Source organism: Telluria sp. ZB4P36, assembly GCF_059685865.1.
In genome coordinates this window covers 1-458780 of the sequence record NZ_JCASIE010000002.1, presented here as the reverse complement: position 1 = coordinate 458780, position 458780 = coordinate 1, and the positions used below count along the sequence as shown (strand labels likewise).

Annotated in this window: 396 protein-coding genes, 1 tRNA gene, 3 pseudogenes and 2 riboswitches (1 of these 402 running past the window's edge); of the genes and pseudogenes, 237 read left to right on the top strand and 163 right to left on the bottom strand. The window is 66.6% G+C overall.

Features of this window, described 5'->3' with window-relative positions; translation table 11 throughout:
- Nucleotides 1-261: the 5' portion of a 3-hydroxybutyrate dehydrogenase gene (locus AC56LK_RS04770; RefSeq protein ID WP_497183414.1), read on the bottom strand. It extends 534 nt beyond the left edge of the window; 261 of the gene's 795 nt are visible here — the first part of the coding sequence; the start codon lies at nt 259-261; its stop codon lies off the left edge, out of view.
- A 127-nt stretch (nt 262-388) separates the two neighbouring features.
- Between AC56LK_RS04770 and AC56LK_RS04765 the strand changes: the two genes are divergently transcribed.
- From AC56LK_RS04765 to AC56LK_RS04735, 7 genes are all read left to right on the top strand, one after another.
- Nucleotides 389-1270, top strand: coding sequence for an alpha/beta fold hydrolase (locus AC56LK_RS04765; RefSeq protein WP_497183413.1), 882 nt, complete (start codon nt 389-391; stop codon nt 1268-1270).
- A 32-nt stretch (nt 1271-1302) separates the two neighbouring features.
- The gene (locus tag AC56LK_RS04760; RefSeq protein WP_497183412.1) at nt 1303-1653 is read left to right on the top strand and encodes a RidA family protein; all 351 of its coding nucleotides are present in this window, start codon (nt 1303-1305) and stop codon (nt 1651-1653) included.
- Between the two features lie 8 nt (nt 1654-1661).
- Nucleotides 1662-3914: a RelA/SpoT family protein gene (locus AC56LK_RS04755; protein WP_497183411.1), complete on the top strand. Its 2253-nt coding sequence runs from the start codon at nt 1662-1664 to the stop codon at nt 3912-3914.
- A gap of 72 nt (nt 3915-3986) precedes the next feature.
- Entirely contained in the window at nt 3987-4793 is an 807-nt protein-coding gene (locus tag AC56LK_RS04750) for an MlaE family ABC transporter permease (protein WP_497183410.1), read from the top strand.
- Nucleotides 4794-4810: 17 nt separating this feature from the next.
- On the top strand, nt 4811-5743 hold the full coding sequence (locus AC56LK_RS04745) for an MlaD family protein (protein ID WP_436105587.1): 933 nt from the start codon (nt 4811-4813) through the stop codon (nt 5741-5743).
- Nucleotides 5740-6372, top strand: a complete 633-nt coding sequence (locus AC56LK_RS04740; protein WP_497183409.1) for a hypothetical protein — start codon at nt 5740-5742, stop codon at nt 6370-6372. Before AC56LK_RS04745 ends, AC56LK_RS04740 begins: the two co-directional genes overlap by 4 nt.
- A 147-nt stretch (nt 6373-6519) precedes the next feature.
- Entirely contained in the window at nt 6520-7476 is a 957-nt protein-coding gene (locus AC56LK_RS04735) for a sensor domain-containing diguanylate cyclase (protein ID WP_497183408.1), read from the top strand.
- Between the two features lie 9 nt (nt 7477-7485).
- On the opposite strand, the gene AC56LK_RS04730 is transcribed toward AC56LK_RS04735, so the two are convergent.
- Nucleotides 7486-8442 (bottom strand): NAD(P)/FAD-dependent oxidoreductase, encoded by a 957-nt coding sequence (locus tag AC56LK_RS04730; RefSeq protein WP_497183407.1) that lies wholly within the window; start codon nt 8440-8442, stop codon nt 7486-7488.
- A 70-nt stretch (nt 8443-8512) separates the two neighbouring features.
- Nucleotides 8513-9436: a cation diffusion facilitator family transporter gene (locus tag AC56LK_RS04725; RefSeq protein WP_497183406.1), complete on the bottom strand. Its 924-nt coding sequence runs from the start codon at nt 9434-9436 to the stop codon at nt 8513-8515.
- Between the two features lie 111 nt (nt 9437-9547).
- Between AC56LK_RS04725 and AC56LK_RS04720 the strand changes: the two genes are divergently transcribed.
- The 11 genes from AC56LK_RS04720 to AC56LK_RS04670 all read left to right on the top strand — a co-directional run bounded on the left by AC56LK_RS04720 (nt 9548) and on the right by AC56LK_RS04670 (nt 20352).
- A tRNA-Val gene (locus tag AC56LK_RS04720) sits at nt 9548-9624 on the top strand.
- A gap of 219 nt (nt 9625-9843) precedes the next feature.
- Complete coding sequence (gene thrS, locus AC56LK_RS04715) at nt 9844-11754, top strand: threonine--tRNA ligase (RefSeq protein WP_497183405.1); 1911 nt, start codon at nt 9844-9846, stop codon at nt 11752-11754.
- An 18-nt stretch (nt 11755-11772) separates the two neighbouring features.
- Nucleotides 11773-12333 (top strand): translation initiation factor IF-3, encoded by a 561-nt coding sequence (infC, locus tag AC56LK_RS04710; protein WP_497183521.1) that lies wholly within the window; start codon nt 11773-11775, stop codon nt 12331-12333.
- 295 nt (nt 12334-12628) lie between these two features.
- On the top strand, nt 12629-12826 hold the full coding sequence (gene rpmI, locus AC56LK_RS04705; RefSeq protein ID WP_056135342.1) for a 50S ribosomal protein L35: 198 nt from the start codon (nt 12629-12631) through the stop codon (nt 12824-12826).
- 30 nt (nt 12827-12856) lie between these two features.
- Nucleotides 12857-13216: a 50S ribosomal protein L20 gene (rplT, locus tag AC56LK_RS04700; RefSeq protein WP_027865360.1), complete on the top strand. Its 360-nt coding sequence runs from the start codon at nt 12857-12859 to the stop codon at nt 13214-13216.
- Between the two features lie 128 nt (nt 13217-13344).
- Entirely contained in the window at nt 13345-14361 is a 1017-nt protein-coding gene (gene pheS, locus AC56LK_RS04695) for a phenylalanine--tRNA ligase subunit alpha (RefSeq protein WP_497183404.1), read from the top strand.
- Between the two features lie 30 nt (nt 14362-14391).
- The gene (pheT, locus tag AC56LK_RS04690; RefSeq protein WP_497183403.1) at nt 14392-16818 is read left to right on the top strand and encodes a phenylalanine--tRNA ligase subunit beta; all 2427 of its coding nucleotides are present in this window, start codon (nt 14392-14394) and stop codon (nt 16816-16818) included.
- 152 nt (nt 16819-16970) lie between these two features.
- Nucleotides 16971-17315: an integration host factor subunit alpha gene (locus AC56LK_RS04685; RefSeq protein WP_497183402.1), complete on the top strand. Its 345-nt coding sequence runs from the start codon at nt 16971-16973 to the stop codon at nt 17313-17315.
- Between the two features lie 7 nt (nt 17316-17322).
- Nucleotides 17323-17727 (top strand): MerR family transcriptional regulator, encoded by a 405-nt coding sequence (locus AC56LK_RS04680; protein ID WP_497183401.1) that lies wholly within the window; start codon nt 17323-17325, stop codon nt 17725-17727.
- Nucleotides 17728-17938: 211 nt separating this feature from the next.
- Nucleotides 17939-18571 (top strand): response regulator, encoded by a 633-nt coding sequence (locus tag AC56LK_RS04675; RefSeq protein ID WP_497178215.1) that lies wholly within the window; start codon nt 17939-17941, stop codon nt 18569-18571.
- 245 nt (nt 18572-18816) lie between these two features.
- On the top strand, nt 18817-20352 hold the full coding sequence (locus AC56LK_RS04670) for a sensor histidine kinase (RefSeq protein ID WP_497183400.1): 1536 nt from the start codon (nt 18817-18819) through the stop codon (nt 20350-20352).
- Here AC56LK_RS04670 and AC56LK_RS04665 read toward each other — a convergent pair.
- On the bottom strand, nt 20333-21133 hold the full coding sequence (locus tag AC56LK_RS04665) for a Crp/Fnr family transcriptional regulator (RefSeq protein ID WP_497183399.1): 801 nt from the start codon (nt 21131-21133) through the stop codon (nt 20333-20335). The genes AC56LK_RS04670 and AC56LK_RS04665 overlap by 20 nt on opposite strands.
- Nucleotides 21134-21413: 280 nt before the next feature.
- Between AC56LK_RS04665 and AC56LK_RS04660 the strand changes: the two genes are divergently transcribed.
- Both AC56LK_RS04660 and AC56LK_RS04655 read left to right on the top strand, forming a co-directional pair.
- Nucleotides 21414-22085, top strand: coding sequence for a response regulator transcription factor (locus tag AC56LK_RS04660; RefSeq protein ID WP_497183398.1), 672 nt, complete (start codon nt 21414-21416; stop codon nt 22083-22085).
- Between the two features lie 4 nt (nt 22086-22089).
- Nucleotides 22090-23457 (top strand): sensor histidine kinase, encoded by a 1368-nt coding sequence (locus AC56LK_RS04655; RefSeq protein ID WP_497183397.1) that lies wholly within the window; start codon nt 22090-22092, stop codon nt 23455-23457.
- Here the strand turns inward: AC56LK_RS04655 and AC56LK_RS04650 are convergent.
- The 6 genes from AC56LK_RS04650 to AC56LK_RS04625 are packed head-to-tail and all read right to left on the bottom strand — an operon-like array spanning nt 23436 to nt 29886.
- On the bottom strand, nt 23436-26747 hold the full coding sequence (locus tag AC56LK_RS04650) for a pilus assembly protein (protein ID WP_497183396.1): 3312 nt from the start codon (nt 26745-26747) through the stop codon (nt 23436-23438). The genes AC56LK_RS04655 and AC56LK_RS04650 overlap by 22 nt on opposite strands.
- A 16-nt stretch (nt 26748-26763) precedes the next feature.
- Nucleotides 26764-27345: a hypothetical protein gene (locus AC56LK_RS04645; RefSeq protein WP_497183395.1), complete on the bottom strand. Its 582-nt coding sequence runs from the start codon at nt 27343-27345 to the stop codon at nt 26764-26766.
- Nucleotides 27342-28409 (bottom strand): PilW family protein, encoded by a 1068-nt coding sequence (locus AC56LK_RS04640; RefSeq protein WP_497183394.1) that lies wholly within the window; start codon nt 28407-28409, stop codon nt 27342-27344. Before AC56LK_RS04640 ends, AC56LK_RS04645 begins: the two co-directional genes overlap by 4 nt.
- Before the next feature lie 16 nt (nt 28410-28425).
- Nucleotides 28426-29010 carry a type IV pilus modification protein PilV gene (pilV, locus tag AC56LK_RS04635; RefSeq protein WP_497183393.1) on the bottom strand — a complete coding sequence of 195 codons (585 nt, stop codon included), beginning with the start codon at nt 29008-29010 and terminating at the stop codon, nt 28426-28428.
- 13 nt (nt 29011-29023) lie between these two features.
- Complete coding sequence (locus tag AC56LK_RS04630; RefSeq protein WP_497183392.1) at nt 29024-29482, bottom strand: GspH/FimT family pseudopilin; 459 nt, start codon at nt 29480-29482, stop codon at nt 29024-29026.
- On the bottom strand, nt 29476-29886 hold the full coding sequence (locus AC56LK_RS04625) for a type IV pilin protein (protein WP_497183391.1): 411 nt from the start codon (nt 29884-29886) through the stop codon (nt 29476-29478). Before AC56LK_RS04625 ends, AC56LK_RS04630 begins: the two co-directional genes overlap by 7 nt.
- A gap of 186 nt (nt 29887-30072) precedes the next feature.
- Between AC56LK_RS04625 and AC56LK_RS04620 the strand changes: the two genes are divergently transcribed.
- Nucleotides 30073-31728, top strand: a complete 1656-nt coding sequence (locus AC56LK_RS04620) for a peptide chain release factor 3 (RefSeq protein ID WP_497183390.1) — start codon at nt 30073-30075, stop codon at nt 31726-31728.
- Nucleotides 31729-31869: 141 nt separating this feature from the next.
- On the opposite strand, the gene AC56LK_RS04615 is transcribed toward AC56LK_RS04620, so the two are convergent.
- On the bottom strand, nt 31870-32106 hold the full coding sequence (locus AC56LK_RS04615) for a hypothetical protein (RefSeq protein WP_497183389.1): 237 nt from the start codon (nt 32104-32106) through the stop codon (nt 31870-31872).
- 270 nt (nt 32107-32376) lie between these two features.
- Here AC56LK_RS04615 and AC56LK_RS04610 point away from each other — a divergent pair, with 270 nt between their 5' ends.
- The gene (locus AC56LK_RS04610; RefSeq protein WP_497183388.1) at nt 32377-34050 is read left to right on the top strand and encodes a methyl-accepting chemotaxis protein; all 1674 of its coding nucleotides are present in this window, start codon (nt 32377-32379) and stop codon (nt 34048-34050) included.
- 7 nt (nt 34051-34057) lie between these two features.
- Here AC56LK_RS04610 and gcvP read toward each other — a convergent pair whose 3' ends face one another.
- From gcvP to gcvT, 3 genes are all read right to left on the bottom strand, one after another.
- On the bottom strand, nt 34058-36949 hold the full coding sequence (gene gcvP / locus AC56LK_RS04605) for an aminomethyl-transferring glycine dehydrogenase (RefSeq protein ID WP_497183387.1): 2892 nt from the start codon (nt 36947-36949) through the stop codon (nt 34058-34060).
- 106 nt (nt 36950-37055) lie between these two features.
- Entirely contained in the window at nt 37056-37436 is a 381-nt protein-coding gene (gene gcvH, locus AC56LK_RS04600; protein WP_027865340.1) for a glycine cleavage system protein GcvH, read from the bottom strand.
- 58 nt (nt 37437-37494) lie between these two features.
- Nucleotides 37495-38613, bottom strand: a complete 1119-nt coding sequence (gene gcvT, locus AC56LK_RS04595) for a glycine cleavage system aminomethyltransferase GcvT (protein ID WP_497183386.1) — start codon at nt 38611-38613, stop codon at nt 37495-37497.
- A 49-nt stretch (nt 38614-38662) separates the two neighbouring features.
- A riboswitch (glycine riboswitch) is annotated at nt 38663-38765 on the bottom strand.
- A 17-nt stretch (nt 38766-38782) separates the two neighbouring features.
- Nucleotides 38783-38868, bottom strand: a riboswitch (glycine riboswitch).
- Between the two features lie 165 nt (nt 38869-39033).
- Between gcvT and AC56LK_RS04590 the strand changes: the two genes are divergently transcribed.
- Nucleotides 39034-39606, top strand: a complete 573-nt coding sequence (locus AC56LK_RS04590) for an ATP-dependent Clp protease proteolytic subunit (RefSeq protein WP_497183385.1) — start codon at nt 39034-39036, stop codon at nt 39604-39606.
- A 77-nt stretch (nt 39607-39683) separates the two neighbouring features.
- On the opposite strand, the gene AC56LK_RS04585 is transcribed toward AC56LK_RS04590, so the two are convergent.
- The gene (locus AC56LK_RS04585) at nt 39684-39872 is read right to left on the bottom strand and encodes a hypothetical protein (protein ID WP_497183384.1); all 189 of its coding nucleotides are present in this window, start codon (nt 39870-39872) and stop codon (nt 39684-39686) included.
- 267 nt (nt 39873-40139) lie between these two features.
- On the opposite strand from AC56LK_RS04585, the gene AC56LK_RS04580 reads away from it, so the two are divergent.
- From AC56LK_RS04580 to AC56LK_RS04550, 7 genes are all read left to right on the top strand, one after another.
- Nucleotides 40140-42398: a DUF1631 family protein gene (locus AC56LK_RS04580; RefSeq protein ID WP_497183383.1), complete on the top strand. Its 2259-nt coding sequence runs from the start codon at nt 40140-40142 to the stop codon at nt 42396-42398.
- Nucleotides 42399-42518: 120 nt separating this feature from the next.
- Nucleotides 42519-46043, top strand: coding sequence for a chromosome segregation protein SMC (gene smc / locus AC56LK_RS04575; RefSeq protein ID WP_497183382.1), 3525 nt, complete (start codon nt 42519-42521; stop codon nt 46041-46043).
- Entirely contained in the window at nt 46040-47233 is a 1194-nt protein-coding gene (locus AC56LK_RS04570) for a cell division protein ZipA C-terminal FtsZ-binding domain-containing protein (protein ID WP_497183381.1), read from the top strand. Before smc ends, AC56LK_RS04570 begins: the two co-directional genes overlap by 4 nt.
- 7 nt (nt 47234-47240) lie before the next feature.
- The gene (gene ligA, locus AC56LK_RS04565; protein ID WP_497183380.1) at nt 47241-49595 is read left to right on the top strand and encodes an NAD-dependent DNA ligase LigA; all 2355 of its coding nucleotides are present in this window, start codon (nt 47241-47243) and stop codon (nt 49593-49595) included.
- A gap of 10 nt (nt 49596-49605) precedes the next feature.
- Nucleotides 49606-50493 carry a UTP--glucose-1-phosphate uridylyltransferase GalU gene (gene galU, locus AC56LK_RS04560; RefSeq protein ID WP_497183379.1) on the top strand — a complete coding sequence of 296 codons (888 nt, stop codon included), beginning with the start codon at nt 49606-49608 and terminating at the stop codon, nt 50491-50493.
- A 1-nt stretch (nt 50494) separates the two neighbouring features.
- Nucleotides 50495-51031 carry a peptide deformylase gene (def, locus tag AC56LK_RS04555; RefSeq protein ID WP_497183378.1) on the top strand — a complete coding sequence of 179 codons (537 nt, stop codon included), beginning with the start codon at nt 50495-50497 and terminating at the stop codon, nt 51029-51031.
- Complete coding sequence (locus AC56LK_RS04550) at nt 51031-51510, top strand: hypothetical protein (RefSeq protein WP_497183377.1); 480 nt, start codon at nt 51031-51033, stop codon at nt 51508-51510. The genes def and AC56LK_RS04550 overlap by 1 nt, the downstream gene beginning before the upstream one ends.
- Before the next feature lie 7 nt (nt 51511-51517).
- Here the strand turns inward: AC56LK_RS04550 and AC56LK_RS04545 are convergent, their stop codons facing one another.
- Nucleotides 51518-53275 (bottom strand): DUF885 domain-containing protein, encoded by a 1758-nt coding sequence (locus tag AC56LK_RS04545; protein WP_497183376.1) that lies wholly within the window; start codon nt 53273-53275, stop codon nt 51518-51520.
- A 222-nt stretch (nt 53276-53497) separates the two neighbouring features.
- Between AC56LK_RS04545 and AC56LK_RS04540 the strand changes: the two genes are divergently transcribed.
- Genes AC56LK_RS04540 through AC56LK_RS04530 form a run of 3 tightly spaced genes read left to right on the top strand, consistent with a single transcriptional unit; the run spans nt 53498 to nt 56759 of the window.
- Nucleotides 53498-53914: a hypothetical protein gene (locus tag AC56LK_RS04540; RefSeq protein WP_497183375.1), complete on the top strand. Its 417-nt coding sequence runs from the start codon at nt 53498-53500 to the stop codon at nt 53912-53914.
- Nucleotides 53915-55384, top strand: coding sequence for an ATPase domain-containing protein (locus AC56LK_RS04535; protein ID WP_497183374.1), 1470 nt, complete (start codon nt 53915-53917; stop codon nt 55382-55384).
- A 7-nt stretch (nt 55385-55391) separates the two neighbouring features.
- Entirely contained in the window at nt 55392-56759 is a 1368-nt protein-coding gene (locus tag AC56LK_RS04530) for a hybrid sensor histidine kinase/response regulator (protein ID WP_497183373.1), read from the top strand.
- Nucleotides 56760-56772: 13 nt separating this feature from the next.
- On the opposite strand, the gene AC56LK_RS04525 is transcribed toward AC56LK_RS04530, so the two are convergent.
- Complete coding sequence (locus AC56LK_RS04525; RefSeq protein WP_497183372.1) at nt 56773-57984, bottom strand: pyridoxal phosphate-dependent aminotransferase; 1212 nt, start codon at nt 57982-57984, stop codon at nt 56773-56775.
- 40 nt (nt 57985-58024) lie between these two features.
- Nucleotides 58025-59539 carry a peptide MFS transporter gene (locus tag AC56LK_RS04520; protein ID WP_497183371.1) on the bottom strand — a complete coding sequence of 505 codons (1515 nt, stop codon included), beginning with the start codon at nt 59537-59539 and terminating at the stop codon, nt 58025-58027.
- A 165-nt stretch (nt 59540-59704) separates the two neighbouring features.
- Between AC56LK_RS04520 and AC56LK_RS04515 the strand changes: the two genes are divergently transcribed.
- Both AC56LK_RS04515 and AC56LK_RS04510 read left to right on the top strand, forming a co-directional pair.
- Nucleotides 59705-60655 carry an amidohydrolase family protein gene (locus AC56LK_RS04515; RefSeq protein ID WP_497183370.1) on the top strand — a complete coding sequence of 317 codons (951 nt, stop codon included), beginning with the start codon at nt 59705-59707 and terminating at the stop codon, nt 60653-60655.
- Nucleotides 60656-60792: 137 nt separating this feature from the next.
- Complete coding sequence (locus tag AC56LK_RS04510) at nt 60793-63192, top strand: TIM-barrel domain-containing protein (protein ID WP_497183369.1); 2400 nt, start codon at nt 60793-60795, stop codon at nt 63190-63192.
- Between the two features lie 42 nt (nt 63193-63234).
- Here the strand turns inward: AC56LK_RS04510 and AC56LK_RS04505 are convergent, their stop codons facing one another.
- Both AC56LK_RS04505 and xth read right to left on the bottom strand, forming a co-directional pair.
- Nucleotides 63235-63858, bottom strand: coding sequence for a LysE family translocator (locus AC56LK_RS04505; protein ID WP_497183368.1), 624 nt, complete (start codon nt 63856-63858; stop codon nt 63235-63237).
- A gap of 11 nt (nt 63859-63869) precedes the next feature.
- Entirely contained in the window at nt 63870-64655 is a 786-nt protein-coding gene (gene xth / locus AC56LK_RS04500; RefSeq protein ID WP_497183520.1) for an exodeoxyribonuclease III, read from the bottom strand.
- A 202-nt stretch (nt 64656-64857) separates the two neighbouring features.
- Between xth and AC56LK_RS04495 the strand changes: the two genes are divergently transcribed.
- The 4 genes from AC56LK_RS04495 to AC56LK_RS04480 are packed head-to-tail and all read left to right on the top strand — an operon-like array spanning nt 64858 to nt 67826.
- Nucleotides 64858-65688: an ABC transporter substrate-binding protein gene (locus AC56LK_RS04495; protein ID WP_497183367.1), complete on the top strand. Its 831-nt coding sequence runs from the start codon at nt 64858-64860 to the stop codon at nt 65686-65688.
- Nucleotides 65689-65709: 21 nt separating this feature from the next.
- Nucleotides 65710-66405, top strand: coding sequence for an amino acid ABC transporter permease (locus AC56LK_RS04490; protein WP_497183366.1), 696 nt, complete (start codon nt 65710-65712; stop codon nt 66403-66405).
- Nucleotides 66402-67094, top strand: a complete 693-nt coding sequence (locus AC56LK_RS04485; protein ID WP_497183365.1) for an amino acid ABC transporter permease — start codon at nt 66402-66404, stop codon at nt 67092-67094. Before AC56LK_RS04490 ends, AC56LK_RS04485 begins: the two co-directional genes overlap by 4 nt.
- 3 nt (nt 67095-67097) lie before the next feature.
- On the top strand, nt 67098-67826 hold the full coding sequence (locus AC56LK_RS04480; RefSeq protein WP_497183364.1) for an amino acid ABC transporter ATP-binding protein: 729 nt from the start codon (nt 67098-67100) through the stop codon (nt 67824-67826).
- A gap of 4 nt (nt 67827-67830) precedes the next feature.
- Here AC56LK_RS04480 and AC56LK_RS04475 read toward each other — a convergent pair whose 3' ends face one another.
- A complete protein-coding gene (locus AC56LK_RS04475; protein ID WP_497183363.1) occupies nt 67831-69207 on the bottom strand; it encodes a family 43 glycosylhydrolase in 1377 nt (458 codons plus the stop codon).
- 255 nt (nt 69208-69462) lie between these two features.
- Between AC56LK_RS04475 and AC56LK_RS04470 the strand changes: the two genes are divergently transcribed.
- The 3 genes from AC56LK_RS04470 to AC56LK_RS04460 all read left to right on the top strand — a co-directional run bounded on the left by AC56LK_RS04470 (nt 69463) and on the right by AC56LK_RS04460 (nt 71870).
- Nucleotides 69463-69981 (top strand): ester cyclase, encoded by a 519-nt coding sequence (locus tag AC56LK_RS04470; protein ID WP_497183362.1) that lies wholly within the window; start codon nt 69463-69465, stop codon nt 69979-69981.
- Between the two features lie 72 nt (nt 69982-70053).
- A complete protein-coding gene (locus AC56LK_RS04465; RefSeq protein WP_497183361.1) occupies nt 70054-71151 on the top strand; it encodes a sensor histidine kinase in 1098 nt (365 codons plus the stop codon).
- On the top strand, nt 71133-71870 hold the full coding sequence (locus tag AC56LK_RS04460; RefSeq protein WP_497183360.1) for a LytR/AlgR family response regulator transcription factor: 738 nt from the start codon (nt 71133-71135) through the stop codon (nt 71868-71870). Before AC56LK_RS04465 ends, AC56LK_RS04460 begins: the two co-directional genes overlap by 19 nt.
- Nucleotides 71871-71930: 60 nt before the next feature.
- On the opposite strand, the gene AC56LK_RS04455 is transcribed toward AC56LK_RS04460, so the two are convergent.
- From AC56LK_RS04455 to map, 3 genes are read right to left on the bottom strand one after another with little or no spacing between them, the layout of a single operon-like run.
- Nucleotides 71931-72677 (bottom strand): pseudouridine synthase, encoded by a 747-nt coding sequence (locus AC56LK_RS04455; RefSeq protein ID WP_497183359.1) that lies wholly within the window; start codon nt 72675-72677, stop codon nt 71931-71933.
- A gap of 20 nt (nt 72678-72697) precedes the next feature.
- Nucleotides 72698-75280, bottom strand: a complete 2583-nt coding sequence (locus AC56LK_RS04450) for a [protein-PII] uridylyltransferase (RefSeq protein WP_497183358.1) — start codon at nt 75278-75280, stop codon at nt 72698-72700.
- 10 nt (nt 75281-75290) lie between these two features.
- The gene (gene map / locus AC56LK_RS04445; protein ID WP_497183357.1) at nt 75291-76127 is read right to left on the bottom strand and encodes a type I methionyl aminopeptidase; all 837 of its coding nucleotides are present in this window, start codon (nt 76125-76127) and stop codon (nt 75291-75293) included.
- 248 nt (nt 76128-76375) lie between these two features.
- Here map and rpsB point away from each other — a divergent pair, with 248 nt between their 5' ends.
- From rpsB to AC56LK_RS04360, 17 genes are all read left to right on the top strand, one after another.
- Nucleotides 76376-77128, top strand: a complete 753-nt coding sequence (gene rpsB / locus AC56LK_RS04440; protein ID WP_497183356.1) for a 30S ribosomal protein S2 — start codon at nt 76376-76378, stop codon at nt 77126-77128.
- Between the two features lie 146 nt (nt 77129-77274).
- The gene (gene tsf / locus AC56LK_RS04435) at nt 77275-78180 is read left to right on the top strand and encodes a translation elongation factor Ts (RefSeq protein ID WP_497183355.1); all 906 of its coding nucleotides are present in this window, start codon (nt 77275-77277) and stop codon (nt 78178-78180) included.
- Between the two features lie 153 nt (nt 78181-78333).
- Nucleotides 78334-79050, top strand: coding sequence for a UMP kinase (gene pyrH, locus AC56LK_RS04430; RefSeq protein ID WP_497183354.1), 717 nt, complete (start codon nt 78334-78336; stop codon nt 79048-79050).
- Nucleotides 79051-79086: 36 nt separating this feature from the next.
- The gene (gene frr / locus AC56LK_RS04425) at nt 79087-79647 is read left to right on the top strand and encodes a ribosome recycling factor (protein WP_497183353.1); all 561 of its coding nucleotides are present in this window, start codon (nt 79087-79089) and stop codon (nt 79645-79647) included.
- A 122-nt stretch (nt 79648-79769) separates the two neighbouring features.
- Nucleotides 79770-80525, top strand: coding sequence for a polyprenyl diphosphate synthase (gene uppS, locus AC56LK_RS04420; protein WP_497183352.1), 756 nt, complete (start codon nt 79770-79772; stop codon nt 80523-80525).
- 22 nt (nt 80526-80547) lie between these two features.
- Nucleotides 80548-81378: a phosphatidate cytidylyltransferase gene (locus AC56LK_RS04415; RefSeq protein ID WP_497183351.1), complete on the top strand. Its 831-nt coding sequence runs from the start codon at nt 80548-80550 to the stop codon at nt 81376-81378.
- 26 nt (nt 81379-81404) lie between these two features.
- Nucleotides 81405-82580, top strand: coding sequence for a 1-deoxy-D-xylulose-5-phosphate reductoisomerase (gene ispC, locus AC56LK_RS04410; protein WP_497183350.1), 1176 nt, complete (start codon nt 81405-81407; stop codon nt 82578-82580).
- Between the two features lie 3 nt (nt 82581-82583).
- Nucleotides 82584-83924 carry an RIP metalloprotease RseP gene (rseP, locus tag AC56LK_RS04405; RefSeq protein ID WP_497183349.1) on the top strand — a complete coding sequence of 447 codons (1341 nt, stop codon included), beginning with the start codon at nt 82584-82586 and terminating at the stop codon, nt 83922-83924.
- 74 nt (nt 83925-83998) lie between these two features.
- A complete protein-coding gene (gene bamA, locus AC56LK_RS04400; protein ID WP_497183348.1) occupies nt 83999-86335 on the top strand; it encodes an outer membrane protein assembly factor BamA in 2337 nt (778 codons plus the stop codon).
- Between the two features lie 49 nt (nt 86336-86384).
- Nucleotides 86385-86909, top strand: coding sequence for an OmpH/Skp family outer membrane protein (locus AC56LK_RS04395; protein ID WP_497183347.1), 525 nt, complete (start codon nt 86385-86387; stop codon nt 86907-86909).
- A 55-nt stretch (nt 86910-86964) separates the two neighbouring features.
- A complete protein-coding gene (gene lpxD / locus AC56LK_RS04390; RefSeq protein WP_497183346.1) occupies nt 86965-88014 on the top strand; it encodes a UDP-3-O-(3-hydroxymyristoyl)glucosamine N-acyltransferase in 1050 nt (349 codons plus the stop codon).
- On the top strand, nt 88011-88499 hold the full coding sequence (gene fabZ, locus AC56LK_RS04385) for a 3-hydroxyacyl-ACP dehydratase FabZ (protein ID WP_497183345.1): 489 nt from the start codon (nt 88011-88013) through the stop codon (nt 88497-88499). The genes lpxD and fabZ overlap by 4 nt, the downstream gene beginning before the upstream one ends.
- On the top strand, nt 88499-89287 hold the full coding sequence (gene lpxA / locus AC56LK_RS04380; RefSeq protein ID WP_497183344.1) for an acyl-ACP--UDP-N-acetylglucosamine O-acyltransferase: 789 nt from the start codon (nt 88499-88501) through the stop codon (nt 89285-89287). Before fabZ ends, lpxA begins: the two co-directional genes overlap by 1 nt.
- Before the next feature lies 1 nt (nt 89288).
- Nucleotides 89289-90461 carry a lipid-A-disaccharide synthase gene (lpxB, locus tag AC56LK_RS04375; RefSeq protein ID WP_497183519.1) on the top strand — a complete coding sequence of 391 codons (1173 nt, stop codon included), beginning with the start codon at nt 89289-89291 and terminating at the stop codon, nt 90459-90461.
- Nucleotides 90462-90469: 8 nt separating this feature from the next.
- Nucleotides 90470-91117 carry a ribonuclease HII gene (rnhB, locus tag AC56LK_RS04370; protein ID WP_497183343.1) on the top strand — a complete coding sequence of 216 codons (648 nt, stop codon included), beginning with the start codon at nt 90470-90472 and terminating at the stop codon, nt 91115-91117.
- A gap of 2 nt (nt 91118-91119) precedes the next feature.
- A complete protein-coding gene (locus AC56LK_RS04365; RefSeq protein WP_497183342.1) occupies nt 91120-91905 on the top strand; it encodes a TrmH family RNA methyltransferase in 786 nt (261 codons plus the stop codon).
- A 51-nt stretch (nt 91906-91956) separates the two neighbouring features.
- Entirely contained in the window at nt 91957-93156 is a 1200-nt protein-coding gene (locus tag AC56LK_RS04360) for an EAL domain-containing response regulator (RefSeq protein WP_497183341.1), read from the top strand.
- Between the two features lie 231 nt (nt 93157-93387).
- Here AC56LK_RS04360 and AC56LK_RS04355 read toward each other — a convergent pair whose 3' ends face one another.
- The 3 genes from AC56LK_RS04355 to ppsR form a co-directional block, all read right to left on the bottom strand.
- Nucleotides 93388-95397: a putative bifunctional diguanylate cyclase/phosphodiesterase gene (locus AC56LK_RS04355; protein WP_497183340.1), complete on the bottom strand. Its 2010-nt coding sequence runs from the start codon at nt 95395-95397 to the stop codon at nt 93388-93390.
- On the bottom strand, nt 95394-95933 hold the full coding sequence (locus AC56LK_RS04350) for a heme NO-binding domain-containing protein (RefSeq protein WP_497183339.1): 540 nt from the start codon (nt 95931-95933) through the stop codon (nt 95394-95396). The genes AC56LK_RS04355 and AC56LK_RS04350 overlap by 4 nt, the downstream gene beginning before the upstream one ends.
- A gap of 126 nt (nt 95934-96059) precedes the next feature.
- Nucleotides 96060-96908, bottom strand: coding sequence for a posphoenolpyruvate synthetase regulatory kinase/phosphorylase PpsR (ppsR, locus tag AC56LK_RS04345; RefSeq protein WP_497183338.1), 849 nt, complete (start codon nt 96906-96908; stop codon nt 96060-96062).
- Nucleotides 96909-97159: 251 nt separating this feature from the next.
- On the opposite strand from ppsR, the gene ppsA reads away from it, so the two are divergent.
- The 4 genes from ppsA to AC56LK_RS04325 all read left to right on the top strand — a co-directional run bounded on the left by ppsA (nt 97160) and on the right by AC56LK_RS04325 (nt 101910).
- Nucleotides 97160-99511, top strand: coding sequence for a phosphoenolpyruvate synthase (gene ppsA, locus AC56LK_RS04340; protein WP_497183518.1), 2352 nt, complete (start codon nt 97160-97162; stop codon nt 99509-99511).
- Between the two features lie 191 nt (nt 99512-99702).
- Nucleotides 99703-100125, top strand: a complete 423-nt coding sequence (locus tag AC56LK_RS04335) for an NfeD family protein (RefSeq protein ID WP_497183337.1) — start codon at nt 99703-99705, stop codon at nt 100123-100125.
- 40 nt (nt 100126-100165) lie between these two features.
- Entirely contained in the window at nt 100166-101086 is a 921-nt protein-coding gene (locus tag AC56LK_RS04330; protein ID WP_497183336.1) for an SPFH domain-containing protein, read from the top strand.
- Entirely contained in the window at nt 101083-101910 is an 828-nt protein-coding gene (locus tag AC56LK_RS04325) for an SDR family oxidoreductase (protein ID WP_497183335.1), read from the top strand. Before AC56LK_RS04330 ends, AC56LK_RS04325 begins: the two co-directional genes overlap by 4 nt.
- A gap of 15 nt (nt 101911-101925) precedes the next feature.
- On the opposite strand, the pseudogene AC56LK_RS04320 reads toward AC56LK_RS04325, so the two are convergent.
- Nucleotides 101926-104064, bottom strand: a pseudogene (locus AC56LK_RS04320) (TonB-dependent receptor).
- 108 nt (nt 104065-104172) lie between these two features.
- Here AC56LK_RS04320 and AC56LK_RS04315 point away from each other — a divergent pair.
- From AC56LK_RS04315 to AC56LK_RS04305, 3 genes are all read left to right on the top strand, one after another.
- The gene (locus AC56LK_RS04315) at nt 104173-105345 is read left to right on the top strand and encodes a PepSY-associated TM helix domain-containing protein (RefSeq protein ID WP_497183334.1); all 1173 of its coding nucleotides are present in this window, start codon (nt 104173-104175) and stop codon (nt 105343-105345) included.
- On the top strand, nt 105342-105524 hold the full coding sequence (locus AC56LK_RS04310) for a hypothetical protein (RefSeq protein ID WP_497183333.1): 183 nt from the start codon (nt 105342-105344) through the stop codon (nt 105522-105524). The genes AC56LK_RS04315 and AC56LK_RS04310 overlap by 4 nt, the downstream gene beginning before the upstream one ends.
- A 67-nt stretch (nt 105525-105591) precedes the next feature.
- Nucleotides 105592-107040, top strand: a complete 1449-nt coding sequence (locus AC56LK_RS04305) for a Ppx/GppA phosphatase family protein (RefSeq protein WP_497183332.1) — start codon at nt 105592-105594, stop codon at nt 107038-107040.
- 164 nt (nt 107041-107204) lie between these two features.
- On the opposite strand, the gene AC56LK_RS04300 is transcribed toward AC56LK_RS04305, so the two are convergent.
- Nucleotides 107205-107681, bottom strand: a complete 477-nt coding sequence (locus AC56LK_RS04300; protein WP_497183331.1) for a SixA phosphatase family protein — start codon at nt 107679-107681, stop codon at nt 107205-107207.
- On the bottom strand, nt 107647-109803 hold the full coding sequence (gene ppk1 / locus AC56LK_RS04295; RefSeq protein WP_497183330.1) for a polyphosphate kinase 1: 2157 nt from the start codon (nt 109801-109803) through the stop codon (nt 107647-107649). The genes AC56LK_RS04300 and ppk1 overlap by 35 nt, the downstream gene beginning before the upstream one ends.
- Nucleotides 109804-109953: 150 nt before the next feature.
- On the opposite strand from ppk1, the gene lepB reads away from it, so the two are divergent.
- Nucleotides 109954-110619, top strand: coding sequence for a signal peptidase I (gene lepB, locus AC56LK_RS04290; protein WP_497183329.1), 666 nt, complete (start codon nt 109954-109956; stop codon nt 110617-110619).
- A 110-nt stretch (nt 110620-110729) separates the two neighbouring features.
- On the top strand, nt 110730-111911 hold the full coding sequence (locus AC56LK_RS04285) for a multidrug effflux MFS transporter (protein ID WP_497183328.1): 1182 nt from the start codon (nt 110730-110732) through the stop codon (nt 111909-111911).
- A gap of 25 nt (nt 111912-111936) precedes the next feature.
- On the opposite strand, the gene smpB is transcribed toward AC56LK_RS04285, so the two are convergent.
- Complete coding sequence (smpB, locus tag AC56LK_RS04280) at nt 111937-112386, bottom strand: SsrA-binding protein SmpB (RefSeq protein WP_497183327.1); 450 nt, start codon at nt 112384-112386, stop codon at nt 111937-111939.
- Nucleotides 112387-112482: 96 nt separating this feature from the next.
- Here smpB and AC56LK_RS04275 point away from each other — a divergent pair, with 96 nt between their 5' ends.
- Both AC56LK_RS04275 and AC56LK_RS04270 read left to right on the top strand, forming a co-directional pair.
- A complete protein-coding gene (locus AC56LK_RS04275) occupies nt 112483-112914 on the top strand; it encodes a type II toxin-antitoxin system RatA family toxin (RefSeq protein ID WP_497183326.1) in 432 nt (143 codons plus the stop codon).
- A 4-nt stretch (nt 112915-112918) separates the two neighbouring features.
- A complete protein-coding gene (locus AC56LK_RS04270) occupies nt 112919-113209 on the top strand; it encodes an RnfH family protein (RefSeq protein WP_497183325.1) in 291 nt (96 codons plus the stop codon).
- A 57-nt stretch (nt 113210-113266) separates the two neighbouring features.
- Here AC56LK_RS04270 and AC56LK_RS04265 read toward each other — a convergent pair whose 3' ends face one another.
- Nucleotides 113267-113431, bottom strand: coding sequence for a hypothetical protein (locus AC56LK_RS04265; protein WP_497183324.1), 165 nt, complete (start codon nt 113429-113431; stop codon nt 113267-113269).
- Between AC56LK_RS04265 and AC56LK_RS04260 the strand changes: the two genes are divergently transcribed.
- A complete protein-coding gene (locus AC56LK_RS04260; protein WP_497183323.1) occupies nt 113430-114518 on the top strand; it encodes a GGDEF domain-containing protein in 1089 nt (362 codons plus the stop codon). The two genes, AC56LK_RS04265 and AC56LK_RS04260, sit on opposite strands and share 2 nt — an antisense overlap.
- Nucleotides 114519-114522: 4 nt before the next feature.
- On the opposite strand, the gene AC56LK_RS04255 is transcribed toward AC56LK_RS04260, so the two are convergent.
- Entirely contained in the window at nt 114523-115020 is a 498-nt protein-coding gene (locus AC56LK_RS04255; protein WP_497183322.1) for a DUF4124 domain-containing protein, read from the bottom strand.
- Nucleotides 115021-115179: 159 nt separating this feature from the next.
- Here AC56LK_RS04255 and guaB point away from each other — a divergent pair, with 159 nt between their 5' ends.
- Nucleotides 115180-116640, top strand: coding sequence for an IMP dehydrogenase (guaB, locus tag AC56LK_RS04250; protein WP_497183321.1), 1461 nt, complete (start codon nt 115180-115182; stop codon nt 116638-116640).
- Between the two features lie 72 nt (nt 116641-116712).
- The gene (gene guaA / locus AC56LK_RS04245; protein ID WP_497183320.1) at nt 116713-118323 is read left to right on the top strand and encodes a glutamine-hydrolyzing GMP synthase; all 1611 of its coding nucleotides are present in this window, start codon (nt 116713-116715) and stop codon (nt 118321-118323) included.
- A gap of 96 nt (nt 118324-118419) precedes the next feature.
- Here guaA and ftsZ read toward each other — a convergent pair whose 3' ends face one another.
- The 9 genes from ftsZ to AC56LK_RS04200 all read right to left on the bottom strand — a co-directional run bounded on the left by ftsZ (nt 118420) and on the right by AC56LK_RS04200 (nt 127898).
- Nucleotides 118420-119547: a cell division protein FtsZ gene (gene ftsZ, locus AC56LK_RS04240; protein ID WP_497183319.1), complete on the bottom strand. Its 1128-nt coding sequence runs from the start codon at nt 119545-119547 to the stop codon at nt 118420-118422.
- A 71-nt stretch (nt 119548-119618) separates the two neighbouring features.
- Nucleotides 119619-119918, bottom strand: a complete 300-nt coding sequence (locus AC56LK_RS04235; RefSeq protein ID WP_497183318.1) for a winged helix DNA-binding protein — start codon at nt 119916-119918, stop codon at nt 119619-119621.
- Between the two features lie 74 nt (nt 119919-119992).
- Complete coding sequence (locus AC56LK_RS04230; RefSeq protein WP_497183317.1) at nt 119993-120727, bottom strand: ABC transporter substrate-binding protein; 735 nt, start codon at nt 120725-120727, stop codon at nt 119993-119995.
- Nucleotides 120724-123336 carry an aconitate hydratase AcnA gene (gene acnA / locus AC56LK_RS04225; RefSeq protein WP_497183316.1) on the bottom strand — a complete coding sequence of 871 codons (2613 nt, stop codon included), beginning with the start codon at nt 123334-123336 and terminating at the stop codon, nt 120724-120726. The genes AC56LK_RS04230 and acnA overlap by 4 nt, the downstream gene beginning before the upstream one ends.
- 12 nt (nt 123337-123348) lie before the next feature.
- Nucleotides 123349-124425 carry a porin gene (locus AC56LK_RS04220; protein WP_497183315.1) on the bottom strand — a complete coding sequence of 359 codons (1077 nt, stop codon included), beginning with the start codon at nt 124423-124425 and terminating at the stop codon, nt 123349-123351.
- Nucleotides 124426-124511: 86 nt separating this feature from the next.
- Entirely contained in the window at nt 124512-126011 is a 1500-nt protein-coding gene (locus tag AC56LK_RS04215) for a tripartite tricarboxylate transporter permease (protein ID WP_497183314.1), read from the bottom strand.
- A 9-nt stretch (nt 126012-126020) separates the two neighbouring features.
- Nucleotides 126021-126518, bottom strand: coding sequence for a tripartite tricarboxylate transporter TctB family protein (locus AC56LK_RS04210; RefSeq protein WP_497183313.1), 498 nt, complete (start codon nt 126516-126518; stop codon nt 126021-126023).
- Entirely contained in the window at nt 126515-127495 is a 981-nt protein-coding gene (locus tag AC56LK_RS04205; protein WP_497183312.1) for a Bug family tripartite tricarboxylate transporter substrate binding protein, read from the bottom strand. Before AC56LK_RS04205 ends, AC56LK_RS04210 begins: the two co-directional genes overlap by 4 nt.
- A gap of 79 nt (nt 127496-127574) precedes the next feature.
- Nucleotides 127575-127898: a hypothetical protein gene (locus AC56LK_RS04200; protein ID WP_497183311.1), complete on the bottom strand. Its 324-nt coding sequence runs from the start codon at nt 127896-127898 to the stop codon at nt 127575-127577.
- Between the two features lie 76 nt (nt 127899-127974).
- On the opposite strand from AC56LK_RS04200, the gene AC56LK_RS04195 reads away from it, so the two are divergent.
- Both AC56LK_RS04195 and AC56LK_RS04190 read left to right on the top strand, forming a co-directional pair.
- The gene (locus tag AC56LK_RS04195) at nt 127975-128817 is read left to right on the top strand and encodes a Bug family tripartite tricarboxylate transporter substrate binding protein (RefSeq protein ID WP_497183310.1); all 843 of its coding nucleotides are present in this window, start codon (nt 127975-127977) and stop codon (nt 128815-128817) included.
- A gap of 107 nt (nt 128818-128924) precedes the next feature.
- On the top strand, nt 128925-130229 hold the full coding sequence (locus tag AC56LK_RS04190; protein WP_497183309.1) for a glycoside hydrolase family 28 protein: 1305 nt from the start codon (nt 128925-128927) through the stop codon (nt 130227-130229).
- Between the two features lie 339 nt (nt 130230-130568).
- Here AC56LK_RS04190 and AC56LK_RS04185 read toward each other — a convergent pair whose 3' ends face one another.
- Nucleotides 130569-132233 carry a glycoside hydrolase family 43 protein gene (locus AC56LK_RS04185; protein WP_497183308.1) on the bottom strand — a complete coding sequence of 555 codons (1665 nt, stop codon included), beginning with the start codon at nt 132231-132233 and terminating at the stop codon, nt 130569-130571.
- Nucleotides 132234-132456: 223 nt separating this feature from the next.
- On the opposite strand from AC56LK_RS04185, the gene AC56LK_RS04180 reads away from it, so the two are divergent.
- From AC56LK_RS04180 to paeA, 9 genes are all read left to right on the top strand, one after another.
- Nucleotides 132457-133353, top strand: a complete 897-nt coding sequence (locus AC56LK_RS04180) for a LysR family transcriptional regulator (protein ID WP_497183307.1) — start codon at nt 132457-132459, stop codon at nt 133351-133353.
- A gap of 117 nt (nt 133354-133470) precedes the next feature.
- Nucleotides 133471-134256 carry a dioxygenase family protein gene (locus tag AC56LK_RS04175; RefSeq protein WP_497183306.1) on the top strand — a complete coding sequence of 262 codons (786 nt, stop codon included), beginning with the start codon at nt 133471-133473 and terminating at the stop codon, nt 134254-134256.
- 41 nt (nt 134257-134297) lie between these two features.
- Nucleotides 134298-134876, top strand: coding sequence for a YceI family protein (locus tag AC56LK_RS04170; protein WP_497183305.1), 579 nt, complete (start codon nt 134298-134300; stop codon nt 134874-134876).
- Between the two features lie 110 nt (nt 134877-134986).
- Nucleotides 134987-136525: a family 43 glycosylhydrolase gene (locus AC56LK_RS04165; protein WP_497183304.1), complete on the top strand. Its 1539-nt coding sequence runs from the start codon at nt 134987-134989 to the stop codon at nt 136523-136525.
- A 246-nt stretch (nt 136526-136771) separates the two neighbouring features.
- Nucleotides 136772-138352: an isocitrate lyase gene (locus tag AC56LK_RS04160; RefSeq protein WP_497183303.1), complete on the top strand. Its 1581-nt coding sequence runs from the start codon at nt 136772-136774 to the stop codon at nt 138350-138352.
- 13 nt (nt 138353-138365) lie between these two features.
- Entirely contained in the window at nt 138366-139040 is a 675-nt protein-coding gene (locus AC56LK_RS04155) for a 3-hydroxyacyl-CoA dehydrogenase NAD-binding domain-containing protein (protein ID WP_497183302.1), read from the top strand.
- 143 nt (nt 139041-139183) lie between these two features.
- Nucleotides 139184-141403 carry an NADP-dependent malic enzyme gene (locus AC56LK_RS04150; RefSeq protein WP_497183301.1) on the top strand — a complete coding sequence of 740 codons (2220 nt, stop codon included), beginning with the start codon at nt 139184-139186 and terminating at the stop codon, nt 141401-141403.
- 12 nt (nt 141404-141415) lie between these two features.
- The gene (locus AC56LK_RS04145; RefSeq protein WP_497183300.1) at nt 141416-142462 is read left to right on the top strand and encodes an oxidoreductase; all 1047 of its coding nucleotides are present in this window, start codon (nt 141416-141418) and stop codon (nt 142460-142462) included.
- A gap of 83 nt (nt 142463-142545) precedes the next feature.
- Nucleotides 142546-143856, top strand: coding sequence for a polyamine export protein PaeA (gene paeA / locus AC56LK_RS04140; RefSeq protein ID WP_497183299.1), 1311 nt, complete (start codon nt 142546-142548; stop codon nt 143854-143856).
- Here paeA and AC56LK_RS04135 read toward each other — a convergent pair.
- Complete coding sequence (locus tag AC56LK_RS04135) at nt 143853-144710, bottom strand: alpha/beta fold hydrolase (RefSeq protein ID WP_497183298.1); 858 nt, start codon at nt 144708-144710, stop codon at nt 143853-143855. The genes paeA and AC56LK_RS04135 overlap by 4 nt on opposite strands.
- Nucleotides 144711-144811: 101 nt before the next feature.
- On the opposite strand from AC56LK_RS04135, the gene AC56LK_RS04130 reads away from it, so the two are divergent.
- The 25 genes from AC56LK_RS04130 (at nt 144812) to AC56LK_RS04010 (ending at nt 178176) form a co-directional block, all read left to right on the top strand.
- Entirely contained in the window at nt 144812-145663 is an 852-nt protein-coding gene (locus AC56LK_RS04130) for a LysR substrate-binding domain-containing protein (RefSeq protein WP_497183297.1), read from the top strand.
- 381 nt (nt 145664-146044) lie between these two features.
- Nucleotides 146045-148879, top strand: coding sequence for a TonB-dependent receptor (locus tag AC56LK_RS04125; RefSeq protein WP_497183296.1), 2835 nt, complete (start codon nt 146045-146047; stop codon nt 148877-148879).
- A gap of 90 nt (nt 148880-148969) precedes the next feature.
- A complete protein-coding gene (locus tag AC56LK_RS04120; RefSeq protein WP_497183295.1) occupies nt 148970-150331 on the top strand; it encodes an MFS transporter in 1362 nt (453 codons plus the stop codon).
- 32 nt (nt 150332-150363) lie between these two features.
- Nucleotides 150364-151314, top strand: coding sequence for a glycoside hydrolase family 43 protein (locus AC56LK_RS04115; protein ID WP_497183294.1), 951 nt, complete (start codon nt 150364-150366; stop codon nt 151312-151314).
- Between the two features lie 9 nt (nt 151315-151323).
- On the top strand, nt 151324-152376 hold the full coding sequence (locus AC56LK_RS04110; protein WP_497183293.1) for an aldose epimerase family protein: 1053 nt from the start codon (nt 151324-151326) through the stop codon (nt 152374-152376).
- Nucleotides 152373-153260, top strand: coding sequence for an SMP-30/gluconolactonase/LRE family protein (locus AC56LK_RS04105; protein ID WP_497183517.1), 888 nt, complete (start codon nt 152373-152375; stop codon nt 153258-153260). The genes AC56LK_RS04110 and AC56LK_RS04105 overlap by 4 nt, the downstream gene beginning before the upstream one ends.
- Before the next feature lie 137 nt (nt 153261-153397).
- Entirely contained in the window at nt 153398-155140 is a 1743-nt protein-coding gene (locus tag AC56LK_RS04100; protein WP_497183292.1) for an IlvD/Edd family dehydratase, read from the top strand.
- 66 nt (nt 155141-155206) lie between these two features.
- On the top strand, nt 155207-156199 hold the full coding sequence (gene araD1, locus AC56LK_RS04095; RefSeq protein ID WP_497183291.1) for an AraD1 family protein: 993 nt from the start codon (nt 155207-155209) through the stop codon (nt 156197-156199).
- Nucleotides 156196-157767 carry an aldehyde dehydrogenase (NADP(+)) gene (locus AC56LK_RS04090; RefSeq protein ID WP_497183290.1) on the top strand — a complete coding sequence of 524 codons (1572 nt, stop codon included), beginning with the start codon at nt 156196-156198 and terminating at the stop codon, nt 157765-157767. Before araD1 ends, AC56LK_RS04090 begins: the two co-directional genes overlap by 4 nt.
- Nucleotides 157768-157801: 34 nt before the next feature.
- Entirely contained in the window at nt 157802-158569 is a 768-nt protein-coding gene (locus tag AC56LK_RS04085) for an SDR family NAD(P)-dependent oxidoreductase (RefSeq protein ID WP_497183289.1), read from the top strand.
- 98 nt (nt 158570-158667) lie between these two features.
- Complete coding sequence (locus AC56LK_RS04080) at nt 158668-160587, top strand: glycoside hydrolase family 97 protein (protein WP_497183288.1); 1920 nt, start codon at nt 158668-158670, stop codon at nt 160585-160587.
- 25 nt (nt 160588-160612) lie between these two features.
- Entirely contained in the window at nt 160613-162154 is a 1542-nt protein-coding gene (locus AC56LK_RS04075; RefSeq protein ID WP_497183287.1) for an alpha-N-arabinofuranosidase, read from the top strand.
- A 60-nt stretch (nt 162155-162214) separates the two neighbouring features.
- Nucleotides 162215-163231, top strand: coding sequence for an arabinan endo-1,5-alpha-L-arabinosidase (locus tag AC56LK_RS04070; protein ID WP_497183286.1), 1017 nt, complete (start codon nt 162215-162217; stop codon nt 163229-163231).
- Complete coding sequence (locus AC56LK_RS04065; RefSeq protein ID WP_497183285.1) at nt 163228-165570, top strand: beta-L-arabinofuranosidase domain-containing protein; 2343 nt, start codon at nt 163228-163230, stop codon at nt 165568-165570. The genes AC56LK_RS04070 and AC56LK_RS04065 overlap by 4 nt, the downstream gene beginning before the upstream one ends.
- 113 nt (nt 165571-165683) lie before the next feature.
- Entirely contained in the window at nt 165684-166655 is a 972-nt protein-coding gene (locus AC56LK_RS04060; protein WP_497183284.1) for an ABC transporter substrate-binding protein, read from the top strand.
- Between the two features lie 7 nt (nt 166656-166662).
- Complete coding sequence (locus tag AC56LK_RS04055; protein WP_497183283.1) at nt 166663-168186, top strand: sugar ABC transporter ATP-binding protein; 1524 nt, start codon at nt 166663-166665, stop codon at nt 168184-168186.
- Between the two features lie 53 nt (nt 168187-168239).
- Nucleotides 168240-169247 carry an ABC transporter permease gene (locus tag AC56LK_RS04050; RefSeq protein ID WP_497183516.1) on the top strand — a complete coding sequence of 336 codons (1008 nt, stop codon included), beginning with the start codon at nt 168240-168242 and terminating at the stop codon, nt 169245-169247.
- Nucleotides 169244-170209 (top strand): galactofuranose ABC transporter, permease protein YjfF, encoded by a 966-nt coding sequence (gene yjfF / locus AC56LK_RS04045; RefSeq protein WP_497183282.1) that lies wholly within the window; start codon nt 169244-169246, stop codon nt 170207-170209. The genes AC56LK_RS04050 and yjfF overlap by 4 nt, the downstream gene beginning before the upstream one ends.
- 30 nt (nt 170210-170239) lie before the next feature.
- Nucleotides 170240-171190 (top strand): glycoside hydrolase family 43 protein, encoded by a 951-nt coding sequence (locus AC56LK_RS04040; RefSeq protein ID WP_497183281.1) that lies wholly within the window; start codon nt 170240-170242, stop codon nt 171188-171190.
- A 55-nt stretch (nt 171191-171245) separates the two neighbouring features.
- Entirely contained in the window at nt 171246-172187 is a 942-nt protein-coding gene (locus tag AC56LK_RS04035) for a LysR family transcriptional regulator (protein WP_497183280.1), read from the top strand.
- Between the two features lie 40 nt (nt 172188-172227).
- The gene (locus tag AC56LK_RS04030; RefSeq protein ID WP_497183279.1) at nt 172228-173229 is read left to right on the top strand and encodes a glycoside hydrolase family 43 protein; all 1002 of its coding nucleotides are present in this window, start codon (nt 172228-172230) and stop codon (nt 173227-173229) included.
- A 133-nt stretch (nt 173230-173362) separates the two neighbouring features.
- Nucleotides 173363-174766, top strand: a complete 1404-nt coding sequence (locus AC56LK_RS04025) for a pilus assembly protein TadG-related protein (protein ID WP_497183278.1) — start codon at nt 173363-173365, stop codon at nt 174764-174766.
- Nucleotides 174763-175245 carry a TadE/TadG family type IV pilus assembly protein gene (locus tag AC56LK_RS04020; RefSeq protein ID WP_497183277.1) on the top strand — a complete coding sequence of 161 codons (483 nt, stop codon included), beginning with the start codon at nt 174763-174765 and terminating at the stop codon, nt 175243-175245. The genes AC56LK_RS04025 and AC56LK_RS04020 overlap by 4 nt, the downstream gene beginning before the upstream one ends.
- A gap of 43 nt (nt 175246-175288) precedes the next feature.
- Nucleotides 175289-175819 carry a TadE family protein gene (locus tag AC56LK_RS04015; RefSeq protein ID WP_497183276.1) on the top strand — a complete coding sequence of 177 codons (531 nt, stop codon included), beginning with the start codon at nt 175289-175291 and terminating at the stop codon, nt 175817-175819.
- A gap of 152 nt (nt 175820-175971) precedes the next feature.
- Nucleotides 175972-178176: an OsmC domain/YcaO domain-containing protein gene (locus tag AC56LK_RS04010; RefSeq protein WP_497183275.1), complete on the top strand. Its 2205-nt coding sequence runs from the start codon at nt 175972-175974 to the stop codon at nt 178174-178176.
- A gap of 227 nt (nt 178177-178403) precedes the next feature.
- Here AC56LK_RS04010 and AC56LK_RS04005 read toward each other — a convergent pair whose 3' ends face one another.
- Nucleotides 178404-180530, bottom strand: coding sequence for a putative bifunctional diguanylate cyclase/phosphodiesterase (locus AC56LK_RS04005; RefSeq protein ID WP_497183274.1), 2127 nt, complete (start codon nt 180528-180530; stop codon nt 178404-178406).
- A 115-nt stretch (nt 180531-180645) separates the two neighbouring features.
- On the bottom strand, nt 180646-181848 hold the full coding sequence (locus tag AC56LK_RS04000) for a family 1 glycosylhydrolase (protein WP_497183273.1): 1203 nt from the start codon (nt 181846-181848) through the stop codon (nt 180646-180648).
- A gap of 236 nt (nt 181849-182084) precedes the next feature.
- Between AC56LK_RS04000 and AC56LK_RS03995 the strand changes: the two genes are divergently transcribed.
- The gene (locus AC56LK_RS03995) at nt 182085-183701 is read left to right on the top strand and encodes a phytoene desaturase family protein (protein ID WP_497183272.1); all 1617 of its coding nucleotides are present in this window, start codon (nt 182085-182087) and stop codon (nt 183699-183701) included.
- 21 nt (nt 183702-183722) lie between these two features.
- Entirely contained in the window at nt 183723-184223 is a 501-nt protein-coding gene (locus AC56LK_RS03990; protein WP_497183271.1) for a GNAT family N-acetyltransferase, read from the top strand.
- Between the two features lie 64 nt (nt 184224-184287).
- Here the strand turns inward: AC56LK_RS03990 and AC56LK_RS03985 are convergent, their stop codons facing one another.
- Genes AC56LK_RS03985 through pelA form a run of 4 tightly spaced genes read right to left on the bottom strand, consistent with a single transcriptional unit; the run spans nt 184288 to nt 191338 of the window.
- A complete protein-coding gene (locus tag AC56LK_RS03985; RefSeq protein WP_497183270.1) occupies nt 184288-187233 on the bottom strand; it encodes a TonB-dependent receptor in 2946 nt (981 codons plus the stop codon).
- A 21-nt stretch (nt 187234-187254) separates the two neighbouring features.
- Nucleotides 187255-188619: an oligogalacturonate lyase family protein gene (locus AC56LK_RS03980; RefSeq protein WP_497183269.1), complete on the bottom strand. Its 1365-nt coding sequence runs from the start codon at nt 188617-188619 to the stop codon at nt 187255-187257.
- On the bottom strand, nt 188616-190037 hold the full coding sequence (locus tag AC56LK_RS03975) for a glycoside hydrolase family 88/105 protein (protein ID WP_497183268.1): 1422 nt from the start codon (nt 190035-190037) through the stop codon (nt 188616-188618). Before AC56LK_RS03975 ends, AC56LK_RS03980 begins: the two co-directional genes overlap by 4 nt.
- Nucleotides 190034-191338, bottom strand: coding sequence for a pectate lyase (gene pelA / locus AC56LK_RS03970; protein ID WP_497183267.1), 1305 nt, complete (start codon nt 191336-191338; stop codon nt 190034-190036). The genes AC56LK_RS03975 and pelA overlap by 4 nt, the downstream gene beginning before the upstream one ends.
- Before the next feature lie 222 nt (nt 191339-191560).
- On the opposite strand from pelA, the gene AC56LK_RS03965 reads away from it, so the two are divergent.
- Nucleotides 191561-193852 (top strand): hypothetical protein, encoded by a 2292-nt coding sequence (locus AC56LK_RS03965; RefSeq protein WP_497183266.1) that lies wholly within the window; start codon nt 191561-191563, stop codon nt 193850-193852.
- Between the two features lie 72 nt (nt 193853-193924).
- Here AC56LK_RS03965 and AC56LK_RS03960 read toward each other — a convergent pair whose 3' ends face one another.
- From AC56LK_RS03960 to AC56LK_RS03950, 3 genes are all read right to left on the bottom strand, one after another.
- Nucleotides 193925-197926 (bottom strand): TonB-dependent receptor, encoded by a 4002-nt coding sequence (locus AC56LK_RS03960; RefSeq protein ID WP_497183265.1) that lies wholly within the window; start codon nt 197924-197926, stop codon nt 193925-193927.
- Between the two features lie 256 nt (nt 197927-198182).
- Complete coding sequence (locus tag AC56LK_RS03955) at nt 198183-199154, bottom strand: FecR family protein (RefSeq protein ID WP_497183264.1); 972 nt, start codon at nt 199152-199154, stop codon at nt 198183-198185.
- Complete coding sequence (locus AC56LK_RS03950; protein ID WP_497183263.1) at nt 199138-199725, bottom strand: RNA polymerase sigma factor; 588 nt, start codon at nt 199723-199725, stop codon at nt 199138-199140. Before AC56LK_RS03950 ends, AC56LK_RS03955 begins: the two co-directional genes overlap by 17 nt.
- Before the next feature lie 174 nt (nt 199726-199899).
- Between AC56LK_RS03950 and AC56LK_RS03945 the strand changes: the two genes are divergently transcribed.
- From AC56LK_RS03945 to AC56LK_RS03925, 5 genes and pseudogenes are all read left to right on the top strand, one after another.
- Nucleotides 199900-203256 carry a DUF4450 domain-containing protein gene (locus tag AC56LK_RS03945; RefSeq protein ID WP_497183262.1) on the top strand — a complete coding sequence of 1119 codons (3357 nt, stop codon included), beginning with the start codon at nt 199900-199902 and terminating at the stop codon, nt 203254-203256.
- 37 nt (nt 203257-203293) lie between these two features.
- Nucleotides 203294-203716, top strand: a pseudogene (locus tag AC56LK_RS03940) (SMP-30/gluconolactonase/LRE family protein); the annotation flags it as partial.
- A 256-nt stretch (nt 203717-203972) separates the two neighbouring features.
- Nucleotides 203973-205097, top strand: a complete 1125-nt coding sequence (locus AC56LK_RS03935) for a 6-phosphofructokinase (protein ID WP_497183261.1) — start codon at nt 203973-203975, stop codon at nt 205095-205097.
- Nucleotides 205098-205210: 113 nt separating this feature from the next.
- Nucleotides 205211-206656: an NAD-dependent succinate-semialdehyde dehydrogenase gene (locus tag AC56LK_RS03930; protein ID WP_497183260.1), complete on the top strand. Its 1446-nt coding sequence runs from the start codon at nt 205211-205213 to the stop codon at nt 206654-206656.
- A 130-nt stretch (nt 206657-206786) separates the two neighbouring features.
- Entirely contained in the window at nt 206787-208103 is a 1317-nt protein-coding gene (locus tag AC56LK_RS03925) for an MFS transporter (protein ID WP_497183259.1), read from the top strand.
- Between the two features lie 3 nt (nt 208104-208106).
- On the opposite strand, the gene AC56LK_RS03920 is transcribed toward AC56LK_RS03925, so the two are convergent.
- The 4 genes from AC56LK_RS03920 to AC56LK_RS03905 all read right to left on the bottom strand — a co-directional run bounded on the left by AC56LK_RS03920 (nt 208107) and on the right by AC56LK_RS03905 (nt 211713).
- Nucleotides 208107-208769: a trimeric intracellular cation channel family protein gene (locus AC56LK_RS03920; RefSeq protein WP_497183258.1), complete on the bottom strand. Its 663-nt coding sequence runs from the start codon at nt 208767-208769 to the stop codon at nt 208107-208109.
- A gap of 179 nt (nt 208770-208948) precedes the next feature.
- A complete protein-coding gene (locus AC56LK_RS03915) occupies nt 208949-209701 on the bottom strand; it encodes a hypothetical protein (RefSeq protein WP_497183257.1) in 753 nt (250 codons plus the stop codon).
- A 26-nt stretch (nt 209702-209727) separates the two neighbouring features.
- Nucleotides 209728-211296 (bottom strand): hypothetical protein, encoded by a 1569-nt coding sequence (locus tag AC56LK_RS03910; RefSeq protein WP_497183256.1) that lies wholly within the window; start codon nt 211294-211296, stop codon nt 209728-209730.
- Nucleotides 211297-211344: 48 nt separating this feature from the next.
- Nucleotides 211345-211713 carry a hypothetical protein gene (locus AC56LK_RS03905; protein WP_497183255.1) on the bottom strand — a complete coding sequence of 123 codons (369 nt, stop codon included), beginning with the start codon at nt 211711-211713 and terminating at the stop codon, nt 211345-211347.
- Between the two features lie 421 nt (nt 211714-212134).
- Between AC56LK_RS03905 and AC56LK_RS03900 the strand changes: the two genes are divergently transcribed.
- Nucleotides 212135-214123: a metallophosphoesterase family protein gene (locus AC56LK_RS03900; RefSeq protein WP_497183254.1), complete on the top strand. Its 1989-nt coding sequence runs from the start codon at nt 212135-212137 to the stop codon at nt 214121-214123.
- A 7-nt stretch (nt 214124-214130) separates the two neighbouring features.
- Here AC56LK_RS03900 and AC56LK_RS03895 read toward each other — a convergent pair whose 3' ends face one another.
- Nucleotides 214131-215249: an alpha/beta fold hydrolase gene (locus AC56LK_RS03895; RefSeq protein ID WP_497183253.1), complete on the bottom strand. Its 1119-nt coding sequence runs from the start codon at nt 215247-215249 to the stop codon at nt 214131-214133.
- 106 nt (nt 215250-215355) lie between these two features.
- Between AC56LK_RS03895 and AC56LK_RS03890 the strand changes: the two genes are divergently transcribed.
- Nucleotides 215356-215817, top strand: coding sequence for a DUF2784 domain-containing protein (locus AC56LK_RS03890; RefSeq protein WP_497183252.1), 462 nt, complete (start codon nt 215356-215358; stop codon nt 215815-215817).
- On the opposite strand, the gene zwf is transcribed toward AC56LK_RS03890, so the two are convergent.
- The 5 genes from zwf to AC56LK_RS03865 all read right to left on the bottom strand — a co-directional run bounded on the left by zwf (nt 215742) and on the right by AC56LK_RS03865 (nt 221348).
- A complete protein-coding gene (zwf, locus tag AC56LK_RS03885) occupies nt 215742-217208 on the bottom strand; it encodes a glucose-6-phosphate dehydrogenase (RefSeq protein ID WP_497183251.1) in 1467 nt (488 codons plus the stop codon). The genes AC56LK_RS03890 and zwf overlap by 76 nt on opposite strands.
- A gap of 247 nt (nt 217209-217455) precedes the next feature.
- Entirely contained in the window at nt 217456-218046 is a 591-nt protein-coding gene (locus AC56LK_RS03880; RefSeq protein WP_497183250.1) for an SAM-dependent methyltransferase, read from the bottom strand.
- 18 nt (nt 218047-218064) lie between these two features.
- A complete protein-coding gene (locus tag AC56LK_RS03875) occupies nt 218065-219453 on the bottom strand; it encodes an APC family permease (RefSeq protein ID WP_497183249.1) in 1389 nt (462 codons plus the stop codon).
- Between the two features lie 112 nt (nt 219454-219565).
- Complete coding sequence (locus AC56LK_RS03870) at nt 219566-220369, bottom strand: SPFH domain-containing protein (RefSeq protein WP_497183248.1); 804 nt, start codon at nt 220367-220369, stop codon at nt 219566-219568.
- 94 nt (nt 220370-220463) lie between these two features.
- Nucleotides 220464-221348, bottom strand: coding sequence for an alpha/beta fold hydrolase (locus AC56LK_RS03865; protein ID WP_497183247.1), 885 nt, complete (start codon nt 221346-221348; stop codon nt 220464-220466).
- A gap of 202 nt (nt 221349-221550) precedes the next feature.
- Here AC56LK_RS03865 and AC56LK_RS03860 point away from each other — a divergent pair, with 202 nt between their 5' ends.
- Entirely contained in the window at nt 221551-224040 is a 2490-nt protein-coding gene (locus tag AC56LK_RS03860) for a TonB-dependent receptor plug domain-containing protein (RefSeq protein ID WP_497183246.1), read from the top strand.
- 36 nt (nt 224041-224076) lie between these two features.
- On the opposite strand, the gene AC56LK_RS03855 is transcribed toward AC56LK_RS03860, so the two are convergent.
- From AC56LK_RS03855 to AC56LK_RS03845, 3 genes are read right to left on the bottom strand one after another with little or no spacing between them, the layout of a single operon-like run.
- A complete protein-coding gene (locus tag AC56LK_RS03855) occupies nt 224077-224883 on the bottom strand; it encodes a hypothetical protein (RefSeq protein ID WP_497183245.1) in 807 nt (268 codons plus the stop codon).
- Nucleotides 224884-224886: 3 nt separating this feature from the next.
- Nucleotides 224887-225540: a hypothetical protein gene (locus AC56LK_RS03850; protein ID WP_497183244.1), complete on the bottom strand. Its 654-nt coding sequence runs from the start codon at nt 225538-225540 to the stop codon at nt 224887-224889.
- Nucleotides 225540-226703: an exo-alpha-sialidase gene (locus tag AC56LK_RS03845; RefSeq protein ID WP_497183243.1), complete on the bottom strand. Its 1164-nt coding sequence runs from the start codon at nt 226701-226703 to the stop codon at nt 225540-225542. The genes AC56LK_RS03850 and AC56LK_RS03845 overlap by 1 nt, the downstream gene beginning before the upstream one ends.
- Nucleotides 226704-227000: 297 nt before the next feature.
- On the opposite strand from AC56LK_RS03845, the gene AC56LK_RS03840 reads away from it, so the two are divergent.
- Nucleotides 227001-228134 carry a sensor histidine kinase gene (locus AC56LK_RS03840; protein ID WP_497183242.1) on the top strand — a complete coding sequence of 378 codons (1134 nt, stop codon included), beginning with the start codon at nt 227001-227003 and terminating at the stop codon, nt 228132-228134.
- Nucleotides 228131-228922: a LytR/AlgR family response regulator transcription factor gene (locus AC56LK_RS03835; protein ID WP_497183241.1), complete on the top strand. Its 792-nt coding sequence runs from the start codon at nt 228131-228133 to the stop codon at nt 228920-228922. The genes AC56LK_RS03840 and AC56LK_RS03835 overlap by 4 nt, the downstream gene beginning before the upstream one ends.
- 3 nt (nt 228923-228925) lie before the next feature.
- Here AC56LK_RS03835 and AC56LK_RS03830 read toward each other — a convergent pair whose 3' ends face one another.
- Together AC56LK_RS03830 and AC56LK_RS03825 are read right to left on the bottom strand one after the other, a co-directional pair.
- Complete coding sequence (locus AC56LK_RS03830) at nt 228926-229489, bottom strand: hypothetical protein (RefSeq protein WP_497183240.1); 564 nt, start codon at nt 229487-229489, stop codon at nt 228926-228928.
- Between the two features lie 113 nt (nt 229490-229602).
- Nucleotides 229603-230160: a cysteine hydrolase family protein gene (locus tag AC56LK_RS03825; RefSeq protein ID WP_497183239.1), complete on the bottom strand. Its 558-nt coding sequence runs from the start codon at nt 230158-230160 to the stop codon at nt 229603-229605.
- 91 nt (nt 230161-230251) lie between these two features.
- Between AC56LK_RS03825 and AC56LK_RS03820 the strand changes: the two genes are divergently transcribed.
- The 3 genes from AC56LK_RS03820 to pagP all read left to right on the top strand — a co-directional run bounded on the left by AC56LK_RS03820 (nt 230252) and on the right by pagP (nt 234126).
- Nucleotides 230252-231052 (top strand): ferritin-like domain-containing protein, encoded by an 801-nt coding sequence (locus AC56LK_RS03820; protein WP_497183515.1) that lies wholly within the window; start codon nt 230252-230254, stop codon nt 231050-231052.
- Nucleotides 231052-233424 (top strand): DNA polymerase II, encoded by a 2373-nt coding sequence (locus AC56LK_RS03815; RefSeq protein ID WP_497183238.1) that lies wholly within the window; start codon nt 231052-231054, stop codon nt 233422-233424. Before AC56LK_RS03820 ends, AC56LK_RS03815 begins: the two co-directional genes overlap by 1 nt.
- A 144-nt stretch (nt 233425-233568) precedes the next feature.
- A complete protein-coding gene (gene pagP / locus AC56LK_RS03810; RefSeq protein WP_497183237.1) occupies nt 233569-234126 on the top strand; it encodes a lipid IV(A) palmitoyltransferase PagP in 558 nt (185 codons plus the stop codon).
- A gap of 62 nt (nt 234127-234188) precedes the next feature.
- On the opposite strand, the gene AC56LK_RS03805 is transcribed toward pagP, so the two are convergent.
- The 3 genes from AC56LK_RS03805 to AC56LK_RS03795 all read right to left on the bottom strand — a co-directional run bounded on the left by AC56LK_RS03805 (nt 234189) and on the right by AC56LK_RS03795 (nt 237245).
- Nucleotides 234189-235694: a tripartite tricarboxylate transporter permease gene (locus AC56LK_RS03805; protein ID WP_497183236.1), complete on the bottom strand. Its 1506-nt coding sequence runs from the start codon at nt 235692-235694 to the stop codon at nt 234189-234191.
- 3 nt (nt 235695-235697) lie between these two features.
- Nucleotides 235698-236174 carry a tripartite tricarboxylate transporter TctB family protein gene (locus tag AC56LK_RS03800; RefSeq protein ID WP_497183235.1) on the bottom strand — a complete coding sequence of 159 codons (477 nt, stop codon included), beginning with the start codon at nt 236172-236174 and terminating at the stop codon, nt 235698-235700.
- 90 nt (nt 236175-236264) lie between these two features.
- Nucleotides 236265-237245, bottom strand: a complete 981-nt coding sequence (locus AC56LK_RS03795; protein ID WP_497183234.1) for a tripartite tricarboxylate transporter substrate binding protein BugD — start codon at nt 237243-237245, stop codon at nt 236265-236267.
- Between the two features lie 388 nt (nt 237246-237633).
- Between AC56LK_RS03795 and AC56LK_RS03790 the strand changes: the two genes are divergently transcribed.
- Both AC56LK_RS03790 and pbpC read left to right on the top strand, forming a co-directional pair.
- Nucleotides 237634-243330 carry an alpha-2-macroglobulin family protein gene (locus AC56LK_RS03790; RefSeq protein WP_497183233.1) on the top strand — a complete coding sequence of 1899 codons (5697 nt, stop codon included), beginning with the start codon at nt 237634-237636 and terminating at the stop codon, nt 243328-243330.
- Nucleotides 243330-245420 (top strand): penicillin-binding protein 1C, encoded by a 2091-nt coding sequence (gene pbpC, locus AC56LK_RS03785; protein ID WP_497183232.1) that lies wholly within the window; start codon nt 243330-243332, stop codon nt 245418-245420. Before AC56LK_RS03790 ends, pbpC begins: the two co-directional genes overlap by 1 nt.
- A 211-nt stretch (nt 245421-245631) precedes the next feature.
- Here the strand turns inward: pbpC and AC56LK_RS03780 are convergent, their stop codons facing one another.
- The 4 genes from AC56LK_RS03780 to purU form a co-directional block, all read right to left on the bottom strand.
- The gene (locus tag AC56LK_RS03780; RefSeq protein ID WP_497183231.1) at nt 245632-246420 is read right to left on the bottom strand and encodes a DUF2145 domain-containing protein; all 789 of its coding nucleotides are present in this window, start codon (nt 246418-246420) and stop codon (nt 245632-245634) included.
- On the bottom strand, nt 246420-246824 hold the full coding sequence (locus tag AC56LK_RS03775) for a hypothetical protein (RefSeq protein WP_497183230.1): 405 nt from the start codon (nt 246822-246824) through the stop codon (nt 246420-246422). Before AC56LK_RS03775 ends, AC56LK_RS03780 begins: the two co-directional genes overlap by 1 nt.
- Nucleotides 246825-246934: 110 nt before the next feature.
- The gene (locus AC56LK_RS03770) at nt 246935-248092 is read right to left on the bottom strand and encodes a GGDEF domain-containing protein (RefSeq protein WP_497183229.1); all 1158 of its coding nucleotides are present in this window, start codon (nt 248090-248092) and stop codon (nt 246935-246937) included.
- Between the two features lie 196 nt (nt 248093-248288).
- Entirely contained in the window at nt 248289-249185 is an 897-nt protein-coding gene (gene purU, locus AC56LK_RS03765) for a formyltetrahydrofolate deformylase (protein ID WP_497183228.1), read from the bottom strand.
- Nucleotides 249186-249558: 373 nt separating this feature from the next.
- Between purU and AC56LK_RS03760 the strand changes: the two genes are divergently transcribed.
- Nucleotides 249559-251091, top strand: a complete 1533-nt coding sequence (locus tag AC56LK_RS03760; protein WP_497183227.1) for a right-handed parallel beta-helix repeat-containing protein — start codon at nt 249559-249561, stop codon at nt 251089-251091.
- On the opposite strand, the gene AC56LK_RS03755 is transcribed toward AC56LK_RS03760, so the two are convergent.
- Genes AC56LK_RS03755 through AC56LK_RS03745 form a run of 3 tightly spaced genes read right to left on the bottom strand, consistent with a single transcriptional unit; the run spans nt 251088 to nt 253368 of the window.
- On the bottom strand, nt 251088-251396 hold the full coding sequence (locus AC56LK_RS03755) for a hypothetical protein (RefSeq protein WP_497183226.1): 309 nt from the start codon (nt 251394-251396) through the stop codon (nt 251088-251090). The genes AC56LK_RS03760 and AC56LK_RS03755 overlap by 4 nt on opposite strands.
- Nucleotides 251397-251422: 26 nt before the next feature.
- On the bottom strand, nt 251423-252169 hold the full coding sequence (locus AC56LK_RS03750; protein WP_497183225.1) for a LytR/AlgR family response regulator transcription factor: 747 nt from the start codon (nt 252167-252169) through the stop codon (nt 251423-251425).
- On the bottom strand, nt 252166-253368 hold the full coding sequence (locus AC56LK_RS03745; RefSeq protein ID WP_497183224.1) for a sensor histidine kinase: 1203 nt from the start codon (nt 253366-253368) through the stop codon (nt 252166-252168). The genes AC56LK_RS03750 and AC56LK_RS03745 overlap by 4 nt, the downstream gene beginning before the upstream one ends.
- 155 nt (nt 253369-253523) lie before the next feature.
- Here AC56LK_RS03745 and AC56LK_RS03740 point away from each other — a divergent pair, with 155 nt between their 5' ends.
- The gene (locus tag AC56LK_RS03740) at nt 253524-254066 is read left to right on the top strand and encodes a GNAT family N-acetyltransferase (protein WP_497183223.1); all 543 of its coding nucleotides are present in this window, start codon (nt 253524-253526) and stop codon (nt 254064-254066) included.
- On the opposite strand, the gene AC56LK_RS03735 is transcribed toward AC56LK_RS03740, so the two are convergent.
- On the bottom strand, nt 254032-254472 hold the full coding sequence (locus AC56LK_RS03735) for a hypothetical protein (protein ID WP_497183222.1): 441 nt from the start codon (nt 254470-254472) through the stop codon (nt 254032-254034). The two genes, AC56LK_RS03740 and AC56LK_RS03735, sit on opposite strands and share 35 nt — an antisense overlap.
- A 100-nt stretch (nt 254473-254572) precedes the next feature.
- Nucleotides 254573-257050, bottom strand: coding sequence for a TonB-dependent receptor (locus AC56LK_RS03730; RefSeq protein WP_497183221.1), 2478 nt, complete (start codon nt 257048-257050; stop codon nt 254573-254575).
- A gap of 213 nt (nt 257051-257263) precedes the next feature.
- On the opposite strand from AC56LK_RS03730, the gene AC56LK_RS03725 reads away from it, so the two are divergent.
- Genes AC56LK_RS03725 through AC56LK_RS03710 form a run of 4 tightly spaced genes read left to right on the top strand, consistent with a single transcriptional unit; the run spans nt 257264 to nt 262630 of the window.
- Nucleotides 257264-258274, top strand: coding sequence for a LacI family DNA-binding transcriptional regulator (locus AC56LK_RS03725; protein WP_497183220.1), 1011 nt, complete (start codon nt 257264-257266; stop codon nt 258272-258274).
- 53 nt (nt 258275-258327) lie between these two features.
- Nucleotides 258328-260658 (top strand): glycoside hydrolase family 65 protein, encoded by a 2331-nt coding sequence (locus tag AC56LK_RS03720; protein WP_497183219.1) that lies wholly within the window; start codon nt 258328-258330, stop codon nt 260656-260658.
- On the top strand, nt 260658-261299 hold the full coding sequence (gene pgmB / locus AC56LK_RS03715) for a beta-phosphoglucomutase (protein ID WP_497183218.1): 642 nt from the start codon (nt 260658-260660) through the stop codon (nt 261297-261299). Before AC56LK_RS03720 ends, pgmB begins: the two co-directional genes overlap by 1 nt.
- Nucleotides 261300-261346: 47 nt before the next feature.
- A complete protein-coding gene (locus tag AC56LK_RS03710; protein ID WP_497183217.1) occupies nt 261347-262630 on the top strand; it encodes an MFS transporter in 1284 nt (427 codons plus the stop codon).
- Here AC56LK_RS03710 and AC56LK_RS03705 read toward each other — a convergent pair.
- The gene (locus AC56LK_RS03705; RefSeq protein WP_497183216.1) at nt 262603-264498 is read right to left on the bottom strand and encodes a putative bifunctional diguanylate cyclase/phosphodiesterase; all 1896 of its coding nucleotides are present in this window, start codon (nt 264496-264498) and stop codon (nt 262603-262605) included. The genes AC56LK_RS03710 and AC56LK_RS03705 overlap by 28 nt on opposite strands.
- A 100-nt stretch (nt 264499-264598) precedes the next feature.
- Nucleotides 264599-265120, bottom strand: coding sequence for an ankyrin repeat domain-containing protein (locus AC56LK_RS03700; RefSeq protein WP_497183215.1), 522 nt, complete (start codon nt 265118-265120; stop codon nt 264599-264601).
- A gap of 241 nt (nt 265121-265361) precedes the next feature.
- On the opposite strand from AC56LK_RS03700, the gene AC56LK_RS03695 reads away from it, so the two are divergent.
- The 3 genes from AC56LK_RS03695 to AC56LK_RS03685 all read left to right on the top strand — a co-directional run bounded on the left by AC56LK_RS03695 (nt 265362) and on the right by AC56LK_RS03685 (nt 267517).
- A complete protein-coding gene (locus AC56LK_RS03695; RefSeq protein ID WP_497183214.1) occupies nt 265362-266063 on the top strand; it encodes a pirin family protein in 702 nt (233 codons plus the stop codon).
- A gap of 24 nt (nt 266064-266087) precedes the next feature.
- Nucleotides 266088-266471, top strand: a complete 384-nt coding sequence (locus tag AC56LK_RS03690; RefSeq protein WP_497183213.1) for an OsmC family protein — start codon at nt 266088-266090, stop codon at nt 266469-266471.
- A gap of 104 nt (nt 266472-266575) precedes the next feature.
- On the top strand, nt 266576-267517 hold the full coding sequence (locus tag AC56LK_RS03685) for a class I SAM-dependent methyltransferase (protein WP_497183212.1): 942 nt from the start codon (nt 266576-266578) through the stop codon (nt 267515-267517).
- On the opposite strand, the gene AC56LK_RS03680 is transcribed toward AC56LK_RS03685, so the two are convergent.
- Complete coding sequence (locus AC56LK_RS03680) at nt 267492-268460, bottom strand: LysR substrate-binding domain-containing protein (protein WP_497183211.1); 969 nt, start codon at nt 268458-268460, stop codon at nt 267492-267494. The two genes, AC56LK_RS03685 and AC56LK_RS03680, sit on opposite strands and share 26 nt — an antisense overlap.
- Before the next feature lie 130 nt (nt 268461-268590).
- On the opposite strand from AC56LK_RS03680, the gene AC56LK_RS03675 reads away from it, so the two are divergent.
- The 4 genes from AC56LK_RS03675 (at nt 268591) to AC56LK_RS03660 (ending at nt 272655) form a co-directional block, all read left to right on the top strand.
- Nucleotides 268591-269193 carry a DedA family protein gene (locus AC56LK_RS03675; RefSeq protein WP_497183210.1) on the top strand — a complete coding sequence of 201 codons (603 nt, stop codon included), beginning with the start codon at nt 268591-268593 and terminating at the stop codon, nt 269191-269193.
- 99 nt (nt 269194-269292) lie between these two features.
- Nucleotides 269293-270168 carry a hypothetical protein gene (locus AC56LK_RS03670; RefSeq protein ID WP_497183209.1) on the top strand — a complete coding sequence of 292 codons (876 nt, stop codon included), beginning with the start codon at nt 269293-269295 and terminating at the stop codon, nt 270166-270168.
- Nucleotides 270169-270279: 111 nt separating this feature from the next.
- On the top strand, nt 270280-270867 hold the full coding sequence (locus tag AC56LK_RS03665; RefSeq protein ID WP_497183208.1) for a hypothetical protein: 588 nt from the start codon (nt 270280-270282) through the stop codon (nt 270865-270867).
- Nucleotides 270868-270876: 9 nt separating this feature from the next.
- Nucleotides 270877-272655 carry a hypothetical protein gene (locus tag AC56LK_RS03660; RefSeq protein ID WP_497183207.1) on the top strand — a complete coding sequence of 593 codons (1779 nt, stop codon included), beginning with the start codon at nt 270877-270879 and terminating at the stop codon, nt 272653-272655.
- A gap of 22 nt (nt 272656-272677) precedes the next feature.
- Here the strand turns inward: AC56LK_RS03660 and AC56LK_RS03655 are convergent, their stop codons facing one another.
- The 5 genes from AC56LK_RS03655 to AC56LK_RS03635 all read right to left on the bottom strand — a co-directional run bounded on the left by AC56LK_RS03655 (nt 272678) and on the right by AC56LK_RS03635 (nt 284334).
- A complete protein-coding gene (locus tag AC56LK_RS03655; RefSeq protein WP_497183206.1) occupies nt 272678-276142 on the bottom strand; it encodes a hybrid sensor histidine kinase/response regulator family protein in 3465 nt (1154 codons plus the stop codon).
- 67 nt (nt 276143-276209) lie between these two features.
- Entirely contained in the window at nt 276210-277124 is a 915-nt protein-coding gene (locus tag AC56LK_RS03650) for a diguanylate cyclase (protein ID WP_497183205.1), read from the bottom strand.
- The gene (locus tag AC56LK_RS03645; RefSeq protein WP_497183204.1) at nt 277121-280663 is read right to left on the bottom strand and encodes a hybrid sensor histidine kinase/response regulator family protein; all 3543 of its coding nucleotides are present in this window, start codon (nt 280661-280663) and stop codon (nt 277121-277123) included. Before AC56LK_RS03645 ends, AC56LK_RS03650 begins: the two co-directional genes overlap by 4 nt.
- On the bottom strand, nt 280660-282033 hold the full coding sequence (locus AC56LK_RS03640) for an oxygenase MpaB family protein (RefSeq protein WP_497183203.1): 1374 nt from the start codon (nt 282031-282033) through the stop codon (nt 280660-280662). The genes AC56LK_RS03645 and AC56LK_RS03640 overlap by 4 nt, the downstream gene beginning before the upstream one ends.
- Before the next feature lie 60 nt (nt 282034-282093).
- Nucleotides 282094-284334 (bottom strand): TonB-dependent receptor, encoded by a 2241-nt coding sequence (locus AC56LK_RS03635; RefSeq protein ID WP_497183202.1) that lies wholly within the window; start codon nt 284332-284334, stop codon nt 282094-282096.
- Nucleotides 284335-284651: 317 nt separating this feature from the next.
- Here AC56LK_RS03635 and AC56LK_RS03630 point away from each other — a divergent pair, with 317 nt between their 5' ends.
- On the top strand, nt 284652-286457 hold the full coding sequence (locus AC56LK_RS03630; RefSeq protein WP_497183201.1) for a family 43 glycosylhydrolase: 1806 nt from the start codon (nt 284652-284654) through the stop codon (nt 286455-286457).
- Here AC56LK_RS03630 and AC56LK_RS03625 read toward each other — a convergent pair.
- Nucleotides 286380-287387, bottom strand: coding sequence for a DMT family transporter (locus AC56LK_RS03625; RefSeq protein ID WP_497183200.1), 1008 nt, complete (start codon nt 287385-287387; stop codon nt 286380-286382). The genes AC56LK_RS03630 and AC56LK_RS03625 overlap by 78 nt on opposite strands.
- Before the next feature lie 126 nt (nt 287388-287513).
- Between AC56LK_RS03625 and AC56LK_RS03620 the strand changes: the two genes are divergently transcribed.
- The 7 genes from AC56LK_RS03620 (at nt 287514) to AC56LK_RS03590 (ending at nt 296543) form a co-directional block, all read left to right on the top strand.
- Nucleotides 287514-288800: an extracellular solute-binding protein gene (locus tag AC56LK_RS03620; protein ID WP_497183514.1), complete on the top strand. Its 1287-nt coding sequence runs from the start codon at nt 287514-287516 to the stop codon at nt 288798-288800.
- 10 nt (nt 288801-288810) lie between these two features.
- The gene (locus AC56LK_RS03615) at nt 288811-289701 is read left to right on the top strand and encodes a carbohydrate ABC transporter permease (protein WP_497183199.1); all 891 of its coding nucleotides are present in this window, start codon (nt 288811-288813) and stop codon (nt 289699-289701) included.
- Nucleotides 289698-290531 carry a carbohydrate ABC transporter permease gene (locus tag AC56LK_RS03610; protein ID WP_497183198.1) on the top strand — a complete coding sequence of 278 codons (834 nt, stop codon included), beginning with the start codon at nt 289698-289700 and terminating at the stop codon, nt 290529-290531. Before AC56LK_RS03615 ends, AC56LK_RS03610 begins: the two co-directional genes overlap by 4 nt.
- A gap of 13 nt (nt 290532-290544) precedes the next feature.
- Nucleotides 290545-291654 (top strand): ABC transporter ATP-binding protein, encoded by a 1110-nt coding sequence (locus tag AC56LK_RS03605; protein WP_497183197.1) that lies wholly within the window; start codon nt 290545-290547, stop codon nt 291652-291654.
- A 29-nt stretch (nt 291655-291683) separates the two neighbouring features.
- Complete coding sequence (locus AC56LK_RS03600; RefSeq protein WP_497183196.1) at nt 291684-292700, top strand: LacI family DNA-binding transcriptional regulator; 1017 nt, start codon at nt 291684-291686, stop codon at nt 292698-292700.
- A 101-nt stretch (nt 292701-292801) separates the two neighbouring features.
- Entirely contained in the window at nt 292802-295567 is a 2766-nt protein-coding gene (locus AC56LK_RS03595; protein WP_497183195.1) for a TonB-dependent receptor, read from the top strand.
- A 10-nt stretch (nt 295568-295577) separates the two neighbouring features.
- On the top strand, nt 295578-296543 hold the full coding sequence (locus AC56LK_RS03590; protein WP_497183194.1) for a glycoside hydrolase family 43 protein: 966 nt from the start codon (nt 295578-295580) through the stop codon (nt 296541-296543).
- A 216-nt stretch (nt 296544-296759) separates the two neighbouring features.
- Here the strand turns inward: AC56LK_RS03590 and kefC are convergent, their stop codons facing one another.
- Nucleotides 296760-298565, bottom strand: coding sequence for a glutathione-regulated potassium-efflux system protein KefC (kefC, locus tag AC56LK_RS03585; protein WP_497183193.1), 1806 nt, complete (start codon nt 298563-298565; stop codon nt 296760-296762).
- Nucleotides 298555-299139, bottom strand: a complete 585-nt coding sequence (locus AC56LK_RS03580; protein ID WP_497183192.1) for an NAD(P)H-dependent oxidoreductase — start codon at nt 299137-299139, stop codon at nt 298555-298557. Before AC56LK_RS03580 ends, kefC begins: the two co-directional genes overlap by 11 nt.
- A 206-nt stretch (nt 299140-299345) precedes the next feature.
- Between AC56LK_RS03580 and AC56LK_RS03575 the strand changes: the two genes are divergently transcribed.
- Nucleotides 299346-299768 (top strand): hypothetical protein, encoded by a 423-nt coding sequence (locus AC56LK_RS03575; protein WP_497183191.1) that lies wholly within the window; start codon nt 299346-299348, stop codon nt 299766-299768.
- 189 nt (nt 299769-299957) lie between these two features.
- Here AC56LK_RS03575 and AC56LK_RS03570 read toward each other — a convergent pair whose 3' ends face one another.
- Both AC56LK_RS03570 and AC56LK_RS03565 read right to left on the bottom strand, forming a co-directional pair.
- Nucleotides 299958-300620, bottom strand: coding sequence for a GNAT family N-acetyltransferase (locus tag AC56LK_RS03570; protein ID WP_497183190.1), 663 nt, complete (start codon nt 300618-300620; stop codon nt 299958-299960).
- A gap of 78 nt (nt 300621-300698) precedes the next feature.
- Entirely contained in the window at nt 300699-300857 is a 159-nt protein-coding gene (locus AC56LK_RS03565) for a hypothetical protein (protein WP_497183525.1), read from the bottom strand.
- 81 nt (nt 300858-300938) lie between these two features.
- Here AC56LK_RS03565 and AC56LK_RS03560 point away from each other — a divergent pair, with 81 nt between their 5' ends.
- Nucleotides 300939-301583: a TetR/AcrR family transcriptional regulator gene (locus tag AC56LK_RS03560; RefSeq protein WP_497183189.1), complete on the top strand. Its 645-nt coding sequence runs from the start codon at nt 300939-300941 to the stop codon at nt 301581-301583.
- Nucleotides 301584-301702: 119 nt separating this feature from the next.
- On the opposite strand, the gene AC56LK_RS03555 is transcribed toward AC56LK_RS03560, so the two are convergent.
- From AC56LK_RS03555 to AC56LK_RS03535, 5 genes are all read right to left on the bottom strand, one after another.
- Entirely contained in the window at nt 301703-302197 is a 495-nt protein-coding gene (locus AC56LK_RS03555) for an outer membrane beta-barrel protein (RefSeq protein WP_497183188.1), read from the bottom strand.
- A 251-nt stretch (nt 302198-302448) separates the two neighbouring features.
- The gene (gene lpdA / locus AC56LK_RS03550) at nt 302449-303873 is read right to left on the bottom strand and encodes a dihydrolipoyl dehydrogenase (RefSeq protein WP_497183187.1); all 1425 of its coding nucleotides are present in this window, start codon (nt 303871-303873) and stop codon (nt 302449-302451) included.
- A 3-nt stretch (nt 303874-303876) separates the two neighbouring features.
- Entirely contained in the window at nt 303877-305229 is a 1353-nt protein-coding gene (locus tag AC56LK_RS03545) for a dihydrolipoamide acetyltransferase family protein (protein WP_497183186.1), read from the bottom strand.
- A gap of 2 nt (nt 305230-305231) precedes the next feature.
- On the bottom strand, nt 305232-306245 hold the full coding sequence (locus tag AC56LK_RS03540) for an alpha-ketoacid dehydrogenase subunit beta (protein WP_497183513.1): 1014 nt from the start codon (nt 306243-306245) through the stop codon (nt 305232-305234).
- Nucleotides 306246-306289: 44 nt separating this feature from the next.
- Nucleotides 306290-307522, bottom strand: a complete 1233-nt coding sequence (locus AC56LK_RS03535; RefSeq protein ID WP_497183185.1) for a 3-methyl-2-oxobutanoate dehydrogenase (2-methylpropanoyl-transferring) subunit alpha — start codon at nt 307520-307522, stop codon at nt 306290-306292.
- A 230-nt stretch (nt 307523-307752) separates the two neighbouring features.
- Here AC56LK_RS03535 and AC56LK_RS03530 point away from each other — a divergent pair, with 230 nt between their 5' ends.
- Nucleotides 307753-309345, top strand: a complete 1593-nt coding sequence (locus AC56LK_RS03530) for an EAL domain-containing protein (protein WP_497183184.1) — start codon at nt 307753-307755, stop codon at nt 309343-309345.
- A gap of 18 nt (nt 309346-309363) precedes the next feature.
- Here AC56LK_RS03530 and AC56LK_RS03525 read toward each other — a convergent pair whose 3' ends face one another.
- The 10 genes from AC56LK_RS03525 to hmgA form a co-directional block, all read right to left on the bottom strand.
- Nucleotides 309364-311259 carry a CocE/NonD family hydrolase gene (locus tag AC56LK_RS03525; protein WP_497183183.1) on the bottom strand — a complete coding sequence of 632 codons (1896 nt, stop codon included), beginning with the start codon at nt 311257-311259 and terminating at the stop codon, nt 309364-309366.
- Between the two features lie 96 nt (nt 311260-311355).
- Nucleotides 311356-312732, bottom strand: coding sequence for an amino acid permease (locus AC56LK_RS03520; RefSeq protein WP_497183182.1), 1377 nt, complete (start codon nt 312730-312732; stop codon nt 311356-311358).
- 321 nt (nt 312733-313053) lie between these two features.
- On the bottom strand, nt 313054-313419 hold the full coding sequence (locus AC56LK_RS03515; protein ID WP_497183181.1) for a hypothetical protein: 366 nt from the start codon (nt 313417-313419) through the stop codon (nt 313054-313056).
- A gap of 99 nt (nt 313420-313518) precedes the next feature.
- Nucleotides 313519-314691: a DUF3616 domain-containing protein gene (locus AC56LK_RS03510; RefSeq protein ID WP_497183180.1), complete on the bottom strand. Its 1173-nt coding sequence runs from the start codon at nt 314689-314691 to the stop codon at nt 313519-313521.
- 98 nt (nt 314692-314789) lie between these two features.
- Nucleotides 314790-315779: an amidohydrolase family protein gene (locus AC56LK_RS03505; RefSeq protein WP_497183179.1), complete on the bottom strand. Its 990-nt coding sequence runs from the start codon at nt 315777-315779 to the stop codon at nt 314790-314792.
- 310 nt (nt 315780-316089) lie between these two features.
- The gene (locus AC56LK_RS03500) at nt 316090-316500 is read right to left on the bottom strand and encodes a secondary thiamine-phosphate synthase enzyme YjbQ (protein WP_497183178.1); all 411 of its coding nucleotides are present in this window, start codon (nt 316498-316500) and stop codon (nt 316090-316092) included.
- A gap of 17 nt (nt 316501-316517) precedes the next feature.
- Nucleotides 316518-318821, bottom strand: coding sequence for a putative bifunctional diguanylate cyclase/phosphodiesterase (locus tag AC56LK_RS03495; RefSeq protein WP_497183177.1), 2304 nt, complete (start codon nt 318819-318821; stop codon nt 316518-316520).
- Between the two features lie 9 nt (nt 318822-318830).
- On the bottom strand, nt 318831-319532 hold the full coding sequence (locus tag AC56LK_RS03490; RefSeq protein WP_497183176.1) for an MBL fold metallo-hydrolase: 702 nt from the start codon (nt 319530-319532) through the stop codon (nt 318831-318833).
- Between the two features lie 78 nt (nt 319533-319610).
- Nucleotides 319611-320939 (bottom strand): hemolysin family protein, encoded by a 1329-nt coding sequence (locus tag AC56LK_RS03485; protein WP_497183175.1) that lies wholly within the window; start codon nt 320937-320939, stop codon nt 319611-319613.
- 116 nt (nt 320940-321055) lie between these two features.
- Nucleotides 321056-322366 carry a homogentisate 1,2-dioxygenase gene (gene hmgA, locus AC56LK_RS03480; RefSeq protein ID WP_497183174.1) on the bottom strand — a complete coding sequence of 437 codons (1311 nt, stop codon included), beginning with the start codon at nt 322364-322366 and terminating at the stop codon, nt 321056-321058.
- 164 nt (nt 322367-322530) lie between these two features.
- Between hmgA and AC56LK_RS03475 the strand changes: the two genes are divergently transcribed.
- The 4 genes from AC56LK_RS03475 to AC56LK_RS03460 all read left to right on the top strand — a co-directional run bounded on the left by AC56LK_RS03475 (nt 322531) and on the right by AC56LK_RS03460 (nt 325714).
- A complete protein-coding gene (locus AC56LK_RS03475) occupies nt 322531-323436 on the top strand; it encodes a LysR family transcriptional regulator (protein ID WP_497183173.1) in 906 nt (301 codons plus the stop codon).
- Between the two features lie 48 nt (nt 323437-323484).
- The gene (hppD, locus tag AC56LK_RS03470; RefSeq protein ID WP_497183172.1) at nt 323485-324573 is read left to right on the top strand and encodes a 4-hydroxyphenylpyruvate dioxygenase; all 1089 of its coding nucleotides are present in this window, start codon (nt 323485-323487) and stop codon (nt 324571-324573) included.
- A 72-nt stretch (nt 324574-324645) separates the two neighbouring features.
- Nucleotides 324646-324993, top strand: coding sequence for a CidA/LrgA family protein (locus AC56LK_RS03465; RefSeq protein WP_497183171.1), 348 nt, complete (start codon nt 324646-324648; stop codon nt 324991-324993).
- Nucleotides 324986-325714 carry an LrgB family protein gene (locus tag AC56LK_RS03460; RefSeq protein WP_497183170.1) on the top strand — a complete coding sequence of 243 codons (729 nt, stop codon included), beginning with the start codon at nt 324986-324988 and terminating at the stop codon, nt 325712-325714. Before AC56LK_RS03465 ends, AC56LK_RS03460 begins: the two co-directional genes overlap by 8 nt.
- A gap of 69 nt (nt 325715-325783) precedes the next feature.
- Here the strand turns inward: AC56LK_RS03460 and AC56LK_RS03455 are convergent, their stop codons facing one another.
- Nucleotides 325784-326380: a hemerythrin domain-containing protein gene (locus tag AC56LK_RS03455; protein ID WP_497183169.1), complete on the bottom strand. Its 597-nt coding sequence runs from the start codon at nt 326378-326380 to the stop codon at nt 325784-325786.
- Nucleotides 326381-326737: 357 nt separating this feature from the next.
- Between AC56LK_RS03455 and AC56LK_RS03450 the strand changes: the two genes are divergently transcribed.
- The 4 genes from AC56LK_RS03450 (at nt 326738) to AC56LK_RS03435 (ending at nt 330358) form a co-directional block, all read left to right on the top strand.
- Entirely contained in the window at nt 326738-327760 is a 1023-nt protein-coding gene (locus AC56LK_RS03450; RefSeq protein WP_497183168.1) for a manganese catalase family protein, read from the top strand.
- Nucleotides 327761-327818: 58 nt separating this feature from the next.
- The gene (locus AC56LK_RS03445) at nt 327819-328742 is read left to right on the top strand and encodes a ZIP family metal transporter (RefSeq protein WP_497183167.1); all 924 of its coding nucleotides are present in this window, start codon (nt 327819-327821) and stop codon (nt 328740-328742) included.
- 232 nt (nt 328743-328974) lie between these two features.
- A complete protein-coding gene (locus tag AC56LK_RS03440; protein WP_497183166.1) occupies nt 328975-329565 on the top strand; it encodes a TetR/AcrR family transcriptional regulator in 591 nt (196 codons plus the stop codon).
- A 94-nt stretch (nt 329566-329659) separates the two neighbouring features.
- Nucleotides 329660-330358, top strand: a complete 699-nt coding sequence (locus tag AC56LK_RS03435) for an SDR family oxidoreductase (protein ID WP_497183165.1) — start codon at nt 329660-329662, stop codon at nt 330356-330358.
- A 71-nt stretch (nt 330359-330429) separates the two neighbouring features.
- Here the strand turns inward: AC56LK_RS03435 and AC56LK_RS03430 are convergent, their stop codons facing one another.
- Nucleotides 330430-331773: an MFS transporter gene (locus AC56LK_RS03430; protein ID WP_497183164.1), complete on the bottom strand. Its 1344-nt coding sequence runs from the start codon at nt 331771-331773 to the stop codon at nt 330430-330432.
- Between the two features lie 180 nt (nt 331774-331953).
- On the opposite strand from AC56LK_RS03430, the gene cyoA reads away from it, so the two are divergent.
- The 9 genes from cyoA (at nt 331954) to AC56LK_RS03385 (ending at nt 339794) form a co-directional block, all read left to right on the top strand.
- Complete coding sequence (cyoA, locus tag AC56LK_RS03425; protein WP_497183163.1) at nt 331954-332988, top strand: ubiquinol oxidase subunit II; 1035 nt, start codon at nt 331954-331956, stop codon at nt 332986-332988.
- Between the two features lie 2 nt (nt 332989-332990).
- Nucleotides 332991-334994: a cytochrome o ubiquinol oxidase subunit I gene (cyoB, locus tag AC56LK_RS03420; protein ID WP_497183162.1), complete on the top strand. Its 2004-nt coding sequence runs from the start codon at nt 332991-332993 to the stop codon at nt 334992-334994.
- The gene (cyoC, locus tag AC56LK_RS03415) at nt 334987-335625 is read left to right on the top strand and encodes a cytochrome o ubiquinol oxidase subunit III (protein WP_436105943.1); all 639 of its coding nucleotides are present in this window, start codon (nt 334987-334989) and stop codon (nt 335623-335625) included. Before cyoB ends, cyoC begins: the two co-directional genes overlap by 8 nt.
- Complete coding sequence (cyoD, locus tag AC56LK_RS03410) at nt 335622-336023, top strand: cytochrome o ubiquinol oxidase subunit IV (RefSeq protein WP_436105944.1); 402 nt, start codon at nt 335622-335624, stop codon at nt 336021-336023. Before cyoC ends, cyoD begins: the two co-directional genes overlap by 4 nt.
- Before the next feature lie 75 nt (nt 336024-336098).
- On the top strand, nt 336099-336833 hold the full coding sequence (locus AC56LK_RS03405; RefSeq protein WP_497183161.1) for an SURF1 family protein: 735 nt from the start codon (nt 336099-336101) through the stop codon (nt 336831-336833).
- Nucleotides 336834-336848: 15 nt separating this feature from the next.
- Nucleotides 336849-338189, top strand: a complete 1341-nt coding sequence (locus AC56LK_RS03400) for an ATP-binding protein (protein WP_497183160.1) — start codon at nt 336849-336851, stop codon at nt 338187-338189.
- Nucleotides 338186-338740 carry a response regulator transcription factor gene (locus AC56LK_RS03395; RefSeq protein ID WP_497183159.1) on the top strand — a complete coding sequence of 185 codons (555 nt, stop codon included), beginning with the start codon at nt 338186-338188 and terminating at the stop codon, nt 338738-338740. The genes AC56LK_RS03400 and AC56LK_RS03395 overlap by 4 nt, the downstream gene beginning before the upstream one ends.
- Nucleotides 338741-338749: 9 nt before the next feature.
- A complete protein-coding gene (locus AC56LK_RS03390) occupies nt 338750-339130 on the top strand; it encodes a c-type cytochrome (protein WP_497183158.1) in 381 nt (126 codons plus the stop codon).
- Between the two features lie 7 nt (nt 339131-339137).
- Nucleotides 339138-339794 carry an MOSC domain-containing protein gene (locus tag AC56LK_RS03385; RefSeq protein WP_497183157.1) on the top strand — a complete coding sequence of 219 codons (657 nt, stop codon included), beginning with the start codon at nt 339138-339140 and terminating at the stop codon, nt 339792-339794.
- Here the strand turns inward: AC56LK_RS03385 and AC56LK_RS03380 are convergent.
- Nucleotides 339788-340168: a hypothetical protein gene (locus tag AC56LK_RS03380; protein ID WP_497183156.1), complete on the bottom strand. Its 381-nt coding sequence runs from the start codon at nt 340166-340168 to the stop codon at nt 339788-339790. The two genes, AC56LK_RS03385 and AC56LK_RS03380, sit on opposite strands and share 7 nt — an antisense overlap.
- A 137-nt stretch (nt 340169-340305) precedes the next feature.
- Between AC56LK_RS03380 and AC56LK_RS03375 the strand changes: the two genes are divergently transcribed.
- Both AC56LK_RS03375 and AC56LK_RS03370 read left to right on the top strand, forming a co-directional pair.
- Nucleotides 340306-340743, top strand: a complete 438-nt coding sequence (locus AC56LK_RS03375; RefSeq protein ID WP_497183155.1) for an acetyltransferase — start codon at nt 340306-340308, stop codon at nt 340741-340743.
- A 186-nt stretch (nt 340744-340929) separates the two neighbouring features.
- On the top strand, nt 340930-341064 hold the full coding sequence (locus tag AC56LK_RS03370) for a hypothetical protein (RefSeq protein ID WP_497183154.1): 135 nt from the start codon (nt 340930-340932) through the stop codon (nt 341062-341064).
- A gap of 4 nt (nt 341065-341068) precedes the next feature.
- Here the strand turns inward: AC56LK_RS03370 and AC56LK_RS03365 are convergent, their stop codons facing one another.
- Nucleotides 341069-341557, bottom strand: a complete 489-nt coding sequence (locus tag AC56LK_RS03365) for a MarR family winged helix-turn-helix transcriptional regulator (RefSeq protein ID WP_497183153.1) — start codon at nt 341555-341557, stop codon at nt 341069-341071.
- 115 nt (nt 341558-341672) lie between these two features.
- Here AC56LK_RS03365 and AC56LK_RS03360 point away from each other — a divergent pair, with 115 nt between their 5' ends.
- Both AC56LK_RS03360 and AC56LK_RS03355 read left to right on the top strand, forming a co-directional pair.
- Nucleotides 341673-344483 carry a bifunctional diguanylate cyclase/phosphodiesterase gene (locus tag AC56LK_RS03360; RefSeq protein WP_497183152.1) on the top strand — a complete coding sequence of 937 codons (2811 nt, stop codon included), beginning with the start codon at nt 341673-341675 and terminating at the stop codon, nt 344481-344483.
- A gap of 252 nt (nt 344484-344735) precedes the next feature.
- Nucleotides 344736-347123 (top strand): penicillin-binding protein 1A, encoded by a 2388-nt coding sequence (locus tag AC56LK_RS03355; RefSeq protein ID WP_497183512.1) that lies wholly within the window; start codon nt 344736-344738, stop codon nt 347121-347123.
- On the opposite strand, the gene AC56LK_RS03350 is transcribed toward AC56LK_RS03355, so the two are convergent.
- The 4 genes from AC56LK_RS03350 to AC56LK_RS03335 form a co-directional block, all read right to left on the bottom strand.
- The gene (locus AC56LK_RS03350) at nt 347116-347640 is read right to left on the bottom strand and encodes a M23 family metallopeptidase (RefSeq protein WP_497183151.1); all 525 of its coding nucleotides are present in this window, start codon (nt 347638-347640) and stop codon (nt 347116-347118) included. The two genes, AC56LK_RS03355 and AC56LK_RS03350, sit on opposite strands and share 8 nt — an antisense overlap.
- 66 nt (nt 347641-347706) lie before the next feature.
- Nucleotides 347707-349557 carry a sensor histidine kinase gene (locus tag AC56LK_RS03345; RefSeq protein WP_497183150.1) on the bottom strand — a complete coding sequence of 617 codons (1851 nt, stop codon included), beginning with the start codon at nt 349555-349557 and terminating at the stop codon, nt 347707-347709.
- A gap of 69 nt (nt 349558-349626) precedes the next feature.
- On the bottom strand, nt 349627-350409 hold the full coding sequence (locus AC56LK_RS03340) for an anti-sigma factor family protein (protein WP_497183149.1): 783 nt from the start codon (nt 350407-350409) through the stop codon (nt 349627-349629).
- Nucleotides 350406-350894 (bottom strand): RNA polymerase sigma factor, encoded by a 489-nt coding sequence (locus AC56LK_RS03335; RefSeq protein WP_497183148.1) that lies wholly within the window; start codon nt 350892-350894, stop codon nt 350406-350408. Before AC56LK_RS03335 ends, AC56LK_RS03340 begins: the two co-directional genes overlap by 4 nt.
- A gap of 109 nt (nt 350895-351003) precedes the next feature.
- Between AC56LK_RS03335 and AC56LK_RS03330 the strand changes: the two genes are divergently transcribed.
- Both AC56LK_RS03330 and AC56LK_RS03325 read left to right on the top strand, forming a co-directional pair.
- Complete coding sequence (locus AC56LK_RS03330) at nt 351004-352329, top strand: S8 family serine peptidase (protein WP_497183147.1); 1326 nt, start codon at nt 351004-351006, stop codon at nt 352327-352329.
- A 95-nt stretch (nt 352330-352424) separates the two neighbouring features.
- Complete coding sequence (locus AC56LK_RS03325; RefSeq protein WP_497183146.1) at nt 352425-353141, top strand: hypothetical protein; 717 nt, start codon at nt 352425-352427, stop codon at nt 353139-353141.
- Between the two features lie 7 nt (nt 353142-353148).
- On the opposite strand, the pseudogene AC56LK_RS03320 reads toward AC56LK_RS03325, so the two are convergent.
- The 4 genes and pseudogenes from AC56LK_RS03320 to AC56LK_RS03305 form a co-directional block, all read right to left on the bottom strand.
- Nucleotides 353149-353367 (bottom strand): annotated as a pseudogene (locus AC56LK_RS03320) (SDR family NAD(P)-dependent oxidoreductase); the annotation flags it as partial.
- Nucleotides 353343-354494, bottom strand: a complete 1152-nt coding sequence (locus tag AC56LK_RS03315) for a mechanosensitive ion channel family protein (protein WP_497183145.1) — start codon at nt 354492-354494, stop codon at nt 353343-353345. The pseudogene AC56LK_RS03320 and the gene AC56LK_RS03315, both read right to left, overlap by 25 nt.
- Before the next feature lie 86 nt (nt 354495-354580).
- Entirely contained in the window at nt 354581-354760 is a 180-nt protein-coding gene (locus AC56LK_RS03310; protein ID WP_497183144.1) for a DUF3606 domain-containing protein, read from the bottom strand.
- Nucleotides 354761-354774: 14 nt separating this feature from the next.
- Entirely contained in the window at nt 354775-354951 is a 177-nt protein-coding gene (locus AC56LK_RS03305; protein ID WP_497183143.1) for a hypothetical protein, read from the bottom strand.
- Here AC56LK_RS03305 and AC56LK_RS03300 point away from each other — a divergent pair.
- From AC56LK_RS03300 to AC56LK_RS03290, 3 genes are all read left to right on the top strand, one after another.
- Complete coding sequence (locus AC56LK_RS03300) at nt 354950-355273, top strand: thioredoxin family protein (protein ID WP_436105967.1); 324 nt, start codon at nt 354950-354952, stop codon at nt 355271-355273. The genes AC56LK_RS03305 and AC56LK_RS03300 overlap by 2 nt on opposite strands.
- On the top strand, nt 355270-356577 hold the full coding sequence (locus AC56LK_RS03295) for an MFS transporter (RefSeq protein ID WP_497183142.1): 1308 nt from the start codon (nt 355270-355272) through the stop codon (nt 356575-356577). Before AC56LK_RS03300 ends, AC56LK_RS03295 begins: the two co-directional genes overlap by 4 nt.
- Before the next feature lie 71 nt (nt 356578-356648).
- Nucleotides 356649-357950: an aspartyl/asparaginyl beta-hydroxylase domain-containing protein gene (locus AC56LK_RS03290; protein ID WP_497183141.1), complete on the top strand. Its 1302-nt coding sequence runs from the start codon at nt 356649-356651 to the stop codon at nt 357948-357950.
- A gap of 3 nt (nt 357951-357953) precedes the next feature.
- On the opposite strand, the gene AC56LK_RS03285 is transcribed toward AC56LK_RS03290, so the two are convergent.
- A complete protein-coding gene (locus tag AC56LK_RS03285) occupies nt 357954-358763 on the bottom strand; it encodes a DUF481 domain-containing protein (RefSeq protein WP_497183140.1) in 810 nt (269 codons plus the stop codon).
- A gap of 252 nt (nt 358764-359015) precedes the next feature.
- On the opposite strand from AC56LK_RS03285, the gene AC56LK_RS03280 reads away from it, so the two are divergent.
- Genes AC56LK_RS03280 through AC56LK_RS03250 form a run of 7 tightly spaced genes read left to right on the top strand, consistent with a single transcriptional unit; the run spans nt 359016 to nt 366980 of the window.
- A complete protein-coding gene (locus AC56LK_RS03280; protein ID WP_497183139.1) occupies nt 359016-359369 on the top strand; it encodes a response regulator in 354 nt (117 codons plus the stop codon).
- Nucleotides 359366-362974, top strand: coding sequence for an EAL domain-containing protein (locus AC56LK_RS03275; RefSeq protein ID WP_497183138.1), 3609 nt, complete (start codon nt 359366-359368; stop codon nt 362972-362974). Before AC56LK_RS03280 ends, AC56LK_RS03275 begins: the two co-directional genes overlap by 4 nt.
- Nucleotides 362967-363281 (top strand): hypothetical protein, encoded by a 315-nt coding sequence (locus AC56LK_RS03270; protein WP_497183137.1) that lies wholly within the window; start codon nt 362967-362969, stop codon nt 363279-363281. The genes AC56LK_RS03275 and AC56LK_RS03270 overlap by 8 nt, the downstream gene beginning before the upstream one ends.
- Entirely contained in the window at nt 363278-364132 is an 855-nt protein-coding gene (locus tag AC56LK_RS03265) for an HDOD domain-containing protein (RefSeq protein ID WP_497183136.1), read from the top strand. Before AC56LK_RS03270 ends, AC56LK_RS03265 begins: the two co-directional genes overlap by 4 nt.
- A gap of 12 nt (nt 364133-364144) precedes the next feature.
- Entirely contained in the window at nt 364145-365155 is a 1011-nt protein-coding gene (locus tag AC56LK_RS03260) for an ATP-binding protein (RefSeq protein WP_497183135.1), read from the top strand.
- A complete protein-coding gene (gene nosR, locus AC56LK_RS03255) occupies nt 365152-366459 on the top strand; it encodes a response regulator c-di-GMP phosphodiesterase, NosR family (RefSeq protein ID WP_497183134.1) in 1308 nt (435 codons plus the stop codon). The genes AC56LK_RS03260 and nosR overlap by 4 nt, the downstream gene beginning before the upstream one ends.
- Nucleotides 366456-366980, top strand: a complete 525-nt coding sequence (locus tag AC56LK_RS03250; RefSeq protein WP_497183133.1) for a response regulator — start codon at nt 366456-366458, stop codon at nt 366978-366980. The genes nosR and AC56LK_RS03250 overlap by 4 nt, the downstream gene beginning before the upstream one ends.
- Here AC56LK_RS03250 and AC56LK_RS03245 read toward each other — a convergent pair.
- The gene (locus tag AC56LK_RS03245) at nt 366977-368269 is read right to left on the bottom strand and encodes an NCS2 family permease (protein WP_497183132.1); all 1293 of its coding nucleotides are present in this window, start codon (nt 368267-368269) and stop codon (nt 366977-366979) included. The two genes, AC56LK_RS03250 and AC56LK_RS03245, sit on opposite strands and share 4 nt — an antisense overlap.
- 116 nt (nt 368270-368385) lie before the next feature.
- On the opposite strand from AC56LK_RS03245, the gene AC56LK_RS03240 reads away from it, so the two are divergent.
- Together AC56LK_RS03240 and AC56LK_RS03235 are read left to right on the top strand one after the other, a co-directional pair.
- On the top strand, nt 368386-369591 hold the full coding sequence (locus AC56LK_RS03240) for a hypothetical protein (RefSeq protein ID WP_497183131.1): 1206 nt from the start codon (nt 368386-368388) through the stop codon (nt 369589-369591).
- Between the two features lie 445 nt (nt 369592-370036).
- Complete coding sequence (locus AC56LK_RS03235; protein ID WP_497183130.1) at nt 370037-371218, top strand: glycosyltransferase; 1182 nt, start codon at nt 370037-370039, stop codon at nt 371216-371218.
- 176 nt (nt 371219-371394) lie between these two features.
- Here AC56LK_RS03235 and AC56LK_RS03230 read toward each other — a convergent pair whose 3' ends face one another.
- Together AC56LK_RS03230 and AC56LK_RS03225 are read right to left on the bottom strand one after the other, a co-directional pair.
- Complete coding sequence (locus AC56LK_RS03230; protein WP_497183129.1) at nt 371395-371634, bottom strand: KGG domain-containing protein; 240 nt, start codon at nt 371632-371634, stop codon at nt 371395-371397.
- A gap of 182 nt (nt 371635-371816) precedes the next feature.
- Nucleotides 371817-372869, bottom strand: coding sequence for a mechanosensitive ion channel family protein (locus AC56LK_RS03225; RefSeq protein ID WP_497183128.1), 1053 nt, complete (start codon nt 372867-372869; stop codon nt 371817-371819).
- 171 nt (nt 372870-373040) lie between these two features.
- Between AC56LK_RS03225 and AC56LK_RS03220 the strand changes: the two genes are divergently transcribed.
- The gene (locus AC56LK_RS03220) at nt 373041-373466 is read left to right on the top strand and encodes an NUDIX hydrolase (protein ID WP_497183127.1); all 426 of its coding nucleotides are present in this window, start codon (nt 373041-373043) and stop codon (nt 373464-373466) included.
- Nucleotides 373467-373679: 213 nt separating this feature from the next.
- Nucleotides 373680-374513 carry a phytanoyl-CoA dioxygenase family protein gene (locus AC56LK_RS03215; RefSeq protein ID WP_497183126.1) on the top strand — a complete coding sequence of 278 codons (834 nt, stop codon included), beginning with the start codon at nt 373680-373682 and terminating at the stop codon, nt 374511-374513.
- Between the two features lie 36 nt (nt 374514-374549).
- Here AC56LK_RS03215 and AC56LK_RS03210 read toward each other — a convergent pair whose 3' ends face one another.
- The 4 genes from AC56LK_RS03210 to AC56LK_RS03195 form a co-directional block, all read right to left on the bottom strand.
- Nucleotides 374550-374816: a hypothetical protein gene (locus tag AC56LK_RS03210; RefSeq protein ID WP_497183125.1), complete on the bottom strand. Its 267-nt coding sequence runs from the start codon at nt 374814-374816 to the stop codon at nt 374550-374552.
- A gap of 67 nt (nt 374817-374883) precedes the next feature.
- On the bottom strand, nt 374884-375153 hold the full coding sequence (locus AC56LK_RS03205; RefSeq protein ID WP_497183124.1) for a DUF5985 family protein: 270 nt from the start codon (nt 375151-375153) through the stop codon (nt 374884-374886).
- A gap of 7 nt (nt 375154-375160) precedes the next feature.
- Complete coding sequence (locus AC56LK_RS03200) at nt 375161-375418, bottom strand: DUF5985 family protein (RefSeq protein ID WP_027864053.1); 258 nt, start codon at nt 375416-375418, stop codon at nt 375161-375163.
- On the bottom strand, nt 375418-375750 hold the full coding sequence (locus AC56LK_RS03195) for a hypothetical protein (protein WP_497183123.1): 333 nt from the start codon (nt 375748-375750) through the stop codon (nt 375418-375420). The genes AC56LK_RS03200 and AC56LK_RS03195 overlap by 1 nt, the downstream gene beginning before the upstream one ends.
- A 236-nt stretch (nt 375751-375986) precedes the next feature.
- On the opposite strand from AC56LK_RS03195, the gene AC56LK_RS03190 reads away from it, so the two are divergent.
- The 5 genes from AC56LK_RS03190 to AC56LK_RS03170 all read left to right on the top strand — a co-directional run bounded on the left by AC56LK_RS03190 (nt 375987) and on the right by AC56LK_RS03170 (nt 380630).
- Nucleotides 375987-376772, top strand: a complete 786-nt coding sequence (locus AC56LK_RS03190) for a DNA/RNA non-specific endonuclease (protein ID WP_497183122.1) — start codon at nt 375987-375989, stop codon at nt 376770-376772.
- Between the two features lie 21 nt (nt 376773-376793).
- Complete coding sequence (locus tag AC56LK_RS03185) at nt 376794-377051, top strand: hypothetical protein (protein WP_497183121.1); 258 nt, start codon at nt 376794-376796, stop codon at nt 377049-377051.
- Nucleotides 377052-377171: 120 nt separating this feature from the next.
- Entirely contained in the window at nt 377172-377597 is a 426-nt protein-coding gene (locus AC56LK_RS03180; protein ID WP_497183120.1) for a DUF2382 domain-containing protein, read from the top strand.
- Between the two features lie 26 nt (nt 377598-377623).
- Complete coding sequence (locus tag AC56LK_RS03175) at nt 377624-378811, top strand: YsnF/AvaK domain-containing protein (RefSeq protein WP_497183119.1); 1188 nt, start codon at nt 377624-377626, stop codon at nt 378809-378811.
- Between the two features lie 142 nt (nt 378812-378953).
- Nucleotides 378954-380630 (top strand): general stress protein, encoded by a 1677-nt coding sequence (locus AC56LK_RS03170; protein ID WP_497183118.1) that lies wholly within the window; start codon nt 378954-378956, stop codon nt 380628-380630.
- Nucleotides 380631-380700: 70 nt separating this feature from the next.
- Here the strand turns inward: AC56LK_RS03170 and AC56LK_RS03165 are convergent, their stop codons facing one another.
- The 3 genes from AC56LK_RS03165 to AC56LK_RS03155 all read right to left on the bottom strand — a co-directional run bounded on the left by AC56LK_RS03165 (nt 380701) and on the right by AC56LK_RS03155 (nt 385723).
- A complete protein-coding gene (locus tag AC56LK_RS03165; RefSeq protein ID WP_497183117.1) occupies nt 380701-383565 on the bottom strand; it encodes a M16 family metallopeptidase in 2865 nt (954 codons plus the stop codon).
- A 101-nt stretch (nt 383566-383666) separates the two neighbouring features.
- Nucleotides 383667-384659, bottom strand: coding sequence for a sensor domain-containing diguanylate cyclase (locus AC56LK_RS03160; RefSeq protein WP_497183116.1), 993 nt, complete (start codon nt 384657-384659; stop codon nt 383667-383669).
- A gap of 98 nt (nt 384660-384757) precedes the next feature.
- Nucleotides 384758-385723, bottom strand: a complete 966-nt coding sequence (locus AC56LK_RS03155; RefSeq protein WP_497183115.1) for a sensor histidine kinase — start codon at nt 385721-385723, stop codon at nt 384758-384760.
- A gap of 134 nt (nt 385724-385857) precedes the next feature.
- Between AC56LK_RS03155 and queE the strand changes: the two genes are divergently transcribed.
- The 9 genes from queE to AC56LK_RS03110 all read left to right on the top strand — a co-directional run bounded on the left by queE (nt 385858) and on the right by AC56LK_RS03110 (nt 393449).
- Nucleotides 385858-386493 (top strand): 7-carboxy-7-deazaguanine synthase, encoded by a 636-nt coding sequence (gene queE, locus AC56LK_RS03150; protein ID WP_497183114.1) that lies wholly within the window; start codon nt 385858-385860, stop codon nt 386491-386493.
- Nucleotides 386494-386498: 5 nt separating this feature from the next.
- On the top strand, nt 386499-386945 hold the full coding sequence (gene queD / locus AC56LK_RS03145; RefSeq protein WP_497183113.1) for a 6-carboxytetrahydropterin synthase QueD: 447 nt from the start codon (nt 386499-386501) through the stop codon (nt 386943-386945).
- Entirely contained in the window at nt 386938-387411 is a 474-nt protein-coding gene (tadA, locus tag AC56LK_RS03140; protein ID WP_497183112.1) for a tRNA adenosine(34) deaminase TadA, read from the top strand. Before queD ends, tadA begins: the two co-directional genes overlap by 8 nt.
- Nucleotides 387412-387537: 126 nt before the next feature.
- Nucleotides 387538-388464, top strand: coding sequence for an alpha/beta fold hydrolase (locus AC56LK_RS03135; protein ID WP_497183111.1), 927 nt, complete (start codon nt 387538-387540; stop codon nt 388462-388464).
- A 10-nt stretch (nt 388465-388474) separates the two neighbouring features.
- Nucleotides 388475-389404, top strand: coding sequence for a muramoyltetrapeptide carboxypeptidase (gene ldcA / locus AC56LK_RS03130; protein WP_497183110.1), 930 nt, complete (start codon nt 388475-388477; stop codon nt 389402-389404).
- A 97-nt stretch (nt 389405-389501) separates the two neighbouring features.
- A complete protein-coding gene (locus tag AC56LK_RS03125) occupies nt 389502-391103 on the top strand; it encodes an ABC-F family ATPase (RefSeq protein WP_497183109.1) in 1602 nt (533 codons plus the stop codon).
- Between the two features lie 14 nt (nt 391104-391117).
- Nucleotides 391118-392251 (top strand): quinolinate synthase NadA, encoded by a 1134-nt coding sequence (gene nadA, locus AC56LK_RS03120; protein ID WP_497183108.1) that lies wholly within the window; start codon nt 391118-391120, stop codon nt 392249-392251.
- Nucleotides 392248-393129: a carboxylating nicotinate-nucleotide diphosphorylase gene (gene nadC, locus AC56LK_RS03115; protein ID WP_497183107.1), complete on the top strand. Its 882-nt coding sequence runs from the start codon at nt 392248-392250 to the stop codon at nt 393127-393129. The genes nadA and nadC overlap by 4 nt, the downstream gene beginning before the upstream one ends.
- 41 nt (nt 393130-393170) lie before the next feature.
- Nucleotides 393171-393449: a hypothetical protein gene (locus AC56LK_RS03110; protein ID WP_497183106.1), complete on the top strand. Its 279-nt coding sequence runs from the start codon at nt 393171-393173 to the stop codon at nt 393447-393449.
- 48 nt (nt 393450-393497) lie between these two features.
- On the opposite strand, the gene AC56LK_RS03105 is transcribed toward AC56LK_RS03110, so the two are convergent.
- From AC56LK_RS03105 to nadB, 4 genes are all read right to left on the bottom strand, one after another.
- Nucleotides 393498-394544 (bottom strand): alpha/beta fold hydrolase, encoded by a 1047-nt coding sequence (locus AC56LK_RS03105; RefSeq protein WP_497183105.1) that lies wholly within the window; start codon nt 394542-394544, stop codon nt 393498-393500.
- Nucleotides 394541-395434, bottom strand: a complete 894-nt coding sequence (locus AC56LK_RS03100) for an NAD-dependent protein deacetylase (RefSeq protein ID WP_497183104.1) — start codon at nt 395432-395434, stop codon at nt 394541-394543. The genes AC56LK_RS03105 and AC56LK_RS03100 overlap by 4 nt, the downstream gene beginning before the upstream one ends.
- A gap of 84 nt (nt 395435-395518) precedes the next feature.
- Nucleotides 395519-396418: a DMT family transporter gene (locus tag AC56LK_RS03095; RefSeq protein WP_497183103.1), complete on the bottom strand. Its 900-nt coding sequence runs from the start codon at nt 396416-396418 to the stop codon at nt 395519-395521.
- A gap of 26 nt (nt 396419-396444) precedes the next feature.
- Nucleotides 396445-398073 (bottom strand): L-aspartate oxidase, encoded by a 1629-nt coding sequence (nadB, locus tag AC56LK_RS03090; protein WP_497183102.1) that lies wholly within the window; start codon nt 398071-398073, stop codon nt 396445-396447.
- A 160-nt stretch (nt 398074-398233) separates the two neighbouring features.
- On the opposite strand from nadB, the gene AC56LK_RS03085 reads away from it, so the two are divergent.
- Nucleotides 398234-398734 carry a pyridoxamine 5'-phosphate oxidase family protein gene (locus tag AC56LK_RS03085; protein ID WP_497183101.1) on the top strand — a complete coding sequence of 167 codons (501 nt, stop codon included), beginning with the start codon at nt 398234-398236 and terminating at the stop codon, nt 398732-398734.
- Between the two features lie 12 nt (nt 398735-398746).
- Here the strand turns inward: AC56LK_RS03085 and AC56LK_RS03080 are convergent, their stop codons facing one another.
- Both AC56LK_RS03080 and AC56LK_RS03075 read right to left on the bottom strand, forming a co-directional pair.
- Nucleotides 398747-399088 (bottom strand): hypothetical protein, encoded by a 342-nt coding sequence (locus tag AC56LK_RS03080; RefSeq protein ID WP_497183100.1) that lies wholly within the window; start codon nt 399086-399088, stop codon nt 398747-398749.
- Nucleotides 399089-399151: 63 nt separating this feature from the next.
- Entirely contained in the window at nt 399152-399595 is a 444-nt protein-coding gene (locus tag AC56LK_RS03075; protein ID WP_497183099.1) for a DUF411 domain-containing protein, read from the bottom strand.
- Nucleotides 399596-399702: 107 nt separating this feature from the next.
- Between AC56LK_RS03075 and AC56LK_RS03070 the strand changes: the two genes are divergently transcribed.
- Nucleotides 399703-400866: a tyrosine-type recombinase/integrase gene (locus AC56LK_RS03070; RefSeq protein WP_497183098.1), complete on the top strand. Its 1164-nt coding sequence runs from the start codon at nt 399703-399705 to the stop codon at nt 400864-400866.
- Nucleotides 400867-400889: 23 nt separating this feature from the next.
- On the opposite strand, the gene AC56LK_RS03065 is transcribed toward AC56LK_RS03070, so the two are convergent.
- Both AC56LK_RS03065 and AC56LK_RS03060 read right to left on the bottom strand, forming a co-directional pair.
- Nucleotides 400890-401168, bottom strand: coding sequence for a hypothetical protein (locus AC56LK_RS03065; RefSeq protein ID WP_497183097.1), 279 nt, complete (start codon nt 401166-401168; stop codon nt 400890-400892).
- Nucleotides 401169-401264: 96 nt separating this feature from the next.
- The gene (locus AC56LK_RS03060) at nt 401265-402788 is read right to left on the bottom strand and encodes a hypothetical protein (protein ID WP_497183096.1); all 1524 of its coding nucleotides are present in this window, start codon (nt 402786-402788) and stop codon (nt 401265-401267) included.
- Between the two features lie 225 nt (nt 402789-403013).
- Here AC56LK_RS03060 and AC56LK_RS03055 point away from each other — a divergent pair, with 225 nt between their 5' ends.
- From AC56LK_RS03055 to AC56LK_RS02995, 13 genes are all read left to right on the top strand, one after another.
- On the top strand, nt 403014-403901 hold the full coding sequence (locus tag AC56LK_RS03055) for a hypothetical protein (RefSeq protein ID WP_497183095.1): 888 nt from the start codon (nt 403014-403016) through the stop codon (nt 403899-403901).
- A gap of 345 nt (nt 403902-404246) precedes the next feature.
- Nucleotides 404247-407306, top strand: coding sequence for a TonB-dependent receptor (locus AC56LK_RS03050; protein WP_497183094.1), 3060 nt, complete (start codon nt 404247-404249; stop codon nt 407304-407306).
- Nucleotides 407307-407748: 442 nt separating this feature from the next.
- The gene (locus tag AC56LK_RS03045; RefSeq protein WP_497183093.1) at nt 407749-408597 is read left to right on the top strand and encodes a class I SAM-dependent methyltransferase; all 849 of its coding nucleotides are present in this window, start codon (nt 407749-407751) and stop codon (nt 408595-408597) included.
- Nucleotides 408598-408788: 191 nt separating this feature from the next.
- Nucleotides 408789-409715 carry an ROK family protein gene (locus AC56LK_RS03040; RefSeq protein WP_497183092.1) on the top strand — a complete coding sequence of 309 codons (927 nt, stop codon included), beginning with the start codon at nt 408789-408791 and terminating at the stop codon, nt 409713-409715.
- A complete protein-coding gene (locus AC56LK_RS03035) occupies nt 409708-410439 on the top strand; it encodes a copper homeostasis protein CutC (protein ID WP_497183091.1) in 732 nt (243 codons plus the stop codon). Before AC56LK_RS03040 ends, AC56LK_RS03035 begins: the two co-directional genes overlap by 8 nt.
- A gap of 71 nt (nt 410440-410510) precedes the next feature.
- On the top strand, nt 410511-411170 hold the full coding sequence (locus AC56LK_RS03030; protein ID WP_497183090.1) for an amino acid ABC transporter permease: 660 nt from the start codon (nt 410511-410513) through the stop codon (nt 411168-411170).
- Nucleotides 411170-411841 carry an ABC transporter permease subunit gene (locus AC56LK_RS03025; protein WP_497183089.1) on the top strand — a complete coding sequence of 224 codons (672 nt, stop codon included), beginning with the start codon at nt 411170-411172 and terminating at the stop codon, nt 411839-411841. Before AC56LK_RS03030 ends, AC56LK_RS03025 begins: the two co-directional genes overlap by 1 nt.
- Before the next feature lies 1 nt (nt 411842).
- Nucleotides 411843-412577: an amino acid ABC transporter ATP-binding protein gene (locus AC56LK_RS03020; RefSeq protein ID WP_497183088.1), complete on the top strand. Its 735-nt coding sequence runs from the start codon at nt 411843-411845 to the stop codon at nt 412575-412577.
- Nucleotides 412574-413500, top strand: a complete 927-nt coding sequence (locus AC56LK_RS03015; protein ID WP_497183087.1) for an isoaspartyl peptidase/L-asparaginase — start codon at nt 412574-412576, stop codon at nt 413498-413500. Before AC56LK_RS03020 ends, AC56LK_RS03015 begins: the two co-directional genes overlap by 4 nt.
- Before the next feature lie 11 nt (nt 413501-413511).
- Nucleotides 413512-414300, top strand: coding sequence for a transporter substrate-binding domain-containing protein (locus tag AC56LK_RS03010; RefSeq protein WP_497183086.1), 789 nt, complete (start codon nt 413512-413514; stop codon nt 414298-414300).
- A gap of 317 nt (nt 414301-414617) precedes the next feature.
- Entirely contained in the window at nt 414618-416498 is a 1881-nt protein-coding gene (locus tag AC56LK_RS03005) for an AI-2E family transporter (RefSeq protein ID WP_497183085.1), read from the top strand.
- Between the two features lie 129 nt (nt 416499-416627).
- Nucleotides 416628-417587: a chemotaxis protein gene (locus AC56LK_RS03000; protein ID WP_497183084.1), complete on the top strand. Its 960-nt coding sequence runs from the start codon at nt 416628-416630 to the stop codon at nt 417585-417587.
- 183 nt (nt 417588-417770) lie between these two features.
- Nucleotides 417771-417968: a hypothetical protein gene (locus AC56LK_RS02995; RefSeq protein WP_497183083.1), complete on the top strand. Its 198-nt coding sequence runs from the start codon at nt 417771-417773 to the stop codon at nt 417966-417968.
- 111 nt (nt 417969-418079) lie between these two features.
- Here AC56LK_RS02995 and AC56LK_RS02990 read toward each other — a convergent pair whose 3' ends face one another.
- Nucleotides 418080-418586, bottom strand: coding sequence for a MarR family winged helix-turn-helix transcriptional regulator (locus AC56LK_RS02990; protein ID WP_497183082.1), 507 nt, complete (start codon nt 418584-418586; stop codon nt 418080-418082).
- 33 nt (nt 418587-418619) lie between these two features.
- Here AC56LK_RS02990 and AC56LK_RS02985 point away from each other — a divergent pair, with 33 nt between their 5' ends.
- Nucleotides 418620-419351, top strand: a complete 732-nt coding sequence (locus AC56LK_RS02985) for a siderophore-interacting protein (RefSeq protein ID WP_497183081.1) — start codon at nt 418620-418622, stop codon at nt 419349-419351.
- Here AC56LK_RS02985 and AC56LK_RS02980 read toward each other — a convergent pair.
- Nucleotides 419330-420328: a GlxA family transcriptional regulator gene (locus AC56LK_RS02980; protein WP_497183080.1), complete on the bottom strand. Its 999-nt coding sequence runs from the start codon at nt 420326-420328 to the stop codon at nt 419330-419332. The genes AC56LK_RS02985 and AC56LK_RS02980 overlap by 22 nt on opposite strands.
- A 116-nt stretch (nt 420329-420444) precedes the next feature.
- Here AC56LK_RS02980 and AC56LK_RS02975 point away from each other — a divergent pair, with 116 nt between their 5' ends.
- A complete protein-coding gene (locus tag AC56LK_RS02975) occupies nt 420445-421317 on the top strand; it encodes an MBL fold metallo-hydrolase (RefSeq protein ID WP_497183079.1) in 873 nt (290 codons plus the stop codon).
- Between the two features lie 93 nt (nt 421318-421410).
- Nucleotides 421411-423381 carry a peptidase U32 family protein gene (locus tag AC56LK_RS02970; RefSeq protein ID WP_497183078.1) on the top strand — a complete coding sequence of 657 codons (1971 nt, stop codon included), beginning with the start codon at nt 421411-421413 and terminating at the stop codon, nt 423379-423381.
- Between the two features lie 73 nt (nt 423382-423454).
- On the opposite strand, the gene AC56LK_RS02965 is transcribed toward AC56LK_RS02970, so the two are convergent.
- Nucleotides 423455-424435: a Bug family tripartite tricarboxylate transporter substrate binding protein gene (locus AC56LK_RS02965; RefSeq protein ID WP_497183077.1), complete on the bottom strand. Its 981-nt coding sequence runs from the start codon at nt 424433-424435 to the stop codon at nt 423455-423457.
- Nucleotides 424436-424667: 232 nt separating this feature from the next.
- Here AC56LK_RS02965 and AC56LK_RS02960 point away from each other — a divergent pair, with 232 nt between their 5' ends.
- Nucleotides 424668-426068 carry a hypothetical protein gene (locus tag AC56LK_RS02960; RefSeq protein WP_497183076.1) on the top strand — a complete coding sequence of 467 codons (1401 nt, stop codon included), beginning with the start codon at nt 424668-424670 and terminating at the stop codon, nt 426066-426068.
- On the opposite strand, the gene AC56LK_RS02955 is transcribed toward AC56LK_RS02960, so the two are convergent.
- The 13 genes from AC56LK_RS02955 to mltG all read right to left on the bottom strand — a co-directional run bounded on the left by AC56LK_RS02955 (nt 426022) and on the right by mltG (nt 435360).
- Nucleotides 426022-426720, bottom strand: coding sequence for a glutathione binding-like protein (locus AC56LK_RS02955; RefSeq protein ID WP_497183075.1), 699 nt, complete (start codon nt 426718-426720; stop codon nt 426022-426024). The genes AC56LK_RS02960 and AC56LK_RS02955 overlap by 47 nt on opposite strands.
- Nucleotides 426721-426802: 82 nt before the next feature.
- Nucleotides 426803-427402, bottom strand: coding sequence for an NAD(P)H:quinone oxidoreductase (gene wrbA / locus AC56LK_RS02950; protein WP_497183074.1), 600 nt, complete (start codon nt 427400-427402; stop codon nt 426803-426805).
- Nucleotides 427403-427485: 83 nt separating this feature from the next.
- Nucleotides 427486-428385, bottom strand: coding sequence for a lipid A hydroxylase LpxO (lpxO, locus tag AC56LK_RS02945; RefSeq protein WP_497183073.1), 900 nt, complete (start codon nt 428383-428385; stop codon nt 427486-427488).
- 176 nt (nt 428386-428561) lie between these two features.
- A complete protein-coding gene (locus tag AC56LK_RS02940) occupies nt 428562-428789 on the bottom strand; it encodes a DUF6139 family protein (protein WP_436106065.1) in 228 nt (75 codons plus the stop codon).
- A 122-nt stretch (nt 428790-428911) separates the two neighbouring features.
- Nucleotides 428912-429112 carry a hypothetical protein gene (locus AC56LK_RS02935; RefSeq protein ID WP_497183072.1) on the bottom strand — a complete coding sequence of 67 codons (201 nt, stop codon included), beginning with the start codon at nt 429110-429112 and terminating at the stop codon, nt 428912-428914.
- Nucleotides 429113-429263: 151 nt separating this feature from the next.
- Nucleotides 429264-430178, bottom strand: coding sequence for a class I SAM-dependent methyltransferase (locus AC56LK_RS02930; protein WP_497183071.1), 915 nt, complete (start codon nt 430176-430178; stop codon nt 429264-429266).
- A gap of 124 nt (nt 430179-430302) precedes the next feature.
- Nucleotides 430303-430956 (bottom strand): ankyrin repeat domain-containing protein, encoded by a 654-nt coding sequence (locus AC56LK_RS02925; RefSeq protein ID WP_497183070.1) that lies wholly within the window; start codon nt 430954-430956, stop codon nt 430303-430305.
- 1 nt (nt 430957) lies between these two features.
- Complete coding sequence (locus AC56LK_RS02920; RefSeq protein ID WP_497183069.1) at nt 430958-431740, bottom strand: TatD family hydrolase; 783 nt, start codon at nt 431738-431740, stop codon at nt 430958-430960.
- 40 nt (nt 431741-431780) lie between these two features.
- Nucleotides 431781-432299 (bottom strand): GNAT family N-acetyltransferase, encoded by a 519-nt coding sequence (locus AC56LK_RS02915; RefSeq protein WP_497183068.1) that lies wholly within the window; start codon nt 432297-432299, stop codon nt 431781-431783.
- A gap of 17 nt (nt 432300-432316) precedes the next feature.
- Nucleotides 432317-432694 (bottom strand): PilZ domain-containing protein, encoded by a 378-nt coding sequence (locus AC56LK_RS02910; RefSeq protein WP_497183067.1) that lies wholly within the window; start codon nt 432692-432694, stop codon nt 432317-432319.
- A gap of 10 nt (nt 432695-432704) precedes the next feature.
- Nucleotides 432705-433721, bottom strand: a complete 1017-nt coding sequence (locus AC56LK_RS02905; protein ID WP_497183511.1) for a DNA polymerase III subunit delta' — start codon at nt 433719-433721, stop codon at nt 432705-432707.
- Between the two features lie 2 nt (nt 433722-433723).
- The gene (tmk, locus tag AC56LK_RS02900) at nt 433724-434365 is read right to left on the bottom strand and encodes a dTMP kinase (protein ID WP_497183066.1); all 642 of its coding nucleotides are present in this window, start codon (nt 434363-434365) and stop codon (nt 433724-433726) included.
- A complete protein-coding gene (gene mltG, locus AC56LK_RS02895; protein WP_497183065.1) occupies nt 434362-435360 on the bottom strand; it encodes an endolytic transglycosylase MltG in 999 nt (332 codons plus the stop codon). The genes tmk and mltG overlap by 4 nt, the downstream gene beginning before the upstream one ends.
- 112 nt (nt 435361-435472) lie before the next feature.
- Between mltG and ygfZ the strand changes: the two genes are divergently transcribed.
- From ygfZ to AC56LK_RS02875, 4 genes are all read left to right on the top strand, one after another.
- Nucleotides 435473-436543: a CAF17-like 4Fe-4S cluster assembly/insertion protein YgfZ gene (ygfZ, locus tag AC56LK_RS02890; protein ID WP_497183064.1), complete on the top strand. Its 1071-nt coding sequence runs from the start codon at nt 435473-435475 to the stop codon at nt 436541-436543.
- A 6-nt stretch (nt 436544-436549) separates the two neighbouring features.
- Nucleotides 436550-436828 carry a DUF4936 family protein gene (locus AC56LK_RS02885; RefSeq protein WP_497183063.1) on the top strand — a complete coding sequence of 93 codons (279 nt, stop codon included), beginning with the start codon at nt 436550-436552 and terminating at the stop codon, nt 436826-436828.
- A complete protein-coding gene (locus AC56LK_RS02880) occupies nt 436819-437577 on the top strand; it encodes an NRDE family protein (RefSeq protein WP_497183062.1) in 759 nt (252 codons plus the stop codon). Before AC56LK_RS02885 ends, AC56LK_RS02880 begins: the two co-directional genes overlap by 10 nt.
- 101 nt (nt 437578-437678) lie before the next feature.
- Entirely contained in the window at nt 437679-439517 is a 1839-nt protein-coding gene (locus tag AC56LK_RS02875) for a glycosyl hydrolase family 18 protein (RefSeq protein WP_497183061.1), read from the top strand.
- Between the two features lie 35 nt (nt 439518-439552).
- Here AC56LK_RS02875 and AC56LK_RS02870 read toward each other — a convergent pair whose 3' ends face one another.
- The 3 genes from AC56LK_RS02870 to AC56LK_RS02860 are packed head-to-tail and all read right to left on the bottom strand — an operon-like array spanning nt 439553 to nt 441584.
- The gene (locus AC56LK_RS02870) at nt 439553-440461 is read right to left on the bottom strand and encodes an SDR family oxidoreductase (protein ID WP_497183060.1); all 909 of its coding nucleotides are present in this window, start codon (nt 440459-440461) and stop codon (nt 439553-439555) included.
- Nucleotides 440462-440484: 23 nt separating this feature from the next.
- Nucleotides 440485-441267 carry an SDR family oxidoreductase gene (locus AC56LK_RS02865; RefSeq protein ID WP_497183059.1) on the bottom strand — a complete coding sequence of 261 codons (783 nt, stop codon included), beginning with the start codon at nt 441265-441267 and terminating at the stop codon, nt 440485-440487.
- A 14-nt stretch (nt 441268-441281) separates the two neighbouring features.
- A complete protein-coding gene (locus tag AC56LK_RS02860) occupies nt 441282-441584 on the bottom strand; it encodes a Dabb family protein (protein ID WP_497183058.1) in 303 nt (100 codons plus the stop codon).
- 314 nt (nt 441585-441898) lie between these two features.
- Here AC56LK_RS02860 and AC56LK_RS02855 point away from each other — a divergent pair, with 314 nt between their 5' ends.
- Nucleotides 441899-443599: an MFS transporter gene (locus AC56LK_RS02855; protein ID WP_497183057.1), complete on the top strand. Its 1701-nt coding sequence runs from the start codon at nt 441899-441901 to the stop codon at nt 443597-443599.
- A 63-nt stretch (nt 443600-443662) separates the two neighbouring features.
- Here the strand turns inward: AC56LK_RS02855 and AC56LK_RS02850 are convergent, their stop codons facing one another.
- Nucleotides 443663-443824: a hypothetical protein gene (locus AC56LK_RS02850; protein ID WP_497183056.1), complete on the bottom strand. Its 162-nt coding sequence runs from the start codon at nt 443822-443824 to the stop codon at nt 443663-443665.
- A 22-nt stretch (nt 443825-443846) separates the two neighbouring features.
- Entirely contained in the window at nt 443847-444392 is a 546-nt protein-coding gene (locus tag AC56LK_RS02845) for a DUF2939 domain-containing protein (protein ID WP_497183055.1), read from the bottom strand.
- Nucleotides 444393-444480: 88 nt separating this feature from the next.
- Here AC56LK_RS02845 and AC56LK_RS02840 point away from each other — a divergent pair, with 88 nt between their 5' ends.
- Complete coding sequence (locus AC56LK_RS02840; protein WP_497183054.1) at nt 444481-444879, top strand: DUF1622 domain-containing protein; 399 nt, start codon at nt 444481-444483, stop codon at nt 444877-444879.
- Here AC56LK_RS02840 and AC56LK_RS02835 read toward each other — a convergent pair.
- The gene (locus AC56LK_RS02835) at nt 444869-446956 is read right to left on the bottom strand and encodes a 3-hydroxyacyl-CoA dehydrogenase NAD-binding domain-containing protein (protein ID WP_497183053.1); all 2088 of its coding nucleotides are present in this window, start codon (nt 446954-446956) and stop codon (nt 444869-444871) included. The two genes, AC56LK_RS02840 and AC56LK_RS02835, sit on opposite strands and share 11 nt — an antisense overlap.
- 146 nt (nt 446957-447102) lie before the next feature.
- Between AC56LK_RS02835 and AC56LK_RS02830 the strand changes: the two genes are divergently transcribed.
- From AC56LK_RS02830 to AC56LK_RS02820, 3 genes are all read left to right on the top strand, one after another.
- Nucleotides 447103-447810 (top strand): hypothetical protein, encoded by a 708-nt coding sequence (locus AC56LK_RS02830; RefSeq protein WP_497183052.1) that lies wholly within the window; start codon nt 447103-447105, stop codon nt 447808-447810.
- Nucleotides 447811-447883: 73 nt separating this feature from the next.
- Nucleotides 447884-448510, top strand: coding sequence for an MEDS domain-containing protein (locus tag AC56LK_RS02825; protein WP_497183051.1), 627 nt, complete (start codon nt 447884-447886; stop codon nt 448508-448510).
- On the top strand, nt 448488-450311 hold the full coding sequence (locus tag AC56LK_RS02820; protein WP_497183050.1) for a putative bifunctional diguanylate cyclase/phosphodiesterase: 1824 nt from the start codon (nt 448488-448490) through the stop codon (nt 450309-450311). The genes AC56LK_RS02825 and AC56LK_RS02820 overlap by 23 nt, the downstream gene beginning before the upstream one ends.
- Here AC56LK_RS02820 and AC56LK_RS02815 read toward each other — a convergent pair.
- Together AC56LK_RS02815 and AC56LK_RS02810 are read right to left on the bottom strand one after the other, a co-directional pair.
- Nucleotides 450308-451624 (bottom strand): amidohydrolase, encoded by a 1317-nt coding sequence (locus tag AC56LK_RS02815; protein ID WP_497183049.1) that lies wholly within the window; start codon nt 451622-451624, stop codon nt 450308-450310. The two genes, AC56LK_RS02820 and AC56LK_RS02815, sit on opposite strands and share 4 nt — an antisense overlap.
- A gap of 11 nt (nt 451625-451635) precedes the next feature.
- On the bottom strand, nt 451636-453300 hold the full coding sequence (locus AC56LK_RS02810) for a 3-(methylthio)propionyl-CoA ligase (protein WP_497183048.1): 1665 nt from the start codon (nt 453298-453300) through the stop codon (nt 451636-451638).
- Nucleotides 453301-453452: 152 nt separating this feature from the next.
- Between AC56LK_RS02810 and AC56LK_RS02805 the strand changes: the two genes are divergently transcribed.
- From AC56LK_RS02805 to AC56LK_RS02775, 7 genes are all read left to right on the top strand, one after another.
- Nucleotides 453453-454949, top strand: a complete 1497-nt coding sequence (locus AC56LK_RS02805; RefSeq protein WP_497183047.1) for a protein adenylyltransferase SelO — start codon at nt 453453-453455, stop codon at nt 454947-454949.
- 26 nt (nt 454950-454975) lie between these two features.
- Nucleotides 454976-455371: a peptide-methionine (R)-S-oxide reductase MsrB gene (msrB, locus tag AC56LK_RS02800; RefSeq protein ID WP_497183046.1), complete on the top strand. Its 396-nt coding sequence runs from the start codon at nt 454976-454978 to the stop codon at nt 455369-455371.
- A gap of 15 nt (nt 455372-455386) precedes the next feature.
- Nucleotides 455387-456028 (top strand): septation protein A, encoded by a 642-nt coding sequence (locus tag AC56LK_RS02795; RefSeq protein WP_497183510.1) that lies wholly within the window; start codon nt 455387-455389, stop codon nt 456026-456028.
- Nucleotides 456018-456296, top strand: coding sequence for a BolA family protein (locus AC56LK_RS02790; protein ID WP_497183045.1), 279 nt, complete (start codon nt 456018-456020; stop codon nt 456294-456296). The genes AC56LK_RS02795 and AC56LK_RS02790 overlap by 11 nt, the downstream gene beginning before the upstream one ends.
- 141 nt (nt 456297-456437) lie before the next feature.
- Nucleotides 456438-457217: a peptidylprolyl isomerase gene (locus AC56LK_RS02785; protein WP_497183044.1), complete on the top strand. Its 780-nt coding sequence runs from the start codon at nt 456438-456440 to the stop codon at nt 457215-457217.
- 81 nt (nt 457218-457298) lie between these two features.
- Complete coding sequence (locus tag AC56LK_RS02780) at nt 457299-458090, top strand: peptidylprolyl isomerase (protein ID WP_497183043.1); 792 nt, start codon at nt 457299-457301, stop codon at nt 458088-458090.
- A gap of 227 nt (nt 458091-458317) precedes the next feature.
- Nucleotides 458318-458641: a hypothetical protein gene (locus AC56LK_RS02775; RefSeq protein ID WP_497183042.1), complete on the top strand. Its 324-nt coding sequence runs from the start codon at nt 458318-458320 to the stop codon at nt 458639-458641.
- The last annotated feature ends 139 nt before the right edge of the window (nt 458642-458780 follow it).

Genomic DNA, 458780 nt, shown 5'->3' with positions numbered 1-458780 from the left:
GCCGCCGAACTTGTCGGCAGCAAAACGCATCATCGCCTCGATCTCGGCCGGCTTGCTCATGTCGGCGTTATGGTAGGCGGTCTGGACACCGAACTCGCTGCCGACGTCCGTGTAGAGCTTCTCGATCTGCTGGGCGTCGCCGAAGCCGTTGAAGACGATATTCGCGCCCTGTTCCGCCAGCGAACGGGCGATGCCGAGGCCGATGCCCGAGGTCGAACCGGTGACGAGTGCTGTTTTACCACTGAGCATATTCGATTTCATTGCGTCCTCTAGTTTGGGGGGGGAATGGGGTTGCTTCCTCAGAATTGGTAGAATTCTAATCGCAACGCCCGGTAAAATGGCGCGTTGGGATAGTAGAACGGACAATATTGCCATGACGGAGCAGGGGATGAGCGAAGCCAGATTAAAAAGCGTGCAGTGCAGCTCTCCCGCCGGCTTGCACCGGATGGCCTACAAGGAGTGGGGCGACCCGCTCAACCCGAAGGTGCTGGTCTGCGTGCACGGCGTCACCCGCGTGGCGGACGACTTCGATGGGCTGGCGCGCGTCCTGTGCGACGACTACCGCGTGGTCTGCCCGGACGTGGTCGGTCGCGGCCGCTCGGGCCGCCTGCGCGATCCCGAGTACTACACGGTGCCGCAGTATGTGGCCGACATGGTTACCCTGGTCGCCCGCGTCACCCAGGACGACGCACTGGGGGTGCACTGGTTCGGCACCTCGATGGGCGGCCTGATCGGCATGATGCTGGCCTCGCTCGAGGACAGCCCGGTGCGCAAGCTGGTGCTCAACGATATCGGACCGGTGCTCGACCAGGGGGCGATCGCCCGCATCGGCGAGTACATCGGCCAGGACATCCGCTTCCCCGATTTCGATACCGGCGCCGCCTATGTGCGCGCGGTGTCGACCTCCTTCGGGCCGCACACCGAGGAAGAATGGTTCAAGCTGGCGAACGACGTGCTGCGCCAGGACCCGGACGGCCAGTGGGTGCGCCACTACGACCTCGGCCTGGCCCAGCCCTTCCGCGCCATCACGCCGGAGCGCGCGGCCGGCGACCAGGCGGCCCTGTGGTCGGCCTGGGACGCGATCCGCTGCCCGACCCTGCTGGTGCGCGGCGAGCAGTCCGACCTGCTGTCGCGCGAGACGGCCCAGGAGATGTGCACGCGCGGGCCGAAGCCGCGGCTGGTCGAGATCCCGGGCGTCGGCCACGCGCCCACCTTCGTCCGGCCCGAGCAGATCGCGATCGCACGAGAATTTTTAATCGGCGGAGAATGAAGATTTCCGCCACCTTACCTGAGAAAGCAGTCATGGAAATCAAACGACTCCACGTGGGCAAGCGCCTCTCCGAAATCGCCATCCACAACGGCACCGTCTACCTGGCCGGCCAGATCGCCGAAGACACCACCCAGGGCATCGAAGGCCAGATGCGCGAGGTGCTGGCCCACGTCGACCGCCTGCTGGGCGAAGCCGGCAGCGACAAGTCCTGCGTCCTGATGTGCCAGATCTTCATCGCCGACATGGGCCTGTTCGCCGGCATGAACACGGTCTGGGACGAGTGGGTCGCACAGGGGCACACCCCGCCGCGTGCCACCGTGGAAGCCAAGCTGGCCAACCCTGCATGCCTGGTCGAGGTCTGCATCACCGCCGCACTGCGCTAAGCACCTAGATGGTATCAACCGCTCTACTGGGTGACGCCACCACCCAGCTGGTCCAGGGACTCAGCGTGGAGGATTGCGCGCGGGTCCAGGGCGCGCTCGACTACGCCGCCGGCATGTACGGCGAGCGCTGCGCCGCCACCGGCCAGAACGCCTTCGAGTTCTCGCTCGGCGTGGCCGGCACGCTCTCCTACCTGCGCACCGACGCCGAGACCCGCATCGCCGGCCTGCTGTTCGAGCTGGCGATGATGGAACCGGCGGTGGCCGGCTCGCTCGAGGATCGCTTCGGCAAGGAAGTGTCGGACCTGGTGCAGGGCGTCTACCAGCTGGTCAAGCTGCGCGACCTCACGGCCGGCAAGGAGCAGGTCGCAGGTGTGAAAAATGCGGGCAAAAACGCCGCCCAGCAGGCCGCCGCCCAGGTGGAAACCCTGCGCAAGATGCTGCTGGCGATGGCCTCGGACATGCGCGTGGTGCTGATGCGCCTGGCCTCCTGCGCCGCCAGCCTGCGCTGGTTCTCCGAGCAGAAGCGCTTCGACGAGGTCACCCGCGCCTACGGCCGCGAGGTGCTCGACTTCTATGCGCCGCTGGCCAACCGGCTCGGCATCTGGCAGCTGAAGTGGGAGCTGGAAGACCTCTCCTTCCGCTTCATCGAGCCGGATACCTACAAGCGCATCGCCAAGATGCTCGAAGAGAAGCGCATGCAGCGCGAAGGCTTCGTCGAGGCCTCGATCAGCCGCCTGCAGACCGAGCTGCATGATGCCGGCATCAAGGCCGAGGTCTCGGGCCGGCCGAAACACATCTACAGCATCTGGAACAAGATGCGCGGCAAGGAGCTTGACTTCTCGTCCCTGTACGACGTGCGCGCCTTCCGCGTGATCGTCCCGGACGTCAAGACCTGCTACACGGTGCTCGGCATCGTCCACAACATCTGGACCCCGATCCCGAAGGAATTCGACGACTACATCTCGCGCCCCAAGCCGAACGGCTACCAGTCTTTGCACACGGTCGTCACCGCCGAGGACGGGCGGCCGCTGGAAGTGCAGATCCGCACCCAGGAAATGCACAACTTCGCCGAGTACGGCATCGCCGCGCACTGGCGCTACAAGGAAGAGGGCGGGTCGAACTTCAAGAGCCAGAAGTACGACGAGAAGATCGCCTGGCTGCGCCAGCTGCTGGCCTGGAAGAGCGACGTCGCCGACGTGGTCACGGGCCAGGAAGACCTGCAGAAGGAATGGGTCGAGAAGCTCAAGGCCACCACGCTGGACGACCGCATCTTCGTGCTGACGCCGCAGGCGCGGGTGCTCGAGCTGCCGCAGGGCGCGACCCCGATCGACTTCGCCTACCACCTGCACAGCGAGGTGGGGCACCGCTGCCGCGGCGCCAAGATCGACGGCGTGATGGTGCCGCTGAACACGCCGCTGAAGAACGGCCAGACCTGCGAGATCATCACGGCCAAGGGCCCGGCCGGCAGCCAGGGGCCGTCGCGCGACTGGCTCAGCCCCGGCTATACGGTCAGCAGCCGCACCAGGTCGAAGATTCGCGCGTGGTTCCACGCGATGGAGCAGGCCGAGACCCTGGCCCAGGGCCGGACCCTGGTCGAGAAATCGCTGCAGCGCGAGGGCAAGACCGCGGTCAACCTGGAAGCGCTGGCGCACAAGCTGGGGTTTGCCAAGGTCGATGAACTGTTCATCCAGGTCGGCAAGGAGAAGTTCAGCCTGCGCCACGTGGAAGCTGCCCTGCACGACACGCCGGAAGCGCCGCCGCCCGTCGACGAGGCGGTGGTCAACAAGAGCCGCGCCTCGAGCGTGGAGCAGGGCGCCAAGTCGGGCGTGCTGGTGGTCGGCACCGAGGGCCTGATGACGATGCTGGCCAAGTGCTGCAAGCCGGCGCCGCCGGACCCGATCTGCGGCTTCGTCACGCGCGGCAAGGGCGTCTCGATCCACCGCCTCAGCTGCAAGAACTTCGCCGAGATGCGCGCCAAGGCGCCGGAACGGGTGATCCAGACCGAATGGGGTTCGGCCGGGCTGGAAACGGTGTATCCGGTCGACCTGTTCATCCTGGCGATGGACCGGCAAGGGCTGCTGCGCGATATCTCGGACGTGTTCATGCGCGAGAAGATCAATGTGATCGGGGTGAACACCCAGAGCGCCAAGGGACAGGCGCGGATGGTGTTCACGGCGGAGATCGGATCGACCGGGCAGCTGCAGAAGGCGCTGGGGGCGATCGCGGAAGTGAAGGGGGTGATGGAGGCGCGGCGGCAGTAAGGAAGCGCCGCTTCGTATCAATTCGATACAAAAACCGAGCAAACTCATCAAAATTTGTATCATATTGACACCATGCGCCGAACCCTGAACCTCTACGCCAGACCCAGCCTGTGGGGCCTCGCCTTCGCACGCTACCTGCGCAGCTGGTGGTACATGGTGCACCTGGGCGCAATCGCCATCGTGATGGCCCTCTCGCCCTCGACCTACAACCGCGAGAACCGCCTGGCCGCCGCCCGCCACATCTACGCCAGCGCCTGGCAGGTGCTGCCCTGGTTTGGGCTGGCATCGAGCCTGATCAGCCTCGTCATCATCCGCATCGTGCTGGTAACGGCCAAGAGCTACGGCCTGTCGCACTTCGCGCTCGAGATGGTGGTGCGGGTGCTGGTGCTGGAGCTGATTCCCCTGAGCGCCGCGATGTTCGTGGCCCTGCGCGCCAGCATGGCCTTCGACGCCTCGGCCCTCGGCCTGGCGCGCGCCGGCATGTCGGCGCAGGCCGCCAACGACGAGGCGCTGCGCCGCATGCGGCGCGACATGGTGCCGCAGCTGCTGGCGAATGCCTTCGGGGTGCTCAGCCTGGCGATGGTCACCAGCGTCATCGTGCTGGCGCTGGCCTACCTGAACGTGTATGGGCTGTCGCCCTGGGGCATGTCCGACTACACCCGCACCGTCGGCCGCGTGTTTTCGCCGGCGGTGACCATCGGCTTCGTGCTCAAGACGGTGTTGTTCGGACTGGCCGTGGCCCTGATCCCGCTAGCGGCCATCCTCGAGCTGCAGCGCTATCCGCGCCGCGTCAACGTCACCGTGCAGCCGGGCGCGCTGCGCCTGCTGTTCGTGCTGCTGGTGATCGAAGCCGCCTCGCTCGCACTCAAATACATTTAAAAGAAGAATAGGACGACATGACCGAACCCTTGCCGGACGAACCGAAACACGTCGAACTCAAGGCAATGATCCTGCTGGTGGCGATCGGCATCCTGGTCGCCGCCTTCATCGGCTACGTGATGCACGCGCGCGGCGTGTTCGAGCCGACCCAGCGCCTGGTACTGGAGACCGACGATTCGTCCGGCGTCATTCCCGGCATGGACATGACGTTTGCCGGCTTCCCGATCGGGCGCGTCAGCCAGGTCGAGCTCTCACCCGAGGGCAAGGTGCGGATCCTGGTCGACGTGCAGAGCAAGGACGCCAAGTGGCTGCGCACCTCGAGCGTGTTCACGCTGGAGTCGAGCATCGTCGGCGAGACCCGGCTGCGCGCCTTCACCGGCCTGCTGAACGACCCGCCGCTGCCGCCGGGCGCCACCCGCCAGGTGCTGCGCGGCGACGCCACCGCCGAGATCCCGCGCATCGTCGCCACCGCCAGGGCGCTGCTGGAAAACCTCGAGACGATGACGGCGACCGGCTCGGACATCAATGCCAGCCTGGCCAACATCAATTCCGTCACCGGCCGCATGTCGGGCCCGGCCGGGGTGCTGGGCGGGGTGATGGGCGGCGATGCCGAGGCGCGCAAGCTGCGCGAGGCGCTGGATCGCATCAATTCCCTGCTGGGCAAGACCGAGCAGCGGGTCTACGGCAAGGACGGGGTCATGGATGACGCCCAGGTCGCGATCCGGCAGCTGCACGTGGTGCTGCAGGATGCCAGCACCACGCTCAAGAAGGTGGACGCGGTGCTGGTCGAGGCCCAGGCCGTCGGCGCCAACGCACGCGTGGCCACGCAAGACCTGGGCGCGCTGCGCGGCGAAGTCGACGCCAGCCTGCGCAAGGTGAACCGCCTGGTCGACGAGATCAACCGCAAATGGCCCTTCGCCCGCAGCAACCAGGAGATCAAGCTTCCATGAGAATCTGCGCTTTCCTTGCCGTGGCAATGCTCGCCGCTTGCGCCGGCAAACCGCTGCCGCCCGACTGGCAGGCCGACGCCAAGGGCGCCCTCGACGGCTCCGTCGACGACTACCTGCAGGGGCACACGGCCGCCGCAGCCGCCGGCTTCCGCAGCGCGCGCACGGCCACCACCAGCACCGGCCGGCCCGACTACGTGGCCCAGGTCGAACTGGTGCGCTGCGCGGCCCGCGTGGCCAGTCTCGATTTCGACGATTGTCCGGGCTACGCGGCCCTGGCACAGGAGGCGACGCCCGAACAGCGCGCCTATGCCGATTATCTGTATGGCCGATGGGAAGGTTTGAACGGGGCGCTGCTGCCCGAGCAGCACCGTCCCGTGCTCGCCACCGGCCAGGTCGCCGGCGTGGCCGATCCGCTGGCGCGCCTGGTGGCGGCCGGAGCCGCGTTCAAGGCCGGCCGCATCACGCCGGAAAGCATGGCGCAGGCGATCGACACGGCGTCGAACCAGGGCTGGCGCCGCCCCCTGCTGGCCTGGCTGGGCGTGCAGGCGCAGCGCGCCGAGGCGGCCGGCGATGCGCAGGAAGTCCAGCGCATCCGGCGCCGGATCGCGCTGGCCTCAGGACAGGGCTGAGTTCAGGACCAGCGGCGCAGCTGCCAACTTCGTCCTGATTTTTGTATCCAATGCGCGACAGTGCGCAGTGCGCTTTCGGGTGTAAACATCGGGTGCCGCTGCAGTTTCCGATGCACAATGCATGCTCCAGCCCCGACACGGATTCCCATGAGCGCCCCCATTTCCGCCTCCCAGCCGCTCGCCTGCGACGATCCCGGCGTGTATCGCACCCTGCTGGAATCGACCAAAGCGATTCCCTGGCGAATCGACTGGGCCACGATGCGCTTCACCTACATCGGCCCGCAAATCGAAGAACTGCTCGGCTGGAGCCCGTCCAGCTGGACCTCGGTCAGCGACTGGGCCGAGCGTATCCATGAAGAAGACCGCCAGAAGACGGTCGACTTCTGCGTCGCCCAGTCGCAGCAGGGCGTGGACCACGAAGCCGATTACCGGGCGCTGACGCGCGACGGCGAGCAGGTCTGGATCCGCGACGTGGTGCACGTGGTGCGGCGCGCCGACGGCAGCGTCGACTCCCTGGTCGGCTTCATGTTCGACATCACGGCGCGCAAGCAGGCGGAGGACAAGATCCTGCAACTGCAGCGCGAACTCGAAGTGCTGTCCTATCGCGACAGCCTCACCGGCGTGGCCAACCGCCGCATGTTCGACACCCTGTATCCGGTCGAATGGGCCAAGGCGCGCGCCGGCGGCGAGCCCCTGTCGCTGCTGGTGATCGACATCGACTACTTCAAGCAATACAACGACCACTACGGCCATGTGCAGGGCGACGAGTGCCTGCGCCGGGTCGCCGCCGTGCTGGATGCGGGCGCCGCCCGCACGCGCGACCTGTGTGCCCGTTTCGGCGGCGAGGAATTCGTGCTGCTGCTGCCGGCGACGGACGAGGAGGCCGCCCGCAACATCGCGGAACGCTGCCGCAAGCTGCTGGCGCAGAAAGAGCTTCCGCATGCGCGCTCGGGCGTCGGGCGCCTGGTCACGGCCAGCATCGGGGTCGGGACCATCGTTCCGGGCGCCGGCGACGATCCCGAGGTCTTCCTGGACCGGATCGATCGCCGCCTGTACCAGGCCAAGTCGGCGGGGCGCGACCGGATCTGCGACGTCGAAGCCTGAGGGCGGCGTTCAATCGCCCTGGCTTGCCGGAGCCTGGCGCAGCGCCCAGGGAAGCGTGTTGTGGATGGTGGTCGCCGCCAGCGCCGCCTGGCCGGTGGCCACCGCGATCTGGTTCAGCCCGCGGGTGACGTCGCCGATCGCGAACAGGCCCGGGACCGATGTGCGGCAATGGTCGTCCACCAGCAGCTTGCGGCACTCCACGGTCTCGGCGCCGAGGGCGCTGGCCAGGTCGGAGCGCGCGTTCTCGCCCAGCATCGGGTAGAACACGTCGCAGGGATGGTCCGCGCCATCCTTCGTGTGCAGGATGGGCTTCATGTCCTCGCTCATCGTCACGCCGGCCAGCGGCGAGTCGATGTAGCGCACGTTCGCGGCCGCCAGGCGCTGGCGGTCCTCGTCGTTCAGGGTGGACACCGGGCCGCGTTCGAACAGCAGCACGTCGGCGCTGAAGGTGCGCATGAACAGGGCATGGCCGACCGGGTTGACCTCGGAGGTGACCACGCCGATGCGCTTGTCGATCACGTCCCAGCCGTCGCAGACCGGGCACAGGCGTACGGCGCCGCAGCGCACCGCCTCGTCCCAGCGCTCGACCGGCATGCCGGCGTCGGCCACGCCGGTGGCCAGCAAGACCGTGTGCGCCCGCACCTGGCAGGCCACGCCACCGTCGAGTGCGGCATAGTCGCCGACGAACAGCCCATCTTCCAGGCGCAGGTCGAGGATCTCGCCCGCCATCACGCTGCCGCCGTAGTTGGCGAGCTGGGCGCGCAGGTTCCCGAGCAGCTCGACGCCGTTGATCCCGTCCGGGAAGCCGGGGTAGTTGTGGGAGACGGGAATCCAGGACAGGCGGCTGTTGCCCTTGTCGACCAGGGCGATGTGCCGGGTGAAGCGGCGCAGGTAGATGCCGGCGGTCAGCCCGGCCGGGCCGCCGCCGATGATGAGGGTGTCGAAAACCGTGCGTTCGCAATCCATGGGGCGATTATGCGCAGCACGGCAGCAGGACGGGTATCGGCGTGCGGGCCTGCGCCGGGTAAGACCCGGCTTACAGCGATTTTCCGCCGGCCGCTTCCGGCTGCAGGGTCACGTGGTCGATGCCGTGCTTTTCGCGCAGCATGGCGCGTACCGCCGCCAGCACCGCCGGCCACTGTTCGAGGCTGGCGATTTCCAGGTGGCCGATGAGGGCAGGGTGGCCGGGCGACATGTCCCATACGTGCAGGTCGTGCACGTCGAGCACGCCGTCCACGCCCTTCAGGTTGGCGCCGACTTCCAGGTAGTCGATGTCACTCGGCACGCCTTCCATCAGGAAGTGGTAGGACTCGCGCAGGATGCCGCTCGTGGAGCGCAGGATCAGCAGTGCCACGAAGATCGACAGGATCGGGTCGACCCGCACCCAGGTCGGAAAGACATAGATGATGGCGCCGGCCGCGATCGCCGCCAGCGAGCCGAGCAGGTCGCCCAGCACGTTCACCAGCGCCGCCCGGGTATTGATGCTGTGATTGTCGCGCGACAGCACCCAGGCCACCAGCAGGTTGATGCCGGCGCCGATGGCCGCCACCACCAGCACCACGCCGCCCTGCACCGGCTCCGGATGCAGCAGGCGCTGCACCGCTTCCCAGGCGATCCAGGCGACCAGGGCCAGCATGGCCAGGCTGTTCACGAAGGCGGCCAGGGCTTCGGCGCGAACGAAGCCGAAGGAATGGCGGGGCGAGGGCGGGCGCTTGGCGATCGCCTGGGCCAGCAGGGCCAGGCCGAGCGCGGCGGCGTCGGTCACCATGTGGCCGGCGTCGGAGATCAGCGCCAGCGAGTTGGAGATGAAGCCGGTGATGACTTCGATGAGGGCGAACAGCAGGGTCAGGCCGAGCGCCACAGACAGCGCGGCCTGGCTGCGGCCCTCGATCACGTGGGCGTGGCGGGCGTCGCCGTCGAGGTGGGCGTGCAGGTGCTCGTAAGAGGGCTGGGCGGACATGGGGGCGTGATGATTGGAACAAGGCGCTAGTGTAAGCCAAAGGCGTGCCAGGAAACTTTTTCCGTGACAAGCCTTGCCTAAGGCCGATGCACTCCCTATAATGGCGGCATTGGGCGGTTAGTTCAGCTGGTTAGAATACTTGGTCGACATCCAAGGGGTCGCAGATTCGAATTCTGCACCGCCCACCAGAACACACAGCAGTACAGAGTAAGAGCGAGAAAGGCACTGACGGTTATGACACCGCGAACTACGACTTTGTTGTGGGGGAATCGCTAGACGCGGTATGGTGTTCTTTTGCTCAACACACTGAAAACAACGCGCCTAGAGCGCGTTTTTTTTCGTCTCGAGAATTCAGCTTTCAAGATTTTCAACTTTTAGCGGCGCGTGGCGCCACATTGGAGAACAGCATGCTCAACGTTCGACTTCCAGATGGCTCCAGCCGTCAGTTCGACGGTCCCGTCACCGTCGCGCAGGTGGCCCAGAACATCGCGCCGAGCCTGGCCAAGGCCGCGCTCGCCGGCAAGGTCAACGGCAAGGTCGTCGATACTTCTTTCCTGATCGAGGAAGATGCCGACCTGGCGATCGTCACCGACCGTGATGCGGACGGCCTGGAAGTCATCCGCCACTCGACCGCCCACCTGCTTGCGCACGCCGTCAAGGAACTGTTCCCGGAAGCGCAAGTGACCATCGGCCCGGTCATCGAGAACGGCTTCTACTACGATTTCTCGTACAAGCGCCCGTTCACCCCGGACGACCTGGCCGCGATCGAAAAGAAAATGGCCGAACTGGCCAAGAAGGACGAGGCGGTCACCCGCAAGGTGCTGCCGCGCGACGAAGCCGTCGCCTACTTCAAGTCGATCGGCGAAGCGTACAAGGCCGAGATCATCGCCTCGATCCCCGCGAATGAAGACGTGTCGCTGTACGCCCAGGGTGGCTTCACCGACCTGTGCCGCGGCCCGCACGTGCCATCGACCGGCAAGCTGAAGGTCTTCAAGCTGATGAAGCTGGCCGGCGCCTACTGGCGCGGCGATTCGAAGAACGAGATGCTGCAGCGCGTCTACGGTACCGCCTGGGCCAAGAAGGAAGACCAGGAGCAGTACCTGCACATGCTGGAAGAAGCGGAAAAGCGCGACCACAGGAAGATCGGAAAGCAATTAGACCTGTTCCACTTTCAAGATGAAGCCCCGGGCCTGATCTTCTGGCACCCGAAGGGCTGGACCGTCTGGCAGCAGGTCGAGCAGTACATGCGCAAGAAGTACCAGGTCAACGGCTACGACGAAGTCAAGGCGCCGCAGATCCTGGACGTGACCCTGTGGCAGAAGACCGGACACTGGGACAACTATCGTGAAAACATGTTCACCACTGACTCCGAGAACCGTTCCTACGCCCTCAAGCCGATGAACTGCCCGGGCCATGTGCAGATTTATAACTCGGGCATGAAGAGCTACCGCGACCTGCCGCTGCGCTACGGCGAATTCGGCCAGTGCCACCGCAACGAGTCCTCGGGCGCGCTGCACGGCATCATGCGCGTGCGCGGCTTCACCCAGGACGACGGCCACATCTTCTGCACCGAAGAGCAGATCGAGGCCGAAGTGACCGCCTTCCACGCCCAGGCGATGCAGGTCTACGACGACTTCGGCTTCAACAACATCGACGTCAAGCTGGCCCTGAGGCCAAGCAGCCGCATCGGCACCGACGAAGTGTGGGACGAGGCCGAAGAAGCGCTGCGTTCGGCACTGCGCGCCTGCGGCGTGGAATGGACCGAGCTGCCGGGCGAGGGCGCCTTCTACGGCCCGAAGATCGAGTACCACCTGAAGGATAGTCTCGGCCGTCCATGGCAGGTCGGCACCATGCAGGTCGACTTCTCGATGCCGGGCCGCCTCGGCGCCGAGTATGTTGCCGAAGACAACACCCGCAAGGTGCCGGTGATGCTGCACCGTGCGATCGTCGGTTCGATGGAACGTTTCATCGGCATCCTGATCGAAAACTACGCCGGCGCGCTGCCGTTGTGGCTGGCCCCGGTGCAGGTGGCGGTCTTGAATATTTCGGATGCGCAAGCAGATTATGTGAAGCAGGTCGAAGCCAAGCTGCGCGCGGCAGGCATCCGTGTTCACGCTGATTTGCGGAACGAGAAGATTACTTATAAAATTCGCGAGCATTCTGTCCAAAAACTGCCGTACATTCTGGTTGTTGGCGATAAAGAACGTGAAGCAAATACCGTGGCCGTGCGTGCCCGCGGCAATGTCGATCTCGGCGTGATGCCGGTCGATGCGCTCGTGGAGCGCCTGGTGGGCGAAATCGCCGCCAAGGCGAAGTAAGCGTCAAACTACGCTACACTGACGCCGGTCTACTTTCATACTTTCAAAGGAAACAACATAGCTACTGACAAACAGCATCGCATCAACGGCGAAATCACCCATCCCGAAATGCGCCTCAATGGTGTGGAAAACGAACCGCTGGGCATCGTGAGCCTGGCGGAAGCGTTCCGCATGGCCGAGGAAAAGAACGTCGACCTGGTCGAAATCGCGCCGAACGCGGTGCCGCCGGTCTGCCGCCTGATGGACTACGGCAAGTTCAAGTACTCCGAGCAGAAGAAGGCGCACGAAGCCAAGCTGAAGCAGAAGATCATCCAGGTCAAGGAAGTCAAGTTCCGTCCGGGTACCGATGAAGGCGACTACAGCATCAAGCTGCGCAACCTCATCAAGTTCCTGGAAGAGGGCGACAAGACCAAGATCACGCTGCGCTTCCGCGGCCGCGAAATGGCGCACCAGGACATCGGTATGCGCATGCTCGAGCGCCTGCGCGGCGACCTGGAAGAAGTCGGCCAGGTCGAGCAGTTCCCGAAGCTCGAGGGTCGCCAGATGATCATGATCGTTGCGCCGAAGAAGAAGAAGTAATTTTTCCGCCGTCAGATGAATGGGCCGGACCCGGGTTCCAGCGCAGGCTGGGCCCGGGTCCGGCCTGTGTTCGTTTGTGCGGGCGAATCGGCCGGGACGGCCAAAACCGCTTCCCGCCCCAACCGTTCCCGCCAAACCTGTGCTATCATCTGCGGTTCCTGTTTTTTAAAAGCAGGTTGTAGTCGACAGGGTGTGGCGTCGGCTGCAAGACAAGTGAAAGCAGGCATCCAAGAGCAGCGTTGCCGCCACCTGCAATCCTGTCGTATAGAGGCTGTCCGTAAAAGGGCAGAATACTATGCCAAAAATGAAAACCAAAAGCTCCGCGAAGAAGCGTTTTCGCGTGCGTCCGGGTGGTACCGTCAAGTCGGGTATGGCGTTCAAGCGTCACATCCTGACCAAGAAGACCACCAAGAACAAGCGTCAACTGCGCGGCACCCGTAACATCAATGCGTCCGACGTCCAAAGCGTCTACCGCATGATGCCTTCCGCTTAATCTCACTAATCATCTACAAAGGGAGCTTATATGCCTCGAGTAAAACGTGGGGTTACTGCACGTGCCCGTCACAAGAAGGTCCTTGAACTTGCTAAAGGCTATCGTGGCCGCCGCAGTAAAGTATTCCGTATTGCCAAGCAAGCAGTCATGCGCGCTGGCCAGTACGCATACCGCGACCGCCGCAACAAGAAGCGCGTTTTCCGCGCACTGTGGATCACCCGTATCAACGCGGCATCGCGTTCGCACGGCATGACCTACAGCGCCTTCATGAACGGCCTGAAGAAGTCCGGGATTGAACTGGACCGTAAAGTCCTGGCCGACATGGCTGTGCACGACAAGCCGGCATTCGCCGCGATTGTCACCGCCGCCAAGGCCAAGCTGGCTGCCTGATCAGGCAAGTCTGCTAGCAAGACCAGCGTCCCTGGTAACAGGGACGCAAAAAGAGCGGGGCACGGTGTTACACCTGTGCCCCGTTTTTGATTGTGGCTCCTGCCACCCCCAGACAGGAAAAAAACAAGATGCAATCGCTGGAAGATCTCGTCTCCTCGGCCCAGGCTGACTTCACCGCCGCTGCGGACGCCGCCGCGCTCGAAAATGCAAAAGCAAAATACCTGGGCAAGACCGGGCAAATCACCGACCTGATGAAGGGCCTCGGCAAGCTCGATCCCGACCAGCGCAAGGCGCAGGGCGCCCTGATCAATGCCGCAAAAGAAAAAATCGAAAGCGCCTTGACCGCCCGCCGCGATGCCCTGGCCAATGCCCAGCTCGAAGCCCGCCTGAACCTGGAAGCGATCGACGTGACCCTGCCGGGCCGCGGCCGCGCCAAAGGCGGCATCCACCCGGTGATGCGTACCTGGGAGCGGGTCGAGCAGATCTTCCGCTCGATCGGCTTCGACGTGGCAGACGGTCCCGAGATCGAAACCGACTGGACCAATTTCACTGCACTGAACAGCCCGGAAAACCACCCGGCCCGTTCGATGCAGGACACCTTCTACATCGAAGGCAATGACAGCCTAGGGAAGCCGCTGCTGCTGCGCACCCATACCAGCCCGATGCAGGTGCGCTACGCGCGCACCCACACGCCGCCGATCAAGGTGATCGCGCCGGGCCGCACCTACCGCGTCGACAGCGACGCCACCCACTCGCCGATGTTCCACCAGGTCGAAGGCCTGTGGATCGGCGAAGACATTTCCTTCGCCGACCTCAAGGGCGTCTACCTGAACTTCGTCAAGGCCTTCTTCGAGACCGACGACCTGCAGGTGCGCTTCCGTCCGTCCTACTTCCCGTTCACCGAACCATCGGCCGAAATCGACATCGCCTTCGGCTCCGGTCCGCTCAAGGGCCGCTGGCTCGAGGTGTCGGGCGCCGGCCAGGTCCACCCGACCGTGGTGCGCAACTTCGGCCTGGACCCGGAAAAGTTCATCGGTTTCGCGTTCGGCTCCGGCCTCGAGCGCCTGACCATGCTGCGTTATGGGATCAACGACCTGCGCCTGTTCTATGAAGGCGATCTGCGTTTCCTGAAGCAGTTCAATTGAACCGTCGACCTTAGAAGAAGGCTAAAGAATATGCAATTCTCAGAAAACTGGCTCCGTTCCCTGGTCGATCCGAAGATGTCTTCGGATGAACTGTCCCATCTGCTGACCATGTCCGGCCTGGAAGTCGAGGAAGTCGAAGCGGTCGCGCCGCCGTTCTCGAACGTGGTCGTGGCCGAAGTCAAGGAAGTGGCCAAGCACCCGGACGCCGACCGCCTGAATGTCTGCCAGGTCGATGTCGGCACCGGCACCCTGCTGAACATCGTCTGCGGCGCGCCGAACGTGCGCGCCGGCATGAAGGCGATCTGCGCCAAGGCCGGCGCCGTGCTGCCGCCGGGCGCCGACGGCAAGCCCTTCGAAATCAAGGTCGGCAAGCTGCGCGGCGTCGAGTCGCAGGGCATGATGTGCTCGGCCAAGGAACTCAAGATCAGCGAGGAAAGCAGCGGCCTGATGGAGCTGCCGGCCGATGCGCCGATCGGTACGAGCATCCGCGACTACCTGGGCCTGGACGACCTGAAGTTCACCATCAAGCTGACCCCGAACAAGGCCGACTGCCTGTCGGTGCTGGGCGTGGCGCGCGAAGTGTCGGCCCTGACCGGCACCCCGCTGCACGTGCCGACCACCAAGCAGGTCGCCGTCAACCTCGATGAAACCCTGCCGGTGACGATCTCGGCGCCAGACCTGTGCGGCCGCTTCTCGGGCCGCGTCATTCGCGGCCTGAACGCGCGCGCCGCGACCCCGGACTGGATGAAGCAGCGCCTCGAGCGCAGCGGCCAGCGTTCGGTCTCAAGCCTGGTCGACATCTCGAACTACGTGATGCTGGAAGTCGGCCGTCCTTCGCACGTCTTCGACATGAACAAGATCCACGGCGGCCTGGACGTGCGTTGGGGTAAGAAGGGCGAGACCCTCAAGCTTCTCAACGGCAACACCATCGAAGTCGACGAGTGGGTCGGCGTGATCGCCGACGACAAGGAAATCGAATCGCTGGCCGGCATCATGGGCGGCGATTCCACCGCCGTGACCCTCGACACCACCGACATCTACCTGGAAGCCGCCTTCTGGTGGCCGAACGCGATCCAGGGCCGCGCGCGCAAGTACAACTTCTCGACCGACGCGGCGCACCGCTTCGAGCGCGGCGTCGACTACGCGACCACCGTCGAGCACATCGAGCGCATCACCGCGCTGATCGTCGAGATCTGCGGCACGCCCGATACCAAAGTGGGCCCGGTCGACGACCAGGTCGTGAACCTGCCGCAGCCGAAGGCGGTCGCCATGCGCACCGCGCGCGCCGCCAAGGTGATCGGCGTGCCGCTCACCGACGAGCTGGTGGCCGACATCTTCACCCGCCTGCAGCTGCCGTTCAGCTTCGCTGACGGCGTGTTCCACGTGACTTCGCCGTCCTACCGCTTCGACATCGAGATCGAGGAAGACCTGATCGAGGAAGTGGCGCGCGTCTACGGTTTCGAGAACATTCCGGCGAATCCGCCGGTGGCGCCGAGCGCCATGCTGATCGAGCCGGAAAACACCCGTTCGCTGTTCGCCATCCGCCACCAGCTGGCCGACCTGGGTTACCAGGAAGTGGTCAACATGAGCTTCGTGGAGTCGCAGTGGGAGCAGGACTTCGCCGCCAACAGCGATCCGATCCGCCTGCAGAACCCGATCGCCAGCCAGATGAGCGTGATGCGCTCGAACCTGGTGGGCAGCCTGCTGGCCAACGTGCGCTACAACGTCAACCGCAAGGCCGGCCGCGTGCGCGTGTTCGAAGTCGGCGCCGTCTTCAAGCGCAACAGCGAAGTGCAGGACGGCCCGCTGTCGGTGGCCGGTTTCGAGCAGCCCAAGCACGTCGCCGCCATCGCCTATGGCCCCTCGGTCGACGAGCAGTGGGGCGAGAAGACCCGCGCGGTCGACTTCTTCGACGTCAAGGCCGACCTCGAGGCGCTGTTCGCCCCGCGCGTGCTGCGCTTCGTGAAGGGCGAGCACCCGGCGCTGCATCCGGGCCGCAGCGCCTTCGTCGAGCTCGACGGCAAGCAAATCGGCTTCATCGGCGAACTGCACCCGCGCTGGCTGCAGAAGTACGACCTGCCGCTGGCGCCGGTCCTGTTCGAGGTCGATGCCGAGGCGCTGCGCCAGCGCGCCGTGCCGGTCTACGCCGAGATTTCGAAGTTCCCGGGCGCGACCCGCGACCTCGCGCTGGTGGTGAAGCAGGGGGTGTCGGCGCAGGAAGTGATCGATACTTTCCAGGCCGAGATCGCAGCCAATCCTGGTGGAAAGATCGTGCAAGCCGTTGTTTTGTTTGATGAATACCGCGGCAAGGGCCTGGAGACGGATGAAAAAAGCCTTGCTTTCCGCTTTGGCTTGCAAGATACTCAATCGACGCTGCAGGACGACGCGGTGGACGCCATCATGGCGGCCGTGGCCCGTGCGGCACAAGAAAAAGTCGGCGCAAAGCTGCGTGCATGATGTGGCGAAGGCACCCCATGGGGTGCCTCACATCGTTCCAAAACATCGTTTCTTGAAGGTAGGGCTTCAAAATTAATAACAACGACGTTGACTCGGCCGTGTTCCAGGAAGCACTGGCGGCTGATCTGCATCGCGCAACACAAGTCGCGCGGATGCGGAAGGAAGCAGAGATGGAACTGCCCACCCTGACCAAGGCCGAGCTGGCCGAGCTGCTGTTCGAGCAGGTCGGCCTGAACAAGCGCGAAGCCAAGGACATGGTCGAGACCTTCTTCGACGAGATCCGCAACGCGCTCGAGCGCGGCGAAGCGGTCAAGCTGTCCGGTTTCGGCAACTTCCAGTTGCGCGACAAGCCGCAGCGGCCGGGCCGCAACCCGAAAACCGGGGAAGAGATCCCCATCACGGCGCGCCGCGTCGTGACTTTCCACGCCAGCCAGAAGCTCAAGGGAATGGTCGAGGAGACCAGCCCGCCGAGCAACACGCTGGCCCGTGCTGCCTGAGTGCTAGATGAGCGAACGACCGAACAAGCCTGAACCCATTGTGCTGCCGCCGATCCCGGCGAAGCGCTATTTCACCATCGGTGAAGTGAGCGATTTATGCGGGGTCAAACCGCACGTGCTGCGTTACTGGGAACAGGAATTTACCCAACTAAAGCCGGTCAAACGCCGAGGTAACCGCCGCTATTACCAGCACCACGAAGTGCTGCTGATCCGGCGTATCCGCGAACTGCTCTACGAGCAGGGCTTCACCATCAGCGGTGCGCGCAACCGCCTCGACGGCCGCGGCCACGAGCTGGCCGCGGTACCGGAAGCCGAGCCGATCCCGAGCGTGCCTGTCATCGACATCGAGCACGTACGTGCCGAGCTGATGAACATCCTCGCACTGCTCAGGCAAGGTACGAGCGTCGCCTGACGCCAAGGCCGGCTGCATCGCGCGCGCCGGCTCCGGCGCCGCGTCCCGCGCTTCTTTAAGAGGTTCTTAACTCAGCAAGTGTGCGCTGTTGATGCCGTGCGCCGTAGTGATAGAATGTCACCTGCGGTCATGCTGACATCAACGCATGCAAAGCCGGGGCGTGTGCACGGACCTGGCACTTTCCTGAAAAGGGAAAATATAAGGGAAGACAATGATACGCGTTGCCATTTGTGACGATCACCAAATAGTTCGAGCAGGATTCAAACAGATTTTCTCGTCGTCGGGCGAGTTCGAAGTCGTTGCCGAAGGCGCCACCGGGCGGGAAGCCCTGGATATCGCACGCCGCGAGATTTGCGACGTGCTCCTGCTCGATATCGCCATGCCGGACCAGAGCGGCATCGATATCTTGCGCACCATCCGCCAGGGCCAGCCGAACCTGCCGGTCCTCATCCTGTCCGGTTACCCGGCGCAGCAGTACGCGCTCAACCTGTTCAAGATGGGCGCCAACGGCTACCTGAACAAGGAGTGCGAGGCCGACGAGCTCAAGACCGCCGTGCGTACCGTGTTCCAGGGCCGCCGCTACGTGAGCTCGACCGTGGGCGAACTGCTGGCCCAGAGTTTCGACCGCGACCCGAACACGGCGCTGCACACCGAGCTGTCCGACCGCGAGTTCCAGGTCTTCCTGCGCCTGGCCAAGGGCGCCACCGTGTCCGACATCGGCAATGCGCTGTCGCTGTCGATCAAGACCGTGTCCACCTACCGTACCCGCATCATGGAGAAAATGGGCCTGCAGTCGAACAGCGACCTGACCTATTACGCCATGAAGAACAATCTGCTCGACTGACTGTCTCTGTTCTTACCTCGATGCGCCGCAGGATCCTCATCCTGCGGGGCATTAAAAATTTCCAAACGTTACAAAATATTCCGATTGCGGCGCAACATTTCTGGTTGCGTACAGCCCCGTATACGCGCACACTTGCACGTGCCGACCGTCCAGCACGAACTTCGTCCGGATTTGTCCCGCGCTGCACTGCCGCGCTAACGCGACTATAATCGCGCGGACGGCATAAGTTGCGCGAAAGGAAGCCCATGTATTTTTCCACCGCCTTCGACGGCAAGCGTTTGCGCGGCCTGCCGCTCTCCAAGACCCTGTTGTGCGTGGCCTGCGTGGTCATCCTGGTCATCAACGCGGTTTTCCTGGTACGCAACCTCGACGACCTGCGCTCGGCGAACGCGCTGCAGGCCCAGACCGCCCGCGTTACCGACGAGCTCCAGTACCTGAACCTGCTCGTGACCGATGCCGAAAGCGGCTTGCGCGGCTACTTCCTGTCCGGTTCTGAAATCAATCTCGGCGCGCTGCACGCGGCGCCGCAGCAGATCGACAGCCAGCTGCGCGCGCTCAGCGTGCTGTTGGCCGACAATCCTTCGCAATCCAGGAACCTGGCCCAGCTGCGCAGCCTGGTCCAGCGCAAGCTCGGCCTGATGCACCAGTCGCTCGAGGTCTACCGCCAGGGTGGGCTGGTCGACATCGTCGCCATCTCGGCGGCGACCGACGAGCGCGGCCAGATGGACGAGATCCGCCTGCAGGTCGTGATCATGACGCGCGAGCAGAACGAGCTGCTGGCCACCCGCACCGCCGCCTTCTACGAGCAGACGCGCCGCACGGTGCTGCTCGGCGTCGGCATCAACGCCGCCGCCATCCTGGTGATCCTGCTGTTCCATAACCTGGTGCAGCGCAGCTTCGGCCTGCGCCTGGAGGCCGAGCGCGCGCTGCAGAACACCAACGACAGCCTGGAAGCCGTGGTGGCCGAGCGCACCGAGCAGTTGTCGGTGCTGTCGCGCCACCTGATCCGGGTACAGGAAGAAGAAAAGTCGCGCCTGGCGCGCGAGCTGCACGACGAAATGGGCGCCAACCTGACCGCGATCGGCATGGACATGAGCTCGGTCAGCGAGAAACTCAAGGGCTCGCATCCCGAGCTGGTGGCGATGCTGGCCAGGGCGCGCAAGACCCTGGTCGATACCGTCCAGCTCAAGCGCCGCATCATCGAAAACCTGCGTCCCAGCCTGCTGGACAACATGGGCCTGTCGGCCGCGCTGCAGAGTTATTGCGCCGATTATGCCCGCGTGACCGCGCTCGACTGCGACACCCTGGTCGATGCCGAGGCCGACCGTGCCGGGCCGATGCAGGCGATCGCGCTGTTCCGCATCACCCAGGAAGCCCTGAACAACATCGCCAAGTATGCCAAGGCGCGCACCGTGATCGTCAACCTGACCCGCGAGCCGGACGGCTGGGAACTGGAAATCACCGATGACGGCATCGGCATTCCGCCGGATGCCATGGCCAAGTCGAAGTCGCACGGCCTGCTCGGCATGCGCGAGCGCGCCTTGCTGCTGGGCGGCAGCCTGGACGTGGGACGCGGCGTGAACGGCATCGGCACCTGCGTGCGCGCCTGGATCCCGGCCGCGGCGCCTGGCGGAGAGGGCAACATGCCGGCGGCGCCGCTGCGCGAAACCCTGGAAACAACAACGCCGCCTCTGTTGAAGGAGACGGCGTCGGGTGGTGGATCAGACACCGGCGCAAGGCCGGTGGGTGCTTCTGCAGGAATTAACGCGCCACATCCATGAGCAGGCGGTCGTATTCCGATTTGGCGACCTTGTAGCATTCGCCGGCATACTCTTCCAGGCCGGCGCGGTCGAGCACCGTGATGTTGCCTCGGCGATATTGGATCAGGCCTTCGTCCTGCAGCTTGCCGGCGGCGGCGGTGATGCTTTCGCGGCGCACACCCAGCATGATCGAGATGAGTTCCTGGGTCACTTTCAGCTCGTTGCTGGCCGAACGGTCCAGGCGGTCGAGCAGCCAGCGGCAGAGTTTCTGTTCGATCGAGCTGTGGCGGCCGCCGACGGCGTTCTGGGCCATCTGGGCGAACAGGGCGTTGGTGTAGCGCATCAGCAGCTGGGGCAGGGCGCCGCCCTTGTTGAAGGCGTCACGCAGGAACTGGGTTTTCAGGCGGTAGCCGTAGCCGGCGCTCTGGACCACGGCGCTGCAGGTGGCGCGTTCACCCATGAACAGCGACACGCCGACTGCGCCTTCGTGACCGACCACCGCGATTTCGGTGGTGGCGCCATCTTCCATCACATACAGCAGCGACACGATTGCCGTGGTCGGGAAATACACGTATTCCAATTTGCTGCCATACTCGAACAACTCCTTGCCGAAGGGCAGAGGGACGAGTTCCAGGTGCTCGAACAGGCTTTCCAGGTCTTGGCGGGGCAGGGCGCCAAGCAATTCATTCTGCTGGGTGCCGCTGTAGCTGACAACGGGGCGGGACGCGGCTTTCACAGTCTCACTCGTGGCTGGGAGCTTGTGCTGGGCCTTCTGCGAACCACCAAGTTGAGTGTTGTTCATTTTCTGTCCTCTTATCTCTAACGTGCGTCGGGGGCGATTGTCCGAGGTCTCGTTTTTGTTTCCTCATCGCGATGTGTGTACATTAAAGCTATAGTCCGCTGCCGAACATAAGATTAGCAGTCGCACCTGTGTAGGCTTGGCGCAGGCTGTTTTGTCAGCCCAGTCCTACTAGAGAGATGCGCTTCTGTCATCGCTTTTTCTTCTGCCGGGGAAACGCTTATTTGGCTGGTATGCGGCCGATTCGCGCATAATGTGATTTTCTTCTTCCCCCGACACGACGATGCCCCTACCCCTGCTGCTGGTCGAAGACGACGCCGTGCTGGCCGACGGCCTGGTGCGTACTTTGCAGGCCCGGGACATGCAGGTCGAACTGCTGCGCGACGGCCTCCAAGCCGATGCCCGCCTGCAGGGAAACCAGCCTACCGTCGTGGTGCTGGACATCGGCCTGCCGGGCATCGACGGCTTCGAAGTGCTGCGCCGCCTGCGCGCGCGCGGCGCCACCACCCCGGTGCTGCTGCTGACCGCCCGCGACGCCGTCGAAGACCGGGTCCGCGGCCTGGAAGCCGGCGCCGACGACTACCTCGTGAAACCCTTCGCCAGCGCCGAACTGGTGGCGCGCATCCGTGCGCTGGCGCGCCGCGTGGCGCCGCCGCCGGGCCAGCTCGGCCTGGGCAGCCTCAGCCTCGACAGCAGTACCCGGCGCGCCCGCGTGGGCGAGCGCCCCATCGAGCTGTCGGCGCGCGAATGGGGCGTGCTCGAATACCTGCTGCAGCATGCCGGCCGGGTGGTGTCGAAGCAGCAGATCATCGACGCCATCGCACCCTGGGGCGATGACCTGACCCTCAACGCGGTCGAGGTCTACGTCTCGCGCCTGCGCCTGAAACTCGAGGGCGCCGGCGTGGCCATCCGCACCATCCGCGGCTTCGGCTACCTGCTCGAAGCGGGCGCTTAGGAGAATGGGCAGCATCCGCCTGCGCCTGCTGAAGTGGCTGGTCGCGCCCATCCTCGTATTCAACCTGCTGGCCGCCAGCCTGACCTATCTGCTGGCCTGGACGCCGGCCCAGCTGGCCTTCGACCAGGGCCTGCTCGACGCCGCCGGCGGCCTGGCGGCGCGCCTGCGCCCCGGCAGCCCGGCCATGGGGCTGGACCTGCCGGCCGCCCAGGTGCTGCAGGCCGGCGCGCCGGACCCCAGCTGGTTCGTGGTGCGCGACGGGAAGGGACAGGTGCTGGCCGGCGATCCCGCCTTTCCGCCCCGTCAAGCTCGGGAAGCGGTGCGCGACGACCGCATGCACGGCGAGGCGGTGCGCATCGCCAGCCTGCTGGTGCCGGGGCGTGACGGCCCGGTCGAGGTCGGAGTGGCGCGCACCCTGAGCCAGCGCCACCAGGTCCGTTCGGCCATCGTACGCGCCCTGGTGCTGCTCGAAGTACTGTTCAGCCTGGCGCTGGTCGGCCTGGTGTGGTTCTCGGTCGGCAACGGGCTGGCCCCGCTGGCACGCCTGCGCGCCCGTCTCGACGCGCGCGGCAGCCATGACCTGGCGCCGCTCGACGACAGCGGCATGCCGCGCGAACTGGCCCCGCTGGTGGCCGCCTTCAATGCCCTGCTCGGGCGCATCGCGGCCGGTGCCAGGGCCCAGGACGATTTCCGCGCCAACGTCGCCCACCAGCTGCGCACGCCGCTTGCCGGGCTGCGCCTGCAGCTGGAATGGCTGGCGCAGCGCCACCGCGGCGACCCCGAAACCGTCCGCACCGTCGAGCTGTTGTTGCACGCCAACGAACGCATGATCCGCCAGGCCAACCAGCTGCTCTCGCTCGAGCGCGCCGGTCCCGACCGCTTCGAGCAGACCAGGCTGGTGCCGCTCGACCTGTCCGCCGTCGTGGGCGAGTCGGTCCAGGCCTTCGTCGAACAGGCGGTGCGCAAGGACATCGATCTCGGTTTCGAGCTGGCCCCGGCGCCCATCCGCGGCGAGCGCCACATGCTGCGCGACCTGGTCGACAACCTGGTGGACAACGCGCTGCGCTATACCCCGGCGCAGGGCAGGGTCACGGTGCATTGCCGCGCCACGCCGGACGGCGTCCTGTTCGCGGTCGAGGATTCGGGGCCCGGCATCCCGCTTGAGAAGCGGGCCCAGGTGTTCCAGCGTTTCGTGCGCCTGGACCAGCACAGCCAGGGCTCCGGCCTGGGCCTGGCGATCGTGCGCGAGATCGCCGCCGCGCATGGCGCCGGGGTCGAGCTCGGGGAAGGACCGGGGGCAAGCGGACTGCGGGTCGCGGTCCGCTTTCCCCCCGATGGGCCGGCGGCCGCTCAGTCGGCGCCGGAGGTATAGCTGTAGGAACGCTTGCGCTTGGAGCTGATGGCCGGGCGGATGCGCTGCGGCGAAATCGGCACGCTGGCGCCGACCGCGCCGTCCGAACCCTTCTGCACCGCACCGATGACCACTGTGGTGGCCTTGCCGTCGATCGGCACGCCGTTCGCCAGCACCGGTGAAGGCGGCAGGCCGCCGCCCACGAAAGCCGAGGAGCGCTGGCCGCCGCAGGTACCGTTCACGCCGATCGCGCCCGCCGCGTTTAGCAGGTTGACCCAGTAGCCGCGTGCTTCGCCGAGCGTGGTGGAGCAGGTGCCGGCCAGGGGCGGAATCGGGCGGTTGGTGCTGAAGGTCACCATGCCGCCGGCGATCAGGGCCGAGGTCACGACCTGCTCGCCCTGGCCGTTCGCGTTCAGGTCCATGAACCAGCCGCGCAGGGTGCCGGAAGGCAGGACCGGGGCGTTCGAGCAGGTGTTGGTGGAGGTGGCGCTGTAGTTCTCCAGCCCGTCCAGGTTGACCGCCGCCGTGCCCGCGCCGGCCGCCAGGCTGTCCTTGTAGACGTAGAAGCGGTTGGTGACCTCGCCGAACGCATAGTGGCTGGCCAGCGGATGCTCGCGGTCGCCGCTGCCGATCGCCACGTAGACGTGGTCCTGGGCCGGCAGCAGGGCCGGGGCGAACAGGAACTTGCGGCCGCCGCCGGTGGTCTCGGCCACCTTGCGGCTGATCCAGGCATCGCTCAGCAGGGCGACGCGGCTCGCGTTCATGAAGTCGACCCGGTACAGGCCGCCGCCGGTGTCGGCCGCATAGGCGTAGTCGGGCATGGCGTCATTGTCGACGTCGACCATGGCGACGTCGGCCGCCACCGAGCGCGTGGTCGGGAAGCTTTGCACGATGGCGCCGGTGTCGGCGTCCAGGATGTAGATCACGCCGCCCTTGGTGCCGGTGCAGCTGGGCGTCTTGCTGTCGGCATCCTCGCAGCCGTCGTAGCCTCCGCCGACCACCACCACCGGCTTCTTGCCGTCCTGGTAGCCCTTGATGAAGGCCACGCTCGGCGTCGACCAGGTCTGGCCGATGCCCGCCATGCCGGTCGTGCAGCCGGTGTCGTTGCTCAGGTTCGGGCAGCCCGTCTTCCATTTGAACTTCGGGTCGCCGGCATCGCTGACGTCGAGCGCATAGATCATGCGGCCGCCGCGGCGCATGGTCGGGTAGATCCAGACCTTGGAACTGGTGGCGTCCTGGTAGATGCCGGTCGAGCCGTCGAAGAAATAGTCCTTGCGGGTAGGGGCAATGTCCAGGGCAGGCATGTTCGGATAGGCTACCAGCGGCGTGTTCGTCTTCAGGCGCGACAGGCGCGGGAAGAATTCGGGCGCCACGAAGGCCCAGCGTTCGACGCCGGTGGCGGCGTTCAGCGCGCGCAGGGTGCCGTCGTTGGCGCCGTAGAACACGGTGACGCCGCCCTTGTCGGCGCCGTAGTTGACCGGCAGGGGGCGCGAGTGGATGACATCGCCGTGGATCGAGGGCCGCGTGGTGTTCGCCGGGCCGCCGCCTTTTTCATTGTTGGTGTCCTCGCCGCGGATGAACTTGACCAGGTTGGTGTCCATGCCGCTGTTGGCCGAGGTCAGCGCGGTCAGGCCGGTGCCGCTCACGTGGGTCAGCACGGTACGGTTGACGGTGTGCGAGGTGGTGGTGCCAGACGGGGCATTGCCCTGGCGCAGGATCTGCGCGGCCGCGCCCTTTTCCACGAAGGGGCCGTCGGGCGCATCCGAATATTTGTCGAAGGCGCTGGTGCTGCAGGTGCCGGCCGGATCGGGCGACAGGCCCAGGCCGCTCCAGTAGGTGCCGCTGTTGCTGCTCCAGTAGCTGGTCGCGCACGGGGTCACGAAGCCGGTCACCGGGTTCACCGCCACCTTGCCGGCGGCGTCGCCGAGGTCGATGCTCCCCTTGTTGTCGATCAGCTGGTAGCGCTTGAGGTTGCCGAACCAGCGCGGCTTGGCGTCCGGGTCGGGGCGGAACATGCCGATGAAGACCTGGTTCTCGTTCTGCGAACGGTTGGTCGCGTTGACCGGCAGGCTGGTGGAAGCGAAGGTGGTGTTCACCGCCTGGATCTCGACCAGGATTTCCTTCAGGGCGTCGACGATGGCTTCTTCGTTCTTGGCGGCGAAGTACTTGCCCCCGCCGGCGCGCGCCATGCTCAGCATCAGCGAGGTGTGCTCGCCGTTCTGCTGGGCGTTGTAGACGTCGATGGTATAGGTCGTCACGTTCGGGCGGATCGTGCTGTTCGGCATGGACACGCCGCGGCCGTACAGCAGGCGCGCCCATTCGTCGGCGTTGCGCGGGCCGGTGTCGCTGCTGAAGCTGCCGGTCGGCACATTGGTGATGATGGTGTCGGTCGCGACCACGCTGTACTGGCTGTTGCCGGCGGTGCAGACGCCGGCGTCGCTGGGCACGGCGTTGCCGATCTTGCAGCCGTCGGTATAGCCGGTGCAGGTGGCGCTGAAGTTCGGCAGGGCCGCCGCGGCCGCGGTGGGACTGGCATAGCATGCGGCCGTGGTGCCGATCGTGGTCGGGGTGCTGACGCTCTGGCTGCTGAAATTCGGCAGGCCGAGCTGGGTCACGGGCGCGCCGTTGAGGGTGTTGAGCAGCGTCGTGTTGGCCGAGGTGTCCGAGGACGGGCCGCTGGAATTCGGATTGCCGATGAAGATGACGAAGGTCTTGCCGCACAGGTTGTCCGCCGTCAGGGGCGACTTGAAGCGGCTGTAGGTGGTGGTGTAGCCGCCGCTGTCGGCCTTGCTCGCGACCACTGCGGACGGCGAATAGGCGCTTTCGCCCGCGAAGTAGTTGTACACGTCGTACATCAGGTTGCCGTACGGGGTGTTCGAATTGCGCTTCTCGTCCGGGCTGTTGATGTTGTTGTAGATCGTGGTCAGCTGGGTGCTGAAGGCGGCCTTGTTGTCCGTGTTCATCGGACGGATCGCATAGCGGACGAAGCCGCCGTCCTGGTTGGCGTTGCCGCCGGTGACGAACTCCATCAGGCCGAGGCTCACTGAGCTGTCGAGTTCGGCCAGGACGCGCTTGATCGCGTTCGCTTCCGCCTGGCCCTGGCTTGCACCGCCCGGCCATTTCTGGTTCTGGCGCGCCCAGTTCGAGGTGTTGTCGAGCACGATCAGGATGCGCGGGTTGATGTTGGCGCCGGCCGAGGCGCCGGTGAAGATGTCGATGTCGTCGGCCCCGGCCGGCAGGGCCAGTGTGGCGAGCGCGCCGGACAGGGCGAGGAGAGACAGGCGGAGGGGGAAGCGCGTGGTGCGTAACATGGGTTGGATCCTCCGGTCAGGTGGTCGGACAATTATTGGTGACGTCATCGCGCGCCACGCGCACGCCCACGCCCTGGGTGACTTGCACCTGGGCCTCGGTCTCGATGTCGGTGGCCTCGGCGTGGATTTCCCAGATACTGTCGGCGCAGGCCGAGTTGCCGTCGACGGCGCCGGCCACGCCGAAGCTCTGCGCGCTGCCCATGCTGCACACCTGGTCTTCGACCTTGGCCAGGTCGAGCGCCGTGTTCTTGATCACGGGCGCCTTCACGCATTTCGGGCGCGGGGTGATCTTCACCCGCACGTCGTCCTTGCCGTCGCCATTGGTGTCGACGCAGCGCTGGTTGGCGGCGCCGCAGGGATTGGCGATCACATGGTCCGGCGTCGTGGTGAAGCGGGTGTTGCTGATCGCTTCCTCGATGACTTCGCGGGCCGCCGCGGCGGCTTCGTCGCGTTGCTGCATGTTGCTGACGATTTGCAGGTTCGACTTGCCGAGGTTGAAGGTGGTCAGTGCGACCAGAGTCAGCAGCACCAGCAGCACCAGGGCGGTGATCAGGGTCACGCCGCGCTGCCGGCGGGCATATTTCATGGAATGGGTCATGGCAGTCTCCGGCCGGCCGGGTTGGGCAGCGCCACCAGGGTCTGGAACACGTGGCGCTTGTAGCCGTCGTTGGCGGCGGCGATGGTGTGGGCCGCGCCGTCCGCGTCCAGGCCCAGGGTAAAGGTCTTGAGGTCTTTATGGCCCAGGGTCGCCTCGGTATTGCGCGCCAGGATGTGAACCCGCACCGCGACCGCGCTGCGCCAGTTCGCAACGGCGCAGGCGGCCGCCGTGCAGCCGTCGAGGCTGGCAGGATCTGCCGCGCTGCGGTCGGCCACGCCGTCCTTGGCCAGGTCCAGGCCGTACTCGACCTGCAGGTTCTCGATGCCTTCGGCCAGCGCCACGGGCGTCCAGGTCGGCGCTTCGCCGGTGCTGCCCAGCTCGAGGCGCTTCAGGGTCGGGATGCCGTCGCCGGCACGGTTGTTGTTGGCGATGTAATAGACATGGGTGTGGTAGCGGCGCACCGCGGCCAGGGTGCCGCTGTTGGCCACCGGGCTGCAGTCGCGCTGGTGCCGGTTCAGGTTGACGTTCGACAGGCTGAGCGCATAGAAGTCGGCCACGTTCGGGGAATCGAGTTCGGTGGCGTTGTTGCACAGCGAGGCCTGGAAGAAGGGGCCGCCGCTGGAGACCGGGGCGCAGTTGCCGACCCCGGCCACGCAGGTGGCGGTGCGGCGCACCAGCAGCACGTCGGTGCCCTGGCGCAGGTCGCTCAGGCAGGCGGGCAGCGCGGCGCCATCGTCCAGGCCCTGCACCGGCAGCACCAGGCCGGCCTTCAGGCCATCCAGGTTGGCGGCGCACAGGGCCGGCAGCGCGGCCGGACTGGCCAGTACGGTCGGGTCGAACTCGGCGTAGTAGCCGGCGTTGCGCAAGTCCACGGTCAGCAGGTCGATCGCGTAGCGGCCGTTCTCCACCTGGCGGTGGGATTTTTCGATCTCCTGCTGGGCGCGGGTATTCTTCACGAACATCGTGGACAGGGCCGCCAGGATGCTCAGGCCGATGGCCGTGGCGATCATCAGTTCGGCCAGCGAAAAGCCGCGTGCGCGGGGCAGGGAGGGTGGGTGTCGCATGCTGTGCTCCGGCTAATCAGGTGCAGCTCGGCAGGCCGACCGCGACACGCGCCGACACGACCCGGCGGTGGGTGTCCGCGCCGTACTGGTTGCGGCCGCAGGCCTGGGACGGCGCGCGGGTCGGGTGCATGCCCTGCCAGGCTACGGTGACGAGGTAGACGGCCGGGGTGCAGACGCCGGCCGCTTCGTTCCTGGCGCGTACCTCTTCGATGCAGCCGCGCGCACCCTGCATCGCACCGGTGTTCTTGCCGTCGCGCTGTTCGGCCGCGCCCTTCAGGGCCGCGCTCCACTCGCACAGGTCGCGGGCACTGCCGGCCGCCGCCAGCGCGCAGTCGCTGCCGATCGTGCTGCTGGTGCCAAGCGGCGTGGTGGTGACGTAGTCGGCGGCCTTGGCGCTGTTGCCGGACAGGCGAGACTGCATGTCCTGCAGCAGGACCGCGGCCTGGGCGCGCTGGTAGGACTCGATCGTGCCGACGTGGGCCTTGGCCTGGAAGGCCGCCAGGCCCAGCAGGCCGAATGCAAGCACGACCATCGTGACCAGGACTTCGATCAGGCTCACGCCGCGGGCGCGCAGCGTCGTCGGGGGTAGTGGGGGGCGCATGGGTGTCATGGGATCAGCAGGTGGACTTGGTCTGGTTCGGGCGCCCGGACAGGTCGACCGTCACGCAGCGCCGTTCGCTCCCGGTCGCGGGGGCAAGGCCGAATGCAGGCAGATCGGTGCCCTTGGTGCGGCCGTTGGGCAGGTAGGTGACGCTGGCGGGGCCGGTGATGCTCACGCCAATGACGGCCGGGTGGTCGTGCAGCAGGCGGCTGGAGCCGCCGGGCGCCGGAATGCGCCAGCCCGCCTGCCAGGCGCTGCCGGCGCGTTGCAGGCTCACCTCGGCGTTGCGCTTGATTGCCTCGCTGCGTGCCATGTTGAGGGCGACGTGGAGGTCGCTGCCGGCGCTGCGCAGGCGTAGCGCGGCGACGAAACCGCTGTAGGCGGGCGCCGCCAGCGCGGCGAGGATGGCCATGATGGCCAGCACGGTCATCAGCTCCGGCAGGGTGACGCCGCGCTGCCGTGGATCTACCATTTGCTGCTCGGCGTGCGGGTGCCGGCCTGGTTGATGCTCAGGGAGCCGTCGCTCAGCTGGGTGGAACCGGGCAGCGGGCTGGCGGTGATGGTGTAGCCCTGCGGCGGGCCCTCGACCAGCACGATCTCGATTTTGTACTTGGCGGCGACAGCCGCAGGGGTCGGCATCTTCAGCTCCTGCAGGTCGTTGCTGTAGCTGCGCGTATCGGCCATGAACTGGGCCTCGGCCTGGCTCAGCTCCATCAGGTAGGCCTGGGCGGCGGCGCGGTTGCCGCGCGCGACGTACTGGCTGTAGGAGGGCAGGGCGATCGCCGCCAGGATACCGATGATGGCAACCGTCACCATCAGTTCGATCAGGGTGAAGCCGCGCTGGCGCTGGGGTGAAGAGGGCAGGTGAGCGAACATGGTTTCCTCACGGAACTGTAAAATGTTGCCCAGTATAAACAATGAAGCTGTCAGTTTGCTGAACTGGAGCTGACAAAAGGCTGACAAAAGCATCGATCGGGACCCGGTGTGATGCGCGCCGTCCACACAAGGGGCTCCGTACCCGGTAAAATCGCGGGTTTTGCAGAATCCGAATTGGCCGAGACCATGTCCACCGATAGCGCAGCAAACCCAGAAGCAAGCCCGGAAGCACAAGCGGCCAAGCCGGCCGCCGTGATCGCGCGTGAAGTCGCGCGCCGCCGCACCTTCGGCATCATTTCCCACCCCGACGCCGGTAAAACCACCCTGACCGAGAAGCTGCTCCTGTTCTCGGGCGCGATCCAGCTTGCCGGCACCGTCAAGGGCCGCAAGAGCGGCCGCCATGCCACCTCGGACTGGATGGACATCGAGAAGCAGCGCGGCATCTCGGTCGCGTCCTCGGTGATGCAGTTCGAGTTCCGCGACCACGTGGTGAACCTGCTCGACACCCCGGGCCACCAGGACTTCTCGGAAGACACCTACCGCGTGCTGACCGCGGTCGATTCGGCCCTGATGGTGATCGACGCGGCCAAGGGCGTGGAAGAGCAGACCATCAAGCTGCTCGACGTCTGCCGCATGCGCGCCACCCCGATCGTCACCTTCATGAACAAGATGGACCGCGAAACCCGCGATCCGCTGGAACTGCTGGACGAAGTCGAGTCGGTGCTGAAGATCGAGTGCGCGCCGGTGACCTGGCCGATCGGCATGGGCAAGAACTTCCGCGGCGTGTACCACCTGCTGAAGGACGAGATCATGCTGTTCAAGGCCGGCGAAGAGAAGGCCGACGGCGCGTTCGAGATCGTCAAGGGCATCGATAACCCGAAGCTGGCCGAGATGTTCCCGCTCGAGATCGAGCAGCTCAAGATGGAGGTGGAGCTGGTGCACGGCGCTTCGCACGTGTTCGACCTGGAGCGCTTCCTGGCGGGCGTGCAGACCCCGGTGTTCTTCGGCTCGGCGATCAACAACTTCGGCGTGCGCGAGATCCTGTCGGCCCTGGTCGACTGGGCCCCGGCCCCGCGCGAGCGCGACGCCACCGTGCGCGCCGTGAAGCCGGAAGAAGCGCCGTTCTCGGGCTTCGTCTTCAAGATCCAGGCCAACATGGACCCGGCCCACCGCGACCGCATCGCTTTCCTGCGCGTGTGCTCGGGCCGATTCGAGAAGGGCATGAAGGTCAAGCACCTGCGCCTGGGCCGCGACGTCAAGCTGTCCTCGGTGGTCACCTTCATGGCGTCCAGCCGCGAACAGGTCGAAGAAGCCTACGCCGGCGACATCATCGGCCTGCCGAACCACGGCAACATGCAGATCGGCGACAGCTTCTCGGAAGGCGAGCTGCTGACCTTCACCGGCATCCCGTACTTCGCTCCCGACCTGTTCCGCACGGTGCGCATCCGTAATCCGCTGAAGATGAAGCAGCTCCACAAGGGCCTGCAGCAGCTCGGCGAAGAAGGCGCGGTGCAGGTGTTCAAGCCGGTGCTGGGTTCGGACCTGATCCTGGGCGCGGTCGGCGTGCTGCAGTTCGAGGTCGTGGCGAGCCGCCTGCTGAACGAATACGGCGTCGACGCCGTGTTCGAGGGCAGCAGCATCAGCAGCGCGCGCTGGGTGTCGAGCGAAGACAAGAAGTCGCTGTCGGACTTCGAAAACCAGCTCGGTCACCAGGTCGCCTACGACGCCGCCGGCAACCTGGCCTTCCTGGCCACCTCCGGCGTCAACCTGCGCCTGACCCAGGAGCGCTGGCCCAAGCTGACCTTCCACGCTACCCGCGAGCACGCGGCCAAGCTGGCGTAACGCTCCTCATGCGCCGGCCGGCCGCCGGCGCACTTTAAAAGCCGAAGCCGACGCTTCCCTGCACCGCACTGCCGTTCGATGCTCGGAACTTGTCGGCGCTGCCATTCGTCCGCACTTCGCCGCTCAGCGTCGCCTGGTCGTTCAGCTTGTATCTGGCGCCGAGGGCGCCGTATCCCCCAGTGCGCCTGCGGATTCCGCCGGACCCGGATCGATCTTGTGGAGGCTCTCGTCGCGCAGGTCGGAATCACCGGTCTCCACCGCCAGGTACTTGTTGCAGGCATAGCCGATCACCAGCCTGGGGTCGGTGCGGAAGCCCTGGAACTGGCGGTCGTTGGGATTGGCCGTTTCATTCCCGCCGTAGACGGGCTCATAGCGCATCGGCCGATTACGCCTGCGCGCTGCCGATGAAAAGGAGTGCTGCGGCAAAAACGATGCCCTTGGCGTTCATGCGTGTTCCTTGTCGTGACTGCATATTCAGGTCGAGCGAGAGAATACAGCGTGCCTGCCTGCCAACTATATCAAATTGGTAAGTTGGTTCCCCGCCAAGATGGCTGGCGGTCTGAGCGGACGCAAAATCCCCCGAGATTGAAGCGCGTAGATTCGTTGAATGCGTCTAGGAAATAACACGTATTCAACGAGGGAGGCATCATGCTGTCGCGACTGAAGATCGGTCCCAAGCTGCTGCTCGCACCCGGCGTCGTCCTGCTGCTGCTGATCCTGCTCTCGAGCGGCGCCTGGTATGCCATGGTGCGCCAGCACCAGTCGCTGCAGGCCATCGTCGGTGCGCGCGCGGTGCAGATGCGCAGCGCCAGCGAACTGGTGGCCCAGGCCCAGCGCGTGCACGCCGACACCTACAAGCTGCTCAGCTGGCTGGGCAGCAGCTTTTCGCGGCCCCGCATCGCGCTCCTGATCGGCGACATCCACCGCCAGCACGGCAGCATCGAGCGCGCCTTCGGGGTGCTGGTACAGCAGACCGCGGCCGGCAGCGCCGAGCGGCGCAACGTCGAGGCGGCTGCCCAGGCGCACCGGCTGTACGTGCGCGCGGCGCGCGAGGTGGTCGAGCTGGCGCATGCCGACCAGAGCATCGGCGCGAACGCCATGGTCAAGCCCGAAGCCGCGTTCTCGGTGCTGGTGGAGCGCATGGCCGTGCTGGGGAAACTCGAGCGCGAACTGTCCGAACAGGCGTCGAGCGACGCCGCCGCCGACTTCCGCATCACCTCGGGCCTGATGCCCTTCGTGGTGCTGCTGGCGGTCGCGGTGTCGCTGGCCATCACGATGGCGGTACGGCGTGCGCTGCTGCTGGAGATCCGCGGCATCGGCGCGGCGGCGCTGGGGCTGGCCAGCGGCGACCTGACGGTCGGCGAGCGGGTCTACGGCGACGACGAGATCGGCGAAACCTCGCGCGCCCTCGACGCCGGCATCCGCAACCTGAACGGCACCCTGCGCACGGTGCTGGAATCGGCGCGCAGCATCGGCAGCGCCTCGCGCGACATCAGCCTCGGCAACCTCAGCATGCACAGCCGCGCCGTGTTCCGCAGCCACTCGCTGGAAGACACGGCGCTGAGCATGCGGCGGCTGGCCGAAACCGTCACCGTGGCGGCCACCGGCGCGCTGGCCGCGAACCGGCTGGCGCAGTCGGCCTCGCACAGCGCCCAGGAGGGCGGCCAGACCGTCGAGCGGATGGCGGCGACCTTGGCCAGGGTCCGGGAAGGCGCGGCGCGCGCGGCGGAGGTTGCGGCGGCGATCGACGCCCTCGCCAGCGAAGCCGGGGCGCTGGCGCTGAACGCCGCCCGCAGTGGCGCGCACGACGCCGGTCATGCACGGGATTTCGCCGAAGCCGCGGGCGAGGTGAGGGCACTGGCCCAGCGCGCGGCGGGAGCGGCGCGCGAGGTGCGCGAACTGGCGGCGCGTTCGGTCGCCGAGATCGAAGGCTGCGCGGCCTGGGCGGCCCAGGCCGGCGCCAGCATCCTCGACGCCGCCGGCGCGGCGCGCGAGATGGAAGACGTGGCCGGCCGCATCGGCAGCGCCAGCGCCGGGCAGGCCGGCAGCCTGGCCGAGGTCAACCAGGCGGTGGTGCGCATGGACGAAGTCACCCAGCAGAACTGCGCCCTGGTCGAGGAAGCCGCGGCCGCGGCGCGCACCCTCCAGATGCAGGCGCTGGCGCTGTCGCGCACGGTGGCGGCTTTCCGCCTGGGCGAACCGGAAGCACAGCCGGTGAAGATCGAGCCGGAACAAAAAGAAAGCGGCGTTCCCCGGGATCTCCCCAGGGAACGCCGCCGTCACGAGCGTTCGCACTTGCGGCTCGCGTCGAGCCGCAAGTAATCCGCTATTACTCGTAGTCGCTGATCGGCGCGCAACCGCAGAACAGGTTACGGTCGCCGTAGACGTTGTCCGCGCGTCCGACCGGCGGCCAGTACTTCTTCTTGCGCAGCGAGGCCACCGGGAAGGCCGCCACTTCGCGCGAGTAGGTGTGCTGCCAGTCGTCGGCGGTCACCACTTCGGCGGTGTGCGGGGCGCCCTTGAGCGGGTTGTCCATCTTGTCGTACTCGCCGCGCTCGACCTTCACGATCTCGGCGTGGATGGTGATCATCGCTTCGATGAAACGGTCCAGCTCCGCCTTCGATTCCGACTCGGTCGGCTCGATCATCAGCGTGCCCGGCACCGGGAAGCTCATGGTCGGGGCGTGGAAGCCGAAGTCCATCAGGCGCTTGGCCACGTCTTCGTTCGAGATGCCGGTCTTGTCCTGCAGCGGGCGCAGGTCGATGATGCACTCGTGCGCGACCAGGCCGTCGTGGCCGGTGTACAGCACCGGGTAGTGCGGGGCCAGGCGGCGTGCGATGTAGTTGGCGTTCAGGATCGCCACTTCGGTCGCCGCGGTCAGGCCTTCCGCGCCCATCATCGCGATGTACATCCACGAGATCGGCAGGATCGAGGCCGAACCGTAGGCCGCCGCGCTGACCGCGCCGATGCCGGCTTCGTTGCGGACGTAGCCGGTCGACAGCTGGTTCGGCAGGAAGGGGGCCAGGTGGGCGCCCACGCCGATCGGGCCGACGCCGGGGCCGCCGCCGCCGTGCGGGATGCAGAAGGTCTTGTGCAGGTTCAGGTGGCTGACGTCGCCGCCGAAGGCGCCCGGCGCGGCCACGCCGACCATGGCGTTCATGTTGGCGCCGTCGACGTAGACCTGGCCGCCGTGCTGGTGCACGATCTCGCACAGTTCCTTGATGCCTTCCTCGAACACGCCGTGGGTCGACGGGTAGGTGACCATGACGCAGGCCAGGTCCTTGCTGTACTGCTCGGCCTTGGCCTTCAGGTCGGCCAGGTCGACGTTGCCGTTCTCGTCGCAGGCGGTGACCACGACCTTCATGCCGACCATGCTGGCCGATGCCGGATTGGTGCCGTGCGCCGAGGACGGGATCAGGCAGATGTTGCGGTGGCCTTCGCCGCGCGCTTGATGATACTTCTGAATAACGAGCAGGCCCGCGTACTCTCCTTGGGAGCCGGCGTTCGGCTGCAGCGAGATCGCGGCATAGCCGGTGGCGGCGCACAGCATGGCTTCCAGCTGGCCGATCATTTCGCGGTAGCCGACGGTCTGGTCTTCCGGCGCGAACGGGTGGACGTTCGAGAACTCCGGCCAGGTGACCGGGATCATCTCCGAGGTCGCGTTCAGCTTCATGGTGCAGGAGCCGAGCGGGATCATGGTGCGGTCCAGCGCCAGGTCCTTGTCGGCCAGGCCGCGCAGGTAGCGCAGCATCTCGTGCTCGGCGTGGTAGCGGTTGAAGGTCGGGTGGGTCAGGTAGGCACTGGTACGCGCCAGTTCCGCCGGGTAGGCGTCGGCCACGTCTTCGTCCAGCGCCTCAATGTCCACAACCTTGTCGACCGACTGGCCGTTGCCGAAGACGGCGAACAGCGCCGCCAGGTCGTCGCGGGTGGTGGTTTCGTCCAGCGACACGCCCACGTGGCCGTCGTCGATGCGGCGCAGGTTGATGCCCGCGTTGGCGGCGGCGGCGTGCAGCGCGGCCGCGTCGCCCTTGACGGTCAGGGTGTCGAAGTAGGTCGTGTTCAGCACTTCGGCGCCGAGCTGCTGCAGGCCGCGCGCCAGGATCGCGGTCTGGCGGTGCACGCGGGTGGCGATCTGCTTCAGGCCTTGCGGGCCGTGGTAGACCGCGTACATGCCGGCCATCACGGCCAGCAGCACCTGGGCGGTACAGATGTTCGAGGTCGCCTTTTCGCGGCGGATGTGCTGTTCGCGGGTCTGCAGCGCCAGGCGGTAGGCCTGGTTGCCCTGGGCGTCGACGGTGACGCCGACCAGGCGGCCGGCCATGCTGCGCTTGTACTCGTCGCGGGTGGCCAGGTAGCCGGCGTGCGGGCCGCCGAAACCGAGCGGCACGCCGAAGCGCTGGCTGTTGCCGACCACCACGTCGGCGCCCCAGTCGCCCGGCGCGGCCAGCATGGTCAGGGCCAGCAGGTCGGCGGCGACCACTACCATGGCGCCGGCGGCATGCAGGTGCTCGACGGCGGCGCGGTAGTCGCGCACTTCGCCGTTCACGCCCGGGTATTGCAGCAGCACGCCGAAGCAGCTCTCTTCCAGTTTCTCGATCTCGCTCGCGGCGATCACGCGCACCTCGACGCCGATCGGCTGGGCGCGGGTCTGCACCACTTCCAGGGTCTGCGGCAGCACGTCGTCGGCCACATAGAACACCTTGGAGGACGACTTGCCGACGCGCTGCAGCAGGGTCATGGCTTCGGCGGCGGCGGTGCCTTCGTCCAGCATCGACGAGTTGGCGATGCCCATGCCGGTCAGATCGGTGATCATCTGCTGGAAGTTCAGGATCGCTTCCAGGCGGCCCTGCGAGATCTCTGGCTGGTAGGGGGTGTAGGCGGTGTACCAGGCCGGGTTCTCGAAGATGTTGCGCAGGATGACCTTCGGGGTGTGGGTGCCGTAGTAGCCCTGGCCGATCATCGACTTCATGACCTTGTTCTTGGAAGCGAGCGCCTTCAGGGTCGCCAGCGCTTCTTCTTCGCTGCGCGGTTCGACGAACTGTCCCAGGTCCATCGTGTCCTGGCGGCGGATGTTCGCAGGTACGACCGCGTCGATCAGGGCGGCGCGCGAGGCGTAGCCCAGGGTCGACAGCATGGCTGCCTGTTCGGATTCGGACGGGCCGATGTGGCGCGGGATGAAGGAATCGCGCGCTTCGAGTTGGGTGAGGCTGGAGCGGGTCATGGTAGAAGCCAAATAAGAGCTGACGCAGGGGTCTCGTGGACGGGGCGCCGGGAGAATGGAGAACGGATAAAGCAAAGGTGCGCCCGAAGGCGCACCATACGACAGGTTAGTTACCGGTGGTTTTGCCGTAGGCGTCGGCGTCCAGCAGCTTGTCGACCGCGCCGGCATCGCTTGGAGCCAGCTTGAACAGCCAGGCGCCGTAGGCATCCTGGTTGATCGAGTCCGGTGCGTCGGCGACCGACTGGTTCACCGCGGTGACGGTGCCCGAGACCGGTGCGTAGATGTCGCTGGCGGCCTTGACCGACTCGACCACCGCGGCGTCGTCGCCTGCGGTGAATGCCTTGCCGACCTGCGGCAGCTCGACGAACACGATGTCGCCCAGCGCGTCCTGTGCGTACTCGGTGATGCCGACGGTCAGGCTGCCGTCGGCTTCGCGGCGCACCCACTCGTGGGACTCGGTGTATTTCAGGTCGGTTGGGATGTTCATATAAGGCTCCAATAGAGGGTGAGGCGGTAGTATAAAGCGTGTTGTTGGTTTTTCTTGATCAGGCAGCGAGAACTTTGCCGTTGCGCACGAACGGCAGTTTCACCACGCTGGCAGCCAGTTTCTTGTCGCGGATTTCGACCTGCACGGTGTCGCCGATGGCGACGTCCAGCGGCACGCGCGCCAGTGCGATCGCCTGCTGCATGCTCGGGCTGAAGGTGCCGCTGGTGATCTCGCCCACGTTGCCGGCGGCGCTGATGACCTTCTGGTGGGCGCGCAGGATGCCGCCTTTTTCACGCAGGATCAGGCCGACGAAATTCGCCTGCTGGCCCTTGGCCTGCAGGGCGGCCTTGCCGACGAAGTCGCGCTCGGACACCAGGTCGACGGTCCAGGCCAGGCCGGCGTCGAGCGGGTTGACCGTATCGTCCATGTCCTGGCCGTACAGGTTCATGCCGGCTTCCAGGCGCAGGGTGTCGCGCGCGCCCAGGCCGGCCGGCTTGATGCCGGCGGCGACGAAGGCGTTCCACAGGGCTTCGACCTGGCTGGCCGAAACGCCGATCTCGAAGCCGTCTTCGCCGGTATAGCCGGTGCGCGCCACCATCACTTCGCCGAACGGGGTGCTTGGTACGATCACGACGTTGAAGGGTTTCAGCGGCTCGGAAGCGGCCTGGGTGGTCGGCAGCACCTGCCAGACCTTGGCGCGGGCGTTCGGGCCCTGTACCGCAACCAGGGCGATCGGATCATTGCCATCACGGCGCTGGGTGATGCTGATGCCGGAACCGGTGGCGTCGTTCTGTTGCGAGATCCAGGCCACGTCCTTCTCGGCGGTGCCGGCGTTGACGACCAGGCGGAACCAGTCTTCGCTGAAGTAGTAGACGATCAGGTCGTCGATCACGCCGCCTTCCGGGTTGAGCATGGCGGAGTAAAGCGCCTTGCCCGGTACTTGCAGCTTGTCGACGTTGTTGGCCAGCAGGCCGCGCAGGAAGGCGCGTACGTTGGCGCCCTTCAGGTCGACGACGCACATGTGCGAGACGTCGAACATGCCGGCATCGGTACGGACGGCGTTGTGTTCCTCGATCTGGGAACCGTAGTTGACCGGCATGTCCCAGCCGCCGAAGTCGACCATCTTGGCTCCGAGGGAGCGGTGTGCGGAATTGAGCGGGGTCGCTTTGAGCGTCATGGGGTCCTCGGGCAGTGAATAGGGGGTGCGCGCACTCCTCGCGGGTGCCTGTATCCCCTCTGTCCTTGGTACCTGAGAGATAGCAGCGTGGCTGCCTGCCCCTTCGGTGGGCCGCATGCATCGCGCTGCGGCCGCTCTCCAGAGTTGAGCCGCCGCGCCTTGCGCTGCTGCCCCCTGACCAGTCCGTTTGCCTGAGAGTTTGTGGGTAGTGCCCCTTCGGCGGCAGGTGTTCCTGCGCTCTCCCGGTCAAGACTGTGGAGGATATGCCAGCATTGGTTCGGTGTCAACCTGCGGCTCCCGCCGCGAGGGGCATTGGCGATTGCCAAAAAGAATTGCCGCGCACTATTGGCGGACCGTCGGACCGGGCCTCCGGGCATGTTTTGCTACACTTGTCTTACACACTTTGCAGTGGGAAAAACTATGAGCGAAGACAAAGCACAGCAGCATGGCAAGGAAACGAAAGAAGCCTGGTTCACGCTATCGGGCGACGTCAACAGCGACATGGTGCACCGTGTGTTCGATGCGGTATCGATGATGACCGAGGACGGCATCGAAACCGCCCACGTGCTGATCCAGTCGAATGGCGGCTACGTCAGCGACGGCCTTTGCCTGTACAACTTCCTGGCCAACTCGCCGATCAAGTTCATCATGTACAACGGCGGGGCGGTGGCCTCGATCGCGGTCATCCTCTACCTGTCGGGGTCGGAACGCTATTGCAGCGAGACGGCGCGCTTCATGGTGCACAAGTCGCATGCGACGGCCTCGCCCGGTTCGCGGCCGGATGCACTGAACATCATCGTCGAAGGCCTGCGTGCCGACGATGCCCGCACCGAGTCGATCCTGCGCAAGTGCGTCGACCTGACGCCGGAGCAGTGGGCCATCCACCAGTACTCCGACCTGCACCTGAACTCGCGCGACGCCAAGACCGCGGGCCTGGTCAACGACGTGCGCGACTTCCGCCCGCCCAAGGGGGGCATGCTGCGCAATATCTGAGGGCGAAAGAAAGCCCACCGCACTAGCGGTGGGCGGGCGACAAGCGCTGGTCGGGGCAGGACAGGCCTGCTGTGCGCTCAGCGGTTCTTGTCGTTCTTGTGGCTCTGGCGGCCGGCTTCGGCATGCTGTTCCGGCGTGCCGCCGCGGGTGCCGCCGCTGCCGGCGCTCCCACCCGAGCGGGAGCCCGAGCCCGAACCCGACTGCTTGTTACCGCCCTGCTGCTGCGGGCTGCCGCCCTGCTTCGACTTACCTTGCTTCGAGGCCATGATCATTTCCTTTCGATGTGGGAAGAATGTCCTGCTTGCCGAGCTGTGGATCGTTACCGCAGCATTTCCGGTCGAGTCATCATGCGTTTCGTATAGATGAATCGGTATCGGAACACGGCGTGATCCAGTGTAGGACAGGCACCGACGTTCACAAGGAATTATTCAGTAGGCGGGCTGGATCACGCCAAATATGCCTCTTTGCTATTGCCATGTGGAAATAATGTGGCAAAATGGGCGGATCGATCTTCATCCAAGCCTGCAAGCGTTATGGCCGCGAACACCGCACAGACTCCTGCCGTCCGCAAGGCCGCCGCCGCGCAGCAGGCGGCGCTGGAGGAACTCGCCGGTATCGCTGCAAGCCGCGCCGCCGAGGCCCTGATCGACACGGCCGGGCGCATGACGGCCGTTCTGCTGGACATGACGACGGCCGGACCCGACCCGCGCGAGGCGGCGCGCCGCATCCGCTCCGGCAATCTCCTGAAGGACAACGCCTACGCCTTCGTGCACCTGGCCTCGACCGCCGTCGAGCTGGCCCTGCGCAAGGAACTGGCGCTGCTGGCGCCCGCACTCAAGCCGGCAAGCGCGCCGCTGACCCTCAGCCTGGTGCCGCTGGAAGAGATGGACGACCAGCTGGCGTTCGCAGCCGTCAGCCGTCCCTTCGACATCCAGCAGTCCGAACGCCTCGCCAGCCTGGGTGTGCGCCTCGGCGTGCTGCTGGGACGCGAACTGGTGCGTGCCAACCATAACCCCTTCCGTCCCGAAGTCTTCCTGCGCGCGCTGCAGGAAGCCTGGCGCGAGTTCGAGCCGGACGAAGCATCGCACGGCTTGGTCCTGCCGCTGCTGCGCCCCGGCGTGATGTTCGATCTCGGGCCCATCCTCGACGCCCTCAACGACAAGCTCAAGCCGGTGCGCCTGCGCGACGGCGGCGAACGCTTTGCCAAGACCGACGACAGCGCCGCCGCCAGGGCCGCGCGGGCGCGCCGCGATGCGGCCGTGTCGCAGCAGCTGCGCCAGCTGTTCGGCGCGGCCGAGGCGGCGCCGGGCGCGGACATCGACATCCCCCTGATTCCCAACCTGCCGCAGGGCAGCGGCGGCTGGCGTCCCAGCGCGGCCGCCGGTTTTCCGGCCGCGGCGCAGGTAGCGGACGGCCAGGCCGTGACAGGACAGACCGCATCCGCGCATGCGCCGGCGGCCCCGATCCCGGCCTCCCTGATCGATGTGCTGGAAAAGCTGGCCGGCCCCATGCCCGCCGCCGGCGCCGCCAGGAGCGCCCCGCAGGCTGGAGCGGGGCCGCACGAAGTGTTCTACCTCCCGCGCCTGAAACAGAGCCTGCCCGCGGGCAGCCTGTCGCACGGCGACGAGACCACGCTCGACCTCCTGTCGCGGATTTTCGAGACCGTGCTGCTCGACGACGCGATTCCCCAGGAGACCCGCGAACTGATCGCCTTCCTCCAGGTGCCGGTGCTGAAGGCCGCACTGAAGGACCGCAGCTTCTTCTTTGAAGAGGCGCATCCGGCGCGGCGCATGCTCGACCTGCTGTCGCAGGCCGGCTGGGGGCAGGCCGCCAATCCGGACGACCCGGTCTGGCGCGCCATGCGCCGCGGCGTCGACAAGCTGCGCGGGGAGGCGCAGCCCGAGGCCTTTGCCGACGCGGTGGCCGAGCTGGAAGCCGGACTCGCCGAGCGCGAGCAGGTCGAGGCGGCTGCCATCGCCGGCCCGATCGCCCGGGCCACGCGCCAGGAACAGCAGCTCGCCGCCACCCGCTCGGCGCGCAAGGCGGTGACGCTGCGCCTGGCCGGCGAGCAGGTGGTGGCGCTGGTCGGCAGCTTCCTCGAGCAGCGCTGGACGCCGGTGCTCACGCTGGCCTACACCATCGAGGACAAGAAGCCGGGGGCGGTGGACAACGCCACCCGCGCCATGGATGACCTGATCTGGAGCGTCAAGCCCAAGGCCACGCAGGAACAGCGCAAGCAGCTGATCAGCCGCCTGCCGGCCCTGCTCGCCACCCTCAACAAGTGGCTCGATGCCACCGGCTGGCAGGATGCCGAACGGCTGCAGTTCTTCGCCGGGCTGGCCGAATGCCACGCCGCCATCGTGCGCGCACCGATCGAGCTGTCGCCCGAGCGCCAGCTCGAATTGGCGGTGGAGGCGGCGCAGCAGGACGCGCTGCGCCGCATCGCCCAGGAGCAGGCCGCGGCCGACGAGGACGCCCCCGCCGATCCGGCCGCAGGCTCGGCCGATGCCGTGCTGGCCACGCTGGAGCGCGGCATGCGGGTCGAGTTCAATGGCGCGTCCGGCGTGCGCAAGCTGCGCCTGGCCTGGGTCAGCCCGCTGCGCACGCTCTTCATCTTCTCCGGCGCCAACCGCCAGGAAGCCTTCTCGCTGCCGGCCGAGCGCCTGCTTGATGCCTTCCGCAGCGGCAGCATCCGCGTGCTCGCGCTCGACGGCGTGGTCGGGCGCGTGCTGGGCGAGGCGGTCGGGCAGGGCGCCATGAACGATCCCGCGCATGCCGCAAGGGCCGGCTAGGTTTCCCCGGCCGGGTCCGGCATCGATTGTCGGGTTCGCAAAGAGTCATTCTTGGCCGAAATGCAATCAACAAATGGTATGATGGGGACTTTAACGACTCCCTAGCCCAGCCGAAGCAACGTGCGCCTTTCCTCCATCAAATTGTCGGGATTTAAGTCTTTCGTCGATCCCACCAATTTCCAGGTGCCCGGCCAGCTCGTCGGCGTGGTCGGCCCGAACGGCTGCGGCAAGTCGAACATCATCGACGCCGTGCGCTGGGTGCTGGGCGAATCCAAGGCCTCCGAGCTGCGCGGCGAGTCGATGCAGGACGTGATCTTCAACGGCTCCACCTACCGCAAGCCGTCCGGGCGCGCCTCGGTCGAACTGGTGTTCGACAACGCCGATGGCAAGGCGGCCGGGCAGTGGGGGCAGTACGCCGAGATCGCGGTCAAGCGCACCCTGACGCGCGACGGCACCTCGACCTATTACATCAACGGCCAGCCGGTGCGCCGGCGCGACATCCAGGACATCTTCCTCGGCACCGGCCTCGGCCCGCGCGCCTACGCCATCATCGGCCAGGGCATGATCTCGCGCATCATCGAGTCGCGTCCGGAAGAGCTGCGCGTCTTCCTCGAAGAAGCGGCCGGCGTCTCCAAGTACAAGGAACGCCGCCGCGAAACCGAGAACCGGCTGTCCGACACGCGCGAGAACCTGCTGCGGGTCGAGGACATCCTGCGCGAGCTGAACGCCAACCTGGAAAAGCTCGAAGCCCAGGCGGCCGTCGCCAATCGCTTCCACCAGCTGCAGGCCGACCAGGAAGAAAAGCAGAAGCTGCTCTGGCTGCTGCGCAAGAACGAAGCCAAGGCCGAGCAGGTCCGCTTCTTCCGCGAAGTCGAAGAGGCCCAGACCGCGCTCGAGGCGCAGACCGCCAAGCTGCGCAACGTCGAGCTCGAGCTGGAGAACATGCGCCAGGCCCACTTCAGCATCGGCGACCGCCTGCATACGGCGCAAGGCGCCCTGTACCAGACCAATTCCGAGATCGGCAGCCTGGAAGCCCAGATCAAGTTCGTGGTCGAGTCGCGCACCCGCCTGCAGAACCAGCTCGGCACCCTGGGCGCCCAGCGCGACCAGTGGCTGGCCCAGCGCCAGGAATACGAGGAACAGGTGGCGGAAGCCGAGATCACGCTGGAAGAACTCGGCGCGCGCGCCGAAGGCGCCCAGATCGCGGTGGAGGCCCACGGCGGGCGCGTGCCGGAACTCGAAGCCGCCTGGCGCCAGGCCCAGGAGCGCTCGAACGAATCGCGCGCCCGCATCATGCAGGTCCAGCAGCGCATCGAGCTGGCCAGCGCCCACCAGCGCAACGCCGCCAACATCCTCACCAGCCTGGCCGCAAGGCGCGAGCGCCTGCAGCAGGAGCGCAACGGCCTGAACCTGCCGGACAGCGCCACCCTCGACAACCTGCGCCTGCAGGCGGAAGAAAAGCAGCTGGCGCTGGAAGAGCAGACCATGCTGCTCGACGAAGCGACGTCGCGCCAGGACGCCGTGGAGCAGGAGCGCAAGGAAGCCCACGCCCAGGTGCAGAAGGAGTCCGCCGCGGCGGCCCGGCTGGAAGCGCGCCTGGCCGCGCTGCGCCAGGTGCAGGACCGCGTACAGACCCAGGGCAAGGTCCAGCCCTGGCTGGAGAAGCACGAACTGGCCGGGTTGCCGCGCCTGTGGCAGAAGCTCGACATCGAAGCGGGCTGGGAAACCGCGCTGGAAGCCGTGCTGCGCGAACGCTCCGGCGCGCTCGAGGTGTCGAACCTCGACTGGGCCAAGGCCTTCTTCAGCGATGCGCCGCCGGCGCGGCTGGCCTTGTATTCACCCGCGCCAGCGGCAGCAGCTGGTGCCGACACTTCGGGCCTGAAACCCTTTGCCAGCCTGCTGCGCCTGAACGACCCGGGCCTGCGCGGGGTGCTGAACGACTGGCTGCACCACGTCTACGTGGCCCAGGATGCGGCCGAAGCCTTCGCCAGGCGCGGTAGCCTGCCGCAGGGCGGCAGCTTCGTCACGCGCCAGGGCCATGTGGTCAGCGCCTCCAGCGTGCGCTTCCATGCGCCCGATGCGGAGCAGGACGGCATGCTGGCGCGCCAGCACGAGATCGAGAACACGGCTAAGCAACTGCGCGCCCAGGCCCTGCTGCTGGACGAAGCGAAGAGCCGCGCCACCCGCGCCGACGCCGCCGTCAGCGACCTGACGCGCCGCCTGCAGGATGCGCGCCAGCGCTCCGCCACGCTGCAGCGCGAAGTGCATGCGTTGCAGATCGAAGTCTTGAAACAGAGCGAGATCGAGGCGCGCTTCAACCAGCGCAGCGGCCAGATCGCCGCCGACCTGTCCGAGATCGCGGCCCAGGAAGCCGAGCAGCGCCAGGCCGCTGCCGAGGCGGAACAGGAATTCGAACAGCTCGACATGGAGCTGGCAGAGCTTCAGGGCAGCCACGAGGACGGCCAGACCGCCTTCATGGAAAAGGAGCAGATTCTCGCCGACGCGCGCCAGAAGCTGCGCGACCTGGAACGCAGCGCGCAGGAGGCCCAGTTCGCCGAACGTGCGCAGCGCAGCAAGATCGAGGAGCTGCGCCGCAGCATCGCCACCGCCACCCAACAGGCCGACCAGGTCGGCGCCAGCCTGGGCGCCGGCCGGCTCGAACTGGAAGCACTGGAAGCCGGCACTGCCCGCGAAGGCCTGCAGGAACTGCTGGACCGCCGCTCCACCCAGGAGCGCGCCCTGGCCGACGCCCGCCATGAGCTCGACCAGATCACCCAGCAGTTGCGCCAGCTCGAGGAGCTGCGGATGGGGAACGAGCGCAGCCTGCAGCCGCAGCGCGACCGCATCACCGAGATGCAGCTCAAGGAACAGGCCGCGCGCCTGAACCAGGAGCAGTTCGCCGAGGCGCTGGCTGCTACCTCCGCCGTCGAATCCGAGCTGGAAGAAAAGCTCACGCCGGACATGAAGCCGCAATACCTGCAGGGCGAGGTGACGCGCCTGACCAATGCCATCGGCGCGCTCGGGGCGGTCAACCTGGCGGCGGTGGACGAGCTGGCCCAGGCCACCGAGCGCAAGCGCTATCTCGATTCGCAGAACAAGGACCTGCAGGAGGCCATCGCGACGCTGGAAGACGCGATCCACCGCATCGACCGCGAGACCCGCGAGCTGCTGCAGGACACCTTCGACCGCGTGAATACCCACTTCTCCGAGCTGTTCCCGATCCTGTTCGGCGGCGGCCAGGCCAAGCTGGTGATGACCGGCGACGAGATCCTGGATTCCGGCGTGCAGGTGATGGCGCAGCCGCCCGGCAAGAAGAATGCGACCATCCACCTGCTGTCGGGCGGCGAGAAGGCATTGACCGCCACCGCGCTGGTGTTCTCGATGTTCCGCCTGAACCCGGCGCCGTTCTGCCTGCTGGACGAGGTGGACGCGCCTTTGGACGACGCCAATACCGAGCGCTTCTGCCGCATGGTCAAGCGCATGTCGGACCATACCCAATTCCTCTTCATCTCGCACAACAAGATCGCGATGGAGATGGCCAACCAACTGATCGGTGTGACGATGCAGGAGCAGGGCGTATCGCGCATCGTGGCGGTGGACATGGAGTCCGCCGCGAACTTCGCTACTGAGGCACAAGCAGCATGACTGATTTACAAATGACCCTGATCGCAGCGGGTGGCGTCTTCGTCGTCGGCGTCGTCTCTTACAACAAGTGGCAGGAATACAAGGCCCGCAAGAGCGTGGAACGCGCGTTCGCGTCGGATCATGACGATGTCCTGATGCGCAGCGGCGAGACGCCGGTGGAGCGCCAGGAGCCGGTGCTCGACCTGGGCGCCGAAACGCCGCTGTCACCACTGGACGTCGAACCGGGCGAGTCCAGGCACGACGCCGCCGTGCCCGCGGTCGACACGCCTGCGCCCGTCGTACCGGCGGCACCGGCCGTGCCGCGCGCGCCCACCACGATCGCGTCGCTGGAGCCGGCCGCGCCGCTGCCGGGCACGACTCCACAAACGCCGCCGTCCGAACTGGCCGAGAGCCTGGTCGACCCGCTGATCGACTGCATCATCCCGCTGAATTTCGAAGGCGCCCTGCGCGGCGACAAGATCCTGCCGGCGCTGCACAAGCTGCGCCGCGTCGGCAACAAGCCGATCCACTACGTCGGCTTCGCCGTCAGCGGCGATTGGGAGCCGATCGTGCACGGCGGCGTCTACACCAAGCTGCAGGCAGGCGTGCAGATGGCCACCCGCACCACGGCCCTGAACGAGATCGAATACTCCGAACTGGTGACGCGCCTGCGCGCGGTGGCCGACGAGATCGGCGCCGAGCCGGAAGTGCCGGACATGATCGAGGTGATGAGCGAAGCGCGCACCCTGCATCGCTTCGTGGCCGGCCATGACGCCCAGCTGGGCGTGAACCTGGCCGCCAACGGCGCGCCGTGGGCGATGTCCACGCTGATCGCCGCGCTGGAAAAGCAGGGCTTCGACGTGCGCCCGGACGGCCGCTTCTCGATGCCGGACGAAGGAAAAGGAAATGCAGGCGGCGTGCTGTTCACGCTGTCGACCAACGTCACCCTGGGCGCCGACACCACCTCGCGCCTGACCCTTCTGCTCGACGTGCCCTGCGTGGCGCCGGCGCGCGACGGCTTCGGCGCCATGGTCAAGTGTGCCAAGGAGCTGACCCAGCGCCTGGATGCGACCATCGTCGACGACTTCGAGCAGCCGCTGCTCGACCCGGCGCTGGAAGAGATCAAGGGACAGGTTGCCGACTTCTACCAGGAGATGGAAGCCTCCGACATCCCGGCCGGGTCCACCCGCGCGCTGCGCCTGTTCGTCTGAGGTTCGCGTGACTGTCGCACGGGAGGTCCAGGACCGCATGGCGTGGCTGGTCGAGGAACTGAACCGCCACATCTATAACTACCACGTGCTCGATGCGCCGACCATCCCGGACGCCGAGTACGACCGCCTGTTCAGGGAGCTGCAGGAACTGGAAGCGGCGCACCCCCAGGCGGTGAGCAACGATTCGCCGACTTCGCGCGTGGGCGCCGCGCCCATCCCCGAGTTCAAGCAGGTGACCCACTCGGTGCCGATGCTATCGCTGAACAACGGTTTCAGCGACGAGGACGTCGACAACTTCGACCGCCGCGTGCGCGACGGGCTGGAAACCAGGCAGGTCGCATATTCGGCCGAGCTGAAGTTCGACGGCCTGGCGATCAGCCTGCGCTACGAGAACGGTGTGTTCGTGCAGGCTGCGACCCGCGGCGACGGCTACACCGGCGAGGACGTGACCGCCAACATCCGCACCGTCAGGGTGATCCCGCTGCGCCTGCACGGCAGCGAGGTACCGGCGGTGCTGGAAGTGCGCGGCGAGGTGCTGATGTTCAAGGACGACTTCAATCGCCTGAACCAGCGCCAGCGCGACGCCGGGCAGAAGGAATTCGCCAACCCGCGCAATGCGGCCGCGGGCAGCCTGCGCCAGCTGGACGCGCGCATCACGGCCCAGCGCAAGCTGCGCTTCTTTGCCTATGGCATCGGCCGCCTGGAAGGCGCCGGGCTGCCGGAATCGCATTCGGCGGTGCTCGACTGGTTCGACCGCCTCGGCCTGCCGGTCGCGAAGGAGCGCGCGGTGGTGCGCGGCTGCGAGGGCCTGCTCGGCTACTACCGCGATATTGGAGGAAAACGCGGCGCGCTGCCGTATGAAATCGACGGCGTGGTGTACAAGGTCGACAGCGTGGCCGACCAGGCCCAGCTCGGCTTCGTGTCGCGCGCGCCGCGCTTCGCGCTGGCCCACAAGTTCCCGGCCGAAGAAGCCATGACGCAGGTAGCAGCGATCGACGTCCAGGTCGGCCGCACCGGCGCCATCACGCCGGTGGCGCGCCTGCATCCGGTCTCGGTCGGCGGCGTCACCGTCACCAACGCCACCCTGCACAACGAGGACGAAGTGCTGCGCAAGGACGTGCGCGTGGGCGACACCGTGATCGTGCGCCGTGCCGGCGACGTGATTCCCGAGGTCTTGTCGGTGGTGCTGGAGCGCCGCCCGACGCCGCAACCGATGCGTTACAAGCTGCCCGAGAGCTGCCCGGTGTGCGGCTCGCATGTGGTGCGCGAAGAGGGCGAGGCGGTGGCGCGCTGCTCCGGCGGCCTGACCTGCGCGGCCCAGCGCAAGGAAGCGATCCGCCACTTCGCCGGCCGCCGCATGATGGACATCGAGGGCCTGGGCGACCGCTACATCGACAGCCTGGTGGAGTGCAACCTGGTCAATGGCGTGGCCGACCTGTACAAGCTCACGCTGGACGACCTGCTCAAGATGAAGGGGCTGGCCGACCAGCGCCTGGCCGACGAGCGCGAAGGAACGACGCCCGAGACCGTAAAACAGGGCAAGGTCGCCACCAAGTGGGCGGATAAGCTGCTGGATGCAATCCAGGCCAGCAAGAACCCGCCGCTGGAGCGCCTGCTGTTCGCGCTCGGCATCCGCCACGTGGGCGAATCGACCGCCAAGACCCTGGCCGACTGGCTCGGGCGCTTCGCGTTGGTGCGCCAGGCGCCGGAAGCGCTGCTGCGCGTGTTGCCCGACATCGGCGGCACCGTGGCCGAGGCCATCGCCGAATTCTTCGCCGAAGAGAAAAATCAGCGCGAGATCGATGCGCTGCTGGCGGCCGGGGTGGCGCCGCAAGGCGAACATCCGCCCAAGGCGCAGTTGCGCGACAAGCTGGACGAAGTGAACTTGCTGGCGGCGCTCGGCATTCCGAAGCTGACCGAACCGCGCGCACGCCAGCTCCTGGCCGCCGGCCAGACCCTGGAGTCGCTGGCCCACCTGAACGTGTTCGGCGTGTTCGGCCTGCCGGCCACGGTCACCGCCGCGCTGGAAGAATGGATGGCGCAAGCGGGCAACCGTGGGCGCGTCGCGGCGCTGGCGCAGTTGCGCGGCGAGCTGCTGGCCCAGCTGCCGGAGGAAGTGCCGGTCGCCGAAGGCCCGCTCACCGGCAATACCTTCGTGCTGACCGGGACCCTGCCGACCATGAGCCGCGAGGCTGCAGGCGCCCTGATCGAAGCGGCGGGCGGCAAGGTGTCCGGTTCGGTCTCGAAGAAAACCTCCTACGTGGTCGCCGGAGCCGAGGCGGGCAGCAAGCTCGCCAAGGCGGAAGAACTCGGCGTCACCGTCCTCGACGAAGCAGGGCTGCTGGCCCTGCTCGGGCAATAAAGGAAACCACATGAGCATCATTCGCAAAGCCGTATTCCCCGTCGCCGGCCTCGGCAGCCGCTTCCTGCCTGCCACCAAGGCGCAGCCGAAGGAAATGCTGCCGATCGTCGACAAGCCGCTGATCCAGTACGCGGTCGAAGAGGCGGTGGCGGCCGGCATCACCGAGCTGGTCTTCATCACCGGCCGCAACAAGCGCGCCATCGAAGACCATTTCGACAAGGCCTACGAGCTCGAGGCCGAGCTGGAAGCGCATGGCAAGCAGGCCCTGCTCGACGTCGTGCGCGGCGTGATCCCGAAGAACGTCAACTGCATCTACATTCGCCAGTCGGCCCCGCTGGGCCTGGGCCATGCGGTGCTGTGCGCCCGCCCGGTGATCGGCGACGAGCCCTTCGCGGTGCTGCTGGCGGACGACTTCATGGACACCGACCCGCCTACCCGCCCGGTGCTGGCGCAGATGACCGAGCTGTATGCCTACGAGCGTTCAAGCATCCTCGCCGTGCAGGACGTCCCGCGCGAGAACACCCGCCAGTACGGCATCGTCAGCGCCTCGCCCTACCGTCCGAACCTGGAGCTGGTCTCGGGCATCGTCGAGAAGCCGGCCCCGGAAGTGGCGCCGTCCACGCTGGCCGTGGTCGGCCGCTACGTGCTGTCGGGCTCGATCTTCGGCTACCTCGAGCACCTGGGCACCGGTGCGGGCGGCGAAATCCAGCTGACCGACGGTATCGCGGCCCTGATGCAGGCCGAGCGCGTGCTGGCCTATCGCTACCAGGGCCAGCGCTACGACTGCGGCTCCAAGCTGGGCTACCTGAAAGCCACTGCGGCGATCGGCCTGAAGCATCCGGAAACGGCCGAGGGTTTCCGCGCCTCGCTTGCCGCGCTGCTCGAGCAAGGAAAATAGCATGGCCGTCCGCGAGATCCTGCGCATGGGCGATCCGCGCCTGCTGCGCGTGGCCGAAAAGGTGGAGAGCTTCGATACGCCCGAGCTGCATGCCCTGATCGCCGACATGTTCGAGACCATGCATGCGGCGAACGGCGCGGGGCTGGCTGCGCCGCAGATCGGCGTCAACCTGCAGCTGGTGATCTTCGGCTTCGCGAAGAACGCGCGTTACCCGGATGCGCCGCCGGTGCCGGAAACGGTGCTGATCAATCCGGTGCTTACGCTCCTGTCCGAAGAAATGGAAGAGGGCTTCGAAGGCTGCCTGTCGGTACCAGGCCTGCGCGGCAGCGTGCCGCGTTATACGAAGCTGCATTACGAGGGCGTCGACCAGTACGGCAAGCCGATCGTGCGCGACGCCGAAGGCTTCCATGCGCGCGTGGTCCAGCACGAGGTGGACCACCTGCTGGGCATCCTGTACCCGATGCGCATCCGCGACTTTTCCCGCTTCGGCTTCACCGAAGTGATGTTCCCCGATCTCGATCCGAAGGCCGACGACTGATGCGCTTCATCCTGCTTCCGCTGCTGCTTGCCGCGCCCCTGGCGCAAGCCGATGACTGGTTCACAAAGATCGACTCGGCGCCGAAGAGCGAATTCTGGCTCGACAGCGGCTTCGCCACCGCCCACTTCGACAGCGACAAGGACTTGAACGGCGCCAACAAGGGGCTGGGCGCCGAGTACCGCTTCAACGGCACGACGGCGGCGACGCTCGGGCGCTTCTACAATAGCGACCGGCAGTGGTCGAACTATGCGGGCGTGATCTGGCAGCCGTATGCGCTCGGCCCGGTACGGCTGGGGCTGGCCGTTGCGGCTTTCGACGGCTATCCGCACATGCGCGACGGCGGCTGGTTCCCGGCGGCGATTCCGACGCTGACTTACGAGTACAAGCGGGTCGGTCTGAATGTGGGGATTATCCCGACGTACAAGGACCGCTTGTACGGCGGGATTTCGTTCCAGCTCAAGTTCAAGCTGTTCGAATAAGGGAGGCTCAGCTCTCTTTTGGATATGGCGATGGCCCACCCTCCGCAATGAACGCATCGATCCGCTGCTGCAGCACCGGCAGCGGCACCGACCCCAGTTGCAGCACGGTGTCGTGGAAGTTGCGGATGTCGAATTTCGGCCCCAGCGCCTGTTCCGCGCGCGCCCGCGCTTCCTGGATCGCCATCTGCCCCAGGTAATACGACAGCGCCTGTCCCGGCCACGAGATGTAGCGGTCGACCTCGGTCTCGACCTCGTGCTTCGCCAGCGCGGTATTGTCCATCAGGTAGGCCTGCGCCTGCTCGCGCGTCCAGCCCTTGGCGTGGATGCCGGTGTCGACCACCAGGCGCGAGGCGCGCCAGGCCTGGTAGCTCAACATGCCGAAGTGTTCATAGGGCGTCTCGTAGATGCCCATCTCCACCCCCAGCCGTTCCGAGTACAGGGCCCAGCCTTCGCCGAAGGCCGAGATATAGGCGCGGCGGAAGGGCGGCACCCCTTTCTGCTCCTGCGCCACCGGCATCTGGAAGGCATGGCCGGGCGCCGACTCGTGCAGGGTCAGCGCGGGCAGGCTGTAGAGCGCGCGCGCCGGCAGGTTGTAGGTATTGACCCAGTACGCACCGGCGCCGCCGCGCCCCGCCGTGTAGAACGGCGCCTGGTCGTCGGGCACCGGCAGGATCGCGAAGCGGCGCCGCGGCAGGTAGCCGAAGTACTGGTCGGCCTTGGCATCGAACTTCTTGGCGGTCCAGGCCGCGTGCATCAGCAGTTCTTTCGGCGTCCTGGCGTAGAACTGCGGGTCGGTGCGCAGGAAGGCCAGGAAGGCCGGCAGCTCGCCCTTGAAATCCGCCTTTTTCATGGTCTCGTGCATTTCGGCGCGGATCTTCGCCATCTCGGCCAGTCCGATCTGGTGGATCTGGTCCGCGCTGAGATGGGTGGTGGTGTATTCGACGATCTTCGACTGGTAGTAGGCTTTACCGCCCGGCATGCTCTCGGCGGCCAGGGTGGTGCGGGCCTTCGGCAGGTAGTCCTTGCGGAAGAAGGCCAGCACCTTCGCGTAGGCCGGCTGGACCCGGTCGCGGATGATGCCCGCCGCCCGGGCCTTCATGGCTTCCTGTTCGGCGGCCGGTATCGAGGACGGCATGTTCTTGAACGGAATGAAAAACACGGTTTCCTGCGGGGTCTTGGCCTCGGCAATCGGGACCAGGGCCAGGTCGCGTCCCGCCAGCGTGACTTGCGGCGGAGTGAAGCCGCGCGCCAGGCCGGCACGCATGTTCGCGGTCTCCTGCGCGAAATAGTCGGGCAGGGCGGCCAGCAGCTGCAGGTAGTTGCGGTAGTCCTCAGCCGTCTTGAAGGGGCGGCGCGCGCTGAAGGTGACATTGGTCCAGAACGCGCTGTCGGCATTCACCGGCTGCTCGTATTCGTGGAAGCGCTGCGCCTCGGCCAGGGCGGCGATCTGGGCGCGGTAGACGGCGAAGTTGATCCGCTCGCCCGGTGACAGCTCGGCCGGGGGGATCGTGTCGAGTTCCTTCAGGACACCTTCCCAGTAGGCACGGCGTGCTTCTTGCGCAGGTGCATCGACCCGCGCCAGTGCCGGGCTGACGCCACGCTCGTCCTCGGCGCGGGCGAGCCGTTCCGTGACGCGCCACTTCCACTCTTTCGTGTAGATTATCCTGAAGCGCGCGTCAGCTTCCGTGGCGGCCATGGCCGGCGTCATCGCGCAGCACACTACAAAGGAGGCAGCCGACAGGGCGGCACCCAGTTTTTTTCTCATGGTTCATCCGCTAGTGATGAGCAGCGTCGCTCGGCGACCGTATCTTAGCGGGCTTGTGGCAACAACACTACTAAAGAAATGTTTCTGGATCGTCGAAGGCGAACTCACGAGTTTGCCGAATCAGCAAGTTATAATGCGCGGTGCGTCGGGGAGGAAGCTTGCCAGCCCCCGCTGCGGGCCAGCGCCAGCCTGCAAGACTTACACCGCCATCAGCGGCATTCATTGCTCAACGACGAAGACATGACGAATAGTACGGGCGCGCCGGATCTCTCGGCTGGAAGGAGCCAGTTGCTGCAACCATGGCGGCAGATCGCACAGCAACTCTGCCCGCTGATCGGGGAAAGCGGCTTTTGCGCCCTGTTCGGCCGTGCCGTCCACGTGATCGGGCCGGAACACGCGTGGCTCGCGCCGCAGCAGCCTTGCCGCGCGGCGGAACAGCTGTTCGTCTCGCTGGGGGAGCGCATGGCCGTCGCCGACGCCGGGCGCGCCGCCGTCGCCAACGAGGCCCTGCTGCGCACCTTTACCCACTTACTTGCCGCACTCATCGGGGAAAAGCTGACACAGCGCCTGCTGGAGTCGGCCACCGCCACTGCAGACATGGCGCCAGGCCAGCAGACGAATGCACAGGAGCAGAAATAAATGACCGACAAAGTAACCCTGGGTAAGTTGGCTACTGGCGTGCCGGGGCTCGATGTTCTCCTCGGCGGTGGGATGAACGAGTTTTCATTCAACCTGATTACCGGTGCGCCCGGCTGCGGCAAGACCACGCTGGCGCACCAGATCATGTTCTCGCTCGCCACGCCCAAGTGCCGCGCCCTGTTCTTTACCGTGCTCGGCGAGCCGCCGCTGAAGATGCTGCGCTACCAGCAGCAATACGCGTTCTTCGACACAGAAAAGGTCGGCGTTTCGATCCGTTATGTCAACCTGATCTCCGACCTGCGCGCCGGTGATTTCAACGGCGTCCTCGAACGCATCACCCGGGAGGTCGAGGAATTCGGGCCGAGCCTGGTGTTCGTGGATTCCTTCCGTTCGGTGATCCAGACCGGACGCAACGGCAACGAGGGCATCAGCGACCTCCAGCATTTCGTGCAGGAGCTCGGCACCCGCATGACCAGCTGGATGGCCACCACCTTCCTGATCGGCGAATACCAGCACAGCGATATCGAGGCCAATCCGATCATGACGGTTGCGGACGGCATGCTGGCCCTCAGCCAGCAGCAGGAACGCGACGCCGTCGTACGCAAGATCCGCGTCGTCAAGATGCGCGGACAAGCCCACATGACCGGCTACCATACGTTCCGGATCACCGATGATGGCCTGCGCATCTACCCGCGACTGCTGCCGCCCCTGGCCGCCGACCACCGGTATGAGGTGCCGATCGACACCGATCCGCGCAGGATCGCGACCGGAACCCCGGGACTTGACGACATGCTCCATGGCGGCCTGCCCCAGGGGCATTCGATGCTGGCGGTCGGGCCGACCGGCTGCGGCAAGACCATCCTCGGCACCTGCTTCCTGCGGGCGGGCGCCGCGCAGCAGGAGCGCGGCGTCCTGATGTGCTTCGAAAAGGGCACGGCGCGCCTGCGCAATGCGGAAATGGCCAGGCTGATCCAGTCCGGCGTGGTCACCGTGGTCGAAACGCGCCTGATCGACGTGACCATCGAGGAGCTGGAAGACGAACTCCTTGCCGCCATCGACCGCACCGGTGCCCGCCGGGTCGTCATCGATTCGTTGTCGGAGCTGTCGCTGTTCCTGGCGCCGGAATGCGTCCGCGACATGCGCGAAGGCGTGTTCCGCATGCTGTGCAGCCTGGCCAAGCGCGGCGTGTCGGTGCTGGTCACCGTCGGCCTTGACGAACATGTCACCAACATGAACTACGCGCGGCCGGACATGGCCTACATCACCGACGCCATCGTCGGCATGCGCTACGCCGAGGTGGACGGCGAGGTGCGCAGGTACATGTCGGTGGTCAAGGTGCGCGGCAGCAGCCACAGCAGCGATGTCCGGGAGTACCGGATCACGAACGAGGGGCTCGAGATCGACGCCATCGCCGCTCCGGTCAACGGGGTACTGTTCGGCGGCACCGACCGGATCAACAACGGCGAATGAGGCGACCATGGGAATGTATGACGAATCGGGTGCCGGCTCGGAACAGCGTTCCCTGATGGGCGAAGACCCGACCCGCGGCGCCATGCCGGGCGATCCGCAGCTGCTGAACCGCGTTGCCGTCCTCGAAGCCGAACTGTCGCATGCCCGCATCCTGTTGCGCGACCGCGAGCGGCTGGAAGAGCAAGTGGAACAGCTGCGCGAGGCCAACGAACACCTGGTCATGGCCACCGTCAGCGCCCAGTCGCTGCGCGACCTGGCCGAAGCCACCAACCGGCGCCAGACCGAATTCCTCGCCATGCTGGCGCACGAGTTGCGCAATCCGCTCGCGCCGCTGAGCATGTCGGCCAGCCTGCTGGGCAGCCTGGGCGGCGGCTCCGGCCAGCTGGCCCATGTGGCCGGCGTGGTGCGGCGCCAGGTCGACCACATGGCGCGCCTGCTCGACGACCTGCTCGACGCCGCCCGCATCAGCAGCGGCAAGATCACCCTGTCGGTACGCCCGCTGGTGCTGGCCGGCGCCCTCGACCAGGCGGTCGAGACGGTGGCGCCGCGCATCCGCGAACGCGGCCAGCAACTCGAGCTCCAGCTGCCGGACGAAGCGCTCACCATCGACGGCGATCCGGTGCGCCTGACCCAGGTCTTCGCCAACCTGCTCGGCAACGCCTCCAAGTACACCGGCGACGGCGGCCGCATCGTGCTGCGCGCCTGGCGCGCCGGCGAGGAAGTCGTGGTGCAGGTGAGCGACAACGGCTCCGGCATCGCCCCCGACATGCTGCCGCAGATCTTCGACCTCTTCATCCAGGGCCCGCGCTCGCTGGCCCGCTCGGAAGGCGGCCTCGGAATCGGACTGAACGTGGTGCGCAACCTGGTCAGCATGCATGGCGGGACGGTGTCGGCCGACAGCGCGGGCGAAGGACGCGGCAGCACGTTTACCGTGCGCCTGCCGCTGTCCGCCGCGCTCACGCCGGTGGCGCCGGCCCCCACCGGGCCGAGCGCCGCCGAGGGCGCGCGCCGGATCCTCCTCATCGAGGACAACGTCGACGCCTGCGACACCCTGCGCACGCTGCTGGAGCTTGCCGGCCATGAGGTGGCGGTGGCCTACGACGGCCACACGGGCCTGGCGGCGGCGGAGGCGGACCGCTACGACATCCTGATCTGCGACATCGGCCTGCCCGGGCTCGACGGCCACGAGGTGATCGAGCGGGTGCGCAGCGCGCAGGGGGCCGGCGCACCCTTCGCCATCGCGCTGTCGGGCTACGGCCAGTGCGAAGACCGCGAACGCGCGCTGGAATCCGGCTTCGACCGCTACCTGGTCAAGCCGGCCGCGCCGGATGCCTTGCTCGAACTGGTCGGCGAGGAACGCGCGCTGCGCTCCTGAGCCGGGCCCTGCCTCAGGAGCGCAGCACGCGCTCCAGGCGCGTTACCGCTTCCTCGATCCGGTCCAGGCGCGTGGCGTACGAGAAGCGGACATGCCGCTGCGGCGCCGCGAACCCGAAATCATCCCCCGGCACGATCGCCACCTGCGCGTCGCGCAGCACCGACCAGGCGAAGGCGCTGCTGTCGCCGCTGTGTGCGTGCGGAAGCTCCTGGATGTCCGCATACACGTAGAAGGCGCCGTCGGGCATCACCGGCACCCGGAAGCCGAGCGCGCGCAGGGCCGGCACCAGGAAGTCGCGGCGGCGCTGGAATTCGCGCCGGCGCTCTTCATAGATCGCCAGGGCTTCCGGGGTGAAGCAGGCCAGCGCGGCCTGCTGGGCCACGGTCGGCGCGCAGATGAACAGGTTCTGCGCCAGCTTTTCGAAGGTCGATACCAGCGCTTCCGGCACCACCAGCCAGCCCAGGCGCCAGCCGGTCATGCTGAAGTATTTCGAGAAGCTGTTGACGGTGATGGCGTCCGGGTCGAGCGCCAGGGCGCTGACCGGCTGGTGGTCGTAGGACAGCCCCTGGTAGATCTCGTCGATGATGGCGAAGCCGCCGCGTGCGCGCACCGCGCCGAGCATGGCGCGCAGCTGCTCCGGCGTCATCGAGGTCCCGGTCGGGTTCGAGGGCGAGGCCACCAGCACCCCGCGCGTGCGTTCGGTCCAGTTGGCGTCCACATGGGTGCTGCTCAGCTGGTAGCGGTCGTCGCTGGACGCCGGCACCAGCACCGGCTTGCCGCCGAAGGCCGAGACGAAATGGCGGTTGCAGGGATAGCAGGGGTCGGGCATCAGGACTTCGTCGCCGTCCGCGACCAGGGCGGCGCAGGCCAGCAGCAGGCCGGCCGAGGCGCCGGCGGTGACGACGACGCGGCGCGGGTCGATGTCGAGGCCGTGCACGGCCGCGCAATGGCCGCTGATGGCTTCGCGCAGCTCGCGCAGGCCGAGCGAGTCGGTGTACTGGGTGACGCCGCCCTTGATGGCCTCCATCGCGGCATGGGCGACGATGTCGGGCGCGGTGAAATCGGGCTCGCCGACGCTCATGCTGATGACGTCGATGCCGCTGCGTTTCATTTCGCCGGCGGCCTTGACCATTTCCATGACGCGGAAAGCTTCGATGGCGTGGACGCGCCGGGCGACCTGGAGGGCGCGCAGGGCCTGGTTTTCGGGGGAAGAGGAGGGAGTCATGGCGGATCCTTGAATCTGATCCGCCATGATACCTAGAACATCACTGGTGTGCGTGGTGCGTCGCAGTCAGCTTGCGCATCAGGGGCAGCGCCGCCAGCGCGATCAAGGTGCACGCGATCGCCGCCACGCCCAGCTTGTTGAACAGGCTGGTATAGACCGGCAGGGTCTGGAGCGGATCCGTCATGCCCTCCGGCACCGCGGCGATGTTCGCCACTACGCCGCCCAGGTACTGCGAGATGCCGACGCCGACGTAGTAGGCGCCCATCATGAAGCCGCCCATGCGCGCCGGCACGTAGCGGGCGATCATGGCCAGCCCGAGGCCGCTCACCAGCAGTTCGCCCAGCGAATACAGGCCGTAGCCGGCGATCATGATCCAGGACGAGGTCAGGCCGCCCGTGGCGAACTGGCCGGCGACGCCGTAGGTGAAGAAGCCGGCCGCCACCACCGCGAAGCCGAGCGCGAACTTGGCCGCGATCGACAGGTCCTTGCCGCTGCTGCCGGCGCGGGTGTAGATCCAGGCCAGTACCGGACTCAGGACCATGATCCAGATCGCGTTCAGGGCCTGGAACTGGGCCGGCGACCAGGTCCACAGGTGGGCGCCGAACACGCTGAATTCGAGGTCGACGTTACGCAGCGCGAACAGCGACAGCGAGGTCGACATCTGCTGGTAGAAGATGAAGAAGAACACGGTCTGCAGGGTCAGCACCAGCGCGGCGATCAGGCCCGCCCGTTCGCTCGGCTGGCTGGTGCGGATCAGGTGGAAGAAGATGCCCAGCACCACGAAGCCGGCCAGGTAGACGAAGGCGCGCGCCAGGTCGCGGTATTCGAGGATGACGGCCGATGCCGCCACCGCCACCACGCCGCCGGCCAGCACCGCCAGCAGGCGCTTCATGCGCAGCGGCTCGGCGTCCGGCGGCGAGCCGATATGGCCGATGGTCTTGCGCAGCACGCCGACGGTCAGCAGGCCGACGGTCAGGCCGACGCTGCACACGGCGAAGGCCACATGCCAGCCCAGGTTGCCGCCGTAGACGGCGTTGACGTGGTCCTTGATCCAGGGCGTGGCCAGCATCGAGAAGGTCGAGCCGACGTTTACCGCCATGTAATACATGGTGAAGGCGCTGTCCATCTTGGAGTCGTCGCCTTCGTAGATCTTGCGTACCAGGTTGGCGGTGTTGGGCTTGAACAGGCCGTTGCCGACGACGATCACGCCAAGGGCCGAGAAGGTCATCCAGGTATTCGTGGTCGGCACCGCCATCAGGGCATAGCCGAGGGTGAGGATGAGCCCACCCAGGATCATGCAGCGGCGGGTGCCGAGCACCTGGTCGCCGATCCAGCCGCCGATGGCCGGCGCCACGTAGATCAGCGCGGCCGCCGCGCCCCACACCAGGTTGGCGCGGCTGTCCTCGAAGCCGAGGCGCTGCACCATGAAATACACGATCAGCGCCTGCATGCCGTAATAGCCGAAGCGTTCCCACAATTCGATCAGCGCCACCGTCATGAATGAGCGGGTCTGGCTCACCGGCTGGCCCAGCTGCGCCGGATTCTCGTTCTTCATTCGTCTCCCTTGTTTTTTGTTCGACCGCCGAAAAGTTGCGGCACGGATCGCGCGATGCTACGCCAGGCGCATGGAAGATGCAATCTTGACAGGCCTTGCTGCCAATGCGATAACATGTCGCTTTGCCCGGTTCAAAGCACCGGCTTTTTCGCGCGAGGTATATGTATGAGGCGTCTTCCCGTTCTGCTGTGCGCAGCCATGGCGCTGGCCGCGAGTGGCCCGGCGGCGTCCGCGCCGGCCGCGCCCGTGGCGATGCCGCTGGCCGACCATCACCAGCATGTCTATAGCCCGGCCGCCGCAGCCTTCATGTCCGCGAGCGCCGCCATGCGTCCGGTCTCGGCGCAGGACCTGATCCCCCGGCTCGACGCCGCCGGGATCGGGCGCGCGGCCCTGCTGTCGGTGGCCTACGTGTATGGACAGCCAGCCGCTTCACACGGCGAGGAGTATGCGCGGGTGCGGGCCGAGAACGACTGGACGGCGCGCCAGGCCGCCGAGTATCCCGAGCGCCTGGTGGCGCTGTGCAGCGTCGATCCGCTGAAGGACTATGCGCTGGCCGAACTGGCGCGCTGCGCCGCCGGCCCCGGCTTCGGGCGCGCCATCAAGCTGCAGCCCGCCGACGGCGGCGTGCAGCTGGACGACCCGTCCCAGGTCGAGCGCATGCGCCGGGTGTTCCGTTCGGCCAATGCGCGCGGCATGGCGATCGTGCTGCAGCTGCCCGAGACCGGCGCCCGCGAAGCCCGCCTGCTGCTCGAGCAACTGCTGCCGCATGCGCCGGACGTACCGGTGCAGGTGACGTATTCCAGCGATGGTGAAGGGGCGCCGCAGTTGGCCGCGCTGGCAGTGCTGGCCGATGCGGCGGCGCGCCGGGACCCGCGCATGCGCCATGTCTGGGTCGACGTCGCCGCCTTCGCGCGTCCCGGCCTGTCGGCGGCCGACGCGCGCCGGCTGGTGCGGCGCCTGCGCCAGGTCGGCATGGAGCGGGTGCTGTACGGCTCCGATGCGGCGATCGGCGCGGACGCGCACCCGCGCGAAGCCTGGGCCGCCTTCCGCAGCCTGCCGCTCACCGAGGCCGAAACGGCGCGGGTGGCGAACAACGTAATGTCGTATTTGCGCTGAAGTCGGATTACATTGCCACCCAGGCCAGACCCTGAATAGCATGGTTTGGGCTGTAATTTAATTACATTGGCACTTTTTCGCGGCGTCATTTTCTGTCATGCTCCCGCTTGCGCTTCACGACAACCAACCGAGACCCCATGACGAAAACCACGATCGCCCGGCTTCTCCTGTGCCTCCTGGCCAGCCCCGTCGCGTTTGCCCAGAACGCGGAACGCCGGCTGCAAGGCCATAGCCTGAACCAGAACACCCTGGAGCTGGCCACCAGCGATGGCCGTTACCTGATCAAGCCGTATTCGGCCCACGTGGTCGAGACCACCTTCATCCCGAACGGCCAGCAGCACGAGCCGTCCTCGCATGCCGTGGTGCTGGCGCCGGTGGACGTCGGCGCCACCCTCAAGGCCGAGGGCAGCCGGATCGTATTCTCCACCCCGGGCATCACGGTCGTCGTCGACAAGCAGCCTTTCCGCATCAGCTACCTGTACAAGGGCAAGCCGCTGGTGGCGGAGAAGGGCGGCTACGCCAGGGACGGCAAGTTCGAGGCCATCGAATTCGCGCTGGACGACGGCGAGGCGCTGTACGGCGCCGGCGCGCGCGCGGCCGGCATGAACCGGCGCGGCAACCGCTTCCAGCTGTACAACAAGGCCGACTACGGCTACGGCAAGACTTCCCAGCTGCTCAACTACACCATCCCGGTCGCGCTGTCCTCGAAAAAGTACGCGATCCACTTCGACAACCCGCAGGTCGGCTATCTCGACTTCGACAGCCGCAAGGACGGCAGCCTGCGCTACGAAGTGATCGGCGGTCGCAAGACCTACCAGGTGGTCGCCGGCGACAGCTGGGCCGAGGTGATGGCCAACTATACGGGCCTGACCGGGCGCCAGCCGCTTCCGCCGCGCTGGGCCTTCGGCAATTTCGCCAGCCGCTTCGGCTACAAGAGCGAAGCGGAGACCCGCGCCGTGGTTGCCAGGTTCGCGCAGGAGAAGATCCCGCTGGATGCCGTCGTGCTCGACCTGTTCTGGTTCGGCAAGGAGGTCAAGGGCACGATGGGCAACCTCGCCTGGGACCGCGACAGCTTCCCGAACGCCGAGAAGATGATGGCGGACTTCAAGAAGCAGGGGGTGCGGACCGTCGTCATCACCGAGCCATTTGTTTTGACTACTTCCAGGCGCTGGCAGGAAGCGGTGCAGCACAAGGTGCTGGCGACCGACGAGGCGGGCAAGCCGGCCATTTATGACTTCTACTTCGGGAACACCGGCCTGGTCGACCTGTACACCCAGCAGGGGCGCGACTGGTTCTGGAACATCTACAAGGAGCTGAAGGCGGGCGGCGTCGAAGGCTGGTGGGGCGACCTGGGCGAGCCGGAAGTGCATCCGTCCTGGGTGCGGCATGGCGGTGGCGAGGGTGGCAAGTTCGCGGCGGACCAGGTGCACAACGTCTACGGTCACGACTGGGCGCGCCTGATCGCGGAAGGCTACCGCAAGGATTACCCGAACGAGCGCCCCTTCATCCTGATGCGCGCCGGATATTCGGGCTCGCAGCGCTTCGGCATGATCCCGTGGTCGGGCGACGTCAGCCGCGGCTGGGGCGGCCTGCAGTCGCAGATGGAAATCTCGCTCCAGATGGGCATGCAGGGCCTCGGCTACATGCACTCGGACCTCGGCGGCTTCGCAGGCCCGGTGCTGGACGACGAACTCTACGTGCGCTGGCTGCAGTACGGCGTGTTCCAGCCGATCTTCCGCCCGCACGCCCAGGCCGACGTGGCGCCGGAGCCGGTGTTCCGTTCCGAGCGCGCCAAGGTGCTGGCGCGCGAAGCGGTCTGGCTGCGCTACGCCATGCTGCCGTATAACTACACCCTCGGTTTCGAGAACAGCCAGACCGGCATGCCGCTGATGCGCCCCGTGCTGTTCGAGGAAGACGGGGCCACCGCGATGTCCTCGACCTACCTGTGGGGCCGCGACTTCCTGGTGGCGCCGATCGTGGAGCCGGGCGCGACCCGCAAGGAAGTCCACTTCCCGGTCAAGGACAGCGTCTGGTTCGACTTCCACACCGGCGCGAAGCACCTGGGCGGCATCACCGAGATCGTGAAGCCGGAAGAGGCGCACATCCCGGTCTATGTGCGCGCCGGCGCCTTCATCCCGATGGCGAAGGTGGTGCAGAGCACGCGCGATTACTCGACCCGCCAGATCGACCTGCACTACTACCATGACGCCACGGTGGCGAAGAGCGAGGGCCAGATGTACGACGACGATGGCGAGACCGCCGACGCTTATGCAAAGGGCAAGTACGAGATCGTGCGCTTCGCCGGCAGCTTCGGCGCAGGGAAGCTCGAGATCGCGCTGCAGACCGAGACCGGCAAGGCGCAGGCGCCGGCTGAGCGGGGCTTCTCGCTCAAGGTGCACAACCTGAGGGCGAAACCGCGCGCGGTGACGGTGGACGGTCGCGCCGCGAAGTTCAGCTGGAACGGCAAGCACCAGCTGCTGGAGGTGCCGGTGGCGGCGCGCAAGCAGCCGGCGAGCAAGGTGGCGATCACGCTGTAGTCGGATCGCATCCCGGCAAGGCCCTTGGCGGCCTTGCCGGGGTCAGCGCGCCACGATCAGCCGCAGGCCCAGTCCCACGAAGATGGCGCCCGCGATCCGATCCAGCCACATCCCCGCCCTGGGCGTCCGGTTCAGCCACTGCCCGATCGACCCCGAAAAATACCCCAGCAGTCCGAACAGCACCGCCGCCTGTACGGTGAAGATCAGCCCCAGCCAGGCGATCTGCCAGTTCGCATCCCCGCGCGAGGCCACCACGAACTGCGGCAGGAAGGACAGGAAGAACAGCACCACCTTCGGGTTGATCGCATTCGCCAGCAGGCCCTTGAAGAACAGCCGGCGCGCCGATTCGTCCGGCACGCCACCCGCCACCTGGGCGCCGCCGCGGCTGCGCAGGGCGCCGATGCCCATCCAGATCAGGTACAGGCCGCCGGCGATCTTGAGCGCCGTGAAAGCCGCCGGCGAGGCCGCGATCAGGGCACTGACGCCGATCACGGCCAGCAGGGTGTGGTTCAGGCAGCCCAGCGCGCAGCCCAGGCCGAAGGCGATGCCGCGTGCCCGTCCCTTGGCGATGCCGGCGCCCAGCACCATCATGTTGTCGGGGCCGGGCGAGAGGGTGATCAGGATCGCGGCGGTGAGAAAACCAAAGAACTGTTCGGGTGTGAGCATAGACCAGTATCTTAGCGCACCGCATCCATGTCCAGCTCGACCCAGGTCGGCGCGTGGTCGCTCGGTTTTTCCTTGGCGCGCTGGAAGCGGTCGACGCCGGCGCCGCGCAGCGCGGGCGCCAGGGCGGGGCTGAGCAGCAGGTGGTCGATGCGGATCCCGGCGTCGCGCCCGAAGGCATTGCGGAAGTAGTCCCAGAAGGTATAGACCACCTGGTCCGGGTACATGCTGCGCAGCGCATCGGTCCAGCCCTGCGACATCAGGCGCTGGAAGGCTTCGCGCGATTCGGGGCGGAACAGGGCATCGGTCAGCCAGCGCTCGGGCTTGTACACGTCGAGATCGGTCGGGATCACGTTGAAGTCGCCGCACATCACGACCGGCACCTTGGCTTCCAGGAGCTCGGCGCCGCGCGTGATCAGGCGCTCGAACCAGGCCAGCTTGTAGTCGAACTTCGGCCCCGGCGCCGGATTCCCGTTGGGCAGGTAGAGGCCGCACACGACGATGCCCTGGTAGACGGCCTCGATGTAGCGGCTCTGTTCGTCCGTCGGATCGCCCGGCAGGCCGCGCTGCAGCTCCTGGGCCGGACCCTCGCGGGTCAGGATGGCGACGCCGTTCCAGCTCTTCTGGCCATGCCAGATCGCGTGGTAGCCGGCCTCGCGGATTGCGGCTTCCGGAAACTTCTCCTGCGGCGCCTTCAGCTCCTGCAGGCAGACCACGTCCGGCTTGCGTTCTTCGAGGTATTCGAGGAGGGCGCCCAGGCGGGCGCCGATTCCATTGACGTTGTAGGTGACGACCAGCATCCTGCCTCCGTGTGACTCCATGATTTGCTTGCTACTTTAGCATGCGCAGACGAGGCTGCGGATCGCTGAACCTTATTGAATGAACATTACTCGGCGCTTATAGTCAAACGCGCATTTTCTTATGGCTAATTGATCGTTCGGCCATGCAAGATCATGCCCTATACTGTTGTGATCGAATTTTTTTTGCAGTCAGGAGTAAGCCATGTTCACCCGCCGTCACCTCCTCATCGGGGCGCTCGCCCTGTCCGCCAACTTCGTCGCCGGCGCTGCGCAAGCCGACCAGCTCGCGGACATCAAGAAGAAGGGCGAGATCGTGTTCGGCGTGCTGGGCACCGACGAGCCGAACAGCTTCATCGATCCCAAAACCCGCCAACTGGTGGGCTACGAGATCGACATCGCCACCGCGGTGGCGAAGAAGATCGGCGTCACCCCCAGGTTCAAGCAGATGTCGGTATCGGCACGCATCCCCGAACTGCAGCAGGGCCACGTCGACGTGCTGGCCGCCACGCTCACCCACAACAAGGAACGCGAATCTCAGGTCGACTTCGCGCTGACCCACTTCGTCACCGGCTCGAAAGTCATGGTGCGCGCGAACAGCGGCGTCAGCGCGCTGCCCCAGCTGGCCGGCAAGAAGGTGGTCACGGTGCGCGGCGGCACCCAGGAATCCAATATCCGCAAGGCCGTGCCGAGTGCCGAGGTGGTCACCTTCGAAAATACCCAGCAAGCCTTCCAGGCCCTGCGCCAGGGTAAAGGTATCGCCTACGTGAACGACGAATCCTCGCTGCTGGCCGACTACGGCAAGCTGGGCCCGGCCGCCAGGGGCTTCACCATCCTCCCGACCAGCATCGGCATCGAGTCGATCGCGCTCGGCCTGCGCAAGGGCGAGAAGAACCTGAAGGCCGTGGTCGACGAGACCCTGCGCGGCCTGGAAGCGAGCGGCGAGGCCGAGAAGCTGTTCAACAAGTGGTATGGCCCGGGCACCCGCGCCAACATCGCCAAGCGCCAGTTCAAGCTCAGCACCGACAAGATCTGAACCTAGAACAGAGCACCACCCTTGCAGTTCTTCGATCCCGGCATCCTGCAATCCGGCCAGTACCATGACTGGCTGGTGCAGGGACTCATCCTCTCGCTCCAGCTGACCGCCGCCAGCTTCGTCTTCGCCCTGCCGTTCGGCGCGCTGGTCGCCGTCATGCGTACTTCGAGCATCGCGCCGCTGCGCGGGCTCGGCGCCACCATCGTCGAAGGCATCCGCAACGTGCCGCTGCTGGCCCACCTGCTGTTCTGGTACTTCGCCTTCCCCGAACTGCTGCCGGAAGGCGCGCGCGACTTCCTGTATGCGCACAATCCGGAAGCCGTGTGCGCCGTGATCGCGCTGGCGCTGTACAGCGGCGTCCACATGGCGGAAGACATCCGCAGCGGCATCCGCGCCGTGCCTCCGGGCCAGCTCGAAGCGGCGCGTTCGCTCGGCCTGGGACGCTTCGCAAGCCTGCGCCTGGTGCTGCTGCCGCAGGCCTTCCGCGCGGCCACGCCGCCGCTGCTGTCGCAGACCGTCAACCTGTGGAAGGACACCAGTGTGGCCACCGTCATCGGCGCCGCCGAACTGATGTACCAGGCCGCGCGCGTAGAGACGGCCAGCTTCCGCAGCCTCGAGGCGTTTACTTTCGCGACACTGGCCTACCTGAGCGTGTCGCTCCTGATTTCCCTGGCCGCGTATGGTTTTCAGCGGCGTTATCCGGTCCGCCCGGCATGATTGAACTCATCGACACCTACTGGCTGTACTTCCTGGTCGGCCAATATCCCGAAGGCCCGCTCGGCGGCCTGGCGCTCACCGTGCTGCTGTCCCTAGGGGCGCTGCTGCTGGCGATGCCGCTCGGCCTGTTGCTGGGCGTGGCGCGCGTCAGCAGCCGGCGCGCGATCCGCTGGCCGACCGCCGCGCTGGTGCAGCTGGTGCGCGCGGTGCCGCTGCTGCTGGTGGTGTTCTGGGTCTACTTCTTCCTGCCGGCCGTCACCGGCGTCAAGACCGGGCAGGCGACCACCATGCTGATGGTGCTGGTGCTGTTCGACGGCATCTACCTGGCCGAGATCGTGGCGGCCGGCATCCGCGCGCTGCCGAAGGGGCAGCTGGAAAGCGCCCGCTCGCTGGGACTGTCCTATCCGCAGGCCCTGCGCCTGGTGGTGCTGCCGCAGACCCTGCGCAACGGCCTGCCGTCGATCGTCAGCCAGCTGGTCTCGACCATCAAGGCGACCTCGCTCGGCTACATCATCGGCCTGTCGGAAGTCTCGTTCATCGCGACCCAGGTGAACACCCTGGTGTTCACGCAGGCGGTCGAGGTCTACCTGATCCTGGCCCTGAGCTATTTCATCCTCTGTTTCGGCCTGTCCCGCCTGGCCTTCCTGCTCGAGCGCCGCCTTGCAGGCACCGTAAAAAAGGAAGTGTGAACGATGATCGTTCTCGATAAAGTCAACAAGTGGTACGGCGATTACCATGCGCTGGTCGACGTCAGCGAGCGTGTGGAAAAGAACGAGGTCGTGGTCGTGTGCGGTCCCTCGGGCTCCGGCAAGTCGACCCTGATCCGCACCCTTAACCGGCTGGAGGAAATCGACGGCGGCAGCATCGGCATCGACGGCCGCGACATCCATGCCAAGGGCGCCGACGTCAACGCCCTGCGCGCCGGGATCGGCTTCGTGTTCCAGCACTTCAACCTGTTCCCGCACCTGACGGTGCTGGAGAACTGCACCCTGGCGCCGGTCAACCTGAAGCGCGCAACGCCCAAGGAAGCGCGCGACTATGCCATGCAGCTGCTGGAGCAGGTGGGCCTGGCCCACAAGCGCGACGCCTACCCGAACGCGCTCTCGGGCGGCCAGCAGCAGCGCGTGGCGATCGCCCGCGCCCTGGCCATGCGTCCGCCGGTGATGCTGTTCGACGAGCCGACCAGTGCGCTCGATCCGGAAATGGTGGGCGAAGTACTGGGTGTGATGCGCTCGCTGGCAGGGCAGGGCATGACCATGGTCTGCGTGACCCACGAGATGGGTTTCGCGCGCGAAGTCGCGGACCGCATCCTGTTCATGAGCGAAGGACGGATCCTCGAGCGCGCCACGCCCGGGGACTTTTTCACCAATCCGCAGCACCCGCGCGCCCGGCAGTTCCTGTCCGACCGCCGGCGCGATTAAGCGCTTACCTGCGGATCAGCGACCATTGCTGGTTGGCGGCATTATTCACGGGATACTGAATGATCTGCGCGCCGTCCGCCGTGCTGCGCGCATTCACGTCGAGCACCATGCCGCTCAGCTGGTTCGCCACCGTGTAGTAGCCGGCGGCCGGGCTGGCGAAGCGCCAGCGCTGGCCGCTGCCCGCCCAGTAACCCCATTGCGCGATATTCGTGCCCGCGGTGGTCGAGTTGCCGTAGTTGTCCAGGCTGCGCAGGCTGTGGGCATTGACAATGCTGTAGTAGCCGTCGCCTTGCCCGATCAGGTGCCACTGCTGGTGCCGGGCGTTCGTATCGGTGAACTGCTGGACCAGGGCGCCGTCCGCCGTGGACGCATTCGCCACCGTCAGCGCCTTGCCGCTGTGGCGCGAACGGAAGCTGTAGACGCCGTCGCTGATGCCGCCGCAGCCCGCAAAGTTCGTGAAATTGCGGCTCAGGACCGGCCAGCCCCCGCTGTAGCTCATGCGCAGGATATCGAGCTTGGCGTTGCCGTTGTCCTGCAGGTCGTAGTAATGGGTGGAGACGAACTGGCAGCCGTCCTGCTTCAGCAGGCCGATGTGGCCTGGTCCGCGGTACCTGCCGTCCGTGACCGGCAGCACGGTGCGGGTGCCCGAGTAGGGACCGCGGATGTTGGTCGCGCGCTGTACCTCGACGTAATACGTGCTGTCGCTGCCCTTGCAGCAACTGCCGCGGTTGACGAACAAATAGTAGTCGTTGCCGTTGCGGGTGATGTAGGGCGCCTCGATGTCCTGGTGGCCGCCTCCTAGAATCGTGCTGACGCTGCCGGCCAGCTTGCCGGTGGACTGGTTGATCTCCGCCAGCCCGATTCCGCCGAAGAAGGAACCCCACGACATGTACACCTTGCCGTCATGGTCGCGGAACAGCGCCGGGTCGATCGCATTGATCTCGCCCGCGCCGCCGAAGGACTCGACCACGATCCCGAGATCGGTCCACACCGGATTCTTCAGCGAGGGCGAGCGCGCCACCCCGATCGCCGAGGACGAGGTACCGAAGGTCGATACCGAGTAGTACAGGTAGTACTGACCGTTCATCTGGATCAGGTCCGGTGCCCAGAACGAGCCGGCGAAGTCCGGGATCTTGTTCTTGATCCAGGCCGGATAGGTGCTGAAGACCGGGCCCGGACCGCCGGTCCAGGTCAGCAGGTCCTTCGAGGTGGAATACCAGATCCCGGTCCCGGTGGTGAAGTTGAAGTAAGTGTCGCCGTCCTTCGTGATCGTGCCCGGGTCGTGCGCGTTCTTCACGCCCGCCAGTTCGATGGCCCGGGCCTGGGGCCCCAGGGCGATACCCAGCGCCAGGCAGCAGAACGCCAGCAGTGTTTTCATCATCTTGTCTCCAGTTTGTTGTTGGATACTGCTCCGCCAGCATAGGTAATGTCGCGGCGCGCGAGCGATGAAATATGTCGCGCCAATGATTGCCTTTTCGGTATCGCGCGGCCCCGGGCACGGCCTGCCGTCCCGGATTCTCCGCCGCTCGTCACCGTTCCCTGTCCGCTCGTCACAGATCCGCCGGCCTGGCGGCACCGCGGCCCTAGCATGGCGTCACGGGTGCACGTCGCGCCCCTGACAACGGAGACCACCACCATGCACCACCAGATCCTGTCCACCCTGCGCATCGCCGCGCTCGCCCTCGGCTTCCTCGCCACCGATGCCGCGCTTGCCGGCCCCCAGGAGGAGCTGAACAAATCCCTCGCCCGCCGCGTCTACGATGAGGGCCTGAACCAGGGCATCTTCACCGTGCCCTACACGAATGACTTCATCGGCCATGCCGGCAACGGCACGTTCACGCGCGAAGGCAGCCTGGCCGAGGCCAAGGGCTGGCGCCAGGCCTTCCCCGATCTCAAGATGAACATCGACCTGATCCTCGCCGAGAAGGACCTGGTCGCCGTGCGCTGGACCGCGACCGGCACGAATACCGGCAGCGGCAACGGCATACCGGCCACCGGCAGGCCGGTCAAGGCGACTGGCCAGGCCACCTTCCGCTTCGTGGACGGCAAGATCGCCGAGGAGTGGGCGACCGGCGACACCATCGGCATCATGCGCCAGCTGGGCCTCCTGCCTCCCCGGACATCGGTTCCGCGCGTGCAAGCGGCCGGCGAGTGAGCGCAAAACGGCACGCGCGGCCGCGCGCGGTGTAACATGCGCCTGCTCAGATCTTTCCTTCATGGTGCCATCGTGTCCCTCAGCCAGCTCGCCATCGGCCGCCGCCCCGTCCTCTGGACACTGGTGGGCTGGGCCTTGTGCGCCGCCGTGTTCGCCACCCAGTCGCACGTCGCCTCCGCGGTGCGCGGCCAGCCGATTCCCTGGGGCGGCGCCTTCACCGCCTGGTCGGTCTGGGCTGGCGCGTGGGCGCTGCTGACACTGCCGATCCTGCGGCTGGCCGCACGCGTGCCGTTCGAACGGCGTGCGTGGTGGCGCCCGCTGGCCGTGCACGCGGCGGGCAGCGTCGCCGCGACGCTGTTGCACATGGCGGTGTATGCCTTCGCCGCGCCGCTGGTCGGCGCGCCCGGCTTCAGCACCGGCTGGAGCGCCACCTACGCGCGCCTGCTGGCGACGGCCTTCCTGCCCAGCCTCTCGGTGTACTGGGTGCTGACGATCGCGGTCCAGTTCCTGCACCTGCAGCAAGCGGTCCATGAACGGGAGCGGCGCCACCTGGCGCTGGAGGCGCAGCTCGCCGAAGCGCGGTTGCTGGCGCTGAAGTCGCAGCTGCAGCCGCACTTCCTGTTCAACACGCTCAATTCGATCGACGTCCTGATCGGCGACGACCCGGCGGCGGCCCGCCACATGCTGCAGCTGCTGTGCGGCTTGCTGCGCAAGGTGCTGGACAAGGACGACAGCCGCGAGGTCACGCTGCGCGAGGAGCTCGATGTCATCGCCAGCTTCCTGACGATCGAGAAGATCCGTTTCGCCGAGCGCCTGAGCTACCATGTCGACGTCGGCCCGGAGCTGATGGGCGCGCGCGTGCCCAGCCTGGTACTGCAGCCGCTGGTGGAAAACGCCATCCGCCATGGCATTGGCCCCCGCGCCCGGCCGGGCCTGATCGTCATCAGCGCGCGCGCCGAGGACGGCATGCTGCGCCTGGCGGTCACCGACAACGGCGCGGGTGTGGGACAGCACCTGAAGTGGGGCATCGGGCTGTCCAACACGCGTGCGCGCCTGCAGCAGATGTTCGGCGCCAGCCATCGTTTCGCCATCGGCGACAAGCCTGGCGGCGGCACCGAGGTTTCACTGGCGATCCCTCTGCAGGAGGGCGCATGCGCATCCGCGTCCTGATCGTCGACGACGAGGTGCTGGCGCGGCGCGGCATCCGCCAGTACCTGGCCCTTGAACCCGATATCGAGGTAGTGGGCGAATGCGGCGACGGCAAGGCGGCGATCGAGGCCATCGCGGCGCTGCAGCCCGACCTGATCTTCCTCGACATAGCGATGCCGGAGGCAGACGGTTTCGAGGTCGTCGCGGCCGTCGGTCCCGACAGCATGCCGGCCACGATCTTCGTCACCGCCTACGACCAGTTCGCGGTGCGCGCCTTCGAGATCCATGCGCTCGACTACCTGCTCAAGCCGGTCGAGCCGGAGCGCATCCGGACGGCGCTGGCACGGGCAAGGGCGCAGTTGTCCGCCAGGCCGGATGACCTGGCCGCGCGCGTCGCAGCGGTGCTCGGAGAGCTCGCCGGCGGTCCGGCGCGGCGCTACCTGCGCCGCCTGCCTATCAAGAAGGCCGGCCGCGTGATCCTGGTCGACGTCGACGAGGTCATGCGCTTCGAAGCCACCGGCAACTACATCGAGGTGCACACACGCGAGCGCATGCACCTGCTGCGCGAGACGCTCACCAGCCTGGAAGCGCGGCTGGACCCGGATGGCTACGTGCGCGTGTCGCGTTCCTGCATCGTCAATGCGCGCCACATCCGCGAGCTGCAACCGCAGTTCAGCGGCGATTTCGTCGTCGTGCTGGCCGACGACAGCGAAGTGCAGGGCAGCCGCCGCTATCGCTAGGGCATCGAGGCGCTGTTCGGATGACCCTGCACCACTACGACGGAGGCTCGCCTCAAGACCTTAAAACTGCTCGTCGGGCCGCAGGTAACGCCACTGCCCCGGCGGCAGATCCCCCAGCTTGACCTTGCCGATCCGCACCCGCTTCAGGCCGAGCACCTTCAGTCCCACCATGTCGCACATGCGGCGGATCTGGCGCTTGCGGCCTTCCTTCAGCGTGAAGCTGAGCTGGTCCTCGTTCTGCCAGCGCACCTTGGCCGGCAGCAGGGGTTTGCCGTCCATCCACAGGCCGTGGTTGAGCTTCCTGAGCTCCGTGTCCGGCAGCGTGCCCGGCTTGGTGTACTCCACCCGCACCAGGTATTCCTTCTCGATCGCCGTGTTCTCGCCGATCAGCTGCTTGGCGATGCGGCCGTCCTGGGTCAGCACCAGCAGGCCCACCGAGTCGATGTCGAGGCGGCCGGCCGGCACCAGGCTGCGCAGCTGGGTCGGGTGGAACTGCTCGGGCGAGGGATCGTCCGGCCAGCGGTTCTCCGGCTTGACCAGCACCACGGCCGGCTTATAGCCGTCCTCGGCCTGGCCGCTGACGTAGCCCACCGGCTTGTTGATCAGGACGGTCACGCGCTTGGACTGCTCGGCCGCGGCCTGGCGCTCGACCGTGATCTTCTGGTGCGGCAGCACCTTGCTGCCCAGCTCCGAGACGACCTTGCCGTCCACCCGCACCCAGCCCTTGGCGATCCAGTCATCGGCTTCGCGGCGCGAGGACAGGCCGAGTTCGGACATACGTTTGGAGAGGCGGACAGGTTCGGTCATCGGGAATACAAAAAAAGTGGTTAAATCTTGAGGGCGTCCAGCAGGTCGGTCTCGAGCTGCACCTGGCTGCGCGGGTTGTTCAGTGCGGCGCCGTCGATCAGGAACACGTCCTCGACGCGCTCGCCCAGGGTCATGACCTTGGCGGTGTGCAGGTTGATGCGGTAGCGCGTCAGCACGCTGGCGATCGCATACAGCAGGCCGGGGCGGTCGTTGGCGGCCACCGACAGCACGTGGAATTGGCCGCGTTCGTCCGGCCGCAGGTCGACGCTCGGGGTCACCGGGAAGGTGCGCGACAGGCGCGACAGGCGGCCGCGTGTCGGCGGCGGCAGGGCTTCCTGCTCGAGCAGCAGGGCGCACAGCTCGTGCTCGATCAGGCTGATGATGTCGCGGTAGCTGCCGGCGAAGTTTTCGTCGGTGACGAGGAAGGAGTCGAGCGCGTAGCCGTGGCGCGTGGTGTGGATCTTGGCGTCGAGGATGCTGAAGTTCTTGCGGTCGAAGTAGCTGCAGATGCGCGCGAACAGGTCGGGCTGGTCCTGGAGGTAGACCGCCACCTGCAGGCCTTCGCCGATCGGCGCCAGGCGCGCCCTGACCACCGGCTTGACGCTGTCGACCTTGTCGTGCAGGGCGCGGGTCTGCCAGGCGATGTCGGAGGCGTCGTGGCGCAGGAAGTAGACCACGTCGAGCTGCTTCCACAGCGCTTCGTGGGCGTCGGCGCCCAGGCCATACAGGCGCAGGGTGGCCAGCGCTTCCTTCTGGCGCGCGCGCAGTTCACGGTCGGCGCTGTGCGGTTCGCCGCCCAGCACGCGCAGGGTGATCTTGTACAGGTCTTCCAGTAGCTTGGCTTTCCAGGCATTCCAGACCTTGGGGCTGGTGCCGCGGATGTCGGCCACGGTGAGCAGGTACAGCGCGGTCAGGTGACGCTCGTCCTTGACCGTGGCGGCAAAGGCCGCAATGACGTCCGGATCGGACAGGTCCTGCTTCTGGGCCACGGTCGACATGGTCAGGTGCTGCTGGACCAGGAATACCACCAGCCCCGTGTCTTCGTCGGACAGCCCGTGGCCGCGGCAGAAGTCTTCCGCGTCCGCCATCCCGAGTTCGGAATGGTCGCCGCCGCGGCCCTTGGCGATGTCGTGGAACAGGGCGGCCACGTACAGCAGCCAGCGGTCGCGGAAGTTCGCGATCAGCTGGCTGCAGAAGGGGTATTCGTGGGCGTGCTCGGGCATCGTGAAGCGGCGCAGGTTCCGCACCACCATCATGATGTGCTGGTCCACCGTGTAGACGTGGAACAGGTCGTGCTGCATCTGGCCGGTGATGCCGCGGAAGGCCGGCAGGTAGCGTCCCAGCACGCCCATGTCGTTCATGCGGCGCAGCGCGTGCAGCAGGCCGCTGGGCGCCTTCAGGATGCGCAGGAACAGAGCCTTGTTGGCCGGATTGGCGCGGTAGGCTTCGTCGATCAGGTTCCGCGCATGCCACAGGGCGCGCATGGTGCGCGCCGTCATGCCCTTGATGTCGGGGCGCTCGGTCATGGCCACGAAGATCCCGAGCACGGTCGAGGGGAAGCGCTCGAAGGTGTCGTCGTGGGCGATGTCGATGAAGCCGTTGACCTCGTTGAAATGCGCGTTGAAGTCGCCGCCGATCGCCACCTTCGCCGCCGGACGCGGGAACAGCTGGGCCTCGATATTCTGCAGCATGATGGTGTTCATCTGGGTAACCACCTTGGCCGCCCAGTAGTAGCGCTGCATCAGGAATTCGCTGGCACGGCGGCCGTCGGCGTTCTCCAGGCCGAAGGTCTTGGCGATCGCGGTCTGGACGTCGAACACCAGGCGGTCTTCGCGCCGCTTGGTCTGCAGGTGCAGGCGCACACGGATGTCCTTGAAGGCGTATTCCTTCTCCATCAGCTGGCGCGCCTCGGCGCGGGTGATCAGCTTGGCGCGCGCCATCTGGCTCCAGGATTCGGCCAGGCCGGCCGCCTTGGCCACCCACATGATCACCTGCAGGTCGCGCAGCGCGCCCGGGCTTTCCTTGACGTTGGGTTCGAGGGCGAAGGCCGTGTATTCGTACTTGGCGTGGCGCAGCCGCATCTCGGCGGTCTTGGCCTGGAAAAAGGCTTGCGGGTCGAGGGCGGCGCGGTAACGCCTGCGCAGCTCGTCGAACAGGGCGCCGTCGCCGGTGACCAGGCGCGCTTCCAGCAGGCTGGTCTGGACCGTGATGTCGGCACGCGATTCGACCAGGCACTCGTCGACGGTGCGGATGCTGTGGCCGATCTCCAGGCCCAGGTCCCAGAACAGCTGGACCAGGGATTCCAATTTGGCCTGGGTGAGGGCGTCGGCCGGCTGGCCGAGCAAGACCAGCAGGTCGACGTCGGAATAGGGGAAGAGTTCGCCGCGGCCGTAGCCGCCCACGCCCACCAGCGCGGTGTGGGCCGGCAGGCCGGCGGCATTCCAGGCATCGGTCAGGATGCCGTCGACGCAGGTGCGCAGGCCGCGCAGCAGCTTCTCCGGCTTGCCGTCCTGGTGGAAGGCGTCGATCAGGGCCTGGCGCTCGGCCTTGAGCCGTTGGCGCAGTTCGCTGCGCGAGCTGTCGAGGAGCGCGGGCTGGCCCATGTCGTCGTCCTCAGGCCGGCACCGCGGCGCCCTGGTTCAGCAGCGGCAGCACGATGGCTGGGGGCGGCGGGCTGCCGGCCGACATGGTCAGCACTTCGACGCCGGTTTCCGTGACCAGCACCGTGTGCTCCCACTGCGCCGACAGGCTGCGGTCCTTGGTCTTGATGGTCCAGCCGTCCGGCATCTCGCGGATCTCGCGGCGGCCGGCGTTGATCATCGGCTCGATGGTGAAGATCATGCCGGGCACCAGCTCTTCGCCGGTGCCCGGGCGGCCGTAATGGAGTACCTGCGGCTCTTCGTGGAACACGCGGCCGACGCCGTGGCCGCAGAACTCGCGCACCACGCTGTAGCCGTGCTTCTCGGCGTGCTGCTGGATCGCGTGGCCGATGTCGCCCAGGCGGTTGCCCGGCTTGACCTTGGCGATGCCCAGCCACATGCATTCGAAGGTGACTTCCGACAGGCGCTTGGCCAGGATCGTGGGCTCGCCGACCAGGAACATGCGGCTGTTATCGCCGTGGAAGCCTTCCTTGGTGATCGGGGTGATGTCGATGTTGAGCGCGTCGCCGCTCTTGAGCACGCGGTCGCCCGGGATGCCGTGGCAGATCACGTCGTTGACCGAGGCGCAGATCGAGCCGGGGAACGGCGGGTAGCCCGGCGGCGCGTAGTTCAGCGTGGCCGGCACCGTGCCCTGCACATTGATCATGTAGTCCTTGGCCAGGCGGTCGAGTTCGCCGGTGGTGACGCCCGGCTTGACGAAGGGCGTGATGTAGTCGAGCACTTCCGAGCCGAGCCGGCAGGCGACGCGCATGCCTTCGATTTCTTCCGGGGTCTTGGGGGTGGAGGCCATAGAATCCTGATCCTGCGAATAATGGTTGGCCCGGGTGCCGGGCGATATTGCATCATTATAAGGGATGGTGACCCCCTTGAAAACAATGTGAAATCCCGCTAGAATCTCGGGTTGCTCGTATTCGCATCGAGCAATGTTGTAAAAACCATCTTTTTTATAGAAATCGCGAACGTGGCCGCCAAAGGGTGCCTGTCAGGAAGCTGACCGAGGTGACTGGCCACGTTCAAGACCCAACCCTGGAGAATTTTATGTCCGTTACTATGCGTGAAATGCTGGAAGCCGGTATCCACTTTGGCCACCAGACCCGTTTCTGGAACCCGAAAATGGCACCGTTCATCTTCGGTCATCGCAACAAGATCCACATCATCAACCTGGAAAAGACCATGGCGATGTACCAGGATGCGATGAAGACCATCAAGCAGATCTCGGCCAACCGCGGCACCATCCTGATGGTCGGCACCAAGCGCCAGGCGCGCGACATCATCGCCGCTGAAGCCCAGCGCGCAGGCGTGCCTTACGTCGACCAGCGCTGGCTGGGCGGCATGCTGACCAACTTCAAGACCATCAAGACCTCGATCAAGCGCCTGAAGGACATGGAAGCCCAGATCGAAGACGGTTCGGTCGAGAAGCTGTCGAAGAAAGAAGCGCTGATGTTCCAGCGTGAAATGGTCAAGCTGCAGAAGTCGATCGGCGGCATCAAGGACCTGGGCGGCGTGCCTGACGCGATCTTCGTCGTCGACGTCGGCTACCACAAGGGCGCCATCACCGAAGCCGGCAAGCTGGGCATCCCGGTCATCGGCGTGGTCGACACCAACCACTCGCCGGAAGGCGTCACCCACGTGATCCCGGGTAACGACGACTCGTCGAAGGCGATCACCCTGTACGCACGCGGCGTCGCCGATGCGATCCTGGAAGGCCGCGCCAACGCCACCAACGACGTCGTTGAGATGGTCAAGGCCGCGGGCGCCGACGATTTCGTCGAAGTTTCCGAGCAGGCATAATTTCGCGGCAGGCGCCAGCCTGCCCGAATAGAAGAGGGGGCGCCGTACCACGAGCCCCCCTTTTTTTAAGCACAAGATTTAGCAATAAGATATCGTGCCCTGTCCTGCGACAGGCACTCTCTGGATCAACATTTAGGAGAAACGACATGGCAGCAATTACCGCAGCGATGGTTGGTGAACTGCGCGCGAAGACCGACGCGCCGATGATGGAATGCAAGAAGGCACTGACGGAAGCCGAAGGCGATCTGGGTCGCGCCGAAGAGATCCTGCGCGTCAAGCTGGGCGGCAAGGCATCGAAGGCCGCTGCCCGCGTGACCGCCGAAGGCGTGGTCGCCGCTTATATCTCCGGCAACGTCGGCGCCCTGGTCGAAGTCAACAGCGAAACCGACTTCGTCGCCAAGAACGACGAATTCCTGGCCATGGTCAACCTGGCAGCCCGCCTGGTCGCCGAGAACAACCCGGCCGACGTCGCCGCCCTGGCAGCCCTGCCGCACGAAGGCAAGACCTTCGACGACGTGCGTACGGCACTGATCGGCAAAATCGGCGAGAATATGACCGTCCGCCGCTTCCAGCGCTTCGAGACCACCGCCAAGCTGGCCTCTTACCTGCACGGCACCCGCATCGGCGTGATGGTCGAGTTCGAAGGCGACGACCAGGTCGGCAAGGATGTGGCCATGCACATCGCTGCCATGAAGCCGGTCGCCCTGTCGGCAGAGCAAGTGCCTGCTGAAATGATCGAAAAAGAGCGTTCGGTTGCCCAGCTGAAAGCCCAGGAAGACGCCGACAAGGCGGCTGCCGAAGGCAAGCAGCCGCAGTCGGCCGAGATCGTCGCAAAGCGTATCGACGGTTCGGTGCAGAAGTACCTGAAGGAAGTCTCGCTGCTGAACCAGGCATTCGTGAAGAACGACAAGCAGTCGATCGAGCAGATGCTGAAGGCCTCGAGCGCCAGCGTGAAGGCATTCACGATGTACGTCGTCGGCGAAGGCATCGAGAAGAAGGTGGACGACTTCGCAGCAGAAGTCGCAGCTCAGATGGCTGCCAACAAGCAGTAATCAACAAAGCGGGCCGAAAGGCCCGTTTTTGCAGGGTGGTGCCGTGTGCGAGCCTTCGCCCGCACCACCCGCCAGCCATCTGTCGTTGCAGATGAGATCGCCTACCAGCGGTCGGACCCGAATTCGAAACACAACATTAGGAGCCGCTTCATCATGACAAAACCAGCCTACCAACGAGTCCTTCTCAAACTGTCTGGCGAAGCGCTGATGGGTGACGACCAGTTCGGCATCAACCGCGCAACCATCGACCGCATGGTGGCCGACGTGGCGGAAGTGGCGAAGCTGGGCGTGCAGGTGGCGATCGTGATCGGCGGCGGCAACATCTTCCGCGGCGTGGCCCCGGGCGCCCAGGGCATGGACCGCGCCACCGCGGACTACATGGGGATGCTGGCCACCGTCATGAACGCCCTGGCCCTGGCCGATTCGATGCGCCATGTGGGCATCACCGCGCGCGTGATGTCGGCGATCAGCATCGAGCAGGTGGTCGAGCCTTACGTCCGCCCGAAGGCCCTGCAATACCTCGAAGAGGGCAAGGTCGTCGTGTTCGCCGCCGGCACCGGCAACCCCTTCTTCACCACCGACACCGCCGCCGCGCTGCGCGGCGCCGAAATCTCGGCCGAGATCGTCCTGAAGGCGACCAAGGTCGACGGCGTCTACACCGCCGACCCCAAGAAAGACCCGTCCGCCACCCGCTACAATTCGATCACCTTCGACGAGGCGATCGCCAAGAACCTGCAGGTGATGGACGCCACCGCCTTTGCACTGTGCCGCGACCAGAAGCTGCCGATCAAGGTCTTCTCCATCACCAAGCCGGGCGCGATGAAAGCCGTGATCATGGGTGAAGACGAAGGTACACTGGTACACGTTTGAATTTAGTTGAACAATTTACAAGAATAGGAGAGCAGCATGTCCCTAGCTGACGTCAAGAAGAATGCCCAGGACCGCATGACCAAGTCGATCGAGACCTTGCGCGCCAACCTGGCCAAGGTCCGTACCGGCCGCGCGCACGCAGGCATCCTCGATTCCGTGATGGTCGAGTACTACGGTTCGCCGGTCCCGCTGTCGCAGGTGGCCAACCTGACCCTGATCGACGCCCGCACCATCGGTGTGGCACCGTTCGAGAAGAAAATGGCGGGCACCATCGAGAAGGCCATCCGCGACTCCGACCTGGGCCTGAACCCGTCGTCGCAGGGCGACACCATCCGCGTGCCGACCCCGCCGCTGACCGAAGAGCGCCGCAAGGAAATGGTCAAGCTGACCAAATCGGAAGGCGAGGACGCCAAGATCGCCGTGCGCAACATCCGCCGCGACGCCAACGAAGCCGTCAAGAAGATGGTCAAGGACAAGACCGCGTCGGAAGACGACGAGCGCCGCTCGTCCGACGAAATCCAGAAGCTGACCGACAAGTTCGTTGCCGAGATCGACAAGCTGCTGGCCGACAAAGAAAAAGACATCATGACCGTGTAAGACCGGGCCTGGGGCATCAAGCCCTGCCCAGGCGGACCGGCCCCGGCATTGCCGCGGCCGGTCCGAGTCCCTTTAAGACCGGCTGTCGTGCATCCATCGATGCCTCAGCCCTGCTGGAAACAATGATGTTCAAAAGTTCGACCACTGTCATTCCCGAAGCGCTGAAGGTCCCGCGCCATATCGCCATCATCATGGATGGCAATGGCCGCTGGGCGACCAAGCGCCTGCTGCCGCGCGTGGCCGGCCACGTCAAGGGCGTGGAGGCGGTGCGCGGCGTCGTCGAGCACTGCATCGAGCGCGGCGTCGAATACCTGACGCTGTTCGCCTTTTCGTCGGAAAATTGGCGCCGTCCGGCCGAGGAAGTCTCGCTGCTGATGCGCCTGTTCGTCACCGCGCTCGAGCGCGAAGTGGCGAAAATGCACGCCAATAACATCCGCCTGAAGGTCGTGGGCGACCTCAGCCGTTTCGATGCCAAGCTGCAGGAAATGATCAGTGCGGCCGAGCGCCGCACCGCCAACAACACCCGCCTGACGGTCAGCGTGTGCGCCAACTATGGCGGCCGCTGGGATATCATGCAGGCAACGAGCAAAATGGTCGCGGCCAATCCCGGCGTGACCGACTACACCGAAGAGATGCTGGCGCCACACCTGGCGATGGCCTATGCGCCCGAGCCCGACCTGTTCATCCGTACCGGCGGCGAGGAACGCATCTCGAACTTCCTGCTCTGGCAACTGGCGTATTCCGAGCTGTACTTCACCAAGACCTTCTGGCCGGATTTCTCGAAATCGTCGCTGGACGAGGCGATCGATTCCTTCCAGCAGCGCGAGCGCCGCTTCGGCCAGACCGGCGACCAGGTCGCGCAGAAATCCACGACCTGAGACCCGACGTACAAGACTGAACATGCTGAAAACCCGGATCCTTACCGCGCTCGCATTACTGGCCGTCCTGCTGCCGGTCCTGTACTTCAACAACTACACGGCCTTCGCGGTGGTCGCCTCGGCTTTCTTCGGGGCGGCGGTCTGGGAATGCTTCCGCCTGTTTAACCCCGGCACCGGCAAGGCCGCGCTGATCGCGGCCTTCTGGACCGCGGCCTTCGTCTACGCCTTCTTCATCTCGCCCAACCCGAACCCCGTGTTCTGGTTCGCGATCAGCGTGCTGGTCTGGGTGCTGCGCTTCCTGCCCTCGCTCAGGTTCGGGCTGCCGGCGCTGAACAGCAGCGCCAACACCTTCCTCAGCCTGACCTATGCGATCGCCGTGGTCGGCTGCTTCGCCGCCATCGTCGAGATGTACCGCCATTCGCCCCTGTACCTGCTGTCGGTGATGGCAATCGTCTGGGCCGCCGACATCTTCGCCTACTTCTCGGGCAAGGCCTTCGGCAAGCGCAAGCTGGCGCCCTCGATCTCCCCGAACAAGTCGTGGGAAGGCGCGATCGGCGGCTGCATCGCCGTGCTGGTGCTGGCCACGCTCAGCATCGTGCTGGGCGGCGAGGCCATGCAGAACACCTTCCCGGTGCGCGTGCAGGCCAGCCTCGGCTGGACTGCGCTGTACCCGGTCCTCATCCTCATCGTCGCGGCCAGCGTGGTCGGCGACCTGTTCGAATCCCAGCTCAAGCGCCGCGCCGGCATGAAGGACAGCAGCAACCTGCTGCCTGGCCACGGCGGGGTACTGGACCGCGTGGACGCGCTCGTCCCGGTCCTGCCACTGGCAGCCCTGATCGGCGCCTGGCTCTAAATGGGCAGCCTCACAAAGGACATACCATGCAGCGCATCACCATCCTGGGCGCCACCGGCTCGATCGGCGCCTCGACCCTCGACGTTCTCGCGCGCCATCCGGACCGCTACCGCGTCCATGCCTTGACGGCCCACGGCCGCGTCGAAGAACTGGCCGACGCCTGCCGCCGCTTCAAGCCGGCGCGCGCCGTGGTCGGCACGGCCGACGCAGCAGGGCGCCTGGAGCAACTGCTGGATGGCCTGGACATCCAGGTCGACCACGGCGAGCAGGCCCTGTGCGAGGTGGTCTCCGGCCCCGATACCGACACCGTGATGGCCGCCATCGTCGGCGCCGCCGGCCTGGCCCCGGCCCTGGCCGCGGCGCGCGCCGGGAAGAAGGTCCTGCTGGCCAACAAGGAAGCCCTGGTCATGTCCGGCCAGCTCTTCATGGACGCGGTGCGCGAGCACCGCGCGACCCTGCTGCCGATCGACAGCGAGCACAATGCGATCTTCCAGTCGCTGCCCGCCGGCTACGCGCGCGACCCGCAGGCCGCCGGCGTGGCGAAGATCCTGCTGACGGCCTCCGGCGGGCCCTTCCTGAACCGTGCCGTCGAGACGCTCGAAGCGGTCACGCCCGACGAAGCCTGCAAGCACCCGAACTGGGTCATGGGCCGCAAGATCTCGGTCGACTCGGCCACCATGATGAACAAGGGCCTGGAAGTGATCGAGGCCCACTGGCTGTTCGGCGCAGCGGCCGACCTGATCGAGGTCGTGATCCACCCGCAGAGCGTGATCCACTCGATGGTGTCGTATACCGACGGCTCGGTGCTGGCCCAGCTGGGCAACCCCGACATGCGCACCCCGATCGCGCACGCGCTGGCCTATCCGGACCGGATCGCCTCGGGCGTGCCCCAGCTCGACCTGACCGACATGGCCGCGCTGCAGTTCTACAAGCCCGACTTCGAGCGCTTCCCTTGCCTCAAGCTCGCTTTTGATGCGCTCAGGGCAGGCGGCACCGCGCCGGCGCTGCTGAATGCCGCCAATGAGGTGGCGGTGCAATCCTTCCTCGACCGCGAGATCGGCTTCCGCGACATCGACCGCGTGATCGCCCGCGTGATGGACGAAGTGCCGCACGGCCCGGCGCCGTCGATCGAGGCGGTGCTGGCCCAGGATGCGCGTGCGCGCGAAGCGGCGCAGCTTGCGATTGCCCGCCTGCGGGGATAAGCCATGAGCCTGCTCTATACCGTGCTGGCCTTCGCGCTGGCCCTCGGTCCCCTGATTGTCCTGCACGAACTCGGGCACTACCTGGTGGCGCGCGCCTGCGGCGTGAAGGTACTGCGCTTCTCGATCGGCATGGGCCGCGTGGTCTGGTCGCGCCGCTTCGGCCCGGACCAGACTGAATGGGCGATCTCGGCCTTGCCGCTGGGCGGCTACGTCAAGATGCTCGACAGCCGCGACCCGGAAACCGCGCCCAAGGACGAATCCGAACTGGCGCGCGAATTCACCCGCCAGAGCGTATGGCGGCGCATCGCCATCGTGGCGGCCGGCCCGCTCGCCAACTTCCTGGTCGCCATCGCCCTGATGGCGGCGCTGTTCATGCACGGCGTCGAAGAGCCTTCGGCGCGCCTGCGCACGGCGCCGCAGGGCACGGCGGCCCAGCTGGCCGGCGTGCGCGGCGGCGACACCGTGGTCGCGGTGAACGGCAACCCGGTGCAGTCATGGGCCGAACTGCGCTGGCAGATCATCGGCGCCACCGTCGACAAGCGCGAGGCCCGTCTCGAACTGCGCGCCCAGGACGGCGGCGGTTATCAGGCGACCATCCCGGCCGAGCGCATCGCCGGGCTCGACGTCGAAGGCGACGTCGCCAAGGCCCTGGGCCTGGACCTGTGGCGCGCCCGCGCCCGCATCGAGAAGGTGCTGCCGGGCGGGGCCGGGGAGCGCGCCGGCCTGCAGGCGGGCGACCTGGTGCTGCGCGCGGACGGCAAGGCGGTCGAGGACGGCATGGCCTTCACCGAGACCATGCGCGCGGCTGCCGGGCGCACCGTAGCGCTGGATGTCGAGCGGGCAGGGCGGGTGCAGTCGCTGACCGTGACGCCGGAGCGCGATGCCGCCAGCGGCCGCGGGGTGGCCAAGGTGCTGCTGTCGCAGCCGGTCGAGATGGTCACCGTCACTTCCGGCCCCTTCGAGGCGATCGCCAAGGGGGCCGAGCGGACCTGGGAAACCAGCACCATGACGCTCAAGATGATCGGCAGGATGATCACGGGGGAGGCGTCGTGGAAGAACGTCACCGGCCCGCTCACGATTGCCGATTATGCGGGGCAGACTGCGCGCATCGGCCTGGCCACCTATTTGCAGTTCATCGCATTTATTAGTATTAGCTTAGGCGTAATGAATTTGTTACCAATTCCGGTTCTGGATGGTGGCCATTTACTGTATTATTCGCTGGAAGTTTTGACCGGGCGTCCCCTGCCTGCGCGTGTCGGAGAGTATGCGCAGCGCTTCGGAGTCGGCCTGCTGTTCATGCTGATGGCGCTCGCCGTCTTCAATGACCTGGTGCGGTTACTCTAGCGGCGCCCAAGCAGGGGCCGCGCACCGGGAAAAGAATATGTATGTTGTCCAATGACTGACCAGAAATCCAGCCAATGAATTCACAACCAGATCGTTTTGTCCTGCCGTTCATCCGTCGCAGCATGATTGGCGCCGCCGTGCTGGCGCTTTGCGCCGGCAATGCACTTGCCGTCAACCCGTTCGTGGTCAAGGACATCCGGGTCGAAGGCATCCAGCGTACGGAAGCGGGCACCGTGTTCAGCTACCTGCCGGTGCGTGTGGGCGAAACCTTCGACGACGCCAAGGCGACCACCGCGATCAAGGCGCTGTTCGCGACCGGCTTCTTCAAGGACATCCGCCTGGAAGAAGAAAACGGCGTGCTGGTGGTGCTGGTCGAGGAACGCCCGGCGATCTCCTCGGTGGACTTCACCGGCACCAAGGAATTCGAAAAAGACATGCTGGTCAAGGCGCTGCGTGAAATCGGCGTCGGCGAGACCAAGATCTTCGACAAGGCGGCCGTCGACCGCGCCGAGCAGGAGCTCAAGCGCCAGTACCTGTCGCACGGCCTGTACGGCGTGAAGATCACCACCACCGTGACCCCGATCGAGCGCAACCGCGTCACGATCATGTTCAACGTCGACGAAGGCGATATCGCCAAGATCCGCCAGATCAGCTTCGTGGGCAACAAGGCCTTCTCGGACAAGGAACTGCGCGAAGTCCTGCAGCTGTCCAAGTCGGGCTGGTTCACCTGGTATTCGAAGGCCGACCAGTACTCCAAGCAGAAGCTGACCGGCGACCTCGAGTCGATCAAGTCCCTGTACCTGAACAACGGCTACCTCGAGGCCAACGTCGAATCGACCCAGGTCTCGATCACCCCGGACAAGCGCGACATCTACCTGACCATCAACATCACCGAAGGCGAGAAGTACACCGTCTCGGGCGTGAAGCTGGAAGGCGAGATGTTCGGCCGCGAGGAAGAGCTGAGCAAGCTGATCCTGCTGCAGCCGGGCAAGCCCTATTCGGGCGAAGCCCAGGAAGCCACCATCAAGCTGATCGCCGACCGCCTCGGCACCTTCGGCTACGCCTTCGCCAACGTCACCGCCAATCCGGAGATCAACCGCGACAAGCGCGAAGCCAAGTTCACCTTCTTCATCGATCCGGGCAAGCGCGCCTACGTGCGCCACATGAACATCTCGGGCAATACCGTGACCCGCGATGAAGTCATCCGCCGCGAGTTCCGCCAGTTCGAAAGCTCGTGGTACGACGCCAACCGCGTCAAGCTCTCGCGCGACCGCGTCGACCGCCTCGGTTACTTCAAGGACGTGAAGGTCGAGACCCCGGAATCGCCGGGCGCCACCGACCAGGTCGACGTCAACATGGTGGTCGAGGAAAAACCGACCGGTAACTTCATGATCGGCGGCGCCTTCTCGCAATCGGAGAAGTTCACCTTCACCGCCTCGATCTCGCAGGCCAACTTCGCCGGCAGCGGCAACACCATCGGCCTGGAGCTGAACACCAGCAAGTACAACAAGACGATCGCGTTCTCGCAGACCAATCCCTACTTCACGGACGACGGCATCTCGCGCTCGTTCCAGGTCTACCTGCGCACCATGCGCCCGCCGGCGGTCAACCTCGGCCTGTACACGGTGCGCCAGACCGGCGGCACCATGACCTTCGGCGTGCCGTTCTCGGAAGCCGACACCGTCTACTTCGGTGCCGGCCTGGAACGCACCCAGATGGAGACCGACGTCACCTCGCCGCAGCTGTACAAGACCTTCGTGGCGCAGAACGGCGGACCAGGCGACGGTATCGGCAAGGCCTCGACCAACGCCATCCCGCTGACGGCGGCATGGGGCCGCGACACCCGCGACAGCGCGGTGACGCCGACCCGCGGCCGCTACCAGCGCGCCAACCTCGAAATCGATGCGCTGGGCGATTCGAAGTACTACCGCATGGTGTACGAGCACCAGTGGTGGCGCCCGCTGACGCGCTGGATGACCCTGGCGCTGCGCGGCGAGTTCGACTACGGCAAGGGCATGGGCGGCAGTTCCTACCCGGTCTTCAAGAACTTCTACGCCGGCGGCATCGGCTCGGTGCGCGGCTACGAAAGCTCCTCGCTGGGCGTGGTCGACCCGACCTATTACGACGCGGTGGGCGGTTCCAAGCGCATCATCGCCAACGCGGAATTGCAATTCCCGTTCCCGGGCGGCGGCACCGACCGCAGCCTGCGCTGGTTCACCTTCATCGACGGCGGCCAGGTATTCCAGGAGAAAGCCAAGATCCGCCTCGACCAGATGCGCTACTCGGCCGGTATCGGCCTGTCGTGGATTTCCCCGGTCGGCCCGCTGAAGTTGAGTTATGCTAAGCCTTTGAACGCCTTGCCGGGCGATAAGCTGGAACGCTTCCAGTTCCAGATGGGTACCGGTTTCTGACCTGCCAGAATTGGGACGCCCCGGCGTCCCATCCGATTTGCGGAGATTGATGTTGAAAACGCTGATAGCCACGTTGCCCCAGTACTTGCCGAAGGCGTTGTTGCTGGCCGCGCTGTGCGCAGCGCCGCTGGCCACGGCACACGCCCAGGGCCGGATCGGTTTCGTCGCCACCGAGCGCCTGATGAGCGAATCGAAGATGGCAAAGACCGCCGACGCCCGCATCCAGGCCGAGTTCTCCAAGCGCCAGAAGGTGGTCGAGGAAACCGTCACCCGGCTCAAGCAGGCGTCCGAGAAATTCGACAGCGAAGCGGCCGGCCTGAACGACGTCGAGCGCACCCGCCGCGCGCGCGAACTGCTGAACATGGAAAAGGACGTGCAGCGCATGCAGCGCGAGTTCCAGGAAGACCTCATGCAGCGCAAGAACGAAGAGCGCGCCGCCATCGCCACGCGTGCCTACAAGATGATCGAGCAGGTCGCCGAGCAGGAAAAGCTCGACGCCGTGCTGGCCGAAGCCGCGTGGTCGAGCCCGCGCATCGACATCACCGACAAGATCCTCAAGCTGCTGGACAAGTAAGCGCCAGCCTCACGAGCAAAGAAGCACCACATTGACTGACTCCCGACACCCTGACATGGGCATTCGACTGCAAGACCTGGTCGAGCGCTTCGGCGGACAGCTGGTGGGCGACCCGGACATCAGCGTCTCGGCCATCGCGCCGCTCGACAGCGCGGGCCCCACGCACATCAGCTTCCTCAGCAACAGCAAGCTGCGCGCCCTGGCGGCGCAAAGCCAGGCCGCGGCGCTGATCCTGTCGCCGCTCGATGACCCGACCGTGGCCGCGACCTACGAGGGCGCGCGCATCGTCACCACCAATCCCTACGCCTATTTCGCCCGCGCGGCGCAGTACTTCGCCGCGCTGGCCGAGACGCCGCCGGCGCCGGGCATCCACCCGAGCGCGGTGGTGGCGCCGGATGCCATCGTCGACCCGAGCGCCCACGTCGGCCCGCACGTGACCATCGAAGCGGGGGCCGTCGTCGGCGCCCACGCGGTGATCGACCACGGCTGCTTCGTCGGCCGCGAGGCCCGCATCGGCGAGGGCAGCCACCTGTTCGCCAACGTCACTTTCCACGCGCGCTGCGTCATCGGCGCGCGCGGCATCGTCCATTCGGGCGCGGTGATCGGCGGCGACGGCTTCGGCTTCGCGGTCGAAGGCGGCAAGTACATCAAGATCCCGCAGACCGGCCGCGTGCTGATCGGCGACGACGTCGACATCGGCGCCAACACCACGATCGACCGCGGCGCCCTGGCCGACACCGTCATCGAGGACGGCGTCAAGCTCGACAACCAGATCCAGATCGGCCACAACTGCCACATCGGCGAGAACACGGCCATGGCCGGCTGCGTCGGCGTGGCCGGCAGCGCCAGGATCGGCAAGGGCTGCACCTTCGGCGGCGCCGCCATGGTGCTGGGCCACCTGGAAATCGCGGACAACGTCCATATCTCCTCGGGCAGCATGGTGTCGCGCTCGGTGCTCGAGCCGGGCCAGTACACCGGCTTCTACCCGCTGGCCAAGAACGCCGAGTGGGAACGCAGCGCCGCCATCGTGCGCAACCTGGGCTCGATGCGCGAGAAGATCCGCGCCCTTGAAAAGACCATCAAAACACTCACAGAACAAAAATGACCATTGAAGCTCAAACGACCACGAAGACGACCCTCGATATCAACGGGATCAAGGAATACCTGCCGCACCGCTATCCGCTGCTGCTGGTCGACCGCGTGCTGGACGTCGAACTGGGCAAGCGCATCACCGCCATCAAGAACGTCACCGTCAACGAAGAATTCTTCAACGGCCACTTCCCGCACAAGCCGGTGATGCCGGGCGTCTTGATGATCGAAGCGATGGCGCAGACCGCCGCGATCCTGTCCTTCATGACAATGGACGTCAAGCCGGACGAGAACTCGGTGGTCTACTTCGTCGGCATCGACAACGCGCGCTTCAAGCGTCCGGTCGAGCCGGGCGACCAGCTCAAGATGGAAGTCGAGATCCTGCGCGTCTCGCGCGGCATCTGGAAGTACAAGGCCGTCGCCAGTGTCGACGGCAAGGTCGCGGTTGAAGGTGAGCTGATGTGCACCATCCGCGCCAACGAGAACGCAGCGGGGCAGTAATGAGCAGGATTCATCCAAGCGCGATCGTCGACCCCAAGGCGGAGCTGGACAGCTCGGTCGAGGTCGGCCCGTATTCGATCATCGGCCCGCACGTGCGCATCGGCGCCGGCACGGTCGTGGGTCCGCACGTGGTCATCGAAGGCCACACGACGATCGGCAAGGACAACAAGTTCTTCCAGTTCTGCTCGATCGGCGCCGCGCCGCAGGACAAGAAGTGGAAGGGCGAGCCGACCCGTCTCGAGATCGGCGACGGCAACACCATCCGCGAATTCGTCACCATGAACCTGGGCACCGCCCAGGACCTCGGCGTCACCCGCCTGGGCGACGACAACTGGATCTCGGCCTACGTCCACCTGGCGCACGACTGCCAGGTCGGCAGCCACACGATCTTCTCGAACAATGCGCAGCTGGCCGGCCACGTGCACGTGGGCGACCACGCCATCCTGTCGGGCTACGCCGGCGTGCACCAGTTCTGCAAGATCGGCGCCCATGCCTTCATCGGCATGTACACCAGCCTGACCCAGGACGTGCCGCCTTTCGTGCTCGTCTCGGGCAACCCGGCCGGCCAGCGCGGTATCAACATCGAGGGCCTGAAGCGCCGCGGCTTCACCCGTGAGCAGATCGACGGCATCCGCGCCGCCTACAAGCAACTGTACCGCTCCGGCCTGACGCTCGAGGAAGCGAAGGCCGCCCTGGCCGAACTGGAGGCCGGCAACGCGGCCGCCGCCGACGACATCCGCGCCATGCGCGAATTCCTCGGCGCCAGCACCCGTGGCATCGTCCGCTGACATGTCCGTAGGCGGCACCCGGCCTTCGGAGATCTCGCTCGCGATGGTCGCCGGCGAGGTGTCCGGCGACATGCTCGCCGCCCGCCTCATGGCCGGCCTGCGTCCGCAGCTGCCGAACCTGCGCTTTCACGGCATCGGCGGCCCGCGCATGCTCGAGCAGGGCCTGGTGAGCGAGGTCCCGATGGAGACGCTCACCGTACGCGGCCTGTTCGAGATCATCCCGCGCTATCGCGAGATCAAGGGTATCCAGAACCGCCTGCGCGACCGCCTGCTGGCGGAACGCCCGGCCGCCTTCATCGGCGCCGACTACCCGGGCTTCAACCTCGGGCTGGAAGAGCAGCTGCGCGCCGGGGGCATCCCGACCGTCCATTTCGTCAGTCCGCAGATCTGGGCCTGGCGCGGCGGAAGGATCAAGAAAATCAAGCGCGCGGTCTCGCACATGCTGGTGATCTTCCCCTTCGAGGAGGCGATTTACCGCGCGGCCGGCGTGCCGGTGACCTATATCGGCCATCCGCTGGCCGAGATGATCCCGCTGGCGCCCGACGTGGCGGCGGCGCGCGAATCGCTCGGCATCGCTCCGGATGCGCGGGTGGTCACGATCATGCCGGGCAGCCGCATGGGCGAGCTGAAGTACCTGGCCGAGCCTTTCGTGGCGGCGGCCAGGCTGCTGGCCCGGCGCGACCCGAGCCTGGTGTTCATCGCGCCGATGGCCGGCGAGCGCCAGCGCGCCTACTACACCGAGATCGTGAACAAGGCCGGGCTGGCGGAGGTGCCGGTGCGCCTGGTCGACGGCCAGTCGCATGCGGCGATTGCGGCGGCCGACGCGGTGCTGGTCGCCTCCGGCACGGCAACCCTGGAAGTGGCGCTGTTCAAGAAGCCGATGGTGATCGCCTACCAGGTGATGGAGGCCTCGTGGCAGATCATGCGCCACATGGGCTACCAGCCGTGGATCGGCCTGCCGAACATCCTGGCGCGCGAGTTTGTCGTTCCGGAGTATCTTCAGCATGCGGCGACGCCGCTGGCGCTGGCGGACGCCGTGCAGCGCCAGCTGGACGACCCGGCGGGGAAGGAGGCGCTGGCGCGGCGCTTTACCGACATGCACCACAGCCTGCTGCGCAACAGCGCGGAGGCGAGCGCGGACGCGGTGCTGCGCGTGATTGGACGTAAGAAATGAGCAAATCAGTGAGTAGGAAGCGAGTCAACTTTTACCCGGGCCTGCCTCCGCGGCTGCGGCCGTTCACCGACGCCGACATCGTGTGCGGCGTGGACGAAGCCGGCCGCGGTCCGCTGGCGGGGCCGGTGTTCGCCGCCGCCGTCATCCTCGACCCGAAGCGCCCGATCGAGGGCCTGCGCGACTCGAAGAAGCTGACCGAAGCACGCCGCGACGAACTGGCGCCGCTGATCAAGGAGCACGCGCTGGCCTGGGCGATTGCCGAGTGCTCGTGCGAAGAGATCGACACCCTGAACATCCTGCATGCCACCATGCTGGCGATGCGGCGCGCGGTGGAGGCATTGCAGACCATACCGACCATCGCCCTGATCGACGGCAACCGCTGCCCGCCGATGGAGATCAAGGCCCACGCCGTGGTCGAAGGCGACGACAAGTGCCACGCCATCTCGGCCGCCTCGATCCTGGCCAAGACCGCGCGCGACGCTGCGCTGGTGCAGCTGCACGTGCAATACCCGCAGTACTGCTTCGACCAGCACAAGGGCTATTCGACGGCGCTGCACCTGGAACGCTTGCGCCTGCACGGCCCCTCGCCGGTGCACCGCCGCTCGTTCGCGCCGGTGCGCGAGCTGCTGCAGCCCGACCTGTTCGCCGCCGCGTGACCATGAAGCACATCAGCTCGCGCGACAACGCCTTCTATAAAGAGCTCAAGCAGCTCGCCACCAGCTCGCAGGCGCGCCGCAAGGCCGGCCAGAGCCTGCTGGACGGCGTCCACCTCTGCCAGAGCTGGCTCGAGCTGCGCGGCGCGCCCGAGCACTGCGTGGTGTCCGAGGGCGCGCTGGCGAATCCCGAAGTCGCCGCCATCGTCGACCGCGTTGAGGCGCTGCATGCGCATGCGAGCGTGCTGCCGGATGCGCTGTTCGGCGCCATCAGCCAGGTAGAGCATGGTGTGCATATCGTGTTCGTGGTCGCCTCGCCGGCGCCGTCGAAGGCGCCGGGGCTGGTCGAATCCAGCGTGCTGCTGGACGGCGTCCAGGACCCGGGAAACGTCGGCTCGATCCTGCGCAGCGCCGCCGCCAGCGGCATCAAGCAGGTTTACTGCAGCCCCGGCACGGCCTTCTGCTGGTCGCCCAAGGTGCTGCGCGCCGCGATGGGCGCCCACTTCGTGCTCGACATCTTCGAGAACATCGAACTGGCGCCCCTGGTGCGGGCAGCCAAGGTGCCGGTGCTGGCCACCAGCGGCTACGCGGCCGAGCGGCTGTACGCGCTCGACCTGCGCCGCCCGGTCGCCTGGGTGCTTGGCCACGAAGGGCAGGGCGTCTCGCAGGAGCTGCTCGAGCTGGCGACCCACCGGGTCGCCGTCCCCCATGCGGGCCAGGTGGAGTCGCTCAACGTGGCCGCCTGCGCCGCAGTGTGCTTTTTCGAGCAGCTGCGGCAAATCCAGGCATAGACGCGGCCTCGGCCTTCAGGGTAATCTGACGGCAGACTGAATGGAGTAGAGATGGACATCGCGCATTTGCACTTCCTGGTGGCGGAAGCCGACGCCGCCCAGCGCAGGACGCTGGTGGAGCTGCTCGGCCAATTGGGCGCGAGCCGCGTGACCGACGTGCCGGACGGGCATATGGCCTTGCAGCACCTGGAAAACGGCTTCACGCCCAAGGTGGACGTCGCGATCGTCGACCTGGCGCTGCCCGGCATGGACGGCCTGGAACTGCTGCGCAACCTGGGTTCGCTGGGCGTGGACGTGCGCCTGATCGTCACCGGGGCCCAGCCGGCCGGGCTGCTGTTCTCGGTGGAGACCCTGGCCCAGGCCTTCGGCGTCGACCTGCTGGGCACCATCAGCAAGCCCGTCACCGCCGCCAAGCTCAAGCCCCTGCTCGAGAACTACACGCCGCTGGCGCGCAGCGACGTCGCGCGAGCGCCCGGGCCGCGCTTCAGTTTCCAGGGAATCGGCATCGGCCTGCAGAAGCGCCAGTTCGAACCCTTCTTCCAGCCCAAGATCGAGCTCGCCACCGGGCAGGTGAAAGGCCTGGAAGCCTTCGCGCGCTGGCGCCATCCCGAGCACGGCGTGCTGGGACCGGGCGCCTTCATCGACGCGCTGGAGCAGAACAACCGGGTCGATTTCCTCGACTGGAGCATGATCGAACTGTCGGCCGAGCGCTGCCGCTGGTTCCAGGACCAGGGCATCCCGGTCCCGATCTCGATCAACCTGGCTCCCGAAACGCTCGCGCATCCGGCCTTCGTGCGCCAGATCACCGCCTGCATCGGCCGCCACCGCATCCTGCCGGAATACCTGACCTTCGAGATGCCGGAATCCTCGGTGCTGAACACCGACCCCGAATTCATCGAGCGCCTGGTGCGCCTGCGGATGATGGGTTTCGGCCTCGCGATCGACGACTACGGCACCGGCCGCTCAAACCTGCAGCTGCTGGCCCGCATTCCCTTCAGCGAACTGAAGATCGACCGCAGCTTCGTCGACGGCGCCTCCAAGCGCCGCCCGCTCGGCACGGTCCTGCGCTCCTGCCTCGGCCTCGCCCACAGCCTCGACCGAATGTCGGTCGCCGTGGGTGTCGAAACCCGCCAGGACTGGGACTTCCTGCAAAACCTCGGCTGCACCTACGCCCAGGGCTACCACATCGCCAACCCCATGGAAGCCGCCGCCTTCCCCGCCTGGCTCGAAGACTGGCGCCACTACTTCTAATGGGGTCAGAGTCGATTTACCGAGCAATTCCCCAAAATTTCCTCTAATTCGACTCTGACCCTCATTACATCGGTATCCTCTACCCCAAGCCCAATTGGGGTCAGAGTCGAATTGTTTGACAACTTTTGTTAATTGCTCGGCAATTCGACTCTGACCCTCATTGCTATGTCGACACGTGTACGCGGAGAATCGAGGGTCGGGGACGTTTTATTCGCAATTTGAAGAAATTGCTCAGCAATTCGACTCTGACCCCAAGGCGGCTTGGGTGGCGAGGATGTCGGTGACGGCGTCGCGGTCGAGGGGGCGGTAGTAGAAGTAGCCTTGGACGAAGTCGCTGCCCATGTCGCGCAGGAGATTGACCTCGGCCTTGGTTTCGACCCCTTCGGCGACCACGTCCAGACCCAGCGCGCGCGCCAGCATCACCACCACTTCGGCGATCTGGCGTTTGTCGCCGTGCAGGTCCATCGCACTGACGAAGGAACGGTCGATTTTCAGGGTGTCGATCGGCAGGCGGCGCAGATGGCTCAGCGACGAGTAGCCGGTGCCGAAGTCGTCCAGGCTCAGGCGCACGCCGAGTTCCTTCAGCTGCTTGAAGATGGCCAGCGCATGCTCCGGATCGGCCATCACCGCGCTCTCGGTCAACTCCAGCTTCAGGCTGTTGCCGGGCACGCCGGTCTCGCGCAGCACGCGCGTGACCAGGTTCACCAGCTCGCCGTCGTTGAGCTGGACCGCCGACACGTTGACGCTCATGCTCAGCGGCGCCGGGCTGGTCTGCTGCCAGGCATGCAGCTGGACGCAGGCCTCGTGCAGGACCCAGCCGCCGATTTCGCCGATCAGCCCGACCTCTTCCGCCACCGGAATGAACTCCACCGGCGAAATCATGCCGAGCACCGGGTGGCGCCAGCGCAGCAGCGCTTCGAAGCCGCGGATCAGGCCATCCTTCGGCGAGACGATCGGCTGGTACTGGATGAACAGCTGGCGGCCCGGCAGCGCCAGGCGCAGCTCGGCCTCCAGCGTGAGGCGGCGCAGCGCGCCTTCCTGCATGGTCTGGTCGAACATCATCCAGCGCGCCCGTCCGTTCTGCTTGGCGTGGTACATCGCGATGTCGGCATCGCGCAGGATGTCCTGGACGTCGGCATAGCCGCTCGAACTCATGGCGATGCCGATGCTGGCCGTGACATACACCTGCTGCTGCCCGATCGTCAACGGTGCGGCCAGCGCGCGCAGCAGGCGCTCGGCCACCCGGATCGGGGTGGCGGCGTCGTGGACCTGGTCGAGCAGGATGGTGAACTCGTCGCCGCCGAGGCGCGACACCACCACGTCCCGCTCGGCGCTGCTGTCGCGCGCCACCATGTCGGTCTGGCGCAGGCAGGCCGTCAGGCGCTGCGCGGTCGCCACGATCACCTGGTCGCCGGCCTGGTGTCCGAGGCCGTCGTTGATCGCCTTGAAGCGGTCCAGGTCGACGAACAGCACCGCGAACCCGAAGCTGGGGGTGCGCTGGGAACGCAGCAGGAAGTGCCCGAGCCGGTCGAGGAAGAGCTTGCGGTTGCCGAGCGCCGTCAGCGGGTCGTGCAGGGCATCGTGCACCAGGCGGTCCTGGGCGCGGCGCCGCTCGATCACGCGGCCGAGCTGGGTCCCGATCTGCGCCATCAGGCGCAGCATCGATTCGTCCGGCTCCTGCAGCTCGCGGCTGAAGAATTCGAGGATGGCCACCACTTCGCTGGCGATCATCACCGGAAAGGCGAACAGCGAGGAGAAGCCGAGTTGGGCCATCAGCGGCATGCGCGGATAGGAGGAAGCATCCGGGGCGCCGACGTTGGCCCAGGCCGGGGTCCCGGTCCGCAGCACCCGGCCGGGCAGGCCGACCCCGGCGGAAAACGCCATGTCCTCGGTGCGGCTGCGCAGGCTGTCGAAGGCGCCCGCGCCGTCGTCGTGCCAGACCGTGGTCGAGTCGAGCAGGTCTTCTCCGCAAGACAGCAGCAGGTGGCCGAGCGGCCAGCCGGTGTAGCGGCATACGGCCGCCAGCGCGTGGCGCATCGCGTCTTCGACGCTGGCCGCTTCGTTGGCCGCGGCGGCGATGCTCTCCAGGAGGGAGATCTCCTGCTGGCGCTGGAACAGGTCGCGCAGGCCGCGTTCGGCGATCGCCTCGGCTTCCAGGCGCGCGGCCGTCTCGCGCTTGAGACGGCGCTGCAGGCGGGCGATCTCGGCGTCCGGCGAGACCTCAATCGGGGCAGGGATCACGGTTTGAACTGGACGTGGAACACGCACTTGTCGGCGCCGTCGTGCATGCAATGCGACTGCCGCACCTGTGCCTGTTCGCGGTAATGCTCGGCCGCGCCCTGCATGAAGCCCTCGGCCAGCGCACACAGGCGGCGCGCCGAGTTGTAGCCGATGACCAGGGTCTCGCTGTCGCTGGTATCGAAATCGAAGACCGGCGGCGTCGCGCCCGGGTAGAGCTTGCGTACCTCCGGGTGGATCAGGCTGTTCAAGGTCAGCAGGAAAGTGCGGCCGGTCGTGTGTCCGGCGAAAAATTGCGGATAGCGCTTCACCAGCAGGGGCATGGCGCGCCGGCCGAACCAGCGCAGCACGTCCTGCGGCGGAATCTGCAGCGCCTTGGACGCGACCTCGACCAGGCGCACGACTTCGGCGTCGTCGTAACTGCCGAGCGAGGTATAGGCGCCATCCAGGCCGGCGTCGTCGAGCAGGCGGTCCCAGGTGGCGTCACCGAAGTCGCTGCTGACAGCTTCTTCGAGCAGGTTGAAAACGATGCCTTTCATGGGAACTCCGAGTCGATGTGTGAACTGCGGGATTTTACACCTAGTCCACGTATGTATCCTCTCGGAAACTACAATAGTCATCGAAACCGACGGCGTTCCGTTGCATCACGTCAACACAGACTGCGATCAGTATTCGCGGCGGTCCGGTTTGATCTCCTGCAGGATGGTGGTGGCGATTTCCTCGATCGACTTGGTCGTCGAGGACAGCCAGCGGATGCCTTCGCGGCGCATCATCGATTCGGCCTCGTTGACTTCGTAGCGGCAGTTCTCGATCGAGGCGTACTTGCTGCCGGCGCGGCGCTCGTTCCGGATCTGCGACAGGCGTTCCGGCGTGATCGTCAGGCCGAACAGCTTGGCCTTGAAGGGCGGCAGCGAGGAGGGCAGCTTGCCGCGCTCGAAGTCGTCCGGAATCAGGGGGTAGTTGGCGGCCTTCAGGCCGTACTGCATCGCCAGGTACAGGCTGGTCGGCGTCTTGCCCGAGCGCGACACGCCCACCAGGATCACGTCGGCCTCGGCCAGGTTCTTGTGCGACTGACCGTCGTCATGCGCGAGCGAAAAGTTGATCGCTTCGATCCTGTTCTTGTACTCCTCGGTGTCCACCGCATTGTGGATGCGCCCGATCGTGTGGGTCGACTTCACGCCCAGCTCCTGCTCGAGCGGCGACACGAAGGTCTGGAACAGGTCCATGTGCATGCCCTTGGCGGCCCGGATCACGCTCGACAGGTCGTGCTTGACCAGGGTCGAGAACACGATCGGCCGTTGGCCATCGCGTGCGAAGCTGTCGTTGATGCGGCGGGCGGCCTCGTGGGCCTTATCGATCGAGTCGATGAAGGGCAGGCGAATCTGGCGGAAGCGCATTTCGAACTGGCTCAGCACCGCGTGACCGAAGGTCTCCGCGGTGATGCCGGTCCCGTCCGATACGAAAAAGACGGTGCGCGAAGAGGGAGTGGATGGAACGGTTGTTTCTGCGGTCATGGTCTCAAGTGCTGAGTCAGCGTGACAAACTTGCAGCAAGCTTCCGCGGTCACGGGGTAGAATGCTGGGCAACGGATCTGCATTGTGCTGCACGACGGCCAGAATAACAAGAAGACACCGTCCCCAGCACCTGCCACAAGGTTTCTATCATCAAGTAAGGGTGTTTTACCATGACTAACCTGTCTGTAGCAGCATTGAAGGAGCCTGATCAAGCCTCACGCGTCTACGTCGCCTCGTTCGAGAACCTCCGCATGACCGACGTCGAGTCGGTCGGCGGCAAGAACGCTTCGCTGGGCGAGATGATCTCCCAGCTGGCCGGCGCCGGCGTGCGCGTGCCGGGCGGCTTCGCCACCACGGCCGATGCCTTCCGCGACTTCCTCGACCATAGCGAAGGCGGCCCATCGCTGGGCCAGCGCATCGCCACGCGCCTCGAAGGCCTCGACATCGACGACGTGCGTTCGCTCGCCGCCGCCGGCGCCGAGATCCGCCAGTGGATCGTCGACACCCCGTTCCAGCCGCGCCTGGAACAGGAAATCCGCACCTACTACGAGCGCCTGGTGGCTGATTCCGCTACCTCCGTCTCGTTCGCCGTGCGCTCTTCGGCGACCGCCGAAGACTTGCCGGATGCGTCCTTCGCGGGCCAGCAGGAGACCTTCCTGAACGTGGTCGGCATCGACAACGTGCTGGAAGCGATGAAGCACGTCTTCGCCTCGCTGTACAACGACCGCGCGATCTCCTATCGCGTGCACAAGGGCTTCACCCACGCCGAAGTCGCGCTGTCGGCCGGCGTGCAGCGCATGGTCCGTTCCGACACCGGCGCCGCCGGCGTGATGTTCACCATCGACACCGAATCGGGCTTCAAGGACGTGGTCTTCGTCACCTCGAGCTATGGCCTGGGCGAGACCGTGGTGCAGGGCGCCGTGAACCCGGACGAGTTCTACGTCCACAAGCCGATGCTGGCCCAGGGCAAGCTGCCGGTCATCCGCCGCAACATCGGCTCGAAGCTGATCAAGATGGAGTTCACCAACGAGGCCAAGGCCGGCCGCTCGGTGCGCACCGTCGACGTGCCGATCGAGATGCGCAACCGCTATTCGCTGACCGACGCCGAGGTGGTCGAGCTGGCAAAGTACGCCGTCATCATCGAGAACCACTACGGCCGTCCGATGGACATCGAGTGGGGCAAGGACGGCCGCGACGGCAAGCTGTACATCCTGCAGGCGCGCCCGGAAACCGTGAAGTCGCAGCAGAAAGCCACCGATTCGCAGCAGCGCTTCAGCCTGAAGGGCTCGGGCACCGTGCTGACCTCCGGCCGTGCAATCGGCCAGAAGATCGGCGCCGGTCCGGTGCGCGTGATCCACGACCCGAGCGAGATGGAACGCGTGCAGCCGGGCGACGTGCTGGTGGCCGACATGACCGACCCGAACTGGGAACCGGTGATGAAGCGCGCCTCGGCCATCGTCACCAACCGCGGCGGCCGTACCTGCCACGCGGCGATCATCGCCCGCGAGCTGGGCGTGCCGGCGGTGGTCGGCTGCGGCGACGCCACCGACGTGCTGAAGGACGGCACCTTCGTCACGGTCTCCTGCGCCGAAGGCGACGAGGGCAAGATCTACGACGGCCTGCTGGAAACCGAGATCACCGAAGTCTCGCGCGGCGAACTGCCGCCGATCCCGACCAAGATCATGCTCAACGTCGGCAACCCGCAGCTGGCCTTCGACTTCCAGTCGGTGCCGAACAACGGCGTCGGCCTGGCGCGCCTCGAGTTCATCATCAACAACAACATCGGCGTGCACCCGAAGGCCATCCTCGAGTACCCGAACATCGATACCGACCTCAAAAAGGCGGTCGAGTCGGTGGCCCGCGGCCATGCATCGCCGCGTGCCTTCTACGTCGACAAGCTGGCCGAAGGCGTGGCCACCATCGCCGCGGCCTTCTGGCCCAAGCCGGTGATCGTGCGCCTATCCGACTTCAAGTCGAACGAGTACAAGAAGCTGATCGGCGGTTCGCGCTACGAGCCGGACGAAGAAAACCCGATGCTGGGCTTCCGCGGCGCCGCGCGCTACCTGGCCGAAGACTTCGCAGAAAGCTTCGAGATGGAATGCCTGGCCATGAAGCGCGTGCGCGACGACATGGGCCTGACCAACGTCGAGCTGATGATCCCCTTCGTGCGTACCCTGGGCCAGGCCGAGAAGGTCATCGACCTGCTGGCGAAGTACGGCCTGAAGCGCGGCGAGAACGGCCTGCGCGTCATCATGATGTGCGAAGTGCCGTCCAATGCGATCCTGGCCGAGCAGTTCCTGCAGTACTTCGACGGCTTCTCGATCGGCTCGAACGACCTGACCCAGCTGACCCTGGGCCTGGACCGCGACTCGGGCATGGAGCTGCTGGCCAAGGACTTCGACGAGCGCGATCCGGCCGTGAAAGCCATGCTGTCGCTGGCGATCAAGGCTTGCCGCGCGCAGGGCAAGTACATCGGCATCTGCGGCCAGGGTCCTTCGGACCACCCGGACTTCGCCGAATGGCTGGTGGGCGAGGGCATCGAGTCGATGTCGCTGAATCCTGATTCGGTGATCGAGACCTGGCAAAAGCTGGCTTCCAAGTGATCGCCTATGCGCCTGCGATAAACGTCAACCAGGGAGCTTTTATTCCTGTATAGACCTGCTACACTGGCATCGATAACTCTTTGCCAGAAAGCACACAATCAGCAAGCGCATCGACATTGTTGAACCCTCGCCGCCTGTCGCAGGCCGCGGGGGTTTTTTATTGTTTTGAACCGTCGAAAGGAGACAAGTCCATGACTGACTGGATGAGCTGGCTGGTAGCTGCCGGCGTCCTCGTGATCGCCGAGCTGTTCACCGGCACCTTCTACCTGTTGATGATTGCGATCGGCCTTGGCTTCGGCGCGCTCGCCGCCTGGAGCGGTGCCAGCGGACCGACGCAGACCCTGGTCGCCGCCGCGGTCGGCCTGGCCGCCACCGCGATCCTGCACCGCAGCCGCTTCGGCCGGCCCGCGCGTGCCGAGGCCACCCGCGACCGCAACGTCAACCTCGACATCGGCCAGCGTGTCGCCGTCGACGCCTGGCGCGACGGCCGCGCCCGCGTGATGTACCGCGGCGCCTTGTGGGACGTGGAACTCGGCCCCGGCGCCCAGCCGGAAGCCGGCGACTTCCGGATTGTCGAAGTGCTCGGCAACCGCCTCATCGTTTCCAATTCATAAGATCAGCTAATAACTGACACTATATTTATAAGGGATGCTCATGGAATTCTCGTCTGGCATGGTCGCACTGGTATTCTTCGCCATTGCGCTGGTATTCATCTTCAAGACCATCAACGTCGTGCCCCAGCAGCACGCGCTCGTCGTCGAACGGCTCGGCAAGTTCCACGCCGTGCTGGGGCCCGGCCTCAACATCGTCGTGCCCTTCATCGACCGCGTCGCCTACAAGCACAGCCTCAAGGAGATCCCGCTCGACGTGCCGCCCCAGGTCTGCATCACGCGCGACAACACCCAGCTGCAGGTCGACGGCATCCTCTACTTCCAGGTGACCGACGCCATGCGCGCCTCCTACGGTTCCTCGAACTACATCCAGGCGATCACCCAGCTGGCCCAGACCACGCTGCGTTCAGTGATCGGCAAGATGGAGCTCGACAAGACCTTCGAGGAGCGCGACCACATCAACACCACCATCGTCAACGCGATCGACGAATCCGCCGCCAACTGGGGCGTCAAGGTGCTGCGCTACGAGATCAAGGACCTGACGCCGCCGGCCGAGATCCTCCACGCGATGCAGCGCCAGATCACCGCCGAGCGCGAAAAACGGGCATTAATTGCGGCGTCTGAAGGAAGACGCCAGGAGCAGATCAACATCGCCAGCGGCGAGCGCGAAGCCTCCATCGCCCGCTCGGAAGGCGAGCGCCAGGCTGCGATCAACCGCGCCCAGGGTGAGGCGAGCGCCATCGTGGCACTGGCCGATGCGAGTGCCGCCGCGCTGCGCCAGGTCGGCGCCGCGATCCGCGAACCGGGCGGCATGGATGCCGTCAACCTGCGCGTGGCCGAGCACTACGTGGACGCCTTCGGCAACCTGGCCAAGACGAATAATTCGCTGATCGTGCCGGCCAATATGGGCGACATGAGCAGCGTGATCGCCAGTGCGCTGCAGATCGTGAAGTCGCAAGAATGAACGGGGCGCGAAAGCCGCGTGTCGTCGTGATCACCGGGGCCTCGGACGGCATCGGCGCCGAGATGGCGCGCCAGCTGGCGGCGAAGGAGGGCGCCGGCGTCGCCCTGGTGCTGGCGGCGCGCAATGCGGCCCAGCTGGAGGCGGTCGCGGGCGAATGCGCCGCCCTCGGTGCCCAGACCATGACGGTGCCGACCGACGTGGCGGTGCAGATCCAGTGCCGCCGCCTGGTCGTCAGCGCCGCCGAGCGCTTCGGCCGCATCGATGTCCTGGTCAACAATGCGGGCCGTTCTGCACATGCGCTGTTCGAGGAAGTCGAAGACCTCGGCTGGTACGAGGAGCTGATGCGCGTGAACCTCTGGGGTGCCGTCTGGTGCACCCAGGCTGCGCTGCCGGCGCTCAAGGCCGCGCAGGGGAAAATCGTCGCGGTGTCCTCGCTGGCCGGTCTGGTCGGCGTGCCGGGCCGCACCGCCTACAGCGCAACCAAGTTCGCGATGACGGGCTTTTTCGAAGCGCTGCGTGCCGAGATGAAGGGATACGGGGTCAGCGTCACCACCGCTTATCCGGGCGTGGTGTCGACGCAGATCCGCTACCGCGGCTTCAATGCGCGGGGCGAGCCGATGGGCAGCAGCGCGCTGAACGAAGAGGGCGCCATGAGCGTGGAGGAGTGCGCCCGCCTGATCATCGCGGGGATGGACGGGCGCCGGCGGGAAGTGGTCATGACGGCCAAGGGCAAGCTGGGGCGCTTCCTGAAATTGCTGGCGCCGGGCCTGGTGGAGAAGATCGCGCTGGCGGCCCTCAAGCAGGATGTGCGGCCGCCGCAATAGCGGCCGCTTCCCTCATCAGAAGTCCACGGTGGCCGTCAGCACCACGCTGCGCGGGCCGCCCTGCACCAGGTAGCCAAAACCGGGGTAGCCGCCCGCCGACGCCCAGTAGTTCTTGTCGGTGACATTGTCGATGCGCGCGCGCAGCGTCAGGTCGCGGTCCATGAAGCGCATGAGGTAGTTGGCCCCGATGTCCAGGCGAGTCCACGACGGCAGCTGCTGGGTGTTCGCGTCGTCGGCATACTGCTTCGAGGTGGTCAGCACGCGCGCGTTCAGCGACAGGCCCTGCACGCCCGGCACGGTCCAGTCGGCGCCCATGTTCAGCTGGGTCTTCGGCACACCGATCACGTTCTTGCCGCTGCTTTCCTGTTCGGCGTCGAGCAGGGTCAGGCCACCCAGCAGGCGCAGGCCCTGGGCCGGCATGCCGAACACGTTCAGCTCCAGGCCGCGGTTGCGCTGCGCCCCGTAGATGCCGAAGCGATTGTCGACCACCGCGCCGCTCGGACGCGAGGTGCTGAACACGGCGGCGCTCATGCCCAGTTTGCCGCCGTCATACTTGACGCCCGCTTCCTTCTGGCGCGAGACGAAGGGTGCGAACACCTCGCCCTGGTTGATGATGTTGGCGCCGAACGCCACCGGACCCTTTTGCAGTGCTTCGGCGTAGTTGGCATACACCGACACGCCCTTGAGAGGCTTGACCACGATGCCGGCCACAGGCGTCAGCTCGCCTTTCTCGTAGGCCGCATTCGGCGCGCCGGTGCCGTAGTCATAGCCGAAATCCTTGATCTTCTGGTAGCGCGCACCGACCGTCACCAGCACGCGCTCGTCCATGAGGCCGATGGTGTCCGCGATGGCAATGCTCGACAGGATCGATTTCTGGGTCAGCAGCGGGCCGTTCATTTTCCCGCCGGTGAAAAAGCTGCTGGACGGCGCCGCCACGTCGACCGGGCGATAGAGGTTCGACGGGAAGCCCGTGAAGTCGCTCATGGCATAGGCGTTCTTCGACTCCGCATGGAAGCTCGAGGCCGAGGCGCTCAGCTTGTGCGACACCGTGCCGGTCTTCAGCTCGGTGCGCACCCCGACTTCGCCGGTGCGCACGTCGTCCTCGCGCACGTTGTCGAAGCGCGTCATGGTCGTGGTGCCGTTCAGGGCGGTCACGGTCGGCGAAGAGATGATGTTGAACTCGTCCCCCTTGCGCAGGCCCAGTGCCGCCCAGGCGGTCGCACCGCCCGGCAGGTCCGCTTCGGCGCGCAGGGTGCCGAAGGTGTCGCGCTCGCCCGAGAAGGTCCAGGGCTGGGCGTAGTTGCTGTCGCTGTCGGGCGCAGCCAGGATCGGCAGCGTGCCGCCCACGGTCACGCTCGGGCGGGCGCCGCGCAGTTGATGGTCCTGGTGGCCGAGGTCGGCCTAGAGGCGGTAGCCGCGGCCGCGGTAGTCCATGCCGATCGCGTAGACGCTCAGTTCGCGGTTTTCGCGGTCCACCGCGGTGTCGCCGTCGCGGCGTACCGCGTTCACGCGTACGCCGAAGCGGCCTTCCTCGCCGAAGCGGCGCGAGACGTCCGTCGCCAGGTAGGCTTGTCCGCCGGTCTCGACGCCTGCGGTCACCTGCGTGAGCGGCGCATTGGTCGCGCGCTTGGGCAGCAGGTTGATGGAACCGCCGATGCCGCCGCCGCCCGGAGGGGCGCCGTTCACGAAACTGTTCGCGCCGCGCAGCACTTCGACGCGCTCGAGCAGTTCCGAGGCCACGAACTGGCGCGGCAGCAGACCATACAGGCCGTTGTACGCCATGTCGTCCGAATAGACCGGGAAGCCGCGGATCATGTACAGCTCCTGGTAATTGCCGAAGCCGCGAGCCGAGCGCACCGCCGCGTCGTTCTGCACCACGTCGCCGACGCTGCGCGCCTGCTGGTCCTGGATCAGGCCCAGGGTGTAGTTGGTGGTATTGAAGGGCGCATCCATGATGTCCACGTTGCCCAGCAGGCCGAGGCGGCCGCCGCGCGCGACCTGGCCGCCGGCGTAGGCGGAAGGCAGGCCCTGGGCCGAGGCGTCGGCGGAGGCGCTGACGACGACGGTCGCAACCGGTTCGGTGGAGCTGTCCTGGGCGTGGGCCGCAAATGCCGCGGCGGCGAGGGCGATGGGAGTCAGGCGAAGCAGAAGCATCAGAGTAAGTAGATTTCTTATTGAGAATGATTGTCATTCTATCCGCTTTGGCTTGCGCGTGTAAATGAGAACGATTATTATTTGCGGAACCTTACGATTGCTTCCCCCATGTCACCCGCATTCCTACGCCGCTGGAGCTGGATCCATCAATGGAGCAGCCTGGTCTGTACCGTCTTCATGCTGCTGCTCTGCCTGACCGGTCTGCCGCTGATCTACCACCATGAAATCGGTCACCTGCTCGGCACCGATGTCGAGGCGCCGGCCCTGCCTGCCGGGATGGAGAAGGCGCCGCGCGGCAACATCGACGCCGTTCTGGCCTCGGCCCGCGCCCTGTATCCGAACAAGATTGCGATGTACATGTCGCAGGAGATCGATGAACCGGCGATCTGGAACGTCACCCTGGGCGACCACCCGAACGACGAGCACTACAAGCCGATCGCCGTCGACGCCCGCACGACCAGGGTCATCACCGAACCGGCCTTCGAGGGCGGCGCCTTCATGTCCACCATGTTCCGCCTGCACGTGGACCTGTTCGCCGGCCTGTACGGCAAGCTCTTCCTCGGTTTGATGGGCCTGCTGCTGATCGTCGCCGTGGTCAGCGGAACGGTGTTGTACGCCCCCTTCATGCGCAAGCTCGATTTCGGCGCCGTGCGCCACGAGCGCAGCCGGGTCATCAAGTGGCTCGACCTGCACAACCTGCTCGGCATCGTCACCCTGGTCTGGGTGTTCGTGGTCGGCGCCACCGGCATGGTCAACACCTGGGCCGACCTGCTGCTCAAGTACTGGCAGAACAACGAACTCGCCGTGATGCTCAAGCCCTATGAAGGCCAGCCGAAAGTGGAGAAGATGGCCTCGATCCACGACGCCATCCTGCGCGCCGAGGCGGCGGAGCCAGGCATGAAGGTCGGCTTCGTGGCCTTCCCGGGCACGCCCTTCAGCAGCCCGCACCACTACGGCATCTTCATGCGCGGCGACGAGGCCTTCAGCTCGCGCCTGTACAAGCCGGTGCTGATCGACGCCGCCACCGGCGAGATCACCGACCGCCGCGAGCTGCCCTGGTACCTGACGGCGCTGCTGCTGTCGCAGCCGCTGCACTTCGGCGACTACGGCGGCCAGGCCATGAAGCTGCTGTGGGCACTGCTCGACATCGCCACCATCTTCATCCTGGGCAGCGGCCTCTATCTGTGGCTCAAACGCAGCCGCAAGACCAGGGCCGTGGCCGCGGCCAAACCGGCCGCCCAGGAATCACCAGCCCTCGTACGTTCCACGGAGACCCCATGATCCGCACCCGCACCCAGATCTGGGCCATGCCCATCCTGCTGGCCGTCCTCACCACCATCGGCCTGGTGGCGGCCCTGCTGGGCGACGGCGCCTGGGACCTGGTCTCGGCCGTGACGCTCGGCGCGCCGGTTGCCGTGGGCGCCTGGTTCAGCTTGCGGCGCGCACCGGCCGCACGCTAGGCTGTATACTTCGCCAACACGGCAGCCCGGTTGGCGGGCCATGCCGGGAACCAGCGAGAGAGCGCCTATGTTTGCAGCAGTGGACCTGGGGTCCAACAGCTTCCGGCTTCACATCGGCGAACCGGCGGGCGGGCGCATGCACATCGTGCGCACCGCGCGCGATCCGATCCGCCTGGCCGCGGGCCTGGACGCGGACAACATGCTGACCGAGGCCGCCATGCGCAGCGCGGTGCGGTCCCTGGAGGACTTCCGCGCCATCCTCGACGAATACACCCTCGATGCCGTGCGCGTGGTCGCCACCAACACCATGCGTGTGGCGCGCAACGCCGAGCTGTTGCTGCCGCGGCTCGAACAGGCCATCGGCCATCCCATCGAAGTCATCTCGGGCGAGGAAGAAGGGCGCCTGATCTACATGGGCGTGGCGCGCGCCATCGACAACCCGGGCGAGCGCCGCCTGGTGGTGGACATCGGCGGCGGCTCGACCGAAGTCATCGCCGCCATCGGTCCCGACATCAACCTGGTCGAATCCTTCGGCATCGGCACCCATCCGCAGACCGCCGCCTTCTTCGCGGACGGCCGCATCACCCCCCAAGGCTTCGACGCCGCCGTGACCGAGGCGCGCGCCCGTTTCGAGGACGCGGCCGACCTGTACAAGGCGCAGGGCTGGGACGCGGCCTACGGCTCCTCCGGCACCATGCGCGCCATCAATGAAGTCATCGGCAAGAACGGCGTCGGCGACGGCACGATGTCGCAGGCCAGCCTGCATGCGCTGCGCGACATCCTGCTGGAGCTGGGCCACGTCGATGCCTTCACACTGCCCGGTATCAAGAAGGAGCGGGTGCCGGTGATGGTGGGCGGCCTGACGGTCCTGATCGGCGTGATGCAGGAACTCGGCATCGACAGGCTCACGGCGATCAACGCCGGCCTGCGCCTGGGCGTGCTGTCCGACCTCGAGCTGCGCGCCAACCGGCGCGACCGCCGCGACGCCGCCATCCGCGCCTGCATGCGCCGCTTCGAGGTGGACAGCCAGCGCGCGCTGCGCACCGCGCACATCGCCTCCCGCCTGTACGAGCTGCTCGACCCGGTCGATGCCCAGCCCTACCTGTGCTGGAGCGCGATGCTGCACGAAGTCGGGTTGCAGATCTCGATGACGGGCGCCCACAAGCACGGCGCCTACATCGTCGAGAACGCCGACCTGCCGGGCTTCACCACCCGCGAGCAGCGCCTGATGGCCACCCTGCTGCTGGGGCAGAAGGGCAATCTGCGCAAGATCCGCGAGGCGCTGCTGGAGCTGGACGTGGCCAAGGCGGTACTGGCGCTGCGCATGGCCGTCGTGTTCATGCATGCCCGCGCCGACGAGGACCTGGCGGGCCTGAAGGTCCGCATGAAGGGGCGCATCGAGCTCGAGCTGCCGGCAGGCTTGCTGGAGAAGCACCCGACGCTGGGCCCGTGGCTGCAGAAGGAAGAGGGGGCCTGGAACGAGGTGGGTATTCCCTTCCAGGTCCGTAACTTTTGAACGTCGAACGCGCTACTGGGGCCTACGACTTCCGGCGAAGGCCCGAACCCAATCTCGTTAGCATCCCTGCGTTGTTCATTGCTACCGGTGACGCATGCAAACTTGGGCACCGGCCTTCGCCGGTGCGACGGTCTCACGGCTAACGAAGTACGGTCGCTGGAAGCTTAGCGCAGCTGCCCGATGAAATCCGGCCCCACGACCAGCTTGACGTAGGGCGCGCCGTCGCTGGCCTTGTGGGTGATCCAGAACACTCCGGCCTTGCGGATGCGCCAGTCCATCTTCTGCCCCGCCAGCACCAGCGAGGCCACCTCGCCCAGCAGCGGCTGGTGGCCGACGATCAGCGCCGGCTGGCGGTGGTCCGGCCAGCCGGCAGCCTCCAGGATCGCTTCCGCCGACGAATCGGTGGACAGCGCCTCGATCAATTTGTAGTTGCGGCCCAGGGCCTCGACCGTCTGGACGCAGCGCTTCGCCGGGCTGCTCAGCACCCGCACGTCGTCCGGCAACTGGCGGTGCAGCCAGGCGCCGACGCGCGCCGCGTGGCGCTTGCCTTTCGGGGTCAGGGCGCGCTTCAGGTCGAGCGCATGCTCGCCTTCGGCGACGTGGGGTTCAGCCTCGGCGTGGCGCCACAGGATCAGGTCCATGCTCGTTCTCCTTGTCTGGATGGGAGCCCGCGCCGAGCGTCTCCATGAGTTCTTGTTGTGCGCTGAGGGCCTTCTGGCTGCCGCGGGTTTTCTTGCGGCGGTAGTGGCCGTCGCTGCCCAGTTCCCAGGCGTTGACGTTGTCCTTCAGGTAGGGATGCAGGCCTTCGCGCAGCACGCGGCGCTTGAGCGCGGGCGAACGTATCGGGAAGGCCACTTCGACGCGGCGGAACAGGTTACGGTTCATCCAGTCCGCACTCGAGAGGTAGATGTCGTGCTTCAGGTCGTTGCGGAAGTAGAAGATGCGTGTATGTTCGAGGAAGCGGCCGACGATCGAGCGCACCTTGATGTTCTCGCTCAGGCCGGGCACGCCGGGGCGCAGCGAGCAGGCGCCGCGCACGATCAGGTCGATGCGCACGCCCGCTTCCGAGGCCTCGTACAAGGCCTTGATCACCGATTCGTCGGTGAGGGAATTCATCTTCGCGATGATGCGCGCCGGCCGTTTGGCGCGCGCGATCGCCGCCTCGTCCTTGATGGCCCGCACGATCTCCTTCTGCAGCGAGAAGGGCGCCAGCCACAGGCTGGTGAGCTGTTTCGGGCGGGTCAGGCTGGTGAGGTGGATGAAGACCTCGTTGACGTCGGCGGTGATCTCGTCGTCGCTGGTGAGCAGCCCGAAGTCGGTGTAGAACTTGGCCGTGGTCGAGTTGTAGTTGCCGGTGCCGAGGTGGGCATAGCGGCGCAGGCCGTTCTCTTCGCGGCGCAGCACCAGCGCCAGTTTCGCGTGGGTCTTGAGGCCGACCACGCCGTAGACCACCTGGGCGCCGGCCTGCTCGAGGCGCTCGGCCCAGTTGATATTCGCTTCCTCGTCGAAGCGCGCCATCAGTTCGACGATGACGGTGACTTCCTTGCCGCGCCGGGCGGCGCCGATCAGGGCCTCCATCAGGTCGGAGTTCATGCCGGCGCGGTAGATCGTCTGCTTGATCGCCGCCACGCAGGGGTCGACGGCTGCCGCCTGGATGAAGTCGATCACCGGCTGGAAGGATTCGAAGGGATGGTGCAGCAGCACGTCCTGCTTGCGCAGGGCGGCGAAGATGTCGGGGTCCAGCAGCTTGGGCGGGAAGCCCGGCACGAAGGGAGTGAACTTGAGCGCCGACCTGTCGTTGGTGTTGACGACTTCCAGCATGCGCCCCAGGTTGACGGGGCCGTCGACCGAGAACAGCCGCGAACGGTCGATCTGGAACTGGTCCAGCAAAAAATTGGCGAGGTGGGGCGGGCAGGCATGGCCCACTTCGAGGCGCACCGCGAAGCCGTAGTTGCGGCTGTGGAGTTCGCTCTGCAGGGCCTGGCGCAGGTTCTTGACCTCGTCCTCGTCCACCCACAGGTCGCTGTTGCGGGTGACCCGGAACTGCGAGTAGGACAGCACTTCGCGGCCGGTGAACAGGTCGGCCAGGTGGGCCTGGATCACCGAGGACAGCAGGCAGTAGGAGGCGCCTTTCTTGTCCGAGAGTTCGTCCGGCAGCCGGATCACGCGCGGCAGCACGCGCGGCGCCTTCATGATGGCGATGCCGGTGCCGCGCCCGAAGGCGTCCTTGCCGGCCAGTTCGACGATGAAGTTCAGGCTCTTGTTGACCACCCGCGGGAAGGGGTGGGCCGGATCGAGGCCGATCGGCGTCAGCAGCGGGCGGACTTCCTTGTCGAAGAAGGCCTTGACCCAGGCGCGCTGCGCCGCATTGCGCTCGCTCCGGCGCAGCATGTGGATGCCGTTCTCGGACAGGCGCGGCAGGATATCGGTGTTGAACAGCTTGTACTGGCGCTCGATCAGGCGGCGGCATTCGGCGCTGGCGCGCTCCAGGGTGGTGGCCAGCGCGTGCGGGATGCCGTTGTGGCCGGCCTCCATCTGGTGCTGGGCCAGCAGGCTGGCCACGCGTACCTCGAAGAATTCGTCGAGATTGCCCGAGACGATGGTCAGGAAGCGCAGCCGCTCGAGCAGCGGAACGGACTGATCCTCGGCCTGGGCCAGCACGCGCCGGTTGAACTCGAGCAGCGACAGCTCGCGGTTCAGAAAGGCGCCGCCTTCGGGCATGCTCCTGGCCTCGGGATCCAGGGCCTTATGTTTCATATCCATGTTCTGCGTCGTAGTGTCGGCGCAGGCAGTGTAGTTGGCGAATATGACAATGTGGTTACACGCGGGGGCAGCGGTTGACTTTTAAGCATGGCTAAAGCTTGACCGCGTATAAAGTTCTCATCGTTATCATAACAAGTGGAGAGCTGCCAGATGAAAGCGTTCGTGCGCGCCAACAAGGGTTTCCTGATGTTCATGCTTTTGTTCGGCGTCTTCCGCACCGCGGTGGCCGACTGGAACCCGATTCCCTCGGGTTCGATGCGGCCCAACCTGCTGGAAGGCGACGTGGTCTTCGTTAACCGCCTGGCCTACAACGTCAAGGTCCCGCTGACCGACGTGGTCATCGCGCGCACCGGCGAGCCGCAGCGCGGCGACGTCGTCACCTTCGCCTCGCCGCAGGACGGAACCCGCCTGATCAAGCGCGTGCTGGCCCTGCCGGGCGACCGCGTCGAGATGCGCAGCGAGCGCCTGGTGATCAACGGCGTCGAGTCGCAGTATTCGGTGCAGGAGCTGGTGCAGGAATCGACGCCGCAGGGCAGCATGGAAGCGCTGCGCATGGACGAAGTGGTGGATGGCCGCCGCCACCGCATCCAGGTGCTCCCCCAGCGCCTGGTGGTGCGCGACTTCGGGCCGGTGACGGTGCCGCAGGACGCCTACCTGATGTTGGGCGACAACCGCGACGACAGCGCCGATTCGCGCTACATCGGCTTCGTACCGCGCCACCTCCTGATCGGACGCGCCGAGCGCATCCTGGTCTCGGCCGACTACCAGGGCAACTGGATGCCGCGCACGGAACGCTTCGGGATGTCGCTGCGCTGAACGTCCGCCATGTGGAGGGGGCGTCAAAATTGTTTCTGTGAAATCCAGTACAATCCCGTCCCCCGGACGCCTGCCTGTCGCAGTGCCGGTTTCATTATCAAGGCACTGCCATGCAACGACTCCTCACCATCATCCTCGCCTGCCTCGGCATGATCGGGGCCCTCGCAATCGATACCTACCTGCCGTCGATGCCTGCCATCGGCGTCGCCTTCGGGGTCGGGCCGGTGGCGGTGCAGCAGACGCTCAGCGTCTTCCTGTTCACCTTCGCCTTCATGATGCTGTTCTACGGGACGCTGTCGGATTCCTTTGGCCGCCGCCCGGTGATCCTGGGCGCACTGTCGCTGTACACGCTCGCCTCGCTGGGCGCGGCCTGGGCGCCGACCTTCGGCGGGCTGCTGTTCTTCCGCGCCGTCCAGGGCCTGGCGGCGGGCGCCGGCTCGGTGATCGGCCAGGCCATCGTGCAGGACCGCTTCTCCGGGGCCCAGGCCCAGAAGATGATGTCGCACATCATGATGGTGTTCGGCCTGGCGCCGGCCATCGCCCCGGTGCTGGGCGGCTGGCTGCACGTCAGCTTCGGCTGGCGTTCGACCTTCGTCTTCCTGGCCCTGTTCGGCGCCGCCATGATCGTGCTGGTGCTGCGCACGCTGCCGGAAAGCCTGCCGCGCGAGAAGCGCCAGGTGTTCCATCCGGTGACCATCGCGCGCAACTACCTGATGGTGCTGCGCAATCCCCAGTTCGTCACGCTGGCGCTGGCGCTCGGCCTGGTGTTCGGCGGCCTCTCGCTGTACATCGGTTCGGCCGCCAACTTCGTGATGGAGATCCTGGGCCTGCCGGAGACCGCTTTTGCCTGGATGTTCATCCCGCTGATCGGCGGCATGGTGGTGGGTTCGGCCTGGGGCGGCAAGCGCGCCGCCAAGGCGCCGCCGGGACGCCTGCTGTGGATCGGCTATGCCGTGATGGCCGTGGCCTCGATATTGAACGTGGGCTACAACGCGCTGTTCCCGGCCAGCGTGCCCTGGGCGGTGCTGCCGCTGGCCGTGTTCACCTTCGGCCTGGCCGTGGCCATGCCGGGCATCCAGCTGTCGGCCATGGGCCTGTTCCCGGACAACCGCGGACTGGCGGCCTCGATGGTCGGCTTCATCCAGATGATGTCCTTCGCCCTGGTGTCGGGGCTGGTGGCGCCGCTGCTGTTCGGCAGCGCCTTGAAGCTGGCCTGCGGCGCCGCGATCGGCTGCGTGCTGAGTTTCCTCATGTGGCGCCTGAGCCGGCGCTTCGCGGCGCCGGCCGCCTGAGGGCAGGGCGGCAGCGCCCCTGCCCTCAGCGGCGGTGCTGCTTCATCGCCGAAGCGACTTCGCGCTTGGCGTCGCGGTCCTTTTCGGTGGCGCGCTTGTCGTGCTGCTTCTTGCCCTTGGCCAGGCCGATCTCGCACTTCACGCGGCCGCCCTTGAAGTGCAGGTTCAGCGGCAGCAGCGTGTAGCCGGCGCGCTCGACCTTGCCGACCAGCTTGTCTACCTCGGCGCGGTGCAGCAGCAGCTTGCGGGTGCGCAGGGCCTCGGGGTGGCTGAAGGAGGATGTCGTGGTCAGCGCGCTGATGTGGGCGCCGAACAGGAACAGCTCGCCGCTGCGGACGACCACATAGGCTTCCTTGATCTGTACCTTGCCTTCGCGGATGGCCTTGACCTCCCACCCTTCCAGCACGATGCCGGCTTCATACCGGTCCTCGATGAAGTAGTCGAAAAAAGCTTTTTTATTGTCAACGATACTCATGAAATAGCGAGAATCCGCGTCTCGGTTAAACTACTGCTGCGGCGCCACTGTGGCGCAAAATACAACTCGTCCAACATCATAACAAACGGTTGACCAATGGCAGTAGTGCACAAATCAGTTTTTCTTGGCTATAGCACCGAACAGATGTTCGACCTCGTCGCCAAAGTCGAGGACTATCCCAAATTCCTGCCCTGGTGCGGCGGTGTAAAAGTGCTCGAGCGCAGCGATGACAAGCTGGTGGCCAGCCTGCAGATCAATTTCCACGGCGTGAAGCAGAGCTTTACCACCTCGAACCACAACCTCCGCCCCACCCAGATGAAGATGCACCTGGTCGACGGCCCGTTCAAGCTGCTCGAGGGCACCTGGACCTTCAAGCCCCTGCGCGCCGACGCCTGCAAGGTGGACCTCGACATGCACTACGAGTTCTCCAGCATCATCCTGGAACAGATCATCGGCCCGGTGTTCGGCATGATCGCCAACACCATGGTCGATTCCTTCAGCAAGCGCGCCGAGGCGGTGTATGGATGATGCATTGGCTGAGCTTCAGGTGTACGTGTGCTACGCCAGCGCGCGCGCCGAGTTCCTGCGCACGATGAAAGTCGCGCCGGGCACCACGATCGGCCAGGCGATCGAGATGAGCGGCGTGCTGGAAGCCTTTCCTGACATCAACTTGACGACCCAGCCGGTGGGCATCTACGCGAAGAAGAAGACGCTCGAAACCGTGCTGCGCGAGCGCGACCGCATCGAGATCTACCGCCCGCTGGTAGCCGATCCCAAGGATTCGCGCCGCAAGCGCGCCGCCAAGCGCGAGGCCGGTGCTTAACATTTTGCCCAGTTGTAAAATTCCGACCGAGCAAATCTAAGGGCGCGCTTCGCGGTATCATGGTGCCGCCTCCAGCCCGAGGCCTTCCTCATCGTCCGCCGCCTGTCCCATGCTGATCACCGTAAGCCTGTTATTGGTCACCACCGCCTTGTCCGTGGTCATGTTGCTGGTCCTGACTTCGCTGGCCGGCAGCAGGGTGGCGGGCATCAGGGAATGGGGCATGGCCAACGGCATCGCCGTGATCGCGCTGCTCCTGTTCGCCGCGCGCGGCGCGGTGCACGATTTCCTCAGCATCGAAGTCGCCAATGCGCTGCTCCTGATGACCGCCAGCCTGATGTATGCGGGTTTCCGCCGCTATCTCGGTTTGCCGGTGCCCTGGCGCCTGCTGGCGGCCGGCAGCCTGGCCGCCTTTGCCGGCGTGATGGTCTTCCACTATATTCATGAATCGCTGGCCCTGCGGGTCGTCGCGATGTCGGCCTACCACGCGGCCATCTGTTTCGGCCTGCATGCCAGCCTGCCCAAGGTTGCCGACGGGCGCCTGCGCTATCCGAACGCCTTCACCCGCACTGCGGCACTCCTGCTGGGCCTGGGCCTTGCCGGCCGTGGCGCCTTCTATGCGCTCGATGCCTACGCGCCGGCCGCGCTGCTCGATCCGATGCTGGCCAACCTGGTCTTCTTCACGATCGGCACGCTGGCCTTGCCGACCCTGAGCCTGGGCGCGGTGATGCTGGCCAATGCGCGCGTGCTCACCGAGACCGCGTATGCCGCCGAGCATGATCACTTGACCGGCGCGCCCTCGCGCCGGGCCTTCCACGAGGTCGCCGGGCGCGAGCTGGCACGCGCCCGGCGGCACGGCAGCGGACTGGGATTGCTGCTGCTCGACGCCGACCACTTCAAGCGCATCAACGACACTTACGGACACGGCGTCGGCGACGAGGTCTTGCGCGACATCGTCAGGCGCATCCAGGGTGTGGTGCGCAGGATCGACTACCATGCCCGGCTCGGGGGCGAGGAATTCGGGGTACTGCTGCCGGACGCCGGCTTCGAGACGGCCCGCAGCGTCGCGGAGCGCCTGCGCGCCGCCCTCGACCGTCCGGCGCAGGGGAAGCCCGGCGCCGCCTACACCGTCAGCATCGGCCTGGCCATGCTGGAGAAGGGGGAGGATTTCGCCGGGCTGATGGGCCGCGCCGACGCGGCCCTGTATGCCGCCAAGGCTGGCGGGCGTAACCGGGTAGAGTGCGCGCCGCGAACGGCGCCCGACATCTCGGCGCGTGCTGGCGGCGCCAAGGTCATCCGGCTGCGGCCCTGACCCGCTAGCGGCACTGCGCCAGGGCCTTGTTGACCCGGGCCAACTGGGCAGCCCGTTCTTCGTCCGTCATATAGCCGCGCTCGCCCTTCTCATCGAACTTCACGATGCGGACGTCGGACTGCATCTGGGCGCGCATCTCGCGTGCGTCCTTGCAGTGCATGGCGAGGTCGCGCCGGCGCTGCGCCTCGGCGGCGTCCTTTTTATCCTGTTCTTCACGCATCTTCGTGCGCGCGCGGTATTCCTCTTCGCGCTGCGCCAGGGTCTTTGGCCCCCTGGTTGGCGCGGCCGCGCCTTGCGGCGAAGGCGCAGGCACAGGCTGGGTTGCCGTGCGGCCCGGCGCCTTCAGGACCTTGTGCGCCGGCGTCGAGGGTGGAGGCGGGCGGTCGGAGAACTGGCGCACGCCTTTCTCGTCGATCCACGAATATTGGGCATGGGCCAGGCTGCTGCCCAGCAGCAGGGTGCAGGCGGCAAGCATGTGGAGAGCAGAGGTTGGACGCGGCATAAATGTTTTCCTTGGGTAACAAACAGATTTCGCCATGCTTCCCCCGCGCTGTCAATCGTCGACTCTTCCGAAAAGCCAAGAAAGGGCATTTTTAGGCATGGCTGCGACAGTCTTTTCTACATTCTGTATAATTCACTTTTGCGCCTATAGGAAAATGCTATGCGTCTACTCCAAAAAGCACTCACGTTCGATGATGTGCTGCTCGTCCCGGCCTACTCCAATGTTCTTCCGGCCGAAACTTCCCTTCGCACCAAACTGACCCGGAATATCACGCTGAATATCCCGCTGCTGTCGGCTGCGATGGACACCGTGACCGAAGCACGTCTGGCGATCGCGATGGCTCAGGAGGGCGGCATCGGCATCATCCACAAGAACCTGAGGCCAAGCGACCAGGCCCGTGAGGTAGCGCGCGTCAAGCGTTTCGAAGCGGGCGTGCTGCGCGACCCGATCACGGTTCCTCCGACCATGAAGATCCGTGAAGTGCTGGCCCTGTCCCAGCAGCACGGCATCAGCGGCTTCCCGGTGGTCGAGGGCAAGCAGGTGGTCGGCATCATCACCAACCGCGACCTGCGCTTCGAAGAAGACCTGGACGCGGAAGCCCGCGCCAAGATGACCCCGCGCGAGAAGCTGGTATACGTCAATGAAGACGCGGACACCAACGAAGCCAAGCGCCTGATGAACAAGCACCGTCTCGAGCGCGTGCTGGTCGTCAACGACGCCTTCGAGCTGCGCGGCCTCATCACCGTCAAGGACATCCAGAAATCCCACGAGCACCCGCTGGCCTCGAAAGACTCGCAGGGCAAGCTGATCGTGGGCGCTGCCGTGGGCGTGGGCGCACGCGACGAAGAGCGCATCGAGCTGCTGGTCGCGGCCGGCGTGGACGTGCTGGTGGTCGACACCGCCCACGGCCACTCGCAGGGCATCCTCGACCGCGTGAAATGGATCAAGGACCGTTACCCGCACGTCGATGTCATCGGCGGCAACATCGCCACCGCAGCGGCCGCCAAGGCGCTGGTCGAGTACGGCGCGGACGCGGTCAAGGTCGGCATCGGCCCGGGCTCGATCTGCACCACCCGCATCGTGGCCGGCGTGGGCGTGCCGCAGATCACCGCGATCTCGAACGTGGCCAAGGCGCTGGAAGGCACCGGCGTGCCCTGCATCGCCGACGGCGGCATCCGCTTCTCGGGCGACATCTCGAAGGCACTGGCAGCAGGCGCACACACCGTCATGATGGGCAGCATGTTCGCCGGCACCGAAGAAGCGCCGGGCGAAGTGATCCTGTACCAGGGCCGCAGCTACAAGTCCTACCGCGGGATGGGCAGCCTGGGCGCGATGGCCGAAGGCTCGGCCGACCGCTACTTCCAGGAAGCTTCGAGCAAGGCCGACAAGTTCGTCCCGGAAGGCATCGAAGGCCGCGTCGCCTACAAGGGCAGCGTGCTGGCGATCATCTTCCAGCTGGTCGGCGGCGTGCGCCAGTCGATGGGCTACTGCGGCTGCGCCACCATCGAAGAACTGCGCGAGAAAGCCGAGTTCGTCGAGATCACCTCGGCCGGCATGCGCGAATCGCACGTGCACGACGTGCAGATCACCAAGGAAGCTCCGAACTACCGTTCCGAGTAACACATCCAGGAAACGCGGCCCGAGGGCCGCGTTTTTGCATTACCCGATTCATCGACTATCCTTGCCCTCCACATGCATTCAAAAATCCTCATCCTCGATTTCGGTTCCCAGGTTACCCAGCTGATCGCGCGCCGCGTGCGCGATGCCGGTGTGTTTTCCGAAGTCTATCCGTATGACGTCAGCGACGAGTTCGTGCGCAACTACGGCGCCTCCGGCATCATCCTGTCGGGCAGCCACAACTCGACGCTCGAAGGCGATTCGCCGCGCGCCCCGCAGGCCGCATTCGAAGCCGGCGTGCCGGTGCTCGGCATCTGCTATGGCATGCAGACCATGGCGGCCCAGCTGGGCGGCAAGGTCGAGAACGGCAAAGTGCGCGAATTCGGCTACGCCGAAGTGCGTGCCCGCGGCCATACCGCGCTGTTCAAGGGCATCAACGACTTCGTCACCGACGAAGGCCACGGCATGCTGCGCGTCTGGATGAGCCACGGCGACAAGGTGCTGGACATGCCGCCGGGCTTCAAGCTGATGGGTTCGACGGACAGCTGCCCGATCGCCGCCATGGCCGACGAAGAGCGCCGTTTCTACGCGCTGCAGTTCCACCCGGAAGTCACCCACACCACGCAAGGCGAGGCCATCATCGGCCGCTTCGTGCACGAGATCTGCGGCTGCAAGTCGGACTGGAACATGCCCGACTACATCGGCGAAGCGGTCCAGAAGATCCGCGAGCAGGTCGGCACCGATGAGGTGATCCTGGGCCTGTCGGGCGGCGTCGACTCGAGCGTGGCCGCGGCCCTGATCCACCGCGCCATCGGCGACCAGCTGACCTGCGTCTTCGTCGACCACGGCCTGCTGCGCAAGAACGAGGGCAAGATGGTCATGGACATGTTCTCGAAGAACCTGGGCGTCAAGGTGCTGCGCATCGATGCCGAAGACCAGTTCATGGGCCACCTGGCCGGCGTCACCGATCCCGAGCAGAAGCGCAAGATCATCGGCCGCGAATTCGTCGAGGTGTTCCAGGTCGAGGCCGGCAAGCTGACCAATGCGAAGTGGCTGGCGCAGGGCACGATCTATCCGGACGTGATCGAATCGGCCGGCAAGGGCAAGAAGGGCCAGACCATCAAGAGCCACCACAACGTGGGCGGCCTGCCGGAAACCCTGAACCTGAAACTGCTCGAGCCGCTGCGCGAGCTGTTCAAGGACGAGGTGCGTAAACTCGGCGTTGCGCTCGGCCTGCCGCACGACATGGTCTACCGTCACCCCTTCCCGGGCCCGGGCCTGGGCGTGCGCATCCTGGGCGAGGTCAAGAAGGAATACGCCGACCTGCTGCGCGAAGCGGATGCGATCTTCATCGAAGAGCTGCGCAATACGCCGTTCGAGCTGCCGGCTGTTGCCGGGATCGATCCGGGCAAGGCGCCGGTGAACTGGTATGAGGCGACCAGCCAGGCGTTTGCCGTGTTCCTGCCGGTGAAGTCGGTGGGGGTGATGGGCGACGGCCGCACCTACGAATACGTGGTGGCGCTGCGCGCGGTGCAGACCCTGGACTTCATGACGGCGCAGTGGGCGCATTTGCCGCATTCGCTGCTGGGCAAGGTGTCGAACCGGATTATCAATGAAGTGCGCGGGCTGAACCGGGTGGTGTATGACATCTCCGGCAAGCCGCCGGCGACGATCGAGTGGGAGTGACGTGAATTCAGTAAATAACTGAACTCGACAGGTACCGCAAAGGCTGCTGATCATCTTTATGATCAGCAGCCTTTTTGTTGAGCAAGCTCGCCAGTGTTACTGGGAATCCTCGCCGGACCCCGAAGCGGACTGGCGCGACATGGGTACAGTCCGCATCCCCTGCTGGGCCGACGGCGAGCGGACTTGCGCATGTACCGCAGTCTGACGCAGGACCGCGTGTGGCTGGGCACTCGGGCGCGAAATCGACGACCGTCTCGTACCAAGCGCGAAGTCGCTGGGCCGGTTCAAGCCTGTGGCGACCACTGTCACGCGCATGGCGTCGCCCAGTGTATCGTCGAAGACCGCACCGAATTTGATGACGGCGTCTTCGTTCGTTTGTGCGCAGATCGTGTTCATGACGAGCTTGGTTTCGCGCAGTTTCAGCGTTTCCTCGGATGCGGCGATGTTGACCAGCACCCCGCGCGCGGAGCGCAGGTTCGCGCCATCGAGCAGCGGACACGCGATTGCCTCCTCGGACGCCTTGACGGCACGGTCGTCGCCGGCATGTTGGGCAGTGCCCATCATCGCCATGCCGGTTTGGCGCATCACGGTGCGGACGTCCTCGAAATCGACGTTGATCATCCCCGGCACGGCGATGATGTCCGCGATGCCGGTCACCGCCTTGCTCAACACCTCGTCGGCGGCGGCAAACGCCTGTTTTTGCGTGACATCGTCACCGAGAACTTCCTCGAGGCGACTGTTGAGGACAATGATGAGCGAGTCGACGCACCGTGCCAGCGTCGCGATTCCTTCCTCGGCCACGCGCATACGGCGCGGACCTTCGAATTCGAAGGGTTTCGACACCACGCCGAGAGTCAGGATCCCCAGCTCGCGCGCTACTTCGGCGACCACAGGGGCGGCGCCTGTGCCGGTGCCGCCTCCCATGCCCGCGGTAATGAATACCATGTCGGCGCCCTTGAGCGCCTCGGCGATGAGGTTGCGTTCACGGATCGCGCTTTCGCGTCCGACCATCGGGTCGCTGCCGGCGCCAAGACCGCTCTCGCCAAGCTGAATGCGTTGTTCGGTATGGGTATTCGACAGGGCTTGCACGTCCGTATTCGCGCAAATGAATTCGAAGGAGGGCGGTCCAGACGATGCCATATGGTTGACTGCGTTGCCGCCGGCGCCGCCGACACCGATGATTTTGATGACCGTCTCCGGATGGGGAACTTTTGATTCGGACAAGGAAAACTCCGTTTGAAGAAATAGCAATCGGCCGCGCGCATCGGCAGCGAACTTGCCGCAGCGCGCGCCCGCTATGCCGAGCCCATTAGACTACTTGCTGAGCCGCGCACGCGAAAGCATGTAAACGTTTCAAACGAAACCATTTGTAAGAGCCCGTGCAATCGTTGCAAAATGCAGGCAGCGCCGAGCCGGGCGCCGAGAACCCCGACGGACACCGGCGCACCGTCCAGCAGTTCCAGGACCACCAGGTACTGCGGGAAGGCCAGGCCCAGAGGCTCGCGGAAGAGCTTGTGCTGGCGTACCGTGCGGTTCGCGGCGCCATACAGTGCGAAGGATAGTTGGGTGCCAATGTGGCGGCGGTCTTTTGCCATAAGTCCTCAAGCGATCGAGTATCTCGTGTACTGGAGAATTCGTGACGCTGCATCAGCGCATGCTATCGGCCCTGTCAGCCTGCAGCCGGCGCTACCGAGGCGCCTTCGATCTTGTGTCGTGCCAGTGCGGCGGCGACAAAGCCGCTTTCCTTCATGCGCTCGACGAACGCCGCAAGGAAGGAAGCGGCTTCCGTACCCCGGCTCCTGGGTGTCCCCATGGCCTGCTGGATCACCATGAATCGTCCGTCCAGCAAGCGCATGCCTCCAAACCGCCGTGCGTCCGCTTCGAGCTGTTGCCTGACACCGGCCGCGACTTCCGCACCTTCTTCAAGGAAGGTATCGACGACCGTGGGTGACGTCGGCGCGCGCAGGATGTGCGCATGGTGGAGGCTGCGGCTCAGGTAAAGATCGTAAGCACTGCCCTTGCCAACGACAACCCGGTTGCCCGCATCGTCGACTTGTTCCTTGCTGCGGATCGGCGACTCGTCCTTGACCAGATAGCAGCCTTCGATCAGCACATAAGGCGCCGTGAAGGCGATATGTTCGCCCCGTAGCGGATCGATAGCAAAAAAGCCGATGTCGGCCTGTTCGCCGACCACCACCTCTACGGACTTGCCGGCGGCATCCACCACCACCAGTTCCAGTTCCGCACCGAGCAATCTGGCGAACTCGGTCGCAAGGTCGACGGATACGCCGCAAGCCTCTCCGCTTGCGTCGCGATAGGCAAGGATCGGGTTGCCCAGGTTGATCGAGGCGCGCAGCGTGCCGTTTGGCGTGAAGGCGGAACGGATGGCAGTGCTCAACTTCATGGCTTGCCTTGATCCGCGATCGTCTTCTGCAGGATGTACGGGATCACGCCGCCATGCCTCAGCAAGTCGATTTCCAGCCGGGTTTCCACCGCAGCGACGGCATCGAACATCTCCACCTTGCCGTCGGCACGGTGGACACGCACCGGAATCCGGCAGCGCGGCTGGAGGGCATCCGGCCGGGCATCGATCTCGATGCGATCCCCAGGAGCAAGCTGCAGCCCCGCAGGCAGGCGCAGCGGCAGGATGCCCATGCCGATCAGGTTCGAGCGGTGAATGCGTTCGAAGCTCAGCGCCAGCACCGCGCGCACGCCGAGCAGGCGCTGGCCCTTGGCCGCCCAGTCGCGCGAGGAACCTGTGCCGTAGCGTTCCCCGGCGACCAGCACGACCGGCAGTCCTTCGTCGCGGTAGCGTTGTGCCACCTCGAAGATGGGCGCGACCTCACCGCTCGGAACGTGCAGCGTATGTCCCACTGGTGCCGATGGAAGCAGCAAATTGCGCAGGGACTTGCTGTAGAAGGCCGCGCGAACCATGACCTCCCAGTTGCCACGCCGCGAAGCAAACACGTTCAGGTCATCGCGGTCATCGCCCCGTTCGACCAGGAAGTCGGCCACGAAGCTGTCTTTCGGGATGGCGCTGGCCGGCGAGATGTGGTCGGTCGTGATGTCGTCGCCGAGCACCAGCAGCGGGTAGGCGGTGTAGTGCCCGAGCTGGCTGCGCTCCGACAGCGAAGCAAACGGCGGCCGGCGCAGCGCGGTCGATGCGGGATCCCATGGGAACAAGGCGGTATCCGGCACCTTCAGGCTATGCCAGTCCGGATTCAAGCTGGCGCGTGCGAAGGCTCGTGGAAAGTCGTCCGCATTCAGCCCCTGCCGGACCAGCTGCTCGACTTCGTCCCGGCCGGGCCACAGGTCCCGCAGGTAAATCGCTTTGCCGTCCGCAGTCACCTGGACAGGATCGCGGCTAAGGTCGAGTTCCGCATTACCGGCCAGGGCGAAGGCAATGACAAGTGGCGGGGACATCAGGAAGCCGAGGTCGAGGTCGGGATGGACCCGTCCCGGGAAATTGCGATTACCCGAGAGCACGGCGACCGGCTTGATCTCGCCGCGCGCCATGGCTTGCTGTATCGGCTCGGTCAGCGCGCCGGAGTTGCCGATGCAGGTCGTGCAGCCGTAGCCGACGATGTCGAAGCCGACGGCGGACAGGTCGTCGAGCAGTCCGGCGCGCCCGAGATAGGCGGCCGCGGCTGGCGAACCCGGTCCGAGCGAGGTCTTGACCCAGGCCGGCACGGAGAGGCCGAGCTGGCGCGCGCGGCGCGCCACCAGGCCGGCTGCCACCAGCAGTGCCGGATCGGAGGTATTGGTGCAACTCGTGATGGCTGCGATGACGACCGGATGGCGTGGCAGCATGGCACTGGCAGCGGCCGGCCGGAAGGCGAGCGAGTCGAGTGTGGCCGCGGTCTCCGTATAGGCAAGCAGGTCTTGCGGGCGCTTCGGCCCGGCGACATGGATGGCCACCCGATCCAGGTCGATCTCGATCGTCCGCGTGTAGCGCGGCTCCGCCGCCGGATCGAACCAGAAGGCGTTGCGGCGGGCATAGGCTTCGACCAGGCTGCGCTGTTTGGCGGGCCGGCCGGTCTGATCAAGGTAGGCGAGCGTGTGCTGGTCGATCGGGAAGAAGCCGGTCGTGGCGCCGTATTCCGGCGCCATGTTGGCGACCACGGCGCGTTCGCCGGCCTTCAGGGTCGATGCGCCGGGGCCGAAGAATTCCACGAATTCCCCGGAGACGCCGATGGCGCGCAGGCGCTGGGTGACGGTCAGCGCCAGGTCGGTCGCCAGCGCGCCGGCCTGCAGGCGACCGCTCAGGCGCACGCCGATGACATCGGGTACGCGCAGCATGGTCGGCATCCCGAACATCACCGTCTGCGCTTCCAGGCCGCCGACACCCCAGCCCAGCACGCCAATGCCGTTGATCATCGGAGTGTGGCTGTCGGTACCGATCATCGTATCCGGCACCACCCAGCGTTCACCGCCGCGGTGTTCAGTGCTCACGACGCTTGCCAGTTGCTCCAGGTTGATCGTGTGCATGATGCCCGTGCCTGGCGGGTGGATGCGCACGCCTTGCATGACCTTGGACGCCCAGCGCAGGAAAGTATAGCGCTCGCGGTTGCGGCGCATTTCCCACTCCAGGTTGCGTTCAAGCGCGTCGCGCTGCCCGAAGAACTCCACTGCCAGTGAGTGGTCGACCGAAATGTCGACCGGCAGTCCGGGATTCAGCAGGGCAGGATCCCACCCCGCCTCATCGAGCGCATCGCGCATGGCCGCGATGTCCACCAGCGCGGGCGTGCTGGTGGTGTCGTGCATCAGCACGCGCCCCGGCTGGAACGCGATCTCCGCATCGCTCGTGCCACGCTCGAGCCATCCGAATACCGCGTCCACACCCGCCTGGCGCTCGTCGTCAGGACTGTTCCGGAGGACGTTCTCCAGCAGAAGCCGAAGTACGACCGGAAGGCGTAGCAGGCGCTGGCCGAAAAGGGCTGGCAGATCGACCAGGCGGTGCGCCTGGCCGGCGTGCTCGAGGTAGGCCGGCTGCAGGGCTGAAAGCTTGTCCATCACGTTGGATGATCAGAAGCGGTGCTGCATACCCACGATCACACCGGTTGCCCGGTCGGCGAAGCCGGTCACGCCGCCATCCGCCGAGCCATCGCGTGTCAGGCCCACCGGCGCACCATTTTTGGCCCTGGCGCGGGCGGCGGTCGCATACAGGTCGGTGCGCTTGGACAGCATGTACTTCACGCGTGCTACCAGCATCAGCGGATCGGCCGCCGCATCCAGCGGCGTGACGCCGGTTTTCACGTTCTGCAGGTAGAAAGCGCCGGTCAGGCCGATGACGGGTGTGAGCTGATAATTGGCGCCGCCCCACCATGTGTTGGAACGTGCCTCCCTGCCTGCCACCGTGGTCAGGTTCAGATCGCGCACGCCCAGCTTCAAAGTAAGCTTATCGGTGACGTCAAACGCCGTGCCGAGGTGATAAGCCTCGGAGACCGTGCGTCCTCCGGCAGCGTTGCGGATACCGTTGTTGCGCTCGCCGGTGACGACGACACTGAGCGGTCCCGTTTCGTACACCGCGCCGGCAGCAATCTTCCTGCCTTCGGATTCGCTGCCTGCGACTTCGCCGGCGCCATACGAGACGCCAACTTTGAGGCCGCCAAACTTCCCTTCGTACTTCACCATATTGTCGAAGGCGGTCGTCATCGCGTACTTGTTAGCACCCGTGCCATTCCCGGTTGGAACCCAGGAATAGGCAGGCGCGTAACCCATCGGATCGAAGGGACTGACAAAGTTGTACACGGTACTGTAGGAGCGGCCCAGGATCAGCTTGCCCAGGCGTCCTTCCAGGCCCACATTCGCCTGACGGCGGAACAGCGGCCCATCACTGGCGCCGACGTCCAGATCGAGCTGGCCTTCCAGGTTGAACACCGCCTTCAGGCCGCCGCCAAGGTCTTCACTGCCGCGGAAGCCGAAGCGCGAGTTGTTGGATCCGCCGGAGGTGACGCGGGTGACGCCGCCGCCGTTCGCGTTCGCATTGGTGATATGTTCGACGCCCAGGTCGAGCAGACCATACACCTGCACATTCGTTTGGGCGTTCGCGAGACCACTGAGGGCAGCAGCGACCGCTGCCACAAGCATACGTTTGTTCATTGTCTTCCTTTGTTATAGATTTGATTGCGGTATGGGTCTTTTTGCCCGGCGCGTCCGTCGCGGCGCCGGGTCGGGCAATGGGGGGCTCAGTCGTCGCTGGCCCTGAAGCGACGCAGTCCCTTGAACAACAGCGGTGCCAGCAGCGCGAGGGCGGCGATCGCCAGCAGGCTGGCCGACACCGGGTGCTTGAAGAAGATCCAGTAATCGCCCAGGCTGACCTGCAAGGCCCGGCGGAACTGGCTTTCGGCCATCGGTCCAAGAATCAGGCCGACGATCATGGGGGCGACCGGGTAATCCCAGCAGCGCATCAGGTAGCCGGTGAAGCCGAACACCACCAGCATCGTCAGTTCTGTCGTCGACGGATTGGCCGCCAGGGTGCCCATGGCGGCGAACACCAGGATGCCGGCATACAGCCAGGCTTGCGGAATCGCGAGCAGCTTGACCCACAGGCCGACCAGCGGCAGGTTCAGCACCAGCAGCATCAGATTCCCGACCAGGAAGCTGGCGATCAAGCCCCATACCATCTCCGTGTTGGTCACGAACAGGAGGGGGCCGGGGGTCAGCCCATACTGCTGGAACCCGGCCAGCATCATGGCCGCGGTTGCCGAGGTCGGCAGTCCCAGGGCGAGCAGCGGCACCAGGGTACCGGTTGCCGAGGCATTGTTCGCCGCTTCCGGGCCAGCCACGCCCTGGATCGCGCCCTTGCCGAACTGCTCGGGATTCCTGGCAAGCTTGCGCTCGAGCGTGTACGACAGCAGGGTCGGAACCTCGGCGCCACCCGCAGGCAGGGCCCCGATCGGGAAGCCGAGCATGGTTCCGCGCAGCCAGGGCTTCCACGAATCTTTCCAGTCATCGAGCGACATCCACAGCGAGCCACGCAGTTTGGCGACCTTCTCCGTCACGCCGGTGAAGCGCGAAGCGACGTACAGCGCTTCGCCCATCGCGAACAAGCCGACCGCCAGGGTGGTGATCGAGATCCCGTCCATCAGCGTCGGGATCTCGAAGGTGAGGCGGGCCTGGCCGGTCAGCTTGTCGATCCCGACCAGGCCGAGGAACAGCCCGAGCGCCAGGCTGGTGAGACCGCGCAGGACCGAACTGCCGAAGGTGGCCGACACGGTGACGAAGGCGACCACCATCAGCGCCAGGTAATCCCAGGGACCAAACTGGACCGCCAGGTCGACGATCCATGGCGCCAGCAGCGAGAGGCCGAGGGTGGCGATCGAACCCGCCACGAAGGAGCCGATCGCGGCGGTGGCCAGCGCCGGCCCGGCGCGACCGGCCAGCGCCATCTTGTGGCCCTCGATGGCGGTGGCGATCGAGGCCGCCTCCCCGGGCGTGTTGATCAGGATCGCCGTCGTCGAACTGCCGTACATGCCGCCAAAATAAATGCCGGCAAACATGATGATCGACCCGGTGGGATCCAGTTTGAAGGTGACCGGCAGCAGCAGGGCCACCGTCAGCGAGGGACTGATGCCGGGCAGGATGCCGACCAGGGTGCCGAGCAGGACACCGATCCCGGCAAACAGCAGGTTGCCCGGCTGAAGCGCGACCCAGATGCCGTCGGCAAGGAGTGCAAGCGTTTCCATCGAATCTCCTTAGCCGATCAGCTGTTCAAACGGTCCCATCGGCAAGGACAGGGAGAGCGCTTTGGTGAAGAACACATACACCAGGGTGCTCAGGATCAGGCCATACACCGGTCCCCACGAGCGCAGCGAGCGGCCGAAGCCGCAGGCGGTGGCGGTGAACAGGACGGTGGACGACAGGATGAAACCCGCGCCCAGCGACAGCAGCACGATCTGGAGCACCAGGCCGCCGAGTACCCAGGCAAGCGAGCCCCGGTTGACCTTGTCCGCCGTCGTGCGAACGGCGCTGCGCCTGGCCAGGCGGGCCGCCTGGACCAGGTGTGCGATGCCGAGCCAGGCCAGCAGCAGCGCGATCAGCTTCATCGCCGCCGAGGGGCCGACACCCGGCCCGACCCCGGAGGCGACCCGGAAGGCGTCGAACAGGGTCAGCGCACCGAGCACCAGCAAGGCGATCCCGACGATGAACGGTGATCGCGCGGCCGGCACCGCATGGTTGATGCCTTGCGTCATTTTGCCAGGCCGATCGAGACGAGGATGTCCTTCACGCGCGCCTGGTCGGCCTTCATGAATGCGGCGAACTGGTCGGCGGGCAGGTAGGCGGAATCCCAGCCGCGTGCCTTGAGGATTTTTGCCCATTCAGGCGATTTGACGGTCTTGTCGATCGCGGCCGAGAGGGCGGCGCGCTGTGGCGCCGTGATGCCGGGAGCGGCGACGATGCCGCGCCAGTTCACCAGTTCGGCGTCGAGTCCCTGTTCCTTCAAGGTCGGCACGTTGATGCCGGCCATGCGTTGGCCGGAGGAGATCGCCAGCGCACGCAGCTTGCCTGCCTTGATCATGCTTTCGAACTCGTTGTACCCGGATATGCCCGCGGTCACGCGTCCGCCCAGCATCTCTGCCAGCGCTTCGCCGCCGCCGGAGAAGGGGACGTAGTTCAGTTTGCGCACGTCGCCGCCGGCGGTCTTGGCGACCAGTCCGGCCAGGATGTGGTCCGCGCCGCCGGCCGAGCCGCCGGCCCACACCACCTTGGCGCTGTCCGCCTTGATGGCGGCAGCCAGGTCCTTGATCGTCTTGTGCGGAGAGTTGGCCGGGACCACGATGACCAGGGGGTCGGCGGTCAGGCGGGCGATCGGGGTGACGCTGTCCAGGCTCACCGGCGACTTGTTGGCCAGTACGGCGCCCAGCATGGTGATCCCCATCGTCATCATCTGCTTGCCATCGCCTTTGGCGCCGTTGACGAACTGCGCAAGACCGACGGTGCCGCCGGCGCCCGGCACGTTGATGACCTGGACGCTCTTGGCCGCGCCGGCGGAGACCATCACCTGCTGCAGCGAGCGCGAGGCGGCGTCCCAGCCGCCGCCCGGCGCCGCCGGCGCGAGGATTTTCAGTTCCAGGGGTTCCTGTGCCATGACCGGCGCAGTGCTTGCGAGTACGGTGCCGAATGCGAAAGTGCGCGCGGCAAGGGATAACCATCGGGTGGTGTTGTTCATGCTGTCTCCGTTGTTGTCGTCATTAAGAACTGCTTTTTTGTTGACTATACGTACAGGTAGCTTTCAGTTTCCTTTCGCTTCACTTTCGCCCTCTGCGGTCTGGAGCGCAGGGCGGCGCTGTCGGCGCCGAGCACCGGGATGGGTCTTGATTGGAGAGGGAATGTGGTGACCGCCCGGCGTGTTGTGGTGCCGCCGGTGCCATGAAGTGTCGTGCAGCGGTATCGGCGCCATAGCGCACGCCCTTGAACACCTTGATGCCTTCGTCGAGATAGCCGCGGATGCGCCCGTGACGGGGCGTCGCGACCGGCGATTGTCCTGTCGCGGCGTAGGCGCTCGCACCCAGCACGCCGGAGGCGGCCAGGATGGACTGCTGCAGGAAGCCACGGCGTGTCGATTCAGTCATGCAAGCCTGGCGTAACGGTGTTGGTGGCATATCCCAGTCGCGGCGCCGCCCAGGCTGCCTCCTTCATGTGACCAACGTGCTGATCGCCCGCGCCGTCGGCGCGAAAATGAGCGCGCGCCTGGGACAGCCCGTGATCGTCGATAACCGCCCGGGGGCGACCGGCGCCATCGGGGCCGGGATGGTCAAGCGCGCCGCACCGGACGGCCATACCGTGCTCGCCGCCTCGATCGGCGTGTATGCCATGAACCAGTGGCTACAGAAGAAGCTTCCCTATGACCCGTCCAGGGATTTCGATCTGCTGACGGTGGCGGTGCAGGCGCCGAACGTCCTGGTCGTGCATCCGGCGGTGCCGGTCAATACGATGCCGGAGCTGATCGCGCACCTGAAGAAAAATCCCGGCAAGCTGGCCTTCGCCTCGTCCGGCAACGGCAGTTCCGATCACCTGACGGCCGAACTGTTCTGGCAAAAGAGCGGCACCAGCGGCCTGCACGTGCCCTACAAGGGCGGCGGGCCGGCCATCACCGACCTGCTGGGTGGCCAGACCTCCGTCTCCTTCGTCAACGTCAATACCGCGCTGCCCCACATCCGGTCCGGCCGGCTGAAGGCGCTCGCCGTAACCAGCGAGCGCCGATCCTCGGTCCTGCCCACGGTGCCGACCCTGGACGAGGCCGGCGTGCCGGGTGTCGACGTCTATTCGTGGCAGGCTTTCGCCGCACCGAAAGGCTTGCCGAAAGAAGTGAAAGCGAAGCTGCACGGCGCGATCGTCGCCGCGCTGAAGGAGCCCGACGTCAGGAGCAAGCTGCTGGAACAAGGTTTCGACATCGTGGCGAATTCGCCCGAACAGTTCGTGGCCTTCCAGGCACTGGAGCAGGCGCGCTGGGGTAAGGTCATCGTGAACGGCAAGATCACTGCGGACTGAAACGCAAAACAATCAAGAATCTGATTTTCCTTCCCGCGGCCAGGGATTGCGGCGCGGTTTTCGTCTATATCTATGATTATTCGCGAACTCTAGCCCTGGGAACCAGCATGCCAAACCGATTTTTCCTCCGCCGCGCCATCACGCTGTCGATGCTGACGGCCCCCCTCTGGGGACGCCCGTCGCAGGCACTGGCGGCTGGGCCGAATCAGTTCGTCATCACGAAGTTCGGCGCCGTCGCCGATGGCGCCACGGTCAATACCGCGGCCATCCAGGAGGCCATCGAGCACGCGGCTGCGCAGGGTGGCGGCACCGTGGTTGTGCCGGCCGGGGTGTTCGTGAGCGGCGCGCTGTTCCTGAAGCCGCAGGTCAACCTGCACCTGGAGCAGGGCGCCGTATTGCGCTGCTCGACGGACCTGAAGCACTTCCCGGCGGGCCGCACCCGCATCGAAGGTCACTTCGCCGAGAACTTCAATCCGGCGCTGATCAATGCGAACGGCTGCGACGGTTTGACAATCAGCGGCGCAGGCACCCTCGACGGCGCCGGCCGGCCGATCTGGGACCTGTTCTGGAAGCTGCGCAACGCGGCCCCCGACCCGCACAACTTCAAGAACATCGGCATCCCGCGCGCGCGGCTGGCGCTGATCGAGCGCTCGCGCGACGTCACGATCGAGGGCATTACCTTCAAGGATTCGCAATTCTGGAACCTGCACCTGTACCGCTGCCAGCAGGTCACGGTGCGCAATGCCCGCTTCCAGGTTCCCGACGACTACCACCAGGCCCCCAGCAGCGACGGCATCGACCTGGACAGCTGCCAGCACGTGCTGGTCGAAGGCTGCTATTTCTCGGTGACCGACGACTGCATCGCCGCCAAGGGCTCGAAGGGGCCGCGCGCGATGGAGGACAAGGACAGCCCGCCGGTGATCGGCATCCGGGTACGCAATTGCGAGTTCAAGCGCGGCCACCACATGCTGGCCCTGGGCAGCGAGGCGACCCTGGTGAGCGACGTCCTCATCGAGGACTGCAGGGTGACCGGCAAGGTGGACAGCCTGGCCGTGTTCAAGCTGCGGCCGGATACGCCGCAGCACTACGAGAACATTCATTTCAGGAACATCAGCGTCGATTCTTCGGGTGGCCAGATCGTGACGATCCAGCCCTGGACGCAGTACTTCGACCTGAAGGGCGCGGCGCCGCCGAAGTCGATCGTGCGCAACATCAGCCTGGTCGGCATCCGCGGACGCCTGAAAGCCTTCGGCACGATCAAGCCGAACCCCGGCCAGACCACGATCAGCGACATCCTGCTGAAGGACTTCGACGTCAGGCTGGATCACGAGAAGCTCGACACGGCGGACGTCGCCAATCTGCGGATGGAGAACGTGGCCGTGAACGGCAAGCCGGTAGGTGAAACTGGGTGATGAAACTCACGTACATCGCCTCCGTCGAACCGCGCCCACAGCGGCCCATGTCGTCTTCGCTCTCGTCGTTGTGGCCGAACTGGATCACGACGACGTCGCCGATGTGGGCGGCCAGAAGGAGGTCGTTCAGCCGGCCTTCGGCATAGGCGTTACGGAAGGACCGTCAGCCCATGGCGTAGTTCAGCACCCGGACTTTTCGCGGGTCGAACAGATTGTTGTTCACCTGGCCCCTGCCGCTCATCGGGGCTTCGTCGAAGGTGCAGGATGGGTCGTTGAACATATGAATGACGTTGCGCGATTGCGCTCGTCCCAAGATGTGGTGTTGTTTTCCTGTTCGTCTCAGCGGGTCACGCGGAAATAGTCGGCATCCAGGTAGGCGCCGGAAGCCTGGTCGGCGTCGCTGGTACTGTACAGGCCCATCTGCGCGCCTACCCAATGGCCCTTGGTAGCGGCGAAGGGTGCAGCTGCCGGCGTGAAGTCCTTGCCGTCCACGCTGTACAGGAACTGCGCCCGGGCGCCTTCGCGCATCACCATGCGCAGCGTCAGCGCGTTCGGTGCCCTGGGCAGGAGAACGGTCTCGTTCTGGGTGCAGCGCGGCTTGAACGGGGTGCAGGTGGTGTAGACCAGTTGCAGGTCACCGTCGCGTTTGCGCAGGCCGAGGGTGGCATAGCTCATGCCGTTCAGGATCAGGCCCGCGCGGTCGCCATCGCGGGCACCGTGCAGCTCGACGCGGGTCTCGGCAGTGAATGCCGTTGCCGGCAGTTTTTGAGTCAGGATGTTGGGCGCGGCGCGCAGGAAATCCTTCGACCCCGGGAAGGCCATGACCGGCAGGCGCAGGTGGCCGGGGCGGACGGACAGCGCGTGCCAGCCGGCCTGCGGGTTGGCGCTCCACTGCCACTGGAGGCCCAGCGCAGCGCCGCTGAATTCATCGCCGGTCGGCGGCACCGCGGGTGCCTGGCGGGCCACCGGCTTGGTCCAGGAGGTGACAGGGTTGCCGACGCCCGGCTTAGATCCGGGCTGGCCGATGAGGGGCCAGCCGTCGTTCCAGGTCATTGGTTGCAGGTGGGTCACGCGGCCGTAGGCCTTGCGGTCCTGGAAATGAATGAACCAGTCCTTGCCGTCCTGTGCGCGCATCCATGCCCCTTGGTGCGGGCCGTTGATTGCGGACTCGCCCTGTTCCAGCACGATGCGGTCCTGGTACGGGCCGCCGATGGCGCGCGAGCGGAACACCGATTGCCAGCCTTCCTCGACCCCGCCGGCCGGCGCGAACACGTAGTACCAGCCTTCATGCTTGTACAGCTTGGGGCCTTCCAGGGTGCGGTAGCCGGGCAGCTTGTTGCCGTCGATGACGACCTTGCCCTCGCTGTCCAGGAGGCGCTTGCCGTCCGGGGACATGCTGCGCAGGGTCAGGACGTTGTTGATGCCGGCGCGGCTCTTGGCCCAGGCGTGGATCAGCCAGGCCTTGCCGTCTTCATCCCACAACGGGGCCGGGTCGATGATGCCCTTGCCCGGCAACAGCAGGTGCGGCGCGCTCCATGGGCCGGCGAAGTCGGTGGCGGTGATGACGTAGATGCCGTGGTCGGGGTCCGGATAGAAGATCCAGAACTTGCCGTCGTGGTGGCGCAGCGAGGGCGCCCACACGCCGGCACCGGTGCGCGGTGTGGAGAAAGGCTGGTCCGGCACAAGGCGCGGCAGGGCGTGGCCCACCAGCGTCCAGTTGACCAGGTCCTTCGACTGCAGCAGGGGCAGGCCGGGGGCGCTGTTGAAGCTGGAGGCGGTCATGAAATAGGTGTCGCCGACGCGCACGCCGTCCGGGTCCGAATAGTCGGCGTTCAGGATGGGGTTCTGGTAGCGGCCGTTGCCCAGGTCGGCGACCCAGGCTTCGCCAGCGCCAGCGCCATGTGCCGGCGGCGTTGTGTGGCAAGCCGAGGCCAGAAACAACAGGAGAAGGGCGGCGCCGAGTCGGCTGGAAGTCAGGAAAACGGTCGTCGTCTTGGAGTGCATGGATGTGATGGAATTCGCCCTTGTCCAGTGTGTTCTCTGGAAGTAAGATTGCTGGAGAAATTGGTACGACCACGCAGTTGGCAGCTTCTGCAATTGGCCAGTCCAATACATGATCACAGAATGGCATCATCCCCGCAAGTGTAGCGAGAGACAAGCCCATCGCGCTCTCATCCGTTAAGATAATCCTCTTAGGATGGTGGTAACTGTTCCGCCAGGGGAAACAATGGACAAGTTCCAGGAAATGAAGGTGTTCGCCGCCGTCGTCGATGCGGGGAGCTTCACCGGCGCGGCGAACCAGCTCGACATGTCGAAGGCCGCCGTCTCGCGCTACGTCGCCGAGCTCGAGGAGCGCCTCGGCGTGCGCCTGCTGCACCGGACCACCCGCAAGCTGTCGCCGACCACCGAAGGCGAGATCTTCCACGCCCGCTGCCGCGAGCTGCTGGACAACCTGGGCGAGGCCGAGGCGGAGATCACGTCGCGCAGCGGCGAAGCGGCGGGCCTGCTGAAGCTGAACGTACCGGTGAGCTTCGGCCTGCTGCACCTGGCGCCCCTGTGGCCGGACTTCCTGGAGCAGCATCCGAAGCTCGCGCTCGACATCAGCCTGTCGGACCGCGTGGTCGACCTGGTCGAAGAGGGCTTCGACGCTGGGGTGCGCATCGGCCAGTTGCCGGCTTCGTCGCTGATCAGCCGCAAGCTGGGCGCCACCCGCCTGGCCTTGTGCGCCTCACCGGAATACCTGGAGCGTCGCGGCGCTCCCAGCCATCCGGGCGCGCTGCTGGAGCACGACGTCATCTCGTACAGCCTGTTTTCCAGCGGCGAGAACTGGAGCTTCACCGGACCGGAGGGCGAAGTCAGCGTCAAGGTCAGGCCGCGCTTGCGCACCAACAGCGGCGACACCTGCCGCGCCGCGGCCCTGCGGCACCAGGGCATCATCCTGCAGCCGACCTTCATCGTCGGTCCCGACCTGGCGCAGGGGACGCTGCGCGAGACCATGCCGGGCTTTCGCGCGGTGGAACTGGGCGTGTATGCGGTCTATCCCTCGCGCAAATTCGTCTCCCCCAAGGTGCGGCTCCTGATCGATTTCCTCGTGGGGCGCTTTGCCGACCCGGACTGGGATTAATGACGATTGTTTCGAAAATAGAGACAGTATTGCTCTAGGTGGCCTATTTATCTCGATCGCATATGGGAATAAGATGGGGACATGTAACGCGGCCTGGGCCGCTCGTAAGGATTCGCCATGTCTCAGCTTCCCACCATCTTCCTGTCGCATGGCTCGCCCATGCTCGCGCTCCGGGACAGCCCGGCGCGCCGCTTTCTCCAGGGCCTGGGCAGCTCGCTCGGCCGTCCGCGGGCGATCGTCGCCGTCTCGGCCCATTGGGAAAACATGGGGACGCCCTCCCTTAGCCTGGCGTCCCGGCCTGAAACGATCCACGACTTCGGCGGCTTTCCGCGCGCGCTGTTCGAGCTGCGGTATCCGGCGCCCGGTGCGCCCGAGGCCGCCGAGCGCGCCGCCGGGCTGCTGGAAGCGGCCGGCATCCACGCCGGGCGCAACGCGCAGCGTGGCCTCGACCATGGCGCCTGGGTGCCGCTGGCGCTGATGTATCCGGATGCGGATATCCCGGTGGCGCAGCTGTCCCTGGTGCGCGGCGCCGGCCCTGCCGAACATGAACGCATCGGACGCGCGCTGACGGCGCTGCGCGGCGAAGGCGTGCTGGTGGTCGGTTCGGGCTCGCTGACCCACAACCTCCACGAATTCCGCGGACAGGAGCTCGATGCGCCGGCGCCGCACTGGGTCGTCGAGTTCGAGCAATGGATGAAAGCACGGCTGGAAGCGAACGAGCGCGCGGCCCTGCTGGACTACCGGCGCGCCGCACCCTTCGCGCTGCAGAACCATCCGACCGAGGAACACCTCTTGCCGCTGTTCGTGGCGATGGGCGCGGCCGGAGCGGACGCCAGGGCAAGCCTGCTGCACGCCAGCGTCGAACATGGCATCCTGGCAATGGACGCCTACGCCTTCGAATAGCGTGCCCCTGAAGCACCCAACCACCACCACCGAGGAAAACCATGAAACAACTGAACAAACTGATTTTCGCAAGCACCCTGGCGCTGGCCATCGCCGCACCGGCCATGGCCGCACCCGCGACCTACGTTACGGATCCGATGCATACCGTGGCGCGCTTCTCGTACAGCCACTTCGGCTACTCGACCCAGCTGTCGCGCTTCGACAAGACCAGCGGCAAGGTCGTGTTCGACCCGGTTGCCAAGACCGGCAGCGTCGAGATCGAGATCGACATGAAGTCGGTGAACACCGGTGTCCCGCTGTTTAACGAGCATATCCAGGCAGCAGACTTCCTGGATACCGCCAAGTACCCGACCGCCAGCTTCAAGTCCACCAAGGTGAACTTCCAGGGCGACAAGCCGGCCACGATCGAAGGCAAGCTGACGATCAAGGGCGTGACCAGGCCGGTCACTCTCACCGTGAGCTCGTTCCAGGCGATGCCGCACCCGATGCTCAAGAAGGATGCCATCGGCGCCAATGCGAGCACCACCATCAAGCGTTCGGAATTCAACGCCGGCAAGTACGCACCGAACGTCGGCGATGAAGTGCGCATCGATGTCGCCCTGGAAGCGATCAAGGAATAAGCGGCTCCGGCTCGGAGTGACGGCGGATCGCGCAAGCGGGTGATTTTTTATGGGCAGGGCTGCTGCCGGGTCAGGGCCTGCCTATACTCGTCTTTTTCAGCGATGCCGTCATGCGCTTTCACTCCACCCATCTCCTGCCACGCAGCCTGACTTGCAGCGCCGCCCTCCTCGGCGCCCTGGCCGGCATCCCGGCCGTCGCCTTCCCGGCCGACCCGACCATCCGCAACGGCACGTTCTGGAAAGACAGCGCCGGCACACCAATCTACTCGCAGGGCGGCGGCATCCTGAAAGTGGGCGACACCTATTACTGGTATGGCGCCAAGTACGCCGAGTCGGTCAGCTATGCCAGGGCGCCCGTGCCGACGCCGCATCGGGGCAACACGCGCTTCAGCGCGGTGACGGCGTATTCGTCCACCGACCTGGTCAACTGGAAGTTCGAAGGCGAGGTGCTCAAGGCCGGCGCGTCCGGCAAGATGTTCGACAAGCCGGGCTGGGTCGGGCGGCTGGGCGTGGTCTATCACAAGCAGACCCGCAAGTACGTGCTCCTGACCCAGTACGGCAGCCAGGAGGCCGGCAGCGGGGTGCTGTTCGCCACCAGCGATTCGCCGGTCGGGCCCTTCGTCTACCAGCGCCTCCAGACCCACATCGACAGGGTCGCCACGCCCACATCCGGCGACCAGACCGTGTTCGTCGACGACGACGGCCAGCCCTACCTGATCTTCAGCAGCGGCGGCGACCGGCGCAAGCTGTACGTCGCGCCCTTGCGCGCGTCCGATTACCTCGCCGTCGACGCCGCCACGGAGGTGTATTCCGCCCCGGCCGGCGGACGCGAAGGCAACGCCATGTTCAAGTACAAGGGCCTGTATTACTTCTGTTCGTCCGACCTGCATGGCTGGAACGCCTCGCGCAGCTTCTACATGACGGCGACCAGCATCACCGGCCCTTACACGCCGGAGAAGCTGATCGCCGGTACCGAGGCCGATTTCTCGCACGTGTCGCAAAACGGCTTCTTCATTCCGGTGCAGGGCAGCGCGGGCACGACGGTGCTCTATGCGGGCGACCGCTGGAGCAACTTCGCCGGCAACGGCATCGGCTACAACATCTGGGTGCCGCTTTCTTTCGACGGCACGGCGCCGGTGTTCAATTCGCTCAGTGAGTTCAGCTTCGATGCGGCCAAGGGCACCTGGGCTGTCGGCAAGGGCAACAACTACGTGCTCAATCCCGGTTTCGAAGCCGACCGCGTCACGCAGACGAGCGTCGCCGGCTGGCGTACCAGCTGGACCAGCCTGAAAGGCGCCGCGCCGATCGTCAACGTCCTGGACGGGCGCAACAGCCGCTGGGCGCTGGTGCTGCGCCATGCCGATCCGAGCATGGGCAGCGCAATCCAGGACATCACACTGCCGAACGGCAGCTACGCCCTGCGCGCCTGGGTCAGGAGCAGCGGCGGGCAGGGCGTGGCCAGGCTGTTCGCCAGCGGCCATGGCGGTCCGGAAGTCGCGCATGGATTCAGCGCTGCACTCGACGAATGGACCCAGGTGACGCTGCCCGGCATCGCCGTGCGCAAGGGCAGCGTACAGGTCGGTGTGTACACGGAAGGCAAGGACGGCCAGTGGCTGATGCTGGACGACGTCAGCCTGGTCCGGGAGTAAGCACCTCATTTCACCGGTCCGTATGCGATTCCACATCGTGGTATCCAGGCGTCTGCGTGTAGCGCCGCGTGATCCCGTTGCGCAGAATATCGTTTCACATGTTGAAAACTGGTTCGCAAGCGATTGATTTTAAAATGAAATATCTTTATCCAAGTCTTATATAAGACAAAAGACTTGGCTTCGGTTTGGACTTATGATGGTTCTCATACGCAGCAGGTTTCGATTTACTTACCTTGGAGAGTCAGCATGTCCCAGTACCAGAACGATATCCAGTCCATCGACGGCCTCAAACAGCAGCACGGCAAGGCCTGGGATGCCATCAATCCCGAGTCCGCGGCCCGCATGCGCGCGCAGAACCGCTTCCAGACCGGGCTCGATATCGCCCGCTACACCGCCGCTATCATGCGCCGCGACATGGCGAACTATGATGCCGATCCTTCCCGGTACACGCAGTCGCTGGGATGCTGGCACGGCTTCATCGGCCAGCAAAAGATGATCTCCATTAAGAAGCATTTCAACAGTACCGAGCGCCGCTACCTCTACCTGTCGGGCTGGATGATCGCCGCGCTGCGCTCGGAGTTCGGACCGCTGCCCGACCAGTCGATGCACGAGAAGACCGCCGTCGCCGCCCTGATCAAGGAGCTGTACACCTTCCTGCGCCAGGCGGACGCCCGCGAGCTGGGCGGCCTGTTCCGCCAGCTCGATGCTGCCGAGGGCGCGGCGCGCGCGGCGATCCAGGACAAGATCGACAATTTCGTCACTCACGTGGTGCCGATCATCGCCGATATCGATGCCGGTTTCGGCAATGCCGAGGCTACTTACCTGATGGCCAAGCAGATGATCGAGGCGGGTGCATGCTGCATCCAGATCGAAAACCAGGTGTCGGACGAGAAGCAGTGCGGCCACCAGGACGGCAAGGTCACGGTGCCGCACGAGGATTTCCTGGCCAAGATCCGGGCCGTACGCTACGCCTTCCTCGAGCTGGGCGTGGATGACGGACTCATCGTGGCACGCACCGATTCGCTGGGCGCCGGCCTGACCAAGCAGATCGCCTACACCCGCGAGCCGGGCGACCTGGGCGACCAGTACAACGGCTTCCTGGACGCGGACGAGGTGTCGCTCGACGAGCTGGCGAATGGCGACGTGCTCATCAAGCGTGACGGCAAGCTGCTGCGTCCCAAGCGCCTGCCCAGCAACCTGTTCCAGTTCCGCGAAGGCACAGGCGAAGCGCGCTGCGTCCTCGACTGCATCACCTCGCTGCAGAACGGCGCCGACCTGCTGTGGATCGAAACCGAGAAGCCGCATATCGCCCAGATCGGCGGCATGGTGAAAGAGATCCGCAAAGTCATCCCAAATGCCAAGCTGGTGTACAACAACAGCCCCTCGTTCAACTGGACCCTGAACTTCCGCCAGCAGGTCTTCGACAGCATGCAGGCCGAGGGCGCCGACATGTCCGCCTACGAGCGCTCGCAGCTGATGAGCGCCGAGTACGATGACTCGGAACTGGCGCGCGTGGCCGACGAGCGGATCCGCACCTTCCAGGCCGACGCCGCGCGCGAAGCGGGCATCTTCCACCACCTGATCACGCTGCCGACCTACCACACCGCCGCGCTGTCGACCGACAACCTGGCCAGGGAATACTTCGGCGAGCAGGGCATGCTGGGCTACGTCGCCGGCGTGCAGCGCAAGGAGATCCGCCAGGGCATCGCCTGCGTCAAGCACCAGAACATGTCGGGTTCGGACCTGGGTGACGACCACAAGGAATACTTCAGCGGCGAAGCAGCCCTGAAAGCTTCGGGAAAACACAACACCATGAACCAGTTCTGACGGATTGCCGATCATGAGTAAAGTGAACCAGGAGGCGCAGGCCGGCCTCGCGCACGTCGCGATACAGCGCACGGCGCCAATCGGCCGGGTCGGCATCGTCGGCGCCAACCCGGCCGGCATTGGCATCGCGCTGCGGTTTCTGGATGCCGGCATCCCGGTCACGGTGTTCGAACTCACGCGGACATCGCTCGACCAGGGGACCGCGCTGGCGCGCTCGGCCTGGCAGGAGGCGGTATTGGACGGCAGGCTTGCCGCCGCCGGGCGCGACCGGCGCATGGCGCTGTTGGCGGGCGCGATCAACCTTCATCACCTCAAGGACTGCGACCTGGTGATCGACGCCGTGTCCACGGAAGGCGCGGTCAAGGGAGAACTGTTCCGCCGGCTGGATGACACCGTCAAGCCGGGCGCGATCCTGGCGACCCTCGGCTCGCAGTCCGAGGTCGACCATCTTGCCGGTTGCACGCGGCGGCCGGGCGAGGTGGTGGGCTTGGATGTCGCTTCCGCTCCAGGCCCCGGGGCGACGTGGACGCCGGTTCCCGGCAGACGCAGTTCCGGACAGTCCGTCGCCACCATGTCTGCGCTTGTCAAGGAGCTTCAGCGGGCAGGTGCAGCGGCCTGGCTCAAGGGCGGCAATGCCGGTGATGAGCACGACGGCGAAGCTTGGCAAGTCGACCAGGCACTGGAATAGCCCGGCCTGTATCCCTCCCAGCCACCGCAATGGGACGTGCTTGCGCGAAAAAACAAGCTTGCTGTTACAGTAAGTGTCGTTTTTCGGTCCGCCGAGCCTGTTGCGGATTCGGCTGGGCATTATTTCGAGAGTGAGGGAAACAGATGAGCACTGAAAGCAGGAACAGCGACACCGACGACAGCCAGTTGCGCGCGGATGCGCTCGACTACCACCGCAGCCCGGTGCGCGGCAAGATCGAGGTGGTCGCGACCAAGCCCTTGTCCAACCAGCGCGACCTGTCGCTGGCCTACTCGCCGGGCGTGGCCTATGCCTGCGAAGAAATCGCAGCCGATCCCGCCATGGCTGCCGAGTACACCTCGCGCGGTAACCTGGTGGCCGTGATCAGCAACGGCACCGCGGTGCTCGGCCTGGGCAACATCGGTCCGCTGGCCTCGAAGCCTGTCATGGAAGGCAAGGGCTGCCTGTTCAAGAAATTTGCCGGGGTCGACGTGTTCGACCTGGAGCTGGCCGAGAACGATCCGGACAAGCTGGTCGACGCCATCGCCATGCTGGAACCCACCGTCGGCGGCATCAACCTCGAGGACATCAAGGCGCCCGAGTGCTTCTACATCGAGAAGAAGCTGCGCGAGCGCATGAACATCCCGGTCTTCCATGACGACCAGCACGGCACCGCGATCATCTCGAGCGCGGCCTTGCTGAATGCCCTGAAGGTGGTCGGCAAGGACATCGGTGCAGTCAAGCTGGCCGCGTCCGGCGCCGGCGCGGCGGCGATCGCCTGCCTCGACATGATGGTGAGCCTGGGCGTACGGCAGGAGAACATCTACGTGGCCGACTCGAAGGGCGTGATCTGGCAGGGCCGCGAGGCCAACATGGAAGCCAACAAGGCGCGCTACGCCCAGCCCACCGAGGCACGCACGCTGGCGGACATCGTGCGGGACGCCGACGTCTTCCTGGGCTGCTCGACCGCCGGCGTCCTGAGCGCCGACATGGTCAAGAGCATGGCCGCGCGCCCGGTGATCCTGGCCCTGGCCAACCCGGAGCCGGAGATCCGCCCGGAAGTCGCGAAAGCCGCGCGGCCGGACTGCATCGTTGCCACCGGCCGTTCGGACTATCCGAACCAGGTGAACAACGTGCTGTGCTTCCCCTACATCTTCCGCGGCGCCCTCGATTGCGGCGCCACCCGCATCACCGAGGAGATGAAGCTGGCCTGCGTGGGTGCGATCGCGCGCCTGGCCGAGGCCGAGGCCAACGACACCGTGGCCGAAGCCTATGCCGGCCAGGACCTCAGCTTCGGCCCCGAGTACATCATCCCGAAACCCTTCGACCCGCGCCTGATGGCGGCCATCGCGCCGGCCGTTGCCGCTGCCGCCGCCGCCTCCGGCGTGGCCGCGCGCCCGATCGCCGACATGGATGCCTACCGCGAGCGGCTGGCCGAGATGATCTACCACACCGGGTTCTTCATGAAGCCGGTGTTCGCCAAGGCCAAGGCCAACCAGCGCCGTGTCGCCTATGCCGAAGGCAGTGACCAGCGCGTCTTGCGCGCGGTGCAGACCGTGGTCGACGAGGGCCTGGCCAGGCCGGTGCTGCTCGGCAGCGCGGCGGCGGTCGAACAGGCCGTGAAGCAGTCCGGCCTGCGCCTGAGGCGCGGCGTCGACTATGAGCTGGCCGAACCGGACGGCAGCGGTGACCCCACCCTGCAGGGGTCGCGCCTGCTGCAGTCCGGCGACGTCGACGCCCTGATCTGCGGCATGCAGGGCAGCTACGACAGCCACCTGGTGCACGTGCGCGACGTGATCGGCAGCGCAGCGGGGGCCGGGGTGCTGGCGGCGATGAATGCCCTGGTGCTGGACAAGATGACCCTGTTCATCACCGACACCTACGTCAACGACAATCCCTCGGCCGAGGAGCTCGCGGCCATCACGCGCCTGGCCGCGACCGAGCTGCGCCACTTCGGGCTGGAGCCGCGGGCCGCGCTGCTGTCGCATTCGATCTTCGGCTCGTCCGAGCGTCCGTCGGCGCGCAAGATGCGCGAGGCGCGCGCGCTGCTGGCGCAGACCGCACCCGAACTGGCCCTGATCGGCGAGGTGCACGGCGATGCCGCGCTGTCCGAGGACATCCGGCGTCTCTACCAGCCGGCGGGCGAGGAGGCGCAGGGCTTTGCGGGCGGCGCCAACCTGCTGGTGATGCCTTCGCTGGATGCCGCCAACATCCTGTTCAACGTGCTCAAGGTCACGGCGGGCAAGGGCGTCACCGTCGGTCCGATCCTTTTGGGCGCCGCCAAGCCGGTGCACATCCTGAGTCCGAGTGCGACGGTGCGGCGCATCGTCAACATGACGGCTCTGGCGGTGGCAGGCGTACGCTGAGAGGAGGGACCCATGTCCGAACGAACGATCAATGTCGGCCTGGTCGGATTCGGCTACGCGTCCGCCACATTCCACGCGCCCCTGATCCGGGCGACGCCCGGCTTGCGCCTTGCTGCGGTCGCGAGCAGTTCGCCTGGCAAGGTGCGCGAGGCAGTGCCGGAAGCGCGGGTCGCCGCGAGCCCTTCCGCCATGTTCCGGGAGGCGGATATCGATCTGGTGGTGATCGCCACCCCCAACCAGACCCATTTTCCGCTGGCCCGCGAAGCGCTCGAATGCGGCCGCCACGTGGTGCTGGACAAACCCTTCGTGCTGGACACGGCCGAAGCGCGGCAGGTGGTCGAGCTGGCGGAGCGCCGCTCGCTGCTGCTGTCGGTGTTCCACAACCGCCGCTGGGATGGCGATTTTCTCACCGTCAGGCAGCTGCTTGGTGACGGGGTCCTCGGCCGGATCACGCACTTCGAATCGCATTTCGACCGTTACCGGCCGGCAGTGCAGGACCGGTGGCGGGAGTCGAGCGAGGCCGGGGCAGGGCTGTGGTACGACCTCGGCCCCCACCTGGTCGACCAGATGCTGGCGCTGTTCGGCCGCCCCGAGTCGGTCTGGCTCGACCTGGCCAGCCAGCGTGACGGTGCCCAGGCCGACGACTGGTTCCACGCGGTGTTCCGCTACGGCCGCATGCGCGCGGTCCTGCACGCGAGTGCGCTCACGGCAAGGCCGGCACCGCGCTTCACCATTCACGGAACCCAGGGCAGCTACGTCAAGGAAGGCCTGGACCAGCAGGAATCCGTGCTGAAGACGGGAGCCGCGCTCGCGCCGGGATGGGGAGCCGATCCCCAGGACGGGCTGCTCACGCTGGACAGCGCTGCCGGGCCGGCCGAACGTCTCTATGCGACCAGTCCCGGCGCCTATGCCGAATACTACAGCCGGATGCGCGACGCCATCCTGCATGGCGCGCCGCTGCCCGTGTCGCCGCGTGCCGCGAGCGAGGTGGTCGAACTGATGGAAGCCGGACTCGAGAGCATGCAGCAAAGGAAGGAAGTCCTGTTCAGCCAATCTTGAGCTGCCTGCTGTGTTGCTACAAATAATTGCAAACCGTATACTGGTGGCCGCGGCGTTGCGCCGCTCATCCATGCAGGTATCCCGTGAGCTTGTTTCAACATATCGTCTTGATGATCTGCCTGGTGCTGGCAGCCGGTTTCCTGTCGCTGACGGAGATCGCCTTCGCCGGCGCCCGCAAGATCAAGCTCAAGCTGCTGGCGGAAGCCGGCGACGAGCGCGCCCTGAAGGTCATGGCGCTGCAGATGCAGTCGGCGGAGTTTTTCGCCGCATCGCAGATCGGCCTGAACGCGATCGCCATCCTCGGCGGCATCCTGGGGGAGGGCGCCCTGCGGCCCTTCTTCATTGCCTGGATCTCGACCGTCTACGACGGTCCGGCGCTCGAGAACATCGGCTTCGTCCTGTCCTTCGTGTTCGTGACCTGCCTGTTCATCCTGTTCGCCGACCTGATGCCGAAGCGCCTGGCGATGATCGCGCCCGAGCGCATCGCCGTGGCGGTGATCGGCCCGGTACAGATCTTCATCCGGGTATGCAAGCCCTTCTCATGGGCGCTCAACCTCATCGCGAACCTGATCTTCCGCATCTTCAAGATCGACATGACGCGCGAAGACGCCATCACCTTCGACGAGATTTCCGCCGCGTTGGAAGCCGGCGCCCAAGCCGGCGTGTTGCAGAAGCAGGAACAGCACTTCATCGAGAACGTGTTCGAGCTGGAGTCGCGCTCGGTCGCATCGGCCATGAGCAATCGCGACAACGTGGTGTACTTCACCCTGAGCGAGACCGAAGACAGCATCCGGCAGAAGATCGCCACGCATTCGAAATTCCCTGTCTGCGACGGCACCATCGACCGGGTGATCGGCTACGTCGATACGCGTGACATCCTGGTGCGGCTCCTGAACAAGCAGTCGCTGTTCCAGCTGAACGAATCGAGCATCCGTACCGTCCTGATCATCCCGGACACGCTGACCCTGGCGGAGCTGCTCGACAAGTTCCGCGCCACCAAGGAGACCTTCGCGGTGGTGATCAACGAGTATGCCCTGGTCATGGGCGTAATCACCCTGAGCGACATCATGTTGACCGTCATGGGCAGCTGGGGCAGTCCGCTCGACGAGGACACCCAGATCATGCAGCGCGAGGATGGATCATGGCTGATCGACGGCAGCACGCCGGTCGGCGACGTGAAGCGGACCCTCGGGCTCGAGAGTCTGCCCGAAGAAGAAAACTACGAGACCGCGGCCGGCTTCATGATGTACATGCTGCGCAAGGTTCCCAAGCGGACCGACAGCGTCGAATACCAGGGGGTCAAGTTCGAAGTCCTGGACGTCGATCACTACCGGATCGACCAGCTGCTGGTGAAGCATGTGGCGCCGGGAGAAGCGCGCCCACCAGGTGCTTAGTCGGCAGCTCGGCCGATGAAGCCGCGCAGCAGCCGGTTGAAGGCCGCTGCGTGGGTGACGTTCATGCCGTGCGAGGCGCCCGCGATCGCGCGCTTGTCCACGTGCGGGATCCAGCCGGCCAGCTTTTCCACGTTGTCGCGGTACATGCGCGGGCTCTTTTCTCCGGCGATGAGCAGGGTCCTGCATGCCAGACCGGCTGCGGCCGCGCGGGTATAGGCCGGCAAGGGGTCGCGGAACTGCTTGGGCAGGGTGGCTGCGTTGTCGCTCGCCATCGTGCGGAAGCTGGCCGGACTCTTGCGCCAGATGCCGGGCATGCTGACCGAGTCGACGAACAGTTCCAGGCCGGCGTCGATCGCCCCATCGTCGATCAGCCCGGCCACCTTGCCGCGCAGGGCCTCGGCCGCCGGCGGCAAGGCTGGCGCGGGGGCGCCGTCGACGGGCGCCGGGCCGGCGGGATCGGCCAGCGTCAGGGTCTTCACCAGCGCCGGGTGGGCCTGCGCCAGCTGGAATGCGACGCAGGCGCCGCGCGAGTGCCCGACCAGGTGCACCGGCCCGAGCTGCATGGCGCCGATGAAGGCGGCCAGCTCCGCGACGTGGCTCTCCCAGCTGAACCTGCCATATCCCGCCGCATCGCCCGGCCAGTAATGACTGAGGCTGACCGACACGCAGTGGAAGTGCTGCGACAGGACGTCAAGCTGGCTGTTCCAGTAGCGGTAGTCGCACAGCGAGCCGTGCACGAACAGCAGCGGCTCGCCGGAACCGGTGGCGACGTAGGGAATGCGCGCGCCGGACGGGAGGCCGGTGAAGCACAGTTCGGGCGCTGCGAAGATGCGTGGGTCGGTTGCTGCGTTCATGATGGGCCTCCTTTCCAATACTATGCACGATGACGATGATTAAGAAAATCGCATAATATTGAAGGCATCTATCAAATTATCTGATGGTTCAGCCATAAGCCGTGAAAACACTCGACCTGGACGTCCTGGCCATGATCGTGGCGGTCGCCGACACCGGCAACATCAGCCGTGCGGCGGAAGTCGTGCACCGCTCGCAGTCGGCAGTGAGCATGCAGATCAAGTCGCTCGAGACCGCGCTCGGCAAGCCGCTGTTCGTGCGCCGCTCGCGCAGCGTGACGCCGACCCAGGACGGCGAAGTGCTGCTGAGCTACGCGCGGCGCATGCTGGCGCTGCGCGACGAAGCCTGGGCGGCCGTGGTGCGGCCCGACGTGACCGGCCGCGTGGTCCTGGGCGTTCCCGACGACTACGCGTCCTCGCTGCTGCCGCCCATCCTCAAGAAGTTTTCGGCCAGCTATCCGAAGGTCGAGATCCAGGTGGTCGGGCTGCCGAGCGTGGCGCTGGCGCCCCTGCTCAAGGATGGCTCGGTCGACCTGGTCTGCGCGACGCGGGTGCAGGGCCTGTCGGGCGAGTTCGTCCGCTTTGAGCCGATGGTATGGGCGGCGTCGCCGGCCGCGCACGAGATCTGGCGCGAGCGGCCGCTGCCGATCGCCGTTTTCCTGCCCGGCAGCGTGGCGCGCGAGAATGCGATCCGCAGCCTCGAACGCGCGGGGATTGCCTACCGGACCTCGTACGAGAGCCCAAGCCTGATGGGGCTGCTCAGCATGGTCGAGGCGGGCCTGGCGGTCGCGCCGCTGGCACGTTGTGCGGTGCCGGCGCACCTGCACTCGCTGGGACAGGCGCAGGGCTTGCCGGAAGTCGATGCGCTCGAGGTGATCCTGGCGCGCAGCAGCAAGTCACGGCGCCCGCCCTGCGACTTCATGGCAGAACAGATCATGTCGGAGTTGCGGCGATAACGCGGGTCAGCCCACCTCGACGCGGCCGAAACAACCGTATTGCAGGCTGGCGGCATGAAAATCGTGGACGAGGATAGCGATCGAATCGCGGTTCAGTTCAGAATGCATGGCAGAAAGCAGGCCTACGCAACAAAGCTCCCCCTGCGCTTTCCCATCCTGTTTTGCGCCAGTACAATATTCCCGATACAGAAATTGATATCGGAATGGCCAAAAAATTGATTGGAACGATCTCACCTCCACGCCTACCATCAATGTCGAGCATGTAATAACAGCAAAGCCGCGACACAGCGGCCATAACGAAAACGACACAGGAGACGTATGAAACGCAATTCATTCGGCCGTGCCACGGCCAGCACCCGTCACGCCTTCGCCCTCCACGCAATGGTCGCCGCGCTCGCCGGCGCGGGCCTGATCAGCAGCGCCACGGTCGGCGCCCAGGAAATCTCGCCCGCCGCGGCCGCCGAAACGGCGGAGCCGAGTGACACGCAGACCGTGGTCGTCACGGGCGTCAAGGCATCGCTCATCAAGAGCCTGGCGATCAAGCGGATCAGCGACCAGGTCGTGGAATCGGTCGTTGCCGAAGACATCGGCAAGCTCCCCGATAACAATGTCGTCGAAGCGCTGCAGCGCGTGACGGGGATCCAGGTCACCAACCGCGCCGGCGGCGAAGTCGGCGCCTTGTCCATCCGTGGCCTGCCCGACGTCCAGACCACCTGGAACGGCCGCAATATCTTTACCGCCTCGGGCACGCAGGTCGCGCTTCAGGACATTCCCTCGACCCTGGTTCGCCAGATCGACGTTTACAAGACGCGCGACGCCAGCCAGTTGGAAACCGGAATCGCGGGCCAGATTGACGTCAAGTCGCTGCGGCCCTTCGATTTCAAGGGTCCGCAAGTGTCGCTGACGGCGCGTGAGACCTATCTGGATCCTGCGAAAAAGTGGAACCCGCAGCTCAGCGCCATGTTCAGCAACCGCTGGGAAACCGGTATCGGCGAAGTCGGTGCCCTGGTCAACCTGGCGGCGACCCAGACGAAATACCGCAATGAAAGCGTGACGCCGGGTGCCATGGTGCCCTTTACCAGCCCCAATGCCGCCGAAGTGCCGGCAGGTTACAGGCCCTTGGAGCGCATCTTCGACAACAATATCTGGGCGCCCGGTACCCGTACCGGCTTGCCGATGGCAGCGGGTTCGACGCTGAATTTCAACGGCAAGGCGTATCCGTATTACCTGGCGCGCGACGCCGTCTTCCAGAGCGACGTCCAGGGCGAACGGAAGCGTCCTGCCGCCAATCTCGCCTTGCAGTGGAAACCGGACAGCGGTTCGGTCTACACCTTCGAGGCCATGTACAACGGTTATCGCGACAAGGCCTTCAATCAGCTGCTGTTCAGCTTCGCCGACTGGTGGGGCGATCTCGGCAGCAACCCTGCGGGGACGATTACGACCTTCCCGGGAACGAACGTCATCAAGACCCGCAAAGTCAATAACGTCTATGGCTTCAACAGCGGCGACTACACCACGTCGAAAACCGATTCCTACGTATATGCCCTGAACGGCAAGTGGGATGTCGGCGACCGCCTGAAGCTGGACGGTGATCTGTCGTTCCAGACGAGCGAGTTCGACACGCAATTCACCGCCACCCGGATTGATCGCGTTGCACCTTCCATCGACGTCGACTTCAATGCCGGCGGCGATACGGCCTTCCGTTTCAATAACAATGCCGACCTGGCCGACCCGAGCAAGTGGAATGTGGCGGAGTTCTACGATAACGCCAACCGCAACAAGGGCAGCGCCGCGACGGGCACGCTGGCGGGCGTCTTCGATGCCGACTGGGGCGCGCTGCAGACTCTCCAATTCGGCCTGCGCCACGACGTACGCAAGGCCTCGGGAGCCAACCGGACGCAATCGGCCTTCCTGGGCCGCAACCTGGCCTCGCTGGGTCCGCAGTATTCGATTACCAACTCGAACTTCGGCACGGACATCTCGGACGTTCCGCGCTCATGGGTGGAGCCGAATGCCTACTACATCCGCGACCATCTCGACGAGTGGCGCAAGCTCTATAACTCGGTCAATAGCAACTTCCTGACCACGGACAAACTGCGCCTGCAGAAGACCTTCGAGATCGAGGAAAAGACGAGCAATCTCTACCTGATGGGGAATTTCCAAAGCGAGCTGTTCGGCAATCGCCTGCGCGCCAATGTCGGCGTGCGCTACACCAAAGTCGATACCGACATGACCTTCTACAAGGTCGATGCCAGCACCAAGGCGGTCACGCCGTCCGGCGCCAGCAAGTCGACCAGCAAGTTCCTGCCCAGCCTGACCCTGACTTACGACCCGACCAGGGACGTCGTTACGCGCTTCAACTTCGGTAAAACCCTGCGCCGCCCGAATTTCGGTGACCTGAATCCTGTCCTGCAACTCGGTGACGACGTGTCGCGGGTGGGTTATGGCTCGGGCACCGGTGGCAATCCGGACCTGAAACCGACGCAATCGACGAACTTCGATCTGACGGGTGAGTGGTATTTCCAGAAAGACAGCGCACTCTACGGCACTGTTTTCAAGCGCAAGATCGACGGCCTGGTCGTGCCCCTGCGTCGCAAGATTCACGTCGAACCGGCGGACGACCCGTTCCGCAACTCGACCTCGGGCGGCGACCATACGAACGGCTATGACTACGTCATCAACTCACCGGTCAACGCTTCCGACGGCACGATCAAAGGCGTCGAGCTCGGCTTGATCTACTTCCCGAAGTGGCTGCCGGGCCCGCTGGAAGGTCTGGGCTTCCAGGGTAGTTATACCCGACTCAGCTCGTCGCAGAACGTTCCCGAGGCCAATAGTGCCGGCGAGATCATCGCGCAGCTCGAGACACCGTTCTTCGGGGTGTCCGACCGCTCGTACAACGCCACCCTGGCTTACGAAAAGGGCCCGGTCAGCGCGCGCTTGTCCTATGTCTGGCGCTCCGGCTTCCTGGCCGCCAACGAAGCCGCCTTGTTTGCAAATCCGATCGGTATCTGGCGTCATCCGGAAAAGAGTGTGGACATGCAAGTCTCCTACAAAATCAACGACAGGATGTCGGTCGATATCGCTGCCATCAACCTGACGAACGAAATGCAGCGGCAGTACTACCACTTCGGCAACGCGGGTAATCAGCAGTTGACCAATTTCGGTACGGTCCAGGTCGGACGTTCGGCCTCGGTCGCCTTGCGCTGGAAGATGTAAGCCCCGACACGGGACAGCAGCGCAGCAAAACAGGGGCACTGCACGGAGGTATCCGGCAGTGCCCCCGGGTCGTTCTGATCGGAAGGCACTATGGACACACAACACACTCAAAAACTCTCCACCCTCGAAAAAGCCGGTTTCGGCGCGGGGGACATGGCGCTCAACGTGGTGATCTCGTCGATGATGTTGATCATCACCTTCTTCTACACCGACATCTATGGACTGAAGACCAGCGACCTGGCCATGCTGTTCGTGGCCGTGAAGGTGGTCGGCGCCATTGCCGACCTGGTGATGGGGCAGGTGACCGACGGCGTCCTGACGCGCTGGGGGCGCTACCGGCCCTGGCTGCTGCTGCTGGCCGTGCCCTACGGCCTCAGCGTGTTCCTGGTCTTCACCACGCCCGACTGGACCTATGACGCGAAACTGGTCTGGGCCTATTCGACCTACATCCTGATGACCCTGATGACGGCGGGCGTCGGCATCCCCTATATTTCCCTGATCAGCGGCCTGACCTCCGACCCCCAGGATCGCCTGTCGGCCAACGGCTACCGCCTGTTCTTCGCCAAGATCGGCGCGTTCATGGTGACCATCATCGTGCCGATGCTGGCCAGCTGGTGGGATGCCGGCAACCCGGCCACCGGCTACCAGGCCGCCATGGCCGTGATGGCCGCGATGGGCGTGCTGCTGTTCCTGCTGTGCTTCTTCACCACCACCGAGCGCGTGATCCACAAAGTGGAAAAACAGCCGCTGATGGACCAGGTGCGCGTGCTGCTGCAGAACGACCAGTGGCTGATCCTGTGCGCGGTGTGCGTCACCGGCACGGTGGGCTACGTGATCCGCGGCTCGGTGGCGATCTACTACGCCAAGTACTACCTGGGCGGCGACACCGCCACCGTGTCGGCCTTCCTGTCCCTAGGGGTGGCGGCCGCGATCCTGGCGATGGTCGTGTCCACCTGGACCACCAAGTTCTATTGCAAGGTCAAGCTGTTCCGCAACACCCAGATCATGGTGGCCGTCATCAGCCTGCTGATCTACTTCCTGGTGCAGCCGGGCGACATCCTGCTGGCCTTCGTCCTGTATTTCATCCTGTCGCTGGTAGTGGACCTGCACGCGCCGGTGTTCTGGTCGGCCATCGCCGAGACCATCGACTACGGCCAGGTCAAGACCGGCAAGCGGGTCTCGGGCTTCGCCTTCGGCGGCATCTCGGTGTGCCAGAAGGCCGGCATGGCGATCGCCGGCGGCATGGTCGGCATCCTGCTCGACTACTTCCAGTACCAGCCCAACCAGGAACAATCGGCGCTGGCGCTGCAGGGCATCGCCCTGATGCTGTCGGTGATCCCGGGCTTCTTCCACCTCCTGATGGGCCTATTGATGTTCAAGTACCGCATCAGCGACAAGTATTACGACACCGTCAAGGCCGACATGCGCACCGCGGGCTACGTGGCCAGCTAGGCGAGAACACCATGAACCAACGAGAACCAGTCATGCACGAAACCGTCCTCAAGCCCCTGATCGAACAGCGCGCCGACCCCTACATCTACAAGCACACCGACGGCTTTTACTACTTCACGGCCTCGGTGCCGCAATACGACCGCATCGAACTGCGCCGCGCGGCCACCATCGCCGGCCTGGCGACGGCCGAGACGGTCGACGTGTGGACCAAGCCCGACACCGGCCCTTACTGCGAACTGGTCTGGGCCCCGGAGATCCACTTCAACCAGGGTGCCTGGTACGTCTATTTCGCCGCCGCCCCGAGCCGCGAGATCAAGTACAAGCTGTTCCAGCACCGCATGTACGCGATCCGCAACCAGAATGCGAACCCGCTCGAAGGCCAGTGGGAGTTCATGGGCCAGGTCGATACCGGCATCGACAGCTTCTGCCTGGACGCCACCACCTTCACCCACAAGGGCCAGCTCTACTACCTGTGGGCGCAGAAGGACCACGAGATCGAGGGCAATTCGAACCTGTATATCGCCCCGATGAAGACCCCGTGGCAGATCGAGGGCAAGCCGATCATGCTGAGCAAGCCGGAATTCGATTGGGAGACGCGCGGCTTCTGGGTCAACGAAGGGCCCTCGGTGGTGCGCCGCAACGGCCGGATCTTCATCAGCTACTCGGCCAGCGCCACCGACGAGAATTACGCGATGGGCCTGCTGTGGGCCGACGAGGATGCCGACCTGCTCGACCCGGCATCCTGGACCAAGTCGCCCGAGCCGGTATTCCGCACCTGCTACGACCACGGCATCTACGGTCCCGGCCATAACAGCTTCACCTATGCCGAGGACGGCGACGCCGTCATGCTGGTCTACCACGCGCGTACCTACACCGAGATCGTCGGCGATCCGCTCTGGAATCCGGACCGTCACACCTTCGTGAAGACGCTGCGCTGGGACGACAAGGGCATGCCGGTGTTCGGCCGGCCCTCCACCAACTGAGGAAGCACGGTGCCACATCCCATCACGCAAGCGCCTTTCGGCCAACTGGCGAACGGCGAGGCCATCACGCAGTTCACGCTGAGCAATGCGAACGGCCTGGTGGCGAAGATCATCGATTTCGGCGGCATCATCACCGAGCTGCATGCGCCCGACCGCGACGGCCGCCTGGCCGACGTGGTGCTGGGCTTCGACACGCTCGCGCCTTACGAGGGCGATCACCCTTATTTCGGCGCCCTGATCGGCCGCTATGGCAACCGCATCGCCAATGCCCGCTTCACCCTCGACGGCCGGGAGGTCGTCCTGCCGGCAAACGACGGCGACAAGCACCTGCATGGCGGGCCTGGCGGCTTCCACAAGCGTAAGTGGCAGGCCAGCGTGGTGGGCGACAGCCTGCAGCTGGCTTATCGCAGCGTGGACGGCGAAGAGGGCTATCCCGGCAATCTGGACGTCACCGTGAGCTACCGGCTGAACGACGAGAACGAGCTGGTGCTGCGTTTCCATGCGCTGACCGACCAGCCGACCCCGGTCAACCTGACCCAGCACAGCTACTTCAACCTGGCCGGCGAGGGCGATATCCTGAACCATCAACTGACGATCGACGCCGACACCTTCGTCGGCATCGATGCCGCCTCGATCCCCCTCGGGACGCTGTCGCCGGTCACCGGAACGCCTTTCGACTTCCGCACGCCGCGCCTCATCGGGGAGCGCGTCGGCCAGCCGGACAAGCAGCTGCGCCACGGCCGCGGCTACGACCACAACTTCGTCCTCAACAAGCCGAACGGCAAGGAGATGACGCGCGCGGCCCATGTCGTCGATCCCGGCTCGGGCAGGGTGCTGGAACTGTTCACCGAGGAGCCGGGCCTGCAGTTCTACAGCGGGAACTTCCTCGACGGCTCGCTCATCGGCAAAGGCCGGACCTACGGACACCGCAGCGGCTTCTGCCTGGAGCCGCAGCATTTTCCGGATTCGCCGAACCGGCCGCGCTTCCCGAACGTGATCCTGCGCCCGGGGCAGGTGTACGAGACCGAATCGCGTTTCCGCCTGTCGGTACGGGAGGCCTGATGGAACATTTACTCGATAACCGGCACGAGCTGGGCGAATGCGTGCAGTGGTGCGAACGTACCGGGCGCCTGCTGTGGACTGACATCCCGGCAGCGGAACTGTGGTCGTATTCGCCGTCCAACGGCCGCTGCATGAGCTGGCGCATGCCCGAACGCCTGTGTTCCTTCGCACTGACGGGCAGCGACGATCGCCTGCTGCTGGGGCTGGCGAGCGGCCTGGCCTACTTCAGCTTCTCGACCGGCGAGGTGCGGCGCATCGTCGATGTCGAATCCGAAATTCCGGCCACCCGTTTGAACGACGGACGCTGCGACCGCCAGGGCCGCTTCGTGTTCGGCATGTTCAACCAGGAAGAGAGCCCGAAGCGCGCCCTGGGCGGCTTCTACCGCCTGAACCTCGACCTCACGCTCGAGCGCCTGCCGATCGGGAACGCGGCGATCGCCAACAGCATCTGCTTCAGTCCCGACGGACGCCGGATGTACTATGCCGACTCGGCCACGCGCGAGATCCGCTATTGCGACTACAACCCCTGCAGCGGCACGGTCGGGGCCTCGCACCTGTTCGTGCCGGCCGATGCCGCGCCGGGCGAGCCGGATGGATCCTGCATCGACGCCGACGGCTACCTGTGGACGACGCGCTGGGGAGCGGGGCAGGTGATGCGCTTCGCGCCGGACGGAAGCCTGGACCGGGTGCTGGCGCTCGCTGCGCCGCAACCCAGCTGTCCCACGTTCGCCGGGCCCGGCCTGTCGACCTTGTACGTGACCAGCGCCTGGCTCGGGATGACGGCCGGCGACCGCGCTGCGGCGCCGCTGTCGGGTGCGCTGTTCAAGCAGGCGCTCGACGTGCGCGGCCTGCCGGAATCCCGTTTTTTGGGCGCGGTCAGATAACATTTTCGATATCGATATTGCGAAATATTTGATTGGAAAGATATCTGCCCGCATTCTAGACTTCCTCATCGCTGAACAACACACGACATGAGAGGGAGCGCACAGCTCCCCGTGGCGGAAATAACGAGGAGGATTGGATGTCCGAGACGAAGAAAAAGACCACGCTGCGCTCGGCGGCGTGGTTCGGGACCCAGGACAAGAACGGCTTCATGTACCGGAGCTGGATGAAGAACCAGGGTATTCCCGACCATGAATTCCAGGGCAAGCCGATCATCGGCATCTGCAACACGTGGTCCGAACTGACCCCCTGCAACGCCCACTTCCGCAAGCTGGCCGAACACGTCAAGCGCGGCATCCTGGAGGCCGGCGGCTTCCCGGTCGAGTTCCCGGTGTTTTCGAACGGAGAATCGAACCTGCGCCCGACCGCCATGCTGACCCGTAACCTGGCCAGCATGGACGTCGAAGAATCCATCCGCGGCAATCCGATGGACGCGGTGGTCCTGCTGGTGGGCTGCGACAAGACCACCCCGGCCCTCTTGATGGGCGCGGCCAGCGTCGACCTGCCGACCATCGTCGTCACCGGCGGCCCTATGCTCAACGGTAAGCTGAACGGGAAGGACATCGGCTCGGGCACGGCCGTCTGGCAGCTGCACGAGCAGGCCAAGGCCGGCCAGATCACGATGCACGATTTCCTGTCCGCCGAAGCCGGCCACTCGCGCTCGGCCGGCACCTGCAACACCATGGGGACTGCCTCCACGATGGCCTGCATGGCCGAGTCGCTGGGCACCTCGCTGCCGCACAATGCCGCGATTCCGGCCGTGGATGCGCGCCGCTACGTGCTGGCCCACATGTCCGGCATCCGCATCGTCGAGATGGTGCACGAAGACCTGAAGCTGTCGAAAATCCTCAAGCGCGAGAACTTCGAGAACGCCATTCGCGTGAACGCCGCCATCGGTGGTTCGACCAATGCCGTGATCCACCTGAAGGCGATCGCCGGCCGCATGGGCGTGCCGCTCGAGCTCGAAGACTGGACCGCGATCGGCAAGGGCACCCCGACCATCGTCGACCTGCTCCCATCGGGCAAATACCTGATGGAGGAGTTCTACTACGCCGGCGGCCTGCCGGGCGTCATCCGCCGCCTGGGCGAGGGCGGGCTGCTGAAGCACAAGGATGCGCTCACCGTCAACGGCAAGACCTTGTGGGAGAACTGCCAGGACGCACCGATCTATAACGACGAAGTGATCCGCCAGCTCGACACTCCGCTGATCGCGGACGGCGGGATCCGCATCTTGCGCGGCAACCTGGCGCCGCGCGGCGCCGTCCTCAAGCCCTCGGCGGCTTCTCCGCACCTGATGCAGCACCGCGGCCGCGCCGTCGTGTTCGAGGACTTCGACCACTACAAGCAGCGCATCAATGATCCGGACCTGGACGTGGATGCGAATTCCATCCTGGTGATGAAGAACTGCGGCCCCAAGGGCTACCCGGGCATGGCCGAAGTCGGCAACATGGGCCTGCCGCCCAAGCTGCTGGCCCAGGGCATCACCGACATGGTGCGCATCTCGGACGCCCGCATGAGCGGCACCGCCTACGGCACCGTTGTCCTGCACGTGGCGCCGGAAGCCATGGCCGGCGGACCGCTGGGCATCGTGCAGGACGGCGACTGGGTCCAGCTGGACTGCGCAGGCGGTGGCCTGAACCTCGAGCTATCGGACGAAGAGATCCGCAAGCGCCTGGCCGACCGCGCCGAGAAGAACAAGCCGGTGCAGCACAGCGGCTACCAGCGCCTCTATCTCGACCACGTGCTGCAGGCGGACGAGGGCTGCGACTTCGACTTCCTTCTCGGCTGCCGCGGCTCCGCCGTGCCCAAGCACTCGCACTGATCCTGTGTCGCCCGGGCCGCAGGGCGGTCCGGGCATCCTCACCTATAAAACTCTGGAGACCGGGCCATGCTGCTCGTACAATTCATCACCGAATCGCAGGAACGCCGCATCGGCATCCTGCACGACAACATCATCCGCGTCGTCAACGGCTATGCCACGACGCTCGACCTGGCGCGCGCCGCCATCGCCGCCGGCACCGGCCTGGCGCAGCTGGCCGACAGCGCCGCCGGCCAGGAACACTTCAACTACGACGACGTCGCCCAGGCCGGCCGCATCCTGGCGCCGCTCGATCATCCGGATGCCGCCCACTGCTACGTCACCGGCACCGGCCTGACCCACCTGGGCAGCGCCGACACCCGCGACGCCATGCACAAGAAGATCGGCGGCGACGTCGAGACCCTGAGCGATTCGATGAAGATGTTCCGCATGGGCGTGGAGGGCGGCAAGCCGGCCCCGGGCACCGCCGGCGTGCAGCCGGAATGGTTCTACAAGGGCGACGGCTCGATCGTGCGCGCCACCGGCCAGGACATCGACATGCCGGAATTCTCGCTCGACGGCGGGGAAGAGCCGGAGATCGCCGGCCTCTACGTGATCGGCAACGACGGCCAGCCCTACCGCCTCGGTTTTGCCATCGGCAACGAGTTCTCGGACCACGTCACCGAACGCCAGAACTACCTCTACCTGGCCCATTCGAAGCTGCGCAACTGCGGCCTCGGCCCGGCGCTGCTGGTGGGCGAGCTGCCGAGCCACGTGGCCGGCGTCTCGCGCATCCTCGACCAGCAGGGCAAGGTACGCTGGGAGAAGGCCTTCGTGAGCGGCGAGCAGAACATGTCGCACACCATCGGCAACCTCGAATACCACCATTTCAAGTACGGCCTGTTCAATCGTCCGGGCGACGTGCACATCCACTTCTTCGGCACCGCCACCCTGAGCTTCGCGGACGGCGTCTCGGTCCAGGCCGGCGAGACCTTCGAGGTCGAGTCGCCCCAGTTCGGTCCGGCCCTGCGCAACCGCCTGGCGGTCCACGCCGTGCCGTTCGCGAAGGTGACGGCACTATGAGCATCAGCGGCGAAGCCATCATCGGCGGGGTCCACGAACGCGGCGCCGCAGGCTCCTTCAAGGCCTGGGACCCGACCCGGCGCGACTACCTGGAGCCAAGCTTCCACATGGTCGGCCCGGACCAGATCGACCGCGCCTGCACGCTGGCGGGCGAAGCCTTCGACGTCTTCCGCAAGACCAGCGACCGGCAGCGCGCGCAGTTCCTGGACACGGTGGCCGAGCAGATCCTGGCGCTGGGCGATGCGCTGATCGAGCGCGCAATGGCGGAATCCGGCCTGCCGCGTGCCCGCCTGGAAGGCGAGCGCGGACGCACCTGCGGCCAGCTGCGCATGTTCGCCGAGCTGCTGCGCGAAGGTTCGTGGGTCGATGCCCGCATGGATACCCCGCTGCCGGAACGCACTCCGCCACGCCCCGACCTGCGCTACAAGCTGATCGGCGTCGGTCCGGTGGCCGTGTTCGCCGCCTCGAACTTCCCGCTGGCCTTCTCGGTGGCGGGCGGCGACACGGCATCCGCCTTCGCGGCCGGCTGCCCGGTGGTCCTGAAAGCCCACTCGGCGCATCCCGGCACCTCGGAACTGGTGGCGCGCGCCGTCGCCAAGGCCGTGCAGCTGTGCGGTCTGCCGGCCGGCGTGTTCGCGCTGCTGACCGGTACCGGCAACGGCATCGGCCAGGCCCTGGTCGCCCACCCGGCGATCCAGGCGGTCGGCTTCACCGGCTCGCGTTCGGGCGGCACCGCCCTGATGGCGGTGGCCGCGGCACGCAAGCAGCCGATTCCCGTGTATGCGGAAATGAGCAGCATTAACCCCTTGTTCATCCTGCCGCAGGCGCTGGCCAGCCGCGCCGCGGAGATCGGCAAAGGCTTTGCCGCCTCGCTGACCATGGGCGTGGGACAGTTCTGCACCAACCCGGGCCTCGTGCTGGCGGTGGACGGTCCGGGACTGGACGAGTTCTGCGCCGCTGCCAGCAAGGCGCTGGCCGATACGCAGGCGGGGGTCATGCTGACCCAGGGTATCGCGGAAAGCTACCGCAAGAGCGTCGACACCCTGCACGGGCACGAGACGGTCACCACGCTGGCCCGCATCGAGCATGACGAAGGCAAGGGCGGCGCGGCATTCTTCCGCACCAGCGCCGAGCACTTCCTGACGCGCCACGAGCTGCACGCCGAAGTCTTCGGTCCCGCTTCGGTGCTGGTGGTGTGCAAGGACGTGGGCGAGCTGCGTCAGGTGACCGAACTGCTGGAAGGCCAGCTCACGGCCACGCTGCAGATCGCCCCGGAAGACTTCGAGGCCGCCGAAACCCTGCTGCCGGCTCTGGAGCGCAAGGTCGGCCGCATCCTGGCCAACGGCTTCCCGACCGGCGTCGAGGTCTCGAGTGCAATGGTCCACGGCGGCCCGTTCCCGGCCACGGCGGACGGCCGCAGCACCTCGGTCGGCACGGCTGCGATCGAACGCTTCCTGCGTCCGGTCTGCTACCAGAACTTGCCCCAGCGCCTCCTGCCCGAGGCCCTGCGGGACGGGAATCCGCTCGGTATCTGGCGCCGCAAAGACGGTGCATTGACCAAAGAATAAGCGGGCATCACAATAAGAACGGATGGAGACGGTTATGAACAAGTTGGCGAGGTATCCCAGCCTGCAGGGCAGGCGGGTATTCGTGACGGGCGGCGGCACCGGCATCGGTGAAGCGATCGTGCGCGCGTTCGTGGAACAGGGCGCGGTGGTGGCCTTTGTCGATATTGCAAGGGAAGCCAGCGAGACGCTGTGCGCCAGCCTGGCCAATGCCGGGTACGTCGCGCCGGTGTTCCGCTACTGCGACATCACCGACATTCCTGCGCTGCAGCGCACGATGGCCGAGCTGGCGGAACAGCTGGGCGACTTCGAGGTGCTGGTCAATAACGCGGCCAACGACCAGCGCCACGACATCGAGAAGGTCTCGCTCGACTACTGGAACGAACGCATCGCCATCAACCAGCGCCCGATGTTCTTCACCGCGCAGGCAGTCCTGCCGGGCATGAAGAAGCAGGGCGTCGGCTCCATCATCAACTTCTCTTCGATGTCCTGGCACGCCAAGGGCGCCGGCTACCCGGTCTACGCGACCACCAAGGCGGCCGTGATCGGCCTGACCCGCAGCCTGGCGCGCGACCTCGGCCCCTTCGGCGTGCGCGTCAATACCGTCACGCCGGGTTGGGTCATGACCCAGCGCCAGATCGACCTGTGGGTCGACGAGGCGGCCGAAGCGGAAATCAAGAAGGCCCAGTGCCTGCCGGGCAAGCTCATGCCGGACGATATCGCCGCGATGGTGCTCTTCCTCGGCGCCGACGACAGCAAGATGTGCACGGCGCAGGATTTCGTCGTCGACGCTGGCTGGACCTGATCGCGGGCGGTTGATACACCGCCACCGTCCCTTTCAGCCACTCCCCTTGAAACCGTTTTTTCGGCGCATTCCGGAACGACGGGTTAACGGACCACGCCATGACCGCTCCGACTCGCACGACCCTGGCGCTCGTCGCCATTTTCAGCACGCAGGCACACGCCGCCGCCCTGACCAGTCCCGATGGCCACATTGCCGTTACCGTCAGCGCGGCACCGTCGGGCACGCTCACCTATGCGGTCGCCCGAGCGGGAAAAGCGGTCATCCTCCCATCCCCCTTGGGCCTGACACTGCAGGGCGCCGACCTCACGACCGGGCTGTCGATCGCCGCGACTTCCGCAATCAAGCCGGTCCGCGACAGCTACGAGCTCGCCACCGGAAAGAAGCGGCACATCAGCTACAGCGCCAACGAGCAGGTTTACACGGTTCGCAACGCCCAGGGCCAGGCCATGGACCTCGCTTTCCGGGTATCGAACGACGGCGTCGCCTTCCGCTACCTGGTGCGCGAGCCGGCCCTGCCGACCAAGACATTCATCGCCGAAGCCACCGGCTTCGGCTTCGACCAATCCGCGCGCGCCTGGCTGCAGCCGATGTCGGTCGCCCAGACCGGCTGGATGAACACCAATCCCGCCTACGAAGAGCACTACCAGCGCGAGATCGCCGTCGGCACGAAGGCGCCGACGCCAGCCGGCTGGGTCTTCCCGGCGCTGTTCCGCACCGGCAACACCTGGGTTGCGCTGACCGAGGCGAACATGGACGGCAGCTTCCACGCTTCCCGCCTCGACGCCGCATCGCCGGACGGCCGCTACCGGCTCGCCCCGCCAGCCGCGCCGGAAGTCTTCACCGGCGGCGCGCTGCTGGCCGAGGCGAAGGGAGAGCTGGTGACGCCATGGCGCATCATCGCCCTGGGCTCGCTGCGCACCATCGTCGAATCGACCCTCGGCACCGACCTGGCCGCACCCGCGGTCGCCTTCGACAAGGCGCGCATCCAGCCCGGCCACGCCGCATGGAGCTGGGCGCTGCTGAAGGATGACGGCACCGTTTTCGACGTGCAGAAGAAGTTCGTCGACTACGCCGCCGACATGCGCTGGGATTACACCCTGGTGGATGCCGACTGGGACCGCAAGATCGGCGACGCCAGGATGCGCGAACTGGTTGCGTACGGAGCGAAGAAGAACATCGGCATCCTGGTCTGGTACAACTCGTCCGGCGCCTGGAACAAGACCGAGTACAGCCCGAAAGGCGCGCTCCTGACCCGCGAAGCGCGCATGCGCGAGTTCGCGAAGCTGCGCGAGATGGGCATCAAGGGCGTCAAGATCGACTTTTTCGCCGGCGACGGCCAGTCGATGATTGCCTATTACGTCGACATCCTGAACGATGCCGCAAAGGCCGGCCTCCTGGTGAACTTCCACGGCGCCACGCTGCCGCGCGGCTGGTCGCGCACCTATCCCAACCTGATGACCGCCGAGGCGGTGCGCGGCTTCGAGTTCACGACCTTTTTCCAGGCCGACCAGGATGCGGTGCCGCGCCATGCAGCCATGCTGCCCTTCACCCGCAACCTGTTCGACCCGATGGACTTCACGCCTACCGTGTTCGGCGACATCCCGAAGATCCAGCGCAAGACCCGCAACGGCTTCGAGCTGGCCGAATCGGTGCTGTTCCTGTCCGGGATCCAGCACTTCGCCGAGACCCCGGAAGGCATGACGACCGCGCCGGCCTATGTGAAGGGCTTCCTGCAAGAGCTGCCGCGCAGCTGGGACGAGACCCGCTTCGTCGACGGCTATCCCGGCCGGCACGTGGTCATCGCGCGCAGGTCAGGCAGGGCCTGGTATGTCGCCGGCCTGAACGCCGACGATGCCGACAAGCCGCTCGACCTCGACCTGTCCTTCATTGGCAAAGGCGAGGGCAGGCTCATCACCGACGGCAAGGGCGAGCGCGAATTCAGCCAGTCCCCGCTCAAGGGCGGCAAGCACAAGATCAGTATCAAGGCACACGGCGGCTTCGTCGCCGTATTCAAATAAGAATCCAACCAACCAGGAGACAGCAGTGAACGTATTCAAGCCGACCATCCTCGCGCTCAGCATCCTTGCCGCCCCGGCCTTCGCTCAGGTGAGCGTCAGCATCGACGCCACCAAGCCCGGCCCGGTCATCAACAAGAACGTCTACGGCCAGTTCGCCGAACACCTGGGCACCGGCATCTACGAAGGCCTGTGGGTCGGCCCGGATTCGAAGATCCCGAACACCCGGGGCTGGCGCAATGACGTGGTCGGCGCCCTGAAGGAACTGAAGGTGCCGCTGGTGCGCTGGCCGGGAGGCTGCTTCGCCGACGAGTACCACTGGCGCGACGGCATCGGTGCGCGCAACAAGCGTCCGGTGAAGGTCAACACCCACTGGGGCGGCGTGGCCGAGGACAACGCCGTCGGCACCCACGAGTTCTTCGACCTGGTCGACATCCTGGGCACCGAAGCCTACGTCAACGGCAACCTCGGTTCCGGCACCCCGCAGGAGATGGCCGAGTGGCTCGAGTACATGACTTCGGACACCAAGTCGACACTGGCCGAGCAGCGCCGCAAGAACGGCCGCAAGGAACCGTTCAAGGTGGCCTATTTCGGCATCGGCAACGAAGCCTGGGGCTGCGGCGGCAACATGAAGCCGGAATACTACGCGCAGCTGTACAACCACTACGCCACCTTCCTCAAGACCCCGCCGAATGCACGCCCGAAGATGGTCGCCAGCGGCGGCAACGACGACGACACCAAATGGACCGAGGTCCTGAGCAAGGAAGTCGCCAAGGGCACCGACGGCATCAGCTTCCACTTCTACACGCTGCCGACCGGTGTCTGGGAGAAGAAGGGCGCGGCCACCGGCTTCGCCGAGAACGAGTGGTTCTCGACCATGCAGCAGACCCTGCGCATGGACGGCCACATCCGCCGCAACGTCGCCATCCTCGACAAGAACGACCCGCAGAAGAAGATCGGCTTCTACGTCGACGAATGGGGCACCTGGTACGACGTCGAGCCGGGCACCAACCCGGGCTTCCTGTTCCAGCGTAACACCCTGCGCGACGCGGTGGTGGCGGCCCTGAACTTCAACATCTTCCATGCCCACGCAGAGCGTGTCCGCATGACCAACATCGCCCAGATGGTCAACGTGCTGCAAGCCATGATCATCACCGACAAGGACAAGATGCTACTGACGCCGACCTACCACGCCTACAAGATGTACATCCCGTTCCAGGATGCGACTTCGCTGCCGACCGCCGTCAACAACGACGTGGCCTACTCGGTGGACAACAAGAGCATCCCGGGCATCAGCGCCTCGAGCGCCCGCGGCAAGGACGGCAAGGTCTACGTGGCCCTGGTGAACACCAACCCGCGCCAGGCCAGCGACGTGACCGTCGACCTGAAGGGCCAGGCGGCCTCCGGCGCCACCGGCCAGGTGCTGACCGCCGATGCGATGGACGCGCACAACACCTTCGACAAGCCGCAAGCCATCAAGCCGGCGCCGTACAGCGCCAAGGCGGTCAATGGCAAGCTGACGCTGAAGGTGCCGGCCAAGTCGGTCGTGGTAGTGTCGGTAGACGCATAATGCCTGGGGTGGGCGGCGCCGCCGCCCACCCTGGGGATCACGATTGTTCAGGAGTTCGCAATGTCTTTAATCTCCCGTTTCTCCAGCTGCGTCCTGGCGCTCGCCACCGCATTGCCCAGTTTCGCTGCGCCGGTCGACGTCCATGACCCCGTCATGGCGAAGGAGGGCAGCAGGTACTACCTCTTCAGCACCGGTCCCGGCATCACCTTCTACAGTTCGAACGACATGAAGTCGTGGAAGCCGGAGGGCCGCGTTTTCCCCGGCGAGCCGGCATGGGCCAGGAAGGCTGCGCCGACCTTCAATGACCACATCTGGGCGCCGGACATCTATCACCACAAGGGCAAGTACTACCTGTACTACTCGGTATCCGGTTTCGGCCTGAACACCTCCGGCATCGGCGTCACGACCAATACCACCCTCGACCCACGCGCGCCCGGATACAAATGGGAAGACCAGGGCATGGTACTGCAGTCCGTGCCGGGCCGCGACCTGTGGAACGCCATCGATTCGCACGTGATCGACGACGAGCAGGGCACGCCCTGGATGTCCTTCGGTTCCTTCTGGAGCGGTCTCAAGCTGGTCAAGCTCGATGCCAGCCGCACGAAACTGGCCGAGCCGCAGGAATGGCACACCATTGCACGCCGCGAGCGCCCGGCCTTTACGCCGGACCTGCATGGCGGCCCTGCCGCAATCGAAGCGCCCTTCATCATGCGGAAGAACGGCTGGTACTACCTGTTCGCCTCATGGGACCTGTGCTGCAAGGGCAAGGACAGTACCTACAAGGTGGTGGTAGGCCGCGCGAAAGCCGTCACCGGGCCCTACCTCGACCGCCAGGGCGTGGACATGGCCAAGGGCGGCGGCTCGCTCGTCATCCAGGGCGACCGCGACTGGGTCGGATTGGGCCACAACAGCGCCTACACCTTCGACGGCAAGGGCTACATGGTGCTGCATGCCTACGAGACCGCCGACAAGTACAAGCAGAAGCTCAAGGTGCTGCCGATGGCCTGGGACGGCGAGGGCTGGCCCACCGTCGATCCCGCTGAGCTGAACCGCTACCAGAGCGTGCGGCTGCCATGAAGCCACGGCTCGCCGCGCTGACGCTGCTGGTGCTGGGTGCCTGGGCGCAGGCGGCCGAGCTCTTCCCCCTGGCCGACGTCCGCCTCAAGCCCGGACCCTTCCTCGACGCCCAGACCACCGACCTGAACTACATGATGGCGATGGAGCCGGACCGGCTGCTGGCGCCCTTCCTGCGCGAAGCCGGCCTGGAGCCGCGCCGGCCGAGCTACGGCAACTGGGAGTCGACGGGACTGGACGGCCACATGGGCGGCCACTACCTGTCGGCGCTCGCGCTCATGCACGCGGCCACCGGCGATGCGGAGGTGCTGCGCCGCCTGAACTATTTCGTGGCGGAGCTCAAGCGGGCGCAGGCGGCCAACGGCGACGGTTACCTGGGCGGCATTCCGGGCGGGCGCCAGGCCTGGCGCGATATCGCGGCCGGCAAGCTGGAGGCCGACAACTTTTCGGTCAACGGAAAGTGGGTGCCCTGGTATAACCTGCACAAGGTGTACGCGGGCCTGCGCGATGCCTACCGCTATGCCGGTAACGAGGAGGCGCGCGGCATGCTGATCGCCTTGTCCGACTGGGCACTGCGCCTGACGGCGCGCCTGAGCGAGGAGCAGATGCAGCAGATGCTGCGCAGCGAGCATGGCGGCATGAACGAGATCTTCGCCGACGTGGCGCAGATGACGGGTGAGCGCAAGTACCTCGAGCTGGCCCTGCGCTTCTCGCACCAGGCGGTGCTGCAGCCGCTGGCGCAGGGGCAGGACAAGCTGACGGGCCTGCACGCGAATACACAGATTCCGAAGGTGATCGGTTTCAAGCGCATCGCCGACATGACGGACAGGCAGGACCTCGACAAGGCGGCCAGCTTCTTCTGGCAGACCGTGGTCGACCGCCGCTCGGTGGCCATCGGCGGCAACAGCGTCAAGGAGCACTTCCACGACGAGCATAACTTCGGCTCCATGATCGGCGAGGTCGAGGGGCCGGAGACTTGCAACACCTACAACATGCTGAAGCTGACCGGGATGCTGTTCCAGTCCGAGCAGAAGGGCAGTTACGGCGACTACTACGAGCGCGCGCTGTACAACCACATCCTGTCCTCGCAGCGCCCGGGCGGCGGTTTCGTCTACTTCACGCCGATGCGGCCGAACCACTATCGGGTGTATTCGCAGGTCGACAAGGGCATGTGGTGCTGCGTGGGCTCGGGGATCGAGAGCCACGCGAAGTTCGGCGAATTCATCTACGCGCACGAGGGCGATGCGCTGTTCGTCAACCTCTTCATTCCCTCGACGCTGCACTGGCGCGAGATGAACGTGCGGATCACGCAGGCGACGCGCTTCCCGGACCAGGGCAGCACACGCCTGACTGTCGAATCACCTGGCCGCTTTACCATGAAGATCCGCCATCCGGGCTGGGTCGCGGCCGGGAAGCTGGTGGTGACCGTGAACGGCAGGGCGGTAAAGCATGACGCCGCGCCTGGCGGCTATGTGAGCGTGGCCCGTGCGTGGCGCAAGGGCGACCGCGTCGACGTGCAGCTGCCGATGACGACGCGCCTGGAGCAGATGCCGGACAAGTCGAACTACTACGCCGTCCTGCACGGCCCAATCGTGCTGGCCGCGAAGACGCGCATGCCCGGCGACGAGAAGCTGAACTTCCTGGCCGACGACTCGCGCATGGGACATATCGCGGGTGGGCCGGTTTGCCCGCTCGAATCGGCGCCGATGCTGGTCAGCGATTCGCAGGATTTCCTGCGCCGCTTCCGGCCGGTGAAAGGCAAGGCGCTCACCTTTACCGCACCCGGGCTCGTGCACGGTGCGGCGGGTAGCGCGACCGAATTCATTCCCTTCTTCCGCCTGCACGACTCGCGCTATACGATGTACTGGCAGCACGCGACGCCGGCCAACCTGGAACGCATGCGGGCCGAGAACGCGGCGCGTGAAGCGGACCGGCTGGCGCTCGACGCCCGTACCATCGACCAGGTGGCGCCCGGCGAACAACAGCCGGAGTCGGACCACTTCTTCAAGGGCGAGGGCGTCGCCGCGGGTGTGAACGGCGGCCGGCACTGGCGGCATGCGAGCAAATGGTTCAGTTATGAGCTGAAGGACCCGAAAGGCGAGGCGAAGTTGTTGCGCCTGACCTTTGCCAAGGCTGACGCCGGGCGCCGCTTCGATATCGAGGTCAATGGCGTGCTGCTTGCCGAAGTGGTGCTCACCGGCGATGCCGCTCAGGAGTTCTACACTGTCGATTACCTGCTGCCCGCAACCGTCGGGCAGGCGAGGCCGACGCTCTCAGTGCGCTTCGTGGCCAAGAAGGGTTCGGTGGCGGGTGGCCTCTACGGACTCCGCCTGCTGCGGTAAGAAGCCCCGATGTAGGTGATGCCATTTCTTGTATCGCACATACGGAAAATGTGATTGGAACAGCATCGCAGTTTGCCCTACGATTGCGAAACAACAATACCGGAGACATAGTGATGAACACCGCTCGCAGGACCCTGCTGGGCACGGCCGCCGCCCTGACGCTGGCCGCCGCCATCCCCGCCATCCCCGCCCACGCCGCCAAACCGCTCACCATCGGCTTCTCCCAGGTGGGCGCCGAAAGCGAATGGCGCACCGCCAACACCGCCTCGATCAAGAGCGCCGCCAAGCAGGCCGGCGTCAACCTGAAGTTCGCCGACGCCCAGCAGCGCCAGGAGAACCAGGTCAAGGCCATCCGTTCCTTCATCGCCCAGCGCGTCGACGTGATCGCCTTCTCGCCGGTCGTGGAATCCGGCTGGGACACCGTGCTGCGCGAAGCCAAGGCTGCCAAGATCCCGGTGATCCTGACCGACCGTGCGGTCAAGGTCAGCGATCCCTCGCTGTACGTGAGCTTCATTGGTTCCGACTTCGTGGAAGAGGGCCGCCGCGCCGCGCGCTGGCTGGTCGAGCACCAGAAGAAGAACCCGAACCGCAGCTACAACATCGTCGAGCTGCAGGGCACCGTCGGCTCGGCGCCGGCGATCGACCGCAAGGCCGGCTTCGCGGAAGTCATCAAGGACAACCCGAAGCTGAAGATCATCCGCTCCCAGACCGGCGACTTCACCCGCGCCAAGGGTAAGGAGGTGATGGAAGCCTTCCTGAAATCCGAAGGCAAGAACATCAACGTGCTGTACGCCCACAACGACGACATGGCCATCGGCGCGATCCAGGCCATCGAGGAAGCGGGCCTGAAGCCGGGCAAGGACATCCTGGTGGTGTCGATCGACGGCGTGCGCGGGGCTTTCGAGGCCATGTTGCAGGGTAAGCTCAACGTGACCGTCGAGTGCAATCCGCTGCTCGGGCCGCAGCTGATCCAGACCGCGCAGCTGGTCAAGGCCGGCAAGCAGGTAGCAAAGCGGATTACCGTGAACGAGGGTGTGTTCCCAGCTGAAGTCGCGGCCAAGGAATTCCCGAACCGTAAATACTGAGGCGCCCATGTTCGCCTCGACATCGGAGTCGCCGGTCCTTGAAGTGACCGGCATCCACAAGCAATTTCCGGGCGTGAAGGCGCTGTCGGACGCAGGCCTGCGCCTGTTCCCCGGCGAAGTCCACACGCTGATGGGCCAGAACGGCGCCGGCAAGTCGACCCTGATCAAGGTTCTGACCGGCGTCTACCAGCCCGAGCAAGGCAGCATCACCCTTGGCGGCCGGGCCATCGCGCCCACCTCGACGCAGGATGCGCAGGAACTCGGCATCAGCACGGTGTACCAGGAAGTGAACCTGTGCCCGAACCTGTCGATCGCGGAAAACATCTTCATTGGTCGTTATCCGCGCCGCTTCGGCATGATCGACTGGCGTGGCATGCGCCGCCAGGCCGCCGAACTGTTGAAACGCCTGCAGATCGACATCGACGTCAGCCAGCCGCTCTCGCACTATCCGCTCGCCATCCAGCAGATGGTGGCGATCGCGCGCGCACTGAACATCTCGGCCAAGGTCCTGATCCTCGACGAGCCGACCTCCAGCCTGGACGAGAACGAAGTCCAGCTGCTGTTCTCGGTGCTGCGTTCGCTGCGCGAGCAGGGCATGGCGATCCTGTTCGTCACCCACTTCCTCGACCAGACCTATGCGATCTCGGACCGCATTACCGTGATGCGCAACGGCGAGCGCGAAGGCGAGTACCTGTGCAGCGAGCTGTCGCGGCTGGCCCTGGTCAACAAGATGATCGGGGCGCCGGCGGAAGCGCAAGAGGAAACGGGCAGCGCCTGCGCGGAGGCCAGCGAACATGCGGAAACCTTCTTGCGCACGAAGGCGCTGGCGCGCAAGGGCGTCCTGAACCCGATCGACCTCGAGATCCGCAAGGGAGAACTGCTCGGCCTGGCCGGCCTGCTCGGTTCAGGCCGCACCGAGACCGCGCGCCTGCTGTTCGGCGCCGACAAGGCAGACAGCGGCGCCATCGAGATCGGTGGCCGCAGCCGCGGCTTCGCGACCCCGCGTGACGCGATCGCGGAGGGTATCGGCTTCTGCTCGGAAGACCGCAAGCACGAAGGCGCCATCCTGGCCCTGTCGGTGCGCGAGAACCTGATCCTGGCGCTGCAGGCGCGCCAGGGGCTGCTGCGGGCGATCCCGATGCGCCGCCAGCAGGAACTCGCCAGCTATTACGTGAAGCAACTGGGGATCAAGACCGCCAGCATCGAGACGCCGATCGGCACGCTCTCGGGCGGCAACCAGCAGAAGGTCTTGCTGGCGCGCTGGCTGGCCACCGAGCCGAAGCTCATGATCCTCGACGAACCGACGCGCGGCATCGACGTGCGCGCCAAGCAGGAAATCATGGATTACGTTACCACCCTGTGCCGCAAGGGCATGTCGATTCTGTTCATCTCGTCCGAACTGCCCGAGGTGCTGCGCGTGAGCGACCGCATCGTGGTCATGCGCGACCGCAAGGCTTGCGGCGAGTACCGTCGCGGTGAGCTCGACGACAGTTCGGTGCTGCACGTGATCGCCGGGGAGGGCTGCGCATGAACGCCGCTGTCAAGGAAGTGGAGCTGCAGCCCGCGCAGCAGGTGAAACCCTCGATGTTCCAGCATGCGCTGTTCCGGCCGATCGCCGCACTGGTCCTGTTGCTGCTGATCGACTTCGCCCTGATCCCCGGCTTCTTCCGCCTCGAGATCAAGGACGGCCACCTGTACGGCAGCCTGGTCGACATCGTCAACCGCGCAGCGCCATTGATGCTGGCGGCGATCGGCATGACCCTGGTGATCGCCACGCGCGGCATCGACATCTCGGTCGGCGCGGTGGTCGCGCTGTCCGGCACGGTCGCCTCGATGCTGATCGGCGGCACCATGGTGATCAACAACGGCGTGCCCGAATACGTGGCCCAGACGCCGATGGCGCTGGCGCTGCTGGCGGCCATGGGCGCGGCCCTGCTGTGCGGGCTGTGGAACGGCGTCCTGGTCGCGGGCCTCGGCCTGCAGCCGATCGTCGCAACCCTGATCCTGATGGTCGCCGGGCGCGGCCTGGCCCAGCTGCTGACCGACGGCCAGATCGTCACCGTCTACTACCAGCCCTTCTTCTTCCTGGGGAGCGGGTACCTGCTCGGACTGCCGTTCGCGCTGTTCGTCGTGGTGGCGGTGTTCGCGGTCACCAGCCTGCTGCTGCGGCATACGGCGCTGGGCCTGTTCATCCAGGCTGTCGGGGTGAATCCTGTCGCGGCGCGCCTGGCCGGCATCCGCACGGCGGCCCTGGTCGTCTTCGTCTACGTGTTCAGCGCGGCCTGCGCCGGCATGGCCGGGCTGATGATCAGCTCGAACGTGAAAAGCGCCGACGCGAACAACGCCGGCCTGCTGCTGGAACTGGACGCCATCCTGGCGGTGACACTGGGCGGCACTTCGCTCGCGGGCGGCAAGTTCTCGCTGGTGGGCAGCATCATCGGCGCCCTCATCATCCAGACGCTCACCTATACCATCTATTCGCTGGGCGTTCCGCCCGAGGTCAACATGGTCGTCAAGTCGGTCGTGGTCTTCCTGGTCTGCATTTCGCAGTCCGACCAGTTCAAGTCGCTGTGGAAGAGGAGGGCGGCATGAAAAACATGACAGATGCACCCTGGTTCACCTCGGCGGCAACCGTGGTCCTGCTGCTGGCCATGCTGCTGGCCGGCGGCCAGGCCTATGACGGCTTCCTGTCGCTGCAGGTGATGCTCAACCTCCTGATCGACAACGCCTTCCTGCTGGTGCTGGCCATCGGCATGGGTTTCGTGATCCTGTCCGGCGGCATCGACCTGTCGGTGGGCGCGGTGCTGGCGCTGGCGACCATGGTCGCGGCCTGGCTGCTGCAGGTGGCGCACTGGACTCCGCTGGCGGTGATCGCCACCGTGCTGCTGGGCGGCGCGGCTTTCGGTGGCGCGATGGGCGCGATCATCCACTTCTTCCGGCTCCAGCCCTTCATCGTGACCCTGGCCGGCATGTTCCTGGCGCGCGGCCTGTGCTACCTGATCAGCATCGAGTCGATCACCATCGACAACCCGCTGTTCGTGGCGATGTCGCAGACCCAGCTGCCCTTCCTGGGCGGCTTCCTGTCGCCCGGTGCGCTGGTGGCGATCGGCATGCTGGCGCTGGCGGTGTGGATGGCGCATTATTCGTCCTTCGGCCGCGCCGTGTATGCGGTGGGCGGCAACGAGCAGTCGGCCGCGATGATGGGCCTGGCCGTTGGACGCACCAAGGTCCTGGTCTATGCCTTCAGCGGCTTCTGCGCGGCCCTGGGCGGCCTGCTGTTCTCGTTCTACATGCTGTCCGGTTATGGCCTGCATGCGCAGGGCACCGAACTCGATGCCATCGCGGCCGTCGTCATCGGCGGCACCCTGCTCACCGGCGGCTACGGGTTCGTAGCAGGGGCGCTGTCGGGGGTGCTGGTGCTCGGCACCATCCAGACCTTGATCGCCTTCGACGGCACCCTCAGCTCCTGGTGGACCAAGATCGTCATCGGCGCGCTGCTGTTCGTGTTCTGCGTGGTGCAGCGCCTGATGGGCTTCCGTCAGAAGCATAGCTAATAAACACTAGAAGATATATAAGGAGATCTAATGATTAAAGCTTGCGTACTCGCGGTGGGCCTGGCCGCGTCGGCATTCGCCCAGGCGGCCAACCCGATCGTCACCGACATCTTCACCGCCGACCCGGCCGCGCTGGTGGACAAGGGGCGCGTCTATCTCTACGTCGGCAAGGACGAAGCGCCGGTGGGCGGCAAGGACTACGTCATGAACGAATGGCGCGTGTACTCCAGCTGCGACATGAAGAAGTGGACCGATCACGGTTCGCCGCTGCGCGTCAGCACCTTCAAGTGGGCCGGTCGCGATGCCTGGGCCTCCGATATCGTCAAGCGCAACGGCAAGTACTACTTCTATTCGACCGTGGACCACGCCACCAACAAGGGCAAGGCGATCGGGGTCGCGGTCTCGGATAGCCCGACCGGTCCCTTCGTGGACGCGCGCGGCACGGCCCTCGTCACCAACGACATGACGAAGGAAACCGACATCCTGTGGGACGACATCGACCCCGCCGTCTTCATCGACGACGATGGCCAGGCCTATCTCTACTGGGGCAACACGGTCATGAAGTACGCCAGGCTCAAGCCCAACATGACCGAACTCGATGGCCCGATCCACACCGTGGGCCTGGATTCCTTCACCGAAGCGGCCTACCTGCACAAGCACAAGGGAATTTATTACCTCTCGTACTCGCGCAAATTCCCGGAAGAGACCGTGGTCATGAGCGGCCCGACGGCCACCGGCCCCTGGTCCTTCGGCGGCGTGATCATGGAGAAGAACAGCAACGTCAACACCATTCACCAGGCCATCGTCGAGTTCAACGGCAAGTCCTACATCTTCTACCACAACGGCAAGCTGCCGACCGGCGGCGAATTCCGCCGTTCCGTGGCCGTCGAGGAGCTGCGCTATGCCCCCGACGGCAAGATCCTGCCGGTAGGGCAGACTGCCGAGGGACCGGCCGCTAACCCGTCGCCTGCTTGCAAGTGATAACGACTCAGCAGTATTTCTTCCGGTGCGATATCCAAAATGATATTATTTTCTGATGGATACAACGAACCCGAACTGGTTTTTGAAGGCGCGCCTCAAGACGCGCCAGCTGCTGCTCCTGATCGCGCTGGACGACTACCGCAACATCCACCGCGCCGCCGAGGAACTGCACATGACGCAGCCGGCGGCGTCCAAGCAGATCAAGGATCTCGAAGAGATGCTGGACGTGCGCCTGTTCGAGCGCCTGCCGCGCGGGATGGAGCCGACCATCTACGGCGAGACGATGATCCGCCACGCGCGCATGGCCCTCACCAGCCTGGCGCTGGCCCACGACGACCTGCTGGCGCTGAAGGCCGGGCTGTCCGGGCAGGTGGAAGTGGGCGTCATCATGTCGCCCGCGATGGCGCTGCTGCCGCGGGCGATCGCGCGCATCAAGGAACAGGCGCCGCTGCTGCGGATCGGCGTGCATCTCGAGCCCAGCAACGTCCTGCTCGACAAGCTCCAGCGCGGCACGCTGGACTTCATGATCGGCCGCATCCTGGAGAAGGAAGGCTCGAGCGGCCTGGTCTACGAGGAGCTGACCGAGGAACCCGCCTGCGCCGTGGTGCGCCCGGGCCATGCGCTGCTCGATGCGAAAGACCTGCGCCTGGAGGACATCGCCGAGCGTCCCTGGATCCTGCCGCCGCCCGGCAGCATCCTGCGCCACCGTTTCGACATGATGTTCCGCCGCGCCGGCCTGCAGCCACCAAGCAACGTGGTCGATACCACGGCGCTGCTGCTCATCACCACGCTGCTGCAGCAGACCGATTCGCTGCACGTGATGCCCTTGGAGGTAGCGCAGTACTACGCGTCGCTGAACGTCATGCGCATCCTGCCGATCGAGTTGCCGTGCAAGATGGATGCCTTCGGCATCATCCGCCAGCAGGATCACTTGCTGGCGCCGGGCGCCGAGCTGCTGCTGCGGCAGGTGAGGCTGGCGGCGTCCGAAATCTACTAGGGCGGCATGCGCGGCCCTTTGCCAACAAAGGAGTCCGCCCATGCTGAAAATCGCGGCATTTACCCTGGCCCTGATGGGCGCGCCGGCCTTCGCCGCCCCCGAATTCGCCAACCCGCTGGTGCTGCAGCGCGCCGATCCGCATGTCAGCCTGCATGCGGACGGCTATTACTACTACACGGCCACGGTTCCCGAGTATGACCGAATCGAACTGCGCCGCACCCGCTCCCTCGACGCGCTGGGCAAGGCCGACGCCAGGGTGGTCTGGCGCAAACACGCCAGCGGACCGATGAGCCGCCACATCTGGGCGCCGGAGCTGCATCACATCGACGGCAAGTGGTACATCTACTTCACCGCGGGGCGGGAGGACGCACCCTTCGATATCCGCCTCTACGTGCTCGAGAACGCATCCGCCAATCCGCTCGAAGGGCAGTGGGTCGAACGGGGACAGCTGAAGACGGGCTGGGAATCCTTCGCCCTCGATGCGACGACGTTCGCACTGAACGGGCAGCGCTACCTGGCCTGGACCCAGCGCCCGCCCACCGCGAACAAGCACCTGACGGCTGTCTACATCGCCAGGATGGACACGCCGCTCTCCATCAGCGGCCCGGCGACGATGCTGACCTCACCCGAATATCCCTGGGAGAAGGTGAAGTACGACGTCAACGAGGCGCCCGCGGTCCTCGTCAAGCATGGCCGGGTCTTCATGACCTATTCCGCCAGCGCGACCGACGCCAGCTACAGCCTGGGCATGTTGACCGCGCCGGTGTCGGCGAACCTGCTCGATGCGGCATCCTGGACCAAGTCGCCGGTGCCGGTGTTCCGGAGCAGCGCCGCGACCGGTCAGTACGGCCCCGGTCACAATTCCTTTACGACCAGCCCGGACGGCAAGCTGGACATCCTGGTGTACCACGCGCGCGGCTACGAGGAGATCAAGGGCGACTCCTTGTTCGACCCGAACCGCCATACGCGTGCGCAGCCCATCCGATGGCGCGCCGATGGAACGCCCGACTTCGGCGTTCCGGTCGCCGACCCCTTGTTCTGAATCAATTTTTCCTTGTGATCGGAGATTAGACTCGTCTCAGATGCTTGCCTTTGACGGTGCAAGACATTTCAGAGGAGCCGGCATGAGCACATGTGGGAGCGAACCGCAGATTCGGCACAGGCGCCGCCCGGCCATGACCCATGCGGGGCGCGAGGACGGCGCGGTCGCGGTCATGACCGTTGGGGCCTTGATCATCATTATCGGCTTTTGCGGCCTGGCGCTCGATCTCTCTCGCATCTACAACAGGAAGATGGAGCTCCAGAGCGTCGCCGACGTTGCCGCCCTGGCTGCTGCCCGGGAACTGAATGGCACGCGTTCCGGCATCACCAACGCCGCCCTGGCGGCATCGGCACGATTCGGCGGATCCAGCAGCACCTCGGTCACCTATCAGTACGGACGCCCGATCGCATGGTCCGACGGCGCCATCGAATTCGCAGCAGCGCCGGATGGTCCATGGCAGTCGCTCGGCAGCGCCCTCGACAATCCGAGCGGCGTGCTGTATACGAGGGTGGACACGGGCGGCCTCGATCCGGCCTATGGCAGCATCACGACCCTGTTCATGCCGGTGCTCTCGAACCGCCTGGCGAATGTGTCGCTCGAGGCAAGCGCCGTGGCCGGACGCTCCGCGATCAAGGTGGCGCCGCTGGCGGTGTGCGCCATGCGGCCCGAGGAAAAGCGTAACCGCGCCGGCGAGCTGGAGGAATTCGGGTTTCGCCGCGGCGTCGGCTATGACTTGATGCAGCTGAACCCCGATGCGAACGATGCCGGCCTTTCCTTCCTGATCGATCCTCTGGTACCGGCAGGAACGGGAGTCGTCCCGGCAAGCAGCCTGGATACGGTCAAACCCTATGTGTGCACAGGGACGCTGGCCATTCCACGCGTCATGGGCGGCCAGATCAGCGTGTCGTCCCCATTTCCCCTGGACAGCCTCGTCAACCATCTGAACTCACGCTTCGTGAACGACTCCTCGGTGTGCAACCCGGTCGTGGCGCCGCCGGATTTCAATGTGAAGGCCTACACCTTCAATACCAGCGTCCCATGGATGAGCACCTCCCGGGATGGGCAGTCTGCTGCCGTGCATGAAGAGCCGGCCAGACGCTGGACCGTCGCCGGGCCGGACCCGACACCGGCAGGCACGACGGCGGGAAAGTATGGACCCCTGTGGTCGTATGCGAAGGCCGTCCAGTATGCCAGTTCCGAACCGGCAGGCGGATATGCCGCCTATGGGACCGGAAGCTGGAACACCTTGTACAGCCCGGGGCTGCCGAGGGCAACGGGATATCCGTCCAGCACACCGTACATGCAGTCGAGCGGCGCCAGTTTTTCGGCACCGACGGGGAGCAGCAGGGGTGTTCGGCATCGCCGTGTGCTGAACGTGCCCCTGCTGGCATGTCCCGTCAGCGGCAGTCGGGCGACGGTCCTTGGCATCGGCCGGTTTTTCATGACGGTGCCGGCGGACGATACCCACCTGTATGCGGAGTTTGCAGGCCTGGTGGCGGAGCAAACCCTCCACTTCAGTATGAAGCTATACCCATGAATAAACTACAAAGCCGATTCCGCCGTCGTGCCGGAAAAGGAAGCGTCACGATCGAGACGGCGTTTTCCCTGATCCTGCTGTCCATCTTCGTCATCGTTCCCTTCTTGATGGCGCGGATATTCTGGTACTACAGCGTTGCCGAGAAAGCCGCACACGACGGTGCCCGTTTCCTGTCGAACGCAGCACAGCACGAAATCGTGGCGCCTTCGGGAAGCGGGGGCGGTGAGCCGCCGATTGTAGGACTTGCCGAGGCGATTGCCCGCGCTGAGATGAACGACATCGCACCGGGACTGGACTGGTTTGCAGTCACGGCAACCTGCGATCTGGACACCTGTGGTAGTGGAGTGCCTCAGATCGTACGCGTCTCCGTTCAAATGCGGATAAGTAACGATATTCTCGGACCGGTAGCATATCGATTTTTTGGCGAAGATCCGCTTCGCCTCGAAGCCCGCGTCACGATGCGCTATGTCGGCAACTAAGCGTTCCTGCCCGCGCCCGCTCCGTGGGCAATCACAACGGGGTGTGGCCGCCGTCGAGTTCGCACTCGTCGCGGTTCTCTTCTTTACGCTCGTGTTCGGCATTATCGAGATCGCCCGGGCCATGTATATCGTCAACACCTTGCAGGAAGTCACACGCCGGGCCGCGGCGCTCGCGACGAATGTCGACTTCACCAACCCCAGCGCTCTGCAAAACGTGCGCGAGCGCGCCGTTTTCCGGGACAGCCCCGGACTCCTGATGCTCGCAGAACCGATTACTGATCAGCATATCAACATCGACTTCATGCGGATTCGGCGCGACGGCAGTACGCTCGCCATGGAGCGGATCCTGGAAGGCTCATTACCCGCCAGTCCCGCGCAGAATCACCAGAACTGCACGAGCGATCCCTACGGTGAAAGCTGTATCCGCCTGGTGCGGGTGCGCGTATGCCAGGAGGCGAGTGGCGCGGCATGTACACCGGTGCCTTATCAGACGCTGACGTCGTTCATCCTGCTGTCGTTCACCCTGCCGGTTTCCACGACGATTTCGAATGCCGAGACGCTCGGTATGCCGTGATCAGATATACTAGCGCCTAGCGAATCCCCCGACATCATCCAGCGATCCTGCAAGCCCTGTCCTGACAGGGCTTTTATTTTGCACGGCGTGCCCGAAGCCTGAAACAATGGCAGGTTCGGCTACACCACACTAGTTCAGATTTGGAATTCCCCATGGAAATTAAGGTCAACTTTCTCGACAAACTACGTCTGGAAGCGAAGTTCGACGACTTCACCGTCATCGCCGACCAGCCTATCCGCTACAAGGGCGACGGCTCGGCGCCTGGTCCCTTCGACTACTTCCTGGCCTCGTCGGCCTTGTGCGCCGCTTACTTCGTCAAGTTGTACTGCAACACGCGCAATATTCCAACCGAGAATATCCGCCTGTCCCAGAATAATATTGTTGACCCGGAAAACCGTTACCAGCAGATTTTCAAGATCCAGGTCGAGCTCCCGGCGGATATCTCCGACAAGGACCGCCAGGGCATCCTGCGCTCGATCGAGCGCTGCACGGTGAAGAAAGTGGTGCAGGCCGGTCCCGAATTCGTGATCGAAGAGGTCGCCAACCTGGATGCCGATGCCCAGGCCCTGCTGACCCTGCAGCCGGATGCCGGATCGCGCACCTATATTCCGGGCAAGGACCTGCCTCTGGAGCAAACGATCGCGAATATGTCGGGGATGCTGGCGTCCTGGGGCATCAAGATCGAAATCGCGTCCTGGCGCAACATCGTGCCGAATGTCTGGTCGCTGCACATCCGCGATGCGCATTCGCCGATGTGCTTCACCAACGGCAAGGGTGCGACCAAGGAAAGCGCCCTGGCCTCGGCCCTGGGCGAGTACATCGAACGCCTGAACAACAATCACTTCTATGCCGGCGTGTTCTGGGGCGAGGACATCGCGAATGCCCCGTTCGTGCATTATCCGAACGAGCGCTGGTTCCAGCCCGGCCGCAATGACGCACTGCCGGCCGGGATCCTCGACGAGTACTGCCTGGGCATCTACGATCCCGACGGCGAACTGCGCGGCTCGCACCTGATCGATACCAATTCCGGCAACGTGGAGCGCGGCATCGTCTCGCTGCCGTTCATCCGGCATTCGGATGGCGAAGTGGTCTACTTCCCGTCCAACCTGGTGGAAAACCTCTACGCCAGCAACGGCATGAGTGCGGGGAATACGCTGGCCGAAGCGCAGGTGCAATGTCTTTCCGAGATATTCGAGCGCGCCGTGAAGCGCGAAATCCTGGAAGGCGAGCTCGCCTTGCCCGACGTGCCTCCTTCGGTGCTGGCAAAATACCCGGCCATCCTGGCGGGCATCCAGGGCCTGGAAGAGCAGGGTTTCCCGGTGCTGGTCAAGGATGCCTCGCTGGGCGGGACCTATCCGGTCATGTGCGTTACCCTGATGAACCCGCGCACCGGCGGCGTGTTCGCCTCCTTCGGCGCACACCCGAGCTTCGAGGTGGCGCTGGAACGCAGCCTGACGGAACTCCTGCAGGGCCGTAGTTTCGAAGGCCTGAACGATCTGCCCCAGCCCACGTTTGCCAGTAACGCCGTGACCGAACCCTACAACTTCGTCGAGCACTTCATCGATTCCAGCGGTGTGGTGTCCTGGCGCTTCTTCAGCGCCAAGGCCGATTTCGATTTTGTCGAATGGGATTTCTCCGGCCAGGGCCGGAACTCGAATGCCGACGAAGCCGCGACCCTGCTCGGCATCCTCGAAGAGATGGGCAAGGAGGTCTATACGGCGGTGTACGACCAGCTGGGCGCCATTGCCTGCCGCATCCTGGTGCCCGGCTATTCGGAAATCTACCCGGTGGAAGACCTGGTCTGGGACAACACCAATAAGTCCCTGCTGTTCCGGGAAGACATCCTGAACCTGCATCGCCTCGACGATGACGCACTGGCGGCGCTGCTCGACCGCCTGGAGAACAACGAGCTGGACGAGTATTCGGACATCGCCAGCCTGATCGGGATCGAGTTCGACGAAAACACGGACTGGGGCCAGCTGACGGTGCTCGAGCTGCGGCTGCTCATCAATCTCGCCCTGCAGCAATTCGAAGAAGCCCACGAGCTGGTGGGCGCCTTCCTGCAGTACAACGACAATACCGTCGAGCGCCGCCTGTTCTACCAGGCGTTGAACGTGGTGCTCGACGTGTTGCTCGACGATGAGCTGGAGCTGGACGACTACGTGCACAATTTCCGCCGGATGTATGGCGATGCGCGCATGGATGCAGCACTGGGCTCGGTGGACGGCAGTGTGCGTTTCCACGGCTTGACGCCGACGAGCATGAAACTGGAAGGGCTGGACAGGCACCACCGCCTGATCGACAGCTACAAGAAGCTGCATGCGGCGCGGGCCAGGGCGGCGGCATCCGAGAAGTGATGTGGTAGGAGCAGACGGAGCCCCTGGTATCAGGGGTTTCTCCATGATGGCGACAGACAAAAAAAAGCCCGCATGCGCGGGCTTGAAGACTATTTTCTTGGAGGAGAATAGTGGAGACAGGTGCAGTATGCCGGGCCGCAAACCATCAATCCAATTGTTGTTCGTGATTTCGGTCATGCGCTAGGCTTATAACTCTTAGGTCCCAGCCGATTTTCCTGCCGACCGGCTCAGGCATGTCCGATTCCGGCGCTGCTGTACACCTGCTCGAACTCCCAGATCGGCATTGGCCGCCCCAGCAGATAGCCCTGGAGGGTACCGCAGCCGCCGGCCACCAGGAAACTGCGCTGGGCCTCGTGCTCAACCCCTTCGGCGACGATGTCGAGCTTGAGCTTGCGCGCCAGCGCGATGATCGCTTCCACCACCGGTGCGGCATCCGGATCGAGGTGCACGTCGTGTACGAAGGAGCGGTCGATCTTCAAGGCCGTCAGCGGCAGGCGCCGCAGGTAGGAGAGGGAGGAGTAGCCGGTGCCGAAGTCGTCCAGCGAAAAATGCACGCCCAGGCCGCACAGGTCGCGCATGCCGCCGACGACGTCCGCGGCATTCTCGGCGAACACGCTTTCGGTCAGCTCCAGGCACAGTTTGGCCGCCGGTGCGCCCGTGTACCTGAGAATGTCGGTGACCATGGCGGCAAAGTCGACGCTGCGCAGCTGGTGCGCGCTGATGTTGACCGCCAGCTCGAGTTTTCCTAAGGAGTGGTCGCTGCGCCAGCGGGCCAGCGCGCGGCAGCTCTCCTCGAGCACGTACTGGCCGAGCGGCACGATCAGGCCCGAGGATTCCGCCAGGCCGATGAAATCGTCCGGGCCGAGCAGCTCGCCGTCGGGGCGACGCCAGCGTACCAGCACTTCGGCGCCGACCAGGCGACCCTCGCCGCAGAATTGCGGCTGGCAGAACAACACGAACTGGTGTTCCGACAGGCCCTCGCGCAGGGCCCGTTCGAGCGCCGCCTGCTGCTCGGCCTCTGCTTGCATGCCGGGATCGAAGAAGCGCGCGGTATTGCGTCCCTCCGACTTGGCCCGGTACATGGCGAGATCGGCCTGCTTGAGCAGGGTCTCGATGTCGGTCGCCGCGCCGTCGATCAGCGCCACGCCCATGCTCGGCGTACTCAGGAACAGTCGTTCTTCCAGGTAGTAGGGTTGCCCCAGCGCCGCCTGCAGTTTTTCCAGCACATGCCGGGCCTCGGCCACCGCTTCGTGCGCATCGTCGCCCAGGTCTTCCAGCACCACCACGAATTCGTCGCCGCCCAGCCGGGCCAACTGGTCGCACTGGCGCAACGTATGCTGCAGCCGTCCCGCGACCTGGCGCAGCAGCATGTCGCCGAAGTCATGGCCCATCGTGTCGTTCAGCAGCTTGAAGTTGTCCAGGTCGAGGAAGATCACGGCGCCGTGGCGCCCCGAGCGCCGGCTGCGCGCCAGCGCCTTGTCCAGCTCCTCGGCCAGCAGGCGGCGGTTCGGCAGGCCGGTGAGGTGGTCGAAATTGGCCAGTTCGTAGATGCGCTGTTCGGTCAGCTTGCGTTCGGTCAGGTCGGTGTTGGTTCCCGAGACGCGCAGGGCAGTGCCGTCGGCGTCGCGGGTGACGAAGCCACGCGACAGGACCGGCACGTAGTGTCCGTCGCGGTGGCGCAGGCGCCACTCGACGCTGTAGGTTTCTTGCCGGCCGCCGAGCAGATCGCTCCAGTAAGCCATCAGGCGCGGCTTGTCATCGGGGTGCATCAGCGCCAGCCATAGCCCCTTGTCATAGTGCAGTTCCCCGGCCCGGTAGCCGAGCATCTCGCCCCAGCGCTCCGAATAATAGATCTCGTCCTTCACGAGATCGTAATCCCACGGGGCGTCGGTCGAGCCCTGCAGGATCAGGCGCATCCGCTCCTCCGATTTCTGCAGGTCTTGCTCGGCCTCTTTCAGCGCCGTGCAGTCGGTGAAGCAGACGATGATTCGTGACAGGCGCCCACCGGCATCGACTTCCGGATAGGCATTGCAGATCACCCAGCGCACTCCATCGGGATCGCCATTCGAGACCCCGAGCACGAGCTGGGACAGCTGGCGGCCCGTGAGTAAAACCTGGTTCACCGGGAACGCTTCTTCTGGAAGCCTCCGGCCGTCCGCGCCTACCATGAACCAGGCGCCGTCGCTTGCCGTGCTGCCGCGCAGCTGCTCGAGGCTACGGTCGATCAGTTCGCAGGCCAGGCGGTTGGCGTGCAAGATGCGGCCGTCGACGTCGTGCACGACGACACCCGCCGGCAGATGTTCGAGCAAATCGTCGAGCCGGCGCTGTAGATCCGCGGCAGAGCTTGAAGTCATGATCGCAGCTGGAACTGGATTGTCCGTATGTACAGACGATGTTAGCACGCGCCGGCTGAATAATGACCTGTTCCCGCATTGCGAAGACTTCCTGTCGACTGGCTGGCGTCGGACGCTAATGCAGGCAGATGTGTTCGTTGCCCACCCGGTGGCGCCAGGTCCGGATCAGGTCGCGGTAGGCTTCGCCCACCGGCCGCACGCGCCGCTGCAGGTCGCACAGGCCGTACTGGTTGACCGTGCCGGCATCCCCGGTGAGCGCGCTGTCCCAATCGACCTGGTCGACCAGGCTGTACCAGGTAAAACCGATGATGGGCACGCCGTCGGTCTTCAGGCGCACCAGGTTCGACCACTGCTTCTCGAGCCAGGCGCGGGCATCTTTTTCGCCGTTGCCGGCGTCGCGGTTATTGGTTTCGGTGTGCATGACCGGGATGCGGTATCGGTGGTAGTACTGCTGGGTGATCACGTAGTAGCCGAACAGCTCGCAGGAACTGGCGCTGCCGTCCGGATGGATCACGTGCTCGTTGGTGGCGTAGTAGTCGTTGCCCATGATGCAGACCGGCTTGACGCTGCGGTTCAGGAAGAAGTGGTAATCCTTGCGCGTCATGCCGTGGTCGAACAGGTATTCGTACATCCTGCCGCTGACGTCGTGGCCATAGGTCAGGTCGAGGGCCAGGAAGCGCAGTTCGTTCATGTGCCGCGCAATTTCGGTGGCTTCGGGGCCGGAAGGGTGGAAGTACTCCGAGGATTCGCTCTGGACGAACTTGGCGTTCGGCCGGACCATCATGATCGCTTCCGTGGCCAGGATGTTGGCGCGCGCCAGGTTGCGGATGGCGGTGACGAAGGCACGGTCGGAGCGCAGGCGCTCGTTCCAGATCCCTTCATGCGCCGAGAACTTGGCGGTGATGTAGATCTCGTTGATCGGGGTGTACAGGTCGACCCAGGGGTAGCGGCGCGCGAAGGCGTCGGCGTATTCGGTGAAGTGGGTCGCGAATTCCGGATTCTGGAAGTCGCCCAGCCAGTCGGGGACGCCGAAGTGGCACAGGTCGACGATCGGCTTGATGCCGCGCCGGCGAATCTCCGCGAAGACCTCATCGGTGAAGTCCCAGTCGTAGCGCCCCGGTCCCAGGTGCACCCGGTAGTAGGGAGGGCCGTAGCGCAGGGCGTCGATCCCCAGTTCGCTGACCAGGGCCAGGTCTTCCTTCCAGTGCCGGTAGTGGCCCGTCTTTTCCATTTCGTCGACGCGCAGGCTGGCGCCGTCACGTCCGGAGACCACCGGGTAGCTGCCTTCGATCCCGGTCGCGAACAAGAAGCTTTGCATGGTGTGCTCCCTTACGCCGGCAGGTCTGAAGCTATACCGGCCAATTCATCATCCTGCCAAACCCGGCCCGGTGCAAGCGCAAAGCGCTGGGAGTTGTGAGCATTTGTATCATTCGGCATTCGCGCAACAGGATGGGCCGAAAAGCTGCTGATCCTCACGGTTCTGGCAGGTGCGCCCGGCCGGCCGCTTAAGTCATAATGCTGCTGTGATCTGAGGAGAAACCGAGGAGAAGCCGGATGCGAGACGCAATCATCATCGGAGGCGGCCATAACGGCCTGGTCTGCGCCTTCTACCTGGCCCGTGCCGGGTTGAAGGTAACGGTCCTGGAGGCGCGCGGCGTCGTCGGCGGCGCCGCGGTCACCGAGGAATTCCATCCCGGCTTCCGCAACTCGGTGGCCGCGTACACGGTCTCCCTGCTGAATCCGAAGGTGATCCAGGACATGAACCTGGCCGGCCACGGCCTGCGCGTGGTCGAGCGGCCGCTGTCCAACTTCCTGCCGCTGGACGACAGCCGCTACCTGAAGCTCGGCGCCGGCAAGACCAGGGAAGAGGTGGCGAAGTACTCCCGGCGCGACGCCGATCGGCTCGACGCCTACGCCAGCCAGCTCGATGCCGCCGCCGACCTGCTGCGCGAGCTGGTGCTGCAGACCCCGCCGAACCTGGTGCAGGGCAGCTGGCTCACGGCGCTGCCGGAACTCATCAAGGCCGGCAAGCTCGGCAACCGCATGCGCAGCCTGTCCCTGGGCGCCCAGCGCGACCTGCTCGACCTGTTCACCAAGTCGGCGGGCGACTACCTGGACGGCTGGTTCGAGAGCACGCCGATCAAGGCGGCCTATGGCTTCGACAGCGTGGTGGGCAACTATGCCAGTCCCTATACGCCCGGCTCGGCCTACGTGCTGCTGCACCACGTGTTCGGCGAAGTCAACGGCAAGAAGGGCGCCTGGGGCCACGCCATCGGCGGCATGGGCGCCATCACCCAGGCCATGGCGAAGGCGGCCCGGGCCGAAGGCGTGGAAATCCGCACCGCCTGCCCGGTGGACGAGGTCGTGCTGGACAAGGGCCGCGCCGGCGGCGTCGTCACGGCCCGCGGCGAACGCCTCGATGCCCGGGTAGTCGTGTCGAACCTGAATCCGCGCTTGCTGTACACGAAACTGGTCGATCCGGCGGCGCTCCCGGCTGACTTCCTGCGGCGCATCGAAGCCTGGCGCTGCGGTTCCGGCACCTTCCGCATGAACGTCGCGCTCTCGGAACTGCCCAGCTTCAGCTGCCTTCCCGGCACCGAGGCCGCCGAGCACCACGGCAGCGGCATCATCATCGCTCCCAGCCTGCAGTACATGGAGCGCGCCTACATGGATGCGCGCACCCACGGCTGGTCGCGCGAACCGATCGTCGAGCTCCTGATTCCCTCGACCCTGGATCCGACGCTCGCGCCGGACGGCCAGCACGTGGCCAGTCTGTTCTGCCAGCACGTTGCGCCGCAACTGCCGGACGGGTCGAGCTGGGACAGCCACCGCGAGCACGTGGCCGACCTGATGATCGACACCGTCGACCGCCATGCGCCGAACTTCAAGCGTTCCGTGCTGGGCAGGCAGATCATGAGCCCGCTGGACCTGGAGCGCACCTTCGGCCTGGTCGGCGGCGACATCTTCCACGGCGCGCTCGGGCTCGACCAGCTGTTCGCGGCCCGCCCCATGCTGGGCCACGCGGATTACCGCGGTCCCATCCCCGGCCTGTACACCTGCGGCGCCGGCACCCATCCGGGCGGCGGCGTGACCGGGGCACCCGGCCACAACGCGGCGCGCGAGGTGCTGCGCGACTTCGCCCGCAAGCACAGTCCGCGCCGCGCCGCCTGAGTGCGCGGCTATACTGCCGGGATGTCCCACAAAGCTGCCACGCCTGCCTTGACCGCTGTCCCGCTCCATATTCGTCCAGCCGAGCCGGCCGACCAGGCCTTCTTCGCCGAACTGTACCGCTCCACCCGCGACGACCTGCTGGCGCTGATCGCCGATCCCCGCTACATCGACGGGATCATCGCCATGCAGCAGCAGGCGCAGGCGGCCGGCTACCACCACGGCTATCCCGACGCGCTCTACCAGGTGCTGGAACTGGACGGCGTCGCGGCCGGCCGCCTTGTCACGGCCGGCGTGGCCGGCGCCCTGCGGGTGGTCGATATCGCCGTCTTGCCCGCGCTGCGTGGACGCGGCGTGGCGCGCGAGGCGCTGCGCAGGTTGCAGCGCCGGGCCGCGCTTGAAGGGCGCGACCTGACGCTGGCGGTGCGCAAGGACAGGGCCGGGGCGCGCCGGCTGTACGCGGCGCTGGGATTCGTGCCGGAGTCGGAAGACGCCGTCAACCTGCAGCTGCGCTGGCGCGCATGAGCCGGCCCCAAAAAAAGTGCGCCCCGCGGGGCGCACAAAGGAGACCGCGGTTCTCCGCAGTTCGTCAGAACTTGTAGTTCGCTCCCAGCACATACGAACGGCCCGACTTCCCGTACAACAGGGTGTCGTCGCGCTCCGTGTCCTTGCCGTACCGGAGCGGTTCGTCGGTCAGGTTCTGGGCCTCGAAGGACAGGCGCAGCTGCGGCGTCAGGTGATAGGACATCGACAGCCCGACCCGGGTCGACGGGTCGGCGAAGGAGTGGTCGCTGCCGTTGGCATTGCGCAGCACGTCGCGGATGAAGCTGGAGCGGTGGGTGGCCGAAATGCGCGCGCTGAACTGTTTGTCCTCGTAGTAGAGGGTCAGATTGTAGGCGTCGGGCGACAGTCCGATGAAGTTGGCTTCCTCGGTCAGCTGTTCGTTGGCCGGCGTGCGCGGGTTGTCCACCCGGGTGATGTAGGTGATCCGCGACTTCACGTGGGTGTAGTTGGCCAGGGCGCCGAAGTTGCTCCATTTCCCGGGCAGGAAGCTGAAGGGCAGCTGCCAGTTGAGCTCGACCCCGTCGAGCGGACCGCCCTTGGTGTTCACCATGCGGCTGACGCTCACCTGGGTGTCGGGCTGGATCTGGCATACCGGGGTGGCGCCGGTGATCGAGCATCCGGTCGAGGTCAGGTAGGCGTTCGACAGGCCGGTCTCCGCATACGACATCAGCTCGTTGGTGCGCTGGATGAAGGTCTTGATGTCCTTGTGGAAGACGCCCACCGAAAACATGGCGTTCTTCGCGTAGTACCACTCGGCCTGCAGGTCGAAGGTATTGGCGCGGATCGGGTCCAGGGTCGGGTTGCCGACCGAGACCGACTGGGCGTTCAGATTGATCGATGCCGAGGGCGACAGGTCCACGTATTCGGCGCGCGACAGGTTCTTGCTGGCCGAGAAGCGCAGCAGCAGGTCCTTCGGCAGGGTCGCGGTCAGGTTGAAGGCCGGCAGCCAGTCGCGGTACGAATGCTCGACCACGCGCGGCACCAGCTGGCCGGCCGGATCGCGGATGAGTTGCATGGCCGTGGTTTTGGTGTCGGCGCCGCGCACGCCAACGTTGCCGCGCAGCGGCAGGCCCCAGGCGTTCAGCCTGAAGTCGCCCGACAGGTAGACGGCGTCGATCTTCTCGTCGACCTGGCGCTTGACCTGATTGGCCAGCACGTACTCCGACAGCGGCACGTCGCCGCAATGGCACTCGATGTTATAGACGTTCAGGAACTTGTCCAGGTCGATCGCCGCCCACGAGCCGGGCGTGCCGCTGAAGCCGGGGATCTGGCGGGTCAGGTCAGCCAGGCTGGTCCCGGCCGGCAGGCCCTTGGTCGGGATGCCGCCGGAGGGCACTTCGTAGTTGAACCAGCTGTTGCGGCGCGCAGAGAGACCGCTACGGACCGTGAAGTTGTCGGCCAGCTGGTAGCTGGCGTTCACGGCGCTGGTCTTCAGGCGGTTCGAAGTGCGCAGGTAGCGGCCGACGAAGTTGCCGCGCACGGTGCCGTCGGCGCCCTGCGGGGCGAAGGAGAAGTTCTTGGGGTTGGCGACGTCCATGCCGAAGTCGAGGATCGGCAGGCCGCCTTTCGAGAAGTCCCAGGAAAAGCCGTTGACGTTCGGCGCGTCGATCTGCACCGTGGTGCGCTGCGGGTTGTTCAGGCGCGAGTCCGACACCCCGAGCATTGCATCCACCGTCAGGCGCTCGCTGATGTCGCGCCGGGCCGTCAGCACGCCCTGCCGGAACAGGGTGGTGTAGACGTCCACCAGGCCTTCGCTGCGGATGTCGACGCCGTTGAACTTACCGTAGGTCCAGCTGCCCTTGTCGTCGAAGCGGGCATCCACGATCGAGGTCTGGCCCTTGCCGTTTTCCACCATGTCGCGCCCGAAGGAGATCGCCTGGATGTAGTTGTCGTAGCGGGTATTGCTGTAGCGGCCGCCCATCACGTCGAGATTGAATTCGGTGGCACGGTCGGGGCGCCATTGCAGGGTGCCGGTGATGCCGGCGCGCTCGTATTCGGTCTGCGAGCGGCGGAAGCGCGGGATGCGCGGGTGGAAGGCGCCCGAGCCGGCTGCCGGATTGGCGACCGTGCCGCCGAAATCGTCGCGCCGTCCGATGATGCTGTTGTAGACGCCCAGGTCGCCGGAGCGCGGCACGCCGAAGCCGCAGTTCCGGGCATCGATGCCCTTGGCAGCATTGTTGAGCGGGTACTGGACGGCAGCGCCGAGCGGCGAACAGAAGCCGCCGTTGACTGAGGAGGCGACGATGTCCACCGCTTCATAGCCCTGTTCGATGGCATTCCGTTTCGCATAGGCGAGCGACACCAGCGCGCCCACCTTGCCGATGCCGGTCTCCCAGCGGTTCGAGTACAGGGCGGTCAGGCGCGGCTCGGTCTTCTTCGAGATGGTGTTGTACAGGCCCTGGGCGCCGATGCTGGCGGTTCGGCCCTTGAAGTCGAAGGGGCGGGCCGTGCGCAGGTCGACCGTGGCGCCGAGCGAACCTTCCTCGACGCTGGCTTCCGATGTCTTGCGCACCGCCAGGCTGTTGAACAGTTCGGCCGAGAACACGCTGAAGTCGAAGGCGCGCCCGCGGTTGGTGCTGCCGTTGATGTCCGAGGCGCCGGTGGCCGTGGTGCCCTCGATGCCGTTGATGCGCACCCGGGTGAAGCCGGCGTTAAGGCCGCGCACGGTGATCTGCTTGCCCTCGCCGCCGTCGCCCTGGGCCACCGACACGCCGGGAACGCGCTGCATCGACTCGGCCAGGTTCGCATCCGGGAACTTGGACACGTCCTCGGCCTTGATGATGTCGATGATGCCGTCCGAGTTCTTCTTGATGTTCAGCGCGCTGTTCAGGCTTTCGCGAAAGCCCGTGACCACCACGGTGTTTGCCGCAGCCGGCTCCTGGGCTTGTTCCTGTGCGTGCGCCTGGATGGCGCTGACCAGGGCGGCGACGCCCAGTGCAACGTGGTGCAGGCGCGAATCTGTCGATGCCATCTCGTCTCCTTTTTGTCGTTCTTACACTTGCGCTGCGCTTGCGTCGACCGCATACACGTGCTGGACCCCGTGCATGTTGGATGCGAAGACCAGCCACTTGCCGTCCGGCGTGAAGCGCAGGTTCGGCTCGAGCCGGTAGTCGTGGGCCGACAGGTCGACCAGCCGGGTCGACTTGAATTTTTCAACGGTGATCAGGCTGTCGTCGTAGGAGGCGACATCGGCATCGACGATGGTTTCCGCCTGCAGCAGCGAGATCCATTTGCCGTCCGGCGCATGGGCAACCATGTCGGCGTCGCCGCCGTCGCTGGCGAAGGTCTTGTTGTCCGGGGCGATGTTGAAATGGACGCCCCATTCATTCGCCTCGAGGCGCTTCCAGACGCGCCGGCCGGTGGCCAGCTCCAGTCCGGCCACCCAGAACACCTGGCCGCGCGGTGTCTGCAGGTCGTACCACAGCCACTTGCCGTCGTGGCTGAAGAACTCGTGGCCCCAGATTTCGAAGTTCATGGTACGGGTGTGCACGCTGCGCAGGCCACTGCCGTCGGCCTGGACCAGCTTGATGCGGTCGACGCGGTGCCAGGGGCCTTCCATGCAGAAGCGGATCAGTTTCGGATCGGTCGGCGAGAACTGGGCGTGGCCGATCCATTCCTCGGTCTTGTGGAGCACCTTGCGTGCGCCGGTCCTGAGGTCGATCGTGAACAGCTCGGCCGGAACCCGCGCGGCCCAGCGCTCCAGCATGCGCACGCCCTTGGCCTTGGCGAAGTTGAGCGGTTTGCCGTCCGGACCCAGGGCGGCGTACTCGGTATTGCCGAACCTGGCGATGCTGGCGGGGTCCTTGGGCTGGAGCGGCTTGGCGCCGTAGGCGACCTGGCCCAGCAGCAGGCTGTCGTCGGCATTCGAGGCCGTGACGCCCCCGGCCGCGATGCGCGCCAGCTGGCGCACCTTCTTCGTGTCGACGTGGATGGCGTAGATGGTCTTCGGGCGGTCGGCGAGCTCGCCCTGGCCCGGATCGGCCACGGAGTACACCGCCTCGCGCGTGGTCCGCATCATGAACAGGAGGTCGTTCTGCTTGCCCGGCACCAGCAACTCGGTCTTCCAGTCCTTCAGGCGCACGCCCATGATGCCCGACGGCGACTTGACGACCATGAGGTCACCCTCGGGGGTGTAGGCGTGGCGGTAGAAATACAGCACGCCCGACCCGGCTTCTTCGGAAATGCGAACGATGCGGCGGCCGGTCTTCGGGTCGATCCAGTCTTTCGGAATCGGTCCCGTATGGACAGGCGCGGCGCCCTGCGCCTGGGCCCGGGCCGATGACAGGGCCAGCGGGAGCAGGGCGGAAGCACTCCACAGCCCTTTCAGTACCGTACGGCGGGAAGTCTTCTGCGTCATTGCTTGTTCCTTGCTGGGGTGGTGAGTTGCGCCGGATCGTAGGCCAGCGCCCGGGTCGCGCGCATTTCCTGTTCGCGGCGCGCCTTCTCGGCTTCGCCCACCACGGTCTTCGGTGGCGGCGGTTGCGGCGTCGTGGCGAGGACGGTGGCCTCGTCGTCGCGGCCAGGCGCGGGTTCCGGCAGGGCCTGGACCGGCCCGTGCAGGTCCATCACTTCGAGGCCGGCCAGCAGGTAAGCCCCGGTGGCGTAGGGGCCGACATCGTCCGGCCGGGCCGGCACCGGGCGGTCGCCGGTCTTCTGGGCCGCGCCGACCAGGCCGTTCGGCAGGATGTGGCGGTTCAGCGCCGCCCAGCCGCGCGTGACGGCCGGCAGGTAAGTCGCCCGATCCAGCAGGCCATGGTTGATGCCCCAGGCCAGGGCGTAGACGAAGAAACCTGAACCCGAGGTTTCCGCTTCCGGGAAGTTCTTCGGGTCATTCAGGTCGCTGCGCCACAGGCCATCGGGCTGCTGCAGCTCGATCACGCGGCTGGCCATCTTGCGGAAGATGTCCGTATAAAAGGCGCGGCCTTCGAAGTTCGCCGGCATGGATTCCAGGGTGCGCGCCAGGCCGCCCATCACCCAGCCGTTGCCGCGCGCCCAGTAGACCGGCTTGCCGCCGGCACCCAGGTGGTCCTTGTCCCTGAAGCGCTCGTCGCGCAGGAACAGGCGGTCCTGCTCGACCCATAGGCGGGCCGCGGTACGGCGCCATTCCCGGTCCATCGCGCGCAGGTAGCGCGGATCGCCGGTCATTGCGGTGTGACGGGCCAGCACGGGCGGGGCCATGAAGAGGGCGTCGCACCACCACCAGATCAGCGTCGCGGTGTCCTGTTCGCGCGCCAGGTGCGGCAGCATGAAGTCGAGGCGCTGCTGCAGCGGCATGATCACGCCGCGCTGGCCGCGCCGGGCGTAGAGCTCCTGGTAAAGGTCGCCGATCGCCAGTTCGTCGGCATTGAGCAGCGTGCGCTCGGCCCGTGCCCCGCGCAGGGAGTAGTTGTAGTGCTCGGCGGTGGCGCTGAGGAAGCGCAGCACGTCGCGGTTCTGCGTCACCCGCGCCAGCCGGGCGGCGCCGACGTAGAAGGTGGCCGCCACCCAGTTGGACGAGATTTCGGACAGGTTCGAACCGGTGGCCATCTGGATCGGGCGCCGGCTCATGTCGGCGATCTGCGCGGCGGCGACATAGTCGAGCGCCGGCAGCACGTCGGCGCGCGCCGGCAGCTGGTCCGCGGCGAAATCCAGGTTCGGCCGGGCCGGCGGCGTAAGCCAGCTGGCCTCGATGCCGGCCACCTGCGCGGGCGGACTGGCCGGCGCCTCGGCGGCCATGAGGGAGTGGGAAGCGAGCGCCCCGAGCAGGGCGAAGTTGCGCAGGACGGGCAAGGTCATTGATCTGTTCCAGGCTTGCGGGAATATTTCGCATAGGCGTCGAGGGCCTTCTGCGGTGCGTTGGAATACCAGGAATAGCCGTTGCGGCGTCCCTTCGAGATGAAGTTGACATCGTCGTGGATCGACTTGTCGCGGTCGCCGAAGATCGGCTTGCCGGTCTGGATGTCGTAGTTGCGCGACCAGATCGGACCCGCGCCCGGCCGGTCGACCAGCTTGCGTCCTTCCTCTTCACTGAGCTTTGTAAACGCCTTGTCGTAGATGGCGTGGGCCTTGAGCCAGGCGATGCCGGCCTCGATCGAGGCACGGATCTCCGGGGTCTGCTCCGGCTGGCGCATCAGGAACATCAGGACTTCGGCGCTCTCGGCGCTGGCCAGCGAGCGCATCTCGTAGTTGCGCGCCGAGATCGGCTGCAGGGTCAGGGCGTCGGCCTGCTGCGGCCAGACGGTTTTCTTGCCGTTGACGACGACCTGGGCGTCGAGGATCGGCTTGACGGCGCGGGCGCTGGCTGCGCCGGCCTGCTGGCGCAGGTCCTTGGGCACGAAGGCGAAGTCCGCATGGCCTTCGGCGATGTCCTCGAGGATCATGGCGGCTTCGGCCACGGCATTGTCGTTGAAGGTGATCCCGTCATGGAAGCCGCCTTCGAGCGGGTAGTTCTGCGGCCAGCCGCCGTTCGGGTATTGCGCCATCAGGAGGTAGCGGATGCCCTTGGCGATGCTGGCGCGGTAGGGCTCGCCCTCCTTGCCGGGCAACTGGGCCTGGACACGGCCCAGGAAGCGCATCTCGGTGGTGGTCGCGCCGTTGTCGAGGGTGCCGACGAAGGTCCAGAAGCGGTCTTGCGGGGCGTCGAAGTTGGCCGGGTCGGCCTGCATGGTCTCGGCATCGTTGGCGTAGCGCTGGCCGCGCAGGCGCGGCGGCTTGCTGCGGTCCTGGTTCTTGCTCCAGCCGCCAGACGGTGTCTGGAAACTGACGATGGTGTCGGCGATGGCGCGCGCCTCCGGCGTGCCGTACCAGGCAGCCGGTTTATCCAGCGGCATCTTCCCGCTGCCGGCTACCGGGGCGGGCGGCACGGCTTCGCCGGCTTTCAATTCTGCGGCCAGGGTGTCGCGGTCGAACTGGCGCTGCCTCTGCGAGCGGGCGATATACTCCGCCCATTGCGCGCGCTGCGCAGCGGGCAGTTCGGCGAGGCGGGCCATGCTCACGTCGAGCGCGGGGGTGTTGGTGCCGATGACGGCGCTGCTCGCCGGCGCGGCAAGCGCAACACATACGGCGCCGATCAGGGCCATCCCTCTGGAAATCTTCATCATCTTGTCTCCGTCATCTGGTTATTGTCGGGAGTGCGTCGTCCCCCTCCAGTGTAAGACTGCCGGCGCCGCGTTTTCCTCGGCAAAAAGCGTCGAAAAAAGCAAATGCGCAAAGAAATGATTAAATCCGCGGCAGAGGCCGATAAACCTTCACTTGCCGGGCTTTCCCATGATTGAATTGCCAGCCAAAATCCGCGAAGAGGAAGGTTTGCCGATATGGGCTTGAATCGTTTTTCCCGCCGCCGCCTGATGCTCGGCAGCGCCGCAGCCGGCTTGAGCCTGGCCTTGCCGCAGGCCGGCCTGGCGGCCGCCGGCACGCCATCCGGCACCGGCCGCATCGACCGCAAGGCGCTGGTCACCCGCCACAATCCCAGCTTGACCCGGGTCGATCCGCATGCGCCGCTCATGCTGGGCAACGGCAACATCGGCTTCACGGCCGACATCACCGGCCTGCAGACCTTTACCGAACCCTACAGCAAGATCGCACCGCTCCTCACCGAGGCCCAGTGGGCCTGGCACAGCTTCCCGAATCCGGACGGCCATACGGTGCGGGACACCCAGGTCGAGATCGCGGTGAATGGCCAGACCCGGCGCTACGGCTACATCCAGGACTGGGCCGACGCGGCGAAGAAGCCCGCGGTGGCCTGGATCCGCGAGAATCCCCACCGCTTCTCGCTGGGCCGCCTGGCGCTCGACCTGCGCGCCAGGGATGGCACGCCCGCGCGTTTCGACGACATCCGCGATACCCGGCAGACGCTCGACCTCTGGACCGGCACCTTGAGCAGCCGCTTCGTCTACGACGGCGTGCCGGTGCAGGTGGTCACGCGGGTGCTGCCGGACCAGGACAGCATCCTGGTCGAAATCAAGTCCGCGCTGCTGGCGCAGGGTCGCCTGGGCGTCGCGGTACGCTTCCCCGGCGTCGCGAAGACCCTCAATCCCGATCCCTCCGACTGGAGCAATCCGGGCGCGCACAGCACGGTCGAAGCCTCGCGCAAGCGCGGTGAGCTGCGCCTGAAGCGCCAGATCGACGCTACCACCGTCCATGCCGCCATCGGTGCGCCGGGCGCGAACATCGAACAGGCGGGCCCGCATGCCTACCGGGTCGGCACGAGGGCCGCTACGCTGAGCGTCATGCTGCAGTTTTCGCCACAGGCGGGGGCGCCGCTGCCGACTCCGGCGGCCGGGGCGGCACTCACGGCCCGCCACTGGCGCGACTACTGGAGCAAGGGCGGGATGGTCGACTTCTCCGGTTCGACCGACCCGCGCGCGCCGGAACTCGAGCGCCGGGTGATCCTGTCGCAATACCTGATGGCGGTGAACGCCGCCGGCAGCTTCGCGCCGCAGGAGGAGGGCCTGTTCTCGAACAGCTGGAACGGCAAGTCGCACCTCGAGATGCACCCCTGGCATGCGGCCCACTTCGCGCTATGGGGCCGGCCGCAGCTGCTGGAGCGCAGCCTCGGCTGGTATGTCGGCTTTCTTCCCAAGGCGAAGGCGCGGGCGGCAGAGCAGGGCGTGAAAGGCGCCTGGTGGCCCAAGATGATCGGCCCGGACGGCGTCGACAGCCCGTCCAAGGTCTCGCCCTTCATCATGTGGCAGCAGCCGCACCCGATCTACATGAGCGAACTGCTGTTCCGCGCGGGCGGCGCCGCGCGCGTCCTCGAACGCTACGGCGAGCTGGTCGAGGAAACCGCCGCGCTGCTGGCTTCCTTCCCGCGCTTCGACGAGCCCAGCGGCAAGATGCGCCTGGGCCCGCCGATCATCCCGGTGCAGGAGAATTTTGCGCCCTTGGATACTTTCGATCCGGCGTTCGAGGTGGCCTACTACCGCTGGGGCATCGAGACGGCCCAGGCCTGGCGTGAACGCGCGGGCAAGGGCCGGCGCGCCGACTGGGACGCGGTGCTGGCCAAATGGCCGGCGCTGCCGCAGCGGGACGGCCTGTACCTGCCGGTGCGCTCCGCGCCCGGCTTCTGGGACCGGTCGGCCGGCGGCTGCCGCGCGAATGCGCTCGCGGACAGCTGCCAGAACCGCGACCACATGTCCTTCCTAATGCCGCTCGGCTGGCTGCCCGGGCGCGACGTCGACCGGGCCGTCATGCGCGCCACGCTCACCCGGATGAAGCGCGACTGGGACCTGCGCCAGACCTGGGGCTGGGATTACCCGATGGCGGCCATGACCGCCGCCCGCCTCGGGGCGCCGGAGGAAGCGGTGGACTGGCTGTTCTTCGACGCCAGGAACAACCGGTTCGGCAAGACCGGCATGACGCCGCGCGTGCACCTGGACGCCCATGCCGCCCACTTTGTGCCGACCGCCACGGGGGCCGGGGCCCAGGCAGGCGGCGGTCCGGATGGGCCGGGCTACCAGCGCGCCGCCGAGACCTATTTCCCCTCGAACGGAGGCCTGCTGCTGGCGGTCGCGCTGATGGCGGGTGGGTGGGACGGGCAAAGCGGAGCCGCCCCCGGCTTCCCGAAGAGCGGTTGGAAGGTCCGCAGCGAAGGCATCCTGCCCTCGCTCTGATACGAAGTAGGCGGACACAATAAAACCGCCATTCCCGCGCGCGCGGGGATGGCGGTTTTAGCTTGGCGGCGCTTACATGGTGCGGAAGTTCACGCCGAACATGATGCGTCGGCCCGAATACGCGAAGTCCAGGATGTTCGGCGTGCCGTCGGCGAACGGGGCGTACGGCCCCTGGCTGTGCGAGACGGTCGCGTTGCCGATGTTGCGTCCTTCGACGAACACCTCGATCATCGGCGAGTACCGGTACGAGATCTTCGCGTCGATGAAGCGGGTGGCGTCAGTGAAGTTCGGCGAACCCGGGTTGTAGGTGGTGCTGGTGCGGCCGCCGCCCACGTTCGGGTAGTTGAACATGCTGGTCGTCTTGCCGCAGGCCGCGATGCAGTTGAAGTAGGAACCCACGGCCTGCAGGGCGATGCGGGCCGACAGCCTGCCGTCGTCGTACCACAGGGCCGCGTTGTAGGTGTACTTCGGCTCGTTCCGCGGCGGCAGCGGCTGGCCGGTCAGCAGGTCGACGATGTTCTGCTTCGAGGTGGACGAATGCATCTTCGAGTAGTTCGCGTCGAAGCCGGTGTAGCGGAGCAGCCAGGGCAGGAAGGTGAATGCCGTCTTGCCGCTGAACTCGACGCCGCGGCGTCCCGTCGTGGCGCCGTTCATCCAGGTGGAATAGTCGAACAGCTGACCGGCCAGGGTTTCGCCGGTAACGGGATTGACCATGTCCGAGTTGGCGAACAGCGGCGACTGCGACACACCCTGGGCGATCGCGCCGCCGATCTTGCCATCCTGGCGGAAGCCGGTCGCCGTCAGCATCGTGTCGCGGTTCGGATACCATTCGACCGACAGGTTCTGGTTGAAGTTCTTCTGCGCGGCCAGTTCCGGATTGCCGACCGTGCCCGAGCACGACTGCCCGTCTTCGCCCAGGTCGGCCGCCACCTGGTCATAGGTGCAGGAACCCGATGCCAGCAGGCGCGACACCGGCGGCCGGGCCACCGTCTTGGCGGCGCTGTAGCGCAGCACCAGCTTGTCCGGGACCAGCCAGGTGGCCAGGTTCAGGCTCGGCAGGAGGTCGCTCGTCTTCGCACCGATGGCCGTGGCTTGCTGCACCTTCATCCTGGTCGTGCCGCCCACCGCATCCGGGAAGTTCGGGTCGAAGCTGCCCGTCTTCATGATTGCCGTAAAGCTCATCATGCCGGTGCCATGCACCTTGGTGCGCACGTAGCGCACGCCCACATTACCTTCGAGTTCCAGGCCGAAGGGCAGCGAACGGTCGGTGAACGGCAGGTGGTCGAGGCCGAAGTCGCCCATCAGGTAGAAGGCGTCGGTGCGCTCCTTCAGGTGGTTCGCCGGCTGCGCGTAGACCTTGCCGTCGTTGGCGGTGCAGAATTTCACGCAGTTGAAGTCCGTGTTGCCGACCTGGGAGATGGCGAACAGTTTTTCCACGTCGATCTGGGTCCAGTTGTCGATCAGGCCGGCGGGACGGTCCTTGGCACCGTGGAAGAACTGTGTCGGCGTCGCTTTCAGCGTCATGACCTGGCTGAGCATGTCGACGAACTGGGGAATCGTGTAGACCATCGCGCCGTCCAGCGACTGGCGGATGTCGCCCTTGGGGATCCAGCCGTAGACGCACTTGTTGCCGCCCGGCGCCAGCGAGCCCGGCGTGTCGGCGCAGCCGTACATGGTGCTGCGCAGGGTCGGCGACGGCATCACGATCGGCGCCACGAAACTCGCCGTCCCGAAGGTGCCCTGCGGGTCGCGCAGGTTGTAGCCACCGTTGTTCAGGTTCCAGTTGTCGTTGCGCGTGTCGCGCATGTTGTAGCCGCCCTTGAAGCGCTTGAAGAACGGGACGGCATCCGGCGTGTTCCAGGTCGCATCCACCTTCGCGGTACGCTCGGAGGTGTGGAACTCGGTCGGCACCCAGGTCAGGTTTGGCGAGGAGGTGCCGGCGTTCTGCTGGGCGGCCGTGTAGGCGGGCGCGGAGTTGGTCGTATACACCGACGGCACCACGGCGCCGCTGGCGCCGCGCGGGAACAGCGCGGCGAAGCGCGAGGAATCGGCGGCGGTGATCGGATTGACGTTGGGGAAGCTGTAGGTCCACAGGCCGTTCGGCATGACGCTCATCGAGCCGGTGCCGTAGTAGTCGTTCAGGGTGAGCTCCTTGATGCCCTTCCTGAAATCGGACTGGGCGTCGCCGGCGAAGAAGTCGACGTTGAAGCCGCCGCGCTTGAAGTTGCCGCCCAGTTGCAGGTAGCGCGCTGTGGTCTCGCCGATGCCGTGGCTCTGGTTGGTCTTCGCCACGCCATTGCTGTTGGTGTTGTTGAAGGTGTAGGACAGCAGGTGATGGTTGGCGTCGACCACGGCGGAACCGGGCTGCACGTTGGTCGTGCCGTTCTGTACCGAGAAATTCCCCAGCGAGTAAGCCAAGGTATTGATGTCGTTGTGGCGCTTGTTGTAGCTGCCCTTCGAGTAGACGGTCAGTTCGTCGGTAAGCTTGAAGTCGGCGCGCAGGTCGAGGTTCTTGCGGCGGTCGATCTCGCGCCGCACCACGTAGCGGGGACCGGACGGGCTGTAGTCGTTCCACTGGTTCAGGCAGGTGTTCAGCTCATTCGTACGCTGGCTCTGCGCGGCGGTGCGCGCGGATGCCGAAATCTGGTTCAGCTGGACCGCGGATATCGGCGCGAAGATCGCGCGGCATTCGTCCTTGCTCTTTGCACCGGCCGAGCGGGTGACCAGTTCCAGCGGGGTGGCTGCGTTGAAGAAGCCGCCGTTCGCCAATGCCGAGCGCAGCAGCGGTGTGGTGCTGCTCGCATCGGCCGTGTTGACGGTGCCCGGCTGGAAGCTGAAGGTCTTCTCCGGCGAATTGTCGAAGTCGTACAGGCGGTAGTAACCCTGCCAGCCATTGTTGCCGCCGCCCGACACCTCGGTCTTGTGGCCCTCGTTGTCCAGCGTGGTGGTGGAGGCGTTCAGCAGCAGGCCGAGGCGGCCCTTCATGTACTTGTTCGCCAGGATCAGGTTGGCGTCCGGTTGCCACTTCTTGTTCAGGCTGTTCTGGCTGCCGGCCACCCGCAGCGAAGCGAAAGGCTTCTTGAAATCGAGGCCGGTACGGGTCTTGATCTGGATCCCGCCGCCCAGCGAACCCTCGGTCATGTCGGCGGTCGAGCCCTTCACCACGTCGACGCTCTTGATCAGGTCGGCGGACAGCTGGCGGAATTCGACGGCACGGCCGTCGCCGCCGCCCGCCATGTCGCTCCCGCCGGCGGACTGCACGGCCTGGCCGTCCAGTTCGACGCGGGTCAGGTCCGGGCCGTTGCCGCGCACGGACACGGTGACGCCTTCGCCGAAGTCGCCGCGGTCCAGCGCAATGCCGGCGATGCGCGAGATCGCCTCGCCGACGTTCCGGTCCGGCAGGCTGCCGACGTCCTCGGCGACGATCGAATCGATCGCGGTGGCGGCATTTTTCTTTCGATCGATGCTCGACTGCTGCGATGCGCGGGTGGCGACCACCTTCACTTGCTGCACGCCGTCGTCCGCTTTCCCGTTCGCCGCCGGCGCCGTCTGCTTGGGTGACTGTGCTTTCGTCTCCGGGATCTGCACCGGCGCGCCGGCCGCTTGCTCCTGCGCGTTCGCCAGCGGTGCGCCCATCATGAGCACGGCAGCCGAGACTGCGACGCAAGTCGCCTTGCGCCGGCCAGGGAGGGTGTTTTTGGTCATCGTATCATCCGATATTTTCGAGTCATTGGTTTTCCCCGGTGAGCCTGGCGGTCGCGCCAGGATCACCACGGTGCCGCCGGAGCTGACCCGTCCGACCAGATTAGTGCAGGCGAGAAGTCGATCGACCGCCTCGGAGATGGCGAAGCTCCCACTGAGTGCCTCGGTGTTCACGCCATCCAGGATGTCCGCCGACGTCAATATGTTGATGCCGGCCTGGCGCGCGAACTCCGGAATGGAGTCCGTCGCAGGACCTGCAGGAATATTGAAGGGCCGCGGCAATTCCTGGGCCACCGAGGCGCCCGCGTGCGCAGCCATGCTGACGGCCAGGATGATGCCGGCCGCGCTGGCGTATGGGTGCATGGGGTTCATGCACGTCTCCTTAATCTGTTTATGTCGGAACTATGCTGCTCCGTGTATGTAAAGACTGCCGGCGACGGCGTCTTCCTCAGGCTGCGGTCCTGGTTTGACCAATCGCTCAAAAATATGACTGAACCAGCATCCTCCCCGAAAAATCATGCGATGGCGTCCGGCCGTATAAATACTCAGGAAGCTGACTGAAACGCAAAAAAAAAATCCGGACAGGCTCGTGCAGAGCGCATCCGGATCGGTGGCCGTGCATCGGGCCTCAGCTTCCGTCCGGGACTTCGGCTTCCTTGCGGCCGATGAAGATCGTGTCGGCGGTGATCGCGACCGGCACGTCCAGCACCGTGCTGACGTCGCGGGCGAACAATTCGGGCGCATCCAGCTTGTACTGGCCGAACAGGCGCTTCTCCCGGAGCGCCGCGTCGACGATGACGATCGTCTTCGGGCTGTAGCGGTTGAAGTCGGCCACCGCGTCGTCCAGGGTTTGGTTCTTGAGGATCACTTTGCCTTCCCTCCATGCCAGTTTGCGATGTACTTCGACGGGCTGGCGGCTCACGCTGATCGCACCCGCGTTCTGCGCCAGGAAGGCGCGGTCGCCTTCGATCAGCAGGCGCCGCTGGGCGCTGCGTCCCTGGCCCCAGACCTCGACCTTGCCTTCGGTGACCAGCACCTCGGTGCCGTTCGTGAAGCGCCGCACCGAGAAGGCGGTGCCGACCGCGCGGATGCGCGCCTCGCCGGCTTCGACGACGAAAGGCTTGGCTTTATCCTTGGCCACTTCGAACCAGGCTTCGCCCTTGCGCAGGTTGACGGTACGCTGCTTCTCGGTGAAGGCGACTTCGATCTGGCTGCCGCTGTTGATCGTGGCAACCGACTTGTCCTGCAGGGGCACCTTGCGGAACTCGCCCTTTGCCGTCGTCAGGACCTGGCCGTCGCGCAGGGTCGTCAGGCTCACGGTGCCCACCGCGGCCAGCAGGCAGGCAGCCATGGCGCCGTATTTGAACCATCCGCGCCGGGTGCTGCGCTGTTCGCGCCGCAGGGAGAGCCCGGGCGACAGCGATTGGGGGCCGGTCGCCAGGTTGATCGCGTTATAGATCGCCATGGCGCGCGCGTAGGCGCCCTGGTGCCGCAGGTCGGCGGCATACCATGCGTCGAATTGCGCGCTCTCGGGGGCGCTCAAACCGCGCGCGTATTTCCGCGCCACCCACTCGAAGGCTTCGTTATCGATCGTTGACATTGTTTTTCTTGTTTATGCGTTTTCTTGCGGTGGATGGGGTGTCGCCGGCTTCCTGGTTCATGCCATGCCTGGCAATCATCTCCGACATCAATCGCATCCCTTTCATCATTTCGTGTTCGACGACGCCGTCGGTCAGGCCCAGGCTTTGCGCGGTTTCCTGCTGCGACAGGCCGTGGATCCTGCGCGCCCGGAACACTGCCTTGCAGCGGTCCGGGAGCTGGGAGACGAGGCCGATCACCCATTTCAGTTCCGAGCGCGCGAACACCACGCGTTCGGGAGAGGGCGCCGCATCGGCGATGTCCAGGTCTTCGAGGTTGGCCATGGTTTCGATCCTGACCACCGCGTCGCGCTTGATGCGGTCGAGGACCAGGTTCTTGGCAGTGCGGAAGACGAAGGGCTTGGGATCGCGGATCCCGTCCAGGCTCGCCATCGACAGGATCCGGTAGCAGGTCTCCTGCACGACGTCGTCGATTTCGGCGGGGCCGCTGCAGACGCGGCGCAGCATCCTGCGCAATTCCGCCTCGTGCGGCAGAAAATTTATTGTCAGCCAGTCAACTACTTCAGTGTCCATACCTCGCCCGTTCGTGCTTCCCCCTTTGGTAAGACGAGCACGAAAAATTTTTCCTCAAGATTCGGCGCATTATTTTCCACTCACTCAAGCAGCTGAGAATTTCCCCGTTGGCCGCGCCCGGGGAGCAGGTCTTCTCTATATTACCCGGCACAACAACGCTTGAGGAACAAGGATATGCGTAAGCGCCACCTGTCTCGCCTGATCGCCATTGCGCTGCTGGCGCCCGGGTTGCTACCTGCGACTGCCGCCGGCGCCGAGCGCTACAAGCCGGGCGTCGAGCTGGCGCGCCCGAACCTCGCCGGGCAGCTGGCGCGGCCGCTGCGCTATCGTCCCGAGGGCGAGGATTTCGTGATCGAGAATGGCGGCGAGTTCTTCAACCGTCCCCTGTACGGAGGGAATACCGGTTTTCGGGTCGACGGCGGCGACCTTCCGGAATTTTCGCTCTACCTGCCCGGGCGCGGCGGCAACGTCCGGCTCGGCCTCAAGACCCCGGCCGGGGTCCTGTGGCTGCACCGGGCGCGCAGCGTCCTCACGCGCTACCGCCCGGGGGAGCTGCACTACGAGATCGCCGGTCCGCTGTTCGGGGGCGGCCGCATCCACCTGGCCGCCGTGGCCTACGCGGCGGTCGAGGGCCTGGGACTCCAGGTGCGCGGCGTGGGGCTGCCCGCGTCGAGCGAGCTGGTAGTCGCTTTCGCGCCGGGAAATGGCGCGCAGGGGCGCCGCGGCGGCGACATCGGGACCGAGCCGGTGCCGATCAACCAGTACTTCCAGTTCGCGCCGGCCCAGGCGCGCGGCAGCAGCGTGGAGCTGCAGGCGCAGGGCTTCCGGGTCGCGAACGATCGCGCGGTCATCACGGGCACGGCGGCCCAGGCCTTGAGCCTGCACCGTGCCGACGCCGCTCGCTGGGACGACCTGGCGAGCCTGCTGGCGGCGGATGCCGGGAGCGCGGGGCAGCTCGCGGTGGGGCGCCTGCCGTTCAACGGCGGGGCGATCGACCTGGCCTTCCAGGTCACCAGCAGCAAAATGGCGGCCGAACTGGCCGTGTACCGCGAGGCCGGCAGCACCCTGGACGCGCGGCCGGCAGCGGGAGCCATGCGCGCGCCCGCGTTCCAGCCGGGCGAGCTGGCGCAGCGCTTTACGGAGGCCCTGCGCCACTTTGCTGCGGTGCGCGGCCAGGTGCGCATCGACACGCCCGATCCTTACCTGAACGCCGCCATGGGCGCGCTGAACGTCGCCGCCGATGCGGTCTGGGACGAAGAGCAGGGCGCCATCATGCACGGCGCGATCGCCTGGCGCACCAAGCTGCTGGGCTGGCGCGGGCCGTATGCGCTCGACGCCCTGGGCTGGCACGGGCGCGCGCGCCGCAACCTCGACGAATGGACGGCGCGCCAGAACACCGCGGCGGTGCCGGCACGCCTGCCGCCCGCCGACCAGAATACGAACCTGGCCCGCAACGAGGCCGGCCTGCACAGCAACGGCGACATGAGCAAGTCCCACTACGACATGAACATCGGCTTCATCGACGTGATGCTGCGCCACCTGCTGTGGACCGGCGACCTCGCCTACGCGAAATCCGTGTGGCCGGTGCTGGAACGCCACCTGGCATGGGAGCGGCGCCTGTTCCGGCGCGAGGTCGGTCCGGACCGGCTGCCCCTGTACGAAGCCTATGCGGCGGTCTGGGCCAGCGACGACCTGTACTACAACGGCGGCGGCGCCACCCACACCTCGGCCTACAACGCCTGGCACAACCACATGGCGGCGCGCATCGCGACGCTGCTCGGAAAGGACCCGGCACCCTATCGGGTGGAGGCCGACCGCATCAGGCGCGCCATGCGCCGCTACCTGTGGATGCCGGAGCGCGGCGCCTTCGGCGAATACCGCGACCTGCTGGGGAAGCAAGCCCTGCATCCCAGCTACGGCCTGTGGAGCTACTACCACGCGGTCGATTCGCAGGTGCCGGACCGCCTCGAGGCCGCGCGCATGGCGCTCGATGTCGAGCGCCAGCGGCGTCCTATCCCGATCGCGGGACCGGGGGTGCCGGCCGACCGTCCCTACCGGGTGCTGCCGACCACCGACTGGATGCCTTACTCCTGGTCCATCAACAACGTGGTGATGGGTGAAGTGCTGCATACGGCGCTCGCTTCCTGGCAGGCGGGCCGCAGCGACAGCGCCTTCGATCTGGCCAAGGGCGCGCTGCTGGCCAGCCTGTACATGGGCATCTCGCCCGGGAACATCGGCAGCATGAACTACCTCGACGTCTACCGCCGCGAAGCCCAGCGCGACTTCGCCGACGGCTCGGGGGTGATGGCGCGCACCCTCGTGGAAGGGCTGTTCGGCGTGCGGCCGGACGCCCTGGCGGGAACCCTGCTGGTCCGGCCGGGCTTCCCGCGCGACTGGGCCCATGCGAGCCTGAAGCATCCGGGCGTGATGCTGGCGTTTCGGCGCGAGGACGGGATCGAGCGCTGGACGGTCGAGCAGCCCACAAGCACCTTCCGGCGCCTGGTGCTCGAGCTGCCGGCCGCCGGCGACCAGGTCGAAGCGGTGCTGGCCGACGGCAAGCCGGTGCGCTGGAGCGCGGGCGCCGACGAGCCCTTCGCACCGCGCCTGCGCGTCGAGCTGCCCTTCGGCCGCAAGAGCGAGCTCGTGATCCGCTGGCGCGGCCGCCGGATCGGCGAGAAGGAGGTGGCCACCGGTCCGGCGCGAGCTGGGGGCTTGCAGCGGGTGCGCCAGGGGGCCTTCGGCTGGTGGCGGCCGGCGCCGGCGCCGCAGGCAGCTGCCTGCGGGCCCGAGGCGGCGCCATGGCTGAAGGGGAAGCCCGTGACGCCGCGCCATGTCGACCTGGGCCCGTGGTTCAACGACCGCGTCGGCGAGCTGTTCAAGCCGGGCAAGTACCTGTCGCCGCGCTCGGCCTACGTGTCGCTGTCCCTGCCGTCCCAGGGCATCGGGGCGTGGGCCGGGCACGTCAATGCCATGGCCGACATCGACGATACCGGCCTGCGCGCCCAGGGCGGCAGCCTGCGCCTGCCGAATGGCCTGAGCTTCGCCACCCCGGCCGCCCCGGGCGCGCCCAACGTGCTGTTCACCTCGCAGTGGGACAACTATCCGAAGCAGGCCGCCGTGCCGCTGCAGGGCAGGGCCGGGCGCATGTTCCTGCTGATGGCCGGCTCCAGCAACGCCATGCAGAGCCGGATCGACAACGGCGAGGTGATCGTCAGCTACTCGGATGGCAGCCGCAGCCGGCTGGCGCTGCGCAATCCCGACAGCTGGTGGCCGATCGAGCAGGACTACTTTATCGACGACTACCAGTTTCCCTATTGTGGGCGCCTGCCGGTGCGGGTCGACCTGAAGACGGCGCGGGTGCGCGTGCTGGATCCGGCAACGCTGCCGCAGGACCTGCGCGCAAAGATCGATGGCGGTTCGGCCACCGTGCTCGAGATGGCGCTCGACCGCAGCAAGTCCCTGAAGAGCCTGGAATTGCGGGCCTTGGCCAATGACGTGGTGATCGGGCTGATGGGGGTGACGCTCGACTGAGGCGGCCGGTCGCCATGGTCGACCGTACAACGAGAACATGGCTATCGATAATGAAATCCTCATGAAACCCGAATGCATCTGGGATGCGGGCGCCCACCTGGGCGAAGGGGCGCTTTGGCATGCTGCCACCCGCTCGGTCTACTTCGTCGACATCAAAGGCCGCCGCATCCACCGCTGCGCCGCCGACGGCAGCGGGCGCCGCACCTGGGAAGCGCCGGGCCAGCCCGGCTTCGTGGTTCCTGCCTCAAGCGGCGGGCTGGTGTGCGCGATGGAGGACGGCCTGTACCGGCTCGGCCGGGAGGCCAGCCTGGCGTGCGCCGACGACGGCTACATCGTCACCAACGGTCCGGCCATCAGCCCCGACGGCAGCACCCTGTACCACACCGATACGCCGCTGCGCCGCGTGTACGCCTTCGACCTGCGGCCCGACGGTGTGCTGGCGAACAAGCGGATCTTCCTGCAGCTCCCGGAAGGCAGCCGGCCTGACGGCATGGCGGTCGACAGCGCGGGCCACTTGTGGCCTTTGGCGGCGAGGATCTGCGCACCGCCTACGTCACGACGGCGTGGAAGGGCCTGTCGCCGGCGCAGCGGGCCGAACATCCGCTGGCCAGCGGCCTTTTCTCGTCCGGGTCGACACGCCGGGTTTGCCGCACGCGGTATTCGCGCTATAGTCGGCGGGCCGCCCGCGTCCCGTCCTCACCGTACAGGAGCTGCCCATGGACACCGACATCCAACGCATCGCCATCGTCACCGGCGGCGGAGACGCCCCCGGCCTGAATGCCGTGATCCGCGCCGTCGTCCTCGCCTGCGCCGGGCGCGGCTGGGAATGCCACGGCATCCGCGACGGCTTCAACGGCCTGCTGGCGCCGGCCGCCTGCGCCGGCGATCCGGTCCTGCGCCTGACGCCGGACCGGGTGCACGGCATCGGCCATCTCGGCGGCACCATCCTCGGCAGCACCAACCGCGGCAATCCGCTGCGCTATCCGGTCAGCGGCAGCGGTTCCGGACAGGCGGAGCAGGACCGCAGCGATGAACTGATCAACTTGTTCCGCCAGCGCGGCCTGGATGCCCTGGTCATGGTCGGCGGCGACAGTTCGATGGAGATTGCCGAGGCCCTGTCCCGCAAGGGCCTGCGCGTAATCGGCGTGCCCAAGACCATCGACAACGACCTCGACGGCACCTTCCAGACCTTCGGCTTCGATACCGCGGTCGGCTTTGCGACCGAGTGCGTCGACCGCCTGCACACCACCGCGGACAGCCAGCATCGCGTCATGGTGGTCGAGGTGATGGGACGCTACGCCGGATGGATCGCTCTGCACGCCGGCATGGCCGGGGGCGCCCATGCGATCCTCCTGCCGGAAATTCCCTTCGACGTCGATGTCGTCGCCGAGGCGGTCGCCAGGCGCGATGCGGCCGGCCATGGCCACACGATCGTGGTGGCGGCCGAAGGAGCGCAGCCGCTCGGCCGCGAGCGCGCCGTGCAGGCGGCCGCCACCGCCGGCCACGCCGAGCGCCTGGGCGGCATCGGCGCCTGGGTCGAGGCCAGGCTGGCTGAACGCACGGGCAAGGAGTGCCGCAGCGTGGTGCTGGGCCACCTGCTGCGCGGCGGGGCGCCGTCCGCCTTCGACCGCGTGGTCGCCGCGCGCTTCGGGGCCGCCGCGGTGCGCGCGCTGGCACGCGGGGAGTCGGGCGTGATGATGGCGCTCGGCGGCCAGGACATCGGCAGCGTGCCGCTGGGCCAGGTGGCCGGACGCAGCAAGCGGGTGCCGGTCGATGGCGATACGGTGCGGACGGCGCGCGAACTCGGGATCTGCTTCGGAGACCGCGGCGGGCCTGGGTAGGGCGCATCGATGATTCCAAGCAGCAAGCGCAAGCGCGCCGGTACCCTGCAAGCTGCCCGCGCACGGGTTATCATCATGTTTTACGATTCATTCAACACAGGAACCGACGCCCCATGACGACTTCCAGCTATCCCGACACCCGACTCCTCATCGCCAACGAATGGCAGGACGCGACCGGCGGCAAGACGATCCCGGTCGTGAACCCGGCCACCGGCCAGACCATCGGCACCGTGGCCCACGCCACCACCGCCGACCTGGACCGCGCCCTGGCCGCAGCTAAGTCCGGCTTCGAGACCTGGCGCGCCGTCTCGGCTGCCGAGCGCGCCGCCACCATGCGCCGCGCCGCCAACCTGCTGCGCGAGCGCGCCGGCGACATCGCCCGCCTGCTGACCCAGGAACAGGGCAAGCCGCTGGCCGAAGCGAAGATGGAAGCCATGGCCGGCGCCGAGATCATCGACTGGTTCGCCGCCGAAGGCATGCGCGTCTACGGCCGCATCGTCCCGTCGCGCAATCCGGCCGCCCAGCAGCTGGTCCTGAAGGAGCCGGTCGGCCCGGTCGCCGCCTTCACGCCCTGGAACTTCCCGATCAACCAGGTCGTGCGCAAGCTGGCCGCGGCCTTGGCCACCGGCTGCTCCTTCCTGTGCAAGGCGCCGGAAGAAACCCCGGCCTCGCCGGCCGCGCTGTTCCAGTGCTTCGTCGACGCCGGCGTGCCGCCGGGCGTGGTCGGCCTGGTGTTCGGCGACCCGGCCGAGATTTCCGCCTACCTGATCCCGCACCCGGTCATCCGCAAGGTCACCTTCACCGGTTCGACCCCGGTCGGCAAGCAGCTGGCCGCCCTGGCCGGCGCCCACATGAAGCGCGCCACCATGGAGCTGGGCGGCCATGCGCCGGTGATCATCGCCGAGGACGCCGACGTGGCGCTGGCCGTCAAGGCCGCCGGCGCGGCCAAGTTCCGCAATGCCGGCCAGGTCTGCATCTCGCCGACCCGCTTCCTGGTGCACAACGCGGTCAAGGACGAATTCACGCGCGCCTTCGTCAAGCATGCCGAAGGACTGAAGCTGGGCGACGGCCTGGCGGAAGGCACGACCCTTGGCCCCCTGGCCAATGCGCGCCGCCTGACGGCGATGGCGCAGGTGGTCGAGGATGCCCAGGCCAAGGGCGCCACCGTCGCCTTCGGCGGCCAGCGCGTCGGCGATACCGGCAACTTCTTCGCGCCGACCATCCTGGCCGACGTGCCCTTGGGCGCGAGTGTGTTCAATGACGAACCCTTCGGTCCGGTCGCGGCGATCCGCGGTTTCGACAGCCTGGAAGAGGCGATCGCCGAAGCCAATCGCCTGCCGTACGGCCTGGCCGGCTACGCCTTCACCCGTTCGATCAAGAACGCCCAGCTGCTGATGAACCGCATGGAAGTCGGCATGCTGTGGCTGAACCAGCCGGCCACGCCGAGCGCCGAGCTGCCTTTCGGCGGCATCAAGGATTCGGGCTATGGCTCGGAAGGCGGTCCGGAAGCGCTGGAAGCCTACCTGAACACCAAGGCCGTCTCGATGGTCGGCGTGTAAGCCGGGTATCGGCTCAGATCAGCCCGCTTCGGCGGGCTTTTTTGCGCGCATCTGTTTTCCATTACACCGTCCGCCGCGGCTGCCAGGTGCACACTTGCCCTCACACCGAGGGAATACGGAGGAAGCACCGATGTCCACCATGAGCGCGACCGTAGAGCAGGGCATCCAGGCGGCCGGGGTCGGCAGGTTCCAGTACCGCCTGTTCGCCATCTTCGGCCTGGTCTGGATGGCCGACGCCATGCAGGTGCTGTCGATCGGCTTCAGCGCGCCTTCCATCGCCAGGACCTTCGGCGTCAGCCTGCCGCAGGCCCTCCAGACCGGCAGCTTTTTCTTCACCGGGATGCTGGTCGGGGCCTTCGCCTTCGGCCGCCTGGCCGACCGCATCGGGCGCCGGCCGGTGCTGATGGGGGCGGTGGTGGTCGATGCCTGCTTCGGGGTGGCCTCCGCCTTCGCGCCCGATCTGGGCTGGCTGCTGGCGCTGCGCTTCCTGACCGGGATCGGCGTGGGCGGCACCCTGCCGGTCGACTACACCATGATGGCCGAATTCCTGCCCAGCGACCGGCGCGGGCGCTGGCTGGTGCTGCTGGAATCCTTCTGGGCCGTGGGCACCATCCTGCTGGCGGTACTTGCCCTGGCGGCGCTGCGCTGGGGCGACGATGCCTGGCGCGTGATCTTCCTGGTGACCGGGCTGCCGGCCCTGGTCGGCGTGGTGCTGCGCCTCTACGTGCCGGAGTCGCCGATGTACCTGAACCGCAGCGGCAAGGGCGAGCAGGCCCGCGCCGTGCTGGAGCGGGTAGCCGCCGCCAATGGCCGCCAGGTCGCGATCCCGGCCCTGCAGCCGGACAGCGCACCGCGGCACGGGCTGTTGTCGCTGTTCGCCGGCCCGCTGCGCCGGCGCAGCATCGCGCTGCTGGTGGCCTGGATGCTGATCTCGGTGGCCTACTACGGCGTGTTCGTCTACCTGCCCGTAAAGCTGAGCGCCGAGGGCTTCGGTTTCATGCGCGGCCAGGAATTCCTGATCGTGCTGGCGCTGGTGCAGTTGCCGGGCTTCGCCTTGTCGGCCTATGGCGTGGAGCGCTGGGGGCGCAAGCCGACCCTGGTCGGCTTCCTGCTGCTGAGCGCGGCCGGCTGCATGGCCTACAGCCTGGGCAGCGTTACCTGGCTGGTGGTCGGATCGACCCTCTTGATGAGCTTCGCGCTGCTGGGCACCTGGGGCGCGCTGTATGCCTTCACGCCCGAGGTCTACCCGACCGACCTGCGCGCCAGCGGCATGGGCTTGGCCGGGGCAGTGGCACGCTTCGGCGGCCTGTTCGCGCCGGCCATCGTGGCGCCGGTGATGGCGACCCACTTCACGCTGGCGCTGGCGATGCTGGCCGGCTTTCTGGTGATTGCTGCGTTCGCGATCGGGTGCGTGGATGTGGAGTCGCGCCGGCGCGCGCTGGAGTAAGGCTCAGCGCCCCTGGTTTCTTCCGCTCTGGTCGTCGCCGGCGGCGTCCAGGTGCTCGGGCGTACGCGCGGTGGGCAGGTGCCAGCCGAAGCGGATGGCCGCCAGGCGCAGCCCGAAGCAGACGGCCGCGCCGGCGCATGCGGTGGCCGTAGTAGGCAGTTGCAGGGCATCGCCCGCCACCACGATGGCGGCCCCGGCGAGGGCGGCAACGGCATAGATGTCCGACCGGAACACGGCTGGCACTTCGTTCAGGAGCACGTCACGGGCGATGCCGCCGCCGATCCCGGTCAGCATGCCGAGCAGGGCTGCTGCCCAGGGCTCCAGTCCGAACACCAGCGCCTTCTGTGCGCCGGCCACGCAGAACAGGGCCAGGCCGGCGCCATCGAAGATCGCGACCGCATTGCGCAGCCGGTTGATGAGCGGATACCAGAAGAAGATCAGCAGGCCGGCAAGGATCGACACGGCAAGGTAGCGCCAGTCGCTGATCGCCGCCGGCGGGGTGGCGCCGATCAGAACGTCACGGACGATGCCGCCCGAGTTGGCAGCGACAAAGGACAACACCAGCACGCCGAAGATGTCGAGACGGCGGCGGGCGCCGGCGGTCGCGCCGCTGAGGGCGAAGACGAAGGTGCCGACCAGGTCGAGCGTCAGTACCAGGGTTTTCATGGCAGCTCCCATGTCGAGAGCAAGTACGGCAAACACGTGAATCCTTGAATCGGGGAAAGTCGGCGAGGGAATGCCCCGGCATGGTACCGCAGATGGCGGTGTGCCGCTGCGTGCGCTTGAATCCGACGGATGCGGGTGCTCGCTTGTGCCATACCGAGCGCCTGCCCGCCGGTATCGCCTTAGCGCTTTCCCGCTGGAGGCATCCATTCGCGAAGCCGCAGTTGTTCACTACGAACACCGCGTCCTGCCCTGGCCCTACCCCAGTCGTTTTGTCGGAATATCATGGTTCGCGTGTTGGTAATGCCCACCGATACATGTGCTCCATAACCACTTCCATCCCTGACACCGAGCGCACGAGAGCTCAAGGACTTCAGGAAACCACCTAACCCGGAACCGCCCCCCAGGGCCCCGTCGGAAATTTGTATTTGCGCACCCTGTGCAGCACCCCATCCAAAATTCAGCTCGGCCTGGACGCCTTGTTGCCAGCCCTCTGCCGGTGCGGGCGCCGTACCCATCTGAAATCCCATGCCGGCGCCTACGTAGGTTCCTAAACCAATACCATACACAGTCTGGAACTGAACCACCATGTCGCGACGCGCATCGAGTCCAAAACTGACGGATGATCCTACGTAAGGACCAGGGCCGATAAAAATCATCCCTAACTGCCCGGTAAAGCCGATGCTTACAGAAGAAAAGAACTCATTGGAATCGCTTAAAAAGCTCTCACTGTATTTCTCGGAAAAATAGCTCGATGCCGAACTATCCAGATAATTCGGAGCGGCACCATGAGAGCCCGTAGCAAAAAGCTCAGCCGGGCCGAACTTTATCGCTTCAAACCGCGGTGCGCGATAATCGACGCCGACAATATCACCAATTGCTTGAGGTGCGGAGGACCGTGCAGGAGGCTCATTCTGTGCGGACTTTGCTTCCATGTGTTGCACACCCACCTTTCAGAGGCTCAGTTTTCTGATGAGTAAGCAGAGTCAGGAACAGCTATCCAAAGATGCATCACAATTCCATCGATTGGTTTTGCATCTTTCTCAAACGATCCACGTAGTTTCCATACCCCCTGGGGCCGCCCGTTCCAGAACAGGTCGATATGCTGTGGTCTTATTTCGAGGGCTGCCTCGAAAGAGCAGACGCGACCAAATCTCACGATCCCTGCCGCTACATATTCGGAAACGGCATTCCGTGCTGCCGGAGGAGGAAGCACTTCAAGCGATATCGGGTTTTCCTGCACGCCGAAGAGTTCAAAATTGATGCCACGCAAAAGGCAAAGCGAGCTCGGGAGATCAGCGTCCTCGACATGTAGCTCAATCTCGAAAATTTTCTTGGAAGCTTCTCCGCTTTCATCATTATCAATGAGCTTGGGTGGCTGGCTGGAGGCAATCGGGCAGCTTACTATCTGTTCCTGGTTCTTGTACTTCGAGAGCTCATCCTGGATTACGATTAACCAATGGACGATTTCGTCCAAGATCTTTCCCTTCTCAGGATTTATCAAAGGATTCTCAATCCTATAATAGTCCTTCAGCCCGGCTCTTAACGCAATGATGCGCTCGACAAGATGGCGGATATTTTCGCCGAATATTGCCCTCTGATGAGTGAGTCTTTCCTCGTAATTAATGGGGGAATTCTTTCTGCAGTGTTCAGCGATCTGAAGCCAAGCCAGATTTCGACTGACCGCTGCTCGATAGGTCCGGAAGGCCACGTCCTTCGAAAGATAGTCCAATTTTTTCTCTGCCGACGGTAGTTTTGTTCTTGCGTGGGAGAGGCTTTCATTCTCATTCGACAGGGTTTGCTGCCATGTTGCAGCTTCAACCTGCATCCGATCCTGCGCATTATGCGAACTCCACCCCGCCACCAAGTCAGAGTCGTGATCTGCAATGCTCGCAGCAATCGACGCCTCATTCTTAATAAAAACGCACACCCTTTCGGGTGACAGGGTCGATTTGATAAGATCTTCAATATTTTCAAGCCTGGATCCTGCTTGCTCGGCGCTGATGGCAAGCGTATTTCGCTCTGCCTCTGCCTCGTGCCTCGGCAACTCATACAGGCCGGCGGCGACCTCGTCCATGTGTACCATGTCCAGTCTGACAAATTCTTCAAATTTGAAACGCGTGTCGTTTCGCAGTTTCCCCATATCGGAATATTGCCTTCGCATCTGAACGCAATTCTCCGCATAACGTATGGCCTCGTCGAGGTTCTGCTCGATCAGTGCCGGCTTGAGACGAGCGTCGCTGGCAATGTCGGAAAACTCGAAGGTCTCCAGATCCGGGAGCACCGCACTAGCAACATTGGAGCTGGGAGTTATCAGCTTGGAGTAGACGTCGCACGAATCCAGTTCCGCTCTGGATCGACCGGCAATGATGGCCTTGAGCTCATTTGCGTCTTTTCGCAGAATATCAATGTCTACCCCGTAGAGGGACCCAAAGCATTTCGAAATAGTTTCGACGTCGCCGGGAGTCAACATGCTTTCTCCTTTTGCTGGATTGCCTTGACTGAGGGCATTTCGGTCGATGCGCCGCATAATGCTGCATCGATCGAGAGCGGTTCTCTTATGCTACTGCGCTAATTGCTACTTCTTCTTTTCTTTTCGATCGTCCTTCATCTGATCTTGCGGAACAATCAGGATGGGCGGCGGAGCTGTAAGAGAATTTCTGGGTGCGGGCTGGCAGATCACTTTGATGTTCGTGTAGCCGCATTGATTTCCATCGACGGAATGCATTGTGATAGTTTTAGGAGTTCCGGTTGCGCCATGTTTGCTGCATATTTCAATAGCACGTGCCATTGAGGTGCTGCAGCTCGTGAACACCTCGTAAGGGCGACACTTCGCTGGGCCGACTTCGCTTTTCTCTCCTTCGCAGATCATAAACGTTTGCGCTGAAGAGTTGGAGGAAAGCAAAATCATTAGGGCAAATGCTGGTGAGAATCTTGCCTTGTTCATTATAATCTCCAATCTCAACACTGGCGATAAGTGCACATTGGTCAATTGCGCTGCTAGCGCTTCAAACAAATTAGCGATTTTCTTGCTCCACAAATTAATAATGTGCCTTGTTTCGAAAAAACGCAATGCTTTGCACATGCTGTGGTTATATCGGTACGGATGCAGCCAATGTCAGGATTGCGGCGTAGACTTTCGCACGCGATTTACATTTGCGCTGCTTAGGACATATTGTTCGCTTGAGCTTTCCACCAATTCATTGATTCAGAAAACTTTCGTCTCTTCTTTAACCCAGATCCTTGCGGAGTGGCAGGCAGGGCTTTCATCGAGATGGGCGTGCCGCTTATCGCGCCACGATGAGCCCGCAGCGCGCCCAAACCTTCCGGCGTGTCTGCTACACTGATCCGCTCAGTAATCCAGCACCGTGCCCCGATTGATCCACACTCCTGTCCCCGAAGACCTGCCGCCCGTACTTTCCGGTCCTGTCCTGCGCCGCCTCGAGCCGGGCCGCCTGGTCCTATGGCTGGTCGGCAGCGCGCCGCTCGACCTGAGCCTGGTGCTGGCGCCCAGCGCAGGCGCACCCCTGCGCCTGCCCCTGGACGCGCACCACTGCCGCGTGATCCGCGTCGGCCGCCACGCCTGCGTGCACCTGATCGACGTCGCGCTGCCCGAGCCGCTACCGCAAGACACGGTCATCGAGTACGACCTGCTCGTCACGCTCGGCGATGGCAAGGAGGCCGGCATCGCGGATTGGGCGCCGCACCTGCTGCATGCCGGCGCGACCCGGCCGAACATGGTGCTGCGCAGCCGCAGCGACAACATCCTGTATGGCTCCTGCCGCAAGCCGCATCATCCCGCGCGTGACGGCCTGGCGCGCGCCGACGCCCTGTTGGCCGAACATATCGACCAGGCCGAGGAGCGGCCCGCCATGCTGATGCTGTGCGGTGACCAGGTGTATGCCGACGATGTGGCGGGCCCGACGCTGGCGGCGATTCATGCGCTGATCCGGCGCCTGGGCCTGTATGCCGAATGCCTGGCGGGGGCGGTGGTCGCCGACAGCGAGGCCCTGTACCGCCATCCGGCCGGTTACTACCGGCGTGAGGAGCTGCTGCCCGCGTTCAAGTCGAATGAGGCACTGCGCGACCGCTTCTTCGGCGGCAAGGAAAAGCCGATCTTCACTACCGCCAATGCGCACAACCACCTGGTCACCCTGGCTGAGGTGATGGCCATGTACCTGCTGGTCTGGTCGCCCGTGCCATGGCGGCTGGTGGCGGATGCGCCGGCGCCCCCCTTGGCGCCCAGGCATGCGGACCGCTGGCGGCGCGAATCGAAGGTGCTGGAGGGTTTTCGCCGCGAGCTTCCCGGGTGCGCGCGGCTGCTGGCGCACGTGCAGACCCTGATGATCTTCGACGACCATGACATCACCGACGACTGGAACCTGTCGGCCAAGTGGGAAACCACCGTCTACGGGCACCCGTTCTCGCGCCGCATCGTGGGCAATGCGCTGATCGCCTATATGCTGTGCCAGGGCTGGGGCAATCGCCCCGATGTGTTCGGGCCGGCGCTGGATGAGTTGGCGGTGCTGGCCACGACGGCCGCGGCCGATGGCCGGCTCGACGCGCCCATACAGGACGCGCTGATCAGGCGCCTGCTGTCTTTCCACCAGTGGGATTTCGTCGTACGCACCAAACCCACGATCATCGTGCTCGATACCCGTACCCGGCGCTGGCGCAACCGGCGCCGGCCGAGCCATCCGTCGGGGCTGATGGATTGGGAATCGCTGAACGAGCTGCAGCACGAGCTGCTGGACGAAACGGCCGCCGTCATCGTCTCGCCGACGCCCATGTTCGGGGTCAAGCTGATCGAGGTGGCGCAAGGGATGGCCAGCTTTGCCGGCCTGGCCTTGAGCGTCGACGCCGAGAACTGGATGGCGCATCGCGGCGCGGCCAGCAGCATGCTGAATATCTTCCGCCATACGCGCACCCCGGGCAACTACGTGGTCCTGTCGGGCGATGTGCATTACTCGTTCGCCTACGATGTCGAGGTGCGCGACTCGGACCGGCCGCCGCATATCTGGCAGATCACCAGCAGCGGCATCAAGAACGAATTCCCGCGCCGCCTGCTCGACTGGCTCGATCGCCTCAATCGCTGGCTGTATTCTCCGCGCTCGCCGCTGAACTGGTTCACCCAGCGCCGCGATCTCGCGCTCACGCCCTACCTGCCTGACCGGCGCCAGCAGGGCGAGCGCGTCTGGAACGGCGCCGGCATCGGCCAGGTGTGGCTCGACGCCCAAGGGCGGCCGCTGCGCATCATGCAGCACAACGCCGATGGCCGGCCGTCGACCCGGTTCCAGGCGCCGGAGCAGGACGCACCCCTCGCGGCGGCTGTCGAGCAGCCCGCAAGTAAGCACTGAGCAGGGCTTACTGGCCCCGGTTTTCCTCGAGCCAGCGGAAGATCGCCGGCCAGGTGCGCGCATGGGCGCTGGTTCCGACCAGCACGCCCACGTGCTGCAGGTTGACGCCGACGTCGCCTTCGTAGTGCAGCAGCCACTTGCGTTCGCTCGCGGCGGCATCGTGGAAGGGGCGCATCGCCGCTTCCGGAATCAGCTTGCTGCGCGGGTCGAGCACGCTCACCAGCGGAGCGCGCAGGTCTTGCGGGCCGATGCGGCGGCTGCCGACCGCCAGCTCGCCGCGCATGAACTCGTCGTTGCGGTAGAGCTGCTCGACCAGGTCGGTGAACAGCCGGCCCGGCAGCGGGAACTCGTCATGGGTCCAGCGTTCAACCCGCATGTGGGTGGCGAGCAGGCGCGGGTTGGCGAGCGACAGCCAGCGGTCCATCATGCGCTCATATTGGAAGGCGTGGGGCTCGGCGATGGCGCTCATCAGGTTGAGGAAGACGCCCGGCACCTGGCGGAAGCTGTCCGCGATCTGGCGCGCGTGCGGGGTGGAATCGACCAGGGGGCGGAAGCAGCACGAGCCCTTTTCGACATGCAGGGGCGACTCCAGCAGGACCGTGGCTTCGACCCGCTCCGGGTGCAGGCAGCTGTACATCGCCGCCAGGATGCCGCCCAGCGAGTGGCCGGCGATGGTCAATCGTTCCTTGCCGCTATCGGCCTCGATGGCGCGCTGGCAGGCGGACAGCAGGCGGTCGCCGTAATCGTCGAGGCCGAAGTCCTCGGTGGCGTCGTCGGGCAGCGGCGTCCATTCGGCCAGGTAGACGCGGTAGCCCTGTTCCATCCAGCGCCGCACGACGCTGGTGTCGGGCGCCAGGTCCCAGATGTAGGAACGCTTGATGGGTGCGGGCACCAGCAGCACGGCCGGGCTGTCGGGCTGTTCGTCTCCCAGTTCGTCTGCAAAGAGGCGCAGGCTCAGGCCGGGTTCGCTGTGGAGCACGGTGAAAGGCGTTTCCTGCGGGCCGTAGCCGGCCCGGTCCAGCAGCTTGCCGCGCGCCTGGCGGCTGCGGTCCATGTTCTTGAGTGCGATGGCGCCGAGGGCGGCGAAGGAAGGCATGACAAATGAAGGTGAATTCGATGCGTGCATGGTGTTCTCTTCAGGTTCGTGAGCCAGCCACTGTACGCCGCGCGTGGCGGCGCCGTTTGCGTCGTATTAAACTGGCGAATCAGCCACCTCGCCAGGCGTTTCCTGCATGAGCTATCGTTTCCTTGCGGATGCCGTGCTGCTGCTGCACCTCGGCTTCATCCTGTTCGTCGTGTTCGGCGCGCTGCTGGTGGCGCGCCACCCCCGTTTGCTGCCCCTGCACCTGGCCGCCGCGGCCTGGGGCTTCGCGATCGAAGTGCTGGGCGCGATCTGCCCGCTGACCCATGTGGAGAACCGCATGCGCCTGCTTGCGGGCGAGTCGGGCTACAGCGGCGGCTTCATCGACCACTACCTGCTGCCGCTGGTCTATCCGGGTGCGATGACGCGCAGCTTGCAGATCGCGCTGGCCGCCGGGGTGGTGCTCATCAACGCTGCCCTGTATTTCTGGATTGTCCGCCGCCGGAAGGTGGCCGGCACAGCCGGCCACCCGATGACTCACTCGACCCAGGCGAAACCGTCGCGTGCCAGCAGCGCGAAGGCTTCCGCCGGACCCCAGGACCCGGCCGCATAGGGGTGCGGCTTCTCGCCCAGCGTGGTCCAGCCCTCGATGATCGGGTCGGCCCATTCCCAGGCGGCCTCGAGTTCGTCGCGACGCATGAAGTGGGTCAGGCGGCCGCGCACGACGTCGATCAGGAGGCGCTCGTAGGCTTCGGCGCGGCGCTGCTGGAAGGCCGACTGCAGGTCGAGGTTCAGGGCCACCTGCTGCATCTGCATGCCGCTGCCCGGCTGCTTGGCCATGATCTGCAGCTTGATCGCTTCTTCCGGCTGCAGTTCGATCACGAGGCGGTTGGCGACCCCGCCCGGCGTCTCGGGGAAAAGCGGGAAGGGCGGGTTCGCGAACTCGACCACGATTTTCGAGGAGCGGCGCGCCATGCGCTTGCCGGTGCGCAGGTAGAACGGGACCTTCGACCAGCGCCAGGTGTCGATGTGGGCGCGCAGGGCGACGAAGGTCTCGGTCTTGCTCTCGGACGGAACATTTTTCTCTTCCAGGTAGCCGTTGACTTCCTGGTTGCCGCTGACCCCGTGGACGTATTGGCCGCGCACGGTGTCGCGCGCGATGTCGGCCAGGCCAAAGCGGCGCAGCGAGCGGATCACTTTCAGCTTCTCGTCGCGCACCGCGTCCGGCGACAGCGAGGTCGGCGGCTCCATGGCGACGATGCACAGCAGTTGCAGCAGGTGGTTCTGCACCATGTCGCGCATCGCGCCGGTGCTGTCGTAGAAGCCGGCGCGGCTGCCGACGCCGACTTCCTCGGCCACCGTGATCTGCACGCTCGAGATGTTCGGCGCGCGCCACAGCGGTTCCAGGATCGAGTTGCCGAAGCGCAGCACCATCAGGTTCTGCACGGTTTCCTTGCCGAGGTAGTGGTCGATGCGGTAGATCTGCGATTCGGCGAAGTGCTTGCCGACCGCTTCGTTGATCTCGATGGCCGATTCGAGGTCGTTGCCGAGCGGCTTTTCCAGCACGACCCGGGCCTTGCCGTCGACCAGGCCGGCCTGGGCCAGCTTGTCGCAGATGGTGGTGAACAGGGCCGGTGCGGTGGACAGGTAGAACACGCGCTGCGCGCCCGGGTGGGCGGCGCGGGCCAGGGCGCCGAAGTCGGCCGCGGCCTGGACGTCGAGCCTGACGTACTCGAGCAGTTGAAGGAAGCCGTCCCAGGTCTTGGCGTTGAAGTTGTTGCTTGCGATGAAGGAGCGCGAGTTCGCTTCGACGTGGGCGAGATAGGCTTCGCGGTCGAACTCCTGGCGCCCGGTCGAGATGATGCGGGTCTGCGCCGGCAGGTTGCCGTGCAGGTAGGCCATGTAGAGCGCCGGCAGGAGCTTGCGCATCGCCAGGTCGCCCATGCCGCCGAAGATGATCATGTCGAGGGGGAGACCGGTATCAGTGTCTGTCGAAGGGGTCATATGTCTAGCCAAATAGTCGCCAAATGAATGGCCGAATGAGTGAAAGTGTCGCTGCCGCCATCCTGATACGGTAGCAGAATGACAGCGGATGTGCACGAGACGTCCTGCTTGTGGCCAGACGGGAGCGCCCGGGCGCGGATGGGCCGCGGGCGTCGCCAGCTTGCGCTGGGACCGCTAGCTTACATCCTGGGCAACAATTAGGAAATGACAAAATGCCTTGGGCGACAGCCAGCGGGAGACGTCCCGTTCAGGCCTTCACCGCCCGCTTGTTGGCCTCGGTAATTGTCCAGTAGTAAATCGTGCGGCCGTCGACGTCGTCCTTCCTTTCAGGCGGCCATTCCGGCCCCATGTCGAAGGCGTGGGAAACCACGCGCGTGCCGACCCTGAGCTGCCGCCACAAGCGCGGCCGCAGCTTGACGTTCACGGAAGGCAGCAGGTAGAGCGTGACCACGGTGGCCGGCGAGACGTCGGCCTCGAACAGGTCGCCCACCTTGAAGCTGACGCGGTCGGCCACACCGGCGGCCCTGGCGTTTTCCTTCGCTTCGGCGATGCGTACCGGATTGAGGTCGATGCCGGTGCCGCGGGCGCCGCGCGTCCTGGCGGCGGTGACCACGATGCGGCCATCGCCGCAGCCGAGGTCGTACAGCACGTCGTTCTTGCCCACCCGCGCCATCGACAGCATCCGCTCCACCACTTCCTGCGGCGTCGGCACGTAGGGCACGTCCAGGCGCGATGGCTCGACTTCCTGGGCCGGCAGCGAGCGGGCGGGCAAGAGGCTCGCGCCCGCCGCGGCGGCGGCGGACAGCAGCAGGGTACGGCGGCGTTGGTCGGTACTCATGGGCGCTCCTTGGTTGAATTACGGGAGGTCCTCGCGGTCGAGGAAGAGCAGCAGCAGCGATCCGCTGGCGAGGACGGCGACTCCGATCCAGGCAGCGTTCAGCCCGCCGAGCGACTGGCTGTACACATAGGACAGGCTGGACCAGAGCATGTAGGCGCAGCTGGCGCAGAACAGCAGCGGCAGCAGGGGATACAGGGGCACGCGGAAGGGACGCGGCAGGTCGGGTTCGCGCCGCCGCAGCACGAACAGCGACACGCCGCTGAGCAGGAAGAACAGCCAGAACACCGGCGCCGTGAACTCGACCATGGCCTTGAAGCCGCTGCCGAACGCGACCCCGAGGCCGACCAGCAGCAGGGCGGCGCCGCACTGGACCGACAGCGCCACCGCCGGGGTGCCGCGTTCGGCGTCCCAGCGGCCGAGCTGCCTGAGCGGGCGCCAGTCGCGTCCCATGGCGTAGCCGGTGCGGGCGCCGACGATCATGGTCGCGTTGATCGAGGTGAGGGCCGAGATCGCCACCAGCACGCAGATCAGTTTCTCGCCGGATGCGCCGAAGGCGCGTCCCATGACGTCGGCGGCCAGGGTCTCGGATGCCGCCATGCCCTGCATGCCCAGGGTCTGCAGGCAGGCCCAGGTGACCATCAGGTAGAGCACGGTGATGATCAGGATCGAGAAGCTCAGTGCGCGCACCATGCTGGTGGCGCCGCCGCGTACCTCGGCGCTGATGTAGGCGGCCTCGTTCCAGCCGCCATAGGTGAGCAGCACGAAGACCATGGCCAGGCCGAAGGAGACCGGCGCCGCCGTCGCCGCCACCGGCGCCACCGCCGGGGCCGGTTCCGTGAAGAAGGCGGCGGCCGCGGCCAGCAGTATCAGGCCACCGATCTCGGCCAGGGTCAGCCAGGTCTGGGCGCCGGCGCCGGTGCGCAGGCCCCGCAGGTTGAGGAGCGACAGGACGAGGATCACGGCGCAGGCGTAGGCGGTCGCGCCCCAGCCCGCGGGCAGCATGCTGAGCGGCACGGCCTGCTGCATGTAGTCGCCGAATACGAAGGCCAGCAGGGCGATCGAGCCGGTGGTGATCACTGCAAAGCGGGCCCAGCCGAACAGGAAGGCGGTGCCGCGGCCGTAGGCGCGGTGCAGGAAATGGTAGTCGCCGCCCGGATGGGGATAGGCCGTGCTCAGTTCCGAATAGCACAGGGCGCCGACCAGCGAGATCAGGCCGCCCAGGATCCACATGCCGAACATCCAGTCGGCACTACCGCTGAGTCCGGCGACGATGGAGGGCGATTTGAAGATGCCGGCGCCGATCACGACGCCGACGATGAGGGCAATGGCCTCGCGCAGGCCGAGCAGCCGGCGCGGCTCGGTGCCGTCGCCGCCTGGGGCAAACGCGTCCTCTTCGGTGCGGTCCATGTGGTGCCGGTCAAGGTGCTGGAGGGAGACGACGGGGCCTGCGGCGAGGATTATAGGGAAGGGTTTTCGCGCGTGGCGCGCGGCTGAATCCTGCCGCGTGGATGGGAAGGGTTTACTTCGCGCTGACGTTGACCATGCCCTTGAAGTCGTAAGGAATCACCACAGTCTGCACCTTGCCCTCGGCAATCCCTTCCGCAATCTTCATCTGGGCCTGCGCCTGCATGTAGCTGATCGCGCCCGCATTCGCATTCAGCGCCGCGATGCGCTCGGCCTCCTTCTTCGCGATCTGCACCTCGACCTCCTTGGTCTTCTCTTCGTTCTTGGCACGCACCAGGTTGTCGGCGCTGGCCTTGACCGCGTCGCTCGGCACCATGCTCCCGACGCGCACCTGCGAGATCACGATGCCGTTGAGCTTTTCCTCGTTCAGGGTGGCGGCCATGACCTGCTGGATCTCCTGCTCGATCTGGGCGCGGTTGTCGTTCATGTTCAGCGCCTCGTACTTGCGCGCGGTCTTGTACACGGCATTGCGCGCGGTCTGGTAGATGTAGGCGTGCATCAGGTAGATGTCGCCGCTGTCGTCCACATTGTGGAAGGATCGGCTCTTGTTGATGTAGAGGTCAGACACCGACGAGGGCGTGATGTTGTAGATCACGCTGATATCGAATTCCTTCATGGTCGAGTTGTCGGCGGCGAGCGGGGTCAGGTTCTGCACGTCGACGCTGACGTCCTTCACCGGGAAGGTGAGGATCTTGCCCACCAGGGTCTGGTTGAAGCTGCCGGCGACGCGCTCTTCCGGCTCGATGGTCTTGTCGAAGTTGACGCGCAGGCCCACTTCGCCGGTATCGACGATGGTGCAGCCGCTGGCAAGGACGCCGATGGCGGCTGCCACGGCGATGGCGAGATATAGTTTTTTCATTGTTCTCTCTTTCAGGTTTTCCCAAGCGCACCGGCGTATTGACCGGCGCGCAGGGAAAGATAACAGCTTTCGGAGAGAAGAAATCCTCGGTTTCTCACCGGGCCAGGAAAGGCAGCGCGCGTGCCAGCAGCGCCTCGGGCGCTTCTTCCGGGATGTAGTGGCCGCAAGGAAGGGCCTCGCCCTCGACCTGCGTCGCCACCCTGCGCCATTCGCGCAGAGGATCGAAGCAGCGTTGCACCACGCCCTGAGCACCCCACAGGGCCAGCAAGGGCATGTCGATGCTGCGGCCGGCGTCGCGGTCGGCACGGTCGTGCTCCAGGTCGATCCCGGCGGCGGCGCGGTAGTCCTCGCAGATCCCGTGGGCGGTGCCGGGCAGGGCGAGGCAGCGTGTGTATTCGGCCAGCGCGCGCGGATCGAAAGGCGCCAGGCCGGCGCTGCGGCGCCCCATCACATCGCGCAGGTAGGCGGCGGGATCGGCCTCGATCAGGCGTTCGGGCAGCGGCGCGGGCTGGATCAGGAAGAACCAGTGCCAGTAGGCGCGCGCAAAGGCCTCGCTCGTCCCTTCGTACATGGCCAGCGTGGGCGCGATGTCGAGCAGCACCGCGCGCTCGACCGCCTGCGGGTGGTCGGCCATCAGGCGGTGCGCCACGCGGGCCCCGCGGTCGTGCGCCATCACGCGGAAGCGCGCGAAGCCGAGGCTGCGCATGGCCGCCAGCATGTCGGCGGCCATGCTGCGCTTGCTGTAGTTCGCATGGTCCGGCGCGCCGTGCGGCTTGGACGAGTCGCCGTAGCCGCGCAGGTCGAGCGCGACCACGGTGAAATCCCGCTGCAGGGTGGGCGCGAGCTTGTGCCAGATCGCGTGGGTCTGCGGGTGGCCGTGCAGCAGCAGCAGCGGCGGGCCGGCGCCGCCCATCACGCCGGCAATGGTGACGCCGTCGGCGCCCGCGGCGCGGACAGCTTGGAAACCGGGAAAGAGCATTTATAGGTGGGTCCAGGACGATCGAGAGGAAAAGTGTAACAGCCTGGGCCGTTCATGCCTTACGCCAGCCTGACGGGCCCCGGACTGTTGTAAATATGCCCAATTGCAAGTTTTACGAATTGACATCTTCTACCGTGCCCAGCAGTATCGATTGGCGCCCTCACCAGACCCGGCGCGCAACAACAACAAGAGGAATTCACAGATGCAGAAACATGTAACGGAAAAGACGGTCCTTGCCCTTGCCATCGCCTCGCTGTTCTCCGGCGCGCATGCGCAGGACACCGTGTCGACCGACCCGGCGGCTTCCGCCACGGTGGTCGTCACCGGCACCCGCGTGGCCAACCGCACCGCGCTCGATACGGCCGCCCCGGTCGACATCATCTCGGCCGAGACCATCAAGAACACCGGCAGCACCGAGATGAACCAGGCGCTGTCGATCGCGCTGCCTTCGCTGAACTTCCCGCGTCCGGCCATCACCGACGGCACCGACACCATCCGTCCCGCCACCCTGCGCGGCATGGCGCCGGACCAGACCCTGGTGCTGGTGAATTCCAAGCGCCGCCATGCGTCCTCGCTGGTCAACGTCAACGGCTCGATCGGCCGCGGCTCGGCGGCGGTGGACATGAACACCATCCCGACCGCGATCGTCAAAAGCGTCGAGGTGCTGCGCGACGGCGCCGCCGCCCAGTACGGGTCCGATGCAATCTCGGGCGTGGTCAACCTGCGCCTGCGTACGGACCGCACGGGCGGCGAGGCCAGCGTCACCTACGGCGCGCGCAAGACCGAATACGATCTGTGGAACGACGTTGCCCCGGCCGGCGCCACCTGGACCGCGCCCGCATCGCGCAAGCGCACCGACGGCCAGACCGGCACCGTCAGCCTGTGGAAGGGCCTGGCCCTGGGCGAAGCCGGCTACCTCACCGTCGCCGCCGAATACAAGAAGCAGGAACGCACCGAGCGCAGCGGCTACGACATGCGCCAGCAGTACCCGCGCGTGGCCGGCGGCGCCTTCGATCCGCGCGAGCTGAGCATCGACCGCTTCAACGCCTGGTACGGCGAGCCGGAGATGGAACAGGTCACCCTGTTCGCGAATGCCGGCTACGACCTGGGCGACGGCGTCAAGCTGTACGGCTGGGCCAGCGGCCAGAACCGCTTCGCGCGCTCGGGCGGCTTCTTCCGCCCGGCCCAGGATGCGCGCAACATCCTGTCGATCTACCCGAACGGCTTCCTGCCGATCATCGCGCCGAGCGTCAACGACTTCTCGGCTACCGGCGGCGTCACCTGGACCGCGGGCAGCTGGGACATGGATGCCTCGCTCGGCTACGGCGTCAACCGCATGGCCTACGACATCGAGAACACCCTGAACCGCTCGATCGGCGCCGGCAGCAAGCGTGAGTTCTACGCCGGCGGCTATTCGTATGACCAGCTGGTGTTCAACGTGACCGGCGTGCGCTCGCTCGACATGGCGAACCTGTCCTCGCCGCTGAACCTCGCGGTCGGCATGGAAGCGCGCCGCGAAGGCTACCAGCTGTTCGCGGGCGAGCCGGACTCCTGGCGCGCCGGCCCCGAGATCCTGCCGAGCGGCGTCCCGGCGGCCCCGGGCGCCCAGGTCTTCCCGGGCTTCCGTCCGGCCAACGAGGTCGATGCCCACCGCAGCGCGATCGGCGCCTTCGTCGACCTGGAAGCGAACATCACGCCTCAGTTCCTGGCCTCGGTCGCGGTGCGCGGCGAGCACTATACCGACTTCGGCAACAGCCTGGCCGGCAAGCTCTCGGGCCGCTACGACTTCAGCAAGGCCTTCGCCCTGCGCGGCGCGATCCAGAACGGCTTCCGCGCGCCATCGCCGCAGCAGCAGAACTTCACCGCCACCTCGACCAACTTCATCAACGGCGTGCCCTTCGAGATCACCACCTTCCGGCCGACCGACCGGGTGGCGGTGGCGCTCGGCGCCAAGCCGCTGGAAGCGGAAAAGTCGGTGAATGCCTCGCTCGGCGCGGTGATGCGCTTCGACCCGTTCAGCATCACCGTCGACGCCTACCGGATCGACATCGAAGACCGCATCATCCTGTCCGAGAACCTGACCCAGGCCAACGTCCGCAACTACATCATCTCCCAGGGGATCACAGGGGTGGGCGGCGGCCGCTTCTTCATCAACGGCGTCGATACCCGCACCCAGGGCGTGGACGTGGTGGTGAACTGGCCGCTGAAGACGGCGGGCGCCGGTAACTTCGACTTCACCCTGGCCGGCAACTTCACCGACACCAAGGTGACCAAGACACCGGTGACGGCGCAGCTGGCCGCCCTGAACCCGGCGCCGGTGCTGTTCGACCGCCTGAACGTGCTGTCGCTGGAGAAGGGCCAGCCGGAGAACAAGATCAGCGCCAACGTGAACTGGAAGCTGGGCCAATGGGGCGCGACCTTCCGTGCGACCCGCTACGGCAAGACCCTGTCGCCGGGGACCACCGCGGCGCTGGACTTCTGGATGGGTGCGAAGACGCTGGTCGACCTCGAGGCGCGCTATGCCTTCACGCCGAAGCTGAGCCTGGCGCTGGGCGCGGACAACGTGTTCGACCAGTATCCGGAGACCCTGCCTCCGGTGCTGAACAGCACCGGCAACACGCCGTTCGCGAACTACGCGCCCTTCGGCCGCGGCGGACGCTTCCTCTATGCCCGCATGAACTACGGGTTCTGATGGAAGACAAGGTGGGAGGCGATGCCTCCCACCTTGTTATTGATTGACGACGGCGCCGGCACCGGCGCTGAGCAGCCAGCCGGTCATCAAGAGGAACAGCATCCACAGCGCGAACAGCTTCGACAGGCGGCGGATATCGCCGGCGTTCTCGAACAGGGTCGGACGGCTGTAGGCGACGCCGGCAAAATAGGCGCCGAACACGGTTGCCATGTAGTGGACGGCGCCGAACATCTCGCCCAGCTCGCCCTTGCGCGGGTGCTCGATCAGGGTGTGCGACAGGGCCACCAGCACCAAGTAGGGCACCGAGGCCGACAGCGGCGGCAAATACAGGCCCATCGATTCGACCCAGCGCTGTACGCCCGGCTTGAAACGCGCCACGAGCGGCAGGATCAGGTTGTGGGTGATGCCGGCGATGAAGATCAGCTTCAGCAGCACGTTCTTGTGCAGGCTGCCGTTGCCGACGGCGAGGTTGTGGATATTGGTCTCGCCCTGGCGGTTATTCTGCAGGAAGAAGTCCGACGACTGGACGTCGAGGATGCGCTGGAACCAGCTGATTTCTTCCAGGGCCGCGAGGGCGCACAGCAGGCTCAGGCCGCCCAGTGCCAGCAATTCCAGCACGCCGCGGTCGCTGCGCTTCAATCGCTCCGAGAACGCGAAGCCGAGCAGGCCGGCGAGCGCGCTGAAGCAGAGGAACTGCATCCATTCGACGATCCCGTCCTCGACCAGCAGGCGATCCAGCTTGGCCGGTTCGTCCGACCAGGCGACCGAGAGCAGCAGCACGCAGACGTTGATGAAAATCCCGGTGGCGATTGCGGGATGGAGAAACCATTTCTTGTTTGCCACAGACTACTCCTTGATGGGTGAAAACGGATCGACTGCCCGCGCGCCGCGCGACAGCAGGGCGCGCAGGGCGGCGGCGCCCAGAGAAACGAGGGACCAGCCCCACAGCAGCGGGTCGAGCAGGGCGTCCCACAGGTTCCCGCTCGGCAGGCGCGCCAGCGAGAACAGCAGCAGCGCGCCGAGGATGGCGCAGGCCTGGGTCCTGCCCCGGCCGCGCACGGCGGCCAGCGCACAGGCGGCGGCCAGCAGCACCGCGCACAGCGCCGCACCGGGGCCGAAGCCGGCGTAGTAATAACCGCCTGCCAGCAGGCCGAAGGCGTCGAGGTAGAGCAGCGCGCCGCTCACGGCTAGCAGCGCGGCCAGCGGCAGCGGCAGGATGGGGCCCGCGCCGTCCGCACTGCGCCAACGCGCCACCAGTGCGGCGAGGCAGAGGCCGGCCAGCAGGCCGCTCGGGTACTGGAAGGCCAGGCCCAGGTGCCATGCGGGCGACGCCGGACCCGGCAGCGCCGTCAGGGCCAGGCAGGCCGCGACGAGGCCTGCCAGCACGCGGCGCGGCAGGCGCCAGGCCGCGGGCCAGAGGGCGCCCAACAGCGCGGCCAGCACCAGCGCCCAGGCCAGGCGCGCATACACGAATTGCGAGAAAAGCTCGGGCAAGGCCATCAGATGTTCTCCCCGATGCTGATGCGGTAGCGGTGGTGCGCGATCGCCCGGCGCTGGAAGGTGTAGGTGACGTGCAGCTCGTTGCCGACCTGCTGCATGGTCGGGTACGAGAATTCGTCGCCCGCTGCGCCGATGGCGACATCGGCGGCGGTGCGCCAGGTTTGGCCATCCTTCGACAGCGACAGGCGCAGCAGGCTGCGCGAGGAACCGCCCGCGCGGATGTGGTTGTGCAGCATCAGGAAGTCGCCATTCGCCAGGCGCAGCGCGGCCATCGAGGTGTTTTCGTTGTTCAGTTCCAGCGGCGGCAGGTCTTCCCAGCTGGCGCCGCCGTCGCGGCTGCGCGCATGCTGGACGCGCCGCTCGTCGCTGGCGTCGCGCATCCAGGCGCGCACCTCGCGCTTTGAGACCGGCACGATGGCCGGCTGCAGGGTGGTGGTGCGCGCACCGATCCGTCCCAGTCCGGTCGGTTCGCCGTCGGCGTCGAAGGCCATCATCATCGGGTACTTGATGCCGATTTCGAAATACACCGGCAGCCACCAGCCGCCGTCGACCAGGCCGACCGCGTTGGTGCGCACCAGCACGCTGGTATTGAAGAGCGGCGACATCGGCAGCACGCGCCGCATCTCGAAGGTCTTGCCTTCGTCCGCCGACACCATGTGGGCGACGCGCGAGGCCGCCCAGCCGCCCAGGCCGGTGGCGACCACGTACAGGTGGATGCGGCCGTCGGGCCCCGTCCAGGCGACCGGGTTGCCGATGCGGCGCACACCGTAGCCGAGCGCCGTGCCGAGCGAATCGCGGCTGGCGACTTCCCAGGGCGTGCCCCATTTGCCGTCCTGCCATCGGGCGGCGTAGACCTTGACGTCCGGGCCGCTCTCGCGGCTGCCGGCCCACCAGAAGCTCAGCATGCGGTCGCCCGGCAGGGTCGCCATCGCGCTGGCATGCGCCGAGGGCGTATTCTGCGGCATCGGGATGAGGGAACGCGACAGTTCGGACAGGGCCGCAGGTCCCGGCAGGACGGTCTGTACCGTGGCGGGAGCGGCGGCGGCGCGCGCGCTGCGGGTCCAGCGGGCCGCCTCGGCGGCGGCGATGGCCAGCACCACCGTTGCGCAGGCAAGGGCGGTAAGGCGGCGCGCAGTCGTGCGCGCTGGCGGGGAAGGCTCCATAAACTCCCTGCGAGCCGGGCAAGGCCGGTCCGCGACTCTGTCTGTAAAGGCAACGAACTGCCGGGTAGCGGCCGCCGTCGCTCAAAGCTGGCTGGGCTGTAACCGGCAAAGGCGCTATCCTACAGGAAAGGTCCGCAGATGGCATTCTCTGGTGCAATCCGGCGACGCCTGCGCCACACTCGGGTGGCGCGGGAGGCCGGTTCACGGTAGCGGAAAGCGAATTCGTCGCATCCGGCTTGCCCAGATGGCGCCGGCTGAGGAGAATGCGGGCATCTGAACACACCGGAGCGAGACAAAATGACAAGCCCTCCACCCGGCAGCATGCGCCTGGACATGCAAACACCCCCGCCACCGCCATCCGTGCCCGAGGGGACCTCGGTTGCGGCGGTCCTGCTGCGCGACCTGCGGCTGGCGCTCGCCATGGGCGCGCTGGCGGCGGTGGTGATCACCCTGGTGATCGGCCGTCCCGAGACGCTGTACGAGCAGCTGCTGTATTCCTGCTGCATCGCCGTGCTGGGCTTCGTCATCGTCGATGCCGCGCGGCTGCTGTTCTGGCCCGAACCGCGGCATGGCCGCCAGTGGCTGGCGCTGTTCGGCGTGGCGGCGCTGGCCGCACCGGTGGCCCATTTCACCGTCGTGCAGCTGGTGGGCCGCCTGCTCGACCACAATCCACCGGGCCTGGCCGACTATCCGACGCTGCCGCGCGTCAGCCTGATCATCCTGACCTTCCTCATCCTGTGCGGCGGCATGCTGCTGCAGGCCCACCGCGAGGGATTCCGGCGCGCCGAGCGCGAGCACCATGCGGCACGCCTGCGCGCCGAGACGGTCGAGCGCCAGGCCCTGCAGGCGCAGCTGCGCCTGCTGCAGGCCCAGATCGAGCCGCACATGCTGTTCAATACCCTGGCCAACCTGCAGGGCCTGATCGCGCTCGACCCGGAACGCGCCAACACCATGCTCGACCAGCTGATCCAGTACCTGCGCGCCACCCTGGGCGTCACGCGCTCGGAGAGCACTACCCTGGGCGAGGAATTCGCCGCCATGGAGGCCTATCTCGGCCTGATGGGCGTACGGATGGGCGAGCGTCTGGCCTACCGCCTCGCGCTGCCCCCGGAGCTGCGCCGGCTGCGGCTGCCGCCGATGCTGCTGCAGCCGCTGGTCGAGAATGCGATCGTGCACGGCCTGGAGCCGAAGATCGAGGGTGGCGAGATCACGATCTCGGCCGAGGCGCGCGACGGCCTGCTCGACATCCGCGTGCAGGACACCGGCCTGGGCCTCGGCCAGGCAAGCGCAACATCCGGCGGCGGCGTCGGCGTCGCCACCACCCGCGAGCGGCTGCGCGTGCTGTACGGCGAGCGCGCCTCCGTCCTGCTCGTTCCCGGACCGGCGCAAGGCACGCTAGTCCGCCTCACCTTACCCCTGGAGACCGCATGAGCGTCAAGGCCCTGATTGCAGAAGACGAACCGATCCTGGCGGCGACCCTCGCCCGCCTGCTTGCCAAGCTGTGGCCCGAGCTCGACATCGTCGGCACCGCGCCGAACGGCGTCGCCGCCGTCGAGCAGGCATTGATGCTGCAGCCCGAGGTGCTGTTCATGGACATCAAGATGCCCGGCCAGACCGGCATCGAAGCGGCCGAGGAACTGGCCGAGCGCTGGGAAGGCCCGGCGCCTTTCCCGCACGTAGTGTTCGTGACGGCCTACGACGACTACGCGGTGCAGGCCTTCGAGCAGGCCGCGGCCGACTACGTGCTCAAGCCGGTGAACGAGGCGCGCCTTGCGCGCACGGTCGAACGCCTGCAGGGGCTGCTCGCCAAAGGTCGGGATGGCGAGGACAGCGATCCGCTGGCCCAGCTGGTCGGCCGGCTGCAGGCCCTGGTGCCGGCCGGCGCCGCGCCCGAGCGCCTGAGCATCGTGCGCGCCGCGGTCGGCAACATGGTGCGCATGATCCCGGTGTCGGAGGTGGTGTTCTTCCAGGCCACCGACAAATATGTCAACGTGGCGACCGGCGAACACGAATCCCTGATCCGGGTGCCGCTCAAGGAATTGCTGCCGCAGCTGGACCCGGCGCAGTTCCGGCAGATCAACCGCAGCATGGTGGTGAACATGTCCTGCGTCGCCAGCGCCGGGCGCGACACCATGGGCAAGGTGATGCTCACCCTGCGCAACCGTCCCGAACAGCCGCGCGTCAGCCCGGTGTACGCCCACCTGTTCCGGCAAATGTAAGGATCAGGGCAGGCCGGTGCCGCGGGCGCGGCCGCCGCGCACCAGCCGCAGCACCGTCCCCGCCAGCAGGTGGGCCGCGAAGGAGCAGGCCGCGATGACCGAGGCGATCAGCACCGGCAGCACGGCACCGAAGGTGAAGGTCATGCCGAGGGCGAAGCCGAGCACGATCTCGGCGCGCCAGGCGTGCACCAACAGGGCCGCGGCGAAGGCGCCGAAGAAGATCCAGGTCACCGCAGGATGACCCAGCGTAAAGGCCAGCGCCAGCGCCGCGCCCCACACCAGTGCAATCGCGAAGCGCGCCTGCGCCAGGGAGCGGAAGCGCTCGCGGCTGCCGGCCTGCACCAGGGTCGCGGCGCGGCGCTGGATGCGACCCACCAGGAACCACACCAGCAGCGGCACCACCAGCAGGCCCCACCAGTTGGAGATCGCGGGCAGCTCGGGATTGTTCAGCAGGTGGTGCGCAGGCACCCCGCCATGGGTGTATGCCCAGCCGAGATGGCAGGTTTCGAGGGCGAAGGCGGAGATGGCGAGGATGAGGCGGGAATGCAGGGCAGGGCGGGCGAACATGGCACGGATCCTTTGCGGTGAGCCCGGCCGTCAATACGAGGCCGGGCCGGCCATCTTATCAAGCTTGCCGCTTTTACCACAATGCGCTTTGGGTAGAGTGTGGTTCGGCCGACTCAATCCAGCATCGCCAGGGCGTCGCCGGTGCCGAGGACCGCGGCGTATTCGGCGGCGAGGTTCGCCAGCGACATCGCGTGCACCTCGTCGGCGCTGCGCTGCGTGCCCGCATGGTCGCGCTGCGCGAAGCAGTAGCAGGCGTCGGCGGCAACTGTCACGCTGAAGCCGAGATTGCCGGCACTGCGCACGCTGCACTCGACCGAGACGTTGGTGCTGACCCCGGCCACCACCAGGCGCTCGATCCCGCGCACCCGCAGCCAGCGTTCGAGGCCGGATTGGATGAAGGCGTCCGGCACGTTCTTCTCGACCACGTGCTCGCCGGGGCGCGGCGCGAAGGCCGGCTGGAACATGGCGCCGGGCCGGCCGGGCGCGAAACCCGACCCGGGCGAGCGCGAGATGTGGCGCACGTGGACTATCGGGGCGCCGCGGCCGCGCCAAGCTTCCAGCAGCGCGGCGATGCTGGCTTCCGCTCCATGGTTGTTGCGTGCCCCCGCTGAAGGGCTGGCCATGCATTGCTGCATGTCGATGAGGATCAGGGCAGGGAGGTCGTGTCGCATGGGCTGGCCAGGGGTTGTCGAAACCACCATGCTAACGCAGGAGGACGGCTTTGGTACACTAGCGCCTTTGATAATCCTGAAGGCCTCGATGATGGCGCAACCGCTGGAGCTTCGCGCACGCGCTCTGCAATCACTGCTCGACACCGATCCCGCCTCCAAGGCCGCCGGCGTGGCTGCGCTGGTGGCCGCCCACCGGGCCGGCGACTGGACCGTCGACACGGACGCGGTGCTGGAGGCACCCGACGGCATCCCCGGCCGTCCCGCGCGGCCCGAGCTGGTGCCGCCGCGCCAGGTCGGCCGGCGCTCGATGGCGACCGTCGAAGGCCGCGCCATGCTGGTCCACGCGCTGGCCCACATCGAATTCAACGCCGTCAACCTGGCCCTCGACGCCCTGTGGCGCTTCCCCGGCATGCCGCGGGATTACTACACCGACTGGCTGCGCGTGGCGGGCGAGGAAGCGCAGCACTTCACCATGCTGAGCGCCCACCTGGCCACGCTCGGCTATGCCTATGGCGACTTCGCGGGCCACGACAGCCTGTGGGAGATGGTCGAGAAGACCCGCGGCGACGTGCTGGCGCGCATGGCCCTGGTTCCGCGCACGCTGGAAGCGCGCGGGCTCGATGCGATCCCGCCGCTGCGCGCCAAGCTGGCCCAGGCCGGCGACCTGGATGCTGCTGCCATCCTCGACGTGCTGCTGCGCGACGAGGTGGGCCATGTGGAGATCGGCAACCGCTGGTACCTGCACCTGTGCGCCCTGCGCGGGCTGGAGCCGGTGGCCACCTATGCCGACCTGACGGTGCGCTACAAGGCGCCGGTCTTGAAGGGTCCCTTCAACATCGAGGCGCGGCGCCAGGCTGGCTTCAGCGAAGCGGAGCTGGCCCGCTTTTCGTGATGGACACATCAGCGCTGCAGGGCTTCCTGCTGACCCGCCACTGGCGCGATCTTGATGCCGGCACCGAAGTCGAATTCTGGATCGCCACCGACGACGGTCCGCGCTGCGTGCGCCTGGGGCCGCAGGCGCCGGTCGCCTTCCTGCCGCTCGAGCAGCGCGCCGCGGCCGAGCTGGTGCTGCACAGCGAAAAGAAGGGCTGGGAGCTGAAGGAGCTGTCCCTGTGCGACTTCCAGCACCGGCCCGTGCTCGGCCTGTACTGCCGTCAGTACCGCCAGCTGCTGCGCCTGGAGAAGCGCCTGAGAGAATTTGGCGTCGACGTCTACGAAGCCGACGTGCGCCCGCCCGAGCGTTACCTGATGGAGCGCTTCATCACGGCGCCGGTGCTGGTGCAGGGCAGCCCGGATGCGCAGGACCCGCGCCTGATCCTCGACGCCCAGCTTAAGCCGGACGGCGATTACCGCCCCCGACTGCGCCTGGTCTCGCTCGACATCGAGACCAACCAGCACGGCGAACTGTACTGCATCGGACTGGAGGGCTGCGGCCAGCGCCAGGTCTACATGCTGGGGGAGCCGAACGGCGCCGAACGTGCACTGGACTTCCAGCTCGACTACTGCGCGAGCCGCGCCGAACTGCTCGACCGCCTGGAAGAATGGATCGAACGGCACGACCCGGACGCCATCATCGGCTGGAACGTGATCCAGTTCGACCTGCGCATGCTGGTCCAGGCAGCGGAGCGCCGCGGCCGCCCGCTGCGCCTGGGCCGCGACGGCAGCGCCATCGAGACCCGTGAGCATGGGCGTTCGGAGCACTTCTTCGTGTCGATCGCGGGACGCCTGGTCATCGACGGCATCGAGGCGCTGCGCTCGGCCACCTACAGCTTTTCCTCGTTCAGCCTGGAGTCGGTGACCCAAGCCCTGCTGGGCGAAGGCAAGGCGATCGACAATCCCTACAGCCGGATGGACGAGATCAACCGCATGTTCGCCGAGGACAAGCCGGCGCTGGCCTTCTACAACCTGAAGGACTGCGAACTGGTCACCCGCATCTTCGAGAAGACCGAGCTGGTCCGCTTCCTGCTGGAGCGCGCCAGCGTCACCGGCCTGGCGCTGGACCGCATGGGCGGCTCGGTGGCGGCCTTCGAGCATCGCTACATGCCGCTGATGCACCGCCAGGGCTTCGTCGCGCCGAATATCGGCGACGTCGCGGCAGGCGACAGCCCCGGCGGCTTCGTGATGGATTCACGCTCCGGCCTCTACGATTCGGTGGTGGTGCTCGACTATAAAAGCCTGTATCCCTCGATCATCCGCACCTTCCTGATCGACCCGGTCGGCCTGGTGTCCGGCCTGGCCGAACCCGAGGAGAACACCGTCCCGGGCTTTCGCGGCGGGCGCTTCTCGCGCACGCGCCACTGCCTGCCCGGCATCGTGCGCCAGGTATGGGAAGGCCGCGAGCAGGCCAAGCGCGAGCGCAATTCGCCATTGTCGCAGTCGCTGAAGATCATCATGAACGCCTTCTACGGCGTGCTGGGTACCACTGCATGCCGCTTCTTCGACCCGCGCCTGGCGTCCTCGATCACCATGCGCGGCCACGAGATCATGCACCGCACCCGCGCCCTGATCGAGGCGCAGGGCTACCAGGTGATCTACGGCGACACCGACTCCACCTTCGTGTGGCTCGGCGTGGCGCATGGCCAACAGGAAGCGGAGCGCATCGGACACGCGCTGGTCGAGCGGGTGAATGGCTGGTGGCGCGAGCACCTGCGCGAGGAGTACGGGCTGGCGTCGAGCCTGGAGCTGGAATTCGACACCCATTACGCGCGCTTCCTGATGCCGACCGTGCGCGGTTCGGATGAGGGCAGCAAGAAGCGCTACGCCGGCCTGGTGGCCGACGCGGACGGCAAGGAGGAGGTGGTCTACAAGGGACTGGAGACGGTGCGCACCGACTGGTCGCCGCTGGCGCAGCAGTTCCAGCAGGAGCTCTACCTGCGCATCTTCCGGCGCGAACCCTACGAGGCCTGGGTGGCCGACTACGTGGCGCGCACGCTGCGCGGGGAGCTGGACGAACTGCTGGTCTACCGCAAGCGCCTGCGCCGCCCGCTCGACGAGTACGAGCGCAACGTGCCGCCGCACGTGCGGGCGGCGCGCATGGCCGACGCCTTCCACACCGGCCAGGGACGGCCGGCGCAGTACCGCAGGGGAGGCTGGATTCGCTACGTGATGACGACCGCGGGGCCGGAGCCGCTGGAACTGCGGAGGGCGCCGGTCGACTACGAACACTATCTGACGAAGCAGCTGGAGCCGATTGCGGATGCGATCCTGCCCTTCGTGGGTGACAGCTTCGCGCGGCTGACCAGTCCGCAGGGCGCGTTGTTCTGATCCATCTGGCGAGCGCCTGGATGAGCGCTGCGTCAGTCGATTGGCGGCTATACTTTCCAGGTCGCCGGCTTTCCAGGTAACAAAGCCTGCGCCAAGGACTTCGCCGATACGGCCTTGTAGTTGACCTGCCACATATCATTCTCGATGAATCGACTTTTGCTTGCCGTGCTTCTCGCCATGAGTGGCACAGCGCACGTGTTCGCCGCAGAATCAGACACGAACTCTTCGTTCAAAAGCGCCGTCGCTTCAGAGCTCGCACGCATCTGGAATGAGGGCGATACCAATATTTATCTGCCGCTGCACACGCACCACCTGCGACGCGCTTACAGCCCAGGGATGGTGGCGTCCTTCAATGAGAACACTTACGGCCTGGGCTATGGCCGTAGCTTCAAAGATGCACAGGGCGGATGGCATGGACTCTATGCGATGGCTTTCAAGGATTCGTATTTTAAAGTTGAGCCAGTCGTGGGCTATGCCAGGCTTTATCCGCTTGCCCGAGTGGGCGAAGCATCATTTCATGTTGGCTACACTGCATTCATCACGGCACGCCACGATGTGGGGCGCTACGTGCCCATTCCCGGAGCGTTTCCGTTGATGTCCGTTGAGGTCGGCCGTCTATCGCTCATGACAACGTTCACGCCGGGTAGACGCAATACAGGTAACTTGTTCTTCATTTTTGCGAAGGTTACATTGCCTAAGTGATAGTTCCCCAGGAGATTGAGCCCACTGGTCAGGGTGGCCGACAGTGCCGGCCACCGTACGGTTCACTCGTCCTCTGCGAACGCTTCCTGACGCTTCTTGCGCAGCGACGGCAGCAGCACAATGCCCAGCGCGATCGCCGCCATGGCCAGCATGGTGGCGCTGATCGGGCTGCGCACGAAGACCATCGGGTCGCTGTGCGAGAGCAGCAGCGCGCGGCGCAGGTATTCCTCCATCATCGGGCCGATGATGTAGCCGAGCAGCATCGGCGCCGGTTCCGCACCCAGCTTGGCGCAGATGTAGCCGAACAGGCCGAACAGTGCCATCAGCCAGATGTCGAACTCGTTGTTGTTCAGGCTGAACACGCCGATCGCGCAGAACATCAGGATCGCCGGATACAGGCGGTGGTAGGGCACCAGGATCATCTTGACCCACAGGCCGATCATCGGCAGGTTCAGCACCACCAGGAACAGGTTACCGAACCACATCGACACGATCAGGCCCCAGAACAGGGCCGGCTGCTCGGTCATGACGGCCGGTCCCGGCTGGATGCCCTGGATGATCATCGCGCCGATCATCAGCGCCATCACCGGGTTCGACGGGATGCCGAGGGTGAGCATCGGGATGAAGGAAGTCTGGGCGCCGGCATTGTTGGCCGATTCCGGCGCCGCCACGCCCTCGATCGCGCCCTTGCCGAAATTCTTCGCGTTGGGCGAGATCTTCTTCTCGATAGAGTAGGACGCAAACGAGGCCAGCATGGCGCCGCCGCCCGGCAGGATGCCCAGCGCCGAGCCGAGGAAGGTGCCGCGCAGGACCGGCGCGACGATGCGCTTGAGGTCGTCCTTGGTCAGCATCAGGCCCGAGACCTTCTTCATCAAGAGGTTGCGGTCCTCGCCATGCTCCAGGTTGCGGATGATTTCGCCGATGCCGAACATGCCCATCGCGACGATCACGAAGTTGATGCCGTCGGCCAGCTCAGGCACGTCGAAGGTGTAGCGCTGGGCGCCCGAATTGACGTCGGTGCCGATCAGGCCGAGCAGCAGGCCGAGCAGGACCATGCCGATGGCGTTGAGCAGGGAGCCGCTCGCCAGCACCACCGAGGCGACCAGGCCCAGCACCATCAGCGAGAAGTATTCGGCCGGGCCGAACTTGAGCGCCAGGTCGGCCAGCGGCGGGGCGAACAGCGCCAGCAGGATGGTGGCCACGGTGCCGGCAAAGAAGGAGGACAGTGCCGCGGTGGCCAGCGCCTTGCCGGCATTGCCGTTGCGCGCCATCTGGTAGCCGTCCAGCGCGGTCACGACCGAGGACGATTCGCCCGGCAGGTTGACCAGGATCGCGGTGGTCGAGCCGCCGTACTGGGCGCCGTAGTAGATACCGGACAGCATGATCAGCGCCGAGACCGGCGGCAGGCCGAAGGTGGCCGGCAGCAGCATCGCGATGGTGGCGATCGGACCGAGGCCCGGCAGCACCCCGACGGCGGTGCCGACGAACACGCCGACCAGGCAGTAGAACAGATTGGTGAGGGTGAAGGCCGTTTCAAGACCCAGTCCCAGGTTGGCAAAGATTTCCATGTCTTACATTCCTCCCAGCCAAGGGCCGATGACCGGCATCGGCAGGCCGAGCAGTTTGACGAACAGCAGCACGGCGAACAGCGCCAGGCCGACGGCGAGCAGCAGCGAGCTGCCGAGCTTGAACTGCTTGCTGGCGAAGGCGCTCAGCAATACCAGTACGAAGGCGGCGACCGGGAGACCGGCGCCGCGCATCAGGATGCCGAACAGGATCACGGCGCCCAGGATGATGACGATGTCCTTGATGTGGAAGGTGCCGATCGCGTCATGGGCCTCGGACCTTTGCCCGATGAAGGAGCGGATGATGCCGCCGAGGCCGACGAGGGCCAGCAGGCCGCCGAGCACGGTGGGGAAATAGCCCGGGCCCATGCGGCCGGCGCTGCCCATCTCGTTGTCACCGATGAGGTAGATGGCGGCAAGGCCGAAGCATAGGAAGATGAGGCCGATCCAGAAATTCTTAGGATGGCGGACGATGGAAGTCACTGCGAACCCCTTTGTTACTTGTTGTTGTCAGGTATTGAAAAGGCTGCGCCTGCCCAAAAGCCGCGCAGCCTTCAGCATCGCTGTTGCCGATCAGTCGGCGTACTGGCCGGCCTTGCTGATGATCGGGCCCCAGCGATCGATTTCCGACTTCACGTGGGCACGCAGGGCTTCCGGACGGGCGCGGTTTTCCGCCACCGGTTCGGTGCCGAGGTCGGCGAAGCGCTGCTTGACGGTCGGGTCCTTGAGGGCCGTGCGCAGGGCGCTCGACAAGGTGTCGATGACAGGCTTCGGCGTGCCCTTCGGCGCGTACATGCCGTGCCACACCGCCACCTCGAAGCCCGGCAAGCCGGCTTCATTCATGGTCGGCACGTTCGGCATCGACGCCAGGCGTTCCTTGGTGGTCACGCCGTAGACCTTGACCTTTCCGCTCTTGATCTGGCTGGTGGTATTGGTGGTCTGGTCGCACATCAGGTCCACCTGGCCGCCCAGCATGTCGTTCATGGCCGGGCCGGTACCCTTGTAGGGGACGGTGGTCAGGTCGACGCCGATGGCGGTCTGGAACAGCATGCCGCACAGGTGCGAGGCCGAGCCCAGGCCGGCGTTGGCGTAGGTGACCTTGGACTTGTTGGCCTTCACGTAGGCCAGCAGTTCCTTGAAGTCCTTGGCCGGGAAGTCCTTCTTGGCGATCAGGGTCATCGGCACGTCGGTGACCAGGCCGATCGGCTCGAAGCTGTCGATCGCGTTGTAGCTCAGCTTGCGGTACAGGGCCGGCGCGGTCGAGTGGCCGATGTGGTGCAGGAAGATCGTGTAGCCGTCCGGCGTTGCCTTGGCCACGCGCGCCGCGCCGATGGTGCCGCCGGCGCCGCCGACGTTCTCGACGATGATCTGCTGCTTGAGGGTGTTGCCCATCGACTGGGCCACCAGACGCGCCACGGTGTCGGTCGGTCCACCGGCGGCAAAGGGCACGATCATGGTGATGGTGTTGGTCGGATAGTTCTGGGCTGAAGCGTTTGAGAACGCGGCGCAGGCCAGGGCGATGGCTGCGGCGGAGCGCAGGAATGTCGTTTTCATGGGTGTCTTCCTCTAACCTCGGTTTTTATCTCGGTTTATCAGTACGGCGACGCAAAAACGCTCCAGGACAGCCACGGTGCAGGACACGACAGAGCCAGCCAGCGTGCATGGAGTGCGTGCATACGCAGGACTGGTTGTACCAGCAAATAGTTAGATTTGCAACTACGTGGAAACCCGTATGGCGACAGGGAAAAGTAGCTGAACAATGCGGAAACGCCGGCCCCGCCTGGGTCTCGCTCTCATGCGCCCGGCATGACCGGAGCCCGCCGCATGCGGGTCTGTTGACAAAAACATACGCGCCCCACACACTCGTCTGAACTGTTGAGCATCGCCAAGCCAGCAATGTACGCGCCGCCTTAGCTTGGCAGCTTTGTCCTGCGGAGAAGACATGCCTGCCCTGAACCGATTGCTGGCGTCCCTGGTGCTGCTGCTGTGTGCGCCCGCGGTGCCCGCCCAGCTCGCTCCCCAAGCGCATGTCCCGACCACCGTCGCCGGCTTCAGTCCGGAAGGACAGGTCAAGCGGGTACGGCAGGTGACTGCGCGCTTCTCCGCGCCGATGGTGGCCTTCGGCGACCTGCGCGCCACGGCGCCCTTCGCGGTCGACTGCCCGGGCGCGGGCGACGCTGCGCGCGGCGCCGGGCGCTGGGTCGACGCCAGCACCTGGAGCTATGATTTCGAGCGCGAGCTGCCGGGCGCCACCGCCTGCCGCTTCACGCTGCGAGAGGGCCTGCGCGACCTGGCGGGCCAGCCGCTCGGCGGCGCCCGCGCCTACGCGTTCGCCACCGGCGGCCCGGCGGTGGTCCGCAATCTGCCCATGGAAGGCAGCCGTCTGGACGAGGACCAGGTCTTCCTGCTGGCCCTCGATGCGCCGGCGACGCCCGACTCGGTCGCGCGCCACGCCTGGTGCCGCGTCGGCGGCGTCAACGAGAAGATCGGCGTGCGCCTGCTGGAGGGCGAAGAACGCGCCCAGCTTCTGGCAGCGCGGCAGGACTTCGTCGACCGCCACCTGGCTGCCCACGCCAAGGGACGCAGCAAAGCCGAGGCGGGGCGGTTGGTGGCGGCCCTGCACTGCCGGCGCACGCTGCCTGCCGATACCGATGTGACCCTGGTCTGGGGCCAGGGCGTGGCGGCGCCGAACGGCATCGCCACCGCCCAGGACCAGGAACTGGCCTTCCGCACCCGTCCCGAGTTCCGCCTGAGCCTGGGCTGCGAACGGACCAATGCGCGCGCGGGCTGCGTTCCCTTCCTGCCGGTGCGGGTGAATTTCAGCGCCCCGGTGCCGGTCGCCGAACTGAAACAGCTGGTGCTCGAGGAAAGCGGCGGCAAGCGCCACTTGCCGGTCTTCGACGAGGATGCCAAAGGCGAATTCGCCAACGCGCTGCGTTTCGCCGGGCCTTTCCGCGAGCTGAGCACCCTGAGCCTGCGGGTGCCCGCCTCGCTGCGCGACGATGCCGGCCGCCGCCTGGCGCTGCCGAAGAAGGCCCTCAGCCTCAGGGTCGACCGCCAGCCGCCGCTGGTGAAGTTTGCCGCGCCCTTCGGCATCATCGAGGCGCGCGGCGACCGCCTGCTGCCGGTCACGGTGCGCAACGTCGAACCGCTGCTCGCCACCGCCGTACGCAGCGGGGCCAGCCTGCGCGTCGAGCGCGAACAGGACGTGCTGGCCTGGCTGGCGAAGCTGAATACTCACGGGCGCGACCCGTGGACCCAGCCGGAAGGCAGCCTGAAGGTCTCGCTGTTGGGGGCCAGGGCCGAGGGCAGGATCGAGCGCTTCGCCCTGCCCAAGCCGCGCGGCCGGCGCGGCTTCGAGGTGATCGGCATTCCGCTCAAGAAACCGGGCTTCCACGTGGTGGAGATCGCCAGCCCGCTGCTGGGCAAGGCGCTCAACGACAAGGGCGGTACCGCCTGGGTGCGCAGCGCCGCGCTGGTGACCAACATGGCGGCCCACCTGAAGCGCGGCGCCGAGTCCTCGCTGGTGTGGGTGACCTCCCTCGATAAGGGACGCCCGGTGGCGGGCGCGCAGGTGGCCGTGCGCGATTGCGCCGGCAAGCAGCTGTGGACGGGCCGCACCGACGCCGACGGCATCGCCCGCATCCGCACCGCGCTGTCGCGCGCCAAATGCGGCGACAATCTGTTCGTCAGCGCGCGCAGCGGCGAGGATTTCACCTTCACCCTCTCCAGCTGGCAGAAGGGCATCGAGCCCTGGCGCTTCAACCTGCAGCAGGGCAGCCTGGACGAGGACACCCGGATCGTCGCCACCGTGTTCGACCGCACCCTGCTGCGCGCCGGCGAAACGGTTCACATGAAGCATTTCCTGCGCCGCCGCGTGGGCACGGGCATGGCCCTGGTCACGGCGGGCGACCGGGCGCCGGCGCCTGGCTATGCCTGGCTCGGCGAGGAGACGCTCGACAAGGCCGCACTGCCGGCCAAGGCCTGGGTGGTGCACCAGGGCAGCGGCGACAAGATAGCACTGCCGCTTGCCTGGGATGCGGCGGGCCAGGCCCACGGCGAGTGGAAGATCCCGGCCGAATCGAAACTCGGCGGCTACCAGGTCGTGGTGGGCAACCAGGTGGCGGGCGAATTCCGGGTCGAGCAATTCCGCGTCCCGACCATGAAGGCAGTGTTGAAGGGACCGGCGCTGCCGGTGGTGGCTGCCCGCGGCCTGGCGATCGACGCGCAGGTGAGTTACCTGAACGGCGGCCCGGCCGGCCAGACACAGGTGACGCTGCGCAGCGTGGTCGAGGATGCGCATACCGTTTTCGAGGCCTTCGAAGGATTCAGCTTCGGCGGGGGCGACGTCAAGGAGGGCGTCGAGAAGCCGGGCGAGGGCGGCGACGAGGAATTCCGGGAAGAGGGCGAGGAGGAAGCGACGACGGCGGAAGGCCCGCGCCAGGGCGAGGCGCCGCGCACCCAGCGCCTGGCGCTGGACCGCCAGGGCGCCGCGCGCATCACCGTGCCGGAACTGCCCCAGGTCGACCGCCCGCGCAGCCTGCTGGCGGAACTCAGCTGGCAGGATGCGAATGGCGAAACCCTGACCGCGTCCACCCGCGTGTCCCTGTGGCCAGCCGCGCTGGCGGTCGGGATCCGCACCGGCGACTGGATGAACAAGGAGCGCCTGAAGTTCCAGGTGGCGGTGGCCGGCGTCGACGGCAAGGCGGCGCCGAGTGTCGAGGCCAAGGTCGACTTCTTCCGGCGCGAGACCTTTTCGCACCGGCGCCGCCTGGTGGGCGGCTTCTATGCCTACGAATCGACGAGCGAGATCAAGCGCATCGACGGCGGGTGCGGCGGACGCACCGATGCGCGCGGCCTGCTGCCGTGCGACGTGCCGGCTCCGGGCGAGGGCAACATCATCCTGCGCGCCCGTGTCATGGATGCCGAAGGCCGTGCCTCGGTCACCCGGCACGAAGTCTGGGTCGCGGGGAAGCGGGAAAGCTGGTTCGACGTCGCCGACAACGACCGCATCGACCTGCTGCCGGCCAAGCCCCGCTTCGAGCCGGGCGAGCAGGCCGGCTTCCAGCTGCGCGCGCCCTTCCGCGAAGCCACCGTGCTGGTGACGGTGGAGCGCGAGGGCATCCTGGACACCTATGTGCGGCGCCTGTCGGCGAATGACCCGACGCTGTCGATCCCGATGAAGGCGCACTACGCGCCGAACGTCTTCGTGTCCGCCCTGGTCGTGCGCGGCCGGGTGGCCGGGGTGAAGCCGACCGCCCTGGTGGACCTGGGCAAGCCGGCCTACAAGCTGGGCATCGTGCCGGTCAAGGTCGGCTGGGCCGCGCACGAGCTGGACGTGCAGGTGCTGCCAGAGCGCCAGGTCTACCGGGTGCGCGAGCGCGTCAAAGTACGCGTGAAAGTCAGGCGCCATGACGGCAAGCCGCTGCCGGCCGGAGCCGAGATCGCGCTGGCCGCGGTCGACGCCGGACTGCTGGAGCTGAAACCGAACCACAGCTGGGCGCTGCTGGACGCCATGATGCGGCCGCGCGGCCAGCAGGTCGAGACGTCGACCGCCCAGATGCAGGTGGTCGGCAAGCGCCATTTCGGCCGCAAGTCGGTGGCGCACGGCGGCGGCGGCGGACGCGGTGCGAGCCGTGAGCTGTTCGACACCCTGCTGCTGTGGAAGGGCAAGGTGCTGCTGGATGCCCAGGGCGAGGCCGAGCTGCCGGTGCCGCTCAACGACTCGCTCACCAGCTTCCGCATCGTCGCCATCGCCAGCGCCGGCGCCGGCCTGTTCGGCACCGGGGCGAGCGAGATCCGCAGCACCCAGGACCTGATGCTGCTCTCCGGCCTGCCGGCGCTGGTGCGCGAGGACGACCGCCTGCGTGCCGGCTTCACGGTGCGTAACGCGTCCGGCGGCAAGCTCGACGTGAAGCTGGGCGCCAGCATGGCGGCCGATGGCGGCACGCCGCAAGCGCTGGCGGCGCAGGCCCTGTCCCTGGAGCCGGGCGCCGCGCGCGAAGTGAGCTGGGACGTGACGGTGCCGCAGGCGCGCAGCCTGCACTGGCAGGTCGATGCCGCTGCGGACACCGCGCGCGACAGTATCCGGATCAGCCAGGACGTCGCCGAGGCGGTGCCGGTCCGCACCTATCAGGCCACGCTGCTGCAGCTCGATGCGCCGAAGTCCATCACGGTGCAGCGCCCGGCGGACGCGCTGCCGGGCAAGGGCGGGGTGCGCACCACGTTCAGCCCGAGCCTGGCCGGCAGCATGGCCGGGGTGCGCGACTACATGGCGCAGTATCCCTACACCTGCTTCGAGCAGCGCACCTCGAAGGCCGTCGCGCTCGGCGACGCGGCCATGTGGAAGAGCGTGGCGGCCACCCTGCCGGCCCATCTCGACGGCGACGGCCTGCTCAAGTTTTTCGCGACGATGGGCCAGGGCGACGATGCGCTGACCGCCTACGTGCTGTCGGTGAGCCACGAAGCCGGCTACGACATCGCCCAAGACCAGCGCGAACGCATGGAAGCGGCCTTGATCGCCTTCGTCGAGGGAAGGATCGTGCGTGGCAGCGCCCTGCGCACCGGCGAACTGGCGGTGCGCAAGATCGCCGCCCTGGAGGCATTGTCGCGCAGGCAGCCGGTGCGCCAGGCCTGGTTGCAGTCCTTCCGCATCGAACCGAATCTGTGGCCGACGTCGGCGGTGATCGACTGGTATCTCATCCTGCAGCGGTCCGGGGAACTGGAAAGGCGCGCGGAACTGCTGGCCCAGGCCCAGCACATCCTGCGCGCGCGCCTGAACCTGCAGGGCACGACGATGGGTTTCTCGACCGAGCGCAGCGACGACTGGTGGTGGCTGATGGCCTCGCCCGACGTCAACGCCACCCGCCTGCTGCTGGCGATGCGCGACAATCCGGCCTGGCAGGCCGACATGGGCAGGCTCGCGCGCGGCGCCCTGGGCCGCCAGCAGCGTGGGCGCTGGGGCACGACGCTGGCCAATGCCTGGGGCGTGCTGGCGATGCGCAAGTTCTCGGAGAAGTACGAGGCGCTGCCGGTCATGGGCAAGAGCAGCGTGCAGCTGGCCGGCAACAAGTGGAGCGGCACCGTGCCGGCGAGCGTGCTGCAGGCCTGGCCGGACAAGGCTGCGCCACTGGCGATCCGCCATGAGGGCAGCGGCAAGCCCTGGGCCACGGTCCAGAGCCTGGCGGCGATTCCGCCCAAGGCGCCGCTCTCGAGCGGCTACCGGATCACCCGTACCGTGACGCCGGTCGGGCGGCAGACGGCGGGCAGCTGGACGCGCGGCGACGTCTACCGCGTGCGGCTCGACCTGGAAGCGCAAGCCGACATGACGTGGGTGGTGGTGGACGATCCGATTCCGGCGAGCGCCAGCATCCTCGGCAGCGGCCTGGGCGGCGACTCGCGCATCGCCACCGGCGGCGAAGTACGCCGGGGATGGGTGCAGCCGGACTTCGAAGAACGCACGGCGGGCGCCTTCCGCGCCTATTACTCCTGGGTCCCCAAGGGCAAGTGGAGCATCGGGTACACCGTGCGGCTGAATAACGACGGACGTTTCAGCCTGCCGCCGACGCGGGTCGAGGCCATGTACAGCCCAGGGATGTTCGGCGAGTCGCCGAACGCGCCGGTGGTCGTGGGGCGCTGATGCGAGCCTGGTGGGCAGCCCTGCTGGCAGCACCGGCAATGGCGACGGCCGCCGTGCCGACGCCGGAGCAGGTACGCGCCGGCTGGCAGCCCTCGGAAGCGCGCCTGCTCGACCGTCACGGCGTGATGATCGACTCGGTGCGGGTCGACATGCGCGCCCGGCGCGGAGGCTGGGTGGCGCTGGCCGACATCTCGCCCATGCTGGGCGCGGCGGTGCTGCAGGCGGAAGACCAGCGTTTCATGCAGCACGGCGGCGTCGACCTGCGCGCGGCCGGCCAGGCGGCCTGGGATAATCTGTTGAGAATGCGCCTGTTCCGGCAGCGCCCGCGCGGCGCCTCCACCATCACGATGCAGCTGGCCGGCCTGCTCGATGCCGAACTGCGCGCCGCGGGCAAGGGCCGCAGCTGGCTGCAGAAGTTCGACCAGGCCGTGGCGGCGCGCGAGCTCGAGGCCGGATGGAGCAAGGCGCAGATCCTGGAAGCCTACCTGAACCTGGTCGGCTTCCGCGGCGAGCTGCAGGGTGTCGGCGCAGCCTCGCGGGCGCTGTTCAACAAGGCGCCCTCGGGTTTGGACGGCGTCGAGGCCACGATCCTGGCGGCGCTGCTGCGCTCCCCTTCGGCCGCCCCGAAAGCTGTGGCGCGCCGCGCCTGCCAGCTGGGTGCTGAGCTGAAGCTGCCGGGCGGCTGCGGCGCCATCGAATTTCGTGCAGCGGTGGCGCTGGCGCGGCCGGTGCAGCCTGCGAAGCCAGGTACGCCGCCGGCATTACGCCGGCTGCTGGGGCAGGCCGGCGCCGGGGTGCGCACCACGCTCGACGCCCGCGTCCAGGCGGCGGCGCTGGACGCGCTGCGGCGCCACCTGCGCGAGCTGGCCGGCCGCAACGTCGGCGACGGCGCCGTGGTGGTGATCGACAATGCCAGCGGGGAGCTGCTGGCCTACGTGGGCAATACCGGCAGGGGTGAGGTCGACGGGGCGGCGGCGCCGCGCCAGGCCGGCTCCACGCTGAAGCCTTTCCTGTACGGACTGGCGCTGGAGCGGCGCCTGCTCACCGCCGCCTCGCTGCTGGACGACAGTCCGGTCGATGTCGCGGCCGGCGGCGGCGCCTACGCGCCCCAGAACTACGACCGCGCCTTCCGGGGCTATGCCAGCGTGCGCACCAGCCTGGCCAGCTCGCTGAACGTGCCGGCGGTGCGCACCCTGCTGCTGGCAGGCATCGAGCGCTTTCACGCCCGCCTGCATACGCTCGGCTTCAGCACGCTTACCGAGGATCCGGATTTCTACGGTCCCTCGCTGGCCCTCGGTTCGGCCGACGTCAGCCTGCTCGAACTGGGCAACGCCTACCGCACGCTGGCGAACGGCGGCCGTTACGGGCCGCTGACGCTGCGGCCACGCGCAGCGGCGCCGCTCACGCCGGTGATGGACCCGTCCGCGAGCTACGTCATCGGCGACATCCTGGCCGACCGCGGCGCGCGCAGTCCCGCTTTCGGCCTGCGCAGCGACCTCGCCACCGCCTACTGGAGCGCGGTGAAGACCGGCACCAGCAAGGACATGCGCGACAACTGGTGCATCGGCTATACCGACCGCTACACGGTCGGCGTCTGGGTCGGCAACTTCAACGGCCAGCCCATGTGGGACGTGTCCGGCGTCTCCGGCGCCGCGCCGGTATGGCGCGACGTGATGGATTTCCTGCACCGCGACCGGCCCGGCAGGCAGGGCGCGGCGCCGAACGGACTGGTGCGCCGGATGGTGGCCTATGTACCCGCGCACGAGCCGGCTCGCGAGGAATGGTTCCTGCGCGGGACCGAAATGGACCTCGTCGAAGCGGTGCCGGCGGCGCGGCGCACGGCGCGGATCGTGTATCCGGTGGACGGCAGCATCATGGCGGTGGATCCGGACATCCCGGACCGCCTCGAGCGCGTGCTGTTCCAGGCCGAGGGCGCGGGCGGGCACCGCTGGCGCCTGGACGGGCGCGATACGGGGCCGGCGTCCGCGCCGTTTGCGTGGAGGCCGGCGGTGGGCGAGCACCGGCTGGAACTGGTGGACGCGGCGGGCGAGGTGGTGTCCACCAGCCGCTTCGAGGTGCGCGGCAATTAGGGCGCCGGCACCGGAAGCTCCTGGTCCCCCAGCAGGATCTTGTCCGGCGTGATCGGCGTGCTGCGCAGCCTCCGGCCGGTCGCATGCAAGATCGACGCCGGCGGCGGCCGGCACCTCAGGCAGCGGCAGCGCCGTTTCCGGGCCCCGACCACGACCGCGACGTGAACGCCGCGATCAATCTGCAACGGCTAGTTCACACACCTGGTCCGGATCAATCGACGGTCATGGTCTTCGCCTGCGGATCGACCATGCGCACCATCCTGACCACGGCGTCGGTGCTGACGGTGTCGATCTGGCCGGCCATGCGGCGGTCGTAGGGATGGTCGTCGAAGGCGACATTGGCGCGGAACATGCGGGCGCCGAGGCGGGTCGCGGCCGATATTTCGACGGTGGGAGGCTGAAAACCGATACCGCGCAGCCATCGCTGTGCCTCGGCCCGGGTCTCGACCTGGCCCGCCGGCGCCAACGCGGCGGCCAGGGTCTCGAGCACCCACTGGTTCGAGTTCTGGTATCTGGTCGAGTAGACGTAGGACAGCATGTTGTAGCGCGGCTCGTGCAGGCGCAAGGGGGTGCGGGTGACCGCCAGCTGCGCCAGCCTGGCCTGCGCGCCCGGCCCCGGGATCACCAGCTGGGCCTCGTGGCGGTACAGGTCGGTCAGGAAGAAGTTGCCCATGCCTTCGTAGTACAGGCCGGAGACCGCGCTGCCGCAGTCGTTCAGCGCATGCACCACGGTCCAGCGTCCCTTCGGATGGTCGCGCACCACGATCCCCATGTGCGAATAGCGCAGGCGGTAGCGGCTCAGGTCCTGGCCGGCGCGCGCTACCAGGGCGACCTGGGCGCCGCTGGCATCGAGGGCCTGCACGGTGCGCTGGGCCAGGTCCATCGACAGCACCACTTCATGCGGGGCGAGCGGGCGTTCCTCGCAGGGCTGGCCGGCCCGGGCCGGGGCGGCGGCCAGCGCGGCGGTGACGACGACGGCGGCGAACAGGCGGCGCGCCATCAGATCGCCCTCGAATGGTGCAGCAGGACCTTGCCCGCTTCGTTCGGGAGGAAGGCCAGCGCCTTGCCCGACATGACCAGCACATGGCCGGTCGCGGTGCTGACCACTTCGAGCGTGGTGCCGGCCGCGATCGACACGCCGGCGGCCGCCCGGCCGGACAGGCGTACCGTGGCGCGGCTGGCGTCGGCCGCGTTTTCCAGTATGACTTCGAGGCCGTCGCCGACCGTCCTGACGCTGGCCACCACCACGGCGCCGGTGGCGGCGAGGGTCAGGATGGAACCGCCCACCACCACGCCGGACAGGTTGGCGCTGGCGTTCGACAGGGCCGACTGGCCGGCGGCGTGGGCGGCGTGGGTGGTCGTGCAGGCCAGGCCGAGCAGGGCGGCGAAGATGAAGCGTTTCATGGGGGCCTCCGTAGTGAACGTAGGGGCATGATCCGCACCGCACGACATCCGTGCAAGGAATGCTGGCGGAGTAGCACAGGATTGCCAGCCCGGTATCGGCCGGCGATACCTTATGCCGCAGCGGCCAGCGGCAGCGCCGGCAGCGCCAAGGCTTCCACGCGGTCGCGCCCGTTGCGCTTGGCGGTATACATCAGCTTGTCGGCGGCGTCGATCAGGGCTTCGAGCGAAGCGCTGCTCCCGGGCGCCGCCGCGGCCACGCCGAAGCTGGCCGTGGCATCGACCGGGGCCCTGGCGGGGCCGGTGTCGGCCCGGGCGGCGCCGAAGCGCGAGCGTAGCCATTCGGCCAGCCGGACAGCCTCGTCCAGCCCGGTCCCGGGCAGGATCACCAGGAATTCTTCGCCGCCGTAGCGCACCACGCTGTCGGCGCCATCGCGCGCCACCCCATGCAGCAAGCTCGAAAAGCGCAGCAGTACGGCGTCGCCCGCGGCATGGCCGTGGGTGTCGTTGATCCCCTTGAAGTTGTCGATGTCGCACAGGATGACGGCCCGGGGCCCGGACGCAGGTCCCATCAGCTTCTCGTGCAGGTGGCGCCGGTTGTAGCAGCCGGTCAGGTGGTCGCGTTCGGCCGCATGCTGCAGGATGCGCCGCCCGCGGTACTCCTCGCGCAGGGCCGCGTTGTAGCGCAGTGCCGCCAGGGCGCCGAAGGTGTTCACCAGCGCCAGCAGCATGCCCAGGGTGAGCAGGTCGGCGAAGCCCATGCCGGCCCGGGTCAGGGTCAGCACCAGGAAGCCCGCGCTCGCGGTCGCGGCGATTGCCAGCGCATAGGCGAGCCGGTTCGGTATGTACAGGTAGATCACCAGCAGCATGATTGCCAGCGACATCGCGTGCCAGTGGAATTCGCCGGGCCGGTGTACGGCGATGAGCATGAAGCAGGCGAGCGCCACGACTTCGGCGATGCTGGCTGCCAGCCGGGTGGCGCCGACCGGCAGCGGGCGCCGCCAGGCCAGCCAGGCGCAGCTGCCCGCGGTGACGGCTACCAGCAGGCGCGCGCCCAGCAGCAGTGCGGTGTCCGCGACCATGCCCAGCGCCGCCAGGTCGGTAGCGAAAAAGCCGAGGAAGTACAGGGTGCAGAACAGCAGGGTGAAGGCGAGCTGCGCGCGGGTGGCTTCCAGGTGATGCGACAGATAGGCGGATTCGGTGCCGCGATCGGCGAACTCGCCGCTGAGCGGATCGATCGCCAGGGAATCGGACGGGGTGGGGCGAGGCATGATGGCTTTCTTTACAGCGCTAATAGCGCATTGTGCCATTTTCTAGAACGGTACATGCTCACAGATTGTAACTCCATGGCAACTTATTTTGGTTTGAGGCAGCGCTGTACCGACCAGCTGCACGAGCTGATCGATTCGCTGCCGGCGAGATACGACACCCCGGTGGGCGAGCGCGGCGACGGCCACCCGGTGAAACTCAGGGCCCGCGGAAAACGATGGTCTTGTTCCCGTGCAGGAAAACCCGGCGCTCGATGTGGAACTTCACGGCCCCTGCGAGGGCCAAGCATTCGTTGTCGCGCCCGACGCGCACCAGCTGTTCCGGCCCGAAGTTGTGGTCGACCCGGGTCACCATCTGCTCGATGATCGGGCCCTCGTCCAGGTCCGGGGTGACGTAGTGGGCGGTGGCGCCGATCAGCTTGACGCCCCGGTCGAAGGCCTGGTGGTAGGGCCTGGCGCCCTTGAAGCCGGGCAGGAAGGAGTGGTGGATGTTGATGCAGCGCCCGGCCAGGCGGCGCGCCAGCTCGTCCGACAGGATCTGCATGTAGCGCGCCAGGATCACCAGCTCGGCGCCGGTTTCCTCGACCACTTCCAGCAGCCGGGCTTCCTGCTGTGCCTTGTTCTCTTTCGTCACCGGCAGGAAGATGAAGCGGATGCCTTCGCGTTCGACCATCGGACGCAGGTCGAGGTGGTTCGACACCACCGCCGTGAGCGACATATTGAGTTCACCGTTGCGGCGGCGGTACAGCAGGTCGTCGAGGCAATGGTCGTCCTTCGACACCATGATCACGGTCTTGACCGGGTCCGCCGGGTCGTGGATCTTCCACTGCATCTCCAGGCGGGCGCCGCAGCCGGCGCCAAACTGTTCGCGGATGTTCTCGATGCTCGGCGAGCCGGCCTGCAGCCGGAACACGGCGCGCATGTAGAAGCGCTCGGTGGAATCGTCGTCGAACTGCTCGAGCGCGCAGATGTAGCAGTCGCGCTCGGCGAGGAAGGTGGCGACGGCGGCCACGATGCCGATGCCGGCGCGGCAGCTCGCGTTGAGGATGTATTCGGTCGGGGCGTGCGGCGGCCGGGCGGTTTCGTTGGGGGTCATGCGGTCGTCCTGTCTATACGTGCAAAAGCCTGTCTATAGGTGGACGCCTGCGCTGTTAGCAGGTGGCGCGGGAGGCGCTGCGATGGGTGGCCGCAGGCCGGTGGCGCCGCCGTGCAAGCCTTGTGGACGATGCAGACGTTGTCATTCTACTAGCATGGCGGAAGCGCGGCGGGCCGTCAAGACTTGTACGATACGGAACAGCTGGCGGGCCGAGCGGAAGGCTCAGGCATTGGCATTGCCGCCACTCAGCATAGCGAATTTAACAATGAGTCGTTGCGGCTTTGCGACCACAAGGCGTAGCATCGTTCCAGCGAACAGAACACTTGGTCATACGGCCGAGCGCCAGGTTTGCCAGATCTTGATTGGAGCCGTCATGACCAAGAGAAGAAGTTTCCTTCGCATTGCCTCCGGCGTGGGCGTCTCCGCCTGCGCGGGGACCGTGCTTCCAAACCTGGCGATGGCCCAGGCCGGACGCAACACGAATGTGCACTACATCGATCCAGGCGTCACCGGGCCGGGCGACGGAACGCTTGCCAACCCCTTCCGCTCATGGACCAGCGTCACCTGGCTACCCGGCCATACCTACCTGCAGAAACGCGGTACGACGTATTCCGGTGTCTTCCAGCTGTCGGCGAACGGCACTGCGCTGCAGCGCATCACGATCGGCGCCTATTTTCGCTCCAACGGCGCCGACGACACCTCACAGCCAAAGCCGGTCATCGTCTTGCCGGGCGCGCCCGCCACGCCGGCCGGCGGCGCCTCGGTCGCGGCGTACAAGCAGGAGCGCGATTTCGTCTCCTACCGCAACCTGGACATCCGGAACAGCGCCTTGCCGGAGGGGAGCGACGTGGCGATCATCTGGCTGGGCAACGGCTGCATCTTCGAGAACAACAACGTGACGTCGAATTGTGCCGGCGTCTATGTCTTCGAAAAAAACAATGTGGGCATCTCCAACTGTGTGCTCGACGCCATCAGCAATGGGCCGGCATATGGCAACCAGGGGATTCTGGTCGCCGGCGGCACCAATATCGACGACATCCGCCTGCTGAATAATACGGTCCGCCACCGCGGCGGCGGCTCGGTGACCTCGTATGGCATCCGCTGTGAAACCTATAACAGCGCCTCCTTCATCACGCGTCTCGTGATTCGCGGGAACCGCGTTTCGCCGCCACCCGGCGTCGCCTACAACCCGAACCGCAGGGCGATCGGTATCTACTGCGTCCAGGGAAATGCCGCCACGCTGGACAGGAATACCGTGACCGGTATGCTGACCGGCATCTTCATCAACGGTGGAGATCTCAGCTATGTGGGCAACAATACCTGCAGCAACAATATGAATTTCGGGATTCATATCGCCGGCCATGCCAAGTCCTACATCATCGAGCGCAATGTCTGCAACGCCAATGGCGGGACATTGACCCCAACGTATTATGGCCGGGGGATCGAGTTATCGTCGAAGGCCGGACAGGACGCCGTATCCGGACATACGATCCGCTACAACACCTGCAGGTTCAACTACAACTACGGCGGTCCGCTGGACAATGGTTCGGAAGGCGTAGGCATTGGCGTGGACGATGGGGCCAGCAAGTGCTCGGTGTATGGCAACATCGTCTCGAACAATGAAGGGAACGGTATCCAGATGTACGGCGGCGGCGATCGGGCCAAGTATACGGACACTGGCGGCCACACGATCGATTCCAATAGAATGGATGCCAACTGCAGCGTGTCCGTCCTGAACCGCCGCAGTGGCGGGAAGACACCCAGTCCCTTCCAGGCGCATATCGCGCTGGCCTATATTTACGGCAGCCCCACCGTGGTCTCCAACAACAAGTTTTCGGGACGGACCAGCATGAGGATTTACACCGACGGCACGGATGCGAACATCACGATCGTCGGGAATGGCTAGGCGGGTTCGATGGAACCCGCCCTTGGCCGTTTATTCCGTGCGGTCGTAGGCAGGCTTCCGTCCCGATGGGGGCGGTGTGGTGCAGCTGCCGCTATTGATGGTCCGCGACCAGCTGGCCCGATGAGCAGGGGGCCGAGCAGGCCGATCGCCCACGGCCCTTTGCTGGCCAGCCACGTTGACATGGCGCCGGCGACCGTCGCGAGGATCAGCAAGCCCGGAGGAAGCTTGAGGTGGAAACCGAGGGGAATGGCGGCCCACATGTCGAACACCGCCAGCGCGAATACGCCGAATACGCTTTCAATCATGCGTTGTCCTATACGGAGTGGCGGTGCTAGTCGCGGAACAGGTGGGTGAAGGTCCGGCTCACGGGCAGCTTTTCCGCGCAGCCGCGCAGCAGCACCTGCATGCGCTCGGCATCGACCTTCTCGACGGCGGCGATGGCGCCGACGTTGACCAGGGTGCCGCGGTGGATCTGCCAGAAGCGCTCGCGGTCCAGGCCACCCAGCAGGTCCTTCAGCGGGATGCGCACCAGCGCTTCGGAATCGGCCAGCACCACCCGGGTGTACTTGGTGTCCGACTGGAAGAACAGGACCTCGTCGACGTCGATCAGGCGGATCTGCTTGCCGACGCTGGCCTTGATCCACTTCATTTTCTCGGTACGTGCGCCGGGCAGGGCGCTCTTCAGGTGGCGCAGCAGGTCGCCCAGGTCGGCCGGCGGATTACTCAGCTTGGCGCGGATGCGCGTCACCGCGCGTTCCATGCGATCAAGCTGGACCGGCTTGAGCAGGTAGTCGACCGCGCCGGCGTCGAAGGCCTCGACCGCATACTGGTCATAGGCCGTGACGAACACCACGTGGGCGTTGTCGCCGATGCGTTCCGCCACTTCCAGCCCGGACAGGCCCGGCATACGGATGTCCAGGAAGACGACCTCCGGCTCGTGTTCCAGGAAACCGTCCCAGGCATCGTTGCCGTTCTCGGCCACGGCCACCACCTCGGCGTCGGGCCAGCAGCTGGCCAGCATGCCGGCCAGGCGCTCGCGCATCAGCGGTTCGTCCTCGGCGATCAATACGCGGGTCATACGGCCTCCTTGATCGATGCGGGCACGCTGAGCTCCGCCACCAGCCCCGGATCGGCGTCGCGCAGCACCAGGCCGGCCGCATCGCCGTAGGCCAGCTGCAGGCGCCGCCGCACGTTGTCCAGGCCCGCGCCATCGCCGGGCGTGTCGCTCATGCCGACACCGCTGTCGTGGACGCAGATGCGGACCATGCCTTCGTGCACTTCGGCCGTGACGCGGATCTCGCCGCCACGCAGCGCAGGCTCGATACCATGCTTGATCGCGTTCTCCACCAGGGTCAGGATCAGCATGCTCGGGATCTCTACCCGGGCCAGTTCGCCGGGCAGCGACAGCGCGAAACGGAGGCGCGCCCCCATGCGGGCCTGCATCACCCGCAGGTAGGACTCGATGGTGGCGAATTCGCTCTTCAGGCTCACCTGCTCGCAGCGCATGTCGCTGAAGCTGGCACGCAGGAAGGCGATCAGGTCGGCGGTCAGCGCGGCGGCGCGCGGGGCGCCGTCGGCGGCCAGCTGCTGCACCGCGCCGAGGGTATTGAACAGGAAGTGCGGTTCGATCTGGGCGCGCAGCATGCGCAGCTGCGATTCGCTCAGTTCGCGCGCCAGCCGTTCGCGTTCGGCGTCGCGCTGCAGCTGCTCCATTAGCGCCGCGTGCTGGCGGCGCCGGTAGGAGCTGAGGAGCAGGAGAGGCGTGAGCAGGACCACGGAAATGATGGCCGCCGTCGGCATGACTTCCATCAGCCTCGGCGCCTGCTCGGCGAGGGGCCTGCCATCGGCGATCGCAAGACCGACACCGGCGCCGAGGCCGCCGCAGAGCAGGCCCAGGATGAACTTGCGCCGGTTCTGGAAAGCCTGGCTGGCATTGAACCAGACCCCAAGTGCGCCGAACAGCAGCCCGAATCCGAGCAGGTTGCAGGCGAGGATGGGGATGTGCCAGTTGCCCTTGCCGGTGATGAGGCCCAGTGCGATGCCTGCCAGCGTGAAGCAGCCGACCAGGACGGCGACCGTGATCCACAGGCGCGCCCCGCGGTACTTGAGTGCAAACTCGCGCATCTGCTGGCGCTCGATCGGCGACATCTTTGCGATGGCATCGGCCATCTTGCGACGGTAGCCGGGGGCTGCCTGTGCTGCCAGCTCGGGCCGTTCCAGCACGGCCAGGTGTTCACGTTCGAGGTCGTCGTACCAGTCGATGATCTTGCGCCACATCTTGCTCTCCTTGGTGTTCAATATAAGGCAATGTGGCTAGTCTAGGAAAGCTTCCGCCTTCGGAAAACGGGCAGGTGACGAACCACGACCGGGTGCGACGAACGACGAACGCGCTCCCGGGCTGCTATCATCCCGCTCTTTGCCCTGCCCGATCCATGCAGCACGCACTTCCCAGCCAGATCCGCGCCATGCGCCCGGAAGATCTCGACGCCATCCTCACCGTGCAGGCGGCCTGCTATCCACCGTCGATGCAGGAAGCCGCCGCGGTGGTGGCTGCGCGGATGCGCATCGCCGGCGAGACCTGCGTGGTCGCCGAGGACGGGCTTGGCGTATGCGCCTACTTGTTCGCTTACCCGAGCAGGTTGGGGCTGGTGACGCCGCTCGGCGCGGACTTCGCACCCGCGCGCGATGCCGACACCCTCTATCTGCATGACTTGTCGGTGGCGCCGCGCGCGCACGGCCGCGGCCTGGCGCGCGGCCTGGTTGGCCACGTGCTGGCCTTGGCGGGAAGGCGGAGATTGGCGTCGTCGGCGCTGGTCTCGGTGCAGGACACAGCCGCATTCTGGAACGCGCTGGGCTACCGGCAGGTCGATGCGGCCGGTGCGGCGGCGCGCACGGCCCTGGCCAGCTATCCGGGCAGGGCGCGCTACATGGTTCGTCCGCTTACTGGACCCGGCGCACCTTGGCCGAGTTGTTAGAGCCTTCCACTTTCAAGAACAGGGTCCCGAACAGGTTGCGCTCGATCGTGACCTTCGGATCGCGCATGCGCGGCAGCACCGCCTCGCTGCCGTCGATGACGCGCCAGACCTGGCCGTTGGCGAGGCGGATCTGCGATCCGGGCCCCCAGCCCTGGAAGTCGCCCTGGATGGTGCTGGTGATCGACTGCGGCTCCGCTTCGCGCTGCTTCTTGACTTCGATGCCGAAGTTTTCTTCCTTGCGCACCGGCGCGGCGACGGCGACGGCCTGCTTCGCCCCGACCTGGATCGCGTCGTAGCAGGCCAGGCGCGCGCCGGTATCCGCCAGGCCGCGGCATTTGAGGATGGCCGCATCGTCGGCCAGGGCAGCACCGGACAACAGGAGCAAGGAGAGGGGCAGTGCTTTCATCGTGATCCTTCAGACGGTTATACGGACCTCGGATTATATCGGCCCAAACAAAAAAGGCGGGACCGAAGTCCCGCCGAAGAGGAGAGCAACAGGTTTTACATCAGAAGCGATAGGTCAGCGAGGCTTCCACCGCACGGCCGAACAGCGGACGGGCATTGATCGGGCCACTGGCGTTGCCGCCGGTGAGGCGCGAATTCCCCTCGGTCAGGCCCAGTTCGTTGGTGACGTTGGTGGCGCTGACGCGCAGCTCGAGGTTGTTGCCGAGTTCCGCCAGCACGCCCAGGTCGATGGTCTCGTAGGCCGGCAGGAACTGCTGGTTGGCCTGGTCGGCCCAGCGGCTGCCGATGCGCGAATAGGTGCCGTACACGCGCAGCGCATGGTCGCCCACCGGGATGCGGTAGCTCGGCGAGAAGCGGTACTGGAACTTCGGCTGGCGCTGCACGGTGTTGCCGTCGATCGCAGGGTTGTCCTTGTACTCGGAATCCTGCCAGTTGCCGGTCAGTTGCAGCTGCAGGCCGGCCAGCGGGCGCAGCGCCAGTTCGAATTCCACGCCCTTGCCCTCGGAACCGCTCACCGAGTACAGCACGCCGCTGGTGGTGATCTGCTGGAAGGAGATGCCGGTGAAGTCGGTGAAGAAGGCGTTCACGTAGGCGCTGTACAGCGGGTTCGCGGTCTTGAAACCGACTTCGAACTGCTTGACCTTCGGGGTCGGCACGCGGGTGCGGTCGTCCAGCACGGCCTGGCTGCCGGCATTGCGCATGTCGTCGAAATAGATGAAGGTGTGGCCCTGGTTGGCGCGCACGAACACGCTCGCGTCCTTCGACAGCTTATACAGGCCGCCGAGGGTGAAGGAATTCACCGAGTCGTCGCGCTTCAGGCCCGTGAAGCTGCCGGTCGGCGCCGAGGTACCGTTGTTGTACACGGTCAGGGGGTTGTTGTCCGGATCCACCGAACCCAGGTTCGAGATCGAGGCGCTCAGGCGCTGCTTCTCGCGGCGCACGCCGGCGTCGAGCTTGATGCGGTCGTTGATGCGCCACTCGTCGGCCAGGTACAGGGCGGTATTGTCGCCGTCGTAGGAGGCGACCGGGGCATAGAAGATGTTGCCGTCCTTGCCGTTGTTCGAGACGACCACGCCGTTGTTCAGGCGGACGTTGATCAGGCTGGCCTGCGGGGTGGCGCTCATCAGGTGGCTGTTCCCCAGGAACCAGACGTCGCGCGAGGAGTAGTTGGCCACGTAGGCGCCGGCCGTCACGGTATGGGCGCCGATGTCGCGGCTGACGCGGAACTCGTCGGTGAAGGACTTCAGCTTCTTCTCGACCGCCCACAGGCCTGCCTGGACCACCTGCTGGGTCGGGGCGACGGCGCCGCCTTTCACCCAGCTCATGGTGCCGCCGGTGGCGCGCACGCCGCCGGCCGCCGCCAGGGTCGCGGCATTGCCGTTGGCGGAAGCGATCGCCGCCTGCAGGTATTCGGCGGCACTCAGGGGATTGTTACCCGTGAACATGGCGATCGTATTCAGGTCGCCGCTGAAGTAATTCGCCTTGTTCGAGACCTGCCAGCCGTTCAGGTTCTGCTGGAAGTCGGCGCCGAACACGGTCGACTTCAGGCCGCGGCCATCGCCCAGGTCGTAGTTCAGGGTGCGGCCCGGCGCGGCTTCGACGGTGAAGTTGCGCAGCTCGTTGCTCATCAGGGTGCCGGTGAGCGGATCGAAGCCGGGGAATTCACTGATTGTGCGGCCTTCGTTGCTCGAGATGAGCGGCACGCCGGTGTAGAAGGCGTTCTTGTCCGAGGTGGCGCGGGCGTAGAAGCTCAGTTCACCCTGCTCCAGCTTGCGGGTGAGCGAGGCCGACAGCTGGCCGCCGTCGTCGGCCGGGAATCCCGACTTGCGCACGCCGTCGGTCACGCGGTAGAAGCCGCCGATCATGCCGTACCAGCCCTCGGCGATCTTGCCGCTGTAGACGCCGTCGAGGCGGCGCAGGTTGCCGGTGCCGGCGGTGAAGCGCAGGCTGCCTTCCGGCGTGTCGGTACCCTTCTTGAGGATGAAGTTCATGGTGGCGCCGGGCTGGCCCACCGAATAGATGGTGCTCGGGCCGCCGCGCAGCACCTCGACGCGCTCGATGGTGTCGTCCAGGCGGAACGAGGACGAGCCCTCGAAGAAAGACAGCACCGGCACCGGGTAGATCGGGTTGCCGTTCATCTGCACCGAGACGAAGGGCGAATCGCTGCCCGAGGGGAAGCCGCGCACCTGGATGTTGGCGCCGGACTGGCCGCCGGTCGGCTCGGCATAGGCGCCCGGCACCAGCTTCATGACGTCGGCGGTGCTGATCGGGGCCGCGGTCTTGAGCTGTTCTTCGCTGGCGGTGGTGATGCTGAAGGCGGCGTCGATCTTGCGGGTGCCGCTGGCGGAGGCGGTGCCGGTGACGACCACCTGCTGGATTTCCTGCTGGACGGCCGCCGGTGTGGCGGGCGCATCCTGGGCCGCGCCGGCATCCTGCGCCATCACCTGGCAGTGGACGGAGAGGGCGAGGACGGCGAGGGAAATGGCGGACAGGCGCGGGAACTGCGAGGCGTGGTTCATATGCGTAGGCTCTCTGTTGTTGTAAATGCAGCTACTGGCGGGGCGTCTCCTCCCCGGCGATGCCTTGTCGAATAGGTGTTCAACAAGGAAAGTGGTGTCATTGAATCATTGAATGTTATCGATGTCAATGAAATTGATATCGATGTCATTTGCTATCGACACAACATGAAAACCTGTCATAATGCTTACCGTTCAGCAGCAACCGACTTCAACATGGCACACGCGAAACAAGGCAAGGCACCCGGCGATCCCGGACCGACGATGGAAGACCTGGCGAAACTCGCCGGCGTCTCGACCATTACGGTCTCGCGTGCCTTGCGCGACAGTCCGCTGGTGACCGAGAAGACCCGCGAGAAGATCCGCCGGCTGGCCGGCGAGCAGGGCTACCGTTTCAACATCAGCGCCCGCAACCTGCGCATGCGCCGCTCCTATTCGGTGGCCGTGGTGGTGGAGATGACGCCGGTGAAGGGCCGGCCGATGTCGGACCCGTATCCGCTCGAGTTGCTGGGCGGGATCACCCAGGAACTGACCACCTCCGGCTACAGCGTGGTGCTGACCTCGAAGCAGTTGCTCGACACCGCGCCGGTGCAGGGCGCCGACGGCCTGATCCTGCTGGGCCAGGGCTCGCACGGCGAGGCGGTGCGTACCCTCCAGCAGACCAATCTGCCGCTGGTGGTGTGGGGTGCCCCCCAGGCCGGCAGCGACTACGTCGTGGTCGGCAGTAACAACCGCAAGGGCGGCGCCAGCGCGGCCGAACGCTTCCTGGAGCAGGGCAGGCGCAAGCTGATCTTCCTGGGCGACGTCGACCACGCCGAAGTGCAGGAGCGCTGCGCCGGCTTCATCGACGCGCTGTCCGGCCGGGCGACGGTCCATATCCAGCGCCCCAGGGCTTTCACCTTCGAAGCCGGCTTCGAGTGCGTGTCGACCCTGCTCAAGAAGAAACCCGGCCTGGCCTGCGACGGCCTGTTCGCCGCCAGCGACCTGCTGGCGATGGGCGCGATCCGCGCCCTGACCGAAGCGAGCCTGCGGGTGCCGGACGACATCTCGGTGATCGGCTACGACGATACGCCGGGCGCGGCCAGCTTCGTGCCGCCGCTGACCAGCGTCCACCAATACCTGCGCGACGGCGGCGTGCTGCTCGCGAAGAAAATGCTGGCCATGATCGAGGGCCAGCCCGTGCAATCCGAAATGCTGCCGACGACCCTGATCGTCCGGCATACCTGACCACCCGACACACGACCATCATCGCCGTGCGCGATCCAGACGAGGATACTGAATTGGTAAATGACATCGATAACATCGCGGCGTCCACACTCGCAGCCGAACCTTGGCGCATCTGCGAACGCGGCATCGACCCGGCGCGCAGCTTCCTGCACGAGACCCTGTTCGCGCTCGGGAACGGCTATATCGGCCTGCGCGGCACCCACGAGGACATGCCCGGCCAGACTGGGCAGACCCTCGAAGGCAGCTACCTGAACGGCTTCCACGAGACGGAAGCGATCCACTACCCGGAGAACGCCTACGGGCTGGCGCGGATCAACGAATTCATGCTCAACGTGCCGAATGCGAAATGCATCGCGCTGCATGTCGACGGCCGCCGGGTGGACGCGGAAAGCGGCCGCATCGCCGCCTACGAACGCAGCCTGGATTTCCGCGAGGGCGTGCTGGAGCGCAGCGTCGAGTGGGAACTGGACGACGGCAAGCGCCTGCGCATCGACAGCCGCCGCCTGGTGTGCTTCGAACGCAAGCACGTGGCCGCCATCGAGTACCGGGTGACGGCGCTGAACTTCGCCGGCGCGGTGCGGCTCGAGGCGGGCATCGACAGCGCGGTCACCAATATGCAGGCGGGCGACGACCCGCGCGTGGGTTCGGCCATCACCGGCCCGGCGCTGCTGGAAGCCGGGCGCGACGCCACGGAACTGGGGCTGATCCTGAGCCAGCGTACCCGCAACAGCGGCTTCCTGCTCGCCACCGGGATCGCCTGCACGGCATCCGGCGTGGCCGGCATCCTGGGCTCGGACATCGAGGACGGCCGCTGCTTCGCGGCCACGCTGGCGCAGGGCGAGACCCTGGTGCTGCACAAGTACATCGCCTATGCCAGCTCGCGCGACGTGCCCGAGCCCGAAGTGGCGGCCCTGGTACGCGCGGAACTGGAGCGCGCCGTGCAGGACGGCTTTGCCCGGCTGGCCGCCGGACAGGAAAGCTATCTGGCGGACTTCTGGTCGCAGGCCGACGTCGAGATCCAGGGCGACGACGCCCTTCAGCAGGGCGTGCGCTTCAACCAGTACCACCTGCTGCAGTCGGTCGGCCGCGACGGCAAGACCAACATCGCCGCCAAGGGCGTCACCGGCGAAGGCTACGAGGGCCACTATTTCTGGGACACCGAGATCTACGTGTTCCCCTTCTTCCTGTTCGCGAAGCCCGAGATCGCGCGCGCGCTGCTGCAGTACCGCTACAAGGGCCTGCCGAAGGCGCGCGAACGGGCGCGCCAGATGTCGCACGAGCGCGGCGCCCTCTACCCGTGGCGCACCATCGCCGGCGAGGAATGCTCGGCCTACTACCCCGCCGGCACCGCCCAGTACCACATCAATGCCGACGTGGCCTATTCGATCCGCCTTTACCTGCTGGCGACCGGCGACTTCGACTTCATCGCGCAATACGGCGCCGAGATCGTGCTGGAAACGGCACGCATCTGGACGGGCATCGGCAGCTACGACCGCACTGGGCGCTTCTGCATCAATGCGGTGACCGGCCCCGACGAATACACGGCGGTGGTGAACAACAACTACTACACGAATGCGATGGCGCGCATGCATATGCGCTTCGCCCTCGACGTCGCGGACCGCCTGCGTGCCGAGCGCCCGGACGAGTGGGCGCGTGTCGCGGCGGCCATCGGGCTGGACGAGGCCGAGATCGCGGCCTGGCGCGCCGCCTGCGCCGCCATGCACCTGCCGTATGACGAGGCGCTCGGCATCCACGAACAGGACGACAGCTTCCTGTCGAAGAAGCCCTGGGACTTCGCGAATACGCCAGGCGACAAGTACCCGCTGCTGCTGCACTACCACCCGTTGGTAATCTATCGTCACCAGGTCTGCAAGCAGGCCGACGTAGTGCTGGCGCTGTTGCTGCTGTCCGATGAATTCGCGCTCGACGACAAGCGCCGTGACTTCGAGTTTTACGAGAAGGTGACCACCCACGACTCCTCGCTGTCGTCCTGCATCTTCAGCATCGTCGCGGCGGAAGTCGGCCATGCGGACAAGGCCTATGCCTACTTCATGGAGACCGCGCGCCTCGACCTCGACAACACCCATGCCAACACCGAGTACGGCGTGCACACGGCGGCGATGGCCGGCACCTGGCTGGGCGTGGCCTACGGTTTCGCCGGCATGCGCCTGACCGGCAGCGGCCTGCGTTTCGCCCCGAGCCTGCCGGCGAAATGGCAACGCTACCGCTTCCGCGTGCACGTGCAGGGTGCGCTGCTGGAAGTCGCGGTCGGCGCGGACGCGGCCGAATACCGGCTGGTCGCAGGCGACAGCCTGGCCTTCACCCACCACGGCGCCGCAGTGGCGCTGACGCAGGCGGAACCGTTCAAGCGCATGGAGTCATAATGAGTCAATACAAAGCAGTCATTTTCGACCTCGACGGCGTCATCACCGACACCGCCCACTACCACTACCTGGCCTGGAAGCGCCTGGCCGAATCCCTGGATCTGCCTTTCGACGAGGCCTTCAACGAGCAACTGAAGGGCGTCGACCGCACGGGTTCCCTGGAGCTGATCCTGGCCCAGGGCAGCCGCAGCTATACCCGGGAGGAGAAGCGCGCGCTGGCGGACGCCAAGAACCGGCACTACGTGGAACTGATCGCCACCATGACCCCGGGCGACGTGCTGCCGGGCGTCCTGCGGGCGCTGGACGAGGTGCGTGGCGCCGGCCTGAAGATCGGACTGGCCTCGGTGAGCAAGAATGCCTTCACGGTGCTGGACAAGCTGGGAATCCGGGACCGGTTCGACGAGGTGGTCGACGCGGCCCTGATCGCCAACAGCAAGCCGCATCCGGAGATTTTCCTGACCGCCGCGCGCCAGCTCGGCGTCGCGCCCGCGGACTGCCTCGGCGTCGAGGACGCGGTGGCGGGGGTGGCCTCGATCAAGGATGCCGGCATGGTCGCGGTCGGCGTCGGCAGTCCGGAAGTGCTCACGCGGGCCGATGTAGTGATCCCGTCGATGGAACACTTCCGGCTCGCAGATTATTAACGAAACGTTATTAATACACGCAAAACTACAACGATCAAGGAGACAGCGTGAATAATCAACCGAGCCGGCGCCGCATCTTGCTGGCGCTCTTCCTCATCTACATCGTGTTCGCGATCCTGCTCAACAGCGTGGGCACGGTCATCCTGCAGGTCATCAACAACTACGGCGTCGACAAGTCCTCGGCCAGCATGCTGGAAGGCTTCAAGGACTTGCCGATCGCGATCGTGTCCTTCCTGGTGGCCTCGAGCATGCCGCGCATCGGCTACAAGCGCGCCATGCTGGCGGCGCTGGCGATCGTCGCCTGCGCCACCCTGGCCATGCCCCTGGTGCCCGGCTTTGCCACGGCCAAGCTGCTGTTCCTGTGCGTGGGCGTGGCCTTCGCGCTGGTGAAGGTGTCGGTGTATTCGACCGTCGGCCTGGTGGCCCAGGACCGCAAGCAGCATGCCGGCATCATGAATACCCTGGAGGGCTTCTTCATGGTCGGCGTGCTGGCCGCCTACTGGATCTTCGGCGCCTTCATTGATTCGTCCAACCCGGCCTCGACCAGCTGGCTGGACGTCTACTGGCTGCTGTCCGGCCTGTGCGCGCTGACCTTCGTGCTGGTAGCGACGACCCGCTTCGACGAGAGCGCGGCGGCGCCAAGCGCCAGCCGCGGCCCGGCCGCCGATTTCCTGGACATGCTGCGCCTGTTCCTGCGTCCGCTGGTCTGCGTGTTCGTCCTGACCGCCTTCCTGTACGTGCTGGTGGAGCAGAGCGTCGGCACCTGGCTGCCGACCTTCAACAACGAGATCCTGAAGCTGCCGGCGGCGATGAGCGTGCAGGCCACCAGCATCTTCGCCTTCTGCCTCGCGGCCGGGCGGCTGTCGGCGGGCATGATCATGCGCCGCCTGAACTGGTTCCCGGTGATGGTCGCCTGCGTGCTGGGCATGGGAGCGACCGTGCTGCTGGCACTGCCGCTCAGCCAGGGCATCGCGCACGACCCGAACGTGGGCTGGAGCAGCGCGCCGCTGGCGGCCTTCGTGTTCCCGCTGATCGGCCTGTTCATGGCGCCGATCTACCCGGGCATCAATTCGGTGATGCTCAGCTCCCTGCCGAAGCACCAGCATGCGGCGATGACCGGCCTGCTGGTGATCTTCTCGGCACTGGGCGGCACCACCGGTTCGATGGTGACCGGCTATGTGTTCGGACGCTTCGACGGCCAGTTCGCCTTCTACCTGACCCTGGCGCCGATCGGGCTGATGCTGGTGGGGCTGTTCTTCTTCCGGCGCCAGGTCGAGCGCAGCGGCGCGGCCGCCGTGTCGGCTCAGGCGGCGGAGGGGTCGGCCGCATAGCGCCGGATGAAGGCGGCGCAATCCTCCGCCGCCAGCGGCCTGGAATAGTAGTAGCCCTGGATCTGGTCGCAGTCGGCCTTGCGCAGGGCCGCCACCTGGCCGGCGGTCTCGACCCCTTCGGCGATCACGGCCAGCTGCAGGCGGTGGGCCATGGCGACGATCGCCTGCACGATGGCCGATGATTCGGCGCTGTGCGCCATGTCCTGCACAAAGGACTTGTCGATCTTGAGCTTGTCGAGCGGCAGGCGGCGCAGGTAGCCGAAGCTGGAATAGCCGGTGCCGAAGTCGTCGATGCTCAGTATGACGCCGAGATCGCCCAGCCCCTGCATCACCACCACGCTGCGTTCCGGGTCGGCCATCGAGACGCTTTCGGTCAGCTCCAGTTCCAGCAGACCGGGCGCCAGCCCGGATGCTTCCAGCAGCGCGCCGACGGTGGCGATCACGTCGCTTTGCAGGAACTGGCGCGCCGACAGGTTGACCGCCACCGGCGCCAGCGGCAGGCCTTCGGCGCGCCAGGCGGCCAGCTGTGCCACGGCGCTGCGCAGGACGAACTCGCCGATCGGCACGATCATGCCGCTTTCCTCGGCGATCGGGATGAATTCGTCGGGGGGAATGATGCCGTACTCCGGGTGGCGCCAGCGCACCAGCGCCTCGAAGCCGGCCAGGCTGCCGCTGCGCAGGTCGACCTTGGGCTGGTACTGGACGAACAGCTCGTCCTGGGCGATGGCGCGCCGCAGGTGGCTCTCCAGGGTCAGGCGGCGCCCGTGCTCGGTGCGCAAGGCGGGCGTGAAGCGCACGATCTCGCCGCGCCCCAGGGCCTTGGCGTGGCGCATCGCGGTGACCGCGTTGTTCAGCAGGGCGTCGGCATCGTCGCCGTCCTCCGGCAGCACGGTGGTGCCGACGCTGCAGGTCAGGGCGATCTCGCCGCCCGGGATCGGGATCGCCCGGCTGGCCGCCGCCATGATGCGGTCGAAGGCACGTTCCGGCTCCGGATGCTCGCCGCGCGCATGCAGCAGCAGCAGGAACTCGTCGCTGCCGGCGCGAGCCAGCATGTCGCCTTCACGCAGCAGCGCCTGCAGGCTGGCCGCCAGCCCCACCAGGATCTCGTCGCCGGCATGGTGGCCGAGGGTCTCGTTGAAGCGCTTGAAGCGGTCGACGTTGATGCAGGCCACCAGGGCCGTCACACCGTGCTCGCGCCAGCCGGCGATGCTTTGCTGGATGGCGCGCAGCATGGCCTGGCGGTTCGGCAGCCCGGTGAGCAGGTCGTGGGCGACCAGCCAGGCCAGTTCGCCGGTGGCCGGCGCGCCGCCCTCGTGCGCGCCGTGGTGGCCGGCGCGCTCGTTCTCCAGCTCTTCGCTCAGCGACTGGGCCGCCATGGCGAGCTGGCGATGGTAGACCAGTTGCTCGACCATGCGCGCCAGGTCGCGCAGGGCATCCAGCTCGCCCTCGCCGAGCTCGCGCGGCTTGCGGTCGATGACGCACAGGGTGCCGATCTTCTTGCGGTCCACCGAATACAGCTGCACCCCGGCGTAAAAGCGCAGGTTGGGCGAGCCGGTCACGAGCGGGTTGTCGACGAAACGCGCGTCGCGCGACGCGTCGGGCACCACCAGCGGTTCATCGGTGAGGATGGCGTGGCCGCAGAACGAGATCTCACGCGGGGTCTCGCAGGCATCCAGGCCGGTGCGCGACTTGAACCACTGGCGGTCCTTGTCGATCAGCGACACCAGGGCGATCGGCACGTCGAGCAGGCGCGCGGCCGTGCGCGTGATGCGGTCGAAGGTTTCCTCGGGGGCGCTGCCGAGCAGCCGGGTGGCGTGCAGGGCGGCCAGGCGCTGTGCTTCATCCAGCGGTATGCGCGGTCTTTCCATTGTGTGCCTTGCTGAACCGACGGGTTCCTTGGATGTATTACGCCAGAACTAGAGATAGTTTGCAATCTTGCCCCAAGCAAACGAACGGGACAGCTGGGCCTCAGCCGATCGCGGCGAGCAGCGCCGCGGTCTCCGCCGCGCCCATGCGCCGCGCCGCCGCCAGCGCGGTGACGCCGTCCGCGTCCGCTACCCGTGGATCGGCGCCGTGCGCCAGCAGCAGCCGGGCGATGTCGCTGCGGTTGAACATGGCCGCGAACATCAGGGCCTGCTTGCCGTTCGGCCCGGCGGTCTCGACCCGGGCGCCATGCTCCAGCAAGAGGGAGCCCACCGCCAGGTCGCCCTTGAAAGCGGCGCCGGCGAGCGGCGTCTGCCCGGCGTCGTTCATCAGTTCCGGATCGGCCCCATGCGCCAGCAGCACACGGGCCGTGTCCGCGTGGCCGTGATAGCAGGCCAGCATCAGCAGGCTGTCGCCGCGTTCGTTGCGCAGGTTCGGCGGCAGGCCCTGCGCCAGCAGTTCTGCGAGCGCCCCGGTCTCGCCGGCGCGGGCATGCTGGAACACCCGGCGCACAAAGGCCAGCGTGTCGTCGTCGAGCGTGTTCGGGTCGGGCGGGGCAGGCTGCATGGAGGGCTCCGTGGATGACATCCGGACCGATTAGACCATACCGCGCCCGATCCGGTTGCACCCCACTGTATCGATGTTCGAAAAATTCGATGAATGCGCGGCAAATTACTCGTTTTTCAATTCCACAGCAGCCGCGCATAATGACTCCATCGCATCGACTGACAGCGAGATCAAACCGGCCGGCAGCACGGGCGGCAAAGATCGAAGGCGTCGATGGTCCATTCACGAAAAGGAGCACAGCATGTTGAACGTACGTAAAAGCAATGAACGCGGCGCCGCCAGCTTCGGTTGGCTGAAATCCCAGCACAGCTTCTCGTTTGGGCATTACTATGACCTGAAGCACATGGGCTTCGGTCCGCTGCGCGTCATCAACGAGGACCGGGTTTCCCCGGGCCGCGGCTTCGAGTCGCACGGCCACCGCAACATGGAAATCATCTCCTATGTGCTGGAGGGCGCGCTCGAGCACCAGGACAGCATGGGCAACGGCTCGGTGCTGCGCTACGGCGACGTGCAGCGCATGAGCGCGGGCAGCGGCGTGGTCCACAGCGAGTTCAATCACTCGAAGGAGGAGGGCGTCCACTTCCTGCAGATCTGGATCGAGCCGAACACCAGCAACGAGCCGCCGGGCTATGAAGAGAAGCACTTCGACGCCGCGTCGAAACAGGGCCGCCTGCGCCTGATCGCCTCGAACGACGGCCGCGAGGGTTCGGTGTCGATGCGCCAGGATGCCGCGATCTACGCCACCATCATGAACGGTGGCGACGCGCTGACGCATGCCCTGGCCGCCGGCCGCCAGGCCTATGTCCACGTGATCCGCGGCCATGCCACGGTCAACGGCGTGGCGCTGCAGGGCGGCGATGCGCTCAAGATCACCGAGGAAGACACGGTGCGTCTGGAGCAGGCCGACGCGGCGGAGATCCTGGTCTTCGATCTGCCGCAGTAAGCCGGCAAGCACAAGGAGAGCAGCATGGAAGTGAGCGCACAAAAGGGCAGCGGCAAGCTGCAGCAGGTGATCACGGTCGGCAGGCACCAGCTGCTGAGCGACGCACCCGAAGCACTGGGCGGCGAGGACAGCGGGCCGGAACCGCACGACCTGCTGGCCGCGGCCCTGGCCGCCTGCACCGCGCTGACGGTGACGATGTACGCCCGCCGCAAGGGCATGGCCCTGGACGACGTGCGGGTGCACATCAGCCACGGCCCGCAGGACGGCGGCTACGTCCTGCGGCGCCGGATCGAGTATGTCGGGGCGCTCGGGCCTGAAGAGCGTGAGCGCTTGACCGACATCGCCAACAAATGCCCGGTCCACAAGACCTTGTCGGGGTCGATCCGGATCGACACCGAAGCGGCCTGACAGGGCCGCGCACGATTGGCGCGGATGCGCGGGCCGGCGTCGTTTGGCATACTATCGGCGCTGGCTGCACAGCCAACGATCCCGACCGCATGAAGGAGGCCGGCATGGCCCAATCGTCCGATCCTGTGCTGGTAAGGCGCGACCATTGCCCCGGTTGCAGGCACACCGCAAGCCGCACGCTGTACCGCGAGCCGCTGGACAGCCCCGGCATCACCCGTTACATGCAGGCGCACTACGGGCACCGGGTCGAGCGCGACTTCGCCGGCTACGATTACGAACTGGCCCAGTGCGAGCACTGCGGCCTGGCTTTCCAGGCCCAGGTGCCGGCGCCCGCGCTGCTGGCCGAAATCTACGACCGCTGGCTGCCCGCCACCGAGCGCGAGGCGGTCGCGGCGCGCTGGGGCCTGGACGACTACCGCTACCTGGCCGAACAGGTCGAGTTCATGCTCGACCATTTCCACACGCGACCGGGCGCGATCAAGGCCCTCGACTTCGGTTTCGGATGGGCGGAATGGGCCAAGATGGCGGGCGCCTACGGTGTCGACGTGTGCGGAGCCGAACTGTCGCAGGTAAGGATCGACTACGCAAAGTCCTGCGGCATCCCGGTCGTCGATTCCGCGGAGCTGCCGCACGACGAATTCCACTTCATCAATACCGAACAGGTCTTCGAGCACCTGCTCGAGCCCGGCGACATGCTGGGACAGCTGGCCGCGGCCCTGCGGCCCGGCGGCCTGGTCAAGATCAGTGTGCCGAATTCGGCCAGGTCGATCGGCAAACTGCTGCGCAGCAAGGATTTCGGGGCGCTGAGCGAGGGCGAGATCATGCCCATCGCGCCGTTCGAGCACATCAACAACTTCACCTGGGATTCGCTCAGCGCGCTCGGGCGCGAAGCCGGCCTGTTACCGCTGCGGCCTTCGCTGCGCAAGCTGTATAACGCCAGCAGCGGCTGGATGGAGCCGAAGTCGGCCCTCAAGAGCCTGGCGCGACCGGTCTACCGCCATCTGTATCCGAAGAGCACCTTCATTTATTTCGCGCGGCCGGGCTGAGTGTTTCCCAGCCTGCGCGTTCGGCCTCGTGGCAGTGGCGCGTGATCATGCGCATGAACGGCGATTGTTCGCGCACCCGGCGCAACCACCAGCTCAGCGCGGCGCCTTCCTCGCCGCTGCGCCAGGCCAGGTAGAAACTCTCGTCCGGCTTGGGTTCGACCACCTCCTTCTCGACCAGCAGCCCGGCCTGGATGGCGGGCCTGGCCCAGGCCTCGGGCAGGAAGCCGAAACCGATGCCGCGCAGCTGGAAGGCATACTTGGTCTCCATGTCGGGCACCGCCAGCATGTCCTGGCCGAACAGCAGGCCCACCGTGCGCGGGCCGAGCTGGCGCGCCGAATCCGATACCGCGACGGCGCGGTAGTCGAGCAGGTCGGACTTGTCGAGCGGACGGTCGATGGCGGCCAGCGGGTGGCTAGGTGCCACCGCGAACACGAAGCTGCTGGTCCCGATCGGTTCGGCGGTGTAGCCGCCGCCCGAGGGGCCCTCACCGGCCGCGCCTACCAGCAGGTCGACCCGGCGGTCGAGCAACGCGTCCCAGGTGCCGGACAGTACCTCGCTCACCAGGCGCAGCCGGGTCTGGTCGGCCACGCCATAGAAGGCTTCGATATCGGCCTGCAGGCCGGCGGGCGAGAGCATCGAATCCATGCCGATCGCCAGCTCGGTCTCCCAGCCGGACGCCACGCGGCGCACGCGCGACTCGAGGTCGCCGGCGGCGCGCAGCAGGTAGCGTCCTTCCTTGAGCAGTTCCTTGCCGGCCGCCGTCAAGGCCACTTTGGGGCCGAAGCGGTCGAACAGGCGCACGCCGAGGTCGTCCTCCAGCTTCGAGACCGTGTACGAGATGGTGGAGGGAACGCGGAACAGCTCCTTCGCGGCGCCCGCGAAGGAGCCTTTGCGGGCGATGGTTTCGACGATCTCGAGTGCGTCCAGGCTGAGCTTCAGCAATTGCGGTCCTTTGTCTCTGTTGTCGGATGTTCAATGCGGATTGTCGCATGTCCGGCGCGCGGCGGCAGGCGAGCGCAAGCATTCATGACAACATGGTAGGGTGAAGCTCGACCGGCTACCTGCAATCACCATGTTCGAGTTCATCACCAACTTCCTGGAAAAGAGCGGCTACCTCGGTGTATTCCTGTTAATGGCGGTCGAAAACATCTTCCCGCCGATCCCCTCCGAACTGATCATGCCCTTTGCCGGCTTCGTCGCCGCGCGCGGCGACCTGAACCTGGTTGGCGTGCTGGTCGCCGGTACTGCCGGGTCGGTCGCCGGCGCCTTGCCCTGGTACTGGGGCGCGCGCAAATACGGCAAGGAGCGCATGAAGGGCTTCGCCGACCGCCACGCGCGCTGGATGACGGTCGCGGGCGAAGACATCGACAAGGCCATCGCCGCCTTCGACCGGCACGGCCGCTCGGTGGTGCTGTTCGGGCGCCTGATTCCGGCCATCCGGACCCTGATCTCGGTGCCGGCCGGCCTCGCCTGCATGTCATGGGGCCAGTTCCTGCTGTTTTCGACGATCGGCTCGCTGGCCTGGACCGGGGTCTTGACGGGGGCTGGATTTGTGCTTGAGAGCAATTACGAACAGGTGGGCAAATACGTCGATCCGGTCTCGAAGGGCATCCTGGGGATCTTGCTGGCCTGGTATTTCTACCGGGTGTTTACGCATCGGCAAGCCAAGACCTGAGTTCGGCGGCCGGTGGTTGTAGCACGCATTCCGCACCGCAGCACGCATGATCCCGTCGATTCCGCTACACTCGGCCTGTTCCAAAGCAGGCCTCGCCCCATGAAGAACCAGTTGTTGGAAGACCTCGACGACAGCCAGTCGCGCTTGCCGGCAGTTCCGGTGCGCCGCGCGCATGCGTCAGCGCCGCCACCCGCTACGGCGGACGCGCCCGTCCACCAGCGCGCCGGCGTCTGGCGCAGCCGCGCGCCGGCAGCGCCCCAGCACCGTGGCGCCTGGAAACCCCGGCCGCCGTCTCTCCAGGACGAACCGTCCCCGCCTGCGCCCGAAGCGCCGCGCGCGGCCCCCAGCATTTCCCCGGAGCTTGCCTCCTTTTCCAGCCCTGCGCCCGATTGGTCGGTACCGCTGAAGCCGGAAACACCGCCGTGGACCGAACGCTGGGGCCGCAGGGCCCTGGGCTGGACCCTCGGCCTGGCAGCCGCGGTCGCGGTCGCCGCCATGGCTGCGTGGATGTACCGCGACACCCAGGTCGAATCGACGCTGGCCGTGGTGGCGGACCATAGCCCGGCACAGGCGGCCGTGGCGCCGCCTGTGCTTGCACCCGCACTGCCGCCCGAGCCCGAGCCGGCAGTACCTCCGCCGATGAAACTGCTGCCGGCGGAGCCGGTCGCGGCGACGCCGGTGACGGACACTGCGCCGCCCGAGAAGAAGCCCGCAGTGAAGCGCCCGCCGGAGCGCCGCGTCGCCGCAGCCCCCGAAAAACGCAAGCCGCCTGCGCTCAAGAAGGCGCCTGCGTCCCCGCCGAAACCGGCGCGCGAACGGGTGCTGGCGCCTGCGCCGGTGGCGCCGTCCCAGCCCGATCCGGAAAGCCCGCTGGCCGAAACCCTGCGCCTGTGCCGCGCGGCCGGTTACCATGCGACCGCCTGCCTCAAGCGCGGCTGCGAAGCCACGCGCTTCGGCCTGGTCTGCCGCGGCTGAAGCCTTGCTTGCACTAGGACTTCGCTGATACGAATCAAACCAAAACGATTTTCCTGAAGCCTTTTCGCTTTTTTCGGAGTAGAAAGAAGAAGCGATTCACCAGGAGGGGCCATGGCTACCGGGCAGCACGAAATGTCGCTTCAGGACCTTCAGAGGGCATGGGGCGAGGTTGCCAGCGCCGAGGGCGTCAAGGATCCGAACACGCAGTGGCTGGCCGGCGGCATGAACCTGCGGGTGGACGCGCTCAAGGCCCTGAAGCTCGTCTATCTGACCGCGGCACTCTACCTGAAAGGCAGGCTGGCGCTCGCGACCGGCGTGCTCGGTCCGCAGGAAATCGCCGGGTTGACCAAGCAGCTCTTCGACGTCGCCGTACTCACGCTGGACAGCTTGCGCGAACGGCTGGAAAAATCGACGTATGCCGCCTGTGTCGTACTGGCCGGGCACCCGGCCGGATTGACGCCGGCCGAGCTGGAGCGCGAACTGACAGCCTTCGTCGACGGGGCGGACGCCGCCAGGCTTCCGTTCTACATGGGCTTCACCGAGGACTTCCTGGACCAGGCCCGGAACGACATCGGGTCCCCCGGCGCCTTCGGAGAGATTCTGCGCGACCTGCGCCACGGAAAGTGGGTCAGCGAGTCCGACGGCCGCCTGTTCTTCAAGGAGCGTCACTTCGTGTGGAGCGCGGCCACATTCAGCTGAGGAGCGGCCATGTTCAGCCCAAGCCTCACCTCGATGCTGGTCCACAGCCTGTGGATCGACCTCGCGCCGCCAGCGGGCAGCACGCTGTTGCCGGCCGCAGGGAATGTCGACGACGACCTGAGGCGCCTGCTCGGCCAGTTCAGCGACAGGCAGGTGCCCATGCCCAGCGTCCCCGTCGTCGGCTATTCCGACGACATCGCCGCGCTCGGGAGCCATGTACAGGCGATCCAGGAAACCTCCCTGGGCAGCGGCCCCCAGCACCTGTTCGGCCGGGTTCCCGTCGACCGGCTGATCGACCAGTTCCACGCCTCCTACCAGTTGCCCGCCGTGGCTGACTACCTCGACCTGGGGACGCCTCTCCGGGAGGCGCAACAGTTTCACCGCACCGGTCTGCGACAATGTGGCGCCTGGCTATCGGCTCACCAGCCCCTCCCGTACGAACCCACCCGCATGACCGTCGCCCTGATCGATCGCGGCGTCGACCTTGCGCCAAACCAGGCGCCGGAAACGCTCGGAGGACGCCTGGTCCACCTGCTGAACGATGTCGACTTCTCCGGGCACGCATCGCTGGTCCTGACGGAGCTCATCGGTCGATTGGCCTCGAACGGGCTGCTGCGCGACTGCGACCTGGTGTGTGCCCTCATCAAGCCGCCCGCACGTCCGATCGGCCGCGCATGCTTCGCGCATGCCAACATCGTCGAACTGGAACAGGCGATCCACAGCCTGCACGTTTACGTGAACGACCAGGCTAACCGAGGCTCGGGCCTGCCGCTGGTAACGAACCTGTCGATGGGCACCCACATCGGTCCGCACGACGGCCTTTCGCCGCTGGAAACCCTGATCGATCGCCTGCTCCCCTTCGACCGGCAACGCTATCTGGTCTGCTCGGCCGGCAACGACGGCATGGCGGGCCTGTCGGCGCGCTGCGAACTCCGCCATGGAGCGCGCGACTTCATGCGCATCCGGACTGCACCGACCGGCTGCAAGGACCTCTTGGTCGAGTTGTGGTGGGAAGAGCCTCAGCAGAGCACGATGTCGCTGAGCGCACGCGTCTTCGACAGGCAAACGAAGCGCGTCGGCATGCCGATCTTGATCGATACCAAGGGCGCGGGGCCCGCGATCACGGGCGCCAGGATGGCGACGGCCAATCGCGGCTTCAAGGGCGTCATCTGCGAGTCGCTCTATCACGCACGCTGCAACGGCAACTTCAGTTGTGTGGCCTTCGCCATGAGCGCAGGCAGCGCCGCCGACCTCGCCGACCTGACGATCGACATCGAAATGCGCTGCAGCGAGCACGCAAGCGTGGCGGTGAATGCCTGGATTGTCGTGGCCGAGAACGACGGGGCAAGCTTCGTCGGCGGCGGGAGCAGCGGCAGCATCACCGTCCCTGCCACGTATGACAAAGCCATTTCCGTGGCCGGGGTCGAGGACGTCCCCCATGCCGGCGCCGCGCCGCAAGCCCGGGCCCAGCCCTGGAAGGACTCCTCGCGTGGCCCCGCCGCGAACTACCGCACCAACGGGCGGCGCGCCGGGCCGACGCTGCCGAAGCTTGCCCACCGTGTCGACGGGTCGATCGACGGCCATGGGACCAGCTTCGCCGCGCCGCGCGCCGCCGCCGACGTGGTGGAATCCATCCTGCACGCCGCCTCCGATGCCCGCCATCCGCGCCGGCTCAGGACCTATGCCGATGCCGACGAACTCGCGCAGAACGTCGTCGCGCGCCAGGGCCCCCACGCGGCGGCGGGGGCGACGGACAAGGACCGGACCGGCTTCGGCACCATCATCTGACCCGCCGGGGCCAGCATCGGGATCAGGCGTCCGCCTCCACCTTGGGGGCCAGCTGTGCGGCCAGCGCCGCCAGCGGCGCCAGTGCAGCGGCGTACTCGATGTCCACCACCGCGCGCCGTACGCTGGCCAGCGGCGCAGCGACCTGGCCGGCGTGCACGCCGGCGGCCAGCAGCGATTCGAGCTGGACCAGGGCATCTTCGGCACGTGCATCGTCGGCGCGCAGGTAGCTGTCCAGGCGCGCGATGACGGCCGCCAGCGCGGCCGGGCCGGCCGGCGCCGGCAGCACGGCGACCGCCACCCGCGCCAGGCCGGCCAGGACCAGGTCGGTGGCCGCCACCAGCGCCGCCACCTGCACCCCGATCCGCTCCAGCTGGCCGGTGCGCAGGTCCTGCTCGATGCGGCTGGCGATGGCCGCCAGTTCCACCGCGCCCACGTAGGCTGCACCCGATTTGAGGTTGTGCGCCAGCGACTGCAGGCGCGGATAGTCGCCCGCAGCCAGCGCCTCGCGCAGGATGGCGGGGGCGGGACCGTATTCGCGGACGAAGCTGCCCGCGCGTTTCTGCAGGCGGCCGCGGTTGCCCTCGACGCTCTCCAGGGCCAGGCGCCAGTCGATGCCGGGCAGCGCCGGCAGCGCCGCCAGCGCGGACGGCACGGAGGCTGGCGCGGCGGGAGGCGCTGCCGGCGGCAGCGGACGGCCCTTCAGGCGCACCGGGTCGATCCACTTGAGCAGGGAGCAGAACAGCAGGTCTGGGTCGATCGGCTTGGTGACGTGGTCGTTCATCCCGGCCAGGCGGCTCTGCTCACGGTCGCTGGGCAGCGCGTGCGCCGTCATGGCCACGATCGGCAGCTCGCGCAGGCGCGCATCGGCGCGGATCGCACGGGTTGCCGCGAGGCCGTCCATCTCGGGCATCTGGATGTCCATCAGCACCAGGTCGTAGTCGCCTTCGCTCGCCATGCGCACGGCCTCGACGCCGTTGAAGGCGACGTCCACCTGCATGCGGGCGGCGGCCATGAAGTCGAGCGCCACTTCGCGGTTGTTGGCATTGTCCTCGGCCAGCAGGATGCGGGCGCCGTCCAGGCGCGGCAACTCGGCCATCAGGGGCAAGCGCGTTGGTGACGGCCCGGCGCCGGCCTGCGGCTGCAGCACCCGCAGCACGCTGTGGTACAGCAGGGCCGGGCCGACCGGCTTGTGCAGGAAGGCGTCGACCGGCAGTTCGCCCTGTTCCTCCATCACGGCCGCGCGGGTGCAGGCCGAGATCATCAGGATCGCCGGCGGCGCTTCGAGCGCCGTGCCGCCGTCGGCCTGGAGGCCCTGGCGGATGCGGCGGATGGTCTCGACCCCGTCCAGGCCCGGCATCAGGTAATCCATCAGCACCAGGCGGTAGGGCTGGCCGTCGGCGGCGGCGCGCGCCAGTTGTGCCAGGGCTTCCTCGCCGGAGGCGGCGGTGTCGGCCCGTACCCCGAGGGCGCCCAGCATCTCGGACAGCGCCGCCCGCGCACTGGCACTGTCGTCCACCACCAGGGCACGCAGGTCCGGCAGCAGCGCCTGGCGCACTGCGGCGGAGCCGTCGTCGGCCACGCCCAGCGGCAGCGTAAAGATGAAGCAGCTTCCCACCTGCGGCGTGCTGCTGACCGTCATGTCGCCGCCCATCAGCTCGACCAGGCGGCGCGAGATCGACAGGCCAAGGCCGGTGCCGCCGTACTTGCGGGTGGTCGAACTGTCGGCCTGGCTGAAGGACTGGAACAGGCGTGCGATCTGTTCCGGGGTCATGCCGATGCCGGTGTCGGAGACCGAGAAGGCCAGCGCCACGCCCTGGGCATCGGTCCTGAGCACTTCCACCGCCACCACGATCTCGCCGCGTTCGGTGAACTTGACGGCGTTGCCGGTCAAATTGACCAGCACCTGGCCCAGGCGCAGCGGGTCGCCCACCAGGCGCTGCGGCACGCCGGGAGCGACCCGAAACACCAGCTCGATGCCCTTGGATTCGAGCTTGACGTCGGTCAGGCTGGCCAGCTGGTCGAGCATGTCGTCGAGGTCGAAGGGGACCGACTCGATCGCCAGCTTGCCCGCCTCGATGCGCGAGAAGTCGAGGATGTCGTTGATGATGCCCATCAGGTGCTCGCTGGCGCCCAGGATCTTGTCCAGGTAGTTGCGCAGCGCCGGCGACGGGTCGCGCATCAGGGCCAGGCGGCTCATGCCGATGATCGCGTTCATCGGGGTGCGGATCTCGTGGCTCATGTTGGCCAGGAATTCCGACTTCATGCGGGTGCTGGCTTCGGCGCGTAGCATGGCGGTCTGCATGGCCTTGGTGCGCAGGCCGAGGATGCGCATGAAGACCAGCATGTCGAAGGTGCTGCCGAATACCAGGGCGTGCATGGTCCAGAAGTTGGCCGGCAGCTTGCCGTTGATGAGACGGGCGGTGACGAAGGCGGCGGCGAAGGCAACCCCCCAGCCGATCAGGAAGTAGATGCCGACCGGATCGCCCGCGCGTGCGCGGCGGTAGGCGCCGGGCAGGCCGCACAGCATCGGCAGGATCCCGAGCGTGCCGACGATCAGGACCAGCATCTCGTGCCCGATCAGGCCGCCGGCGAAGGCGATCGCCGTCAGCAGGCAGAGGGCGGCCAGGGTCTTCATCAGGCGGCTGAAGATGCGGTCCTTGCCGGGGCGCGCCAGCGACTGCTCGACGAACAGGTAGGCGCCGCAGGACGCCATGATCGAGGCGATGCCGGCGCCGTGTTCCAGCATCCAGGCATTGCCCGGCCACAGGTACTGGCCGGCGGTGCCGAACCAGCAGGCCGAGTAGAGGGTCACGCCGCCCGCCTGCAGGGCGTACTTGCCGAACAGCGGTTCGCGCAGCGACAGCCACTGGGCGATGGCATACAGGAACAGGGTGATGCGCAGGCCGTGCAGCAGTCCCTGCAGGATCTGCTCGCCGAGTGCATCCGCCAGCACCGCGTGCGGCTGCATGAAGCTGACCGGCAGGATCTTGGGGCCGCGCGAGGCGACCCGCAGCAGCACGGTGTACTCGCGGCCTGGCGCCAGGCGCAGTACCGCGGCCGGCACCCGGCCTTTCAGGCTGTCGCCGGCGGCCTGCTGCATGCGGCCCATGCTGGCGACGTGGCGCAGCCCCTCGGGGCCGACCAGGTGGACGTCGACTTCGTCCAGCAGGGCGAAATCGATCTGCATCACCCAGCCGCCCGTGGCATCCGCGGCCACCGAGACCGGGATCCGCACCCAGGTGGTGCCGGGCTGCATGCCGAGGCTGGCCTCGGCCGTGTTCGGACGCACGAATTCTCCGGCGCGTGCCAGAGCGCCGGCCGCGTCGAGCCGGCCGGCGGCGTCGGGCAGGATGGCCACGGCGGGCCAGGCCTCGACCCGTTCGGCCGCGCGCGTGAGCACGAGGCCGCTGGCCTGGGCCGGCAAGGCAAGCAGGCCGGACAGGACCAGCAGGAGCAGGAGGCAAAGCGCGCGCCATGCGGTTTGCATAGTGCGGGATGCAGGAAGGCTGAAGTGCTTGAAGTTAGACATCGTGGTATTTCTGTGGGGCGGTCGCTCAGGGCGCCGTGCGCCAGACGACACGGTTACGGCCGGCCTGCTTGGCGCGGTACAGCTCGGCGTCGGCGGCCTCGAACAGGGCCGCTGCTTCCTCCCTGCTGTCCGGCGCGAGGGTGGCGCCGCCGACGCTGGCGGTGAGCACCTGGGCCACGCTCGACGCCTCGTGGGCGATCATCAGGCCGAGCACGGCTTCGCGCAGCTGCGACACCAGCTGGCGTGCCTCGTCGGCGCCGGTCTCGGGCAGCAGCAGCACCAGTTCCTCGCCGCCGTAGCGCGCCGCCAGGTCGGCCGGGCGGCGCATCGCGCCCGCGGCCAGGCGCGCCACCGCACGCAGCGCGCGGTCGCCGGCCGGGTGGCCGTAGCGGTCGTTGTACTGCTTGAAGGCGTCGATGTCGAGCAGGGCCAGCGACAGCGGCCGGCCCGAGCGCCGTGCGCGCTGCCATTCCAGTTCGTAGACCTCGTCGAAGCGGCGCCGGTTGGCCAGCTCGGTCAGGCCGTCGATGTTCGCCAGCCGCTCCAGCATCCGGCGCTGGCGCACCACCTGCAGGTGGAGGGCCACGCGCGCCATCACGACGGTCTGGTTGAAGGGCTTGGTGATGTAGTCCGAGGCACCCATCTTGAGGCCGCTGGCCTCGTCCTCGGGCCGGTCCAGGCCCGAGATGAAGATCACCGCGATGTGCTCGGTCAGCGGGTCGCCGCGCAGCCGGCGCAGCACTTCGTAGCCGTCCATGTCCGGCATCATCACGTCGAGCAGGATCAGGTCCGGCAGGTGGCGCGCCGCGCGCTCCAGGGTCTGGGCGCCATTCTTGGCCAGCAGCACGGTGTACTCGGGCTTGAGCAGCTCGCCCAGCACGTCGCGGTTCACGGCATCGTCGTCGGCGACCAGGACTTTCTGGATCTCCACTCCGTTCATGCCACATCCTCCATCTTCAGTTCAAGTTGCGCGGCCAGGGCCGCCAGCGGCGCCAGGGCGGCTGCGTATTCGAGGTCGTGGACGGCGCGCCGCAGCTCGGCCAGGGCGGCGGCGTGCGCGCTGCCGCCCAGCAGGGCCTCGAGCTCGGACAGGGCATCGTCGGCACGCGCGTCGTCGGCTTCCAGGTGCCCGCGCAGGCGCGCCAGCAGGGCCGCCAGGGCAGCCGGATCGGCCCGGGCCGGCTGCGCCGCCTCGGCCAGACGGGCCAGGGCCGCCAGCACGGTTTCGGCGGCGTTGACCAGGCCCGGTACCTGGGCCGCGAGGCGGGTCGCCTGGCCGTTGCGCAGGTCCTGTTCGAGGCGGTGCGCGGCCGCGGCCAGTTCGAAGGCGCCCACGTAGGCGGCGCTCGACTTCAGGTTGTGCGCCAGCGACTGCAGGCGCGGATGGTCGCCCTCGCTCAGGGCTTCGCGCAGGATGCGCGGAGCATCGGCATACTCGCGCACGAAGCTGCTGGCGCGCTTTTCCAGGCGGCTGCGCTGGCCGTCGACCTTGTCCAGCGCCCGGTGCCAGTCGAGGCCCGGGACTGCCGGCAGCGCGTGCAGGGCCGGCATGGCCGGCGGCGCTGCGGCGGCCTGCGGAGCGGTGGCCGGCAGCGGGCGTCCGGCCAGGCGCGCGGGGTCGACCCACTTGAGCAGGGTGCAGAACAGGAGGTCGGGATCGATCGGCTTGGTGACATGGTCGACCATGCCGGCTTCCAGGCTCTTGAGGCGGTCGCCGGCGAGGGCGTGCGCGGTCATGGCGACGATCGGCAGCGTGCGCAGGCGCGGATCGTTGCGGATTTCCCGGGTCGCGTCCAGGCCGTCCAGTCCGGGCATTTGGATGTCCATCAGCACCAGGTCGTAGTCGCCTTCGCGCGCCATGCGCACCGCTTCGACGCCGTTGAAGGCGACGTCCACCTGCATGCGGGCGGCGGCCATGAAGTCGAGCGCCACTTCGCGGTTGTTGGCATTGTCCTCGGCCAGCAGGATGCGGGCGCCGTCCAGGCGCGGAAGATCGGCCATCGCGGCCAGCGCCGGCACCGGCGGCGCGCTGCCCGCATCCGGCAGGGCGAGCTGCGGGTGCAGCGCCTGCAGCATGCTGTGGTACAGCAGGGCCGGGCCGACCGGCTTGTGCACGAAGGCGTCGACCGGCAGCTCGCCTTCCTGCTCCAGGACGGTGTCGCGGTTGCACACGGAGACCATCAGGATGGCGGGCGGCGGATTGCCGTCCGCTCCCCGCACCGTCTTGTGGATGCGGCGGATCGTCTCGACCCCGTCCAGGCCCGGCATCAGGTAATCCATCAGGACGACGCCGTAGGGCCGGCCCTGATCCTGGGCGCGCGCCATGACGGCCAGGCATTCCTCGCCCGAGGCCACGGTGTCGGCCTGCACGCCGAGACTTTCCAGCATCTCGGCCAGCGCGGCGCGCGCGGTGGCGCTGTCGTCGACCACCAGCGCACGCACGTCCAGCAGCATGGCGTGGCGCAGCGCCGTGCCCTGGCCTTCGGCGCCGTCGTGCACGCCGAGCGGCACCGTGAAGGCGAAGCGGCTGCCGGCGCCCGGGGTGCTGGTGGCGGCGATCCGGCCGCCCATCAGTTCGACCAGCTGGCGCGAGATCGACAGGCCCAGGCCGGTGCCGCCGTACTTGCGGGTGGTCGAGCTGTCGGCCTGGACGAAGGACTGGAACAGACGGCCCACCTGCTCCGGCAGCATGCCGATGCCGGTGTCGGTCACCGAGAATTCGAGCGTCACCTGCCCGTCGCGGTTTTCGAGCAGTTCGACCGCCACCACGATCTCGCCCTGGTCGGTGAACTTGACCGCGTTGCCGGCCAGGTTCACCAGCACCTGGCCCAGGCGCAGCGGATCGCCGACCAGGCGCTGCGGCACCCCGGTACCGACCCGGAAGATCAGCTCTACGCCCTTGGCGTCGCTCTTCATGCTGGTCACGCTCGCCAGGTGGTCGAGCATCTCGTTCAGGTCGAAGGGCAGCTTCTCGATCGCCAGCTTGCCGGCTTCCATCTTGGCATGATCGAGAATGTCGTTGATCAGGCCCAGCAGGTGTTCGCCGGCGCCCAGGATCTTGCTCAGGTAGTTTCGCAGCCGGGGCGGCGCCTCGCCCATCAGGGCCAGGCGGCTCATGCCGATGATGGCGTTCATCGGGGTGCGGATTTCATGGCTCATGTTGGCCAGGAACTCCGATTTCATGCGCGCTTCCGCCTCGGCGCGCAGCATCGCGACCTGCATCGCCTTGCCGCGCAGGCCGAGGATGCGCAGGAACAGCAGGATGTCGATGGTGACGCCCAGCTGCAGCGAGTGCATGGTCCAGAAATTGGCCGGCAGCTGGCCCGACGCCAGCAGGCCCTGCACAACGGCGCCGCCGGCGCTGAAGAACCAGCTGAACAGGAAGTAGATGCCGATCTCGTCGCCGGCGCGCAGGCGGCGCCAGGCGCCGGGCAGTCCGAGGAACATCGGCGCCGCGCCGACCGTCATGGTGAACACGATCAGGAAGCGGTGGTCCAGCAGGCCCAGGCCCCACAGCAGGCCGGCCAGCAGGCACAGGGCGGCGCCGCCCTTCATCATGCGGCTGAAGCGGCGGTCCTTGCCGGGCCGCGCCAGGATCTGTTCCACGAACAGGTAGGCGCCGGCGGAAGCGATCTGCGACGAGATGCCCATCACGTGCCGGCTGAACCATTCGTGGCCGCGCCACAGGAACTGTTCGCCGAGGCCGAACCAGACCAGGGAATAGACGGCGATGCCGCCCACGTACATCGCGTACTTGCCGTACAGGGCCTCGCGCAGGGTGATCCACTGCCCGAAGCTGTAGGCGACCAGGCAGGCGGCAATGCCGAACAGGAGACCCTGCAGCATCTGTTCGCCCAGGGCGGCGCGGTTGTAGGCGTCCGGCTGCATGATGGCGATCGGGGCGATGCGCGGTCCCTTGGCGTGGATCCGCACCAGCAGCGTGTAGTCGCCGCCCGGCCGCAGCCTGAGGGCCGCCGCGGGCACCCGGCCCTTGAGCGCGCCTTCTTCCTCCAGGCGCCGGCCGCTGCTGGCGAGCTTGCGCAGAGCGCCGCCATCTTCCAGGTAGAACTCGACGTAGTCGAGGATGCCGAAGTCGATCTGCACCACCCAGTCTTCCGGGGCATCCGGAGCCACCCGCAGCGGAATGCGCACCCAGTGCGGCTCCTGGATCAGCTTGAGGACGCCGGGGGCGGTGTCCGGCCGCAGGTAGCGCGGGGCGGCGGCCAGCGCCGCCGCGGCGTCGAGCTTGCTGCCTTCGTCGACCAGCACCGTCGTCGCCGGCCAGGCATCGATGCTGCGCGTATGGCGCCCGAGCTCGAGATGCGTGACGGCAGCCGTACGGGCGCCCTGGGACGCCAGCAGCAGCACGACGGCCAGCAGCGTCGGCAGGGCCAGGAACATGAATTTGCGCCACGCCGCCGGCGCGCCGGTGGTGAAGGCGGTCGGCGCCGCGTGCAGTGGATCGGACGGCGCGATCATGTCGGCGTCCGTTCCGGGCGGGGCTGGCCGGCAAGACGGGCTTCGAGCCGGTTCAGCCAGCGCGGCGCGCGCGGGTCGCGCCGCCAGCCGCCGAGGGTGTCCTCGACCTGGCCGAGCAGGGCCTCGGGCAGGCGCAGAGGACGGGTCTGGTCCATCAGGAAGCGCGTCACCAGGCGGTAGCCGGCCACGCGGGTCAGCATGCGGGAAATCGAGAAGCCGGGTAAGAACAGGCGCACCACGCTGTCGAAGCCGCGCACGGCGCCGAAACCGAGCGTGAACAGCAGGCGCGACAGCAGCGACACGCGCCCGTTCAGGCCGAGGTCGGCGCTGGCATCCTTGCCGCACAAGCGCCGCGTCAGCAGGGTGGGGAAAGGCTTGAGCACGCGCAGCGGGATCTGGTTTTCCATTTCGCGCATCAGGGCGGCGGCCAGCGGCGGGCGCGGGTCGGGCCGGCGCGGCTGCAGGCGGCCGCGCGCCTGGATGTCGGCGAAGCGGGTTTCGGCCTCGTCCATGGTCCAGGCCATCAGTGCGCGTTCGATGCCGAGCACGTGGCCGAGCACGTTCCAGGCGTGCAGGTAGGCTTCCTCGTCGGCGCGCTCCAGGCCCAGGCCGAGGCGACGCAGGCCGCGCAGGAAGACAAAACTGAACGTCAGCAGGGTGTAGGCCAGTTCTTCCTGGTTGCAGGGCAGGCCGTCGCGCGCGCTGTCCCAGCCGTGGGCGTAGAGCACGTGGTAGATGCCGCCGCCGGCCGGCGCCAGCGCGCTCAATGCCGGCATGGCCTGCATGAGGTCCGCGCGTGGCTTGGGCGGAGCGCCGCGCAGGATCAGGTGGCGGACGGTGGCGTGGATCAGGCGTACCTTGAGCGCCTGGGAGACGCCGCCGCCTCCGGGGGCGGTGAGCCCGCCCCGCATCATGACCGGGAAGATCATGGCGGCGGTGGAGCGGATCCGGTAATCGGTGTGCTGCTCCAGCTGGCCGGCCGCCTGCAGCACCGCCGACAGGTCCGGCAGCACGTAGCACTCGGGCAGGCTGGCGCAGAACAGCAGGGTGCAGGACAGCATGCTCATGTCCATGAACAGCGTCTCGGCGCGCGCGATCTTCGCCGGATCGGCCCAGCCGGGCAGCGCCGGGCAGGTGGCCAGGTAGTCTTTCAGCGCGGCGCCGATGCGCGCATCGGTGTCCGGTCCCGGTTCCCAGGCGGCCAGGCCGCCGTTGCTCTCCCAGCGCTGGAGTTCGCGGTTGATGGCGGACACCCGCGCCGCCATCTCGTGCGGACCGTCGGCGCCGGCCAGCATGCGGGCGACGGTGTCGTCGGCAGGCGGATCGGCCCGCATCGCGGCAGATGGCAGGTCAATGACGTCGCGCTTCATTCAGCCTCCAGGAACTCAGGTTGCGGAAACAAGAAAGCCGGACCAGGGTCCGGCTTCGCCTCAGAATCGGTAATCGAAGCGCAGGTCGGCCGTGCGCGGGGCCGTCGGCGTGGTCATGCCGAAGCTGTCGATGATCGACGGCCGCACCTCGTTCTCGATGTTGCGCACGCGCGCCAGCAGGCTCCAGCGCGCGCCGTCCGGCGCCCACGACAGGGTGGCGTCGGTGCTGGTGTGCGAAGGAACGCGGTAGACCAGCAGCTGGCTCGGCACCGCCAGCACGTACTCGCCGCTGGCGCGTGCGAACACGCCGCCGGTGAGCTGGCCGCCGCCGAGGGCGACGCGCTGCTGGTAGCCGAGCGTGAACACGTGGCTCGGTGCGCGGTCGAGCTTGCGGCCGGCCCAGGATACGCTCGGGGTGGCCATATAGCTCACGTAGCGGGCGTCGAGCAGGGTCAGGCCGTAGTTCAGGCGTCCGCCGCTGCCGATGCGCAGTTCGCCGTCGATCTCGATGCCGCGGCTGCGGGCGGCGCCGGCATTGCGGGTCAGCAGGCGCGGCGCACCGGCCACGATGGCATTCCCGGTCAGCTGCAGGTTGGTGTAGTCGTAGTGGAAGGCCGCGGCATTCACCGTCAGGCGGCCACCCAGCAGGCGCGACTTGAAGCCGGCTTCCCAGGCGCGCAGTTCTTCCGGCTGGTAATACAGGAATTCGGGCGTCACCGCGATCGCCGCCGGGCAGGGAATGCCGAGCGCCGTGGTGCCGGCCACGCAGCCGTCGTTGAAGGCGCCGGCCTTGTAGCCGGTGGCCAGGCTGACATAGGCCAGCGTCGTCGGGGCCAGGTCGAATTCCCCGCCCAGGCGCCAGGTCGTGCGGCTGGTCTCGAGGGCGGCCGCGTTCAGCAGGCGGCGGTCGGTGGCCGGGTTGAACACGGGACCCTGCTGGAAGTCGGTCGAGCCGACGCGCTCCTTCTCGTCGTGGGTGCGGCGGGCGCCGGCCGTCAGGCGCAGCATTCCGCTCACGCGCCAGGTCAGCTGGCCGAACACGGCCTTGCTGTGCGCTTCGGTCACCAGCGGGAAGGAATAGTAGGGCGGCAGGCCGACCGGGCGCAGGCCCTGGAAGGCATAGCTGGTGTCGGATTCCTCGGTGAAGTAGTACAGGCCGCCCTGGGCGCTGAGCGGGCCGCCGCCATTGGTGGCGATGCGCAACTCGTGCGAGTCCTGGGTGTTGGCGCCGTCGTAGGTATTGATCACGCCGAGCGCGATCGCCGGGGAGATCCGGTAGTAGTAGTTGTTGACCATCTGCTGGTCCAGCTCGCGGTGCGAGGCCAGGTAGTAGACGGTGGCCGGGCCCAGCTTCCAGCTCAGGTCCGCCAGCAGGCCGCGCGCGCGGCGGTCTTGCATGCCCTGCACCGGGGCGATGTTCGCCGGACGGAATCCCATGGTCAGGGCCTGGTCGGCGCTGCTGTCGCGCCAGACCGGCGCGCCGGTAGCGACACCGGAGTAGAAATTGCTGTCGGGGACGAAGCGGTCGTTGTTGTTGGCGGCTTCGCTGTGGTCGTAGCGCAGCAGCAGCGCGGCGTCGCGGCCGATGGCCAGCTTCGCGCTCAGGCGCGCATCGCGGTCGTCGCGGTCCATGCCGGACCGGAGTCCGGTGCCCTGGCCGTTCTTCAGGAAGGGATCCTGCTTGCGCGTGCCGACGGCGGCGCGCAGGGCCAGCGCGTCGCTCACGGGGATGTTGACGACGGCTTCGAGCTTGCGGTTGCCGTAGGTGCCGGCTTCGAGCGCGACGCGGCCTTCCAGCCTGTCGGTCGGGGCATTCGAGATCACGTTGACCAGGCCGGCGGTGGTATTGCGTCCGTACAGGGTGCCCTGGGGGCCGCGCAGCACTTCGATGCGGTCGACGTCGAGGAAGTTACCGGCCTGGCCGGCCGGACGCGCGATGTAGACGCCGTCCTGCATGAAGGCGGCCGAGGGATCGCCCTTGTCGGTGGTGTCGTTGTTGCTGATGCCGCGGATGGTGACGCGCAGGCCCGAGAAGGACTGGTCGAGGTGCAGGTTGGGCAGGCGCGCGCCGAGCGCCGCGGGATTGTCGGCGCCGATCTGCAGCAGCTGCTCTCCCTTCAGCACGCTCATCGCGACCGGCGTGCGCGAGACGGTCGAGAGGGTACGCTGGGCCGTGACCGCGACTTCCGGCACGGCGTTATCCTGTTCCTGCGCGGCCCGGGCCACCCCGCTGCCCCATGCGATACCCGATACCAACACGGCCAGCAGCTTATGCGCCGGTCGAACCTGCTTTGCTTTCATGACGACTACTCCCTGGTTTTTTCTTATGCCTGCCCTTTGCGGGCTGCATCCCACTTGTTCTATTTTGGCAATGTTCATTGCGTCGCGGGATGCCAGCTCGGCAGTCTAGCAGGTCGTGATGACGGGCAATAGTCCTACAAAAATAATTGAACAGAAATAATACCTTGATACAACATAGTTATGGGCGGGATGGCCATTCCGGCAAGTTCTGGAACAGGCCGGTGCGCCGAAGTTGCGGCACCCGTGCGCCGTGGGCCTGCCATTTCGCTTACGTTTCAGGAACAATCGCGCCCACCGCCGGCGCACAAGGAGACCGAATGCGCCTGTTCCCGCGTTTCTGCGCCGCCAGCCTGCTGCTCGCCTGCACGGCTGCAGGCGCCCAGCCCGCCGCTGCCCCGGCATCCACCTATACCAATCCCTTGCCGCTGCGCCTGGCCGACGGCAGCCTGGCCGAAAGCTGCGCCGACCCGGCGCTGCTGCGCGACCGCACCACGACGCCGGCGGTCTGGTACCTGTACTGCACCATGGACCCGGTCAGCCACAAGGAACGCGAGGGCAGGGGCTGGAAGTTCCGCATGATGCCGGTCTACCGCTCGGTCGACCTGGTCAACTGGTACTTCGTGCGCGATTCCTTCGAGAAGCGCCCGCCCGGCATCGCCGGGCCCAAGGCCGGGCTGTGGGCGCCCGAACCGGTGTACCAGAACGGCAGCTATTACCTCTACTTCACGGTCACCGACGTCGCCGACCGCCACAGCCCCGAGAAGGGCTGCGAGAACGACAGCGGGATCGCGGTCGCGACCGGCGCCTCGCCGGCCGGGCCGTGGATGCCGGCGCCGCAGCTGGTGGTGCCGCCCCGCCGGGGCGGCGCCGGCTGCAACTTCCACTGGACCTTCGATCCCGACGTGGTCGAGGACGCGCAGGGCGACCGCTTCCTGTACTACGGCAGCTACGGCGGCGGCATCTACGTGCAGCGCCTGTCGAAGGACGGCATGCGGGTGGAGGGCAATCCGGTGCGCATCGGCGCGGCCAACCGCTACGAGGGTGCCGAGGTGGTGCGGCATGGAGGGCACTGGTACCTGTTCGCCTCCAGCACCGACTGCTGCCGCGGCCCGCTGACCGGCTATGCGCTCTACGTGGGCCGCGCAAGTAATCCGGAAGGCCCCTTCCTCGACCGGGATGGCAACGACATGGCGGCCGCGCGCGTGGGCGGCACGCCGGTGCTGCAGCAGAACGGCAACCGTTGGATCGGCGCCGGCCACAACACCGTGTTCCAGGACCCGTCCGGCCAGTGGTGGACCTTCTACCATGCGGTCGACCGCCAGCAGGGCTATTTCAGCGTCGAGGACAAGCTGACCCGGCGCCCCCTGCTGCTCGACCGCATCGACTGGGTGGCCGGCTGGCCGGTGGTCAACCGCGGCGAAGGGCCGTCCGGCACGCCGCAGCCGCGTCCTTCGGTGACGCCGGGCGCGGCCGCGCCGGTTTCGGCGTCAACGGGCAAGGCGCAGGCCTCGACGCCGGTGTGGACCGAGCGCTTCGGTCCGGGCGCGCTCGATCCCCGCTGGCGCTGGGTGCGGCCCGGGGCGGCCGGCAGCTGGGCCACCGGCCAGCCCGGCCTGCGCATGGCGACGCAGGCGGCCGACCTGCACGTCGACACGAATACCGCGGCGCTGCTGGCCAGCGCGCTGCCGGAGGGCGACCTGCGCATCGAGGCGCGTATCCGGCTCGATGCGCCGCTGGAATGCTGCGCGCAGCCGGTGCAGGCCGGACTGGTCGTGATGCGCGACGACGACAATTACGTCAAGCTGGTCGAGCTGGCGCACGACGGCCTGCGCCAGGTGGAGTTCGGCAAGGAATTGGCGCCGGTCGGCAAGGGCTATCCCCGCTACGGCAATACCGTGGTCGGGACGCCCGGCGAATGGACCGGCTTGCGGATCGACATCCGCCGCATGGGCGCGGAAGAGCACTATACGGCGTGGTCGAAACAGGACGGCAGGGACTGGGTCCGGGGCGGCACCTGGACCCACAGCCTGGGCGCCGGCGCCAGGCTAGGCCTGGTGGCGATGGGCGGCGCCGGCCACAGCGTCACCTTCGGCGAGGTCCGGGTCGAGCGGCTGGCGCACTGACGGCGCTTCAAGGCCGGCGTGGGCCCGGACCGACCAGGTGACGCCCGCCACCAGCAGCGCGATCGCGGCCAGTTCCAGCACCCGCGGACCATGGCCGCGGTACAGGAAGCCGTACAGCAGCGCGAACAGGGTCTCGAACAGGATCAGCTGTCCGGACAGGGTCACCGGCACGCGCCGGCTGGCCACGTTCCACAGCCCGTTGCCGAGGACGGAGGCGCCCAGCGCGAGCAGGACATTGCAGGCCCAGAACAGCTGCCAGTCGCGCGGCGGCCCTGGCGGCGCAGCGCCGGCGAAACTCCAGGCCCAGGCGCCGGCGCCGATCAGCAAAGCGATCACCCCGGTGGCCAGTCCGTACAGCGCCGACCACTGGGCGCTCGAGAACTGCGGATTGCGCTTGAGGTAGCGCGCATTGTCCAACGCATACCAGCTCCAGCACAGCAGGGCGCCGGTGGCGCAGGCTACGCCCAGCAGGATGTCGGCACTTGAAGCGCCGGGGCCGGCGTGCAGGAAGCTGTCGGCATTGATGCAGGCGATGCCGGCGCCCACCAGCAGCAGCGGCAGCGCGAGGCGGGCCAGCGGCACGGCGCCGTGGTCGTTGCGGCCCAGCAGGGTGACCACCACCGGCAGCATGCCGATGATCAGCGAGGTCGGCGCCACGCCGGCGTATTTCACCCCGGTAGCGAGCAGTATGTAGTAAACGATGTTTCCCGCCAGTGCGTGGCGCAGCAGCGCCGCGTAGTCGCCGGGGACCAGGCTGGCGAGCAGGGATGTCAGGCGCGGCAGCAGCAGGGCCAGCGCGATCGCGCCGTAGGCCAGGTAGCGGCCGACCGCCAGTTCCAGCGCCGAGAAATCGCCCAGCAGCTCCGGCACGATGAACACCAGGCCCCACATGGCCCCGGCCAGCAGGCCGCACAACACACCGATCCACATACGCTCACCGCCAGACAAAACGCCGATTCTACCCGGGCGCACGCTTGCCTGCAGGACAGCCCCTGGTAATATTTATTTGCTAGTATTAATGATAAAAAAAGACGCCAGGAGACAGGCTTGACCCCAATGACCGTGCGCCTCGCCTGCGCAGTGGCCGCAGCGCTGCTGTGCGCACCCACGTCCGGCTTCGCGCAGACCGAGGTGCGCATGTGGACGTTGCTGAGCGGCGGCGACGGCGCGCGCATGGCGGCGCTGGTCGAGCGCTTCAACGCCAGCCAGCGCGAGGTGCGGGTGGTCAGCACCACCCTGAAATGGGGCGAACCCTTCTACACCAAGCTGATTACCTCCTCGGTGGTCGGCGCCGGTCCCGACATCGCCACCGTGCACCTGTCGCGCATGACCAACCTGGCCGGCGGCGGCGTGCTGCGGCCGATCGCGCCGCAGGAACTGGTTGAAGCCGGCTTGAACCCCGCCGACTTCTACCCGCGCCAGTGGCAGAAATCCCAGCACGCAGGCAAGACCTATGCCGTGCCGCTCGACCTGCACCCGCTGGTCCTGTACTACAACAAGACCCTGGTCGGCAAGGCCGGCCTGCTCGATGAAACGGGCACGTTGAAACCGATCGAGGGCATCGATGCGCTGACGGATGCCTTCCGCGCCGTGCGCCAGGCCACCGGCCGCCCCGGCATGACGATGGAGAGCAACCAGAGCTCCTACGCGGTGTGGCGGCTGTGGCTGACCATGCTGGCGCAACGCAACGCGCCACTGATCCAGAATGGGCGTTTCGCCTACGGGGCGGCCGGCGTCGATTCGCTGGCGCGCATCAGCAGCTGGTACGCCAGGGGCTACGCCCAGTCCGGCCTGAACTACGCCGCATCGACCAGCCAGTTCATCGGCGGGAACGCCGGCTTCATGATCAACGGTGTGTGGGAGGTACCGGAAATGCTGCGCGCCACCGCGAACGGCACCCTCGGTTTCGACTACGGCATCGTGCCGATGCCGCGCATGTATGCCAACCGGGGCGTATGGGCCGATTCCCATGCCTTCGCCATTCCCGCCAGCGAGGGACGGCCGATGAGGCCGCAGAAGCTGCGCGCGGTGATGCGCTTCATCGCCTTCGTCAGCAAGAACTCGCTGGGCTGGGCCGAGGGCGGCCATGTGCTGGCTTACCGGCCCGCGGCCGAATCGCCCGCCGCACTGGCCCTGATGCCGAACCGGCTGTACGCAGGCGTGCCGCGCGACGTCGTCTATGCGCCCGACGCCTGGTACATGGGCGCCGCCGGTCCGCTGGAGGCGATGGCCTCGAAATACCTGCCCGCGCCGCTGTCGTCCCAGCTCACGCCGGCGCAGGCCCTGCGCATGTTCGAGACGGAAGCCGCGCTGCTGCTGCGCAAGCGCGCGCCGCGCTACTAGGAGAATGCGGATGGCTGATTTTCATGTCAGGCAGGTGGGCGCGCGGCGCGGCGAGGGCCTGCCGGCGCTGATGCTGCTGGCGCCCTTCGGGATCGCGTTCGCGGTGTTCTTCCTGCTGCCGACGCTGCAGACCTTCTACATGAGCCTGACCGAGAGCAGCCTCACGCGCACCAACGCCTTCATCGGCATCGCCAACTATGTCACGCTGGTGCAAGACCCTTCATTCTGGTCGGCAGTCGGCAATACCTTCTACTTCGCGCTGCTGACGGTCATTCCGCTGACGGCCCTGGGTCTGGTGATGGCCCTGCTGGTCGACCATTTCACCCGCGCCGGCGCCTGGCTGCAGGGCGCCTTCTTCCTGCCCTACATCCTGCCGATCTCGGTGATGACCCTGATCGCCGACTGGATGCTGCAGCCTTCCACCGGGGTGATCAACCAGGTGCTGGGCATCGAGCGCGCCTGGCTGGCCGACGTGCGCTGGGCCTTGCCATCGGTGGCGATCGCCACCGTCTGGTGGACGGTCGGCTTCAATATGCTGATGTTCCTGGCGGGATTGCGCAACATCCCGGCAGACCTGTACGAGGCCGCAGCCCTGGACGGGGCGCGCGGCTTCACCCTGTTCCGGACCATTACCTGGCCGGCCATCCGGCCGGTGGTCGGGCTGGCGCTGGTGCTGCAGCTGATCGCCTCGATGAAGGTGTTCGGGCAGACCTACATCCTGACCGTGGGAGGACCATTCAACACGACCAGGATGACCTTGCACTACATGTACGAAACCGCGTTCACGCAGAGCGACGCCGGCTACGCCGCCGCGATCGCGATGGCCTTCGTGGCGATCGTCATCGTGCTGTCGCTGGCCCAGGCGGCGTTGTCGCGCTGGCTTTCCCGGGGCAAGGCATGAAGGCGCGCACCAACCTGGCCTGGAGCCTCGTCGGCGCACTCACGGCCGTGCTGCTGGCCGCACTCTGGATCGCGCCGCTGCTGTGGGCCGCCAGTACGGCGCTGCGGCCCGAACACGAAACCGTGTCGGCCGTCTTTCACTGGCTCCCGCAGACCTGGACCGTGGAAGCCTTCGCCAAGGTACTGGGCGCCGGACGGGTCGGCCGCTGGCTGTTCAACAGCGCGCTGGTGGCCCTCCTGGTCACGGTCGTGACCATGGCCCTGTCCCTGAGCGCGGCCTACGCATTCTCCCAGCTGCGCTTCCGCGGCCGCACGCTGCTGTTCGCGCTGACCATGCTGGCCTTCCTGGTGCCCTTCGAGGCGCTGCTGGTGCCGCTGTTCCGGATCATGAACCAGCTCGGCCTGATCAACAGCTACGCCGGCATCGTGCTGCCCCAGGTGGTGGCACCGGTGGTGATCTACGTGTTCAAGCAGTTCTTCGACACGGTGCCGGCCGACTTCCGGGAAGCCGCCGTGATGGATGGCGCCGGCCCGCTGCGCATCCTGTGGAACGTCTACCTGCCCGTGTCCGGAAACATCGTGTGGGCGATGGCGATCGTCACCTTCATCGCGGCCTGGAACAACTTCCTGTGGCCCTTCATCATCGTCACGGAAAACGACATGATGACGATCCCGCTGGGCCTGACGCAGACCTACGATGCCTATGGCGTGATCTACGCCCAGCTGATGGCCGCGGCGCTGATCGGCGCGCTGCCGGTGGCGCTGGCCTATGTGCTGTTCCAGCGCCGCGTGACGCATGGCTTCCTGGCCGCGACGGGTTTAAAAGGATAAGAACGGAGAATCCATGGCATCTGTACGCCTGCAAGGCATCACCAAGCAGTACGAGGACAACCCCGTCATCAAAGGGATCGACCTGGACATCGCCGACGGTGAGTTCGTGGTGCTGGTCGGCCCGTCGGGCTGCGGCAAGTCGACCCTGCTGCGCATCGTCGCCGGGCTGGAAGACGTGAGCTCCGGCACGGTGGCGATCGGGGGGACGGTGTGCAACGACGTCGAGCCGGCCAAGCGCGGGATCGCCATGGTGTTCCAAAGCTATGCCCTCTACCCGCACATGACGGTGGCGGAAAACATGGGCTTCGCCCTCAGGCTGGCCGGGGTGCCGCGTGTTGAAATCGGGGAGCGGGTGGCGCGCGCCGCCGAGATCCTGCAGATCGGCCACCTGCTGGAGCGGCGGCCGAAGGCCTTGTCGGGCGGGCAGCGCCAGCGGGTGGCGATCGGGCGCGCCATCGTGCGCAAGCCCGAGGTCTTCCTGTTCGACGAGCCGCTCTCGAACCTGGATGCCGCGCTGCGCGGGCAGACCCGGGTCGAGCTGGCGCGCCTGCACCGCGAACTCGGCGCCACCATGATCTACGTGACCCACGACCAGGTCGAGGCCATGACCCTGGGCCAGAAGATCGTGGTCCTGAACGGCGGGCGCATCGAGCAGGCCGGCACCCCGCTCGACCTCTACGAGCGCCCGGCCAACCGTTTTGTTGCCGGCTTTCTCGGTTCGCCGCGCATGAACTTCCTGCCCGGGGCGCTGGCGGGCGAGGAGGGGGCGGCGGCGCATGTGCGCCTGCCCGGCGGGAACCTCGTGCAGGTGGCCGTGGATGCGGCGCGCACGGCGCCCGGCGCCGCCGTGACGCTCGGCGTACGGCCCGAGCACCTGCGCATCGGGACCGACGACGAAGCGCCAGGCATCCCGGCCACGGTGGTCCTGGTCGAATACCTGGGCGACGCCACCATCGTCTATGCGCAGGTGGACGGCGTGGCCGAGATGGTGTCGCTCAAGTGCCGCCCCGACGCGCCATGCCCCGAACGCGGCGCCCGGGTGATGCTCGCATTCGACCCGGGCCAGGGTCATTTGTTCGATGCCGACGGCGCCGCGCTGCCGCGTGCGCCGCTGATGCGATGAGCGGGCAGGGCCGCACCCGGCGGCCCACCATGACCGACATCGCCAAGCTGGCCGGGGTGTCGCAGTCCACCGTGTCGCTGGTGATCAACCACATGAGCGGCGCCAAGGTATCCGCGGCGACCCGCAACAAGGTGCTGCGCATCGCGCGCGAGCTGGGCTACCCGGTGGAGCGCATGGGCCACGCGCTCCCTCCCGAGGCACGCAACCTGATCGTCTACCTCAGCGACGAACTGTCGACCAGCCCGCACGCGATGCAGACCATCGATGGCGCGCGCGACGCCGCCTGGGAACACGACTGCCTGCTGTCCGCCTACGCCACCCGCAACGACCCCGCCTACGAAGGGGCGGTGCTGGCGCGCATGCTGGCCGATCCCGCCCTGCTTGGCGTGGTGTACGCCACCATCTTCACGCGCGCCGTCACGGTGCCCGCGCTGTTGGCGCAGGTGCCGACCGTGCTCCTCAACTGCTACCAGAAAGAGCGCCGCGAACGCCTGTATTCCTCGGTGGTGCCGAGCGAGGTCCTGGGCGGCTATGCCGCCACCATGCACCTGCTCGACGCCGGCCACCGCCGCATCGGTTTCATCAACGGCGAGGGCTGGATCGAGGCCGCCGCCGAGCGCCTCAAGGGCTACCGCCAGGCCCTGTCCACGCGCGACATCCCGTTCGAGGCGTTGCTGGTGCGCGAGGGCGACTGGCAGGTCAGCAGCGGCCACGCGCATGCGCGGGCGCTGCTGGCGCTGCCGGACCCGCCGACGGCCCTGTTCTGCGCCAACGACCTGATGGCGGTCGGCGCCCTCGGAGCGGTGCGCGAACGTGGGCTGGACGTGCCGCGGCAAGTCTCGGTGGTCGGGTATGACGACCAGGACATCGCGCGCTACACCCAGCCGCCGCTGACCACAGTGTTGTTACCAAACTACGAAATGGGCCGCTGGGCAGCTGAAAGTTTGATTGCCCAAGTGAACGGCGGGGCCTCCCGGCGCACCAGCATGAAGATGGATTGCCCTCTGGTGGAGCGTGAATCGGTGGCGAAAATCGGGGTGTCTTGAGCGTTCCTTGAGTGCGCCAGGGCACCGGGAATTCGGATAGCTTTTGTCATATTGGTCATAAATTATGACTAATAACGATCCCAATAACGGAGGAGACCTCGATGCGACACTTGAAAGTCCGGCCGGTCTGCACGGCCGTCATGCTGCTGTGCGCCCACATCGGCTTCGCCGCCGCCCAGGATGCCGCCCAGACGGCTGCCGATCCGGCCCAGCCAACGGCCGCCGGCCCCATCGCCACGGTGACGGTGAGCGGCATCCGCAGCAGCATCCGCTCGGCCGAGCAGATCAAGCGCGACAGCGAGCAGGTGGTGGATTCGATCAATGCCGACGACATCGGCAAATTCCCGGACCGTGCCGCCGGCGACGCCCTGCAGCGCATCGCCGGCGTGCAGGTGGGCCGCGACCGCGGCGAGACGAGCTCCGTCATCATCCGCGGCCTGCCGGACGTGGCCACCACCATCGACGGCAACGAGATCTTCACCGGCACCGGCCGCCGCCTGTCCTACCAGGACCTGCCGGTGCAGTCGATCGGCGGCCTGGACGTGTACAAGTCGGCCACTGCCAACCAGTTCGAGGGCGGCATCGCCGGCGCGGTCAATATCCGCCTGCGCGCGCCCTTCGACTTCAAGGGCTATACCCTCACCGGCTTCCTCGAGGGCCGCCGCAACTATGTGGAGGGCAGCGAGGCGCGCAAGGAGAAGACCAATCCGGGCGGCGGGGTCCTGATGAGCAACCGCTGGCAGACCGGCGTCGGCGAGATCGGCGTGCTGGTCGACATCGCCTACAACAAGGAGCGCTGGGCGATGCCGGTGCAATGGGTCGACCGGCCCGACCGCATCTTCTCGGTCAGCCCGGACGGCAGCGCGACCCGCCTCAACGACGACCAGCCGATCGCGCCGCTGCGCCCGGGCGACCGGCTGGGCGAGCTGCCCAACATCGGCGGCATCTACAACGCCGGCGACCGTGAGCGCGGCAGCGTCCATGCGGCCGTGCAGTGGAAGCTGAACCCGCACACCGAACTGAGTGCCCAATACCTCGGCACCGGCTACGGCAGCAGGGCCGAAGTCGACTACATCCTGAACATCGCCACCTGGACCCCGCGCCTGAGCAACGTGGTGCTGGCCCCGCAGGGCAGCTACTGCAGTACGCCGGTCGGCGTGATCTGCCCGATCCAGTCGGCCAACGCGGCCGCGGCGCGCTTCGGCGGGCCCTACGACTGGGACCCCTACACCGCCACCAGCACCTGGGGCGTGAAGGAGCACACCGCCACCCACTTCCTGAACTTCGGCGCCAAGTACCGCCAGGGCCCGCTGTCGGTCGACAGCAACCTGGCCTTCTCGCGCTCGGACTATGTCAACGACACCGTGATCGTCGACCAGCAGATCCCGGGCGCCAGCTCGGCGGTCTACACTTACGGGCGCGACGGCCATGGCGGCTACAACGCCATCACCACCCCGACCAGCAGCAATCCCTTGCGCGATCCCAACCAGTTCGTATTGCGCGGCATGGTGCAGAACTGGGGCGAGTCGCGCGGCGAGCAGACCCAGTTCCGCCTTGATTCGGTGTACCGCCTCGGCGACGGCTTCATCACCGCGCTGACCGGGGGCATCCGCCTGTCGAACCGCGAGGTCAGCTTCCACAGCGGCGAGCGCGCCAACGACCTGCCGGGCGGCGCGGTGCGGCCGTCTCCGGTGGCCGCTTTCGGTCCGTCCTTCCAGTCGCTGGTGCCGGGCCTGGACCGCCTGGGCGGCCCCTGGATGACGCCCTCGCGCGACTTCCTGATCGACCAGGCCGACCGCGTGCGCGCCTTCTACGGCCAGCCGGCCGGGCGGGTGGCGGACGACCCGATGCGCCTGTTCGAGCAGCGCGAGCGCACCGCCACCCTGCACCTGGGCGCACGCTGGAAGGCCGCGCTGGGCGGGATCGGCATGACCGGCAATGTCGGGGGGCGCCTGGTCAAGGTCGACCGCAAGCTGGAGGGCAACCGCCGCATCGGCAATGTGGTCACCGCGATCAGCGAGGACAGCGACGAGACCAACTTCCTGCCCAACCTGTCGGCGGTGGTGAACTGGACCGACCGCGTGCAGTCGCACCTGAGCGTGGGCAAGACCATCACCCGGCCCGAGTTCGCGCAGCTGAATCCGGCGCTGTCCCTGATCCCGCCGACCGTGAACGCGCCCGGCACCGGCTCGGCCGGCAATCCGGAACTGGCGCCGACCGAGTCGATCAACAGCGACGCCACGCTCGAGTACTACTTCCGGGACAATGGCTTCGCCCAGATCGCGGTCTTCCACCGCGATATCGACGGCTACCTGCAGAACTTCGAACAGCAGGAAAGCATCAACGGCGTGAACTACCGCGTGACCCGCCCGCAGAACTCCGGCAAGGGCAAGCTGAAGGGCGCCGAATTCGGCATCCAGAAGTTCTTCGACTTCCTGCCGGGCGCCTGGAGCGGCCTGGGCGCGCAGTTCAACTACACGTGGATCGACGGCGAGAACCAGACCCGCACCGCCCTGAACAGCGGCAGCTACACCACCACCGAGATGGTCGGCGTGGCGCGCCAGAGCTACAACTTCGCGCTGCTGTACGAGCGCGGCGGCTGGACCGGGCGCCTGGCGGCCACCCGGCGCGGCAAGTACGTCGAGCAGATCGCCGAGCCGCGTTTCGGGCAAGACCGCATCGTCAAGGCCTCGACCTACGTCGACCTGAGCGTCGGCTACGCGATCACGCCGAACCTGACCCTGAACTTCGACGCGATCAACCTGACCAAGGAACGCTACGAGAGCTACCTGGGCGACCCGATCCGGCCACGCGACATCCGCTACAACCCGACCACGTACGGCCTGAGCCTGCGGTACCAGATGTGAGGAAAGGCCGATGATCAGGACGTACAGCAATCCGGTCTATCCGGACATCATGGCCGATCCCTTCGTGCTCAGGCACGAGGGGCGCTACTACGCCTACGGCACCGCGCCAGCGGGGCCGGGCGGCGGGCGCTTTCCAGTGCTGGTGTCGAACGACCTGGTCGACTGGCACCGCGCCGGCTATGCCATCGCCGCGCCCGGCGACCAGCATTTCTGGGCGCCGGAAGTCGCCTACAGCGAGGGCAGTTTCTGGATGTACTACTCGTCCGGCGACGAAGAGGGCAAGCACCAGAAGCTGCGTGTGGCGGTGTCCGACAACCCGATCGGCCCTTTTGTGGACCGGGGCCTGCTGCTGGTCCCGGAGCTGCAGTTCTCGATCGACGCCCACCCCTTCCGCGACCGCGACGGTCAGTGGTACCTGTACTACTGCGTGGACTTCCTCGAACTGCAGGACGACCACCGTATCGGCACCGGCATCGTGGTCGACCGCATGCCCACGATGGACCGGCTGGCGGGTGAGCCGCGCACCGTGGCGCGCCCGCACGCCGACTGGCATTTGTTCAAGAAGGGGAGGGCCATGTACGACGCGGTGTACGACTGGCACACGGTGGAGGGGGCGTCGGTCCTGGTCCACGGCGGCAAGTACTACTGCTTCTACAGCGGCGGCGCCTGGGAGAAGGAGAACTATGGGGTCAGCTACGTGGTGGCGGACCATCCGCTGGGGCCCTTCGCACGGCCGGAAGGCAGCGACCAAGCCCTCCTGATGCGCTCGCGGCCCGGCAACGTCATCGGCCCCGGCCACAACTCCTTTACCACCTCCCCGGACGGCAGCCAGGACTGGATCGTCTACCACGCCTGGGATCCGGCCATGACCGGCCGGCGCATGTGCATCGATCGCCTGGTGTGGGAGGGTGGGCGGCCGAGCACGGAGGGGCCGACGTTCACGCGCCAGCCGGCGCCGGCGGGGCTGGTGATCTAGCGCTGCCGCCCGCCTTCTGGTTGGTGTAGGTCAGGCGCCAGCCACTGTCGACGGCAAAGAAGGCGTCGCCGATACTCTCGAGCATACTGTTGGGGGCCGCTTCGGAGCGTTCCAGCGCCTGGCGCGCCTGCACATGCCCGCTGACGTCGCGCGCGGTATCGATGAGTGCCGCGTTTTCCCTGTCCCGACAAATTTTACGCCCACTTGCCAGAGCGTCTATTCATCCGCCTCGTCGCTGTCACGCTCGCGCTTCAGGGCGACGAAGTCGCGCTCGAACATCGCGTGCAGCTCTTCGCGCGCGCGCAAGGCCATCGAGGCATACTGTTCCCGGTCTTTGTAGTAGGGGTAGACCTCGTGCACGCTCCTGAGGTTGTGCTCGCGGAAGCGCATCGCGGCCTGGCGCGCGAAAAAGGCGCCGAAGCCCAGTTCTTCCATCGCGCGCCGCCCCAGCATCAGCGCCGCATCGAAGGTTTCACGTTCGATCACGGTCACGCCCAGGTCCATCAGCTGGTAGTAATGGGTGACGTTGCGGGCCCGTGCCAGGATCGGCAGGTCGGGAAATTCGGCGCGCACCGCGGCCGCCAGCTTGAGGCTGTCGTCGATGCCGTCGATCGACAGCACCAGGGCGCGCGCATGGTGGGCGCCGGCCGCGTGCAGCAGGTCGATGCGGGTCGCGTCCCCATAGAACACCTTGAAGCCGAATTCGCGCAGGGTGTCGATGTGGTCGGGATCGTGGTCGAGCATGGTCAGCGGCACCTGGTTGGCGTGCAGCAGGCGGCCGACGATCTGGCCGAAGCGCCCGAAGCCGGCGATGATCACGTGGCCCTGGTTGGCGTCGATCGCGTCGGCCTCGCGGCCCGGACGGCGGCGCCAGCGCGGTTCCAGCACGCGGTCGTACAGGATCAGGAGCAGCGGCGTGGCGATCATCGACAGCGCCACCACCAGCACCAGGATGGACGCGGTATCGGGATCGAACACCCGGGCCGTGGCGGCCGCGCCGAACACCACGAAGGCGAATTCCCCGCCCTGCGACAGCAGGAAGGCGAACTGGATGCGCTGGCGCCCCTTCATGTCGAACCAGCGCGCCAGCAGCCACAGCACCGCCAGCTTGATGGCCAGGAAGGCCAGCGCCAGCGCCAGGATGCGCCAGGGCTGGGCCAGGAAGACCCCGAAATCGACCGACATGCCGACCGCGATGAAGAACAGCCCGAGCAGCAGGCCCTTGAAGGGTTCGAGGTCGGCCTCGAGCGCGTGGCGGTATTCGGAATCGGCCAGCAGCACCCCGGCCATGAAGGCGCCGAGCGCCATCGACATCCCGCTCGAGGCCATCAACAGCGAGATCGCGATGATCAGCAGCAGGGCGAAGGCGGTGAAGATCTCGCGCATGCCGGTGCGCGCGATAAAGCGCAGCAGCGGGCGGATCAGGAAGCGCCCGGCCAGCACCAGGCCGCCGATCACGGCCACGGCCTTGAGCACACCCGTCCAGCCGGCGTCCGGGTGCGAGTCGGGCACGCCCAGCACCGGCACCAGGGCGATCATCGGGATCGCGGCGATGTCCTGGAACAGCAGGATCGAGAAGCCGGCCTGGCCGGCCGCGGTCGGGATCAGGTTGCGCTCCTGCATGGTGGTGAGCGCGATCGCGGTAGAGGACAGCGACAGGCCCAGGGCGGCGATCAGGGCGGTCTTCCAGCCGATCCCGGCCAGCACGGCCCCCAAGAGAAGCGCCGCCGCCACGCCCAGCACCTGCGCCGCGCCCCAGCCGAAGATCGAGCGCCGCAGCGCCCACAGGCGGCGCGGCTCGAGCTCGAGGCCGATCACGAACAGCAGCAGCACCACGCCGAATTCGGAAAAGTGCAGGATGTCCTCGACTTCGCGGATCAGGCCCAGGCCCCAGGGACCGATCGCGATCCCGGCCAGCAGGTAGCCGAGCACCGCGCCCAGTCCGAGGCGCTTGGCGACCGGCACCGCGATGACGGCGGCGGCCAGGTAGACCAGCGCATTGAGCAGGAGATTATGTTCCATCGGCCGCTCCTTCGATGTCGGCAATGCCGGCCTGTTTCGCCAGGCGTGTGCGCAGTTCCTCCGAATGGCGGCCGGCGGCGTCGAGCTCGCCGGCATCGGCGCCATAGAACACGTGCGGCGCCAGCCAGTCCATGCCGCAGGCCTTCGCCGTCTGCGCGAGCGGCGCCAGGTAGTCCTCGAGCGGGCGCCCGTGCAGGCCCTCGGCCCGGTATTCGAGGCTGCTGCCGGCGCAGGCCACCGCGGCGAACGCGGTCTTCCCGTGCAGGCGGCCCGGCCTGCCGGCCCATTCGGGCTTGACCACGCTGTCGAGCCACTCCTTGAGCAGGGACGGCAGTGCATACCACGCGAGCTGGAACACGAAGACCACCAGCGGCGCGGCCTTCAGGAGCTCGCGCTCGCGCCGGACGTCGATGTAGAAGTCCGGATACAGCTGGTACAGGTCGCGCACCTCGACCCCGGGCAGGCCGGCGACGGCCTCCGCCACGCGGCGGCTGATGCGCGAGCGCTGCAGCGAGGGGTCGGCGAAGACGACCAGGGCGCGCGGCCCGGCGGGAAGGGCAGGAGAAGAAGACATCCGGGGCTCCGAGTGAGATATTGCAAGAATGAAATGATTGTAAACGAAGCTCTGTCTCATGCGCGCGTAAGAACATGACACATTGTTTCAAGAAACGGTCCGGAGCGTGATTTAGCTGTCGTCCTACAGCGGGCACCGGCGGCGGACTATTCTTGCGCGCGCCATGCTGGACTATCATGAAGAATATTCATGATAAGGAGGCCAGCATGTCGATGCAGAGCGAAGGCAAGAAACCCAAGGGGCGCAACTACGACCAGGCCACCCGCGACGGCAGCGGCAGTGCCGGCAGCATGGGTGTCGGCGGCACCGGCGACATCGGCAAGATGGGCAGCCAGAGTGTGGATCAACAAGGAGGCAGCCAGCAGTCGGCCAGCCGCACCGATGACCTGCTCGCCGGCAACACCACGGATCAGGAATCCGACCAGGCCTTCAGCGGCGGCAGCAGCCAGGGCGGGCAGATCCAAACCGGAATGGAAGGCATGGGCAAGGGCAACAAGCCGTCCGGGCAACAAGGCAGTCAGCAATCGGGGCAGCAGGCCGTCAAACAGGGTGGCCGCCAGGGCGCGACGCCTGGTGGCGACACCGATGGCGATCAGTACGACCAAGGAACCGCGCCGCGCGAACGCTGAACGTGGAGCCACGGCAGGCGCTCGCGAACGGCGTGTCCGGGCGCTGCCGGGGCGCAAGGTGCCGGTGGGCGGCTACTTGCACAATGGTTTCCCTGAGAAGTCGGAGCGGTATCGTGTCGTTCTTCCGACTGACCCCCGGCGTGTACGAAGGCGGACATATTGACATTGTGTCGCCCATGCTGGGAGGTATCAGCGCCTGCGGGACGAGTTGTTACTGGACGAGTGCGGAAACGTGGTTCTGGCCGCTGGTGTAGCAGGCTCGACAGGAGGCGCGGCGGTCTGGCTATCCGGCGACTGCGCCCCATCAGCGCGGCGCAGCCGGTACAGCACGTGGCGTGACAGCCGATGATCGTTCGGCAGCGCCGGGTGCGCGAACGCGCCGACGCCGTCTTCGCGCATGCCCAGCTTTTCCATCAGCGAGCGCGAGCGCAGGTTGGCCGGGACCGTGAAGGAGACGATTTCTTCCAACCCCAGTTCACGAAAGCCGAACTCCAGGCAGGCGCGCGCCGCCTCGCCGGCGTAGCCCTGGCCCCAGTAGCGCGCCGCCAGGCGCCAGCCGATGTCGGTGCAGGGCGCGAAGGGCAGGCTGCCGACCGAGCCACCCTCGTGGCGCTTGAGGCCGACGAAACCGGCCAGCTCACCGCTGTCGGCCAGGGTCGCCGCGAAATAGCAGGCGCCGCTGCGTTCGTACAATGCCTGCTGGGCTGCGATGAAGGCCTCTGCCTGCGCCATCGTCAAGGGGCCGGGCAGGAACTCGGTGACGCGCGGGTCCTGGTTCAGTTCCCGGAAGGCCGCTGCGTCCCCGGCTTCCCAGGTGCGCAGCCGCAGGCGCGGAGTGCGGATCACGTCCATGTGCCGATCCTCAGCCGGCCCGTGCCAGAGGGGCACCGGCGACGCTGGCAATGAAGCTGGCGGTGACATCCGGCTGGGTCACCGGCAGCATGTGCCCGCCCTCGACCGGTTCGAGGCGGGCGCCGGGCACCTTGTCGACCAGCGCCTGGCCGCGCCGATGCCGGACAGGCCGGCGCCGACGATCAGCACGTCGAGGGGCTGGTCCTGCGGCGTGGGCGAGGCTGCGGGTGAATGCATGGTGTCTCGAATCATTTTTGCTTATGCTGACACTCTACATTGTCAGAATCGGGGTGGCAAGTTTCTGTGTAGAATGTCAACATGAAAGCAGAGCTCACCACCACCAGCCGTTCCTACCGTGGCTTGTCCCAGGAAGAGCGGCGCGCCGACCGCCGGTCGCGCCTGGTCGCCGCGGCCATCGCGGTGTATGGCGAGCGCGGCTACCACCAGGCCACCGTCAAGGCGGTCTGCGAGGCCGCCGGCCTGACCGAGCGCTACTTCTACGAATCCTTCCCCAACAGCGAAGCGCTGCTGATCGACTCCTTCAATGCCGTGACCTATTCGGTGCTCGGCGAAATCACGCGCGCAGCGCGCGATGCGGGGCGCGGCCGGATCGCGCGTTCGCGCGCCATGCTGCATGCCTATTTTTCCGCCCTGCAGCGCGAACCGCAGTCGGCGCGCGTGTTCCTGGTGGAGATCCGCGGCGTCAGCCGCGCGGTGGACCAGGCCTTCGACGCCGCGCTGCGCGCCATCGGGCGCGAGGTGGCGCGCATCGTCGCCGCGCCGGGTGCGCCGGACGACGAGCTGCTGCAGGCCGGCGTGGTCTGTGGCGTGATCCACATCGCGCTGCGCTGGATCGACAAGGGCTATGCGCCCGGGATCGACACCGTGGTCGGCACGGCCCTGCGGCTCGGCGCCGTGTTGTCCGCACCGGCCAGGGGGCTCAGGGCATCGTCATCTGCCTGATGGTCGCATGTTCATGGCGGTGTGCAAAGGATAAGCGCGCTCCGAGTATGCCGGCGCCGGCACGGCGGCGCCGCTCACCGATGGCGTAGCCGGACGCAAGACCCCCGGCCGGGTCCGGCTTAGAACTGGAACGCGACGCCGGCGCTCACGTTGGTCGAATCGCTGGAAGGCTTCTGCACTTCGACGCGCGCCGAGACGGCAGGGGTGAAGGCGTAGTTCACGCCGACGCCGTACAGCGCCTTGGTGGTCGAATCCTTTTCTTCGAAGCCGGCGGCCTTGATCTTGCCTTCCAGGCTGTTCACGCCGAGGCGGCCGTAGACGCTCACACGCTCGTTGACCGGCAGGCTGCCGATCAGCGACAGGTGGGCTTGATCGACCTTCACGCTGCCCAGGCCCATGTCGTAGTCGGCCAGGCGGCGGTAACCGCCCTCCACAGCGAAGTTCTGGTGGAAGTTGTAGCCGACAAAAGCGCCGACGCCGGTTTCACGGCCGGAGATGTCGTCGACCTTGGTACGGCCGACGTCGGCGCCTGCATAGAAGGTATTCGGTTGTGCGGCGAAGGCTGCCGACGAAGCGATGATCAGGGCGGTAGCGGCTGCGATTTTCTTGAACATATTGTGTGCCTCTTTGAGCGTGGTGGTGCGCTGGGGCTCATTCCCGAGCGCGAGGCGATTATTGCAGCTGGGATATGTCGATTGCAATCTTTCACACCGCACAAAAGTGCAAATAATGTTTGCAAATGTAACGAAATATGCACATGTCGTTTGCCTGTGGATCGAATTTGGCAAGGATTTGACGGCGCTTGCCGGCGCGCGACCATAAAAAAACCGCCCACGAGGGCGGTTTCGGCAGCAGTAGCGTAGTGCTAGATGTGCAGCGCGTGTCCCAGCGCCCGCAGTGCGGCTTCCTGCACCGCCTCGCCCAGGGTCGGGTGGGCGTGGATGGTACCGGCGATGTCCTCGAGCTGGGCGCCCAGTTCGATCGATTGCGTGAAGCCGGCCGCCAGTTCGGAGACCGCGCCGCCCACGGCCTGCCAGCCGATGATGCGGTGGTCGCTCTTGCGCGCCACCACGCGCACGAAGCCGTCCGTGCTTTCGATGGTCATGGCGCGGCCGTTGGCGCTGAACGGGAAGTTGGCGGTGACGATCTCGATGCCGGCCTTGTCGGCATCCAGCGGCGACATGCCGACCACCACGATCTCCGGGTCGGTAAAGCAGACCGCCGGAATCGCGGCGGGCGCGAAGTGGCGGCGCTTGCCCGACACGATCTCGGCCACCATCTCGCCCTGGGCCGTGGCGCGGTGCGCCAGCATCGGTTCGCCGGCCAGGTCGCCGATCGCCCAGACATTGCGCATCGACGTGCGGCACTGGTCGTCGACCTTGATCGCGCGGCCGTCCATGTCGAGCATCAGGTTTTCCAGGCCCCAGCCGGTGGTACGCGGCTTGCGGCCGACGGCCACCAGCACCCGGTCCGCTTCCAGCAGGGCCTCCACGCCGGAGGCGTCGCGCACGCGCACGCGCCGGCCATCCTCGTCCATGCCGAGCACCGAGGTGGCCAGGCGCAGCTCGACCCCGAGGCGGCCCAGGGCCGCGGCCACCGGTTTCACCAGATCCGCGTCATAGGCCGGCAAGATGCGGTCGGCCGCTTCCACCACCGTCACTTGACTGCCAAGCTTTCGGTAGGCAGTGCCCAGCTCGAGGCCGATGTAGCCGGCGCCGACGACCACCAGGCGCTGCGGGATGTCGCCGGGCGACAGCGCTTCGGTCGAGGAAACGACCGGACCGCCGAAAGGCATGAAGGGCAGTTCGACCGGCAGCGAGCCGCTGGCCAGCAGCATGTGCTCGCAGCGGATGCGCACGGTCGCTTCGCTCGATCCTTCGGGCCGCACCTCGACGGTCTTGCCGTCCAGGATGCTGGCCCAGCCCTCGACCAGCTTGACGCCGTTCTTCTTGAGCAGGGCGCCGACGCCGCCGGTGAGCTTCCTGACGATGCCGTCCTTCCAGGCCACCGTGCGCTCCAGGTCGATGCGCGGTTCGACCGCGGCGGCCGCCGTGCCGAAGCTGATGCCGAGCGGCGAGGTCTCGGCCGCATAGCTGCGCGCCTTGCAGAACTCGTCGGCGGCGTGGATCAGGGCCTTGGAGGGGATGCAGCCGATGTTCAGGCAGGTGCCGCCGGGCGAGGCGCCTTCGACCAGGATGGTCGGCACGCCCAGCTGGCCGGCGCGAATGCCGGCCACGTAGCCGCCGGGACCGCCGCCGATGATGAGTAAAGTAGTGTGTAAAGTCTCCATCGCTTACTCCACGAAGATGGTCGCCGGGGTTTCCAGGTAGCCGCGGATGGCCTGGATGAACTTGGCCGCCACCTGGCCGTCGATCACGCGGTGGTCGAACGAGGACGACAGGTTCATCATCTTGCGCGCCACCATGGCGCCGTCGCGGATCACCGGACGGTCGACGATGCGGTTGGTGCCGATGATCGCCACCTCCGGCCGGTTGATGACCGGGGTGGTGACGATGCCGCCCAGCGGTCCCAGGCTGGTGATGGTGATGGTGGAGCCGCTCAGCTCCTCGCGCGTGGCCTTGCCGCTGCGCGCAGCATCGGCCAGGCGTGCGACTTCCGCCGCGCTGTCCCATGGGTCGCGTGCCTCGGCATGGCGCACCACCGGCACCATCAGCCCGGCCTCGGTCTGGGCCGCGATGCCCAGGTGGACCGGATCGTACTGGGTCAGCAGGTTGTTGGCGTCGTCGTAGCGCGCATTCATCATCGGATACTGGCGGATGGCCAGCACCACGGCGCGCATCAGCAGCGGCAGCAGGGTCAGCTTGCCGCGCTCGGCGCCGTAGCGGGCGTTGAGCTGGGCGCGCAGCAGCTCCAGTTCGGTGACGTCGATCTCTTCGACATAGGTGAAGTGCGGGATCTGGCGTTTGGCTTCCTGCATCTTCTCGGCGATCTTGCGGCGCAGGCCGATCACCGGCGCCGCGTGCTCGCCTTCCAGCTTGGCATAGCGATTGTCGCTGCCGCCACCGGCGCCGGCGCCGCGGCGGCCCGCCACGTGGGCGTCCAGGTCGGCGTGGGTGATGCGGCCGGCCGGACCGCTACCGTGCACGAACTGCAGCTCGATGCCCAGGTCCCAGGCGCGCTGGCGCACCGCCGGTGCGGCCAGCGGTTTTTCGCCCTCGCCGCGCATCGGGGCGGGACCGTTCTGGTAAGCGCGCGATTGGGGAGCCGGCGCCTTCGGTGGAGGCACCGCCGCCGGAGCCGCCGCCTTCGCCGATGCGCCGCTGGATGCTTCGGCGTGGGCCACCGCTGCCAGCTGGGGATCGCCGACTTCCTCGGCTGGTGCCGTGGCGGCAGCCGACTTCACCGGCTCCTGCCTCGCCTTCTCGCCCGAGAAGTTGCCGGCGCCCTCGACCTCGAGGCGGATCAGCTCCGCGCCCACGGCCAGCGACTGTCCGACCGCGCCGCCCAGGCTCGTGATGGTGCCCGCGACCGGTGAGGGGATCTCGACGGTGGCCTTGTCGGTCATGACGTCGGCCAGCACCTGGTCTTCCTTGACCGTGTCGCCCGGCTGGACGTGCCAGGCCACCACTTCGACTTCGGCAATGCCTTCGCCGAGGTCCGGCATTTTAATGACGTGAATGCCCATGGTCAGCGACCCTCCATCGTGCGTTTCAGGGCCGCCGCGACGCGGTCCGGGCCCGGGAAATAGGCCCATTCCTGCGCATGCGGGTAAGGGGTGTCCCAGCCGGTGACGCGCTCGATCGGCGCCTCCAGCTGGTAGAAGCAGTGTTCCTGCACCAGCGCCGCCAGTTCGGCGCCGAAGCCGCTGGTACGGGTGGCCTCGTGCACGATCACGCAGCGGCCGGTCTTCTTGACCGAGTTGACGATGGTCTCGAGATCGAGCGGCCAGATGCTGCGCAGGTCGATGACTTCGGCGTCGACGCCGCTCTCGCGCGCCGCCGCTTCCGAGACCCAGACCATGGTGCCGTAGGCCAGCACCGTCACGTCGTTGCCGGGGCGGACCACGGCGGCCTTGTCGAGGTCGACCTTGTAGTAACCGGTCGGCACATTGCCGAGCGCGTGGCCCGACCAGGGTACGACCGGACGGTCGTGGTGGCCGTCGAAGGGGCCGTTGTACAGGCGCTTCGGTTCCAGGAAGATCACCGGGTCGTCGTTCTCGATCGACGCAATCAAGAGGCCTTTCGCATCGTAGGGATTGGACGGCATCACGGTGCGCAGGCCGCACACGTGGGTGAAGAAGGCTTCCGGGCTCTGGCTGTGGGTCTGGCCGCCGTAGATGCCGCCGCCGCAGGGCATGCGGATCACCATCGACGAAGTGAACTCGCCGGCCGAGCGGTAGCGCAGGCGCGCCGCTTCCGACACGATCTGGTCGGTCGCCGGATAGAAATAGTCGGCGAACTGGATCTCGATGACCGGGCGCAGGCCATAGGCCGCCATGCCCACCGCGGTGCCGACGATGCCGCCTTCCGAGATCGGCGCGTCGAACACGCGCGACTTGCCGTATTTCGCCTGCAGTCCGTCGGTGACGCGGAATACGCCGCCGAAGAAGCCGACGTCCTGGCCGAATACGACCACGTTGGGGTCGCGTTCCATCATCACGTCCATGGCCGAGCGCAGCGCCTGGATCATGGTCATCGGCATGGTGGCCGTGTCCTTGTCTACTGCTTGATCGTCACGTGCCATGCTCATACTCCCAGTTCCTGTCGCTGCCGGCGCAGGTGCTCCGGCATCTCCTTGTAGACGTCCTCGAACATCGTGGCGGCGCTCGGGGCGCGCTCGTCGCCCAGGATGCCGTAGGACTCGGCCTCTTTCTGGGCTGCGAGGATCTCCGCTTCGAGTTCGGCCTGCACCTTGTCGTGCTCCTCGTCCGACCACCAGCCCTGCTTGGTGAGATATTGGCGCAGGCGCGCGATCGGGTCGCCCAGCGGGAAGTGCTGGAAGTCGTCCGCCGGGCGGTAGCGCGAGGGGTCGTCCGAGGTCGAGTGCGGGCCGGCGCGGTAAGTGACCCATTCGATCAGGGTCGGACCGAGGTTGGAACGGGCGCGTTCGGCGGCCCAGCGCGAGGCGCTCAGCACGGCCAGGAAATCGTTGCCGTCCACGCGCAGCGAGGCGATGCCGCTGCCGATGCCGCGGGTGGCGAAGGTGACGCTCTCGCCGCCGGCGATGGCCTGGAAGGTCGAGATCGCCCACTGGTTGTTGACCACGTTGAGGATGACCGGCGCGCGGTACACGTGGGCAAAGGTGAGGGCGGTGGAGAAGTCGGATTCGGCGGTGGCGCCGTCGCCGATCCAGGCCGCGGCGATCTTGGTATCGCCCTTGATGGCCGAAGCCATGGCCCAGCCCACGGCTTGCGGGTACTGGGTGGCGAGGTTGCCGGAAATGGTGAAGAAGCCGGCGCGGCGCACCGAGTACATCACCGGCAGCTGGCGGCCCTTGAGCGGGTCGCGCTCGTTGGACAGCAGCTGGCAGATCATTTCGACCAGCGGTACCTGCTTGGCGAACAGGAGGCTCTGCTGGCGGTAGGTCGGGAAATGCATGTCGCCGTCTTCCAGGGCCAGGGCCTGGGCCGTGCCGATGGCTTCCTCGCCGAGCGAGAGCATATAGAAGGACATCTTCTTCTGGCGCTGGGCGATGACCATGCGCGCGTCGAAGATGCGGGTCTTCATCATGGTGCGCAGCCCGAAGCGCAGCAGTTCGGGCTCGACCTCCGGCGCCCAGGGACCGACGGCATCGCCGTTCTCGTCGAGGACGCGGATCAGGCCGGTCGCGATGTCGCTCGTGTCGAGCGGCGCCACGTCGATCGGCGGACGCCGGACGGATCCGGCGGGACTCAATTGCAGGTACGAAAAATCGGTCTTGCAGCCCGGACGGCCGGTAGGCTCCGGTACGTGCAGCGACAGAGGCTTACTCTGACTCATAAACGCTTCCCCTTTGTAAGGTGACTTGCGGCAAGCATGATACGGCCAACGGCCGCGCACACGAAGGCCCTGGCGAACTATTTTCATATTGCTATGCAGCATAACGGGCCTGGGGCGTGGCGGACCCGGCACAGGAGGGGGCACGCACGCCTGCGCCGGTTGCCGGTCGCACGCGGCGTCTGTAGTATGGTCTCACGGAGTCGCCCGTTCATGCCCATGCGCAGGATATCGTGAAGAAGACCGCCGTCGTCCTGCTGACCTTGCTGGTCGCCATCGCCGGGATCGGCTTGCCGATCTGGCTCGCGATCGAAGAGTCGGAGCGCCAGGCCTTCAAGGCCGAGGGCGCCCATGCGCTCGGCTATGCGCGCGACGTCGTGGTGCGCGGCAACGAGACGGCTGCCCAGGTGGAGGCCGCCGTTACCCGGCTCGCCCCGCATGCGGCGGCGCCCTGCGCGCCGGTCGCCATCGATGTGATGCGCGAGATCGACCTTGCGTCCACCTATATCCAGGCAGTCGGTCATATCGTCGGCAACCGCATGCCGTGTTCGTCCATCGTCGGCTCGGCACAGGTCCTGGAACTGGGCGCGCCCACCTACCGCAGCAGGCGCGGCGCCCTGGTCCGCACGAACGTGCGCTTCCCCTTCGCGCCGCAACATCGCTTTCTGGTGGTGCAGTTCGGCGATTTCGGCGCCATCCTGCACGCCGGCCTGCCGATCGACACTGCCAAGAGCGAACCGGACGTTGCGCTTGCCGTGATGTCCTTCGACTATCCGATCCCGCTGAGTGCGCGCGGACATGTCGATCCGGACTGGATAAAACGGCTCGGCGACCGGCGCGAGGTCGTCTTCGAGGAAGACGGCTACGTCGTCGCCGTGGTGCGCTCGCAGGTCTACCGCGCGGCCGGCATCGCGGCGGTACCGCTGCATTACCTCCATGGGCGCTCGCAGGACGTCGCCATGCGCCTGGTGCCGGCGGGACTGTTGGCGGGCGTCGTGCTGACGCTGGCCATCCTCTATCTCGCGCGCCAGCAGATGGCCTTGCCGTTCGCGGTCAAGACCGCCCTGCGGCGCAAGGAATTTTTCCTGGAATACCAGCCGGTCGTCGACCTGCGCAACGGGCAATGGATCGGGGTCGAGGCACTGGTCCGCTGGCGCCGCCCCACCGGCGAGATCGTGATGCCCGACCTGTTCATCCCGATCGCCGAACAGAACGCGATGATCGTCAAGCTGACGCGCCAGGTGCTTACCATGGTCTGCCGCGATACCCACGCCTTCCTGCGGGAGCACCCGCGCTTCCACATCGGCGTCAACCTGGCGCCGGCCGACTTCCATTCGGAAGGCTTCGTCGATTGCCTGCAGCACACGGTGGAACAGATGGGCGCCGCGCCTTCCAACCTGATCCTCGAAGTGACCGAGCGCGGGCTGCTCGACCCGGTGGTGGCGCGCGAGGTTTCGGGCACGCTGCGGCGCCATGGCTTTGCGCTCGCGATCGACGATTTCGGCACCGGCTACTCGAGCCTGTCCTACCTCGAATCGCTGGAACTCGACTACCTGAAGATCGACCGCAGCTTCATCGAGGCGATCGGCACCGGGGCGCCGACCAGCCAGGTGGTCGCGCACATCATCGGCATGGCCAAGGACCTCGGATTGCGCATGATTGCCGAAGGCGTGGAAAGCCAGGCGCAGGCCGATTTCCTGCTCAAGCACGGGGTCCAGTATGCGCAGGGCTGGCTGTTCGGGCGGCCGATGGCCTTCGGCGAGATCGTGCGCCAGGTGGAAGCGAGGAAGCAGGCCGACGCCGCGCTGGCACGCGCGGCCAGCTAGGCGCCGTCCCGCACCGACCTAGCGCAGCACCGGCAGCTCGATATAGCTCTGGTTGGCGGCGTCGTGGTGCAGCGCATTATCCGCGACGACGCCCAGCTTCTCGCTCTCGTTCGGGCCGCCCGTGTTCAGGTTGCGCACGAACTTCGGGAAGTTCGAGGACGTCACCTCGACCCGGATCCGGTGCCCCGCGCCGAACTGGATCGCAGTCGTGATCGGCGTCGGACGGATGGTCACGACCTGGCCGGGCGTGAGCAGTTCCGGCTTGTCGAAACCGCTGCGGTAACGGGCGCGGAAGATGGTGTCGCCGATGATCCAGGCAGTGCCGTCGGGCGCGACGTCGACCAGTTTCACGGCGAAATCGGTGTCCCTGGCGCTCGACGAGACCTTCAGGACCGCGTCCACGAAACCGGCCACGCTGACCGGCTTGGTCAGCGGCTCGCTGGTATAGACCAGCACGTCGTTGCGCGCCTCGACCGGGCGCTGGTCGAAGGCGCCGGGCACGACGATGCCGCCGTTGCAGCAGTCGCCCCCGCCGATCGTCTGCACCGGGTTCATCGGGTCGTAGCGATAGCGGTCGGCGGCCTCGTTGGCGGCCGGCGCTTCCGCGGTCAGGCGGCCGTCGCCGTAGAGCGAATTCGCCTTGCCGCCCGAGCGCAGGTAGAGACGCATCGGTTTCGCGGTCTCCGGCGGCCAGGCGCCCGCGCTTTGCCAGCGGTTGGCGCCCATTTCGAAGTAGCGGACACGGGGCGTGTCGGCAGGAAAGGCCTTGGTATTCCCTTTCAGCCAGCGGTCGAACCAGCCGTAAATGAGGCCGTCGACGTCGAAGCTGGTGTCGCCCATGGCGCGCTCGCCCACCGTCATGTTGGGGCCGAGCCTGGCGAACTGGCAGTGCGGATTCGGCGCGACCACGGCGTACTGGTTGGCGCTTGCCTCCTTGTCGGTGCCGGCCGTGCGCGCGTGGTTGAACAGCTCGAGGTTCGGGCCGACCGAGACGTCATACCAGCTGTTGAACCAGAGGGCGGGCACGCCCCAGCCCATGCCTTCGTGGTAGAGACCGCCCTGGCGCCAGGCTGGATCGGCCGGGGTGCGGGCGATCAATTTCTCGAAGGTCCCCGGTGGCTCGCCGAGCGAGCTCAGGAGCTCATTCACCGGCAGGTGCTTGATCTGCTTGTTCCAGTCGACCTGCGGTTTGCTTGGATTGAGGTCGTTATAGGCCTGAATGCGGGTGCGCAGCTTTTCGTCGGTAATCGAGGCCGGCAGTTCCGCCCGCAGCGGGTTGTCGACGCCGTACAGCCACACGAAGAACAGGTTGCGCGGCACGCCGCCGGTGTACCAGTTGCCTTGCTCCTGGAAGCGTCCAAGCTTGCCGATCCCGGCGCCGGCCGCCATCGGCACCATCGCCGCATGCGCCGGGTGGTTCAGGGCGGCCAGGGCCAGCTGCCATTCGGCCGACGAGGAGCAGCCCAGGGTGCCGACCTTGCCGTTCGACCAGGGCTGCCGGGCGATCCAGCTCAGGGTGTCGTAGCCGTCGGTCTGGGGATTGCCCAGGATTTCCCACTGTCCTTGGGAGAAGTAGCGGCCGCGTTCGTTCTGGACGATGAACGTGTAGCCGCGCTTGAGCGATTCCATCACGTAGCGCTGGGTCGACCCCTTCAGCTTGCCCTCGTTGTAGGGCGTCTTCCACAGGATGGTGGGGAGCTTGCCGTTCGCGTTCTTCGGCATGTAGATGTCGGTCGACAGCCCGACGCCGTCGCGCATCGGCACCATCACGCTGCGCCGCGTGGTGGCGATTTGCGCCAGTTCCTTGTCCAGGGCTTCCTGGCTGTACTTGGTATAGTCCTGTGCCGCGACGAAGGTGGCGGCATCGGCAGCGAACAGGCTCACTGCAACGAAACTGGCGACAATCTTTTTCAAGCGTACTCCTTCACCATGGATAGATCGGGAGTGACACTTTATCAACAGCGTAGCTATTGAGCTAGCGCAACACGACAATACAGGCCCAGTGTCGCTTTATTGCGTCTTTACCAAAGCGTGAGCAGCGGGAACGCTGCGCTGGCGCAGCCGGTAGCCGAGCGCCAGCAGGGCCAGCCAGGCCGGAATCATCCACACCGACAATTGCAGGCCAGGGGTCAGGTACATCACGACCACGATGCCGGCCAGGAAGGCCAGGCAAAGATAGTTGGTCAATGGGAAGAACGGGCTGCGGAACGCAGTCGGCTGGCCGGCGGCCTGCTTGGCGCGGCGGAAGCGCAGGTGACTCCAGCACACCATGCCCCAGTTGATCACCAGTGCCGCCACGGCCAGGCCCATCAGCATTCCGAAGGCTTCCTTCGGCAGGAAGTAATTGATGCAGATGCAGATGCCGGTGGCAATCGCCGATACCGCCAGCGCCGCCAGCGGCACCCCGCGTTTCGACACGGCGAGCAGGGCGCGCGGCGCATTGCCCTGTTCGGCCAGGCCGAACAGCATGCGGCTGTTGGCATAGACGCAGCCGTTGTAGACCGACAGCGCCGCCGTCAGCACCACCAGGTTGAGGACGTTGGCCACGACGTTGCTGTCCAGGGCGGCAAAGATCAGTACAAAGGGGCTGCCGCCCGTGACGACTTTCTGCCACGGGTAGAGCATCAGCAGCACCGCCAGCGCGCCCACGTAGAAGATGGCGATGCGCCAGATGGCCTGGTTGATGGCGCGCGGGATGGTGTGGCCCGGATTGTCGGCCTCGGCGGCGGTGATCCCGATCATTTCCAGGCCGCCGAAGGAGAACATGATCACCGCCATCGACAGCGCCAGTCCGGCAAAGCCGTTCGGGAAGAAGCCCCCGTGCTGCCACAGGTTGGCCACGCCGGCCTGCGGGCCCGCCGTGTCGCTGGCCAGCAGGTAGCAGCCGAACACGATCATGCCGACGACGGCCGCGACCTTGATGATCGAGAACCAGAATTCGAGCTCGCCGAAGGCTTTCACGTTCATCAGGCTGAGCAGGTTGACGAGGACGAAGAAGCCCAGCGCCGAGACCCAGGTCGGGATCTCGGGGAACCAGTACTGGACATAGATGCCGAGCGCCGACAGTTCGGCCATGCTGACGAGGATGTACATCACCCAGTAGTTCCAGCCGGAGACGAAACCGGCCATCGGGCTGCCGTATTTGCTGGCGAAATAGCCGAAGGAACCGGCGACCGGTTCGTCGACGATCATCTCGCCGAGCTGGCGCAGGATGAGGAAGGCGATCAGGCCGGCGAACGCATAGCCGAGCAGGGCGGAGGGGCCGGCCTGCTGGATGGTCTGGGCCACCCCCAGGAACAGCCCGGTGCCGATCGCGCCGCCGAGGGCGATCAGCTGGATGTGGCGGTTTTTCAAGCCACGTTTGAGTTCATGCTTCGCGTCGTCCATCGTCGGCCTTAAGGAAAGTTGCCTTAAAGCCAGCGATTCTACTGCAAGGACGGCGCGCCGGGCGAAACTTCGGCGGCGTCCCGTTCCCGTGTATCAGAAGCGGCGGTAAGTACGGCGGCCCAGCGGGTAACGCTGCGCCATCTTGCCGCCGAATTTTTTCCAGAGCAGGCCTGCAATGGCCATCATGATGATCTTGCGCATGCTGTCCTCCATATTGTCCAGGCTGGCCGCGCGGCGCGCGGCATCGCTTCCACCTTAGCAAAAACGGACGGGGCAGGGCGCAGGCCAGGATCAGCTGCCCTTCGGTGAACGAGCTCGCCTTCAGCCCGGCATCACGAAGAAGGCAAGCACGCCCGCCACCCCGGCGCCCAGCATCATCAGCAAAAAGCCCGACATGCGTGCCAGCGAACCGAGGCGGCTGCCCTGCGGGCGGCTGCGCAGCAGGTAGAGCGGAATCCCGAGCGGCGAGATCCCGACCACGGCCGAGCTCAGCCAGCGCGAACGGCGGAACAGGCGCGCTTCGCTGTCGAGGCGATACCAGTAATAGGGCAGGAAGTTGAGCAGGAAGGCCGACAGCAGGGCCCACCAGTCCGGCATACGTACATGGGATGCGGCGTACAGGGCGTCTGCCATACCACAGGCAAACATGAGCGCCAGCAGCGCCCACAGGGTGTTCTTGGGAGTCATTGCAAGGAATCAGAAGCGAGGCGGCGAGAATACCATCGCGATCGGGGCGCGAAATTCAACAAAAATCACGAACCTGTCGAAATATGCATATCGCCTGATCTATTTTGCCGGTTTTGCCGATCCGCGACCTTGCCCCCGCGGCAGCGTAAAGACATCGGCCACCAGGGTGCTGTCGCCGATCTGGCGGCTCGGCGAGGCCGCGTCGTGCACCACCAGCAGTTCTTCGCTGCCGTCCTCCTGGGCCGCGAACAGCGCGATCCCCTCTGGATGGTCGACCCCGCGGCCGAAGGGCAGTTCCAGTACCCGTTCCAGTTCGCCGGCCGCGACCGCGCCGTCCTTGCCCGCGCCGTTGCCGGCTGCCGCCGCGCCGCGCCAGCGGAACAGGGTGACCGGGCCGTCCAGGTCCATGGTCGGCCCGGCCAGCACCAGGACGTCCTTGCCGTGCACGCACAGGTCGCGGATGCCGAGTCCGCCCAGGTCGAGGAAATGCTTGGCGTACAGGCGGCCGTCTTCCGTCACGGGCGCCAGCCGCAGCCGGCCCGGCTGCTGGTCGTCGACCAAGGCCACCTGTACCACCAGCGCCCAGCCGCGCAGCACCGGGCCGCGCAGGCCGAGCAGCAGGTGCTTGCCGGCCACCGCCAGGCCCTCGATGTCGAAGCCGTTGTCCTTGCCCGGGATGGCGAGGAAGGGACCGAGGTGCTCGTCCTCCTTCAGCAGCGCGGTCAGTTCGTTGCCGTGCTCGTCGCCACGCAGCATGGCGGCGCAGCGCCGTTTGTCCTTGTGGACGGTTTCCTTTTCCAGCGTGTAGCCGTCGCCGTCCTTCACCACCGGAATCCGCGCCAGCAGGTAGCGGTTGCCGTCCGCGCTGACGCAGGCCAGGCGCTTGTGCGCCTTTTTCACGCCGTCGCCGTCGCGCGGCTGCTTGCGCCGCAGGCTGTGCGAGCCAGCCAACCACAGGTACTTGCCGTCGCAGGCCAGGCCCTCGATGTCGGCTTCGTTGATCTCGTCTTCCGACTCGCCTTTTGGCGGCAGCGGCAGGTCGAGGTAGTCGTGCAGGGCGTACTGGCGGTGGCCGCGCGTGAAGCTGCTGCGGCCGGTGCTGTCTTCCTCGCAGACTGTCAGGCGTTCGAGGCTGACCGATTCATCGTTGGCGAGCCAGAGCGAGCTGCCCATGCGCAGGGCGACCGACAGGCCGTCACGCAGCTCCTTGCCGTAGCACAGCTCGTCGCGTTCAGGGTGGAATTCGAGGAGGACGATGTTGGAGGGATGCATGCGGGAACCTCGGCGCGGTGTGCGACATTGCCGGGTAACGATAGCATGGGGCCGCAGGGGACGGCGCTCATCAGGAGGCCGGCGGCGCGCATCCCGGTTCACTTCAGGTAAGGGGCGACGTTCTCCGCGACGCGCTTGTGCTCCGCCTCGGTCAGCGGCAAGGCGCGGAACGCGGCCCAGGCTTCGCGCGGCTTCATGTTGGTGGGCGTGGCGGCGTCCGAGCCGTAGAAGATCTTGTCGACGCCGACCATGCGGATGCGTTCCACCATTTCGCGCGCGTGCCCGGGCGTGATGTCGGGCGTGGCGATCGAGGCCACGTCGAAGTAGAGCCGGCGCGTGTTCGGGTCATTGCGCGCGGCCGCCTCGGCGAAGGTCCGCATCACCTCGTTGGAGGGCGGGTCTTCGTATCCGGGGCCGCTGCCGGCGAAGTGCGCAACCTGCACCACGATGTCGGGCGCCTGCGGCATCAGCTGCTCCAGGAAGGCGCGCGCCTGGGCCGCGCCGTAGGGACGCTTGAGCGAGATCGAGGCACGCATGTGGACCGCGATCGCCATGCCGTGCCGGTTCGCGGCCCGGAACACTTCCTTGAGCCGGGCGATGTGGGCCGGGTTCTCGAGCTGGACATCGGAATTCCCGAAGTGCATCTTGATCCCGGTGCGCAGCTGCGGGTGGGCCGCGCAGCGCTCCAGTTCCGCCAGCGCATAGTCCTTCAAGGGATTGAAGCCGCAGAAGGCGCGCAGGCGCTCCGGGTAGTTGGCCACCTGGGCTGCGGTCCAGTCGTTCTCCGCTCTCACCTTGGCGTATTCGTCCTCGATCACGCGCGACGGGCGGCCGTACATGTAAGCGGTCGACATCACGGCCGCGCGCCGGATGCCGGCGCTGTCGAGCAGGGAGATCAGCTCGGTCACCGGGATCTCGCGCAGCGCGTCGGGACCCGGCGCCGGGTTGATCAGGGCGATGATGGCGGGACTGAACAGGTGCTGGTGGTGGTCGGCGGCGGGCGCTGCCGGCGCCGCGGCAAAGGCGAAGGCGGGCAGGGCCAGCAGCAGTGCGGCGGCGCTGCGCAGCCTGGCGAAGGGGTGGAGCATGGCGGAACCTCTGGGTGGATACGAGGCTCCAGACTAGCGGCTGGCGGCGGCGCTGTCCACGACAAATGGATACATATGGCGCCGCCGGCTTTGCCTCCTCAGGCCGCCTGAGGCGCGCCTTGCGCGCCTCGAGGATATCGTCGAGGAAATCCATCGGCGTGGACCTTCCTTGATGGGCTCGTGGCAATGCGGTGCCGGAATCCTGGGGCCGTTTTCCCTGCGCCTCGCGGGTGCAGCGTCACGGCCTGCATGCAGTGTAGATAAACCGGGCGCACCGGTCTTCCCCCACGGCGGGGGGAATAGTGCGGGCCTACAGGATGGTGACGACCACGCGCCGGCGGTGCGGGGCGCTGCGGTGTTCGTAGAGGTAGATGCCCTGCCAGGTGCCGAGCAGAAGGCGTCCGCCGCCGACCGGCACGCCCAGCCCCGAACCGGTCAACATGTTGCGCACGTGGGCCGCCATGTCGTCCGGGCCTTCGGCGTCGTGGCGGTAGGCGGGGTCGCCGTCCGGGGCCAGGCGGCCGAGGACGGTTTCGAGGTCGCGCCGCACGTCGGGATCGGCGTTCTCGGTGATGAGCAGCGAGCAGCTGGTGTGCTGCACGAACAGGTGGGCGAGGCCGCATTGCACCCCGGAGGCGCGCACGGCTTCGGCCACCGCGGCCGTGATGTCGCGGGTGCCGCGTCCCTGGGTCTGGATCTCGAGGATGGTCTGGTGCGCCATGTCGTACTCCTGCAGGATCAGGCCGCGGCCGGCGCGTCCATCTGCGCCAGCGCGGCCAGCAGCTCGTCGAGCGGCGCCGGACGCGAGAACAGATAGCCCTGCATGCACGGGCCGCCGTGATCGGACAGGTATTGCGCCTGCTGGGCGGTCTCGATGCCCTCGGCCACCACGCGCAGGCCGAGGTGGTCGGCCATGGCGAGGATCGACTGCACGATCGCGGTGCCGTTGACGTCGTTCGGGGTGTCGCGGATGAAGCTCTTGTCGATCTTCAGTTCGTACAGCGGCATCTTCTTGAGGTAGGCCAGGTTCGAGTAGCCGGTGCCGAAGTCGTCCACCGAGAAACGGATGCCGAGGCCGGCCAGTTCGTGCATGCGGGCGATGGTCTCGTCCAGGTCGGTGACCAGCAGGCCTTCGGTGACTTCGAAGATCAGCTGTCCCGCGGGCGCGCCGGTGTCGCGCAGTACCGCGCGCACCTGCTCGACGAAGTCGGGCTGGCGGAACTGGGCCGGGCTGACGTTGATCGAGAGCGGCAGCGGATGGCCGGCCGCCTGCAGGCGCAGCCAGGCCTCGCAGGCCTGGCGCAGCACCCAGTTCCCCAGCGGGACGATCAGGCCGGTGCTTTCCGCGATCGGGATGAACACGTCGGGCGGCACCAGCACGCCGTCGGCACGGCGCCAGCGCATCAGGAGCTCGGCGCCGACCGGCTGCCGGGCGTGGTCGACCTGCAGTTGCAGGTGCATGGCCAGCTCGCCGTTCTCGAGCGCCATGGCAAGGTCGCGCTCGAGCGTGAGCTTTTGTTCGGCCTCGGCCAGCATGTTGGTCTCGAACAGGGCGACGCCGTTGCGCCCGCTCGCCTTGGCCTGGTACATCGCCACGTCCGCTTCGCGCAGCAGGTCGTGGCCGTTCTGCTCGGGATGCAGGGGCAGGGCCACGCCGATGCTGCCGGTAGAGCGGTACGCCTGGTCGTCGATCATGACTTCCTCGCCCAGCGCGGCGAGGACCTTGTGGGCGACCCTGACGGCAGCCTCGGTAGCGGCGCCGGCGTCGTGGCCGAGGTCCTGCAGCAGGATCACGAATTCGTCGCCGCCCAGGCGCGCCACCGTGTCGCGGCTGCGCACCGCCGCCACCAGGCGCTCGGCGGCGCTGCGCAGCAGGGCGTCGCCGGTGGCGTGGCCGCGCGCGTCGTTGACGTACTTGAAGTTGTCGAGGTCGATGAACAGCACCGCGCCGAAGGCGCCGCCGGCATGGCGCGCAGCCACCAGCGCATCGAGGCGCTCGGTCAGCAGGCGGCGGTTGGGCAAGCCGGTGAGCACGTCGTAGAACGCGAGGTTGTGAATTGCTCTGGCCGAGTTGCGGCGCTCGGTGATGTCGCGCCCGACGACCACCCAGTGCGAATGGCGCCCGCCCTCGCTGGCGAAGGGCACCATTTCCATCTCGACCCAGTAAGGGTCGCCACCCTTGGTGTAGTTCAGCAGTTCGGCCTTGACCGGCTCGTTGCGGCTGACCGCGCCCAGGATGCGCGCCACCTCGTCCGGGTCGGTCTCGGGACCGTGCAGCAGGCGCATGCTTTGCCCGATGATCTCGTCGCGCTTGTAGCCGGTGCGGCGCTCGAAGGCCTCGTTGGCGAAGATGATCGGCTGCTGCGCGCCCGGCGCGTCGACCGCGTGGGCGATCAGCACCATGTCGTTCAGGCGCGCCACCGCGGCCGAGGTCAGGCGCAGCTCGGCGTTCAGCTCGTGCAGCTTCTCCTGCTTGATCTCGAGCGATTCGGCGAAACCGTGGACTTCGCCCAGGGTCTCGGACAGGCCCCTCACCAGGGTGCCGCACGTCAGGGTGATCACGGCGCCGACGCACAGGAAGTTCAGGGTCACGACCAGCGACGAGAGCAGCTCGTTGTCCCCGATGCCGGAAACGAAGAGCGGAACATGACCGCCCAGGCCGAGGCCGAGGATGGTGAAGGCGCTCAGGAACAGGGCTGCCAATGCCTGCCGGGTACCGAGCAGGACAACCGCCAGCACGGGGGGCGCCATCAGGAAGATCTGGCTGACCGGCCCGACAGTGAGCATCAGCCCGACGCCCACCAGGAAGATCACCGCCAGGAAGTTCAGCACGCGCAGCGTGTACGGAATGCGCTTGAACCACCAGAGCGCGAAGAGCCAGCCGAGGGCGACGATGTCCATCGCGGCGATCTGCCACATGCCGTCCGCGATCGCCAACGTCGCGCTCGGCACGGCCGCGATCACGCCGAACAGCAGCACGGTCGACATGAGCTTGGAGAAAATGCGGGCGCGCCAGTGCGCGAGATCGTAGAACTGTTTCATGCGTCCGGACTACACGCTGTGCGCCAGGCCCAGGTTGCGGTTGGCCGGTACCGCCACGTCCATGAGTTTCGGGCGCGGCAGGTTCAGGGCGCCCATCAGGGCGACGAAGTCCTCGCGCGAGCGGCCGGCCAGGCGCGCGTTGTGGCGCTTCTCCCAGCCGATGCTGGACAGCGACTGGCCCTTGTAGTCGTGGCCCGGCCAGACCCGGGTGGCGTCGTCGAGGGCGAACAGCTTGCGGGTGACGCTGTCGTACAGCGCCTCGGCGCTGCCGCCCTGGAAGTCGGTGCGGCCGCAGCCGTCCACCAGCAGCGTATCGCCGGTGAACAGGTTGCCGCGCCAGAGGTAGCACATGCTGCCGGCGGTGTGGCCGGGCGTATGGATCACGGCGATGTGTTCGCGCTGGCCGAAGGGAATCACGTCGCCGTCCTGCAGCTGCACTTCGGCCGGCGGAATCCCGCAGCCGCTCGGCACGCAGGCCTTGGCCCCGGTCAGCGCGCGCAGCTTGCCGGCCGAGGTCACGTGGTCGGCGTGGGCGTGGGTCTCGAGCACGTGGGTGAGGGACAGTCCGAGGCGTTCGAGGTGGGCCAGGTCGCGCTGCCAGTGGCGGTCGACCGGGTCGATGATCACCGCATCGCGGCTGTCCGGGGCGGACAGGATGTAGGTGTAGGTCGAGGATTCGGCGTCGAACAGCTGGATCGGGTTGACTTGCATTGGGGGTCTCCTGGGTGCGGTGCGTGTTGTACCACAGGATGGGGCGCGGGGGAAGGTGGCGAAGGCCAGGCCCTCCCTTCAATCCCGTTCCGGTTCCGGCTCAACCGGCTCGTAACGCGAGACCATGATGCGGTCGATGCGGTTGCCGTCCATGTCCATGACCTCGAAGCGGAAGCCTTTCCAGTCCACGGTGTCGGAGGGCTTGGGGATGTAGCCCAGCTGGTAGAGCATGAAGCCCGCCAGGGTGTGATAGGCGCCTTCATCCTCGCCCGGGAAGCCCAGGGTGGTCTCGAGCAGGTCGCGGAAGCGGTCGAGCGCGACGCCGCCGTCCAGCAGCCAGCTGCCATCGGCGCGCTGCACCGCGTCGGCGTCGTATTCCTCGCCGGCGACGGTGACGTCGCCCACCAGGGCGCTCATCACGTCGCTCAGCGTGACCATGCCCTGGATGTCGCCGTATTCGTCGACGATCAGGGCCAGTTCGGCGCGGTGCTTCTTGAACATCTCGAGCAGGGCCATGGCGCTGACCGTCTCCGGCACGTAGAGCAGTTCCTGCACCGCGCCGTCGAGGTCGATGGCTTCCAGCGAACCGGTGCGCACGGCCTGGCCGAACAGGTCGCGCACCAGCACGTAGCCCAGGATGTGCGAGCGGTCGCCGCGGCAGACCGGGAAGCGGCTGTAGGGATTGGCCGCGATGGCCGCCAGGTTGGCCGCGCGGTCTTCCTCGAGGTCGAGGATCACCAGGTCGACGCGCGGCGTCATCAGGGATTTCAGGTGCTGGTCGTCCAGGCGCAGGGCGCGCTGCACGATGTCGTATTCGGTTTTCTCGAAGACGCCGGTGTCGGCGCCTTCCTTGATGATGCCGGCGATGTCTTCCTCGGTCGGCGCTTCTTCCTTCGCTTCGCGGATGCCGATCACGCGCACGATGGCATTGGTGGCCAGCGACAGCCCCTTGACGAAGGGCGCCATCACGACCGACAGCACGCGCAGGGGCTGGGCGATCAGGGTCGCCATCGCTTCCGGGAAGGCCATGGCGATGCGCTTCGGGACCAGCTCGCCGAAGATGATCGAGGCGATCGTGATGCCGATCACGACCAGGCCCAGCGCGAACTCGCGCGCATAAGGTGCGAGTACCGGCACGGTTTCGAGGTGGGGCGTGAGGTGGCTGACCAGCGAGGCTTCGCCGAATGCACCGTTGAAAATGCCGATCAGGGTGATCCCGACCTGCACGGTCGACAGGAAGTGGCTGGGATCGTCCGCCAGCTCGAGCGCGGCGCGCGCTCCGCGGCTGCCTTCTTCCGCGCGCCGCTCGAGGCGCATGCGCTTGGCCGAGACCAGTGCCAACTCGCTCATGGCGAACACTCCATTCATCAGGATGAGGAAGGAGATGATCAATATGTCGGTCAACACTGGCGCGGGGCCTCCGTCGGACTATCCGGGCCGCGTCCGGGCGCACCCGGAGCGGCGCACGCCCGCATCATCGCATGCCGGAGCGCGTTTGCGCCACACGGCTTGTCAGCTTGGCATCATTTGGCATCCGGACGGAAATGCTTGCCGATGCCGGCCCAGCACTGCTGGTAGTCGGGCTGCAGCTGCGGCGAGGACAACGCGTACGGGGTCGGCACCAGCACCTGGCGGGTCTCGAACATGAAGGCCATGGTGTCCGCCACCTTGTGCGGGCGGCTGGTGTCGGCGCTGCTGGCCTTGTCGAAGGTGGCGGCGTCCGGCCCGTGCCCGCTCATGCAATTGTGCAGGCTGGCCCCGCCCGGCACGAAGCCCTCGGCCTTGGCGTCGTAGGCGCCGTGGATCAGGCCCATGAACTCGCTGGCCACGTTGCGGTGGAACCAGGGCGGGCGGAAGCTGTCTTCGGCGACCAGCCAGCGCGGCGGGAAGATCACGAAGTCCAGGGTATCCACGCCCGGGGTGTCGGAAGGCGCCTGCAGCACCAGGAAGATCGACGGGTCCGGATGGTCGTAGCTGATCGAGCCGATGGTGTTGAAGTGGCGCAGGTCGTATTTATAGGGGACGTAGTTGCCGTGCCAGGCGACCACGTCGAGCGGCGAATGCCCGATCGGCGCGCGCCACAGGCCGCCGCAGAACTTCGCCACCAGTTCGAACTCGCCCTCGATGTCTTCGTAGCGGGCGACCGGGCTCAGGAAGTCGCGCGGATTGGCCAGCCCGTTCGAGCCGATCGGCCCCATGTCCGGCAGCTGCAGCAGGGCGCCGAAATTCTCGCAGACGTAGCCGCGCGCCGCGCCATCCGGCAAGCGCACCTGGAAGCGGATGCCGCGCGGGATCACCCCGATCTCGTGCGGCTCGAGCTCCAGCAGCCCGAGTTCGGTGGCGATCGCCAGCCGGCCCTGCTGCGGCACCACCAGCAGCTCGCCATCGGCGCTGTAGAAGTAGCGGCCCTGCATGTCCTTGTTGGCGGCGTACAGGTGGATCGCGCAGCCCGTCATGGCTTCCGGCGAGCCGTTGCCGGCCATGGTGACCCAGCCGTCGATGAAGTCGGTGGGCGCGTCGGGCATCGGCAACGGGCTCCAGCGCAGCTGGTTCGGTGGTGCAGGCGTGTCGAAACGGCTGACGATGCGGCCGGCGTCGATCGGGGTAAAACTGCCGTGCACGGCGGCCGGGCGGATGCGGTACAGCCAGGAGCGGCGGTTGTGGCTGCGCGGCGCCGTGAACGCGGTGCCGGAAATCTGTTCGGCATACAGGCCGTAGGCCACGCGCTGCGGCGAGTTGCGGTGCTGCGGCAGGGCGCCCGGCAGGGCTTCGGTGGCGAATTCGTTGCCGAAGCCGCTCATGGTGGCGGACGGGCGGTCAACGCTGTGACTCATGCTGATGTCTCCTGGGTGGTCGGTCGCTATGGGATCGCCGCCACTGTAGAAGAATTCAGCATGTTTTACGAGATGAATAGAAAAATGTACACTATTCACCAGCTAAATATTGCTGTTCGTGCGGGTCCGCCGCGCCGACAATGCAGCCTGCCTGAAACGCGCCCATGATAGAACCGCATACCATCGACCTGAACCTGCTGTCGGTATTCCAGGAAGTCTACCGGGAACGCCAGATTTCCTCGGCCGCCAAGCGGCTGGGACTGAGCCAGTCGGCGGTCAGCAACGCCCTGGGACGGCTGCGCCGCGCCTTCGGCGACGAGCTGTTCGTGCGCACCGCCGCCGGCATGCAGCCGACGCCGCTGGCGGCCCAGATGGCCGAGCCGATCGGCGTGGCGATGGCCCAGGTGGTGCTGGCGCTGAACCAGCGCAGCCGCTTCGATCCAGCCACCAGCCAGCGCCGCTTCGTGCTGGCGATGACGGACGTGGGCGAGATCTACTTCATGCCGGCGCTGATCGAGCGCTGCCGGCTGCTGGCCCCGCAGGTCGACATCAGTTCGGTACGCGCCGGGACGCTGGCGCTGAAGGAAGAAATGGAAGGCGGGCGGGTGGACCTGGCGGTCGGGCCCTTCGAGGACATCTCGGAAGCCCTGTACCAGCGCCAGCTGTTCCGCCAGCCCTATGTGACGATGTTCCGCAAGGGCCATCCGCTGGGGAAGGGTGAAGTCACGCTGGCGCGTTTCGTGAAGGCCGAGCACATGCTGGTCGATGCGAGCGAGAGCCCGTACGACCGCATCAACGCGCTGCTGGCGCGCGCCGGGATCGGGCCGGCGGTGCGCTTCCGGGTGCCGCACTTCACCGCCGTGCCCTATATGGCGGCGAGCTCGGACCTGGTGGTGACGGTCCCGCAGAAGCTGGCCGAGCGCGCCGCGGGGCCCTTCGGCCTGGAATGGATCGTGCCGCCCCTGGCCTTGCCGCCGCTGCAGACCAATGTGTTCTGGCACCGGCGCTACAACCAGGACCCGGGCAACCAGTGGCTGCGCGGGCTGCTGGCGGAAGTATTTGCAGAATAAGGACCGTGGAGACGGTCGTTCATCAACGAGAAAGACAAGGAAGAGAAAATGGCAGACCTGTTTGAGAACCCCATGGGCCTGATGGGCTTCGAGTTCGTCGAGTTCGCGTCGCCGACGCCGGGCGTGCTGGAAGACGTGTTCGCGAAACTGGGCTTCACCAAGGTGGCGGTGCACCGCTCGAAGCAGGTGAGCCTGTACCGCCAGGGCGGCATCAACTTCATCATCAACAACGAGCCGAAGAGCTACGCCGCCTACTTCGCCGCCGAGCACGGCCCCTCGGCCTGCGGCATGGCCTTCCGCGTCAAGGATTCCCATAAGGCCTATGCGCGCGCGCTGGAACTGGGCGCCCAGGCGGTCGAGATTCCGACCGGCCCGATGGAGCTGCGCCTGCCGGCCATCAAGGGCATCGGCGGCGCGCCGCTGTACCTGATCGACCGCTACGAAGACGGTAAATCGATCTACGACATCGACTTCGAGTTCATCGATGGCGTGGACCGTCACCCGTCCGGCCACGGCCTGAAGATCATCGACCACCTGACCCACAACGTCTACCGCGGCCGCATGAGTTTCTGGGCCGGCTTCTACGAGAAGCTGTTCAACTTCCGCGAGATCCGTTACTTCGACATCAAGGGCGAATACACCGGCCTGACCTCGAAGGCGCTGACCGCCCCGGACGGCATGATCCGCATCCCGCTGAACGAAGAGGGCAAGTCGGGCGGCGGCCAGATCGAGGAATTCCTGATGCAGTTCAACGGCGAAGGCATCCAGCACATCGCGCTGCTCACCGATGACCTGATGAAGACCGTCGACAGCCTGCGCGCCGCCGGCGTGCCCCTGATGAGCGCACCGCCGGAAACCTATTACGAGATGCTCGACGAGCGCGTGCCGGGCCACGGCGAAAACGCTGCCGAACTGAAGGCGCGCGGGCTGCTGCTGGACGGCACGGTCACCGACGGCAAGCCGCGCCTGCTGCTGCAGATCTTCTCGGAGACGCAACTGGGACCGGTGTTCTTCGAGTTCATCCAGCGCAAGGGCGATGACGGTTTCGGCGAGGGTAACTTCAAGGCGCTGTTCGAGTCGATCGAGCGCGATCAGCTGCGCCGCGGGGCGATCGCCGGGGCGGCCGCCGAAGCCTGAGTAAATGGGACCGGTGCCGCTGGCACCGGTCCCATTTTGCTATCCTGAGCGCTTTCGTCACCCAAGCGCCTCATGCTCGCCCCCTTCACCATCCTCCTGCTGTTCCAATGCCTCGGCGAAGGCATCGTCTTCCTGCTGAAGCTCCCGGTCCCCGGCCCGGTCGCCGGCATGCTGCTGCTGATGGCCGCCTTGCTGGCCTGGCCGCCGCTGGAAAAACAGATCGAGCAGGCCGCCGATACCCTGCTGTCCCACCTGTCCCTGCTGTTCGTGCCGGCCGGCGTCGGCATCGTCGCCACCGCCGCCAGCGGCAGCGGCCACTGGCTGGCCATCGTCACGGCGACGGTCGCCAGCACCGTGCTCACCCTGGCGCTCACCGGCCTGCTGCTGCGCCGCCTTCCGCGGGGAGACGGCGATGCCTGAGCTCGGCCAGTTCTGGGTCTATCTGTCCGCCTCGCCGCTGCTGGGTCTGACCATGACCCTGTGCGCCTACCTGGCCGCCCACCGCGTCACCGCCTTCTTCAAGGGCGCGCCGCTGGCCAATCCGGTCGCCATCTCGATCGCGCTGGTCGTGCTGCTGCTCTGGCTGACCGGCATGTCCTACCAACGCTACTTCGCGGGCGCCCAGTTCGTGCACTTCCTGCTCGGGCCGGCGACGGTGTCCCTGGCGCTGCCGCTGGTGCGCCAGCTGCCGCGCCTGCGCCGGGCCTTCCTTCCCCTGGCTGCGGCGCTGCTGCTCGGCTGCGTGACGGCGATCGTCTCCAGCGTGGCGATCGCACTGCTGCTCGGCGCAGCCCCGGAGCTGGCCGCGACCCTCGGTCCGAAGTCGGCCACCTCGCCGATCGCGATGGCGGTGTCGGAAGGGCTGGGCGGCATCCCGGCCCTGACCGCGGCCATGGTGATCGTCACCGGGATCTTCGGCGCGGTCTGCGGCCCCTGGCTGTTCGACCGCCTCGGCATCGCCTCGCCGGCGGCGCGCGGCTTCGCCCTCGGCCTGGCCTCGCACGGCATCGGCACCGCGCGCGCCTTCCAGTCCGGGGCCACGACGGGCGCCTTCGCCGCACTGGCGATGGGCCTGAATGGCGCGCTCACGGCGCTGCTCGCGCCGTGGCTGGTACCGGTCGTGGCAGGCTGGTTCGGCTGAGGGAACGCAGAAAAGCCGCCGGCCGCGGGCATTGCGCCAGCGGCCGGCAGGAAGCGCGGCGATCCGGGATCAGGCCGGATTCGACTTCCAGGTCTTCTTCGGGCCCAGGGCCTTGGCGGCGAACAGCGCACCGGCCAGTCCCACCACCATGGCGGCGGCGCTGCCGCCGAAGCCGACGGCATGTTCCTTGGCCAGCTTGCCGGCCTTCGGCCCCACCAGCTGCATGCGGCGGCGGGTCATCTGGGCGCCCAGCTCGCTCAGTGCATCGCGGCTCAGTTTTGCTTCAGCATGGGGCAGCAGGGTGGTTTCCTCGTCGGCCACGTGGTGCATCACGTCGCGCATCAGTTCCATCACCAGCTTGTCGTGGCGCGGATCGGAGCCGCTGGTGCGGCGCAGTTCGGCGATCAGGCGGCGCATCTCCATGTGCTCGGGCTCGGCCTTGTGCATGAAGGGCTCGCCGGCATCGCGCTGGCGCATCACCGGATAGAAGATCTCTTCCTCGAGCTTGGCGTGGATCTCGAGCGCGTCGCAGATGGTGTCGGCCAGCGCCTTCTTGACGCGCGGCGGCTTGTCCTTTTCGTACTGGTGGAAGGTCACCATCACATGCGAGTGGTCGAAGCGGATCATGTTGGTGATCGTCGGGCTCAGCTTATTCAGGTTAAACATCGGTACCCCCTTTATAGTCATATAGCTAACATGGTAGTGCCGCGCCACTCGTCTTTACTGTAGGAGTACGCGCCGCGCCCGTGTCGGCAGGGGCCGCAGGGGAGGGCGAGTCCAGACTCTCAGTCTGACTTCGTACTCGAAACTGGCCCCGTGAACACTCTTATTTATCAATTCCAACATTTCCATCAAGTTCGTTAATTGTCGCCCTAGTCCTACAGATGGACGCGCGAACACCTGATCCACACTGCCGTGTCACCCTGCCAACATGAGATATGCGGGCTGCCGGTCGAGGCCGCAGCCATCTCGCGGCAACGCCCCGACCGGGCGCGCCAACACTCATCAACGGAGGAATTGTTCATGTTTGCACATAACAAACGCCTGCAGTACACGGTCCGCGTCAGCGAACCGAATCCAGCCCTGGCCAACCTGATGCTGGAACAGTTCGGCGGACCGCAGGGCGAACTCGCCGCGGCCATGCGCTATTTCACCCAGGCGGTCTCGGAAGACGATCCGGGTCGCAAGGACATGCTGTTCGACATCGCCACCGAGGAGCTCAGCCACCTGGAGGTGATCGGGCACATCGTCGCGATGCTGAACAAGGGTGCCAAGGGCCGCCTGGCCGAGGCGGTCGACAGCGAAGCCGACATGTACAAGGCGATCACCGGTGCAGGCAATGACAGCCACATCACCCAGGTGCTGTACGGCGCCGGCACGCCGCTGACGAATTCGGCCGGCGTTCCCTGGACCGCCGCCTACATCGACTCGATCACCGAGCCGACCGCCGACCTGCGCTCGAACATCGCCGCCGAGGCGCGCGCCAAGATCGTCTACGAGCGCCTGATCGCGCTGACCGACGACCCGGGCGTGAAGGAAGCGCTGGGCTTCCTGATGACACGCGAAGTGGCCCACCAGAAGTCCTTCGAGAAGGCGCTGTACGCCATCGAACCGAACTTCCCGCCGGGCAAAATGCCGGCCGATCCGCGTTACGCGAGCGTGTACTACAACATGTCGCAGGGCCCGGGCGAGATGCGCGGCCCGTGGAACCAGGGCGCCGACTGGGATTTCGTCACCGACCGCGAGAAGCAGCAGGCAGTCGACGGCGGCTCGGGCGAGGCCGAAGTGGCGCTGCCGGGCGGCGACATCGACATCCTCAGGCAGATGGCGATGCGCACCATGTCCGACCCGATGTCCTCGCCGCGCACCGGTGCCGAACTCGGTATGAGCATGCAGTCGGCCGGCGGTGGTACGATGGCAGGGCAATCCGGCAGTGCCATGGGTAGCGCCCAGCTGGGCTCGAAAGGCGGCCAGCTCGACGACACCGGCAGCAGCAAGCCCCAGGATAAAGGCACCGCCAAGGGCACGAAGGCAATGAAGAAGTAAGCTCGCGCCGCGCGGCCATTCCGTAGCGCCGGCCGCGCGGCCATTCTTTGGGTATTGCATGAATTTTCACATAGACAAAACGCATGACAACCGCCTGCTTGCCGCCCGCACCCTGCTGCGCGCGCTGACGTTCCGGCGCGCCGTCGGCATCCTCGTCTGCAGCGTCGGCTGCATCCTCCTGCTCGGCAGCCTCGTCGAGCAGATCATGAACGCCAATCCCAAGATGCACCGCGCGCTGATCGGCGGCGCGACCGCGGCCGCGGCCACCGCGCTGGGCACGCTGCCGGTGCTCTTTGCCCAGAATTTCTCGAAACGGGCCTACGATTGCTTCCTCGGTTTCGGCGCCGGGGTCATGCTCGGCGCGACCGCGTTCTCGCTGGTGATCCCGGCCATCGCGGCAGCCAGGGCCGCCGGTTCCGGCAGCTGGGAGGCCAGCCTGATGGCCGGCGCCGGCATCATGGCGGGGGCGGGCGCCATCCTGCTGCTCAGCCGTGCGGTCCATACCGAGGGCATCCTCGCCCAGGGCGAAGCCGGCATGTCGGTCCGGCGCGCCTGGCTGTTCGTGTGGGCGGTGGCCCTGCACAACCTGCCGGAAGGCCTGGCGATCGGCGTCGGCTACGCCGGCATCGACATCGAAAAAGCGAATGCCCTGGCCACCGGGATCTCGATCCAGGACGTGCCGGAAGGACTGGTGGTGGCCCTGGCCCTGCGCACGGTCGGCTACAGCCGCCTGACGGCGGTCGGCCTGGGCATTGCCTCCGGCCTGATCGAGCCGGTGGCGGCCGCCTTCGGCGTGGCCCTGATCGGCATCGCGGCGGGCCTGCTGCCCTTCGCACTGGCCGCGGCGGGCGGGGCGATGCTGCTCGTGATCGTCAACGACGTGATCCCCGAATACCGGCAGAACGGCAACGGCACCTTCGCCAGCATCGCGCTGGTGTTCGGCTTCATCCTGATGACGGTGCTCGATACGGCGCTCAGTTGAACAGTGGCGTGATCGTCCACGGCCGGCTGGCGGTATCGACCCGGGTGCCGAGTTGCCGGCACAGAGTGCTCATCCGGTGCCCGATCCAGGCCGCGTGCACTGGATCGGCCGGGCTGCTGCGGCACTGCCGCTGCCGTGCGCGAACAGCACCATGCCGGAAGATTCTACGCCGAGCTTGACAGGAAAAATATGATGGGCATAATATGACGTACATCATATTTCGGAGGCTGTCATGAGCGGCAACGTGAAATCCAGCAAGCGCGAGCAATCGCACCACCGGATCGTCGAGGCCGCCAGCCGCGCCGTGCGGCGTCATGGCTATGCCGGCGTCGGCGTGGCCGAGGTCATGAAGGAAGCTGGCCTGACCCATGGCGGCTTCTACGCCCACTTCGATTCGCGCGACGCATTGCTGGTCGAGGCGATCGAGCATGCCGGCGCGATCAGCAGCGCCGTCCTGGACGAGCGGATCGCCGCGCGCTCGCAAGAGAACGGCAGCGCCTTGCAGGCACTGATCGAACTCTACCTGTCCGACGAGCATCTCGCCCATCCGGAGCAGGGCTGCGTGGTTGGTGCGCTGGCCAGCGAGATGCCGCGCCAGGAAGCGTTGGTGCGCAGCGCGTCCGCCCAGCGCGTCGACCGCCTGGTGCGCCGGGTCGCGCTGGCACTGCCCGAGGGCGCCGATCCGGCGCTGGCCGGCGTAATTGCCGGCGCCCTGGTCGGCAACCTCCAGCTGGCACGCATTCATGGCGACAATGCCGAGGGCAGGGCGGCGTTGTCCGATGCGCGGCGCGTGCTGATCTCCCTGTTCGTTTCGCCGAAGTAAGACACCCGGCCGGCCAACTGCCGGCAATTTTGTTCGCGTCGAAATATGATGCCCATCATATGAAGCGCATCATATTACTCCTGAGAGGAAAGTCATGAACATCCAGAATGCCACCGTGCTCGTCACCGGCGCCAACCGCGGCCTCGGCGCCGAATTCGCGCGCCAGGCCCTCGCCCGCGGCGCGAAGAAAGTCTATGCCGCCGCGCGCGACCCGGCCACCGTGCTGCTGGAAGGGGTCGTTCCCGTCCGGCTTGACGTCACCGACGCCACGGCAGTCGCGGCGCTGGCCGAACAGCTGAAGGACGTCGACCTGGTCATTAACAATGCCGGGGTAGCGAATACCGGCAACCTGCTGGACTCGGAAAGCGCCGACTCGCTGCGCTGGATGCTGGAAACGAACCTGTTCGGCATCCTGAACATGAGCCAGGGCTTCGCGCCGGTATTGCAGAGGCATGGGGGCGGCGCCTTCGTCAACGTGCTGTCGGTGGCGAGCTGGAAAAGCAACCCGGCGCTGGCGGCCTACGCCGTCACCAAGGCGGCGGCCTGGAATTTGACGAACGGCGTGCGCGACGCCCTGCGCACCCAGGGCACGCAAGTGCTGGGCGTGCACGTGGGCATGATCGATACCGACCTGACGCGCGGCTTCGACCTGCCGAAATTGTCGACCGCCACCGTGGTCGAGCGGACCTTTGCCGCACTCGCGGCCGGGGCCAGCGAAGTGCTGGTGGATGAGCTGACCCGCGCCGTCAAGCAGGGACTGACGGCCGAGCCGCCGCTGTACACCCTCGGCTAATCAGCCTGCGGCATGAGAAACGCCCCGGGGCGCCAGGCGCCGCGGGGCGTTTTTCTTGTTGCGTCAGCCGCTCAGTCGCGGATTTCCAGTGCCCGGTTCAGGCTCAGCGCCGCCAGCGAGCCGACCGCGCCCGACAGCAGGTAGAGGCTGACGTAGCCGAGGCCGAAGTGCGCCGACAGGCCCAGGGCGACCAGCGGGGCGAAGGCCGCGCCGACCAGCCAGGCCAGGTCCGAGGTCAGGGCCGCGCCCGTGTAGCGGTACTGCTGCTTGAAGTTCGCGGTCACGGCGCCGGCCGCCTGGCCGTACGACAGGCCCAGCAGGACGAAGCCGACCAGGATGAAGGTGTTCTGGCCGGTGATGCCGCCATCCATCAGCGAGGGCACGGCGAGGGCGAACAGGCCGATCAGCGCAGCCAGGGTGCCGAGCGTGGTGCGGCGGCCGACCTTGTCGGCAATATAGCCCGAGGCCAGGATCGCCAGCACCGCCAGCCCTGCGCCCCACATCTGGACTTGCAGGAACTCGTCCATCGGGCGGGTATCGTAGAGCTGGATCCAGGACAGCGGGAACACCGTCACCAGGTGGAACAATGCATAGCTGGCCAGGGCGGCGAGGGCGCCGATGGCGATGTTGCTGCCCTGCGATTTCACCAGCTCGCCGACCGGGGCAGGGTCGAGTTCGTGGGCGTCCAGCAGGCGCGAGTATTCGCTGGTCGACACCAGGCGCAGGCGGGCGAACAGCGCCACGACGTTGATCATGAAGGCGCAGAAGAAGGGATAACGCCAGCCCCAGACCAGGAAGTCGTCCTGGGTCAGGCTGGTCAGCAGGTAGGCGAACAGGCCGGCGGCGATCAGGAAGCCGATCGGTGCGGCGAGCTGGCCCAGCATCGCGTACCATCCGCGCTTGTGCTCCGGCGCGCTCAGGGCCAGCAGCGACGGCAGGCCGTCCCAGGAGCCGCCCTGGGCCAGGCCCTGGCCGATGCGCATCAGGGACAGGAGCACGACGGCCAGCATGCCGATCCGGTCATAGCTTGGCAAGAAGGAAATGACCACCGTGGAAGTGCCCATCATAAAGAGGGCGATGGTGAGCTTGATTTCGCGGCTGAAGCGGTTCTGGATGGCCATGAAGACCACCGTGCCGATCGGGCGCGCGATGAATGCGAAGGAAAAAACGATAAACGAGTAGAGTGTCGCTTCGAGTCGATCAGCCCAAGGGAAAAAGACCGCTGGAAAGACCAAGACCGAGGCAATGGCGTAGACGAAGAATTCGAAATACTCCGAGGCCCGGCCAATGACCACGCCGACAGCGATGTCGGCCGGATGGATCTCGCCATCCCGGGCATTGATGTTGCGGGCCCCGCTTGCAGGGTGGGTGATCGGAGCGGCACCTGCGCCGCCGTACGTCGTCGTGCTTTGCATATCTTCGTCTCCTGAGGTCAGCTGGCCTCGACAGCCTGAAATCGCGCCTTTGTTTCTATTGTGAACGGCATTGCCGTAGTTTCAATATAGCAAGGGTGGGACAAAGTGTCCAATGGTTGCCGTAGGCCGTTGGCGTTACAGTAGCATGTTCTTATTCCCATGTAACGTTAGATACCTAGCATGATTCCTAAAATTGTCCGCCGCGGACTCCCATTACTCCCGCTTGCAGCGCTGGCCGGCTGCAACACGGTCGTGATGAATCCCACCGGCGATATTGCAAAACAGCAGGCAGATCTGATCACGATCTCGGTCCTGCTAATGTTGATCATCATCGTCCCGGTGATGTTCCTGACCGTCCTGTTCGCCTGGCGCTACCGCAAGAACGCCAATGCGAAATACGAGCCGGACTGGGACCACTCGACCAAGCTCGAACTCGTGATCTGGGGCGCGCCGCTCCTGATCATCATCGTGCTCGGCCTGATCACCTGGGTCTCGACCCACAAGCTGGATCCCTACCGTCCGCTCGACCGCATCGACGAGCACCGCCCGATCCCGGCCTCGACCAAGCCGCTGGAAGTGCAGGTCGTCGCGCTCGACTGGAAGTGGCTGTTCATCTATCCGGAGCAGGGCATCGCTTCGGTCAACGAGCTGGTGACGCCGATCGACACTCCGATCCGCTTCAAGATCACCTCGTCGACCGTGATGAACACCTTCTACATCCCGACGCTGGCCGGCATGATCTACGCCATGCCGGGTATGGAGACGACTCTGAACGCGGTGCTGAACAAGACCGGCGACTACAAGGGCTTTTCCGCCAACTTCAGCGGCGAAGGCTTCTCGCACATGGGCTTCGCCTACAAGGGCGTGAGCGCCGGCGATTTCGACGCCTGGGTGCAGAAGATGAAGACCAACCCGGGCGTGCTGAATCGCGCCGACTACCTGGGCCTGGAAAAGCCCTCCGTGCGCGAGCCGGTGCGCTACTACGGCCAGGTGGAAACCGCGCTGTTCAACCGCATCCTGAACCGTTGCGTGGCCGAAGGCAATGTCTGCATGAATGAGCAGATGGCCCAGGACCACAAGCGCAACCAGGTCGCCGCCGCGATCCGACAGCTGCCGAAGACGCCTGCCGCCCAGATGGCCGATGCGGAAATCTGCGTGGTCCCGGAAGCCAAGGCAGCCCTGGGCAGCACCAATAACATTTCTGTGAAGAAGTAATCATGCAAGACTCTCTCGACCTGACGAAGCTCATCTTCGGTCGGCTCAGCTGGGACGCGATTCCCTTCCACGAGCCGATCCTGATCGCTACCTTCGCCGGCGTGATCGTCGGTGGCCTGGCCCTGGTGGCCCTGATCACCTACTTCCGCCAGTGGGGCAACCTGTGGACCAACTGGATCACCAGTATCGACCACAAGAAAATCGGCATCATGTACATGATCCTCGGGGTCATCATGCTGCTGCGCGGCTTTGCCGACGCGCTGATGATGCGCGCCCAGCAGGCTTTCGCCTTCGGCGCCAACAAGGGCTTCCTGCCGCCGGATCACTACGACCAGATCTTCACCGCCCACGGCGTGATCATGATCTTCTTCGTGGCGATGCCGCTGGTGACGGGCCTGATGAACTACGTCGTGCCCCTGCAGATCGGCGCGCGCGACGTCGCCTTCCCGTTCCTGAACAACTTCTCGTTCTGGATGACCACCATGGGCGCCGTGCTCGTGATGGCATCGCTGTTCGTGGGTGAATTCGCACGTACCGGCTGGCTGGCCTATCCGCCGCTGTCGGGCATCCTGGCGAGCCCCGGGGTCGGCGTCGACTACTACATCTGGTCATTGCAGATCGCGGGTGTTGGCACGCTGCTGTCCGGGGTGAACCTGATCGTCACCATCATCAAGATGCGCGCGCCGGGCATGGGCCTGATGAAGATGCCTGTCTTCGTCTGGACCTCGCTGTGCACCAACATCCTGATCGTGATGTCCTTCCCGATCCTGACCGCCGTGCTGGCCATGCTGGGCATGGACCGCCTGTTCGACACCGCCTTCTTCACGAACGACCGCGGCGGCAACGCCATGATGTACGTGAACCTGATCTGGATCTGGGGCCACCCGGAGGTGTACATCCTGATCCTGCCGGCCTTCGGCATCTTTTCGGAAGTCGTCTCGACCTTCTGCGGCAAGCGCCTGTTCGGCTATACCTCGATGGTCTACGCGACCGTCGTGATCATGATCCTGTCCTACCTGGTGTGGCTGCACCACTTCTTCACCATGGGCAGCGGGGCGAGCGTCAACTCCTTCTTCGGCATTACCACGATGATCATCTCGATCCCGACCGGGGCGAAGATCTTCAACTGGCTGTTCACGATGTACCGCGGCCGTATCCGCTTCGAACTGCCGATGATGTGGACCGTGTCCTTCATGCTGACCTTCGTCATCGGCGGCATGACCGGCGTGATGCTGGCCATCCCGGCGGCCGACTTCGTGCTGCACAACTCGCTGTTCCTGATCGCCCACTTCCACAACGTGATCATCGGCGGCGTCGTGTTCGGCCTGTTCGCCGGCTTCAACTACTGGGCGCCGAAGATGTTCGGCGTCAAGCTGAACCAGTTCTGGGGTCACGTGTCGTTCTGGCTGTGGTCGATCGGCTTCTGGGTCGCCTTCACCCCGCCGTACATCCTGGGCTTCATGGGCTACACCCGCCGCGTGAGCCACTTCGAGGATGCATCGGTCCAGTGGCTGTTCCAGATCTCGCTGGCCGGCACCCTGATGATCGCCGGCGGTATCGGCGCGCTGCTGCTGCAGATCTTCTTCACCTGGAAAGACCGCGCCAAGCTGCGCGACGTCACCGGCGATCCATGGGATGGCCGTACCCTGGAGTGGGCGACCTCGTCGCCGCCGCCGGACTACAACTTCGCCTTCACGCCGGTGGTGCACGATAACGACACCTTCGCCGACATGAAGAAGAACGGCTACCAGCGTCCGCTGAAGGACTTCGTGGAGATCCACATGCCCAAGAACACCTGGGCCGGCTTCGGCATCTCGGCGCTGGCGGCCGTGGTGGGCTTCGCCATCATCTGGCACATGTGGCTGCTGACCGCCGTGTCCTTCGCCGCCATGATGGCCGCGATCGTCATCCACACCTTTAACTACAAGCGCGATTTTTACATCCCGGCGGAAGAAGTTGCCCGCACCGAGGAAGCGCATACCCGTTTGCTGATGAGCCATGTCTGAGATTAAAGCTACGATGAACGGCGGCCTGACCGCCGACGAGGTGACCGCGCGCTACCTGGTGCGCGAACACCATCCGGAGAACGGCACCCTGCTGGGCTTCTGGATCTACCTGATGAGCGACTGCCTCATCTTCGCGTCCCTGTTCGCCACCTTCGCGGTGCTGGGCCGTAACTACGCCGGCGGTCCGACCGGCGCCGAGCTGTTCGACCTGACGCTGATCGCCATTAACACCGGCTTCCTGCTGCTGTCGTCGATCACCTTCGGTTTCGCGATGATCTCGGCGCAGGCCAGGAACGTCGGCAAGACCGTGCTGTGGATGGGCGTCACCGGCCTGCTGGGCCTGGCGTTCCTGTCGCTCGAACTGTACGAGTTCTACCACCTGATCCACGAAGGTGCGGGTCCGTCGCGCAGCGGCTTCCTGACCGCGTTCTTCTCGCTGGTCGGCACCCACGGCCTGCACGTGCTGTTCGGCTTCATCTGGCTCGTCACCCTGATGGTCCAGCTGACCAAGCACGGCCTGACCGGCGAGAACTTCCGCCGCCTGCAGTGCCTGTCGCTGTTCTGGCACTTCCTGGACGTCGTCTGGATCTTCGTGTTTACCTTTGTCTACCTGATGGGAGTCCTGCCATGAGCGCGCAACACCATGAGCATGGCCACAACCACGATGGCCACGAAACCTACGTGACGCATTACAGCCCCAAGGATTACGCGATCGGCTTCGTGCTGTCGCTGATCCTGACCGCGATCCCGTTCTGGCTGGTGATGGGCAAGGTCCTGCCGCCGGAAACGACGCGCTTCGTCATCCTCGGCTTCGCCGCGGTGCAGGTCGTCGTCCAGATGATCTACTTCCTGCACATGAACTCGAAGTCGGAAGACGGCTGGAACATGATGGCCATGATCCTGACCGTGGTACTGCTGGTCATCGTGTTGTCGGGCTCGATCTGGGTCATGACGCACATGAACGCCAACATGATGCCGGCCATGGGTGGGGCAAGCGACACCACCCACGGCATGCACGACACGCAGTAAGCTCACATGCGGGACCGGCGCGACCAGCCAGCAGGACCAGCCTCCCATCCGCCGCGCAGCGCTTTCGCGCGGCGGATGCTGGTGGCTGCGGCCCTGCTGCTGGCCGCGCTTTTTCTTGGGCTCGGCACCTGGCAGGTCCTTCGCCTGCAATGGAAGCTGGACCTGATCGCGCGCGTCGATGCGCGCGTCAACGCCGCCCCGGTCGCGCCGCCTCCCGCGGCGCGCTGGGCGCAGGTTACCAAAGCATCCGACGAATACCGGCGCGTACGTCTTGCCGGGCACTACCTCTACGAATTCACCACCCCCGTCCAGGCGCTGTCCGAACTGGGCGCGGGTTTCTGGCTGCTCACGCCGCTGTGCACGGCGGAGGGCCACATCGTCTTCATCAACCGCGGTTTCGTTCCCGCCGCCGATAACAAACCCGGTAGCTACCCGTCACGCCGCGCCGGCGCCAATCCCTGCGCCGCGAACGGCGAGCGTGTCGAGATCACGGGCCTGCTGCGGATCAGCGAGCCGGGCGGCGGTTTCCTGCGCGAGAACGACCCGGCCAACAACCGCTGGTACTCGCGCGACGTGCGGGCGCTGGCCGCCGCTCGCGGCCTGTCGAACGTGGCACCGTACTTTGTCGATGCCGCCAAGGGCCAGGATCCTGCCACGGCGCCCGAGCGCGCGGTCGGCGGCCTGACCGTCGTCTCCTTCGTCAACAATCACCTCGTCTATGCCCTTACCTGGTATGCGCTGGCCCTGATGGTCGCCGGCGCGTGGTGGTGGGTCAGCCGTCATGGCAGTACAATCCGCGACGATGACTGACCACACCACACGGGCATGATCCAGAACCCCCTCGATTTCTTCGCCAAGGCGGGCCGCAGCTCGCCCCAGGCGGCCGCCGCGAACGTCGAATTCGCGGCCGGCCACAAGAACATGCTGCAGCTGATCGAGCTGCGCTGGATCGCCGTGATCGGCCAGATCACCACCATCGCCTCGGCCATCCTGGTCTTCGGCATCGAGCTGCCGCTGGTGCACATGCTGCAGGTGCTGGCCTGCCTGATCGCCTTCAACGTCGCCAGCCACCTGCGCTGGCACGAGCGGCGCCCGGTCTCGAACGGCGAGATGTTCATGGCCCTGCTGGTGGACGTGGCCAGCCTGACCGTCCTGCTCTACCTGTCGGGCGGCATCACCAATCCCTTTGCCTTCCTCTACCTGCTGCAGGTGATCCTGTCGGCGGTGCTGCTGGAAGTGCTGTGGACCTGGACCATCGTCCTGATCACCATCGCCTGCATGGCCGGCCTGGCCATGTACGCCCAGCCGCTCGCGCTGCCTTTCGACCATGCGCGCGGGATCGCCAGCCTGTACATCCAGGGCCTGCTGGTGTGCTTCGCGCTGAACGCGGCACTGCTGGTGATGTTCATCTCGCGGATCTCCGACACCCTGCGCGACAAGGCCGCACAGCTGGCGTCGCTGCGCCAGCAGGCCGTCGAGGAAGAGCACATCGTCCGCATGGGCCTGCTGGCCTCGGGTGCGGCGCACGAGCTGGGCACGCCGCTGGCCACCGTCTCGGTCATCCTCGGCGACTGGAAGCGCATGCCCCAGTTCCGCAACGACCCCAGTCTGCTGGAAGAAATCACCGAGATGCAGACCCAGCTCCAGCGCTGCAAGTCGATCGTCAGCGGGATCCTGCTGTCGGCCGGCGAGGCGCGCGGCGAATCGGCGGTGCGCACCACCGTGCGCAGCTTCCTCGACGGCCTGGCCAAGGACTGGCGCGCGAGCCGCTCGGCGTCCGCCTTCCAGTACAATGACCGTATCCTGGAAGACCGCCCGGTCGCCTTCGACTCGGCGCTCAAGCAGACCATCGACAACCTGCTCGACAATGCGCTGGAAGCGTCGCCGGACTGGGTCGGGCTGGATGCCTGGATCGAGGAGGGCACCCTGTACGTCGCCGTGACCGACCGCGGCCCCGGTTTCGCGCCCGCCATGCTGGGCCAGATCGGCAAGCCCTACCAGTCCACCAAGTCCAAGCCGGGGCGCGGCCTGGGCCTGTTCCTGGCCGTGAACGTGGTGCGCAAGCTGGGCGGCTCGGTCACCGCGGTGAACCGCGCGGAGGGCGGGGCCCAGGTCACACTGACGCTCCCGCTGTCGAGCATCGAACTGGAAGAGGAAGGCATTTGACCGACAATACCGAGCGCCTGCTGCTCATCATCGAGGACGACGAGGCCTTCGCGCGCACCCTGAGCCGCTCGTTCGAGCGGCGCGGCTACCGGGTGCTGGTCGCGCCGGGCCAGGACGAGGCGGCGGCGCTGCTGGCCGCGCATTCGCCGACGAATTCACCAAAATACGCCGTGGTCGACCTCAAGCTCAAGGGGAACAGCTCCGGGCTGGCCTGCGTGCAGCTGCTGCACGAGCACGACCCGGACATGCTGATCGTGGTCCTGACCGGCTTCGCCAGCATCGCCACCGCCGTGGAAGCGATCAAGCTGGGCGCGGTCCAGTACCTGGCCAAGCCCTCGAATACCGACGACATCGAGGCCGCCTTCGGCCACGTGGCGGGCAATACCGAGGTCGAGGTCACCAACCGTTCCACGTCCATCAAGACGCTCGAATGGGAGCGCATCCATGCGGTGCTGGCCGAGACCGACTTCAACATCTCGGAAGCGGCGCGCCGCCTCGGGCTGCACCGGCGCACGCTGGCGCGCAAGCTCGAGAAGCAGCGGGTGAAGTAGGGCGGCGCCATGCGTGTCCTTGCTCTCGGCTTACTGTTCGGGTTCGCGTCGCAGGCGCTCGCGGCCGATGCGGTCGAGGCTGGACGCGCCGCCTTCAAGCGCTGCGCCAACTGCCACCAGGTCGGCCCCGGTGCGCGCAGCAATTTCGGTCCGCAACTGAACGGCATCGTCGGCCGCCGCGCCGGGACTGCCCCCGACTTCACCTATTCCCCGGCCATGAAGCAGGCCGGTTTCGTCTGGGACGAACGGCGCCTCGCCGCCTTCCTGCGCGACCCGGACGCCGTCGTTCCCGGCAACCGCATGCGTTTCTGGAACATGATGAGCGATCGCCAGCTGCGCGACCTGCTGGCCTACCTGCGCTCGATGCCGCCGGCGCCGGCGCGGCGCTAGGGCAGGGATGCGCGGCACGGTACTGGCCATCGCGCTGCGTGCGGCGCGCAGCGTCGGGCCTAGGCCGGTGGAGGCAGCCACTGCGCTTGCCGGCCTGGGCCTGGAGGGCGACCGGCACTGCGATCCGCGTTCGCCGCGCCAGGTCCTGCTGGCGGGGAGCGTCGCCTACGAAGACCTGGAACTTCCGCCATTTGCACTGCGCGAAAACCTGCTGCTGGACATCGACACCGCGCGTCTCGCCTCGGGAATGCTCTTGCGTGTCGGGGCAGACGCCGTATTTCGGCTGAGCTTCCAGTGCGAAGCCTGTGGCGCCCTCGAACGCCAGCGCCCGGGACTGGCGCGCAGCATCGGCGGGCGGCGCGGCATGCTGGCCAGGGTGCTCGTGGGCGGACGACTACGTGCAGGGGACCGGGTCGCGCTTCTCGAAGAGCGGCTGCCGGCCCTGGCGGAAGACTGGCGCGGGCGGATTGAGCAGGTGCTGGCGGCGATGCCGCCGGAAATGGTGGTGGAATACGGCGAACTGGCCCGCCTGGCGGGCGTCCAGTCGAGCTACTGTCGCGCCTTCCCGCGCCTGCTGGCGGCGCGTGGCCTGGCCGGCAAGGCAGTGCCGGCCCGTTCCGCCTCTAGCGCTGCGCGTTGGGACGGCGCAAGCCTGTTTTACTGATTCTCTTCCAGCCACAGGATTGCCTGCGCCATGTCGTTATAGAAGACCCGGTACGCGCCTTCGCCGAACTGGCCAAAGGCGATCCGCGCCAGGTAGGCGATGCGCGTATTCGGTACCAGTATGGCGCGCCGCAGCGGAACGGGACCGTACTGCTTCCATGCTTCCAGATCCATGGTCTGCTGGAGCAGGGCCATGTCGACGGTCGGGTCTTCCAGTTCCAGTGCGTCGTACAAGACCTTGACCTGGCCGGTATCCTTCACGAGCGCGACGACGCGACGCTGGCATTCCCTGATGATGTCTTCGTCGCAGGGTCCGCGCAGGCGCGCCAGGACGATGTCGCCGACAGGTTCGACCCATATTTGCCGCTGATTCATGTGCTGAGTTCCGTGTGTGAACGCGCTACTTTATCAGATGCGCGGCCCCAGCTCGCTTCGCGGGGGTGAGCAGGATTTTAAGCACGGATAAGCTGCGATACGGCACAATTGCGTTTTGTACAAGAAAGCGAGGAAGCATGCCGAGCATCCGCCTATCGACCGAATCCGACACCACCACCCTGGCGGGCATCTGGCGCGCCAGCGTGCGCGCCACCCATGACTTCCTGTCGGAAGCCCACTTCCGCGAGATCGATACCCTGGTTGCGGAACACTACCTGCCGGCCACCCGGGTCTGGGTCGCCCTCGACGCGGCGGGCCAGGCACGCGGCTTCCTGGGGCTGAGCGGCGCCCACGTCGACGCGCTGTTCATCGACCCGGCCAGCCGCGGCCAAGGCGTTGGCCGCATCCTGCTGGAACATGCCGGGAGCATTGCCGGCCGCCTGACGGTGGACGTCAACGAGCAGAACCTGCAGGCCGTGGGCTTCTACCGCCACATGGGTTTCGAGGCGACCGGACGCTCGCCGCGGGATGATGCGGGGCGGCCCTATCCGCTGCTGCACATGCGCCAGAACTGAGCCCAGAGCGGCAGGACCGTGGACAGCACGACAACGAAGCGCTAGACTGCGACGACTTGTCATTCAGACAGCGTCGCAGTCCATTCACCGAAAACGCCAGGCATGCCGGCAAGCGCAGCGAACACCTCCATCCCACGGACCATCCTCGCCGTCGTCGCGGGGTTCCTCATCGGCAGCATCGTCAACATGGGGCTCATCAGCCTGGGCGGCAAGCTGATCGCGCCGGCGCGCGCGTTCGGCGCAGCCATGGGCGTCGACCTGGTCCTGGCCTACCTCCCGATGGCCTGGATCGGCTGGAAACTGTCGGCGCGCAGGGCATAGAGCGCTACATCTGCGCCAGCGGCACGCTGCCTGCCTCGTCGTCGACGTCCAGCTGGGCGATCAGGCTCCCCAGGTTCTGCTCCAGCTGCATCAGGGTAGCCGGATCCAGGCTGGCCAGCGCATCCGGCAGCACCCCGGCGAAGGGCAGCGGGGCGCGCTGCAGGACCTCGCGTCCGGCCGGCTGCACATGCAGCGCGACGTTGCGCCGGTCGGCGCCTTCGCGGCTGCCGGTCACGAAGCCGCGTTCGACCAGCCCGCGCACCAGGTTGCTGGCAGTGGACTGGTGGATGTCGAGTTCACGCGCCAGTCCGGTGGCGCCGATGCCGGGATGGCGGTCGATGACCGACAGCGCCCACAATTGGGCGCCGCCGAGTCCGGCCTCGCGCTCGACCTGGCGGAAATGGCTTTTGACTGCGTTGAAAACGATACGGAACTGCCGCAGTACGCGCATCGGCTGCTCGTTTTCCGGAAGGGGGGCATGGTTTTCTGACATGTCGCGATCATAGCGGAAATCCTCGGCCTTCGGGGCGCCGCGGCGCTGCCAGGCCCGGCGTTTGCGCCGCCGTAACGTGGCGCGCCGCGGGGCGGCTTTTGCTAGGATGGGCGACATGAATCGGCTGTTCGCCCATCCGCTGTTCCGGCGGCGGCGTATCGTATCGCACGCCGCCGCGGCGACCTCCCTTGCCGGGTTCGCGCTGACGGCTGTGCTGTTCGGCGTGGCGCGCGAGCTGGAGGCGGACAGCGCACGCGCCGATTTCGAGCAGCGTGCCGAGGTGCGCGCAGTGGCGGTCACGCGCGCCTTCGCCGGCGCCGTGCACGACCTGCGCGCGCTCAACCTGCTGTTCGTGGCCGCCGGCGGCGATGTCTCGCGCGAGGCCTTCGATGCCTTTGCCCAGCCGCTGGCCTCCGGCAACGGCTATCTCAAGGCACTCGAGTACCAGCGCTTCGTCGGCGCGGCGGAGCGATCCGCCTTCGAGGCCGAACGCCAGTCGGTCTGGCCAGGCTTCGCCATCCGCGAGCGCAGCCCTGCCGGCGAACTGGTCCCGGCCGGCGCGCGCGGGCGCTACCTCGTCATCGACTACGTGGTGCCGATCCTCCACAACGCGACCGTGTTCGGCTATGACGTCTGGACGCGGCCCGAGGAGCGCGCCTACATCCAGCACGCAATCGACACGGGCGAGGCGACCGCCAGCCCGGTACTGAGGCTGGTGCAGGGCGACGGGTCGCTGCGCGGCATGCTGGTGGCGATGCCGGTCTACCGCCCCGGCGCCAGCTTGTCCAGCGTGGCCGATCGCCGCGTCGCGTCGCTCGGCACCACTGCCGTCGTGATCGACGCCGGGCTGCTGGTCGGCGGCAGCCTGCACTCGGCGCGGCTGCTGACCGACGACGACTATGCCCTGACCTTGTACGGCCGCAGTGTCGGGGGCCAGCGCGTCGCCGTTTTCAGCCACCCGGGCGCACCGCAGCCGCAGGCGCCCTGGGAGCGCTGGCTCGGCGGCGGGCCGGTGCCGCTCACCCGCAGCTTCGAGGTGGCCGGCTCGCACTGGGACCTGACGGCCGTACGCCTGGCACGCCGGCTCGACGGCCAGGTGGGCTCGCTGTCGATCCTCGGCTATGGCTGCGTGCTGACCCTGGCCGCCGCGGCCCTGGTGCAGCAGCGCAGCGCGCGCACCCGGCGCATCGAGTCGCTGGTCGAGCGCCGCACCGCCGACCTGGCCCTGACCGCCGGCGCGCTGCGCCTGCACCAGCGCGCCATCGAAGCCGCCGCCAACCCGATCCTGCTCATCAGCGCCACCCGTGACGGCTATCCGATCGAATATGCCAACCCGGCCTGCGAACGCACGCTCGGCTACGGTCCGGGCGAGCTGGCCGGCAAGCCGCTGGCCACGCTGGCGATCGCCGACAGCGAGGAGCCCGGACTGGAGGAGCTGCGCCAGGCGCTCCACGAACGCCGCAAGGGACATGCCCTGGTGCGCCAGGCCAGCCGCGACGGCCGCGAGCTGGTCAGCGAGGTCTATCTGGCCCCGGTCAACAATGCGCAGGGCCTGACCGAGCACTTCGTGGTCACCACCTACGACGTGACCGTCGCCAAGCGCTACGAGGCCGAACTGGCGCACCGCGCGCGCTACGACACGCTGACCGGCCTGGCCAACCGCGCGCTGCTGGCCGACCGCATCGAACGCGCCATCGCCGCCGCCAACGGCATGCCGGTGTGGGCGGTGGCGCTCGACATCGACCACTTCAAGCTGGTCAACGACACGCTCGGGCGCCGCCTCGGCGATGACGCGCTGCGCGCCATCGCAGCGCGCATCGCCGGCGCGATCCGCCAGGCCGATACCGCCGCGCGCGCCGGCGGCGACGACTTCATGCTGGTGCTGACCGGTTGCAGCGACGAGCGCCAGGCCGCCGCGCAGGTGCAGGCGGTGCGCGAGGCCATCGCCGAGCCGCTCAGGCTCGGCGGCCAGACCCTAGTGTTCGGTTCGAGCGCAGGCGTGGCCGGCTACCCGGCCGACGGCGCCGATCCGGAAACCCTGGTCAAGCACGCCGAGGTCGCGATGTACCGTACCAAGCAAACCGGCCGCAACGCGGTACAGTTCTACGCCCCCCACATGAATGCCCACGCCATCGACCGACTGGCCCTGGAAAGCGCGCTGCGCTGCGCCCTGCGCGAAGACCAGTTCGAACTGTATTTCCAGCCCCAGGTGGATCTCGGCAGCGGGACGGTGGTCGGCACCGAGGCCCTGATCCGCTGGCGCCACCCGCAGTTCGGCACGGTGCGCCCGGAGCGCTTCATCGCGCTGGCCGAGGAAACCGGCCTGATCGTCCCGATCGGCGCCTGGGTGTTGCGCACGGCCTGCCGCCAGAACTGCCAGTGGCAGCGCGCGGGCCTGGGGCCGCTGCGCATCGCGGTCAACCTGTCGGCGCGCCAGTTTTCCGAGCCCGACCTGGTGCAGATGGTGCGCCAGGTGCTGGACGAAACCGGCCTGGGCGCCGATTCGCTCGAAATCGAGCTCACCGAGAGCATGATGATGGCCGACGTCGAGACCGCGATCGAGACCATGCGCTGCCTGAAGGCCATGGGGGTCAAGCTCTCGATCGACGACTTCGGCACCGGCTACTCGAGCCTGGCCTACCTGAAGCGCTTCCCGGTGGACGTGCTCAAGATCGACCGTTCCTTCGTCATCGACATGGTCAGTCCGGATGGCGCCGCCATGGTGGACGCCATCATCTCGCTGGCGCACGGCCTGCGCATGCAGGTGATCGCCGAAGGCGTCGAAACCCTCGAACAGCTCGACTATCTGCGCGGCTGCGGCTGCGACGAGGTCCAGGGCCACATCTACAGCCGTCCGGAACCGGTGCAGGCGGTCGAGGCGCTGCTGCGCAAGGGCAGGGTGGAGCCGAGTCCAGAGCCGGCCTGACGAGCAGGACCGGGGTTGGCGCGCCGGTCGGCTATACTTGCCGCATACACAGGGTGCGCCGCCGGGCACCCCCAATCAGCATTTGCAGCAAGGATTTGTATAGTGGATCAGGACCAGAATACCGACTCCCGCAACGACACCCGCGACGGGTCGGGCCAGGACGCAGCCGCCGGCTCGCGCCGCGCCGCGCTCGGCCAGCATGGCAAGCGCCTGGTCGAGGGCGCCAGGGGCCGCGCCCGCGCCGGCTACTCGATGGCCCAGGCGCGCCTGCGCGACCGCCCCCGCGCCGAGCAGGCCCTGCTGATCGGCCTGTGGACGCTGGCGGCCGGCCTGATGGCCTTCCTGCTGTACCTGGTGATCCTGATTCCGCTCACGCCCGGCATCGCCGACCTGCGCCAGGCCAGCACCGCGCGTCCGAGCGTGATCCTGTCCGCCGACGGCAAGGAGCTCGGCACCTTTGAGAAGGGCCTGCAGGAGCGCATCAAGCTGTCGCAGATCTCGCCGCACGTGATCAAGGCCCTGATCTCGACCGAGGACCACCGCTTCTACGACCACCACGGCGTCGACTTCCGGCGCGTCGCGGGTGCGCTGCTCGCGACCATGAAGGGCGATGCCCAGGGCGGCTCGACCATCACCCAGCAGCTGGCGCGCAATATGTTCCCCGACGAGATCGGCCGGGCGCGCAGCCTGAACCGCAAGATGAAGGAACTGATCACCGCGATCAAGATCGAGAACACCTACAGCAAGACCGAGATCCTCGAGGCCTACCTGAACACGGTGCCCTTCCTGTACAACGCCTACGGCATCGAAATGGCGGCGCGCACCTATTTCGGCAAGCCGGCCGCGCGCCTCGACGTGCTGGAAGCGGCCACCCTGGTCGGCATGCTCAAGGGAACCCACTACTATAATCCGGTGGCCAATCCGGAGCGCTCGAAGGCGCGCCGCAACGTGGTGCTGTCGCAGATGGCCAAGCACGGCGCCTTCAGCGAGGAACGCTACCGCGCGCTGGCAAAGCGCCCGCTGCGGGTCCGCTTCGCGCGCCTGAACGACCGCAGCGGCAAGGACAACCACTTTACCGCCTACGTGCGCAAATGGCTGCTCGACTGGGCCGAGGAAAACGACTACGACCTCCAGCTCGACGGCCTGGTGGTCCACACCACCCTCGACCTGCAGCTGCAGGAAGCGGCCGTGCGCGCCGTCGAGCGCCAGGCCAATACCCTGCAGGCGATCGCCGACGTCGAATGGGCGTACTCCGGCATGCCGCGCTCGACCTCGGCCGGCATGTACACGGCGATGCGGGGCGAAGTCGACCCCTTCGCCTATTACTGGAGCTCGCACCCGCGCCAGCTCGATGCCTTCGTGCGCGAAACTGCCGAATACCGCCGCGCCGTCGAGGAGGGCGAAGCGCCCGCCGCCGCCCTCAAGCGCCTGAAAGGCGACCGCGCCTTCATGCGCGAGCTCAAGGCCGGCAAGTCGCGCCTGGAGGCCGGCTTCGTGGCGATGGACCCGCACACGGGCGAGGTGCGCGCCTGGGTCGGCAGCCGCAGTTTCGAGCGCGACCAGTTCGACCACGTGGTCCAGGCCGCGCGTCAGCCCGGCTCGACCTTCAAGCCGATCGTCTACGCGGCCGCGCTGGAAGCCGGCATCGCACCCGACCAGCCTTACCGCGACGCGGTCACCGACATCAAGGTGGGCGGCACGGTCTGGCGCCCGACCGACATGTCGGGCAGCAGCGGCGGCATGATGACCATGCGCGACGGCCTGGTGTATTCCAAGAACACCATCACGGCCCAGGTGATGCAGCAGGTCGGCCTCGACCCGATCGTGCGCCTGGCCCAGGGCATGGGCATCCGCCAGAGCCGGCTCCAGGCCGTGCCTTCGCTGGCGCTGGGCACCAGCCCGGTGACCCTGCTGGAAATGGTCAGCACCTACAGCACCATCGCCGCTCAGGGCGAGTACCGCAAGCCGGTGTTCGTGCGCCGCATCACCGACCGCGAGGGCAAGACCGTCGCCGACTTCGCGCCCGAGGCGCCGCAGCGCGCGTTGTCGCAGGACGCCGCCCTGAACCTGATCGACATGCTGCGCGGGGTGGTCAACCGCGGCACCGGCGGCGGCGTGCGCTACCGCTTTGGCGTCTACGGCGACCTGGCCGGCAAGACCGGCACCACCCAGAACAATACCGACGGCTGGTTCATCCTGATGCACCCGAACCTGGTGGCCGGCGCCTGGGTGGGCTTCAACGACAACCGCGTCGCGATGCGCAGCAGCTACTGGGGGCAGGGCGGCCACAATGCCCTGCTGCTGGTGGGTGACTTCATGCGCAGCGCGGTCGACACCGGCAAGATCGACCCGAACGCCCTGCTGCCGGGCGGCCGCCAGGCACCGCCGCCGCGCGCGGTCGAGGAACCGGAATACATCGAGGAAGGTCCAGGCGAACTGCAGATCGAAGACGCCATGGAGGGAGAGTCCGAGGTGCCCGATCCGGCCCCGATCGAGGACCGCGAAGAAGTGATCGAGGCGCCGCCGGTGGAGCCGGTCCGGCCGATCCAGCAGCCGCCGATCCAGGCCGCGCCGCCGCCGGCCCAGCTGCCGGAGATCGCGCCGCCTCCGCCGCCGACCGGAGAAGAAGGGATCATCTAGACCCATTCCTCAGCAGCGGATAGGGATTGACCGGCCCGTCCGCGCCGTACACGCCGTAGTGCAGGTGCGGCGGCGTGGTTCTGGCGTTCCCCGTGTTGCCGACAAAGCCGAGCACCCGGCCCGCCTCGACCCGCATGCCCGGCGCCACGTCCGCGAACTGGTCGAGGTGGGCGTAGTAGTGCCGCTGGGCGCCGGGTCCCAGGACCCACACCACCTGGCCGCCGAGGCGGTTGCTGCCGACCCGCAGCACGATGCCCTCGGTGGCGGCGCGCACCGCCGTCCCCCGTTTGGCGAAGATGTCGATGCCCTCGTGCCGGCGGCCCTCGCTGCGGCTTGCGTGCCAGGTGTCGCGCAGGGCCTTGGGGCGTACGCCATTCACCGGCATGGCAAGGGCGCTCGGCGCCGGCATCGCCGCCAGGCGCATGGCGTACATGCCATGGCGCAGCCAGGGCCCGAGCAAGCCCCAGGCGGCCAGCAGGACGACGGCAATGAGCAGGCTGCGCAGGAAAGTTCGCATGGCGGGATGGGTCCATCAAGCATCCGATACCGGACAGCTATGGGCAAACCTGCGGATTTACAGGGGTCAGGCGGGGTCGAGCGAGGGACGGTGCGCGTCGGCCACATCCTGTCCGACGGACGCGGCATCCTGGCGCAGCGGGAAGACCAGGGTGAAGGTGCAGCCCTGGCCCTGGCCGGCGCTGTGCACCGACACCTTGCCGCCATGGAGGGCCGTCAGCTCCTTGACGAGCGCCAGGCCGAGGCCGAGGCCGCCCTGGGCGCGGTCGATGCTGGTCGGTCCCTGTACCAGCACGTCGAAGATCGCCGGCAGCAGCTCGGGCGCGAGGCCGATGCCGGTATCGCGCACTTCCACCACGACCTCACTGCCGCCGGTGCGGCAGTCCACCGCGATGCTGCCGCCGGCCGGGGTGTACTTGATGGCGTTGTGCAGCAGGTTGTCGACGATCTGTTCCAGGCGGGTGCGGTCGCCGTCGACCCAGGCCGGCGCGAGCGCGACTTCCCAGTGGTGGTTGCCGGCATCGACCAGGCGCTTGGCTTCGATGCAGGAACGCAGGACTTCGCCCAGGTTGACCGGGGCGTGCTGGAGCACGATCTTGCCCGACAGGATGCGCTGGACGTCGAGCAGGTCGTCCACGATGCGGGTCAGGTGGCGCATCTGGCGCCGGCTGATCTCGCGCGCATTCGCGGCCAGTTCGGGCTTGATGCCAGGCATGTCGAGCACGCTCATGGCGCCCGAGATCGCCGCCAGCGGATTGCGCAGCTCGTGCCCGAGCATGGCCAGGAAATTGTCCTTGGCCCGGCTCTGGGCCTCGGCCACGCGGCGCGCGCGCTGCTCGCTCACCAGCAGCTGTTCGCGCTCGTGCTGCAGCGCCTGGCGCGCCGCGCTTTCGCGCGACAGGGCTTCGCTGGTGTAGTGCAGGCCGTCGAGCAGGGCGTCGACTTCGTCCACCCGGGTGGGGCGCGGCCTGGCGATGGCGCCGCGCGCCAGCGAATTGGCGACGCTGCCGGCCTGCTGCAGGGCGTTGCTGAGCTTGTTGCCGAAGAAGACCGCGATCAGGACCGCCATTCCCATCAGCAGGAGCAGGGCCAGGGTGGCATACAGGGCGGCGGTACGCGCGGCCGATTCGATCTCGGCGACCGGCACGCCGATCACGACGGTCCAGCCGCTGACGGCCGCGCGCGTATACACGCCATAGACTTCTGTGCCTTCATGCGTCACGTGGCGCAGCACGCCGCTGCCCGCATGCAGGGCGGCAGTGCGCATCTCGGGGTGCATCGGCCGGCCGGCCGCCTGTCCAGCATGCAGGTTGCGGGCGATCGTCACGCCCTGGGCGTCGAACACCCCGACCAGCCAGGTCGGCTCGAGCGCGCTGTTGGCGAATACGCGCTCGAAATAGCGGGCGTCGAAGATCTGGCTGACCACGTAGCGCGGCCCCTGGCCGGGCGCGGTGGGCACGTCCACCGAGACCACCGAGCGTTGCGAGGTCGGGCCCTTGAAGTAGCCGGAGACCCGCGTCTTGTTGCTGCGCAGGACCTCGGCGGCGTAGGGACGGTCCGTGCCCTCCAGTGCGCTGCCGTAGGGCCGCCGGGTACTGAAGATAGGGCGGGTTTGGGCGTCGACCAGGACGGTCCAGGACAGGGCATCGCCGCCGTTCGTTCGCGTGGCCAGCCGGTACACGCGTGCGAAATTCTGCTCGGCCAGGCTTTCGGAGTTGGCGATGACGCGCAGCAGCGCTTCCTTCACGGCGATCTCGCGGTCCACCAGCAGCGCGGTGGAGCGCGCGGTCTCCTGGACCCGGTGGATGCGCGACTCGCGTTCCCAGTCGAGCAGCATGGACACCCCGATCCAGAACGCCAGCGCGACCGGAATCAGGATCGCGGCGGCCATCAGGAACAGGTGGGTGCGCGTTTTCATGCAGGCGGTGTTTGTGTCAGGGCAATACCGTAAAGCCTAACAGGTTTACTTATACGATCGGCATGTTTTTCATGGACGTTTAGCGGCAGCGGCCGCTTCCCAGCCGCGTTCGCGCGCTGCCCGTTCGGCAGCGGCATCGAGTGTGGCGCCGGCGATACGGGCATCGACGGCGTCCAGCACGGCGGGCGGCAACGCGACCGCCGCCTGGCGGTAGGCGCCCGCCTGGGCCGGGCTGTCGGCCAGTACCGGAACACGCCAGCCGCCGCCTGCTCGGCAGGCGAGGCCGGCCGAGCCGCCCAGCTGGAAACTGCGGCAATAGCTGCCGTCCCGGGAAACAAAGCTCAGGCCGACCCTGACGCCGGCCTTATCCCCATCCTGGGCCAGTTGGCGGTCGAGTGCCCGGGCCAGGCGGCCGTCCGCGCTGAGCTCACCGGCCGGGCCGCGCACGAGCTCCTGGCCGCCGCCGAACCAGCCGCTGCCCAGGCTGCCGGCCAGCACGCCGACCACCAGCGAAGCGGCCAGGGCGCCCCATTGCGGCCAGGCTGGGCGCCGCTGCTGTTCGCGCCGCTGTTCCCACTGCTCCTGTCCGGCCGCGCGCGCCGCCCGCACAGCGCCCAGGTCGTGCACGCGCGCCGCCGGCGGCGGCTGCAGACGTGCCGGCACGGGTTCGTCGAGGGTGGCGGCGAAGGCGGCGAACACCTCCTGGCGCAGCGCCTGGTGGCGTGCGACCGCCGCCGCGACCTTGGGATCGTCCTGGACGGCCCGGGCAATCGCGGCGCGCTGTGCCGGGTCGAGTTCGCCGTCGGCATAGGCCATCAGGGTGTCGTCGTCGTAGTTCAGGGTCGTGCTCATGGTGATTTCCTCGTCTGGTCGGACAGGATTTGCTGCAGGGCTTCGCGGGCGCGCGCCAGCCGGCTGGTCAGCGTCCCCACGGGAATCTCGAGCACCTCGGCGGCGTCCTTGTAGGCCAGCCCGTCCACCAGGACGAGGCCGACCACGAGGCGGTGTTCCTCGGACAGCAGGCTGATCGCCTTCTGGATCGCCAGCCGCTGCTGGTGCGCTTCGGCGAAATCGTCACCGACGTGTTCGCCGGCTTCCTCCGGCACGAACAGCTCGTCGCGGCGGGTCCGGCTGCGCAGCTCGTCGATCCAGGCGTTCTTGATGATGCGGAAGATCCAGCTGTCGAGGCGCGTACCCGGCGTCCACTGCTCGCTGCGGCCGAGCGCACGCTCCATCGACAGCTGGACCAGGTCGTCCGCATCTTCGCGATGGAAGGTGAGGGAACGCGCGAAGCGGCGCATCCTCGGGAGCAGGGCAGCAATCTCGGTCGCAAGCATGTATCGGTGGTCTCTCCTGATAGAACGAACGGCGCAGGGATTTTCTTCCATGTGCCGAACGTTTAATACGTATCCCAATTGTAATCCTCGAATAATATATGATCCTTGCATGAATTTCGCTCGACTATCGACGCGCCTGAAGCGCCGTCTTCTTCCTGTTTTCCTCCTGCTTGCTGCTTGCGCCCCGGCCCAGGCCCAGCTCGGCTTGCCGTCCCTGCCGTCGCTGCCGCTGCCGAACCGCGTCGGGCCGCTCGATCTCGGCGATCCGCGGCAAGCGCCTGGCCGGCTGCTCGACCGGGCGCCCTTGCCCGATCTGGGGCGCCTCCGTGTGGACCAGCTTGCCGGCCTGCTGGCGCGCTATCCTGATCGGCTGGAACGCGATCCCTTCGGGAATGTCGCGGTGCGCGGCGAAATCCTGGCCTGGTCTCCCAGCCAGGCGGGCCTGGAGGCGGCGGCCGCGGCCGGCCTGGCGGTCGGCCGCGAGCAGGACTTTCCGGAGCTCGGCCAGCGTCTGGTGGTGTTCCGGGTGCCCCAGGGTGAGCCGGCCGCCGGCTTGCTGGACACGCTGCGCAAGGCCGATCCCGAGGGTGTCTACGACTTCAACCATCTCTTCAGCGGCAGCGGCGCCGAGGGCGACAACAGTGCGCCCGCCGCCTCGGGGCCGGCCGCCGGGGCGGCGGTACGCGTGGGCCTGGTGGACAGCGGCGTCGACCGCTCGCATGCCGTGTTCGACGGCCTCGACATCCGCCAGTGGGGCTGCGGCGGGGGGCCACGCCCGGCGCCGCACGGGACCGCCGTGGCGGCGCTGATGGTGGGGCGCTCGGCCCACTTCAGCGGGGCCGCGCCCGGCGCCGTCCTGTACGCGGCCGACGTTTATTGTGACGACCCGGCCGGCGGCTCGGTCGACCGGATCATGGGCGCACTCGGCTGGCTGGCGCGCGAGCAGGTCGGCGTGGTCAACATCAGCCTGGTCGGCCCGCGCAATGCGGCGCTGGCGCGCGCGGTCGAGGCGATGCTGACGCGCGGCCACCTGCTGGTTGCCGCGGTCGGCAACGACGGGCCGGCGGCGCCGCCCCTGTACCCGGCCAGTTACCCGGGCGTGGTCGGCGTCAGCGGCGTCGACCGCCGCGGCCAGGTCTTGCCCGAGGCCGGGCGCGGGCCCCAGGTCATGTTCGCGGCACCGGGCAGCCAGATGGTCAGCGCCGTGCCCGGCAGCCCTCCCTACCGGCAGGTGCGCGGCACTTCGTATGCGGCGCCGATCGTGGCGGCCCTGCTGGCACGCCAGCTGCAGCGCCCGGACCGCGAGGCGGCCCGGCGCGCACTCGCCGCGCTGGTGCGCGAAGCGGCGGCTGCCTCGAACGGCAGCATCAGCAATGCCACCGGGCACGGCGTGGTCGGCGCAAGCCTGCGGATCGATCCTTCGCGCCTGCGTTGAAAATTTTTTTGTGTCGATGGAATAAATCGCCATCAGGCATCGTTTTCCATGTATCGGCAGCGAAATCAGTTCGCGCCACTGACAAGGAGAACACCATGAAAGCCACGAAAATCGCTCAGCACCTCACCCTCGCCCTGTCCCTCGGCCTTGCCGCTTCCGCGCATGCCCAACTGCTCGGAGGAGGCGGGCTTGGCGGCTCGGTCGGCGGCATGATCGGCGGTGGCGGCATGGGCCGCATGGGCGGCATCGATGCTTCCGGCATGATGCGCGGTTCCGGTCGCCTGGATGCCGGTGGCGCCGCCGGGATGGCCGGGCGTGCAGCCATGGAAAGCCGCGCGGCCCTCGGCCGCGGTGCGGATGTGGCGGCGGGGGCTGCGGCGCGTGCCGGCGAGCTGCAGGAAGCAGGACGGGGCGCGGCCGCCAACGGCACTGCGGCCGTGCGCGGGCAGCTGGACGCTACGGGCGAGCGCATGCGCAATGCGGCGGCCGAGTCGCAGCGGGCCGCCTTCGAGGGCACGGTTTCCGGCTCCGGCAATGCATCGTCGGGTGCGGGCGGAGAACGTGGCGCAGGCCTGGGCCTCGGCCTCGGTGCTTCGTCCAGCATGACGGGCGGAGCGGAGGCGGGCCTGCGCCGCGCGGCGGACACGGTCGGCGATGGCGCACGCGCCGGAGCGGGGCGGGTGCAGTCCGCAGGCAGCAACAATGGCGGCGGCCGGGCGGCCGGCTCGGCGTCGGCAGGCGGCAATGCCTCGGCGTCGGCCTCGCTGTCGCTGGGCGGCAGCGCCTCGGTGCAAGGCCGCGGCGCCGAGTAAGCGCCCGTCAGAGGATCGGGGTCCCGCCCGTCACCGCGGCGCGTGCCCCCGAGATGTAGCTGGCCTGCTCTGAGGCCAGCAGCTGGGCCAGCCCAGCACTGAAGTTGGCGATCGCGCCCTTGGTGGCGGCATAGGCCAGCAGGGTCGGCTTGGGATTGTCCGAGTTGATCGAAGTCGTGTTGATGATCGAGGAGCCCGGCTTCATGTTGCTGCTGCTTCGGCTGGTTCATGCCGTTCTCGCTTCAATGTTTGAGGATGCGCGGGCGCGCGGCGCCCGTCGCGTGCTTCCGGAGCGTCCTGCAGCAGCAGGTGCTGGGGCCGCGGCGCGGTCGAGATGCCCAGTTCCTCGAACATCTGCATGGCGTCGAGGTTGATGGCCTGCTGGGTATCCATGTAGAGCTTGTAGTCGGTGTCGAGCATGGTGTAGACAATCTCGTACTCGATCCAGTTCTGGTCCACGGTCTTGAGGTGGGCGCGGTCGAAGCGCGCCTTCTCGTGCTTGCCGACGATGGCGCGCAGCAGTTCCGGGACCCGGGCCGCCAGTTCGCGCGGGGTGGCGGGACTGGCGCGCAAGGCAAACTGGATGCGGCGCGTGCTCATGCGGCGGTAGTTGTAGACCGTGTTGCGCAGCAGCTCGGCGTTGGCGATGATGATCTGTTCGCCGCCCAGGGCGCGCACGCGGGTGGTCTTCAGGCCCACGTGCTCGACGGTGCCGCTGAAATTGCCGACGCTGATCGAGTCGCCCACCTCGAAGGGCTTGTCCACGGCGATCGACATCGATGCGAACAGGTCGCCCAGGATGTTCTGCACGGCCAGGGCGATCGCCACGCCGCCGATGCCCAGGCTGGCCACGAAGGTGGTGACGTTGATGCCGAGATTGGACAGCATGGCCAGCACGAACACGACCCAGACCGTGGTCTGCAGCAGCCAGATCACGACCGTGTGGGCGACGCTCACCTGGTGGTCGGCGGCGCCCCGCCCATGGCTCAGGAAGTAGCGGCGCGCGCCGATCTTGACGGCGCGGTGCAGGAACATGGCGAGCTGGATCCCGAGCGTGAAGAACCACAGATGGCCCAGGCGGGTGTTCCAGGGCTCGGGCAGGTCGAGTACCGACAGGCCGATCAGGATGGCGGTGGCGACGATGGCCAGGGTCCCGGTGTGCGCCAGGGTCTTGCCCAGCACCTGGGCGATGGTTCGGTGCCGGCGTTCCTCGCTCAGCTGGCCGAGGCGGCGGCGGAACAGGACCAGGGCGCCGTGCATCAGCGCATAGCTGGCGACGGCCGCGCCGAGGGCGAACAGGGCGTTCGGCAGGGTGATGTTCAGGGACGAGAAAAACTGGTGGACATGATTCAAACGGTGCTCCTTTCGGACAACCGGCGCCGGCGGCCGCCTGCGCGGACGCCGGACGGATGCCGCGGGCAGGGCGCCCGCAGCCTGGATCAGTGACGCTTGAGGTGCTCGCGCACGGCGTCGGCGCTCGGGCCGACCTGCTTCACGGCGCGTTCCAGCTCTTCCTTGCTGACCCCCAGGGCCTCGGTCCAGTGGCGCACTTCCCATTCCTCGTTGACGTTGATGCGGCTGCGGTCCTGGGCACCGCGGTTCTGCAGGTTGTCAGACATGATTGCCTCCTTGATCACATTGCTTGCTGCCAGAGTGCCAGCCCCAGCAGCGTGCTTCCGTACGCTGCTTCACCTAAGCGGACGATATCGACCCATGAAAGGCCGGGCGCGGGCCGGAACCGTGCCAGCGGCAACTTTTTCAGGTAGGCTTGCAATATCAAATCAACACCGGCCCTGGAGGAGACCCGCATGTCCGCACCCTATGAAACCGCCCAGCCCGAGCGCAGCGCCGTCGACGCGATGCCGGGCACCGTGATGCTCGACTTCGGCGCCAACTGGTGCGGCTATTGCCGCGCGGCCGAACCGCTGATCGACGAGGCCCTGGCGGGCAGCCAGGGCGTGCGCCACGTCAAGGTGGAAGACGGCCCGGGCCGCCCGCTCGGGCGCTCCTTCCGCATCAAGCTGTGGCCGACCGTGGTCGTGCTCAAGGATGGCCAGGAGGTCGCGCGCGTGGTGCGCCCGGTCTCCAGCGACGAAGTGCGCGTGGCGCTGGCCCAGGCCGGTGCCGCATGAGCGTAGCCGCACCGAATGTCGCGCCGGCCAACAAGCCGCGCACCGTCCTGTTTGCTAGCCTGATCGGCACCACCATCGAGTTCTACGACTTCTATATCTATGCCACCGCCGCGGTGCTGGTCTTCCCGCGCCTGTTCTTCCCGGCCGCCGACCCGGCCGCCGCCACCCTGCAGTCGCTGGCGACCTTCGCCATCGCCTTCTTCGCGCGCCCGGTGGGTTCGGCCGTGTTCGGACACTTCGGCGACCGCGTCGGCCGCAAGGCCACGCTGGTGGCGGCGCTGCTGACCATGGGCATCTCGACCGTGCTGATCGGCCTGCTGCCGACCTACGCCTCGATCGGCACCCTGGCGCCGCTGCTGCTGGCGCTGTGCCGCTTCGGCCAGGGCCTGGGCCTGGGCGGCGAGTGGGGCGGAGCGGTGCTGCTGGCGACCGAGAACGCGCCGCCGGGCAAGCGCGCCTGGTACGGCATGTTCCCCCAGCTGGGGGCGCCGATCGGCTTCTTCCTGTCGGGCGGCACCTTCCTGCTGCTGGGCACCCTGATGCCGGACGAGGAATTCTTCAGCTGGGGCTGGCGCATTCCCTTTTTGGCCAGCGCGCTGCTGGTCCTGGTCGGCCTGTACGTGCGCCTGAAGATCACCGAAACGCCGGACTTCCAGAACGTCCTCGACCGTAACGAGCGGGTCGAGGTGCCGGTGCTGGCAGTCTTCAAGGAGCACCGGCGCGCGCTGCTGCTGGGCACCATCATCGCGCTGGCGACCTTCGTGGTGTTCTACCTGATGACGGTGTTCGCGCTGAGCTGGGGCACGACGAAACTGGGCTTCTCGCGCCAGGAGTTCCTGACCGTGCAGCTGGTCGCCGTGGTGTTCTTCGGCCTGACCATTCCGCCCTCGGCCCTGCTGGCCGACCGCTACGGGCGGCGCATGGCGATGATCCTGGTGAGCGCTGCGATCGCCGTCTTCGGTTTGCTGTTCGGGCCGCTGTTCGGCGCCGGCACGCTGCTGGCAGTGGGCGGCTTCATGGTGCTCGGCATGTGCCTCGTCGGCTTCACCTACGGTCCGCTCGGCACCCTGCTGGCCGAACTGTTCCCGCCCGAGGTGCGCTATACGGGCGCTTCGCTGACCTTCAACCTGGCCGGCATCCTGGGCGCCTCGCTGGCACCATACATCGCCACCTGGCTGGCCACGAATTTCGGCTTGTCTTACGTCGGCTACTACCTGTCGGCGGCGGCCTTGCTCAGCCTGCTGGCCCTGCTGGCGATCGGGAACGCTCGGCCGAGTACGCCCTTGCAGCCGGCTTCTCGCTGAGTCGTAAATACTGCTTGCGGTGTGCATACATTTGACCCAAAATGGGTCAGATCATATGCTTTTGGGAAAGTATGCAGCGAGCAGATATCGAGCAGATCGCAGCCCTCGAACGCGAGGCGCTGCAGGCCGGCAGCAGGGGCGACGAACGTCGCGCGGGCCAGGTATGGAGCAGCATCCTGGCACGGGCGCCGGAACATCCGCGCGCTTTGCGTTCGCTGTCGCACCTGGCCTTCCAGTCCGGCGACCTGGCTTACGCGCGCAGCCTGCTCGAGCGCCTGGTGGCGGCCGACGGGCGCGAGGTCCAGCAATGGCTGAACCTGGCCGTGGTCTGCCTCGCCCTGCAGGACGAAGGCGCCGAAGAGGCGGCCATCCGCGGCGCGCTCACGGTCGATCCCTACGACCTGGTGGCCCTGGTGCTGCGCAGCCGCCTGTGCATCCGGCAGGGGCGGCGCCAGGAAGCCGCGAGCGCCTGCGCCGCCGTGGCGGCGGTGGCGCCGCCGCTGGAGTCCCTGGCACCGGACCTGCAGCCGGCCGTGCGCGAGGCGCTGGCCTGGCACGAGAACCATACCCGCGAATTCGGCGGTTTCCTCGACGATTACCTGGCTCCCTTCTACCGCGAACTGGGCGGCGAACACGGGAGCCGCGAGCTGCGCCGCTTCCGCGATTCTCTCGACGTCATGCTGGGACGCAAGCGCCGCTATGATCCGCAGCCGCAAATGTTCCACTACCAGGGCCTGGCCCCGGTCTCCTTCTTCGAACGCGCGGACTTCCCCTGGCTCGACGACTTCGAGGCCGCCACCGACGCGATCCGCGACGAATTCCTGGCCGTGCAGGCGGCCAGGGAAGGCTTCACGCCCTACATCAATTATGCGGACGACCAGCCGCTGGCCCAGTGGGCGCAGCTGAACCGCAACCTGGACTGGAGCGCTTTCCGCCTGATCGACAACGGCGCGCGGGTGGAAGAGAACGCGCTGCGCTGTCCGCGCACCATGGCCCTGCTGGGAAGCGCGCCGCAGCCGGAACAGCCGGGCCGCACGCCGAGCGCGATGTTTTCGGTGCTGAAGCCGCGTACCAGGATCCCGCCGCACACGGGCGTCAGCAATGTGCGCCTGGTGACGCATGTGCCGCTGATCGTGCCGCCCGGCTGCGGTTTCCGGGTCGGCAACGATACGCGCGCCTGGGAAGAGGGCAAGGCCTGGGTGTTCGACGACACCATCGAGCACGAGGCCTGGAACGACAGCGATGCACTGCGCGTGGTGCTGATCTTCGACGTCTGGCATCCGCATCTGTCGGCGGCCGAGCGCGCATTGATCACGGCGATGAGCGCCGGGATCGATGCGTTTACGAAGTCGACGGAGGGCTTCGGACTGTAGGGTTCAGAACGCGTAGACCATCGTCAGCGAGGTCTGGGTGTCGGTGTTCTTCTTCCCGGTCGGCACGCTGCTGTCGTTGCGGGCGCTGAAGCCGGCCTTCATCTGCATGGTCGAATTGATCTTGGTGCTGAGCGAAGTCTCGGCCACCGAGCGGGTGTTCGAGGTGCCTTTCTCGACGCTGACTGTCTGTGCGAAGAAAGCCGAAGGGCTGACCCGCCAGCGGAACTGCGCCGCGCCGCGCACGGTCAGGCCGCTTTCGTCTTCGCCCGTGGCGCGTTCGCCGGTGAAATAACCCGGACCGACTTCCACGTCGAGGGTCTTTTCGTCCGAATTCAGCCAGCGCGAGCCGTGACCGACCGCGATCGAGGAATAGCGCGTGTAGGCGCCGAACTGGTCGTTCACGTGCGAGCCGAGGATGAAGGCGCGTTTGCCTTCGCCCAGCAGCTTCAGGGACGCCTTGGCCGAGGCAGCGACGCGCTCGGCCGACTTGGTGCGCTCGGTGTTGCCGTGCTCGTCCTCGTGCTCATCTTCCTTGAAGAAGCCGCTGACGATGAACTCATGGCTCCAGTTCTCGGTCTCGTGGCGCGCCTCGATCTTGCCGGTCACCGACGTACCCGTGGTATTGCCCGAGGTCGTGATCGCACCCAGTTCGGCCGAGGTGAACCAGCCGCCTTCGGGAATCTGCGGCTTGGCGATGGTGATGGGTGCATGGACATTGCCGACCACAGGGAGGTCGAGCTCGGCCTGGGCCAGGCCGTGGGTCGCGCCGATGGTCAGCACCAGCGCCTTTGCGAGGATATGGAGTGATTTCATAAGCATCTGTGCGGCTGCATCAGCGATCGCTTGGCTGGACGGCATGCCGGCTGGTCGTTCGTGGAAAAGGAGCGTGGAGCGCAGCGGACATTGTATCCTAGAAGCAGCGCGACGCGACACTTTTGGCCTGGCGCAACGCCCGCGTTCCCTGCAGCAGTGTCCGAGTGTTACCTACACAGGTTTAACAATTTGCACCCCAGAATCGGTACAATTCTATCGGGGCCGGTCGGGAAACCGGTTGAGGCGGGTTAAATGTTCGATCAACAGGTGCTGCGCCACAAGGGCTATGTAGCGCTGTCCGCGGCGAACGCCCAAGAAGCCTTCGAGATCATGCCCACGACCGAGGTCGGCGTGGTCCCGTGCGACCAGGGCATGGACGGCGCCACCTGCCTGTCCAGGATCCGCCGCATGTACCCGGAGGTGACGCGGATGGTACTGTCGGGCTACGCCGACCTGCAGTCGGTGACGGACGCGGTCAACCACGGCGCGATCTTCAAGTTCCTGACCAAGCCCTGGGTCCACGATGAGCTCGACGCCGCGCTGCGCGACGCATTCGCCGAGTACGAGTGCAAACGGACGGCGCTGCGCGGCGCCGGACCGGCATGAAGACGCGCCGCCCGCACTGGATCCCGGCCGCGCTGACCTTCGCCGGCGGCCTGGTTCTCACGGCGCTGGTCTACGGCGCCGTGCACGAAGTCGAGGAAGGGCGCCAGCGCGCCGAATTCACCGAGGCGGCCAACCAGCGCATCGCGCTCCTGCGTGAGCGGCTCGAGGCCACGGTCGACGTGCTCGGCACGGTCACGCGCCTGTTCACGACCATGGAGCCGGTATCGCGCGCCCAGTTCGCCGCGTTCACGCGGCCGATGCTGGCGCGCCATCCGCAGGTCGAGCTGCTCGGCTGGCAGGCGCTGGTGCCCGACGCCGAGCGTGCGCGCTTCGAGGCCGCGCGCCGCCGCGAGCTTCCCGGCTTTGCCGTGCGCGACCTGGTCGACGGCCGGCTGGTCGCGGCCGCCCGCCGGCCCAGCTACCGGGTGGTCGACTACCTGGCCCCGCAGGAAGGCCACGAGCGCGCGCTCGGCCTGGACGCGGGCACGCGGCCGGAGCAGGAAGCCGCGATGCGGCGCGCCTGCCGGAGCGGCGAGGCCGCCATGAGCGGGGAGTTCAAACTCTTCTTCGGCAACCGGCAGCAGCCGGGTTTCGTCATCATGATGCCGGTGTACCGGTCCGGGACCGCGGTCGCGCCGGGCGGAAGCCTGTGCGAGCACGTGACCGGCTATACGACGGCCATCTTCAGCAGCCAGGCGCTGGTGCAACGCACCCTCGGCGCCCAGGCCGTCGGGCAGCGCCCGGTCGGGACGGTCCGGCTGTATGCCGCGGCCGGCCCCGACCCGCGCCACCTTGTCTACTTCAAGGAGGGTCCTGCCGCGACCCGCACCGCCCTGATCATCGATGGCGATCGCCCGCCACCGGTGGCGCGCACCATCGACGTCGCCGGCCAGCCCTTGCATCTGGTGGTGAGCCCGCCGGCGCCGGCGCTGCTGCGCGATCACCTCGGTTCGCTGCTGACCCTGGCCGGCGGGCTGCTGCTCAGCCTCGGCGCGGCCGCCTTCGCCGGCGTGCTTTCCACGCGTGCCGGCAGGGTGCGCGCCATGGTCGACCAGCGCACCGCCGAGCTGACCAGGGCCAACGCCAGCCTGCAGTTGCGGCAGCAGGCCATCGAAGCCTGCATCAACAGCATCATCATCGCCAGTGCGGAAGGACCGGATTACCCGGTGGAATACGTCAATCCGGCCTTCGAACGCCTGAACGGCTACCGTGCCGCCCAGGTGATCGGCCAGAGCTGCGTGCGCTTGCTGGGCCGGGGGCCGGAGCAGAGCGGAGTGCGCGAGATCATGGCCATGGCGCGCGAGCGGCGCGGCGGCAACGTCCTGCTGCGTACCGAGCGCAAGGACGGTAGCGAGCTCTGGTGCGAGATGTTCATCGCGCCCTGCGCCGGGCCGGACGGGGAGGTGCAACATTTCGTCGTGGTCCAGCACGACATTACGGAAAGACGCCGTTACGCGAATGAACTCGAGTACCAGGCAACCCACGATGCCCTGACCGGGCTGGCGAACCGCAAGCTGCTGCGCCGCCGCCTGCAGGAGGAAATCGCCGCCGCCGGACGGGCGCGGCAGGCGGTGTCGGTGCTGTTCCTCGACCTCGACCGCTTCAAGTTCATCAACGAGAGCCTGGGGCACAGGGCCGGCAACACCTTCCTGTGCGCCATCGCCGACCGCCTGCGGCAGGCGGTGCGCACCGGGGACATGGTGGCGCGCCTCGGCGGCGACGAGTTCGTGCTGGTCCTGCCGGAACGTGCCGGCGGACCGCTCGGCGGGGCGGCCATCGAGCGGATCATGGGCGCGGTCGCGGAACCGGTCACGATAGACGGTCAGCAGTTCGAGGTCGGCTGCAGTGCCGGCATCGCCAACTTCCCGGCCGACGGCAGCGACCCCGACCTGCTGATCGACTGCGCCGACCGGGCGATGTATGCGGCCAAGCAGCGCGGTCCGCAGCAGTTCCAGTACTTCCTCGCGGAGATGCACCAGCAGGCGCTCGAGCGCCTGGAACTGGAACGTGCCCTCGGCGGCGCCTTGGCCGCCGCGCAGTTCGAGATCGTCTACCAGCCCTGGGCCGACCTCAGCAGCGGCCGGATCGCCGGGGTCCAGGCCCGGCTGCGCTGGCGCCATCCGCTGCTGGGCCAGTTGGCCCCGGAACGCTTCCTGCCGGTGGCGGAAGAAAGCGGGACCGGCGCCGCGCTCGGCGCCTGGCTGCTGGAGCAGGCCTGCCGCCAGGTGCGTGCCTGGCGCGACGGCGGTTGCGGCGACCTGGCCCTGGCGCTCGGGCTGGGCAGGCGCCAGATGAAGGACGCCGGGCTGCCCGCGAAGGTGCGACAGGTGCTGGAAGACAGCGGCTTGCCGCCGCACTGCCTGCGCCTGGAGCTGGCCGAGAGCGCGGTGGCGGGCGAGGACGTCCAGGTCCTGCCGGTGCTGAACGGCCTGCGCGCCCTCGGTGTGCGGCTGGCGATCGACCGCTTCGGGACCGGCCATGTGACCCTCGCCGAGCTGCGCCGCCTGCCGATCGACGTCCTGCAGATCGACCGCGCCCTCGTGCGCGACCTGCCGGGCAACCGCGGCGCCGAGGCCATCACCGACGCGATCGTGTCGATGGCGCACAGCCTCGGGATCCGGGTGCTGGCGGGCGGGGTCGATACCGAGGCACAGTGCGAATTCCTTTCGCGCAATATGTGCGACGAGGTCGAAGGCGCATTGCTGGCGCCGCCGCTGACGCCGGAAGCGGCGGGTGCGCTGCTGGCGGGTGAAGCCGGCCTGCCTGCGCGCCTGCTGCGCCTGCACAAGCGCGAGCGTACGCTCTTGCTGGTGGACGACGAGCCCAACATCCTGGCCGCGATCAAGCGCCAGATGCGCGGCATGGGCTGCCGCATCCTGACCGCCCCCGGCGGCCAGGAGGGGCTGGCGATCCTCGAGCGCGAGGCGGTCGACGTGATCGTTTCGGACCAGCGCATGCCCGGCATGACCGGCGTCGAGTTCCTGCGCGTGGTGAAGCAGTCGCACCCGGACACGGTGCGCATGGTGCTGTCCGGCTTTACCGAGCTGCAGTCGGTGACCGATGCAGTGAACGAAGGCGCGATCTACAAGTTCCTCACCAAGCCCTGGGACGACACCCAGTTGCGTGCCCATATCGAGGAAGCCTTCCGCAACAAGGAGATGGTGGACGAGAACCGGCGCCTCGGACTGGAGCTGCGCGCCGCCAACCACGAACTGGCCGCGGCCAACCGCCAGCTCGAAGACGTATTGGAACAGCAGCGCGAACAGATCCGGCGCGACAGCATCTCGCTGGACATCGTGCGCGAAGCGCTGCAACGGGTTCCCCTGCCGATCCTCGCGCTCGACGAAGACCGCCAGGTCGCCTACGCCAACGTGGCCGCACGCCGCTTGTTCGGCGACAGCGGTACACTGCTGGGGAGCTCGGCCGACGAAGTGATGCCCGGTTTGCTGCTGGACCTCGAGGGCCTGGATGGCGGCGCATCGCTGACGACCGAACTGGGCGGGCGGGCCTACGACGTGGTGGCGCACAACATGGGCCGCGGGACCCTTTCGCGCGGGATCCTGCTGTCGTTTTCCCCGATTCGCGCAGGAGAGCAAGATGAATGAGGCTGCACGGGAGCTCATGCTGGACGAGGCGACGGTGGGCATGACGCTGGCCTGCGACCTGCTCGACCAGCATGGCACGGTGCTGCTGCACCGCGGCAGCGTGCTGACCGACGGCCTGCTGGCGGCGCTCGCGCGGCGCGGCGTCGCACGGGTCCGGGTCGCCGGGGAACCGGATGGCCCGGACAGGTCCGGTGCGCGGCGCGAACTTGCCGCCGCCCGCCTGGCGCACTTGTTCCGCCATGGCGCCGCAGGTGTCGATGCCGAGCTGCGGGCCTGCCTGCAGGACTACCGGATGGAGGCGCGGTGAGCGCGCACCAGCTCACGCTCGAGCAGGCGATTGCACGCCTGCAGGACCTGCCGGCGCTGCCGCTCGTGGTCACCGAGCTGCTGGCCAGTTTCGACGACCCCGGGGTCGATCTGGACGAGCTTGCGGCCAAGGTCTCGAACGACCAGGCACTCGCGGCCAAGACCTTGCGCCTGGCCAACTCCTCATTCTACGGACTCCAGTCGCGGGTGCGCACCATCAGCCAGGCGATCGCGGTACTCGGCTTCGACAGCGTACGCTCGCTGGTGGTGGGAGCCGGCGTGATCGGCGGATTCCAGGTAGGGCGGGCGCAGCGCTTCGATGTCGAAGGCTTCTGGCGCCATGCGATCGCCACCGCATTGTGCGCGCGCGCGCTGGCGCGCCACGCCCGCTGCAATCCCGAGCTGAGCTTCGTGGCTGGACTCTTGCACGACCTCGGGCGCCTGGTGCTGGTGACCCGTTTTCCGGAGCAGTACGCGGAAGCGCTGGCGCAGCGCAGCCTGCGCGACTGCGGGCTGCTCGAGGCGGAGCGCGCCGTGCTGGGCATCGACCATGCCCAGGTGGGCCGGGCCCTGGCCCAGCATTGGCGCATACCCGAGCTGATTTGCCGTACTATTGCAAACCATCATCATCCGATGCAGCAGGACTATGGCGACCTTCCCGCCGTCGTCCACGTGGCCAACGTGATCTCGCATGGCCTGGACCTGGCAAAGGACGAGGATGAGCTGGTGCCGCCCCTGGTGCAGGGCGCATGGGACAGCCTGCGCCTCACGCCCGCCGCCTTGCGGGCCGTGTTCGCGCAGACCGAGGCGCAATTCGAAGACACCTGCCAGATCCTGGCATCCCGACCCTGAAAGGAATAGGACATGAGCACCCACGCGACCCGGCAGCCCGAGGCGGCGCCGCTTGAAGCGGAAGCCAGCGCGACCGAGCAGCTGGAACTGGCCATGCAGCGCCTCGAAGAGGACATCCGCAAGCGCGAGGCGGCCGAGTCCGAGCTGATGCGCAGGAACGCCGAACTGACCGAACTGAATGCGCGCCTGTCCAAGGCCCAGGAGCAGCTGGTGCAGTCGGAGAAGCTGGCCTCGATCGGCCAGCTCGCAGCCGGCGTCGCCCACGAGATCAACAACCCGATCGGCTACGTGTTCTCGAATTTCGAAACCCTCGGCACCTATATCGCGCGCATGCTCGAGATGTTCAAGGCCTACGAAGATGCCGAGGCCGACATCGCCACGCCGGAGGTGCTGGCGCGCCTGCGCGAGATGCGCGCCGGGATCGACCTCGACTACCTGATCGAGGACATCCCGGTCCTGATGTCGGAGTCGCGCGAAGGCATCAGCCGGGTGCGCAAGATTGTCCAGGACCTGAAGGATTTCTCACGGGTGGACGCCAACCAGGAATGGCAGTGGGCCGACCTCCATGCCGGGATCGACTCGACCCTGAACATCGTCAGCAACGAGGTCAAGTACAAGGCCGACGTGGTGCGCGAGTATGGCGACATCCCCGAGATCGAATGCCTGCCGTCGCAGCTGAACCAGGTGTTCATGAACATCGTCGTCAATGGCGCCCATGCGATCGGGCCGGCGCGCGGACGGATCACCATCCGCACCGGCAGCGCGGGCGGCAGCGTCTGGGTCGAGATCGCCGACAACGGCAGCGGCATCGGGAAGGAGCACCTGCCGCGGATCTTCGATCCATTCTTCACCACCAAGCCGATCGGCAGCGGCACCGGCCTCGGGCTGTCGCTCTCGTACGGCATCATCCAGAAGCACAACGGACAGATCGAGGTGCAGAGCGAGCCGGGGCAGGGCACCCGTTTCCGCATCACGCTGCCGATCCGCCATGTGCCGGCACCCGGCCAGGAGCATGCGCGATGAGCACGGCGGGCGTGATCCTGTGCGTGGACGACGAACCGCACATCCTGTCTTCGCTGCGCCGCCTGTTCCGCTCCCAGGGCTACGAGATCCTGTGCGCCAACAGCGCGCGCGAGGGGCTGGCCATGCTGGAGGAACGCGCGGTCGACCTGGTGATCTCGGACATGCGCATGCCGGAAATGGATGGGGCTGAATTCCTGGAGCGGGCGCGCGCAGCCCATCCGGACGTGCTGCGCATGCTGCTGACGGGGCACGCCGACGTGGCCCAGATCATGGGCGCCGTCAACCGCGGCCAGATCTACCGCTACATCACCAAGCCCTGGGACGACAACGATATCCTGCTGGTGGTCCGCCATGCCTTCGAGCGGCGCGCGCTGGAACAGGAGAAACGGCGCCTGGAAGCGCTGACGCAACACCAGAACCATCAGTTGCGCGAGCTGAACCAGGGGCTGGAGGCGCAGGTGGCGCGCCGTACCGCCCAGCTGAAGACGGCCCACGACGAACTGCTGGCCTCGCACGAAAAGCTCAAGCGCAGCTTCCTGACCTCGATCCGGGTGTTCACCGGGATGATCGAGCTGCGCGACGCCCGGCTGGCCGGCCACTCGCGCCGGGTGGCCGACCTGGCGCGCCGCATCGGCCAGCGCATGGGCCTGATCGCGCACGAGACCCAGCAAGTGTTCGTGGCCGGGCTGTTGCACGAAATCGGCAAGATCGGCTTCCCCGACACCCTGCTCGAACTGCCGGTGTCGATGATGAACGGCGAACAAGTCAACCAGTACCGGCAGTATCCGGCGCGCGGCCAGCAACTGCTGATGCCGCTGGAAGACCTGGCGGAGGCGGCCGCGCTGGTCCGTTCGCATCAGGAGCGCTTCGATGGCGAAGGCTATCCGGACCGGCTGGCCGGCCTGAATATCCCGCTGGGCGCGCGCATCCTGGCGGTGGCGAGCGATTACGACAACCTGCAGCTCGGAATACTCACGCGCAACAAGCTCTCGCGCGAACAGGCGGCGGCGCTGATACTGGACAGGCGCGGAACGCGCTATGATCCTGCGGTCGTGGCTGCGTTCATCGAAGTGACCACGGGCCGCAGCCCGGCGCCGGAGGCGCCGCCCGACCAGGCGCTGCCGGTGTCGGCGCTGCGTCCGGGCATGCGCACGACGCGCGACCTGATCACGCGCGACGGCCAGTTGCTGCTGTCGGCCGACCACGTGCTGACCGATCGCCTGATTGGCCAGATCGCCGATTTCGAGAAAGCCGCCCGCGAGAGTTTCGCCGTGCATGTACGAGTGGAAGGAGATGCGACATGAGACGAGTCCTGCTGGTCGACGACGAGCCGAACGTGCTCAGTGCCCTGCAGCGGGCCCTGCGCCGCTTCCTGCCCGAGAGCGAAGTGACCATCGAGGCCTGCCAGGACCCGGAGCAGGCACTGTTGCGTTGCGACGAGGCCGATTTCGACGTCGTGATGTCCGATTACCGCATGCCCGGCCTGAGCGGCGGCGATTTCCTGCAGGTGTTCAAGGCCGTGCAGCCGGACGCCGTGCGCCTGGTGCTGTCGGCCTCGAACGATGTCGGCGAAGTGATGGATGCGATCAACCGCGCCGAGGTGTTCCGCTATGTTGCCAAGCCCTGGGAAGCGAAGGACATGGAAAAGATATTCGCCCAGGCCTTCGCCCGGCGCGACGAGCTGCTGGCGGCGCGCCGCCAGGCCGGCGAGGGAGAGCAGGCCGGACAGAGCCCGCAGGACCGCGAGGCACGCCGCCTGGAAGCGGAGGAGCCGGGCATCACGCGGGTGCGGCGCGACAGCGACGGCTCGGTCATCCTCGACTAGGTCCCGACCCAGACGATTTTAAAAGTGAAGAGGGCGGCGATCACCCACACCACCGGAGCCACTTCGCGCGCGCGGCCGGTGAGCAGCTTGAGTACGGCGTAGGTGATGAAGCCGAAGGCGATGCCTTCGGCAATCGAGAAGGTGAAGGGCATGGTCAGCGCCGTGACCGCGGCCGGGATGCTTTCGGTGGAATCGCCCCATTCGACCTCCCCCAGGTCGGACAGCATCAGGCAGGCCACGAACAGCAGGGCAGGGGCGGTGGCGTAGGCCGGGACCACGCCGGCCAGCGGCGCGATGAACAGGCAGGCCAGGAACAGCACCGCCACCGTCAGCGCGGTCAGGCCGGTGCGCCCGCCGGCCTGCACGCCGGAAGCGCTTTCCAGGTAGGCGGTGGTGCTCGAGGTGCCCAGCAGGCTGCCGGCGACGATGGCGCCGCTGTCGGCCAGCAGGGCCTTGTTCAGGCGGTCCATCTTGCCCTCGACCAGCAGGCCGGCGCGGCGCGCCACGCCCATCAGGGTGCCGGTGGCGTCGAACAGTTCGACCAGGAAGAACACCAGCACGATGTTCAGGATGCCGGCCGAGAGGGCGCCTGCGATGTCGAGCTTGAACAGGGTCGGCTCGATCGAGGGCGGCGCCGAGAAGATCCCGGTATAGGTGTTCCCGCCGAAGAAGAAGGACAGGACCGTCACCAGCACGATGCCGAGCAGGATCGCGCCCCGCACCCGCAGGCGGTCGAGCGCGACGATGGCGAAGAAACCGACGACGGCCATGATGGCTTGCGGCTTGTGCAGGTCGCCGGCCTTGACCAGGGTCGGCTCGTTGGCGACCACGATGCCGGCGTTCTTCAGCGCGATCAGGGCCAGGAACATGCCCAGGCCCACCGTGATCGCGACCCGCATCGAGGCCGGGATGCCGTTGACGATCATGCCGCGCAGGCCCAGGACCGACACCAGGATGAACAGGCAGCCCGAGATGAACACGGCGCCCAGCGCCGCCTGCCAGGCGATGCCCATGCCCAGCACGACCGCATAGGCGAAATAGGCGTTCAGGCCCATCCCGGGCGCCATTGCGATCGGATAGTTCGCATACAGGCCCATCACCGCGGTGCCGAGGGCCGCCACCAGGCAGGTGGCGACGAACACCGATTCCCTGGGCATGCCGGCGTCGCCCAGGATCGACGGGTTGACGAAGATGATGTAGACCATCGTCAGGAAGGTGGTCAGCCCGGCCAGCAGTTCGGTGCGGACGTCGGTACCGCTTTGGGTGAGCTTGAAGAATCGGTCGAGCATCGCTGCGCTCCTTGGTTGTTTTGGCGGAAGCATAACATCCCGGCGCATCCGGGCCGCGCGCCGCCGTGCCAATGCGCTAACATGGCAACTCCAACACAATTTACCGACCCATCGTCATGCCGAAGAATAAGCGTCCGCTGCCCCGTACCTCCAACAATCCGCGCGAACCGGACAACAGTGCCGTGGCCCAGGAGCTGGCCGACCTGGCCCTGGCCATCGCCGAGCGCGAGGAAGCGCCCGGCTTCGGCAGCGCCGACGAGCGCGAGGAAGAGCTGCTGGGCGCGGTGCGCAAGCTGCTGCGCAAGAAGCGCGACGAAGCGCTGTACGAGGCGATCGAGGTGGCGCGCTATACCGACCCCGAGGCCTGCCGCCTGCTGCGCGGCCGCATCGAGGAAGAAGCCGCCAACCTGCGCCTGCGCCGCGACGATGGCGAATACGAAATCGACGCCTTCCTGATCCCGCTGTTCGTGCGCAGCCGCGGCGGCCTGCAGGCCGTGGAAGCCTTCCAGGATGCCGAGGCCTTCGAGGCGCTTGCCGCCAGTTTCCAGCCGGCCGGGCTCGAGGGCGCCGGCGCGAAGCTGGTGCTGGTCCAGCATGCCTACGACCTGGCCGAGATCGACCACATCGCGTTTTCCAGGCTGCAGGAGATGCTGCGCGAGGCCGCCGCATCGCTGCTCGAGAAGAAGCTGCAGCCGGCGCCGACCATCGAGGCCAGCATCCGCGGCTGGACCGGCGAGCGCTTCGCGCCGGACGAGTCGGCGCTGGAACTGCGCTTCCTGCTCGGCTTCTCGCTCAAGCGCCTCGACGATCCCTTCTATGCGGTGCCGGCGGACGAAGCCGGCGCCGACGCCTGGTACGGCGCGCGCGAGGAGCGCTACCGCGCCTGGACCTTCGAGGTGGCGCCGCTGGTACGGCGCCTGCTGGCGGCCGACCCCGAGGGCATCCACGTCGACTTCCTGTACCAGGACCTGTTCTACGGCGCCAAGGAGCAGGGCGTCGCCGAGCTGAGCACCCTTGGCATCCTGTCCGAGGTGGCGCGCACCCTGGTCGCCAGGGACCTGGAAGCCGACCAGGTGCATGCGGCGGTCGCGCCGCTCGACGTGGGCGAGCACATCATCCTGCGCATCAACCTGTACGCCCTGGACGGCGGCACGCCCTGGGGCAGCGTCGATTCTCCGGTCGACCTGGCCGCCGACCTGGGCGCCGAGATCGACAACCTGTGCGATGCGCTGCTCTCGCTCGGCCTGGAAGGCGTATCGGTGGCGACCGGCTTCAGCGAGGACGGGCACGCCGAGGGCGCCGAAGCCTATCAGCCGGGCTGAATCAGTCCTAGATCAAGGTCTTGGCGGCAGGCGGAGGCGCCGCCTTTCTGCTAGGCGACAAGGCAATTCGCGTCTGCCGGAGGCCGTGCGCTACAGCTTTTCCCGAATGAAAAACGGCCAAAGGCAGGCTTGGCAGCGTCGTGCACGCCCGTGCACGGTTAAAACTGCGGCGACTTCTCGTAGTGGATTTTCCTGTCTGGATGTAGGAAGCGCCCTACATGAGTGCGCTCGGCAGTAGGGTCTCCCCTATGAACCGGCTTGTAACATCTGCTTGCAATATTTCCAATTATCAACGTTGCAATGCATAAATGAAAATATTGGAAATTTTGCATGTTACGATTCCGGGGTCCGGTGCCGCGTTGCGTGCCGCCGGGGACTGGCACAGAGAGAAGAACTGCCAGGCTTTGCCAACAAAATAGCGCCACGAAGGCGAAAGGAACCGAATATGCCGACCTTGATCGTGTTTTGCCACCTGCGCTGGGACTTTGTTTTCCAGCGTCCACAGCACCTGATGACCCGTCTGGCGGAACACTACGATATCGTGTTTGTCGAGGAACCGGTGTATAGCGAAGGGCAGGCTTACCTGAAGAAGACGGCCGTAGCGCCGAACATCACGGTCTGCCAGCCGCATACCGCGATCCATGCACCAGGCTTCCACGACGACCAGATTCCGACCCTGCAGACCCTGCTGGCCGACCTCGTGCCGGAAGGCACCCAGCCGGTGGTCTGGTTCTACACCCCGATGGCCCTGCCGCTGCTGCAAGGCCTGAACCCGTCCAAGATCGTATACGACTGCATGGACGAGCTGGCGATGTTCAAGAACGCGCCGAAACAGCTGCTGCAGCGCGAATCCGCGCTGCTCAACATGGCCGACGTCGTCTTCACCGGCGGCCCCAGCCTGTACCAGTCGAAGCGCGACCGCCACGCCAACGCCCACTGCTTCTCGAGCAGCGTCGACGCCAAGCACTTCCGCCAGGCCCAGGACCGCGCCACCTCGCACCCGGACCAGGCCCACATCGGCCATCCGCGCCTCGGCTTCTACGGCGTGATCGACGAGCGCTTCGACGTCGACCTGGTGTCCGCCATGGCCGACGCCCACCCGGAGTGGCAGATCGTGCTGGTCGGCCCGGTGGTGAAGATCGACCCGGCCACGCTGCCGAAGCAGCCAAACGTCCACTACATGGGCCAGCGCACCTACGACCAGCTGCCGAAGTTCCTGGCCGGCTGGGACGTCTGCCTGCTGCCGTTCGCGATCAACGACTCGACCAAGTTCATCAGCCCGACCAAGGTGCTCGAGTACATGGCGGCGGAACTGCCGGCCGTGTCGACGCCGATCACCGACGTCAAGGTGCCGTATGGGGACGTGGTCGCCATCGCCGAAACCCCGGAGCAGTTCATCGCCGCCTGCGAACGCCAGCTGACGCTGGGCGACAGCGAGCGCCAGTCCATGGGCAAGCGCATGCGCGAGGTCGTGGCCAATACCTCCTGGGACCTGACCGCGTCGCGCATGCACGAACTGATCGAAAGCGCCGTCGCGGGCCGCCACGCGCGCCTGTCGGCGACGCCGGAAGCGGCCAAGGCCATGCCGGTCAAGGCCAGCCAGGTGCCGGTGGCGAAGACCGCGTGACAGGGTAAGCGGCCAGTCGTCCAGGTAACCGGACGCTGGCTGGCGACGGCACGGCGGCGGATCCTTCGGGATACCGCCGCCGTGTTCTTTTTGGGCCTCCACGATTTGGGGATGCAAAAAAACCGGCGGGGACGTCCCGCCGGCTGTCGCGATCCTGTGAGGATCAGTGCATGCGCTTAGCGGTTGCCGCCGCGTCCGCCGTTGTTGCCACCGCCGTTGCCCCGATTCCCGCTCTGCTGGCTGCCGTCATTCTTGTGGCTCATGCGGCCCGCCTCGCGCGCTTCCTCGGAGCTGAACTCGTGGGCATTGCCCGAGGCATGTGCGGCACGGCCGCCCTGCGACGCGATCTCGCGCTGGCGCTGCGGGTCCATGGACGCGAATCCCCGCTTGCTGTTTCCCTGGTTGTTCGATGCCATGACGATCTCCTTTATCGATGACAGGGTGAGTCGGAATCCCTTTCGGGCCTGGCCCCGCGCGTCCTGCGGGGCCGTTGCCGGAAGAGGTGAATTCATCTTAGGCCGCCGGCCTTGGCCACGGAATAGGACTGTCCGGCCCATCGGTGTAGGACCGCTCCGGCGCATACGGCAGCGTCATCGGGTCAGTGCTTCGTCAGCCCGGCCGGGGATGCGCCGGCCGGCGGCCAGCCTCCGACCGGTTCGTGGGCGCCGGCGAGCCGCACCACCGACAGCGGGTGGGCGAACTGGATGCCTTCGCGCTGGAAGGCGCGGTAGACCTGGAGCAGGATGTCCTGCTGCGCATCCATGTGCTGGATGTAGTCGGGACTCTTGAAGTGGTAGACCACCTCGAAGTCGAGCGACCAGTCGCCATAGCGGAAGAAATGGGCGCGCTCGAAGTCGACGTCGCTGCGGCTGCCGACCATGTCGCGGATCATGGCCGGAATCGCCGTCACCTGCGCTTCGCTGGTGCCGTAGGCGATCCGCAGGACGAAGGCGACCCGGCGCGATTGCATGCGCTTGTGGTTGTGGATCCGGCTCCTGAGTAACTCACCGTTGGAGAACACGATCTGCTCGCCGCCCAGGCCACGCAGGCGCGTGGTCTTCAGGCCGATGTACTCGACCGCGCCGAGTGCGTCGCCGACGATGATGAAATCGCCCACCTCGAAGGGTTTGTCGAGCATGATCGAGAGCGAGGCGAACAGGTCGCCGAGGATGTTCTGGGTCGCCAGCGCGACGGCGATGCCGCCGATGCCCAGGCTGGCCACCAGGGTGGTGATGTTGAAACCGAAGTTATCCAGCATCATCAGGAAGGCCACCGTCCACACCACCAGGCGCAGCATGAAGAACAGGATGGTGCTCGAGGCCTTGCGCGCGCCGTCGCCCGGCTGGGCCAGCAGCTGGCTGCGCCAGCCGCGCAGGGCGGTGTCGCCCCAGATGCCGAGCTGCAGGATCAGCGAGGCCACCGCCACCCGCGACACCACCAGGCGCCAGCTGTCCGGCATGACCAGGAAGATGCTGCCGAGGTAAACGCCGATCGCCAGCAGCAGCACCAGGTAGGTACGGTTCAGCATCTTGACGACCAGGTCGTCGATCCGCGTCACCGTGCGCAGCGACAAATCGCCCAGCCGGCGCAGGAAGATCATGCGCAGGAAGACCATGGCGGCGGTCGCGCCGAGGCAGACGCCGATTGCCATGGTCCAGTTTTCCAAGTCATTATTGTTCAACAAAAATTCCATCCACCGCTCCATCGCTCATGCAACAAGAGGCGACAGTGTGCGGTGCGTGCGGCTTGCGGCGCGCACAATTGACAGCCCCTCGGGCTCGCCGATACAGTGGACCGACGACAAGCCTCCTGGCAACAAACTATGGCAAAACACACCGTCTCGTGCGGCACCCTGGTGGTCAATCCGCGGCGCGAGCTGCTGCTGTGCCACGTGACCCACACCGCGAAATGGGACATTCCGAAAGGCATGCGCGACCCCGGCGAGACCGAGCTGGAAGCGGCAATGCGTGAATTGCGGGAAGAGACCGGACTGGTGTTCGAGGCCGCCCGGTTCCGCGAGCTCGGCCCTTTCAGCTACCGGCGCGACAAGCGCCTGCACCTGTTCATGGTGGAGCCGGGTCCCGGCCTCGACAGCCTGGCCCACCTGCATTGCAGCACCACCTTCCCGCACCACGTGACCGGCGTGCCGACACCCGAGATGGACGGCTACCGCTGGGCCGCCCGCGGCGACGTGGGCGGCCTGTGCTGGCCGCGCATGGGCGAGGTGCTGCTCTCGATCGACTGGTGAGACGTCAAGACGCTGGCGTGGCCGGGCGGCGTCAAGGCCGGCCCCCGCGGGCGGAGCGTGGAAGCATGCATGGATCCTTTGTCGTCTGGGCGTCAATCTACGGTCCCGATGCCTTCCTGTCAACGCCCATAGGCTTGCGCCGCGCTCCGGCAATTGCCAGTAGTATTTCCCGAGCACGGCCTGACGCCGTTGGCAAGATTGGAGGAGTGGAACATGGACAGAGCAAGCAGCGCAGGATACGAAGTGGCCGACATCATGCGCGGCCTGTACGGAGACGGCATCATCGCCTGCCGCGGCGCCTTCAGCCGCGAACTGATCGGGGAACTGCGCGCCGACATCGACATGCTGTTCGAGGAAGCGCTCAAGCGCGAGGGCGGCGCCCTCAACCGCGGGCCCAACCGCTATTACGTCGAGGTGCACCCGGAGCGCCTGCGCTCCTTCGTGACGATCGCCAGCCATCCCTGGGTGATGGCCGTATGCAGTGCGGTGCTGGGGCCGGACTACCGCATCGTCGAAGTCGGCTTCGACGTACCCGGACCCGGCGCCATGCACCAGCCCTGGCACCGCGACTTCGCCACGCCGCCGGAAACGGTGCAGGGCCGGCGTCTCAGTTCGCTTGCCTTCAACCTCACCACCGTCGACGTCACCGAGGACATGGGACCCTTCGAGATCGCCCCGGGCACCCAGTGGGACCTGTTCGACGGCGATCCGATGTTCCCGGACAAGGCCCTGTACCCGCGCTACGAGGCGCTGGCCCAGCGCAAGCTGCCGAAGGTGGGCGACATCTCGGCGCGCTCGGCCCTCACCATCCACCGCGGCACCGCCAACCGCTCGAACCTGTCGCGCCCGGTGCTGGTGCTGGGCGCCGACGCCCCCGACGCGACCAATGCCATCAAGCACGACCTGCAGCTGTCGCGCGCCTATTACGAGGGCTTGCCCGAGCAAGTGCGCAAGCACCTGGCCTGCCGCGTCGTGGAACAGCTGGAACCGATCCGCCAGGCGCACACGATCGAAGGCCTGAAGATGGGTGTCACGATGGGAGGCTGAAGGAGAGGGAGGGCCGCCGGCGGCGGCCCTGGGGGATTACCCTTTGTCCGGCACGCCCTGCGAGGGCACCGGGGTCTTGAGCGCATCCGGCACGGCGTCGGCAATGCCGTTCGCCGGCATCTGGCCGACCCGGCGCGCTTCGTCCGAATGCTGGTCGAGGCTGACTTCCTCGGCCACGTCGAAGCGGCCGTCTTCCGCGCCTTCCTCGCCGGGAAGCAGGTTGTCCGAACGCTGGTCCTGGCCGCCGCCCGCGACCGGGTTCGGCTGGGACTTGGATTGGTCTGGCTGGGTGGGTGGGGCCATGCTGTCCTCCTGTCGGCGGGTTTTCATGGCCCCATTATTACGCCCCGTCCGGAGGCGGGGGCGCACGCTAGTCGCCGCGGTCCTTGCGCGGCAGGTTCTTCTCCACGATCGCCCAGACGATCAAGCCGTAGGCGAGCACCCGGATCAGGTAGTGCAGGGGCGAATCCTCGCCCGCTTCGTTCAGGACGGCCGAATACACACGGTGCAGCCCTTCGATGAAGAAGGACAGCGCGAAGTACAGGAAGAAGCGGTCGCCCGTATTGCGCCAGAAGCGCAGGAAGAACAGGGCGATCGTGAGCGAAGCCATCGAGATCGCGCCATACATCATCTGAATCATCGCCTCATCACTCCTTCTCGTAGATCAGGCCGTACAGCAGCAGCAGGCAGGCCACCAGCGCGCTGATGACCCGCAGCGGCATGAAATCGACATTCGGAAACACGATCTTGTCGAAAATCAGGAACAGGTTATTGAAGGTCATCACCGCAAAGCACAGGCCGCTCCAGAACAGGAGACGGTAACGCGTGCGCCGGTAGCTGGCAAACAGCAGCCAGGTACAGGCCAGCGAGGTCAGCATGCACAAGGTATAGATGAGTTCGCCCATTAGGTATCCTTTCGCAGGCGGAAGGCGTCGGCGAACTGCTGCGCCTTGCGGTCAAGTGTGGAATGGATGAGATTGGTAACGTCGACCAGGTGGCGTCCATAGATCTCGGCCAGGCGGTCGATACGCTCTCGTAATTCGTCGGAGGCCGGGGTGTACAGGTAGCAGTGCTCGTGCGGCGCCGGGCAGGGACCGGCCATGCCGGACCGGCACAGCTCGTCGAGCAGGCCCTGGGCCGTGCGCTCGCTGGTGTACAGCCGGCCGGCCAGCATCTCGCCGGTCCATTGCTGGTCGGGATCGGCGCGCAGCAGCAGCAAGGCTTCGAGAAAGGGCACGGAGGGTACGCTCGTCAGGACAAAACGGCGCAAGTCCTCAGGGATCGGCGGACGGGTCATTCGCTTCGGGTGCAGTTTCCCAAAAGGAATCTTTTGTTGAGAAAGACGCAAGTTTATCTCATTCTCGGCGGAAAGGACTTTTTCAATCGTGCGCATGTTTCACACGCATGGTTTGACCCTCCTCAACGGTGCTCGGCTACAATGCGCAGCAACGCTTCCTGATTCTCCGTATACCCATGTTTCGTTCCATCCTGGCCCGGCTTGCCCGAGTCTCCCTTGCCGGCGTGCTGCTGGCCGCCGGCGCCGCGCAGGCAGCCGGCTGTCCCGATCATTACCTCGACGGCCGCGCCCCCGAGATCCGCAACCCCAAGCTGGCCGCCGCCACCCGCGAGCTGTGCTACAGCGAATTCGGCGTCATGCATTCGGGCGTGACCCGCACCGCGCTGTGGTCGGCCGAACACCTGGCGCCCTCCCAGCTGGAGGCGGCCCAGGGACTCGACCGCGACAACGCCTTCCATGCCGAGCCGCGCCTGCCGCGTGCGCAGCGGGCCGAGCTGTCCGATTATGCGCGCAGCGGCTTCGACCGCGGCCACCTGGCCCCGAACGGCGACATGCCGGACCGGCGCGCCCAGCGCGAGAGCTTCTCGCTGGCGAACATGGTGCCGCAGGACCGCGATCACAACCGCCACATCTGGGCGCCGATCGAGGGCGCGGTGCGCAAGATGGCCAAGCGCGAGGGTTCGCTGTACGTGCTCACCGGCCCGGCTTTCCTCGGCAGCAGCCTGCGCAAGGTCGGCAACGTGATCGTGCCGAGCCACCTGTACAAGGTGGTGTACAGTCCCCGCCAGAAGGCGGCCGCCGCCTGGTTCGTCGAGAACCGGGGCGATGCGCCCATCCACGTGATCCCGGTCGCCGAACTGGAGCGCATCGTCGGCATCGAACTGCTGCCCTCCCTGAGCCGGCAGCAGAAAGAGCGCATGCTGGCGCTGCCGAAGATCCGCCAGAAGAAGTCCAGACATTGATTCAGCAGCCGAGGAGACGCCATGCCCGCGAAGAAATCGTTCAAGCCCTTTGCCAACGAGGCCGACGTCCTCGAGATCGGTAATCTGATGCTGGAGAACCGGCTCGACCGCATCACCCTCTCCGGCGACCTCGACCTGACCGCCGACCAGGCCGGCCTGACGGCCGCGCGCCGCCTGCACGAACAGCTGGGCGCCATCGTCGCCGCGCTGGAAGCGCGCGAACTGCCGGAGCGCCTGCCGCCGCCCGACCTCGAGACCGTCGACAATCCATTCTCCTGACCCTTCCGTCCGCCGCTTCCGCCGGCGCGCTCATTATTCCAAGAGTCAAGGGTGCGCAGGCCCCAGCAGGCATGGAGTAAGCTCGGTTCCCTTGATAGCCGCGACGCGAGGAGCCAGCCAATGTCCAGCACCATCCCCGGCAGCACGCCGCAGGAAAGCCAGCGCATTCCCGTGGTCGAGGAGCAGTTGGCCGTTGGTACCCGCGTCGTCGACACCGGACGCGGCGTCCGGGTACACAAGACAGTCACCGAACAGCCGGTCACCATCGACGAGCGTCTCATGCGCGACGAGGTGGATGTGCGGCATGTGCCGGTAGACCGGATCGTCGCGCTGGAAGAGGCTCCAGCAACCCGCTACGAAGGCGACACGCTGGTGGTGCCGGTCCTCGAAGAAGTGCTGGTGGTCGAACGCCGCCTGCGCATCAAGGAAGAACTGCACATCACCCGCACCCGCCACGAAGAACGCTACCAGGACACCGTCCCGCTCAAGTCCGAGCAGGTCGACGTCGAGCGTTTCGACGAGGGCGGCAATGCGCCGACACCCTGACTCACCACCATGACGGAGGATCGACCATGCAACATACTCTGGTAGCTGTATTCGACAACCGCGCCGATGCACAGGGCGCGATGGATGAACTGCTCGCTTCAGGCTTCTCGCGCCAGGATGTACGGATGTCCGGCGACAGCACGACCGGCATGGCCGCCGGCACCACGACCACCACGGGCTCCGACACCGGGATCGGCAGCAGCATCAAGAACTTCTTCAGCGACCTGTTCAGCGATGACGACGACACCTCCCGGGTGAACCGCTACGAGGGCGCCATGTCGAGCGGCAAGCACGTCGTGACCCTGACCGCCGATACGCTGCCCGAAGTCGAGCGCGCCGCCGACATCGTCGAGCGCTTCGGCCCGGTGGACATCGACGAGCACTCGGACAACGTCGGCAAGATGGGCTCGAGCGGCGCCCTGCTGTCGGGCAGCCAGAGCGGCATGCAGTCGTATTCGACCTCGGCACAGTCGGCCTCGACCAAGCAACAGGGCAGCCTGACCGGCTCCTCGCTGCAGCGCGACACCGCGATGGAAACCGGCCGCACCGGCAGCACCCAGTCGATCCCGGTGGTCGAGGAGCAGCTCAGGGTCGGCAAGCGCGAAGTCCAGCGCGGCGGCGTGCGCATCTATTCGCGCGTGGTCGAAACGCCGGTCAACGAGAGCGTCAGCCTGCGCGAGGAACACGTGGACGTGCAGCGCCGTCCTGTGGACCGGCCGATCGGCGCGGCGGACGCCACCGCCTTCAAGGAGCAGACCATCGAGATGCGTGAAACGGCCGAGGAAGCGGTGGTCGAGAAGTCCGCCCGCATCGTCGAGGAGGTCACGGTCGGCAAGCAGGTCAACGAGCGCCAGCAGCAGATCCAGGACACCGTGCGCCACACCGAAGTCGACGTGCAGCGCCTGGACGGCAGCACGGGGCGCTCCGACCTGCGCGACGACGACAGCTACTACCGCAACCACTTCAATACCACCTACGGCGCGTCGGGCGGATCGTACGACGAGTATGCCCCGGCATACAGCTACGGCTCGCAGATGGCCAGCAGCGGCCGCTACACCGGGCGCCAGTGGGACGAAGTCGAATCCGACCTGCGCTCCGACTGGGATACCCGCTACGGCAGCGGCGGAGCGTCGACCTGGGAAAAGATGAAGGCCGCGGTTCGTCACGGCTGGGACCGCATGACGGGTGACACCCCGAGCGGCCGCAGCTACTGACGCGGGCCCGCGCGGCCGGTCCGAACGGCGCCTGCGGGCGCCGCTTTTATTGTCCGGGCAGCCGCGCGCGCGTACTGCCGCGATTGGAGTAATCTGGTCCCGTGCCAAGCGCGCCGCCACTCACCCTAACGGAGGAACGACCATGCAACATACTCTTGTAGCCGTGTTCGACAACCGGACCGACGCACAGAACGCAATGAACGAGTTGACGTCTTCGGGCTTCTCGCGCGACGAGGTCAAGCTCTCCAACTCCGATCCGACCGGCATGACCGACAGCGTCACCGGCCGCAGCGATACCCCGGCCGACGACCACGACACCGGCATCGGCGCTTCGATCAAGCACTTCTTCATCGACCTCTTCGGTGCGGACAACAGCGAGCACGCCAGCAGGTACGAAGGCGCGGTGACGCGCGGCCACCACGTCCTGACGGTGCGCGCCGAATCGCTGCCCGAGGTCGAGCGCGCGGCCGACATCGTCGAGCGCTACGGTCCGACCGACATCGACGAGCAGGCCTCCGGCAGCGATATCAGTATCTCGGAATCGGTGCGCATGAGCGGCGCCGGCGGCTTGCAGCAGAACAGCGGCATGTCGATGCAGTCCGGCAGCGGCGTCAACCAGCAGCTCGACAACCCGGGCGACCGCAAGATCTTCCAGCAGCAGTCGCTGCATCAGGCCGAGCCGATGGGCACCACCTACCAGGAGCCGCAGGGCCAGAGCGGCCTGAGCGCGACCGGCGGCACCTCGCTGCAGGGCTCGACGCTGCAGGAAAACTCGGTACAGGGCTCGTCGCTCGAGGGCACCCAGAACGACCGCGGCATCCGCAGCTCGGGCGGGCAGGGCGGCACCCTGCAAGGCTCCGCGCTGGAAGGTTCGGCGATCCAGGGCGGCGCCGGCGCATCGATGCAGCGCGATGCCGCCATGGGCGGTTCCTCGTCCGGCGGCATGCGCCAGGTCGAGACGCAGCGCGGCAAGTCGCGCATCTACTCGCCATCCGGGAGCAGCAGCCTGGCTACCGGCAGCAGCTTCCTTGGCGACGATGACGATTACTACCGCAACCACTTCCTCGCGAACTACAGTGGCGAGGACTACGAGCGCGTCAAGCCGGCCTATGCCTATGGGTCGGACATGGCGCGCAGCGACAAGTACCGTGGCCGCAAGTGGGACGAAGTGGAAAACGAGCTGCGCAGCGACTGGAGCACACGCAACGGGAATACCGCAGGCGACACCTGGGACCGGATGAAGGCGGCGGTTCGCCGCGGCTGGGACCGCATGACACTGGACCGCGACGATGACAGCTATTACCGCAGCCACTACGACCAGCACCTGAGCAGCTCGGACATCGACTACGACAGCGTCAAGCCGGCCTATTCCTATGGTTCCGAGATGCGCAAGAGCGAGCTCTACCGTAACCGCCCGTGGGACGACATCGAGGGCGACATGCGCAGGGGCTGGGACTCGCGCATCAGCACCGCGACCCACGGCGACACCTCGATCGGCGCCTGGGACCGGATGAAGGCCGCCGTCCGTCATGGCTGGGACCGCATGACCGACGATGACGACGACGACCGCGCCTACCGCAGCCACTGGAACGCCACCTACAGCACGGCCACCGACGCCGGCAGCTACGACGACTACAAGCCGGCCTACAGCTACGGCTCCGAGATGGCACGCAACGAGAAGTACCGGGGACGCCAGTGGGGCGAGGTGGAAAATGAGCTGCGGACCGACTGGGACAGCCGCTACGGCAGCGGCGGGCAGTCGACCTGGGAGAAGATGAAGTCGGCGGTGCGGCATGGGTGGGATCGGATGACCTCCTGATCCCGGCGCAGCAGCCAGCTGAAAAAAATCGGCGCCCTCGGGCGCCGATTTCACTTACACAGTGAGCAGCTCACTCCGCAAACGCCTGCACCGCCGGCGTGATCTTCACCGCTTCGGGACGAATCCCCAGCTTCATCGACCCTATCTGCCGGTCTTCATCCAGCAGCGCCTGCGGCTTCTGCGCGTCGTAGCTGATCGGCGAGAACGCATCGCTCACCAGTTTTTCCTTCAAGCCGGCCGCATCCTTGGTAATGATGACCACCGACAGGCTCTTGCTCGACAGGTGCTTGCGGATCGCCGCATTCACGTCCGCCACCGTCAGCTTGGCCAGGCCCTCGCGCATCATGCGCGTGAATTCCGGCGTGCGGTACCACTGGGAATCGAGCGCATAACCCAGTTGCTGGTCCTGGGTGGCCGTCATGACGAACACGTTCTTCATCAGGTAGCCGCGGGTGGTCTCGAAATCCTGCTGGGACAGGCCGTTCGCGATCAGTTTGTCGAGCTCGAACAGGGCGGCGCGCAGCGCGAAGTGGCCGTTCTGCGGCGCCACCGGACGGATCCAGACTTCGAACAGCTGCGCCTTGCGGCCCAGGTTCGGGTTCGGGAAGAACTGGAACATCCCGCGCGGGAAGGCTTCGATATAGGCATAGTCGCCATAGTTCATGCCGCGTTCCTCGCGGATGCGCTGGTACAGGCGCGCGCTCGAGGCGCGGTGCTCGCCGAGCCAGGTCTTGGCCATCCACAGGGCCGGGAAGTCCGGATGCGAGCGGGTGACTTCCAGCGGCAGGCCGAAGGAGATCGCGGTCGCGCGCGTGTTCTTCTCGATGATCTCGACGTCCAGGCCGTTCGGCATGCGGCCGCGGATGGCGGGCGTGGCCGGCAAGCCCATACCGCCAGGCAGGCGCGCCAGTGCGGTCTTGAGCGAGGCGACCATCGCCTCCGAGACGTCGCCCGAGATGCCGACCCGCACCGCGCCCTGACGATAGGCCTGGCGATAGAAGTTCTTCACGTCGTCCAGGGTGATCGCGTCGATCCCCTTGGCCGTGCCCAGGACCGGGTGGCCATAAGGCGTCCCGGCGAAGACGTTTGCCTGCAGCCTTTCTTTGCCGAACTCTTCCTCGTTGTTGTCCTTCAGGTCGAGATTCAGCGCGTTCTTCTGGGCATCCTTCAGGCGCCGGAAGTCTTCTTCGCGAAAGCCCGGGTCCACCAGCAGCGGCAGGGCGATGCCGAGGTACTGGTTCCAATTATCCTTGTGGGTCGAGCCCGTGAAGGTGGTCATCTCCTTGTCGGTCTGCTCGCTGAAGCTGCCGGCCAGCGGAAACAGGGCCTTGGTGACTTCATCGATCTTGCGCTCGCGCGACCCGCTCGATGCGACCATCGCCGCGGTCAGCGCCGCCAGGCCCTCCTTGCCCTTGGGGTCGTGGGCCGAGCCGGCGGCGAACAGCAGCTTGAAGCGGATCTGCGGCAGGGCCGACTTCTGCACCAGCACGTCGAATGTCGCCTCGCCGGCCTTCGGAGCAAGCTCCGCCAGCTTGGGCAGGGTAGCGATGGCCGCCGGCAGGGCTTCATGGGACAGGGTAGTGACCACCATCGACTCGTCCACCAGGTACTTGCGCGCCGCCGCCAGCAGGTCGGCCGGGGTCAGGCTGTCGACCACGCGGTAGTAGCGGTTCAGGGTGCCATACGAGCGGTCGAAGTGCACGTAGGAAGCCAGGGTCGAGGCGATCGCCTCGGTATTGTCCAGCGTGCGGATCAGGCCGTACTTGTTGGCGGACTTGGCGTCCGCCAGCGCACTCGCCGTCACCGGCTCCTCGCGCAGCTTCGCCACCGTCTGCAGGATGGCGTCGCGCACATAGAGCGCGTCAGCCGGGTTCTTGACGCGCGCTCCGATCGTGGCCAGGGTCGGGTCGACCCGGTTCGGCACGAAGTCGAACAGCTGGTCGACTTTCTGCTCGTCCTGCACCAGGCGCTTGTACAGCGTCGAGGTGCGCCCAAAAGAAAGCGACAGCAGCATCGACAGCGCCGCCTGGTCCTTTTGGGTTTCCGAGAAGGCCGGAGCGCGGAAGGCAACCGTCACCAGCGGCAGGGTCGGGGTCTGCCATGCCACGTGGCGGTACTGCGCGCCCTTCGGCGCCGCTTCGACCGGCACGTTCGACTTGAAGCTGCCGCGCTTCCACGCTCCCCAGTATTTCTCGACCATGGCCACCGCCTTGGCCGGTTCGACGTCGCCGGCGATGATGACGGTGGTGCGTTCCGGACGGTACCAGCGGTCGAAGAAGACCTTCGAGTACGCGTACTGGTTCGGCATGTCCTCGATGTCCTTCAGGAAGCCCATCGTGGTGTGGCGGTAGGTGTGGGTCGAGAACGCGGCTTCGCGCTGGGTCTCGAACAGCTTCTGCATCGGGTTGGCGCTGTTCTTGTTGTATTCGCCCAGCACGGCGCGCGACTCGGTCTTGAAGGCCTCGACGGGGTAGGACAGGTGCTGGAAGCGGTCGGCCTCGACCTTCAGCACGGTTTCCAGGTCTTCCTTGGCGAAGGTGGTGTAGTAGTTGGTCAGGTCGTCGCTGGTGTAGGCATTCTGGCGTGCGCCTGCCTTGGTGATGATTTCCTGGTACTTCTCCGGCGGGTAGGTCGGCGTGCCGCGGAACATCATGTGTTCGAAGAAGTGGGCGAAGCCCGACTTGCCCGGCTCGACTTCGTTGCGCGAGCCGGTCTGCACCGGGATGTGCACCGAGACCAGGCTCGGGAAGCCGGTCGGCACCACGATCACCTTCAGGCCGTTCGGCAGGGTTTTCTCGGTCGCCTTGAAGGGCAGGACGTCGGCGCTCCCGGTCGCCTTGGCCGCCGGGGCGGCTGCGGCTGCGGGCGCGAAGGCCAGCAGGGCCGCGGGGGCGAGGGCCGCGAGCGCGGTCCGCGGCAGGGTGAGTTTCAACACGTTCTCTCCTTTTTGGAATATTGCTATCCGCGAAGGATAGAATATTCGACAAGGAAAGAACAGCGGAATCAGGCATGCATACAGGCCTTGCGGCCAGTCGTTCAGGCCGCTTCGCTCAGGGGCAGGCTGATGCGGTTGCGGCCCATGTGCTTGGCGCGGTACAGGGCCGCGTCGGCGGTGGCGACCAGCTGGCTCGCATGGTTGTCGGGACCGGCGATGGCGGTGGCGGCGCCGATCGAGACCGTCACGTGGCGGGTGGGAGCGGTGGAGGGCAGCTGCAGCTGTTCGACCCGGCAGCGGATGCGCTCGGCAACGATGGCCGCGCCCTTGAGCGACTGGTTCGGCAGGATCACCGCGAATTCCTCGCCCCCATAGCGCGCCACCAGGTCGTTGGCGCGCATCTCGCTCGCCACCGCCCGCGCGATGCGTTTCAGGCATTCGTCGCCGCCGAGGTGGCCGTTGGCATCGTTGTAGGCCTTGAAGTTGTCGACGTCGACCATGAGCAGCGACAGCGGCTGCTGCTGGCGCTGCGCGCGCGCCCACTCGGCGTGCAGGGTGTCGTCGAAGCAGCGCCGGTTGGCCAGCCCGGTCAGGCCGTCGCGGGTGGCCAGCTGCTCGAGCGCCACCTGGGCCATCTTCTCGTCGGTGAGGTCGCGCAGGGTTTCGACCACGGCCGTCAGTTCGCCGTCGGCGCCAAAGATCGGACTGGCATCGGCGGCCAGGTAGCGCCGCCGGCCGGCGCGCGGCATGTCGAACCAGCTCTCGATGCACAGGCTGGTCGGCGAGCCTTCCGAGGCGCAGCGCGGCAGGATGCGGCGCACGTCGTCGACCCGGTTCTGGAGCACCAGGTCGGCCAGGGTAGGGCGCCTGTGCTCGTAGAAGCTGCGCCAATGGTCGCCCGTGCCCAATACTTCGTGGGCTGGCACGCCGGTCAGGAGTTCGCAGGCGCGGTTCCAGAGCATGACCCTGGCCTCGGTGTCGAGGACGAACACCGGAATCGACAGGGACGCCACCAGCTGCCCCACGAATGCCCCGTCCTTGACGAGTGCGGTCGGTGCAGGCGCGCTGGCGCTGGAGCTGTAATGGCTGATCATGATCGTCCTCTGCGGTTCCGGTGCGGCAGCCGGATTGGCTGCCGACAGGAAACGATTTTGCTACCGCGCAGGATCGACCTTCTTGATTTTCAGCAAGTTCATGCGGGGGCCGGCGTTCGCACCAGGGGCAGCGCGGCGCTGACGACCGTTCCCCCGCGCCGGCCCGGCAAGACGCTCAGGGTGCCGCCGAAGGCCTCGGTGCGCTCGCGCATGCCGCGGATGCCGCAGCCGAGGGCGTCCGGGTGATCGAGGGCCGCCGGGCCGATGCCGTCGTCCTCGACCTTCAGCAGCGCTTCGCCGGCCGATTCGACCAGGGTGACGCATACCATGGTGGCCTGGGAATGGCGGGCCACGTTCGACAGGGATTCCTGCAAGACGCGGAACAGCACGGCATCCAGCTCCTGGGCGCGCCGGCCGTCGTGGCCGGCGCCGTCGCTGCCGCCGTCGAAGCGGTAGTCCAGCCCGTGCAGGCGGGCGAAGTCGGCCAGGTGGTGTTCGACCGCCTGGCGCAGGCTTTGTCCGTTGGCGATCGGACGCAGGCCGGCCACGATCGAGCGCACCGAGCGGATCGCGGTGTCGAGGTTGGCAATCGCGGTGCTGAGCTTGTCGTGCACGGCGGGCGAGGTGCCGCGCATGGCAGCCTGCTGCAGCGCCAGTTCGACCCGCAGCGACAGCAGGCGATGGCCCAGTTCGTCGTGCAGGTCGCGGGCGATCCGGGAGCGCTCCGCCCCGCGCACGCTTTCCTGCTGGCGCACCAGGCGGCACAGCACCTCATGGCTGCCGGCCAGCGCATCTTCGGCGCCGGCGTGGGCGCCGCGCTCGGCATCCAGCTGCTGTTCCAGCGCCTGGCTGCGTTCCAGCGCCGCCCGCGAGCGGCGCTCCAGCAGGAGCGCCAGGCCGATTGCCGCCAGGGTCACGAGGGCGGCCGCGACGGTCTCGGGCGGGACGCCGCGCAGGGGCAGGGGGACCGGCATGGCCGCGGCGGTCGGCGCGGCGGCGGCCAGGCCGAGCAAGGTCGAGGCAAATCCTGAAATGCAGGCTAGGAAACTAGTAGGTTTATTCATGGTGTCCTTCTGACAGGCATTCGGAAGATTCCGTACGAAGGTACACCTGAGTCCTATAAGCAATATTGCTCATCCTCAATGCATGCGCGCCGGCCTGGCGCAGGCTATAATGGAAGGTTGACGAGAGGTTTACCGTGACTTACAGCATCAAAGAGATCTTCTACACCCTGCAGGGCGAAGGCGCCCATGCCGGGCGCCCGGCCGTGTTCTGCCGTTTTTCCGGGTGCAACCTGTGGACCGGCCGCGAAGCCGACCGCGCCAGCGCCGTCTGCACCTTCTGCGATACCGATTTCGTCGGTACCGACGGCGAGCGCGGGGGCAAGTTCCGCACGCCCGAACTGCTCGCGGCCGAGATCGACAGCTTGTGGCCGCAGACCCATGCCGCCAGCAAGTACGTCGTGTTCACCGGCGGCGAGCCGCTGCTGCAGCTGGACCGCCCGCTGATCGTCGCGCTGCACGCGCACGGCTTCACCATCGCGATCGAGACCAACGGCACCCTGCCGGTGCCGGAAGGCGTGGACTGGGTCTGCGTCAGCCCCAAGATGGGTTCCGATCTGGTGGTCGCGAAGGGCAACGAGATCAAGGTGGTCATCCCGCAGGCCGGCCAGGACCTGGCCGCCTACGAGGGGCTCGACTTCGAGAACTTCTACGTACAGCCGATGGACGGCCCGCTCGCCGCGCAGAATACCCGCCTGGCGATCGAGACCTGCCGCCGCAATCCCAAGTGGAAGCTCAGCCTCCAGACCCACAAACTGCTTCAGATTCCCTGATTCCGATGTTGACCATTACCCGCAAGCTGGAATTCGATGCCGGCCATCGCATTCCCGACCACAAGAGCCAGTGCCGCAACCTGCACGGCCACCGCTACACCCTCGAGCTCACCCTGACCGGCGAAGTCATCGATGTTGAAGGAAATTCCGACAACGGCATGATCATGGATTTCTCGGACGTCAAGACGCTGGCCAAACAGCATCTGGTTGACGTGTGGGACCATGCCTTCCTCGTGTACGAAAAGGATGACAAGGTCCGCGAATTCCTCGCCTCGCTGCCCGACCACAAGACCGTGGTAATCGACTGCATCCCGACGGTGGAAAACCTGGCGCGCGTCGCCTTCAACCTCCTCAAGACGGTCTTCACCGACCGCTACGGTACCGGCCTGCGCCTGCACAAGCTGGTGCTGCACGAAACCCCGAACTGCTGGGCTGAAATCACCGATGCCTGAACGGTATATGCAGCTGGCCCTGGACCAGGCGCGCCTGGCCTGGGCCGAGGGCGAGGTACCGGTGGGCGCGGTGGTGGTCAAGGACGGCGAAGTGATCGCGGTGGGCTATAACCAGCCGATCGGCCGCCACGACCCCACCGCCCACGCCGAGATCATCGCGCTGCGCGCGGCCGCCGAGAAACTCGGCAACTACCGCCTGCCGGGCTGTGAACTCTACGTCACCCTCGAACCCTGCGTCATGTGCTCGGGCGCGATGATGCACGCACGCCTGGCGCGCGTGGTGTACGCGGCGGTCGACCCCAAGACCGGCGCCGCCGGATCGGTGCTCAACCTGTTCGAAGAAGACCGGCTGAACCACCATACCGAGGTGACCGGCGGGGTGATGGCCGAGGAGGCGAGCAGCCTGCTCAAGGCCTTTTTCGCTGAGCGCCGCGCTGCCGCGCGCAAATTGCCGCCGTCAGACTAAGCCTACGCCTGCGCGAGCGCCCCGGTAGTGTCGAAAGTGCTATGCTGGCCGCATGCCGCCATGATGGCGAGCCAACCCATGCCCAGTAAGCTCGATGCTGCGCGCCCGCGCGCCCGACACCTTGCCATGCCCACGCTGAACGCCAATGGAATCCGCATCGCCTTCGACACCGCGGGCGACCCCAAGGCCCCGCCGCTGCTGCTGGTGCACGGCCTCGGCATGCAGCTGACCGCCTGGCCCGACGAATTCGTCGATGGCCTGGTCGAGCTCGGGTTCTACGTGATTCGTTTCGACAACCGCGACTGCGGCCTGTCCACCAAGTTCGAGCAGGCGGGCATGCCCAACCTGGGGCTGGCCTGGCTCAAATCGAAGCTCGGCTGGCCGCTGCGCGCTCCCTACCGCCTGGACGACATGGCCGAAGACGCGATCGGCGTGCTGTCGGCGCTGGGCGTGGCGCGCGCCCACGTGGCCGGGGTCTCGATGGGCGGCATGATCTGCCAGATCATGGCGGCCCGCTTTCCGCAGCGCATCCTGAGCCTGACCTCGATCATGTCGAGCAGCTGCCGGCGCGGGCTGCCCGGCACCGAGAACCGCATTCGCAAGCTGCTGGCGCGCCGTCCCGCCGACCCGGGCGACATCGAGAGCATCATCGACCACGGCGTCGCCCTGATGCGGGCGATCGGCAGCCCTTCTTATCCGACGCCCGACAAGGTCTTGCGCAAGCGCGTGGCACGGTCTGTACGCCGCAGCTATTGCCCAGGGGGCGTAGCGCGTCAGATGATGGCGATCGCCGCCTCCGGCGACCGCTGCGCCCAGCTGTCCACGATCACGGTCCCGTCGCTGGTGATCCACGGCGCCGCCGACCCGCTGGTGCCGCCCGCCTGCGGCGAAGACACGGCCAGCCGCATTCCCGGCGCCCGCCTCGAAATCATCGAGGGCATGGGCCACGATCTCCCGCCGCAGCTGCTCGAGCGGCTCACCGCCTTGATCGATGCCCACGCCAGGGGTAAGATGTTGCCAGACTCCACACCCCGCTTATTTGTCAAACAATAGTCGTCAAACAGTGATCACCCAACAAATCGGCATCGCCATCGTCGCCCCGGCGGGCCAGGCACTCGACCCCTGCGCGGTCGACCGCGGCATCGCCCGCCTCGAGGACCAGGGCTGCCTGGTCCACAATTACTACGACCACGCCAGCATCCACGAGCGCTTCGGCGGCACCGACCGGGGCCGCCTGGCCCAGCTGCAGGCGGCCATCGCCGATCCGGACGTGCAGATCGTCATGGCCCTGCGCGGCGGCTACGGCACGACGCGCCTGCTGCCGCAGATCGATTTCGAGGCGCTTGCGGCCAGCGGCAAGCTGGTGGTCGGCTTTTCCGACATCACGGCAATCCACATGGGCCTGATGGCACGCACCGGCGCGCTCAGCTATGCCGGGCCGATGATCGCGGGCGACTTCGGCGCCAGGGAGCCGGTCCGGTTCACGCTGGACGACTTCTGGCACTGCCTGCAGGGGCCGACGCATACGATTACCGAATGCGTTGCCGGCAACCCCGGCATCCAGGAAGAGGGGGCCGTCTGGGGCGGCAACCTGGCGATGATCACCTCGCTGCTGGGCACGCCTTACTTCCCGCGCATCGACGGCGGCATCCTGTATCTCGAAGACATAGGCGAGCACCCCTACCGGGTCGAGCGCATGCTGCTGCAGTTGCAGCATGCCGGCGTGCTCGAACGCCAGCGCGCGGTCGTGCTGGGCGACTTTTCCGGCTACACGCTGGGCGCCAACGACAATGGTTACGATTTCGACACCATGCTGGCCCACCTGCGCGCCACGCTGCCGGTTCCGGTCATCAAGGGCCTGAGCTTCGGCCACATCCCGCGCCGGGTGACCATCCCCTTCGGCGCCCAGGGCAGGCTGCTGTCCCATGCCGAGGGCTTCAGCCTCCAGCTGTCGGACTACCCGACCGTTCGCCGCGCTGCTACTAGCGCCTGAAGGAAACGGGGCCGGATTTCGCCCTGCGCCCCCGCGATGGTAAAATCGCGGGTTATCCGGCAACACCGTTGCTAACTCCGCTTCTAAAGGTTTCCTAGTGCTATCCACTGCCAATATCACGATGCAATTCGGCGCCAAGCCGCTCTTCGAGAACATCTCCGTCAAGTTTGGCGAAGGCAACCGTTACGGCCTGATCGGCGCGAACGGCTGCGGCAAGTCGACGTTCATGAAGATCCTCGGCGGCGACCTCGAACCCTCGGCCGGCAACGTCAGCCTCGACCCGGGCGAGCGCCTGGGCAAGCTGCGCCAGGACCAGTTCGCCTATGAAGACGTGCGCGTCCTCGACGTCGTCATGATGGGCCACACCGAACTCTGGAACGCGATCTCGGAACGCGACGCCATCTATGCCAATCCGGAGGCGACCGACGAAGACTACATGCGCGCCGCCGAATTGGAAGGCAAGGTCGCCGAATACGACGGCTACTCGGCCGAAGCGCGCGCCGGCGAGCTGCTGCTCGGCCTGGACATCGCCAGCGACCTGCACCAGGGCCCGATGAGCGCCGTGGCGCCGGGCTGGAAACTGCGCGTGCTGCTGGCCCAGGCCCTGTTCTCGAACCCGGACATCCTGCTGCTGGACGAGCCGACCAACAACCTGGACATCAACACGATCCGCTGGCTGGAAGACATCCTGAACCAGCGCAACTCGACGATGATCATCATCTCGCACGATCGTCACTTCCTGAACCAGGTCTGCACCCACGTGGCCGACATGGACTACGGCACCCTGAAGGTCTATCCGGGCAACTACGACGACTACATGCTGGCCTCGACCCAGGCCCGCAACCAGCAGTTGGCCAACAATGCCAAGGCCAAGGAAAAGGTCGCGGAACTGCAGGACTTCGTGCGCCGCTTCTCGGCGAACAAATCCAAGGCGCGCCAGGCGACTTCGCGTGCCAAGATGATCGACAAGATCAAGATCGAGGAATTCAAGCCGTCCTCGCGTGCCTATCCCTTCGTCCGCTTCGAAGGCGAGAAGAAGCTGCACCGCCTGGCGGTGGAGACCGAGGGCCTGTCGAAAGCCTACGAGCGCCAGCTGTTCAAGAACTTCTCGATCATGGTCGAGGCGGGCGAGCGCATCGCCATCATCGGCGCCAACGGCGCCGGCAAGACCACGCTGCTGCGCTGCATCGGCGGCCAGGACATCACCGGTCTGGCGGCCGACCAGGGCCGCGTGAAGTGGGCCGAGAACGCCAACGTCGGCTACATGCCCCAGGATCCGACCGAAGAATTCGCTGGCGGCGAAAACCTCACCGACTGGATGGGCCAGTGGACCCAGGAAGGCGACGACGACCAGGCCGTGCGCTCGATCCTTGGCCGCCTGCTGTTCGGCGGCGACGAAGTCAAGAAATCCGTGAAGGTGCTGTCCGGTGGCGAAAAGGGCCGCATGATGTACGGCAAGCTGATGCTGGGCCGCCACAATGTGCTGCTGCTCGACGAGCCGACCAACCACATGGACATGGAATCGATCGAATCGCTGAACATTGCTCTTGATAAATACGCCGGCACCATGATCTTCGTCTCGCACGACCGCGAGTTCGTGTCTTCGCTGGCCACCCGCGTCCTCGAGATCCGTGAGAACGAGATCGTCGATTTCCGCGGCAACTACGAAGAGTATCTGACGAGCCAGGGCATCGACTGACAGGAGAGCGCCGCATGATCATCGCACCGATCAAGACTTATGAGTACGACCGGCCCCAGGCCGGCGCGGCCTGCACGGCCGAGGCCTGGGCGCGCACGCCCGCCACCCCGACGGCCAGTGAAAAAGCCGAACTGAAGGAGCGCATCAAGCGCCTCCTGAAAGAGCGCAATGCGGTGCTGGTCGCCCACTACTACGTGGACGCCGACCTGCAGGACCTGGCCGAGGAAACCGGCGGCTGCGTGTCGGATTCGCTGGAAATGGCGCGTTTCGGCCGTGACCACCCGGCCCAGACCCTGGTCGTGGCCGGCGTGCGCTTCATGGGCGAATCGGCCAAGATCCTGAGCCCGGAAAAGACCATCCTGATGCCGGACCTGGACGCGACCTGCTCGCTCGACCTGGGCTGCCCGGCCGACGAATTCGCCGCCTTCTGCGACCAGCATCCGGACCGTACGGTGGTGGTGTACGCCAACACCAGCGCCGCCGTGAAGGCGCGCGCCGACTGGATGGTGACCTCGTCGATCGGCCTGGACATCGTCAAGCACCTGCATGAGCAGGGCAAGAAGATCCTGTGGGCGCCGGACCGCCACCTGGGCGCCTACATCCAGAAGCAGACCGGCGCCGACATGCTGCTGTGGCAGGGTTCCTGCCTGGTGCACGACGAATTCAAGGGCATCGAACTCGACCTGCTCAAGGCCGAGCACCCGGAAGCCAAGGTGCTGGTGCACCCGGAATCGCCGGCCAACGTGGTAGCCCAGGCCGACGTGGTCGGCTCGACCACCCAGCTGATCAACGCCGCCGTGAACCTGCCGGCCACCACCTTCATCGTCGCCACCGACAACGGCATCCTGCACAAGATGCGCGCCGCCGCGCCGGGCAAGCACTTCATCGAAGCCCCGACCGCCGGCAACAGCGCGACCTGCAAGAGCTGCGCGCACTGCCCTTGGATGGCCATGAACGGCCTCAAGAACCTGGCCGAAGTGCTCGAAAGCGGCGCCAACGAGGTCCACGTCGATCCGGAAATCGGACGCCAGGCCAAGCGCGCGATCGACCGCATGCTCGATTTCGCGGCCGCCAAGAAGGCGCAAGCCCTGCCGAGCGGTGCGCTCGAGCAGAACGCCACCCTGTTCAACGGAGTAGGCCCGGCATGACGACCCTGCGCAATCCCTTCATTTCCGCAGACCAGTCCGACGAGAAACTGCAGGCGGCCTTCGAGGCCAACATCCTGGCGGCGCTGCTGGAAGACGTCGGCACCGGCGACCTGACCGGCTTGCTGGTCCCCGTCGAACCGCGCGTGCGGGCCCGCGTCATCGTGCGCGAAGAGGCCGTGCTGTGCGGCGCGCCCTGGTTCGAGGGCGTGATGCTGGCCGTCGACCAGGACATCGCGATCGACTGGCACTACGCCGAAGGCGACGTCATGGCCAAGGATTCGACCGTCTGCACCATCGAAGGCTGCCCGCGCTCGCTGCTCACCGCCGAGCGCGCGGCCCTGAACTTCATGCAGCTGCTGTCTGGCGTGGCCAGCGCCACCCGCAAGTACGTGGACCTGATCGCCGGCACCAATGCGGCCATCCTCGACACCCGCAAGACCCTGCCTGGCCTGCGCCTGGCCCAGAAGTACGCGGTGCGCGTCGGCGGCGGCAAGAACCAGCGCATGGCCCTGTACGACGGCATCCTGATCAAGGAAAACCATATCGCCGCCGCCGGCGGCGTCACGCGGGCGCTGCAGGCGGCCGGGGCGCTGGACTCGGGCGCGCCGGTGCAGATCGAGGTGGAGACCATCGCCCAGCTCGAGGAAGCGCTGGCAGCGGGCGTCAAGTCGGTCTTGCTGGACAACTTCGACCTCGACATGATGCGCGAAGCCGTGCGCGTGAACGGCGGCCGTGCGCTGCTGGAAGCCTCGGGCGGCATCAAGCTGGAAACCGTGCGTGCGATCGCCGAAACCGGCGTCGACCGAATCTCGATCGGCAGCCTGACCAAGGACGTGCGCGCGACCGACTACTCGCTGCGCATCGTGGGGACCGTATGATGGACTGGAGCAGGCTGCGTATCTCGACTGGCGCAAGGGTCATGTGGCTGGCTTTGGGGCTGCTGCTGGGCCTGCCGACCCTCGCGAACGGGGTGAGCACCCATAACACGGCCGACCTGTGCTTCGGCATCGGCATGGTGCTGGTCGGGGTCCGCGGTTTCCTGCGGCCGGTCATGTTCGGCAAGGCCGTGCGGATGGAAATGGATCCGCGCACGGCGCAAGTGTCGATCGGGACGCCGATGCTGCATGGCGGCCTGTCGATGGTGATTTTCATCGCGCTGACCGCCGGCATCGTCATCAAGTACGTGCTCAAGGGCTGAACCGGCCTTGGGCAGGATGGGGTAGCGCGTTCGCGCCACCCCGCCTGTTCACACCCCGCTCTCGCTGGCTCGCGCCAGCGCCTCCGCCTCGGGCGTGCGCATATGCACCGGCTCGCCCACCTCCGCGGCGATTGCGTCGATCGCCGCCATCACCTTGTCCGGATGCGCGTAATGGGTCATGTGGCCCACGCCCGGCACCAGCTCCAGCTGGCTCAGCGCCAGCCGCTCGCTGAGCCGCTCCGAGTTGTGGCCGGCATCGACGATCTTGTCCTGGGTCCCGGCCAGGATCACCGCCGGCACCTTCAGCTCCGCATAGCGCTTCGACAGCGAAGCGGCCGAGGGAATCATCATCGCCGTCTCGGCCGCGGCGGCGCGCAGCTGATTCGGCCGCAGGGCCATCCATACCGGGAAGGCGTCGAAGCGCTTGTCCACCGGTTTCGGCGCGAAGGTCCGCTTGGCCATGCCCGGCCACAAGGCCCGCGAGATCAGCGGCGACACCGTATAGCGCAGCAGGTCGCCGACGATCGGCACGGCCGGCTGGGTCATGGTGGCCACATCGAGCCGGATGCTTGGGTAGTAGTAACCCGACAGCAGCACCATCCCGCGCACGAAGTCGGGCTGCTGCAGCCCCATCGCGAGCGCAACCATCGTGCCCCAGGAGTGGCCGGCGACGATGGCCGACTCGACGCCGATCTGTTCGAGCGCGCGGTGCAGCAGGGCCGCCTGCTTGTCCGGGGTCCACACCGTGCCGCGCGGACGCTCGCTGTAGCCGAAGCCCGGCCGGTCGAAGGCGATGACGCGGTAGTGCTGCGCCGCCCGCTGCAGCAGGCCGGTGATCTCGAAATCCTTCGAGTACACGCCGTTCCCGTGCAGGAGCACGAGGACCGGGCCGGTGCCGCGGTCCAGGTAGTGCAGGCGCACGCCGTCGACCTCGATGAAATTCCCTTCGGGCGGGTTGTCGCGTTCGGCCTGCCTGGTCTTGGCGCGCACGTACAGGAACGAGGCGGCAAGGCCGATGCCGGCCAGGATGGCGCCCGTGCGCAGGCCGGTCGAACCGGCGGTGTTGGTCGTGGTAGTGCGGTAGCGCTTGGTCACAAAATCCCCCTGTGGTCGAGTAATGGTTGTGACTCCTCCGGCTCCTCCGCGTGGAGCAGGTCGGCGACGCGCGGCAGCAGCCGCTCGGCCGACTCTTCTATTTTCAGTTCGATCAGGTGGTCGGCCCGGGTACGCCCGAGGTTGACCGCGGCGATCGGCTTGCCCGTCTCATGCGCCATGCGGCAGAAACGGTAGCCCGAATACACCATCAGCGACGAGCCCACCACCAGCAGCGCGTCGGCCGCTTCCATCTGGGCCAGCGCGCAGGCGGTGCGCGGTGGCGGGATGCCGTCGCCGAAGAATACGACATCCGGCGCCAGCGCGCCGCCGCAATGGACGCACCAGGGCAGGTGGAAGTCCTCGAGCGCATCCGGCTCGATGGCGGCGTCGCCGTCGGGCAGCGGCGTCGCCATGATGTTGGCCAGTTCGGCATTCGCCTCGTTCAGCAGGGTCTGCACGAAGGCGCGCGGGAACTGCGCCTTGCAATGCATGCACACCACGCTGTGGACGTTGCCGTGCAACTCGAGCACCGCCAGGCTGCCGGCCTGCTGGTGCAGGCCGTCGACGTTCTGGGTCAGCAGGTAGCCGAAGCTGCCATGCTGCTCGAGCCGGGCCAGGGCATGGTGGCCGCCGTTGGGCCTGGCTTTCGCCATGATGGGCCAGCCGACCATGCTGCGCGCCCAGTAGCGGCGCTGGATGTCGGGTGAACGCCGGAATTCCGGCCCCTGGATCGGCTGGCGCCCGCGCCGGGTGCCGTCGCGGTCGCGGTAATCGGGAATGCCCGAGGCGGTGGACAGGCCCGCGCCCGTCAACACCAGCGCGCGCGGATACCGTTCCAGGAAATCCGCCAGCGCCTCGGCCTGGTCGTGAACGGTGAAACCTTCTGCCATGTTGCAATACCTCCATTGGCTGGGATCGTAACATCCCGGCCGCCGGCACCAACACACCTTTCCGGGCCGAACGACCGGTACCGCTCAACGCGCCGAGACGGCAATTCCGCCGACGATCATGCCGAAGGCCAGCACATGGTAGACATGGGGCGCCTCGCCCAGGAAGGCGGAGGACAGCAAGGCCGTGAACAGGGGTGTCAGGTTGATGAAGAAGGCGCCGATGCTCGGCCCGGCGCGCTGCACGCCGGCGCCCCAGCAGCGCATCGCCAGGATCGCCGGTCCGATCGCCACGTACAGCAGGGCCGCCACCAGCGGCCAGCTCCAGGCGATGTGCACATCCTGGAGCGCCCATTCGCCGCCCGTCAAGGCGGCCGACCACAGCACCCCATAGCCGACCTGGGCCAGCAGGAAGGCGGCCCAGTCGGCCCGCAGGCCGGGCACGTCCTTCTGCTGCATTAGCATCCAGCTGTAGAAGGACCAGGCGATGGTCGCCAGGATCATGGTCAGGTCGCCGGCCACCAGGCGCAAGCCCAGCAATTGATGGATGTCGCCGCGGCACAGCACCACCAGCACCCCGAGAATCGACAGCACGGCGCCCACGATCTGCTTGCGCTTGACCGGCACGCCGTAGAACAGGCGGCCGACCAGCAGCATCCAGACCGGCACGCCGGAAGCGACCAGGGTCACGTTGATCGGTGTGGAGCTCTGCAGGGCCAGGTATTGCAGCGAGTTGTACAGGCCCACCCCGAGCAGGCCGAGCATCGCATAGCGCCGCCAGTTGGCCAGCACGCCGCTGCCGTGCTTCAGGGCCGCGCGGCCGAGCGGCAGCAGCACCGCCAGCGCGATCGTCCAGCGGATCAGGTTGAGCGTCATCGGCGGCACCGCGTCGCGCACCAGGCGGCCGACGATGGCATTGCCGGCCCAGAGCACGGGCGGCACGGTCAACAGGAAGATGGTGGATGGCGTGAGGGCGGGGCGATGCATGATGGGATGGCCGGCCGGCACGAATGTCAGCGGCGTTCCGGCGTCAGTACGCTCGGCAGCGCCTTCGGCAGGGTGTCCGGGAAGTCACGCGAGTAATGCAGGCCGCGGCTTTCGTGGCGCGACAGTGCGCTGTTGACGATCAGCGAGGCCACCTCGACCAGGTTGCGCAGTTCGAGCAAGTCGTGCGTGATGCGGAAATTGCGGTAGTACTCGTCGATCTCTTCCTTCAGCAGGGCGGTGCGGTGCTGGGCGCGCTCGAGGCGCTTGGTGGTGCGCACGATGCCGACGTAGTTCCACATGAAGCGGCGCAGCTCGTCCCAGTTGTGGGCGATGACCACTTCTTCGTCGGCATTCGTGACGCGCGACTCGTCCCAGGGCGGCAGCACCGGGTTCTCGATCGGCGGCGCGGCGGCGATCTGGTGCGCGCAGGCGCGCCCGACCACGACGCACTCGAGCAGCGAATTGCTGGCCAGGCGGTTGGCCCCGTGCAGGCCGGTGCAGGCGGTCTCGCCGACCGCGTACAGGCCGGGGATGTCGGTGCGGCCGGCCAGGTCGGTGACGATGCCGCCGCAGGTGAAGTGCACCGCCGGCACCACGGGAATCGGCTCCTTGGTGATGTCGATGCCCAGCTCCAGGCAGCGCGCGTAGATCGTGGGGAAGTGCTCCTTGAGGAATTCCGGGTCCTGGTGGCTGATGTCGAGGTGGACGTAGTCCAGGCCGCGCTTCTTCATCTCGAAGTCGATCGCGCGCGCCACCACGTCGCGCGGCGCCAGTTCGCCGCGCTCGTCGTGGGCCGGCATGAAGCGGGTGCCGGCGGCGGCGCCGGCTTCGGGCGGCAGTTTCAACAGGCCGCCTTCGCCGCGGATCGCCTCGGTGATCAGGAAGGATTTCGCATACGGGTGGTACAGGCAGGTCGGGTGGAACTGGATGAACTCCATGTTCGACACCCGGCAGCCGGCGCGCCAGGCCATCGCAATGCCGTCGCCGGTGGCGGTGTCGGGATTGGTGGTGTACAGGTAGACCTTGCCGGCGCCGCCGGTGGCCAGCACGGTGTGTTCGGCCTCGAAGGTGAGCACCTGGCCGCTCTCTTCGTCCTGGACGTACAGGCCGTAGCAGCGCGGCTGGCCCACCAGGTGCGGCGCGTTCCCGCTGAGGCCCTTGCCGGTCAGCTTGTCGGAGGTGATGACGTCGATCGCGCAGTGGTGCTCGAACAGGGCGATGTTCGGATGCGCGCGCACCTTCTGCTCGAGCGTCACCTGCACCGCGTGGCCGGTGGCGTCGGCCGCGTGGATGATGCGGCGCTGGCTGTGGCCGCCCTCGCGGGTCAGGTGGAAGCCCAGTTCGGCTGTCTCGTCGCGGGTGAAGGGGACGCCCTGTTCGATCAGCCATTCGATCGCCGCACGGCCGTTCTCGACGATGTAGCGGGTCGCCGCTTCCTCGCACAGGCCGGCGCCGGCCACCAGGGTATCGGTGATGTGCTGGTCGTGGCTGTCGCCCGAATCGAGCACCGCGGCGATGCCGCCCTGGGCCCAGTTGCTCGCCCCATCCAGCAGCGCGCGTTTGGAGATGATCGCAACCTTGCGCGTCTGCGCCAGGTGCAGGGCCACGGACAGGCCGGCCAGGCCGCTGCCGACAATAGCGACGTCAAATTTCATGGCAATGTCATGTTTGTACAGAGGCATCACTATAGTCGATTTGGACGTTCTTCGTTAGGGCGGGGCCGGAGGGTCAAGGTCGGGACAGTGTACGCCCACGCACGGATGGGGCGGCGGCCGCGCGTTAGGATCGGCCTTCCACCTAACAGTGAGGAAGCCCATGTCACCCAATAACGCCCAGGCGCACGCGGCCGCCCTGCAGGACAAGATCGGCCCGATGCGCTTCGCCATGTTCACGACGCGCGACCACAACGGTCACCTGGTCAGCCAGCCCATGACCAAGCAGCAGGTCGACGCCGAAGGCGGTCTGTGGTTCTACACCCGCACCACCACCGAGCTGTGGGACAACATCGCCCACCAGCCGGAAGTCAACGTCAGCTTCGCCGACCCCGACGACAGCACCTGGGTGTCGGTCAGCGGCCGCGCCGAGCGCGTGGTCGACCGCGCCCAGATCCACGCCCTGTGGAACCCGATGGTGCAGGCCTGGTTCCCGGCCGGTCCCGCGGACGAGCACGTCGTGCTGGTGCGGGTGATGCCGCATGCGGCCGAGTACTGGGATGCCAACGACAGCAAGATGGTGCGCATGTTCGCCATGGCCAAGGCTGCCGTGACCGGCTCGGCGCCGGACCTGGATGCCGACCACGGCAGCATCCGGATGTAAGAAGAGGAAGGGTTAGCGGGGCCGCGGCAGGTCACGCTCGTCCTGGTTCGCGCCGGTCTCGGGCGTACCGAGGCCGGTGCCCGTCGGGCTGGCCTGGTTCGGACGCGTGTCCTGCGGACCGCGGGCGCTGTTCGTCATCGCGCTGCCTTCGGCTTCGACCTGCCGGCCGGCGGCCGATGTGCCGTCGGGCGCGTTCAGGGTTTCGCCGGCCTGGTTGCGGGTCAGGCCGCCGCCGCCGCTGCCGCCGGTCTCCTGCTGGGTTTCGTGGCTGGGCGTCGCGCCTTGCTGGCCGCTGGTCGTGCCGCCGACGCCGAGTGTCGTGGACGGGTCCTGCGCTGGATTCGGATTGCTCATCTCGGGCTCCTTCTATGCTGGAAAACCCATTATGCCGACGATCCCGCGCAGGCAGCGCAGGCCTTATTCGTAGCGCTTGAAGACGCCGGTCTTGCCGCCGTCCTTCACCAGCAGCACCTCGTAGGGATCCTTGCGCGGGCCTTCCATGCCCGGCGATCCCATCGGCATGCCGGGCACCGCCAGCCCGCGCGCCTTCGGCTTCTCGGCCAGCAGGCGCTTGATGTCGGCGGCCGGCACGTGGCCTTCGACCGCGTAGCCGCCCACGCGCCCGGTATGGCAGGACCCGTATTGCGCGGGGATGCCGAACTTCTCGCGGTAGGCGGCCGTGTCGGCGACGTTGTGCGCCTGGACCGTGAAGCCGTTCGCCTCCAGGTGCTTGATCCACTCCTTGCAGCAGCCGCAGTATTCGGTCTTGTATACCTCGATCACCGGCTGGGCGGCGCTGGCGGCCAGCGGCAGGCAGAGGAGAGCGGCAACACCGGCATTGACGAGGAAACGCGCGACCATCATGACTCCGAAAGTGAAGGAACAAGCCGCATTATGCCCGAGCCGCGCGCTTGGTGGGCCGGCCCGGCGATGCTATACTGTACATAAACACAGTATCCACACCGCCCATGCCCAGCTTCCTACCGATCGACCTCGATCCGCTCCCCGAAGACTCGCCGCTGCGCCTCGCGGCCAGCGCGCGCGGCGCCGTGTTCCGCGGCGTCGCCGACGAGCCGGTGACCGACGCCAGGTCCGACGCCGAACTGGCGCGCGAATACATCGGCCAGGGAGAGCTGAGCCCGAAATCCATCGCCAACACCCGGAAGGAGCTGTACCGTTTCCTCACCTGGTGCCGCGAAGAGGCGCGCAAGACTTTCCAGGGACTGACGGTCGGCGACCTGAACGCCTACAAGGAATTCATCCGCAATCCACCGCCCGAATGGATCTCCACCACCAAATGGCCGCGCAACGATCCGCGCTACCGGCCATTCTCGGGGCCGCTGTCAGACGCCAGCCGACGCCAGGCAATGATCGCGGTGAAGGGCCTGCTCGGCTACGCGGAGCAGACCGGCTACCTGCGGCGCAACCCGGCGCGGCTGGTGCGCAACGTGCGCGCCAGCCATGCGGGCCGCATCGCGCGCTACCTGACGCCGCAGGCGATCGCGCACGCGCTCGACGCCGTCGCCGCGCGCGCCGCCGACACGCCGGCGGCGATCCGCCAGCGCGAGCGCGACCGCTTCCTGCTGGTGGCCTTCGCCCAGACCGGCGCGCGCCTGAACGAGATCGTCGGCGCCCACATGGGCGCCATCTACAGCGAGGGCGACGGGCGCTGGTGGCTGGACGTGATGGGCAAGGGCGCCAAGCCGCGCCGCCTGCCGGTGCCGCCGGCGATGCTGGCCGCCTTCCGCGACTACCGCCAGGCCTTCGGCCTGCTGCCGCAGGCCAGCCGCGCCGACCGCACGCCGCTGGTGCTCTCCAGCCGCAGCCGGGAAGCGGTACGCATCACCGACGAAGCGGCGTCGGAGGCGCTCAAGGCGGTGTTCATGGCGGCCGCCGACCGTGCGGCCGGCCAGGGCGACGGCGACAGTGCGTCCGCGCTGCGCCAGGCATCGACGCACTGGCTGCGCCACAGCATGCTGACCAACCACGCCAACAGCGGCGTCCAGCTCAAGACCTTGCAGGACACGGCCGGCCACGCCAACATCGCGACCACGGCGGCCTACCTGCACAAGCAGGATCACGAACGCCACGACGAGATCGTGGGTTCGAAAGGAAGCGGCTTGCTGCCCTGAGATCGTACGGGGCCGGGCCGGCCTCAGATCGGCAGTTCCGAGGTGCCGCCATCCGAACTGCCGAAGTCCTGCAGGTCGTCGAGCGACAACCGGCCCTCGTTCAAGGCCGCGACGATCGACGCCAGCTGTTCCTGGTCCGGGTGCAGGTAGATGATGCGCTGCTCGAGTTCGTTGTCCCAGTACTTCGTGTACGGGACGTCGGTCTCCGCCATCACCCGGGCGTCGAAACTCCCGTCCATCATTTCGCCGACCAGAATGACCTTGGCCGTGTCCGGCCGCGTATTGTTCACGGTGATGCCCATGCTCTTCCTTTCGAGTGATCAGTTCGCATAGCGCATTCTTACCCACACGCAGCCAGGCTGCAAACGCGCGCCGCCAGCCGTGCGCGGGCGGCGGGCTCAGGGCCGGGCCCCGGTGGCACACACCGGCGGACCATCGAGGTAGCGCCAGCCGCCGGGCCAGGGCGCGCCGGCGCGCTCCAATGCGACCCGGCCGCCGGCGCCACAGAGGACGGCATGGGCTTGCGCGGAATCGGCATTCAACAGGATCTTGCGTGCGGCGGACAAGGAGGGGTAGCCAGCCACCACGTGCTCGCGCGCGGCGCCGTCGGCATGCACGGCGCGCTCCAGGAAGATCTCCGGTTCCGGTGCATACAGGTCAGGGAAATGATCCAGCATGAGCCTGGCGAGCGGACTGAACTCGACGTGGCTGTAGCTGCGCGCAAACGTGACGGTGCCGGCCTGGACCAGCAGCATCGCCGCCAGCAGCACGAGCGGCCAACGCCGCGCATGGTGCAGGTAGGCCAGGGCCAGGTACAGGACCGGCATGCCGCCCCAGAACGCGTAGCGCATCATGCCCGCCGAGCCGGAATTCCAGTTCACCGTCGACAGCGAGGGCAGGGCCATGACGACGCCGAACAGCAGCGCCGCGAGCGTGTGCGGCAGCCAGCGCAAGCGGTCTTTCCCGGCCACTTGCACCAGCACCAGCGCCATGGCGACCGGCAGCCCGACGATGGCGCCCTGGTTCAGGTCGAAGAAGAAGGAGATCAGCCGTGCCGGCGTGATCAGCGCAGGGTCGGTGGCCAGCGTCGCGATAATGCTGGGGACGCCGAACAGCGCCGCGTTGAACAGCACCGGCACCGCCGCCAGCAGGATCTGCAGGAGCGAAGCCAGGACGGTGTGGCGCGTCAGGACCTTGCGCAGCGCCGCGCCCCAGCTTGCGCCTTCGTATGCGTGGAGGTAGCAGACCCGGATCGCCGGTGCGAACACCGCAAAGAACACCAGCGGCGGATTCTGCATCGCCGCGATGCCCGCCAGCAGCGCGGCCAGGTAAGGGTGGCCGCGCAGCACGAACACCAGGCCGGACAGCAGGGCGCAGGCGCTGAAAAACTCCGGGCTGCACCAGTTCGAATACAGGAGCCCGCCGGACAGCAGGAAAAACAGCGTGCCGAACATGGCGCGCCGCGGCGAGCCGCTGAAACGGTACAGTGCGATGGTGAGGAGGGCCAGGGCCGTGAGGTTCACCACCTGGTAGGCCTTGAAGGGCTTGCCGCCAAGGCTGTCGATCAGCTTGAAGGGCAGGGCGGCCAGGGCCGGATAGGCGAAGAAGTGGATCGCGTAATAGCCGCCGTCCTTGCCGCGCACGAAGCCGGGGAAGGGGTGCGCCCGGCCTTGCCGCATGCCGGCGCGCAGCTGATCGTGGACGGCGACAAAGCCGACCTCGGGCGACAGCCGGTGCGCGAGCTCGACGTCGGGCAGGCGGATGTCGGGCGTCCCGTGGGCGGCGAGGGCGATCGTCATCAGCGCATATTCCTGGAAGTCGCCGCTCTTGGACGGGCGGGTCAGCAGCAGGGCGGCCAGGGACAAGAGCGCGATGAACAGGGCGACTTGGCCGCCGGGCCGGGCAGGGAGAAGGCGATGCATGGGCCGAGATTCTAGCTTGCAATCTCAGCAATAGGAATGGTGGGCAAGCACATTATCCGCAGCGGGTCGCGCGCAGAGGGAATGCAATAGCATACCGATACTTTATGAGGGGCGCTCGCAGCATGTTCATGCCATATTTCACTCGACATTAGCATATATAATGTCGAGTTCGCTCTGAACGGGAGCTCCGGTATGATGACGGCCTATCCAAAAGACAGGCCAACAATGACGATGCAGATCGAAGCGGTTTCCTCCGGCGCCAGGGCGCAGCACAACGAAGACTGGGCCGGCAGTTTCAGCACGCCCGACACGACCGAACTCGTGATCGTCGATGGCGGCACTTCCGTCGCCGACCATGACTACATCGATCCGGTGCATGGCGACGTGGTCTGGTTCGTCGCGCGTTTCACGGCAGCGCTGGGCGCCGCCATCGACGCCGGCCTCGGACAGCAGGACGCCGCGCATGCCGCCGTCGATGCGGTCTACCGCGAATTCCGCGAACGCAGCAGCGGCCAGGAGATCCCCTTGTATGCGTGGCCGATCGCGGCGCTGAGCTGGGTGCGTGCGCGCAGGACGGCGGCCGGCCACCGGCTCGACTTGTACTGCCTGGGCGACTGCAAGATCCTGATGCGCACGCCGGGCGGCGAGATCCTCGACCTCGATCCCTTCGTCAATCCGCAGGAGGCGATCCTGCGCGCCGAGATCGCGAAGCTGCGCGCCGAAGGCCTGGCGGACCCGGCAGCCAGGCAGGCCCGGCTCATGCCGATGCTGCGCAGCCGCCGCGAATACCAGAACAGCGTCGCCGGCACGAATTCCCTGTGCCTGCGCCCGAACGGCGCCTTCGCTGCACGCAGTTTCACGGTCGAGGCGCCGGCCGGTTCGATCGTGCTCGCCATGACTGACGGCTTCTACCGGCTGGTGGATACCTATGGCCTACATACGCCCGCCAGCCTGTTCGCATTGTGCACGGAACACGGGCTGCTGGCGGCCGTCGAGGAACTGCGGCGCTTCGAGACTGCGGCGCAAGCCACGGCTTCGAGCGCGGTGAAGCGCGCGGACGATGCCTCGGCGATCCTGTGGCGCGCCTCAGCTATGCCATTGGAGAGAGCATAAAGCGGGCCGGACACGTTTCCGCCGAAGGCTGGTTGTTATTTAACAACACCCTTGCCATCCCCATCATCGAAGCGGCTCAGCCTGCCTTTCGCCGATTTCCTCTGAATCGCGCCTGCAGAGCGCTTCTTCCCTGCACATTTGGACAAATGCATATGGGGCATGCTGCCTTATATGCATAGTATGGAATATCTATTTTCCAATCCGCCTACGCAAACTCCTGTGTTTATTAAATACAATTGTCAAATTCTCCTCACCTTGGGCAGCACACGATGCTGCACACGGCGGAGGAGGATCCCAGACTGCTTCCGACCTGGCGGCAGATTCAAAGACAACAGGAGATAGTTCATGGCAGTAAAAACAAAACTGGCGCGTTCGCTCGCCCTCGCATTCGGGGCGACCGCACTGACGCTGGGCATGAGTTCGACGGTACTGGCACAATCGAACACGACGGGTAACGTGTACGGCGCGGTGGAAAGCCCGGCCGGCGCGACGGTCGTCATCGAGAACCTGGATACCAAGCTGCGCCGCACTGCAAGCGTGGAAAGCAATGGCCGCTTCCTGGCGACCTCGCTGCCGCCGGGCCGCTACTCGGTCCAGCTGGTGCGCAACGGCCAGGTCATCCAGAGCCGCGAAGTCGAAGTGCTGATCGGTCAGGGCGCGGAAGCCGTCTTCAATACCCAGCAGGTGCAGATCGTCGGCCGCCGCCGGTCGATCGACGTGACCAACACCAACAACGGTGCCATTTTCACTGCCTCGCAACTGGAAAAACTGCCGGTCGCGCGTAACGTCGAGTCGATCATCCTGATCGCCCCGAACACCACCCAGGGCGACAGCCGTTATCCGAACGGCGCCAACAGCTTCGGCGGCGGCGCGGTGTCGGAGAACTCCTACTACGTCAACGGCTTCCCGGTCACCAACCCGCTGACCCAGCTGGGCTACATGGAACTGCCGTTCGGCGCCATCAGCCAGGCCCAGATCCTGACCGGCGGCTTCGGCGCGGAATTCGGCCGCTCGGTCGGCGGCGTCGCCAACATCACCACCAAGAGCGGTACCAACCGCTGGGAAGCGGGCGGCATCGCACAGTGGGAACCGAAGGCCCTGGGCGCCAGCCAGGTCGACATCTATTACCCCAACGTGGGCGCGACCAACACCGCCGCGACCGACGGCACCCTGTACCGCCGCCGCTCGGTCAACGAGACCGACCGCAAGCTGCTGGGCGTGAACGTCGGCGGCCCGCTGATCCAGGACAAGCTGTTCTTCTTCGGCTCGCTGGAGCAGACCCGCACCAACTTCGAGGGCACGAACGCGGTCAACGGCCTGCGCACCAACACCTCGTCGGGCATCCGCGGCTGGGAAGACTCCGAAACCGACACCACCCGCTACCTGGTGAAGCTCGATTGGAACATCAACGACAACCACCGTCTCGAGTACACCGGCTTCGGCGACACCTCGAAGAAGGACAAGTACCTGTCGGGCTATAACTACACCGACGGTTCGCGCAACGGCGTCACCGGCGCCAGCGAGCATTACAAGAACTTCTCGGGCGAGACCCCGGTCGGCGGTATCGTCAACATCGCCAAGTACACCGGCAACATCACCGACAACCTGACCGTGCTGGCCCTGTACGGCCGCTCGACCACCAAGCACGAGAACACCTACGGCACCTATGCCGGCGTGAACCCGAACGTATACCAGATCTCGTCCACGCCTGCGGCCCGCGTCCCGGGCCTGGCGTATCCGAACCCGAACCCGATCACCGGCAACGTCCCGGTGACCGGGGGCAGGGACACCGTCGAGTCCGCACGTCTGGACCTGGAATACAAGTGGGGCAACCACACGATCCGCGCCGGTATCGACGAGAACAGGCTGAGTTCCGAGGATGCGGGCGTGTACCGCGCCGGCGGCGGCCTGTGGACCTATGCGCGCAGCTCGCAACCGCCGACCACCCCGATTCCGCTGCAGAACGTGGTGGTGGCGCCGGCCAGTGGCGGCGGCTACGGCCTCCAGGGTTACTACGTGACCGAAACCAAGTTCACGTCGATCACCGATGCCTACTCGGACCAGTCGGCGCAGTACATCGAAGACCGCTGGCAAGTCACCAAGGACCTGCTGCTGACGATCGGCGTGCGTAACGAGCAGTTCGAGAACCGCAATGGCGACAAGCAAAAGTTCATGGACATCAAGGACCAGGTCGCGCCGCGTTTCGCTGCCGCCTGGGACGTCAACGGCGATTCCTCGCTGAAGGTGTTCGGTACCGCCGGCCGCTACTTCGTGCAGGTCCCGACCAACATCTCGGTGCGCGGCGCATCGCGCTCGCTGTTCACGACCCAGTCCTTCACCTACACGGGTGTCGATCCGGTCACCGGCGCCCCGCAGGGCCTGGTGCCGCTGGCGCCGGCGCCGTTCTCGACCAACAACGAGTATTTCCAGGTCAAGCACCCGAATACCGTTGCCGCGACCAACCTGCGCCCGACCTACCAGGACGAGCTGACCCTGGGCTTCGAGCGTGCGCTCACGCCTGACCTGACCTTCGGCGCCCGCGCGACCTACCGCACCCTGCGTTCGACCATCGACGACATGTGCGACAACCGTCCGTTCCTGGCCTGGCTGGCGCGCAATCCCGGCGTCAACACCTCGAAGTGGACCGGTTTCGGCTGCGCGGCCTTCAATCCGGGTGAGGACAACACCTTCCTGGTCGATTTCGCCAACACCGGCAGCAACCTGACCGAAGTCAAGCTGAGCAAGGCCGACCTGGGCTTCGACGATGCGAAGCGTACCTACAAGGCGGTGGACCTGTTCCTCGAGCATCCTTTCCGCAATGGCTGGTACGGCAAGGTGAACTACACCTGGTCGAAGAACTACGGCAACACCGAAGGCCAGACCCAGTCGGACATCGGCCAGCTCGACGTGTCGCACACGATCAGCTGGGACAAGCCTGAGCTGATGCGCGGCAAGTACGGCCCGCTGCCGAACGATCGCACCCACCAGCTGAAGGCCTTCGGTTTCTACCAGTTCACGCCGGAGTGGATGGTCGGCGGAAACCTGCTGGCGCAATCCGGCCGTCCGAAGAACTGCCTGGGTTCGGACCCGACCGTGCCGGCCGCGCACAGCTACGGTTCTTTCTACGACACGTGCTTCGGCCGTCCGGCGCCGCGCGGCTCCGAAGGCCGTCTGTCGTGGACCACGCGCCTGGACCTGAACGTGGCCTACATGCCGTCCTTCGTGCCGGGTATGTCCGTGAAGCTCGACGTGTTCAACGTGATGAACCGCCAGACCGTGCAGTCGATCTCGGAACAGCTGAACAGCGGCTCGACCCAGACCCGCCTGGACAGCTACCACCGTGTGCTGTCGACCCAGTCGCCGCGTTATGCGCGCTTCTCGGTGGAGTACAACCACAAGTTCTGAGCGTTCACGCGCCTGAACTGAAGGGGACCGCGGGCGCAAGCCCGCGGTTTTTCTTTTTGGCCGCAGCTCGATCGCGGATCAGATTTGACATAATATAGATTATGCGGTGTTTACGATTGGCGCTCAGGAATGGATTGCCATGATGACGCTCTAGCCCGCAGAGGCGAATTTGATAGTTATGCCGAACTAGATTTGCAGGCCGCCGCCCTGTGCGCCCTGATACGGCAGCGTGCACCAGCTCGCCCCAATGCCGGGCTAGACCGCGCAGCATGGCGTCACGCGCGCCGTGGCGCATGATTGCACGCTCGGGCCTGCCTACGCGCGTGCTTTTGATATCGATCAAAGCGATACTGCTCGGTAGTGCTAGCTTGGCCTTCATATGCCTGTGCCGGTTTAGCACTTCTGCCGTCACGGAGCCTTATTTCACATCAGGCGGCAACTCATGACAGCGAACCTCATTCCCGGAGCCACGCAGTCCGACCGGCGCACGGAAATGGCCTTGCGCGGTGAAGCCTTGTATGGCGACGATTTTTCGGCGGACGAGATCGCGTCGTGGTTCGAGGACGAGCGCGAAGGTTATTTCGACCTCTACGGTTCCGCCGAGCCTGTGGCCGAGACCTCCTCCTACCACTACGCCGCGCTGGCGATGGAGCATGGATTCAGCCGCCTGCCCAATCGCGACTACCCGTCGATCCTGGGCATCGGCAGCGCGAATGGCGCCGAGCTCATCCCCGTGCTGCCCAAGACCAGAAGCATTACCATCCTCGAACCCTCGGACGCCTACACCTCGACCGAATTGGGCGGCAAGCCGCTGCGCTACGTGAAACCGGTCCCGAGCGGCGCCATTCCGTTCCCGGACGACAGCATCGACCTGATCGTGTGCTTTCATGCGCTGCACCACATTCCGAACGTCAGCACAGTAATCCAGGAAATGTTCAGGGTGCTCAAACCGGATGGCTATGTCCTCTTGCGCGAGCCGACCCATTCCATGGGCGACTGGCGTTACCCGCGGCGTGGCCTGACCAAGCGCGAGCGGGGCATCCCGCACCAGATCTTCCGCAAGATCATCGTCGACGCCGGGTTCGACGTCCGCTACGAGGCCATGTGCACGTTTTCGCTGATGTCGCACGTCCCCGCCTTCAAGGGCCACCATATCCTCGACAACAAGTGGGGCGTCAAGCTGGACGGGATGATTTGCCGCTTGCCGGTCTGGCCGCGCTACTATCACGCGACCCGGACCTGGCAGAAGATCCGTCCCGTTTCCATCGCCTTCGTCCTGCGCAAGCCCTGAAGCCGGCAGGCGGCCTGACAGGAACAGGGCAAGGATCGGCGTCGTAACAAACTCAGTTCCAGCAACTTCGACCTGACAGTTTCGCTTCCAGATCCGAGAAGTAAAACTGTCAGATCACGTGGGTCTTGCTGTCGCCTTTCCTATGCGCTGATTACCTACGGGTCTAACAATATTACTTCTGAGGGCTTATCATGCGCAGCATGTTTACCTGCTTCGATATTGGCGGCAGCGCCATCAAATGCGCCGTCGCGACCGCCGACGGCCGGATCGGCGAACTGGAGCGCGTGCCGACGCCCGCCCACGACTTCGCCGCCTTCAGCGCCGCCATGGGGGCGCTGATCGCGGCCGGCGGCCCATCGCGCGGCGTGGCGATCTCGATCGCCGGCGTGATCGATCCGGACGATGGCCGCATCAAGTGCGCCAACATTCCCTGCATCGACGGCCGATCGCTGGCCGCCGACCTGGGCGCCGCGCTCGGGCTGCCGGTCTGGATCATCAACGACGCCGACAGCTTCGCCCTGGCCGAAGCCCAGGCCGGCGCCGGCCGCGGCCACGCCAGCGTGTTCGGCCTGATCCTCGGCACCGGCGTCGGCGGCGGCCTGGTCATCGGCGGCCGGCTGATCGGCGGCCCTGGCGGCTTTGCCGGCGAATGGGGCCACGGCCCCGTGGCCGCAAGCTTCGCCGGAACCCCGCCCCAGGCCATTCCGCGCTACCCCTGCGGCTGCGGCCAGACCGGCTGCCTCGACACGGTCGGCGGCGCGCGCGGCCTGGAACGCCTGCACCTGGCCTTGCACGGGCAGCCGCTGGACAGCCGCCAGATCGTCGCCGCCTGGGAGGCCGGCGATGCCGCCGCCGAGCGCACGATCGACTGCTTCATCGACCTGCTGCGCGGACCGCTGGCGATGCTGGTCAACACCCTCGGCGCCTCGATCCTGCCGGTCGGCGGCGGACTTGCCAACAGCGCGCCGCTGATCGCGCGGCTCGACCAGGCGGTGCGCGCCGCAATCCTGCGCAAGACCGCCGCGCCCATCATCGTGCCCGGCCAGTCCGGTGCCGAACCGGGACTGATCGGCGCGGCCTGGCTGGGCCTGGAAAAACTGGGCGGCGCCCATGCTTGAGCCGATCACGCTGGAAGTCTGCGTCGACGACGTCGCCGGACTGGCCGCTGCGCTTGCGGGTGGCGCCGACCGCATCGAGCTGTGCAGCGCGCTGGATATCGGGGGCCTGACGCCCAGCGCGGGCCTGCTGCGCGCGGCATCCGCCAGCCCGGTGCCGGTGGTCGCCATGATCCGCCCGCGCGGCGGCGACTTCTGCTTCGACGCTGGGGAAACGGCGCTGATGCTGGACGAGATCGACGCGGTCGCCGCCGCCGGCCTGCAAGGCGTGGTGCTGGGCGCTTCGCTGCCGGACGGCCAGCTGGACCGGGACACGCTGGAGCGGCTGGTGCGCCGCGCCAGCGACCATGGCTTGCGCTGCACGCTGCACCGCGCCATCGACCTGTGTCCGGATCTTGCGCAGGCAACCGGCCTGGCCATCGCGCTGGGCTTCGAGCGCATCCTGACTTCCGGCGGCGCCACCAGCGCGCCGCAAGGCCTGGCCGGCCTGCAGCGCTGCTTCGACGCCGCCGCCGGCCGCATCACGATCATGCCCGGCGCCGGCATCAACGCGGACAACGTGCAGCTATTGCGTGCGGGGCTGCCGCTGCGCGAGGTCCACGCCTCCTGCTCCGAGCCGCTGCCTGCGCCGGCGCCGCAGGTGGCGGCACTGGGCTTCGATTCCGGCAGCCGGCGCCGCACCAGTCCCGCTAAAGTCGCGGCCCTGAAAGCTAAACTGCAGGGGTGATACCGCCCTTTGCTTGAAATACACAGGGGCGTATGCAACACTCGACGGGATAGCCTAGCGGAGCCCCCTGTTTGACCTTCGATCCGACCCTTCTTGCCCCCTACCTTGGCGACCTGGCAGCCGGAGCGCGGCTGACCGCCCTCGCCTGCGCACTGGCCCTGGCCGGCGGCCTCGCCCTGGGCATCGCGGCGGCCCTGATGCGCACCGCCGCAGCGCCGCCGGCACGCCGTGCGGCCGAGGTCTACGTCGACGTCTTCCGCAATGTCCCCTTCATCGTCCAGCTGTTCTTCCTGTTCTACGGCCTGCCCGAGATCGGCCTCGAGCTGAGCGCGTTCGACACCGGCGTACTGGCGCTGGCGCTGGCGGGCGGCGCCTTCACCTCCGACGTGATCCGCTCCGGCATCCTGGCGGTCGAACCGGGCGTGCTGGAGGCGGCGCAGGTCAGCGGCCTGTCGCGCCTGGCGATCGTCCGGCGCATCGTGCTGCCCATCGCGCTGCGCAGCTCCGTCCGTCCCCTGGGATCGGTCTTCGTCAACCTGATCCTGACCTCGTCCATCCTGTCGGCGATCACCCTCAATGAACTGACCGGCAGCGCGAAGATCGTCGCCTCGGATACCTTCCAGCCCTTCGAGGTCTACCTGCTGCTCCTGCTGATGTATGCCGTGCTGACCTGGCTGGTGTCCTTGTCGGCCGGCGCCCTGCACCGGCGCCTGAACCGGGACCTGGCCTGATGCGCTACGCCGAATTCACGCCCCACGACCTGGTCTTGCTGCTGCAGGGCCTGGGGGTTTCCGTCGCCCTGTTCGCCGCGACCACCGTCATCGGCCTGGTCATCGGCCTGGCCTGGGCGCTGCTGCGCTACTACCGCACGCCGCTGCTGGCGCCATTGGCCGCCCTGCTTGCCGAGCTGCTGAAGAATTCCCCAGTGCTGGTGCAGCTGTTCCTGGTGTTCTTCGGCTTGCCTGTGCTGCTGCAGACCGAGCTGACGCCGGTGGAAGCCGCCCTCATCACCCTGTCCGGCAACACGGCGGCCTTCGTCTACGTGATCGCGGTCTCCGCCATCGAATCGGTCGGGCGCGAGCAGCTGGAAACCGCGCGCGTGTTCGGCCTGAGCCGCTGGCAAAGCCTGCGCCGCATCGTGGCGCCGCAGGCGGCGGCCTTCGGATTCGGGCCGCTTGCCGGGCTGCTGGTCAACCAGCTGCAGGTGACCTCGCTGATTTCGGTGATCGGCGTGGTCGACCTGACCAAGGTGGGCGCGATCCTGAACCTGCGCACGCTCGAGCCCTTCATCGTATGGGCCGTGATCGGCCTGCTGTACTACCTGATGGCCCGCCTGATCGCGACACTCTGTGCCCGCGCCGAGGCGCGCTTGCGGGCGCACACTCAATGGAAGGGTCTCTAGGATGCTCCAGATAGAAGGCGTGGCCAAGCGCTTCGGCGCCACCACGGTACTCGACGGCATCGACCTGCGCATCGCGCCGGGCGAGGTGGTGTCGATCCTCGGGGCCAGCGGCTCCGGCAAGTCGACGCTGATACGCTGCATCAACGGCCTCGAGAAGCTCGACGGCGGCAGCATTTCGGTCGACGGTCACCGGGTCGACGATCCCACGCAGCTGCGGCTGGCTCGCCGCTGTTGCGGCACCGTGTTCCAGCTGTTTAACCTGTACCCGCACATGACCGCGCTGCAGAACATCACGCTGGCGCCGGTCGAGGTGCTGAAGGTTCCGCCCCGCCAGGCCGAGGAAGAGGCACTCGAACTGCTCGCCGCCGTCGGCCTGCGCGAACGCGCGGACGCCTTTCCGGCCCAGCTCTCCGGCGGGCAGCGTCAGCGCGTCGGCATCTGCCGTGCGCTGGCGATGAAGCCGCGCTACCTGCTGCTGGACGAAGTCACCAGCGCACTCGATCCCGAAATGACGGCCGAAGTGCTGGACATCCTGGCCAGGCTGGCAGGCAGCGGCACCACCATGCTGTTCGTCACCCACGAAATCGAATTCGCCCGCCAGATCTCCAGCCGCATCGTATTCCTCGACCACGGCCGGCTGCTGGCCGACCTGCCGACCGCACGCTTCTTCGCGGCGGATGGCGGCCTGGCGCAGCCGCGCATCGCCCAATTCCTCTCGAAAATGAGCAAGTCATGAAAATGCTGTTAGCGAACGCCGAGGCCTGGCCGGGCTTCGACACCACGGTCGCGCTCCTGCGTGAGGGCGGCGCCGGCATCGACGCCATGGTCAGCGGGATCGCCAGGGTCGAACGGGATGCCAGGGTGCGCAGCGTCGGCTACGGCGGCTGGCCGAACATGCTGGGAGAGATGGAGTTCGACGCCGGCGTCATGGACGGGACCACGCGCGCTGTCGGCGCGGTCGGCGCGGTGCCGGCCACCCTGCCCGTCTCCGCGCTGGCGCATGAGGTGATGAAGCACCTGCCGCACGTGATGCTGACCGGCCAGGGCGCGCGCCGCTTCGCCACCGAGCGCGGCTTCGCCGTCGACGAGGTGCTGCACCCGGACAGCAAGCGCGTGTGGTGGGAGAAGCTGGAGAGGGAGATGTCGCCGGAGCAGCGGGCAGCCTTCCCCGATATTCCGCTGGCGCCGCTCAGCAACACCGTCACCGATCCCGAACGCGTGCGCGACACCACGGTCTTCCTGGGCCGCGACGCACTGCAGGACATCGGCGTGGTGACGTCCACCTCCGGCTGGGCATGGAAGTATCCGGGCCGGCTGGGCGATTCGCCGATTCCCGGCGCCGGCTTTTATGCGGACAGCCGCTACGGCGCCGCCGCCTGCACCCACACCGGCGAGATGACCATGCGCTGCGGGACCTCGCGCAGCATCGTGCTGGCGATGCGTCTGGGTTACAGCCTGGAAGATGCCGTCAAGCTGGCGGTGGAGGAACTGTCCGAGCTGAGGACCGGTTTCCTGGCCGGCGTGGTCATCCACGCCATCGACGCCCGCGGCAATCACCGGGTAGTCAACTACCGCTGCGACGAAGAGATACGCTACTGGTACTGGGACGAGCGCATGGCCGCGCCGGAATTGCGCGTCGCCTCCGCGGTCCGACCATGAAAGGACAGATCATGCTGCATCGTTTGACCAAGTGCGCCGCCACTGCGGTCCTGATGCTGGCGGCGGCGGCCGCGCAGGCAGGCCGTATCGAGGACATCAAGGCGCGCGGCTACGTGCGCATCGGCGTCTCGCTGGGCGGCGAGCCGGTCGGATTCCGCAATGCCGGCAACGAGCCGGTCGGCTATGACGTCGACGTCGCCCGACAGCTGGCCGCCAGGCTCGGCGTGCCGGTGCGCTTCTCGGATGTCTCCAGCGATGCGCGCATCTCGATGCTGATGTCGAAGCAGCTCGACCTGGTGGTGGCGAATGTCTCGATCACGCCGAAACGCGCGCGCGTCGTTGATTTTTCGATTCCCTACAACCTGGCCGGCCTGCGCGTGATCGCGCAAAAAAGCGCGGGCATCAAGTCCCTGGCGGACCTGAACGGCAAACGGGTCGTGGTCGGCCGGGGTACGACGGCCGACGCCTTCCTGAAGCAGTCCGCGCCGCGGGCGCTGGTCGTCTACACCGACAACTTCGCACCGGACGGCGTACTGCTCTTGCAGCAAAGGCGCGTCGATGCCGGCATCGAGGATTCGTCGCTGCTCGACTATCTGGCCAGCAAGAGCGATCAGCTCGAGACCCTGCCCGCGACCTACGGCAATACCCCGATCGGCATCGCGATGGCCAAGGGCGATCCCGCGCTCCTGAACTTCGTGAACGCTTTCGTCGCGGACTACATCAAGTCCGGCGCCTACGCGGCCAACTACAAAAAGTGGTCGGGAAGCAAATCGCTGCCGCCGGCGCTGCGCGCACCGTAAGCGCACCATCTGAATGGACCTAGCGGGCAAGCGGCCGCGGCGGCGGGCCCATGCGCGCGCTGGCGTGCTCGATGTCGGCGGCGAAGAGCGGTGCAGCGATCGAACTGAAGAGCAGCTTGCGCATGGGCGGTCCTCGTCATGGTGTCGAATGGCGCCGATTCTAGCGAGGACTTGTAGCGATCACTACGAATAATCGATATGCACTTCCGGCTTTTTTCGCATGTGGCTGAGCGTTCTTACAGGAGACACTTGGCGAATAGAACATTTTGCTTTATACATATCCGGTTATCACATTGACGCTTCCGCACCCGCCCCGCATGAATCTCCAGCCACCTTCCCTGCGCCTGACGGCGAGCACCGTCGTCAGCGCGACCTGCGTCGTCGCCCTGCTGTATTTCGGACGTGAAGTGCTCGAGCCGCTGGCGCTCGCGCTGATCCTGAGCCTGGTGCTGGCGCCGCTGGTGCGCAGCATGACCCGGGTCGGGCTGGCGCGCATGCCCGCCGTGCTGCTGTCGGTGGCGCTGGTGGCCACCTGCGTCGGCGGGGTCGGCGCGGTGCTGTTCGACCAGCTGGTGACGATCACCCGCGACCTGCCGCAGTACCGGGCCGCGATCAAGACCAAGGTGGCCAGGGTGCGCGAGCTGGTCGAGCGCCCGATCACCCGCATCGAGGCCGAGCTGAGTGCGGTGGCCCCGGTGCCGGCGCCGGCGGCAGAGGCGGTGCGGGTACGGCGCGGAAACCTGGTCGTCAGCCCGAACCAGCCGATTCCGGTCGAGGTGCGTACCCCGCGCACCATGAAGGACACGCTGGGGCGCGTCATCAACCTGGTATGGGGACCGATCGGCGAGGCCGGCGTGGTCCTGATCCTGCTGGTCTTCATCCTGCTGGAACAGGGTTCGCTGCGCGACCGCCTGGTGCGCCTGGCCGGCCAGGCCGAAGTCAGCCGCACCATCCGGACCCTGGGCGACGCCGCCCAGGGCGTGTCGCGCTTTTTCTTCTCGCAATTCATCGTGAACGCCACCTTCGGCACGGTGATCGGCCTGTCGCTGTGGCTGGCCGGGATCCCGCATGCCATCCTGTGGGGCGTGCTGAGCGGCGTGCTGCGCTTCGTGCCCTACCTGGGCGTGCTGCTGGCGGGGACCATCATCGCGGTCTTCGTCGCCGCCATCGACCCCGGCTGGTCGCTGGCGATCACCTGCATGGCGATCTTCCTGGCCTTCGAGCTGGTGCTGGCGAATTTCATCGAGCCCAAGGTGTACGGCCACAGTTCCGGCCTGTCGCCGCTGGCCGTGATCGTCTCGGCCCTGTTCTGGGGCGCGCTGTGGGGCCCGGTCGGCCTGCTGCTGTCGACCCCGCTGACCCTGTGCCTGGTGGTGGCCGGGCGCCACGTACGGGCGCTGGCGCCGATCACCATCCTGCTGGGCGACGCCCCGAATATGTCGGACGCCGAGCGTTTCCACCAGCGCGTGCTGGCCGGCGAGGCCGACGAACTGACCAAGGATGCGCGCGCCTACGTGCGGCGCTACAGCTTCGCGCGCTATTGCGACCACGTGCTGCTGCCGGGCCTGCGCATGGCGGTGTCCGACCTCGGCACCGGCACCATCGACAAGGCGCAGGAGACGCGCATGCGCGCCGTCATCGCCAACATCGCCGAGACGGTGGCCTCGGCGTCGGACGGCAGCGCGCGCAACCGCCGCAAGCCGGTGCCGCTACTGGATGCGAACATCGGCGCCCACCTGCGCCAGATGCGCGAGGCGCGTTTCGGCCGCTGGCAGGGTTCGCTCGACGTGCCGCTCGGCTCGATCGTGCTGTGCGCCGGACTGCCGTCCGAGCGCGACGACTTCCTCACCGAACTGCTGGTGCGCGCGCTGCGCGAGGGCGACGTCGACGCCCGCAGCCTGGTGGTCGGCGCGCCGATCGATAAGCCCGAGGGCAGCGGCCCCGAGCTGGTTTCCACGGTCTTCATCACCTATCCGCGCCAGGACAATTTCGAGGCCTGGCGCGCCGCGGTGGCCGAACTGCGCAAGGACCTGCCGGAGGCGCTCATGGTCACCGTGCTGCTGCCCTACGACGAGCAGCTGCCCAAGCGCGCCCTGGTCGAGGCCTATGTCGACATGATCCTGCGTTCCTTCGAGGAAGGCCTGGCTTTCGTGGCGCCGGACCGGGGTGCGCCGGTCAAGCCCGGGCTGGCCGCCTAGGCCGATTTGTTGTTTTCCCGCCTTGATCATGTAAAAAATCACGGACTTTTTGCTGACGGTCTTTACGATCTGGGATGTTTCCCACGTAAAATGCTTTCCCATCGGCATTAATTTTTCAGACGGCGGAATATGAAATCGGTTCAACAAGAAGTCGACGAGCGCAGCAACCTCACCGGCACCAACAAATTCGAGCTCCTTCTGTTCCGCCTCGGCGGCGACGAAAACGGCGAGCGCAGCGAACTGTTCGGCATCAATGTGTTCAAGATCCGCGAGATCGTGGCCATGCCGGAAATCACCGCCGTGGCCGGCTCGATGCCGCACGTGCTGGGGGTGGTCAACCTGCGCGGCCAGATCATCCAGGTGCTGGACCTGCCGGCGATCGCCGGCGTCAAGCCGAAGACCGGCCTGAACATCATGCTGGTGACGGAATTCGCCCGCACTACCCAGGCTTTCGCGGTCGAGAGCGTCGAGGAAATCGTGCGCCTGGACTGGAGCCAGGTGATGTCGGCCGAACGCGCCGCCGGCAGCGGCATGGTCACCAGCATCGCCCGCCTGCCGGAAGAAAACGGCCAGCCCGGCCGCCTGGCCCAGGTGCTCGACGTCGAGACCATCCTGCGCAACATGAATCCGGACTCCGCTCCGGACATCAGCCAGCAGGCGGTCGGTTCGAAGATCCAGATCAAGCCGGGCTCGGTCGTGCTGGCCGCCGACGACTCGGTGGTCGCGCGCGCGCTGATCGAGCAGGGCCTGGACGTGATGGGCCTGCCCTTCATCATGGCCAAGAGCGGCAAGGACGCCTGGGACCAGCTCAACAGCATCGCGAATGCCGCCGAAGCCGAAGGCAAGACCGTGCACGACAAGGTGGCCCTGGTGCTGACCGACCTCGAGATGCCGGAAATGGACGGCTTCACGCTGACTCGCAACATCAAGAAGACCGGGCGCTTCTCCAGCCTGCCGGTGATCATCCACTCCTCGCTGTCGGGCACCACGAACGAAGAGCACGTCAAGAACGTGCAGGCCGACGCCTACGTGGCCAAGTTCTCGGCCGAGGACCTGGCCAACACGATTCGCCGCGTCCTGCGCCAGTAAGAGATTCGTTGTGATGTAACAAACACTAACACATTCGACGTCGTGCGCCGTCCTGCCCCATGTATTATTGACAACAAGTCGGTGCGCATCGGGGGTACCGGCCAGGCGGAGGCTTCTTGCGTTCGCCGACCGGACAAGCGGGAATGCGGGAATCTTGCCGCTCTCTTCCGCGGAAAGCACACCATGCCGCAACGACGACGAGACGATGACACTGCAGTAGCCGCCGAGTACGCCTTCTTTCTGGCGGAAACCCGGGGCCTGCGCTTCGCCCTCGACTTTCTCGACAACTGCCGCATCCCGCGCGACGTCCTGTTGCGCTCCTTCGACCAGCCCGAACGTCGCCGCCGCGGCGAACGGCGCGCCTACCCCCGCAACGACTGAGGCCTGCAAGGGCGCCGCCTGGGCGCCGCGCTGCGCCAACGCACCGGCATCGAGGCCGTCTACATTCCGTTACCCTCACTGCAAGCCTGCCGCCGCGAGCAGGCTGCTGCGTTATCGCGCGCTGTTCACCCGGCTCGGCGCTTCCTGAGCGGCCGTGCGCAAGCGCTCCTGCACCTTGCCCAGCAGGCCTTCGAGCTGGCGCCGCTCCGCAGCGTCGAGGCCGCTCAGCGCCTGCGCCGCCAGCGCCAGCCCGGCCTCCTGCAATTCAGCGTGCACCGCCGCGCCGCCGGCGCTGAGGTAGAGGCGCGTGCTGCGCCGGTCGGCGGCATCCGGGCGCGCGTCGACCAGGCCTTTTTCGCGCAGGCCCTGCACCAGGCGCGTCACCTGCGCCTTGTCGCGGCCGGAACGCTGCACCAGGTCGCGCCCGGTCGCGCCGGGGTGGCGCGCGATATAGCCGAGCGCCTTGTTCTCCATGTGGGTCAGTTCGTGCGGCGTGGCGCGGAGCGAGCGGTACTGCTGCGCGCGGTACAAATGCATGATCTCGTGGATCGCTTCGAACAGTTCGCCATCGCGCGAAAGTGCATCACGATGGTTGACATCATCAACTAGATTTTCCATAATGGATGACATTATCAACTAAATTGGATCGACATGGAACAGCCACTCCGCCGGGGCGTACAGCGCGTCCGCCATGAACTGCACATCCGCGAGCTCGCCGTCGCCCGCATCGCGCCGCTCGGCGCATCCTTTCTGCGCATTACTTTCCGTGGAGACGCCCTGGCCCAGTTCGTTTCCGCTTCTTTCGACGACCACGTGAAGTTCATTTTCGACGGCCCCGATGGCGAGCAGGTCCGGCGTGACTTCACCCCGCTCGGCTACGACGCCGAAGCGCGCGAGCTGAGCCTGGAATTCGCCCTGCATGAGCACGGCGCGGCATCCGATTGGGCCCGTCGCGCCACGGTCGGCCAGCCGGCCATTATCGCAGGTCCGCGCGGCTCGATGATCATTCCCGAGGACTATGACTGGCATCTGCTGGCGGGCGATCGCAGCGCCCTGCCCGCCATCCGGCGCCGGCTGGCCGGGCTGCCGGCCGGCAGCCGGGTGTTCGCCGTGATCGCCGCTGGCGGCGACGATCGCCTGCCGCTGCCGTCAGAGGCGCAAGTGGAAGTGGCCTGGGTCGACAGCGATGCCGAACTGGTGGCCGCGCTACGCGGGCTTGCCCTGCCTGCGGGTGAAGGATTTGCCTGGTATGCGGGCGAAGCCGCGACCGCCAAGCGCGTGCGCGCCCTGCTCGCCGAGGAGAAAGGCGTCGCGAAGGATGCGATGCGCGTCTCGGCTTACTGGAAACAGGGAGTGGCCGATCACCACGAGAATCTCGAGTGAGCCTGGCCCGGCTCGGTGGCTGACTTCTGTCCGAAGGTCCTGCGCCAATCTCTTGGACTCACCTGGAAGCGCTTCTTGAAGTGCTGGCGGAGCGACACCGCCGTCTGGAAGCCAGCCGATTCGGCAATTCTTTCGACCGGCAGCGACGTCGTTTCCAGCAGCTCGCGGCTGTGCTGCAAGCGTTCGTTGACCAGCCAGTCGACCAGGGTCATTCCCGTCGCCTTGTAAAAGTGGCGGGTAAACGTTCGGCGGCTCATCGCCGCCCTTGTCGCCAAGGCATCGATGCTGTGCTGCTGGCCGAGATTTTCGCGCAAGTAGTCGAGCAGCCGGTTGACCTGGGCATCCTGGGTCGATACGGCCATCGGTTGTTCGATGAACTGCGCCTGTCCTCCTTCACGATGCGGCGGGATGACCATCGTCCGCGCCAGCTTGTTGGCGATTCTTGGCCCATAGCAGGCACGCACGAGATACAGGCAACAGTCGAGACCGGCACCAGTCCCCGCCGACGTGATCAGCTTGTCCTCGTCCACATAGAGTGCATTCATGTCGAGCTTCACGCGTGGGAACCGGACGCTGAAATCCTTTTCGGCCATCCAATGCGTCGACGCCCGTTTGCCGTCGAGCAGCCCCGCATAGGCGAGCACGTAGGCACCGTAGCACAGGCCGACGACGTGGGCGCCCCTTGCATGGGCACGTGTCAGCGCTGCCACCAGGTCCGCACCGGGACGGACGTCCAGGTCGTGCCATCCCGGCACGACCAGGATGTCCGCCGTCTCAGTCAGCTCCAGGCCGCCGTCCGGATGGACCGTCATTCCACGCTCCGCAGTCAGGGGCTGGGCACCTGGTGAAACGATCTTCAGGTCGAACAGGCGGCCTTCGGGCAATACGGTATCGAATACCAGGTGCGGCACGGAAAAATGGAAGGGGCTGAAGCGCGGATAAAGAATCAGGGCGACGACGGGAAGTTTCGTGGTCATGGATGAGGAACTGCGCGTGGTGGCCCGAAAGTGTCGGTAATTGGCATGTGGGTCAATGTTACTGCTTCCTTCCTGCGCCCACAATGCTGCTTCCACATTAATCCAGGAGCAGCAAGATGCAACATTCGACAGCCTTGATCCTCATTCTTTCCACCGCCATCGGCGCGGCGGCCCATGCGGCCACTCCCGATGCGAGCACGCAGCCGGTTCAGATCCAACAGATCCGCAACGCCACGGCGAAGATCAACTATGGCGGGAAGACCTTCCTGCTCGATCCCTTCCTGGCGAAGAAGGGCCGCTATCCGGGTTTCGAAGGGACCTTCAACAGCACCCTGCGCAACCCGCTGGTCGAACTCCCGATGCCCGTGAAGACCATCATGAACGGGGTCGACGCAGTGATCGTCAGCCATACCCACCTCGACCATTGGGACGGCGGCGACCACCAGCACATCCCGAAGGCGATTCCCCTGTTCGTCCAGGATGAAAGCGACGCCAGGCTGATTCGCGGACAGGGTTTTACCAATGTCCGCATCCTCGGCGAGCAGACCATGTTCGAAGGCGTGCAATTGACCAGGACGGGAGGCCAGCACGGTACGGATGACATGTACGCGAAGGAGCCCCTGGCGGACGCCCTGGGTAAGGCGATGGGCATCGTCTTCCAGGCGCCCGGCGCGAAGACCGTCTACGTCATGGGGGACACCGCCTGGCGGGCGGACGTCGACCGGGCGCTGGCAAAGTTCAAGCCCGACCTCATCCTCATGAACGCCGGTGACGCGCGCATGATCGGCCACACCGGCTCGATCATCATGGGCAAGGACGATGTACTGCGCGCCTACCAGCTGATGCCGAAGGCGACCATCATTGCCACGCATATGGATGCGATCAACCATATGACGCTGAGCCGTAAGGAATTAAAGGAGCATGTCAGGCAACATGGCATCCAGGACCGGGTACGCATTCCGGCCGACGGCGAGGTCCTGAAGTTCTGAAAACCGCCTGTATCGACACACCGGCCCACGATGGCGAATGACTTAAGGCCTTGATCTGGCTATAATTTCGGCCTTCGCATCAAGGAATCCGCCATGTCACTGCTCGACCACCAGCTTGAACTGCTGTCGCCCGCCAAAACCGCCGAGATCGGCCGCGAGGCCATCCTCCACGGCGCCGACGCGGTGTACATCGGGGGCCCGGCCTTCGGCGCGCGCCACAATGCCAGCAATCCGCTGGAAGACATCGCGGGCCTGGTGGAATTCGCCCACCGCTACCGTGCGCGCATCTTCGTGACCATGAACACGATCATGCACGACAGCGAACTCGATCTGGCCCGCAAGCAGATCTGGCAGCTGTACGAGGCCGGCGTCGACGCCCTGATCATCCAGGACATGGGCCTGCTGGAAATGGACCTGCCGCCGATCCAGCTGCACGCCAGTACCCAGTGCGACATCCGCACCGCGGAGAAGGCGAAGTTCCTGGGCGACGCCGGCTTCTCGCAGCTGGTGCTGGCGCGCGAACTCACCGTCGAGCAGATCCGCAAGATCCGTGCGGAAGTGGACACGCCCCTCGAGTACTTCGTGCACGGCGCCCTGTGCGTGGCCTTCTCGGGCCAGTGCTATATCTCGCATGCCGACACCGGCCGCAGCGCCAACCGCGGCGACTGCTCGCAGGCCTGCCGCCTGCCCTACACCCTGAGCGACGGCCAGGGCCGCGTGGTGGCCTACGAAAAGCACCTGCTGTCGATGAAGGACAACGACCAGAGCGCGAACCTGGAAGCCCTGGTCGACGCCGGCATCCGCTCCTTCAAGATCGAAGGCCGCTACAAGGACATGGGCTACGTGAAGAACATCACGGCCCATTACCGCCTGCTGCTCGACGAGCTGCTCGAGCGCCGCCCGGAATACACCCGCGCCTCGAGCGGATCCACCCGCGTGCTGTTCACCCCGGACGTGGACAAGAACTTCCACCGCGGCCACACCGATTACTTTGCCCTCGGCCGCCAGGACGACATCGGCGCCTTCGACTCGCCCAAGTACATCGGCGTCGAGCTCGGCACGGTCACGCGCATCGGGCCGGACTTCATCGACCTCGCCACCAATGCGGCGATGGCCAATGGTGACGGCCTGAACTACATGAACAAGCGCACCACGGTCGGCATCCAGGCCAACAAGGCGGAAAAGCTGGGTGAGGACGAGGACGTCCAGCGCTGGCGCGTGTTCCCCAACGAGATGGTCAAGAGCCTGGAGGGCTTGAAGCTCGGCACCATCGTCCACCGCAACCGCGACCACCAGTGGGAGTCGGCGCTGAGCAAGAAGTCGTCCGAGCGCAAGGTCCGCGTCGACCTGACGCTGTCGGAAGTGCCGGGCGGCCTGCGCCTGACACTACGCGACGAGGACGGCATCGAAACCGTCACCGAGGCCGCGATCGCGCTGCAGCCGGCCCAGCAGGCGGCCCAGGCGGACAGCGCGCTGCGCACCAGCATCGCCAAGCTCGGCAACACGATGTTCGAGGCCGGATCGAGCGAGCTCAACTTGTCGCAGCCATGGTTCGTGCCCTCCGCCGCCATCAATGCGCTGCGCCGCGACGCCGTCGTTGCGCACGAGGCGGCGCGCCTGGCGAGCTGGGAACGTCCGGAGCGCAAGGCGCCGGTGGAACCCCCGGCGATCTACCCGGACCCGCAGCTGAGCTACCTGGCCAACGTCTACAACGAAAAGGCGCGCGCCTTCTACCACAAGCACGGTGTGCAGCTGATCGACGCGGCCTACGAGTCGCACGAGGAGCCGGGCGAAGTCTCGCTGATGATCACCAAGCACTGCCTGCGCTTCTCCTTCAACCTGTGCCCGAAGCAGGCCAAGGGTGTGCAGGGCGTGCAGGGCCAGGTCAAGGCCGAGCCGATGACCCTGGTCAGCGGCAACGAGCGCTATACCCTGCGTTTCGATTGCAAGCCCTGCGAGATGCACGTGGTCGGCGCGATGAAGGAAAGCATCCTCAAGCAGCCGCCGCCATCGGCCGTGCCTTACAGCCCGCTGGTCTTCCACAAGCAGCGCCCGCGTGCCTGAAGCCTGAGCAAGCGCTGAACGAAAACGCCGCCTCGGTTGCCCGAGGCGGCGTTTTTCATGAGGGCGAATCCGATCAGTCGACCGTCGCGCCGCTCTGCTTCACGACTTTCGACCAGCGCTCGTGTTCGGCCTGCACGAACTTGGCGAAGTTTTCAGGCGTGTCGCCCACGTAGTCCGAGCCGGTGTCGGCCAGCACTTTCTGGAACTCCGGAGCCTTCATGACCTTCTGCGCTTCGGCATTGATCTTGGCGAGCACCGGTTTCGGGGTGCCGGCCGGTGCGAAGAAGCCGTACCAGGCGTAGGACTCGATCTGCGGCAGGCCCGCTTCGGCGAAGGTCGGCACGTCCGGCAGCAGCGGCGAGCGCTTGGCGCCCGAGATCGCGATCGGCTTGACCTTGCCGGCCTTGATGTGCGGCATGATCGCGATGGTGCTGTCGAACATCAGCGGGATGTGACCGCCCACCAGGTCGGTGATCGCCGGTGCCGAACCCTTGTAGGGAACGTGGGTCATCTCGAGCTTGGTGACGCTGGCGAACAGTTCGCTGGTCAGGTGCTGGGGCGTGCCGTTGCCCGAGGAGCCATAGGAGAACTGGCCCTTCTTCGACTGGATGTAGGCCATCAGTTCCTTGAGGTTCTTGGCCGGCACCGAGGGGTGGGCCACCAGCACCAGCGGCACGCGCAGCAGGTTGGTGACCGGCGCCAGTTCCTTGAGCGGGTCGAAGCTCATCTTCTTGTACAGGCTTGGGTTGATCACGATCGGTGCGCTCGAGGTGATCAGGAGGGTCTGGCCGTCCGGCTTGGCGCGGGTCACGGCAGCCGTGCCGATGTTGCCTCCGCCGCCGGCGCGGTTGTCGATGACGAAGGTCTGGCCCAGCGCCTGGGTCAGGCCCTTGGCCAGCGGACGCGCCGCGATGTCCGACGGACCGCCCGGCGGCCACGGCACCACCACCGTCACCGTCGAGTCCGGCCAGTTTTGCGCCAGCGCGCTGAAGGAAATCGCCGATGCCGCCACAGCGCACGCAAGCTTGATTCCGGTCCCGAAGAATAATCGCATAGTCTCCATCCTTTGTTGGTGAATTCGCATTGAGCCGCCAGTTTATCCTATTCGGCAGATGAGAACACGGCTAGAAGACTACGTGGAACTACGTAGCAATTTGAGGAATCAAATCTCTTTTCACAGTTCAATTTCGCGTTTTACAACAATATCGTCAATTTTCGCAAAGGAAACGTGGACTAATAATAGAAATGCATTTATCCTGTAGGATCATTCCTACTTCACATCCTACATGGACCGCAGCTACCCCTACAGTCGCCGCCTGGTATCACGAGCCCGCCTGCGCAAGCGCATGGCGGCCCTGACTGCCGCCGGCCTGGCCGGCGCAGCCCTGCTGTTCGCGCTCGGGGGGGAAGCCGATCCGACTTCCGCACGCACCCAAGCGCCCGCGCTGCCGGTCCTGGCCGACGCCACGCTGGCCGGCGAACCGGGCCAGGCCGGGGTACGCCGCATCTATCCTTATTCCATCGTGCCCGGCGGCGTCTCCGGCCAGGTCGAACTGGCGCGCGTCGTCCGCACCGACCGGGTGGTCGCCGCCCACTACGCCAGCTTCGAGGTCGACAAGGCGCGCGCCGTGGTGGTCGACAAGCCGCGCGCGGTCCACGTCTCCTACCGCAAGGGCGACAAGGTCTACTGGACCGCCGGCAAGGTCATGCTGGCGCCGGGCGAAACCCTGCTGAGCGACGGCCGCAACGAAATGCGCGCGCGCTGCGCCAACCGCATTTCCGACCTGCCCCAGTACCCCGTGGAAGACCACCAGCCCGCAATGGAAGAGCTCGACCACCCGGTCGAACTCGGCGCCGACGAGGACGGACAGTATGCGCTGGAACCGGATGGCCTGCCGGTCTCCATGACCGACGGCGCCATCCCGCGCCATACCGGCCAGCGTTTCCCCGGACGCGGCGGCAGCGTTCCTGGCGCCCCGGGCAACGCGCCGGCGAGCGCCGCGTTATCCAGCAATACCTACGCGTCCAGCGCCACCGATGGCGGCCTGCTCTCGACCATGAGCCTGTCGGGTTCGTCGAGCAGCATGGGCAGCCGGCCGCGGCCGGCTGCAAACCCACCGGCAAGTTCGCCGGCAAATTCGCCGGACACGGGCACCGGCGCGGACAGCATCGGCGGTTCTTCCGGCTCGACGGCGCCATCCGGCGGCGGCACGTCGTCCGCTCCCCAACCGGGCAGCGAAGCGAGCGTGACGCCGCCGCAGCCGGAAACGAGCACGCCGCCCTCCGGCAGCCCCGGCACCGCGCCTTCGCCAGACCCACGGCCCGTCCCCGGCACCGAACCGCCGCCGGTATTCCTGCCTCTTCCAGGCGAACCGGGCGTCCCGGAATCCGGAGGCGGCGGTCTTGATGCGGCGGAACCGCAACCCCTGCCGCCGCCCGGCGACGGGCCGCTCTTCCCGCAGCCGGACACCATCACCGATCCCTTCATTCCCAAGCCGGAGCTGGGCCCGACGCCGCCGCGGACCGACATCGAACAGCCCACGCCGCCGGCCGACGTCGCCGAACCGGGCAGCATCTGGCTGGGCGGCGCGGCGCTTGCCGCGATGCTCGGGCTGCGGCGCCGGCGCCGGCCGGCCGTGTTCAGGCCGGAATCTTCAGCCCCGCCGCCACCGCCGGCCGCGCCCTGAAGGCCTCGACCGCGGCCGTCACGCGCGGGAAGTCCCGGATCCCCACAAGTTCGCCGGCATCGTAGAAGCCGACCAGGTTGTTCACCCAGGGGAAGATCGCGATATCGGCGATCGTGTACTCCTCGCCCGCCACCCACCGGTGTTTCGCCAGCTGGCCTTCGAGCACGCCGAGCAGGCGCTTCGACTCGTTCACGTAGCGGTCGCGCGGGCGCTTGTCCTCGTATTCGCGGCCGGCGAACTTGTGGAAGAAGCCGAGCTGGCCGAACATCGGGCCGATGCCGCCCATCTGGAACATCAGCCACTGGATCACGCCGTAGCGCTGTGCCGGGTCGGCCGGCAGCAAGCGGCCGCTCTTCTCGGCCAGGTAGATCAGGATGGCGCCGGATTCGAACAGGGGCAGCGGCTTGCCGCCGGGGCCGTTCGGATCGATGATGGCCGGGATCTTGTTGTTCGGGTTCAGCGAGAGGAAGGCCGGCGACATCTGGTCATTGGTCTCGAAGCTGACCTTGTGCGGCTCATACGGCAGGCCGGTTTCTTCGAGCATGATCGATGCCTTCACGCCGTTCGGCGTGGGCAGCGAATATAGCTGGATGCGGTCGGGGTGCTGCGCGGGCCACCTGGCGGTGATGTCGAAAGCGCTGAGGTCGGGCATGGTCGTCGTCCACGAGAGTTGCGGGACTGCCAACGATAGCAAACTTCCAATCTCCTTGCCTGGGCGGCCCCGTTTTCCTTCCTTAGCCGAACAACTTGTTCGCCGTGCGCGCGATCAGTTCACCCTGGTGGCGCGCGCCGCCCAGTTCGAGCGCGCTCGGCTGGCGCTGGCCCTGGCCGCCGGCGATGGTCGAGGCGCCGTAGGGGCTGCCGCCGACGATCTCGTCGAGCGTCATCTGGCCGGCATAGCTGTACGGCAGGCCGACCACCGTCATCCCGAAGTGCAGGAGGTTGGTGATGATCGAGAACAGGGTGGTCTCCTGGCCGCCGTGCTGGGTGGCGCTCGAGGTGAAGGCGCCGCCCACCTTGCCGTTGAGCGCCCCGCGCGCCCACAGGCCGCCGGTCTGGTCGAGGAAGGCTGCCATCTGGCCCGGCATGCGGCCGTAGCGGGTCGGTGCGCCGATGATGATGGCGTCGTAGTCCGGCAGCTCGTTGACGGTGGCGATCGGCGCGTCCTGCTGCAGCTTGAAGTGGGCGTTGCGCGCCACTTCCTCCGGCACCGTTTCGGGCACCCGCTTGACGTCCACGGTCGCGCCGGCCGCGCGTGCGCCTTCGGCCACCGCTTGCGCCATCGTCTCGATGTGGCCATAGGTCGAGTAATACAGCACCAGGACTTTTGCCATGCCATCCTCCCTGTCGTGTTTGGTAAAAACACCATTGTGCTGCCAACGGGAGTTTGGCGGCACGCGCCAGGCGTGCCGTTCGTTCAGATCCAGTAGATAAAGGCGGCGAGCCCGACCACCAGCGCGATACGGGTGATGTTGTAGGCGGTCTTGTTCCAGGCTTTGAAGCGGCGGCGGTACTGGCCCATGTAGAAGGAGATGCGGAACAGCTTGCTGACCAGGCCGACCTGGTCGCCAGTCTCGTTGGGCGAGGCGGCCGCGGTCATCACGGTGCGGCCGAACCAGCGGTTGAAGGACCCCATCCAGCGGTAGCGCATCGGGCGCTCGACGTCGCAGAACAGGATCACGCGGTCGCTCTCGCTGCCGTTGATGGCCCAGTGGATGAAGGTTTCGTCGAACACCACGCCCTGGCCGTCGCGCCAGCTGTGGCGTTCGCCGTCGACTTCGATGAAGCAGCGGTCGTCGTTCGGCGTGGCCAGGCCCAGGTGGTAGCGCATCGAGCCGGCGAAGGGATCGCGGTGCGGATTCAGCTTGCCGCCCGGCGGCAGTTCGGCGAACATCGCGGCTTTTACCGACGGGATCGATTGCAGCAGCGCATAGGTCTGGGGGCACAGGCGCTCGGCCGAAGGATGGCTGGCGTCATACCACTTCAGGTAGAAGCGCTTCCAGCCGTTCTTGAAGAAGGAGTTGAAGCCGGCGTCGTCGTTCTGCTCGGCGGCCTTGATCTTCTTGAGGGCCAGCAGGTTCTCGGCCTCGGCACGGATGACCGGCCAGTTTTCCTGCAGGCGCGCCAGCTCCGGGAATTCGCTCACCGGGATGAAGGGCGTGCTCGGCACCCGCGAGAACTTGTGCATGAAGATATTGATCGGCGCCATGAACGACGAGTGGTCGAACAGCTGGCGTCGGAAAGGCAGGCGCACACGGCCGCGGAAATGGATGTGCAGGATCGACAGGATATAAAAACCGACCACTACCCATTTCATTGCTACCTCCGTCCGTGCTGGCTACTTGACAAGGGACGCAGGATACCACAACGGCCTCGCGGCCGTCCGCGGCGGGTCGTAATACTGGGAAACTATGTTGCGCCAGCAACTCCTTGGCGGAGCGCCGGCGCCCGTTACCGGTAGCGGGCCAGGGCTAGCGCCCCGGCATTGGAAACTCAGTGCTGCACCGAGGTGATCGCATACCCCTTTTCGCTGATCTGGCCGGCCACGTTGGCGAGGTCGTAGTCCTGGAGCTGGTCGGCGTCGTCGTCGACCTCGATGGCCCGGGCCTCGATTTCCCAGTCGGTATTAGTAGCTTCTTCAGGGATGTTGCGTGCTTCCGGCACTGCCAGGTAGGACAGCTTGCCGTCGGTATCTGGTCTGCGGTAAATATCCAGGCGCATAGTCGTTTCCTCAAGTCAAAGCCCGCTTTCCCGATGAAAGCGGGCAGTTCCACAGTAGAAGATCGAAACGCTGTCGTCTGTTAATTGACCCACACTCAGCCGGACACTGCGGCCGGCTAGGCTTAGCGGCCAGGCGATGCCCCGAGGATGCGCGCCGGCAGCAATACGATGGCGCGCAGCAACTCGAATACCGCCTCGACGCCGATGCCGAGCAGCCGGAACGGCAGCAGGAGCAGCCAGACCAGCGGGTAGAGCACCAGGGCCAGCAGGGCAATGGGCCAGCACAGGAACAGCAGCAGCAACCATAGCAGGAAACCTAACATTGTTCTCGCTCCTTAGGATTTGACGGCGCAGGGAAACTGTAGGGGAGCGCGGCGGAAGCGGCAATCCGCCTGCGACAGACGGCGCAAAAGGCGGGCTGGATGGAGGAAAATGCTGCCTGGATGGGCCGGCCCGAGGAACCGGCCCCGTGAATCAGGCAAAGGCCGCTACCTGCTCCGCGACGCGCTGGTTCACCACCTGCGCCCGCAGCGAGGCCTGCAGCGAAGGAATCGAGCCGCCGGCCCGGTACTGGAAGGCCACGTGCACCAGGTCGCCCGCCTGCACCTTGACCGGCTGGGCCAGCGGCAGGGTCATGTAGTGGTTGAGCCAGTCGATCGTGTTCGACTCTTCCTGGACGATGGCCAGCACGTTCTTGGTGATGAAGCGCATTGCATTCAGCGTGCCGCTCTTTTCCACCACGATCCCGCCTTCCCAGGCGAACACGTTGTCGACCGGCTGGCTGAAGTCGATCAGGCTGTAGACGGCCGGCTGGGCCAGTTCGACGGTGCCCGGGTAGACCACGCCGGTCTCCTGGAACTGCACGATCGGCGCATGGAAGCCTTCGAAGTCGTATTCCTGCTCGATCGGCTGGGCCGCCATGATCACCGCTTCCGGCAGGAACATCGGCAGCGGACCGCCGAACTTGGCCAGGTAGCGGCGTTTGAAGGATTCGATCACCTCGACCTGCTTCTCGCGCAGCATGGCGACGTGGATCATCTCGCAGATCACGACGTCCACCGGCTCCGGCGGCAGGTAGTCGAAGGCGTCGGCATGGATCACCTCGACCTTGTGGCCGTTCGGGTTCAGCGCCAGGAACTTGCGCGCCTCGCGCACCATGTCGGGATTGAACTCGACGCAATAAACCTTGGCCGCCTTCTGGGCGGCAAAGAAGGACAGGACACCCGTGCCGCCGCCCAGTTCCAGCACTTTCGCGCCCGGCTTGACCGCGTAATGGATGGCGGACTTGAAGCTGTGCATCCGGTTCTGGTCCATCAGCATATTGTGATGGTAGTGCACTGGAATGAACTGCCCCAGGTAGCAGCTTTCGATTTCGCGTTCGTTCAGCATGGTTGGCCCCGTGTTTCCTTGATGGTCGTTGTACCGTGAAGGCATTATGGCCAAGGATGCATCGCGTCGATGCGCAGAGCTGCGGGGTGTTTACCGTCCAGTTCCGGACGGACATCTTAGAATGTCAGCGCTTAAAGCCGGAAATGGCGGCCGCGATCCCGGTCTGGCCGGCGCGCTCGGCGATCTGGGCCGCAGTGAGGCCCTCGGTGTTCTTCAGCTTCGGGTTGGCGCCCCTTTCCAGCAGCAGGCGCACCAGCCCCGGCTGGCCCTCGCGCGCCGCCATCATCAGGGGCGTGTAGGCACCGCTTTCGCGCGGCGACACCGCGTCCAGTTTTGCCTTGCGGGCGATCAGCAGGCGGGCGATGTCCTCGCTGCCGGCGGCGGCGGCATAGTGCAGCGCCGTCCAGCCGGCCCGGTTCACCTTCGCGCCCTTGGCCAGCAGGGCTTCGGCGGCACGCCGGTTGTCCTTGAAGGCCGCCATCATCAGGGCGGTGTTGCCGTTCATGGCCTGCGCTTCCAGGTCGGTGCCCGGATGGGCCAGCAGCGCGTCGAACACCCGCATCGCGCCCTCGCGCACGGCCAGCACCAGGGCCGGCTCGCCGCCGACCGGGTTGATCTCGTTGGCGTTGACTTCCTTGCCGACCATCTCCTTCACGGCGGAGACGTTATCGACCTGCACGGCGCGGAAGAACTCGGCAACTTGGGCGGGCGTCGCGGCGGCTGCCAGGCCGGTGTGCAGGAGCACTGCGAGCAGGCAGCTGCGGAGGATGGTGGGCATGTCAGGCCTTTGCGGTCTTGAACAGATTAAAGAAGTTCTCGGTGGTCCGGGCCGCGACTTCGGGCAGCGAGACGCCCTTCAGGCTGGCGATGAACTCGCCCACATGGGCTACGTAGCCCGGCTCGTTCATCCTGCCGCGGAAGGGCACCGGCGCCAGGTAGGGCGAATCGGTTTCGATCAGCATGCGCTCGAGCGGCACGGCCTTCGCCACTTCCTGCAGCTCCTTGGCGCTCTTGAAGGTCACGATGCCGGAGAAGGAAATGTAGAAGCCCTGTTCCATCGCCGCCCGGGCGACGTCCAGCGATTCGGTGAAGCAGTGCATGACGCCCGCCACCCCGCCCGCCTCCGTGCCGGCGCCCTCTTCCTTCATGATGCGGATGGTGTCGGCGCTGGCGGCGCGGGTATGGATGATCAGCGGCTTGCGGGTCTCGCGCGAGGCGCGGATATGGGTGCGGAAGCGCTCGCGCTGCCATTCGAGGTCGCCCTCGAGGCGGTAGTAGTCGAGGCCGGTTTCGCCGATGGCGACGATCTTCGGGTGATTGGCCAGCTCGACCAGTTGATGGACGCTGGGTTCGGGGGTGTCTTCGTAGTCCGGATGGACGCCGACCGAGGCGAAGATGTGCGGGTGCTGTTCGGCCAGGGCCAGCACCTGGGGGAAGTCCGGCAGGTCGACGGAGACGCACAGCGCGTGCGTCACCTTGTTCTCGGCCATCTTGGCCAGGATCTCGGGCATCCGGGCCGCCAGCTCCGGGAAATTGATGTGGCAGTGGGAATCGATAAACATGCCGGTATTGTAACCGGAGGGGCCCGAGCCCGCGATCAGGCTAGGCGACTCGCTTGCCCAGGATGATCAGGTCACGCTCGATCCCGTCCAGGTTCGCCACCCGCGGGAAATGCGCCCACTTCTCGAAGCCGTACTTGCCGAACAGCGACAGGCTCGGCGCATTGTGGCCGAAGATGAAGCCCAGCAGCGTGTGCACATTCACGTTCGGCGCGAACGCGATCGCCAGTTCCAGGCAATACCGCCCGATACCCTTGCCGCGCGCCTGTTCGGCGATGTAGATCGACACCTCGGCCGTGCCCGAATAGGCCGGACGGCCGTAGAAATTCGAGTAGGACAGCCAGCCCAGCACTTCCGGTTGCGCGCTGGTGTCGCACGCATCGTGGATCACCCACAGCGGCCGCCGCTCCGGCGTATGGTCCGCAAACCATTGCTCGCGCGATGCGACCGTGATCGGTTCGGTATCGGCGGTGACTTCGCGCGAGGCGACGGTGGAGTTGTAGATGTCGACGATGAGAGGCAGATCGTCGCGCGTGGCCAGGCGATGGTCGTAGGACGGCATAGTAAGAAAAAACTGAACTAGAGGGTATGGGTGGCGCGCGACGAGCGCAGGGCCGCGCCGAGGATCTCTTCGATCCTGAGCTTGGCGCGCTGGCCGGCTTCGTCGGCCGGGAAATGCACGCCGATGCCTTGCGCCTTGCTGTTGTTGGCGCCCGCGGGGGTGATCCAGGCCACCTTGCCGGCGATCGGGTATTTGTTGGGGTCGTCCATCAGCGACAGGATCAGGTAGATCTCGTCGCCGATCTTGTACGGCTTGGTCGTCGGCACGAACATGCCGCCGTTCTTCAGGAAAGGCATGTAGGCCGCGTACAGCGCGGCCTTTTCCTTGATCGCCAGCGACAGTACGGACGGCCGCGGCTGCTGCGGGGCGTTCGAGTCGAGGATGGTGGCGTTCATCGATGTCCTTTCATGCGCAGCATGAAGTGTACTCAAGCAACATATCTTCGACAAACAATTTTGCCGACAAGGGGTGGTCGGCCACGGCGCGGCGCTCGTTGGCGGCCTTGATCGCCCGGTTCAGGCTGGCAGTGTGCACCCTGCCCGCCAGGCCCGCAAGTTCCTTCTGGTAGCGCGGATAATAACGGATCCGCCCCGACAGCTTGGTCGACAACACGTCGTACAGCCAACGCTGCTGCCAGGCGACCAGGGCCGGCAGCGAGGCCTTCGACAGCTTCTCGGCCGCGCGCAGGGCGCCGTCCACGCTGGGATTGGCCAGGAAGTGCAGCAGCGCCTCCATGTCCTCGCGGCTGCCGCCCTCGGCTTCTGCAAGCGCCGCCAGCGGGGCGCCGCCCTGCTCGCGCAGCCAGCTGTCGGCATCCTGCACGCCCTGCTCCTTGAGCCAGGCCAGCGCTTCCTCGTGCGAGGGCATGGGCAGCGCGAACTTGCGGCAGCGCGACAGGATCGTCGGCAGCAGGCGGTCCAGGCTGTTCGAGGCCAGCAGGAAGACGGTACCGGGCGGCGGCTCTTCCAGGGTCTTGAGCAGCGCGTTCGAGGCCGGCATGTTCAGGGCTTCGGCCGGATACAGCACGACCACGCGCAAGCCTTGCCGGTGGGTCGAGATGTTCATGAAGTCGCCGAGGGCCCGGATCTGCTCGATCTTGATCTCCTTCGAGGGCGCCTTGGCGGATTTGGCCTTGCCCGAGGACTCGCCGCCTTCCTCCGCATCGGCCGGTTCGTCTTCCAGCGCTTCCGGCCGCACGCGGCGGTAGTCGGGATGGTTATTCTGCAGGAACCAGCCGCAGGAGGCGCAGGCGCCGCAGGCGTGGCCGTCGGGGCGCATGTCCTCGCACAGCAGGGCCTGGGCAAAGCTCTCCATGAAGCCGGCCTTGCCCACGCCCGCCGGACCGTGGAACAGGATGGCATGCGGCAGGCGCGCGCGCATCTGCTGCAGGCGCTCCCATGCCGCTCCTTGCCAGGGGTACATCGTCACAACAATTTCTCCAACATTTCTTCCAGCACTTGGGTCAACTTCAACTGGATCTCCGCGATCGTCCGGGTCGAATCGATGACCACGATGCGCTCGGGGAATTGCGCTGCGCGGCGCAGGTATTCATTGCGGCACTTTTCAAAGAAGTCCGCCTGTTCGCGCTCGAACTTGTCGAGCGTCCGGGTGGCGTCCAGGCGCTGGCGCGCCACCTCCAGGGGCACGTCGAACAGCAGGGTCAGGTCCGGCTGCAGCGCCGGGTGCACCCAGTGCTCGAGCGCTTCCAGCTTCTCGCGCGACAAGCCGCGCCCGCCGCTCTGGTAGGCGAAGCTGGCGTCCGTGAAACGGTCCGACAGCACCCAGTCGCCGCGCGCCAGCGCCGGTTCGATCACCCGGGCCAGGTGCTCGCGGCGGCTGGCGAACATCAGCAGGGCCTCGGTTTCCAGATGCATCTTGTCATGCAGCAGCAGGTCGCGCAGCTTCTCGCCCAGCGGCGTGCCGCCCGGTTCGCGCGTGGACACCACGGTCTTGCCGCGCGCCGCCAGGAAATCGGCGACGAAGCCGATGTGGGTCGACTTGCCGGCGCCGTCGATGCCTTCGAAGGTGATGAACCTGGCCTTTGCTTCGATACTGCTTTGTGTCATTGCCTGGTCCGCCGCTGGTACTGGTTGACCGCGCGGTTGTGGTCGTTGAGGTTGTCCGAGAACTGGCTAGTGCCGTCGCCGCGCGCCACGAAGTACAGGGCCTGGGTCTTGGCCGGGGCCAGCGCGGCCGCCAGCGACTGCACGCCGGGCAACGCGATCGGGGTCGGCGGCAGGCCGGAGCGGGTATAGGTATTGTAAGGGGTGTCGGTCAGCAAGTCCTGCTTGCGGATATCGCCGGCGAAGGTCTTCCCCATGCCGTAGATCACGGCGGGATCGGTCTGCAGCATCATGCCGGTGCGCAGGCGGTTGACGAACACGCCGGCGATCATGTCGCGCTCGCTCTTCTGCCCGGTTTCCTTTTCAATGATCGAGGCCATGATCAGGGCCTCGTAGGGGTTCTTGTACGGCAGGCTCGGATCGCGCCCTTCCCAGGCCGCCTTCAGGTGGCTCAGCATGGCCTGATGGGCCTGCTTATAAATCGCCAGCTCGGACGAGCCCTTGGCGAACAGATAGGTATCCGGGAAGAACAGGCCCTCGGGCTTCGTGTACTCGGTCGAGATCTTCTTCATCAGTTCTTCGTCCGACAGCTTGACGGTGTCGTGGCGCAGGCGCTCGTGGGCGGCCAGCGCGGCGCGCATCTGCCTGAAGGTCCAGCCTTCGACGATGGTGACGGCCTCCTGCGCGAATTCGCCGCGCACGATCTGGGTCAGGAGGCGGCGTGGCGTGGTGTCGGGCCTGAGCTCGTAGCTGCCGGCCTTGATCTTGCCGGCCTGGCCGGTCACCCGCGCCAGGATGTTGAACAGTTGCGGATTGACCGGTACGCCGGCCTTGGCCATCTGTTGGGCGGCCGCCCCGACCCCGCTGCCCGGGTTGATCGTGAATTCGACGGGCTGGCCGCCGGTTTCGAGCGGGCTCTTGGCCCAGTACGAGAAGCCGGCGACCGCGGCCACCGACACGATAACGCCGGTCACCAGGAGTTTTTTGATGAATGCCATGTTCTTTTGTTTTGGGTTTCGCCGCGGGTTTGACCCCGTCCGGCGCGATTTTGCCGACATCTTTATAATGAGCCCGTAATGATAATGCTAATTGCTAATACTAACTGGATTTATGCTCAACTGGACAGATACGCTTTCCTCGCTCGGCGCCCGCTTTCATATTGACGAAGCGTCGCAAGTCGAGGACTTCGGCCGGCCCCTGACGGCCGCCGAGCTGGCCGACGGTTTTGTCGCCCCCGTCACCGACCTCGGCATCATCGCCGTTACCGGGGACGAGGCCGCCAGTTTCCTGCACAATCAGCTGACCAACGACGTCGAGCACCTCGGCCGGCTTGAGGCCCGGCTGGCCGGCTACTGCACCCCGAAGGGCCGCCTGCAGGCGAGCTTCCTGTACTGGCGCAGCAACGACGTCGCCCCCGACACCGTCTACCTGCAGCTGCCGCGCGCCATCCAGCCGCCGCTGCAGAAGCGCCTGACCATGTTCGTGCTGCGCGCCAAGGCCAAGCTGCGCGACGCCACCGGGGAAGCCCCGTTCGCCGCCGTGCTCGGACTGGGCGGCGCCAAGGCCGAGACCGCCCTGCGCCGCCACGTGGCCGGGCTGCCCGCCGCGCCCTACGGCAAGGTCGAGGGTCCCGCCGGCACCGTGATCCGCCTGCTTGATGTGTTCGGCGCCCCGCGCTACCTCTGGCTGACGAATGCCGACACCGCCACCGCTGCCTTGCCGGGACTGGCAGGCGAGCTGGCGCTGGGTGGCAACCAGGCCTGGCAGCTGTCCGGCATCCACGCCGGCGTGCCGCAAATCACTGCCGCCACCCAGGAGCAATTCGTACCGCAGATGGTCAACCTCGAACTGCTGGGTGGCGTGAATTTCAAGAAAGGCTGCTACCCGGGCCAGGAAATCGTCGCACGCAGCCAGTACCTTGGCAAGCTCAAGCGCCGCACGGCGCTGGCGACGGTGGCCAACCCGGCGGCTCGGGCCGGCGACGAGGTGTTCTCGATGGCCGACCCCGGCCAGCCCTGCGGCATGGTGGTCAATGCGGCCGCCAACGGCCTCGGCGGCGCCGACCTGCTGGTGGAAATGAAGCTGAGCGCCCTCGGCGAGGACGTGCGCCACGGCGCGGCCGGCGGCCCGGCCCTGGCTTTCCAGCACATGCCCTACCACCTCGACGCGCTCGAGGTCTAAGCGACGATGATCGACCTGTACGTCTACTACAAGGTGCGCGACGGCGACGCCGCCAGCCTTGCTCCCCGCGTGCGTGCCATGCAGGCGCAGCTGGGAGCGCCGGCACAGCTCAAGCGCCGCCCGGAGGCGCGCGAGGGCCTGCAGACCTGGATGGAAGTCTATCCAGCGGTAGCGGACGGCTTCGAGGCCGCCGTCGCGCAGGCGGCGGTGGATGCCGGCCTGCAGCCATTCATCCAAGGGCCGCGCCGGTCCGAAATCTTCACGGACCTGAGCCTATGTGCCTGATCGTCTTTGCCTGGCAGGTGCTGCCCGGCGTGCCCATCATCGCGGCGGCCAACCGCGACGAATTCTATGCCCGTCCCGCCACCCCGGCCGCGCCCTGGCCCGAGCACCCGCACGTGATCGCGGGGCGCGACCTGCAGGGCGGCGGCAGCTGGATGGGGGTGACGACGACCGGGCCGAACGGCCCGAAGTTCGCCGCCCTCACGAATATCCGCGGCCCGGCCGAGCGGCGCGAGAACGCACCCTCGCGCGGCGACCTGGTGGCGGGCTTCCTCACCGGCGACCTGTCCGCCGCCGACTACCTGGCGCAGGTGATCGCACGCGGCGATGTCTACAACGGCTACAACCTGGTGCTGGGCGACCGCGACACCCTGTACTGGTACTCGAACCGCGGCGGCGACGATCCGCGCAACGGCCAGCCGCTGGAACCGGGGCGGATCTACGGCATCTCCAACGGCCTGCTGGACGCGCCCTGGCCCAAGGTGCTGCGCACCAAGGCGCAATTCGCCAGCCTGCTGTGCCAGGGGGCGCCCGAAGACGCCTACTTCGAGATGCTGGCCGACACCACCCGCGCCCCCGACCTGCGCCTGCCGGAAACCGGCATGCCGATCGAGGTCGAGCGCATGCTGTCGCCGGTGTGCATCGAGATGGAGGGCTACGGCACCCGTACCTCCACGGTCGTGATGCTGTACCGCGAGGGCGAACCGGCATTGCACGAGCGCGTGCTGCAGCCCGAAGGCCAGGTGGCCTGAGGCCGCGCCCCCACGCGTGGGGGCATTACATTTGCACGACATATTGTCGTCCGCGCTCGCTGATAAATTGTTTCCCTATGGCAACCACATAAGGAAACGCAATGAAGACCACACTGGAGCGCCTGGCCGTCCTGGGCCTGCTGGCCGCTGCCGCAAGCGCGCATGCTTCCGAGCCCGCCCCTGCGAACAAGTGGGTGACCGGCTACTACGGGGCCTATTTCTGGGACAACGGCGACTACCAGGCGCCCGAGCACGTCGACATGAGCGCGATGACCCATTTCGTGTTCGCGCGCATCGGCCCGGGCGGCGGCAAGAATGGCCTGCCGGGTGAAATCGTGCTCGGCGCCGGCAGCGCCCACGAGCGCCGCGACCTCGGTCCCGGCGCCGCCTGGGACAAGAGCGTCGAGGAATACCTGGTCATGCGCGCCCACCAGGTCGGCACCAAGGCCCTGATCATGCTCGGCGGCGAAGGCGACAATGCCGGCTTCATCGCTTCCTCCCAGCCGGGCGTGCGCGCTACCTTCGTCAAGAACCTGGTCGACTACATGGTCGCCAAGGACTACGACGGCGTCGACGTCGACTGGGAAGGCATCGCCGACAAGGCCGTCGAGGAACAGGCCTTGCTGGAAGCCCTGATCGCCGACATCCGCGCGGAGGCCAATGCGCGTCCGCGCTACCAGCACAAGCCGGTGATCATCACCTTCCCGGCCGGCATGCTGAACACCAACATCGACAACGTCAGCGAGCACCACAAGCGGGTGGCGGACCTGGTCGACCAGTACAACTTCATGAGCTACGGCATGGGCTGGTTCGGCCAGGGCTGGACCTCGACCACCTTCGCGCCCCTCACCGGCCACAAGAGCTCGCGCCCGATGTCGATCGCCGGCACCATCCAGATGTACGAGGACGCCGGCATCCCGCGCGCCAAGCTGGGCATGGGCCTGGGCTTCTACGGCATGAACTATGCGCCGCCCTACACCGGTCCGGACCAGGAGACCGACGGCGACCTCAGCCAGTGGTCGGTGTTCGACGTGCGCTGGAACTATGCCCAGCTGCACAAGCACGGCTACCTGGACAAGGGCATCTACGCCTGGGACGCCGCGACCCAGACCAGCTACCGGACCTACCCGGGCGGCTACACCCCGGCCAGCCGCCCGGAGTGGGCCACCGGCTACCTAAGCTACGAGGAACCGGCCACCATCGCCGCCAAGGGCGCCTGGGCGCACTCTACCCGCGCGGGAGAAGGCGCGGCCGGCACCATCATCTGGCTGGTCAACTACGGTACCACGGACGGGGTCAACAACCCGCTGATGACCGCCACCAAGAAGGCCTTCCTGGATCCGAACGCGGTCGAGCCGGGCCCCCACCCGAATCCGCTGCCGCCGGCGCCCGTGCCGCTAGTCGCGATCAGCTTCGCCAAGCCGAACGACTGGGGCAGCGGCTGGTGCGGCACCATGACGGTCAAGAATGTCGGCATCGTTGCCGGCTGGTTCGTGGCCGAGACCGACTTCCCCGACACCGTGACCTCGCTGTGGAACGGTACATACACGCTCGAGAACAACAAGCTGGTCGTGAAGGGCATGAACTGGAACAAGATGCTGCGTCCGGGCGACTCGACCGAGATCGGCCTGTGCGCGACCCGTCCCGCCAAGCCCGTGGAAACCCCGCCGCAGCTGCCGGCCGGCGCCCTCGGCGCCAAGCTGGTGGTTACCGGCGACTGGGGCAGCGGTTATTGCGCCAAGGTGGCCGTGACCAACAACAGCGCGGTGAGGGCGGTGCGCTGGACGGTGCAGCTGCCGGTCCAGGGCACGCCGAGCGGCATGTGGAACGGCAAGTACACGCTCGACAAGGGCATCATGAGCCTGCAGGGTGCGGACTGGAATCCGGACCTGGCGCCGGGGGCGACCAATGACGATCCGGGCTTCTGCGCCAGCCGGTGATCGACGAACGCGTGGCCGGAGAACCGGCCACGTCCTTAATTGCGTCCTTTGACGCCGGCCTTCAGCATCTCAGTGATCTGCGGTGTCGCCCCATACGGATCCGCCGGCGGTTTTCCCTCCACCATCGCTTCGAAGCGCTCCGCTGCCGCTCCCAGCAGCTGCGGGTGCGAATAGATGTAGAAGCGCTCCTCGCGTATGCCCTCGAAGGTGATGCGCGCGATGTCCTGGGCCGTCAGCTTGCCGGACTCGACTGCTTTCTCGGTGAGTATTTGCGCCGCCGCCTGACTGGCGGTCGTGTGTTCGTGGCTGGCCAGGTCGTCGGGCCGGTTGCGCTCGGAATGAGCGATCCCGGTCGGCACGAAATAGGGGCAGAGCACCGACACGCCGATTGGCGCACCAACGAGCTGCAGGTCATGGTGCAGCGTCTCCGTGAGCGCGACCACGGCATGCTTCGAGACGTTGTAGACACCCATCGCCGGCGGCGTCAGCAAGCCGGACATCGACGCCGTGTTGACGATGTAGCCTTCATAAAGACTGTCGCGCGCCGCGCACTCCAGCATCGCACGGGTAAAGATACGCACGCCGTGGATCACGCCCCACAGGTTCACACCCAGCACCCATTCCCAGTCCTGTTCCGAGTTTTCCCAGATCAGGCCGCCGGAGCCGACGCCGGCGTTGTTGAAGACCAGGTGCACGTGGCCGAAGCGGGCGATCGCCGAGTCGGCCAGCTCCTGCACGTGCGAACCCTTGCTGACGTCGCACACCATGGCCAGCACCTCGACTCCCTGGGCCAGCAACTCCTCGGAGGCGTGTTCGAGCGCCTTGGGCTGGACATCGGCCAGCACCAGTTTCATGCCCAGGCCGGCGGCGGTGTTGGCGAACTCGCGCCCCAGCCCGCTGGCCGCACCCGTGATGACGGCAACCTTGCCGCGAAAATCCTTCATCTTCCTTCTCCCCTTGCGGTGGATCAGACGCTTGAGACGCCTCCATCGACGGCCAGCGTCTGCCCGGTGATGTGCTTGCCGGCGTCGGAGGCGAACAGCACCACCGCGCCCTTCAGGTCCTCGTCGTCGCCCAGTCGGTTCAGCGGCGCATCCTTGGCCAGCTTCTCGGCGCCGAAGGCGGCCAGCACACCCTTGGTCATCTTCGACGGGAAGAAGCCGGGGGCGATCGAATTCACCGTGATGCCGTAGCGGCCCCATTCGCCGGCCAGCGCGCGCGTGAAGTTCACGACCGCCCCCTTGGACGTGTTGTAGGCGATGGTCTGCATGGTGCCTGGCGGATTCCCGGCCAGGCCGGCGATCGACGAGATACTGATGATACGCCCGTAGCGGCGCGGGATCATGGACAGTTTGCCGACCGCCTGGGTGACCAGGAAGATGCTGCGCACGTTCAGGTCCATCACCTTGTCCCAGGCCTCGAGCGGGTAGTCCTCGGCCGGGGCGCCCCAGCTGGCGCCGGCATTGTTGACCAGGATGTCGACGTGGCCGAGGCGGCCGATGGCTGCCTGCACGAAGGCCTGGACCTGGGTCTCGTCGGAGAGGTCGGCGGCGATGGCGGACGCATCGATGCCGCGTTCTCTCAGGTGGGCGACGGCCTCGTCGAGTTCTTCCTGTTTCCGGGAAGAGATCACGACGCGGGCGCCCTGTTCGCCGAGCGCCTCGGCCATCTGCAGGCCGAGCCCGCGCGAGCCGCCGGTGACGATGGCGGTCTTGTCCTTGAGTGAAAAGAGTTCCTGGGTAGTGCGCATGCCTTGTCTCCCGCTCATACCTCGTAATCCATGCACTGCCGTCCTTCGCGCACCGCCCCGATGAAGGGCACCACCGCCTTGTGGGTCGGATGGTCGATGTAGGCCTGCAGCGCCGCCCGGTCCGCGAACTCCGAGTACAGCACCACGTCATAGGTCGCTTCCAGCCCCGGCTGGGCCAGCACCACCTCGAATGCCAGCTGCCCCGGCACGATGTGCGCGCATTCGTCCAGCCGGCGCTTCATCTCGCGCGCATTGCTCAGCTTGTCGGCGCCTTCGGCCTCGTTCTTCAACTTCCACATCACGATATGCTTGATCATTCTCTTCCTTTCAAATCATGTCGCACAGCCCCGTCATTGTGCGCTTCAGGGGTCAGGCTTGGGAGCGATCGAGAATATCATGATAAGTACGGTCGTTCGTAAATATTTTGACAAGTCATCTTGCGCACCGCAGCATGCCCGCCGCCAGAGTGTAAACACGCCTTCCGGACTGCTCTTTACCGCTCCCGCTCAGCCAATCTGTAAGCTTCGTGTAAGTTTGAAGTAATTATCGTGTAAGGAAACCGGCACACACTCCGCGACAGCTGACAGAAAATCAGCATTCCGGTGACACTAATACTTATACGGAGACACACATGGCAATCACACCCGGCATGACCGCCGGAGGGAAAGCTGCACCTTCCTCCTCGGGGCTCACCAAGGAAGAACGGAAAGTCATCTTCGCTTCCTCCCTCGGCACCGTTTTCGAGTGGTACGATTTTTATCTCTACGGCTCGCTCGCAGCCATCATCGCCAAGCAGTTCTTCGTGGGCGACCCTACCACCACCTTCATCTTCGCCCTGATGGCCTTCGCCGCCGGTTTCATCGTGCGTCCTTTCGGCGCCCTCGTGTTCGGCCGGCTCGGCGACATGATCGGCCGCAAGTACACCTTCCTGGTCACGATCCTGATCATGGGCGCCTCGACCTTCCTGGTGGGCCTGCTCCCGAGCTACGCGACGATCGGCATCGCGGCGCCGATCATCCTGGTCTCGTTGCGTATCCTTCAGGGCCTGGCGCTCGGCGGGGAATACGGCGGCGCCGCCACCTACGTGGCCGAGCATGCGCCGGAAGGCAGGCGCGGCTACTTCACCGCGTACATCCAGACCACGGCCACGCTCGGCTTGTTCCTGTCGCTGCTGGTCATCCTGGGAACCCGTACCGCCATCGGTGAAGACGAGTTCCAGGCCTGGGGCTGGCGTATTCCCTTCCTGATCTCAGTGGCCCTGTTGGGCATCTCGGTCTGGATCCGGCTGTCGATGGCCGAGTCGCCTGCCTTCGCCAAGATGAAGGCCGAAGGCAAGACCTCGAAAGCGCCGCTGACTGAATCTTTCCTGAAGGCGAAGAACGCCAAGATCGTGTTCCTGGCCCTGATCGGCCTGACGATGGGCCAGGCCGTGGTCTGGTACACCGGGCAGTTCTACGCCCTGTTCTTCCTCACGCAGACACTGAAGATCGACGGCCCCACCGCGAACATCCTGATCGCGATCGCCCTGGCACTGGCCACTCCCTTCTTCATTATCTTCGGTATCCTGTCCGACAAGATCGGCCGCAAGTGGATCATCCTCGGCGGTTGCCTGATCGCCGCCGCGACCTACTTCCCGATCTTCAAGGCGATCACCCACTATGGCAACCCTGCCCTCGAACGCGCGATCCAGACCTCGCCGGTGGTGGTCGTGGCCGATCCGGCAACCTGCCACTTCCAGGTCGACCCTACCGGCACCAAGAAATTCCCGTCCTCGTGCGACATCGCGACCCGCATGCTGACGGCCGCATCGGTGAGCTACACCATCCAGGATGCCCCGGCCGGTACGGTGGCGGCGGTCAAGGTTGGCGAAACGACCTTCCAGTCCTTTAACGCGGTCATGACGCCGGATAACCTGAACTTCGACGCTGCATCGAAAGCCCAGGAAGACGCGCTGAAGAAACAGGTGACCGGCGCCCTGACCGCCGCCGGCTATCCGGCCAAGGCCGATCCCGAAGCCGTCAACAAGCCGATGCTGGTGCTGCTGCTGTTCATCCTGGTGCTCTACGTGACCATGGTGTACGGCCCGATCGCAGCCATGCTGGTCGAGATGTTCCCGACCCGCATCCGCTACACCTCGATGTCCCTGCCCTACCACATTGGTAACGGCTGGTTCGGCGGCATGCTGCCGACCATCAGCTTCGCCCTAGTGGCCTTCAAGGGCGACATCTACTATGGCCTGTGGTATCCGATCATCATCGCGCTGATCACGGTCGTCATCGGCGGTCTGTTCGTCCGGGAGACCAAGGACAACAACATCTACGCCAACGACTGATCGTCAAGTAGTCAAACGAAAAATGCCGCTGTCTCCAGCGGCATTTTTTTGTACGGCAGCAGCCTAGCGCCTGACCGGATCGAGCAGTTTGCTGGACGGCGCAAGCAGCAGCACCGCGAACCAGCCAACGAAGCTCAGGCACTTCCAGACGCCGCTGAAACACAGGAACCAGACCAGCCACCGCGCCCAGGTATCCGGCGAACCCAGGCCGGCCGCGTGCAGCAAGGGTAAGGTTACCAGGACGCCGCTAAGCCTCCGGCAGCTCGACGGCCACCAGCTTCCAGCGCCACAAGCCTTCCCGGTCCAGCACGAACACCGCGCCGCCGCCGTCCGCACGCGCCACCACCACCTGGTTCAGGCTGCGGTAGGACAGGTCGTAGTTCGGCCTGTCGTTCGCCTCGCCGCGCGGCCCTTCGCCGGCAGCCGCCGGCGGACTGTCCTGCATGGGCCCCACCCGGACGTCGCCGGCGTCGAGCATGGCGGCGACGCCCATCGGCGAGACTGCCGCATCGACCACCGGGTCGATCACCGCGAGGGCCATCTTCTGGCCGAAGGCCGCGAACGGGTTCCTGCGCTCGCCGGCCTGCATGCCGTCGGCGCCCAGGCGCCGCATGATCAGGACCTTGACGCTCTCGCGCAGCCGCGGAAAGTCGACGTGGCGCGCCAGCGCCTGCGCATCGCGCGCGTCGACCGCGGCGCGCATCCGGTACAGTTGCCAGTGCGGGCTGGCATAGGCCGTCACGGCGAAGGCGCCGATGGCGATGGCGGCGATGGTAGCGGAAACGGCGGCCATTTTCGTCTTCATGTGGCGGGCAAGTGGTTGGTTCAGCCGACAGTATAGGCGCAGGGCGGCTTCCCGCCACCATCGAAAGGAGGGTTCAGTGTTCGAGCACGTGGAAAAGCAGGTCCAGGCCTGCGTCGAGTGGCTGCGGCTGTTCGTCGAAGCCCTCGGCGCCGTGGTGATCGGGGTCGGCATCGTGCTGGTGGTGCTGGCCCTGGCACGGCACCTGCTGTTCGAGCGCGGCGGCAGTTTCACCCCGATCCGCCTGCGCTTCGCCCGCTACCTGACCCTGGCCCTCGAACTGCAGCTGGCGGCCGACATCCTGTCGACCTCGGTCGCGCCGACCTGGGACCGGATCGGCAAGCTGGCCGCGATCGCCGTGATCCGGACCGCCCTGAACTATTTCCTCAACAAGGAACTGCAGGCCGAAGCCGCGGCCGAAGCCGCGCGCCCCGGCCCGGCGCCGGCCGGCGCGCTGTCCGAACCGGTCAGCCGTTGAAGCCCTTGCCCTCGGCGGCCAGGCGTTCCAGCAAGGGCGCAGGCGTCCAGGCTTCGCCGTGGCGGCCGGCGGCATACTTGCGGATCGTGTCGAGCACCTTCGGCAGGCCGACCGCATCCGCGTAGAACATCGGACCGCCGCGGTGCAGCGGGAAGCCGTAGCCGCTCAGGTAGACCATGTCGATGTCCGAGGCGCGCAGCGCGATGCCTTCCTCCAGGATCTTGGCCCCCTCGTTGACCAGCGCGTACACCAGGCGCTCGACGATCTCGGCGTCGCCGATCGCGCGGCGCTCCAGCCCGACGTCCTGCGAATGCCGCACGATCATGTCGTTCACCGCCTGCGAGGCATAGGCCTTGCGGTCGCCGGCCTTGTAGTCGTACCAGCCGGCGCCGGTCTTCTGGCCGAAGCGGCCCTCCTCGCACAGCAGGTCGGCGGTCTTCGAATAGGCGATGTGCGGCGACTCGATGGCGCGGCGCTTGCGGATGTACCAGCCGACGTCGTTGCCGGCCAGGTCGCTCATGCGGAAGGGGCCCATCGCGAAGCCGAACTTCTCGATCGCGCCGTCCACCTGCTCCGGCAGCGCGCCTTCCTCGAGCAGGAAGAAGGCCTGGCGCAGGTACTGCTCCAGCATGCGGTTGCCGATGAAGCCGTCGCACACGCCGGAGACCACGCCCGTCTTCTTGATCTTTTTCGACAGGGCCAGCGCCGTCGCCAGCACGTCCTTGCCGGTCTCCTTGCCGCGCACGATCTCCAGCAGCTTCATGACGTTGGCCGGGCTGAAGAAATGCAGGCCGATCACGTCCTGCGGGCGCCCGGTGAAGGCCGCGATGCGGTCCAGGTCCAGGGTCGAGGTGTTCGAGGCCAGGATCGCGCCCGGCTTCATGCTGCCGTCCAGCTGGCGGAACACCGACTCCTTCACGCCCATGTCTTCGAACACGGCCTCGATCACGATGTCGGCGCCGGCGATGTCGGCATAGGACAGCGTGCCCTTGATCAGCGCGATGCGCTGCTCGCACTTCTCCTGGGTCAGCTTGCCCTTCTTGACCGTGTTCTCATAGTTCTTGCGGATCGTGGCCAGGCCCTTGTCCAGCGCCGCCTGCTGCGTTTCCAGGATGGTCACCGGGATGCCGGCGTTGGCGAAGTTCATGGCGATGCCGCCGCCCATGGTGCCGGCGCCGACCACGGCCGCGCTCTCGATCTTGCGTACCGGCGTGTCGGACGGGACGTCCGGTACCTTGCTGGCCGCGCGCTCGGCCATGAAGGCATGGCGCAGGGCTTTCGATTCCGGGGTCTGCATCAGGTGCAGGAAGCGCTCGCGCTCGAACTTCAGGCCTTCCTCGAAGGGCCTGGTGACCGAGGCGGCCACGGTCTCGAGGCATTCGAGGGGCGCCGGGAAGGGACCGGCCATGGCCTTGACCGTATTGCGCGAGAATTGCAGGAAGGCTTCGTGGTTCGGGTAATCGACTTGCCGGTCGCGCACCTTGGGCAGCGGCCGCACCCCGGCCACCTTGCCGGCGAATTCGACCGCGGCCGCCAGCAGCTCGGTCCCGGCCGGGAAGACCTGGTCGAACAGCGCGGTGCCGGCCAGCTTCTCGGACGGCACCGGGGTGCCCGAAACCACCATGTTCAGGGCCATCTCGAGGCCGACCACGCGCGGCATGCGCTGGGTGCCGCCGGCGCCCGGCAGCAGGCCGAGTTTCACTTCCGGCAGCGCGATCTGGGCGCCCGGCAGCGCCACGCGGTAGTGGCAGCCCAGGGCCAGTTCGAGGCCGCCGCCCATGGCGACGCTGTGGATCGCGGCCACGACCGGCTTGCTGCACTCCTCGACCACGCGGATCAGCGTGTGCAGGGTCGGCTCGGTGAGTGCCTTCGGCGAGTTGAACTCGCGGATGTCGGCGCCGCCCGAGAAGGCCTTGCCGGCGCCGGTCAGGACGATGGCCTGCACCGCGTCGTCGCTCTCCGCCCGGCGAATCGCATCGACAGCGGCGCTGCGCGTGGCCAGGCCCAGGCCGTTCACCGGCGGATTATTCAAGGTCACCACGGCAACGCTGCCCTGGACAGTGTAGTCGGCGCTCATGTCTCTTCCATCTCCTTATAGGTAGTCGGGCATCGAACCCGATAGATCCACTTAACTATACCTCAACTAAAAGTACGTTCGTATTATTTTCTGCCGTCGGCCGGTATGCCAGAATAGCGGCTTGCCACCCTCTTCGATTGCCGCCCATGGACAAACTCATCGCACAACTGATGCGCCTCTACCTCATGCCGGACCTGGCTGCGCCCACGGAGCTGTCCGGGCGTCCGGCCGTCCCGCTGGTCTCGGGCGACGGGCTGACGCGCGCCGTCGTCATCGACTTCTCCAGGCAGCGCGGGGACGCGCCGGAAGCCCACTGGACAGCCCTGTGCGCGGTCGCCAACCTGCTGCAGGAACACTTCGGCTTCCCGGCGCCCGCCGTCAGCATCACCGGCGACAGCGGCTACCGGCTCTGGCTGTCGCTGGCCGAACCGGTGCCGGAAGGCGATATGCGGCGTTTCGTGGCGATGCTGCGCGAGACCCACTTCCCCGACCTCGAGCTGCAGCCAATCGAGCAGGTCCAGTTGCCGCCCAGCTTCAACCCGGCGTCAAGCAAGTGGGCCGCCTTCATCCATCCCGGCATGGGCGCCTCGTTCGCCGAAGAGGCCGGACTCGAGATGGCGCCGCCCCACGCCGCCCAGCTGGGCTTCCTCGAGGGCCTGGAGAGCATCGGCAAGCAGCAGTTCCTCGATGCCCTGGTGTCCCTCAAGCAGACCGAAGCACCTGCGCCGCCGCCTCCCGCAGCCGTGCAGGAAGGCCTGCTCCTGAAGGACGCCACGCTGGAAGACATCGTGCGCCACCTGCACAGCCTCGGCATCGAACCGAGCTTCCGCCACGTGCTCCCCGGCCGGAGCTGAGCACGCCGGCAAGCGGGCACCTTCTTGCGCGGCAGCGGTGTATGCTGTCCATACAGGACACTGGAGGTGCCGCATGAGCCACGAACGACGCCACGTCTGCCTTGGATTCACGGATGAGCGCTATCCGGAAGGCACGCACATCTGCTACCTCTACAACGACGACGAGGAACGACGCCGCATCCTGCCGCCGTTCGCGCGCCACGCCCTGCTCGAGCACGAGACCTTCGACTACGTCGCCGACGTACCCGGCGTGGCCGACTTGCCGCGCGTGATGGCAGAACTCAATCTGCTGCGTGCGGCCGAAGGGCTGTCGGGCCAGGTCGCCATGGCGACCGCGCGCGACGGCTATTACCCGGATGGCGCCTTCGATCCCGATGCGATGCTGGCGCGCCTGAAGGCCAAGTTCCAGGAGGCGCTCGCGAGCGGCCATGCCGGCGCCCGCTTCGCCGGCGAAATGACCTGGGCCCTGCGCGGCGTCCCGGGCGCCGACCGCATCATCGAATGCGAGTCGCGCATCAACGACCTGGTCAAGGAAGCGCCGGTGACCGTGATGTGCCAGTACGACCTGCGCCAGTTCGACGGCGCCATGATGTTCGACGTCATGCAGGTCCATCCGGTCATGATCGTCGGCGGCCATATCCTGCGCAATCCCTTCTACCGGCATCCGCCCCCCGGCCATGGACGCCCGCACGGGAGCTGACGCGGGCGAGCCCACCGCGGCCGTGCTCGGGCGCCTGCTGGTCATCCAGCAGGCCATCGATGCCTTGCCCGACGACGAGCGCCTGGCCGCCTTCGTACGGCGCGCGCTGGCGGGCGTGCCCGGCATCGCCGACGCCCATGTCCACCTCGAGGGGCGCACGACACCGCCCACCGCGGCGCTGGCGGCGCTGCTCGAACGCTGCAAGGGCGGGGCCGCGCAGGCGCCGGCCCGCAACTTCCAGCAAAGCATCGGCCACGAAGGCCGCTGCTTCCCGATCCAGACGCCCGACCAGCATTTCGGCTGCCTGGTAGTGCAGATGGACGACGAAGCCGCCCTGCGTCCCTACCGCGATTTCCTCAGCAATATTTCGAGCACCATCAGCCGGGTGCTCGCCGCCCGCCTGTACCAGGAACGCCTGGTGCAGGTCAACGAAGAATTGCGCCAGTCGCGCGACCAGCTCGAACAACGGGTCGCCGAACGGACGCGCGAGCTCGAGTACCGCGCCACCCACGACCTCCTGACCGGGCTGGCCAACCGGCCGCTGCTGATCGACCGCCTGCACGCCGCCCTCGCCCATGCCCGGCGCGACGGCAGTGTGGTGGTGGTGGCCTATCTCGACCTCGACAGCTTCAGTTTCATGAACACCGGCCTGGGCAACGCCTGCGGCGACGCCTTCCTGTCCGAGACGGCACGCAGGTTGTGCCGGGTGGTGCCGGACTGCGACGCCGTAGCCCGCATCGGCTCGGACGAATTCGTGATCATCCTGTCCGGCCTGGACAGCGTCGAGCGCAGCGGTCCCTGCCTGCACGAGATGCTGGGCGCCGTGCGCGAGCCGGTGCGGCTGGCGGGCAAGGACGTGGTGGTCACCAGCAGCATCGGCGCCAGCGTCTACCCCTTCGACGGCGAAGACCCAGAACTGCTGCTGCGGCGCGCGAACTCGGCCATGCACCGGGCCAAGCGCTCAGGCAAGGACAGCGTCCAGTTCTACGCCAGCACGCGCGACGCCGCGGTGGCCGAACGCATGGAACTCGAAGCCGAGCTGCGCGAAGCCATCCCCGGCGGGCAACTGGTGGTGCACTACCAGCCCAAGCTGAACCTGCACTCGGGCGCCTGGCGCGGCGCCGAAGCCCTGGTACGCTGGCAGCATCCGAAGCGCGGCCTGCTGCCGCCCCAGGCCTTCATTCCGCTCGCCGAAGATTCGTCTCTGATCGTGGCGCTCGGCGAACACGTGCTGGCCCAGGCCTGCCGCCAGGCCAGGCTGTGGCACGGGGCCGGCCTGCCGGGCAGATCGGTGGCCGTCAACGTCGCGGCCCGCCAATTGCGTGACCGGCGCATCGTCGACGTGGTCAGCGGGGTGCTGGCCGACAGCGGCCTGCCTCCCAGCTGCCTGGAACTGGAAATCACCGAAAGCTCGATCATGCACGACCTCGCATACGCCTCCGGCCTGATGCGCGAGCTGAAGGGCCTGGGCGTGACGATCTCGATCGACGATTTCGGTACCGGCTACTCCAGCCTGAGCGCGCTGCGCAACTTCCCCGTCGACAAGCTGAAGATCGATCGTTCCTTCGTGCATGAGGTCGAGACCGACCAGAGCGCCGCCGCGGTGGCCCTGGCCGTGATTTCCTTCGCCCGCACACTGGGCATGCGCGTGAATGCCGAAGGCGTGGAGACGCCGGGCCAGGCCTGCTTCCTGAGGCAGCACGGCTGCGACGAGATCCAGGGCTACCTGCTCGCGCGGCCATTGCCGGCCGGGGAACTGGCAGCCCTGTACCGCCGCGGCGATCCGCCGGGCTGGGGCTAGCGCCTGGGCATCAGGTCCTGCAGGGCGACGACCGTCGCTTCGACGCCCATCCTCACAGCCGGGCCGTGCTCCACCTTGAACAGTGGGCTGTGATGGGTCGGCAGGCGCAGCTTGCCCGCCCTGGCTGACGCGATGTCCTGCGGCGCGGTGCCGCCCACGGTGAAATACACGCTCGGGATATACGGATCGGTGACGAATTGCGGGAAGTCCTCGGAACCCATGCCCTCGCGGAACTCGTCTTCGCCGAGCGCCGCCGGCCCCAGCCTGGTAGTCCAGGCAGTGCGCAGGCGCCGCACCAGCTCGACGTTGTTGACCACCGGCGGTGCCGGCGTGTCGACCAGCTTCACCTCGGGCAGCTCGTTCTCGTCCATGCCGACGGCGCGTCCCGTGTTCTCGGCCATCCGCTTGATCCCGTTGAGCAGCAGGCTGCGCGTCTTCGGGTTCTCGCTGCGCACGGTCAGCTGCAAGCGCGCATTGTCGCCGATGATGTTGGCCTTGGTACCGCCATGGAAGGAGCCGACCGTGATCAGTCCCGGCTCGCGCGGGCCCAACTCGCGGCTGACCACGGTCTGCAGGCCCACCACGATCATCGCACCAAGCACGATCGGGTCCTTGCTGCGGTGCGGCTGGGCGCCGTGCGCGCCCACGCCCTTGATCAGGATCTCCACGGTGTCGGCGCCCGAATAGGGCGACATTTCCGACGCGTGCACCTTGCCGGTCGCCATGTCGGCCTTGACGTGGAAGCCCAGCGCGACATCGGGCTTGCCGAAGCGCTTGTAGAGGCCGTCCTTCATCATTGCCAGCGCCCCGCCGATGCGTTCCTCGGCCGGCTGCCCGATCAGCATCAGCGTCCCGGACCAGCTGCCGCGCTCGGCCGCCATGCGCCGCGCCGTGCCGACCAGGCTGGTCATGTGGATGTCGTGGCCGCAGGCGTGCGCGACCGGCACCACATTGCCTTCTTGGTCCTTTTGGGTCGCCGTCGAGGCATTCGCCAGGCCCGATTTCTCATGCATCGGCAGGCCGTCCATGTCGGCACGCATCATCACCAGCGGACCGGGGCCATTCTTGAGGATGGCGACCACGCCGGTGCCGCCGACGCCCTCGGTGACCTCGAAACCGGCGGCGCGCAATTCCCTGGCCAGACGAGCCGCCGTTTTCACCTCGAGGAAGGACAGCTCGGGATTGCGGTGGAAGTAGTCGAGCAAGGGCGCCAGGTGCTGGTCGTAGTCGCGCGCCACGGCGCCGGACAGCTTGTCCTGGGCGCCGGCCGGCAGCACGGCCGCCAGCAGCAAGAGGGGAAGCAACTTTTTCATGGGTTTCCTGTTCAGGCGGAGGGAAGGCGGTGCTCGTGGTAGATATCGCGCAGCTTGTTCTTCTGGATCTTGCCGGTGCCGCCGACCGGCAGCGCCTCGGTGAAGACCACGTCGTCGGGGATCCACCACTTCGCCACCTTGCCCTCGAAGAAGGCCAGCAGTTCCTCGCGGCTCAGCGCGGCGCCGGGGCGCTTGACCACCACCAGCAAGGGGCGCTCGGCCCATTTGGGGTGCTGCACGCCGATGCAGGCCGCCTGCAGCACGGCGGGGTGCGACATGGCGACGTTCTCCAGGTCGATCGAGCCGATCCATTCGCCGCCCGACTTGATCACGTCCTTGCTGCGGTCGGTGATCTGCAGGTAGCCGTCGGGGTCGATGGTGGCCACGTCGCCGGTCGGAAACCAGCCGTCCTGCAGCACCTCGCCGCCCTCGCCGCGGAAGTAGCCGGACACCACCCACGGCCCCTTCACCAGCAGGTGGCCGTAGGTCGTGCCGTCCCAGGGCAGCTCGCTGCCGTCGTCGTCGACGATCTTCATGTCGACGCCATAGATGGCGTGGCCCTGCTTGCGCAGCACCGCGCGCTGTTCTTCCTTCGGCAGCGCCCTGTGCTTTCCCATCAGGGTGCAGGCGGTGCCGAGCGGCGACATCTCGGTCATGCCCCAGGCATGCACCACCTGCACGCCCAGCTCGTCGATCAGGGTGTCCATCATTGCCGGCGGGCAGGCCGAACCGCCGATCACCGTACGCCGGAAGCTCGAGAAGCGCAGCCCGTTCTGCATCACGTGGTTGACCAGGCCGAGCCAGACGGTCGGCACGCCGGCCGAGAAGCTCACGCCTTCGGCCTCGAACAGCTCGTACAGCGATTTGCCGTCCAGGGCCGGGCCCGGGAACACCAGCTTGGCGCCGGACAGCGGCACCGAGTACGGCAGGCCCCAGGCGTTGACGTGGAACATCGGCACCACGGGCAGCACGGTATCCGCACTCGAGACGTTCAGCGCGTTCGGCATGGCCGAGGCGTAGGCATGCAGCACGGTCGAGCGGTGCGAGTACAGGGCGCCCTTGGGATTGCCGGTGGTGCCCGAGGTATAGCACAGCGAGGCGGCCGAGCCTTCGTCGAACACCGGCCATTCGTAGTCGCCCGAAGAAGACGCGATCAGGTCCTCGTAGCACAGCAGCATCGGGATGCTGGTCTCCTGCGGCATGTGGGCACGATCGCACATCGCCACATAGCCCTTGATGGTCTTGCAGTGGCGCGCCATCGCTTCGATCGCGGGCAGGAAGGTCATGTCGAAGAACAGGTACTGGCCTTCGGCATGGTTGATGATGTAGGCGATCTGCTCAGGATGCAGGCGCGGGTTAATGGTGTGCAGCACCGCGCCCGAGCCCGATACCGCATAGTAGAGCTCCATGTGGCGGTAGCCGTTCCAGGCCAGGGTGGCGACGCGGTCGCCCATACCGACTCCGAGGCCCTGCAGCGCCTGGGCCATGCGGCGCGCGCGCGCCTCGCAGTCGCGGTAGGTATAGCGGTGGATGTCGCCCTCCACCCGGCGCGAGACGATCTCGCCGGCCCCATAGTGGCGGGCGGCGAAGGCGATGATGCCCGACACCAGCAGCGGCTGGTCCATCATCTGCCCCATCAGGGGGCTGGTCGGATACGGATTGCTCGTGACGCTCATCAGGTCTCCATGGTCAGATTGGCAATACGACGCTGAGTGTCGACCGGCCCTTGCCCCTACGTCAATGCAATTCGATTGCGCGCCGCAGCATGGCTCTCCCACCCGTGCGCCGATGGAATCGGCCCGGTACGGTAGAATCCTGCCCATAGCGCATGAATAAACTGCAAGCCGAAGGAGCTGCCATTACTGCTGATGAACTTCCCTTCAACAACTCGTTTGCCGAGTTGCCGCCGGCCTTCTATACCCGGCTGATGCCGACGCCACTGCCGGCGCCCTATTTCGTCGCTGCCAGCGCACCCGCGGCGGCACTGGTGGGACTCGACCCGCAGGAACTGGCGCAGGAGGATTTCGTCGCCGTTTTCACCGGCAACAAGGTGGCGGTGCGCTCGCAGCCGCTGTCGGCCGTGTATTCGGGCCACCAGTTCGGCGTCTGGGCCGGCCAGCTCGGCGACGGCCGTGCGATCGTGCTGGGCGACCTGTCCGGCCCGCAAGGCCGGATGGAGCTGCAGCTCAAGGGCGCCGGTCTGACGCCTTATTCGCGCATGGGCGACGGCCGCGCGGTGCTGCGCTCCTCGATCCGCGAGTTCCTGTGCTCCGAAGCCATGGCCGCGCTCGGCATTCCGACGACGCGCGCCCTGACGCTCACGGGCTCGCACCAGCGGGTCGTGCGCGAGACCGTCGAGACCGCCGCTGTGGTCACGCGCATGGCGCCGAGCTTCGTGCGCTTCGGCTCCTTCGAGCACTGGCATTACCGTAATAAACAGGACGAACTGCGCCTGCTGGCCGACTACGTCATCAGGAACTGGTACCCGGAATTCGCGGGCGCGGCCAATCCCTACAAGGAATTGCTGGCCGAAGTCACGCGCCGCACCGCGCACATGATCGCCCACTGGCAGGCAGTCGGCTTCATGCATGGCGTCATGAACACCGACAATATGTCGATCCTCGGCCTGACCCTCGACTACGGTCCCTTCGGCTTCATGGAAGCCTTCGACGCCAATCACATCTGCAACCACACCGACCAGGGCGGCCGCTACTCGTACGCCAACCAGGTGCCGGTCGGCCACTGGAACTGCTACGCGCTCGGCAACGCCCTGCTGCCGCTGATCGGCACGCCCGAGGACGCCGAGGAAGCGCTCGACGCCTACCGCCCCGCCTTCGGCGCCAAACTGGACGAGCTGCTGCATGCCAAGCTCGGCCTGGTGGATGCGCGCGCGGAGGACAGCGCCCTGTTCGACGCCATGTTCGGGCTGCTGCAGGCGAACCATGCCGACTTCACCCTGTTCTTCCGCCGCCTCGGCGAGCTGAAGCTCGACAGCGGACCGGAACAGGATGCGCCGCTGCGCGACCTGTTCATCGACCGCGAAGCCTTCGATGCCTGGGCCGGCCAGTACCGTGCCCGCCTGCGCGCCGAGCACAGCCAGGACGAAACCCGCCGTGCCGCGATGCACCGCGTCAATCCCAAGTACGTGCTGCGCAACTACCTGGCCCAGACCGCGATCGAACAGGCGCAGAACGGCGACTTCGGCGGCGTGCACCGCCTGCTGTCCGTGCTCGAGCGCCCCTTCGACGAGCAGCCCGGCAACGAAGCCTACGCGGCCCTGCCGCCCGACTGGGCGGCGCATCTCGAAGTGAGCTGCTCTTCCTGAACATCAAGAAACAAGCGAGACCCGACATGAACGACAAAGTGACCAAGAGCGACGCCGACTGGCGCGCCCAGCTCGACCCGATGCAGTACCAGGTAACCCGCCACGCCGCCACCGAACGTGCCTTCACCGGCAAGTACTGGGACCACCACGAACACGGGATCTACCACTGCGTCTGCTGCGACACCCCGCTGTTCGAGTCGGACGCCAAGTTCGATTCCGGCTGCGGCTGGCCCAGCTATTTCAAGGCCATCGACCCGGCCAATGTGATCGAAAAGGTCGACCGCGCGCACGGCATGGTGCGCACCGAGATCATCTGCGCCGTGTGCGACGCCCACCTCGGCCACGTCTTCGAGGACGGCCCGCCGCCCACCGGCCTGCGCTATTGCATCAATTCCGCCGCCATGCGTTTCGAACCTGCCTGAGGACCACACTCAATGATCAAGTTCTTGTTCGACATGCTGCCGGTGATCCTGTTCTTCGGCATGTACAAGTATGGGGAAAACCACCAGGACTGGGCCCACGGTCTGGTCACCGATTACCTCGGGGGCCTGGTCTCGGGCGGCGCGGTGCCGGCCTCGCAGTCGCCGATCCTGCTGGCCACCGCGGTGACCATCCTGGCGACCGTGCTGCAGATCGTCTACCTGCTGGCGCGCCGCAAGAAGGTCGACGGCATGCTGTGGCTGTCGCTGGGCGTGGTGGTGGTGGCCGGCGGCGCCACCATCTACTTCCACGACGACACCTTCATCAAGTGGAAGCCGACCATCCTGTACTGGGCCTTCGGCGCCGCGCTGCTGCTGGCGCAGCTGCTGTACCGCAAGAACCTGATGCGCTCGGCGCTCGCGGGCGCGATGAACCTGCCCGACGCGGTCTGGAACCGCGTCCTGTATGCCTGGATCGCCTTCTTCGCCGGCCTTGGCCTGCTGAACCTCCTGATGGCCTTCGTGGTCTTCCGTAGCGATACCGGCGCCTGGGTCAGCTTCAAGCTGTTCGGCATCACCGGGATCCTGTTCGCGTTCGTCGTCATTCAATCGCTGTTCCTGTCCAAACATATCCAGGAGGATGCTCAAAATGGAAGCTAACCGTACCGAACGCCTGCGCGAGCGCCTGCAGGCCGAACTGGCCCCGACCATGCTGGAAATCAGCGACGATTCGCACCTGCATGCCGGCCACGCCGGCGCCGCTTCCGGCGGCAGTCATTACAGCGTGAAAATCGTCTCCGAGAAGTTCCAGGGCCTCACGCTGGTCATGCGCCATCGTCTTGTGTATGATGCCGTTCACGAAATGATCAACAAGGCCGAAATCCATGCGCTGGCCATCACGGCGATCGCACCGGCAGAGCAGGCCTGAGGGCCTGCCGGCCACTGTTGAGTATTTCAGTAAGCTTTAAGAATAGTGGCCGACAATATGTAACGTCTAGTACCAGAACTTGAAGTAAAAGAACTAATCAAATCTCGTCCAAGTACATCCCTTCCCACAGGAATTCCAGAAATGACCTTTAAGCCAGCACGCCTGCTGTTAGCGCTGATCGCCGTTGCCGCCGCCCCTGCCTTCGCCCAGAACCTCGCCGTCGTGAACGGCAAAGCCATCCCGACCTCGCGCGTCGAGGACGCCGTCAAGCAGCTGGTCGCTGCCGGCCAGGGCCAGGATTCGCCGCAGATGCGCAACGCGATCAAGCAAGAGATGATCGCCCGCGAAGTGCTGATGCAGGAAGCCATCAAGCAGGGCTACGACAAGAAGCCGGAAGTCAAGGCGGCGCTCGACAACGCCCGCCAGTCCATCGTCGTCAATCAACTGGCCCGTGACTACATCACCAAGAACCCGGTGACCGATGCCGAAGTCAAGGCCGAGTACGACCGCTTCAAGGCCCAGACCGGCGACAAGGAATACCACGTGCGCCACATCCTGCTGGAAAACGAAGCCGACGCCAAGGCCGTGATCGCCAAGATCAAGGGCGGCGCCAAGTTCGAAGACCTGGCCAAGCAGTCGAAGGACACCGGCACCGCCAACAACGGTGGCGACCTGGACTGGGCTAGCCCGTCCTCGTTCCCGCCTGAGTTCGCTGCCGGCTTCACCAGCCTGCAGAAAGGCGCCGTCACCGAGAGCCCGGTCAAGACCGCCAACGGCTTCCACGTCATCAAGCTGGACGACACCCGTGCCGCCAAGCTGCCTTCGCTCGACGAAGTCAAGCCGCAGATCCAGGACGCCCTGGCTCAGAAAAAGCTGGCCGACTACCGTGACCAAATGGTCAAAAAGGCAAAGGTGCAGTAAGATGTACTACCGCCGGTGCCGCGAGGCACCGGTTCTTGCCGCCGCGCGGCGAACTTTTCGTGTTTAGATAGGACCTTAACAATGATTTTGAAGCCAGCCCGCCTGTCCTTGGCAATCAGCTTTGCCGTGGCCGCGATGCTCGCCGCGCCTGCATTCGCGCAGAACGCCGCCACCGTCAACGGCAAGCCCATCCCGGCGGCAAAGGTTGACCAGATGGTCAAGCAGTTGGTAGCCCAGGGCCGCGCCACCGATTCGCCGCAACTGCGCGATGCGATCAAGAAAGACCTGATCGGCCGTGAAGTCCTGATCCAGGAAGCCGACAAGGCAGGCATCGGCGGCCGCGCCGACGTCAAGGCAGCGATCGACAACGCCCGCCAGAGCATCATCATCAACGCGATGCTGGCCGACTACGTCAAGAAGAACCCGATCAAGGACGCCGAGATCAAGGCCGAGTACGACCGCTACAAGGCACAGGTCGGCGACAAGGAGTACCACGCCCGCCACATCCTGGTGGCCACCGAAGACGAAGCCAAGGCCATCATCACCAAGCTGAAGGGCGGCGCCAAGTTCGAAGACCTGGCCAAGGCCCAGTCGAAAGACGGTTCGGCAGCCAATGGCGGCGACCTGGACTGGGCAAGCCCGGCCAACTACGTGCCTGAGTTCTCGAAGGCCATGACCGCCCTGCAAAAAGGCGCGATCACCGACACCCCGGTCAAGAGCCAGTACGGCTTCCACGTCATCAAGCTGGAAGACGTGCGCGCAGCCAAAATCCCGGCGCTGGACGAAGTCAAGCAGCAGGTCGCGGAGCAGCTGCAGCAGCGCCAGCTGGCGCAGTACCGCGAAAGCCTGGTCAAGAAGGCCAAGATCCAGTAAGGACGGCCTCGCCGACTACAGAAGCGCTCCCGAGGGAGCGCTTTTTTCTTGCCCGGCTCACTCAAGCTTTCATCCTCCGTTTTGCCACATGGCAAACTCGCTTGCGCCCTGCTCCTACGTCTGCGTGCTTGCCGCTCCTATTGAACATCTGGCGGATCGGATTACCATTGGTCCAAAGAACCTTATAGGAGCCGACCATGAACAAGGATGAGCGCAAGGATCAAGACATGGCACAGCAAGATGTGGCGCCCGCGCCGGGCGCCGGCGGGGAGCAGGTAGGGGCTGCCGGCCAGTCGAACGCCGGACATTACACCGCGAATGCCGCAGGGCGCGGCGGCGGCATCGTCAGTTCGCCTCCCGAAGCCCAGGTGAACCCGCCGGGCAAGCCGCAGAGCGGCCATGGCAGCGCCACCGAACCGGTGACCGGCGGCACGGCGGGTGCGATGTCGAACCAGGGTGGCGCCGGTCCGATGGGCGGCGCGGGCGGCGGCAAGCCGCCGGGCACGCCGGGCGGGAACGGCACCAGGGACGAGCCGATCTGGGGTAGCTAGGTATTCGTAGGGTGGGCGGATTTGAACTGACCCCAGAAAGTTGGACATCAACTTTCTGGGGTTTTTCACATGGGGAAGTACACACCTGCCTTCAAGCTAATTGTCGTGCAACGATATCTTGAAGGCTCGATGGGTTACC

Bases quoted from the DNA above. Each gene is read 5' to 3' on its own strand.
- AC56LK_RS04750 (WP_497183410.1), top strand. From the start codon at position 3,987: ATGCGCCGAACCCTGAACCTCTACGCCAGACCCAGCCTGTGGGGCCTC.
- AC56LK_RS02985 (WP_497183081.1), top strand. From the start codon at position 418,620: ATGGAACAGCCACTCCGCCGGGGCGTACAGCGCGTCCGCCATGAACTG.
- AC56LK_RS03235 (WP_497183130.1), top strand. From the start codon at position 370,037: ATGCCGACCTTGATCGTGTTTTGCCACCTGCGCTGGGACTTTGTTTTC.
- lpxA (WP_497183344.1), top strand. From the start codon at position 88,499: ATGAGCAGGATTCATCCAAGCGCGATCGTCGACCCCAAGGCGGAGCTG.
- AC56LK_RS02865 (WP_497183059.1), bottom strand. From the start codon at position 441,267: ATGCGCACTACCCAGGAACTCTTTTCACTCAAGGACAAGACCGCCATC.
- AC56LK_RS03285 (WP_497183140.1), bottom strand. From the start codon at position 358,763: ATGAAATCACTCCATATCCTCGCAAAGGCGCTGGTGCTGACCATCGGC.
- AC56LK_RS03475 (WP_497183173.1), top strand. From the start codon at position 322,531: ATGATAGAACCGCATACCATCGACCTGAACCTGCTGTCGGTATTCCAG.
- AC56LK_RS04050 (WP_497183516.1), top strand. From the start codon at position 168,240: ATGTTCCAGCATGCGCTGTTCCGGCCGATCGCCGCACTGGTCCTGTTG.
- AC56LK_RS04365 (WP_497183342.1), top strand. From the start codon at position 91,120: ATGAAGCACATCAGCTCGCGCGACAACGCCTTCTATAAAGAGCTCAAG.
- AC56LK_RS03405 (WP_497183161.1), top strand. From the start codon at position 336,099: ATGCTGGTGGCTGCGGCCCTGCTGCTGGCCGCGCTTTTTCTTGGGCTC.
- AC56LK_RS02975 (WP_497183079.1), top strand. From the start codon at position 420,445: ATGCAACATTCGACAGCCTTGATCCTCATTCTTTCCACCGCCATCGGC.
- AC56LK_RS04305 (WP_497183332.1), top strand. From the start codon at position 105,592: ATGTTTGCAGCAGTGGACCTGGGGTCCAACAGCTTCCGGCTTCACATC.
- AC56LK_RS03555 (WP_497183188.1), bottom strand. From the start codon at position 302,197: ATGTTCAAGAAAATCGCAGCCGCTACCGCCCTGATCATCGCTTCGTCG.
- AC56LK_RS04550 (WP_497183377.1), top strand. From the start codon at position 51,031: ATGCGCTTCATCCTGCTTCCGCTGCTGCTTGCCGCGCCCCTGGCGCAA.
- gcvP (WP_497183387.1), bottom strand. From the start codon at position 36,949: ATGACCCGCTCCAGCCTCACCCAACTCGAAGCGCGCGATTCCTTCATC.
- AC56LK_RS03865 (WP_497183247.1), bottom strand. From the start codon at position 221,348: ATGCTCTTTCCCGGTTTCCAAGCTGTCCGCGCCGCGGGCGCCGACGGC.
- AC56LK_RS04515 (WP_497183370.1), top strand. From the start codon at position 59,705: ATGAGGCGTCTTCCCGTTCTGCTGTGCGCAGCCATGGCGCTGGCCGCG.
- AC56LK_RS03820 (WP_497183515.1), top strand. From the start codon at position 230,252: ATGGCGCAACCGCTGGAGCTTCGCGCACGCGCTCTGCAATCACTGCTC.
- AC56LK_RS03890 (WP_497183252.1), top strand. From the start codon at position 215,356: ATGAGCTATCGTTTCCTTGCGGATGCCGTGCTGCTGCTGCACCTCGGC.
- AC56LK_RS04255 (WP_497183322.1), bottom strand. From the start codon at position 115,020: ATGCCGCGTCCAACCTCTGCTCTCCACATGCTTGCCGCCTGCACCCTG.
- nosR (WP_497183134.1), top strand. From the start codon at position 365,152: ATGAGCACGGCGGGCGTGATCCTGTGCGTGGACGACGAACCGCACATC.
- AC56LK_RS03895 (WP_497183253.1), bottom strand. From the start codon at position 215,249: ATGCACGCATCGAATTCACCTTCATTTGTCATGCCTTCCTTCGCCGCC.
- AC56LK_RS04360 (WP_497183341.1), top strand. From the start codon at position 91,957: ATGGACATCGCGCATTTGCACTTCCTGGTGGCGGAAGCCGACGCCGCC.
- AC56LK_RS03215 (WP_497183126.1), top strand. From the start codon at position 373,680: ATGGACAGAGCAAGCAGCGCAGGATACGAAGTGGCCGACATCATGCGC.
- AC56LK_RS03975 (WP_497183268.1), bottom strand. From the start codon at position 190,037: ATGACCTTGCCCGTCCTGCGCAACTTCGCCCTGCTCGGGGCGCTCGCT.
- AC56LK_RS02825 (WP_497183051.1), top strand. From the start codon at position 447,884: ATGAGCCACGAACGACGCCACGTCTGCCTTGGATTCACGGATGAGCGC.
- nadB (WP_497183102.1), bottom strand. From the start codon at position 398,073: ATGAAATTTGACGTCGCTATTGTCGGCAGCGGCCTGGCCGGCCTGTCC.
- AC56LK_RS03225 (WP_497183128.1), bottom strand. From the start codon at position 372,869: ATGGCAATCGGCGTCTGCCTCGGCGCGACCGCCGCCATGGTCTTCCTG.
- AC56LK_RS03675 (WP_497183210.1), top strand. From the start codon at position 268,591: ATGTTCGAGTTCATCACCAACTTCCTGGAAAAGAGCGGCTACCTCGGT.
- AC56LK_RS02940 (WP_436106065.1), bottom strand. From the start codon at position 428,789: ATGCGCCTGGATATTTACCGCAGACCAGATACCGACGGCAAGCTGTCC.
- AC56LK_RS03545 (WP_497183186.1), bottom strand. From the start codon at position 305,229: ATGGGCATTCACGTCATTAAAATGCCGGACCTCGGCGAAGGCATTGCC.
- AC56LK_RS03935 (WP_497183261.1), top strand. From the start codon at position 203,973: ATGGACACCGACATCCAACGCATCGCCATCGTCACCGGCGGCGGAGAC.
- nadC (WP_497183107.1), top strand. From the start codon at position 392,248: ATGACGACCCTGCGCAATCCCTTCATTTCCGCAGACCAGTCCGACGAG.
- AC56LK_RS03535 (WP_497183185.1), bottom strand. From the start codon at position 307,522: ATGAGTCAGAGTAAGCCTCTGTCGCTGCACGTACCGGAGCCTACCGGC.
- ygfZ (WP_497183064.1), top strand. From the start codon at position 435,473: ATGCTCAACTGGACAGATACGCTTTCCTCGCTCGGCGCCCGCTTTCAT.
- AC56LK_RS04060 (WP_497183284.1), top strand. From the start codon at position 165,684: ATGAACACCGCTCGCAGGACCCTGCTGGGCACGGCCGCCGCCCTGACG.
- AC56LK_RS03840 (WP_497183242.1), top strand. From the start codon at position 227,001: ATGACAAGCCCTCCACCCGGCAGCATGCGCCTGGACATGCAAACACCC.
- AC56LK_RS03630 (WP_497183201.1), top strand. From the start codon at position 284,652: ATGCGCCTGTTCCCGCGTTTCTGCGCCGCCAGCCTGCTGCTCGCCTGC.
- AC56LK_RS03185 (WP_497183121.1), top strand. From the start codon at position 376,794: ATGCCCGCGAAGAAATCGTTCAAGCCCTTTGCCAACGAGGCCGACGTC.
- AC56LK_RS03345 (WP_497183150.1), bottom strand. From the start codon at position 349,557: ATGAAAACGCGCACCCACCTGTTCCTGATGGCCGCCGCGATCCTGATT.
- acnA (WP_497183316.1), bottom strand. From the start codon at position 123,336: ATGGACAAGCTTTCAGCCCTGCAGCCGGCCTACCTCGAGCACGCCGGC.
- AC56LK_RS04085 (WP_497183289.1), top strand. From the start codon at position 157,802: ATGAACAAGTTGGCGAGGTATCCCAGCCTGCAGGGCAGGCGGGTATTC.
- AC56LK_RS04035 (WP_497183280.1), top strand. From the start codon at position 171,246: ATGGATACAACGAACCCGAACTGGTTTTTGAAGGCGCGCCTCAAGACG.
- AC56LK_RS03065 (WP_497183097.1), bottom strand. From the start codon at position 401,168: ATGGGCATCACCGTGAACAATACGCGGCCGGACACGGCCAAGGTCATT.
- cyoD (WP_436105944.1), top strand. From the start codon at position 335,622: ATGAGCGCGCAACACCATGAGCATGGCCACAACCACGATGGCCACGAA.
- AC56LK_RS03815 (WP_497183238.1), top strand. From the start codon at position 231,052: ATGGACACATCAGCGCTGCAGGGCTTCCTGCTGACCCGCCACTGGCGC.
- AC56LK_RS04460 (WP_497183360.1), top strand. From the start codon at position 71,133: ATGCGCATCCGCGTCCTGATCGTCGACGACGAGGTGCTGGCGCGGCGC.
- AC56LK_RS04000 (WP_497183273.1), bottom strand. From the start codon at position 181,848: ATGCAAAGCTTCTTGTTCGCGACCGGGATCGAAGGCAGCTACCCGGTG.
- AC56LK_RS03955 (WP_497183264.1), bottom strand. From the start codon at position 199,154: ATGTCAACGATCGATAACGAAGCCTTCGAGTGGGTGGCGCGGAAATAC.
- AC56LK_RS03930 (WP_497183260.1), top strand. From the start codon at position 205,211: ATGACGACTTCCAGCTATCCCGACACCCGACTCCTCATCGCCAACGAA.
- AC56LK_RS02845 (WP_497183055.1), bottom strand. From the start codon at position 444,392: ATGGCCGCCGTTTCCGCTACCATCGCCGCCATCGCCATCGGCGCCTTC.
- AC56LK_RS04170 (WP_497183305.1), top strand. From the start codon at position 134,298: ATGAAACAACTGAACAAACTGATTTTCGCAAGCACCCTGGCGCTGGCC.
- AC56LK_RS04525 (WP_497183372.1), bottom strand. From the start codon at position 57,984: ATGACTCCCTCCTCTTCCCCCGAAAACCAGGCCCTGCGCGCCCTCCAG.
- galU (WP_497183379.1), top strand. From the start codon at position 49,606: ATGAGCATCATTCGCAAAGCCGTATTCCCCGTCGCCGGCCTCGGCAGC.
- AC56LK_RS03830 (WP_497183240.1), bottom strand. From the start codon at position 229,489: ATGTTCGCCCGCCCTGCCCTGCATTCCCGCCTCATCCTCGCCATCTCC.
- nadA (WP_497183108.1), top strand. From the start codon at position 391,118: ATGATCATCGCACCGATCAAGACTTATGAGTACGACCGGCCCCAGGCC.
- AC56LK_RS02920 (WP_497183069.1), bottom strand. From the start codon at position 431,740: ATGTTTATCGATTCCCACTGCCACATCAATTTCCCGGAGCTGGCGGCC.
- AC56LK_RS03210 (WP_497183125.1), bottom strand. From the start codon at position 374,816: ATGGCCCCACCCACCCAGCCAGACCAATCCAAGTCCCAGCCGAACCCG.
- AC56LK_RS04505 (WP_497183368.1), bottom strand. From the start codon at position 63,858: ATGCTCACACCCGAACAGTTCTTTGGTTTTCTCACCGCCGCGATCCTG.
- AC56LK_RS03685 (WP_497183212.1), top strand. From the start codon at position 266,576: ATGGCCCAATCGTCCGATCCTGTGCTGGTAAGGCGCGACCATTGCCCC.
- rpmI (WP_056135342.1), top strand. From the start codon at position 12,629: ATGCCAAAAATGAAAACCAAAAGCTCCGCGAAGAAGCGTTTTCGCGTG.
- AC56LK_RS04010 (WP_497183275.1), top strand. From the start codon at position 175,972: ATGGAAATTAAGGTCAACTTTCTCGACAAACTACGTCTGGAAGCGAAG.
- hppD (WP_497183172.1), top strand. From the start codon at position 323,485: ATGGCAGACCTGTTTGAGAACCCCATGGGCCTGATGGGCTTCGAGTTC.
- xth (WP_497183520.1), bottom strand. From the start codon at position 64,655: ATGCTGGTCGTCACCTACAACGTCAATGGAATCGGCGCCCGCCTGGGC.
- AC56LK_RS04025 (WP_497183278.1), top strand. From the start codon at position 173,363: ATGACCCATGCGGGGCGCGAGGACGGCGCGGTCGCGGTCATGACCGTT.
- AC56LK_RS03705 (WP_497183216.1), bottom strand. From the start codon at position 264,498: ATGGAAAGACCGCGCATACCGCTGGATGAAGCACAGCGCCTGGCCGCC.
- AC56LK_RS03175 (WP_497183119.1), top strand. From the start codon at position 377,624: ATGCAACATACTCTGGTAGCTGTATTCGACAACCGCGCCGATGCACAG.
- AC56LK_RS03695 (WP_497183214.1), top strand. From the start codon at position 265,362: ATGTTGAACGTACGTAAAAGCAATGAACGCGGCGCCGCCAGCTTCGGT.
- bamA (WP_497183348.1), top strand. From the start codon at position 83,999: ATGAATTCACAACCAGATCGTTTTGTCCTGCCGTTCATCCGTCGCAGC.
- AC56LK_RS03160 (WP_497183116.1), bottom strand. From the start codon at position 384,659: ATGATCAGCCATTACAGCTCCAGCGCCAGCGCGCCTGCACCGACCGCA.
- cyoB (WP_497183162.1), top strand. From the start codon at position 332,991: ATGCAAGACTCTCTCGACCTGACGAAGCTCATCTTCGGTCGGCTCAGC.
- AC56LK_RS03075 (WP_497183099.1), bottom strand. From the start codon at position 399,595: ATGGTCGCGCGTTTCCTCGTCAATGCCGGTGTTGCCGCTCTCCTCTGC.
- AC56LK_RS03595 (WP_497183195.1), top strand. From the start codon at position 292,802: ATGCGACACTTGAAAGTCCGGCCGGTCTGCACGGCCGTCATGCTGCTG.
- wrbA (WP_497183074.1), bottom strand. From the start codon at position 427,402: ATGGCAAAAGTCCTGGTGCTGTATTACTCGACCTATGGCCACATCGAG.
- AC56LK_RS04030 (WP_497183279.1), top strand. From the start codon at position 172,228: ATGCTGAAAATCGCGGCATTTACCCTGGCCCTGATGGGCGCGCCGGCC.
- AC56LK_RS04125 (WP_497183296.1), top strand. From the start codon at position 146,045: ATGGTCGCCGCGCTCGCCGGCGCGGGCCTGATCAGCAGCGCCACGGTC.
- AC56LK_RS02790 (WP_497183045.1), top strand. From the start codon at position 456,018: ATGGAAGCTAACCGTACCGAACGCCTGCGCGAGCGCCTGCAGGCCGAA.
- AC56LK_RS04625 (WP_497183391.1), bottom strand. From the start codon at position 29,886: ATGTTCGCTCACCTGCCCTCTTCACCCCAGCGCCAGCGCGGCTTCACC.
- AC56LK_RS02805 (WP_497183047.1), top strand. From the start codon at position 453,453: ATGAATAAACTGCAAGCCGAAGGAGCTGCCATTACTGCTGATGAACTT.
- AC56LK_RS03465 (WP_497183171.1), top strand. From the start codon at position 324,646: ATGCTCGCCCCCTTCACCATCCTCCTGCTGTTCCAATGCCTCGGCGAA.
- AC56LK_RS04725 (WP_497183406.1), bottom strand. From the start codon at position 9,436: ATGTCCGCCCAGCCCTCTTACGAGCACCTGCACGCCCACCTCGACGGC.
- AC56LK_RS03430 (WP_497183164.1), bottom strand. From the start codon at position 331,773: ATGCAAAGCACGACGACGTACGGCGGCGCAGGTGCCGCTCCGATCACC.
- AC56LK_RS03580 (WP_497183192.1), bottom strand. From the start codon at position 299,139: ATGTCTTCTTCTCCTGCCCTTCCCGCCGGGCCGCGCGCCCTGGTCGTC.
- AC56LK_RS03010 (WP_497183086.1), top strand. From the start codon at position 413,512: ATGCTGCATCGTTTGACCAAGTGCGCCGCCACTGCGGTCCTGATGCTG.
- lpxO (WP_497183073.1), bottom strand. From the start codon at position 428,385: ATGAAATGGGTAGTGGTCGGTTTTTATATCCTGTCGATCCTGCACATC.
- pbpC (WP_497183232.1), top strand. From the start codon at position 243,330: ATGCGAGCCTGGTGGGCAGCCCTGCTGGCAGCACCGGCAATGGCGACG.
- AC56LK_RS03700 (WP_497183215.1), bottom strand. From the start codon at position 265,120: ATGCAGCCTGCCCCGCCCGACCCGAACACGCTCGACGACGACACGCTG.
- AC56LK_RS03825 (WP_497183239.1), bottom strand. From the start codon at position 230,160: ATGCGACACGACCTCCCTGCCCTGATCCTCATCGACATGCAGCAATGC.
- AC56LK_RS04580 (WP_497183383.1), top strand. From the start codon at position 40,140: ATGGCCGCGAACACCGCACAGACTCCTGCCGTCCGCAAGGCCGCCGCC.
- pagP (WP_497183237.1), top strand. From the start codon at position 233,569: ATGAATCGACTTTTGCTTGCCGTGCTTCTCGCCATGAGTGGCACAGCG.
- AC56LK_RS04090 (WP_497183290.1), top strand. From the start codon at position 156,196: ATGAGCATCAGCGGCGAAGCCATCATCGGCGGGGTCCACGAACGCGGC.
- AC56LK_RS03780 (WP_497183231.1), bottom strand. From the start codon at position 246,420: ATGGCGCGCCGCCTGTTCGCCGCCGTCGTCGTCACCGCCGCGCTGGCC.
- AC56LK_RS03170 (WP_497183118.1), top strand. From the start codon at position 378,954: ATGCAACATACTCTTGTAGCCGTGTTCGACAACCGGACCGACGCACAG.
- AC56LK_RS03360 (WP_497183152.1), top strand. From the start codon at position 341,673: ATGAATCGGCTGTTCGCCCATCCGCTGTTCCGGCGGCGGCGTATCGTA.
- AC56LK_RS03990 (WP_497183271.1), top strand. From the start codon at position 183,723: ATGTCCCACAAAGCTGCCACGCCTGCCTTGACCGCTGTCCCGCTCCAT.
- tmk (WP_497183066.1), bottom strand. From the start codon at position 434,365: ATGACACAAAGCAGTATCGAAGCAAAGGCCAGGTTCATCACCTTCGAA.
- AC56LK_RS02885 (WP_497183063.1), top strand. From the start codon at position 436,550: ATGATCGACCTGTACGTCTACTACAAGGTGCGCGACGGCGACGCCGCC.
- araD1 (WP_497183291.1), top strand. From the start codon at position 155,207: ATGCTGCTCGTACAATTCATCACCGAATCGCAGGAACGCCGCATCGGC.
- AC56LK_RS03945 (WP_497183262.1), top strand. From the start codon at position 199,900: ATGCGTAAGCGCCACCTGTCTCGCCTGATCGCCATTGCGCTGCTGGCG.
- AC56LK_RS04120 (WP_497183295.1), top strand. From the start codon at position 148,970: ATGGACACACAACACACTCAAAAACTCTCCACCCTCGAAAAAGCCGGT.
- AC56LK_RS03365 (WP_497183153.1), bottom strand. From the start codon at position 341,557: ATGTCAGAAAACCATGCCCCCCTTCCGGAAAACGAGCAGCCGATGCGC.
- AC56LK_RS04475 (WP_497183363.1), bottom strand. From the start codon at position 69,207: ATGATGAAAACACTGCTGGCGTTCTGCTGCCTGGCGCTGGGTATCGCC.
- AC56LK_RS04070 (WP_497183286.1), top strand. From the start codon at position 162,215: ATGTCTTTAATCTCCCGTTTCTCCAGCTGCGTCCTGGCGCTCGCCACC.
- AC56LK_RS04180 (WP_497183307.1), top strand. From the start codon at position 132,457: ATGGACAAGTTCCAGGAAATGAAGGTGTTCGCCGCCGTCGTCGATGCG.
- AC56LK_RS04135 (WP_497183298.1), bottom strand. From the start codon at position 144,710: ATGAACGCAGCAACCGACCCACGCATCTTCGCAGCGCCCGAACTGTGC.
- AC56LK_RS03240 (WP_497183131.1), top strand. From the start codon at position 368,386: ATGCCGAAGAATAAGCGTCCGCTGCCCCGTACCTCCAACAATCCGCGC.
- AC56LK_RS04655 (WP_497183397.1), top strand. From the start codon at position 22,090: ATGGGCAGCATCCGCCTGCGCCTGCTGAAGTGGCTGGTCGCGCCCATC.
- AC56LK_RS03250 (WP_497183133.1), top strand. From the start codon at position 366,456: ATGAGACGAGTCCTGCTGGTCGACGACGAGCCGAACGTGCTCAGTGCC.
- AC56LK_RS03490 (WP_497183176.1), bottom strand. From the start codon at position 319,532: ATGCAAGTCAACCCGATCCAGCTGTTCGACGCCGAATCCTCGACCTAC.
- AC56LK_RS03660 (WP_497183207.1), top strand. From the start codon at position 270,877: ATGTTCAGCCCAAGCCTCACCTCGATGCTGGTCCACAGCCTGTGGATC.
- AC56LK_RS02995 (WP_497183083.1), top strand. From the start codon at position 417,771: ATGCCGCAACGACGACGAGACGATGACACTGCAGTAGCCGCCGAGTAC.
- tsf (WP_497183355.1), top strand. From the start codon at position 77,275: ATGGCAGCAATTACCGCAGCGATGGTTGGTGAACTGCGCGCGAAGACC.
- AC56LK_RS03460 (WP_497183170.1), top strand. From the start codon at position 324,986: ATGCCTGAGCTCGGCCAGTTCTGGGTCTATCTGTCCGCCTCGCCGCTG.
- AC56LK_RS03300 (WP_436105967.1), top strand. From the start codon at position 354,950: ATGTCCGCACCCTATGAAACCGCCCAGCCCGAGCGCAGCGCCGTCGAC.
- AC56LK_RS03385 (WP_497183157.1), top strand. From the start codon at position 339,138: ATGCGCGGCACGGTACTGGCCATCGCGCTGCGTGCGGCGCGCAGCGTC.
- AC56LK_RS04205 (WP_497183312.1), bottom strand. From the start codon at position 127,495: ATGAACAACACCACCCGATGGTTATCCCTTGCCGCGCGCACTTTCGCA.
- AC56LK_RS02990 (WP_497183082.1), bottom strand. From the start codon at position 418,586: ATGGAAAATCTAGTTGATGATGTCAACCATCGTGATGCACTTTCGCGC.
- AC56LK_RS04185 (WP_497183308.1), bottom strand. From the start codon at position 132,233: ATGCACTCCAAGACGACGACCGTTTTCCTGACTTCCAGCCGACTCGGC.
- AC56LK_RS03380 (WP_497183156.1), bottom strand. From the start codon at position 340,168: ATGAATCAGCGGCAAATATGGGTCGAACCTGTCGGCGACATCGTCCTG.
- AC56LK_RS04495 (WP_497183367.1), top strand. From the start codon at position 64,858: ATGTTCACCCGCCGTCACCTCCTCATCGGGGCGCTCGCCCTGTCCGCC.
- AC56LK_RS02830 (WP_497183052.1), top strand. From the start codon at position 447,103: ATGGACAAACTCATCGCACAACTGATGCGCCTCTACCTCATGCCGGAC.
- lpxB (WP_497183519.1), top strand. From the start codon at position 89,289: ATGTCCGTAGGCGGCACCCGGCCTTCGGAGATCTCGCTCGCGATGGTC.
- AC56LK_RS03980 (WP_497183269.1), bottom strand. From the start codon at position 188,619: ATGACGCAGAAGACTTCCCGCCGTACGGTACTGAAAGGGCTGTGGAGT.
- AC56LK_RS03375 (WP_497183155.1), top strand. From the start codon at position 340,306: ATGCCGAGCATCCGCCTATCGACCGAATCCGACACCACCACCCTGGCG.
- AC56LK_RS03110 (WP_497183106.1), top strand. From the start codon at position 393,171: ATGTGGCTGGCTTTGGGGCTGCTGCTGGGCCTGCCGACCCTCGCGAAC.
- AC56LK_RS03600 (WP_497183196.1), top strand. From the start codon at position 291,684: ATGACCGACATCGCCAAGCTGGCCGGGGTGTCGCAGTCCACCGTGTCG.
- AC56LK_RS02815 (WP_497183049.1), bottom strand. From the start codon at position 451,624: ATGAAAAAGTTGCTTCCCCTCTTGCTGCTGGCGGCCGTGCTGCCGGCC.
- AC56LK_RS03335 (WP_497183148.1), bottom strand. From the start codon at position 350,894: ATGCTTGCGACCGAGATTGCTGCCCTGCTCCCGAGGATGCGCCGCTTC.
- AC56LK_RS04115 (WP_497183294.1), top strand. From the start codon at position 150,364: ATGCACGAAACCGTCCTCAAGCCCCTGATCGAACAGCGCGCCGACCCC.
- AC56LK_RS03565 (WP_497183525.1), bottom strand. From the start codon at position 300,857: ATGCATTCACCCGCAGCCTCGCCCACGCCGCAGGACCAGCCCCTCGAC.
- AC56LK_RS03560 (WP_497183189.1), top strand. From the start codon at position 300,939: ATGAAAGCAGAGCTCACCACCACCAGCCGTTCCTACCGTGGCTTGTCC.
- AC56LK_RS04005 (WP_497183274.1), bottom strand. From the start codon at position 180,530: ATGACTTCAAGCTCTGCCGCGGATCTACAGCGCCGGCTCGACGATTTG.
- cyoA (WP_497183163.1), top strand. From the start codon at position 331,954: ATGATTCCTAAAATTGTCCGCCGCGGACTCCCATTACTCCCGCTTGCA.
- ppsA (WP_497183518.1), top strand. From the start codon at position 97,160: ATGACCGACGTCGAGTCGGTCGGCGGCAAGAACGCTTCGCTGGGCGAG.
- AC56LK_RS03305 (WP_497183143.1), bottom strand. From the start codon at position 354,951: ATGCGGGTCTCCTCCAGGGCCGGTGTTGATTTGATATTGCAAGCCTAC.
- AC56LK_RS04145 (WP_497183300.1), top strand. From the start codon at position 141,416: ATGTCCGAACGAACGATCAATGTCGGCCTGGTCGGATTCGGCTACGCG.
- AC56LK_RS03905 (WP_497183255.1), bottom strand. From the start codon at position 211,713: ATGAACAAGGCAAGATTCTCACCAGCATTTGCCCTAATGATTTTGCTT.
- AC56LK_RS04315 (WP_497183334.1), top strand. From the start codon at position 104,173: ATGTCACCCGCATTCCTACGCCGCTGGAGCTGGATCCATCAATGGAGC.
- AC56LK_RS03000 (WP_497183084.1), top strand. From the start codon at position 416,628: ATGAAATCGGTTCAACAAGAAGTCGACGAGCGCAGCAACCTCACCGGC.
- AC56LK_RS04080 (WP_497183288.1), top strand. From the start codon at position 158,668: ATGACCGCTCCGACTCGCACGACCCTGGCGCTCGTCGCCATTTTCAGC.
- hmgA (WP_497183174.1), bottom strand. From the start codon at position 322,366: ATGAGTCACAGCGTTGACCGCCCGTCCGCCACCATGAGCGGCTTCGGC.
- AC56LK_RS04220 (WP_497183315.1), bottom strand. From the start codon at position 124,425: ATGAACAAACGTATGCTTGTGGCAGCGGTCGCTGCTGCCCTCAGTGGT.
- AC56LK_RS04590 (WP_497183385.1), top strand. From the start codon at position 39,034: ATGAGCGAAGACAAAGCACAGCAGCATGGCAAGGAAACGAAAGAAGCC.
- rplT (WP_027865360.1), top strand. From the start codon at position 12,857: ATGCCTCGAGTAAAACGTGGGGTTACTGCACGTGCCCGTCACAAGAAG.
- AC56LK_RS04735 (WP_497183408.1), top strand. From the start codon at position 6,520: ATGAGCGCCCCCATTTCCGCCTCCCAGCCGCTCGCCTGCGACGATCCC.
- AC56LK_RS04310 (WP_497183333.1), top strand. From the start codon at position 105,342: ATGATCCGCACCCGCACCCAGATCTGGGCCATGCCCATCCTGCTGGCC.
- AC56LK_RS03260 (WP_497183135.1), top strand. From the start codon at position 364,145: ATGAGCACCCACGCGACCCGGCAGCCCGAGGCGGCGCCGCTTGAAGCG.
- AC56LK_RS02835 (WP_497183053.1), bottom strand. From the start codon at position 446,956: ATGAGCGCCGACTACACTGTCCAGGGCAGCGTTGCCGTGGTGACCTTG.
- AC56LK_RS03245 (WP_497183132.1), bottom strand. From the start codon at position 368,269: ATGCTCGACCGATTCTTCAAGCTCACCCAAAGCGGTACCGACGTCCGC.
- AC56LK_RS03835 (WP_497183241.1), top strand. From the start codon at position 228,131: ATGAGCGTCAAGGCCCTGATTGCAGAAGACGAACCGATCCTGGCGGCG.
- AC56LK_RS03035 (WP_497183091.1), top strand. From the start codon at position 409,708: ATGCTTGAGCCGATCACGCTGGAAGTCTGCGTCGACGACGTCGCCGGA.
- smpB (WP_497183327.1), bottom strand. From the start codon at position 112,386: ATGAGTATCGTTGACAATAAAAAAGCTTTTTTCGACTACTTCATCGAG.
- AC56LK_RS03440 (WP_497183166.1), top strand. From the start codon at position 328,975: ATGAGCGGCAACGTGAAATCCAGCAAGCGCGAGCAATCGCACCACCGG.
- AC56LK_RS04300 (WP_497183331.1), bottom strand. From the start codon at position 107,681: ATGGACCTGATCCTGTGGCGCCACGCCGAGGCTGAACCCCACGTCGCC.
- rpsB (WP_497183356.1), top strand. From the start codon at position 76,376: ATGTCCGTTACTATGCGTGAAATGCTGGAAGCCGGTATCCACTTTGGC.
- AC56LK_RS04395 (WP_497183347.1), top strand. From the start codon at position 86,385: ATGTTGAAAACGCTGATAGCCACGTTGCCCCAGTACTTGCCGAAGGCG.
- AC56LK_RS03025 (WP_497183089.1), top strand. From the start codon at position 411,170: ATGCGCTACGCCGAATTCACGCCCCACGACCTGGTCTTGCTGCTGCAG.
- AC56LK_RS02935 (WP_497183072.1), bottom strand. From the start codon at position 429,112: ATGTTAGGTTTCCTGCTATGGTTGCTGCTGCTGTTCCTGTGCTGGCCC.
- lpxD (WP_497183346.1), top strand. From the start codon at position 86,965: ATGGGCATTCGACTGCAAGACCTGGTCGAGCGCTTCGGCGGACAGCTG.
- AC56LK_RS04325 (WP_497183335.1), top strand. From the start codon at position 101,083: ATGAACGGGGCGCGAAAGCCGCGTGTCGTCGTGATCACCGGGGCCTCG.
- AC56LK_RS03500 (WP_497183178.1), bottom strand. From the start codon at position 316,500: ATGGCGCACCAGACCATCCTCGAGATCCAGACCCAGGGACGCGGCACC.
- AC56LK_RS03745 (WP_497183224.1), bottom strand. From the start codon at position 253,368: ATGTGGCGCAAGATCATCGACTGGTACGACGACCTCGAACGTGAACAC.
- AC56LK_RS04615 (WP_497183389.1), bottom strand. From the start codon at position 32,106: ATGCGCTATGAGCCCGTCTACGGCGGGAATGAAACGGCCAATCCCAAC.
- lepB (WP_497183329.1), top strand. From the start codon at position 109,954: ATGAAAGCGTTCGTGCGCGCCAACAAGGGTTTCCTGATGTTCATGCTT.
- AC56LK_RS04485 (WP_497183365.1), top strand. From the start codon at position 66,402: ATGATTGAACTCATCGACACCTACTGGCTGTACTTCCTGGTCGGCCAA.
- yjfF (WP_497183282.1), top strand. From the start codon at position 169,244: ATGAAAAACATGACAGATGCACCCTGGTTCACCTCGGCGGCAACCGTG.
- ppsR (WP_497183338.1), bottom strand. From the start codon at position 96,908: ATGACCGCAGAAACAACCGTTCCATCCACTCCCTCTTCGCGCACCGTC.
- kefC (WP_497183193.1), bottom strand. From the start codon at position 298,565: ATGGAACATAATCTCCTGCTCAATGCGCTGGTCTACCTGGCCGCCGCC.
- AC56LK_RS04730 (WP_497183407.1), bottom strand. From the start codon at position 8,442: ATGGATTGCGAACGCACGGTTTTCGACACCCTCATCATCGGCGGCGGC.
- AC56LK_RS04065 (WP_497183285.1), top strand. From the start codon at position 163,228: ATGAAGCCACGGCTCGCCGCGCTGACGCTGCTGGTGCTGGGTGCCTGG.
- pelA (WP_497183267.1), bottom strand. From the start codon at position 191,338: ATGAAGATTTCCAGAGGGATGGCCCTGATCGGCGCCGTATGTGTTGCG.
- pilV (WP_497183393.1), bottom strand. From the start codon at position 29,010: ATGCGCCCCCCACTACCCCCGACGACGCTGCGCGCCCGCGGCGTGAGC.
- AC56LK_RS04645 (WP_497183395.1), bottom strand. From the start codon at position 27,345: ATGACCCATTCCATGAAATATGCCCGCCGGCAGCGCGGCGTGACCCTG.
- AC56LK_RS04685 (WP_497183402.1), top strand. From the start codon at position 16,971: ATGCGGAAGGAAGCAGAGATGGAACTGCCCACCCTGACCAAGGCCGAG.
- guaB (WP_497183321.1), top strand. From the start codon at position 115,180: ATGCGTCTACTCCAAAAAGCACTCACGTTCGATGATGTGCTGCTCGTC.
- cyoC (WP_436105943.1), top strand. From the start codon at position 334,987: ATGTCTGAGATTAAAGCTACGATGAACGGCGGCCTGACCGCCGACGAG.
- AC56LK_RS02915 (WP_497183068.1), bottom strand. From the start codon at position 432,299: ATGCCGTCCTACGACCATCGCCTGGCCACGCGCGACGATCTGCCTCTC.
- AC56LK_RS03435 (WP_497183165.1), top strand. From the start codon at position 329,660: ATGAACATCCAGAATGCCACCGTGCTCGTCACCGGCGCCAACCGCGGC.
- AC56LK_RS02925 (WP_497183070.1), bottom strand. From the start codon at position 430,956: ATGCCCACCATCCTCCGCAGCTGCCTGCTCGCAGTGCTCCTGCACACC.
- AC56LK_RS03635 (WP_497183202.1), bottom strand. From the start codon at position 284,334: ATGAAAGCAAAGCAGGTTCGACCGGCGCATAAGCTGCTGGCCGTGTTG.
- AC56LK_RS04260 (WP_497183323.1), top strand. From the start codon at position 113,430: ATGGCCAACGGCATCGCCGTGATCGCGCTGCTCCTGTTCGCCGCGCGC.
- AC56LK_RS02955 (WP_497183075.1), bottom strand. From the start codon at position 426,720: ATGCCCGACCTCAGCGCTTTCGACATCACCGCCAGGTGGCCCGCGCAG.
- AC56LK_RS04745 (WP_436105587.1), top strand. From the start codon at position 4,811: ATGACCGAACCCTTGCCGGACGAACCGAAACACGTCGAACTCAAGGCA.
- AC56LK_RS03055 (WP_497183095.1), top strand. From the start codon at position 403,014: ATGACGATGCAGATCGAAGCGGTTTCCTCCGGCGCCAGGGCGCAGCAC.
- AC56LK_RS02905 (WP_497183511.1), bottom strand. From the start codon at position 433,721: ATGTACCCCTGGCAAGGAGCGGCATGGGAGCGCCTGCAGCAGATGCGC.
- AC56LK_RS04765 (WP_497183413.1), top strand. From the start codon at position 389: ATGAGCGAAGCCAGATTAAAAAGCGTGCAGTGCAGCTCTCCCGCCGGC.
- AC56LK_RS03920 (WP_497183258.1), bottom strand. From the start codon at position 208,769: ATGAAAACCCTGGTACTGACGCTCGACCTGGTCGGCACCTTCGTCTTC.
- AC56LK_RS02910 (WP_497183067.1), bottom strand. From the start codon at position 432,694: ATGAACGCCACCATCCTCGACTCGAACGCCCCGCAGCAGCCGCGGCCG.
- AC56LK_RS04455 (WP_497183359.1), bottom strand. From the start codon at position 72,677: ATGACCGAACCTGTCCGCCTCTCCAAACGTATGTCCGAACTCGGCCTG.
- pheS (WP_497183404.1), top strand. From the start codon at position 13,345: ATGCAATCGCTGGAAGATCTCGTCTCCTCGGCCCAGGCTGACTTCACC.
- thrS (WP_497183405.1), top strand. From the start codon at position 9,844: ATGCTCAACGTTCGACTTCCAGATGGCTCCAGCCGTCAGTTCGACGGT.
- AC56LK_RS03060 (WP_497183096.1), bottom strand. From the start codon at position 402,788: ATGCATCGCCTTCTCCCTGCCCGGCCCGGCGGCCAAGTCGCCCTGTTC.
- AC56LK_RS03755 (WP_497183226.1), bottom strand. From the start codon at position 251,396: ATGATTGAAAGCGTATTCGGCGTATTCGCGCTGGCGGTGTTCGACATG.
- AC56LK_RS04610 (WP_497183388.1), top strand. From the start codon at position 32,377: ATGCTGTCGCGACTGAAGATCGGTCCCAAGCTGCTGCTCGCACCCGGC.
- AC56LK_RS03805 (WP_497183236.1), bottom strand. From the start codon at position 235,694: ATGGAAATCTTTGCCAACCTGGGACTGGGTCTTGAAACGGCCTTCACC.
- AC56LK_RS04160 (WP_497183303.1), top strand. From the start codon at position 136,772: ATGTCCCAGTACCAGAACGATATCCAGTCCATCGACGGCCTCAAACAG.
- AC56LK_RS03040 (WP_497183092.1), top strand. From the start codon at position 408,789: ATGCGCAGCATGTTTACCTGCTTCGATATTGGCGGCAGCGCCATCAAA.
- lpdA (WP_497183187.1), bottom strand. From the start codon at position 303,873: ATGGAGACTTTACACACTACTTTACTCATCATCGGCGGCGGTCCCGGC.
- AC56LK_RS03735 (WP_497183222.1), bottom strand. From the start codon at position 254,472: ATGAAAGCACTGCCCCTCTCCTTGCTCCTGTTGTCCGGTGCTGCCCTG.
- gcvT (WP_497183386.1), bottom strand. From the start codon at position 38,613: ATGACGCTCAAAGCGACCCCGCTCAATTCCGCACACCGCTCCCTCGGA.
- AC56LK_RS03350 (WP_497183151.1), bottom strand. From the start codon at position 347,640: ATGCGAACTTTCCTGCGCAGCCTGCTCATTGCCGTCGTCCTGCTGGCC.
- AC56LK_RS04680 (WP_497183401.1), top strand. From the start codon at position 17,323: ATGAGCGAACGACCGAACAAGCCTGAACCCATTGTGCTGCCGCCGATC.
- AC56LK_RS03050 (WP_497183094.1), top strand. From the start codon at position 404,247: ATGGCAGTAAAAACAAAACTGGCGCGTTCGCTCGCCCTCGCATTCGGG.
- AC56LK_RS04660 (WP_497183398.1), top strand. From the start codon at position 21,414: ATGCCCCTACCCCTGCTGCTGGTCGAAGACGACGCCGTGCTGGCCGAC.
- AC56LK_RS03730 (WP_497183221.1), bottom strand. From the start codon at position 257,050: ATGAACCACGCCTCGCAGTTCCCGCGCCTGTCCGCCATTTCCCTCGCC.
- frr (WP_497183353.1), top strand. From the start codon at position 79,087: ATGTCCCTAGCTGACGTCAAGAAGAATGCCCAGGACCGCATGACCAAG.
- AC56LK_RS04570 (WP_497183381.1), top strand. From the start codon at position 46,040: ATGACTGATTTACAAATGACCCTGATCGCAGCGGGTGGCGTCTTCGTC.
- AC56LK_RS03670 (WP_497183209.1), top strand. From the start codon at position 269,293: ATGAAGAACCAGTTGTTGGAAGACCTCGACGACAGCCAGTCGCGCTTG.
- AC56LK_RS03400 (WP_497183160.1), top strand. From the start codon at position 336,849: ATGATCCAGAACCCCCTCGATTTCTTCGCCAAGGCGGGCCGCAGCTCG.
- AC56LK_RS04415 (WP_497183351.1), top strand. From the start codon at position 80,548: ATGCTGAAAACCCGGATCCTTACCGCGCTCGCATTACTGGCCGTCCTG.
- AC56LK_RS04100 (WP_497183292.1), top strand. From the start codon at position 153,398: ATGTCCGAGACGAAGAAAAAGACCACGCTGCGCTCGGCGGCGTGGTTC.
- AC56LK_RS04285 (WP_497183328.1), top strand. From the start codon at position 110,730: ATGCAACGACTCCTCACCATCATCCTCGCCTGCCTCGGCATGATCGGG.
- AC56LK_RS03770 (WP_497183229.1), bottom strand. From the start codon at position 248,092: ATGCCTCGCCCCACCCCGTCCGATTCCCTGGCGATCGATCCGCTCAGC.
- AC56LK_RS04740 (WP_497183409.1), top strand. From the start codon at position 5,740: ATGAGAATCTGCGCTTTCCTTGCCGTGGCAATGCTCGCCGCTTGCGCC.
- AC56LK_RS02960 (WP_497183076.1), top strand. From the start codon at position 424,668: ATGGACCGCAGCTACCCCTACAGTCGCCGCCTGGTATCACGAGCCCGC.
- AC56LK_RS04450 (WP_497183358.1), bottom strand. From the start codon at position 75,280: ATGGGCCAGCCCGCGCTCCTCGACAGCTCGCGCAGCGAACTGCGCCAA.
- AC56LK_RS04215 (WP_497183314.1), bottom strand. From the start codon at position 126,011: ATGGAAACGCTTGCACTCCTTGCCGACGGCATCTGGGTCGCGCTTCAG.
- mltG (WP_497183065.1), bottom strand. From the start codon at position 435,360: ATGGCATTCATCAAAAAACTCCTGGTGACCGGCGTTATCGTGTCGGTG.
- AC56LK_RS03515 (WP_497183181.1), bottom strand. From the start codon at position 313,419: ATGACTCCCAAGAACACCCTGTGGGCGCTGCTGGCGCTCATGTTTGCC.
- AC56LK_RS04470 (WP_497183362.1), top strand. From the start codon at position 69,463: ATGCACCACCAGATCCTGTCCACCCTGCGCATCGCCGCGCTCGCCCTC.
- AC56LK_RS03870 (WP_497183248.1), bottom strand. From the start codon at position 220,369: ATGAAAAAACTATATCTCGCCATCGCCGTGGCAGCCGCCATCGGCGTC.
- AC56LK_RS04165 (WP_497183304.1), top strand. From the start codon at position 134,987: ATGCGCTTTCACTCCACCCATCTCCTGCCACGCAGCCTGACTTGCAGC.
- AC56LK_RS03875 (WP_497183249.1), bottom strand. From the start codon at position 219,453: ATGGACCGCACCGAAGAGGACGCGTTTGCCCCAGGCGGCGACGGCACC.
- AC56LK_RS03540 (WP_497183513.1), bottom strand. From the start codon at position 306,245: ATGCCGATGACCATGATCCAGGCGCTGCGCTCGGCCATGGACGTGATG.
- rseP (WP_497183349.1), top strand. From the start codon at position 82,584: ATGAGCCTGCTCTATACCGTGCTGGCCTTCGCGCTGGCCCTCGGTCCC.
- AC56LK_RS04265 (WP_497183324.1), bottom strand. From the start codon at position 113,431: ATGCCCCATTCCCTGATGCCCGCCACCCTGCTGCCGGCCAGCGAAGTC.
- AC56LK_RS03915 (WP_497183257.1), bottom strand. From the start codon at position 209,701: ATGGAAGCAAAGTCCGCACAGAATGAGCCTCCTGCACGGTCCTCCGCA.
- fabZ (WP_497183345.1), top strand. From the start codon at position 88,011: ATGACCATTGAAGCTCAAACGACCACGAAGACGACCCTCGATATCAAC.
- AC56LK_RS04235 (WP_497183318.1), bottom strand. From the start codon at position 119,918: ATGGCAAAAGACCGCCGCCACATTGGCACCCAACTATCCTTCGCACTG.
- AC56LK_RS03445 (WP_497183167.1), top strand. From the start codon at position 327,819: ATGAATTTTCACATAGACAAAACGCATGACAACCGCCTGCTTGCCGCC.
- AC56LK_RS02810 (WP_497183048.1), bottom strand. From the start codon at position 453,300: ATGAGCGTCACGAGCAATCCGTATCCGACCAGCCCCCTGATGGGGCAG.
- AC56LK_RS03020 (WP_497183088.1), top strand. From the start codon at position 411,843: ATGCTCCAGATAGAAGGCGTGGCCAAGCGCTTCGGCGCCACCACGGTA.
- AC56LK_RS03775 (WP_497183230.1), bottom strand. From the start codon at position 246,824: ATGAAACGCTTCATCTTCGCCGCCCTGCTCGGCCTGGCCTGCACGACC.
- AC56LK_RS03645 (WP_497183204.1), bottom strand. From the start codon at position 280,663: ATGATCGCGCCGTCCGATCCACTGCACGCGGCGCCGACCGCCTTCACC.
- AC56LK_RS04350 (WP_497183339.1), bottom strand. From the start codon at position 95,933: ATGAAAGGCATCGTTTTCAACCTGCTCGAAGAAGCTGTCAGCAGCGAC.
- AC56LK_RS04155 (WP_497183302.1), top strand. From the start codon at position 138,366: ATGAGTAAAGTGAACCAGGAGGCGCAGGCCGGCCTCGCGCACGTCGCG.
- AC56LK_RS03200 (WP_027864053.1), bottom strand. From the start codon at position 375,418: ATGGGCGAACTCATCTATACCTTGTGCATGCTGACCTCGCTGGCCTGT.
- pyrH (WP_497183354.1), top strand. From the start codon at position 78,334: ATGACAAAACCAGCCTACCAACGAGTCCTTCTCAAACTGTCTGGCGAA.
- AC56LK_RS03015 (WP_497183087.1), top strand. From the start codon at position 412,574: ATGAAAATGCTGTTAGCGAACGCCGAGGCCTGGCCGGGCTTCGACACC.
- AC56LK_RS02775 (WP_497183042.1), top strand. From the start codon at position 458,318: ATGGCACAGCAAGATGTGGCGCCCGCGCCGGGCGCCGGCGGGGAGCAG.
- AC56LK_RS03985 (WP_497183270.1), bottom strand. From the start codon at position 187,233: ATGGCATCGACAGATTCGCGCCTGCACCACGTTGCACTGGGCGTCGCC.
- AC56LK_RS04040 (WP_497183281.1), top strand. From the start codon at position 170,240: ATGATTAAAGCTTGCGTACTCGCGGTGGGCCTGGCCGCGTCGGCATTC.
- AC56LK_RS02930 (WP_497183071.1), bottom strand. From the start codon at position 430,178: ATGCTGAACGAACGCGAAATCGAAAGCTGCTACCTGGGGCAGTTCATT.
- AC56LK_RS04020 (WP_497183277.1), top strand. From the start codon at position 174,763: ATGAATAAACTACAAAGCCGATTCCGCCGTCGTGCCGGAAAAGGAAGC.
- AC56LK_RS03280 (WP_497183139.1), top strand. From the start codon at position 359,016: ATGTTCGATCAACAGGTGCTGCGCCACAAGGGCTATGTAGCGCTGTCC.
- AC56LK_RS04755 (WP_497183411.1), top strand. From the start codon at position 1,662: ATGGTATCAACCGCTCTACTGGGTGACGCCACCACCCAGCTGGTCCAG.
- queD (WP_497183113.1), top strand. From the start codon at position 386,499: ATGTTGACCATTACCCGCAAGCTGGAATTCGATGCCGGCCATCGCATT.
- AC56LK_RS04675 (WP_497178215.1), top strand. From the start codon at position 17,939: ATGATACGCGTTGCCATTTGTGACGATCACCAAATAGTTCGAGCAGGA.
- AC56LK_RS04665 (WP_497183399.1), bottom strand. From the start codon at position 21,133: ATGAACAACACTCAACTTGGTGGTTCGCAGAAGGCCCAGCACAAGCTC.
- AC56LK_RS04210 (WP_497183313.1), bottom strand. From the start codon at position 126,518: ATGACGCAAGGCATCAACCATGCGGTGCCGGCCGCGCGATCACCGTTC.
- AC56LK_RS03095 (WP_497183103.1), bottom strand. From the start codon at position 396,418: ATGCATCGCCCCGCCCTCACGCCATCCACCATCTTCCTGTTGACCGTG.
- AC56LK_RS03495 (WP_497183177.1), bottom strand. From the start codon at position 318,821: ATGAAACAGTTCTACGATCTCGCGCACTGGCGCGCCCGCATTTTCTCC.
- AC56LK_RS03610 (WP_497183198.1), top strand. From the start codon at position 289,698: ATGAAGGCGCGCACCAACCTGGCCTGGAGCCTCGTCGGCGCACTCACG.
- AC56LK_RS03665 (WP_497183208.1), top strand. From the start codon at position 270,280: ATGGCTACCGGGCAGCACGAAATGTCGCTTCAGGACCTTCAGAGGGCA.
- AC56LK_RS04630 (WP_497183392.1), bottom strand. From the start codon at position 29,482: ATGGTAGATCCACGGCAGCGCGGCGTCACCCTGCCGGAGCTGATGACC.
- AC56LK_RS04760 (WP_497183412.1), top strand. From the start codon at position 1,303: ATGGAAATCAAACGACTCCACGTGGGCAAGCGCCTCTCCGAAATCGCC.
- AC56LK_RS03390 (WP_497183158.1), top strand. From the start codon at position 338,750: ATGCGTGTCCTTGCTCTCGGCTTACTGTTCGGGTTCGCGTCGCAGGCG.
- AC56LK_RS03270 (WP_497183137.1), top strand. From the start codon at position 362,967: ATGAATGAGGCTGCACGGGAGCTCATGCTGGACGAGGCGACGGTGGGC.
- AC56LK_RS03620 (WP_497183514.1), top strand. From the start codon at position 287,514: ATGACCGTGCGCCTCGCCTGCGCAGTGGCCGCAGCGCTGCTGTGCGCA.
- AC56LK_RS03625 (WP_497183200.1), bottom strand. From the start codon at position 287,387: ATGTGGATCGGTGTGTTGTGCGGCCTGCTGGCCGGGGCCATGTGGGGC.
- AC56LK_RS03650 (WP_497183205.1), bottom strand. From the start codon at position 277,124: ATGAACGGAGTGGAGATCCAGAAAGTCCTGGTCGCCGACGACGATGCC.
- zwf (WP_497183251.1), bottom strand. From the start codon at position 217,208: ATGACCCCTTCGACAGACACTGATACCGGTCTCCCCCTCGACATGATC.
- AC56LK_RS04640 (WP_497183394.1), bottom strand. From the start codon at position 28,409: ATGCGACACCCACCCTCCCTGCCCCGCGCACGCGGCTTTTCGCTGGCC.
- AC56LK_RS03370 (WP_497183154.1), top strand. From the start codon at position 340,930: ATGGGGCTCATCAGCCTGGGCGGCAAGCTGATCGCGCCGGCGCGCGCG.
- AC56LK_RS02780 (WP_497183043.1), top strand. From the start codon at position 457,299: ATGATTTTGAAGCCAGCCCGCCTGTCCTTGGCAATCAGCTTTGCCGTG.
- AC56LK_RS04230 (WP_497183317.1), bottom strand. From the start codon at position 120,727: ATGAAGTTGAGCACTGCCATCCGTTCCGCCTTCACGCCAAACGGCACG.
- AC56LK_RS03070 (WP_497183098.1), top strand. From the start codon at position 399,703: ATGCCCAGCTTCCTACCGATCGACCTCGATCCGCTCCCCGAAGACTCG.
- AC56LK_RS03295 (WP_497183142.1), top strand. From the start codon at position 355,270: ATGAGCGTAGCCGCACCGAATGTCGCGCCGGCCAACAAGCCGCGCACC.
- AC56LK_RS03960 (WP_497183265.1), bottom strand. From the start codon at position 197,926: ATGAACCCCATGCACCCATACGCCAGCGCGGCCGGCATCATCCTGGCC.
- AC56LK_RS03355 (WP_497183512.1), top strand. From the start codon at position 344,736: ATGGCCCAGGCGCGCCTGCGCGACCGCCCCCGCGCCGAGCAGGCCCTG.
- AC56LK_RS04200 (WP_497183311.1), bottom strand. From the start codon at position 127,898: ATGACTGAATCGACACGCCGTGGCTTCCTGCAGCAGTCCATCCTGGCC.
- guaA (WP_497183320.1), top strand. From the start codon at position 116,713: ATGCATTCAAAAATCCTCATCCTCGATTTCGGTTCCCAGGTTACCCAG.
- AC56LK_RS03640 (WP_497183203.1), bottom strand. From the start codon at position 282,033: ATGAAGCGCGACGTCATTGACCTGCCATCTGCCGCGATGCGGGCCGAT.
- AC56LK_RS03045 (WP_497183093.1), top strand. From the start codon at position 407,749: ATGACAGCGAACCTCATTCCCGGAGCCACGCAGTCCGACCGGCGCACG.
- AC56LK_RS03220 (WP_497183127.1), top strand. From the start codon at position 373,041: ATGGCAAAACACACCGTCTCGTGCGGCACCCTGGTGGTCAATCCGCGG.
- AC56LK_RS03845 (WP_497183243.1), bottom strand. From the start codon at position 226,703: ATGGAGCCTTCCCCGCCAGCGCGCACGACTGCGCGCCGCCTTACCGCC.
- AC56LK_RS03005 (WP_497183085.1), top strand. From the start codon at position 414,618: ATGAATCTCCAGCCACCTTCCCTGCGCCTGACGGCGAGCACCGTCGTC.
- AC56LK_RS03860 (WP_497183246.1), top strand. From the start codon at position 221,551: ATGCAGAAACATGTAACGGAAAAGACGGTCCTTGCCCTTGCCATCGCC.
- AC56LK_RS03950 (WP_497183263.1), bottom strand. From the start codon at position 199,725: ATGGACACTGAAGTAGTTGACTGGCTGACAATAAATTTTCTGCCGCAC.
- AC56LK_RS03100 (WP_497183104.1), bottom strand. From the start codon at position 395,434: ATGGCAGAAGGTTTCACCGTTCACGACCAGGCCGAGGCGCTGGCGGAT.
- AC56LK_RS03310 (WP_497183144.1), bottom strand. From the start codon at position 354,760: ATGTCTGACAACCTGCAGAACCGCGGTGCCCAGGACCGCAGCCGCATC.
- AC56LK_RS03570 (WP_497183190.1), bottom strand. From the start codon at position 300,620: ATGGACGTGATCCGCACTCCGCGCCTGCGGCTGCGCACCTGGGAAGCC.
- AC56LK_RS03505 (WP_497183179.1), bottom strand. From the start codon at position 315,779: ATGCTCCACCCCTTCGCCAGGCTGCGCAGCGCCGCCGCACTGCTGCTG.
- AC56LK_RS03085 (WP_497183101.1), top strand. From the start codon at position 398,234: ATGTCACCCAATAACGCCCAGGCGCACGCGGCCGCCCTGCAGGACAAG.
- AC56LK_RS04670 (WP_497183400.1), top strand. From the start codon at position 18,817: ATGTATTTTTCCACCGCCTTCGACGGCAAGCGTTTGCGCGGCCTGCCG.
- AC56LK_RS03180 (WP_497183120.1), top strand. From the start codon at position 377,172: ATGTCCAGCACCATCCCCGGCAGCACGCCGCAGGAAAGCCAGCGCATT.
- AC56LK_RS04275 (WP_497183326.1), top strand. From the start codon at position 112,483: ATGGCAGTAGTGCACAAATCAGTTTTTCTTGGCTATAGCACCGAACAG.
- AC56LK_RS03655 (WP_497183206.1), bottom strand. From the start codon at position 276,142: ATGCAAACCGCATGGCGCGCGCTTTGCCTCCTGCTCCTGCTGGTCCTG.
- AC56LK_RS02855 (WP_497183057.1), top strand. From the start codon at position 441,899: ATGGCAATCACACCCGGCATGACCGCCGGAGGGAAAGCTGCACCTTCC.
- AC56LK_RS02980 (WP_497183080.1), bottom strand. From the start codon at position 420,328: ATGACCACGAAACTTCCCGTCGTCGCCCTGATTCTTTATCCGCGCTTC.
- AC56LK_RS04520 (WP_497183371.1), bottom strand. From the start codon at position 59,539: ATGAAGAACGAGAATCCGGCGCAGCTGGGCCAGCCGGTGAGCCAGACC.
- AC56LK_RS03135 (WP_497183111.1), top strand. From the start codon at position 387,538: ATGCCCACGCTGAACGCCAATGGAATCCGCATCGCCTTCGACACCGCG.
- AC56LK_RS02875 (WP_497183061.1), top strand. From the start codon at position 437,679: ATGAAGACCACACTGGAGCGCCTGGCCGTCCTGGGCCTGCTGGCCGCT.
- AC56LK_RS03995 (WP_497183272.1), top strand. From the start codon at position 182,085: ATGCGAGACGCAATCATCATCGGAGGCGGCCATAACGGCCTGGTCTGC.
- AC56LK_RS03340 (WP_497183149.1), bottom strand. From the start codon at position 350,409: ATGAGCACGACCCTGAACTACGACGACGACACCCTGATGGCCTATGCC.
- AC56LK_RS03290 (WP_497183141.1), top strand. From the start codon at position 356,649: ATGCAGCGAGCAGATATCGAGCAGATCGCAGCCCTCGAACGCGAGGCG.
- AC56LK_RS04620 (WP_497183390.1), top strand. From the start codon at position 30,073: ATGTCCACCGATAGCGCAGCAAACCCAGAAGCAAGCCCGGAAGCACAA.
- AC56LK_RS03605 (WP_497183197.1), top strand. From the start codon at position 290,545: ATGGCATCTGTACGCCTGCAAGGCATCACCAAGCAGTACGAGGACAAC.
- AC56LK_RS03690 (WP_497183213.1), top strand. From the start codon at position 266,088: ATGGAAGTGAGCGCACAAAAGGGCAGCGGCAAGCTGCAGCAGGTGATC.
- AC56LK_RS03455 (WP_497183169.1), bottom strand. From the start codon at position 326,380: ATGTTTAACCTGAATAAGCTGAGCCCGACGATCACCAACATGATCCGC.
- AC56LK_RS03750 (WP_497183225.1), bottom strand. From the start codon at position 252,169: ATGACCCGCGTATTGATCGCCGAGGACGAACCGCTGATGCGCGAGCGC.
- AC56LK_RS03615 (WP_497183199.1), top strand. From the start codon at position 288,811: ATGGCTGATTTTCATGTCAGGCAGGTGGGCGCGCGGCGCGGCGAGGGC.
- pgmB (WP_497183218.1), top strand. From the start codon at position 260,658: ATGAGTCAATACAAAGCAGTCATTTTCGACCTCGACGGCGTCATCACC.
- AC56LK_RS04480 (WP_497183364.1), top strand. From the start codon at position 67,098: ATGATCGTTCTCGATAAAGTCAACAAGTGGTACGGCGATTACCATGCG.
- pheT (WP_497183403.1), top strand. From the start codon at position 14,392: ATGCAATTCTCAGAAAACTGGCTCCGTTCCCTGGTCGATCCGAAGATG.
- AC56LK_RS03740 (WP_497183223.1), top strand. From the start codon at position 253,524: ATGCAGCACGCACTTCCCAGCCAGATCCGCGCCATGCGCCCGGAAGAT.
- msrB (WP_497183046.1), top strand. From the start codon at position 454,976: ATGAACGACAAAGTGACCAAGAGCGACGCCGACTGGCGCGCCCAGCTC.
- def (WP_497183378.1), top strand. From the start codon at position 50,495: ATGGCCGTCCGCGAGATCCTGCGCATGGGCGATCCGCGCCTGCTGCGC.
- AC56LK_RS03760 (WP_497183227.1), top strand. From the start codon at position 249,559: ATGACCAAGAGAAGAAGTTTCCTTCGCATTGCCTCCGGCGTGGGCGTC.
- ppk1 (WP_497183330.1), bottom strand. From the start codon at position 109,803: ATGGATATGAAACATAAGGCCCTGGATCCCGAGGCCAGGAGCATGCCC.
- AC56LK_RS03575 (WP_497183191.1), top strand. From the start codon at position 299,346: ATGTCGATGCAGAGCGAAGGCAAGAAACCCAAGGGGCGCAACTACGAC.
- AC56LK_RS03880 (WP_497183250.1), bottom strand. From the start codon at position 218,046: ATGAGTACCGACCAACGCCGCCGTACCCTGCTGCTGTCCGCCGCCGCC.
- AC56LK_RS03510 (WP_497183180.1), bottom strand. From the start codon at position 314,691: ATGCATCCCTCCAACATCGTCCTCCTCGAATTCCACCCTGAACGCGAC.
- AC56LK_RS02820 (WP_497183050.1), top strand. From the start codon at position 448,488: ATGGACGCCCGCACGGGAGCTGACGCGGGCGAGCCCACCGCGGCCGTG.
- AC56LK_RS04175 (WP_497183306.1), top strand. From the start codon at position 133,471: ATGTCTCAGCTTCCCACCATCTTCCTGTCGCATGGCTCGCCCATGCTC.
- AC56LK_RS04535 (WP_497183374.1), top strand. From the start codon at position 53,915: ATGACCGACAAAGTAACCCTGGGTAAGTTGGCTACTGGCGTGCCGGGG.
- AC56LK_RS03080 (WP_497183100.1), bottom strand. From the start codon at position 399,088: ATGAGCAATCCGAATCCAGCGCAGGACCCGTCCACGACACTCGGCGTC.
- AC56LK_RS03275 (WP_497183138.1), top strand. From the start codon at position 359,366: ATGAAGACGCGCCGCCCGCACTGGATCCCGGCCGCGCTGACCTTCGCC.
- AC56LK_RS03230 (WP_497183129.1), bottom strand. From the start codon at position 371,634: ATGGCATCGAACAACCAGGGAAACAGCAAGCGGGGATTCGCGTCCATG.
- AC56LK_RS04150 (WP_497183301.1), top strand. From the start codon at position 139,184: ATGAGCACTGAAAGCAGGAACAGCGACACCGACGACAGCCAGTTGCGC.
- uppS (WP_497183352.1), top strand. From the start codon at position 79,770: ATGATGTTCAAAAGTTCGACCACTGTCATTCCCGAAGCGCTGAAGGTC.
- AC56LK_RS02870 (WP_497183060.1), bottom strand. From the start codon at position 440,461: ATGAAGGATTTTCGCGGCAAGGTTGCCGTCATCACGGGTGCGGCCAGC.
- AC56LK_RS04545 (WP_497183376.1), bottom strand. From the start codon at position 53,275: ATGAGAAAAAAACTGGGTGCCGCCCTGTCGGCTGCCTCCTTTGTAGTG.
- AC56LK_RS02970 (WP_497183078.1), top strand. From the start codon at position 421,411: ATGTCACTGCTCGACCACCAGCTTGAACTGCTGTCGCCCGCCAAAACC.
- AC56LK_RS03790 (WP_497183233.1), top strand. From the start codon at position 237,634: ATGCCTGCCCTGAACCGATTGCTGGCGTCCCTGGTGCTGCTGCTGTGT.
- AC56LK_RS03450 (WP_497183168.1), top strand. From the start codon at position 326,738: ATGTTTGCACATAACAAACGCCTGCAGTACACGGTCCGCGTCAGCGAA.
- AC56LK_RS03190 (WP_497183122.1), top strand. From the start codon at position 375,987: ATGTTTCGTTCCATCCTGGCCCGGCTTGCCCGAGTCTCCCTTGCCGGC.
- AC56LK_RS04510 (WP_497183369.1), top strand. From the start codon at position 60,793: ATGACGAAAACCACGATCGCCCGGCTTCTCCTGTGCCTCCTGGCCAGC.
- AC56LK_RS03590 (WP_497183194.1), top strand. From the start codon at position 295,578: ATGATCAGGACGTACAGCAATCCGGTCTATCCGGACATCATGGCCGAT.
- AC56LK_RS03925 (WP_497183259.1), top strand. From the start codon at position 206,787: ATGTCCACCATGAGCGCGACCGTAGAGCAGGGCATCCAGGCGGCCGGG.
- AC56LK_RS03325 (WP_497183146.1), top strand. From the start codon at position 352,425: ATGAAAGCCACGAAAATCGCTCAGCACCTCACCCTCGCCCTGTCCCTC.
- map (WP_497183357.1), bottom strand. From the start codon at position 76,127: ATGGCCTCCACCCCCAAGACCCCGGAAGAAATCGAAGGCATGCGCGTC.
- AC56LK_RS04650 (WP_497183396.1), bottom strand. From the start codon at position 26,747: ATGTTACGCACCACGCGCTTCCCCCTCCGCCTGTCTCTCCTCGCCCTG.
- AC56LK_RS03205 (WP_497183124.1), bottom strand. From the start codon at position 375,153: ATGATTCAGATGATGTATGGCGCGATCTCGATGGCTTCGCTCACGATC.
- AC56LK_RS02785 (WP_497183044.1), top strand. From the start codon at position 456,438: ATGACCTTTAAGCCAGCACGCCTGCTGTTAGCGCTGATCGCCGTTGCC.
- ispC (WP_497183350.1), top strand. From the start codon at position 81,405: ATGCAGCGCATCACCATCCTGGGCGCCACCGGCTCGATCGGCGCCTCG.
- AC56LK_RS03330 (WP_497183147.1), top strand. From the start codon at position 351,004: ATGAATTTCGCTCGACTATCGACGCGCCTGAAGCGCCGTCTTCTTCCT.
- AC56LK_RS03910 (WP_497183256.1), bottom strand. From the start codon at position 211,296: ATGCGGCGCATCGACCGAAATGCCCTCAGTCAAGGCAATCCAGCAAAA.
- AC56LK_RS03520 (WP_497183182.1), bottom strand. From the start codon at position 312,732: ATGGACGACGCGAAGCATGAACTCAAACGTGGCTTGAAAAACCGCCAC.
- AC56LK_RS04055 (WP_497183283.1), top strand. From the start codon at position 166,663: ATGTTCGCCTCGACATCGGAGTCGCCGGTCCTTGAAGTGACCGGCATC.
- tadA (WP_497183112.1), top strand. From the start codon at position 386,938: ATGCCTGAACGGTATATGCAGCTGGCCCTGGACCAGGCGCGCCTGGCC.
- AC56LK_RS03795 (WP_497183234.1), bottom strand. From the start codon at position 237,245: ATGAAAACGACATTCCTGCGCTCCGCCGCAGCCATCGCCCTGGCCTGC.
- AC56LK_RS02965 (WP_497183077.1), bottom strand. From the start codon at position 424,435: ATGCGATTATTCTTCGGGACCGGAATCAAGCTTGCGTGCGCTGTGGCG.
- purU (WP_497183228.1), bottom strand. From the start codon at position 249,185: ATGACCCCCAACGAAACCGCCCGGCCGCCGCACGCCCCGACCGAATAC.
- gcvH (WP_027865340.1), bottom strand. From the start codon at position 37,436: ATGAACATCCCAACCGACCTGAAATACACCGAGTCCCACGAGTGGGTG.
- AC56LK_RS02860 (WP_497183058.1), bottom strand. From the start codon at position 441,584: ATGATCAAGCATATCGTGATGTGGAAGTTGAAGAACGAGGCCGAAGGC.
- AC56LK_RS04190 (WP_497183309.1), top strand. From the start codon at position 128,925: ATGCCAAACCGATTTTTCCTCCGCCGCGCCATCACGCTGTCGATGCTG.
- AC56LK_RS04530 (WP_497183373.1), top strand. From the start codon at position 55,392: ATGGGAATGTATGACGAATCGGGTGCCGGCTCGGAACAGCGTTCCCTG.
- AC56LK_RS03725 (WP_497183220.1), top strand. From the start codon at position 257,264: ATGGCACACGCGAAACAAGGCAAGGCACCCGGCGATCCCGGACCGACG.
- AC56LK_RS04330 (WP_497183336.1), top strand. From the start codon at position 100,166: ATGGAATTCTCGTCTGGCATGGTCGCACTGGTATTCTTCGCCATTGCG.
- AC56LK_RS03155 (WP_497183115.1), bottom strand. From the start codon at position 385,723: ATGAATAAACCTACTAGTTTCCTAGCCTGCATTTCAGGATTTGCCTCG.
- AC56LK_RS04585 (WP_497183384.1), bottom strand. From the start codon at position 39,872: ATGGCCTCGAAGCAAGGTAAGTCGAAGCAGGGCGGCAGCCCGCAGCAG.
- AC56LK_RS02880 (WP_497183062.1), top strand. From the start codon at position 436,819: ATGTGCCTGATCGTCTTTGCCTGGCAGGTGCTGCCCGGCGTGCCCATC.
- AC56LK_RS04335 (WP_497183337.1), top strand. From the start codon at position 99,703: ATGACTGACTGGATGAGCTGGCTGGTAGCTGCCGGCGTCCTCGTGATC.
- AC56LK_RS03850 (WP_497183244.1), bottom strand. From the start codon at position 225,540: ATGGCCTTGCCCGAGCTTTTCTCGCAATTCGTGTATGCGCGCCTGGCC.